General features: G+C 52.5%; 388 protein-coding genes, 8 tRNA genes, 1 other RNA gene and 16 pseudogenes (2 of these 413 only partly in view). 228 read left to right on the plus strand and 185 right to left on the minus strand.

The features are described 5' to 3' along the window. From DD586_RS06840 to DD586_RS06890, 11 genes are all read left to right on the plus strand, one after another. On the plus strand, positions 1-1618 hold the end of the coding sequence (locus DD586_RS06840; protein ID WP_012884081.1) for a non-ribosomal peptide synthetase. It extends 4175 nt beyond the left edge of the window; the window shows 1618 of its 5793 coding nt (coding positions 4176-5793); its start codon lies beyond the left edge, outside the window; its stop codon occupies positions 1616-1618. A 134-nt stretch (positions 1619-1752) separates the two neighbouring features. Continuing rightward, positions 1753-3033, plus strand: coding sequence for a solanimycin biosynthesis cytochrome P450 SolI (solI, locus tag DD586_RS06845; protein WP_012884082.1), 1281 nt, complete (start codon positions 1753-1755; stop codon positions 3031-3033). 60 nt (positions 3034-3093) lie between these two features. Further along, on the plus strand, positions 3094-4359 hold the full coding sequence (locus DD586_RS06850; RefSeq protein WP_012884083.1) for a glycosyltransferase: 1266 nt from the start codon (positions 3094-3096) through the stop codon (positions 4357-4359). 73 nt (positions 4360-4432) lie between these two features. Continuing rightward, entirely contained in the window at positions 4433-5152 is a 720-nt protein-coding gene (solJ, locus tag DD586_RS21270) for a solanimycin biosynthesis MBL-fold hydrolase SolJ (RefSeq protein ID WP_012884084.1), read from the plus strand. Positions 5153-5330: 178 nt separating this feature from the next. Then, positions 5331-5873, plus strand: a complete 543-nt coding sequence (locus DD586_RS06860) for a MaoC family dehydratase (RefSeq protein ID WP_012884085.1) — start codon at positions 5331-5333, stop codon at positions 5871-5873. Between the two features lie 100 nt (positions 5874-5973). After that, entirely contained in the window at positions 5974-7389 is a 1416-nt protein-coding gene (gene solL, locus DD586_RS06865) for a solanimycin export family MATE transporter SolL (protein ID WP_012884086.1), read from the plus strand. Positions 7390-7673: 284 nt separating this feature from the next. Next, positions 7674-8525: a hypothetical protein gene (locus DD586_RS06870; RefSeq protein WP_157668886.1), complete on the plus strand. Its 852-nt coding sequence runs from the start codon at positions 7674-7676 to the stop codon at positions 8523-8525. Between the two features lie 844 nt (positions 8526-9369). Further along, entirely contained in the window at positions 9370-10086 is a 717-nt protein-coding gene (locus DD586_RS06875; protein WP_012884089.1) for a hypothetical protein, read from the plus strand. An 87-nt stretch (positions 10087-10173) separates the two neighbouring features. Next, positions 10174-13899 carry a hypothetical protein gene (locus DD586_RS06880; protein WP_012884090.1) on the plus strand — a complete coding sequence of 1242 codons (3726 nt, stop codon included), beginning with the start codon at positions 10174-10176 and terminating at the stop codon, positions 13897-13899. Beyond that, positions 13892-25624: a LysM peptidoglycan-binding domain-containing protein gene (locus DD586_RS06885; protein ID WP_012884091.1), complete on the plus strand. Its 11733-nt coding sequence runs from the start codon at positions 13892-13894 to the stop codon at positions 25622-25624. Before DD586_RS06880 ends, DD586_RS06885 begins: the two co-directional genes overlap by 8 nt. A 442-nt stretch (positions 25625-26066) precedes the next feature. Further along, entirely contained in the window at positions 26067-26594 is a 528-nt protein-coding gene (locus DD586_RS06890; RefSeq protein ID WP_267195267.1) for an FCD domain-containing protein, read from the plus strand. Between the two features lie 71 nt (positions 26595-26665). Here the strand turns inward: DD586_RS06890 and DD586_RS06895 are convergent, their stop codons facing one another. Together DD586_RS06895 and DD586_RS06900 are read right to left on the minus strand one after the other, a co-directional pair. Continuing rightward, positions 26666-27871: an alpha/beta hydrolase family protein gene (locus tag DD586_RS06895; RefSeq protein WP_012884093.1), complete on the minus strand. Its 1206-nt coding sequence runs from the start codon at positions 27869-27871 to the stop codon at positions 26666-26668. A 419-nt stretch (positions 27872-28290) separates the two neighbouring features. Then, the gene (locus DD586_RS06900; protein ID WP_012884094.1) at positions 28291-29193 is read right to left on the minus strand and encodes a LysR family transcriptional regulator; all 903 of its coding nucleotides are present in this window, start codon (positions 29191-29193) and stop codon (positions 28291-28293) included. A gap of 91 nt (positions 29194-29284) precedes the next feature. On the opposite strand from DD586_RS06900, the gene DD586_RS06905 reads away from it, so the two are divergent. Together DD586_RS06905 and DD586_RS06910 are read left to right on the plus strand one after the other, a co-directional pair. Next, the gene (locus DD586_RS06905) at positions 29285-30301 is read left to right on the plus strand and encodes an NADP-dependent oxidoreductase (protein ID WP_012884095.1); all 1017 of its coding nucleotides are present in this window, start codon (positions 29285-29287) and stop codon (positions 30299-30301) included. A gap of 61 nt (positions 30302-30362) precedes the next feature. Then, a complete protein-coding gene (locus DD586_RS06910) occupies positions 30363-30668 on the plus strand; it encodes a putative quinol monooxygenase (RefSeq protein WP_012884096.1) in 306 nt (101 codons plus the stop codon). A gap of 308 nt (positions 30669-30976) precedes the next feature. On the opposite strand, the gene DD586_RS06915 is transcribed toward DD586_RS06910, so the two are convergent. Then, on the minus strand, positions 30977-31369 hold the full coding sequence (locus tag DD586_RS06915; protein WP_012884097.1) for a VOC family protein: 393 nt from the start codon (positions 31367-31369) through the stop codon (positions 30977-30979). Between the two features lie 192 nt (positions 31370-31561). Beyond that, complete coding sequence (locus tag DD586_RS06920) at positions 31562-32488, minus strand: alpha/beta fold hydrolase (protein WP_012884098.1); 927 nt, start codon at positions 32486-32488, stop codon at positions 31562-31564. Positions 32489-32578: 90 nt separating this feature from the next. Here DD586_RS06920 and DD586_RS06925 point away from each other — a divergent pair, with 90 nt between their 5' ends. From DD586_RS06925 to DD586_RS06940, 3 genes are all read left to right on the plus strand, one after another. Continuing rightward, positions 32579-33154 carry a CGNR zinc finger domain-containing protein gene (locus DD586_RS06925; protein WP_012884099.1) on the plus strand — a complete coding sequence of 192 codons (576 nt, stop codon included), beginning with the start codon at positions 32579-32581 and terminating at the stop codon, positions 33152-33154. A gap of 428 nt (positions 33155-33582) precedes the next feature. Next, on the plus strand, positions 33583-34149 hold the full coding sequence (locus DD586_RS06935; RefSeq protein ID WP_012884100.1) for a TetR/AcrR family transcriptional regulator: 567 nt from the start codon (positions 33583-33585) through the stop codon (positions 34147-34149). A gap of 64 nt (positions 34150-34213) precedes the next feature. Then, positions 34214-34690: a nuclear transport factor 2 family protein gene (locus DD586_RS06940; protein WP_012884101.1), complete on the plus strand. Its 477-nt coding sequence runs from the start codon at positions 34214-34216 to the stop codon at positions 34688-34690. 192 nt (positions 34691-34882) lie between these two features. Here the strand turns inward: DD586_RS06940 and DD586_RS06945 are convergent, their stop codons facing one another. After that, positions 34883-35620, minus strand: a complete 738-nt coding sequence (locus DD586_RS06945) for a type 1 glutamine amidotransferase (protein WP_012884102.1) — start codon at positions 35618-35620, stop codon at positions 34883-34885. 115 nt (positions 35621-35735) lie between these two features. Here DD586_RS06945 and DD586_RS06950 point away from each other — a divergent pair, with 115 nt between their 5' ends. Next, positions 35736-36503, plus strand: a complete 768-nt coding sequence (locus DD586_RS06950) for an AraC family transcriptional regulator (RefSeq protein WP_012884103.1) — start codon at positions 35736-35738, stop codon at positions 36501-36503. Between the two features lie 103 nt (positions 36504-36606). Here DD586_RS06950 and yajD read toward each other — a convergent pair whose 3' ends face one another. Together yajD and DD586_RS06960 are read right to left on the minus strand one after the other, a co-directional pair. Then, entirely contained in the window at positions 36607-36954 is a 348-nt protein-coding gene (gene yajD / locus DD586_RS06955; RefSeq protein WP_012884104.1) for an HNH nuclease YajD, read from the minus strand. A 202-nt stretch (positions 36955-37156) separates the two neighbouring features. Further along, positions 37157-38113, minus strand: coding sequence for an NAD(P)H-dependent flavin oxidoreductase (locus DD586_RS06960; protein ID WP_012884105.1), 957 nt, complete (start codon positions 38111-38113; stop codon positions 37157-37159). Between the two features lie 102 nt (positions 38114-38215). On the opposite strand from DD586_RS06960, the gene DD586_RS06965 reads away from it, so the two are divergent. Next, entirely contained in the window at positions 38216-39085 is an 870-nt protein-coding gene (locus tag DD586_RS06965) for a LysR family transcriptional regulator (protein ID WP_012884106.1), read from the plus strand. A 211-nt stretch (positions 39086-39296) separates the two neighbouring features. Here DD586_RS06965 and dsbA read toward each other — a convergent pair whose 3' ends face one another. From dsbA to DD586_RS06980, 3 genes are all read right to left on the minus strand, one after another. Continuing rightward, positions 39297-39920 carry a thiol:disulfide interchange protein DsbA gene (gene dsbA, locus DD586_RS06970; RefSeq protein WP_012884107.1) on the minus strand — a complete coding sequence of 208 codons (624 nt, stop codon included), beginning with the start codon at positions 39918-39920 and terminating at the stop codon, positions 39297-39299. Positions 39921-40233: 313 nt separating this feature from the next. Further along, the gene (locus DD586_RS06975; RefSeq protein WP_012884108.1) at positions 40234-41643 is read right to left on the minus strand and encodes an MATE family efflux transporter; all 1410 of its coding nucleotides are present in this window, start codon (positions 41641-41643) and stop codon (positions 40234-40236) included. Between the two features lie 32 nt (positions 41644-41675). Then, positions 41676-43160 (minus strand): efflux transporter outer membrane subunit, encoded by a 1485-nt coding sequence (locus tag DD586_RS06980; protein WP_012884109.1) that lies wholly within the window; start codon positions 43158-43160, stop codon positions 41676-41678. Between the two features lie 125 nt (positions 43161-43285). On the opposite strand from DD586_RS06980, the gene DD586_RS06985 reads away from it, so the two are divergent. From DD586_RS06985 to DD586_RS07030, 10 genes are all read left to right on the plus strand, one after another. Beyond that, positions 43286-43903: a TetR/AcrR family transcriptional regulator gene (locus tag DD586_RS06985; RefSeq protein ID WP_012884110.1), complete on the plus strand. Its 618-nt coding sequence runs from the start codon at positions 43286-43288 to the stop codon at positions 43901-43903. Positions 43904-43996: 93 nt separating this feature from the next. Then, a complete protein-coding gene (locus DD586_RS06990; protein ID WP_012884111.1) occupies positions 43997-45115 on the plus strand; it encodes an efflux RND transporter periplasmic adaptor subunit in 1119 nt (372 codons plus the stop codon). Beyond that, positions 45112-48177 carry an efflux RND transporter permease subunit gene (locus DD586_RS06995; RefSeq protein ID WP_012884112.1) on the plus strand — a complete coding sequence of 1022 codons (3066 nt, stop codon included), beginning with the start codon at positions 45112-45114 and terminating at the stop codon, positions 48175-48177. Before DD586_RS06990 ends, DD586_RS06995 begins: the two co-directional genes overlap by 4 nt. Positions 48178-48220: 43 nt before the next feature. Beyond that, entirely contained in the window at positions 48221-49027 is an 807-nt protein-coding gene (locus DD586_RS07000; protein ID WP_012884113.1) for an oxidoreductase, read from the plus strand. 44 nt (positions 49028-49071) lie between these two features. Then, positions 49072-50358 (plus strand): beta-ketoacyl-ACP synthase II, encoded by a 1287-nt coding sequence (fabF, locus tag DD586_RS07005; protein WP_012884114.1) that lies wholly within the window; start codon positions 49072-49074, stop codon positions 50356-50358. 101 nt (positions 50359-50459) lie between these two features. Continuing rightward, a complete protein-coding gene (locus DD586_RS07010; protein ID WP_012884115.1) occupies positions 50460-51266 on the plus strand; it encodes an SDR family NAD(P)-dependent oxidoreductase in 807 nt (268 codons plus the stop codon). A 466-nt stretch (positions 51267-51732) separates the two neighbouring features. After that, positions 51733-52302, plus strand: a complete 570-nt coding sequence (locus tag DD586_RS07015; RefSeq protein WP_012884116.1) for a TetR/AcrR family transcriptional regulator — start codon at positions 51733-51735, stop codon at positions 52300-52302. 529 nt (positions 52303-52831) lie between these two features. Beyond that, positions 52832-53833 carry an NADP-dependent oxidoreductase gene (locus DD586_RS07020; RefSeq protein ID WP_012884118.1) on the plus strand — a complete coding sequence of 334 codons (1002 nt, stop codon included), beginning with the start codon at positions 52832-52834 and terminating at the stop codon, positions 53831-53833. A gap of 463 nt (positions 53834-54296) precedes the next feature. Further along, on the plus strand, positions 54297-55388 hold the full coding sequence (locus DD586_RS07025) for an alkene reductase (protein WP_012884119.1): 1092 nt from the start codon (positions 54297-54299) through the stop codon (positions 55386-55388). Positions 55389-55466: 78 nt separating this feature from the next. Further along, the gene (locus DD586_RS07030; RefSeq protein WP_012884120.1) at positions 55467-56249 is read left to right on the plus strand and encodes an SDR family NAD(P)-dependent oxidoreductase; all 783 of its coding nucleotides are present in this window, start codon (positions 55467-55469) and stop codon (positions 56247-56249) included. Between the two features lie 811 nt (positions 56250-57060). On the opposite strand, the gene DD586_RS07035 is transcribed toward DD586_RS07030, so the two are convergent. Both DD586_RS07035 and DD586_RS07040 read right to left on the minus strand, forming a co-directional pair. Continuing rightward, complete coding sequence (locus DD586_RS07035; RefSeq protein ID WP_080516764.1) at positions 57061-57225, minus strand: tautomerase family protein; 165 nt, start codon at positions 57223-57225, stop codon at positions 57061-57063. A gap of 65 nt (positions 57226-57290) precedes the next feature. Beyond that, positions 57291-58409: an NADH:flavin oxidoreductase gene (locus DD586_RS07040; RefSeq protein WP_012884121.1), complete on the minus strand. Its 1119-nt coding sequence runs from the start codon at positions 58407-58409 to the stop codon at positions 57291-57293. Between the two features lie 103 nt (positions 58410-58512). On the opposite strand from DD586_RS07040, the gene DD586_RS07045 reads away from it, so the two are divergent. Continuing rightward, a complete protein-coding gene (locus DD586_RS07045; RefSeq protein ID WP_012884122.1) occupies positions 58513-58887 on the plus strand; it encodes a winged helix-turn-helix transcriptional regulator in 375 nt (124 codons plus the stop codon). Between the two features lie 164 nt (positions 58888-59051). On the opposite strand, the gene DD586_RS07050 is transcribed toward DD586_RS07045, so the two are convergent. Beyond that, positions 59052-60107 (minus strand): helix-turn-helix domain-containing protein, encoded by a 1056-nt coding sequence (locus DD586_RS07050; protein ID WP_208855558.1) that lies wholly within the window; start codon positions 60105-60107, stop codon positions 59052-59054. A 176-nt stretch (positions 60108-60283) separates the two neighbouring features. Here DD586_RS07050 and DD586_RS07055 point away from each other — a divergent pair, with 176 nt between their 5' ends. From DD586_RS07055 to DD586_RS07070, 5 genes and pseudogenes are all read left to right on the plus strand, one after another. After that, entirely contained in the window at positions 60284-61090 is an 807-nt protein-coding gene (locus DD586_RS07055; protein ID WP_012884124.1) for an SDR family NAD(P)-dependent oxidoreductase, read from the plus strand. Positions 61091-61160: 70 nt separating this feature from the next. Further along, positions 61161-61616, plus strand: coding sequence for a nuclear transport factor 2 family protein (locus DD586_RS07060; protein WP_012884125.1), 456 nt, complete (start codon positions 61161-61163; stop codon positions 61614-61616). 48 nt (positions 61617-61664) lie between these two features. Then, the gene (locus tag DD586_RS07065; RefSeq protein WP_012884126.1) at positions 61665-61961 is read left to right on the plus strand and encodes a YciI family protein; all 297 of its coding nucleotides are present in this window, start codon (positions 61665-61667) and stop codon (positions 61959-61961) included. Between the two features lie 178 nt (positions 61962-62139). After that, positions 62140-62268 (plus strand): annotated as a pseudogene (locus tag DD586_RS21280) (VapC toxin family PIN domain ribonuclease); the annotation flags it as partial. Positions 62269-62321: 53 nt separating this feature from the next. Continuing rightward, a pseudogene (locus DD586_RS07070) lies at positions 62322-62971 on the plus strand (AAA family ATPase); the annotation flags it as partial. A 97-nt stretch (positions 62972-63068) separates the two neighbouring features. On the opposite strand, the gene DD586_RS07075 reads toward DD586_RS07070, so the two are convergent. The 8 genes from DD586_RS07075 to DD586_RS07110 form a co-directional block, all read right to left on the minus strand. Further along, complete coding sequence (locus DD586_RS07075; protein WP_012884127.1) at positions 63069-63962, minus strand: MBL fold metallo-hydrolase; 894 nt, start codon at positions 63960-63962, stop codon at positions 63069-63071. A gap of 402 nt (positions 63963-64364) precedes the next feature. Beyond that, positions 64365-65153, minus strand: coding sequence for an enoyl-CoA hydratase/isomerase family protein (locus tag DD586_RS07080; RefSeq protein WP_012884128.1), 789 nt, complete (start codon positions 65151-65153; stop codon positions 64365-64367). 30 nt (positions 65154-65183) lie between these two features. Then, complete coding sequence (locus tag DD586_RS07085; protein WP_012884129.1) at positions 65184-66080, minus strand: alpha/beta hydrolase; 897 nt, start codon at positions 66078-66080, stop codon at positions 65184-65186. Between the two features lie 144 nt (positions 66081-66224). Further along, positions 66225-66845, minus strand: a complete 621-nt coding sequence (locus DD586_RS07090; protein WP_012884130.1) for a flavin reductase family protein — start codon at positions 66843-66845, stop codon at positions 66225-66227. Positions 66846-67072: 227 nt separating this feature from the next. Continuing rightward, positions 67073-67486, minus strand: coding sequence for a tautomerase family protein (locus DD586_RS07095; RefSeq protein ID WP_012884132.1), 414 nt, complete (start codon positions 67484-67486; stop codon positions 67073-67075). Between the two features lie 49 nt (positions 67487-67535). Further along, a complete protein-coding gene (locus DD586_RS07100) occupies positions 67536-67946 on the minus strand; it encodes a hypothetical protein (RefSeq protein ID WP_012884133.1) in 411 nt (136 codons plus the stop codon). A gap of 81 nt (positions 67947-68027) precedes the next feature. Then, entirely contained in the window at positions 68028-68921 is an 894-nt protein-coding gene (locus DD586_RS07105) for an alpha/beta hydrolase (protein WP_012884134.1), read from the minus strand. 8 nt (positions 68922-68929) lie between these two features. Beyond that, positions 68930-69913, minus strand: a complete 984-nt coding sequence (locus DD586_RS07110; protein ID WP_012884135.1) for an MBL fold metallo-hydrolase — start codon at positions 69911-69913, stop codon at positions 68930-68932. A 265-nt stretch (positions 69914-70178) separates the two neighbouring features. Between DD586_RS07110 and DD586_RS07115 the strand changes: the two genes are divergently transcribed. Continuing rightward, positions 70179-70664, plus strand: coding sequence for a winged helix-turn-helix transcriptional regulator (locus DD586_RS07115; RefSeq protein ID WP_012884136.1), 486 nt, complete (start codon positions 70179-70181; stop codon positions 70662-70664). 351 nt (positions 70665-71015) lie between these two features. Here the strand turns inward: DD586_RS07115 and DD586_RS07120 are convergent, their stop codons facing one another. Next, positions 71016-71630: a TetR/AcrR family transcriptional regulator gene (locus DD586_RS07120; protein ID WP_012884137.1), complete on the minus strand. Its 615-nt coding sequence runs from the start codon at positions 71628-71630 to the stop codon at positions 71016-71018. A gap of 78 nt (positions 71631-71708) precedes the next feature. Here DD586_RS07120 and DD586_RS07125 point away from each other — a divergent pair, with 78 nt between their 5' ends. Together DD586_RS07125 and DD586_RS07130 are read left to right on the plus strand one after the other, a co-directional pair. After that, the gene (locus DD586_RS07125) at positions 71709-72590 is read left to right on the plus strand and encodes an NmrA family NAD(P)-binding protein (protein WP_012884138.1); all 882 of its coding nucleotides are present in this window, start codon (positions 71709-71711) and stop codon (positions 72588-72590) included. Between the two features lie 453 nt (positions 72591-73043). Next, positions 73044-73130, plus strand: a pseudogene (locus DD586_RS07130) (type II toxin-antitoxin system CcdA family antitoxin); the annotation flags it as partial. 313 nt (positions 73131-73443) lie between these two features. On the opposite strand, the gene DD586_RS07135 reads toward DD586_RS07130, so the two are convergent. Further along, on the minus strand, positions 73444-74073 hold the full coding sequence (locus tag DD586_RS07135; protein WP_012884140.1) for a LysE family translocator: 630 nt from the start codon (positions 74071-74073) through the stop codon (positions 73444-73446). Positions 74074-74205: 132 nt separating this feature from the next. On the opposite strand from DD586_RS07135, the gene DD586_RS07140 reads away from it, so the two are divergent. Continuing rightward, a complete protein-coding gene (locus DD586_RS07140) occupies positions 74206-74685 on the plus strand; it encodes an Lrp/AsnC family transcriptional regulator (protein WP_041164840.1) in 480 nt (159 codons plus the stop codon). Between the two features lie 110 nt (positions 74686-74795). Next, positions 74796-75940, plus strand: a pseudogene (locus DD586_RS07150) (IS3 family transposase). A gap of 986 nt (positions 75941-76926) precedes the next feature. On the opposite strand, the gene DD586_RS07155 reads toward DD586_RS07150, so the two are convergent. The 3 genes from DD586_RS07155 to DD586_RS07165 are packed head-to-tail and all read right to left on the minus strand — an operon-like array spanning position 76927 to position 82754. Continuing rightward, complete coding sequence (locus tag DD586_RS07155) at positions 76927-79125, minus strand: DEAD/DEAH box helicase (protein ID WP_012884143.1); 2199 nt, start codon at positions 79123-79125, stop codon at positions 76927-76929. Further along, positions 79122-80441 carry an ATP-binding protein gene (locus DD586_RS07160; RefSeq protein WP_012884144.1) on the minus strand — a complete coding sequence of 440 codons (1320 nt, stop codon included), beginning with the start codon at positions 80439-80441 and terminating at the stop codon, positions 79122-79124. The genes DD586_RS07155 and DD586_RS07160 overlap by 4 nt, the downstream gene beginning before the upstream one ends. A gap of 3 nt (positions 80442-80444) precedes the next feature. Then, positions 80445-82754 (minus strand): tellurite resistance TerB family protein, encoded by a 2310-nt coding sequence (locus DD586_RS07165; protein ID WP_012884145.1) that lies wholly within the window; start codon positions 82752-82754, stop codon positions 80445-80447. 600 nt (positions 82755-83354) lie between these two features. Here DD586_RS07165 and DD586_RS07170 point away from each other — a divergent pair. The 3 genes and pseudogenes from DD586_RS07170 (at position 83355) to DD586_RS07180 (ending at position 85173) form a co-directional block, all read left to right on the plus strand. Beyond that, positions 83355-84299 (plus strand): annotated as a pseudogene (locus DD586_RS07170) (ArdC family protein). A 320-nt stretch (positions 84300-84619) separates the two neighbouring features. Continuing rightward, positions 84620-84856, plus strand: coding sequence for a type II toxin-antitoxin system CcdA family antitoxin (locus DD586_RS07175; RefSeq protein WP_012884146.1), 237 nt, complete (start codon positions 84620-84622; stop codon positions 84854-84856). A 2-nt stretch (positions 84857-84858) separates the two neighbouring features. Further along, positions 84859-85173, plus strand: coding sequence for a CcdB family protein (locus DD586_RS07180; RefSeq protein ID WP_012884147.1), 315 nt, complete (start codon positions 84859-84861; stop codon positions 85171-85173). Here the strand turns inward: DD586_RS07180 and DD586_RS22465 are convergent. After that, a pseudogene (locus DD586_RS22465) lies at positions 85170-85307 on the minus strand (mobilization protein mobC); the annotation flags it as partial. The gene DD586_RS07180 and the pseudogene DD586_RS22465 overlap by 4 nt on opposite strands. Before the next feature lie 496 nt (positions 85308-85803). Between DD586_RS22465 and DD586_RS07190 the strand changes: the two are divergent. The 3 genes from DD586_RS07190 to DD586_RS07200 are packed head-to-tail and all read left to right on the plus strand — an operon-like array spanning position 85804 to position 88916. Further along, the gene (locus DD586_RS07190) at positions 85804-86307 is read left to right on the plus strand and encodes an SMI1/KNR4 family protein (protein WP_012884148.1); all 504 of its coding nucleotides are present in this window, start codon (positions 85804-85806) and stop codon (positions 86305-86307) included. 37 nt (positions 86308-86344) lie between these two features. Then, entirely contained in the window at positions 86345-87883 is a 1539-nt protein-coding gene (locus tag DD586_RS07195) for a hypothetical protein (protein ID WP_012884149.1), read from the plus strand. A gap of 10 nt (positions 87884-87893) precedes the next feature. After that, positions 87894-88916 carry a coiled-coil domain-containing protein gene (locus tag DD586_RS07200; RefSeq protein ID WP_012884150.1) on the plus strand — a complete coding sequence of 341 codons (1023 nt, stop codon included), beginning with the start codon at positions 87894-87896 and terminating at the stop codon, positions 88914-88916. 192 nt (positions 88917-89108) lie between these two features. On the opposite strand, the gene mobC is transcribed toward DD586_RS07200, so the two are convergent. Continuing rightward, positions 89109-89855 carry a MobC family replication-relaxation protein gene (mobC, locus tag DD586_RS07205; protein ID WP_012884151.1) on the minus strand — a complete coding sequence of 249 codons (747 nt, stop codon included), beginning with the start codon at positions 89853-89855 and terminating at the stop codon, positions 89109-89111. An 8-nt stretch (positions 89856-89863) separates the two neighbouring features. Continuing rightward, on the minus strand, positions 89864-91726 hold the full coding sequence (locus DD586_RS07210) for a type IV secretory system conjugative DNA transfer family protein (RefSeq protein ID WP_012884152.1): 1863 nt from the start codon (positions 91724-91726) through the stop codon (positions 89864-89866). 282 nt (positions 91727-92008) lie between these two features. Here DD586_RS07210 and DD586_RS21965 point away from each other — a divergent pair, with 282 nt between their 5' ends. Continuing rightward, positions 92009-92365, plus strand: coding sequence for a hypothetical protein (locus DD586_RS21965; RefSeq protein WP_157668887.1), 357 nt, complete (start codon positions 92009-92011; stop codon positions 92363-92365). A gap of 297 nt (positions 92366-92662) precedes the next feature. Here DD586_RS21965 and DD586_RS07215 read toward each other — a convergent pair whose 3' ends face one another. The 12 genes from DD586_RS07215 to DD586_RS07265 form a co-directional block, all read right to left on the minus strand. Continuing rightward, positions 92663-92965, minus strand: coding sequence for a TrbM/KikA/MpfK family conjugal transfer protein (locus DD586_RS07215; protein WP_012884153.1), 303 nt, complete (start codon positions 92963-92965; stop codon positions 92663-92665). Between the two features lie 40 nt (positions 92966-93005). Beyond that, positions 93006-94022: a P-type DNA transfer ATPase VirB11 gene (gene virB11, locus DD586_RS07220; protein WP_012884154.1), complete on the minus strand. Its 1017-nt coding sequence runs from the start codon at positions 94020-94022 to the stop codon at positions 93006-93008. Continuing rightward, positions 94012-95220, minus strand: coding sequence for a VirB10/TraB/TrbI family type IV secretion system protein (gene virB10, locus DD586_RS07225; RefSeq protein ID WP_012884155.1), 1209 nt, complete (start codon positions 95218-95220; stop codon positions 94012-94014). The genes virB11 and virB10 overlap by 11 nt, the downstream gene beginning before the upstream one ends. Then, positions 95217-96107, minus strand: a complete 891-nt coding sequence (gene virB9 / locus DD586_RS07230) for a P-type conjugative transfer protein VirB9 (RefSeq protein ID WP_012884156.1) — start codon at positions 96105-96107, stop codon at positions 95217-95219. The genes virB10 and virB9 overlap by 4 nt, the downstream gene beginning before the upstream one ends. Beyond that, complete coding sequence (locus DD586_RS07235) at positions 96107-96790, minus strand: virB8 family protein (RefSeq protein ID WP_012884157.1); 684 nt, start codon at positions 96788-96790, stop codon at positions 96107-96109. Before DD586_RS07235 ends, virB9 begins: the two co-directional genes overlap by 1 nt. Before the next feature lie 220 nt (positions 96791-97010). Further along, positions 97011-98039 carry a type IV secretion system protein gene (locus DD586_RS07240; protein WP_012884158.1) on the minus strand — a complete coding sequence of 343 codons (1029 nt, stop codon included), beginning with the start codon at positions 98037-98039 and terminating at the stop codon, positions 97011-97013. A gap of 11 nt (positions 98040-98050) precedes the next feature. Continuing rightward, entirely contained in the window at positions 98051-98338 is a 288-nt protein-coding gene (locus tag DD586_RS21290; RefSeq protein WP_323740341.1) for an EexN family lipoprotein, read from the minus strand. Next, on the minus strand, positions 98286-99002 hold the full coding sequence (locus DD586_RS07245) for a type IV secretion system protein (protein ID WP_012884159.1): 717 nt from the start codon (positions 99000-99002) through the stop codon (positions 98286-98288). The genes DD586_RS21290 and DD586_RS07245 overlap by 53 nt, the downstream gene beginning before the upstream one ends. A gap of 24 nt (positions 99003-99026) precedes the next feature. Next, positions 99027-101774 carry a VirB4 family type IV secretion/conjugal transfer ATPase gene (locus tag DD586_RS07250; RefSeq protein WP_012884160.1) on the minus strand — a complete coding sequence of 916 codons (2748 nt, stop codon included), beginning with the start codon at positions 101772-101774 and terminating at the stop codon, positions 99027-99029. A gap of 10 nt (positions 101775-101784) precedes the next feature. Next, positions 101785-102066 carry a TrbC/VirB2 family protein gene (locus DD586_RS07255; protein ID WP_027712549.1) on the minus strand — a complete coding sequence of 94 codons (282 nt, stop codon included), beginning with the start codon at positions 102064-102066 and terminating at the stop codon, positions 101785-101787. Between the two features lie 13 nt (positions 102067-102079). Further along, positions 102080-102727 carry a lytic transglycosylase domain-containing protein gene (locus tag DD586_RS07260; RefSeq protein ID WP_012884162.1) on the minus strand — a complete coding sequence of 216 codons (648 nt, stop codon included), beginning with the start codon at positions 102725-102727 and terminating at the stop codon, positions 102080-102082. Between the two features lie 69 nt (positions 102728-102796). Beyond that, positions 102797-103033: a hypothetical protein gene (locus tag DD586_RS07265; protein ID WP_012884163.1), complete on the minus strand. Its 237-nt coding sequence runs from the start codon at positions 103031-103033 to the stop codon at positions 102797-102799. 524 nt (positions 103034-103557) lie between these two features. Here DD586_RS07265 and DD586_RS07270 point away from each other — a divergent pair. Beyond that, a complete protein-coding gene (locus DD586_RS07270; RefSeq protein WP_012884164.1) occupies positions 103558-104424 on the plus strand; it encodes a DUF2971 domain-containing protein in 867 nt (288 codons plus the stop codon). Positions 104425-104796: 372 nt separating this feature from the next. On the opposite strand, the gene DD586_RS07275 is transcribed toward DD586_RS07270, so the two are convergent. Genes DD586_RS07275 through DD586_RS07285 form a run of 3 tightly spaced genes read right to left on the minus strand, consistent with a single transcriptional unit; the run spans position 104797 to position 105791 of the window. Then, positions 104797-105006 carry a TraR/DksA family transcriptional regulator gene (locus DD586_RS07275; RefSeq protein ID WP_012884165.1) on the minus strand — a complete coding sequence of 70 codons (210 nt, stop codon included), beginning with the start codon at positions 105004-105006 and terminating at the stop codon, positions 104797-104799. Beyond that, positions 104996-105580, minus strand: a complete 585-nt coding sequence (locus DD586_RS07280) for a DUF2857 domain-containing protein (protein ID WP_012884166.1) — start codon at positions 105578-105580, stop codon at positions 104996-104998. Before DD586_RS07280 ends, DD586_RS07275 begins: the two co-directional genes overlap by 11 nt. A gap of 16 nt (positions 105581-105596) precedes the next feature. Then, positions 105597-105791, minus strand: coding sequence for an AlpA family transcriptional regulator (locus DD586_RS07285; protein WP_012884167.1), 195 nt, complete (start codon positions 105789-105791; stop codon positions 105597-105599). A gap of 310 nt (positions 105792-106101) precedes the next feature. On the opposite strand from DD586_RS07285, the gene DD586_RS21970 reads away from it, so the two are divergent. After that, positions 106102-106272, plus strand: coding sequence for a hypothetical protein (locus DD586_RS21970; protein ID WP_157668888.1), 171 nt, complete (start codon positions 106102-106104; stop codon positions 106270-106272). 16 nt (positions 106273-106288) lie between these two features. Here DD586_RS21970 and DD586_RS07290 read toward each other — a convergent pair whose 3' ends face one another. Continuing rightward, a complete protein-coding gene (locus DD586_RS07290; RefSeq protein ID WP_012769229.1) occupies positions 106289-106546 on the minus strand; it encodes a helix-turn-helix transcriptional regulator in 258 nt (85 codons plus the stop codon). Between the two features lie 113 nt (positions 106547-106659). Beyond that, positions 106660-106938, minus strand: a complete 279-nt coding sequence (locus tag DD586_RS07295) for a helix-turn-helix domain-containing protein (protein WP_012884168.1) — start codon at positions 106936-106938, stop codon at positions 106660-106662. Between the two features lie 133 nt (positions 106939-107071). Between DD586_RS07295 and DD586_RS07300 the strand changes: the two genes are divergently transcribed. From DD586_RS07300 to DD586_RS07325, 6 genes are all read left to right on the plus strand, one after another. Next, on the plus strand, positions 107072-107341 hold the full coding sequence (locus tag DD586_RS07300) for a helix-turn-helix domain-containing protein (RefSeq protein WP_012884169.1): 270 nt from the start codon (positions 107072-107074) through the stop codon (positions 107339-107341). 704 nt (positions 107342-108045) lie between these two features. Then, positions 108046-108564, plus strand: coding sequence for an Hcp family type VI secretion system effector (locus tag DD586_RS07305; protein ID WP_012768188.1), 519 nt, complete (start codon positions 108046-108048; stop codon positions 108562-108564). Between the two features lie 111 nt (positions 108565-108675). After that, entirely contained in the window at positions 108676-110529 is a 1854-nt protein-coding gene (gene tssI / locus DD586_RS07310; RefSeq protein WP_012884171.1) for a type VI secretion system Vgr family protein, read from the plus strand. Between the two features lie 13 nt (positions 110530-110542). Further along, positions 110543-110950 carry a DUF1795 domain-containing protein gene (locus tag DD586_RS07315; RefSeq protein WP_012884172.1) on the plus strand — a complete coding sequence of 136 codons (408 nt, stop codon included), beginning with the start codon at positions 110543-110545 and terminating at the stop codon, positions 110948-110950. A gap of 11 nt (positions 110951-110961) precedes the next feature. Then, the gene (locus tag DD586_RS07320; protein WP_012884173.1) at positions 110962-115242 is read left to right on the plus strand and encodes an RHS repeat-associated core domain-containing protein; all 4281 of its coding nucleotides are present in this window, start codon (positions 110962-110964) and stop codon (positions 115240-115242) included. Next, positions 115242-115610, plus strand: coding sequence for a beta/alpha barrel domain-containing protein (locus DD586_RS07325; RefSeq protein ID WP_012884174.1), 369 nt, complete (start codon positions 115242-115244; stop codon positions 115608-115610). Before DD586_RS07320 ends, DD586_RS07325 begins: the two co-directional genes overlap by 1 nt. Positions 115611-115859: 249 nt before the next feature. Here DD586_RS07325 and DD586_RS07330 read toward each other — a convergent pair whose 3' ends face one another. Further along, on the minus strand, positions 115860-116786 hold the full coding sequence (locus DD586_RS07330; protein WP_012884175.1) for a hypothetical protein: 927 nt from the start codon (positions 116784-116786) through the stop codon (positions 115860-115862). Positions 116787-117800: 1014 nt separating this feature from the next. On the opposite strand from DD586_RS07330, the gene DD586_RS07340 reads away from it, so the two are divergent. Continuing rightward, positions 117801-118112 (plus strand): DUF736 domain-containing protein, encoded by a 312-nt coding sequence (locus tag DD586_RS07340; RefSeq protein WP_012884176.1) that lies wholly within the window; start codon positions 117801-117803, stop codon positions 118110-118112. A gap of 69 nt (positions 118113-118181) precedes the next feature. On the opposite strand, the gene DD586_RS07345 is transcribed toward DD586_RS07340, so the two are convergent. Both DD586_RS07345 and DD586_RS07350 read right to left on the minus strand, forming a co-directional pair. Continuing rightward, a complete protein-coding gene (locus DD586_RS07345) occupies positions 118182-119465 on the minus strand; it encodes a tyrosine-type recombinase/integrase (RefSeq protein WP_012884177.1) in 1284 nt (427 codons plus the stop codon). Between the two features lie 161 nt (positions 119466-119626). Continuing rightward, a tRNA-Asn gene (locus DD586_RS07350) sits at positions 119627-119702 on the minus strand. 383 nt (positions 119703-120085) lie between these two features. On the opposite strand from DD586_RS07350, the pseudogene DD586_RS07355 reads away from it, so the two are divergent. After that, positions 120086-120352, plus strand: a pseudogene (locus tag DD586_RS07355) (LysR family transcriptional regulator); the annotation flags it as partial. Positions 120353-120433: 81 nt separating this feature from the next. Here DD586_RS07355 and cycA read toward each other — a convergent pair. Next, on the minus strand, positions 120434-121837 hold the full coding sequence (gene cycA, locus DD586_RS07360; protein ID WP_012884178.1) for a D-serine/D-alanine/glycine transporter: 1404 nt from the start codon (positions 121835-121837) through the stop codon (positions 120434-120436). A 328-nt stretch (positions 121838-122165) separates the two neighbouring features. Here cycA and DD586_RS07365 point away from each other — a divergent pair. Beyond that, positions 122166-122241: transfer RNA gene (locus DD586_RS07365), tRNA-Lys, on the plus strand. A gap of 292 nt (positions 122242-122533) precedes the next feature. On the opposite strand, the gene DD586_RS07370 is transcribed toward DD586_RS07365, so the two are convergent. Beyond that, positions 122534-122758, minus strand: coding sequence for a DUF2594 family protein (locus tag DD586_RS07370; RefSeq protein WP_012884179.1), 225 nt, complete (start codon positions 122756-122758; stop codon positions 122534-122536). 640 nt (positions 122759-123398) lie between these two features. Between DD586_RS07370 and uvrY the strand changes: the two genes are divergently transcribed. The 6 genes from uvrY to DD586_RS07400 all read left to right on the plus strand — a co-directional run bounded on the left by uvrY (position 123399) and on the right by DD586_RS07400 (position 126901). After that, positions 123399-124055 carry a UvrY/SirA/GacA family response regulator transcription factor gene (gene uvrY / locus DD586_RS07375; protein WP_012884180.1) on the plus strand — a complete coding sequence of 219 codons (657 nt, stop codon included), beginning with the start codon at positions 123399-123401 and terminating at the stop codon, positions 124053-124055. After that, positions 124048-125880, plus strand: coding sequence for an excinuclease ABC subunit UvrC (gene uvrC / locus DD586_RS07380; protein ID WP_012884181.1), 1833 nt, complete (start codon positions 124048-124050; stop codon positions 125878-125880). Before uvrY ends, uvrC begins: the two co-directional genes overlap by 8 nt. 57 nt (positions 125881-125937) lie before the next feature. Then, a complete protein-coding gene (gene pgsA, locus DD586_RS07385; RefSeq protein ID WP_012884182.1) occupies positions 125938-126486 on the plus strand; it encodes a CDP-diacylglycerol--glycerol-3-phosphate 3-phosphatidyltransferase in 549 nt (182 codons plus the stop codon). 141 nt (positions 126487-126627) lie between these two features. Continuing rightward, a tRNA-Gly gene (locus DD586_RS07390) sits at positions 126628-126703 on the plus strand. Between the two features lie 29 nt (positions 126704-126732). Continuing rightward, a tRNA-Cys gene (locus DD586_RS07395) sits at positions 126733-126806 on the plus strand. 8 nt (positions 126807-126814) lie between these two features. Next, positions 126815-126901: transfer RNA gene (locus DD586_RS07400), tRNA-Leu, on the plus strand. 152 nt (positions 126902-127053) lie between these two features. Here DD586_RS07400 and lysC read toward each other — a convergent pair. From lysC to DD586_RS07415, 4 genes are read right to left on the minus strand one after another with little or no spacing between them, the layout of a single operon-like run. After that, complete coding sequence (gene lysC / locus DD586_RS22240; protein ID WP_226511674.1) at positions 127054-127326, minus strand: Rz1-like lysis system protein LysC; 273 nt, start codon at positions 127324-127326, stop codon at positions 127054-127056. Next, a complete protein-coding gene (gene lysB / locus DD586_RS07405) occupies positions 127208-127648 on the minus strand; it encodes an Rz-like lysis system protein LysB (RefSeq protein ID WP_012884183.1) in 441 nt (146 codons plus the stop codon). Before lysB ends, lysC begins: the two co-directional genes overlap by 119 nt. After that, positions 127645-128136 carry a glycoside hydrolase family 24 protein gene (locus tag DD586_RS07410; RefSeq protein ID WP_012884184.1) on the minus strand — a complete coding sequence of 164 codons (492 nt, stop codon included), beginning with the start codon at positions 128134-128136 and terminating at the stop codon, positions 127645-127647. Before DD586_RS07410 ends, lysB begins: the two co-directional genes overlap by 4 nt. Then, the gene (locus tag DD586_RS07415; RefSeq protein ID WP_012884185.1) at positions 128126-128437 is read right to left on the minus strand and encodes a phage holin family protein; all 312 of its coding nucleotides are present in this window, start codon (positions 128435-128437) and stop codon (positions 128126-128128) included. The genes DD586_RS07410 and DD586_RS07415 overlap by 11 nt, the downstream gene beginning before the upstream one ends. A 620-nt stretch (positions 128438-129057) precedes the next feature. On the opposite strand from DD586_RS07415, the gene DD586_RS07420 reads away from it, so the two are divergent. Continuing rightward, complete coding sequence (locus DD586_RS07420) at positions 129058-130335, plus strand: right-handed parallel beta-helix repeat-containing protein (RefSeq protein WP_012884186.1); 1278 nt, start codon at positions 129058-129060, stop codon at positions 130333-130335. A gap of 63 nt (positions 130336-130398) precedes the next feature. Here DD586_RS07420 and DD586_RS07425 read toward each other — a convergent pair whose 3' ends face one another. From DD586_RS07425 to DD586_RS07435, 3 genes are all read right to left on the minus strand, one after another. Then, complete coding sequence (locus DD586_RS07425) at positions 130399-131679, minus strand: cellulase family glycosylhydrolase (RefSeq protein WP_012884187.1); 1281 nt, start codon at positions 131677-131679, stop codon at positions 130399-130401. Positions 131680-132173: 494 nt separating this feature from the next. Then, positions 132174-132551: a cytochrome b562 gene (locus tag DD586_RS07430; RefSeq protein WP_012884188.1), complete on the minus strand. Its 378-nt coding sequence runs from the start codon at positions 132549-132551 to the stop codon at positions 132174-132176. A gap of 222 nt (positions 132552-132773) precedes the next feature. Then, complete coding sequence (locus DD586_RS07435) at positions 132774-134210, minus strand: EmmdR/YeeO family multidrug/toxin efflux MATE transporter (RefSeq protein WP_012884189.1); 1437 nt, start codon at positions 134208-134210, stop codon at positions 132774-132776. A gap of 447 nt (positions 134211-134657) precedes the next feature. Here DD586_RS07435 and DD586_RS07440 point away from each other — a divergent pair, with 447 nt between their 5' ends. Together DD586_RS07440 and dsrB are read left to right on the plus strand one after the other, a co-directional pair. Beyond that, entirely contained in the window at positions 134658-135077 is a 420-nt protein-coding gene (locus DD586_RS07440) for a VOC family protein (protein ID WP_012884190.1), read from the plus strand. Positions 135078-135127: 50 nt separating this feature from the next. Next, complete coding sequence (gene dsrB / locus DD586_RS07445; RefSeq protein ID WP_012884191.1) at positions 135128-135328, plus strand: protein DsrB; 201 nt, start codon at positions 135128-135130, stop codon at positions 135326-135328. Between the two features lie 37 nt (positions 135329-135365). Here dsrB and DD586_RS07450 read toward each other — a convergent pair whose 3' ends face one another. Further along, complete coding sequence (locus DD586_RS07450) at positions 135366-137090, minus strand: methyl-accepting chemotaxis protein (protein WP_041164357.1); 1725 nt, start codon at positions 137088-137090, stop codon at positions 135366-135368. Positions 137091-138503: 1413 nt separating this feature from the next. On the opposite strand from DD586_RS07450, the gene flhD reads away from it, so the two are divergent. From flhD to DD586_RS07520, 14 genes are all read left to right on the plus strand, one after another. Continuing rightward, complete coding sequence (flhD, locus tag DD586_RS07455; RefSeq protein ID WP_012884196.1) at positions 138504-138854, plus strand: flagellar transcriptional regulator FlhD; 351 nt, start codon at positions 138504-138506, stop codon at positions 138852-138854. Positions 138855-138856: 2 nt separating this feature from the next. Then, positions 138857-139435 (plus strand): flagellar transcriptional regulator FlhC, encoded by a 579-nt coding sequence (flhC, locus tag DD586_RS07460; protein WP_012884197.1) that lies wholly within the window; start codon positions 138857-138859, stop codon positions 139433-139435. Positions 139436-139568: 133 nt separating this feature from the next. Then, positions 139569-140456, plus strand: coding sequence for a flagellar motor stator protein MotA (gene motA, locus DD586_RS07465; protein WP_012884198.1), 888 nt, complete (start codon positions 139569-139571; stop codon positions 140454-140456). Next, a complete protein-coding gene (gene motB / locus DD586_RS07470) occupies positions 140453-141583 on the plus strand; it encodes a flagellar motor protein MotB (protein ID WP_012884199.1) in 1131 nt (376 codons plus the stop codon). Before motA ends, motB begins: the two co-directional genes overlap by 4 nt. 17 nt (positions 141584-141600) lie before the next feature. Then, complete coding sequence (gene cheA / locus DD586_RS07475) at positions 141601-143637, plus strand: chemotaxis protein CheA (RefSeq protein WP_012884200.1); 2037 nt, start codon at positions 141601-141603, stop codon at positions 143635-143637. A gap of 35 nt (positions 143638-143672) precedes the next feature. Further along, positions 143673-144170, plus strand: a complete 498-nt coding sequence (gene cheW, locus DD586_RS07480) for a chemotaxis protein CheW (RefSeq protein ID WP_012884201.1) — start codon at positions 143673-143675, stop codon at positions 144168-144170. A gap of 119 nt (positions 144171-144289) precedes the next feature. Next, positions 144290-145996 (plus strand): methyl-accepting chemotaxis protein, encoded by a 1707-nt coding sequence (locus DD586_RS07485; RefSeq protein ID WP_012884202.1) that lies wholly within the window; start codon positions 144290-144292, stop codon positions 145994-145996. A gap of 705 nt (positions 145997-146701) precedes the next feature. Next, positions 146702-147574 (plus strand): protein-glutamate O-methyltransferase CheR, encoded by an 873-nt coding sequence (gene cheR / locus DD586_RS07490; RefSeq protein WP_012884203.1) that lies wholly within the window; start codon positions 146702-146704, stop codon positions 147572-147574. Then, a complete protein-coding gene (locus DD586_RS07495) occupies positions 147574-148626 on the plus strand; it encodes a protein-glutamate methylesterase/protein-glutamine glutaminase (RefSeq protein WP_012884204.1) in 1053 nt (350 codons plus the stop codon). Before cheR ends, DD586_RS07495 begins: the two co-directional genes overlap by 1 nt. Positions 148627-148661: 35 nt before the next feature. Next, on the plus strand, positions 148662-149051 hold the full coding sequence (cheY, locus tag DD586_RS07500) for a chemotaxis response regulator CheY (protein ID WP_012884205.1): 390 nt from the start codon (positions 148662-148664) through the stop codon (positions 149049-149051). A gap of 9 nt (positions 149052-149060) precedes the next feature. Next, positions 149061-149705: a protein phosphatase CheZ gene (gene cheZ / locus DD586_RS07505; protein WP_012884206.1), complete on the plus strand. Its 645-nt coding sequence runs from the start codon at positions 149061-149063 to the stop codon at positions 149703-149705. 230 nt (positions 149706-149935) lie between these two features. Beyond that, a complete protein-coding gene (flhB, locus tag DD586_RS07510; RefSeq protein WP_012884207.1) occupies positions 149936-151087 on the plus strand; it encodes a flagellar biosynthesis protein FlhB in 1152 nt (383 codons plus the stop codon). Continuing rightward, complete coding sequence (gene flhA / locus DD586_RS07515) at positions 151080-153173, plus strand: flagellar biosynthesis protein FlhA (RefSeq protein WP_012884208.1); 2094 nt, start codon at positions 151080-151082, stop codon at positions 153171-153173. Before flhB ends, flhA begins: the two co-directional genes overlap by 8 nt. A gap of 32 nt (positions 153174-153205) precedes the next feature. Further along, complete coding sequence (locus tag DD586_RS07520; protein ID WP_226511676.1) at positions 153206-153595, plus strand: flagellar protein FlhE; 390 nt, start codon at positions 153206-153208, stop codon at positions 153593-153595. Positions 153596-153676: 81 nt separating this feature from the next. Here the strand turns inward: DD586_RS07520 and DD586_RS07525 are convergent, their stop codons facing one another. The 3 genes from DD586_RS07525 to flgA all read right to left on the minus strand — a co-directional run bounded on the left by DD586_RS07525 (position 153677) and on the right by flgA (position 155232). Then, the gene (locus tag DD586_RS07525; RefSeq protein WP_012884210.1) at positions 153677-154114 is read right to left on the minus strand and encodes a flagella synthesis protein FlgN; all 438 of its coding nucleotides are present in this window, start codon (positions 154112-154114) and stop codon (positions 153677-153679) included. 4 nt (positions 154115-154118) lie between these two features. After that, complete coding sequence (flgM, locus tag DD586_RS07530) at positions 154119-154418, minus strand: flagellar biosynthesis anti-sigma factor FlgM (RefSeq protein ID WP_012884211.1); 300 nt, start codon at positions 154416-154418, stop codon at positions 154119-154121. Between the two features lie 145 nt (positions 154419-154563). Continuing rightward, complete coding sequence (flgA, locus tag DD586_RS07535; protein ID WP_012884212.1) at positions 154564-155232, minus strand: flagellar basal body P-ring formation chaperone FlgA; 669 nt, start codon at positions 155230-155232, stop codon at positions 154564-154566. Between the two features lie 166 nt (positions 155233-155398). On the opposite strand from flgA, the gene flgB reads away from it, so the two are divergent. The 11 genes from flgB (at position 155399) to flgL (ending at position 165736) form a co-directional block, all read left to right on the plus strand. Then, on the plus strand, positions 155399-155818 hold the full coding sequence (gene flgB / locus DD586_RS07540; protein WP_012884213.1) for a flagellar basal body rod protein FlgB: 420 nt from the start codon (positions 155399-155401) through the stop codon (positions 155816-155818). Positions 155819-155851: 33 nt separating this feature from the next. Further along, on the plus strand, positions 155852-156256 hold the full coding sequence (gene flgC, locus DD586_RS07545) for a flagellar basal body rod protein FlgC (RefSeq protein ID WP_012769280.1): 405 nt from the start codon (positions 155852-155854) through the stop codon (positions 156254-156256). A gap of 12 nt (positions 156257-156268) precedes the next feature. Continuing rightward, positions 156269-156940 (plus strand): flagellar hook assembly protein FlgD, encoded by a 672-nt coding sequence (flgD, locus tag DD586_RS07550; protein ID WP_012884214.1) that lies wholly within the window; start codon positions 156269-156271, stop codon positions 156938-156940. 66 nt (positions 156941-157006) lie between these two features. Beyond that, positions 157007-158206, plus strand: coding sequence for a flagellar hook protein FlgE (flgE, locus tag DD586_RS07555; RefSeq protein WP_012884215.1), 1200 nt, complete (start codon positions 157007-157009; stop codon positions 158204-158206). Positions 158207-158227: 21 nt separating this feature from the next. Continuing rightward, positions 158228-158983 (plus strand): flagellar basal body rod protein FlgF, encoded by a 756-nt coding sequence (locus DD586_RS07560; protein ID WP_012884216.1) that lies wholly within the window; start codon positions 158228-158230, stop codon positions 158981-158983. Between the two features lie 26 nt (positions 158984-159009). Further along, positions 159010-159792: a flagellar basal-body rod protein FlgG gene (flgG, locus tag DD586_RS07565; RefSeq protein WP_012884217.1), complete on the plus strand. Its 783-nt coding sequence runs from the start codon at positions 159010-159012 to the stop codon at positions 159790-159792. A 137-nt stretch (positions 159793-159929) separates the two neighbouring features. Beyond that, a complete protein-coding gene (locus DD586_RS07570; RefSeq protein ID WP_033581297.1) occupies positions 159930-160646 on the plus strand; it encodes a flagellar basal body L-ring protein FlgH in 717 nt (238 codons plus the stop codon). A gap of 16 nt (positions 160647-160662) precedes the next feature. Then, positions 160663-161772, plus strand: coding sequence for a flagellar basal body P-ring protein FlgI (locus DD586_RS07575; RefSeq protein WP_012884219.1), 1110 nt, complete (start codon positions 160663-160665; stop codon positions 161770-161772). Next, positions 161772-162725, plus strand: a complete 954-nt coding sequence (gene flgJ / locus DD586_RS07580; RefSeq protein WP_012884220.1) for a flagellar assembly peptidoglycan hydrolase FlgJ — start codon at positions 161772-161774, stop codon at positions 162723-162725. Before DD586_RS07575 ends, flgJ begins: the two co-directional genes overlap by 1 nt. 126 nt (positions 162726-162851) lie before the next feature. Then, positions 162852-164768 (plus strand): flagellar hook-associated protein FlgK, encoded by a 1917-nt coding sequence (gene flgK, locus DD586_RS07585; protein WP_012884221.1) that lies wholly within the window; start codon positions 162852-162854, stop codon positions 164766-164768. Positions 164769-164806: 38 nt separating this feature from the next. Further along, on the plus strand, positions 164807-165736 hold the full coding sequence (gene flgL, locus DD586_RS07590) for a flagellar hook-associated protein FlgL (RefSeq protein ID WP_012884222.1): 930 nt from the start codon (positions 164807-164809) through the stop codon (positions 165734-165736). A gap of 139 nt (positions 165737-165875) precedes the next feature. On the opposite strand, the gene fliR is transcribed toward flgL, so the two are convergent. The 13 genes from fliR to fliF form a co-directional block, all read right to left on the minus strand. Next, complete coding sequence (gene fliR, locus DD586_RS07595) at positions 165876-166658, minus strand: flagellar biosynthetic protein FliR (RefSeq protein ID WP_012884223.1); 783 nt, start codon at positions 166656-166658, stop codon at positions 165876-165878. 2 nt (positions 166659-166660) lie between these two features. Then, positions 166661-166930: a flagellar biosynthesis protein FliQ gene (fliQ, locus tag DD586_RS07600; protein ID WP_012884224.1), complete on the minus strand. Its 270-nt coding sequence runs from the start codon at positions 166928-166930 to the stop codon at positions 166661-166663. Positions 166931-166976: 46 nt separating this feature from the next. Next, positions 166977-167684 carry a flagellar type III secretion system pore protein FliP gene (fliP, locus tag DD586_RS07605; RefSeq protein ID WP_192810572.1) on the minus strand — a complete coding sequence of 236 codons (708 nt, stop codon included), beginning with the start codon at positions 167682-167684 and terminating at the stop codon, positions 166977-166979. Between the two features lie 65 nt (positions 167685-167749). Further along, positions 167750-168166, minus strand: a complete 417-nt coding sequence (gene fliO / locus DD586_RS07610) for a flagellar biosynthetic protein FliO (RefSeq protein WP_012884226.1) — start codon at positions 168164-168166, stop codon at positions 167750-167752. Further along, positions 168166-168582, minus strand: a complete 417-nt coding sequence (fliN, locus tag DD586_RS07615; protein ID WP_012884227.1) for a flagellar motor switch protein FliN — start codon at positions 168580-168582, stop codon at positions 168166-168168. Before fliN ends, fliO begins: the two co-directional genes overlap by 1 nt. Beyond that, the gene (fliM, locus tag DD586_RS07620; protein WP_012884228.1) at positions 168575-169591 is read right to left on the minus strand and encodes a flagellar motor switch protein FliM; all 1017 of its coding nucleotides are present in this window, start codon (positions 169589-169591) and stop codon (positions 168575-168577) included. Before fliM ends, fliN begins: the two co-directional genes overlap by 8 nt. A 5-nt stretch (positions 169592-169596) precedes the next feature. Further along, positions 169597-170085, minus strand: coding sequence for a flagellar basal body-associated protein FliL (gene fliL / locus DD586_RS07625; protein WP_012884229.1), 489 nt, complete (start codon positions 170083-170085; stop codon positions 169597-169599). 133 nt (positions 170086-170218) lie between these two features. Continuing rightward, positions 170219-171553 carry a flagellar hook-length control protein FliK gene (locus DD586_RS07630; RefSeq protein WP_012884230.1) on the minus strand — a complete coding sequence of 445 codons (1335 nt, stop codon included), beginning with the start codon at positions 171551-171553 and terminating at the stop codon, positions 170219-170221. Between the two features lie 2 nt (positions 171554-171555). Beyond that, positions 171556-171996, minus strand: a complete 441-nt coding sequence (gene fliJ, locus DD586_RS07635; RefSeq protein ID WP_012884231.1) for a flagellar export protein FliJ — start codon at positions 171994-171996, stop codon at positions 171556-171558. A gap of 8 nt (positions 171997-172004) precedes the next feature. Further along, positions 172005-173375 (minus strand): flagellar protein export ATPase FliI, encoded by a 1371-nt coding sequence (gene fliI, locus DD586_RS07640; RefSeq protein ID WP_012884232.1) that lies wholly within the window; start codon positions 173373-173375, stop codon positions 172005-172007. Then, complete coding sequence (gene fliH, locus DD586_RS07645) at positions 173375-174136, minus strand: flagellar assembly protein FliH (RefSeq protein WP_012884233.1); 762 nt, start codon at positions 174134-174136, stop codon at positions 173375-173377. The genes fliI and fliH overlap by 1 nt, the downstream gene beginning before the upstream one ends. Then, on the minus strand, positions 174111-175103 hold the full coding sequence (gene fliG / locus DD586_RS07650) for a flagellar motor switch protein FliG (RefSeq protein ID WP_012884234.1): 993 nt from the start codon (positions 175101-175103) through the stop codon (positions 174111-174113). The genes fliH and fliG overlap by 26 nt, the downstream gene beginning before the upstream one ends. Then, positions 175100-176824 carry a flagellar basal-body MS-ring/collar protein FliF gene (gene fliF, locus DD586_RS07655; RefSeq protein WP_012884235.1) on the minus strand — a complete coding sequence of 575 codons (1725 nt, stop codon included), beginning with the start codon at positions 176822-176824 and terminating at the stop codon, positions 175100-175102. The genes fliG and fliF overlap by 4 nt, the downstream gene beginning before the upstream one ends. A 332-nt stretch (positions 176825-177156) precedes the next feature. On the opposite strand from fliF, the gene fliE reads away from it, so the two are divergent. Continuing rightward, complete coding sequence (gene fliE, locus DD586_RS07660; protein ID WP_012884236.1) at positions 177157-177471, plus strand: flagellar hook-basal body complex protein FliE; 315 nt, start codon at positions 177157-177159, stop codon at positions 177469-177471. A gap of 306 nt (positions 177472-177777) precedes the next feature. Here fliE and fliT read toward each other — a convergent pair whose 3' ends face one another. The 3 genes from fliT to fliD all read right to left on the minus strand — a co-directional run bounded on the left by fliT (position 177778) and on the right by fliD (position 180103). Beyond that, entirely contained in the window at positions 177778-178140 is a 363-nt protein-coding gene (fliT, locus tag DD586_RS07665; RefSeq protein WP_012884237.1) for a flagellar protein FliT, read from the minus strand. Next, the gene (gene fliS / locus DD586_RS07670) at positions 178140-178550 is read right to left on the minus strand and encodes a flagellar export chaperone FliS (protein ID WP_041164364.1); all 411 of its coding nucleotides are present in this window, start codon (positions 178548-178550) and stop codon (positions 178140-178142) included. The genes fliT and fliS overlap by 1 nt, the downstream gene beginning before the upstream one ends. A gap of 98 nt (positions 178551-178648) precedes the next feature. Next, the gene (fliD, locus tag DD586_RS07675) at positions 178649-180103 is read right to left on the minus strand and encodes a flagellar filament capping protein FliD (protein WP_012884239.1); all 1455 of its coding nucleotides are present in this window, start codon (positions 180101-180103) and stop codon (positions 178649-178651) included. Between the two features lie 543 nt (positions 180104-180646). Between fliD and DD586_RS07680 the strand changes: the two genes are divergently transcribed. The 10 genes from DD586_RS07680 (at position 180647) to phoH (ending at position 194686) form a co-directional block, all read left to right on the plus strand. Beyond that, the gene (locus tag DD586_RS07680; RefSeq protein WP_012884240.1) at positions 180647-181489 is read left to right on the plus strand and encodes a flagellin N-terminal helical domain-containing protein; all 843 of its coding nucleotides are present in this window, start codon (positions 180647-180649) and stop codon (positions 181487-181489) included. 228 nt (positions 181490-181717) lie between these two features. Further along, positions 181718-185164, plus strand: coding sequence for an O-linked N-acetylglucosamine transferase family protein (locus DD586_RS07685; protein WP_049779809.1), 3447 nt, complete (start codon positions 181718-181720; stop codon positions 185162-185164). A gap of 121 nt (positions 185165-185285) precedes the next feature. After that, positions 185286-186410 (plus strand): DegT/DnrJ/EryC1/StrS family aminotransferase, encoded by a 1125-nt coding sequence (locus DD586_RS07690; protein WP_041164851.1) that lies wholly within the window; start codon positions 185286-185288, stop codon positions 186408-186410. Between the two features lie 176 nt (positions 186411-186586). Further along, positions 186587-187678: an ATP-grasp domain-containing protein gene (locus DD586_RS07695; protein ID WP_228669768.1), complete on the plus strand. Its 1092-nt coding sequence runs from the start codon at positions 186587-186589 to the stop codon at positions 187676-187678. Continuing rightward, positions 187675-188808 (plus strand): Gfo/Idh/MocA family protein, encoded by a 1134-nt coding sequence (locus tag DD586_RS07700; RefSeq protein ID WP_012884244.1) that lies wholly within the window; start codon positions 187675-187677, stop codon positions 188806-188808. Before DD586_RS07695 ends, DD586_RS07700 begins: the two co-directional genes overlap by 4 nt. A 193-nt stretch (positions 188809-189001) precedes the next feature. Then, entirely contained in the window at positions 189002-190087 is a 1086-nt protein-coding gene (locus DD586_RS07705; protein ID WP_012884245.1) for an FkbM family methyltransferase, read from the plus strand. Between the two features lie 102 nt (positions 190088-190189). Then, positions 190190-191617, plus strand: coding sequence for a hypothetical protein (locus DD586_RS07710; RefSeq protein ID WP_012884246.1), 1428 nt, complete (start codon positions 190190-190192; stop codon positions 191615-191617). Positions 191618-191960: 343 nt separating this feature from the next. Continuing rightward, complete coding sequence (locus tag DD586_RS07715; protein ID WP_012884247.1) at positions 191961-192683, plus strand: RNA polymerase sigma factor FliA; 723 nt, start codon at positions 191961-191963, stop codon at positions 192681-192683. 52 nt (positions 192684-192735) lie between these two features. Continuing rightward, on the plus strand, positions 192736-193248 hold the full coding sequence (gene fliZ, locus DD586_RS07720) for a flagella biosynthesis regulatory protein FliZ (protein ID WP_012884248.1): 513 nt from the start codon (positions 192736-192738) through the stop codon (positions 193246-193248). Between the two features lie 649 nt (positions 193249-193897). Further along, a complete protein-coding gene (phoH, locus tag DD586_RS07725; RefSeq protein WP_012884250.1) occupies positions 193898-194686 on the plus strand; it encodes a phosphate starvation-inducible protein PhoH in 789 nt (262 codons plus the stop codon). A 67-nt stretch (positions 194687-194753) separates the two neighbouring features. Here the strand turns inward: phoH and DD586_RS07730 are convergent, their stop codons facing one another. The 3 genes from DD586_RS07730 to DD586_RS07740 form a co-directional block, all read right to left on the minus strand. Next, positions 194754-196358 (minus strand): methyl-accepting chemotaxis protein, encoded by a 1605-nt coding sequence (locus tag DD586_RS07730; RefSeq protein ID WP_012884251.1) that lies wholly within the window; start codon positions 196356-196358, stop codon positions 194754-194756. Positions 196359-197252: 894 nt separating this feature from the next. Continuing rightward, a tRNA-Ser gene (locus DD586_RS07735) sits at positions 197253-197342 on the minus strand. A 183-nt stretch (positions 197343-197525) separates the two neighbouring features. After that, positions 197526-198164 carry an RpiB/LacA/LacB family sugar-phosphate isomerase gene (locus DD586_RS07740; RefSeq protein WP_012884252.1) on the minus strand — a complete coding sequence of 213 codons (639 nt, stop codon included), beginning with the start codon at positions 198162-198164 and terminating at the stop codon, positions 197526-197528. 276 nt (positions 198165-198440) lie between these two features. Here DD586_RS07740 and DD586_RS21300 point away from each other — a divergent pair. Beyond that, positions 198441-198643: pseudogene (locus DD586_RS21300) on the plus strand (aldehyde dehydrogenase family protein); the annotation flags it as partial. A 207-nt stretch (positions 198644-198850) separates the two neighbouring features. On the opposite strand, the gene fabA reads toward DD586_RS21300, so the two are convergent. Together fabA and DD586_RS07750 are read right to left on the minus strand one after the other, a co-directional pair. Further along, positions 198851-199369: a bifunctional 3-hydroxydecanoyl-ACP dehydratase/trans-2-decenoyl-ACP isomerase gene (gene fabA / locus DD586_RS07745; RefSeq protein WP_012884253.1), complete on the minus strand. Its 519-nt coding sequence runs from the start codon at positions 199367-199369 to the stop codon at positions 198851-198853. Positions 199370-199459: 90 nt separating this feature from the next. Continuing rightward, positions 199460-201190, minus strand: a complete 1731-nt coding sequence (locus tag DD586_RS07750) for an AAA family ATPase (RefSeq protein ID WP_012884254.1) — start codon at positions 201188-201190, stop codon at positions 199460-199462. Between the two features lie 207 nt (positions 201191-201397). Between DD586_RS07750 and matP the strand changes: the two genes are divergently transcribed. Further along, positions 201398-201871, plus strand: coding sequence for a macrodomain Ter protein MatP (gene matP / locus DD586_RS07755; protein WP_012884255.1), 474 nt, complete (start codon positions 201398-201400; stop codon positions 201869-201871). 234 nt (positions 201872-202105) lie between these two features. Here the strand turns inward: matP and DD586_RS21305 are convergent, their stop codons facing one another. Continuing rightward, on the minus strand, positions 202106-202291 hold the full coding sequence (locus DD586_RS21305) for a GhoT/OrtT family toxin (protein WP_012884256.1): 186 nt from the start codon (positions 202289-202291) through the stop codon (positions 202106-202108). 597 nt (positions 202292-202888) lie between these two features. On the opposite strand from DD586_RS21305, the gene DD586_RS07760 reads away from it, so the two are divergent. Continuing rightward, a complete protein-coding gene (locus tag DD586_RS07760; protein WP_012884257.1) occupies positions 202889-203164 on the plus strand; it encodes a hypothetical protein in 276 nt (91 codons plus the stop codon). Positions 203165-204370: 1206 nt separating this feature from the next. Next, the gene (locus tag DD586_RS07765) at positions 204371-206035 is read left to right on the plus strand and encodes a methyl-accepting chemotaxis protein (protein ID WP_012884258.1); all 1665 of its coding nucleotides are present in this window, start codon (positions 204371-204373) and stop codon (positions 206033-206035) included. A gap of 137 nt (positions 206036-206172) precedes the next feature. Here DD586_RS07765 and DD586_RS07770 read toward each other — a convergent pair whose 3' ends face one another. After that, positions 206173-207654, minus strand: coding sequence for a PepSY-associated TM helix domain-containing protein (locus DD586_RS07770; RefSeq protein ID WP_012884259.1), 1482 nt, complete (start codon positions 207652-207654; stop codon positions 206173-206175). Positions 207655-207844: 190 nt separating this feature from the next. After that, the gene (locus DD586_RS22470; protein ID WP_071818923.1) at positions 207845-208264 is read right to left on the minus strand and encodes a DUF2946 domain-containing protein; all 420 of its coding nucleotides are present in this window, start codon (positions 208262-208264) and stop codon (positions 207845-207847) included. A gap of 470 nt (positions 208265-208734) precedes the next feature. Between DD586_RS22470 and DD586_RS07775 the strand changes: the two genes are divergently transcribed. Then, positions 208735-210237 (plus strand): glucan biosynthesis protein G, encoded by a 1503-nt coding sequence (locus DD586_RS07775; RefSeq protein WP_095522551.1) that lies wholly within the window; start codon positions 208735-208737, stop codon positions 210235-210237. Beyond that, positions 210230-212779: a glucans biosynthesis glucosyltransferase MdoH gene (gene mdoH / locus DD586_RS07780; protein ID WP_012884262.1), complete on the plus strand. Its 2550-nt coding sequence runs from the start codon at positions 210230-210232 to the stop codon at positions 212777-212779. Before DD586_RS07775 ends, mdoH begins: the two co-directional genes overlap by 8 nt. Before the next feature lie 84 nt (positions 212780-212863). Here mdoH and mdtG read toward each other — a convergent pair whose 3' ends face one another. The 3 genes from mdtG to DD586_RS07795 form a co-directional block, all read right to left on the minus strand. After that, the gene (gene mdtG / locus DD586_RS07785) at positions 212864-214090 is read right to left on the minus strand and encodes a multidrug efflux MFS transporter MdtG (RefSeq protein ID WP_012884263.1); all 1227 of its coding nucleotides are present in this window, start codon (positions 214088-214090) and stop codon (positions 212864-212866) included. Positions 214091-214135: 45 nt separating this feature from the next. After that, positions 214136-215056, minus strand: coding sequence for a Kdo(2)-lipid IV(A) acyltransferase (locus tag DD586_RS07790; RefSeq protein WP_012884264.1), 921 nt, complete (start codon positions 215054-215056; stop codon positions 214136-214138). A gap of 243 nt (positions 215057-215299) precedes the next feature. Continuing rightward, entirely contained in the window at positions 215300-216394 is a 1095-nt protein-coding gene (locus DD586_RS07795; protein ID WP_012884265.1) for an NADH:flavin oxidoreductase/NADH oxidase, read from the minus strand. A 210-nt stretch (positions 216395-216604) separates the two neighbouring features. On the opposite strand from DD586_RS07795, the gene trhO reads away from it, so the two are divergent. Further along, positions 216605-217663, plus strand: coding sequence for an oxygen-dependent tRNA uridine(34) hydroxylase TrhO (trhO, locus tag DD586_RS07800; RefSeq protein ID WP_012884266.1), 1059 nt, complete (start codon positions 216605-216607; stop codon positions 217661-217663). A 49-nt stretch (positions 217664-217712) separates the two neighbouring features. On the opposite strand, the gene DD586_RS07805 is transcribed toward trhO, so the two are convergent. The 5 genes from DD586_RS07805 to pyrC all read right to left on the minus strand — a co-directional run bounded on the left by DD586_RS07805 (position 217713) and on the right by pyrC (position 221219). Beyond that, positions 217713-218294, minus strand: a complete 582-nt coding sequence (locus DD586_RS07805; protein WP_012884267.1) for a YceI family protein — start codon at positions 218292-218294, stop codon at positions 217713-217715. A 29-nt stretch (positions 218295-218323) separates the two neighbouring features. After that, a complete protein-coding gene (locus DD586_RS07810) occupies positions 218324-218878 on the minus strand; it encodes a cytochrome b (protein ID WP_012884268.1) in 555 nt (184 codons plus the stop codon). 376 nt (positions 218879-219254) lie between these two features. Then, a complete protein-coding gene (gene bssS, locus DD586_RS07815) occupies positions 219255-219509 on the minus strand; it encodes a biofilm formation regulator BssS (RefSeq protein ID WP_012884269.1) in 255 nt (84 codons plus the stop codon). A gap of 296 nt (positions 219510-219805) precedes the next feature. After that, positions 219806-220048 (minus strand): DNA damage-inducible protein I, encoded by a 243-nt coding sequence (gene dinI / locus DD586_RS07820; RefSeq protein WP_012884270.1) that lies wholly within the window; start codon positions 220046-220048, stop codon positions 219806-219808. Positions 220049-220169: 121 nt separating this feature from the next. Then, complete coding sequence (pyrC, locus tag DD586_RS07825; protein WP_012884271.1) at positions 220170-221219, minus strand: dihydroorotase; 1050 nt, start codon at positions 221217-221219, stop codon at positions 220170-220172. Positions 221220-221397: 178 nt separating this feature from the next. On the opposite strand from pyrC, the gene DD586_RS07830 reads away from it, so the two are divergent. Next, positions 221398-221685: a putative quinol monooxygenase gene (locus tag DD586_RS07830; RefSeq protein ID WP_012884272.1), complete on the plus strand. Its 288-nt coding sequence runs from the start codon at positions 221398-221400 to the stop codon at positions 221683-221685. A gap of 67 nt (positions 221686-221752) precedes the next feature. On the opposite strand, the gene rne is transcribed toward DD586_RS07830, so the two are convergent. Next, the gene (rne, locus tag DD586_RS07835) at positions 221753-224980 is read right to left on the minus strand and encodes a ribonuclease E (RefSeq protein ID WP_012884273.1); all 3228 of its coding nucleotides are present in this window, start codon (positions 224978-224980) and stop codon (positions 221753-221755) included. A 579-nt stretch (positions 224981-225559) separates the two neighbouring features. Between rne and rluC the strand changes: the two genes are divergently transcribed. Further along, positions 225560-226522: a 23S rRNA pseudouridine(955/2504/2580) synthase RluC gene (gene rluC, locus DD586_RS07845; RefSeq protein ID WP_012884274.1), complete on the plus strand. Its 963-nt coding sequence runs from the start codon at positions 225560-225562 to the stop codon at positions 226520-226522. 75 nt (positions 226523-226597) lie between these two features. Here rluC and DD586_RS07850 read toward each other — a convergent pair whose 3' ends face one another. After that, entirely contained in the window at positions 226598-227182 is a 585-nt protein-coding gene (locus DD586_RS07850) for a Maf family protein (protein ID WP_041164857.1), read from the minus strand. 160 nt (positions 227183-227342) lie between these two features. On the opposite strand from DD586_RS07850, the gene yceD reads away from it, so the two are divergent. From yceD to DD586_RS07965, 23 genes are all read left to right on the plus strand, one after another. Then, positions 227343-227864 carry a 23S rRNA accumulation protein YceD gene (gene yceD / locus DD586_RS07855; protein ID WP_012884276.1) on the plus strand — a complete coding sequence of 174 codons (522 nt, stop codon included), beginning with the start codon at positions 227343-227345 and terminating at the stop codon, positions 227862-227864. Positions 227865-227880: 16 nt separating this feature from the next. Next, complete coding sequence (gene rpmF, locus DD586_RS07860) at positions 227881-228051, plus strand: 50S ribosomal protein L32 (RefSeq protein ID WP_012769343.1); 171 nt, start codon at positions 227881-227883, stop codon at positions 228049-228051. A gap of 26 nt (positions 228052-228077) precedes the next feature. Then, entirely contained in the window at positions 228078-229124 is a 1047-nt protein-coding gene (gene plsX / locus DD586_RS07865) for a phosphate acyltransferase PlsX (protein ID WP_012884277.1), read from the plus strand. 6 nt (positions 229125-229130) lie between these two features. Beyond that, positions 229131-230081 (plus strand): beta-ketoacyl-ACP synthase III, encoded by a 951-nt coding sequence (locus DD586_RS07870; RefSeq protein WP_012884278.1) that lies wholly within the window; start codon positions 229131-229133, stop codon positions 230079-230081. Positions 230082-230100: 19 nt separating this feature from the next. After that, positions 230101-231030, plus strand: coding sequence for an ACP S-malonyltransferase (fabD, locus tag DD586_RS07875; RefSeq protein ID WP_012884279.1), 930 nt, complete (start codon positions 230101-230103; stop codon positions 231028-231030). Between the two features lie 14 nt (positions 231031-231044). Continuing rightward, positions 231045-231779 carry a 3-oxoacyl-ACP reductase FabG gene (gene fabG / locus DD586_RS07880; protein WP_012884280.1) on the plus strand — a complete coding sequence of 245 codons (735 nt, stop codon included), beginning with the start codon at positions 231045-231047 and terminating at the stop codon, positions 231777-231779. Positions 231780-231933: 154 nt separating this feature from the next. Continuing rightward, complete coding sequence (gene acpP / locus DD586_RS07885; RefSeq protein WP_012765204.1) at positions 231934-232170, plus strand: acyl carrier protein; 237 nt, start codon at positions 231934-231936, stop codon at positions 232168-232170. Positions 232171-232252: 82 nt separating this feature from the next. Next, positions 232253-233491: a beta-ketoacyl-ACP synthase II gene (fabF, locus tag DD586_RS07890; RefSeq protein ID WP_012884281.1), complete on the plus strand. Its 1239-nt coding sequence runs from the start codon at positions 232253-232255 to the stop codon at positions 233489-233491. Between the two features lie 125 nt (positions 233492-233616). Continuing rightward, a complete protein-coding gene (pabC, locus tag DD586_RS07895; RefSeq protein ID WP_012884282.1) occupies positions 233617-234420 on the plus strand; it encodes an aminodeoxychorismate lyase in 804 nt (267 codons plus the stop codon). Positions 234421-234426: 6 nt separating this feature from the next. Beyond that, the gene (mltG, locus tag DD586_RS07900; protein ID WP_012884283.1) at positions 234427-235461 is read left to right on the plus strand and encodes an endolytic transglycosylase MltG; all 1035 of its coding nucleotides are present in this window, start codon (positions 234427-234429) and stop codon (positions 235459-235461) included. Then, positions 235451-236095 (plus strand): dTMP kinase, encoded by a 645-nt coding sequence (gene tmk, locus DD586_RS07905; protein ID WP_012884284.1) that lies wholly within the window; start codon positions 235451-235453, stop codon positions 236093-236095. The genes mltG and tmk overlap by 11 nt, the downstream gene beginning before the upstream one ends. A gap of 7 nt (positions 236096-236102) precedes the next feature. Continuing rightward, complete coding sequence (gene holB, locus DD586_RS07910; protein ID WP_012884285.1) at positions 236103-237113, plus strand: DNA polymerase III subunit delta'; 1011 nt, start codon at positions 236103-236105, stop codon at positions 237111-237113. Between the two features lie 18 nt (positions 237114-237131). Beyond that, a complete protein-coding gene (locus DD586_RS07915; RefSeq protein WP_012884286.1) occupies positions 237132-237926 on the plus strand; it encodes a metal-dependent hydrolase in 795 nt (264 codons plus the stop codon). Between the two features lie 327 nt (positions 237927-238253). Continuing rightward, complete coding sequence (ptsG, locus tag DD586_RS07920; RefSeq protein ID WP_012884287.1) at positions 238254-239687, plus strand: PTS glucose transporter subunit IIBC; 1434 nt, start codon at positions 238254-238256, stop codon at positions 239685-239687. A gap of 306 nt (positions 239688-239993) precedes the next feature. Continuing rightward, positions 239994-241055, plus strand: coding sequence for a malate/lactate/ureidoglycolate dehydrogenase (locus tag DD586_RS07925; RefSeq protein ID WP_012884288.1), 1062 nt, complete (start codon positions 239994-239996; stop codon positions 241053-241055). A gap of 114 nt (positions 241056-241169) precedes the next feature. Then, complete coding sequence (gene hinT / locus DD586_RS07930; protein ID WP_012884289.1) at positions 241170-241520, plus strand: purine nucleoside phosphoramidase; 351 nt, start codon at positions 241170-241172, stop codon at positions 241518-241520. Between the two features lie 7 nt (positions 241521-241527). Further along, positions 241528-241926, plus strand: a complete 399-nt coding sequence (locus DD586_RS07935) for a YcfL family protein (RefSeq protein WP_012884290.1) — start codon at positions 241528-241530, stop codon at positions 241924-241926. A gap of 21 nt (positions 241927-241947) precedes the next feature. Next, entirely contained in the window at positions 241948-242541 is a 594-nt protein-coding gene (gene lpoB, locus DD586_RS07940; protein ID WP_012884291.1) for a penicillin-binding protein activator LpoB, read from the plus strand. Further along, positions 242519-243373 (plus strand): phosphotransferase, encoded by an 855-nt coding sequence (locus tag DD586_RS07945; RefSeq protein WP_012884292.1) that lies wholly within the window; start codon positions 242519-242521, stop codon positions 243371-243373. The genes lpoB and DD586_RS07945 overlap by 23 nt, the downstream gene beginning before the upstream one ends. Before the next feature lie 57 nt (positions 243374-243430). Continuing rightward, complete coding sequence (gene nagZ / locus DD586_RS07950) at positions 243431-244456, plus strand: beta-N-acetylhexosaminidase (RefSeq protein ID WP_012884293.1); 1026 nt, start codon at positions 243431-243433, stop codon at positions 244454-244456. Between the two features lie 33 nt (positions 244457-244489). Beyond that, positions 244490-245032, plus strand: a complete 543-nt coding sequence (gene ycfP, locus DD586_RS07955; protein WP_012884294.1) for an alpha/beta hydrolase YcfP — start codon at positions 244490-244492, stop codon at positions 245030-245032. Between the two features lie 292 nt (positions 245033-245324). Further along, complete coding sequence (locus tag DD586_RS07960; protein WP_012884295.1) at positions 245325-246632, plus strand: NAD(P)/FAD-dependent oxidoreductase; 1308 nt, start codon at positions 245325-245327, stop codon at positions 246630-246632. Between the two features lie 340 nt (positions 246633-246972). Continuing rightward, complete coding sequence (locus DD586_RS07965; RefSeq protein WP_012884296.1) at positions 246973-247512, plus strand: glycine zipper 2TM domain-containing protein; 540 nt, start codon at positions 246973-246975, stop codon at positions 247510-247512. A gap of 79 nt (positions 247513-247591) precedes the next feature. Here DD586_RS07965 and DD586_RS07970 read toward each other — a convergent pair whose 3' ends face one another. Further along, positions 247592-248665 carry a LacI family DNA-binding transcriptional regulator gene (locus tag DD586_RS07970; RefSeq protein ID WP_012884297.1) on the minus strand — a complete coding sequence of 358 codons (1074 nt, stop codon included), beginning with the start codon at positions 248663-248665 and terminating at the stop codon, positions 247592-247594. 300 nt (positions 248666-248965) lie between these two features. Between DD586_RS07970 and DD586_RS07975 the strand changes: the two genes are divergently transcribed. The 3 genes from DD586_RS07975 (at position 248966) to DD586_RS07985 (ending at position 253761) form a co-directional block, all read left to right on the plus strand. After that, positions 248966-250264 carry an MFS transporter gene (locus DD586_RS07975; protein ID WP_012884298.1) on the plus strand — a complete coding sequence of 433 codons (1299 nt, stop codon included), beginning with the start codon at positions 248966-248968 and terminating at the stop codon, positions 250262-250264. 62 nt (positions 250265-250326) lie between these two features. Then, complete coding sequence (locus DD586_RS07980) at positions 250327-252702, plus strand: glycoside hydrolase family 31 protein (protein WP_012884299.1); 2376 nt, start codon at positions 250327-250329, stop codon at positions 252700-252702. Between the two features lie 243 nt (positions 252703-252945). Beyond that, entirely contained in the window at positions 252946-253761 is an 816-nt protein-coding gene (locus tag DD586_RS07985; protein ID WP_012884300.1) for an arylamine N-acetyltransferase family protein, read from the plus strand. Positions 253762-253782: 21 nt separating this feature from the next. Here DD586_RS07985 and yegD read toward each other — a convergent pair whose 3' ends face one another. The 3 genes from yegD to mfd all read right to left on the minus strand — a co-directional run bounded on the left by yegD (position 253783) and on the right by mfd (position 260561). Next, positions 253783-255132, minus strand: coding sequence for a molecular chaperone (gene yegD / locus DD586_RS07990; RefSeq protein WP_012884301.1), 1350 nt, complete (start codon positions 255130-255132; stop codon positions 253783-253785). Between the two features lie 119 nt (positions 255133-255251). Then, on the minus strand, positions 255252-256757 hold the full coding sequence (locus DD586_RS07995; protein ID WP_012884302.1) for an EAL domain-containing protein: 1506 nt from the start codon (positions 256755-256757) through the stop codon (positions 255252-255254). 351 nt (positions 256758-257108) lie between these two features. Then, on the minus strand, positions 257109-260561 hold the full coding sequence (mfd, locus tag DD586_RS08000) for a transcription-repair coupling factor (RefSeq protein ID WP_012884303.1): 3453 nt from the start codon (positions 260559-260561) through the stop codon (positions 257109-257111). Positions 260562-260689: 128 nt separating this feature from the next. Here mfd and lolC point away from each other — a divergent pair, with 128 nt between their 5' ends. From lolC to cobB, 5 genes are all read left to right on the plus strand, one after another. Then, positions 260690-261895 carry a lipoprotein-releasing ABC transporter permease subunit LolC gene (gene lolC, locus DD586_RS08005; RefSeq protein ID WP_012884304.1) on the plus strand — a complete coding sequence of 402 codons (1206 nt, stop codon included), beginning with the start codon at positions 260690-260692 and terminating at the stop codon, positions 261893-261895. Next, positions 261888-262595 carry a lipoprotein-releasing ABC transporter ATP-binding protein LolD gene (lolD, locus tag DD586_RS08010; RefSeq protein WP_012884305.1) on the plus strand — a complete coding sequence of 236 codons (708 nt, stop codon included), beginning with the start codon at positions 261888-261890 and terminating at the stop codon, positions 262593-262595. The genes lolC and lolD overlap by 8 nt, the downstream gene beginning before the upstream one ends. Further along, positions 262592-263839: a lipoprotein-releasing ABC transporter permease subunit LolE gene (gene lolE / locus DD586_RS08015; RefSeq protein WP_012884306.1), complete on the plus strand. Its 1248-nt coding sequence runs from the start codon at positions 262592-262594 to the stop codon at positions 263837-263839. Before lolD ends, lolE begins: the two co-directional genes overlap by 4 nt. A gap of 69 nt (positions 263840-263908) precedes the next feature. Further along, entirely contained in the window at positions 263909-264835 is a 927-nt protein-coding gene (gene nagK / locus DD586_RS08020) for an N-acetylglucosamine kinase (RefSeq protein ID WP_012884307.1), read from the plus strand. A 103-nt stretch (positions 264836-264938) separates the two neighbouring features. Next, positions 264939-265769 (plus strand): Sir2 family NAD+-dependent deacetylase, encoded by an 831-nt coding sequence (cobB, locus tag DD586_RS08025; protein ID WP_012884308.1) that lies wholly within the window; start codon positions 264939-264941, stop codon positions 265767-265769. 3 nt (positions 265770-265772) lie between these two features. Here cobB and DD586_RS08030 read toward each other — a convergent pair whose 3' ends face one another. Beyond that, positions 265773-266027 carry a hypothetical protein gene (locus DD586_RS08030; RefSeq protein WP_012884309.1) on the minus strand — a complete coding sequence of 85 codons (255 nt, stop codon included), beginning with the start codon at positions 266025-266027 and terminating at the stop codon, positions 265773-265775. Between the two features lie 255 nt (positions 266028-266282). On the opposite strand from DD586_RS08030, the gene btuC reads away from it, so the two are divergent. From btuC to DD586_RS08080, 10 genes are all read left to right on the plus strand, one after another. Continuing rightward, on the plus strand, positions 266283-267284 hold the full coding sequence (btuC, locus tag DD586_RS08035) for a vitamin B12 ABC transporter permease BtuC (protein ID WP_208855565.1): 1002 nt from the start codon (positions 266283-266285) through the stop codon (positions 267282-267284). A gap of 144 nt (positions 267285-267428) precedes the next feature. Further along, positions 267429-267980, plus strand: a complete 552-nt coding sequence (locus tag DD586_RS08040) for a glutathione peroxidase (protein ID WP_012884311.1) — start codon at positions 267429-267431, stop codon at positions 267978-267980. Positions 267981-267982: 2 nt separating this feature from the next. Beyond that, positions 267983-268753, plus strand: a complete 771-nt coding sequence (btuD, locus tag DD586_RS08045) for a vitamin B12 ABC transporter ATP-binding protein BtuD (RefSeq protein ID WP_012884312.1) — start codon at positions 267983-267985, stop codon at positions 268751-268753. A gap of 153 nt (positions 268754-268906) precedes the next feature. After that, positions 268907-269371 carry an NlpC/P60 family protein gene (locus DD586_RS08050; RefSeq protein ID WP_012884313.1) on the plus strand — a complete coding sequence of 155 codons (465 nt, stop codon included), beginning with the start codon at positions 268907-268909 and terminating at the stop codon, positions 269369-269371. A 45-nt stretch (positions 269372-269416) separates the two neighbouring features. Beyond that, positions 269417-270433, plus strand: a complete 1017-nt coding sequence (locus DD586_RS08055; RefSeq protein WP_012884314.1) for a lipoate--protein ligase A — start codon at positions 269417-269419, stop codon at positions 270431-270433. Between the two features lie 327 nt (positions 270434-270760). Continuing rightward, positions 270761-271495: an EAL domain-containing protein gene (locus tag DD586_RS08060; protein ID WP_012884315.1), complete on the plus strand. Its 735-nt coding sequence runs from the start codon at positions 270761-270763 to the stop codon at positions 271493-271495. A gap of 235 nt (positions 271496-271730) precedes the next feature. Further along, the gene (locus DD586_RS08065) at positions 271731-273182 is read left to right on the plus strand and encodes a protein adenylyltransferase SelO (protein ID WP_012884316.1); all 1452 of its coding nucleotides are present in this window, start codon (positions 271731-271733) and stop codon (positions 273180-273182) included. A 321-nt stretch (positions 273183-273503) separates the two neighbouring features. Further along, positions 273504-275207: a L,D-transpeptidase gene (ldtD, locus tag DD586_RS08070; protein ID WP_012884317.1), complete on the plus strand. Its 1704-nt coding sequence runs from the start codon at positions 273504-273506 to the stop codon at positions 275205-275207. A gap of 199 nt (positions 275208-275406) precedes the next feature. After that, positions 275407-275955 carry a YcbK family protein gene (locus DD586_RS08075; protein ID WP_012884318.1) on the plus strand — a complete coding sequence of 183 codons (549 nt, stop codon included), beginning with the start codon at positions 275407-275409 and terminating at the stop codon, positions 275953-275955. A 112-nt stretch (positions 275956-276067) separates the two neighbouring features. After that, the gene (locus DD586_RS08080; RefSeq protein ID WP_012884319.1) at positions 276068-276706 is read left to right on the plus strand and encodes an MBL fold metallo-hydrolase; all 639 of its coding nucleotides are present in this window, start codon (positions 276068-276070) and stop codon (positions 276704-276706) included. A gap of 94 nt (positions 276707-276800) precedes the next feature. On the opposite strand, the gene DD586_RS08085 is transcribed toward DD586_RS08080, so the two are convergent. The 6 genes from DD586_RS08085 to pncB all read right to left on the minus strand — a co-directional run bounded on the left by DD586_RS08085 (position 276801) and on the right by pncB (position 285559). Then, positions 276801-277991 carry an amino acid aminotransferase gene (locus DD586_RS08085; protein WP_012884320.1) on the minus strand — a complete coding sequence of 397 codons (1191 nt, stop codon included), beginning with the start codon at positions 277989-277991 and terminating at the stop codon, positions 276801-276803. 192 nt (positions 277992-278183) lie between these two features. Further along, positions 278184-279263, minus strand: coding sequence for a porin (locus tag DD586_RS08090; protein WP_012884321.1), 1080 nt, complete (start codon positions 279261-279263; stop codon positions 278184-278186). Between the two features lie 483 nt (positions 279264-279746). After that, the gene (locus tag DD586_RS08095) at positions 279747-280832 is read right to left on the minus strand and encodes a porin (RefSeq protein ID WP_012884322.1); all 1086 of its coding nucleotides are present in this window, start codon (positions 280830-280832) and stop codon (positions 279747-279749) included. Between the two features lie 554 nt (positions 280833-281386). Beyond that, on the minus strand, positions 281387-282472 hold the full coding sequence (locus tag DD586_RS08100; protein WP_012884323.1) for a porin: 1086 nt from the start codon (positions 282470-282472) through the stop codon (positions 281387-281389). Positions 282473-282766: 294 nt separating this feature from the next. Beyond that, a complete protein-coding gene (asnS, locus tag DD586_RS08105; RefSeq protein WP_012884324.1) occupies positions 282767-284167 on the minus strand; it encodes an asparagine--tRNA ligase in 1401 nt (466 codons plus the stop codon). A 186-nt stretch (positions 284168-284353) separates the two neighbouring features. Further along, on the minus strand, positions 284354-285559 hold the full coding sequence (gene pncB / locus DD586_RS08110) for a nicotinate phosphoribosyltransferase (RefSeq protein ID WP_012884325.1): 1206 nt from the start codon (positions 285557-285559) through the stop codon (positions 284354-284356). Positions 285560-286237: 678 nt separating this feature from the next. On the opposite strand from pncB, the gene pepN reads away from it, so the two are divergent. Further along, positions 286238-288853, plus strand: coding sequence for an aminopeptidase N (gene pepN / locus DD586_RS08115; RefSeq protein ID WP_012884326.1), 2616 nt, complete (start codon positions 286238-286240; stop codon positions 288851-288853). A 103-nt stretch (positions 288854-288956) separates the two neighbouring features. On the opposite strand, the gene ssuB is transcribed toward pepN, so the two are convergent. Genes ssuB through ssuE form a run of 5 tightly spaced genes read right to left on the minus strand, consistent with a single transcriptional unit; the run spans position 288957 to position 293266 of the window. Further along, a complete protein-coding gene (gene ssuB, locus DD586_RS08120) occupies positions 288957-289745 on the minus strand; it encodes an aliphatic sulfonates ABC transporter ATP-binding protein (RefSeq protein ID WP_012884327.1) in 789 nt (262 codons plus the stop codon). Then, a complete protein-coding gene (gene ssuC / locus DD586_RS08125) occupies positions 289742-290533 on the minus strand; it encodes an aliphatic sulfonate ABC transporter permease SsuC (RefSeq protein ID WP_012884328.1) in 792 nt (263 codons plus the stop codon). Before ssuC ends, ssuB begins: the two co-directional genes overlap by 4 nt. Before the next feature lie 11 nt (positions 290534-290544). Continuing rightward, a complete protein-coding gene (gene ssuD / locus DD586_RS08130; RefSeq protein ID WP_012884329.1) occupies positions 290545-291693 on the minus strand; it encodes an FMNH2-dependent alkanesulfonate monooxygenase in 1149 nt (382 codons plus the stop codon). Between the two features lie 31 nt (positions 291694-291724). After that, positions 291725-292684 carry a sulfonate ABC transporter substrate-binding protein gene (locus DD586_RS08135; RefSeq protein WP_012884330.1) on the minus strand — a complete coding sequence of 320 codons (960 nt, stop codon included), beginning with the start codon at positions 292682-292684 and terminating at the stop codon, positions 291725-291727. Positions 292685-292711: 27 nt separating this feature from the next. Further along, positions 292712-293266: an NADPH-dependent FMN reductase gene (gene ssuE, locus DD586_RS08140; protein ID WP_012884331.1), complete on the minus strand. Its 555-nt coding sequence runs from the start codon at positions 293264-293266 to the stop codon at positions 292712-292714. Positions 293267-293526: 260 nt separating this feature from the next. Between ssuE and pyrD the strand changes: the two genes are divergently transcribed. Next, on the plus strand, positions 293527-294534 hold the full coding sequence (pyrD, locus tag DD586_RS08145; RefSeq protein WP_012884332.1) for a quinone-dependent dihydroorotate dehydrogenase: 1008 nt from the start codon (positions 293527-293529) through the stop codon (positions 294532-294534). 277 nt (positions 294535-294811) lie between these two features. Then, positions 294812-295366 carry a cell division protein ZapC gene (locus DD586_RS08150; RefSeq protein ID WP_012884333.1) on the plus strand — a complete coding sequence of 185 codons (555 nt, stop codon included), beginning with the start codon at positions 294812-294814 and terminating at the stop codon, positions 295364-295366. A 63-nt stretch (positions 295367-295429) separates the two neighbouring features. Here the strand turns inward: DD586_RS08150 and DD586_RS08155 are convergent, their stop codons facing one another. Continuing rightward, complete coding sequence (locus tag DD586_RS08155; RefSeq protein WP_012884334.1) at positions 295430-296533, minus strand: YcbX family protein; 1104 nt, start codon at positions 296531-296533, stop codon at positions 295430-295432. Positions 296534-296716: 183 nt separating this feature from the next. Between DD586_RS08155 and rlmKL the strand changes: the two genes are divergently transcribed. The 6 genes from rlmKL to rmf all read left to right on the plus strand — a co-directional run bounded on the left by rlmKL (position 296717) and on the right by rmf (position 304899). Beyond that, the gene (gene rlmKL / locus DD586_RS08160; RefSeq protein ID WP_012884335.1) at positions 296717-298840 is read left to right on the plus strand and encodes a bifunctional 23S rRNA (guanine(2069)-N(7))-methyltransferase RlmK/23S rRNA (guanine(2445)-N(2))-methyltransferase RlmL; all 2124 of its coding nucleotides are present in this window, start codon (positions 296717-296719) and stop codon (positions 298838-298840) included. 5 nt (positions 298841-298845) lie between these two features. Further along, complete coding sequence (locus tag DD586_RS08165) at positions 298846-300780, plus strand: ABC transporter ATP-binding protein (protein ID WP_012884336.1); 1935 nt, start codon at positions 298846-298848, stop codon at positions 300778-300780. A 185-nt stretch (positions 300781-300965) separates the two neighbouring features. After that, positions 300966-302234, plus strand: a complete 1269-nt coding sequence (gene pqiA / locus DD586_RS08170) for a membrane integrity-associated transporter subunit PqiA (protein ID WP_012884337.1) — start codon at positions 300966-300968, stop codon at positions 302232-302234. A gap of 7 nt (positions 302235-302241) precedes the next feature. Further along, positions 302242-303867, plus strand: a complete 1626-nt coding sequence (gene pqiB / locus DD586_RS08175) for an intermembrane transport protein PqiB (RefSeq protein WP_041164370.1) — start codon at positions 302242-302244, stop codon at positions 303865-303867. Beyond that, a complete protein-coding gene (pqiC, locus tag DD586_RS08180; RefSeq protein ID WP_012884339.1) occupies positions 303864-304430 on the plus strand; it encodes a membrane integrity-associated transporter subunit PqiC in 567 nt (188 codons plus the stop codon). Before pqiB ends, pqiC begins: the two co-directional genes overlap by 4 nt. A 301-nt stretch (positions 304431-304731) precedes the next feature. Further along, positions 304732-304899 carry a ribosome modulation factor gene (rmf, locus tag DD586_RS08185; RefSeq protein ID WP_012884340.1) on the plus strand — a complete coding sequence of 56 codons (168 nt, stop codon included), beginning with the start codon at positions 304732-304734 and terminating at the stop codon, positions 304897-304899. A gap of 93 nt (positions 304900-304992) precedes the next feature. Here rmf and DD586_RS08190 read toward each other — a convergent pair whose 3' ends face one another. Together DD586_RS08190 and ppsR are read right to left on the minus strand one after the other, a co-directional pair. Further along, on the minus strand, positions 304993-306045 hold the full coding sequence (locus DD586_RS08190; protein ID WP_012884341.1) for a 3-deoxy-7-phosphoheptulonate synthase: 1053 nt from the start codon (positions 306043-306045) through the stop codon (positions 304993-304995). A 176-nt stretch (positions 306046-306221) separates the two neighbouring features. Next, positions 306222-307043 (minus strand): posphoenolpyruvate synthetase regulatory kinase/phosphorylase PpsR, encoded by an 822-nt coding sequence (ppsR, locus tag DD586_RS08195; protein ID WP_012884342.1) that lies wholly within the window; start codon positions 307041-307043, stop codon positions 306222-306224. A 301-nt stretch (positions 307044-307344) separates the two neighbouring features. Between ppsR and ppsA the strand changes: the two genes are divergently transcribed. Then, a complete protein-coding gene (gene ppsA, locus DD586_RS08200) occupies positions 307345-309723 on the plus strand; it encodes a phosphoenolpyruvate synthase (RefSeq protein ID WP_012884343.1) in 2379 nt (792 codons plus the stop codon). Positions 309724-309942: 219 nt separating this feature from the next. On the opposite strand, the gene rprA is transcribed toward ppsA, so the two are convergent. Together rprA and ydiK are read right to left on the minus strand one after the other, a co-directional pair. After that, positions 309943-310053: antisense sRNA RprA (rprA, locus tag DD586_RS21315), an RNA gene on the minus strand. Positions 310054-310286: 233 nt separating this feature from the next. Next, positions 310287-311387, minus strand: a complete 1101-nt coding sequence (gene ydiK / locus DD586_RS08205) for an AI-2E family transporter YdiK (RefSeq protein WP_012884344.1) — start codon at positions 311385-311387, stop codon at positions 310287-310289. Positions 311388-311726: 339 nt separating this feature from the next. Between ydiK and ydiJ the strand changes: the two genes are divergently transcribed. Both ydiJ and DD586_RS08215 read left to right on the plus strand, forming a co-directional pair. After that, positions 311727-314786: a D-2-hydroxyglutarate dehydrogenase YdiJ gene (gene ydiJ / locus DD586_RS08210; RefSeq protein ID WP_012884345.1), complete on the plus strand. Its 3060-nt coding sequence runs from the start codon at positions 311727-311729 to the stop codon at positions 314784-314786. Next, the gene (locus DD586_RS08215) at positions 314786-315208 is read left to right on the plus strand and encodes a hotdog fold thioesterase (protein WP_012884346.1); all 423 of its coding nucleotides are present in this window, start codon (positions 314786-314788) and stop codon (positions 315206-315208) included. Before ydiJ ends, DD586_RS08215 begins: the two co-directional genes overlap by 1 nt. 61 nt (positions 315209-315269) lie before the next feature. On the opposite strand, the gene DD586_RS08220 is transcribed toward DD586_RS08215, so the two are convergent. Beyond that, positions 315270-315671: a hypothetical protein gene (locus DD586_RS08220; RefSeq protein ID WP_012884347.1), complete on the minus strand. Its 402-nt coding sequence runs from the start codon at positions 315669-315671 to the stop codon at positions 315270-315272. Positions 315672-316088: 417 nt separating this feature from the next. Between DD586_RS08220 and DD586_RS08225 the strand changes: the two genes are divergently transcribed. Then, a complete protein-coding gene (locus tag DD586_RS08225; RefSeq protein ID WP_012884348.1) occupies positions 316089-317093 on the plus strand; it encodes a L,D-transpeptidase family protein in 1005 nt (334 codons plus the stop codon). Positions 317094-317397: 304 nt separating this feature from the next. Here the strand turns inward: DD586_RS08225 and DD586_RS08230 are convergent, their stop codons facing one another. Together DD586_RS08230 and pykF are read right to left on the minus strand one after the other, a co-directional pair. Further along, positions 317398-317634: a major outer membrane lipoprotein gene (locus DD586_RS08230; RefSeq protein WP_012769424.1), complete on the minus strand. Its 237-nt coding sequence runs from the start codon at positions 317632-317634 to the stop codon at positions 317398-317400. Between the two features lie 307 nt (positions 317635-317941). Next, the gene (gene pykF, locus DD586_RS08235) at positions 317942-319354 is read right to left on the minus strand and encodes a pyruvate kinase PykF (protein ID WP_012884349.1); all 1413 of its coding nucleotides are present in this window, start codon (positions 319352-319354) and stop codon (positions 317942-317944) included. Positions 319355-320051: 697 nt separating this feature from the next. Here pykF and licT point away from each other — a divergent pair. The 4 genes from licT (at position 320052) to DD586_RS08255 (ending at position 326104) form a co-directional block, all read left to right on the plus strand. Continuing rightward, entirely contained in the window at positions 320052-320903 is an 852-nt protein-coding gene (gene licT, locus DD586_RS08240; RefSeq protein WP_012884350.1) for a BglG family transcription antiterminator LicT, read from the plus strand. A 327-nt stretch (positions 320904-321230) separates the two neighbouring features. Continuing rightward, positions 321231-323180 carry a PTS beta-glucoside transporter subunit IIABC gene (bglF, locus tag DD586_RS08245; RefSeq protein WP_012884351.1) on the plus strand — a complete coding sequence of 650 codons (1950 nt, stop codon included), beginning with the start codon at positions 321231-321233 and terminating at the stop codon, positions 323178-323180. Between the two features lie 33 nt (positions 323181-323213). Further along, on the plus strand, positions 323214-324611 hold the full coding sequence (locus DD586_RS08250) for a glycoside hydrolase family 1 protein (RefSeq protein WP_012884352.1): 1398 nt from the start codon (positions 323214-323216) through the stop codon (positions 324609-324611). A 308-nt stretch (positions 324612-324919) separates the two neighbouring features. After that, positions 324920-326104: an alpha/beta hydrolase-fold protein gene (locus tag DD586_RS08255; RefSeq protein WP_012884353.1), complete on the plus strand. Its 1185-nt coding sequence runs from the start codon at positions 324920-324922 to the stop codon at positions 326102-326104. A gap of 403 nt (positions 326105-326507) precedes the next feature. On the opposite strand, the gene DD586_RS08260 is transcribed toward DD586_RS08255, so the two are convergent. The 5 genes and pseudogenes from DD586_RS08260 to DD586_RS08280 all read right to left on the minus strand — a co-directional run bounded on the left by DD586_RS08260 (position 326508) and on the right by DD586_RS08280 (position 329926). Then, positions 326508-327584 carry an LD-carboxypeptidase gene (locus tag DD586_RS08260; protein WP_157668894.1) on the minus strand — a complete coding sequence of 359 codons (1077 nt, stop codon included), beginning with the start codon at positions 327582-327584 and terminating at the stop codon, positions 326508-326510. Between the two features lie 130 nt (positions 327585-327714). Further along, positions 327715-327951, minus strand: a pseudogene (locus DD586_RS08265) (MEKHLA domain-containing protein); the annotation flags it as partial. Between the two features lie 257 nt (positions 327952-328208). Beyond that, positions 328209-328285 (minus strand) — tRNA-Val (locus DD586_RS08270). Positions 328286-328321: 36 nt separating this feature from the next. Next, positions 328322-328398: transfer RNA gene (locus DD586_RS08275), tRNA-Val, on the minus strand. A gap of 154 nt (positions 328399-328552) precedes the next feature. Then, positions 328553-329926, minus strand: coding sequence for an MATE family efflux transporter (locus DD586_RS08280; RefSeq protein WP_012884356.1), 1374 nt, complete (start codon positions 329924-329926; stop codon positions 328553-328555). 279 nt (positions 329927-330205) lie between these two features. On the opposite strand from DD586_RS08280, the gene DD586_RS08285 reads away from it, so the two are divergent. Next, positions 330206-330862, plus strand: coding sequence for a riboflavin synthase (locus DD586_RS08285; protein ID WP_012884357.1), 657 nt, complete (start codon positions 330206-330208; stop codon positions 330860-330862). Between the two features lie 134 nt (positions 330863-330996). Here the strand turns inward: DD586_RS08285 and cfa are convergent, their stop codons facing one another. Continuing rightward, positions 330997-332148, minus strand: coding sequence for a cyclopropane fatty acyl phospholipid synthase (gene cfa / locus DD586_RS08290; protein WP_012884358.1), 1152 nt, complete (start codon positions 332146-332148; stop codon positions 330997-330999). A gap of 423 nt (positions 332149-332571) precedes the next feature. Continuing rightward, positions 332572-333597 carry an HTH-type transcriptional repressor PurR gene (purR, locus tag DD586_RS08295; RefSeq protein WP_012884359.1) on the minus strand — a complete coding sequence of 342 codons (1026 nt, stop codon included), beginning with the start codon at positions 333595-333597 and terminating at the stop codon, positions 332572-332574. Positions 333598-333982: 385 nt separating this feature from the next. Between purR and cydH the strand changes: the two genes are divergently transcribed. Continuing rightward, positions 333983-334072, plus strand: coding sequence for a cytochrome bd-I oxidase subunit CydH (gene cydH / locus DD586_RS21835; protein WP_023640084.1), 90 nt, complete (start codon positions 333983-333985; stop codon positions 334070-334072). 103 nt (positions 334073-334175) lie between these two features. On the opposite strand, the gene DD586_RS08300 is transcribed toward cydH, so the two are convergent. Further along, complete coding sequence (locus tag DD586_RS08300; protein WP_012884360.1) at positions 334176-335180, minus strand: C40 family peptidase; 1005 nt, start codon at positions 335178-335180, stop codon at positions 334176-334178. Between the two features lie 330 nt (positions 335181-335510). Between DD586_RS08300 and DD586_RS08305 the strand changes: the two genes are divergently transcribed. Continuing rightward, a complete protein-coding gene (locus DD586_RS08305) occupies positions 335511-335861 on the plus strand; it encodes a Grx4 family monothiol glutaredoxin (RefSeq protein WP_012884361.1) in 351 nt (116 codons plus the stop codon). Between the two features lie 97 nt (positions 335862-335958). Here the strand turns inward: DD586_RS08305 and rnt are convergent, their stop codons facing one another. Then, complete coding sequence (gene rnt / locus DD586_RS08310) at positions 335959-336639, minus strand: ribonuclease T (RefSeq protein ID WP_012884362.1); 681 nt, start codon at positions 336637-336639, stop codon at positions 335959-335961. A 131-nt stretch (positions 336640-336770) separates the two neighbouring features. Continuing rightward, a complete protein-coding gene (gene gloA, locus DD586_RS08315) occupies positions 336771-337178 on the minus strand; it encodes a lactoylglutathione lyase (RefSeq protein WP_012884363.1) in 408 nt (135 codons plus the stop codon). Positions 337179-337460: 282 nt separating this feature from the next. Between gloA and DD586_RS21320 the strand changes: the two genes are divergently transcribed. Together DD586_RS21320 and slyA are read left to right on the plus strand one after the other, a co-directional pair. Beyond that, positions 337461-337700 carry a DUF1289 domain-containing protein gene (locus tag DD586_RS21320; RefSeq protein ID WP_012884364.1) on the plus strand — a complete coding sequence of 80 codons (240 nt, stop codon included), beginning with the start codon at positions 337461-337463 and terminating at the stop codon, positions 337698-337700. 172 nt (positions 337701-337872) lie between these two features. After that, on the plus strand, positions 337873-338310 hold the full coding sequence (slyA, locus tag DD586_RS08320; RefSeq protein WP_012884365.1) for a transcriptional regulator SlyA: 438 nt from the start codon (positions 337873-337875) through the stop codon (positions 338308-338310). Between the two features lie 465 nt (positions 338311-338775). Here the strand turns inward: slyA and DD586_RS08325 are convergent, their stop codons facing one another. Beyond that, on the minus strand, positions 338776-339243 hold the full coding sequence (locus tag DD586_RS08325; RefSeq protein WP_012884366.1) for an outer membrane lipoprotein: 468 nt from the start codon (positions 339241-339243) through the stop codon (positions 338776-338778). Between the two features lie 355 nt (positions 339244-339598). Here DD586_RS08325 and anmK point away from each other — a divergent pair, with 355 nt between their 5' ends. The 5 genes from anmK (at position 339599) to pdxY (ending at position 344519) form a co-directional block, all read left to right on the plus strand. Continuing rightward, the gene (anmK, locus tag DD586_RS08330; protein WP_012884367.1) at positions 339599-340711 is read left to right on the plus strand and encodes an anhydro-N-acetylmuramic acid kinase; all 1113 of its coding nucleotides are present in this window, start codon (positions 339599-339601) and stop codon (positions 340709-340711) included. Positions 340712-340885: 174 nt separating this feature from the next. Then, a complete protein-coding gene (locus DD586_RS08335) occupies positions 340886-341194 on the plus strand; it encodes an MliC family protein (protein ID WP_012884368.1) in 309 nt (102 codons plus the stop codon). Between the two features lie 108 nt (positions 341195-341302). After that, on the plus strand, positions 341303-342001 hold the full coding sequence (gene pdxH / locus DD586_RS08340) for a pyridoxamine 5'-phosphate oxidase (RefSeq protein WP_012884369.1): 699 nt from the start codon (positions 341303-341305) through the stop codon (positions 341999-342001). 138 nt (positions 342002-342139) lie between these two features. Beyond that, a complete protein-coding gene (gene tyrS / locus DD586_RS08345; RefSeq protein ID WP_041164866.1) occupies positions 342140-343417 on the plus strand; it encodes a tyrosine--tRNA ligase in 1278 nt (425 codons plus the stop codon). Between the two features lie 241 nt (positions 343418-343658). Further along, positions 343659-344519 carry a pyridoxal kinase PdxY gene (gene pdxY / locus DD586_RS08350; RefSeq protein ID WP_012884371.1) on the plus strand — a complete coding sequence of 287 codons (861 nt, stop codon included), beginning with the start codon at positions 343659-343661 and terminating at the stop codon, positions 344517-344519. A 118-nt stretch (positions 344520-344637) separates the two neighbouring features. Here the strand turns inward: pdxY and gstA are convergent, their stop codons facing one another. Next, a complete protein-coding gene (gene gstA, locus DD586_RS08355; RefSeq protein ID WP_012884372.1) occupies positions 344638-345252 on the minus strand; it encodes a glutathione transferase GstA in 615 nt (204 codons plus the stop codon). A 513-nt stretch (positions 345253-345765) separates the two neighbouring features. Here gstA and acnA point away from each other — a divergent pair. Further along, positions 345766-348438: an aconitate hydratase AcnA gene (gene acnA, locus DD586_RS08360; protein WP_012884373.1), complete on the plus strand. Its 2673-nt coding sequence runs from the start codon at positions 345766-345768 to the stop codon at positions 348436-348438. 258 nt (positions 348439-348696) lie between these two features. Then, positions 348697-350316 (plus strand): ABC transporter substrate-binding protein, encoded by a 1620-nt coding sequence (locus DD586_RS08365; RefSeq protein ID WP_012884374.1) that lies wholly within the window; start codon positions 348697-348699, stop codon positions 350314-350316. Between the two features lie 82 nt (positions 350317-350398). Here DD586_RS08365 and ribA read toward each other — a convergent pair whose 3' ends face one another. Beyond that, entirely contained in the window at positions 350399-350992 is a 594-nt protein-coding gene (ribA, locus tag DD586_RS08370; RefSeq protein ID WP_012884375.1) for a GTP cyclohydrolase II, read from the minus strand. A gap of 253 nt (positions 350993-351245) precedes the next feature. Here ribA and pgpB point away from each other — a divergent pair, with 253 nt between their 5' ends. From pgpB to yciH, 5 genes are all read left to right on the plus strand, one after another. Beyond that, positions 351246-352022, plus strand: coding sequence for a phosphatidylglycerophosphatase B (gene pgpB / locus DD586_RS08375; RefSeq protein WP_012884376.1), 777 nt, complete (start codon positions 351246-351248; stop codon positions 352020-352022). A 324-nt stretch (positions 352023-352346) separates the two neighbouring features. After that, positions 352347-352655, plus strand: a complete 309-nt coding sequence (locus DD586_RS08380) for a LapA family protein (RefSeq protein ID WP_012884377.1) — start codon at positions 352347-352349, stop codon at positions 352653-352655. Between the two features lie 11 nt (positions 352656-352666). Beyond that, positions 352667-353836 carry a lipopolysaccharide assembly protein LapB gene (lapB, locus tag DD586_RS08385; RefSeq protein ID WP_012884378.1) on the plus strand — a complete coding sequence of 390 codons (1170 nt, stop codon included), beginning with the start codon at positions 352667-352669 and terminating at the stop codon, positions 353834-353836. A 234-nt stretch (positions 353837-354070) separates the two neighbouring features. After that, complete coding sequence (gene pyrF, locus DD586_RS08390) at positions 354071-354820, plus strand: orotidine-5'-phosphate decarboxylase (protein WP_012884379.1); 750 nt, start codon at positions 354071-354073, stop codon at positions 354818-354820. Further along, the gene (gene yciH / locus DD586_RS08395) at positions 354820-355146 is read left to right on the plus strand and encodes a stress response translation initiation inhibitor YciH (protein WP_012884380.1); all 327 of its coding nucleotides are present in this window, start codon (positions 354820-354822) and stop codon (positions 355144-355146) included. The genes pyrF and yciH overlap by 1 nt, the downstream gene beginning before the upstream one ends. Positions 355147-355255: 109 nt before the next feature. Here yciH and osmB read toward each other — a convergent pair whose 3' ends face one another. Next, entirely contained in the window at positions 355256-355471 is a 216-nt protein-coding gene (gene osmB, locus DD586_RS08400; RefSeq protein WP_012884381.1) for an osmotically-inducible lipoprotein OsmB, read from the minus strand. Between the two features lie 354 nt (positions 355472-355825). On the opposite strand from osmB, the gene araD reads away from it, so the two are divergent. Next, positions 355826-356521: an L-ribulose-5-phosphate 4-epimerase gene (araD, locus tag DD586_RS08405; protein ID WP_041164869.1), complete on the plus strand. Its 696-nt coding sequence runs from the start codon at positions 355826-355828 to the stop codon at positions 356519-356521. A gap of 440 nt (positions 356522-356961) precedes the next feature. Then, complete coding sequence (gene kdgT, locus DD586_RS08410; protein ID WP_012884383.1) at positions 356962-357978, plus strand: 2-keto-3-deoxygluconate transporter; 1017 nt, start codon at positions 356962-356964, stop codon at positions 357976-357978. A gap of 83 nt (positions 357979-358061) precedes the next feature. On the opposite strand, the gene DD586_RS08415 is transcribed toward kdgT, so the two are convergent. The 6 genes from DD586_RS08415 to DD586_RS08440 all read right to left on the minus strand — a co-directional run bounded on the left by DD586_RS08415 (position 358062) and on the right by DD586_RS08440 (position 366725). Further along, a complete protein-coding gene (locus DD586_RS08415) occupies positions 358062-360128 on the minus strand; it encodes a carbon starvation CstA family protein (RefSeq protein ID WP_012884384.1) in 2067 nt (688 codons plus the stop codon). 347 nt (positions 360129-360475) lie between these two features. Beyond that, positions 360476-361393: an aldo/keto reductase gene (locus tag DD586_RS08420; protein ID WP_012884385.1), complete on the minus strand. Its 918-nt coding sequence runs from the start codon at positions 361391-361393 to the stop codon at positions 360476-360478. A 100-nt stretch (positions 361394-361493) separates the two neighbouring features. Next, positions 361494-363425, minus strand: coding sequence for an exoribonuclease II (locus DD586_RS08425; protein WP_012884386.1), 1932 nt, complete (start codon positions 363423-363425; stop codon positions 361494-361496). A gap of 140 nt (positions 363426-363565) precedes the next feature. Further along, complete coding sequence (locus tag DD586_RS08430) at positions 363566-364039, minus strand: DUF2335 domain-containing protein (protein ID WP_019845792.1); 474 nt, start codon at positions 364037-364039, stop codon at positions 363566-363568. After that, positions 364026-364232: a hypothetical protein gene (locus DD586_RS08435; protein WP_012884388.1), complete on the minus strand. Its 207-nt coding sequence runs from the start codon at positions 364230-364232 to the stop codon at positions 364026-364028. The genes DD586_RS08430 and DD586_RS08435 overlap by 14 nt, the downstream gene beginning before the upstream one ends. A 183-nt stretch (positions 364233-364415) precedes the next feature. Next, positions 364416-366725: an FdhF/YdeP family oxidoreductase gene (locus DD586_RS08440; protein WP_012884389.1), complete on the minus strand. Its 2310-nt coding sequence runs from the start codon at positions 366723-366725 to the stop codon at positions 364416-364418. 153 nt (positions 366726-366878) lie between these two features. On the opposite strand from DD586_RS08440, the pseudogene DD586_RS08445 reads away from it, so the two are divergent. Continuing rightward, positions 366879-367273: pseudogene (locus DD586_RS08445) on the plus strand (DDE-type integrase/transposase/recombinase); the annotation flags it as partial. A 199-nt stretch (positions 367274-367472) separates the two neighbouring features. Here DD586_RS08445 and DD586_RS21695 read toward each other — a convergent pair. Continuing rightward, positions 367473-367787 (minus strand): annotated as a pseudogene (locus DD586_RS21695) (transposase); the annotation flags it as partial. Between DD586_RS21695 and DD586_RS08455 the strand changes: the two are divergent. Next, positions 367773-368125 (plus strand): annotated as a pseudogene (locus tag DD586_RS08455) (integrase core domain-containing protein); the annotation flags it as partial. The pseudogenes DD586_RS21695 and DD586_RS08455 overlap by 15 nt on opposite strands. Before the next feature lie 161 nt (positions 368126-368286). Here the strand turns inward: DD586_RS08455 and DD586_RS08460 are convergent. Then, on the minus strand, positions 368287-369207 hold the full coding sequence (locus DD586_RS08460; protein ID WP_012884390.1) for an FkbM family methyltransferase: 921 nt from the start codon (positions 369205-369207) through the stop codon (positions 368287-368289). A 417-nt stretch (positions 369208-369624) separates the two neighbouring features. On the opposite strand from DD586_RS08460, the pseudogene DD586_RS22540 reads away from it, so the two are divergent. Together DD586_RS22540 and DD586_RS08465 are read left to right on the plus strand one after the other, a co-directional pair. Continuing rightward, a pseudogene (locus DD586_RS22540) lies at positions 369625-369738 on the plus strand (hypothetical protein); the annotation flags it as partial. A gap of 318 nt (positions 369739-370056) precedes the next feature. Then, positions 370057-370959 (plus strand): LysR family transcriptional regulator, encoded by a 903-nt coding sequence (locus DD586_RS08465; protein WP_012884391.1) that lies wholly within the window; start codon positions 370057-370059, stop codon positions 370957-370959. A 69-nt stretch (positions 370960-371028) separates the two neighbouring features. On the opposite strand, the gene DD586_RS08470 is transcribed toward DD586_RS08465, so the two are convergent. Next, on the minus strand, positions 371029-371487 hold the full coding sequence (locus tag DD586_RS08470) for a GNAT family N-acetyltransferase (RefSeq protein ID WP_012884392.1): 459 nt from the start codon (positions 371485-371487) through the stop codon (positions 371029-371031). A 134-nt stretch (positions 371488-371621) separates the two neighbouring features. Between DD586_RS08470 and DD586_RS08475 the strand changes: the two are divergent. After that, positions 371622-372011, plus strand: a pseudogene (locus DD586_RS08475) (helix-turn-helix domain-containing protein); the annotation flags it as partial. 213 nt (positions 372012-372224) lie between these two features. On the opposite strand, the gene fabI reads toward DD586_RS08475, so the two are convergent. From fabI to sapA, 6 genes are all read right to left on the minus strand, one after another. Further along, complete coding sequence (gene fabI, locus DD586_RS08480; RefSeq protein ID WP_012884394.1) at positions 372225-373016, minus strand: enoyl-ACP reductase FabI; 792 nt, start codon at positions 373014-373016, stop codon at positions 372225-372227. Between the two features lie 194 nt (positions 373017-373210). Beyond that, the gene (gene sapF / locus DD586_RS08485; RefSeq protein ID WP_012884395.1) at positions 373211-374026 is read right to left on the minus strand and encodes a putrescine export ABC transporter ATP-binding protein SapF; all 816 of its coding nucleotides are present in this window, start codon (positions 374024-374026) and stop codon (positions 373211-373213) included. After that, entirely contained in the window at positions 374026-375018 is a 993-nt protein-coding gene (gene sapD, locus DD586_RS08490; RefSeq protein ID WP_012884396.1) for a putrescine export ABC transporter ATP-binding protein SapD, read from the minus strand. Before sapD ends, sapF begins: the two co-directional genes overlap by 1 nt. 15 nt (positions 375019-375033) lie before the next feature. Next, complete coding sequence (gene sapC, locus DD586_RS08495) at positions 375034-375924, minus strand: putrescine export ABC transporter permease SapC (RefSeq protein WP_012884397.1); 891 nt, start codon at positions 375922-375924, stop codon at positions 375034-375036. Then, positions 375911-376876 (minus strand): putrescine export ABC transporter permease SapB, encoded by a 966-nt coding sequence (sapB, locus tag DD586_RS08500; protein ID WP_012884398.1) that lies wholly within the window; start codon positions 376874-376876, stop codon positions 375911-375913. The genes sapC and sapB overlap by 14 nt, the downstream gene beginning before the upstream one ends. Beyond that, entirely contained in the window at positions 376873-378582 is a 1710-nt protein-coding gene (gene sapA / locus DD586_RS08505; RefSeq protein WP_041164375.1) for an ABC transporter substrate-binding protein SapA, read from the minus strand. The genes sapB and sapA overlap by 4 nt, the downstream gene beginning before the upstream one ends. Before the next feature lie 268 nt (positions 378583-378850). Between sapA and zigA the strand changes: the two genes are divergently transcribed. Continuing rightward, positions 378851-380041 (plus strand): zinc metallochaperone GTPase ZigA, encoded by a 1191-nt coding sequence (gene zigA / locus DD586_RS08510; protein ID WP_012884400.1) that lies wholly within the window; start codon positions 378851-378853, stop codon positions 380039-380041. A 66-nt stretch (positions 380042-380107) separates the two neighbouring features. Here zigA and pspF read toward each other — a convergent pair whose 3' ends face one another. Beyond that, on the minus strand, positions 380108-381106 hold the full coding sequence (gene pspF, locus DD586_RS08515; RefSeq protein WP_012884401.1) for a phage shock protein operon transcriptional activator: 999 nt from the start codon (positions 381104-381106) through the stop codon (positions 380108-380110). A gap of 219 nt (positions 381107-381325) precedes the next feature. On the opposite strand from pspF, the gene pspA reads away from it, so the two are divergent. The 10 genes from pspA (at position 381326) to DD586_RS08560 (ending at position 391367) form a co-directional block, all read left to right on the plus strand. Continuing rightward, positions 381326-381991 carry a phage shock protein PspA gene (pspA, locus tag DD586_RS08520; protein ID WP_012884402.1) on the plus strand — a complete coding sequence of 222 codons (666 nt, stop codon included), beginning with the start codon at positions 381326-381328 and terminating at the stop codon, positions 381989-381991. 62 nt (positions 381992-382053) lie between these two features. Beyond that, entirely contained in the window at positions 382054-382281 is a 228-nt protein-coding gene (pspB, locus tag DD586_RS08525; RefSeq protein WP_012884403.1) for an envelope stress response membrane protein PspB, read from the plus strand. Beyond that, on the plus strand, positions 382281-382640 hold the full coding sequence (gene pspC / locus DD586_RS08530; RefSeq protein ID WP_012884404.1) for an envelope stress response membrane protein PspC: 360 nt from the start codon (positions 382281-382283) through the stop codon (positions 382638-382640). Before pspB ends, pspC begins: the two co-directional genes overlap by 1 nt. A 192-nt stretch (positions 382641-382832) precedes the next feature. Beyond that, positions 382833-384248 carry a YcjX family GTP-binding protein gene (locus DD586_RS08535; RefSeq protein WP_012884405.1) on the plus strand — a complete coding sequence of 472 codons (1416 nt, stop codon included), beginning with the start codon at positions 382833-382835 and terminating at the stop codon, positions 384246-384248. Then, positions 384245-385300 carry a TIGR01620 family protein gene (locus DD586_RS08540; protein ID WP_012884406.1) on the plus strand — a complete coding sequence of 352 codons (1056 nt, stop codon included), beginning with the start codon at positions 384245-384247 and terminating at the stop codon, positions 385298-385300. The genes DD586_RS08535 and DD586_RS08540 overlap by 4 nt, the downstream gene beginning before the upstream one ends. Positions 385301-385552: 252 nt before the next feature. Next, positions 385553-386974: an MFS transporter gene (locus DD586_RS08545; RefSeq protein ID WP_012884407.1), complete on the plus strand. Its 1422-nt coding sequence runs from the start codon at positions 385553-385555 to the stop codon at positions 386972-386974. 244 nt (positions 386975-387218) lie between these two features. Continuing rightward, positions 387219-388781 carry a M20/M25/M40 family metallo-hydrolase gene (locus tag DD586_RS08550; protein ID WP_012884408.1) on the plus strand — a complete coding sequence of 521 codons (1563 nt, stop codon included), beginning with the start codon at positions 387219-387221 and terminating at the stop codon, positions 388779-388781. A 119-nt stretch (positions 388782-388900) separates the two neighbouring features. Beyond that, positions 388901-390466 carry a transcriptional regulator TyrR gene (gene tyrR / locus DD586_RS08555; protein WP_012884409.1) on the plus strand — a complete coding sequence of 522 codons (1566 nt, stop codon included), beginning with the start codon at positions 388901-388903 and terminating at the stop codon, positions 390464-390466. Positions 390467-390825: 359 nt separating this feature from the next. Continuing rightward, positions 390826-391119 (plus strand): hypothetical protein, encoded by a 294-nt coding sequence (locus tag DD586_RS21975; protein ID WP_012884410.1) that lies wholly within the window; start codon positions 390826-390828, stop codon positions 391117-391119. A gap of 35 nt (positions 391120-391154) precedes the next feature. Further along, complete coding sequence (locus tag DD586_RS08560) at positions 391155-391367, plus strand: hypothetical protein (RefSeq protein ID WP_012884411.1); 213 nt, start codon at positions 391155-391157, stop codon at positions 391365-391367. A gap of 93 nt (positions 391368-391460) precedes the next feature. On the opposite strand, the gene DD586_RS08565 is transcribed toward DD586_RS08560, so the two are convergent. After that, the gene (locus DD586_RS08565) at positions 391461-392378 is read right to left on the minus strand and encodes a LysR family transcriptional regulator (RefSeq protein WP_012884412.1); all 918 of its coding nucleotides are present in this window, start codon (positions 392376-392378) and stop codon (positions 391461-391463) included. 143 nt (positions 392379-392521) lie between these two features. Between DD586_RS08565 and DD586_RS08570 the strand changes: the two genes are divergently transcribed. From DD586_RS08570 to DD586_RS08580, 3 genes are all read left to right on the plus strand, one after another. After that, a complete protein-coding gene (locus DD586_RS08570; protein WP_012884413.1) occupies positions 392522-393919 on the plus strand; it encodes an amidohydrolase family protein in 1398 nt (465 codons plus the stop codon). A 14-nt stretch (positions 393920-393933) separates the two neighbouring features. Beyond that, on the plus strand, positions 393934-394407 hold the full coding sequence (locus tag DD586_RS08575) for a DMT family transporter (RefSeq protein WP_012884414.1): 474 nt from the start codon (positions 393934-393936) through the stop codon (positions 394405-394407). Between the two features lie 95 nt (positions 394408-394502). Further along, on the plus strand, positions 394503-395471 hold the full coding sequence (locus tag DD586_RS08580) for an aldo/keto reductase (RefSeq protein WP_012884415.1): 969 nt from the start codon (positions 394503-394505) through the stop codon (positions 395469-395471). Between the two features lie 232 nt (positions 395472-395703). Here DD586_RS08580 and DD586_RS08585 read toward each other — a convergent pair whose 3' ends face one another. Continuing rightward, entirely contained in the window at positions 395704-396252 is a 549-nt protein-coding gene (locus DD586_RS08585) for a GNAT family N-acetyltransferase (protein ID WP_012884416.1), read from the minus strand. A gap of 74 nt (positions 396253-396326) precedes the next feature. Between DD586_RS08585 and DD586_RS08590 the strand changes: the two genes are divergently transcribed. Further along, the gene (locus tag DD586_RS08590) at positions 396327-398702 is read left to right on the plus strand and encodes a penicillin acylase family protein (protein ID WP_012884417.1); all 2376 of its coding nucleotides are present in this window, start codon (positions 396327-396329) and stop codon (positions 398700-398702) included. A 24-nt stretch (positions 398703-398726) separates the two neighbouring features. Here the strand turns inward: DD586_RS08590 and DD586_RS08595 are convergent, their stop codons facing one another. Further along, entirely contained in the window at positions 398727-399635 is a 909-nt protein-coding gene (locus tag DD586_RS08595; RefSeq protein WP_012884418.1) for a helix-turn-helix transcriptional regulator, read from the minus strand. Between the two features lie 126 nt (positions 399636-399761). Here DD586_RS08595 and DD586_RS08600 point away from each other — a divergent pair, with 126 nt between their 5' ends. After that, the gene (locus tag DD586_RS08600; RefSeq protein WP_012884419.1) at positions 399762-401183 is read left to right on the plus strand and encodes an MFS transporter; all 1422 of its coding nucleotides are present in this window, start codon (positions 399762-399764) and stop codon (positions 401181-401183) included. Positions 401184-401258: 75 nt separating this feature from the next. Here the strand turns inward: DD586_RS08600 and tpx are convergent, their stop codons facing one another. Next, entirely contained in the window at positions 401259-401762 is a 504-nt protein-coding gene (gene tpx, locus DD586_RS08605; protein ID WP_012884420.1) for a thiol peroxidase, read from the minus strand. 56 nt (positions 401763-401818) lie between these two features. Further along, entirely contained in the window at positions 401819-402550 is a 732-nt protein-coding gene (gene mpaA / locus DD586_RS08610) for a murein tripeptide amidase MpaA (protein ID WP_012884421.1), read from the minus strand. 302 nt (positions 402551-402852) lie between these two features. On the opposite strand from mpaA, the gene DD586_RS08615 reads away from it, so the two are divergent. Together DD586_RS08615 and zntB are read left to right on the plus strand one after the other, a co-directional pair. After that, positions 402853-404433, plus strand: a complete 1581-nt coding sequence (locus DD586_RS08615) for a peptide ABC transporter substrate-binding protein (protein ID WP_167316307.1) — start codon at positions 402853-402855, stop codon at positions 404431-404433. A 154-nt stretch (positions 404434-404587) separates the two neighbouring features. Further along, positions 404588-405565 (plus strand): zinc transporter ZntB, encoded by a 978-nt coding sequence (gene zntB, locus DD586_RS08620; protein WP_012884423.1) that lies wholly within the window; start codon positions 404588-404590, stop codon positions 405563-405565. A 409-nt stretch (positions 405566-405974) separates the two neighbouring features. On the opposite strand, the gene ttcA is transcribed toward zntB, so the two are convergent. Together ttcA and DD586_RS08630 are read right to left on the minus strand one after the other, a co-directional pair. Further along, the gene (gene ttcA, locus DD586_RS08625) at positions 405975-406916 is read right to left on the minus strand and encodes a tRNA 2-thiocytidine(32) synthetase TtcA (RefSeq protein WP_012884424.1); all 942 of its coding nucleotides are present in this window, start codon (positions 406914-406916) and stop codon (positions 405975-405977) included. A gap of 319 nt (positions 406917-407235) precedes the next feature. Next, a complete protein-coding gene (locus tag DD586_RS08630; protein ID WP_012884425.1) occupies positions 407236-409161 on the minus strand; it encodes a glycoside hydrolase family 73 protein in 1926 nt (641 codons plus the stop codon). A 417-nt stretch (positions 409162-409578) separates the two neighbouring features. Between DD586_RS08630 and DD586_RS08640 the strand changes: the two genes are divergently transcribed. After that, entirely contained in the window at positions 409579-410076 is a 498-nt protein-coding gene (locus DD586_RS08640; RefSeq protein WP_012884426.1) for a hypothetical protein, read from the plus strand. Between the two features lie 122 nt (positions 410077-410198). Here the strand turns inward: DD586_RS08640 and DD586_RS08645 are convergent, their stop codons facing one another. Next, positions 410199-412223, minus strand: coding sequence for a methyl-accepting chemotaxis protein (locus DD586_RS08645; protein ID WP_012884427.1), 2025 nt, complete (start codon positions 412221-412223; stop codon positions 410199-410201). A gap of 317 nt (positions 412224-412540) precedes the next feature. Between DD586_RS08645 and DD586_RS08650 the strand changes: the two genes are divergently transcribed. After that, on the plus strand, positions 412541-412831 hold the full coding sequence (locus DD586_RS08650) for a putative hemolysin (protein WP_012884428.1): 291 nt from the start codon (positions 412541-412543) through the stop codon (positions 412829-412831). 59 nt (positions 412832-412890) lie between these two features. Here DD586_RS08650 and DD586_RS08655 read toward each other — a convergent pair whose 3' ends face one another. After that, positions 412891-413883, minus strand: a complete 993-nt coding sequence (locus tag DD586_RS08655) for a 2-hydroxyacid dehydrogenase (protein WP_012884429.1) — start codon at positions 413881-413883, stop codon at positions 412891-412893. 221 nt (positions 413884-414104) lie between these two features. After that, entirely contained in the window at positions 414105-415658 is a 1554-nt protein-coding gene (locus tag DD586_RS08660) for a methyl-accepting chemotaxis protein (protein ID WP_012884430.1), read from the minus strand. A 305-nt stretch (positions 415659-415963) separates the two neighbouring features. On the opposite strand from DD586_RS08660, the gene DD586_RS08665 reads away from it, so the two are divergent. The 4 genes from DD586_RS08665 to DD586_RS21085 all read left to right on the plus strand — a co-directional run bounded on the left by DD586_RS08665 (position 415964) and on the right by DD586_RS21085 (position 420303). Next, the gene (locus DD586_RS08665) at positions 415964-418567 is read left to right on the plus strand and encodes a YdbH family protein (RefSeq protein WP_012884431.1); all 2604 of its coding nucleotides are present in this window, start codon (positions 415964-415966) and stop codon (positions 418565-418567) included. Positions 418568-418593: 26 nt separating this feature from the next. Beyond that, complete coding sequence (locus DD586_RS08670) at positions 418594-418806, plus strand: YnbE family lipoprotein (protein ID WP_012884432.1); 213 nt, start codon at positions 418594-418596, stop codon at positions 418804-418806. Then, a complete protein-coding gene (locus tag DD586_RS22355) occupies positions 418793-418918 on the plus strand; it encodes a hypothetical protein (protein ID WP_267195268.1) in 126 nt (41 codons plus the stop codon). The genes DD586_RS08670 and DD586_RS22355 overlap by 14 nt, the downstream gene beginning before the upstream one ends. A 212-nt stretch (positions 418919-419130) precedes the next feature. After that, positions 419131-420303 (plus strand): acyltransferase family protein, encoded by a 1173-nt coding sequence (locus DD586_RS21085; protein ID WP_012884433.1) that lies wholly within the window; start codon positions 419131-419133, stop codon positions 420301-420303. Between the two features lie 202 nt (positions 420304-420505). On the opposite strand, the gene DD586_RS08680 is transcribed toward DD586_RS21085, so the two are convergent. Further along, a complete protein-coding gene (locus DD586_RS08680) occupies positions 420506-421111 on the minus strand; it encodes an FMN-dependent NADH-azoreductase (protein WP_012884434.1) in 606 nt (201 codons plus the stop codon). A 362-nt stretch (positions 421112-421473) separates the two neighbouring features. Here DD586_RS08680 and hrpA point away from each other — a divergent pair, with 362 nt between their 5' ends. After that, positions 421474-425361, plus strand: a complete 3888-nt coding sequence (gene hrpA, locus DD586_RS08690) for an ATP-dependent RNA helicase HrpA (RefSeq protein ID WP_012884435.1) — start codon at positions 421474-421476, stop codon at positions 425359-425361. Between the two features lie 110 nt (positions 425362-425471). Here the strand turns inward: hrpA and DD586_RS08695 are convergent, their stop codons facing one another. From DD586_RS08695 to rstA, 9 genes and pseudogenes are all read right to left on the minus strand, one after another. Further along, a complete protein-coding gene (locus tag DD586_RS08695; RefSeq protein ID WP_041164884.1) occupies positions 425472-426167 on the minus strand; it encodes a LutC/YkgG family protein in 696 nt (231 codons plus the stop codon). Beyond that, complete coding sequence (locus tag DD586_RS08700; protein WP_012884437.1) at positions 426167-427588, minus strand: LutB/LldF family L-lactate oxidation iron-sulfur protein; 1422 nt, start codon at positions 427586-427588, stop codon at positions 426167-426169. Before DD586_RS08700 ends, DD586_RS08695 begins: the two co-directional genes overlap by 1 nt. An 11-nt stretch (positions 427589-427599) precedes the next feature. Continuing rightward, positions 427600-428319 (minus strand): (Fe-S)-binding protein, encoded by a 720-nt coding sequence (locus tag DD586_RS08705; protein WP_012884438.1) that lies wholly within the window; start codon positions 428317-428319, stop codon positions 427600-427602. A gap of 117 nt (positions 428320-428436) precedes the next feature. Then, positions 428437-429987, minus strand: a complete 1551-nt coding sequence (locus tag DD586_RS08710; protein WP_012884439.1) for an L-lactate permease — start codon at positions 429985-429987, stop codon at positions 428437-428439. A 284-nt stretch (positions 429988-430271) separates the two neighbouring features. Then, positions 430272-431090, minus strand: coding sequence for a trypsin-like serine peptidase (locus DD586_RS08715; protein ID WP_012884440.1), 819 nt, complete (start codon positions 431088-431090; stop codon positions 430272-430274). Positions 431091-431440: 350 nt separating this feature from the next. After that, a pseudogene (locus DD586_RS22545) lies at positions 431441-431608 on the minus strand (hypothetical protein); the annotation flags it as partial. Positions 431609-431677: 69 nt separating this feature from the next. Continuing rightward, positions 431678-432259: pseudogene (asr, locus tag DD586_RS21340) on the minus strand (acid resistance repetitive basic protein Asr); the annotation flags it as partial. A 75-nt stretch (positions 432260-432334) separates the two neighbouring features. Next, positions 432335-433690 carry a two-component system sensor histidine kinase RstB gene (gene rstB, locus DD586_RS08730; protein ID WP_012884442.1) on the minus strand — a complete coding sequence of 452 codons (1356 nt, stop codon included), beginning with the start codon at positions 433688-433690 and terminating at the stop codon, positions 432335-432337. After that, positions 433687-434430 carry a two-component system response regulator RstA gene (gene rstA / locus DD586_RS08735; RefSeq protein WP_012884443.1) on the minus strand — a complete coding sequence of 248 codons (744 nt, stop codon included), beginning with the start codon at positions 434428-434430 and terminating at the stop codon, positions 433687-433689. The genes rstB and rstA overlap by 4 nt, the downstream gene beginning before the upstream one ends. A gap of 226 nt (positions 434431-434656) precedes the next feature. On the opposite strand from rstA, the gene DD586_RS08740 reads away from it, so the two are divergent. Continuing rightward, complete coding sequence (locus tag DD586_RS08740) at positions 434657-435100, plus strand: hypothetical protein (protein ID WP_012884444.1); 444 nt, start codon at positions 434657-434659, stop codon at positions 435098-435100. Between the two features lie 64 nt (positions 435101-435164). On the opposite strand, the gene dauA is transcribed toward DD586_RS08740, so the two are convergent. After that, positions 435165-436880, minus strand: a complete 1716-nt coding sequence (gene dauA, locus DD586_RS08745; RefSeq protein WP_041164889.1) for a C4-dicarboxylic acid transporter DauA — start codon at positions 436878-436880, stop codon at positions 435165-435167. 270 nt (positions 436881-437150) lie between these two features. Next, the gene (gene chaA / locus DD586_RS08750) at positions 437151-438251 is read right to left on the minus strand and encodes a sodium-potassium/proton antiporter ChaA (RefSeq protein ID WP_012884446.1); all 1101 of its coding nucleotides are present in this window, start codon (positions 438249-438251) and stop codon (positions 437151-437153) included. An 843-nt stretch (positions 438252-439094) separates the two neighbouring features. On the opposite strand from chaA, the gene DD586_RS08755 reads away from it, so the two are divergent. From DD586_RS08755 to DD586_RS08780, 6 genes are all read left to right on the plus strand, one after another. Next, the gene (locus DD586_RS08755) at positions 439095-439787 is read left to right on the plus strand and encodes a gamma-glutamylcyclotransferase (RefSeq protein ID WP_012884447.1); all 693 of its coding nucleotides are present in this window, start codon (positions 439095-439097) and stop codon (positions 439785-439787) included. Positions 439788-439963: 176 nt separating this feature from the next. After that, positions 439964-441004 carry an ABC transporter permease gene (locus tag DD586_RS08760; protein WP_012884448.1) on the plus strand — a complete coding sequence of 347 codons (1041 nt, stop codon included), beginning with the start codon at positions 439964-439966 and terminating at the stop codon, positions 441002-441004. Beyond that, positions 441001-441861 carry an ABC transporter permease gene (locus DD586_RS08765; protein ID WP_012884449.1) on the plus strand — a complete coding sequence of 287 codons (861 nt, stop codon included), beginning with the start codon at positions 441001-441003 and terminating at the stop codon, positions 441859-441861. The genes DD586_RS08760 and DD586_RS08765 overlap by 4 nt, the downstream gene beginning before the upstream one ends. Next, on the plus strand, positions 441848-442690 hold the full coding sequence (locus tag DD586_RS08770) for an ATP-binding cassette domain-containing protein (RefSeq protein ID WP_012884450.1): 843 nt from the start codon (positions 441848-441850) through the stop codon (positions 442688-442690). Before DD586_RS08765 ends, DD586_RS08770 begins: the two co-directional genes overlap by 14 nt. After that, entirely contained in the window at positions 442690-443373 is a 684-nt protein-coding gene (locus tag DD586_RS08775; RefSeq protein ID WP_080516766.1) for an ABC transporter ATP-binding protein, read from the plus strand. Before DD586_RS08770 ends, DD586_RS08775 begins: the two co-directional genes overlap by 1 nt. Positions 443374-443451: 78 nt before the next feature. Further along, positions 443452-445032 carry an ABC transporter substrate-binding protein gene (locus DD586_RS08780; protein WP_012884452.1) on the plus strand — a complete coding sequence of 527 codons (1581 nt, stop codon included), beginning with the start codon at positions 443452-443454 and terminating at the stop codon, positions 445030-445032. 51 nt (positions 445033-445083) lie between these two features. On the opposite strand, the gene DD586_RS08785 is transcribed toward DD586_RS08780, so the two are convergent. Then, a complete protein-coding gene (locus tag DD586_RS08785; RefSeq protein ID WP_012884453.1) occupies positions 445084-446370 on the minus strand; it encodes a chloride channel protein in 1287 nt (428 codons plus the stop codon). 135 nt (positions 446371-446505) lie between these two features. Between DD586_RS08785 and DD586_RS08790 the strand changes: the two genes are divergently transcribed. After that, complete coding sequence (locus tag DD586_RS08790) at positions 446506-447204, plus strand: metallophosphoesterase (protein ID WP_041164384.1); 699 nt, start codon at positions 446506-446508, stop codon at positions 447202-447204. A gap of 154 nt (positions 447205-447358) precedes the next feature. Here DD586_RS08790 and DD586_RS21980 read toward each other — a convergent pair whose 3' ends face one another. Beyond that, entirely contained in the window at positions 447359-447544 is a 186-nt protein-coding gene (locus DD586_RS21980) for a hypothetical protein (RefSeq protein WP_157668895.1), read from the minus strand. A gap of 98 nt (positions 447545-447642) precedes the next feature. Here DD586_RS21980 and DD586_RS08795 point away from each other — a divergent pair, with 98 nt between their 5' ends. After that, positions 447643-447942 (plus strand): hypothetical protein, encoded by a 300-nt coding sequence (locus DD586_RS08795; RefSeq protein ID WP_012884455.1) that lies wholly within the window; start codon positions 447643-447645, stop codon positions 447940-447942. A gap of 122 nt (positions 447943-448064) precedes the next feature. On the opposite strand, the gene DD586_RS08800 is transcribed toward DD586_RS08795, so the two are convergent. After that, the gene (locus DD586_RS08800; protein WP_012884456.1) at positions 448065-449612 is read right to left on the minus strand and encodes a methyl-accepting chemotaxis protein; all 1548 of its coding nucleotides are present in this window, start codon (positions 449610-449612) and stop codon (positions 448065-448067) included. 724 nt (positions 449613-450336) lie between these two features. On the opposite strand from DD586_RS08800, the gene DD586_RS08805 reads away from it, so the two are divergent. Beyond that, positions 450337-451569 (plus strand): alginate lyase family protein, encoded by a 1233-nt coding sequence (locus tag DD586_RS08805; RefSeq protein ID WP_012884457.1) that lies wholly within the window; start codon positions 450337-450339, stop codon positions 451567-451569. Between the two features lie 144 nt (positions 451570-451713). Here the strand turns inward: DD586_RS08805 and DD586_RS08810 are convergent, their stop codons facing one another. From DD586_RS08810 to DD586_RS08850, 10 genes are all read right to left on the minus strand, one after another. After that, positions 451714-453402, minus strand: a complete 1689-nt coding sequence (locus tag DD586_RS08810; RefSeq protein WP_012884458.1) for a methyl-accepting chemotaxis protein — start codon at positions 453400-453402, stop codon at positions 451714-451716. Between the two features lie 281 nt (positions 453403-453683). After that, positions 453684-455498: a sensor domain-containing diguanylate cyclase gene (locus DD586_RS08815; protein WP_012884459.1), complete on the minus strand. Its 1815-nt coding sequence runs from the start codon at positions 455496-455498 to the stop codon at positions 453684-453686. A 222-nt stretch (positions 455499-455720) separates the two neighbouring features. Next, a complete protein-coding gene (gene guaD, locus DD586_RS08820) occupies positions 455721-457025 on the minus strand; it encodes a guanine deaminase (protein ID WP_012884460.1) in 1305 nt (434 codons plus the stop codon). A 389-nt stretch (positions 457026-457414) separates the two neighbouring features. Beyond that, entirely contained in the window at positions 457415-457606 is a 192-nt protein-coding gene (locus DD586_RS08825) for an ogr/Delta-like zinc finger family protein (RefSeq protein ID WP_012769529.1), read from the minus strand. 96 nt (positions 457607-457702) lie between these two features. Then, positions 457703-458878 (minus strand): contractile injection system protein, VgrG/Pvc8 family, encoded by a 1176-nt coding sequence (locus DD586_RS08830; RefSeq protein ID WP_012884461.1) that lies wholly within the window; start codon positions 458876-458878, stop codon positions 457703-457705. After that, positions 458875-459369 (minus strand): phage tail protein, encoded by a 495-nt coding sequence (locus DD586_RS08835; RefSeq protein WP_038927221.1) that lies wholly within the window; start codon positions 459367-459369, stop codon positions 458875-458877. Before DD586_RS08835 ends, DD586_RS08830 begins: the two co-directional genes overlap by 4 nt. A gap of 10 nt (positions 459370-459379) precedes the next feature. Further along, positions 459380-460468 carry a hypothetical protein gene (locus tag DD586_RS08840; protein WP_012884462.1) on the minus strand — a complete coding sequence of 363 codons (1089 nt, stop codon included), beginning with the start codon at positions 460466-460468 and terminating at the stop codon, positions 459380-459382. Beyond that, positions 460461-460580, minus strand: a complete 120-nt coding sequence (locus DD586_RS21345) for a GpE family phage tail protein (RefSeq protein WP_012769533.1) — start codon at positions 460578-460580, stop codon at positions 460461-460463. The genes DD586_RS08840 and DD586_RS21345 overlap by 8 nt, the downstream gene beginning before the upstream one ends. A gap of 32 nt (positions 460581-460612) precedes the next feature. Continuing rightward, entirely contained in the window at positions 460613-460903 is a 291-nt protein-coding gene (locus DD586_RS08845) for a phage tail assembly protein (RefSeq protein WP_012884463.1), read from the minus strand. A 60-nt stretch (positions 460904-460963) separates the two neighbouring features. After that, positions 460964-461373: the 3' portion of a phage major tail tube protein gene (locus DD586_RS08850; protein ID WP_012884464.1), read on the minus strand. 109 nt of this gene lie beyond the right edge of the window; 410 of the gene's 519 nt are visible here — the last part of the coding sequence; the start codon falls outside the window, past its right edge — the gene reads right to left on this strand; the stop codon is at positions 460964-460966.

Consider the following 461373-nt stretch of genomic DNA (forward strand, 5'->3'; position numbering starts at 1 on the left):
TGGCGAACTGGTGCCGTTGCAGATCAATGTCGATTTACATCAGCGGCTGAACGAGCTGGCTCGTGAGCGCAACATGACGCTGTCGATGGTATTGCAGGCGGCACTCGGCATCTATTACACCCAGCTTGGTGCAGGCACCGATATTCCGCTGGGCGCGATTTCAGCCGGTCGCAGCGATGAAGCGCTACATAACCTGGTGGGGTGCTTCCTGACGCAGTGGGTGATGCGTGTTGATACCTCCGGCGAACCCACCGTGAATGAGGTGCTCGCACGGGTGCGCGCGCAGGCACTCAGTTCGTATGGGCATCAGGATATTCCTTACCTGAAACTGGTCAGTGAGTTGCTGCCGGAGCGCCCATTGTCTCACTACCCGCTGTACCAGACCATGATGATCCTGCAAAACACGCCATCGGAAACCCTCAACGTTCCGGGGTTGAACGCGCGGCTTTATCCCGTGCACAGCGGGCACTCCAAGTGGGATCTCTATTTCACGCTGTATGAAGAATACAGCGAGACGGGGGAACCGCTGGGGCTGGCGGGCATTCTGGAGTATGCCGTCGATCTGTTCCGTCGTGAAACCGCCGAGCGTATGGCCGCAGGTTATCTCGCGATGCTAGAGGCGGTGGTCGCCAATCCGAACGCGCCTATTCATCAGCTGGCTACGCCTGATCAGGCAAAACCGGTGGGGATGGCCGCGCGCGTGGGGGCATTACCGGTGGTGGGCATGGCGGCTGATGATTTCAAGCCACTTATCACCTTACAGAAGGGCGATAGCACCAGCATCCCGCTGTTTTGTGTGCCAGGGGCCGGGGCGAGCGTGACGGATTTCCTGCCTTTCATACAGGCGTTGCCCCAACAGCAGACGGTCTATGGGTTAATGCCGAAAGGGGGGGATGGGGCTGGTGAACCGGACCCTTCAGTAGAAGCGGCGGCGTTGCGTAACCTTATGGCGCTTCATCAGGCAGGTATCGGTGAGAAGACGCCGATTCATCTGCTGGGTCACTCTTTTGGTGGACAGGTGGCGTTCGACATGGCGAGTCGGCTGGAGGCACAAGGCAGTGTGGTGGCGTCGTTGACGATCATCGACTCCGAAGCTCCCTTGGGCCGCAAAGCATCATCAGTGACGCCGAGCCAGGCCGAATGTATGCGCGAGTATGTTGAGAGTATCGGATTCACGCTGGAGATGGCGCTGGAAATAGACGAATCGCTTTATGTCCGTCATGACATTGAGCAGATGTTGTCGGCCGTACATCAACACCTGAGTCGTGCAGGGAAGATCCCGGCCAACTCGTCTCCCCGGTTACTGCAAGGTCCGTGGCAAACCTTTTATGCCGCCAGACAAACACAGTATCGACCGACAGCGCGTTACCACGGTGCGGTGAACCTGATTCAGGTACGTGACCCCTGGAAACAGCCTGATGCGGATAGTCAGCGTCGACAGGACGATGCGGCAGGATGGGCCTACTGGGTAGACAAACTTGAAACCATCGCCGGGCCAGCACAGCACTTTACGGTGTTGAAGGCGCCGCATGTGACTGAGCTGGCGCGCGGGTGGCTCCAGTTTGCGCAGTCTGTGCAGGCCGATAGCGCCAAAACTGTTGCGGTGAACGGCGGGTAAACGCATAGCGTGGCTCGTCCCCGGGTTGCAGAAGGGCAGGGTTGGCTTTTCCTGCAACCCGGTGCTACCGCACTGTCGATGAAAACGTGGATGGTGTGGTAGTACGCTTACAACAATGTAATGAGTGGATGAAAATGACTAAACAATTACAGGATGTGGTTGAGGATGTGAATGCGATCCCATTGGATAAAATTAATCCAGCACGTCGGGATCGCTTTGCAAATGGAACGGAACTGGCGGTGTTTGAGCGTCTCAGAGGCGAAGACCCGGTACATTTCACGCCGGAAAGCGAGTTTGGACCTTACTGGTCGGTTACCCTGTGGGATGACATCCGCACGGTAGGCAGCAATCATCGCGATTTCACTTCCACGCAGAATATCGATCTGAAAACGCTCGAAGAGAAAGACAGACTGGAAACCGCGCTGCAAGCACTGGGTCACGAGCGTCGCAAGAACGTGGGTTTCATTACGATGGACCCCCCTGAGCACACCAAACACCGCAAGGCGGTGACCCCGGCGGTAGCGCCCTCCAGCCTGTCGAAAATGGCACCGGTAATGCGCGAACGCGCCGGCATGATTATCGATAACCTGCCGATTGGCGAACCCTTTGACTGGGTGGACAGGGTCTCTAAAGAAATGACGGCCACCGTACTGGCAACGCTGCTCGATTTCCCTTTTGAAGATCGCCGTAAACTGACCTATTGGTCTGACGTGCTGATGTTCGAACCGGGACATGGCCCGGTGACCAGTTGGGAGCAAAAAGCGGAAGAAACGGTGAAGTGCTATCAGGTGTTTGAAGAACTGTGGGAAAAACGCCGTAATGCACCGCCCAGTTACGACCTGATCTCCGTATTGGCGCATCATCCCGACACCCGCGATATGACCCTGGAGCAGTACCGCGGCACTATTGTGCTGCTGATTATCGGTGGTAACGATACGACGCGTAATACCATTTCAAGCAGCCTGTACCTGCTGAATAAATACCCGCAGGAGTTTGCCAAGCTCAAGGCCGACCCCAAACTGGTGATGCCGATGGTGTCGGAAACACTGCGTTTTTACCCGCCCGTCAATTTTATGAGCCGTGTGGCTAACCGAGACGTTGAGCTTAATGGCAAAACCATCAAAGCAGGCGACCGCGTGGTGATGTGGTATGCGTCCGGTAACCGTGATGGCTCGGTGATTGATGAGCCGGATGTTTTCAATATCGATCGTGAACGCTCACGCCGACACCTCTCCTTTGGTGTGGGTATTCATACCTGTATCGGTAGCCGACTGGCTGAAATGCAACTGACGATTGTCTGGGAAGAGATTCTCAAGCGTTTTTCCAGAATAGACGTGCTGGAAGAGCCTGAGCGCAATTACTCAAACTTTTTGCATGGTTTTGACAGCCTGAACGTCATCATCCACAAAGACTGAGTATCCGGGGCAATAAGTGGAACGAGTGCTGAAATATTACGATTGTGAGGTGCGCAATAGATGAAAATATCTATTTTTACCGCTGGCTCAATGGGAGATATACGGCCGTTTATCGTTCTGGGTAAAGCACTTCAGCAGATGGGGCATGAGTGCTCCATCATGTCGGGGGAACGAAATGAGAAAATCGTTACCGATGAAGGACTGGGATATCACACATGGAGTCTCGATCTCCCAGAGGCCAGAAAGATTGAACAAGAACTGATGGATGGTGAATCGTCGTATAAGAACGCGAAAAAAATGTCGGGGGTCGTTGACCAACTGATGTCGCTGTGGGTCGAGCAGGCTATCAAGGCCGCCAGTCATAGTCGCCTGATTATTGCGGCTAATCAGGCGGTACCGTTGGCCATCTCCATCGGTGAAAAGCTCGATATTCCTGTCGTGACCGTTTACTTCGCGCCATTGACGCCATCGAGTTCGATTCCGCCGTTTTTCCTGAAAAAAATAATCAGGCTGCCAGGGCCGATTAATCTCGCGGTATGGAAGCTGCTGCGCATCATCATGTGGCGTTTTGTGGCGAAGTCTTTTAGTGCCTGTCGCACCCGTCTTGGTCTGCCAACGTGGAGCTGGTTTGGCCCCTGGTCTGATAAAAGCAACCAAACCAGAAAAATTATCTATGCGTTTAGCCCACATGTGGTGCCACGGCCACCAGAATGGTCAGAGGACATCGTTAAGATAACCGGCAGTTGGTTTGGCGATATTCAGTCAATGCAGTCGGTATCGCCGACGCTGGAGCAGTTTATCGCCGAGGGTGCGCCGCCGGTCTATATCGGGTTTGGCAGCATGAACAGTACCGATCCCGAAGGGCTGACAAACAAAATTATCAATGTCATTAAACGGTTAAGTGTGCGAGCCGTCATTATGAGCGGTGGCGGGGCTATCAAAACGGACATGATTGTCGCGGCTAATCTGCCCGGGGTTATTTGTGTCGAACACGTATCGCATGAATGGTTATTCCCACGGGTGAGAACCGTTTTCCATCACGGTGGCAGTGGGACGGTGGCGGCGGCGCTAAAAGCGGGAACGCCTCAGGTGATTATGCCGTTTATTTACGACCAGTTTTATTGGGCATGGCGGCTGGAGGCACTGGGAAGCAGTGGCGGCAGCCTTGACCTGAAACGTTCTGGCGAAGATGACATCGAACAGGCGCTTAACCGGAGTTTTTCTTCCGCCGTCAGGGAGCGAGCCAGGGTACTTGGACAACAAGTTCGCCAGGAGCGCGGGGTAGAGAACACGATATCTGAATTGCAGTGCTGGGGGTTACTGTGACATAGCGAGGTCAGGTGGTGATTGCGGAGCAACAAGGGATGGATTTTGCCATTGATGGTGTGGAGTAAGCGCTATGTGGTTGGAAAATAAGAGGCTGTCATCAGCGTATTCGATGTCATCAGCAGAGATTGCGGTAACGACGATAAAGGTGCGCCGCGGTCACTTTATTAATAACAACTATATGGTGCTTAATCGCTGCACTGGGCAGGCGTTGCTGGTTGATCCGGCATGGGAAATAGACCGGCTGGAAACCGCGCTGAGCACTGCCAATGCGCAACTGGCGGGAATATTGATAACCCATGCTCATCCTGACCATACTGATCTCGCCGGGTATCTGGCAGAGAAACATGGCTGCCCGGTATGGCTGTCACGCACGGAGGCGGAGTGTTCCGGTTTCACGACGCCTTCTGCACATTGTATTGATGAACAGGCCTGGCATGTCGCGGGGATGCTAGTTCGCCCGATAATGACGCCGGGTCATACGCCAGGGAGTGTGTGTTATTGGGTAGGCCAGCATCTCTTTACAGGGGACACATTGTTTATTGAAGGGTGCGGGCTGTGTGCCAGTCATGATGATGCGGCACACCTATTTTCGAGTCTTGAACGCCTGAAGGCTATTTTACCTGGAAAAGTTCGTATTTATCCTGGGCATAGTTATAGGTACCCACCTGGTTTAACGTTTGAAGAGATATTTCGTTATAACATTTATTTGTCTTTTGATAATCAGGAATCGTTTACAAATTTTCGTATGAGGAAAGGCCAAAATAGATCGGCATGGATGGCTTTTTCATAGAAAGGTAACACCCGATGTCGCTCGGATTTCATGAAGAAAAATATTCTGAAATCTGACGGCGATGGATAGATATCTCTTATTTTCACCGATGGTTGCTTATAGGGCGAGCAGTGTATGGGAATACGTCACTGTTAGCATGAAGCGGATATGTTCATGTCAGGAAGGGAGGCTCGTGAATATGCAAGATGAAAACTATTCAAGCGATTATGTCAATATGACAGGCACATACCCAATAGAGAGTGATATAGGGGATACGACGCTACCAAAGCTGTATATGGATGACCTTAAGGTCGGACAGGTTTTTTATAGTTCGGAGTATTATGTCAGCGCCGAAGAAATCACGGATTTTTCAACCCGGTATGATCCGCAACCTTTTCACATGGACGATAAACTGGCAAAAGAGTCTATCTTCAGGGGGCTGGCGGCGAGCGGCTGGCATACGGTGAGTATTACCATGAATCTGCTGGTGAAGTGTCTACCGCTGGCTCATGGCATCATCGGCAAAGGGGTGGAGAATATTACCTGGTTTCGGCCTACCCGGCCCGGTGATGTATTGCGAATAAAAGCAAAGATTACGGGTATCGATATTTCCCCCGGCAGGCCAGACAGAGCCATGATGAGTGTTCATATTTTTACAATAGGTCAGGACAATAAAATACGCCAGGAGTTAATCGGTAAACTGCTTATATTTAAGGGATGCACGGAATCGAAGGCGATGTAACATTCCACCGCAATGAAACAGTGTGATGAGAGAGTTCATCGTATTCACTGTTTACATCACGGTCGGTTTCCCATTACTACGGACATTAAGGGATCAACTCTTGTCACCTGAAATCGCTAATGAAAAACCAAATGCCTTATTACAAGGCTCGATATTACGCTCACTGGCAAAAATAGGTGTGCCGGTTATTTTTGCCAATCTTTTACAGTCAGGATACATCATGATTGATGCATTCTGGGTCGGGCGTTTGGGTGACAAAGCCGTGGCGGCGATATCGGTGAGTCAGCCCATCATCTTTCTGGCGTTTGCTTTAGGTATTGGGCTGAGTGTGGCGGGCACGACTCTGGTGGCACAGTGTATCGGCGCTCGCTTGTATCAACGAGCAAACGATATTGCCGCCCAGGTGTTTACGCTGTCGATACTGTTTTCCATACCTATTGCGGTGGCGGGGTATTTCCTCGCCCCCTGGATGTTACGCGCGCTGGGTGCGCAGAATGAGGTGTTCCCCTACGCGCTCAGTTTTTTGCGGGTCATCATCAGCGGCATCATATTTACCTTTGGTTTCTCCATGTTGCAGTCTTTGATGAGAGGCGCTGGCGAGGTGCGTATCCCATTGTTGATTACACTGGGTACGCTGATTCTCAACGCCATCATGGATCCGCTATTGATCTTCGGTTACGGCATTGTTCCTGCCTTTGGCGTAGCCGGGGCGGCGATCGCCACGTTGATTAATCAGGGCATTGCGATGATAGCGGGGCTACTGGTATTACGCTTTGGTCGTGTTGGCCTTAAGATCTATTTCCGTGCGATGAAACCCAAAATGGACATGGTGAAATCCGTCGCTCGTCTTGGCATGCCTGCGTCCATTGAACTCTGCGCGCACGCCCTGGGGGCGAGCGGCATGATGACACTGGTTACCGGGCTGGGCACCGACGTGACGGCCGCGTACGGCGTGGTGATTAATATTAATGCGCTGGTCATTGTGCCAGCGATAGGGATGTCAATCGCCACCGCGACGTTGGTAGGACAAAATGTCGGTGCCGGACAATCTGAACGTGCGCGGGCGATTGGTCGACTCAGTGGCGCGATTTCATTTCTGATACTGACTGTCATTGGCCTGATAGGTGTCGTATTTAGCCCTTATATTATCGGTACATTTGCCCCCGACCAGCCGATGGTGATTGCTCACGGAACGCATTTCTTCCACCTGATTGCCCCCAGTTATGGGCTAATTGGGTTGCAGATGGCGTTAAACGGCGCTTTTCGCGCAACAGGGCGAACCATGACGACAATGGCGCTGGCGTTGGTTTCTCAGTGGCTGATTCAAATCCCGCTGGCGTGGGGGTTATCCCACTATACGTCGCTTGGCGTGTCCGGTTTGTGGTGGGCATTTCCCATCACAAACCTGCTCATGGCGGGGCTGACGATAATGTTCTTTGAGCGAATTGACTGGCAACGCTCAACGTTAACGCATTCACTGGGTGCTTCTGCAGAGAAACAACCCGATACCGTCTGATAGCTAAAGAGCATACCGCGTGTCATGCCCGGCTGGTGTGAAAATACCGGCCGGGCTGATTTTTTGTGGCATTTAACACGATATTGGTGGATGACAATGAGAGTGAATAACAAAAACAGGTGAATAACAGAAGTGGGTGAACGATGAAAAGAGAACCGGGAATTTCTCGCAAGGTTTATCAACAGTTTTGAGCGTTGGTAAGCCAGGCACGAAAAGCATGCAATACTTACCTGATCAGTACTATCTGCCAATGGTTATAACCGGCGTACCTCAGGGAGAAAAAAGTGAAGCGGCGAGATTTTCTGGCAGGAAGTTTAGCAACGGTGGTGTCGTTGCCTTTTTATGTGCGATCTGAGAAGTGGGTAGCAGAGGCCGATTTAGTGTCGACAGCAGTGACACCGTCGCTAAATTCGCAACATGGTATTGAACCTACGGTATTATTAGCGGATTCAACGATAACACAGCAAGCGACAACGCTGAGTATTAATCTGGTCGCCGGTACCTTAGTTAATTTCAGTTATCACACTCTGACGGGAAATCAGCCTTCGCATTACCAGAATCAGGTTTTTCTCTGGCCAGTTTCTGATAATGAAATCCCCTGGAGCAGCCCGGCTATAGCACAGGGTGTCATTCTGCTCAATCAGCCCGATGGTGATCAAAATCTGGATAATATCGCTATCTCATCCGGTGCGTATATTCTTGGTTACGCGGTCGGGCCAGAGTATGCGCAAGATGCATGGTCGCGTTATCTAAACGTGGTGGCATCTGCGTATATTCCAGCGCTATTAAACGGAGGGTATCGTGATGATACGGAGTTGAACCGATGCAGTATTACGCCTGCATTCGTCGGCGTGAGTTCGATTGCTTGTAATTTTGCGTTTTTACCTGGTTTTAATGCCAAAGCGTCTGCTAGTTGGATCGGGTTATGGGAGGGAGAAACGGTGTCCTGGACGACCCCACCTAAATGGTTTAGCGCTATTACGGTAGATTCAAATACTGGCACCGTAGGAATCAACGAAATATCTATTGTCAGCGGGCAAAAATATACCCTGGCACTCTACACTAGCGGCTATGACATCCAGGCACAGCGGCTTGATCTTCAACGTCTTGCCTGCACGGCTACATTTTTAAATTGATCTGAAAAAATTAGCTCATTGAATGGTGATTATTTATTTGGTAAAAATCACTAATTATTTATCGAATAATGGTGAGTGGGTATTATTTTGTGGAGAGTAATTTCTCTTTGTGGAAAATGCTTTTGATGTTAATGAGTACGGTGTGACTGTGCTATCTGATAATAAAGCTGATTCTTCATGTAACTTATTTATTTTATTGGTTATGTCTTTTATACCCTTCATACTTCAAGTTGCAGGTGTGTTGGCTGCTCTCACTCACCCCAGTCACTTACTTGTGTAAGCTCCTGAGGATGAAATGAGAGACATCCTGTCTCTCACCGGAGGCCAGCCGTTGGCTGGTCAAATTCGTTCCCAACGAATTTGTCGCTCGATTGCCGCGTTACAAGGCTCTAACGAGCCTTGCCCTAAAGGGCCAACGCGTGGCGTTGTTCAACACGCCAGCGTGTTGTCCTGCAACTCGAATTATTTTGGGTATATAGAGCTGTTTTGTGATTTAAGAAAACTCAATAATATCAAAATTTTTTAGAGAGGTGCCGGTAGGAGAATAAAAAACGATTATTATAATAATTTCCATGCAATCTATTTTAATTGGAATGTTATTTTTACCTGTTGAGGGTGTTTTGTATTGTATTTTATTCTGTGTTCTGATGATAAACCTATGGTTGCCTCTTTTTTTTAATAACCGAAAAGCAACGGATGCAGATAGGCTATTTTAAGATCACCTCTGTGAAAAGTAAGTTTCCCTTACCTTTTTGGAGCATCATGTATGGATATGGATGATGCTGATATTTTATTGTCCTGACCATTACTGTCTGTATTATCGTATTGATATTAGGAGAGTATTATGTCTGTTGATAATGTCCTGAAGGTCGATCTCAGTATTGCCGCTACAGCGGATCAATATATTACTGTGACTACAGATTCTGACTCTGTGTCGGCGAATCAAATCAGTGTGGATTACAGCGGCCCTAACGCTAATCAACCAAGTACCTACGGCAATATTCTTTATATCTGGCAGTCAGGCGATGCTATTCCCTGGTCTGCGGATGCCCTCAATTCTGACGCTTTGGTTGCCAATACACCTTCCGGTTCGCAGTCTTTTGATGGTCTGGATGTCACGACGCTGTCGTATATTATCGGTTATGGTGTCGGCCCGCTCAATACATCCGGTGGTTGGTCAAAATACAATAACGTTGTCGCTTCCGTGTTTGTTCCCGCGATCGGTGGGGGGGATTTTGATGTGCAAAAATCCACCGTTGGTGTTAACAAGATGGGGTCGACCTCGCTAGTGGCACAAATAAATATGCTATCCGGCTTTAATCCCGCTGGTTCTAACACCTGGGTGGGAATATGGGAAGGGGTCGCTGCATCTTATAACCAGAAACCGAAATGGCGCGCACCCGCAACCAGTGCTAATGCCAGTAGCACCGTTTCTTTCAACAATATTTCGCTGACGCGTGGTACGACGTACACGCTGGGCTTATTCGCCTCTGGTTACTCCGCACAAGATACACAGTTAAAGCAGACTACGCTGGCTGCCACTCATACCTTCACCGTCTGATCCCGACTGACATACAGCAACGTTAATGCGGCCAAAGGAAATTTTTCCTTTGGCTTAAACCGTACACTCTTCGTCGGAGGAGGTTCAATGTCTTTTTTTGTACAGGCAGCCAGTTCTGCACTCTATCTTGCCAGCACTGATGGCGACAATACGGGGGCACTGGCCTTCGTGCTCGGCGTCAATGCGCCTGAGGCAGGAAAAGGGATTGAGCTCTTCGACGCACTGACCAATACCCGTCTGGCAGGCACGTTTATCTTCTGTCCGCAGGCGTTAAATTTTAACGATGATGCTGAGGTACAGCGCGCTTTCGTCACTGCCGTGCAGACTGTTGTTGCGCGTCAGGCCGCTTCACGCGGCATTCTCTGGATATCCACCGCTGATCCAACGGCGCTGGCACAGTCTGCCAGTCCCATCTGGTTAGGGTTGGCGGGGGATGGCACCTCCGTCGTATCCGGCCTGGCGAATGCCAATATCCTGCCAAGTATGGTGCTCACTATCCCGAATGGGATGAAAATTAGTCTTGCGGACGATGTGTTGACGCTTAGCAAAGGCAATGTGACGTTTACTGGCGCGTCGGCACCCAAAATGACTGCCGCCTCAGTCGCGACGTTGCCGTTTGCGGGGGCGAATCGTGGCTGCATCGCGTTTGAGACGGCAATCCAGCGAGCGTCGTTGTACAACAGTTGGTATTGGGGCTTTCATTTTCTTTTCACGAATAGTGCTGCATTCGATGGTTTGATTTCCGAGTGGTTGCCGCTGGCTGCATGGTCAGACGGAGCCACCGATATGTTGAATTTTACGGCCAATATCGACCCCGCTAACCCGCTCAATGCCATTGTGACGCTGCATAACCAGAATAGTAACCGTTCAGCATTGCTGTTTGGCGGCACGAATCGGGATGGTCGTCCCACCCGGTTAAATTCGTTCTATGTGACGGTATCGGGGGAGGGTGTCACACTGACGCCGGTGGTTGATACACAGGGCGGACGCTGCCAACCCGCAGGGTTAGTCTTTGCCATTGGGCACCGCCTGTCGGACAGTGTGACGGACTTTCATGCTGCGCCTTTTGGCGATTTTCTGATAAGTGCGCCACCCGGCCCGAACGGTGTGACCGCTGAAATACTGTGTGGACTTTCTGGCAGCGAGTTTATCTCAATCACGCCCGGTGACGCGGTAGACAGCGCTTCTCGCCTGCGTTTTGTCTCACAGCAAGGTGCCTATGCGCAGGCGTTTCCGCCACCTGCGGCTTCACCGACCGGCGCGCCGGGCAACAGTAACATTCTGCTTACCCAGGACTATGTGACGTCCTGGGCAACCGTACTGCCAGCGGTGGGGAAACAGAATACCTATGCAGCGCAGCCTGATGGTGCGGCGTTGTTTGGTTATGACGACTATGTCTGGCAGAAAAACCCGCTCATGTTAGGACATGTCGATCCCGGCTATGTGCTGCCCGATAACGGAACGGCGCCTTTCCCGCTTGTGCCCTATAGCGGCTTTTTGCCCGGCGATGGCATCAACCGCTTTAACCAGCAGCAGAGCCGACAGTTTGAAACGCTGATCATCGGGCCGACACGCCGCAAGGCTATCGGCAGCGCAGAGATGAGCCAGACGCTTTCAACGCGACAGCATACGGCTCGCCGTCCCTCTCTGGCGGCGCGGGCGACTGGGGGAACGGTCAATTTCACCACCCCATCAGGGGTGCTTGCCAGTGTGGCGAGCTCATCCTCAGACAGTGCCTGGGAGAAAATTTTACTGGGGCAGGTGGTGACGCCAGAGCCGGGCGAATTGGCTTTTACTCACCCCAGTGCGGAACTCCAGCAAGCGTTTCAGACTAATCAATTGTTTCTGGTGGTGGCCAACGCACAGCATTTAGTTCGCCAGGATGGTGTGTTCAGCAATCAGTTGAATATTGGTGGCTGGGTGGTTGAAGCGGATGTGGGGACGTCGCTCGACTATGGTGATTACACCAATGTGATGATTGTAAAAAATATTACCGGCCCCCTGTGGGACCCCAACGGCAATGTTGACGACAATCTGGTTGCCAGCCCGTCCAAATGGACTCAGGCAGACACCTTTGCCGCACCGACTATCGGACGTGACGATACACCGGATCTGCAACAGATGGTCAATCTGTCACAGTGGTTACAGGATTACTTTACGGCGGCGTTTGCGCAGGAAGATGCGGTGTTTTTTGGTGATTTCTGTCGTATTGCGGCTGATCCCAACTGGACTGGCATTCTGATATTACGCGCTAAAATTGCCACCGTACCGAATGATCTGGCGGGGATTACGGCGGGTATCCGCAATCCTGATCGATTCTACGCACATCACCTGGCGGTCCAAATCAGTCAGATTAAAAGTGAGCCGGCAGGTGCGGGGATTCTGATCGATAAGCAGAGCTCGGTGTATGGGTTGATTTACTACGTCGATAGCAGTTATGACACCAGCACTGAAGGGAGCCCGGTAACCCCGGCTTATGGGGAAGATTACGATTTTATTACCCTGACGTTGAAGGTCCTGTTTGAAAACACGGCGGTAAAACAGTTCTCCAGCTATACCCAACTGACGCTTAACAAGGTGTTCGACAGCTCGGTAACAGGGATGGGGGACGGGGGAAATCAGTACAACTCGATCATTATGTCGGGCACCTTCCAAAGTAATAATGGCCGGCCGACCTATGGCATGAAAACGCTCTACGACTATAGCTTCCTGTTCAATAATAACGTGTTGTGTGCGGTAGAGACCTTGTCCGCGTCCATGAATACTGTCTACGCCGACAGTATTCAAACTCAGATCCGTTTTGATTTGACCGGCTATATCAGCTTCCTGAAGCTGATTGCTGCTGATGACCACGAGGATGGAGATACTCATACCGACCAGGCAGATGAAGGGGACGGTACCCGGGTCGATTTTTACTCTTTCGGTCCAGAGGATAACATCTATACGCCACGCACTGGGCTGAACTACAGCAATCTGGGGCTGAATATGTCATTTGACACCAGAGCCCCGCGGGATCACCGACAGATAACGTTCGATAGCAGCCAACTCTCCTTTAACATGGCCGCCAGCGTCGCGCGTGTGGGGAGCCTGTATAACTCGCTTTCCATGGAACTGGTCGGGCTGGTGAGCGCCAGTGATGATGAGGTGACACCGGCTTCGCTCGGCTATCTGGATGTGGTCACCAATATCCGTATGGGGGGCGTGAGTGGTGCCTGGCACGGGTTACAGTTCAGACTCAACCTTGGTACAGCGGGCGATCTGGCGGGAAAGGCCGGACTGAATGCGTACCTTCTGCTGGCATGGTCGCCGGATAGTGAGGGAGAGTCCTATCGTACCGCTACCGGGTTGAAAATGCCGGGCACCAACAACGGTGCGCCGTTAATCAGCCTGCAAAGCGTGATTGCGCTATCTTACGGCACCATCCAACTGCTCTATACCGATAAACCGGGAGAGATGCTGCACCCCACGTCATTGAAGCCGTTAATCCCGCACACCAGTGATGATGGGCATACGACCTTCCGTTCTACCCAGCATGCGGTGACCACCGCTACGCGAAGCCGCGCTGATAGCGCAGGCAAACAGTTCATGCTGGTACTCAATGAGATAGCCATAAAATTCCTCGGTGTGTTGAAGATACCGCCTAATGGCAGTACTGCATTTTATCTGTTCGGCGACGCCGACAGCACGACCAGCGTTGCGGCACCAAAGACCGGTCTTGCCTGGTATGCCGTGTACAACAACGAGCCGAGAACCAAGGGCGACGAGCGCGTGCGCCCAGCTTTACTGACGAAGGGGAGTGCCGGTAATGAGTGAACAGATCCTGCCTTTACACCCAGATGACGTCGCATCAACGGGCGGTGGGGCACAGAATCTTGCGTCTTTAATCAATGCGTTTTCTGTATCGGCACAGTCCACCAACGGAGGTATCACCGCGCAGGGGCTCATCCGTTTGCAAACTTATCTGGCTGACACGCCCCTGCGTTACTTTGTCTATCGCTCTTCCGGGTTTGGCAATCAGGCCAATACGGTGAATTTGCTAAAACGCATGATCGTACTCGGCTTTACCAATCCCGTTGAGCTGATTTATGACGTCACCAATGGCAGCGAGGTCATCGACAAGCTGGCCGTGCTGCTGCCTGGGCTGGACCCGAAAAACCCACAGCCGTACCTGCTAAATGGCGTGACCATTACGTTCTTCCCCTACAAGGAAAAGCCGTCTGGTGGCGGCATGAATCGCTCGGTGAGCGGATTGAGCGGGCAGGTGCCGTTGTGTATTAACGGTGGGGCAGAGATAACCAGTATTACCAAACAGAATCTGGCGAGTGCGCTCCAGGTGGATTTTTACCTGCAACTCCAGCCTTACATGTGGGAAATCGTCAATAGCACGGATAATCCCATTAGCCTGATATTGCCCAAAGGGGCTGATAACTATATCGATTTGGCAAAGCAACCGAGTTTACAGGAGAGGGCGTTCTCCTATCGCGCTTTTGCGATGCAAACCCCTTTGGAGCCTGACTGGGCGCAGTTGCTACAGATCCCGAATATCAATAAAGAGGTGATTGGCAGGGCGAAGGCGGTGGTTGATCTGGTGATGGCGCAAAAAATACAAACGCTGCCCGTCTACGGTTTATACGATTCGGCCTGGGGTCGTAAACCGGTCATCGGTGGTGCGTCGGAGATGCCGTTTGAACTGGCGACGGCTTGTGCGCTGGCGCAAAAAACCGGTAACCCCTTTACGCAGCCGATAGTGATTATTTTGCTGAATCAATTGCAGCCTACCACCTTTCAGGCGCTGAAGAATTTTATTCCTGTTAACGCAGTTGCCCCCATAGCGGGCAATCCTGCCGAACTGGATCAGGATGATCGAATTGTTTACTACACACAGCGCTGGTGTATCAGCAAAGGCTTGTATCAACCCAATAACCAGTCACAACCGGCCAAGCCGGGGAATATCTACATTGAGCCCGATATTTCCAAGGATGACCTGAATGCACTGGTGGGACAGCTTGCCAATCATGGTGTGATTGTGATCAATCTGCCTGGCTTGCCACAAGATTTGTTTAACTATTTCTATGAGATCGCGGCGTTACCCTCAGTATTTGAAGGGCAGGGTACGGCTAATCTGGCACTCAATCTCGGTAAGCCTTTCTTTAAGCTCACCAAGGCGGGTATCAACCCTTATCCCAGCAGCTTTGGTAGCCCGCTTTTTGATACCACGTACTCCGCTAAGGCGATGCAGCAGCCCAGTACGCCTGACGTGCTGAGTAATACACTTTATCGTGCCACCTATGATCTGATCCAGATTGGTATCTATCAATTTAAAAACGGTTATAGCGCTGAAACCAGAATGCCGCCGGAAATGCTGGCGGACTTGTTGGTGGAGCAGGCAAAGGACTATGCGAAGAAAAACGGCAACTGGAAACTTTATTTTGAGGGGCTGAAGCGGTGGTTTAGCGATAGTGCTAACGACAAGCTTTTACAGGCGCTGGTATTTCTGGTGATGCGCGTCAATCCGAACAAGGTGCCCTCCAGCACGACACGGTGCCTGCAAGCGTTCGCCGCTGAGGGTGACGCGCAAACGCCACTCGAACAGCTCGATCAGCAACTACAAGATGCGACCTCGAAAGGCGTACTGAACCTGTTCCCGCGTGTCTTTTCTTCCGGCTCTTTTAATCAATTCATTACCGCTATTATTGGTGGCAACAGCTTTACTATTGGCTCCGCACAACAATCGGTTGTCATCGACTACCCGGAGGGTGGAGACAAGATCACCGTTACCGGGAGTACGCTTAATTTCCTCGGCCTGTCACTGAAGACTGTTATTGAATTCACCATGAACGCCGATGGCGAATCGATTGATACGACCTTCAATCTGGAACTCGGTGAGGTGAGTTTAAATGCGGTAGCGTGGTTTACACTCCATAGCGCGAAGGTTAACGCGACTATCCCCGGCAACGATGAACGGATTACCGGGGCGGTAGTTTGTGACATTAACGTCGGTGATAACCCGATTAATTTTACGATGGATTTTCCCTCCTCGGCGGAGGGGAAAATCGTGATTGACGGTGATCTTTCCGTCAATCCTCCCTCGCTGAATGATCTCTTCGCACTGCTTGGCGGCATCAACTTTATGCGAACATTACCGTCTGCGATCAACGGTGCGGGGAATATTGCATTACATCAATTGAAGTTTGGCTACGACTATGCGACTTCCGCCATTGATGTCTTCGAGTTATTACTGGTCAATAGCCAACCGTGGGAATTGTTCCCTAAGTTAACCTTGAACAATCTGCAGTTTACGATGGATATTGCCGAGCCCACCGGTTCGCGTCGTTGTAGTTGGCAAGCCAGCAGCCAGGTGGTGATCGGACCTGGCAGTATTGATGTTGCGGTGAGTTACCCCAATTTGACCGCCTCTGCCAGCCTGACGGAAGGCAGCGATCCGATTCCGCTTGGTGATTTAATCTTCTTTTTCCTCCCGCCTGAATACAGCATTAATCTGAATGCCGACCTCGGTAATTTTTCGATGACGGTTGTACCGAGTGAGAAGGGGGCGGAGTCCGTCTATAACATCAGCGCGGGTATCCAGCTCAATAGTTGGGATCTGTCACTGGGGGTGGCGACCTTTAGTCTGACCAATCTGTTCATCAATATTGAAGGCACGGGCGCTGAGGTCACCGGGACGCTGTCGGCAGATACGGTGTTGTTCTCTGAACAACCGGAGATAGCCGTGCAGATGAATGTCACGGCGACCTATGCGGGAGACGGTGCCTGGTCATTTGTCGGCCAGCAGGGTGACAGCGCCATCAAGGTAAAACAGATTATTCAGACCTACCTCGGCAGCGGCTGGTGGGTTGATGGCATGCCTAATCTGGATATTGCCGAACTGGTTGTTAAGGTGGAATCGGCAAAAACATCGGATAGTGAGGGCGATGAGAATAGCGCGACCTCCTATATGGTCGGGGGAACCATCACCGTATGGAATACCCCGCTTGGCGACGATTTTAAGTCGATCATCATGGGGCAATTCGGCTCGGGCTCCGCGCAAGAAAACGTGCAGGTACGGGCGGCGCTAGTGGGCAAGGCGCTGGTACCAGTGCTAAGCCGCAGTGGTGGTGTAGTACCGATGCAGCCCAAAACACTGTTGCTGACCGAGGCAGAGAATGCGAATTCAAGCTACGGTCATGTCTCTGCCCAGATTCTCTGGAACAATATCGACCTCACCGTTTTCTATGACTATGAGCAGGGTTATAACGCCTACGGTTTCTTCTGGGGACCGTTGTCAGCGCGCATTGACAGTAAGACCAACACCGCCACACTCAAATTCACTGATTCTACGTCGCTGGGTGCGATGGTAGAGACGTTTATCTCCTGGATGACAGGGTCTACCTTTGGTCTGGCTGCACCGTGGAATGTGATGAATAACATCACGTTGGCGAATTTTTCGCTGATCTGGAACTTCAGCGACAATTCGGTGAAGTTCCGTGTCGATATCGGCCCGTTAGATTTGATTTTCGCTAAAATCACCGGCTTCTCGCTGGAGTATCAGCCGAAAGGAGAGAACAAAGGGGTTCATGTCACTCTGGAGGGCGATTTTCTGTGGGAAATCAGCAGCGACAACCGGGCGTTAACCGACGATGGTGGGCTGACCTGGAATGCGGCGGATCCGTCTTCAACGCCGTCACCTCCCGGCAGTGGTAATAAGTATCTCGATTTGCGCTTGCTGGCGGCAGGGCAGCATGTTCAGGTCGCGGGCTTACAGCGTATTTCCTCTGTGCAGGAGGCTATCGATCTGCTGGCGGCGTTGCCGGTTCCTGATGGTAAAAGTGTGCCGCAGATTGGCTTTGATGCCGCCAATAACTGGTTGTTTGCCACCGATTTTGGCGTTCTGAAGATAGAGGACAAGAAAGGCGAAGGCAGCGAGAAGGACGACGCTGAGAATAGCTATGTCTTTACCCTGCAAGTCGTGTTTACGGACCCGACGCTTTACGCATTGCGTATTGCGCTTGAAGGTGAAGCGGCAAAGGTCTTTGCCGGTCTCGATTTCCAGATTATCTATCGCAAAATTAGCGATGGATTAGGGGTGTTTCAGGCCGAAATTACGCTGCCAACGCTGATGCGTCGCATCGATGTGGGCGCGGTTACCATTACACTGCCGACTTTCGGCGTTGAAGTGTATACCAACGGCGACTTTAAGTTTGATGTGGGTTTCCCTTGGAATCAGAATTTCGCCCGTTCCTTCTCGGTTGAGGCGATTATCCCCCCCGGGATCCCCGCACTTGGCTCCGGCGGCTTCTATTTTGGCAAGTTACCTGCGGTGGTGATTTCTCAACTGCCGCTGGCAACCAACGGTTTCTTTAACCCTAACCTGGTATTTGGCTTCGGTGCACAACTGGGTCTGGGTAAGTCGCTGGATGTCGGGATCCTGAAAGCGGGTTTTAGCCTGACCGTTTTCGGCATTCTTGAGGGAATTCTCGCCAAGTGGAACCCGTATGACGTGAGTAATACGGGCAGCAGTAATGCCATGACCCTACAGGGCCAGTACTATTTTCAGCTACAGGGTACCTTCGGTATCATCGGCCACCTCTACGGTTCCGTTGACTTTGTAATTATCAAAGCATCGGTTGATATCAATCTGAAGCTCTATGCGCAGATTACGCTGGCGTCCTATTCGCCCATTCCGATTAGTGTCTCAGTTGAAGTGAGTGTCAGTGCCAAAGCGGAGATCAATCTGGGGCTGTTTAAGATTTCCATCAGTTTCAGTTTTTCCACCCATATTCAGGAATCGTTTACGTTGGGGTATTTGCAACGGCCTGAAGATGCACCATGGCGAGTGACCATGAAGTCTGATGGCGGGCGTTTGCTATCGCAGCATTCGCAGCGTCGCTATTTGCGGGTCTTGAATGAAACAGCACAAAGCATTACGCCGCAGTGGAATCATCTGCTGGCTCGCACCAGTGGTGATAATGCGCTGGTTGGTTATCTCGGTTTTGCGCTCAGTATCGCCGGGGATAATGCCTTTAACAGTGTTCCGGCTGATATCAGCAAGCAGTTTCCTTGTTATGTTGCCAGTCTATTTATTGATGCCCCTGGGGCGGCAACCGGTGATAGCAGTGACAATCTGCTGCGCGCGGCTGGCAACGCACAGGACACCTCGTTTGAAAAAATAGCCAAGATGGTAGCGCGTTGGGCGGTGGCGGCAATCCAGCCTGCAGCGCTGACGCCAGAGCAGGTTGATGCGGCGATCGTGACCGATGAAGCGCTGGAAGCGCTGATCAACTACCTGAGTGATGCGGAAAATGTCCCTATGCCACTTAGCGTTGCGGACATCGAACAGTTTATGGATAACCAGTTCCGTCTGACGGTCAGCCTGCCGCCTGATGTGGCAGGTAATGTCGACGCGGCCTATTTCCCAATGGCGGTTAACTTAAATATCGCGATGCCGGGTTGGGGCGGGCAGCCTGACATCGACTACACGTTTGCCGGGTACAATAGTGTCAGTGATGACTTTGTTACTTTCCTGAGAGAATATTTTGACCAATTGGCGGTACAGGTAGAACAGGAGAGCGGTAAAGCTGGCCTGAAGACGTTCACCGCCTATCGTAATAATGCGCTGTCGGTGGCTTCCTTTATCTTCAGCGACTACTTTGTGCTGATAATGCGCCAGATGCTGCAGGCCATGCGGGATGGCTTGCGTGATTTTACTTATCCACTGGCTGTCGGCGAGTGTGGCAACGGTATTGTTAACTGGGTGAATACCACGGGGCAATTGGTTGCTGCAGGCACACCGTTCTCTCTTTACGATCTGTTTAAAGGAAATGAATCGCATCCACTGAGCGTGGGGAAAACACTGCAACTGCCGCTGGTCAGCTATGTGTTGTCAGCAACGGATAGCTTCACTTCGGTGGCGGCACAGCACCAGTATGGTGGGGCCTTTGACGCGGCGGCGCTGGCGACCAACAATGCCGATGTTGCCGGTATTCTGCTTTCCGGGGCGACGGTGACCTATTCGGGGACACCGTATGTGATTTCCGGTTCGGAAACGCTGACATCGCTGGCAGCACGGATCGGTACCGGCGTTTCTCTGGCGCAATTGTTTGCCAACAGCGATGTTCTGACACTAAGCCATCTCTTCCAGGACAGCGCGACACTGACCGTGCCGCCGTTTGGTTATACCATCAAGTCGGATGATACATTACTGAACGTTGCGACAGCGTATGGTATTACGGTTGGTGATTTGGCTGGGGTAGATAGAGAGACAGTCAACAGCCCCATCGCGACACGTAACGGTGATATTACCGACTTGTTTGTCGCTCAGGACGAGAATCAACAACCATTGATGCTCAATGTGGTGGCCTTGCCGCAATTCCAGGTTGCCGCGTTGCTGGCCGAAGCGCAGCGGGTGAATGCGATCAACCATTTGAGCGGTATGGCGTCACGTTACTACTTCCATGGGTTGCGCCTGCCGACCGACAAGATTACGCCGAACAAGCCCGGAATGTGGGTGACGAAGAACGCGCAGACCGGGGCGCTGAGCCTGCCGGACTACGCTGGTTTGTTTGCCCTGACGGGGCAACAGTTGCCGCTGAGTACGCTACCTGACACACCGTTAACGATCACCCTGAGTAAAGGCGGTGCCATTGACTGGCTTGCCTTCGCTAATGATGTTTCCGCGTTAACGTTTACCGTTACGCCACCGGATAAGCAGCAAACGCAAGGAGATAGTAATTATCAGCGTATTGTCGCATTAAACACCTATGCGACGACGACGATCCTTCCTGCCGGGCCAGAGGCGATTGATGCCTGGGTGACCGTGGAAGATGAACCTGCTCGCTATCCACTCTCGAATGGTATTGGCTGGCAAAGTCGTCATCCGATTATTTTCCCCTCGGGTGCCGTCGGCACGCAGACGCGAATCTGGCCATTGCCGGATGCTATGCTGGCGTTAACCAGCCTGGGTGACCCCGACACAGAAGACCTCCAGACAGGCAATAGCCCTAATTTTGACCTTGAAGCGGTACGAATGAACGTCGCTACCGGGAAAGCGGAAGATACGCCGGTAGAGCGTGTCGCCTGGGCTTCTAGCGTAGAATTTACCGTGAAGAAGCTGTCGGCAGGTAGCACCACAACCAGTAGCGCCAGTGACTGTACTTATGAGGTGATGGGGGCCAGCGCCAGCGATGCGTTGATCCTTGAGCGCATGGTGCAGTATGTACACGACGATAGCGAATATGCCTCGATGGTCGTAGGTTATCAGTCCGCCAGCAGCAGTAGTGGCGTGACCTTCTCTGCGGATACCGGTGCAGGGGTTGTCTTTGGGATTTCGCAAACGAACCTGTCCACCGTCACACGGCCACCCGCTGGATTTTTGCTGGCGGCGCGTTTGAGCGCAGAAGATGACACCAACAGCAACCTGCTGAACAAGCCGACGGAACTGGTACGCCTGCTGTGGGAAGCCAGCATTACACGTGCTGGCGGCTTCTTCCTGTATTACTTCGATGCGGATAGCGGGGCGGGGTTGCCGGATGCCGCGTTTAACGATAAAGGCGAAGCAACGATTAATCTGATCGCGATGTATGCGCCTCAGCCACGTTTACAGTCTTATATGAATGCGGTCGTGACTGGCGATGCGATGGATATTTCCAGTTCAACGCTGGTGGCGAAGGCGCGTTCACAATCCGTTAGCCACGTCGTGACGGCAGGCGATAGCCTGGCGGCGGTGGTATCGCGTTATTTCAGTAATCTGGTATCGCTGGTGGATAATACGCTGGCTGCCGGGGGGACCTTTGCGTTAACGACAGGTGGGCAACTGGCGGTAAATAATGGTCTGTATCGCGTGCCTGTCGATGGCAGCGCACCGGGCGGGCAATTAAGTGCGATCGCCAACTGGTTCAATATGGATACCGCGGCGATTAAATCGGCAAATCCGCGAATTACCGATACCCAGTGGAAAAACGGTCTTGCGCGCGGCGTAGCCATCCGTCTGCCAGCGGTAAGGATTACCGTAGGCAGTGCACCGGGTGGCACGACGCTGGTATCGATTGCCGCCTGGTATGGTACGAGCGTCATGGTGCTGGCAGGACAGAATGCGACGACCGTTTCCCTGCTTAGCACAGGTCAAACCTTGACGTTGATGAGCGGTCCGTTATCGCAGTCCGCCACGGAGATCCCTGGCGTGCAGCCGATTCTGGCGACCCGCACCGGGTTGCCCGATATTCCCGCCAAACCGACTGACCCCCAGTTTGCGGCAGATTTCTTGCTGAATAACTTTACGCTACTGGCGTATCAGGTTGAGGCGAATGCGGATTTCAACGCCAGCAATGTGGGATTACCGTTGGGGCCGCAGTCTGATGACGCGGCCAGTGGTGACGGCAAGGTCCGTGTTGTTCGCACGTTAACCCGCGAAGATGCGTTGACGTACTCGACGTCGGTGCCGTATACCCAATTTGTGCAAGGCAGCCTCAATCCAGGTAATCCATATAGTGCTAATGGTCGTATTATACAAATTAGCTACGAATGGAATGATCTCTACGGTAATCGAATGGTATCCACACTGGATGATAATGACAGCGCCGTAGGGGCGAATAACAATACACCGGCGTTGACAGGGTATACCGATAATCTGATGACGATAGCGCAGTGGCCTTCCATTTCCACCAGTTGGTCGGTCGCAAACACGGTACCGGCGGGTGAGCGCTTTCTGATTCAACTGACCAGCGCCTTCGATCCCAGTGCGTTTAATCCGAGTCAGGATGATGTGGCTAATGCCTGGCAGTCGCGTGCCTATTCGTCTTTACAGACGTTGAATGCAATCCTGTATCAGCTTGATGACCCTAATGGTATTGCGCTGTTTATCGACAGTACATTAGTGGCGCAGAGTATGCAGATTGACTCGAAACAGATAGGCGTAGGCGATCAGTACGGCGCTACAGACACGCTGACGGGGTGGCTGGTGACTATTCAGACATTCCTTGCCGCAAGGGCCCAGGGGGATACCCACTTACCCGATCCAACGCCGCTGAGTTTTATGTTGTCTGTGAGTGCAGCGAAGGTGACCTTGAACCCGGCGAGCGTGTTCCCACTGACGCTGAGTGTCACCCTTAAACGCACGGGCGGTATTGCTGAAGGAGATTTTGCAGCGGTTAACGAAACGCTGGCGGTGACGTCGGCTATTTCGGCAAAAACCGATGCCGGGACGCAGGATCTGTCTGCTGGCAGTCATCAAAATATCTTGCAGAGCTTTGCCCGAGATATTGATGAAACGCTTTCTGAGAATGGCAAGTTTGCGCTGGTGATTGCGCAGGGTACCGATCGCTACCTTCCCACGGCAGGCATTGACCCGTCAGCGGTATGGGGCATGCGCATCGCCGTGAACCATTCCGGTAACGGCATTGCGTGGCAGACAAACGATGTTGGGCAACCAGAGCTGTTTGCGCCAGAGCCGGTATCCAACACGCTTGTGACACGAGACGCACAAGTCTGGCCATATAGCAAACTGACGGACTTCGATCCGAAGACCAACCGTTTCACGACTACCGCCGTTAATCAAACCTGGTCCGGTACGGATGTAGACAGTTGGCTGTCCAGCTTCTTTAGCTTCTTCGATACGCTGTTCTCGCCAGAATTTACTTCGTCGATTCTGGTCATTGACGCGAAAGCGACCAATAAACCCATTGGCGTAGAGAGCTTTATGACGGAACTGGCCAAACAGAAGGAGATATTGGCACAGGCCGCGTCAGAACTGATGGGGCCCATCTATGCTGGGCAGAGCAGTACCCGGCTGGCCTCCGCCCGTCAGGAGCTGCTACAGAGCTTGTTGGTGAAACTGTCCAATCTGTATACCGTGCGAGCGGCGGTCTCGTTTGGCGCGACGGTCAGTGCCGATATTCCGCAGCGTGTCGGAGAACAGAGCCCGCAGTTGTTCGGCAACCTGACCTGGAACACGGACAGCGAAGCACTCCAGAGTCTGGTCACCTTGACATCGCCCAAAATGCCGCTGGTGACGGGCGATAATCAGCCCATCACCTTCCTGTTGTCCTCTGCGGGTAACATCAAGGTAAATGGCGAAGTGGTACAGAGCGTGACGCTGGATCTCGCATGGGCGGGGGCCGCCATTGAGCATCAGGTGTCGGCGATACCGGGGATCGAGGGGTATCTGGCGTCCAGTTGGCTTTCTCCCATTTGGACTGATAACAACAGTATGTTGAGTGGTAATTTGGGCCGTTTCACCGTGCCATTGCTGTTGCGTGACTTCCCGGCGACGCCACGCATGATGACGCAAAACGGCATGGCGACCAACACGCAAGCCAGCGAGCTGAATCAGCTAACGCAGTGGAATTACAGCTATACCTACAGCACCGATTTCCATTTTGAGCAGGATCGTATCTATAACGAAGTCTCTTATAATCTGCGGGACAACGACGCATTGCGTCTGGCCAGTTATATGGACGCCTTCCAGGGGCTGGCGCAGTTTATGAGCAGCCAGAAGACGCTGACACAGCTACTCGGCCAGACAGTGCCACTGATTGATGCACGCACCACCGATCAGCAAAAAATTAACGATGCGTCTCTGGCATTAGGCGCGTATCTGAAGATCGTCACGGATATTGCGGCGCAGGCAAGCGCTGGTGGAATGCGTATAGCGCCTGCTGCCGCACCACAACTGACGGGGGCAACATGGCACTTCTGGATTGCTGAAGAAACCCACATCGTCACCATTGATAAGGTGGATCAAGCTGTGTGGGTGGTCACACTAAACTCGACTGATGGTGCGCCAACCGGCATGGAGACCGAGCCCGTCGTGCAGATAGAAGGTTATACGGCAGTGCCGATTGACGCTATGAGTCATCCCGACCGTGGTCTCTATGCCTGGTATTACCTTGACAGTAACCAGCAGCCACTGACGGCGGAAGTGGCGCAAGGTATTGCGGCAAGAACGGTGCTGTCGCCTGGGATGCAAATCCTGGAACGGCAGGATGCTATCTCGACGGTATATCTGACGCGTAATGAAGACATTGACGGCGTCATCAGTCAGCCGTTTGTTTTCACCACGCCGACAGTGTCGTTTGGTAATCCACTGCATCCAACATTGCGCGCGGACCGGCCAGTTAATATTGCCACCTTGGATTCGCCAGATGGAAGCCCGATAACCCGGACGCTTGAGCAGCATCTTAGCGCGTTGTTTAACGCATTGTTTGATTCGAACGTCAGTGGTGACAGTACTATCCAGATCAATAGCACCTGGATTTACCGTCTCACCACTGAACTTTCCGGGATGTCGGTCCCATTGCCTGTGGCGATAATGCCACCGTTGCCGGTCAATATTGACGGAAAAGGGGTGAGTCCTCTCCCCCTCAATGAGATGGTATCGACCTTGAGTACGACGATCACCGACTGGCAGCAGACGTATAAACCGTCAACGTTGCAGGCAACACTGACATTTGACATCACCATTATGTCAGACCTGACGGTGAATCCGATGCCGCTACTTAACCTTTCTGCGCTATACCTGCCGGTGCAGTACATCACACCGGCATGATGCGTGGTTTGACCTTGAAGCGCAGAATGTGGGAGATAAACCATGGACTATCTGTGAATAAGATATCAGGGGGGCATGCGGGAAAAGCCTGGAGATGTCACTGTACAGCGTGACACGTTTTTTATGCCTTTACTGACGCCTGATGAGCGTTATCAGGCGTTTTGTATTGCTGTATCAGAGGGTGATGGGCTGTCAACGGGGGAACAGTTGGTCACAAGGCGACCTGTTCTATCAGGAACCCGTAGCCCGACCGCCAGCGATGCCTGACGTGCCGACATCGTGCAAGTAAATCAGTCAATGAGCGCCATGGAGCGATGATTGACCGTTTCAGGCGCGCGCGGAGAAGGGGGAATATTTAACCTGTCGACCGGGATGATTCACCGGTCGTGACATTGTCTTCAGCGGCTGACGTTCTGGTGCGATTAGGGAAGCGTTGTCACGCTTGACCTCTGAGAATCTGGTTATTGCCGAACCCCAAAAGGGGTTTCGCGTTACGCCTGTTTCTCTCAAGGATTTGCTTGACCTTACCGCCACGCGCAAGCTGATCGAAGGGGAGTGTCTGAGTGAGTCAGTGATGCATGGGGATGTAAAATGGGAAAACGAGCTCATTTCTGCGTTTCACATGCTGGCACGTTACGGTAGCAGTGAAGGTGAAACGTTGGGCAGCGAGGAGTGGAACCATCGGCATAATCGTTTCCACATTGCATTGAGCGCTGCATGTCCAAATGCGTGGTTGCTGCGACTGCAGCGAAAGCTATTTGAACAAAATGAGCGATATCGGATGCTCTCGGTCAACCTCACCGCTGGAGTGCGAGATCTGAACGCCGAGCACAAAGCGCTGATGGACGCGGCACTGGACAAAGATACCAAACGTATCAAAGAACTGATGAATCACCACATACAGCAGACGGCGGATGCACTGATCGGTTTATTTGATAGCAATGGCTCATTGGCTGCATTGCCAGATTGAATAGCACCGTCGTACCACCCACAGGGAACACAGCCTGAAATTCACTGTGGGGCTTAAACCCGGTGTATCTGTTAGTTACTGCCGTTCCCGGCGGGTCTTTCGGCCACTACCTGATTATTGATGGCATACACGGCGCACCTGGCGGCACCTGGGCTTTGCCATTTTCGGCAGTTCTTCAGTGCCAGTTGCACGGCGTTCTGTGTATTTCGCATACTGTACGCGGTTCCCCAGCTACCATCAGGGTCAGTTGCAAAGGCTTTTTCGTAACGCTGGCTCGCTTCGTAAAAGCTGAATTCCTTCCGTCCGGCGGCATTCAACTGGGCAGGATAGGGCAGATGGGTTTTGGGCAGTGCGGCAACCTCTCTGAATGGAAGATGGTGTTGCTCCAGAAACCCGGCTACTTGCTGCCACCAGAAATTCTCCGGCGCATCTTCCATAAAGGTGTGCCCGTTATTTTCGAACGGGGGCATCAGTATGAATGCTGCGTTACCTCCACCACGTTGATACGCATTCAGCATCTCTCTGGCTATGGCCGGTGAGAACGCCTTGTCATTCTCGGTGTAAAGCCAGAGTGTAGGGAGACGTGCCGTCCGCCCATACAGTTCGAATGCCTTTAATAGTCCGGCTTTGTCACAAAAGGACTTTCCATCGGTTCCATCAATTGCGCCTCTTCCCCCGTCAAAATTAATAACGGCCTGTACCCCTGCCGGATTGACCGCGCTGGTCGCCATGACCGCGAAGCCGCCAGAAGACATGCCCGCAAGGATTGCCTGATTTTCTGACGCCCAGGGCTGGCGGCGGATCGCATCAAGTGCCGCCGTGATATTATTTTTATCTATTTCTCCTGCCCGCTCATGCCGGGGCTCATCGCAGGAACTCCCGTCATACTCCGCTGGTCCGCTTGATTGCCCATATCCCTGACGGAGAACGGCGACGGCCGCGTAGCCGTGCCGCGCAAACGCAATAGCCGTGGACGAAAACTCGGCTGGTGCCGCTGTCATGCGGTCATATTCCTCGGAGAACGCACTGCCATTTGTTATCAGCACGATGGGCAGTCGGCCGGTAGTGACGGGACGGGTCACGAACGCATCCAGTGTCGCGGGTTCGCCGTTAGCCAGTGTTACTTGCAGCAAAAGCGGTTCTCTTATCAGTCCGGCAAGCTGTTGCCGATTGTCTGATGTGGTAGATGTCGATGCGGCATGTGCCGAAGCGGTAACGGCAAGGAACATGAAAGAGAGCAATCTTATTCTGAGCCTGGCCATGAAGATCTGTTGCATTGGCTGAAATCCTTATGGTGAAGGTGTAGTGCACCGGTATTCAAAATGGATTGATTATGGCTAATGACGGCTTCTGGTATAGCGACATTTATTAATTAACACGGTACGTTTATATTAATGGCAGTGATTATCTTCATCCTTACCATTCAGGTGAGTCAGAGCTCAAAAGCTCAGTGAATGGTGCCTTGCTTTGTTCATGTATCACCCTTTTACATTTCATCATCAAAGGGGCAATGTATCCGGTGTGCGTGCTCAGAATTGTACCTGTAGCCTGACTTGCCGGTATTTTTACCGGCAAGCGTATTACGCGTTTGAATAACCGAACGCTGACCTCAATGGCAGCATTGCTGCGTGTGGTGTCGCGCCAGAATCAAACATTATTCACAGTGCAGTGGTTGTTATTGCCGGAGGCCGGTAATTTAAGAATACTTAAGCATATGATCCAGAAAAGCACGTACCGCAGGATTGGATCGACGGCTTTCATGCCAAACAGCCGAAATATTGCGACGCTCCACCGCAAAATCTGCGAGTACGGGAACTAATTTTTTATCCCTTACCAGAGACGTGGCCATAAAATCCGAAGCCATGCCTATTCCGGCCCCGGCAGCCATTGCCGCGATGACTGCTTCACTTGCATCAACAATCACTGTTGACGGCGGTACTATTTCAACCTCCCGCTCTCCGATGCGGAACGGCCAGCGAAAAAGTTGCCCCGTATTTTGGTAACGCAGATTAATCGTTTTATGCCCGATGAGGTCATTGGGGTGTGTCGGAAGGGGGCTATGGGCTAAATATTCAGGCGAGGCATAACAACCTATCTGATACGGCGGGAGGCGACGTGACAGCAGATTGGAGTCCGCGAGATCGCCTATCCGGACAGCAATATCAATATTCTCATCAACGATGCTTACCACTCGGTCGCTCAAGCGTAAATCAATCGTCACTTTTGGATGAAGTGCGCAAAATTCGGCAAGCACCGGCGCAATCATATGGATACCCACCGGTAATGATGCCGCAATGCGTAACATCCCTGCGGGCTCGGCGCTCGAGCGCTTCGCTATCTGCTCTATCTCCTCGGCATCCCGTAGCAACTGCAAAGCCCGTTCGTGCAGTTCACGCCCTGCGGCAGTCAATACGAGCGAGCGTGTTGTTCTGGTGAATAAGGTGACGCCGAGATGCTTCTCCAGCCGTTGAATACTTTTACTGATGGCTGAAGGCGAAACGGAAAGCGAGCGGGCAGCGGCAGTATAGCTACCTAAAGCGCCTGCACGTGCGAATGCAATGAGACCCGTGAGTCTTTCAAAACCAATTTGTTCCTTCATGGCATAAGTAAAGCGAAATTCAGCTACATTATCAATCTTGAATATTGGTCGTATGCTCTGTCGCCTGAGTACCTTGCAGAGCGAGATGGTAATGACAGAGATGATGAAAGCAGTACAGCTACATGCGTTTGGCGGGCCAGATAACCTGCTTTATGAAGACATATCCATGCCACAGGTGGGAAATGACGATGTTCTTGTCCATGTGCGGGCGGCCAGCCTTAACCCGCCAGACTGGTATCTGCGTGACGGTTATCGGGCACTGCCGCCGGAATGGTGGCCACATCCCGCTTTCCCGCTCATTTTAGGTACCGACGTATCCGGCGTCGTCGCAGCGGTCGGTAAAAATGTTACGGAGTTCAGCACCGGAGATGAGGTCTATTCGATGGTGCGCTTTCCTGAGAGGGTGATGGCGGGCAGTGGTGCCTATGCAGACTATGTCAGCGTTCCTTCATCAGAGCTGGCGCTGAAACCTCGGGGAATTGGACATGTTGAAGCGGCAGGCGCACCGATGTCACTCCTCACTGCCTGGCAGTTTCTTGTCGAAACGGGGCATGATGCACCGAATCCTTTCCAGTCTTTTCCTCACAAAGCTTTGCCGTTAGCCGGTCGGACCGTATTGGTCAATGGTGCCGGTGGCGGCGTAGGGCACCTTGCCGTGCAGCTTGCTCGTTGGAAAGGTGCGCGGGTGATTGCGGTGGCGTCTTCTCGCAATGAGGCGCTGTTACGTGACCTGGGCGTTGACGAATTTATCGACTACACCAAAACCGCTGCCGAGAACGCCGTAAAGAATGTTGATCTCGTCCTTGATGCGGTTGGCGGCGCCAATATGGGGCGCTTTCTGCGCTGTATAAGACCAGGTGGTGCATTATTTCTCGTTAATCCTTTGGGTTTTTCCGCAAGGAGTGAGGCCGCCCAAAAAGATATTTTGGTGTCATCAACGCAAGTACGTTCCAGCGGTGCGCAATTATCTGAAGCGGGCCGTCTTCTGGAACAAGGCGTTATTCGGGTTGTCATTGATAGCACCTATCCGTTAGCCATGGCATCGGCTGCCCATCAGCGTGCCGCAATGGGAAGTATTCAGGGCAAAATTGTGCTGACAAATTTTTGATAATCACCTTCCCTACCTGCCCTTGTATGACGGTCGGGGAATAGCAGAAAAGGCAAAGAAGATGCTCATTATTTCTGGTCATGTGGTTATTGACCCCTCTGACCTACAGCTATTTATGGCTGATATAACGTTACTCGCTCAAACTGTGCGAAAGCGTGAAGGAAACCTCGCCTATGACGTTGCAGTAGAGGATCCTCTGGTTGCAAGAGTGCTCGTATCTGAACGTTGGCAAGATCAGGATGCACTCACTGCGCATCTTGCAGCGACCAACACCCAAGCGTTTATCACCCGCTGGGAGGGGCGCATAAAGGGAGACGTCCTGAAATATGACGCCTTTAACGAAAGAGGTCTTTTGGATGTGCCGTGACAATGTGATAACGATTGAATGTGTTGAGGGTGTACGTAATTCTGTGTAATTGCCACCGTATTCCCATATAGGAAAAAATAACATGTTAACTATTCAACATGCCGACAGTGAAAGTAGATTGTGCAATCTGCTGGTATTTTCATAACGAGAAGATGTCGCAGAATATCCGCTCCTCACTCATGGTAAAGAGCCTGTCAGATCTATAACCGGCAATGGGCTGTTTTATTACCGGGCCCGGTTCACCCCTGACGACCGGGCAGTTATACAGAATGACTGACAGGCCCCTGACGGAGAATGCGAGAAACCACCTACCCGGGGTAATAGAATTCAATTCTTATACCACTTGGGTCATAGCATATCATGTGCATTGACGGTCCTTCCCTGATCAATGCTGGCTCGAATTCGATTTCAATCTGGTTTGCCTTCAGCACGTCAAGAGTCTGAAACAGAGCCTCTTTACTTTTAACCCGCAACGCCAGGTGATGGAGCCCGACATTCTTTTTACGATCAAATTTAACCGGGTCTTCTGTTTGCGTTTGCCAGAGCGTGATCATCAGTGCATCATCTTTCACAAAGATGGCCGGGTAATCGTCGCGTCGTTTTACCTCCTCCCAACCCAGCAGTTTAGTAAAGAATTCAGCGCTTTCCTCAAGCCTGGATACGGCTAAGCCAATATGGTGTACACCGGTAGTCACTGACATCGTTCTTGATCTCCTTCAGGATAGAGCTTCCGCCAACGTTTGAATCACTAACCGGTAAACGTGCCCGCGGGAGGTGATATCTTTGCACCCGACACGAACCGTCATGCCCTCCATAGATGTCATGACGCCTTCCGGTTTTGTTTCTGCCTGTTTTTCGGCGACGCCTTTCGCCATTCCTGCCCGTGAGGCGCGTTAATCTGACTGGCGGAGATGCCGGTCAAGAAAGTCACGAACGTCCATACCTATCTCTTTAGCATGAGTTTCGAGTGCGAAGTGACCGGTGTCATAAAAATTTATCTCTGCCTTCGGCAGATCACGTTTCCATGCTTCAGCGCCCGCCGCCAGGAAAAATGGGTCATGTTTTCCCCATACGGCCAGCAACGGTGGTTGGTACTCACGGAAATAGTGCTGGAAGAAGGGATACATCTTCACATTCGAGGCGTAATCCAGTAACAGGTCCAGTTGGATCTCCGCGTTACCCGGCCGCGATACCTGCATCCCTTCAAGCGTATAACCATCAGGAGAAACCAGTGACTGATCGGTTACACCTTCCAGATACTGCCATTTGATAGAGGCTGGCGTGGGAAATTCCTGCAGTGCACTGCGGTTTTCCGGCGTGGGTTCCCGCCAGTATCGCTGAATGGGTGCCCAGGCTTCGCCCAGTCCCTCTTCATAGGCATTCCCATTCTGGGAAATGAGCGCGGTCACTCGCTCTGGATGTGCTGCGGCCAGCCGCCACCCGACCGGCGCGCCGTAGTCGTGAACCATCAGTGCATAGGTGTCGAGATGGAGTTCCCCGGTGAACCGGTCAATGGTTTCTGCAAGCTGGTCAAAGGTGTAAGCATACGCGTCCTTCTCCGGAGCCTCGGTAAAACCAAAGGCTGGCAAGTCTGGCGCGATCAGATGATAACGATCGGCCAACTGGGTAATCAGGTCACGAAACATAAATGATGAGCCCGCGAAGCCGTGAAGCATAAGCAGCACAGGTGAGGCTGCATCACCGGCCTCACGGTAGAAAACGTTAACGTTGCCTGCCTGTTTATAGCGGTAATGAATCGTTGTCGCTGACGAGGCAGATGTGTTGTCTGCAGCAGGTAATCCGGAAGTGGACGAAGCCATAAAAACCCCTGTAACCTTTAAAGTGTTAAATTGAAGGTTACAGGTAAATTTGGTAACCTGTCAAAATAATTTTATAAGTTACGGACAGGTATGGAATCTAAACAACTTTCTTCTCAGCCTCTCTTTCTGGCCGATAACCTCGCGCTGGATTTCATAAACAGTGAATACGGGATAGGCGATGAGCGACATGATTGTTTTGAGGACGATTGCAGCGTCCTGGGCTGGCTGGAAACGGCGGGTCTTGTGCCGAAAGGCACTGAAGTACCGCCTGGATTACTGGCTGAAGCTCGCCAGCTACGCGATGCTGCCAGGGCGGTTGTGCATGCCGCTATGAAGTCCGTTGCAGCCGACCTGACTGTGGTTAACAGGATGCTTGAGGAAGGGTGCCCTGAGACGAGGCTGCGATGGGATGAAGAGACACAGCGCTATCGTATTGATGTTCGTTCAGGCACTCACAACCCTGCAAGCCTTCTCTGGCCTGTTGCCGACGCGCTGGTGAAGCTGGTCACTGACGACAAATTCGAATATGTGCGTCAGTGTGAAGCTCATAACTGTATTTTGCTTTTTCACGATTTGAGTAAATCGCATCGCCGTCGGTGGTGCAGTATGGCGACGTGCGGTAATCGTATGAAAGTGGCTGCCTTTCGTAACAGGAAGAGCTCGTAACAGGAAAGGTTCGTAACAGAAAGGTTCGTAACAGGAATAGTCTGTAGCGATGCTGAGCTCTTCCACAGGGTTGCCACTCTGGGCAGCCCGTGTTGTTTGCTTCGGTTCAGGAAAGGGCAGACATCATCCGGATCCGTGGGCCGGTTAAACCCACTGTGTTTTCAAGAATTCAGACCGCCTTATTTTTACAGGATTTTTTTACCCTGCCTCTCCCTAACGCGGCATCCATCCCTCACACTGAGAACGTACGGAACAACCCGCCGGACATCGGGTTTTCGTTCCGGCACGCAACCGCGTTATATAATTTTTTGCCAGAATTGCGTTTTGTTATTGATTTTAAATCATTTTATGAATGCGCATTGATGGTGGAAAAAAAAGATGAGTGACTAACACTTGACCGAGGAGAACGATCGTTCTACCATTAATCTATGAACAAAAACACGACTAACACACGAGAGAAAATTCTCGCCACCGCTGAAGACCTCATCTACCAGAACGGTATTCATGCCACCGGCATGGATCTTCTGGTGAAGACTTCAGGCGTGGCCCGGAAAAGTATTTATCGCCATTTCACGAACAAGGATGAAGTGGCTGCCGCGGCGCTGAGTGCGCGTGATGTGCGCTGGATGGAGTGGTTCAGGACGGAATGCGACAAAGCGGATACGCCGCGGGAGCGCATCCTGAATATGTTCACCGTGCTTAAAGGCTGGTTCGAGTCGGAGGGATATCGCGGATGCGCGTTTATCAACACGGCAGGCGAAGTAGGGGACTCTGCCGATCCGGTTCGTCAGATAGCCAGGCTACACAAACAGAAACTACTGGATTACGTACTTGAGCTTACCGGGCAACTGAATACAGAGCAGCCGTTACCTCTGGCCCGGCAGCTACTGATATTGATAGAAGGCGCTATCACTATGTCACGTGTTATGGGCGATTACAGCGCCGCCGATGATGCAAAAGATGTTGCTCAGCTGTTACTAAAACAGGTCTCGTAGCAGCGACCTGAGTTCCAAAGATGAAACACTCACTGAAATATCCAATTCTACTGGAGGCACCACCATGTCCGATTCACAAATCCGTCCGCCACTGCCGCCGTTCACCCGCGAGTCCGCGATTGAAAAAGTAAGGCTTGCTGAAGATGGCTGGAACAGCCGCGATGCCGAAAAGGTATCGCTCGCCTACTCTCTGGATACCAAATGGCGCAACCGTGCAGAGTTTGCGAACAATCGTGAAGAGGCCAGGGGGTTCCTCGAGCGTAAATGGAAAAAAGAGCTGGAGTACCGTCTCATCAAGGAGTTGTGGGCCTTTGACGGTGACCGCATTGCTGTCCGGTACGCTTATGAGTGGCGTGATGACTCCGGTAACTGGTTCCGTTCTTACGGCAACGAAAACTGGGAATTCGGTGAAGATGGGCTGATGCATCATCGCTACGCATGTGTCAATGACATGCCTATCAAAGAAAGTGAGCGCAAGTTCCACTGGCCTCTGGGTCGTCGTCCGGATGACCATCCGGGTTTATCTGAGCTGGGTCTGTAACTTTCTCTACTTCCCTCATTAGACGCCCGGCTACTGTGTCCTGGCCGGGCGCTTGTCTCATCGGTGTGACGTTAAGTCGTGCCAGTCGAAGCGAGATGAATGTCGTATTAAACAAAATAGGTACTCGGCTCGAGGGACGATACGCCTGAGCGTTTCCTCACTTAAATAGTGTGTTGTTTAATAGCGAAAACGTTAACAATGAAGTGACTCTCGCGACTGGATATAGCGTTTTTCGAGCTTGTCGAGGAAGGTGAATAAGCACCTGTTCATTTCGCGGTAGTCGTTGGCCCGTAATTCTTCGGGTGACTGGACGAAGCGGTAGTCTGCAGCCCGGCGTAAATCCCTGTCGGAATGTGCAATCAGTAAGTCGACGACATCCGGAGTCAGTTCCATATGACACTGAAAGCCGTAAACCAGCTCAGAATAAGCCACTATCTGGCGTGGGCAGCCTTCGCTGTAGGCGATGATTTCCGCCTCAGGCGTGAGCCCCGGCATGTCGTTATGCCAGTGTCCGACATCGAGTTTGTCGCCGAAATGAAAAAACAGTTCGTTCTTCGCGCTCCTGTCGGTCATAAAAATGGGAAATTTGCCGATCTCTTTTTCCGGACTGTGAGCAAAGGGGGCACCCAGTGCTTCGCCAATCAGTTGAGCGCCCAGACAGACGCCGATGATGGCTTTACCCGATAGCGCTGCAGCGGCAATAAGGGCCTGCTCAGCTCTGGAATCAAAATAGGGGCATTCATCAACAGTGACAGAAGGATCCTGAGGTCCGCCCATAACAATTAACAGATCGATGCCCCGCGTATCTTCGGGAAGTTTTTGACCCGCATAAACATGGGAAAAGGTGACCTCATGGCCGCGAATCACGGCCCAGGTTTCGAAAGCCGCAGGCGCTTCGAAACTTTCATGCACAATAAAATGAACTCGCACTGGCATATACTCCTGGAATGCTTGTTGACTGTTTAATTCAGCGCCCGTTGCCCCGGCAAAATTCTGACCGGGTGACGTCAGCCGGTTCATGTTAAACCTAAGGTTTTAATCTGAGATGCCAGTAAGCTTTGATAAAGCGCCAAGACACGATGACGTAACAGGCTGGTCAGCGACGGCCATTTCTTACCTGCGCGGAGAGTGTGATCCCCCCCATTACCATCTTGAAGGGCAGTTATTGTTTTCGACCACAGGCGTTATGCTCGTTGAAGCTGCAGACAGGCGATGGGTTATTCCTCCTCAACGCGCGCTGTGGATCCCGCCGTTGATGGAGCACTCATACCGACTTTTATCGCATACGGAACTGCGCGCTGTTTATGTCAGCAAGAGCCTTCTTTCGGCGTGTCCGGATTTCACCCGTAACGGTCTGGTTCATGTGATAAACGCGACTTCACTCGTGAAAGCGTTAATTGCCGACCTTTTCTCGGGAGAACATCACGGCCAGATAAAGCGAAAAATGGTACTTTTACTGCTGGACATTCTCTCCGAGGCACCATCCACGGTTGCAGAGCTTCCGGTGCCGCGAGATGAGCGATTATTTCGGGCAACCAGAGAACTCATGCTAAGTCACCGCTGGGAAGCATCCTTAACCGACATGGCCTATATTGCCAACATGTCTGAAAGGTCCTTTTCTCGCCTGTTTTTGCGTGACACCGGGTTCAGCTTCAGAACATGGAAACAGCGCGCCAGGATATACACATCGCTGGATCTTCTCTCTGAAAACATCCCTGTCAAACAGATCGCCTGGCAGCTCGGTTTTTCCTGTCCTGCTGCGTTTTCCACTGCATTCCGGGCAGTGATGGGCATAACACCTGGTGATTTTTAACCTGACTACAGCTGGCAGGCCCTTAAAGAGCGACATTCGCCTTTACTGACATCCTAAAAAGGTTTGTCGAATGCCTCAGTGTGTGAAGCGGACGTTGCTGGCACTATTTCTTCTTATTAAGCATCGACTTGAGATCGGCGAAGGGGTTATAGGTTGCTGCACCAACATCTTTTTGCGCGTCTTCCCCTGCTACAACTGTGGTACCGTACTGCTCGGCTTCCGTGTACTTCGAGTGCTCGTGGTCATGACAATACAGACACAGCAACTCCCAGTTGCTGCCATCTTCCGGGTTATTGGTATGGTCGTGATCGATATGGTGAACCGTTAATTCGCGTAGGTTTGAATAAACAAACTCCCGTGAGCAGCGCCCGCACACCCATGGATAGATTTTTAATGCTTTCTCACGGTAACCGCTTTCCAGCCGTGAGTAGTTTTTGGGGATCAAAACCATTGCCGTGCCACCTGTGATAAAAAGGTAATTTTACAATATATCCCATAGATGGAACAGAACGAGACTGTTTGTTGTAGTCCGTTTGATCCCCTCCCTATACCGGCACCAGACAAAACTTACGCTTTAGCAGAAGATCTTACTGGTATGTTGGCAACCATGACTCCGAGCGTTATCACTGCGACGCCCATATTGTGTACCTAGGTTAAAAGTCCCGCATAAGATCAGAAATGATCTCTCCCGCCGGACGAATAGAGTTGATGACAGAAATTCCCGTGCCGGTGGACACAACACCCTTGTCAAAATGGCCGAGCCTCATGGCCTGCCACAGTGAGTGGTATCCGTTCATGGCGTTAAACATCGTTTCACGATCTGTACCCTGTGCGTCTAATTCAGCCAGCGTGGGACTGAGATCGGTGGGCAGGGTACGGTAATAAGCTGGCATCGTGCGGAACAACAGCAGATCTTCCGCCGTGGAATTAACAATCAGGTGTTTAACTTTATCAGCTGCCGGGTTTTCTACTGCGGTTAGAAACAGGCTGCCCGCATAGACGCCTTCCGCCCCCAGCGCCAGTGCGGCACGCACGCCGCGAATATCGCCGATACCGCCTGCCGCAATCACCGGGACTTTTACACTATCCACGATCATGGGAACGATGCTGAACGTACCAATCACTCGGGTTGGAACGGTGCCACCTTCGTCAAAACCCGTAGCGATAATAATGTCGGCCCCTAACATCTCGGCTTCTTTTGAATTAGCGATAGTGGGTGTCAGGGCGCGGTAAAGGATTTTGATGTTATGGCTTTTAAAAAAATCAAATATTTCAGCGCTCAGGACTTCATTGATAAGCACGACTTCCACACCTTCTTCAGCCAGCATTTCTGCGGTGGGTCGCCAGAAGCTCATATCCGGGCCGTTAATCACTGTCGCCGCGAAGGGGTTGTTGGTCATTTTTTTTACTTTTCTGATCTCCTCTCGCATGCGATCCAGTGCCACATAACGCGAGCCTGGCAGGCTTTCTTGCCCGGCGTGTGGCCCTAGCGTGCCCAGACCGCCAGCATTTGACACGGCGGCGACCAGTTCCGCATTAGTCAGAAAATATAAGGGAGCCTGTATGATGGGGTAGCGAATATTTAAGATTTTAGTGACGCGATTATTCATTGTTAAATCCAGCAGAAAATGGGATTGGCAAAATTCTACGCTTTACAAAATGGAATGGAATCGCCAAAAATAAGAACGTAATTCCCAAAAATGGAAATGAAAATGGATTTCAACACGACGAAATGGTTCATTGCGGTGGTGAATGCTGGCAGCTTTTCTGTCGCCAGTGACAGAATGGGCGTGCCGATTTCTACACTAAGTCGGAAAATCAATCAGCTTGAGCAGGAGCTGAACGTACAGCTTCTGGAACGCTCACGACATGGGGTTAAACCCACCGAGAAAGGGCAAAAATTCTTTGAGCAGGCGCGTCTGGGTGTTGAGTTGCTGGAGGACGCGCAAAAGTCTGTCATCTCTGCCCACACACTACAGGGAAAGCTGCGTTTGTCTGTCCCTCCTAATTTTTCAATCTGGTGGAATTTATTGATCGCATTTCAACAACGTTACCCCGATATCACCGTATTTTGTCATTCTAGCGAGAGAGTTGTTGATTTGTTCGAGGATGGCATCGACGTAGCGCTCAGAATGGGAAATTTAAATACTGATAATGTGATTGCTAAACCTGTCATGACGGTGGAAGCGCTTTTTGTGGCAAGTCCCGCATTATTAGCACGTTACGGTACCCCACAGACACTGGAAGAAATGGCACGACTCCCAATTGCCGCGTGGGAAAGTCTACATCATGGTTCTTTTGAATGGGGGAGGGGATCGGGAAAGGTGAAATACGAGCCTGCTTTTTCCAGTAATAACATACAGGGTTTAATTCATTATGCGCTGAGTGGTATGGGTGTAGCACAAGTGCTGGATTTTTCGGTCAGACCTTGGCTGGAAAGTAGTGAACTGATACGGCTTTTACCTGGGATAACGATGCAAAGCCTCCCGCTACACCTTGTCTATGCTCGTCATAAACATCCATCCGCCCTGGTGCGCGCGTATCTGGATTTTTGTTTAGAATGGGTAGGAAAGCTCAATTAGCGTTATAACTTTTTCACCCTACGAAACGCCCTCGATGTAGACAACAGAGAGTGGACTGCTGCTATGTCGGCATAGTCCAGTCCAGTCCAGTCCAGTCCGGTTGGTGATTGGTGATATTGAGGCGATTGATCAGGTCGCACAATCCGGCTGAGTTCCCTCAACGTGTTCTACTATTCCGCTCTGCTATTTAGGCGCGATAAATAAATCTACGTTATTTTTTGTCGATTAGAAATTTGATCGTTTCAACGTACTGTTGTACGAAAACGTCCATGCTACTTATATCCATACCTTGCATGTTAACTATATATTTGCCGTTAACATACATAGCGGGGACCCCCTGTAGCTGAAGATTGGCTACTGCTTTTTCCTGCTGGGCAACAAGCGATTTCACAACGAAGCTGTTCCATGCCGCATCGTACTCTTCTGGCTTAACACCGGCATCAATAAATACTTTTCGGATATCAGCATCCGTCTTTATCGTCTGCGTTTTCTGAATACCCTCAAACAATGGTGCAGATATTTTATCTTCTACACCCAGTGCCATTGCCACAGCCCAAGCCTGGGTAAGATATTTGCCCAGAGGTTCAAGGAACTCTACGTGGTATTTAGTGAGGTGGATGCCTTCTGGCAGTTCTTTTTTTACATGTTCTGAAATATGAAAAACCTGCTCAAATTGGTAACAGTGTGGGCAATTAAACGAGAAGAATTCTAATACCTGCGGCTCTCCAGCAACCGATTTGTCTAAGGTCGTATACTGTTTACCGTCGGTAATCTGTGTGGCAACAGCGTTAAAAGCAAAGGTTATACTTGCCAGAATCAACCAAATTTTACTCATAGTTAATATTCTCCTGAATATCAGTAATATACCCGCCATATTTCAAGTTGCAGGTGCGTTGGTTGCGTTACTCACCCCAGTCACTGACTTGTGTCAGCGCCTGGGATTTGTTCGATTGCCGCCTTCCTAATAATCCGAATTATTTAGGATATAAATATAAATACGCTATCTCTTTAATATTCACACAGTGAGAGCGGTCTAAATATTATTTCCCGCAGTCCATATTGAGTTCTGATTTTGCACTCATAAAATTACGATCACCATGTAATGATTGCTACTGTCACAAATTACGTGGCCCGATGGCTTTGCCAAATCACGCTTTCGTCGATATCGGTAAGCGGTTTGACCGTCCAATTCCGAAGCTAACCGCTACAGTTATGGCACCATAAACAAAAGCACTCAGCGCGATAATCGTGAAAAGCGATGATAAGTCAGCATTAAACTGTGTGACAGCTAGCCACCCAGCCACCGCCGCAATCACCATACGCACGGTCCCGGCGATCACGGGCCAGAACACGCGTTTCGCCCCTTGCCCGGCAAAATAGAGCGCCATGGCGATGCCGATAGCACCATAAAACGGCGCGACGTTTTGCAGGTAGAGGGTCCCAACCGCCAGAATGGCGCGATCGTCGCTAAACAGCGAAAGCCAAAGGCGCGGATAAACCGCCACGACAAGCCCGATTAACTCGGTAAACGTAAACGCGACGGCGGCGCCAACCCAGGCAATACGTTGTGCGCGCTGCTTTTGCCCCGCACCGATGTTGACGCCGACCATGGTCATAATCGCCGTCCCCAGCCCAAACAGCAGCGGGATTTGCAGATAATCCAGCCGTGAAGCGATGCCATACCCAGCGATGGCATCTGGCCCGAACAGCCCGACAACGGCAGTCACCACGGTAACGGTCAAATTGATCTGCACAGTACCGATGGCCGACAGGAAACCCACGCCAAGCACGTCGTTGAACAATCGGGAACTCAGCGGTGCGATTGACAGCCGGATAACGCTGTTGGCGGAACGCATGTGCCTGACCAGCAATAGCGTGGCAAAGAGATAATAGGAAAGTATCGCTATCCCCGCGCCGGCGACGCCAAACGAGGGCAGCGGCCCCCATCCCATTATCAACGCAGGAGAGAGCGGCAGCAAAATGGCGCCCCCCAGCAAGGTGATACGCGCTGGCGTTTTCGTGTCGCCCGCACCGCGCAGAGCGGCAGACAGCAACGCAACCAGCCAGACCAGCGGCGCCCCGGCAAACACAAGATTTGAATAGGCCAACGCGGCAGAAAGCGACGGCCCGTTAACCCCCATGATGCGATACAGCGCCTCACCGCCGATGAGAAGGAGACCGGCAAACACCGCTCCCATAATCATCGCGATAATCACGCCGTGCCAGAGCAGCGCCTGTGCATCCTGCCATCGACCGGCACCCGATGCCCGCGATATCGCCGATGATAATCCCCCGCCGATGCCGCCGTTCGCCATCATTTGCATCAGCATCAACACGGGAAATACCACTGCCACCCCGGCTAATACATCGGCGCCAAGTGAACTGACAAAGTAGGTTTCCACGACCCCCACCAGCGCCTGAACCACCAGCACCGCAACCGTCGGCAACGCCAGACGCAGCATGACCGGCAGGATGGGGCCGACCAGAATATCCGTGGTCAACTGTTTGGCGGTCGGCTCGTGGCTTCGATTGGCGTTCGGTAATAATTTCGTCATCATGCAGGCCCAACACTCAGTGTGATGAATAACATTTAAACGCCGCTCTTGCTGTGCTGACTGGGAACTGACGCCGCCGTTTCACCGGGTTGCCAGCCGCCGCCGAGCGCGTTGAACGCCGCGACTGCCGCACGGGCGGATTCGGCTTGCGCCTGAAGTCGTGCATCGGAAGCCCGCAGCATACTTTCGTCGGCTTGCAGCACCTCTATCAGGCTAAGGGTGCCGTGCTGATAGGCCGCAAACGCCGCATCCCGCGCCCGACTGAGTGAATCAACCCCTTGCGTCAGCACGCGGGCCTGCTCCTCATGGTTAACCAGCGCCGAGAAGGCGTTTTCCACATCTTCAGTCGCCTGCAATACCGCCAGCCGATAGGCTGCCAGCATCTCAGCCTCCTGGCCTTTGGCCTGATTGATCTGCGCATTGATGCGGCCGAAATCGAACAGCCGCCAGCGCAAACCGATCACCCCGGACGATTGGCTGGCGCCGTTGCTAAACAGGTTGCCACTGGATACCGTCGTCGCGCTGCCAAGCAGCCCGCTCAGGGAAAATTTGGGGTAATACTCGGCAATGGCGACACCAATACGCGCGTTGGATGCGGCTAAGCGACGCTCCGCCACGATCAGGTCTGGTCGGCGTCGAAGCAGCTCACCCGGCGTGCCGGTGGCGGCGATTTGCGGCGCGGCGGGAATGGCGCTGGTCTCAGCCACCAGTACAGCCCGGTTTGTGCCCGGTGCTGACCCCAGCATCACATCCAGCGCGTTCATCGCCGTATCCAGCGCAGTTTGTAAAACCGGCACCGATGCCTGCACCTGTGCCAACGCGCCTTCGGCTTGTTTTACCTGAAGCTCTGCCGCCAATCCTTTGCCGTATAAGCGGTTGATGGTGGCGAGCAAATCCTGCTGCGTTTGCACTTGCCGACGAGCGACGTTCAGGCGGGCCTGTAATCCACGAATCGTGATGTAGATGTCGGCGGTCTGTGCGGCTACCGCCAGACGGGTTGCCGCCACTCCCGCTTCAGACGCCTGATACTCGGCAAGAGCCGCTTCCCGCCCGCGGCGCAGGCCGCCGAATACATCCAGCTCCCAACTGGCGCCGAGATCGGCCTCGTAAGTATTACCGTAGCGGTCGAAACCCGGTGTCGAGTTCAATACTCTCCCCAACGGGGTTTCGACAGACTGGTAGGCACGGCCCGCCTGACCGGAAAGGTTGCCGGAAGGCAGCAGTGCGGCATTCGCCGCGCCAAGACCGGCACGAGCCTGCGCCACACGCGCGGAAGCCTGCGCAAGAGAAAGATTCTGCTGCAACGCCTGCGTGACAAATCGGGTTAATTGCGGGTCGCCGAACCCTTCCCACCACGTCAGAAGCTCGGCATGGGTGGCGGCATGTCGTTGATTAACAGCCTCCTGACCCAGGTATTTTTCCTGCATTGACACGGCAGGCCGGGTGTAATCAGGGCCGACAGCACAACCGGCTAACAAACCAGCCACGGTAAGGACGATAACGGGAGACTTGGGTAACATATTTTTCCACCATAGACATTGCACCGATTTGTGACCATATTACAAATTGGTCACTCGTTGTCAACGAGAAGGTCAGGGGGTAAACTTCTCCCCCTGTGTATTACGTCAGGGGCAAATTGAAAACTATGAGTAAAGAAAACCCTTATCCCGTGTCGAACCGGGGCCCGGCTGATCATGATGTACGGGATCAGATAGTGAGCGCCGCGACCGCGCACTTTAGCCGCTATGGCTATGAAAAGACAACCGTTTCTGACCTCGCCAAAGCTATCGGCTTTTCCAAGGCCTACATTTACAAGTTCTTCCCATCCAAGCAGGCAATTGGCGAAATGATTTGCGCCAACTGTTCGCGAGAGATCGAGTTAGAAGTTCGGGCCGCCGTTGAGGAAGCCGATCGGCCTCCGGAGAAGCTGCGGCGGATGTTTAAGGCCATCGTCGAAGCCAGCCTTCGTTTGTTCTTTAAGGATCGAAAGCTGTATGAAATTGCCGCATCGGCCGCCAGCGAACGCTGGCAGGTAGCGTGCGCTTATGAGGAACGCATCCAGAAATTACTGCAGGACATCTTGCAGGAAGGTCGACAAAGCGGGGATTTTGAACGAAAAACGCCGCTTGATGAAACGGCAGCAGCGATTTATCTCGTCATGCGCCCTTATCTCAGCCCACTGATGTTGCAGTACAGTTTCGATTACATCGACGAAGCACCGGCGCAATTGTCCAGCCTGATACTGCGTAGCTTATCGCCATAGTTCAGCAGCAAATACGAAATGGTGACTATTGACTAAATTGGTCACTTGATTGAAGATGGGTCTCCTGATTAATCCGTCAAGGGGACTCTACTTATGGCTCGTCGCCGCCTCCTTTCATTTGCAGTTATCTGCGCATTGCCGCTTGCCCTGGCCGCCTGCGGCGAAAAAACATCCTCCGACCCGCGAACGCAGGCGCCACTGGTACGATCCGCAACGATACAGGGCTCAGAGGTTGCATCACGGACGTTTACCGGAACGGTCGCCGCCAGAATAGAGAGTGATTTAGGGTTCCGGGTCTCCGGCAAAGTACTGGAACGGCTGGTCGATACCGGGCAAGCCGTGAAACGCGGTCAGCCGTTGATGCGCCTTGACCCCATCGATCTGGAGCTCGCCGCTCGCGCGCAGCAGGAAGCGGTAGTCGCCGCCCGTGCGCGGGCGTTACAAACCGCTGAAGATGAAGCCCGCTACCGTGACCTGCGTGGAACCGGCGCGATATCGTCATCCGCTTACGACCAGGTGAAAGCAGCGGCAGACGCAGCCAAAGCCCAGCTCAGCGCCGCTCAGGCTCAGGCCGACGTGGCCCGGAATGCCAGCCGTTATGCGGTATTAGTCGCCGATGGTGACGGCATCGTCATGGACACGCTGGCCGAACCGGGCCAGGTGGTCAGCGCCGGGCAAACCGTCGTACGTCTGGCGCAGGCCGGGCAGCGCGAAGCGATTATCCAGCTACCGGAAACGCTGCGCCCCGCGCTCGGTTCAACGGGGTTGGCAACACGCTTTGGTCAGGCAGGCACCGGCAGTCCGGCCACCCTGCGACAACTCTCCAACACGGCGGACAAGCTGACGCGCACATTCGAAGCGCGCTATGTACTGCAAGGCGAGCTGGCCAATGCACCGCTGGGAACCACGGTGATGATCCGTATCCCCGACCCGCAATCCGCGACGCACGGAAGCCTGCAAGTGCCGCTGGCCGCCCTGTTTGACGCCGGCAAAGGGCCGGGCGTGTGGGTGATTCACGGCGAACCGGCGACGGTAACCTGGCGCCCGGTCGCCATTCAGACGATGAGCGACGACACTGCACGCGTCACCGGCCAGATACAACAAGGTGAACAGATCGTCGCGCTCGGCGCGCACCTGCTGCGCGAAGGCGAAGCGGTGCGGATCGCTGAGGTTGTTGCCGCCACGACGGCTACTGCGGGAGGCCGTCCATGAGTGAAGGCCGTTTCAATCTGTCGGCGCTCGCGGTACGCGAACGTGCCATTACGTTGTTTCTGATCTTCCTGATCTCTGTCGCCGGTATCCTCGCGTTTTTTCAGCTTGGGCGCGCGGAAGATCCACCGTTTACCATCAAGCAGATGACGATCATCACCGCCTGGCCGGGAGCCACGGCGCAAGAGATGCAGGATCAGGTCGCCGAACCACTGGAAAAACGCCTGCAGGAGTTGCGCTGGTACGATCGCGCGGAAACCTACACCCGCCCCGGATTGGCTATCACCATGCTTTCTCTGCTTGATAGCGCGCCGCCTTCAGAGGTGCAGGAGGAGTTTTATCAGGCGCGTAAAAAGATGGGGGATGAAGCCAAAAAATTGCCTGCTGGCGTTATCGGCCCCCTCATCAACGACGAATATGCCGACGTGACGTTCGCCTTGTTTGCGCTCAAAGCCAAAGGCGAACCGCAGCGGCTGCTGGTACGGGATGCGGAAGCCTTGCGCCAGCAACTGCTGCACGTTCCCGGAGTGAAGAAGGTCAATATTATCGGCGAGCAGCCTGAACGCATTTTCGTTTCGTTCTCCCACGACCGTCTGGCGACGCTGGGCGTCACGCCACAGGATATTTTCGCCGCGCTCAATAACCAGAACGTGCTGACCCCGGCGGGCTCCATCGAGACCAAAGGACCGCAGGTGTTTGTGCGTGTCGATGGCGCGTTCGATAACCTGGAGAAAATCCGCCAGACCCCTATCGTGGCACAGGGACGGACACTGAAGTTAGCGGATGTGGCCACCGTCGAGCGCGGTTATGAAGACCCTTCGACCTTTATGGTCCGCAGCAACGGTGAACCGGCGCTGTTGCTGGGCGTCGTGATGCGTGACGACTGGAATGGGCTTAAGCTCGGCCAGGCGCTTGAAGCGGAAGTCACCAAGATCAACGCAGCGCTTCCCCTGGGTATGACCTTGAGCAAAGTGACTGACCAGGCCGTCAACATCAGTTCTGCCGTCGACGAGTTCATGGTCAAATTCTTCGTCGCGTTGCTGGTGGTGATGCTGGTGTGTTTTATCAGCATGGGCTGGCGCGTTGGTATCGTGGTTGCCGCGGCGGTGCCGCTGACGCTGGCGGCCGTGTTTGTCATCATGGCCGCCACCGGCAAAAATTTTGACCGCATCACGCTGGGTTCGCTGATTCTGGCGCTGGGCTTGCTGGTGGATGACGCCATCATCGCCATCGAAATGATGGTGGTGAAAATGGAAGAAGGGTATAGCCGCATCAAAGCATCGGCCTATGCCTGGAGCCACACGGCGGCCCCGATGCTTTCCGGTACGCTGGTCACCGCCATCGGCTTTATGCCGAACGGGTTCGCCCGCTCCACTGCCGGTGAATACACCAGCAACATGTTCTGGATCGTCGGCATCGCGCTGATCACTTCCTGGGTGGTGGCGGTGGCGTTTACCCCTTATCTGGGAGTGAAAATGCTGCCGGATATCAAGAAGGTCGAGGGCGGACACGACGCCATCTACAACACCCGCCACTACAACCGTTTTCGGAAAGTATTGGGCCTCGTCATTGCCCGCAAATGGATCGTCGCCGGTGCAGTCGTCACGCTGTTCGTGGTATCGGTGCTTGGCATGGGGGCCGTCAAGAAACAGTTCTTCCCGACGTCCGACCGGCCAGAAGTGCTGGTTGAAGTGCAGATGCCGTACGGCACCTCGATCGAGCAAACCAGCGCCGCCACCGCGAAAGTCGAAGCCTGGCTGGCGCGGCAGAAAGAAGCGCAGATCGTGACGTCCTACATCGGTCAGGGCGCGCCACGTTTCTTCCTCGCCATGTCACCTGAATTGCCTGATCCGTCATTCGCCAAAATCGTGGTGCTGGCAGGTAACGATAAAGAGCGCGAAGCCCTCAAGTTCAGGTTGCGCGAGGCGATAGCCGACGGCTTAGCGCCGGAAGCGCAGGTGCGTGTCACTCAGATCGTGTTTGGCCCGCCATCGCCGTTCCCCGTCGCCTACCGCGTCATGGGGCCGGATCCGGACAAGCTGCGCGCCATCGCCGATGAAGTCGGGACAGTGATGCGTGCCAGCCCGATGATGCGCACCGTCAATACGGATTGGGGACCGCGTGTTCCAACCTTGCACTTCACGCTCAACCAGGACCGTCTCCAGGCGGTAGGGCTGACCACCAACTCGGTGTCCTTGCAACTGCAGTTCCTGCTGAGCGGTGCCCCGCTGACGGATGTACGTGAAGATATTCGTTCGGTGCAGGTTGTCGGCCGTGCGGCGGGTGATATCCGCCTTGATCCCGCCAGAATCGCCGACTTTACGTTGGTCGGTTCCGCCGGGCAGCGCATCCCGTTGTCTCAGGTAGGGTCGGTCGACATCCGCATGGAAGACCCGATCCTGCGACGCCGTGACCGCACACCGACTATCACGGTTCGCGGCGACATCGCCGAAGGACTGCAACCGCCGGATGTTTCCACCGCCATCATGACGCAGTTGCAACCTGTCATCGCGCGTCTTCCGGCTGGTTATCGGATAGAACAGGCTGGCTCGATCGAGGAATCCGCCAAAGCGACGAAAGCTATGCTGCCGCTTTTCCCGATCATGATCGCCCTCACGCTGCTCATCATCATTTTGCAGGTGCGCTCGATGGCGGCCATGGTCATGGTGTTCGCCACCAGTCCGCTGGGGTTGATCGGCGTGGTGCCGACCCTGCTGCTGTTCCAGCAGCCATTTGGCATCAACGCGCTGGTTGGCCTGATTGCGCTATCGGGGATCCTGATGCGAAACACGCTGATACTGATTGGGCAGATCCACCACAACGAACAGGAGGGGCTGGATCCGTTCCGTGCGGTTGTCGAAGCCACCGTCCAGCGAGCCCGACCAGTGCTCCTGACGGCGCTGGCGGCGATTCTGGCGTTCATCCCGCTCACCCATTCGGTGTTCTGGGGAACGCTAGCCTACACGCTGATTGGCGGCACGTTGGCCGGGACGGTCCTGACGCTGGTGTTCCTGCCGGCCATGTATTCCATCTGGTTCAAGATCAAGGCGGTTCGCCATGCATGATCTGTCCACTGACCATTAATTATCTAATTTGAGAGGACTTGCTATGTCAGAACAAAAGGTTGTGGTGGTTACCGGCGTCTCGTCAGGCATAGGACGTGCGACAGCACAGAAATTTGCCAGTCAGGGCTGTGTGGTCTTCGGCACCGTGCGCAACATCAATACCGCGAAGGCCTTGCCCGGTGTGGAACTGATCGAAATGGATGTGCGTGATGACGACGCCGTACAGCGCGGCATTCAGTCGATAGTGGCGCGTGCTCAACGCATTGATGTGCTTATCAATAACGCGGGAACGAGCTTAGTCGGCGCGGTGGAAGAGACCTCGACGGCGGAAGCCGTCGCTCTGTTCGAGACCAACGTGTTCAGTATTTTGCGCACGGTGCAGGCGGTGTTGCCGCTCATGCGCGCGCAGGGCAGTGGGCGGATCGTCAACGTCAGTTCGGTGCTCGGTTTCCTCCCGGCGCCGTACATGGGGTTGTACTCCGCGTCCAAACATGCGGTGGAAGGACTCACGGAAAGTCTGGACCACGAAGTCCGCCAGTTTGGTATCCGCGTTACGCTGGTGGAGCCCTCTTTCACCCGAACCAATCTGGATATCAACGCGCCGCAGACCAGCGCCAAACTCGACAGCTACAATCGCGAGCGGGGACAGGCATCACACGCCATCGTCAACAGCGTCAACAGTGCTCCCGATCCTGAAGGGGTGGCAGCCACGATTGTCGATGCCGCGCTGGGACCATGGCAGATGCGCCGCACACCGTCAGGGCAAGCCTCTCTGCTACGTAAACTGCGCCGTTTTATGCCTGCCGGACCGGTTGATGCCAGTTTGCGTAAAACCTTCGGGCTCAATTGAACATTGATTTAGCGCTCATATCAGTCTGTTAGAGGTAATACGCCATGAGTACGGGAAACGCTACACGTATCGTCGTGACAGGAACTGGCATTGTCGGGCCATTGGGATGTGGCACCGAAAACGTCTGGTCTCGCCTGCTGGCCGGACAATCAGGTATTCGAACGTTACCTGCCGAGTTTACCGAGGGTACCGGCACGTTGATCGGCGGGCAGGTGCCGGATCGCCAGGACGATCCGCTGGCGGGTTATGACGCCGGGGAGGTTATTGCGCCCAAAGAACGCAAGAAAATGGATCGTTTCATTGAGTTTGCGTTAATGGCCGCCAAAGAAGCGCTCTCTCAGGCGGGATGGAGCCCTGCCGAAGCGTCTCAACGCGAGCGAACAGCCACGATTATTGCTTCCGGTATCGGCGGGTTCGGCGCCATCGCCGAGGCGGTGCGTACCACCGACGAGCGCGGGCCGCGTCGGCTGTCGCCATTTACCGCCCCTTCGTTCCTCGCCAACATGGCGGCTGGCCATGTTTCTATCGCGCATGGCTTCAAAGGACCGATTGGCGCGCCGGTCACCGCCTGTGCGGCGGGCGTGCAAGCTATCGGCGATGCGGCACGGCTGATACGCAGCGGCGAAGCGGACATCGCCTTATGCGGTGGCACCGAGGCGGCATTACACCGCGTCACTCTCGGGTGCTTTGCAGCAGCCCGAGCGCTGTCGACCGCATTCAACGATCGCCCTCAGGAAGCCTCGCGCCCCTTTGACAGAGACCGAGACGGCTTTGTGATGGCCGAAGGCGCGGGACTGTTGGTCATAGAGTCCCTCGACCACGCACTGGCGCGCGGCGCACGTCCGTTGGCGGAGTTGGTCGGCTACGGCACCAGCGCCGATGCCTACCACCTGACGGCCGGCCCGGAAGATGGCAACGGCGCGCAACGTGCGATGCAGCAAGCACTGCGACAAGCAGGCATCACTCCCGGCGAGGTTCAGCACATCAACGCACATGCTACCTCTACGCCAGTCGGCGATCGGGGAGAGCTCAGCGCCATTCGCGCGGTGTTCGGAACTGACTCCAGCGTCGCGATCACATCCACCAAATCCAGTACCGGTCATTTACTGGGAGCGGCCGGTGGCATCGAGGCCATTTTCACGGTTCTGGCGTTGCGCGATCAAATCGTGCCCCCAACCCTCAACCTGACCCATCCGGATGAGCTGGCCGACGGCCTTGATCTGGTAACGACAACGGCACGAGCAATGCCGATGCAGTATGCCCTGTCGAATGGATTTGGGTTCGGCGGGGTGAACGCCAGCGTGCTGTTTCGTCGCTGGGAGGCGGATTAAGAAGCGATCGTCGAGGCAATATCATCAGGCTAAGCGCTGGCACAACGTGCTCCGCCTCATGTTCTCACGTTATTACTGCGTCAACATCAAGGGACATTGCTATGAGTAAAATTTGGTTTATCACCGGAGCCTCTCGCGGCTTCGGCCGCCGCTTTGTCGAAGCGGCACTGCAGCGTGGCGATAAAGTTGTCGCAACCGCTCGGACTATCGAGTCGCTAGCCGATTTGGTTGTGGCTTATGGCAGCGCGGTTTTACCGTTATCGCTGGATGTGACCGATAAGTCGGCCGTAACCGACGCTATCAGTCAGGCGCACGCGCACTTCGGACGGCTGGATGTCGTCGTCAACAATGCCGGTTATGGCGTTTTCGGCATGATTGAAGAGATGAGCGAGCAAGAGGTACGCACCCAATTCGAGACCAACGTGCTGGGTACGCTGTGGGTGACACAGGCCGCGTTGCCCTACCTGCGCGCTCAGGGCAGCGGCCATATCATCATGTTATCCAGCGTGCTCGGCCTCGCCTCCTTCCCGACAACCGGCATCTACAGCGCGTCTAAAGCGTCTGTCGAAGCCTTTGCCGACGCGTTATCCCAGGAGGTCGCCGCTTTCGGCATTAACGTAACGATTGTCGAACCCGGCCCGTTCAGCACCGATTTTTCCGCATCCGCGGTTTACGCCTCACCGCTGGAGTCTTACAGCGGCGTGCGTGATGCGTTTAACGCCAGTTTTTCCGCTATGCCGATCGCCGACCCTGATATCGTTGGCCCGGCGCTGCTGAAAGTAGTCGATGCCGACGACCCGCCGCTGCGCATCTTCTTTGGCCCGCTTGCCAGCCAGGTTATCCCGTATGTTTATGCCGAGCGGCTCAAAACATGGGAAGCCTGGGGAGATGTGGGTACCAGAGCCTAAACCCGACACAGCTAAACCATCCCCTTGTTGGCTTGAGCGTGAAGCCGTATTTCACGCTCGGCCTTATTTTTTTATCTGGTTTGTCGCCGCATGCTTACGCCTTAATTCCGCCCACTCGATAAGCGCTTTACTTGATGGTCCGAGCGCAATCATGGGCTGAATTGGTATGTCTGAATTAAAGTGCACTTCATTTCCACGAGCAGTGCAAGAGCGCGTTTTTCAGGTGTGCTTGCGGCGGCGATGACCTTGCCTGCACCATACCGTTTTGCGAGTTGTACTGCTATGGAACCGGCCCCACCAGCAGCAGCCTCAACCAGCACGTCCGGACCGCCGGAAGGCTTCACGAAGCAATGCTTTTATGATGATGATCAAAATCAAAAAAAGCCAACTACTTTGATTATGCATGACATCAATGTAAAATAGAGGCTGAGTACTGAGTATTTACATTGAGAGAGTGGGGTTAAATATGAAGGTCACCAAAGCACAGGTGCAGGCGAACAGAGCACATATCGTCGAAACAGCTTCGATGCTGTTCCGGGAAAAAGGCTACGACGGCGTAGGGGTAGCTGATCTCATGGCGGCGGCAGGCTTCACCCATGGCGGATTTTATAAACATTTCGATTCCAAAGCTGATCTGATGGCGGAGGCCGCTGCGTGCGGTTTTTCACAATCTGAAATGAAAATGGATGGAGTAGAGATTGTTGATTTTATTAAGCATTATCTTTCGCGGGAACACAGAGATGGCCGAAATAAAGGCTGTACTATGGCCGCTTTGTGTAGTGATGCAGCGCGTCAGAATGAAACGATTAAAGCGACATTTGATAAAGGTATAGAAGGACAGCTTGCTCTGCTGGGGGGCGGAAATACCGCTGGTGACAATGAGGATATGCGCATAAAAATCATCAATATATTAGCTCATTGTGTTGGTGCAGTCATTTTGTCACGTTCCTGTCCTGATGACTCGCCACTGGCAGATGAAATTCTGGATGTTTGTTGCCGGGAGATCCTTTCACGGCTGGTATCAAAAGATAGCTAATCAGAAAAAGCGATATTGTATGCTCACTCTGATAAATCCGATTGGGCACACCGGTTTTTGGCCGGTGCGCACAGCCCCGGATAAGTCATTTTTGTGGTTATGAAGAGAAGAGGCTACTTTGCGGTGAGTATCGATACATTAAGCGCTCTGTTGTTATCTGGAACGTTTGCAATTAGCGCCCATGCCCATCAGCCATAAAGGCGGAAAATCACAGTTAATTTAAAATAAAACAAAGAGATAATATATCTCTCCAGTTCTCACTGAGAGAATGCTCATGATTTCGTATCTGCGGGTATTTCCCTTGGTTAACCAAAGTAAAGATGATAATCATCATTTTATTTTTCGTGATGGTTTGATTATGATCGACATCAATGTATAGTATTGGAATAGTCTGACGCAGCGGCGTGACATGAGCATTCTGTTGATTGGCAGCTCTCAGCGTTGTTCAACTGACTACATATTGATTGCATACAAAAATTGTGTTTATGCAGCATAAGGTTAACCAAACTCCCTACAGGTGATGACGAATATGAAAGCACTCATGTTCAAAGAATATGGTAAGGCCGATAACATTGTATTCGGCGAAATTCCGCGTCCTGAAATTCAGCCAAACGACATTCTCGTGAAGGTTCACGCGGTGGGACTAAACCCAATCGATTACATGATCCCGAAAGGAACATTCAAGCCGGTACTTAAGTTTACTCTCCCTGCCACAATTGGCAGTGATCTTGCTGGGGTGGTTGAATCAGTTGGAAGCCGTGTAACTCGTTTCAAACCGGGAGACGCAGTTTTTGCCAGTATCTTCGATATGGGTATAGGTGCACTGGCGGACTTTGCTGTTGTTCCCGAAAGTGCGGCAGCACACAAACCTGTAAACCTCGACTTTGTTCAGGCTGCTTCCATTCCCATGGTGGGACTCACATCATGGCAGGCGTTAAAAGAACGTGCACATCTGAAGCCAGGGCAAAAGGTCTTCATACCAGCGGGTTCAGGTGGGATTGGATCGTTTGCTATTCAACTGGCTAAACAACTTGGCGCTACAGTGGGCACAACGACAAGTACGGGCAATCTGGAGCTGGTTCGGCGTCTGGGGGCAGATGAAGTAATAGATTATAAGAAGCAGGAGTTTGAGGAGATTTTACAGGGCTATGATGTAGTCCTTGGGACGGTGAGAGGCAATCATATTCAAAAGTCGCTCAATATATTAAAACCCCATGGCCGAGTTGTATCGCTAATCGGTCCTCTTGATGCGGCCTTTGCCCATGCACGAGACCTGAATTTTCTGATGAAATTTATCTTTAAGCTGATGAGTTGGAAAATTATCCGTCTCGCTAAAAAAAGGGATATACAGTATTCATTCCTGTTTGTACATCCAGATGGTATGCAGCTCGAAGAGATCTCTGAATTTCTTAAGGCAGGAAGTATTCATCCCGTGATAGACAAAGTATTTTCATTTGAGGATGCCAAACAGGCACTGGCGTATCTTGAAACTGGTCGAGCCAAGGGAAAGGTTGTTATTAAACTGGTGTAATGACATGACTTATGATGATCTCTTTTAAATAAGAGATAGTTGGAATTTTTTTATATCCTTCTTTTATCTAATTGCTTCAAAAAATTTATATTGTACGACGCGTTCATCCTCTCGATAGAACAGAACCGCTAAAACGGCGTTTTTGGCAAACTCGCTGTATCCGTAAGCCATTCAAATAGTGTCGGCCTGATTAAACAGGCTGACGCCTCTCATCTCATTCTGACATATTCAAAAACCAGTCTTTGCATTGAAAGGTAATCGTTGAGGAAACGTTCACGTGGTCCCTCGCTGTGTTTTAACCATATTCAGGCCTAAACCGTGTGTTGTTTTCTCATAACCAATTAATTTTTAAGTTAAAATTTTCAATGATGATTTATTGATTATTGTTGACATCAATAGTGTTGACTTTATTGATTGTGATCGTCATCATAATGATACAGTGCGAAACAGAAAAGGAAGTAAAATGACAGATAACAGTTTATTTCAGCCTTACAAACTGGGTTCTCTGATATTAACGAATCATATTGTAATGGCTCCGCTTACACGTAACCGTGCCGGTTCAGGCCTTGTTCCCGGTGAATTTGCTGCGACTTACTATGCGCAACGCGCTTCCGCAGGCTTGTTAGTTACGGAGGCTACGCAGATTTCGGCACAGGCTCAGGGGTATCAGGATACCCCCGGCCTTTATACAGAGGAGCAAATCAAGGGGTGGCGCAAAGTCACTGATGCCGTTCATGCCAAAGGTGGACGGATATTCGTGCAGTTGTGGCATGTAGGCCGGGTTTCCCACGTTGATCTGCAACCTAAAGGTGCTGCGCCCGTTGCGCCTTCAGCTATTCGTGCCGAGACAAAAGTTTTTGTTAACAATGGTTTTTCCGATGCATCAGAGCCGCGTGCACTGGAGCTAGATGAGATCCGGTCCATCGTCGAGGATTTTCGTAAGGCGGCATCCAACGCCATGGCTGCCGGTTTTGACGGCGTAGAGATTCACGGTGCTAATGGCTATTTGCTGGAACAGTTTATTAAAGATGGCGCGAACAAGCGCACAGATAACTACGGGGGATCAATCGCTAATCGTGCCCGGCTATTACTGGAGGTGACCGCCGTTGTTGCTGAAGAGATTGGTGCAGAACGTACTGGTGTGCGTATTTCACCTGTTTCTCCGGTTAATGGGATTTCCATCAGTGACCCTCAAGAGCAGTACGATTACATCGTAGATCAGCTTAATACTCTGGGTATCGTATACATTCATGTTGTTGAAGGCGCGACAGGCGGCTCTCGCGAGAACATTCCGTTCAATTACGACTCTCTGCGTCGGCGGTTTAAGAATACCTATATAGGTAATAACGGCTATGATCTTGATTTGGCGAAAAAACAGCTCGCCGAAGATAAGGTTGATCTCTTCGCTTTCGGGCGTCCTTTCATCGCTAATCCGGATTTGGTTGAACGCTTAAAAACGGGGGCGCCTTTGGCATCGCTTAACCCTGCAACACTTTATGGCGGAGGGGCTGAAGGCTACACCGATTATCCTTTCTTAGTTAATAGCGATATCTAATAACTGTAGGTATTTAAGTACTCATGTGCGGTGAGATTCACCTGCACAAATTTATTTCAACATTAAAGAGATATAAATATGACAACCAAATCTTCTGTTTTGATTACTGGTGCTTCTACTGGAATTGGTGCAACCTATGCAGAGCGTTTTGCCCAACGCGGCCACGATTTAGTGTTGGTTGCACGTGATAAAGTACGGCTGCAGGCCCTTGCCACTCGTTTAAATCAGGAATATGGCGTTGCTGCTGACATTCTTCCTGCTGACCTGACTCAATCTGATGAACTGGCGATTGTAGAAGAGCGTCTGAAAAACGATTCAAAAATAGAAACCTTAATAAATAATGCCGGAATAGCACAATCGGGATATTTTCTTGATCAGACTCCAGACTCTATTAACAGACTTATTGCGCTCAATATAACTGCACTGACACGCCTCTCCAGCGCCATTTCTCCACGTTTAGTACAAAATGGTAAAGGGGCAATCGTTAATATCAGTTCGGTAGTCGGTCTGGCACCTGAATTCAATATGTCAGTATATGGCGCAACCAAAGCCTTTGTCCTCTTTCTTTCTCAGGGAATGAACCTGGAATTGTCACCCAAAGGGGTTTATGTTCAGGCGGTTCTTCCTGCTGGAACCTATACCGAGATCTGGGAGCGCGCAGGCGTCGATATCAGTTCCTTCGCCAAGATGATGGAAGTCGGTGCTCTGGTGGATGCTGCGCTGGTCGGCTTTGATCGTCGCGAACTTGTAACCATTCCGCCCCTGCAAGATGATGAATACTGGAAAACGCTTGATCAAGCACGACAGGCGTTGATTTCTGACATTCGGCAGGCTGACGTTGCAGAACGGTATCGAGCCTAACGGTAAGAGCGTAGTGAGATTTTCGGGCTGGTTTGTAAGCCTCTGCATATATGCAGAGGCTTAGCAGTCAGGCGGAAATTTGATCAATCTGCGAGTTGATCAGGCTAATATCCAACAACCACAGGCGCATCTCCGATAGGTCAACAGCACGACTGCCGCATGCTATTACTATCCCGAACGGCAGATGTGCTTAGTGATGAACACTCCTGATAATATCTCCTTAGTCAGGAACCACCATGCAGTAAGCATTTCAAGGGCGCTCTTACGTTGCCAGTAACTTTAGTAGCGCTAATTATCAGCCTGGTGTGGTCTGCTTCCCAGCAATCTGTTACCAACGGTGCAAAACTGATCCAAGGGGGAATCGGCTCCTCTGAATACAAGGGAGCTTATGATCACTTTTGATATTCGTATGGAAACTAAAGCCCTGCATAAGCGTGATGATGTATTGGGTAAGCTATCATTATGACTGGATACGTCGTGACCGTATCCAGTTCGGCTTCGTTAGGTGCAATTCTGAGAGCCTGTGTTGCATGCATGGGAGATGCCCCGTAAGGAATCTCCCATGGGTCATAGTCTTACCTCTTTAGCAGCGGGCACAAGGAATACAGTCCATGTCTCCGGTTCGGTACGTGTCCGTAGTTCCTTGGCCTGAGCAGTGGTTATATTCATCCCGATACTTGTCCAGAGAATGGTGTCGGATTGGAGCCACATGAGCCCCACGCCTGATAAACGAAGGAGACATCCGTTTCAAGGCAAATTTACGGCCCCGTTTCCAGGAACAAGGCAGATTCGTCTTTCTTTACTTGTTTACTCAAAGCATAGAAAGGTTGATGTCAGAGACCAATTTTCCACCGCCGAAGCGCATGCTTTTCAAGGGAATAGCATGCATTATAAGGGTGACATTGTCCTGGCTGACACCAGCCTTTTCTAGTGCGTATTGGGTGAGCAACTCTGCGAGCTTGCGTTTCTGCTCCACTGTCCTGCTTTTACAATTCGGCTAGTTAGAAAGTGCGTTGCAGCTTAATTCTGCTAAATGCAGCTTTAAACCAGCCCGGCAAGGGATGCCGGATTAAATCCATTTAATGATGCGTAATTACCACTTTCTACTTTAGTTACCCAATCAGGGTCGCTTAGCAGAGCACGCCCCACAGCGATGAGATCAAACTCTTCGCGCTCCATGCGTTCAATGAGTCGCTCAAGGCTTGCAGGAGCAGATCCCTTTCCAGCAAAAGCATTAGTAACATCGTTATCCAGTCCAACTGAACCGACACTAATTGTTGCTGCTCCAGTCACCTTTTTCGCCCAACCCGCACAATTCAGGCCGTTTTCACCATCAATCTCAGGAAATTCCGGTTCCCAGAACCGGCGCTGTGAGCAATGCAGAATATCGACGCCTGCCTCAACCAGCGGCAGTAACCATTCTTCCATCATCGCCGGAGTCTCGGCAATTCGGACTCCGAAATCCTGCTGCTTCCATTGGCTGACTCGCATGATAATCGGAAAATCGGGGCCGACTGCATGACGAACAGCAGAGACAATCTCCCTGGCAAAGCGCGTACGCTCTTTTATTGTGGTACCGCCGTAACGATCGGTTCGCAGGTTAGTACCCGCCCAGAAGAACTGGTCTATCAGAAATCCATGAGCTCCATGGATTTCGACCGTGTCAAAGCCCAGGCGTTTAGCATCAGATGCTGCCTTTACAAACGCCGAAATTGTATCCGCTATATCTTCTTCACTCATTGCAACGCCGCGTGGGTCTCCAGGCGCATCGAAACCTGACGGGCTTTCAACAGGGGCATCTGGTTCCCAACCGTTGATATAACGTGCTGCACCTGTATGCCAGATCTGCGGTGCCATGCGGCCGCCTGCATTGTGTACAGCATCAATCACGTTTTTCCAGCCAGTCAGTGCCGCTTCCCCATGGAAAAAGGGGATACCTGAATCGTTGCGGGACGCCGGGCGATCGACAACAGTGCCTTCCGAAAGGATCAGGCCGACGCCTCCTTCTGCACGACGTCGGTAATAGGCCGCATTTGCTTCTCCCGGTATACCATCCGGTGCAAAAAGCCGCGTCATAGGTGCCATTACGATCCGGTTTTTAAGCTGAAGAGAACGGACAGAAAAGGGACTAAACAGAATGCTGGTTTTATTTTGAGACATACCAATCGACTCCATTGTGTTGGGAGTCATATTAGGTATATTTTATAGACCTGATGTCAATTAGGCACCTTGAATAGCCCTGGTATATCAAAGGAAACCCATTATGCTGACTTTACACCCACAGTGTTTCTCATCGGATTGCCCGAGTCGGGCGCTCTTCGACCAAATCGCAGATAAATGGTCAATGATGGTTCTGGCTGTACTAGATGATGGACCACAGAGATATAATGCCATTAAACGGCGACTTGAGGGCGTTACTCAAAAGGCTCTGACGCAGTGCCTACGGAAACTCGAACGCAATGGTTTGGTCTCGCGACAGATTCTTTCCTTCTCGCCTGTGGCAGTACAATACGAAATCACTCCGCTGGGCCGGACCTTACAGCAACCATTTCGTGAACTACATCAATGGACGCTCGATAAATTGCCTGAAGTCGAAGCCGCCAGGCAGCAGTTTGATCAGGCTGCTGAAATGAAATGAGAAAAGGTGGACACTGAGATGTATTATTTTAGTGCAACTCTGCCTGCTGACGTGCTGCGAAAAACCGTCCGAACCGTGAAATGAAAGGGCAGTGTGGCAGTGAAGGTTAGGGGCAGTTGTCTGGATGGTGCATTATCTGATCCTGCCGTTCATAGACGTTCGATTTATTCGACAACGCCTCGTACTGCTTGCGGCGTCTTTCCTGTCCAGGACAGAAACGCTCGGGCAAAGGAGTTGGAATCCTCAAAACCCAGTAGAAAAGATATTTCCGCGCCTGGCATATTGGTGTTGCGCAAATAGTGAAGTGCGAGAGACTTACGTACATTATCCAGAATTTGTTGAAAGGACGTACCCTCGTTTTGAAGCCTACGCTGCAGTGTACGTGTGCTGACGGCAAGTTTTCGGCTCACGATCTGCATCGATACGTCTCCGGCTGGTAAGGCTTCCAGCAAAGTGCTATGCACTCTTTCTGACATGCCAGCCATCTGATCTAAATCAGCCAATCTCTGACGTAAAGATGGCTCAAAGAACAACCACATTTTGTGATTTTCCGTCAGGAACGGCCTCTCCATATCTTCAGTTAAAAATATCAACGTAGCCAAAGGGCTATTTGTAACAGGCGTACCGAAAAAAGCCTCATAGGCAAGCGCATGGTCACGTTGTGTCTCTATTGCCAATGGCCAGCCGACGCGCAATGGCTGCACCAAAGTACGTGTCGCTAAACGTGCAAGTTGTACGAAAAACACCAGTTTAAAGATAAGAAACACATCAGGCGGCGGCTTGGTGTTATCCATAAAATCGATTGAGACTGTGGTGTGTACACCAGAGCGGTCTATCTTGATTATCATGGGCGCGATAAGCCTGACATACGTTGCCATCCGATCGAGAGCACAACGCATATTCGAGCTACAAAGTGCTGCAAAAAGCTCGGGATCGAACCAGTCAGACGACATCACCTTTGCTATCTGCAATGCGGCAGGGATATCGGCATTGACAGACATTGACTCAGCTTCGATAGCAACCCAGAGCTTGAAAAAATTTTCCGGATCCAAGCGAACATTTTGGCGTGTGAAGAGATCGCCCGGAAGCTGCGCGCGACGCAAAACCGGTGAGGCTTCTATGCCTGCATCCTGCATCAACAAGCGCCAACCCGGCCAGATTGAATAGTCCCGCATGGAATTGTTTCGATGATGTAATGTCTGTGCTTTTTCTGTAGTCATGCGTCAAGTCTATATCGCAGATCATGCCATCTCAATAGCAAAAGACGCCAATTAACCAGACCACGCTTGGCGCGTTTCGCTATTAAATTGGCGTGTTTCGCTAGTGAAAGGCGGTGGGCGTTAGCGACACAATACCCCTCTAAATTCATTATTGAAAAAGTTCAGGGGTCGATAAAATGAAAAAAACAATTTTAATTACAGGTGCGTCGTCAGGTTTTGGCTTGATGCTTGCCAACAAGCTCTATAACGAGGGTTTCAATGTTATTGGTACCAGCCGTCAACCTGAGAAATATGCGAGCAAAGTACCTTTTAAATTGATACGTCTCGATATTGACGATGACCATTCTATTGAATCATTCACAAAAGAGCTGTTTGCTCATACCAGACAACTGGATGTGCTCATCAATAATGCAGGTTATATGGTAACAGGCATTGCTGAAGAAACACCAATTGATGTTGGACGCAAGCAATTCGAAACGAATTTCTGGGGCACTATTAAAGTCACGAATGCTCTGCTTCCTCATTTTCGCAAACAGAAGAGTGGGCAGATCATTACCGTCAGTTCGATTGTCGGTTTGATTGGGCCACCGAATCTGTCTTATTACACGGCATCAAAACACGCGGTTGAAGGTTACTTTAAGTCCCTGCGTTTTGAGCTGGACCAGTTTACTATCAGCGTCAGCATGGTTGAGCCTGTATGGTTCAAAACGAGTCTTGGCGATAACTCGTTTTCACCGACAGGCCACACTATCGCGGACTATGACGCCTACCGGCGACAGGTACAAACTTTCACGCAAAAAGGAATAGATGAGGCGGAAGCACCAGACGCCGTTATATCGACCATCGCTAAACTTATCCAAACCTCAAAACCGAAGTTCAGTAACCCTGTCGGCAAGATGACAGGAATGATTCTTTTCCTACAAAACTATATGCCGAAAATGTTTGAAAGCTCAATTCTTAAAAGCGTCAAAACAGCGAAGTAAATACTGGATATAAATAAACAAGGCCAGCGCTGTTTTAAGACAACATATTATTTTAATTCAGGAGATAAAAATGACTGACGTTAATTCAAATCATGTTCCGGACATGACTACAGGCCTGCCTCATGAGGCGGCTCAGGCAGGACTTAAAGAGTGGCATCGCATTGTTGCGGCGCTGGATTGGGACAGTCTCCCTGATCTGCTTACCGAGGATGTTATTTTCCGCAACCCGGCAGCGATTGAACCCTATCATGGCAAGGAAACGATGGTAGCTATTCTTGCGGCCGTTTTCAGTGTAATGAAAGATTTTACATACCTGCGGCACTTCGGCAGTAGCACCGGATATGTCCTTGAGTTCAGTGCCCGAGTCGGTGATGACGTTATATTTGGCGTTGATCTGGTTGAATTTAATCAGGAAGGCAAAATCACTGATTTCATGGTCATGATGCGTCCTGCAAATGTGGTGCTGAATTTATCTGCCGAAGCAGGAAAGCGCCTTGCCGCTGCTCAGCATTCTGCCGAGTCATAAAGCCAACGCACCTGTAATCTGCTGTGTGACGAATATAAAGGAGATGACATGAAAAACTATTTATGCAAATGGATCCCACCACGTGCTGATTTTCTCACAACGATGTCTGCCGAAGAGCGAGAGTGGATGGAGCAGCATGGCGTTTTTTTAAATAAGTTGTTTGAGCAGGGCATTATCGTCGCACATGGTCCTGTGATTGATGACGGCGATGGTTATGGTGTCTCGCTTTATCAAATCGCAGACAACGAAGATATTACCTCATTCACCTCGCAAGACCCGATCGTAAAAAATGGTGTGGGCCATTATGAGCACTACGTCATGCTTCATCTGGTCTCACGTCATTAATTTTTCAACTTTATAAAGGTGTTACTATGAATATTAAAGGTTCTGTCGCACTGGTAACAGGTGCAAATAGAGGTCTGGGTGCTGCTTTTGTGCGCGCATTGCTCGCTGCCGGAGCAAGTAAAGTTTATGCGGCGGCACGCGACCCATTGACCGTTATGGAACCCGGTGTAATCCCGACACGCCGATAGGCCCGAACGACACGGCAATTGCCGGGCACGCCATCGCCGCCGGTGCCGTGCTGGTGACCAACGATACGCGGGAATTTGAGCGCGTACAGGATCTGATGCTGGAAGACTGGGTAAAATAGTGCTGTAACGCGCATGGGCACCGCTGACCGCAGCAGAACAGAAAGGAATAGGGATGGCTCTCATCACGCGTCTGATGCTGCAAAACTTTAAAAAGTTTCCGGAACGGGATCTGCGCTTCAGTGCCGATCGCAATATTCTTGTCGGGGACAATGAATCCGGAAAGAGCACTATTCTGCTGGCGCTGGCGCTGGCGCTGGCGCTGGATCTGGTGCTGAGCGACAGTCGGCACCGGGTCGAGGCGCTGGGGGGGAGGAATCGCTCCTTTCGCAGTCAGCGGTCAGACGCTTTCAGGATGGGGAGCGCCGCGCCAATCTGTTACCCGTGCTGACGGCTGACGTGTTCCTCAGTGAAGGGGGAGATCCTGACCTGAACGGCAGGCAAAATCTGACGGGGATGGATGCGGACGGGCTCAGAATGCGGTCAGGATATACACCATGTACTGCAGCAGGATCCTGATAATTTCCCCTATGAATACTATTCCGTCCGGTTCAGCACATTCTCCGGCAATCAGCAGCCATTATCTCCTCACGCCTTGATCTGCGTAAGGCAATCCTACTCGGTGCCACCCGGCCGGTACTGATGAATGAGTTTTCCGCTGAGACTGCAGCCTTCTTTATGAAAGCCCCGGACAATAACGTGCTGGAATTTGCGCCGACGAAACGTGTGCTGTTCGTGGAGGGGGATGCTGAGTTTATCCTGATACTCGGCCTATCAATGGGCAACGCGTTGCGTTATTCAAAACGCAACGCGTGGTGCTGTCCTGCAACTCGAATTATTTTGGGTATAATTGTGATAAGAGTTATTGATCTAAAAACTTGGCGGAGGCTCTTTCAACGCTAAAGAAAAGCTCTGCATCTGGATATTTTATTTTCATGCGGTTTTGAAATTCGGCGCGACTGCTTGATTTGGAAAGTTCTTCTTCAAAAACCAAAAGATATTGTTTTGTGAAATAAATTGCACTGTAGGCGTCAAGTTTTTTATTTGGAAAATTATGCCCTGGAATAACAATTTTAGGGTTTTGTTTTGCAAGCGCATCGAGATTTTGAACCCAGCGTTTTCGGCTCTCAGGCGTCGTTTCGACGGTATAAACGTGCATTTGGTCATAGGCCATGTCACCGACTACCGCGACACGCTCTTTTGGGAACCAAAGGTAGGAGTTCTCATCAGTATCCCCCTGAAGATGTTTATGAATCTCGATTTTTGTACCTTCAATACTGAGTTGGTCTCCATCGTATCTGGTTATGGGAATTTCACGGGTAGCAGCCTTTGACGACAGTATCCCATGCCACTTTTCAAGCTTGGCCTTGTATACCTCATCTATACGGCTCGCGACCTTAGAGTTAGCTAAAATCTCCACTTGTGGAAAAGCATCCTTGAAGACCTCCAACCCCAAAAAATGGTCAGCATGTTCGTGAGTGATATAAATCTGCTTAAGATTCTTTTTGAGCGATCGTATCAAATCGAGGACTTTAAGCGCATTCGCTCGAGTAAGTTGCGCGTCAATCAGCAGGAGTTCTTTATCCCCCTCAACAATCACTGAGTTATCAAAAAAGCCATCATCTTCTGAAGTGAATACATGAAAAGTCAGATCGGAAACTTTGACTGATTGGCTGGCGAAAACTGTTCCAGCTGTGAGAGTAAGGATGCAAAGCATCAGGAGGTTTTTTATAATTCCATTTATTTTCATATACATATAACGTTCCTATATAATTGTTTTCACAGAATCATCATGGAACGATGAGTACAAGATGTCAAGGTCTTTGGCCTGTTGCCGATTCCATAACTGATTAACATGGGCGAAGCTGTCGAATCGGCGGTATCGTATATCGCATCCTGCAGGGAAACGCCGCAGGGTCGAGTGAACCATCTCTGAAGACGGGGAGTCAGGGGTGGCCCTGCCGTTGTGGGGCCAGATGGCAGATCCGTTGTGGCTGTCAAATCAGAAGCGAGCGGTGTCGGATCGGAGCCACATGAGTCCCACACCTGAGAAACGAACGAGACATCCGTTTCAAGTCAATTTCGCGGCCCCGTTTCCAGGAACAGGGCCGCTTCGTCTCGGGCATGTTCCGCTCCCTGACAGGGCTTGCGTGTTGGATCAACGGCCCTTGAATTCGAGCACCGGGCGCGGCGTGCCAGCCTTTAGGGCTTTGATAGCCGAAGCAAGCCCGTCCTTCACGTCTTCTGTCTCGAACAAGGGCATGGCAATGTTGAACATCACATCGTCGGCCGTCTGGACACCGCCGTTGGCCCAGGCGCGCAGCAAGGCCTTGTGGGCGGCGTGGGCGCGTGTCGGGCCGTGCACGAACTTCGCGGCGAAGGCTTGCGCCTCTGCAAGCAGCTCGGCATCGGCGACAACGCGGTTGATCACGCCGAAGCGCTCCATCGTCGCGGCAGGGACGCGCTCGGAAGTCAGCGCCCATTCCATGGCACGTGCGCGTCCTGCGCGTTCGGCGACGCGATAGATGCCGCCCAGCAGGGTCACGAGGGCAAGCGACTGTTCCGGATGGCAGAACGTTGCGCTTTCGGCGGCAAAGATGACATCGGCGCGCAATGCCAGTTCAAAACCACCGCCGGCGCATAAGCCGTGCACCACTGCGATGACAGGCAAGGGCAGGCGTTCGAAGTGATTGAAGACATCCATGTGGCCCTCGAAGCGCGCTCGCAACTGGCGGGGAGTGTCGTCGGGCCAGGGCATGATGTCGCCGCCAAAGCTGAAGTTCTCGCCTTCGGCGCGCACCAGTACGACGCGTGCGTCACTGCGTTCAATCGCATTGATCGCTGTAGCCAGTTCGTCAACCATCTGGTCGTCGATGCGGTTTTGCGGCGAGCGATCGAGAATGATCGTGGCAATGCCATGCTCGATGGTATGGGTGAGATGAGACATGTCGGACTCCTGTGTTGTCGTAAGTTGAGGTTACGCAAGGTGTTCCTTGAACCAGTCCAGCGCGGCGGCACTGGATTGATCGAACCTGGTAATGTACGGATCGAAGTGGCCTCCAGGGATCGTCACGAGACGCTTCGGCTCAAGGGCGCGCTCGTAGGCGGCCAGCTCGAGATCGGTCAGCGTGATCGTGTCCTGCAGCGCGACGATCATCAGCAGCGGCGTGGGAGACACGCGCGCAATCCACGTGCCCGGTTCGTACATGCGCGCGGCGCGCGTCGAGCGCACCGTGACGCTATTCTCCCAGGCGCCGTCGGGCACGGGCTGCAGATAGAACTCGACGGCATCCTTGGCGCGGTACGAAGCAGGGATGGTAGGATCGGCGCTGACGATCGTCTGTCGGTGCGGCGGCTCACCACGTGCTTGCGCGCGCTCATCCGCCGCGAAGGCGTCTTCAATGGCGGCAACGGCATCGGGCGGAATGCGGCGCAGTCCTTGCTCGAAGCCGCTGATCGTCGGCACCTGTGCGACGACCGCGCGCAAGCGGCGTTCGGTTGCGCCAAGCACGAGCGCGTGACCGCCGGAATAGCTTGTGCCCCACAAGCCGATGCGCTTCGCGTCGACAACGTCCTGATGTTCGAGGAAGCTGATTGCGCGCCGCCAATCGGCGATCTGGCGCCATGGGTCGATATCCTGGCGCGGCGTGCCGTCGCTGGCGCCGAAGTTGCGGTGATCGTGCAGGAGGACGACAAAGCCGTTGGAGGCGAATTTCTCGGCGAATCGCTCCAGACCGTGCTCCTTCACGCCGGCATAACCATGCGCCATGGTGATGGCGGGATAGGGGCCGGTACCGCCGGTGGGCACATAGAGCCAGCCGCGTAGTGTGACACCGCCCTCGGCTTCAAATGAGATATCGGTACGTTGAAACATGGGAGTTCTCCTTGTAGAAAAATGTCAGGTGGCGCCGTATAAAAGTGACCGGCATCGACCTTGCCTTGTAGGCGGCGACCGAGTTTCGCGGAAAATTTCCGAACGCCATCGAGCGGCCCATGCACGATCTTGCTCGGTGCCGGGTCAATCAACTGGTCGCTCAAGCCTGAAAAGCTGCTCCGCGCTGATTTCGAAGTAGTCGGCCGGCCCACCGCCGCGCAGGATCGGGCGCGCCTGCGCAGTCTGGTACACGCCGTCCTTGATCAACTTCCGGTCGATGTGGATCGCTACTGCTTCGCCCAACACCAGCCACGCCGGCAGCGTCACGCCGCCCTGCGCCTCAAGCTGCACGATCTGGGTAACCACGCACTCGAACTGCACCGGGCTAGCCGCAACGCGCGATGGCCGCACTTTGGCAGAAGGCAGACTCTCCAGCCCGGCCAACCCGAACTCATCGACGTGTGCTGGCACCATCGCCGCGGAGGCGTTCATCGTCTCGACGAGCTCTCTCGTCACCAGATTCCATACGAACTCGCCGGTTTCGCGCGCGTTGGCGAGCGAGTCCTTCGCACCCAGCGAGCAAAAGCCGATAATCGGCGGTTTGTAGCTGAACAGGTTGAAGAAGCTGTAAGGTGCAAGGTTGCGTACGCCATCGTTAGAGACTGTGCTGATCCAGCCGATCGGTCGCGGAGCGACGATGGCGTTGAGCGGATCGTGACGCAGGGAATGCCCCTGCGCCGGTTCGTAAAAATGCCAGTCGGTCATAGTTTTACCTCTTTGGGGACGGGCACAAGTAATGCCGCCAGCGCCTCCGGTTCGGTACGCGTCCACAGTTCCAGGGCCGGAGCGGTGGTTATATTCATCCCGATACCCGTCCAGAGAATGGTGTCGGATCGGAGCCAGATAAGCCCCACGCCGGAGAAACGCACGAGACATCCGTTTCAAGTCAATTTCGCGGCCCCGTTTCCAGGAACTGGGCCGCTTCGTCTTTCTTACTTGTTTACCCAGGGCATAGAAAGGTTGATGTCAGAGACCAGCTTTCCACCGCCGAAGCTCATGCTCTCCAGGGGAATAGCCTGCATTATAAGGGTGACATCGTCCTGGCTGACGCCGACCTTTTCTACTGCGTATCGGGTGACCAACTCCGCGAGCTTGCGTTTCTGCTCCACTGTCCTGCTCGTACCGGTCGTCACCGTTACGATCATGCGCTTGTCGGATCTTTTCATGTCAGGAAAAGTCGGATGGATGAAGAATTCATCGTCCTTGTGCTCGCTGATGATGATGAAACGGTCATCCATAGGTGTATCCATGGCTTCATGAAGCGCGAGATTCAAGGCATCCGCCAGAGCCCGCTTCTCGTCGCTAGAGAACTTTTGAGCCGGAATGTGGGCGTGAAATATTGGCATGAGTGTTTCCTCGGTTGTGTTGTTCAGGTTAATGAGGCGCTGTTTTCCCTTAGCTAAAGAAGTCCTGACCGAGTGTTCCTTCGAGTCGCTCCCTGAGGCCAGATGAGAACTCACGAACGACGGCAAACGGGCTTTGGAAGAGCTTGATGTTGTTGATGAGGCCGGACTCATTCCGAGTGAGCAGGGTGACGCCGACGATCGGCTTGCCAGCGTGGATGGCATCCCACTCAAGGTAAGTCTTCGCACCGTCGACGGTCTCCGCAGTGAACACGAAGTGTTCGTACATCGTGCTCGTCGCGGCAAAGAACGCCCCGATGAGTGTCGGGCCGACCACGGTCTTGCTGAGGGCTGAGGTCTGAAGGCTGGCGTCAGCGGTAAACGACTTCGCGAAGTCGCTCGTTCCTTTCTTCATGACGATTTGCATCCATGCCGTTCCTGGCGCGTTGGTGTCAGTACTCATTACAATCTCCTGTCTGATGTCTTGTCAGTAGTCATTACAATCTTCTATCGAGTGTCTGCGTCTTTGCAGAGTGCGCGCAGGCTATTTCTCGAGGTGCCCGATGAGAAACTCGCCGGCTCGCTGCAGCGCGTCGTGGGCCTGAGGCAAAGAGGCTGTCTGGATGTGCCAGACGTGGAGCATCTCCGGCCAGACCTCAAGGTGCGACTCGCCGCCGGCCGCTCGCACCTTTCGGTCAATTTCAAGCGCGTCGTCGAGAAGTATTTCGTCGCTTCCGACATGGATGAGCAGTGGAGGAAAACCGTGCATGTCGGCGAACAGGGGTGAGATGCGCGGATCCTTCAAGTCGTGGTTGCCCGCGTACGCCTCGACCATCTCCCGCATCGCGCTCGCGTTGACCATTGGGTCGCGGTCGGCCAACTGCGTTAACGAGGGCAGCGTCAGCGTTAAGTCTGCCCATGGGCTAATGAGTAGCGCGGCTCGCGCGTCCTTGTGGCCCTTTGAGGATGCGTAGGCAAGAACGTTGAGAGCCATGCCGCCGCCACTGGAATCTCCTGTCACGGCGAACGGCTTGCCAAGCGCACGTACTGCTTCGTAGCCGCGGATGGACTCGTCGTAGGACGCCGGAAATGGGTGCTCGGGTGCCTTGGCGTGGTCCAGAACGATGACCTGGGACTTTGCCGCTCGAGACAGCTCTCCGAGCATGCCCAAATGCGAGGCAGGAGAGCCTGCCACCCAGCCACCACCGTGGAAATGGTAGATAACCCGGTCTTTGGACGCGCCGGGAGCCGTAATCGCCACCGCGGCTACGCCGCCGAGCTCGGTCGGCTCGACGGTTAGGTCAGCCGCCGGCGGGTTCGCCTGTGAAATTGCCTCCATGTCGACGCGAAGCGTCTCGATGGTGTGTACCGGATGCGCAATGTTGAAGGCGAACATCGCCTCGCGGAGCGTGCGGATGGAAGATGAGTCGTAGTTCATGGTTCACCTCACTTCACGTCAAGGAAGGTTGCCGGTACCCAGTCGTAACCCACGCCGGTGTCGGCCTGGCGAAGGCGGCCCAGGCCAGGGAACGGCATGTGGGCGGCGGCAATCATCGTCTTGTCCGCAGCGAGTTTCACCAGCAGGGCTTCACGCGTTTTGACAGCCGATGCGCTGTCTGAGTCAAAGGCGATGCTGACTTCCGGGTGCGGCATCTGCACGGCGCCAACATGAGCGACGTCGCCCCAGACCAGCAGTGACTGACCCTTTGAGGAAATCATGTAGCCGGTGTGACCGGGCGTATGGCCGGGAATGGCATACGGTGCGATGCCGGGGACGATTTCGTCCATGCCTTCGTACGGTTTCCACTTGCCTGCAGCGATGTAAGGCGCGGCGGCATCCTGTGCCACCGTGAAGAAGACTTTTGCGTCTTCCGGGGCCTTGGCCATGATGTCCTTCGACAGCCAGAAGTCGGCGTCGGCCTTCTTCATCATCACGGTCGCATTCGGGAAGACGCGTTTCCCGTCTTTGTAGATCCCGCCAGTATGGTCAGCGTGAAGATGGGTCAGCAGCACCAGGTCAACCTGCTCCGGCTGGTAGCCGGAGGCCTTCAGGTTCTGCACGAGCTTGCCCAGCGTGGGGCCGCCCCAGTGGCCGCCTGAGCCGGTATCGATGAGAACGAGCCTGGAGCCGGTGTTGACGAGGTAGCCCTGGACGGTGGCCGAGACTTTCTTGGGATCATTTTGGAAGGAGCGCGCCAGGAGGGACTGGATGAGCGCCGGATCGCCATGCAGGAGGCTGGAGTCAATGCTGCCGCCGCCGTCATAGAGCGCGGTGACTTCATAGTCGCCAATCATCGTGCGATAGAAGCCCGCAACCTGCTTGTGCTGCATCGGCGCTGCAGCCTGGGCCGGTGCGACAGCAACCAGGGTGCCGGCGAATGCTAACGATACCGCGAGCAGGGTACGCGAACTGATAGTGGAGAATTTCATCGTGTTTCCTAACCTTTGTGTGTAGTGAGATAGGTACGTAAATACGTAATGACCTTTCGCGGAACGCCGACTCATCGTGCCATGTCGTTGTTGCCTTTCCGGCCACCCGCACTCCCGAATTGCCGACATAATCCGTGGTGAAAGCCACACGCATGTTCGATTTCTCTGTCGATCCGTCAGGAATCGCATTACTTGCAAAATGCAAGTGGTTGAATGATATTTGTGAAACTTGCATAATGCAAGTAGAAATTTAAGGAGAATCGCTGTGCCACAAACAAGACGATCGGGCTGCCCGATCAACCTGACGCTTGAACAGATAGGCGACCGCTGGAGCCTGATAGTTATCCGCGATGTTATGTTCGAGAACCGACGCAGTTATGGCGCCCTGCTGGAGCAAAATCAGGAAGGCATCGCTACTAACATTCTCGCAAGTCGGCTGAAGCACTTGACCGCGTCAGGCCTGCTGACACGATGTCCGGATCCGAATCATCATCAGAAAGGGATCTACAGCCTCACGGAAGCGGCCATACAGCTTGTACCTCTGCTCGCACAGATGGCTGCCTGGGGTCTTCGGCATACGCATCCGAGCAAGGAGGCGTCTTTGCGCGCGGAGGTGCTGGAAAAGGGCGGTCCTTCACTTTGGTGTGCCTTTATGGATGAACTACGTTACCTGCATCTCGGTGCACCGCGTCCGGCGCGCTCAGTATTGGGCGAGCTCCAGGCCGACGACAAGAAGGCAATCGATCGTTAGGATTCATCTTTGCGCCATGACATACATCCCGATGGCAGCCGGACCAGCTTCGGCGGCCGCGCAGCCAGCCTCCGACTGCCGTGTATACCGGCAAGACTCAAAAGGCCCTGCGGCAGTGCCTGCGGAAACTCAAACGCAATGGTCTGGTCTCCTAATGGACGTTTAATAAATAGCCTGAAGTTGAAGCCGCCAGGTGGCAGTTTGATCAGGCTGCTGAGATGAAATGAGAAAAGGTGGGGCACTCAGATGTGTTGTTTAGGCACAACGCTGTCTGCAGCCTGCTGACGCGTCGGCAATTTCTGGTTTTAAACTCCGGTAAGTGCGGGTCCTGATATTTTTGATGATACCGATTCAGGTTATCCCATCAGAATCTGGATGGGTAATCTCGCTCTTTGGCCAGGCCGACATTGAAATATCAATGAGTTGTGAAAGCGTCTGTCGGCTTGCTCCGGCTGAAGGCAGATTGACAACCGACTGCAGAATGCCAAAGTAATACCAAGCCAGCAGTTCCAGATCGACATCCTCCGTGATTTCACCCGCTAATTGCCCTTGCGCCAAAATGTTTAAAAATATCTGTCGCTGTTGGCAAATGCCTACATTCGTAGTTATTTTTCCTTCGGGTGTAAGGTCCGCCTGCTCAGTGAGGCTGCGAGACAGCAGGCAACCTTTGCTGTGGCTTGTTCCAGCGCTGTCAGGAAGGAATTCACGCAGCAATGCTTCAACCCTCACTCTTGAAGATTCAGATTGAATCGAATTCATGCGTGTCAGGACGCGGTCCGTATACAGCCTGAGGCATTCATTGAATAGCCCGTCCTTATCCCCAAAACGCTGATAAAGGCTCGACCGGGACAGGCCAGTTGCTTCGGTAAGGTCGCTGATGGATGCGTTTGCATAACCATGTCCCCAGAAAACATCAATCGCTGCATTCAGCACGGCATTTTCATCGTATTGCGGTTTACCGCTCATAAATCCTCCGTTGACAATCTGGAATGATCGTACCAAGATTGTTGTACTGATCGTTCCATCATATAATAAGGGTTCACCATGCTTAATCAATCGAATACTCCCGCACCTGTATTGCGTATCGCTGTTGCAGGCGCGACAGGTCGGGTCGGTTCACACTTAATCAATAAGCTTTCATCAGATCCCGTGGAGATTATTTCACTCACGCGTCAAAAGGAACCTGAAAATATTTCCGACAGAGTATCATTTGCGATTGTGGATTTTGATAAGCCTTCAACGTTAGAAATGGGGCTTGTGGGTGTCGATAAGCTTTTTATCTCCCATGGTACATCCCTTCAACAGGTGGCTAATGAGATAGCACTCATTGATGCAGCGGTAAAAACAGGCGTACGCCATATTGTTAAACTTTCCGTGATGGGACCCGCGACGCTCGCCAATCCTTTTGCGTGGCATGCAGCGATAGAGGCTCATCTGGCCCAACAACCTGTAGCCTCAACCGTATTGAGACCGACGACTTTCATGGATGTACTCAAGCGTGCTGGCAGACATGTCGCTGCTGGAACCTGGGCAGGCGCAGCAGGTAAGGGGCGTGTCAATCTGATTGACGTTCGGGATATAGCCGATGCGGCACGTGCGGCGCTACTTGAAAAAGTAGCGGATAACTCCCAGCGTGCTTATCACCTTACAGGCCCACGTACCTGGACAATGCATGAGGTTGCAGAGAAATTATCCGATCTTTTAGGTCGTACGGTCACCTATATGGACCGCTCACCCGAGGAACAGCGTGCTGCGTTACTGGCTGAAGGCCTGCCTTCATTCGTTGCAGAACTGCTGGTTGGACTGGATCAAATATTCAATCAGTCAGTACTGACAGAGCGAACCCTGACGGTCGAAGAACTAACTGGGTCAGCCCCGCGTGAGCTTTCTGACTGGCTTAAGGAAAACATTGAGTTCTTTAGGTAAAAGAGCAGGGGGTGTCCCTCACCTCCTGGTATACGAAAACATGTTATATGAATAATTTCCGAAATGTGATTTTTGGTTAAACACTGAGCGCTTTGGGGAGCGCTTAAAAGCTGTCAACGACGGGTAGAAAGTGGGTCTTCCGCAACTTGGGTGGAAGAAAAATAATGAAACTTTTTAGTTAACAATGATCTAAGCTGTTTTAAGTTATGGACGACGTAATGCCCTCACTTAAGCCGCTTTTTCAACTACCCTGCGGATGGATATTGACCAAACAATCCGTTGGCTCTGATGGAGTGACCATCAATCTACGGCCCTCTCGTCAGACAGCTCATTGTCCCGAATGCCTTAACGGTGACGTTTGCAGGACTGCGACGGTAGCCGGGCCTGTTTTTGGCGTTATGATAAGTGCATTATGCCGTGTAATTCACACGTATCTCATATAGGAGAGCAATCATGACCGCGAAACAACGCAACACGCAGAGCGTGACCATGACGGTAGAGCGTGCCTTGCTGGTCCGGGCGCGTGAAGCGGGTATTAACCCCTAATAACAGGCCATGAGTACTCCATTTCAAGCCACAAAGCCTCGTTTTGCCTCTACATACAAATCACTGCGAATACAGTCAATATCAGGAATATCTTGCATCCCTGACTGGGGATAGTACTCAGATACTGCAAAAACCGAGTTTTTACACAGCCTGTGCCAGGAGCGGGCGTGCTTGCATCATCGTATGTTAGTTTACGGGGAGCAGGTCAATAGCTAGCATACTGGCCTATGCCAGCGTTTCTCTTGTTGCTTCTGCAGGCATGAGCAGCAAACACTTAATCTCTTTTCATGTTCAATCAGATGCGCAATTACGCATGACTCATCATCACGAGACGCACCGCAAATCCGATAAGAATAACGCTAAAAAACAGTTGCTGGATTCGCTGAAAACGAATGTTGTTCTCCAGGAACCGACCATAAATTCCTCCCGCGAGTGCGTAGGTGGCATCAAAAACAAAACCGGTGAGGACAAGGATCATACCCAGCAAGAAGAACTGCGATATTACGCTGCCATTTTCCGGATGAATAAACTGGGGCAGCAGGACAGAAGTAAACAGCAGAGCTTTTGGATTCAGAAGATTAGTCAGTAAACCTTTGACCAGATGATGGATTGTATTGCTGGTATCCTTGCGGGCATGCTGCTCTGGGGCTCGGAAAAAACTTCCCGGTCGCAGCATCTTGATCCCCAGCCAGAGCAGGTATGCAGCCCCTACATATTTGACCACATCAAAAGTCCAGGGTGACACCCTGAACATCGTACCCAGTCCGAATGCTGCAAGGATAACATGGCATAGTTTGGCTGTACCGAGTCCCAGGGCGGTTATCAGGCCTGCGCGTTTGCCAGCAGTAGAAGCGGTCTGCAAAAGCAGTATCATATCCGGCCCAGGCAGGGAAAATATCATGACAAGGGACAGCCCAAACAGATAGTAATCGGTCATATCGAAGTAATTCCTATAGTGTTAGTGCGTCTATCTTATCCCGGAGTATCAGGGCAGGTGCTTGCAATTATCTCTCAATTCTGAGTAAAAATTGGTATATTGTTGCCAATAAGAATGCATATGGTGGTATTTATGCCAAAAATAGCTCTGGACTCTTTTGACCGAAAAATTTTGTCATCACTCCAAACGGATGGAAGGCTCACCAATGTCGAGCTTGCTGACAGGATCGGCCTTTCACCTTCCCCGTGCCTGAGACGGGTCCGAAACCTTGAAAAAGAGGGCGTGATAACGGGATATACAGCCAATCTCGACAGGGAGTTGCTGGGACTGGGGGTGACCGTCATGGTTGGTCTCAAAGTGGAAAAACACAATCTTGAACAGGCAAAGAGACTCCGGGAAGCACTGGCTCTTTTACCGGAGGTGATTTCTGCTTATCTGATATCGGGTGATGCGGATTTTCTTTTACATGTTGTTGTCCCGGATCTTAAAGCCTATGAGTTTTTTCACACAACGGTATTACTGCAATTACCTGGAGTTCGCGATATCCGCAGTACTTTTGCCATTCAGGTGATTAAAGAACCGGCACCACTTCCTCTCGGACATATAGGTTGATTTATGTGAACTGTGAGATCATTTTACAGGGAGGCTAAAAAACTGATCCTACCCACCATTAGTGGACACGCGACTAAGTGAGTAGACTCTCAAGTAAGAGGTGATTACTCATGACAAAACCAGCATCAACCAGCAAAACGGCCCGTAAACAGTACACACCCGAATTCCGCGATGAAGCCCTTAAACTCGCTGAACACATCGGTGCCGCTGCCCGCGAGCTCAGCCTGTATGAACCCCAGCTCTACAACTGGCGCAGTAAATAACAGCAACAGATGACCTCCTCAGAGCGCGAGAATGAACTGGCGGCCGAAAATGCCCGTCTCAAACGCCAGCTGGCGGAACAGGCTGAGGAACTGGCCATTCTCCAAAAGGCCGCGACATACTTCGCGAAGCGCCTGAAATGAAGGTTGTCTTCATCGAAAAGCATCAGGCTGAGTTCAGCGTCAAAGCCATGTGTCGTGTGCTTCGGGTTGCCCGAAGCGGCTGGTATGCCTGGTGTCTGCGTCGTCACCAGCTGAGCCACCGGCAACAGTTCCGGCTCGTTTGTGATGATGCTGTTTGCAACGCATTCGCTGAGGCAAAACAGCGCTATGGTGCGCCACGTCTTGCTGATGAGTTGCCGGAGTACAACATCAAAATCATCGCCGCCAGCCTGCGCCGTCAGGGATTACGGGCAAAAGCCAGCCGCAAATTCAGCCCGGTCAGCTACCGCGAACACGGTCTGCCGGTATCGGAAAACCTGCTGAAGCAGGACTTCATCGCCAGTGGCCCGAACCAGAAGTGGGCGGGTGACATCACTTACTTACGTACAGATGAAAGCTGGTTGTATCTGGCGGTGGTGATTGACCTGTGGTCTCGTGCCGTTATTGGCTGGTCGATGTCCTCACGAATGACGGCGAAACTGGCCTGCGATGCGTTACAGATGGCACTCTGGCGGCGTAAACGCCCGAAAAACGTTATCGTTCACACGGATCGCGGCGGGCAGTACTGTTCAGCGGATTATCAGGCATTACTGAAGCGGCACAGCCTGCACGGCAGCATGAGCGCAAAAGGTTATTGCTACGATAATGCGTGCGCGGAAAGCTTCTTTCATTCACTGAAAGTGGAATGTATCCAAGGAGAGCGTTTTACCGACCGTGAAATTATGCGGACGACGGTATTTAATTATATCGAGTGTGATTACAATCGCTGGCGTCGTCACAGTGCCTGTGGCGGTCTCAGCCCGGAACAATTTGAAAACGAAAACCTCGCTTAGGGGGCTGTGTCCACATTACGTGGGTAGGATCAGTGTGTCATTTTTATTTTCTTGTCTTTTAAGAAGGAAAATAAAAATCCACAACGAATGAGATAACCTTGTATCACAAGTGAGCTACCGCTTGCAGTGGTAGCAGCACTACAGCATCTGGGTTATGCACTCTTTAGTTTTATGAATGGATGTCATCAACGTGTTTCACTGGCATGGACAGCCCAGAACTGTTCTGCCAGATTGAATTTATAGAATGAAGTTTTTACTTAAAGTGATGCAGTTTGTCATAAAATATATGTACTGCTGTCATTGTTGGTTATTACGTGTTAGTTCCGGTGTTTTTGAGTGTATAGAAAGGGTAGTTGGCATCTTTTCAGTCTTAAAAGGTTACCCATCGTAATTGACGGGGAGTTTTCGTTTGCCATCATTTGCTGCGTCAGGTTGGATGGATGTTTGCCGTTTTTGGCACTGGCGACGAAGGTCTTGCGGTCAGGAAGAGGGCGTCACCGATATATCGCTCGGCCAGATTGTAAGCATCCCGGCAAACCGAACCATTCTCTTTTAGAGATCCTCTGGCATGTGGATTAGGTTACCCTGAAAGCGAACTTCTACTTCTCGATCATAGCAAATGTTATGTGGTCTCGAGTCTGTCCGGTTCGTGCCAAAGCGGACATAGCTCACACAATTGCGAGTTAATCGTTGGAAGGCTGTCAAGGTAGTTAACTTCAATTGAAAGCTTCCATTACATCCCATATATCGATGTAGAGGACTTACCTCTCAAACCGCTAAAGGATAACTATCATGGCTCTTAAACCTGGTCCTAAACCAATTACTAAATCGACAGGAAAGCCTGATAGACGTCGGCGTGATAATAAGGATGCTCCCAGTAATACCACGGAGCTAAGACCTAGCAAATCCACAGGGAAATAAAAAAATAAGAGTGAAAATAATTTTTTGTGTAAATTATTTCCTTGTGCCATTATTGCCAGAATAGGTCACAAAATATTTTTTTGTAGCCAGGTTTGCGTGCCTTCTATGTCGTACGCCTTTGCTCCATATCCTTTCGCAAGCAGGGACTCCGGCAGATAATCGTCATATTTATCCAGATATTTTTCTGGAACATTTGCAGCTAGCTCTGATTCTGAAGGCAAGCCCGACAATAGCATTTCTTTTAGCGCGTGTTGCACAGAGGATACACTTGCGTTATCTATTTCTATAACACCTGCAAATGAACTGGCTTTAAAGCAGCTACGCATGAGCAAGGCCGTTATTGTATTAACGACTTTATCCCCCATCCAGGGGAGAACGTAACTATGCTGGCCATCAGAAATAAAATGGGAGTTTTGCAGATTGAAACGCTTAAAACTGTCACAGCCTTCTGCAAAGAGGCCTCTGGCGGTGGCATCTGCATAATCGACTCTCTTACTTCCTATCGCGATGCGATAATCATTCTCCCTGTATATGGCGAGCATCTCTTGGCGAACAACATCATGAACAGACATACCCCCACCACTAAACTGTGGCGGCTGGCCGCCTTTGGTCGCCTCGACATAGATAACTTTTTTTTCCACCTCGATCTCTGTCACTTTCCAGCGGCGTCCACCGAAGATTATGTGCTGGTCAGGCAGAAGGGGAGAGTCCACTGGTACTGTGCCAAGGGTTCGGCTTCCTGTGACAATCCGGAACTCTTCTGGAGTATTGAACACGGCGTAAAACGTATAATGGTTAGTCAGTTTCTCTCCCTCGGCCCCGATAACCATTTCTCCGCTAGCAAGTTGTGTCAGCAGGCCGTTCCCCCCCATATGCCGAAGCAGAGTTTTGAAATCAGTTAAGTCGATATTCCGGAACGGGCCCGTCTGGCACAGTTGTGACCAAAGTTGATCGGCTCGAACCCCGCCCCATTGCGCTGTGATCGCAAGGATTTGGTGCAGCAACGTGGAGTAATGCATCTGGCGGGCATCAGCCGGTTCGAACCATCGCTTAGTGATCATCAATCTAATCATCGCCATCGACTGAACCAGTTGTAGCCGCAAGCGGTCTACGATGCCGCTGGTTGCGGTAAGTTCTTGCTCAGAGATCAGCATTCTCAGAACCGATGGCGAATCTCGCCGTCCTGACCGGCCCATACGCTGACGCAGGCTGGAGACGGAATGTGGAGGAGTAACCTGTATAACCGACTGCACCTTACCGATATCAATACCCAGCTCAAGCGTCATGGTACAGACGGCTGTTGTAGGCAAATTACCCTGCTGTAGGCGGGCTTCGAGCGTCTCGCGTAATTCCCTAGACAGGGAGCCGTGATGAGGAAAGAATTCATTAGGAACAACATTTTCCTCACATATGTCGCTCAGCGTCGCCGCAATGCTTTCAGTGCGCTTTCGACTGTTTGCAAAAACTAAATGGGAGTCGCCACGGCAGAGTCTGAAAATGTCAGCGCAGACGTGTTTTTCTGCTGAGCTTTGTGGTTCTTCTCCTTTTTCGGGCACCGGTACCTGATAGCCTTTAACCTGCACTTGCAGTGTGGCCGTGTTATTGCTGTCTGTCACAATTTTGCAGGGCAATCGCTGATCCGGACGCAACAGTTCAGGCACTTTATCCAGTTCTCCTAACGTAGCGCTCAACGCAACGCGGGGAACTGGATTCGCATGACGGCCCAGCACATGATCAATTCTGTTTAGCAGCGAGAGCAGTTGCATGCCGCGTTCGGTACCAATAAAAGCGTGAAACTCATCAATAACAATGTAGGCTACTGGCGAAAACGCCTGTTTAATCCAGCCCGATGAATTTATGAGTAATGACTCAAGTGATTCTGGCGTAATAAGTAGGATGCCCGCCGGGTCGGTCCGTATCTTCTTCTTTTTGCTTTGCGGTACATCACCATGCCATGGCGTCACCGGCATATCCAACACCTCGCCCAGGCTCTCAAGACGTCGATACTGGTCGTTAATCAGTGCTTTAAGTGGGCTGATATAGATAATACCAAATCCACCTGTAATGTCTGAAATCGCTGAACAGGCAGGCAGAAAGAAAGCCTCTGTTTTACCCGCTGCTGTACCTGCACTAATTAGCACGTCTTGGTCACGGGCTAAAACAATCGGGATAGCGCTCTCTTGCAGGGGTCTTAATGTAGACCAGCCCTGCTTATAAACCCACTTACGAACGCGGGGATCGAGACTATCGTACGCGTTGCTCATAATTTGAAGTTAGCTAGGCCGTCATCATCATCTTCTTCTCCCTGCGCAATGGCATTATCCATATCGCTGGGCCTGTCAATTTCAATCGCCACACCCGAGATTAGCGTCTGCCAGCTTATCGTACTGTTTTGTTCCAGCACGGCCAGCATATCCAGGAAACCTTTGATGGTGTTTCGGGGGGTACGGAAGTAAGCATCTCCGATGGTTTTACTGCAATGGTGCAGAAAACCGGTAAGTGCATCATCTGATACCAGATACTTTTCGTGCTCTCCGCCTGCATAAACATGGCGAAGATTTTTCAGTAAAATATACAATTCCTCTGGGGTGAGGCTGGCAAGATGTAGCGTGGGTGACGAGTAGTCAATTACTCCTGCTTTCTGAGCGAACCGATTTTCCGCCAGACGCGATTGCAGCGCCTCATAACTGTAGAGCCCTTTACGCGGATCAAACAAGAACTCGGGCGTGCCTCCAAGAACAAAACCAATATTCTCGGCAGAACCCTGCAGACAGTCATTCAGGATCCGCAGGATCTGTTCATAGTTCGCAGTTCTCGCCTGAGTGTTGTTCAGCTTATAAAGGTTTACCATCTCGTCGAGGCTGACCAGTAACCCGGCATAGCCTGCCTGACGGACAAACAGGCTTACCAGCTTCAATGAATCGTAAAACGAGGCGTCTGAGATAATAGTCCGGACGTCGAGATCGTTTCGGGCATCGGTTTTTGTGGTGTATTCGCCCCGCAGCCAGCGAATGGCATTGGATTTTAACGTTTCGTTATCCTGTTCATGTCCGCGCCAGAATGCATCAATGACTTTAGCAAAGTCATATCCCCCCACCATGTCGGACAGCGCAGCCAGGCGTTGGTGAATAACTGACGAGACTGTAATGCCATCCGCATCAGCCTCCTTCCTCGCCTCCGTGACGAATCTCTCCACAACACTGAGTAACGCATTACCATCAGGTTTGTTGCGGGTGGACATGTTTTTCATAAGCTCTGAGTAGAGATTACACGCCTGACCTCCCGATGAATGAATGCGCCTGTCAGGGGAAAGGTCGGCACTGACTGTTACCAGTTTTTTTTCCAGTGCAATAGAGCGTACAACGCTCAAAAAGAACGTTTTGCCGGATCCGTATTCACCGATGATGAGTCTGAAGCTTGCGCCGCCGTCCGCTATCCGCTCAATATCCTGATGGAGGGCTGTAATCTCATTCATCCGGCCCACCTGGATGTGCTGAATGCCTATTCTTGGCGTTACACCAGACTTCAGTGATTGGATAATGGCATCCCGTTCTTTAACTCTTATGCGTGTCACAGACATCAACTATCCCTCTAATTCTTTGGCAATTTCTAGGTCTACCCAGATATCATCATCGGCATCATCCAGCACTGGTGCATCAACCACCGCATAGGACCAATCATTAATAACCTCAAGTGCACCGCTGAGCATCAAATTAAAATTTTCGCACAGTTCCATCACCTCTTTCCGGGGCCACTGCTCCTTTTCCAGAAGCCTGTGGTAAAGCTGGCTATGTGCATTATCAAGGCCACCATCCTGCGCTCCGGCGACAGGAGTGCTCTCGCGCAATTCCGGTTCGTCCTCGGTGAAAATCGCGCTAAGTAATTTACGGACATCGTCTGTGGCCGACTCATGGTGAGCCAGCACGCTGGCGTCCAGCGTGAACTCAGCGGCCCCAAGACTCGCTGATGCAGACGACAGCGGGGTAACCTCTGCCGTAGAATGCTGATGGATGTTGCCGGAGATAGTTGAAGGATCCAGTCCTAGGCCTGAATAAATTTTTTCCAGCTGTTTGATTTCGGCAGGCTCAATTCTGCCATCCGAGCAGGCTACTCCCACGATAACCTTACCTACTGCTGATTTTTCCATCGCACTCAACAGCGCTATTCTATTTTTCATGCCAGCCATGCTGGCCGGGGTATGAAGTTGCCACGTCAAATACGCATGTAAGGAGCGTTTTTCATCTTCGCTAAAGCCAGAATTATGGTCGATAGCATTTTCCAGCACTTTCTGCTCGGCCTGATCAAGGCTATTGTCGGTTAAGGCCACCATTGACCCCAGCCTTAGCGTCATCACCGCTGAGATAAACGCCGGAGATGGTGGTAAGCGCGCTCCCTCACCAGCGGCAAATAAAACCAGTACGCCGTCAGCTTCTGCTTTCACATGGTGGTAAAGCGGATCAGGTGCTAGGCAGTAGCCCATTTTCAGTGCAAAGGCCTGCATCAGGTCGGCTTCTTTTTTATTGATTTTCGCCGGGCAAGTGGCTCCCATATGTGCCCAGAAGTCAGCAACGGTGGTTAACCCCTTGTTACTCGCTATCACTTCATCAGCCCAGCATTTGAATGTATTTAAAACTTTTCCTGCGCTTTCATTGATGATTTCCATAGGCAGCAACATGATTGCCGCAGTATCATTTTCTGACGAACCTTTCCTGCCAAGATAGCGGCTGTAAGCATCCAGTTCATCTGTACAGATCTCTGCAAGCGTCATGATTTTCTGGACTGGTCCCTTCAATGCACTAGGGTCAGGCAAGTCTGGAACAGGAAGGCGAACGCCGCGCAAGCTGGGACTTGCAGGGTTGTAATCCAGACGCAGTCGAGTTTTATTCGGTTTGACAACCATACCCTCACCGTATTTGAGGGTATAGCGCCGTTTGAAAAGCGCAGCAAATTCTTTCGCACAGCGGCGGGCAGGAGTTCGTAACGCATACTCCGTGTGATTTGTTACCCACGTCAGCGCCAGATCGGCTGACACAGGAACTCCAGCATCCACAGCCTTTGCCAGCGCTAGCTTAAACAGCATACCATTGCTGAAACTCGAATCACGGCCAAGGTCGGCAACCAGATCAACATCTGGGCGCAGAATAGACATTGCTTCCAGTAACTGGGACGAGTAATTCCGGAAAGAGTGGTTCTCAATGAATACCGATCTTAACCGGCAGATTTCATTAAATAGAGTACGGAACTCTGCGTCAGGTGTATTACCATCCCGGCAGTCAACAAGTGCCTTTCTTTCCAGCCCATACAGATAGATAAATACGTAACCTACAGGGCATGACGCGTCGGACCTATCACTGGCAAGCCAGTTTAGATACGCGCCGCGCGCATCAGCTGAAAGCGAGGAATAGCTGGGCCAGTATCCCAATGAACTATCTTCATAAAGATAAGGTTTGTGGTGAATATTGAGCGTGTCGTCAATTAATGATGCCTCAGTGCCATCATCATAATAGCCGCTTAAGCTCTCCCCAGCGGGCTTCATCCGCTGTCCGAAGTAGAAGAGACCACTGGTGATCTTCACACCGCCTACATTAGTCACCTCACCCGGCAGCACCCATCGAGCCAAAGTACCAGTAGTTTTTGGGGGATTCTGACGTTGAATCGTCGTTACTCTGTATTCGACACTCCGGCCGCTGTCCAGTGTAAAAGTTGCCAGATCATCATCTTCACTGTCATCTTTTCTCACAACAGTCTCTTTTTTCTTGATGTCAGCAAGCCATTCTTTAGGTGGCGCTTTCACGGTTTTTGAAGAATGAAATCCTGCAGATTTATATTTTTTCTTTTTGAAAAACAATAGGTAAATTACATAAACCGCCGCTATAAATATCCATAACTCCATGGGTAATAACCTTAAAACTGACTTTCCTCATACGCCAAATCATGGCGAGAGAAAACAAGGGAAGTGGATTAATCTTAAAATAATACTTCTATATTGCGAGGGTTAAAACCAAAACATGACCAAATTTATCTAATTGATTTTAATATATAAAAATATTATCTATCAGCGCTAGATACGTAAAGTTAGCAGTTGATTCTTAAGGTAGGTTAATGCGAGGCCTCTGGGTATTGTTGCTTTACCATGTGAACAACTGACACATGGATGTAGAATCCTCACTTTTCGCAAAGCAGACTGCCATATTGTCTTCAACCTCAAAATACCATTAGTTCAGGTCTGAACTAATACCTCCAAATTCAACATCCCAAGCCCATTTCACCGCTGCTGCCTAAGGGTCGCTACGCCCGGCTATGCAGGGGCAGTTTTTTCTCCCGCGTGCTTTCCGTTCCCGTATCGGCTTCCGGTTAATCGTTTCCCACCACAACCCGTCTCGCAAGGGTAAATGGCACGCATTCTGCGCCCTTGCGCGCCGGAACGATGCCGGGAAAGCGAACCGTCAGGCGATACGAAGACGAAAATCACACCACTGACGGAGAAAAAACCATGACCATTTCCCTGCATACCCAGACTAGCGCCCCTAACACCGCAGCGGCGACCAGCGTATCCCCGCTGGAGCAGTCAGGCTCCTCAAAAACGAAATTTTCCAAAACCAAACCTGATATTTATCAGACCGTCACCGACAGCATCATCGCCGCGCTGGAAGCGGGTATGAAGCCCTGGACTTGCCCGTGGTAGCGAGTGCCGGGCATGTCCGGTTTACCTTCCAACTTCGCAACCGGCATCGCGTATAGCGGAATGAATATTATGCTGTTGTGGTGCAGTGCGTCAGAACAGGGCTTCGGTGATCCACGCTGGATGACCTACAAACAAGCACAGGCAGTAGGCGGGGAGGTTCGCAAAGGCGAGCACGGCACGACCGCCATTTTTTATACAACCTTGGAAAAGGAAAACGAAGACGGAGAAATCGACCAGATCCCGATGCTGAAAACCTTCACCGTGTTCAATGTTGAACAAATCGACGGCCTTCCGCTGACAACTGAGGTTGTTAGCCCCGCAGAGACGTTCGAGCCGTTACCGCAGGCTGAAAACCTGTTGCGCCGCAGTGGTGCCCGCATTGTAGAGAAAGGTCAGAATGCCTTTTTCAAGCCATTAACGGATGAAGTTTGGTTGCCGGAACGCCATCTTTTTTCCGATGCTGCTAATTTCTACGCCACCGGCCTGCATGAGCTGGTTCACTGGAGCGGTGCGAAAAATCGTCTTAACCGTGAAATGAAAGGGAAGTTTGGCAGTGAGGGTTACGCGTTTGAAGAGTTGATCGCCGAGTTGGGAAGCGCGTTCCTGATGGCGGATCTGGGGATTGTCGGAGAGGTTCAGCATGAAAGCTATATCGCTTCCTGGCTGAAAGCGTTGAAGAACGACAAGCGCTATATTTTCAAAGTCGCCAGTGCGGCATCGAAAGCGCATCGTTATCTGATGGATACGGTTTGAATTGAATCACAAGACGCTGCAAAGGAAGGCGGCGTTAATCTGATATCAGGGCAGGCAGCGTGGCGGATGTTTCAATTTCCCTGAGAATGTTCCGGGCATTGAATGTCCGTAACATTCTCAGGCTGCGGGTGCGGGCGGCAAAGAGCCCGCGCATCCCGCAAACGGCATTTTTACACCGCTGATTGCTGTAAACGAGGCCCCAAGTATGGCGGCTGACGGTGATGTTTGCAGGACGGCAACGGTAGCCGGACCTGTTTTTGGTGTTATGATAAGTGTATTATGCCGTGTAATGCACACGTATCTCATATAGGAAGGAAATCATGACCGCGAAACAACGTAACACGCAGAGCGTGACCATGACGGTAGAGCGTGCCTTACTGGTCCGGGCGCGTGAAGCGGGCATTAACCTGAGTGCCACGCTGTCAACCGCACTGGATGCGGAGCTTCGCCGTTATGAGGCGAAAAAATGGCAGGAAGAGAACAGGGAAGCCATCGACGCATTAAATCGTTTTCATGATGAGCACGGCTGTTTCAGTGACGAATACAGGACGTTTTAACCATGCAATTCACCATATACGGTAATACCGGGAAAAGCGCCGTTTACCCGCTGTTGCTCGATGTCACAAGCGATATTATTGGGCAGTTAAATCGTCGGATAGTGATCCCGTTGCTCCCTATTGAAAAGTACCCGGCAGGCCGCCGACCGGAGCGCCTTGTCCCCGTCGTCAGGCTGACGGACGGCAAAGAATACGCCGTAATGACGCACGAGCTGGCAAGTATCCCTGTGCAGGCGTTGGGTGCGGTGTTCTGTGATGCGTCGCAGTACCGTAATCAGGTAAAGGCCGCAATAGATTTCCTCATTGACGGCATTTAATCGTGGCTGTCGGGAGCCTGTTCCAGTTCGTCGTTAGTGCGGAACAGAAACATCTCCCGGTTTTTGGCGTCAAACGGAACCGGAATACCGTTCCTTGCCACCGTTCTGATACTGTCAAACAGCCTGATCAGACCGTTGTTGTTAGCATCCAGAAAATTAGCCCACCATTGCAGCATCAGGCGACGCTGTTCAAGGTGCTTGGTGACCACTCTCTGCCCGCTCTGTGCCAGGAGCGGATGTTGTGGAATATTGTTTCACATTCGCCGCTCTGTCGTGGTGATTCTCTGCCACTGAGCAACATTACCAGCTATCACAACCCGGCATGTGACACCTAACGTAACACGCTGGGGATGGCCCCTAAGAGCGGTAACGAAGCTACCATAACTTATTATCTTAATTTTATTATGTTAATGGCTTTGCAGCGTAAGATGAAGGCTAGTTTTTTCAGTGCAGCTTAAGACCATCATTCACACGCTGGGCGGGTCTCGAGAGTAACACCTAAGGAAGGCTGACACAGGTTGACAGTTGGTTGTGATTACTCATTTGCTGACAGCTATACGCACGAAATATTACTTAATTCTCTGTCGAATATGCCGTTAATAAACAGATGGATTGAAAGGAACAAAAACTATGAAGCAACTATGGGAAAAACTGGAAGCCATTCTGCAAGACACCGACCCTGATTTATTAGCAGATCTTGCCCCCCCGGCCACTGATGAGGACATCGTCACGTTAGAGCAGGTTCTGGGTGTGAGTTTGCCTGCCGATTTTGTTGCCTGCATGAAAATTCACAATGGCCAGCACGGTATTAGCCACGGACTGTTTGATGAATGCGAGTTCTTATCCACTTCGCGCATTTTACAGGAGTGGCGCATCTGGAAAGGGTTACTCGATGGTGGTGATTTTGATGGAGCTGAGTCGTGTCCGCAAAGCGGTATTCGTCCGGAATGGTGGAGTCCAGCCTGGATCCCGTTTACTTACAATGGGGCGGGCGATCATCTTTGTCTTGACCTCGCGCCGACTGACGTTGGGATTCGCGGGCAGATTATCACGCTCTGGCATGATGATGGAGCGCGTGAAAAACAAGCGGACAGCTTCATTCAGTGGTTCACGCAGTATGTAGAGCAAATGTAGGTCTTTTTGCAATAGGTTCGATAAACCAGGAGGGTAAATGGATTTAACATATGAAGAATTAAAACAGCAGCGCCTGCAGAAACTCTTTAATGATTGCCAGCAGCAAGTGTTGTCACAAATTATCGGGCCTTTCGGGCTTTCAACGGCCATGTTTGAAGATCGCAACGGCGGCAATGTGACAACGTTGCATAATTTCGAGCGCGAAGAGTTGGATTTCATTGCTGATAAAGACATATCCAGTCATGCGAAATCGCGTCAGGATTACCAGCGCAAAGAGTATGAAAGTAAAGATTTTACAGAAAAAAGCAAGAAATTACGGGCCAGCGGTGTTGATGGTTATACGGGGAAAACGACCAATGCTGCGGATATGGATCTCGATCATGTCACTTCATTAAATACATTGTCCAAAAATAAGAAAGTGCATCTTGCTCTGGAAACCGGGGAAGGTGTTGAAAAAGTAGTGAAAATGGCCAATGCCGACGAAAATCTGGTGACCACACATAAGTCGATTAACCGTTCCAAAGGTGCAGGTGAACTGGATACTTTTGCAGAAAAAAATGGTGAAAGGTTTGAGCTGGATCCAGAGCGAGTCGCAGCAGCGAAGAAAAAATCGGATGACCATGTTTCGATAACGCTTAACTCGGCGCTGATGAAAAAACAGGGAAAAGAGTTGTTGCAAACAGGCGGCCAACAGGCTTTGCAGATGGGGCTGCGACAAGCACTTGGTTTGCTGCTCACTGAACTGGTGAATGGCTTGTTTAATGAATTCAAAGTTCTCATTCAACACGGCGTTGAGGTAAGTAAAACGTTATTTGAGGAGATCCGCCAGCGCTTAATGCGGGTAATTGCTTCCGTGGTCAAAAAAATCCCCGATGCGCTGGGACAAATGTTCCAGGGTGGTGTGAGTGGATTTATGAGTAATTTACTCACCTTCTTGCTGAATAATTTTCTCTCAACCGCAAAGCGTTTCGTTACCATGATTCGGGAAGGGCTGTTGGGACTTTTCCGGGCGTTTAAAATGATTTTCTTCCCACCGGAACATATGACGCCAAATCAAGCGTTACAGGAAGGGTTGAAAATCCTGACTACTGTCATCGTGACTTCAGTCGGTATGTTATTGAACGAAAGCATCGCGACGTTTATGGCGACAGTACCGTTTCTGAAGCCATTTGCAGATATGCTAACGCCAGTGCTTATTGGTATTGCCACCGGGTTGCTTTCTGCTTTTCTCGCATATCAGATAGACACGTTTTTTGATCGCTCCAGTTTTTCGCCGAGCGAAAAACTGATGGATGAGATGCTCGCAGATAGCAAACGTCGGGAAGCATTTGCCAGTGAACTAGTGACTCTTTCAGAGAGTTCGCTGGGTAATATTGAAAATTACGCGAACGCAATAACCCAGTATCAAGCTATTGGGGCAAACCTGGCTACTGCCACGATCTCGACTACAGCAATGCTGGCAAGTCTTGAGAGGACAACTAATGATACGGCTGTGCAGGTGGTGCGGAGTACCGCTGCAATTGCGTTTATTAATGAAAGCCAAGCTGAAATTGATGATTTTCTGAAAAGTATTTGAGAACAATAAGATGAGTTTGTTAAATAAGCAGGAACTTCAGGTCATTCAGGCCTTTTCGTCCGCAGATTTGCCGGAACGTCTCTTTCGCGACAGCAACATTAACGAATTAATCAGCGGCATGACGGAGGAGCAGAAAACGGTTCAGAAGAGCGCAAAGGATCTTGATTGCCTGCGTAAGGAACAGAGAGACGGAAACTTTATAACTAACTGGTGGAACGATCGCGACGATCTGTTACAGGATGCACAAATCGATCTCAATAAAGCCATTGGTCGCCTGACGCAAAAATCTTCTCAGTTGTTGATTGTCAATACGGCACTTTCCAAACTACTGAACCAGCAACAACAGATTTTATTGGACCAGCAAAATATTCTGGAAAGTCAGACACACTCTCTTGCTGAACAAAATGAACAGATCCTGAAACAACAGGTGCTGCTTGAAGAACAGCAAAAAGAGATTAATAAGGCCAACCAGGGGCTGATGGATGCCAAAGGCGTAACACAAGAGCAGGCTAAGCAATTAATTGGCTGTGTAAAGCGTGTGACAGAGGCGGAGAACAAAATTGGTGAGGCAAACGCAACGTTGCTCACAGAACTTGAACAGCGTATCGCGAAATCTGCCTCGGATTTTGCACAGCAGTTGCAGGACGGCCTGGCGGAGCAAGGAAGGCGGTATAACATTCTCGAACAGATGATGACGGATAACCATGCCGTTCAACAGAGTTGCGTTGAAGCTGTGCAGCAGTCGTTGTCGCAGGAGCAACAGCAACTGCTTGCTGAATTGGAGCGAAACCGTCTGGCTCTGCTTGATTCGGCACAATCTACCGCAAACCAGTGTGATGCACTCCAGCAAGAGTTATCCCTTATCGTGACGCAGCATGTCGACAGCCAAACAAGCACCGCTAATGTTATTGCTGCGTTACAGGGAGAATTTCGCCAATCCCGATCTCGTCACCGTTTTGCGCTAACGGTGATGGCCTGTGCTATTGGGCTTTCTGTCGGCTGGCAAATAGTGCAGCACTTTTCGATGTTCTGATTGTATTAAACCGCATCGCTTATGCAGATGCGGTCATTGTTCCGGTTGCAGTATAAACGTCACAACTGTTTATGAATGCTTAGGAGTCATTTTGGACTAACCGTACTCGTCTTTTACGGCCATAAAATGATGTCATTAACTTCCACTCTTCGCACTTAGCCGACCATTAGATTTGGCAACGCCAGATCCAGCTTATGAATATTGCCCCAGCTCCAACTGTCGCAGTTCGGCAAGCGTATAAATACGAAAAACATTGCGGTGACGTGCTTCCAGAGGGATAGGTTGATGATTAACGATGACGTGTCTGATGCTGCCAAACAGCAGTTCAAGCGCCCGTTTTTTCTGTAGGTCCGGTACGATATAAAAGACGTAAATCCAGTGCTTTTGTGTCCGGGCCAGCAAATGGCTGGCGATGATTGACTGATAGCGGGCTTTGGTCTTCAGGCGGCGCTCGGTTTCTACTGCGATGACCTGTCCGTCAGGGAGTGTGATGAGTCCATCCGGACGGTGTTTGACCTGATACTGGCTGAGGAACATTGAGCGATCGCCGTTTACCCATCCGGATGCGCCTTTTTTCTCCAGGATGAGCCTAGCAACCTGATTATCAAGGTGGTGCTCCAGCGTCCAGCCAGTGATTTTTGATGGTTCAAAGCGTGCCGGGAAAATGTCATCGTCCGGCGTTAAAACGATAGCCAGTCCGTCGCTGGTTATGCCCCACAACGATATTTTCATCGTCCGTGATTCAAACACATGCTTTTGTATTAACCCCATTCGTTCAGTTTTTGTCAGTAGCGTATACAGCGATTTGTGATCCCTGAAGTCAAACAGCAGCATCAGCGTTTTAAAGTCGCTGTAGGTTTCTTCCTTCAGGAAATTCAGTAGCCTTTTTATCTTTTCGCTGTTGCGGGCGGTGCGCTCGCTATGTGTGGCGATAAGCATTATGCCTCCTAAAAATTGAGCAAGGACGGTGTTTCGTCATCATCAGATCTCGGTTTTGCTGATTTACTTTCCCCTTCAAAGAAAAGATCAGGGTGGGTTGCCGCGACATTGGTCGTTGAAGCGGATGTCGCTCCTTCCTCGTCGAAGTCCAGCGCGATTTTTGCCGGTACTGCCGACGCGGCAATATCCGGAGACACGGAATAGATCTCCAGTTCGCGTTTTTGTACCTTAATGGGGGAAATCAGTGAGGCGGAGGGAAGCGTTCTCGTCGTAAAGATAAAGCTGACAAAGTCGGGCAGGTTCAGGATCATATTGCTGTCGATAAAGAAACGCTCTGCCTGTCTGATAGTTCGTTCACCGTCGATGGTTTCCGTCAGTACGGCATCAGTTTTGGCTTTGCGGATTTCATCATCCACTAAGATGGTGCCAGACATTCTCGCTACCCATTCCGCTGTATCCGGGTCCATAACGCGGTATACCAGCTTGAATTTAGCGTTTTCAACGACTGCACCGACAACAGCATCGCCTTTTAAATCTGCCGGGCAGTCTTTTAAATCGGCCACGGACTGATGGGCCATAATAATATGCACACCTTTATCCCGTGCAGCGCCCAATCCTTCCAGGGCCGGTTTGGATAAATGGTATTTCAGTTCATCAAGAAAAATAGCCACAGGGCGGGGTGCGATGTGTACCCGGTCGCGCCGCTCCGCTAACTGATAAAGGCGAACCAGCAACATGCGCTGTGCGGCAATTATCTTGCTGTTGCGCATTGAGCCGATGACATAACAGCAGCCACCTTCATCAAAAACTGATTGGAGTGAAAATCCGGTCGGCGCATTGATGGCATTGAGTAACGCCAGCTCTTCAAGCTTGCCGAAAAACGCTTTGATCTTCTCAGCGATACTCTGAACATACTCGCTGTTATAAATATCACGGATAGTCGAAAAAGGGCGGTTGCTGACAAATTGCGCCACTATACGTGCCGCTTTTCTGTCGCTGATACGGTAAAAGTCAGATTCCTGGCCTTTCTCTGCCAGACTGAACCCTGCGACAAAAAGCTCTTCCAGTTCATCGGCGGTAATCGCTTCAATCAGGTTTAGCTGGTAATGCGGTTTTCGCAGGTCAATTAAGGCAAACGGTTTGCCTGCATCCTCACAGGCTTTGCGGTAAAGGTGTGGGGCCCATTCATCGTCTTTCGGGTCCATAATAAATACCCCTTCGCCCGCCAGGATACTTTGATAAAGCAATATCCCGGCGGCCACCCCTTTTCCAGCGCCGGTGGTGCCGATAATATCCGCGTGCTGTTTTTGCCAGTCGTTTAACGGGAGATACATTGGTTGCGTATCCCGGTCCGTGCCGAGAAAAATACCGTTATTCAAATCAATATAATCCAGCGGATCATAATGCAGCGTTTCCGGCAGCAATGATCTCACGGTGCGCACATCGGTGCGTAATTCCCGCTCAAGGGTGGTTTTTTTAACCAGGCGTTTCTTTATTTTATCCAGTTCAGGATTTAATGCCCGACGCAGAATAATATGGAAGATAATCCCTGTTGCCGTGAGGATAATCAGTATCGGCCAGGTTGCCAGCGAATACCGGGTGGCTATTCTGGTCTGATAGACCCACTGAAAGAACCTGATGATCACCGGGGCCATGGTGCCAAACAGAAAACACAGCAGAGAAAAAGCGATAATTCCCTTTTTCCAGAATGGGGCTGATTGTCGTTCGTCGCTTTTCATTGATGCGAAAAACGGTAACGTCAGCCCCGATAATAACGCCAGCATCAGTTGATGCTGTTGCGTAAAAACGAGCAGTGCCAGCATTCCGTTCACTATCGGCGACAGTGAAACGGCAAGCTTATTTAACAGCATAGTGCCTCCGGTGTCGGCTCTCGCCTCATGACATCGCCTCATCCTTTCGCCTCAGCGTATGAGTCGATGTCATGAGGCGATCGGGTGAGGCAAATGCGGTGGCTTCTTCGCAGCCATGCGCCGGAAAGTTCACTTCCCGGCACGGAACGGCGTGCGCCAGGTCATGCGGGCTGGACGCCCTTATTGCCTGGCACATGGGGGTAATGTCGTGGCTGGACGCTACACCAAAACCCCCAACGTCAACGGCGGCACACCGTCGCCCGCTACGCGCGACCACCCCCTTTGAGACGCCGTTTTTCGCCTATTTTTTCTGTTGTCCGTTCCGGCCAAGCGAAAAAATGGGAAAACGCCTTCAAAGTGGGTGGTCGCGCCACGCTACCGGCTTTGGGCCGGAGACTTAGCCGCGACGGTGTGCGGGGCACGCCCCCCACAAAAACCGGCGCGTGGGCGCGCCTATTTGCTCGCTGGGGCGGCAAATTTTTTGCGGCTCCCCCCGGCCTGCAAAAGCCGCGTGGGCGCGTCTGTTTGCAGATGGGTTCGGCGACGCAAATTAGCAATTTCTTTGAAATTGAATTTACTCGCCTCACGCCACTTTTAAATTTCTGCTATTCGCAGAAATTTAAAAGCCTAAAAGCCTAAAAGCCTAAAAGCCTAAAAGCCTAAAAGCCTAAAAGCCTAAAAGCCTAAAAGCCTAAAAGCCTAAAAGCCTAAAAGCCTAAAAGCCTAAAAGCCTAAAAGCCTAAAAGCCTAAAAGCCTAAAAGCCTAAAAGCCTAAAAGCCTAAAAGCCTAAAAGCCTAAAAGCCTAAAACCCTAAAACCCTAAAACCCTAAAACCCTAAAACCCTAAAACCCTCACGACTGGTGCCGAGTTTGCCATCCAGATTTGACAGTGGGAGGTAATAATCCAGATGTTGTTATTATTGCTTTTATTTAAATTCAATTACGCACTCGGCCAAATTTGCTAATTATCTGGTCGATAATTTCCGGGTCAGCCGAATCACATTCGTTTAAAAAGGCTTGTCTGGCATCGGCAGTCTGGCCGGGGAGAAAACCGTGCCGGTTCTTTTTCACAATAGAAAAGAAGGCGCGTTCAGCTGACTGACAGGTATGTCCACCGCTGTTTCCGGTGGTTTTACCGTACAGACATAAAACAGCTTCACAGGCATCAGCGGCCATTACGGCGGCGGGAAATAATACATTCATGCCGAGAAGAAAGGCGGTAAGTATGACGAGTTTCATATCGAATACCTTTACTGGGTGGCCGGGGGGAATGGTTCGTCTATCTGAATATTTCCTTCATGTGATGAAGGTGTACCGGTTTAAAATAAATATCGCTCATCCGGCGGACGTCGCCATGAATATCAATGCTGACGATTACATCAATGCTTTTTAGCACCTTGCGTAACAGCACATCGAACGGGATATTGTGGCAGTCCGGGTTTTCATAGCAGCGGTCGATGAGTCCCTCAATACACTCTTCCGGGCTGCCCGCGTGCAGGGAGGTAATTAGCCCTTCATGGCCGGAGCCGATAATTTTCAGCGCATCCCACGCTTCCCGCCCGCGAATTTCCGCCAGCAGAATTCTGTCCGGGTTCATTCGATAATTCGCCCGTATCAGCCTGCCGGGGGTGATAATCGCCTCGTCGGTGGCCTCTGCCGGGTAAAACAGATGCACATAATTGGTGTGGTGGTAAAACCGGATTTCGGGGTTGTCTTCAATTGTCGTCAGCCTGAGATGCGACGGAATATAGTGCAGCAACGTCTTCATGTAGGTGGTTTTACCCGCGCCGGTTTCCCCCACAATAAAGAGCGTTTTGCCGTACTCGACGGCTTTTTCAATAAAGCGGGGGATGTCCCCGTTGTTGTAATAGCGGGTCAGTTCCTCGTCCTTGCTTTCAGCCTGCTCCTGACCGGTTACGCGGTGATAAAAGCCCGCCTCAATCCACGACTGATGCGTTTTCTGCGCATATGACGGTTTGCGCAGCGTAATGGACACGGTATTCCGCTCGCAAGCCGGGGGAATAATGGCCTGAATGCGTTCGCCGGACTCCAGCGTGGCGGACAGAATTGGCGACGTGTCATCAATATTATCGTCATGCCATGAGGCCAGCGCGTTGGCAAAGGCATGGCACTGGCGCAAGGTGACCGGCGATTCATGCCTCTGCCATCGACCGTTTATTTTGGTGTGGATCTCGCCGGGGCGGTTAATGGCGATTTCCGTCAGGCCTGCCAGGGGTAGAAATTCACCAAATAACTGGTTTTTCATAAAATCCAGCGACAGGTTTTCAGCGTTCATACCACCTCGTTTTCAGACGCAGTTGATAAACGGAAGAGAAATCGATATCCGTGCCGGTCATGATGCCGATCACCTCCCCCTGATTGAGGTACATCGTGGGCGGGATATTGATGCTGTTTTCCAGGGCCGTTTTTGCCATCTCCGAGGCGGCAGCACGCGTATTCTCGGTGTAGTCGGTATTACGGTCCTTCCCCGGCGCTGTATTCGCCGCCGCTGCGGCGACGTCCTGCACTGTGCTCAACATCAATGCATTGCCGAACCGCTCCCAGAAATGGGTATCGATCCTGCCGCTAATCCCGGCCTCTCCCAGCGGGCCGCTGGCCTCGGTATCGGTCAGCGGGATGTGCAGGCTGCCGGGCTCCGGTGTGCGTAACGCCGTCCAGATGACAAACATCCGGCTCCGGCCCTGTTGCAGTGCGCCGGTGCGGTAGATGCCACGGGCGACCGTGCCTGCCGGGAGCAGCTTCACGTGATGACTGGCGCTGTAGACATCCTCGCTGATGAGGCAGGAAATCCGTCCGCCGACATCGGAAACAAAGCGTTGCATCATCGAGCAGGGAATGTAGCTATCAACCGGCAGGTAGAGATCGGGATCGAGACCGAGCCGCCGGACGTGGGTGACGTTTGCCACGCCGGGAGCGGCGTCTTTTATCTCCGGGTCAGGCGCGGTAGTGGGCTTTTGCTTGTCAGTGCCGGAGGCGGTGACGTGGGAAGCCGATGCGGTATCTGACGCCTGATTTAACCCGTCGGCCAGGGCGGCGGCCTTGTTTAACGCGGGCGGTGCTGGCGGTGGCGGGGTAGCCTGCGTCTGGCGATGATCCGTTGTGGTTGCCGGTCTACTCTGCTCGAACAGACCGAACGGATGACGGTCCATACCGAGGTTTTTACGCGCAGGCGGTATTGCGCCGGTCGGCGGTAGCGGCTGGGTTTCCGTCACCTTGTCATCGCTGTGTTTGACTGCGCCAAAAAAGCGATCCCCACTCCATGCCAGCAGCATCAGCACCGCCAGACTGAGCAGGCTGACCAGCAGCGTTCGGCGACTGGCGGGTTTTTTAAAGCGGGTGACGTCCGGCTGACCGGGCGGTGTGTTGTGCGCCGGTGTCTGGCTTTCTCTCGCGGCTCTGGCGTGTTCACGGGCTTCGGCTTCCCGTTCAGCCACGGTTTTTTCCGCTGTATCCGGGATGGGATGGTCTGTCATTTGGCCTCCAGCGTGACGGCGGGCGAAACGGTGTCACCAGCGCTGACGGCGACGTTGCCGAATGCGGTATTCTCAATGCCGACCACCGCGCGGCCATAACGCAACACCAGATGCGGCGACATGGCCTGCACGACCATCACGGTGTAGTTCCCGTGTTTGGTGATTAGGGGCGTGACGGTTTGTTCCTGCTGGTTAACGACCCGAAACAGTGACGGCAGGATTTTGGTGGCTGAAAAGCCGAGGGTGATAAAGCGGCCATCATCGTAGGCAAAATCCGGTGCAATCGCTGCCGAGTCCGCCGCGACCCGCTTGGTATAGCGCCAGTTTCGCGGTGTGGTGGCCTGCTCGAAAGCGGCCGCAATCTGTTGCTTTTCCTGTGCCTCACGCAGGCGTTGCAGGTGGGCGGCATCGGCGGCGGCTGATTGCCTGCGCGCTTCATCGGGATAGTGAAAACGGATAATGAAGGCCTGCGAGGGCGAGTCGTTATCCAGCACGTTAAGCTCCAGACTGTAATCACGTTTGGATGTCACCACCAACAGGTTGGTTTTCCACTCTTTGGCGGTCGGCAGAAACACCTTGTTGACGTTATTGCCGTTGTCCTCCGTTACCGGCTGGATGACAGGGTTAGGGCTGACGTCCACCCGGTTATCGCTTTTGGTCACTCGCCAGCCTTTGGGAAAACCGGTCTGGGCGTCGAGCACCGCTTCATCGTCATCGAACAGGAGCGTGGTGAGGTAGCCGGGGCGGGTGTTGACGACGGTGGCATTCTGGCTGTCATAGGTGACATGCTGTATGCGGCTGTCATACGCGCTGCCGCGTGGTATCGCGGCCCCCCAGACGGCGCACGACGCCAGCATCAGCCCTATCAGTACGGTGTTCTTCAGCATCACTCCCCCCTCAGTTCTTTATCGCGCTGGTAGCTGGTGACGATGAACCCCAATGGGTTCACTTCTCGCTGGCTGTCCGTCAGTTGTTTGCGGGGGAGGTAGCGGTAAGTCAGGCGGATGTTCCAGATATCCGTTTTGACCGTGTTATCCGCAATGCGGCGGATTATGCGTTTAACTCGCAAGGTTGCAAGGTGGTCAGGGGCGGTGGCGGGGGCGTGAATGTTGGAAATAATCTCGACAGACACGACGTATTCCGCTTTATTGAACATGACGTCGGGGGCCTGACTGCCGTTAAACTCGTCGAGGTAATCCCGGTTCACGCTGTCGCTGTTGAAGAGCTGCACGTCGTCATAATCGCGCTGAAGCGAAAAATAGTTATAGCCTTCGCGCAGCCGGACATACTGGGCGGATAGCGCATGAGCCAGCGCTGTTTCGGTAGCGATATCCTTCTCCTTGAGACGGGTCATGTATTCATAGCGCCCGGTCTGTTTATCCACCGACCATAATTCGATGTCGGTGGTTTTCAGCGGCAGCAGGATAATCAGCGCGGTTATCGTCAGCGCTGCCAGCGCAAACCCGGTTGCCGCCATGCGCCACGCGCGCTTTTTTTCCCGTTCATCCTTTTCCAGCAGAACCGCTTCAAAGGTGCGGGATGACGCAATGAGGTTTTCTGTTTCAGACATGTGTTGTCAGCTCCTGAATAATCGCGGGGGAATTGACCGGTTTAGGATCGCCGGATACCGGTGGAAGGTCGTGTTGATGCCCTGCGCAGCCCGTGAGGATGCACAGCATCAGAAAGACAATGCTGGATTTCATGGAAAGCCCTTGTTAACGGATACAGATATGCCGTACCGACGGCGGTTGCCTCGGCACTCTGTGACGAGTTGGGGAGTGAGAAAGAAATTAGCGAGGACGCTGTTGGTTAAGGCGCTTCATACTCTCAATGGCGGCGGCACGCTTTTGCCAGGCGGAGATGGCGTTGCCGGTGCCCGTGGCGATGAGTGTCCCGGCGGCATGGCTGCCTTTGGCGGCCAGCCGGGCCGCCGCCGCGCCGGTTTTCATCGCCGGTTTTGCTGCTTCAGATGACGTGCTCGCCAGACCGCGTAAGCCGCTCATGGTGGCCCCCTGCAAGGTGGCCTGAACGGCGATACCGCCTAATGCACCGGCGATTTTCGCTGCAAACCAAATAATGACGCCGGAAATAACGCCCGCAACACAACACTGAACACCAAGCGTAATGATATTGGCGCTGTCGGCAAAATTAACCGCCTTATCTAAGATACCATTGAGGTAATTAATGACGATCCTGATTGATAAAGCCGAAAACATCATTGTAAGGATGACCGTAAAAATAATTTTCATCCAGTTGTTAAACATTGGAGTCAGGAACCCATACAACAGGCAGAAAATAAATAATGGCGCGGTCGTCGTCATTAATACAATGATAATTTCGGCTAACAGGTTAACCGTAGCGCCAAAAAGCAGTGTGACAATAACACCGCCCCAGACCAGAATTTCGGCAATACCGCCGTTGAGCTTTACATAGGCGGAATCATCCTGTTGATAAAGTTTTTGCCCAATGGTCTGTGCTTTATCCCAGACGGTATCGAGCAATGACCAGACATTATCATCACCGCTGACGCCGTCTTTTAAGCCGTTAATGGCCGCAATGGCTAAATTCAGCCAGCCATCGAGATTTAAAACGAAGGTCATGATTAATAACATTCGCCCTATATCCCACATGACATCTTCGACGGGTGTTTGGCGTTTTCCGGCCAGGGTTTGATAACCCTGATAAGTGACAAATACAGTGAAGGAACTGACGGCGATAATACTTATCATATCGCCATAGACGGAGGTTTGCCCCCGCAGTATGGCTTGTAGGCCGTCAGTGATCGTGTTGTTCATTCCAACAAACATACCACCCGACATAGATTGCCCCTTTAGTTCAAATTGGGAACCTTGGCCTTTTCCTGACGGAGTTCGAATCGCGCTGCTCGTGCATTTTTGCAATCCTGCGAGTCTTCCCCGGATGACTCACACGCCTGATATCGCTGGTTCATTTCATCTGGGTGCGCTTTGTACCATTGTGTTGATTTGGGGTTATCACATCCTGTTAGGCAGAATGCGCCCCAAATAACCGAAAAAATGCACAGTGACGTTTTCATGCTTGCCCTCTCAATGATTAAAATCGGGAACCGGTGCGGCAAGTTGCTGCTCATTGAATGCATTTTGCCGTTGCTGCTCCAGCAGTGTTGCCCGCTGTTCCGTCTGCCGGACAGACATCTCCCACTGGCTGGTCAGGGCGTTCAGTTGCACGCTTTTGGCCGCGACGGCATTCGCCAGGTCCTGTGACTCTTTCGAATCTTTGGCATTGGCGATGCGGTCAGACAGGTCTGCGATGTCGTTCAACGTGCCCGTCATCCTGTCCTGAACCTCACGGGTATTCTCAATCGCCAGTGCCTGATTGAGTAACAGCTGTTTGCAACTGTCCTGATAACGCAGGGATGCGCGGGACGGGTTACAGCTATCAAACGATTGGTATTTTTTATATAACCCCTGAAGCGCGGAAGAATAGGAACCGTCTGGATTGGTCAGCAGGTCATCCAGTGAAATACCGTTCTTGCGAAGCGCGTCGATATCGTCTTTCAGGCTTTTTGCCTCGCGGAGAAACCCCTGAATATCTCGTATCCCTGTTGCCGTCGCCAATTGCTGTTTATAAGCATCCAGCTCGTCTTTATAGTGGGTAACGGTTTCCTGCCATTGTTTGAGTTTTTGCATCCATTGATTAATCGACTCGGCATTGTTGACGGCATCAAACACCGGGATACCGGCACTTATCGCCGGTGCGGACAGCCAGAGCGAGAACGCCAGGAAGAGATATCGGGTTTGCATGGTGAGTTACCTCCGAAGTGAATCTCAGATGGCCTGTTCGAGGAAGGCCGCTTTCCAGTCGTGAGGGGACATGCCTTCCTGATAAAGCGCATCAAACCGTTTCAGGTTGTCTTCGCTTCCGCTCAGAAGTGTGGTGAGGTTGCCGAGGCCCGATAAATCCATTCTTGCCAGGGCGACAAAAGGCCGGGTTTCACCGGCGCGCAGCGGTGTTTTCACGATGACCATATAATGCTCGCCCGGGTCCAGACGACGGACGGTGTCATACACGCTGTCGGGGACGTTCACTTTCTCCACGTAATCCGCCCGGCTGGCTTTGGGATTGGCGAGAAAGATCTGCGTGCTGCACTGTTCAATAATCGCGGGCGCGATGGGGTGCCTGACAATTTCATCGGGGGACTGGGTGGCGGGGATAAAAATGCCGTTCAGTTTGCGGATCACCTTGAGCATATTGAGGGAGAATTTGGAAAACTCGACATCCGCCAGCCATTTCCAGAATTCATCCATGAACATCACCAACCGGCGACCGTCCAGCAGGCTGGTGACGCGGAACAGCAGGTAAAAGGTGATCGGGCCGCGGATGTCGTCGTCATCCAGAAATTCCGTTCCATCGATGCCGATGTTATCGCTTTCGCCGATGTTAAAGCTGTCCTCCGCGTTATCGAAAATCCAGCCGAATTCGCCGCCCTGCGCCCATTGTTTCAGACGGATGCGCAGCCCGTTGGTTCTGGCCTCGCGGGTCGGCGGCTCGGGCAACACCTCCAGCAGCCGGGTAATGCCATAACGGCGCAATTCCGGCGGGTAGTCCTGCATCAGGGTATCCACGGCGGCGCTGATGCGCGCTTCATCGCGTGGGTCGAGCGGTTTGCCGTTGCGACGGCACAACATGCGGACCAATTGCTTGATAAAGCTGATGTTGCGTCGGGTTGGCGCAAGTGAAAACGGATTGAACCCGGCAGGCGTACCGGTGCGGATGCGGAAGTAACGCCCGCCCATCTGGCGGATCGACATCTCGGCGGCCCGGTCTTTATCAAAGTAAACGGTGGTCAGCCGTTTACCGGGGGTAGCGGCGGAAAATGTCGCCGGGTGGCGGTACTTCTGCATCAGGTGTTGCATCATCGTCATCAGCAGGGTCTTCCCTGAGCCGGTTTTGCCGATGATGGCGGTATTCCCCGGTGTTTTCTCGTTAAAATCATCCCGCCCGACCTGGCTGTCGTGCAGGTTCAGGTAATAACCGCCGCCGCCGGGCGATGTCAGAATGGCGATGGCGTCACCCCACGGGTTGCCGCTGCGTTTGTGAGGGTGAAAGTTATGCAGGCTGCCCAGATCCGCGTAATTCTGGCTGCTGACGACCACCAGCCGGGGGCGAAAGGTGTACATGCCGGGCAGTTGAGCCAGATAGGCCGCAGGTAACGACAGCGTGGACAGCGAGGTCATGATACCGAGGTCGGTAAACGGCTGGGCCAGCGCGTGGGTCTCCCTGACCACCTGCTCGGCACTGGCCGACGACACCAGCAGGGAAAAATGGTATTTGCCGCAGGACACATGCCCGGACTGGAGCAGATCGCGCAAGACAACCAGCTCTTCACGCTGTGACAGGGCGTCATCGTCGGTCGCGTTCAGCCGTTTTTCCGCCAGCCGGATATGGTGTTGTGCTTCATCCCGCGCCATGCAGGTGAAAGACTGCGTCAGTACGTACTCGCTTTCGGCATACAACAGCGCATCCAGCAGGCCGGCCGCGGTCTCCGGTGAATAGTCCTTGATTTCCAGACTGCGAAAGAAACGGGAGCCGCCGACGGTCTGGCATTCGGCGGTATCGGTGGTAAAAAACACATCCGGTGTACTGAGCGTGAGGTAAAACGGTGAGCGTGTCACCGCCACCGGCTGCCATTGGCCGGTGATCAGGCGATGGTAGAACGCCAGTTGCGAGGAGTAGACCCGTCCTTTCTCCTCATAGGTTCCCAGAGGGGTCGCCATATAGCGTGACAGCGCGCTGCCGAGTGCGGCATGGTGCTCCAGCATGATCTTCAGCGCCTGATCCAGCGCCGCCTGCCTTTTTCCGGCGGGCTGTGTCTTCATGGCCTTTTTCTCCAGCGCGGAGAAGGGCGCATAACAGACGGTGAAAAACAGCCGATGCCGCCAGAGCGGCTTCGCGTTGAGTGCCCGGTAATAGCGCGTTGCGACCTCGTCTGAAAACGGAATGCCCGAGGTTGCCTCGAAGGCATCCTGATAGGTCTCCCGGATGCGGTGAATATAGAACGTGACCGGCAGCCCTTCATAGGCGCGGATCAGGTTGTTGAGATGGCTTGTCATCAGCGTCAGGTGATGTTCATCCTCAGATTCAAACACGGTGCCGCCCAGCTCCCAGGAGGCGACGAAATCACCGTGGCGGTTTCTGATGACGTGCGGGTGAAGGTGGGAAGAGTAAGGGATGTATTTATCCAGCGTGATGCGCGCGTTTAATTTCATCTTGTCGGTAAACTCCGAAATATCGACGGCGTCATACCGGCTTGCCAGCATCGCCGTCGCCCCGAAATGGCGATTGGTGGCAAACCGGCCACGGGTTTTAAACGCCAGCCACAACAGCCCGAAATAATGGATATCGGCTCTGGCCTTCGCCCGCATTTCCAGCCAGGCCGGGATCAGCAGCAGTGCAAGGTAATAGCGGGTGTAAACCGACAGCAGGACGATGGCCCCGCTGACGAGAACGAACGGGACAAGGGGGATACCCATAATGGCGGCGGGCCGGGTGAGCGCTTTATTCAGGGTGGTCATCGGTTTTCCCCTAGGATGCCCAGTACGCGCCAAAGCCGGATGCGCCGACGATCAGGATGGCCCCGATGATGACGTTGCGCATGTCATGCAGGCTTTTACCGTCAAACAGCACCTTGTAACCCACCCACATGGTGGCCAGTGTGATGGTGACGGCGGCCAGCCCCAGCAGACCGGTTGACGTGTTGCTCAGCGTGTCGTTGGCTTTGGTAAATCCGCTGCCTGCCGCTAGCGCCTGGCCGGAAATGAAGGCGGGGAAAAAGGCCGGTAAGTATTTACGTTTTTGCATCGTCATTTCTCCTCATAGCTCACAGGGGGGATACATCGCCGCGAAGGACGGCGTTGGGGTAGCGCAGGGTGGTCGAAACCGGTGTAGTGGTGTCGGCAAGCTCACCGCGCAGCACGGTGGCCGGATAATGCATCGCTGACGTGGCCTGGCTGGCGCGACTACGCGTGCGGTCTTCCTGCGTTGACGGGACGGCATAGCCAATACGCTGGAGATAGCTGGTCTGGCTAAAGGCGGATTCGGGCTGTTGACCGGCAGTGAAATTACCGGCGTAGTAGCAACTGAGTGCGCGTTGCAGCGTGCCGCCGCGCTGATAGCAGTCGGTAAGGATGCGCTCAAAAACAGACAGATTGGTACACGGGTCTAACAACGCCCGGGCGGTCACGCCGTAATGCCGGAAATGGGTGCTGGTGATTTGCATCAGCCCGACCGAATAGCGGCGACCCCTGGCCTCTATCCGGTTGATGATGTTGACGGCCATTTCATCGCGGGTGGGCTGATGAGAAATGACACCTGCGCTGCCGGGTGTTCTCTCCTTCTTCGGCACGATTTCAGCGATGGCGTAAGGATTAAAGCCGGATTCCACCTTCGCCACATCCAACGCGGTGGACGGGTGAATGCTGGCGGCACACTGCATCGCCGCCGCCAGAAAGGCTGTCGGGGAAAGCATGATTGCCTCGGTGACGTCATTCAGGTTACACATTGCCACCAGGCAACCTGATGGCGGGGGAACGGTGCGTTACGGCTGGGCGTCCATTGTGCCGGGCTCCGCTGGTGGTGCGTCGCTGTCGTCCCGGGGTTCGAGAAGCACCAGCTTACCGGAGACGGCAAGGCCGGGTGTCAGGACGATGTTCAATCCGGGTTTACCGTGATGAGCGAAGGCTACGCCGACCTTGGTCCAGAATGTGTTTTTTTCTCCGCGTGAGTCGGGCGGGCTTTCCTGCGTGACAAACACGTGATAAGTAGGTTTTCGCATGGTATTTCCTTTAATCAACAAGAGTGATGAGTTAAACAGAGAGGTCACATCCCGATTCTGCATTCCGGTTTCAACGGGTCAGCGAGAACATTCAGCGGCACCCTGAATTGTGGTTACGTGACAGCCCGACCCAACTTGTTAAAGAGCAATACCGGCCCCTGACGACTACACGTCCATCACGCTCGCCAGGGGAAGGTGGCAGGGTTAGCGTGCAATAGTTCATTCGGGGGGGAAATGGGAAAATCAAAAAGGAAATAAGAGAGAAAATGTATAGTGTGGTAATTATTTGAGTGATGGATTTTATTGGATTGGGTTTGAGTTGGTACGCTTGTGGTTTAGGGATATACCTAATCTGACAGGCTGCTTTGTGCCAAGAGCAGACATTGTTAGATTCACAGTGAATCATTCAGCCGGGAGCTGGTCAGCAGCGTGCTCTAAGCTATTTACTAGATTAGGTTAACCATTTATGCTATGCGAGCAACTTAAAATTAGTATGTGGCTGAGTTTCATATATTGAGAGAAAAATGACTTTAACAGAACTAAAAGAAACCTGTATTTTTAGATATAGAAACTTTAACAAAAATACAAAGAGAGAAGTGGCCAATTTTGAAATGTGGCATTCAAATATCGAGGGATTGAACGACCCTTTCGAATTCCCTATTATAGTTAGCTGGGATAAACTACACAGCAAAGATAAGTCACTTTTAGTTAAATACGCTTTGAAATATAAAATATTAAGTGAAGATGAGTTATCTAAAATGCTCATGGACGAAAAAACTTATGGTGTACAGGGTGTGCACAGAGTAATAATGGAAAATCTAGAGCGCGCAACTATAGCATTAAATGACTATGTAAATACTTTATTAGTCTGTTGTTTCAGTGAAAACATGGAATCACCCCTCATGTGGTCACATTATGCAGATGGAATGAGAGGGGTATGCATTGCATATAGCAGAAAGTCTTTTGAAAATCACGAAAACTTTAATTTACAACCGGTAGTATACAATACTCATCCTATAGAGTTCAATCACGACGATATAAAAACCATTCCTGTAATCAATGAATTTAAATCTTTCGATTTTAAAAACTCAGAGCATATTTTATCTGAAGGGCGGTTGGTTAGATTGAAATCCCAAAAGTATTTATTCCAAAAACATATAAGTTGGGGGTATGAAAGTGAAATAAGAAATATAGTTGATCCCAATAAAAGACTTAATGGACAGCTGGTATCATTCCCAAAATCGGCTATTAAAGCAATAATAGTTGGGTGTAAGATGCCTTCTCGTAATGCAAGGATGATCCTGCGATTTTGCAGAAAGAATAATCTTTCATTGTTTGTTGCTTATCCTGATAAGGCTAACTACAAAGTTAATATTGAAAGTATCATTTAACATCTTGAATGTAACATAACATATTTTATTGAGTCGGAAGCTTAATCTTTCTCGAAAATAATACATTTCATTGTGATAATTTATCAAGTGGTAGCGTAATAATGAAGCTATAAATACAATTTCGCGAATAAGTTCATGAGGACGATTTTCCTTACATAGCTAAATTAATGTCCGTTCCTCGCTCATTGCCGACTGTCAGGGGTAATAATGCTCTAATAAAAAACACCTTCATATCAGGTTTGAGTCAATACAGACAGGTAATAATAGCGACGAATTTTTGCTTAGCGTTTAACGCTAATAATAAGCGTTGTCTTTATGAGAAGAGTAAGTAACGCACAGAGAAGCTATATTCGCTGCGCGTATATTCAATTATCATCGCTGACGGCGTTCAATAATAGCCTGGCATTCCGTGCAGGTTGTCACACCTGGCAGCGTTTGCCGTCGCTTCTCAGGAATAGGCTCACCACATAGGCGGCAGTAATGTAATGAAGGCGTGGTTGCTGGCTTAAAACGATTCTGTTCAATCATCTCTTCCAGTCGTTGCTCATTAAATTCCTGATCGCGATCGATCTCATCTGGCATGTGGTGTCCTCCTGTTCGATGCTTCCTTTTCGCAAAGGGTGATACGGTTCCAGACAACGGTGAACGAAGGCCTTTCCTTTAGTGAGGACAACGCTTCGGTGATCTGCATCATTGCTTCCAGCGCGTCAGGCGTTTCCAGGTTTTCAGGTCGGCTTTTCTGCCATAACCGCCAGATTTCGGCATCAGTGGTTTCATCGGGGATAGGCGTTCGGCCATAAGGGATGGTGACACCCAATAACCGACGACGAGTGCAGACCTCGTTTGAGGTGAGGCCAAAAAAGTGGTGCAGCAGGGTGATTGATCCTCCCAGCCTGATGGCACGGTTAATCTGTTGTTGGCGTAGCGCTTCCTTGCGGGATAACGTCAGAATCTGTTGTAGGACTTCATGGCGGACAGTGACCGCCATAAATTGCGCTGATGCCCGGCTGACGATAAACAGTTCGTCGAGGGAGAGCTGATTGAGGGCATTTAATTCGTCAAAGGTGAACCCTAACGTCTCACAATAACGAAAATTACCGTCCTTGAGCGCAGCAAGGGCGTGTGTTAACACCGCGTAATTCAATGAGGGGATCATAAGGTGATATCCTCCATCAGCGCGTTAAGCGGTTGGCTAATTTGAAGTTAATCCATTCGTCAATTTCAGATTCGAGCCAGGCCACGCTGGCGGGACCAATCTTTATTGAGGCCGGAAAGGTTCCGTCTTTCATATACAGATAGATTTGCGAGCGCTTCAGGCCAGTTTTTTCTTCCACTTGTCTCAGACGCAATAACTGATGAGATGACATAGGTTCCTCCAGTGCAGAATGGCGTATGCCCGGAGAAGACAAAAAAACACAGCGAGTGACGGAGTGAAAGTTGATGAGCCCGTATTACGGATATCACCATCCTTAATACGGGTTTTTAGACAATATCGCGGAATTGTTTTTCTATAACTCAGCGTTTATTTAACCAGAAGAAGTCTTTCACGTGGTTCGGTGCAATTTTTCCGATGACGGTTGGGTGCCCATGACCTTTCTGCTACCACGATGTTTATGGCAAACTCTTTATAGGCGGTTGTATTGTTACCACCCGTGATTACACGTGATCTGACAAGGTATGTTTATTGACTGGTCGGCCATTATCGCCAGTCTGGCAGGTGCGGAAGTCGTGGTGAATACACGCTGGGGGAGGCCTGGCGCTGAACTCGCTATTGGTGACCAGCATGTTCTATTGACTGATGAAAGCCAGTACCCGCTATACGCTGAGAACCGCGGGTTGCCAAATTAAAAGACAGAGCCTAATCCTAACCACTCCTCTTGCTTCGAAATAACTCAAGCACGTCTTGCGCAAACTGATCATCCACTATGTAGAAATAGCATTCCGGTACGTCCAGTACGCGAGCAAACTCGCACACCAGCTCGAAGGTCGGCTTGTGCGTACCGTTTTCATAATGAGACAAGCGTGAGTAAGCCGTAGCTTCTTCAAGCCCAGCCAGTACACCCAGTTTTTCCTGAGTGAGTTTAGCGTGCAAGCGTGCTTCTTTGAGTCTTTTGGGGATCATGCCGTGTTCCCAATGAGGATTTCACGGAGATCTTTAGCATTGCTCAATAGAATTTATCTTTAGAGTTCATAAAGATGGTGATTTGTATTTATAGGGATCGCTAATTTTTTCAATTAATTAGATTTGTTTTTTCTCCACTGAACCAACTCGCCAGCATGCAACTTCAGCATGGCTTCAGCAAAGCTGTCATCCAGCGTGTAGAAGTATCCTTCCGGTACATCCAGTATTTTGGCAAACGTGCATATCAGCTCAAATTTTGGTTTGTGCCTGCCATTCTCATAGTGTGACATTCTTGAGTAGCCCGTCTCCTCAGAAATCCCGGCGGCTATCGCCAGTTCTTCCTGTGAAATCTTTGCACGTTCTCTTGCGGCTCTTAGACGCTGCGGAACCATAACTTTTCCTGTTATTGGTTATATTGACATCATCTTTAGCATTCCTTAAGATGAATCATCTTTAGACTTACTAAAGATAACATTCATCCACTTATCCTTATTGGACTTCAAGTCTTTGAATGAGGTAAACAAAATGGCTAATATCGACTGGCATTCCGCCGACATTATTGCCGGGCTTCACAAACGGGGAACTACGATGGCCGCTGTGTCTCGGGCGGCGGGGTTGAATTCCTCCACGCTGGGTAATGCGCTTAATCGCCCGTGGCCTAAAGGGGAACAACTGATTGCTGATGCATTGGGCGTACCGGCCTATGAGATTTGGCCGAGCCGCTATTTTGACGAGCAGGGGCAGTTAATCCCGCGCACCCCACGCTCTCGCCCCCGGTATACTCAGGATAAATGATCGTTAGCTATGCCTGCGGCAAAGCAGGCAGAGAAGGGCAGCGATAGGAGTATCCCTTTCATGTTTAAATCACACTCATTAGCGTGATTTTCGTTCACTTTTATCCTGTTTACCTCTGTTCTTTGTGGCCCGATGCTATCGGGCCAGTCTTCGTGCATGAGACGCAGGTATACCCGTTGGTTTTCTTTGGACTCAATAAGTTGAGGGGTGGATGCCGCAAGACATGGCGGGTAGGGTGCCGACACTATCTTTACCTCTTGAGTGGGTCTTTAGTCTCACAAATCAGCATGATGAAGCCGGATTATCTGGTGCTGTCTTTCCCCGTGCCGGAATGCCTTTCTTTACCACTCGACGGGATATCTGGCACAGCAATATGCGGTAAACACATTGGCATCCCAGCGTTCATAAAAATCAAAACCGTGATTACAATCACAAAAAACAAGTCACTAATAGATCGAAAAATAGTCACCTACAGAATGATCACAAAATCTGCGCAACTTCTTGCTCACTTTCCAGCATAAATCCCTGTTTGCGCAATGGATGCCGTTTTTTCGGGAGGTCTGCGCAATTTTTTGCTCAAGTTTGACTTAGGGAAAATGGCGATATTATTTTTCCCTTTAAAAACAACAGAATAAAAACTGGCACAGTCATTGCTTTGTAAACGGTGAAGTCACACTAACCGTTCAACAACAAGGAGCAAGACTATGCCAACTCCATGCTATATCAGCATCGAAGGTAAAACTCAGGGCAATATCACCGCCGGTGCCTTCACCTCTGACTCCGTCGGCAACATCTACGTGCAGGGTCACGAAGACGAGATGCTGGTGCAGGAATTCAAACACATCGTCACCGTCCCGACCGACCCGCAGTCCGGCCAGCCTGCCGGTCAGCGCGTGCACAAGCCGTTCAAGTTCACCGTCGCCCTGAACAAGGCCGTCCCGCTGCTGTATAACGCGCTGGCCTCCGGCGAAATGCTGCCGACCGTGACCCTGAAGTGGTACCGCACCTCTGTCGAAGGCAAGCAGGAGCATTTCTTCACCACCACCCTCACCGACGCCACCATCGTCGACATCAACAACCAGATGCCGCATTGCCAGGACCCGTCCAAGCAGGATTACACCCAGCTTATCGAAGTGTCGCTGGCCTACCGCAAGGTGGACTGGGAGCACACCGTGGCCGGGACTTCCGGCTCTGACGACTGGCGCGCGCCGATCGAAGCGTAATGGCCATCAACCCGGACTCCGGTCCGGGTGTTGTCGTTTTCAGCCTGCCCTGAGCGATGGCGACGGTTATCGCTGAGTGCGGACGCAGACAGGGAATAAGGAGGACGTCAGGTGGCCAACAGTACCGGATTGCAGTTTACCGTGAAGGTCGGCGCGTTGCCGGACACCACCTTCGCGGTGGTGGATTTTGAACTCAGTGAGGCGCTGAACCAGCCGTTTGCGCTGTCGCTCAATCTGGCCAGCAGCCAGCCCGGCATCGACTTCGGCGCGGTGCTGGACCAGCCGTGCGAGCTGCTGGTGTGGTACGACGGCGAACTGCAGCGCCGGGTCAGCGGTATCGTCAGCCGCTTTGCCCAGGGCGACACCGGTTTTCGCCGTACCCGCTACCAGGCCGAAGTGCGCCCGGCGCTGTGGCGGCTCGGTCTGCGTACCAACGCCCGTATCTTCCAGACCCAGAAGCCGGACACCATTATCAGTACCCTGCTGGAAGAAGCCGGAATTACCGATTACGCCTTCGCCCTGCGCCACGAGCATGCGGTGCGCGAGTACTGCGTGCAGTACCGCGAAAGCGACCTGGCGTTCATCCACCGGCTGGCGGCGGAAGAGGGGCTGTTCTACTTCCACGAGTTCGAAGCCGGGAAGCACCGGGTGGTGTTTGCCGATGACGCCGGTGCGCTGACCAAAGGCCCCGAGCTGTTCTTCAATCTCGCCACGCAAGGCTTGTCGGAAGGGGCGTATGTGCGGCGTTTCCGCTACGCCGAAGCGGTCAGTACCGCCGAGGTGGCGCTGAAGGACTACAGCTTCAAGACCCCGGCCTACGGGCTGCTGCACAACAGGATGAGCAGCGAGCTGGACCACCAGCGTGAATCCTACCAGCACTTTGATTATCCCGGCCGCTTCAAGCAAGACCCGAGCGGTAAAGCGTTTACCGGCTACCGGCTGGACGCGCTGCGTGCCGGGGCAATGACCGGCAGTGGCGAATCCAACGCCGCCGAACTGATGCCGGGTGGCACCTTTACCCTCACAGAGCACCCGAACCCGGCATTCAACCTGGCCTGGCAGGTGGTGGCGGTCACCCACAGCGGCCAGCAGCCGCAGGCGCTGGAAGAAGAAAGTGGCGGCGAGCCGACCACCATCAGCAACAGTTTCGAGGTGGTGAAAGCCACCACCACCTGGCGTGCGGCCATGCCGTACAAGCCGATGGTGGACGGCCCGCAGATTGCCACCGTGGTGGGTCCGGCGGGGGAAGAGATTTACTGCGACGAGTTTGGCCGGGTGAAGCTGCAGTTCCCGTGGGACCGCTACGGTGCCAGCGACGACCAGAGCTCCTGCTGGGTACGCGTCAGCCAGGGCTGGGCCGGGGGGCAGTACGGCCTGATTGCCATTCCACGCATCGGCCATGAGGTGGTGGTGAGCTTTCTGGAAGGCGACCCGGACCAGCCCATCGTCACCGGGCGCACCTTTCACGCCACCAACCCCTCGCCGTATCCGCTTCCGGCCAACAAAACCCGTACCTCGCTGCGCACCAGTACCCATAAAGGGGCCGGGTTCAACGAACTGCGCTTTGAAGACCAGGCCGGGCAGGAAGAGGTGTTTATCCACGCCCAGAAGGACATGAACACCGTGGTGCTGAACAACCGCAGCACGGCGGTCAACGCCAGCCATACCGAGAATGTCGGCGGCGACCAGACCGTGGTGGTGCAGCACAACCAGACGGTGTCGGTGAAGGAAAATCAGGTCACCGAAATCCAGGGCGAGCAGACCGTCGCCGTCACCAAAAACCGCCACACCACCGTTGACGACAACGAGTCGCTGCAGGTGAAAAACAATATCGCCATCCAGTCCCAGAGCGGCGACATCCTGATTGCCACCGCGGGTGGCTTCATCGCCATCGACAAGGACGGCAACATTTCCATTACCGGCAAAGGACTGGTGCTGAACGGCACCCGTATCGATTTGAACTGAGGGAGCAGCACGCATGTATCAGATGAACGAAGGCACCCTGGCTATTCCGGCGGGCTGGCGCGACGAGTCGCTGCACGTGTTTGTGCTGCCGGGCGACACCGCCAATCTGGTGGTCAACCGCACACCGATTGAATTCGGCCTGTCGCCGGACACCGTCTATGAACAGACGCTGGCGCAGTTTTCCTCCCACCTGAAGGGCTATCAGGAGCGCGCCGCCTGGGAACTGACGCTGGACGGTCAACCCGCACGCGGGCTGGAGTACAGCTGGCGCTCGCCGGAAGGCCCGATGCACCAGGTGGTGGTGATGCAGGTACGCGGCGAGCTGCTGCTGACCTTTACCCTCACCGCCGCCGGTGAGCTGCAGGATGAACAGAAAGCCGCGCTGCTGGCGGTTATCGAGACGTTCAAAGCCGCGTCCTGAAGGGAGTCACGATGCTCAACGATATTCTGAGCCGGGTGGCCCGGGTGGGGGCCATGCATGCCGGAAACCGTCCCAACCCGCCCGCCGACCGGCCGCAACCCTGTCAGGGTAAACCGCCAACGTCGCCGGGTAAGACCATCAAACACAAGAGTTTTCTCGGTGCACTGGCCGGGGCCGTGGCCGGGGCGCTGGTGGCAGCGGCCGTGGCAGCCGTGGCGGTATTTCTGGTGGGGGTGACCGGCGGACTGGCGGTGGCGGCCGTCGGGGCACTGGCCGTGTTTGCCGCCGGTGACCTGATTTCCGCCGTCACCAACAAGGTGTCGGCGATGGTGGACAGTGCGTCACCGGCCTTCGGGCCGGTGGCGTCCGGCTCGGGTAACGTGTTTGTTGAAAAACAGCCCGTCGCCCGCGCCACGAAAGACACCGTTGCCTGCACCAAGCACAACAGCCCGCAACTGATTGCCCAGGGCAGCGAGTCGGTGTTCGTGAACGACGCACCAGCCGCCCGTATCGACGATAAAACCGTCTGTGGTGCCACTATCAAGGAAGGGGCCTCAACGGTATTTTTCGGCTCCGGGCAGGGCACCTATCTGGAGATTGCCGACGAGTTCAGTTGGTGGGAAAAGGCGCTGCTGATTGCGGTGGAGTTTCTGGTACCGCCCAGTCGTGGGATGTTCAGGGGGCTGGGTAAACTGTTCACCCGCGGGCCGATGGCGGTACTAAAAGGGATGCGCGCCGGGGCGCTGAAAACGCTGGAAGGACTGAAAAGCGCCGTTAAATGTGCCAGTGACGGATTTCGCAACAATAAGGGGCTGTCGCGTGTCACGGAAGCGGTGCGCGGCTTCCTCAAAGACCCGGTCTACATCGCCAGCGGCGAGGTGATTGAATCCCGTACCGATATCGCGCTGGGCCAGACGCTGCCGCTGGTGTTCGAACGCACCTACCGCTCCGCCTCCGGGCATGTCGGGCTGCTGGGCCGCGGCTGGCACGACAGCTGGAGCGAGGTGGCGACGGTAACGCGCGACGGCCTCAACACCCACGTGGTCATCACGCTGGCTCAGGGCTACGACATCGATTTTACCTTCCATCAGGACGTACAGGCGGTGTACTGCCCGCACTACCCTGAATTTACCCTGCACCGCCGGGGCGACGGTTTCAGCCTGTGGCACCGCGACCAGCAGACCTGGCGCGACTTTAGCGTGGTACAGGGCGAGCGCCGGTTGCTGTCGGCCCTTCACGATAGCCACGACAACCGCATCGAGCTGGTGCGCGACCCGAAAGGCTACCTGCGCCAGGTGCGCCACAGCGACGGCGTCACTCTGCTGCTGGTGTGGCAGGGCGAATTCCTGCACCAGATACAACGCATCGATGGCGGCCAGAAGACGCTGCTGGCCGAGTACCGGCAGGACGAACAGGGCCGACTGGTGGAAGCCAACGCCACCCACGCCTATCACCTCTATTACGAGTACGACACCGCCCACCGGCTGACCCGCTGGCACGATAACGACCAGACCTGGGCGCGCTACGAATACGACGCACAGGGGCGTTGCGTCTACACCACCTGCGCCGACGGTTTTCTGACCGCCCGCTTCGATTACCTGCCCGACCGGGTGGTGATGACCGACGGCCTCGGCCAGCGCAGCGAATTCGGTTTCAACGACCTGCACCTGATGAGCTGGGAACAATCCCCGCTCGGTCACGTCACCCGCTACGACTACGACGAGGTCGGCAACCTGCTGCGGGAAATCTCGCCCGCCGGGCGGGTGGTCGAGTTCGGTTATCTCGATGACACCGGGCGGGTCAGCACCTTTACCGACGCCAGCGGCCACCAGTGGCAGTACGACTACGACGACGCGCTGCGGCTGTGCGGCGTCACCGACCCGCTGGGCCGCGAGTGGGGCTGGGTGTATGACGCCGAGGGTAACCCGGAGCGGCTCACCGGGCCGGATGCCAGCGAGGTCCGATTCACTTGGAACCGCTACGGCCTGCTGACCCAGGTCAGTGACGCCGCCGGTGAGGTACAGGCGCGGTTGCAGTACGACCATCGCCAGCGGCTGCTGAGTGCCACTGACGCCGAGAGCCGCACCCGGCAGTTACGCTACGACGGGCAGGACCGGGTGGTGCAGTGGCAACGGGCGGACGGTGCCCGTTTCCGGCTCGGCTACCGCCGGGCCAGCTGGACACTGCCGGAGCAGCTGATACGCCCGGACGACAAGGAAGAACTGCGCCAGTACGACCGCCACAACAACCTGCTGAGCTACGTGGACGGCAACGGCGCGCTGTGGCGTCAGACCTTCGGCCCGTTCGACCTGCTGACCGCCCGCACCGACGCCGAAGGCCGCACCTGGCACTACGCGTACGATAAAGAGAGCCAGCAACTGACAGCGGTTATTGCCCCGGACGGCAGCCGCTGGCAGTGGTGGCTGGATGCCGACGGGCGGGTCATCCGCGAGCGTGACATGACCGGCACCGAGACCCACTACAGCTACGACGAGGACGGCCTGTGCGTCAGCGTGCGCAACGGCGAAGGCGACACCCGTCACTTCCTCTACGACGCCCGCGGCCTGCTGTTGCGTGAAACCGCGCCGGACGACACCCTGCACTACCGGTACGATGCGGTGGGCCGCCTGACCGAGGTCTCGTCAGCCACCGCCCATGTGCAACTGGACTACGACCTGTGCGACCGGGTGGTGCGTGAATGGCACAACGGCACGCTGCTCACCCGCCAGTACGATGACGCGGCCCGCACCGTCACCCGCACCCTGACCTGGGACGGCGACGCCGATGACACCACCGGCACCCTCGCGCCGCTCACCAGTCTGTTCCATTACACCCGCACCGGCGAGCTGCGGCAGGTGCAGTTGCCGGACGGTGCCGACCTGACCCTGACCCATGACGCGGCGGGCCGCGAGTCACACCGTCGCGGCGGCAGCGGCTTTGTCCAGCAGCGGGAATACGACGTGATGGGCTGGCTGACGCGGGAGATGAGCGGTGCACAGCACGACGGCCACCTGTTGGCGGCACAGACGCGGGAATACCGCTACGACGGTGCCGGTAACCTGACCGGGGTGCGTCACAATCGCGACGCCGAAGGTTATCGTCTGGACGCCACCGGCCGGGTGCAGGCAGTGCTGAGCGGCGGTGCGGGCAAACCGGTGGACACCCTCGCCCGCTTCCACTACACCCGCAGCGGCCTGCCACAGGAGGCAGGCCGCCTCACCGAGTGGCAGTCTGGCCGACTGGTGCAGCACGATGACACCCATTACCAGTACGACAGGGCCGGACGGCTCATCCGTAAACAGGTGGTGCAGCCGGGCTACCGTCCGCAGGTGTGGCAGTACCGCTGGGACAGTCGCAACCAGCTGCGGGTGGTGGATACCCCGACCGGCGAGCGCTGGCTGTACCGTTACGACCCGTTCGGTCGCCGGGTGGGCAAACGCTGCGACCAGAAAGCCGAAGAAATTCGCTACCAGTGGGATGGCGACCAGATAGCGGAAATCCGCCACTACCGCCACGGCCAGCTCGTGGCCCGTCGCCACTGGGTCTACAACGGCTGGGAGCTGGTGGTACAGCAGCGCCAGCACACTGGCGGTGACTGGGAAACGGATTTTGTGACCAGCAGCCAGAACGGTACCCCACAGGCGCTGTTCACACCGGACGGCACCCTGCGCTGGCAGGCCCCGAAAGCCACGCTGTGGGGCCAGCGTCAGGCAGAAAAATCGGAAAGTCCGGACCCCGGCCTGGCCTTCGCCGGGCAGCTCCGTGACAGCGAAAGCGGGCTGTGCTATAACCGCTTTCGGTACTACGACCCGGCCGGTGGGTGCTATGTCTCGCCTGACCCGATAGGGGTGCTGGGGGGGGAGAGTAATTACGGGTATGTATACAACCCTATAAGCGGTATTGACCCTTTAGGTCTAAACGGTAAGAAATGTATGGGTGTTAGTGAATCAGGTCATCACGTTCCATCCGTAAGAAAATCACAGGGAAGGCCTTTTGAGGTTGCACGCTCCGATAAAACCCGCCCGACTTTATTTCCTAGGGGTAAAGAGCCAGAACATGATCATTGGCGAATGCATGATGCAGAAAGAAAATATGTAGGCCCAAGGCAAGGTGATTTTGCTGGTTCTGACAAAGAGTTGTTTGATGCTTATAAGAAAGCGTATTCGAGTTTGGACGATATCAAAGTGGATGTTCGTTCTCCAAATGGTACACATATATTGGGTTCAAATGTAACACCGAGCCAAGCCGTAGACCTAATTGAAAACTGGCTTACCAAACAAGGGTTGATGTAATGATTAATAGCAATCTTATAGACATGGAAAATGTGTTATCTTCGCCATCATTTTTTGATTTCTTAAAAAATCTGGATGTAGACAATGCATTGGATTCTCGCGATTCAAAAACATTTGATTCGGAGTGGATGAATAATTTCAATAGATTGGAAAAAGAAGTTTTTAGTAAGGATGATTTAGATTTCATCGATATCCTTCGTGAAAAATCCTTTAAACTTTCATTTAAGATTATCAAAGAATCTGAAATTGCATCAAGAATATCAGATGATATTGAAATAATAGCGAAAGACATATTGAAGGGAAATACTAATGGCTGGCCTATAAACTATCTTTGGCAGTCATATAAAAATGGGAAATTCCCTGCTTGATATTGACAAAGCCGGAAGCGATCCCAACGATCCTTCCGGCTGCTTTTTATGCTGTTTAGTTCAACGATCAAATATCAGGCTGTGTCCCTTAATTCAGATTCACTGGTGATGGTGAAAAAATGCATTAAATTTGTTCATTTATGAGCCGGTTTCGTACATTTCCACTGCCATCATCTGTAAGCGTTATTTGATTTTCCACCATGCAGGTGATTAAGAGACACAGCCTGGATTAAATGAGGAAATACTCTATTAACCAGATCCCGAAATGGATGTGGGGGAACCGCGCTCCAGTGCCGTTTTTAGTGTGTCACCACTCAGATGGTCGGTGATACCATCAGTTGATGCCCATTGCTCAAAAATGGACAACAGTTTATAGGGTTGCCTGATTAATGGGCTAATGGCCTCATTATGTTTACAGGCGAGCCAGAATAATCGTGATAACGGCGTGGATATCCGTGTGGAAGATGACGAGGATGTTTGGTTTTTGGTCGGCATGTTGATTAACTTTTCCAGTTCAGTATGCCGGATAACAAAGCAGGCATCTTGCGGTAGGTCGTGAACCGGAAAGTAATCCTTTCGGAAGTTTGGATTCATGCCTTGTTGTTGAATCTCTTGATAAATATCAGTCCACATTTTCTCAGGGAGTCGCATGATTTTCTGGTTTATTCTTTCCTGCCATGTGATCTTTTCGAATACCTGAAATATCTCTCCTGAAAGAGTTACCGATATACCGTAATTGATCTCATTCTCACCGATGTGTGGTAATGGAATGTGCAGGGAGCGAGCAAGTAAACGTTGTACCATAACGTACTCATGTCCCGCTAATAGTGTGTCAATAATGGGCTGGGTGGGAGTAATATATCGTCCCTCGGTACTGAGAATAAGATTTCGTTTGCCAAGGAAACTGTTTCTATCGAGCAAGCAGAGCCGGTCGATGAATGAGTGCCCGACCGGGCGTAGCTTCAATTTATTATCCAATGTTCGTATTTTTCGTAAAAAAATCGGTGACTGGAAGTAAATAGAAAGGCTGATGTTTCCATATAAAGCATGGCGATAAATATCACTGTCTGTCAATTCTATTTTTGTTTTTTTCTTCGTTATTCTGATAGCCTCCTGTATCGTCATCCATTCAGGCATACTGCTTTTCGTGTTTAAAAGGAAGGTTTGTTTTTGCATGATGTAATCTCCTTCAGCATGACAACCTTTCCTGTGTGTAGAGCGTAACGGGGGATTAATAAAATTGCCGGGTATAAAGTTAACGTTCCATATGTAAATTTATAGAGCGAAAAAGGTTTATTTAGAATGACCAGCTTTATCTATTTTTAGGTTTTTTTAAGAAAGAAAATAACAAATCCACAAGGAGTGGGGGAATCTGTATCACAAGTGGGCTACCGCCTGCCGTGGCAGCAGCACTACAGCACCCGGGTTATGCACTCTTTAGTTTTATGAATGGATGTCATCAACGTGTTTCACTGGCATGGACAGCCCAGAACTGTTCTGCCAGATTGAATTTATAGAATGAAGTTTTTACTTAAAGTGATGCAGTTTGTCATAAAAATATATGTACTGCTGTCATTATTGGTTATTACGTGTTAGCTCCGGTATTTTTGAGTGTATAGAAAGGGTAGTTGGCATCTTTTCAGTCTTAAAAGGTTATCCATCGTAATTGACGGGGTGTTTTCGTTTGCCATCATTTGCTGCGTCAGGTTGGATGGATGTTTGCCGTTTTTGGCACTGGCGACGAAGGTCTTGCAGTCAGGAAGAGGGCGTCACCGATATATCGCTCGGCCAGATGACCGGATTGATGCCATAGGCTGCTTTCACCGTGGGATAAATTGCAGAGCATGCTCGACGGTCGTGGGGATGATGATCTTGACCGTATCAGGAGAGGAGCCGGTAAAGCCGTTGTGCGGGGAAGCCGGGTCAGCCATTGAGCCTTTCGGCCTGGTCAGCCTATACGTCCTTGAGCTCGTTGTGAATCCTGGCAGGAGCCGGGCTTGATGGCCGCAACCGGAAGAGACAAACAATTTCCCCGGCGCAAGCGCCTTCCTCGCGCAGCAAATTCTTTGCCTCTTCCGGTCCTTCACGGTGTTACGGTCGCAAGCGATGCGGCCAGCATGGCTCCTGCCGTTCGGATCACCACAAAGGACGCGACAGGCGCGACCTTGAAAATCCGAAAGGAGCAACATCATGGCTAACATCGGCACCTTCACCGCACAAAACAACGGCTTCACTGGCACCGTCCGCACCCTGACCCTGAATGTCAAGGTTAGGTTTATCCCCTGCGACAAAAGCAGCGAGCACGCCCCTGACTTCCGCATTCAGACCCTCGGTGGTTATGACATCGGCGCAGCCTGGCGGAAAATCAGCCAGGCCGAACGGCCTTATCTGTCGGTGACGCTCGACGACCCTTCCTTCCCTGCAACCCTCTATGCTCGCCTTATCGAAGATGAGGATGGCAAGCACCACTTGATCTGGTCGCGCAGCAAACCGTCGGCCTGACAGCCAGACACCTCGCCCCGCCAGTCACGGCGGGGCGCACACTGTTTACTCCGGCAATGAGCCTGTGGCTCATTGCGTTTTTACTGCTCTTGAGGGGAGCAGCGTCACTTGCGCATAAACATAGGGCGCAACGTAATTTTCCCGGTTCATATCCAGATAATCCGACCACCATTGCATCATCGCTTTTCGGGCATCGAGATATTCCGCTTTATGGATGTACGCCGCTCGCACGCTGTTGCGTTCCTGATGGCTCATCTGCCGTTCAACCGCATCCTGCGCCCACAGGCTGGATTCCATCAGCGCGCTGCAGGCCATTGCCCGGAATCCATGACCGCAGATTTCGTCTTTCGTGTCATAACCCATCAGTCGCAGTGCCTTGTTGACCGTGTTTTCGCACATCGGTTTATACGGATTGTGAGCGCCGGGAAATATCAGCACCTGATGTCCGGAGATTTCCTGTATCTGTCTCAGAATAGCGATGGCCTGCCGGGAGAGGGGAACGATATGTGGGGTACGCATCTTCGCGCCACGCCCGGAATAACGCACGCCGGGGATGGCTTTGCGGGTAGCGGGAATAGTCCAGATGTGGTTTCTGAAATCAATTTCCGACCAGCGAGCGAAGCGCAATTCGCTGGAGCGGATGAACAGATGCAGGGTGAGCGATACGGCCAGCCGGGTTAATTCCCGTCCTTGCCGGTAGTCCTCAATGCGCGTCAACAGTTCCGGTAGTTGCTCCAGCGGCAGGGCAGGGTAGTGACGTTTAACTGGTGAGGCGATAATACCGTCCAGATTGGCCGCCGGATTGTGTTCTATCAGTTCCTGATGCACAGCATGACGCATGATGTTGCACAGGTGCTGCCGGGTACGGGCTGCCACTTCCAGTAAACCTTTTTTCTCAATCCCTCTCAGCAGACTGATGAAGTGACGGGGTTTCAGCTCCGTAACGGGCAGGTGCCCGATAACCGGAAAGAGATGGTTGTTCATACTGGCAAGCAGGCGAGTGGCGTGGCTCTCTGACCATGTCCGGTTGCTCTTGTGCCAGTCCAGCGCTACATCTCTGAATGATTTTTCTGGTGAGCGGGGCGCTTTTTCTGCCGCCTGTTGGTGCGCGGGGTTGATATTCTGCGCCAGCAGTTTACGGATGCTGTCACGTTGTTGACGCGCATCAGCCAGCGATACATCGGGGTAGGTACCTAAACCGAGGCGGGATTCTTTTCTATTGATACGATATTTGAGATACCAGAGACGTGAACCGCCGGGATTAATTAACAGGTACAGGCCGTGAGAATCGGAAACTTTGTAGGGTTTTGTAGATGGTTTTAAGTTGCGGATTTTTGAGTCATTAATAGACATATGGGGGTCACTCCGTCATCGAACTAACCTGACCCCAAATCTGACCACCAAATTCTCCCGATGCAGAGGGAAAACTGAAAATGCATCGGGAAGACATTTCACGCTAACTTATTGAATCCGAATCACATAAGGATTCGCAAAGAGGCATGAAAACAAGAATTTGGCTCCTCTGACTGGACTCGAACCAGTGACATACGGATTAACAGTCCGCCGTTCTACCGACTGAACTACAGAGGAATCGCTAAGTGACGTGGATGATAGCGGCAGCCTGAGTGCTTGTCAAAGCATGATAGCGCTGTGGATGACTGTTTGCTGAACTTATAATCAAATTATTGAAATTATTGCGGTAGTCGGCGTTTTTCACACCAGACGATGGTCGACATTGTTCAGGAATGCACTTTCAGATAGCAATGTTTGCACTAGTTTGGTGCGATCGGGCCGCGCTACGGGTGGGTAGCGGTTCATGCTGGGGGAATTAGTATTGTTACTGTTGCAGCTATCACCATTGCTTTTACTTATTTTTAAGTGGGTTAAGCCACGGGAGCACTTTTTTTGATAATAGTGAAATGATCTGGCGCGCTTCTTGCTACTACTAAGCCGTAACTATTCAGGAGGTACACATGAATCTGAGACGGCTCAAATACTTTGTAAAAATCGTTGATATTGGCAGCCTGACCCAGGCCGCTGAAATGTTGCATATTGCGCAACCAGCGCTGAGCCAGCAAGTTGCCACGCTCGAAAGCGAAATGGAGAAGCAATTGCTGGTACGTAGTCGTCGTGGCGTAACGCCGACTGAAGCGGGCAAGATTCTGTATTCACATGCACAAACTATTTTGAATCAGTGTGAACAAGCAAAGCACGCGGTGAACGGTGTACGACAAACAGTAAGTGTTTAATCGGATACGGTCAGCTATACCAGCAGGTGTAGCTGACCGTATTGAATTCCAGGCTGTTTTAGCGTTTGGGATTTACGCCTGAGCCTGTGCTCTACGACGGCGAATAAGCCGGTAGGCTATCGCCAACACGACAAACCACACCGGTGTCACCATCAATGCCTGCAGTGTATCTGGCTGCAGCGACAGTAATACCAGTACGAAAGCAAAGAAAGCCAGACAAACCCAACTCATCACAATACCGCATGGCATTTTGTATGAAGAGGACTGGTGTAGCTGTGGGCGATGCCGACGGTACGCCAGATAAGAACATAGGATAATGCTCCACACGAACATGAACAGAATGGCGGACACAGTCGTAACCAGAGTAAACACCGTCATGACGTTGGGAATTAAATAGATCAGTACCACACCGGAAAGCAGGCACAGGCACGAAAAGAGCAGGCCTGCTGAAGGTACGGCGCGTTTAGATAGCTGGCCGAAGCGTGCCGGCGCGTCCCCTTGTCTGGCCAACCCGAACAGCATGCGACTGGTGGAGAAAACCCCACTATTGGCGGAAGAGGCTGCGGATGTCAGTACCACAAAGTTAATGACGCTGGCCGCCGCCGGTAACCCTACCAGGACAAACATTTCCACAAACGGACTACGGTCTGCTGCAATATGACTCCAGGGCGTCACGGACATAATCATGATCAGCGCAAAGACGTAAAACATGATGATGCGTATGGGGATGGCGTTGATAGCGCGTGGCAGCACCACATTAGGATTTTTAGTTTCTGCCGCGGTGGTGCCGACCAGTTCTATACCAACAAAGGCGAAAACCGCGATTTGAAAGCCGGCGAAAAAGCCGCTGAGCCCTTTAGGAAAAAATCCCCCGTCTTGCCACAGATTGCTCACGGAGGCTACAGCACCAGAAGGTGAGGTGAAATGCACGATAACCAGTCCGGCACCGATCACGATGAGTGCGACGATGGCGACTATCTTAATCATGGCGAACCAGAACTCCATTTCGCCAAACAGCTTAACGGTAGCCAGATTCAACGTCAGGAGCAGCAACACACAAAGCAGAGAGCTAATCCACTGTGATAAATCCGGCAGCCAGAATTGTGCATAGGCACTGATGGCGACGACATCGGCAATACCGGTGACCACCCAGCAAAACCAGTATGTCCAGCCGGTAAAAAATCCGGCCCATGGTCCGAGCAAGTCGGCGGCGAAATCACTAAATGACTTGTAATTAAGGTCGGAGAGCAGCAGTTCTCCCATCGCACGCATAACAAAAAACAGCATGAAACCGATGATCATATAAACAAATATGATCGACGGGCCGGCAAGACTGATCGTTTTTCCCGACCCCATGAATAGGCCGGTGCCAATAGCGCCACCGATGGCGATTAACTGGATATGGCGGTTGGTGAGATTGCGCCGCAGGTCGCTATGCCCGGTGTTATCCGGGGAATGGGGCGTTTGTTCTGTCATTTGTTGTAGTTTCCGGATCCTGTCTGTCGTGATAAAGGGGAGAACGAATCACCCTCAAGTGATAAGAAATCAGAATGATTAATAATAACACGGTATTCATCTGATGATGAATTGAGAACATTGCACCTGTTTATCAGGTAAAGCGGTATCAGGTGAGCGCTGGGAAAAGATATCTACCCATCTGCATCGGGTTGCAATCAGGGTGAAGTAAGCCAGGAGAGGAAAATAGTGATGGGTTACAAGGTGTTCGCCGAATAGTTCGAGGTTGAAAAAAGTAGGATGAACTATTTGACAGATGGCGTTAAGAGGAGAATAATCCGTCCCCGTTGGGTCGTTAGCTCAGTTGGTAGAGCAGTTGACTCTTAATCAATTGGTCATAGGTTCGAGCCCTATACGACCCACCAACACTTCCTTTCATGGGCATGGTCGTTTAGCTCATATAAACATCTTGCAGCATTTAATTACTGAGATGATTTCTTATTTTACTTTGTTTTATCCGGAATGTTTCACATTAAATAAAATCGATTAAATGTAGATCCGATGTGTATCTGGCAAATTTTGTTTGCTGGCTAAATATAAATCATCTTGTCAGTATTTGTGTATTGTTATTTCTATCTCTGTTTTTTTATTAATCAGGTAAGCGTGATTTATACCCACCGAACAATTGCGGTTATAATATTGTTCGATGGGATTTGATTAGCGGCGGTAGACTGTTTTGATTTGCTTAATAGTTGTGTTGAATATCTCAGCCTGGGTAGGGTCTTCCAGCTGAGCCGCGTATTTCTCCATGTTAACGATCACTTTTCCAGCGTCAGCCTGACCGATGGATTTCAGCATCAACGTCATCAGCACTTTCAGACAGCTCACTTCATGAGCCAGTGTTTCTGGCATAGATGCTGTCGGGAAGTCATTGTTATTCATAGAATCTCCTGTGGGAAACGGAAGTCGGCGAGTAGCCCTTGAGGGGGTCTGTACCCATGTTTGCCGACGATATAACAAAATTTGGACCCACTATACCATACATGACAATCTATCTGGCGAGGAAAATAATCCTGTCAGAAAGTGAAGTTGTATTGTTTTTATCTGTTTACGCCACATTTTGCCTATATTTTGTTAACGTATTTTTTGGCTTTTAAATGCGTTTGATTAGAAACATTGCAACTTTTATATGGATATTTTGGGGCAGGTGTATTATTTGTAGTAAACGGCCGGTGCAACAACGTGACAAGACGGTTACAATGATGGAAAAAGTCGTCGTGTGACTAATTGCCTACACTCGTAAAACTTGATAATCTCTTGATTGTATTTGTTTTTTGAAATTTTTAGACGGTGACGCCGTCTGTTTCTCTAAAAAACCAGGTTTGAAATATGAATACTGTGATGGCGGAGAGTTCCGTGTCTGATACGCAATCAGTATCATTCAGGAGCTTAAACAATAATACCACATAGTAGAATAAAAAATACATTTTTAATTAAAAAGTGTATTCATTTTTTCTAAACCATGTAGTACCACCTGCAACAAACGCGTCTGTAAGTGTTACTCTTTTTGGAGAATTGTTCTTTGATTAGCGTTTTTCTTGTTGATGACCATGAACTGGTGCGAGCAGGGATACGGCGCATTCTTGACGATATCAAAGGCCTCAAAGTTGTTGGTGAGGCGCAGTGCGGAGAAGATGCGGTCAGATGGTGCCGTAATAATAGTGTGGATGTTGTGCTGATGGACATGAACATGCCAGGAATCGGCGGTCTTGAGGCAACGCGCAAAATTGTGCGATTTTCCCCTGAAATTAAAGTTATAATGCTAACGATTTACACAGAGAATCCCTTGCCAGCTAAGGTGATGCAGGCAGGCGCGTCGGGTTATCTCAGTAAAGGGGCAACCCCGGAAGAGGTGATTTGCGCCATTCGCTCTGTGCATGCCGGTAAGCGATATATTGCGTCGGACATTGCTCAGCAGATGGCATTAAGCCAACTGGAGCCGCAGACGGAAACACCGTTGGAGTGCCTGTCTGAGCGTGAGTTGCAGATAATGATAATGATCACGAAAGGGCAGAAGGTGACGGAGATCTCTGATCAACTCAATCTCAGCCCGAAGACGGTCAATAGCTATCGCTATCGAATGTTCAGCAAATTGAATATTAATGGTGATGTAGAGCTGACGCATCTGGCGATTCGTCATGGGCTCTTTAATGCGGAGACATTGATTAGTAGTGACTGACTGTTTTGATGCCCAGGCTTTTCTGAAGACCGTAACCAGTCAGCCTGGGGTTTACCGCATGTATGATGCCAGTGATACGGTTATCTATGTCGGTAAAGCTAAGGATCTGAAAAAACGCCTTTCCAGTTACTTTCGTGCTCATGTTGCCAGCCGCAAAACAGAGGCTTTGGTCAAAAGTATCCGTCAGATTGATGTGACGATCACGCATACTGAAACCGAAGCCCTGTTGCTTGAGCACAATTATATCAAGCGTTATCAGCCCCGTTATAACGTGTTGCTGCGCGACGATAAATCCTACCCCATGATTTTCCTCAGCGGGGATACACATCCCCGGCTGTCCGTTCATCGAGGCGCTAAGCATGCCAAAGGCGAGTACTTTGGTCCGTTTCCTAATGGGAATGCGGTTCGTGAAACACTGATGCTACTGCAAAAGTTGTTTCCCATTCGCCAATGTGAAAACAGCGTGTACCGTAACCGTTCGCGTCCCTGCCTGCAATATCAGATTGGCCGTTGCCTGGGGCCGTGCGTTAACGGCCTGGTTAGCGAAGAGGAATACCAACAGCAGGTTGATTATGTTCGTCTATTTCTGTCAGGTAAGGATCAGCAGGTATTAACCCGCCTAATTGAACGAATGGAAGCAGCCAGCCATGCACTGAAGTTTGAGGAAGCCGCCCGTATTCGTGATCAGATTCAGGCTGTACGCCGTGTTACCGAAAAACAATTTGTCTCTGGCGATGGTGATGACCTTGATGTCATCGGTGTGGCGTTCGATGCTGGTATGGCATGTGTGCATGTGCTCTTTATCCGTCAGGGGAAAATACTGGGTAGTAGGAGCTATTTCCCCAAGGTTCCTGGCGGCACCGAACTGGCAGAAGTGGTACAGACATTTGTGGGCCAGTTCTATTTGCAAGGGAGTGTTTCTCGTACTTTACCGTCTGACATCCTGCTGGATTTTTCCCTACCTGAGCATCAGTTGCTAGCTGAATCTCTGACCGAGCAAGCGGGTCGAAAAATTCAGATTCAAACCCGACCTCGCGGCGACCGAGCGCGTTATCTCAAACTGGCCCGTACTAATGCGCATACCGCACTGACAACAAAGTTGTCACAGCAATCGACTATTCAGCAACGTCTGACGGCATTGGCTTCTGTGCTTGGAATCGAAAAAATCAACCGCATGGAGTGCTTCGATATCAGTCATACTATGGGCGAGCAGACAGTGGCCTCCTGTGTCGTATTTAATGCGGATGGTCCGCTACGTTCGGAGTATCGACGCTACAATATTACGGGTATTACACCAGGTGATGACTATGCGGCGATGAATCAGGTACTCAGGCGGCGATATGATAAATCAATTGATGAAAGCAAGATTCCTGATGTGATCGTCATTGATGGTGGTAAAGGGCAATTGGCACAGGCCAGAGATGTTTTTGCGTCATTGCACGTAACCTGGGATACGACCCGCCCTGTACTGCTGGGCGTTGCAAAAGGCAGCGATCGTAAAGCCGGTCTGGAAACCCTGTTCTTCGAAGCGACGGGTGAAGGTGTAGCCCTACCGGCTGATTCACCAGCACTGCATGTGATTCAGCACATTCGTGATGATTCGCACAACCATGCTATCAGTGGTCACCGTAAACAGCGTGCTAAAGTCAAAAGTACCAGCTCGCTGGAAACTATTGAGGGCGTTGGGCCAAAGCGTCGCCAAATGCTGCTGAAATACATGGGCGGATTGCAGCCGTTGATGAATGCCAGCGTGGAAGACATTGCCAATGTGCCGGGAATTTCGCACGCGTTGGCAGAAAAAATCTTTCATGCATTGAAACACTAGAGGCAATGTAGCAACATAACCCTATTATCTTTCGGGCCAGACAGTTACCCAGACGCTATGCGATTTAATATACCAACGTGGCTTACCCTGTTTCGTGTTGTGCTAATCCCATTCTTTGTGCTGGCGTTTTATCTGCCATTTGGCTGGGCGCCGATGGTATGCGCTGGCATCTTTGTTTTTGCCGCGGTAACCGACTGGTTTGATGGTTTCCTTGCCCGTTTATGGAAGCAGACCACGCGTTTCGGGGCCTTTCTGGATCCGGTGGCTGACAAAGTCATGGTGGCGGTGGCGCTGGTGCTGGTCTGCGAGCATTACCACTCATGGTGGATTACGTTGCCTGCCGCTACGATGATTGCGCGTGAGATCATCATTTCCGCATTGCGTGAGTGGATGGCGGAACTGGGTAAACGCAGTAGTGTGGCGGTTTCCTGGATTGGCAAAATTAAAACTACTGCGCAGATGGTGTCGTTGGTCGGTTTGCTGTGGCGACCGGAGCCTATGGTTGAGGCGGCGGCTGTCGTGGCTCTGTATGTGGCGGCTGTATTAACGTTCTGGTCAATGTTCCAGTATTTGAGCGCAGCCTGGCGTGATTTGCTTGAACATTGATCGCCTCGCCTTAAAAAACAGCAAACGATTCTGGTGAGGTGATAATTTTATTGACTCACTGCGTCAGGTAAGTAGAATGCACCGCATCGACAGCAACACGGTTTATTGAAATTACTTAATAAACAATATGTTCTGTAGGCTGCGGGAATAGCTCAGTTGGTAGAGCACGACCTTGCCAAGGTCGGGGTCGCGAGTTCGAGTCTCGTTTCCCGCTCCAAGTTGATTTAGTTGTAGCGTTAAAAATGGGGCGCGTTGGCAGAGTGGCCATGCAGCGGATTGCAAATCCGTCCACCTCGGTTCGACTCCGGGACGCGCCTCCAAATTCTGAGCCCAGATGGTGGAATCGGTAGACACAAGGGATTTAAAATCCCTCGGCGTTCGCGCTGTGCGGGTTCAAGTCCCGCTCTGGGCACCATGCGTTAACGCCTTGTAATATAAGAAAATAATTAAAAGAACATGACCGCCACGAGGCGGTTTTTTTGTGCCTGTAATTTGGCAAGTGGCAGCACCCGTTCTTCAGATACAAAAAAGGCGGCTTGCAATCAGCCACCTAACAATAGAGCATTATTACGGTTCTTTCCGCGCCTGGGCCATTTGGACTTCTGGTAGAGTCGTGGTGCCATTTGCCGCATTACTTGTTGCCTGACACTCGATAATTGCATCCACCTGGTCGGCACAGGTTGCCAGTGCGGCTTCAGTTTCATCCAGCAGGGCGTTTAATTCACCGTTGGTTTGTGGGTTGGCTGGTGGAAACCGGCAGGGAGTCAGTCTGGGACAACCATTCACGGTAAGCACGGCCACCTGAGAGGGCGGGGCGCTGGCGCAACCGGATAATATCAGCAGGCAGCTCAGAATCAGCCCAGCGTTTAAGCGCTTCATTTTCATGTTGTAATCTCACTATCATTTTTTGTCTCTCGGAAAGGGCCACCTGGGTGTCGGCGGCCATATCGCGTAAACGGGCCTGCTCAATGTTGCTACGTTCAGCCTGTTCAGACAGCGCTGTTAACTGGCTGGATTTTTCATTCAGTGCTGTTTGTTGCAACGACAGTGTTTGTGCTTGCTGCTCGGTCAACTGACGGTTGGTGTGCAGCCGCCAGGACTGCACACCGATTCCGGCGCTAAGTAGCATGATGATGGCAGCAATGATCATGCTGCTTTTCATGCCAGTCCACCTCCCGCCTGCTGATAAGCGGTAAGGAGGCGATCTATACTATGCTCGCGTTGACCATAGCCCGCTCCCGGTAATGAAGCCCAGATGTTGCTACACCGAGTAATGGCGTTGGCTATCTGCCCCTGTGCGATGTCTTCCAGTGCCTGCTGTTCCCGGATTAGCTGAATAGCTAGCGTGTCTTGTGAATCGGGCCCGAAATCCGGTAGTTTTAACAGCGCTTTGTATGTCGGCCAATAGCGGTAGAGCTGTTGATAGCGCCCAGCAGCAGTCGAGCGTTGTCCTTGCTTGTTGAAGATTTTTCCTGGGCGGCCGTTAGCAAAGGGGTGATCATGGTAGTCGGTGAAGATCTCTGGCTTACCATCAATGCCGGTAACAATGACATCGTAGCCACGATTACGGGTAAGTGGGTGCGTTGCCGTCCCTTCGGAAAATGCCAACATATCCAGAAAGGCAGTTAGATTGGGGGCGTTAGTGGGCATCGTCACTTTCCCCCGATTTGGTCTGTTCGCTCAGTTGTTGAACACGGCGTTGAATAAGCAGTTCAATGGCCTGGTAACCGGCGATGCCAAGTGCTGCGCCAATGCCGTTAATGGCAACAGGTGACAGGTCGGGGAATTGAACCAGTGCGATACCCGCCATCATCGAGACGAATCCTCCCAGCATCACACGCCCTACAAACAGCCGGAGTGTGATGGGTTTACTGCTTGCCAGCACTTTGCCGACGGCAATCAGCGTGCCGATAATAAATAGGGAGACAATGCTTTTATCAGTTTCATTCATGTGTAAGTCCAGTCGTTGGTGTTGGAAATGGAGCAATAAAACAACAGAGATAACGGCGTGTTTTTACGTGTTGTCTCGTGGTATACGCCCGCTATTAAACCAACTGGTACAAGGCGATGGCAGCGATGAGTGATGGTTCAGTTATCAGCAAACAGGATGTTGCCGATTGCGTGATTTCTCATTTTTGAATTCATATACTAATAACGAGATTTTTATTTAGGTGAGAGAGGAATAACTAGAACTACATTATCTTTGTTATTTTATAATGTAATGTCCTTTTATAGTGGGATAAATTCCTTTGGCTTATTAATGTCGCTAGAGGCTTATTTATATTCATACAACGTAAAGATAGTATACTCACCTCACCCCAATATGCAGGATGCAATGTATTCAAAACAGCCTTTGCTCACGGATAGTCGAAGGAATATCATTTTCTTTTAACATAGTGTTTACCGAGACTGGTTGGTTAAGTCTGACAAGGCTGATTCATTCAGTCATCAATGTCACTATTGATGTGAGATAGATAGCACTATAACGATTTATCTTCCTGATAGCATAGTTTTGCGTAGGCATCTTGGGGCCGACGGATAAATGATTTTTACAATATGATGGGGAAAGAGATGAAGTATTTAAACTGTTTCATCAGTACCGGGTTAGCAGCATTCTTTTTGGTAAATAGCACTTCTGTTCTGGCCGCAGATTGCAGTTCTGATCTCACTAGTGGAATTAGTACTAAACGTATTTATTACGTTGCACCTAATGGTAATGGCAGCAACGATGGCAATAGCTTTAATTCTCCAATGAGTTTTTCTGCTGCGATGGCGGTAGTTAACCCAGGTGAGCTGATTCTTCTTAAACCAGGAACGTATACCATTCCCTATACCCAGGGGAAAGGGAATACTATTACGTTTAATAAATCAGGAAAAGAAGGATCGCCGATTTATGTGGCGGCGGCTAATTGTGGTCGTGCAGTATTTGATTTTTCGTTTCCAGATAGCCAATGGGTACAAGCGTCATACGGATTCTATGTGACGGGTGATTATTGGTATTTCAAAGGTGTTGAGGTAACACGGGCTGGTTATCAGGGGGCCTATGTCATTGGTAGCCATAATACTTTTGAAAACACCGCATTCCATCATAATCGTAATACCGGTCTTGAGATCAATAACGGTGGTGCATATAACACCGTTATTAACTCAGACGCTTACCGTAACTATGACCCTAAAAAGAATGGTAGCATGGCCGATGGTTTTGGGCCAAAGCAGAAGCAAGGTCCGGGTAACCGCTTTATTGGTTGTCGGGCTTGGGAAAACTCAGATGATGGGTTCGATTTATTTGATAGCCCACAAAAGGTGGTGATTGAAAATAGCTGGGCATTCCGTAATGGTGTCAACTATTGGAATGATAGTGCCTTCGCTGGCAATGGTAATGGATTTAAACTGGGTGGTAATAAGGCGGTTGGTAATCACCAAATTACCCGCTCTGTTGCGTTTGGCAATGTGAGTAAAGGGTTTGATCAGAATAATAATGCTGGTGGCGTGACGGTAGTAAATAATACGTCATATAAAAACGGCATTAACTATGGCTTTGGCAGCAGTGTGCAATCGGGACAGAAGCACTATTTCCGTAACAATATTTCAGTAGCTGGCTCGGTAACGGTAAGCAACGCGGATGCAAAATCCAATTCGTGGGATACAGGACCTGCAGCTTCCGAGTCTGATTTCGTTAGCCTGGATACCTCGCTGGCTACGGTAGCGCGTGATAACGATGGAACATTACCGGAAACATCATTGTTTCGTCTGTCGGCTAATTCAAAGCTGATTAATGCCGGTACAAAGGAGAGTAATATTAGTTATTCAGGAAGTGCACCTGACCTTGGTGCGTTTGAACGTAATTAAGCGAACGATATGTGCATCAGGGCTGCAATGTGCAGCCCTGTAAATCAAAGCATTGTAAGTAGGTCAGTTACAACTGCCCACCAGGGTCCAGGATGAATCGCTGCCTGGAACGGATGTCGTGTACCAGTTCGCGGTATAGAGGTTGCCTTGATAAACAATCGACTGTCCCGCTTCGTTATGATCGGGTTGGCCGCCAGCCCAATCTTTACTGACCCAGTTAGGGTAAATATTCACATTGGCACAACTAGTCGTTGCCGATGAATCAGGCGCGTTAGCGTTGTCGCTGGTCATGTCTGTAGACACATCGCTGGAGGATTCAGACATAGCACTGGCGGTATTACTGGTTTTATAGGGCCAACTTTGAATAATCGATTTTACTTTCTTACCTGACTCTGTCAGATTTTTAGAGTCAGGGTAATAGGTGGAAGCCCCTTCATTTTTATCATTCAATGCCCAGTTCGCATTGCTGATATTGTTATCACGCATAAACGTGACCCAGGCATCTGTCTCTGAATAATTCACACCACCATTTCCATCTGCATTAACGCTACCCCACTCAGTAACAAAAAGTGCAATACCGTTATTTATCGCTTGTCGTGCTTTATTCCGCAGTGACTCGCCGTGCGTTCCTGCATAAAAGTGCAGTGTATAAGCAATGTTTCTGGCATTGATGGGGTCACGTGATGCTTCATCAACGTTTTGCGACCAACTAGGGGTACCAACAACAATTAGATTATCAGGGTCAATAGCGCGGATGGCAGAAATGACTGCTTCCGCATACGGTTTTATGGTATAGCTCCATGATACCTGGAGCGGTTCGTTATAGATTTCATAAATCACATTTGGTTTGTCACCATATTTCCTCGCCATCTCCTGGAAGAAACTGATAGCTTCACTACGGTTGTTTTCTGCTGAATGCGAGTGCCAGTCGATGATTACATACATGTCGTTGGCAATCGCTGCATTCACTACCTTTTCAATCCTGGCTTTATTATTGGTCGGGTCCTGGAGGTAACCGCCGTATTCCTGTACCCCCATTGCTGCACGAACAATACTGGATTTCCAGTCTTTCTTTAGTGAGGCAACCGTCTCGGCCGTATAGAATTTCTCGGCATTCCATCCGGTATTACTCCAGAATAAGCTATTACCGGAAAAACTCCTGACCTTTCCTCCTGCATAGATGTTACTTCCGCTGACAGATAGCGGTTCAACACTTGCCCATGTATTACTGGAAAGACAAATCAGGCTGAGACCTACGCAGCTACAGGAAAAAAACAGTTTTTGACGGAAGGTGTGTTTTTTTCTATTAACGGTAGCATCATTTTTCGAATCAAACAGAGGCATAAATGAATCTCCATTTCAGATGGCTATATTTCAAAATGAGTAATAAATAGAATGCGCGATATTGTCATTCTACCCGTTAAGGCCCTTATCCATATCGATGCATCGAATATAATAAAAGGCACTGTAATGTTATAGTCTATTTCTCCGGTAGTTCCAGTTCCCTTGGTCATTGTGAATATTTTAATCTGTATCACACGATAGAATCTAAATACCCTGATGTCAGATAGGCATATCAAGGCTTATTTTCGGTGGTTATTCTTGTTAGTGAATAAAAGTCATCTAAGGATGAGATAATGCGCTAAATTAAAATAATACGAGAACTTTTCTGACAAAACCAGAATTGTTGGTGGTAAAGGCCTGCGGGGGTTAGCGTGATAATAGTTCTACTTCGATGAGTAGGTTTACGCTGCACTTTTAATTAAGCATTGGTGAGGTAGTACAGGAAAACGCAGCAGTGATAATAAACCTCACTGCTGCAATGGAATTGCGACGGATTATACGCCCAGTTTTTTGTGGTACTCTGCGCGAGTTTTCTTCAGCTCATCAGTAGCCGCTTTTGCTTCCTGAAGTTTGCCTGCATCAACCAGTGCAATGGCTGCATCAATTTGTTTGAGCAGTTTGTCCAGCCCTTCATTGAAGACCTTGCTGTTTGGGCTATTGTTGAATTCTGGGTCTGCTTTAGCCTTGGTTGCATGTGCTTTCATGTTCAGCAGATCGGCTTTTAGTGTGGCGGCATCCGTGGCACTTGAGGCCCCTTTATAGCTCTTTGCCATCGCACCCATTTCATCTTTGACCGCAGCCTGACTGGCGAACGGCAGTGTGACTGCAGATGCCGCGATTGCCAGACTGATAGCCATAATAGTTTTTTTCATTGCTCACTCCTGTTAGTTAGCCTGATGGCGGGGTTCATACCCTTTATTAGTTTTCGGCAGTATTGACGACCACCTATGTATGGTCAAATGGATTTTACATCGCAGTGTCATGATAATGATGAAAGATAAAAGTCAGGGGATGACATCCCGACTAATGCACTTGCATACCATGAAGATTTTTTCGCCTCTGGCGTCAGTGGAACATCACCGCTAGTAGTTTTTTTACTGATTGTTCCTGTTTGGGGTGGTGTAGCGCCATAGCCATTTCCCGCTAACCATGCGGTGATAAAACAGAACGCCACGGACAATCCAGTCAAAAAACATGCCCATCCAGACGCCGATCACGCCGAAACCCAATATAATGCCTAGGATATAACCTGTGATCACCCGACACCCCCACATACCTGCCAGTGCTACCCACATGGTGTAACTGGCATCTTTGGCCCCCTTCAACCCGGCTGGCAGCACCCAGGATGCCGCCCATATGGGCATAAACAGCGCGTTCAGCCAGAGCAAGTACTTAACAACCTGAATCACATCGGGTTCATTGGTGTACATTGCCGCCAGCAATCCGGCGGTGGGGACTGACAGTAGCGCTAACGCGCACAGGCCAATGTTCGAAAGCCAAAAAATATATTTCAGCTGTCGCTCTGGTTGCATGCGTTGCCCTTTACCCAGTCTGGAACCGACAACAATGGTTGATGTCGAGCCCAAGGCATTACCCGGCAGGTTGATCAGTGCAACAATTGAAAAAGCGATAAAATTGCCAGCGATAACCTCCGTGCCCATACCTGCGACAAATCGTTGGGTGATCAATTTACCGACATTAAACATAACCGACTCAATGCTGGCAGGGATGCCAATGCTGAGTACTTCGTAGAGGATGGCCGTGGTAAACGGAGCGAAATAGCTCTGAAAGGGGATACGCAGTGCACCATTGAAACCTTTTGTCAGTGCGAACACCACACAAAATGCCCCCACGTAACGGGAGAGCGTGATCCCTAATCCGGCCCCAATAAACCCCAGCCCTTGCCATGAAGCGACACCGTAGATCAGCAGGCCGCTAAATAGAATGTTCAGGATATTCATCCAGATATTAATAACCATCGGCAATCGGGTATTGCCAGCGCCCCGTAACGCGCCACACCCTACCAGCGTGACCGCCAGTGCAGGGTAACCCCAGACGGTGAGACGCAGGAATGTCAGCGCCAGTGATTTGACTGCGGGTTCGGCACTGCCGGCAATCAGGTCGATGATGGACTGGCCCGCGATTTCAACCAGTATTACCAGTAACACGGAAATTAGCACCAATAATGAGATTGATTGGCGTGCGGCTTGTCGAGCTTGCTTACGGTTACGCTGACCAAGACTAAACGCGACGACAACTGCCGTCCCAAGCGCGACAGCGGTGAAAAAAGCAATGATCAGCATGTTGAAGCTGTCCGCCAGCCCCACCGCTGCCATAGCTTCTTTACCAAGCCAGCTCACCAGGAAGGTACTGAAGATTCCCATCAGTACCACACACAATCCTTCGATGAAAATGGGAACGGCCAACGGCGTGATTTCGCGCCAGAGTAAGACTCGGTTGGAGTGACGTTTTTTGTACCAGGCGGTATTTTTTAGTGTGCTTAACAGCTGTTTGGCTGCGTTCGAGATCATATAGCCTATCTTCTTGTATTACAGGTGGACACGTGGTGCATGCCTCAAGCCTTTTTTATCGCGCGTTGCGAGATGATGGGGTAAAGCACAATGCTGTAGTTGAAAATGTGAATCCCAGACAGCGGGTTTTCTCTTCACCCAGTGGATTATGGCTGAATTACATGTTCGGATAACAATTCACTGAGGAGATTATAAAAGTATGTTGCGCAGGGTGGGGATGCCAATATCAGAAAAATAATAATTTAGATGAAACGGTGTTTTAAGTGGGTGTGGCGATATATTCAACTGTCTACGGCAATAACCTCGTGGCGATGTAGCAAAATAATGTGTTGGTAAATAAAAGTGGGAATGTGTCTTATTCGTTCAATGCGACCGTTGTGCTTATGATGAGTAATCGGGGGTTGGCAGGCACGACGACCTGGATATGGAATAACAGAAGGAAAAAAGATGTTCAGTCACATTATTCTTGGCGCCCGAGATATCGACACGATGATCCGGTTTTATTCGGTGATCTTGGCCGAATTAGGCTTCGTTCCGGTTCAGGAAGAGCCAGGAGGCCCTGCCGGGCAGGGATGGCATATCCCAGGGCGGCGCTGGCCTCAGTTTTATGTCCAGATTCCGGTCAACGGCTTGCCCGCGACCTGGGGAAATGGGACGCAAGTGAGCTTTGCAGTCAGTTCTCCACAGGCTGTGCGCCACGTGTGGGAAACAGCATTATCGTTGGGCGCTTATGATGAAGGGGCACCGGGTCTTCGCCCATACTATGCGGCTGATTATTATGGCGCTTATTGCCGTGACCCAGAGGGGAACAAGTTGTGTTTTGTTTATACGCCTGAGTTTGACGATACTATCGGCGGACTGGCATGAACGGTTGAACAGGCTGCAGATTGAAGATGAGTGACGAATAAGGTGAACATGTGAACGTAAATGATGTGGTAACCGTAAAAACAGATGGTGAAACACGCCGAAAAGGAACGATTCTGGCGGTGGAGCCCTTTCAGGAGGGGACAATGTATTTGATCGCTCTGGAAGATTATCCCGAAGGAGTTTGGTTTTTCAATGAACGGGATAATCCAGAAGGCATCTTTGTCGAACCACATCAGCGTGCCGATAAATAAACAGGCCGATACCGTTATTGGTATCGGCCGAAGGGACTTAGAAGGTTTCCCAATTATCGCTGCCGGATTTGGCAGCTAACGCAGCGGTTGATGTCGTTGATGTCGCCAGCAAGGGTTTCGACGTAAGTGGAGCACGAGTGGGAGTCGTGTTATGAATAGCGTTGGCAAGTTTGAACGCTGATACGGCACGGGTCAGTATCATTGCCTGCTCTTCGAGTGAGGCGGCAGCAGCGGAGGCCTGTTGCACCAACGCCGCATTCTGCTGCGTCACGCTATCCATCTCTGAAATTGCCTGACCAACCTGGGTGATGCCGCGGCTTTGCTCATCCGATGCAGAAGCGATTTCATTCATAATGTCAGTCACATTGGTGACGGCCTGAACTATTTCGTGCATAGTTTGGCCGGCTTTATCCACCAGTTCTGAGCCGCTGTGAACCAGTGAAACGGATTCAGAGATCAATCCTTCGATTTCCTTGGCCGCCTGAGCACTGCGCTGAGCCAGACTACGTACTTCACCTGCCACTACCGCAAACCCTCGGCCTTGCTCACCCGCACGCGCCGCTTCTACCGCGGCGTTCAGCGCCAGAATGTTCGTCTGGAAAGCAATACTGTTGATCACATTCGTGATTTCGGAGATTTTCCGTGAGCTGCCGGAAATACTGTTCATGGTATTAACGACATTTTCGACAATCTCACCCCCTTGCTTCGCCTTGCCAGAAGCATTAGAAGCCAGTTGGCTGGCATGGTGCGCGTTATCGGAGTTCTGTTTGACGGTGGCGGTCAACTGTTCCATGCTGGCAGCCGTTTGCTCGATTGCTGCCGCTTGCTGCTCAGTACGTGAAGACAAGTCGGTGTTGCCGGCGGTTATCTCAGTGGTTCCCTGATAAATGGAATCTGCGCTGTCACGGACAGTGGAAACGGTATGCACCAGCGATACCTGCATTTGCTGGATATTGTAACCCAGTATGCCGATTTCGTTCTTACCATAGATTTCGTCCGGTTGGGTCAGGTCACCTTGAGCAATACGTTGGATACGCTGCACCAGGCGATTCATCGGTTTAATCAACGTCCCACGCAAGAAGAAGAAGGTGAGCATGGTCATGACAATCGCGATGGCGAAGCTGACAGCCATTAGGGTATACCCCATTTTGGCCTCGTACTGTGCATTACTATTGAGTGCTTTGGCACGTTCAGTACGAAAGGCAATGGCTTTCAGTAATGGCTTGTTATAGGCATCATCGAGAAGACGAACCTCTTCTGATTCGTGCGTCAGGATTTCTTCGAAATAGCCGTCTTTAGCTGCCTTGAGCATCGGCATGATGCCTTTCTCAAGGTAGTCGTTATAGGCTTTATTCAGCTCGGGGTCGATCGCCAAATCCGTATCAGTTTTGACGCTTCGGTTTTGATAAGCTTTGAATGCCTCTTTCGAGGCGGCAATGCGCTGTTCTGCCTGTTTCAGGTTGTTGTTGAATACATCAGTGTCCCCAACGCGCACCGCAGCGCCAGCCTGAATAATCAACAGACGGGCTGTTCTGAGATGGTTAGAGCTGTTTGACAGCCCAAGACGGACGTCAATTTCCTGAGTGACATAATCCAGACTTTGATTAGCACGTACCAGAAAATAACTGGACGTACCGATAGCCAGGGCAAACAACAGCATAATGCCGCCCAGAATGATGACAAATAACGGCACCAGTCCAAGATTACCCAGTATGCCGGTTTTACCCTGTTGTTCAGACTTTGACATCATTTTCATATCCATTCGCTCATTTTCAGGAAAAATATATGTACATCAACCGTACTACTTGCAGGTGTAGTTTGGGTGCTTTTGTTTCTGGAAACAGCTGTGTGGCGATCCGTTTTCAAAATACCAACATAATCTAACATCGTCATATAATGTGGAACATTCATGAATTTCAATGCGATGTCGATCACGAATCTGCTGGCAGAAGGATATCAGGTTCTGGCTCTTTTTTATTCAGCAAATCGGTACCTATTCAACACAACGGATACCTAAAAATGGGAAAATAGCCCTCTTGGAAACACAAGTATGCATGTGTACCAGTTTAGCAGGAACCTGGCTAATCGCTCTGACGTAAAACCCGGGTGGACTGTGGTCCCGATTTCCCTTCTGGTGCTCTTGCCGGGAAAGCAAATAAAGAAGGGAGAGTTGAATAAAATGTCGACGCTGACGCGTTATGCTGGCAGTAGACGGTCATTTCTGGCAGGCCATAGTGTAAGTAATCACGCATGAGGGCCTTTATCTGGTGAAGTCCAACGCTATTGCGCATTTTTTCAACGAAAGGGTAATTAATGTGCCTGTATCGGTAGTGAAGTAACCCAAGATTCAACGACGTTAGCGCTTCTTCTATTAAGTTCAGCGATGCTCGTTTGTACTTTGCAGCAGGCCGAACAAACCTGGCGTAACCTCAGGATACGTGTGGGGACTTTCGCCATGACATTGCCGCTTTGCGTGATGGTAACGAGGGGGTTTTTCTCGCTCAGGTACTAAGATGTCGGGAAGAAATGTGCATCTCTTATTGTCAGTCTTCTGGTGGACCTGGTGACACAGGTTGGTCAGAACATAAAGGAAACTTATAAAATAATAACCCATGTTATAAAATTAGAAATATTAATGTAAATCAAGGCGGTCGCAGAACTGGGGTGAAAATTGGTAGTCATCGGATTTGTTTTTTGTTTTTTAATATCAATTGCTTATGATTTTTTCTCAAAAGAGTGGGGTGACATGGGGAGTTTTTTTCTTCTGTTATGAGTATATTGTGTTCAGGAAAATTTCACAGCAGAGCAAAAATCAGTGAAATATTATGTTTTGCCCCTTTCATTTTTGTGATCGTAGTCACATAATTATCAAAATGCTGATAGGCTTGCGTTGTATGAATCAGGCCGAAGGCGGTACAGTGGCGTAGCATTAGGATTAATCCTACGTTCTATGTTGGACGCAATACAGGGAAAGGATGAGCCTGAAGTTATGAAGAGATGGTATCTCAAACTTATCAACATTGATGCTGTATTTTTCGTCATATTAGAAGATTATAAAGTAATAGAATTGTCTGGCACCGATAGTTTTCATGCCACCTATGGAGAGTGATTGTTTAGCGGGTGAGCACTCTATCACCTAACTTATGTTTGAAACATAGTCTGTCGGGATGGGAATATGGGTACCTCTGAATTGCTAAAACACATTTATGACATCAATTTGTCTTATTTGTTACTGGCTCAGCGATTAATAAACGACGAAAAAGCATCAGCGATGTTCCGGTTGGGTGTCAATGAAGAAATGGCTGATGCATTGATGCAATTGACCTTACCGCAAATGGTCAAACTAGCTGAAACCAATCAGCTGATATGCCACTTCCGCTTCAGTGATCACAATACGATTAAGTTATTAACACAAGAATCCCGAGTTGATGATCTGCAACAGATTCATACCGGTATTTTGTTGTCGAGTCATTTATTACAAGAGCTATCTTCAAAAGAAGATAGCTTGCCTAAGAAAAGGGCATAATGATGGCTGAGAAAAGTATTGTTCAGGAAGCTAAGGACATACAGCTGGCGATGGAGCTCATTTCATTGGGCGCACGCCTCCAGATGCTAGAAAGCGAGACCCAATTAAGCCGTGGCCGCTTGATTAAGCTCTATAAAGAATTGAGAGGTAGCCCCCCGCCTAAAGGGATGCTGCCATTTTCTACCGACTGGTTCATGACATGGGAACAGAACATCCATTCTTCCATGTTTTATAACGCCTACCTGTTTTTGCTCAAGAATGGTCAATGCAGCGGTGTTGAAGCGGTCATCAAGGCTTATCGCCTTTACCTCGAACAATGTGCCCCTCAAAGCGATGTGCCGTTGCTGGCGTTGACCCGCGCCTGGACACTGGTACGCTTTGTTGATAGCGGCATGTTGCAGCTGTCCTCATGCAATTGCTGCAAGGGCATGTTTATCACCCATGCACACCAGCCTAAAAACAGTTTTGTCTGCAGTTTATGCCAGCCACCTTCCCGAGCAGTAAAAAGACGTAAACTTTCGCCGAGTGTTGCCGATATGATACCTCAACTGCTGGACGAACAGGTTAAGCATGCAGTCTGAGCCTGATGGCGATTTTGTGGTTCTGTCATCGCGCGTTCATTGCTCGATGGCAGTATCCCCTCCAAATAAGTCGTTGGTAAGACTGCATTTATAACTCTCTCAGCTACCCTTTTACTATCTATAAGGAATTCTTGTGCTGGTTATATTGGGTTATCTTGTCACTATAGGCTCCATACTTGGCGGTTATCTTATCGTTGGTGGCGAGTTGGGGGCGTTGTATCAGCCTTCAGAACTGCTGATTATCGGTGGCGCTGCAGTAGGGGCCTTTATTGTAGGTAACAATGCCAAAGCTATTAAAGCGACGATGAAGGCTTTGCCGGTGCTATTTCAGGGCTCCAAATATACTAAAGCTGTGTATATGGACCTGATGGCAGTTTTATTCCGGTTGATGGCCAAGTCTCGCCAGCAGGGTATGCTTTCTCTGGAATTTGACATCGATAACCCGAAAGAGAGTGAGATATTTTCCAATTATCCCCGCATTCTTGCTGATAACTACATTGTCGAATTCGTTACGGATTATCTGCGTTTGATGGTTAGCGGTAACATGAATGCGTTTGAAATTGAAACGCTGATGGATGAAGAGATCGAAACCGTCGAGCATGAAGTTGAAGTACCGGCTACCAGTTTGAACCTGATGGGGGATGGTTTGCCCGCATTTGGTATCGTAGCCGCAGTTATGGGGGTAGTGCACTCTCTGGCGTTCGTTGATCGTCCTGCGGCAGAGCTGGGTATGATGATTGCCCACGCCATGGTGGGGACGTTCCTGGGTATTTTGCTGGCTTACGGCTTCGTGTCGCCTTTGGCATCACTGTTGCGTCAGAAGAACTCAGAGAAGCTCAAGGTGCTACAATGTATCAAGGTAACCCTGTTATCCAGCCTGAATGGCTATGCGCCACAGATTGCCGTTGAGTTTGGACGTAAAACGCTTTATTCAACCGTGCGTCCTTCATTTACTGAAATGGAAGAGCATATTCGTAATGTGAAGGCTCCGGCACAGCAGGCATCGGAAAATGACGCATGAAACACCAGCATCCCATTATCCGCAAAAAACGTAAATCGGGACATGCCGCCCACCATGGTGGTTCATGGAAGATTGCTTATGCTGACTTCATGACTGCTATGATGGCGCTTTTTTTGGTCATGTGGTTGATTGCCATTTCCTCGCCTTCCCAGTTGGCTCAGATTGCTGAGTATTTTCGTACACCACTAAAAATTGCTATCACATCTGGTCCGAAGATTAGTGATGCTTCCAATCCTATCCCTGGTGGCGGTTCTGACCCTACACAGCAGGAAGGGGATGTGAAGCGGCAGATTGATACGATGGATGGGCGTCTTGAAGAAATTAAGCTGAATAAATTGCGGGAACGACTCGATCAATTGATTGAGGCGGATCCGCGCCTCAGAGCATTAAGGCCGCATCTGTTGATTGAAATGGTTGATGAAGGTTTGCGCATCCAGATTATCGATAGTAACAATCGCCCCATGTTTAAGACGGGGAGTGCGCAGGTCGAACCTTACATGAGTGATATTTTGCGAGCCATCGCGCCGATTTTGAATGATATTCCCAATAAGATCAGTTTATCGGGCCATACTGATGATGCGCAGTATGCGATGGGAGAGCGTGGCTATAGTAACTGGGAGCTTTCAGCTGATCGTGCCAACGCTTCCCGGCGTGAGTTAATTGCGGGCGGACTGGCCGATGGCAAAGTTTTGCGTGTTGTGGGTATGGCTGACACGATGAATTTGAAGCAGGCGAAAGGCGGCAGTGATGCCATCAACCGGCGAATCAGTCTGGTTGTCCTGAATAAGCAGGCTCAGGAGAATATCGAACGTGAGAATGCTGAAAGCAGTGCAGTAAACATTGATAAAATAGAAAATTTACAAAACATGGGGATGGATAAAGCCAAGCCAGTTACCGCGCCTGCCGATAACGGTAACAGTACGGCTACACCACAACCCGAAACCAATGGGACGCCTGTATCTGGCTCAACTGTGGCTCCTGTTCAGGCACCCGCAACAGCGGTGCCTGCGTCGGGAGCGAATGGCTCATCGGCAACAAGCCGTCGGCAGCCTACGACAGCTTTGCCAGCAGCACCTGATAGTCAGGCGACACCTTCTTCAACAAGCCGCGATTCACAGCAGAGGTGACCCACGTGAGCATGGACATGAGTGCTTTTTATCAAACATTTTTTGATGAAGCAGATGAATTGTTGGCGGACATGGAGCAGCATCTATTGCAACTTGATCCGTTAGCGCCCGATACGGAACAGATGAATGCCATATTTCGTGCTGCTCACTCGATTAAAGGGGGCGCGGGAACATTTGGTTTCACTGTATTACAGGAAACTACTCATATACTAGAAAACCTGTTGGATGGTGCCAGACGCGGTGAAATGCGGCTGAGCACTGACATTATCAACCTGTTTTTGGAAACCAAAGATATCATGCAGGATCAGTTGGATGCTTACAAAACCGCGCAAGAGCCCAACGCCGAAAGCTTTGAGTATATCTGTCAGGCTCTGCGCCAGCTTGCCCTGGAGTCCAAAGAAAATGGTACTGCCGGAGCGGCCGCCCCTGTCAAAGCAGCAGAGGCTGAACAGTCGGTTTCCGCACCCTCAGCCGCGGCGTCTGCCGGTGGCCACTCGGGATTGCGTATAGCCCTTACCAACCTGAAAGAATCGGATATTCCTCAGTTACTTGAAGAACTGGGTAATCTCGGAACAGTCAAGGACTCCGTCCAGACCAGTAACAGTGTTGAACTGACGCTCGATACATCAGCCAGCGAAGATGACATCAGTGCTGTGCTGTGTTTTGTGCTGGAGCCAGATCAGATTAGCTTCAAGTCAGCTACCGGTGAGGCACCCGCAGCCCAAGCTGCGCCTGTCGCTGCCGCCGAACCTGTCGAGGCCGCTCCTGCGGTTGCACCAGCGCCGCCTGCGGCACCGGTCGCGGCTGCACCTGCAGCTAAGCCTGCTGGTGGCAATAATGATGCCGCTAAAGGCAGACAGAAAACAGGTGATACCAGTATCCGTGTAGCGGTGGAAAAAGTTGACCAGCTCATTAACCTGGTTGGCGAATTGGTTATTACTCAGTCTATGCTGGCTCAGCGTTCCAGTGCTCTTGATCCTGTCGCGCATGGCGACCTGCTCAATAGCATGGGGCAACTGGAAAGAAACGCCCGCGATCTGCAAGAGTCAGTGATGTCCATCCGTATGATGCCGATGGAATATGTGTTCAGCCGTTTCCCGCGTCTGGTGCGCGACCTGGCGGCTAAATTGGGTAAAGAAGTTGAGCTGACTCTGCAAGGGAGTTCAACTGAACTGGATAAGAGCCTGATTGAACGCATCATTGACCCATTGACGCACCTTGTGCGTAACAGCCTTGATCACGGTATTGAATCACCCGATAAGCGCATTGAATCAGGTAAGCCTGCGGTAGGGAACCTGACTCTGTCCGCGGAACATCAGGGCGGTAATATTTGCATCGAAGTGATTGACGACGGTGCCGGTTTGAATCGTGAACGTATTCTGGCCAAAGCGTTGTCCCAGGGGATGGCTGTCAGTGAAAGTATGACTGACGAAGATGTCGGTATGCTGATCTTTGCTCCAGGTTTTTCTACTGCAGAGAAAGTGACTGATGTGTCAGGCCGTGGCGTGGGTATGGATGTGGTGAAACGGAATATTCAGGAAATGGGTGGCCATGTTGAAATCCATTTCGTGAAAGGTAAAGGAACGACAATTCGCATTCTGTTGCCGCTGACACTGGCCATACTTGATGGGATGTCAGTCAAGGTTAACGATGAAGTCTTTATTCTGCCACTTAACGCCGTGATGGAATCTCTGCAGCCTCAGTCTGAGGATTTGTATCCTCTGGCAGGGGGAGAGCGAGTGTTGCAGGTTCGTGGCGAATATCTGCCACTGGTTGAGCTGTATCAGGTATTCGATGTCGCCGGAGCAAAAACGGATGCCACTCAGGGTATCGTCGTTATTCTGCAGAGTGCTGGCCGTCGTTATGCCTTGCTGGTTGACCAGTTGATTGGTCAGCATCAGGTTGTTGTGAAAAACCTGGAAAGCAACTACCGCAAGGTGCCAGGCGTTTCAGCCGCAACTATTTTGGGTGATGGTAGCGTAGCGCTGATTGTGGATGTTTCTGCGTTGCAGGCGCTTTATCGGGAAAAGCGTGTGGTTGAAACCGCAGCTTAACAGCAAATTACAGCTATAGATTAAAGGTGAGAAACATGACTGGACTTGCAAATGTCACAAAATTAGCAGGCGAGACAGTAGGTCAGGAATTTTTGATTTTCACGCTGGGTGATGAAGAATACGGCGTGGATATTTTGAAGGTTCAAGAAATTCGCGGTTACGATCAAGTTACCCGTATTGCCAATACCCCAGAGTTTATTAAAGGTGTAACCAACCTGCGTGGCGTTATCGTGCCAATTGTCGATCTGCGCATCAAATTTATGCAGCAGGAAGTCGACTATGATGACAATACCGTTGTTATCGTATTGAACCTGGGACAGCGTGTTGTGGGCATCGTAGTCGATGGCGTTTCTGATGTTCTGTCCCTGACGACTGAGCAAATTCGCCCGGCACCGGAGTTTGCTGTAACACTGTCAACAGAATACCTCACCGGACTGGGTTCGCTTGGGGAACGTATGTTGATTCTGGTAGATATTGAAAGGCTACTCAGCAGCGAAGAAATGGCGCTAGTTGATAGCGTCATGAAGGTTTGATAAAAAAGCCATACTGGGCCACTTCGGTGGCCCATATCATTTATTACCCCTAATCTCTGGAAGTTAAAAGGTTATAGAGATACCAAAGCATCAGGGATCGTTGCAATTAAGGTTTTAATATGCTGAATCGTATAAAAGTTGTTACTGGGCTTGTTATTATTCTTGGACTATTTATTGTTCTCCAAATCATTTCCGGCGGACTGTTTTTTAATGCATTGAAGTCGGACAGAGATATCTTCACGACGACAAGAATTATTAACCAACAAAAATCAGAGCTGGAATCGACCTGGTCTTACTTATTGCAAACGCGTAACACGCTGAACCGTGCAGGAACACGTTACGCGATGGATATCTCTGGTGGGGTTTCCGGCGGGGTATCAGCGAAAGATCTGATTGAACTGGCGAAAAAGCAACTGGTGATCGCCAATACCCATTTTGCCAATTATGAAAAAATCCCGTATACAAATCAGCAAGATCCGGCCGTTGCTCAGGCGGTAAAAGATAATTACACCGCACTGAACAACGCATTAAGTGAGTTGATTGTTTTTATCTCTACCGGAAAGCTGAAGGAATTTTTTGATCAACCTACCCAGGGTTTTCAGGACAGGTTCGAGAAGGCTTATTATTCTTACAAAGACTCTTACGACAAAGTTTATGCCAGCGCAGTAGAAGAGAATAATGCGTCTTATTCGACGGCGTTGTGGCTGTTGGTCTCCGTCACTATATTTGTTGTAGTAATGGCGCTGATCGTCTGGTTGGGTATCAACCGTTCGCTGGTTCAGCCATTGCATAATCTTATTGAACATATTCGTCATATGGCGAAAGGTGATCTGACGACCCGGATTGATTTTCATGGCACCAATGAGATGGGCATTCTGGCTGACAGTCTGCGACATATGCAAACCGAGTTTTTTACAACGGTGAGTGCGGTTCGACAGAGTGCGGAAGCTATTTACACTGGTGCATCGGAAATCAGTGCCGGTAACACTGACTTGTCCTCAAGAACGGAACAGCAGGCTGCCGCACTTGAAGAGACAGCCGCCAGCATGGAACAGCTCACCTCTACCGTGAAGCAGAATGCTGAAAACGCGCGGCAGGCGAGCCAACTGGCTTTGAGTGCGTCTGAAACTGCGCAAAAAGGCGGGAAAGTGGTCGATAACGTGGTGAAAACCATGCATAACATTGCGGGAAGCTCGCAGAAGATTGCTGATATCACCAGTGTGATCGACGGTATCGCGTTCCAGACTAATATTCTGGCACTAAATGCCGCGGTTGAGGCTGCCAGGGCAGGGGAGCAGGGACGGGGCTTCGCTGTTGTTGCGGGAGAAGTCCGTAGCCTGGCCCAGCGTAGTGCGCAGGCGGCGAAAGAGATTAAGTCTCTGATTGACGACTCGGTAAATCGGGTTGAGGAAGGCTCCGTACTGGTTGAAAGCGCCGGTGAAACTATGGGAGAAATAGTGGGTGCCGTTACTCGCGTGACTGACATCATGGGAGAAATCGCATCGGCTTCTGAGGAGCAAAGTCGCGGTATCGATCAAGTCGGTCAGGCGGTAACCGAAATGGATCGGGTTACCCAGCAAAACTCCGCGTTGGTTGAAGAGTCTGCTTCTGCGGCCCACTCGCTCGAAGAGCAGGTTCGAGTGCTGAATCAGGCGGTAGCGGTGTTCCGTTTATCGGAAAATAACGTCATGACAAGTCGGCCTGCTGCGGTTGCCGCTTCGACACGTGGCGTTGCCAGACCCGCTTTGCTGGCAACCTCAGTAACGACGGACGTAGAGAAAAAGGCCAGAACCAGTAAAACCACAGATAACTGGGAAACCTTTTAATCGTTTTTAATGACTGAATCGGGTGGGTCGGGATATGACCTACCCGATTGATAGTTAGATAGTAATGGAAATTTATCCTGAGCAACGATGTTGAGTATAAATTTTCGATTGGCTAATTTTTCGGCTTTCAGTTCTATTTCTGATGAAAGTCGTATCACGGAACAGAAAAAATAGCTGATAAGATCTATATTGATGTTGTTTACTTAAGATTTTTTTAAGGGATTTTGTGCAGTAATAGTCCCTAGGCTGTACAGAGGAACTGACGGTTTTGAGACAAATGTTGCAGTTTTAATTTTTGTTGCCGTTATGACGCCTCTTTAGTTAAAGAAAGGTTTAATACAGCCGATTTATATAACTAATGCCGATTGTATAGGCGTATTTTAGCGAGCCTCAAAGGGCGACTCTCAGTCAGCAGCGTTGGTTGGTAAAGATGGTGCTACTCAGGGAGTGTGGCGACGATGAAGATTGAATTGTTTTAGTGTGAACAATCTTCATGATGAACAATATCAATTTGAACCATTGTGTGATTACCGCTATTAATTCGTCGGAAAAAGACGGATAAAAGCAGGTTTCCCAGTGGTATGTTGATAGATAGCGTTCATCTCGTGGCGAAGCTTGAGATAAGGCATTAGACCTGTAATAGTCATAATGGGAAGTCTGATTGAAAAACAATAAAATCATCTATCCATTTTCGGGCGGTCAGATATGAATAATACACCATCGCCAAATCGTTCAGGTTCTACATCTATTTTGAGCCAGATGGTTGAACGGTTGCCGCTGTCTGATGTTCACTTCCGGAGAATCAGTCAGCTCATCTATCAACGTGCTGGTATTGTACTGGCCGACCATAAACGTGAAATGGTCTATAACCGCTTGGTTAGACGATTGCGTTTGTTGGGAATCAATGATTTTGGTCAGTACCTCGCGTTGTTGGAATCGGATCCCAATAGTGCTGAGTGGCAGGCGTTCATCAATGCGTTAACAACTAATTTGACGGCATTTTTTCGCGAGGCCCATCATTTTCCTATCCTCGCCGAGCATGCCCGCAAACGACAGGGTGGGTACAGCATCTGGTGTACTGCAGCCTCCACAGGGGAGGAACCGTATTCTCTGGCTATGACGCTAGCGGAAGTTTATGGCGATCGCGCCAGTAACTGCCAGATAACAGCCAGTGATATTGATACACAAGTTTTAGAGAAAGCGTCTGCAGGTATTTATCGGCAGGAAGATCTTCGATCGCTTTCTCCACAGCAGATGCAGCGCTTCTTTTTGCGTGGAACCGGGCCGCACAGTGGCCTGGTTCGGGTTCGTCCGGATCTGGCGAACATGATTCATTTTCAGCAAGTGAATTTGTTGGCACCAGAGTGGTCTGTACCTGCGCCGTTTGATGCGATCTTTTGTCGTAATGTAATGATTTATTTTGATAAAGAGACTCAGGAACGCATTTTACGTCGTTTTGTTCCGCTACTTAAACCAGGCGGATTATTGTTTGCCGGACACTCAGAGAACTTCAGTCAGATCAGTCGGGAATTCTACCTGCGCGGGCAGACTGTTTATGGGCTGGCTAAGGAAAGATAATGAGCAAAATAAAAGTATTATGTGTTGATGATTCTGCCCTGATGCGACAGATCATGACCGAAATCATTAATAGTCATCCCGATATGGAAGTGGTTGCTACTGCACCTGACCCATTGGTGGCACGCGATCTGATCAAGAAATTCAACCCGCAGGTGTTGACGCTTGATGTGGAAATGCCACGTATGGATGGCCTTGATTTTCTTGAGAAGTTAATGCGCCTTCGCCCAATGCCGGTGGTGATGGTGTCTTCGTTGACGGGGAAAGGTTCTGAAATTACTTTGCGGGCGCTTGAACTTGGAGCTATTGACTTCGTTACCAAGCCTCAATTGGGTATTCGCGAGGGGATGCTGGCATACAGTGAGCTGATTGCGGAAAAAATCCGCATGGCTGCCAAAGCACGTCTGCCGCAGCGTAGTACGGGGGTTGCACCTTCGGTATTGCTCCCCAGCATGCCGCTGCTCAGTAGTGAAAAGTTGATCGCAATTGGTGCGTCAACAGGCGGGACTGAGGCAATCCGACATGTTTTACAGCCGCTGCCGCCAACCAGCCCGGCATTACTGATTACTCAGCATATGCCGCCAGGATTTACCAAGTCTTTTGCTGAGCGACTGAACAAGCTGTGTCAGATTACAGTAAAAGAAGCTGAAGATGGTGAACGTGTCCTCCCAGGACATGCTTATATCGCACCTGGCGCTCGCCATCTTGAGCTGGCGCGTAGTGGCGCGAACTATCAGGTAAAACTGCATGATGGCCCGCCGGTCAATCGTCATCGTCCTTCTGTTGACGTACTGTTCCACTCTGTTGCACAGTACGCCGGACGAAATGCAGTAGGAGTAATCCTAACCGGCATGGGGAATGATGGTGCCGCAGGAATGCTGGAGCTTCATAATGCGGGGGCGTATACGATCGCGCAGAATGAAGCCAGTTGTGTAGTATTCGGTATGCCTCGAGAGGCTATTGCACTCGGTGGTGTCGATGAGGTGGTGGATTTGCACCAGGTGAGTCAGCGGATGCTGGCACAAGTTTCTGCCGGACAGGCATTACGTATATAGCAGCTCCGGGGTGAGCAATAATATTAGGAGTAGGTATGGCTGATAAAGAACTCAGATTTTTAGTAGTGGATGATTTTTCGACAATGCGCCGTATTGTTCGAAATCTACTAAAAGAACTGGGCTTCAACAATGTGGAAGAAGCGGAGGATGGCGCTGATGCTCTGAACAAACTTCGTTCGGGCGGTTTCGATTTTGTCATTTCTGACTGGAACATGCCTAATATGGACGGATTGGAACTGTTACAGGCTATCCGTGCCGACGGCGCGCTTTCCAAGCTCCCAGTGTTGATGGTAACCGCTGAAGCAAAGAAAGAGAATATTATTGCTGCAGCACAGGCTGGTGCCAGCGGTTATGTTGTTAAACCGTTTACTGCCGCTACGCTTGAAGAAAAGCTGAGTAAGATTTTCGAAAAGCTTGGTATGTAAGGAGATGCCATGAATCCACATCCGATGCCCATTAACGATCATGCGTCTGCTACAGAGATTATTTCTCGTATCGGGCAATTGACACGCATGCTGCGTGACAGCCTGAAAGAGCTTGGTTTAGATCAGGCGATCACCGAAGCGGCCGAAGCGATTCCTGATGCTCGTGATCGTCTTGATTATGTTGTTCAAATGACTGCGCAGGCTGCAGAGCGTGCATTGAGTTGTGTTGAAGCAGCCCAGCCTCGTCAGAACCAACTGGAAGAAGAATCTAAAGCCCTGAAAACCCGTTGGGATCAGTGGTTTGAGAATCCGATTGAACTCTCTGAGGCACGCGAGTTGGTTACTGATACGCGTAGCTACCTTGAGTCCGTTCCGGATCATACTGCGTTTACCAATGCCCAGTTACTGGAAATCATGATGGCACAGGATTTCCAGGACTTAACCGGGCAAGTTATTAAACGCATGATGGATGTTGTTCAGGAAATCGAAAAACAACTGCTGATGGTATTGCTGGAAAATATTCCAGAAAAACCGTCTGATGCACGTCGTGCGAATGAAGGTCTGCTTAACGGACCTCAGGTTGATAAAACCGCTGCAGGTATTGTTTCCAATCAGGATCAGGTCGATGACCTGTTGGATAGCCTGGGTTTTTGATTTCACCCCGACACCCATTGCATCCTTCGTATGAGTGGGCATCGTGGCGTAAAGTATGTGGATTTTTACGGTCGGGCTTGTCCCGATCGTAAATTCCTGCTTCCTTTCTTATGCAATAAAATAAATAGCCACTTATTTTCTCCTTTGTTCTACCCATAAGAACTTGCCGGATTTTGTCATGCTAGCGTTGTATAACTTTATGTCAGCGAGCGTTAACAGGAGCGGCTCTAGTGGCAGATGATAGCGATCTGGAGAAAACAGAAGCTCCCACCCCCCAACGAACAGAAAAAGCCCGAGAAGAAGGTCAGATCCCTCGATCGAAGGAGCTGACGTCAGTGTTCATGCTGATTGCCGGTCTCGCTATTTTATGGGGATATGGTTCCAGTATGGCTGGCAGATTGTCCGATATGATGGCTAAAGGGTTGATTTTTGACCACGGCTTCATCAATGACGAACGGTTGATCATCTCCCATGTTGGTACGTTGCTCGAGCAGGCGGTGCTGGCGCTTGTACCTATCTTGTTTGGATTAGTCTTGGTCGCCTTGGGGGCTCCCATATTGCTGGGTGGCCTGATTTTCAGTACTAAGGCGATAAGTTTCGATTTTGGCAAGATGAACCCGTTATCTGGGTTGAAGCGCATGTTTTCGACCCAGGTGTTGGCTGAGTTATTTAAAGCAATCCTTAAAGCCGTTATTGTCGGTCTTATTACTTTTTGGTTTCTCCGGCACAACTGGAATAGTATGTTGCACCTTGTGTCGGAACCTATGGGGATGGCGATAAAAGATGCGCTGAATATCGCTTTCCTGTGCTGTTTTTGGGTGATCCTCGGGCTCTTCCCTATGGTAGGCTTTGACGTGGCGTGGCAGATATGGAGCCATATTAAACGGCTACGTATGAGCAAGCAGGAAATTCGTGACGAATACAAAGAGCACGAAGGGGATCCGCATATTAAAAACCGTATCCGCCAGCAGCAGCGGGCGATGGCACAGCGCCGAATGATGTCGGATGTACCGAAAGCAGATGTTATCGTCACCAACCCGACTCATTATGCTGTCGCGCTGAAGTATGATGAAAAGAAAATGAGTGCACCCCGGGTGCTGGCCAAAGGTGCTGATCGCATAGCGCAGCGTATACGTGAACTCGGTACAGAGAATCGTATCCCGATACTGGAAGCGCCGCCATTGGCGCGAGCCCTTTACCGTCATACTGAAATTGGGCAGCAGATCCCGACCGGATTATATGCCGCTGTTGCTGAAGTGCTTTCGTGGGTCTATCAGCTCAAACGCTGGAAACGTGAAGGCGGATTGATTCCGCGTAAACCTAAAAACTTACCTGTGCCGGATGCACTGGATTTTGCTAAAGAGAAAACAACCGATGGCTAACCTGGCCTCTTTACTTCGCCTACCTGGCAATATGAAAGGTTCGCAATGGCAGATTCTGGCAGGACCTGTTCTGATATTGCTTATCCTGTCGATGATGGTTCTGCCGCTGCCACCGTTTGTTTTGGACCTGCTGTTTACGTTCAACATTGCGCTGTCCATTATGGTGTTGCTGGTTGCGATGTTTACCCAGCGTACGCTCGATTTTGCAGCCTTCCCGACTATCTTGTTGTTTTCGACACTGCTGCGTTTGTCACTTAACGTTGCGTCGACACGTATCATTCTAATGGAAGGGCATACTGGTGCAGCTGCAGCAGGGAGAGTGGTTGAAGCGTTTGGTCACTTCCTGGTAGGGGGTAATTTTGCCATCGGTATTGTGGTGTTTATTATCCTGGTCCTGATCAACTTCATGGTCATCACCAAGGGTGCTGGGCGTATCGCGGAAGTAGGTGCACGCTTTACCCTGGACGGGATGCCCGGTAAACAAATGGCGATTGATGCCGATTTGAACGCTGGGTTGATTGGTGAGGATGAAGCTAAAAAACGGCGTTCTGAAGTCACCCAGGAAGCGGATTTCTATGGCTCCATGGACGGTGCGAGTAAATTCGTGCGCGGTGATGCTATCGCCGGGCTGATGATCATGGCCATCAACGTCATCGGTGGCTTGTTGGTGGGGGTCGTTCAGCACGATATGGTGCTGGGGCAGGCTGTTGAAAACTACACTCTCCTGACCATCGGTGATGGTCTGGTTGCACAAATTCCGGCGCTGGTCATTTCAACCGCCGCCGGTGTGATTGTGACCCGGGTCAGTACCGATCAGGATGTCGGTCAACAGATGGTAAGCCAACTGTTCAATAACCCACGTGTCATGATTTTAAGTGCGGGGGTATTGGGACTAATTGGTCTGGTTCCCGGCATGCCTAACTTTGTTTTCCTGCTGTTTACCACTGCGCTGTTAGGGCTGGCCTGGTGGATGAAGAAAGGGGACGAGAATAAAGCTGCATTTGCTGCGACGGAGGCAGCGACTGCGACCCCGGCAGCACCACAGGTGGTAGAGGCCAGTTGGTCTGATGTACAACTGGAAGATCCGCTTGGAATGGAGGTGGGATACCGTCTGATCCCTATGGTGGATTTCCAGCAAAACGGTGAGTTACTTGGACGTATCCGTAGTATCCGCAAGAAGTTTGCTCAGGAAATGGGATTCCTCCCACCAGTAGTGCATATTCGAGATAACCTGGATTTGCAGCCTGCCAGCTATCGCATACTGATGAAAGGTGTCGAGATTGGTAGTGGTGAAGCACATCCGGGGCGTTGGATGGCGATTAACCCTGGCAATGCGGTTGGTACGCTACCGGGAGATCTGACTAAAGATCCGGCTTTTGGTTTACCTGCTGTCTGGATAGAAAGTGCATTGAAAGAACAGGCGCAAACCCAAGGGTTTACTGTAGTTGAAGCTAGTACAGTGGTAGCAACGCACCTGAATCATTTGCTTAGCTTGCACGCCAGTGAGTTGTTTGGCCGCCAGGAAGCGCAACAACTGATGGACCGCGTATCTCAGGAAATGCCAAAGCTAACCGAAGATTTTATCCCGGGCGTAGTGACGTTAACCACGTTACACAAAGTACTGCAGAATTTGTTAAGCGAGCAGGTATCGATTCGCGATATGCGGACGGTTATCGAAACGTTGGCTGAGCATGCGGCAGTACAAACGGATCCTAATGAACTGACGACTGCTGTACGCATTGCACTCGGACGGGCTATCACTCAGCAGTGGTTCCCGGGTGATACGGAACTTCAGGTCATCGGTCTTGATGGCGCGCTGGAACGTTTGCTATTGCAAGCGCTTCAGGGGGGAGGCGGTCTGGAGCCCGGATTGAGTGACCGGTTACTGGATCAGGCTCGACAGGCATTGCAACGACAGGAAGTACTGGGGGCACCGCCGGTATTGTTGGTCAACCACGCACTGCGCGGGTTGTTGTCGCGATTCCTGCGCCGCAGTCTGCCGCAGATTGCCGTACTGTCGAACCTTGAGATCAGCGATAGTCGTCAAATCAGGATGACATCAATGATTGGTGGCGAGCTTTCCTGATGAAGAAAATCATGATGGCCGTGCTTTGGGGGATGACGGCAGTAATATCATCGCCCTCAGCCTATGCTCAGCAAGGCGGCTGGAATGCCAGTCTGACAGGGCCGTCATTTCAATACAAAGGGATGTTAGCATCTTCCCCTGCTTTTCTCCCGCCCTCCGGATTGGGTGTTAACACTGCCCAATCCGTCACAGTAATCTACTGGCGATATCAATTGAAATCTCCCGCACCGATAGATTTGGCTGTTAAGCTCTGTGCGGCTAATCGGTGCGTTAATCTGGATGGTGCCAGTGGGCAAACCTACGGATTACAAGGCATACCGGCGAATAGTGAGTTTAGAATGCTATTTTATGTACCCGGCTCCGGGCGTATGGCAACGTCCGTCGATGTGTCATCTAACGAGATATCAGTAAACTACAAGTAACCTATTCGTGATGAATGGTGATAGCTCACAGGCAGTACTCAACGTGTGGTGCAGTGAATAAGTAGATAAAGCGGAACGAAATTAGATACTAATCCGACGACCAGAAATCGAATTGCTCCGAGACTGACCATCAGGTCCGTACAGAGACTGTGCATGACGTGGCTTTAGTACCGCCAGTGCTTTCTCGTTGTGATCGAGGTGGTAGCCAAGCAACAACCCATTGTGCTGGTTTTTGTCACGCAGTGCTTCACTTAATTCGGAAATTTGCTGCCAGACTTGAGCAACAGTCGGGTGGGAACTGTAGGGGGCTTTTACTCGTAATGCAGACTCGCCCTGAAGACGAATTTTCTCCAGATGCTGGATAGTGGCTAACAATGAACTCTTTCTATCGGTGATCACTTGTAGAGCGGGGCCATCAACATGACCGGCGCAGAGCAACGACTGCTCATCAGACAACACGGCTTCAAGTTCACGCATGTTGAGCAGAAGTTGCTCCAGCAGCTTTACAAGTTTTTCCATTGAATTACTCGCCTGAAATCAAGTCCTGCGCATTTTTGATTAATGCGTCAGCAATTTTACCGACGTTCATTTTTAATGAACCGTCACGAATAGCCTGTTTCAGCGTTTCAACACGCTGTACGTCGATATCCTGGGCAGATGGCTGCATCAGTTTGGACTGAGCGTCACTCAACTTCACCTGAGTACCCGTCACAGAACTTTGCTGCCCGGTTTCTTCTTTACGCTTTAATTTTGCTACGTCGCCAGTATCCCGAGGCTGAACCTGGCTTACCGGTTTGACTGACTGGGTCCGATCAATGCTCATGGTAGTGTGCTCATGTCATAAAAGGTATAAATGATGATAATCAGCGAGATAGGCTTAATTGCCCACTCTGGTTGCTAACTTGACCAGCGTTATCATCAGCGACTATGTTCATCATATCGGCAGCATTGAGCATTACTTTAGCAAATTATTGTGAGATCAGAATAATCCCATCTCCACTCGCGATACCAGAAACAACCTGTCCTGACGCTGTACGAGCTCGCGCTTGCTGCCCCGATGCTGCATTGTTCATTGCCTTCCCTTCGCTGCGCACACTAAAGCCATCGCCTTGCGCAAGAATCTGGACGTTTTGCCCGGCACGGATCACCCATGGCTTTCTGATCATCACTTGGGTGATGGCCTGGCCGGGGGCGATATCTCGCAACGCAACGGCACCCTGAACGTCTTCTTGTGTAAACAAAGCATGAGGAGGCAGTTGGTCTATCCTGCCGCGGACCATCCGGATATCTCCAGATGCCAGCTCGGTACCCCGGCTAATCGGAGCCGCTGCCGCCACATAATTCCCAGTAACTTGTACTTCAACCTGAACAAAACGTCGGTCCTGATTGCAGCGCACTGACACGGAAAGGTTACCCCATATCCTTGCGTTTCCTGGTAATGAAATCTGTGGGTTGTCACAGACGGGCCATTGCGCTTCGGGCGTTTTCACGACGACGTTCACAGTATTGGATGAGCCTTTGAAGTTATCCGAAAAAAAACGGGATAACTGTGATGCAAGATCGGCAGCATTCACCAGTATCGGGGTAAACAGCAAACCCAAGATCGATAACTGTATGTATTTTCTGATATCCAGCATCCGTTTTATGCTCTCTCAAACCCGGTTAATTTCACGTTACCAGTGTAACGGCACTTGCTTACAGTTAAGGCAATAAATAGCGCTTCATTTTATGCCTATTCTTGCGATGATTTTTGCAGGATGAGAATTATCCTACGCAGACTAAAGTTTAAATTGCGGAGGGAGCATGCTCGATAAATTGGATGCGGCGCTACGGTTTCAGCAAGAAGCGTTGAATCTCCGTGCCCAACGTCAGGAGATTCTGGCGGCTAACATTGCAAACGCCGATACCCCTGGCTATCAGGCGCGTGACATTGATTTCGCCAGCGAACTGAATAAGGTCATGGAACAAGGGCGCACCAGCAATCAATCCGTTTCGCTGAACCTGACGTCTACACGCCACATTCCTGCGCAGGCGGTAGAGCCACCCGCGCTCGATTTGCTCTACCGCGTGCCGACTCAACCTGCGCTTGATGGCAACACTGTTGATATGGATCGCGAGCGTACCAATTTCGCGGACAACAGTCTCAAGTATCAAAGTAGCCTGACCCTCATCAGCGGGCAGATTAAAGGGATGATGTCGGTACTGCAGTCCGGGTCATCATAACAGTACTGGTGACAGATATAAGGTTGATGTCTCATGTCGTTACTTAATATTTTCGATATTTCCGGCTCGGCGCTTTCTGCCCAGTCTCAACGCCTTAATGTCAGCGCCAGTAACCTGGCTAACGCTGACAGCGTTACAGGACCTGATGGTCAGCCTTATCGCGCCAAGCAGGTAGTTTTTGAGGTCGATGCGGCTCCGGGGCAGGCGACCGGCGGTGTGAAAGTCGCCAAAGTGGTTGAAGATCCTTCTCCGGAAAAACTGGTCTATCAGCCGGGTAATCCGCTGGCCGATGCCAAAGGCTATGTCCGCATGCCGAATGTGGATCCGGTCAATGAGATGGTGAACACCATTTCAGCATCCCGAAGCTATCAGGCGAACGTGGAAGTATTGAATACCACAAAATCGATGATGCTAAAGACTCTCACTATTGGTCAGTAATCTGGAGAAATCATGGCTACTACCTCTTCTGTCAGCGGTGCTCAAAGTACGACATCGACGACGTCGACATCGTCTATTAGCGGAAGCAGTGCTGCTGACTTACAGAACAGCTTTCTGACTCTACTGGTTGCTCAGCTGAAGAATCAGGATCCTACAAATCCGATGGATAACAACCAACTGGTTTCACAGCTGGCCCAGTTAAACACGGTGAGCGGTATCGAAAAACTGAACACTACCCTCGGCTCCATCTCTACGCAAATCAACAGTAATCAATCTATCCAGGCCGCCTCATTAATTGGTCATGGTGTTTTGGTGCCTGGTAGCACCGTATTGGTTGGCAAAGAAACCACCACACCGTTTGGTGTTGAACTGGAAAGTGCAGCGGATAGCGTTAGCGTCAACGTCACTGACAGCTCAGGAAAAGTGATTCGTACCATTGATCTGGGAGCATTGAGCGCCGGGGTTCATGCATATTCCTGGGATGGCAAGGCTACTGATGGTACAACGGCACCGGATGGTTCTTATACTATTTCAGTGTCTGCGACCTCAAACGGTACTCAACAGGTTGTTCAGGCTCTGAATTATGCCTATGTGAATGGTGTTGTGACCAATAGCAGCGGTGCATTGCTGGATTTGGGTCTGAGTGGCCAGTCCACGCTGGATAATGTACGCCAGATTTTGTAGCAGTTACGGATATAACGCGCGTCACTTTTTAGTGAATAACAGTTCATCAATCTTCAGGAGAGCATCATGAGCTTTTCTCAGGCGGTCAGTGGCTTAAACGCTGCCTCTAGTAATCTGGACGTCATTGGTAACAACATTGCCAACTCCGCTACTGTTGGCTTTAAAGCCAGCAACATCTCTTTTGCCGATATGTACGCAGGCTCCAACGTAGGCTTGGGTACCAAAGTCGCGTCCGTACTGCAGGATTTCGGCAACGGTTCCATCAACAACACATCGCGTGCGCTTGATGTAGCCATCAACGGTAACGGTTTTTATCGCCTGCTCGATACTAACGGTAGCGTGGTTTATAGCCGTAACGGCCAGTTCACGTTGGACAGCAGCCGTAATATCGTCAACTCACAGGGCCTGCAATTGACGGGGTATCCCGCCACCGGTACACCACCGACCATTCAACAGGGTGCAAGTCCGGTTGCGCTAAGTATTCCCGAAACGACAATGTCGGCTAAAGCGACGTCGACGGCTTCGATTATTGCCAACCTGAACTCTTCTGATAGCACCAATACCTGGAACGCAACCGATCCGACCAACACCTCAAACTACAAAGGTTCTATTACTACCTACGATAGCTTGGGTAACGCGCACAACTTCGGGCTGTATTTCGTGAAAACCGCCGCTAACAGTTGGGACGTATACGCACAGGACACTAGCATTAGTGGTGCCGGTTTCCAGGGGCCGACGACATTGTCTTTCAACAGTAGCGGTGCACTGACGACCACCACGCCAGCAACGATCAGCATGGCGACACTGAACGGTTCTGCCGCCAGCACCTTCACGCTTGCATTTACCGGTACGGTACAGCAGAACAGCGGTTCTAACAGTACCAAAACGCCAACACAGGATGGTTATGCGCCGGGCGAACTGACCGGTTACAGCATCAGCGACGATGGTACAGTTGTCGGCTCTTACTCCAACTCGAAAACGCAGGTACTCGGTCAGATTGCACTGGCTAACTTCGCTAACCCGGAAGGGTTGTCTCCTCAGGGGGATAACGTTTGGGCGGCAACCAGCAATTCTGGTCAGGCAGTTGTGGGTCTTGCGGGTTCCGGTAACCTCGGGAAGCTGGTAGGCAAGGCAACAGAAAGTTCCAACGTCGATATGAGTAAAGAGTTGGTTAACATGATCGTTGCTCAGCGTAACTATCAGTCAAATGCTCAGACGATCAAAACGCAGGATCAGATACTCAACACGTTGGTTAACCTGCGTTAATTATCATAACGAGGATATTGCATGGATCACGCTATCTATACAGCGATGGGCGCGGCAAGTCAGACGCTGGAGCAACAAGCTGTTACGTCGCATAACATGGCTAACGCCTCTACGCCGGGTTTCCGTGCGCAACTGGCTGCGATGCGTGCCGTGCCAATCCAGGGGGTTACGAATGAAACCCGCACACTGGTAGTGTCCTCGACACCCGGGGTGGATACCACCCCGGGTTCTATGGATTACACCGGGCGTTCTATGGATGTTGCACTTTCTCAGGACGGCTGGCTGGCGGTACGAGCAGCGGACGGCAGTGAGGCCTATACCCGTAATGGTAATATGGAGATTAATTCCAACGGGCAACTGACTGTTCAGGGCAACCTGGTCATGGGTGATGGCGGGCCGATCGAGGTTCCACCACAAACCCAACTGACTATCGGTCCCGATGGCACCATCAATGCCCTGAACCCCAGTGATGCCGCCAATACGGTAACTCAGATCGGGCGTCTGAAACTGGTCAAAGCGACAGCGAATGAAGTGGTTCGCGGCGATGACGGTTTCTTCCGTGTTTCCCCTGCTGTGCAGCAGCAGCGTGGTGCGGTACTGCAGAATGACGCCACGGTCAGAGTCATGCCTGGGGTATTGGAAGGTAGTAACGTCAATACGGTTGAATCGATGGTGGAAATGATCTCCAACTCACGCCGTTTTGAGATGCAGATGAAAGTGATTAGCAGTGTTGACGATAATACGCAGCGTGCTAATCAGATACTTGCGATGAATTAAGTGCCCTTGCGCACAGGAGTGACTCGATGATCCGTTCTTTATGGATTGCCAAAACCGGTCTGAACGCCCAGCAAACCAATATGGATGTTATATCCAACAACCTGGCAAACGTCAGCACCAACGGTTTTAAACGTCAGCGTGCCGTATTTGAAGACCTGATGTATCAAACTGTACGCCAGCCGGGGGCGCAGTCTTCTGAACAGACCACTCTGCCGTCAGGTCTGCAGTTGGGGACGGGTGTGCGTCCGGTTTCGACCGAGCGTATCCACACGCAAGGGGGGTTGACTGAAACCGGTAATGCTAAAGACCTGGCAATCAACGGCGCAGGTTTCTTTCAGGTATTGATGCCGGATGGCACAACCCAGTATACCCGTGATGGTTCTTTCCAACTGGATTCGAATGGCCAGCTGGTGACATCCAGCGGTTTTCAGGTTCAACCTGCGATCACTATTCCGGCGAATGCAACCAACATTACGGTTGGTCGTGACGGTGTGGTGACCGTGACTCAACAGGGACAAACTGCACCTGTTCAGGTCGGACAGCTCAACCTGGCCATGTTTATCAACGAGGCCGGATTGCAGAATATGGGTGAAAACCTGTATGCAGAAACGGCCAGTTCCGGTGCCCCGACCCAGAGTACGCCTGGATTGAATGGTGCAGGTCTGATTATGCAAAAATATGTTGAAACATCGAACGTGAATGTGGCTGAAGAACTGGTTTCCATGATTCAGACTCAGCGCGCGTATGAAATCAACAGTAAGGCCATCTCGTCCACGGACCAGATGCTGCAAAAACTGACCCAGTTGTAATCTTTCCTGGGTAGCGTTTGTGTATAAGATAGGGTGGCTTTTTACTGATTTGTGCGTAGCGCGCAAATGGGTGAAGTAGCCACCTTGATTCAATATGTGGATAGGTTACTGAAAGTAAGGCGATATCCGTAGTGATGATGAATACGAAGTCGGTTGCCGCATTGCAGCCGTGTCGGCCCCGGTTGCTGGCATACGTGATGATGTTAACACTGTCCGGTTGCGCCTATGTACCTCATGATAAGGTTGTCACTGGACCAACGACAGCACAACCTGCATCGCCGTTACAGGCTATCCCTAATGGGTCTATTTTCCAGACCGGTCAGGCGATGAATTACGGGTATCAGCCGATGTTTGAGGATCGTCGACCGAGAAACGTCGGGGATACGTTGACTATCGTGTTGCAAGAAAACGTCAGTGCCAGCAAGAACTCGTCGGCGAATGCCAGCCGGGATGCATCCAGTTCCTTTGGTATGACCACGACACCACGTTTGCTTGAAGGGCCTTTGGGCAACAACCGGGCGGCACTCGATGCTACTGGTAAAGATGCGTTTACCGGGAAGGGCGGCGCTAACGCGAATAATACCTTCACCGGCACAATCACCGTGACGGTCGATCAGGTGCTGACAAACGGCAATTTGCATGTCGTTGGTGAGAAACAAATCGCCGTTAATCAAGGAACTGAGTTTATTCGCTTCTCTGGGGTGGTAAACCCAAGGACTATCAGCGGCAGCAACACCGTGCCGTCGACGCAAGTGGCGGACGCGCGTATGGAATATGTGGGTAATGGCTACATTAACGAAACGCAGACCATGGGCTGGCTGCAGCGCTTCTTCCTTAATGTTTCGCCGTTCTAAATTGATGAGGCACATAATGCGGATCACTTCAGTTTTTACTCTTTTTCTTGCTTTGCTGGTGATGGTGGCTCCGCCAGCATCAGCTGAGCGTATCCGCGATTTGGTGACGATTCAGGGGGTGCGTGATAATGCGCTCATTGGTTATGGTCTGGTTGTCGGGCTGGATGGTACGGGTGACCAGACCACTCAGACTCCGTTCACCACTCAAAGTTTGAATAACATGCTGTCCCAATTAGGGATAACCGTTCCTGCCGGCACCAATATGCAGTTAAAGAACGTAGCGGCAGTCATGGTAACAGCTAAATTGCCGCCGTTTGCTCGTGCAGGGCAGGCCGTCGATGTGGTGGTTTCCTCTATGGGTAATGCCAAGAGCCTGCGAGGCGGTACATTGCTGATGACGCCACTGAAAGGTGTAGATAATCAGGTCTATGCTATCGCTCAAGGTAACCTTTTGATCGGCGGCGCAGGTGCGGCGGCTGGTGGCAGCAGTGTTCAGGTCAACCAGTTATCAGGTGGTCGTATTAGTGGTGGTGCGATTATTGAACGTGAGCTGCCGAACACCTTTGGGACCGGCAATACGATTATGCTGCAGTTAAATCAAGACGATTTCACCATGGCGCAGAGTATCAGCGATGCGATTAATCGCTTCGGTCGTGGCGGTTCTGCGGCACCACTGGACTCCCGTACTGTGCGGGTTATCGTACCAGCTGGCAACAGTGCGCAGGTTCGCTTCCTGGCGGATATGCAGAATATTGAGGTCAATGTCGGTACGCTGGATGCCAAAGTCATCATTAACTCCCGTACCGGCTCAGTAGTGATGAACCGCAATGTTCAGTTGGAAAACTGTGCCGTTGCACAGGGCAACCTGTCTGTGACAATCAATCAACAGAATGTAGTGAGTCAGCCCAATACACCGTTGGCCGGTGGGCAGACGGTCGTTACGCCGCAAACGGAAATTTCTATGCGTCAGGAAGGCGGGGCATTACAGCGCGTGAACTCGAGCGCTAACCTCAACAGTGTGGTTAGGGCCTTGAATTCACTTGGTGCCACGCCAATGGATTTGATGTCAATTCTTCAGGCGATGGAAAGTGCAGGTTGCCTGAGAGCGAAGCTGGAAATCATCTAATGAGTGACATGAAGACGTTTAACAACCCGGCCTATGAAACACAGTCGCTTAACGCGCTAAAGCGGGATGTATCAAGCCATCCCCAAAGCCGCGAAGGGATCCGTGCTGTGGCCAAGCAGTTGGAAGGCGTCTTCGTGCAAATGATGATGAAGAGCATGCGTGATACGCTACCGAAAGATGGTATGTTCAGTAGCGATCAGACGCGTATGATCACCTCAATGTATGATCAGCAACTGGCCCAGCAGATGTCGTCTGGTAAAGGGGTAGGACTGGCGGCTCTCATTGAAAAACAGATGATGGGACAAGGTATTGTCGGGATTGAGCAACCTGCACCATCGACGCCCTTTAAGCCTGATGGTCAGTTGGCTCGCAATATGCCTTCATTTGTGATGGAGCAGATGGTGCGTAAAGCGATGCCTAAGTTACCGGAAAAATCATCGCCATTACCCATGAATAGCGCTGATTTTATTTCCCGTTTATCTACACCTGCGATGCTGGTTAGTCAGCAAAGTGGTATTCCGCATCACCTCATTATGGCGCAAGCCGCCCTTGAATCAGGTTGGGGACAGCATGAAATCCCTACTACCGATGGGCGTCGTAGCCACAACATTTTCGGTATTAAAGCTGGCAGCAACTGGGATGGACCGGTCACGGAAATCACCACGACAGAATACGAACAAGGTGTTGCCAAAAAAGTCACTGCTGCCTTCCGTGTGTATGGTTCTTATCTGGAAGCGCTGAATGATTATGCCAAATTGTTAACCCAGAATCCCCGTTATGTCGGCGTGTCTGCGGCGGCAACAGCGGAACAGGCTGCCGTAGCATTACAGCAGGCTGGGTATGCGACGGATCCAGCTTATGCGAAGAAGCTGGTGAGCATGATCCAGCAGATGAAAAATTCAGGCGAAAAGGCAGTTCAGGCCTATACACATGATCTGAGCGGGATTTTCTAATTTTTCTCAAGTTTTCAGCCCGCCTGCCGATAGCTATACAAGTTAATTTATAACGGCGATATCTTTTTGTGCCCGGCAATAGGTTGTGCCCTGTCTGCGCATGAGTAAGAGTAAAAGGAACCCAGCATGTCCAATTTGATTAACACCGGAATGAGTGGTTTGAGTGCAGCACAAGCGGCACTGAGCACTGTCAGTAACAACATCAGTAATCAGGCTGTTGCAGGGTATAGCCGTCAAAACGCGCTGTTGGCACAGAATAATGGTACAACAACCTCTGCCGGTTACATTGGTAACGGGGTGACGGTTGTCAGCATTAACCGTGATTACAACGATTTTATCGCCAAGCAGTTGCGCGCAGCGCAGGCAACCAGTAGCGCGACCACCTCTTATTACGACCAAATCTCTAAGATTGACAACCTGCTATCGAGTAGCTCATCCAGCCTGTCAACCTCTATTCAGGATTTCTTTAAAAACTTGCAGAACCTGACGAGTAACTCCAGTGATTCGTCCGTTCGTCAGACTGTGTTGGGTAAAGCGAATGCGTTGGTCAATCAGTTCAAAATCACTGACCAGTATTTGCGCGATATGGACAGCAACATCAATGGTGAGCTCTCCGTCACGGTGACGCAGATCAATACCTATGCCCAGCAAATCGCCGATATCAACGATCAGATTGTACGCCTGAAAGGCGCGAATAATGGCGCGGCGCCAAATGATTTGCTGGATCAGCGTGATTCACTGGTTGATTCGTTGAATAAGCTTGTCGGCGTTGATGTCGCGGTTCAAGACGGCAATATGTACAACGTCTCGCTGAAAAACGGCCTGACACTGGTACAAGGTAAAAGCTTCAATACGCTTGTTGCGACGACATCCAGCACTGATCCTACCCGTACTACTATTGCGTATAACGATGCCATAGCTGGTGTGAGCGAAGTGAAGGAGAGCACAATTACCGGTGGTTCTCTCGGCGGGCTGCTTAATTTCCGCACCAGTACGCTCGATAGCGCCCGCAACCAATTAGGTCAGATGGCGTTGGCGTTTAGCGATGCTTTCAACCAGCAACACAAAGCCGGTTTTGACCTGAACAACGCCCAGGGTGGGGACTTCTTTGGCGTCGGTTCGTCCGTCACCTTGAAAAGCGCTAAAAATACGTCTGCTGCGGAGCTGAGTTCTTCCTATCTCAGTGATACCTACTCGATGCAGTACAACGGAACCTCCTGGAGTGTTACCCGGTCTGACGGTACCACTGCCAGTTCAACGCTGTCGGGTTCGGCGTTAACGTTTGATGGTTTCACTATCGATATTTCTGGCTCCGCCGCTTCGGGGGATACCTTCAGCTTCAAAGTATCACCGGGACAGTCTTCCATTTCGCAGACTGCTCCAGCGGCAGCCTCGGCTGCGTCGTTGACGCGCAATGATAACAACTACATCAAAGCGAGCGATTACACCGTTAAATTCGTTGGCCCAGCTGCCAACAACTGGTCGATTACCCGTCTGTCAGATGGTGCCGATTTGTCTTCTTCTGCCACCTATGCCGCAGCCAGTGGGTCTACACCCGCTAGTCTGATTTTTGATGGTATGAAATTAGATATCACCGGTACGCCAGCGGCTAAAGACGTGTTTACTGTGAAAGGTGTACGCGATGTCGTCGTTGGTATGTCTGTTGTCATCTCGGATTCTTCTAAGATAGCAGCGGCTGGTTCTTCGTTGACCTCTACCGGCGGTGGGGTTAGTGATAATACGAATGCTAAAGCATTACTGAATTTGCAGACGGTTAAAGTCGTTGAAGGCAAATCGAGTATCAGTCAGGCATACGCCAGTCTGGTTGGGGACATCGGTAACAAGACGAGTACGGCTAAGGTGACTGATACATCTCAGAAGAATGTGGTGTCACAGTTAACCACCGAGCAGCAGTCTGTGTCTGGTGTAAACCTGGACGAAGAGTACGGTGACCTTGTTCGTTTCCAACAGTACTACATGGCGAATGCCAAGGTAATCCAGACGGCTTCGACGATCTTTGATTCCCTGTTAGCGATCCGGTAACTAAGTTTGTGACGATAAAATCAGTAAGGAAATAAGTTATGCGACTGAGTACCAGTATTATTTTTCAGCAAAGTATGCAGGGCGTCACAGACGGGCTGTCAAATTTCAGCAAAACGGGCCAACAGTTAGCTAGTAATACCCGAGTGGTTAACCCTTCTGATGACCCTATCGCGGCGTCTAAAGCGGTGATGGTCAATCAGGCACAGGCCCAGAACGATCAATATTCTTTGGCGCGTACGTTTGCCGAAAATGGCATGAATAGCGAGCTGTCCGTACTGACTAACGTTGCGACTGCATTGACCAGCGCCAGTACCACACTGTTAAGTGCTGATGGTACAAAGAATGATAACGATCGCCAGCTTATCGCCACGTCGCTGCGTGGGTTGAAAGCCCAGTTGCTCAACCTGGGAAACAGCACCGATGGTAATGGTAATTTTATCTTTGGTGGTTATAAGACCGACGCCCAACCGTTTACTACCAATGCTGCCGGCACAGTGAGCTATGTGGGTGGTAATCAGGCTATTTCTCAGCAGGTGGATGCTGATCGTGTCATGACGGTTGGACATGTCGGGTCTGACGTATTTAATAATGCTAGCGGCACCGCAGATATCTTCGGCGCTCTGGATACTGCGATTAGTGCATTAGAAACACCGCTGGAAGGGGCAACTGATGCTGTGAAGGCTGCTAATACGGCTTCTATTAACGCGGCTAGTCAGAGCCTCAAAAATGCGCTGACGAATGTTTCTTCGGCGCAAGCGACCCTGGGGGTTCAATTGCAGGAAGTCGATACATTGAACAGTATTGGTACTGATCGCAGCAATGCTAATAAACAAACATTGAGTGATTTGGTTGATATCGATATGGTCGCAACCATCTCCACATACATGATGCAACAGCAATCCTTGCAAGCATCATATAAAGCATTTAGCGATATGCAGGGCCTCTCGCTGTTCCAGCTAAACAAATAACATGGAATAGCGGTCCAGTATTTGGATACGCTTAAACCGGGCGTATTCTTTTTGGCATGTCATCCTTCATAAGATGACATGCTTTTTTTTATTGTGCGCAGTGCATAAAAAAGCTCGAGGTACACCAACGCGCGAGGGATTATCCGGCAAACTGGCTTAGCAAATCAGCCAGCAGATCATAGGTTTCGCCAAATAGTTTTTCGGCATAAGGGGAAATAAGGAAAATCAGGAACCCTACAGTAATTATCCCAGTAAAGAGGGTGATAGGAAAACCGATAGCGAAGATGGTTAGTTGTGGCGCCAGCCGACTCAATAACCCAAGCGCCATGTTAATGGTGAGCAGTAATGTAATGAGCGGGAGTGCAAGCATCAGCCCGTTAGAGAAGATCCTTCCGCCAGCGCCTGCGAGAGTCATAAAGACATTACCGCTGACAGGTGACGCCCCTATGGGAATGGTATGGAAACTGTCAACCAGCAGTGAAATCAGCCATAGATGCCCATTCATTGACAGGAAAAGTAACAATGCCAGCAGGTTCATGAACCGGGCGATGACCGGCATATTGGGGCCACCGCTGGGGTCAAAGAACGTGGCGAATGACAGCCCCATCTGCAGGCCGATAATCTCTCCCGCCAGTCGGATCGCAGCAAATGCCAGTTGCATGGTGAACCCCAGCATGACCCCGATCACGACTTGCTGAAACAGCATCCATACGCCTGTTGCAGAAAAGATAGGGATCGAGGCATGCGGGATATTCGGTGCAATGACAATAGTGATGAGCACACCTATGCCGATTTTCACACGGCGGGTAATAGCCCGTTCGCTAAAAATAGGGGCGGTGCTAATCAGCGCCAGAATCCTGACCAGTGGCCAGAAAAACTGATTAAACCAGCCGATCATATCAATGCTGCTGAGGGTAACCATACCTACCCGATCATGTTAGGGAACTGGCTGAACATTGCACGCATGTAGTCAAGAATGACGCTGAGCATCCACGGCCCGGCTACCACAAGGGTAAAAAATACCGTTAGCACTTTAGGGATGAACGACAAGGTCATTTCGTTGATTTGTGTAGCTGCCTGAAGCATGCTGACAATCAAACCACTCACCAGCGCGGCGATAAGCGGGGGGCCTGCCAGCATCAATGCTATTTTCATTGCTTCATAGCCTAAAGCCATGACGGATTCAGGAGTCATACAGGCATTCCTCTGATGATGTGGTGGACAGCAGCATCCGCACTAACTAAGTATAGAAACTCTGGGCCAGCGACCCCAGCAGTAATTGCCATCCGTCAACCAACACGAAAAGCATCAGTTTGAACGGCAACGAAATCGTCGCTGGAGGGACCATCATCATACCCAGTGCCATTAATACGCTGGCGACAACCAGGTCAATCAGCAGAAAAGGAATGAAAATCGTAAAACCGATCTGAAAGGCGGTTTTCAGTTCGCTGGTAACATAAGCCGGCACTAACACTCGCATTGGAACAGCTTCCGGGCCCTGCAGCGAAGGAATCTGAGCCAAACGGGTAAACAATGCTAAATCCGCTTCCCGGGTTTGTCGCAGCATGAACTCACGCAGCGGTTTCGAGCCTTTATCAATAGCGACTTCCATGCTGATTTTGTCTTCACTGAACGGGCGATAGGCCTCATCGTAAATACGGTTCAGTACGGGAGACATAACAAAAAAAGTCAGAAACAGACTGAGACCCAGCAGAACCTGGTTAGGCGGCGCCGTAGGAGTACCTAACGCGTTACGCAGCAAGCTCAGCACGATGATGATACGAGTAAAGCACGTCATCATCAGTAACACGGCTGGAATAAAGCTCAGCGCAGTGATGAAGATCAGGGTCTGAACGGGTAAGGACCAGCTCTGCCCACCATTAGGCAGTGGGTGGCTGATAATGCTGGGCAACTGTGCCAATGCGTGAGGCGCAATCAGCAATAACATTGAGGCCGCAGGGTAACGAAGCAGGCGGAACCAGGTAGAAAGTGAAATCGGACGCTGGGGGGTACTCATTCGGTTTTTTCCGGACGCGTGGTCGCTTTCTTAAGAAACTGAAGAAAATCGGTTGGCGCGATGCTTTCTGCCGATGCAGCATCGTTAATGGGACGAGCAGGCAGGGTATGCAAATGGGTTATTTGTTGGGCTGTAACCCCTAATACAAGCCAGGTGTCATCAACTTCAACGATCACAATGCGCTCACGTTGTCCAACCGGATAAGCCGACACCATTTTCATGATATTGCTGTTTTTAGTCTGCGGCGCAAAACCTAGTTTTCGTAGTGCCCAGGCAACCAGCAAAATCAGTAATAACACACCGCACAATGCGGTACCCACTTGCGACAAGAGCGTACCGCCAGAAATAACGGATTCAGCAGCCACAGGTGGCTGCTGAATGGTCGATGTAATCTGTTGTGCGGTGCCAGCCATTAACGGCCTAGCCTGCGCATACGTTCTGATGGCGTAATAATATCGGTGATACGTACACCATACTTGTCGGAAACCACAACTACTTCACCCTGAGCAATCAGATACCCGTTAATCATGATATCCAGCGGCTCACCAGCCAAACCGTCTAGTGCCACGACAGAGCCCTGTGACAAGCGCAGCAGCTCTTTGATCGTCATTTTGGTGCGCCCTAACTCCACGGTCAACTTAACCGGGATATCCAAAATCAGGTCGATATCCTGCATTGACCCCTGGGTATCCTGCACATCAAAGTTTTTGAAGATATTTTCAGTACTACCCGACGCGCCTTTTTCTGCCGACTGCTGCTCATTAAATGCATCAGCCCACAGATCGTCCACGGAATCCGTTTCTTCGGACGGTTTCTTGATGTCACTCATTGAGCGGTTCCTCGTCATTCAGAGAATTTAAAATGGGGTTAATCAAGTGTTCAACACGCAAGGCATACTGACCATCTAACGTACCGTATTGGCATGTCAATACAGGCACGCCATCCACATGTGCTACCAGGCGTTCAGGTTTATCAATCGGCAAAATATCTCCGGGCTTGAGTTTTAATACCTTTGACAGTCGAACCGGAATATCAACAAAGTTAGCAACCAGCTCTAACTCTGAGTGCTGCACCTGTTTTGCCAGTGTCTCGCGCCAGTGCTGGTCTTCCTGCTGCGAGTTTTCCAGCGGCGGGTTGGCGAGCAATTCGCGTAAAGGTTCAATCATGGAGAAGGGAATACAGATGCTGAATTCACCGGTCAGCGTACCAATTTCCAGGTGGAAAGGGGTGGTTACCACGATATCGTTTGGCGACGTGGTGATATTGGTGAATTTTACCTGCATTTCCGAACGCACGTACTCCACATCGAGCTTGTAAATCGCGTTCCAGGCGTCACTGTAGGATTCGAGAGCCAGTTTCAGCATGCGACGCACTACGCGCTGCTCGGTGTGTGTAAATTCTCGGCCTTCAACCTTGGTAGGAAAACGGCCATCGCCACCGAACAGGTTGTCGACGGCAATAAAAACCAGACTGGGTGAAAACACGAACAGCGCAGTACCGCGCAAGGGCTTCAGGTGTATCAGGTTGAGGTTGGTTGGAACCGGCAGGTTACGTGCAAACTCATGATACGGCTGAATCTTGATAGCGCCAACGGTAATATCAGGGCTACGACGAAGCAGGTTAAACAAGCCCATACGGAATTGGCGCGCGAAACGCTCGTTGATGATCTCCAATGCTTGCAGACGCTCACGGATAACGCGTCGCTGTGTATTGGGATCATAGGGCTTAACATCCCCGTCTTTTTGGGAAGTGGCGCTGCTGGCATCAGCGCTGCTATCACCACTGTCACCGTTTAGCAGAGCATCAATCTCTGCTTGTGAAAGAATGCTGTCACCCATAGTGATTACCGCAAAATGAAAGCAGTGAACAGGACATCGCTGACGACCTGGTTAGGTTGTCCAGGGACCAGCGGTGGGCTTAATACCTGCTTGATATCTTCAACCAGTTTTTGTTTACCTTGTTCCGTTGCCAGAACAGATGAGCTCTGGCGGGAAAACAGCATAATCAAACGACTGCGAATTTCTGGCAGATAGTTCGTCAGGCGTGCACGGGTTGCTTCATCCGGCAATCGCAGGGTTATGCCCACGTACAACACCCGATCCGGGTTGTTATCCGGAGATAACAGGTTAACAGTGAATGTATCCAAAGGCATGAATACAGGTGCCGGCGGCGGAGGCGGCTCGCTGGATGCCGTCTCGGTTTTTTTATGATTCAAGAACCACCAGCCAGCACCCGCTCCAGCTGTAGCTGCCAGGGCGATAACAATCAAGATTATCAGCCAGAGGGAGCGTTTTTTACCACCTGACTGGGCTTTCTTATTAGACGTAGCCAATGATGTATCCTGTTATTTATCAGTATCTCATGGCAATGTTAGCCATGAGATAAATGCGTGATATCATGATTATCCTGCCTATTCACCGCTTCAATACAATGAATAAACAATAAAAAAAGCGTTAACTTTTTCATTAGGCAAAGATATCAACGCCATTAAGCCCCGTTGCCATTGACTGCAACTGTGCTGGTACTGCCAGTGTTTCTGCTTCAGCGCTGGTACGATCTGGTTGACCAAATTGCTGTTGGTAAGACGACGCGTTGCCACCGCCATTCCCATTGGTATTACTTGCCACCTGCTGCTGAGACTGCTGCCAGCTACTGGCGTCTGAGCCTACGCTGCTTTGTCCCAGATTGATACCATTCTCAGCCATAGCACTGCGCAGATGGGGGAGAGCGGATTCCAGTGCGGAGCGTACCTGACTATTGCCAGAAACCAGATGAATCTGGGCCTGATTATCTTCGATTTTCAACGTGATATGCAGTGACCCGAGCTCTTCGGGATGCAGTTTCAATTCTGCTGTCTGCTGCCCGTTACGGGTAAACATAACAACTTGCTGACCCAGTGCGTCATTCCACTGTTGGGTGCCCAAGGGCGCATTAATCTGGCTGGTGACATGCTGTGCTGCCGGTTGGGTTGGCGTCGCATTACTGGCAAACAAGGTAGATAGTGCTTGTAATGACGAGTGTGTGCCTGCGTCGGCGGGTGAGGTGGCGGCAACCGGGTTGCTGGCACTGTCCTCTTTACGCGATACCAACAGAGCATCCTCTTTGGATTGGTCGTAGCCATTTTCAGTAGCGCGTAACCCGGCATTTTGGGCAGCCGTAACGGATGCACCGGTGCCTGACAGCGTTGAGCCTGTATTTGCCGCTGTTGCAGATGCATTCAGTGCAAAATTGCCTTGTGCTGATGTGTCAGTGTTTTTTGTCGAGCTGATTAACGAGCTCAGAACACTGTTGTCGCCTTTACCCTTTTTTAGTACATCCAGCGCATCAGATACCGATTGCGCTGAACCTGTACCGTCAGTCGTCAATTTCCCCTGAGCAGAGGTTTGCGCCGGAATCATAGCGAACAATGCCTGCATGGCTAATGCGTCGGTATTTGCTGTTTTTTCGTCTTTTACACTGTCTTTCTTCTGCGCTTTCGCCAGCAATGACTCAAGGGAATTACCCGACTGCAAATCACTCAGTGTCAGTGTTCCTTTGGTCAACGCACTCAGAATGGCATTCAACTCATCGCTGTTTGCCTCAATACCACTTTTTGCGAGCGCATCCTTGAATTCAGCCGTTTCCTGATCACTGATGACCGTTTTCTTGGTCGATTGCGTTGCCGAGAGTTTTTGAGACAGTAATTGCACAAAATTTTCTGGCAGTTGATCCTTGCCCAGCAGCGCAAGTAGAGAGTTCCCCTGAGGCGTAGTCGTGCTTGCGTCAATCGTTGTAGTAGTTGGCATTGCTGGCAAGTTCATAATTATGTTTTCCTCATTGATGCACGTTGGGCGAACTCATCCATCCGCTTTTGTTCCAGGCGATTTTCATGCGCCAGCATTTTGGTTTGTTCACGTTGTTGCAGCGTACTAAATGCATTTAACCGCTGTTGTTTTTCCTGCCAGGCTTTCACCGCCTGATCCAAACGTGAAGACCAATTTAATAACTGATGCTGGTGCTGCTCAATCGCTTTTTCCAGAGTCAAAATAAATTGCTGGTAATTCTGCCAGGCGGTATTGGCCATGCCTTCGGTCATTGAATCGCTGAGCCGCTGGCGGTAATCATCATGGTAACCTAGCAACATATTCAATTGCTGTTCAGCCTGCGAATAGGCTTTTTGTACCTGGCCCAGATGCGTTGTTGCCGCATCGACTTCCTTTTGGGCTAAATCACGGAGCATGACGAAGGTTGATTGACTACTCATTCGCCCTCCTATCTATTATACGGGAAAATGTTATTGAGTGCCTGACAGGCTTCATCAAACGAACTGCGCTCAAACATTCCCTGCTGCAAAAAATGTTGCATTTGCGGATACAGCTGTATTGCCCGATCAAGCATCGGGTCGCTACCAGCGGCATAGGCGCCAACATTAATCAGGTCGCGATTGCGTTGGTAACTGGATAACGATTGTTTGAACTGCCTCACCGCAGAATAATGGTTCTCATCGATCAATGCTGTCATAGCACGGCTAATCGACGCTTCAATATCAATAGCCGGATAATGCCCAGATTCTGCCAACTGACGGGACAACACAATGTGGCCGTCCAGAATCGCACGGGCAGAGTCAGCAATCGGATCTTGCTGATCGTCACCTTCGGTCAACACCGTATAAAACGCGGTGATCGAACCGCCGCCTGAAATGCCGTTACCTGCACGTTCTACCAGTGCCGGCAGTTTCGCGAAAACTGAAGGCGGATAACCTTTGGTTGCTGGTGGCTCGCCGATTGCCAGCGCAATTTCACGCTGTGCCATCGCATAACGCGTCAGCGAATCCATAATTAACAATACATGATGTCCACGATCGCGGAAATCTTCTGCGATACGTGTAGCATAAGCCGCACCCTGCATACGCAGCAGGGGAGAGACGTCCGCTGGAGCTGCGATCACCACTGAACGTGCGAGCCCTTCAGTACCGAGGATGTTTTCAATGAAGTCTTTGACTTCACGCCCACGCTCCCCGATTAACCCAACGACAATCACATCAGCTTGAGTATAGCGCGCCATCATACCGAGTAGCACACTTTTACCCACGCCGGAGCCAGCGAAAAGCCCCATGCGCTGACCCCGACCAACGGTCAGCAAGGCATTGATGGCCCGAACACCGACATCCAATACATGTTCGATCGGCGTACGCTGGAGAGGGTTAAATGGCGCTGTCATCAGCGGGGCGCTATAGCCGGTATCTGGCGTCGGCAGACCATCCAGCGGTTTGGCACTACCGTCCAGTACTCGTCCCAACAGTGCCGGGCCCAATGGTAATTGCTTGCCCTGGCTGCTGCCGGACAGGCCAACACGTTCGTAGACACGAGCGCCTGGGATGATGCCTTCGACTTCTTCAAGCGGCATCAGGAACATTTTCTGGCCATTAAATCCGACGACTTCACTTTCAACTTCGTCAACCTGATTGCCGGTTTGCCGTTCAATCAAACAGGTCGAGCCTAATGGCATATGCAGGCCAGTTGCTTCAAGCACCAATCCCGTTGCCCGCGTCAGCCGTCCGTAACGGCGTATCGAAGGCGTATTGGTGATGCGTTTTTCAAATGCATCAATGGAAGAAAGCCAACGGGAGAGACGCACTGTCATCACAGTTCTCCCGGCGCAGCCAGTCGGCAAAGTTCATGCCAGCGTGTGGCAATGCTCGCGTCGAGATCCCCTTCTTCAGCGCTGACTTTGCATCCACCGGGGTGTAACTGGTTATCCGCCAACAATCTCCAGCCATGTAGACTGAGGGTTGGTCCGAGGTGCTGTTCTACCATCTCCAGATCTGAAGGGTGCACCCGCAACTGCGGTTTACCGCTAAACATAGGTTCTTGCTGAATAAGCTGCTGTATTTGCCCCATCAGTGCGGTGCCATCACAAACCGGCGATTGGCCAATGACCTGCCTGGCGGCGGTTAAAGCCAGTTGCATCAGCCGTGAAACGATGACGCTGTCAAGAGAATCCAATGTTTGCTGGAACTCATTGACCATTTGCTGCATCTGGGCAATAACCGGCTGCTGCTGCTGAACTGCATTTTGCAATCCCTGCTGTGTACCAGCCTGGAGGCCATCCTGATAACCTGCCGCGTACCCCTGTTGCTTGCCTTCAGCAAACCCGGTTTCGCGAGCCTGTTGCAGTACCTGTTCACGTAACGTTGCCAGGTCATCCTGCGGTTGCTGAAAATCAGACATGGCAAAAAAGCCGTTATCATCTTCCGATGACATCGGGGTTGACGTGGAAGAGGGCGTAGCCGGTGCTGCCGTCTCTTTAACTGCGGGGGCGGTAGGAGCGGAAAGGTCATCCAACTTCCACGGTTGCCAGTTAAGATCACTGGAAGAATTAGACAAACGCGTCATCACCACCACCGATAATCATTTCTCCGCTGTCTGCCAGACGACGCACAATAAGCAGAATGGCTTTCTGTTCGTTTTCCACCTGAGACATACGGACTGGGCCACGGGTTGCCAGGTCGTCGCGCAGAATTTCTGCCGCACGCTGCGACATGTTGCGCAGGAACTTCTCGCGCAGCGGCTGCTCGGCGCCTTTCAGGGCGATCAGCAAAGACTCGGACTCCACTTCCTGCAGCAGACGCTGGATACTGCGGTCGTCCACTTCCACCAGGTTTTCGAACAGGAACATTTCGTCGATAATTTTTTGCGCCAGTTCACCATCGAATTCGCGTACCGCATCGATAACGGCTTCTTCATGCTGCGTTTTCATCAGGTTGATGATTTCTGCCGCAGTACGAACACCACCCATCTTACTGCGTTTGAGGTTTTGACCATCCAACAGTCCGTTAAGCACTTCGGTCAATTCCGCCAGTGCCGACGGCTGCACCCCACCAAAGGTAGCGATACGCAACATGACATCGTTACGCATACGCTCATCGAAATGCGCCAGAATATCCGCTGCCTGCGCACGTTTGAGGTGCACCAGAATGGTCGCGATAATCTGCGGGTGTTCGTCGCGAATAAGGTCAGCTGCGCTTTGCGGTTCCATGAAGTTGAGCGTTTCCATACCAGTAGACGTTTCTTTGCTTTCAAGAATGTCTTCCAGCAGGCTAGAGGCACGCTCTTCACCCAGTGCTTTAACCAGCACAGAACGAAGGTATTCGCCAGCATTGACGCCCAATGCGGCATACTGCTCGGCTTCAAGATCAAACTCGCGCAATACTTCCAGCAACTCGGATTGAGAGACCTGCTTCATATTGGCCATGGCAGCACTGAGGTGCTGTACTTCACGCGTCGAAAGGTGTGTGAAAACCTCCGCCGCACGATCTTCGCCGATGGTCATCAATAAGACGGCGCTTTTTTCTGTACCTGTCAGACTCATAGTTCGTTACTCATCCAGTGGCGGATTACCAGTGCGACAACACGAGGATCGTTCTCGGCCAGCTCACGAATACGCTGGCTGTGCATCTCGGCATGAGCCCGCTGTTCGGATTTCTTCTGTATTTCCTCTTCCATTGCACTGATGGTGACGGAGACATCCGAATCCTGACCACGCAGCGCAGCAGCCGCCTCGGCAGCTTGTTGTATCTGAGAACGTCTTTGCAACTGCGGACGCACCAGTTTGCGATACATAATCCAACCAACAATCAGTACCAGCAGCCAGCGGCCTGCTTCAATCAGCAGATCGAAGAATGCCTGTTTCTTCCAGAAGGGCAGTTCACCCGCAGAAGTGTCAGTGACGGTGAACGGCGTGTTGACTACGTTCACGGAGTCACCACGGTCACTGGAGAAGCCCATGGATTCACGTACTAACGCTTCGATTTTCTTGAGCTGTTCATCACTGAGCGCTGCTGGCTTACCATCTTCACCTTGTGTGTAGTTAACTACTACGGCGACAGATAAACGCTGGACGCTTCCGGTGCTTTGTTTGGTATGGCGAATAGTACGGTCAACTTCATAGTTGATCGTCTGATCACGACGGCTGTTGAATGTCTGGTTTGCCGAATTGCTTGCTGATGTTTGGGTATTGTTCCCCGCAGCATTAGCATTGTTCGCGTTATTGGTATTGTTAGCGTTATTGGCATTATTCGCGTTGTTTGTCGGCGGCGTTGAAATAGGCGCTGTCGGCGCTGGGGTCGGGGTATTAGACAGCGCGCCAGGCACACCACCTACATTCGGCCCACCACGCTGGTCGCTTTGACTAGTTTGTTGAGAGCGTACCGCGGCCTGATTGGGTGTCTGGTTCGGCTGATATTGTTCATCAGTCTGTTCACGATTGGCAAAATCGATTTGAGCAGTGACCTGCGCATGTACATTGCCCGCGCCAACTACTGGTGTCAGGATGGCTTCAATGCGGCGCTGGTAATTACTTTCTACCTCGTTGGCATATTTCAACTGCGCGGCATTCAGGTCGCGCCCCGAACCATCGTTTTGCGTCAGCAGTTTGCCTGTCTGATCAACGACGGTCACCTTGTCGGCGGGAAGTCCGGCTACGCTGCTGGAAACGAGATAGGTAATCGCGTTGATTTGGCTATCATCCAGCGCACGGCCTGGTTGCAGTGTGACGGTAACCGCTGCAGAGGGAGATTTCTGCTCGCGTACAAACAATGAGGGCTTAGGAATAGCCAGGTGAACGCGAGCACTCTGGATTGGCCCCAGCGTTTCCATGGTTCTTGCCAGCTCACCTTCAAGGGCTCGCTGGTAATTAATTTGTTCGCTGAACTGGCTGATACCGAATTTTTCTTGATCGAGCAGTTCAAAACCGACTGCACCACCTTTCGGCAAACCTTGCTGGGCCAGTTTCAATCGGGTTTCGTAGACTTTATCTGCCGGGATCAGAATGGCTGCACCGTTTTCCGCAAAGCGGTAAGGGATATTCATTTTTCCCAGTTCGGAAACAATGCTGCCACCATCGCGCTCGTTCAGATTAGTATAGAGCGCACGATAATCGGGGCCACGAGCCCACAATGACAAGGCGACAACAATAGCAATCGTTGCTGCCGCAGCGATCAACAAAGGGATTTTAGGATTGGCACGCAAACGGTTGAGTATCTCGCCAAAGCTTTTCCCACCGGTAGCGGCTCCGGATGTTAAGGCGTTCATACTCTATCTCTGCCTGGTTGCTGAACGATATGGATAACGTTGTAACGTAACAAAACAGAACTCCCTGATTGCGCAATCATAAAAACTCATCACCGACATTTACCGGCATGCCATTATTTTCCGTAACGCGAAAATTGATGGGTCGATAAGCTGGCATTTTTAATGTCATTTATACGATTTACTACCTTGCGGATATGATAGCGTAGTAAACCGGTAAAGAGATGTATGTGAAATAAACTGCGTTACCAGCGGTTTTTTCTTGCTGGTGTTCTGTATGTTTATAATTTATTTGATTTTTATTATGTTCTCAATCTTTAGTTGAGGAATAGGGCATGTCTATTCAGGGTATTGATGCGGTATTGCAGCAAATGCAGGTTACCGCAACCAAAGCTGCCGGTGGACTGGATTCCACTGCAGCGTCGCAGTCTGGCTTTGCCAGTGAGCTGAAAGCTGCAATTGAGAAAATCAACGAAACGCGCACACAAGCTCAGGCACAAGGCGAGGCGTTTACGTTAGGTAAGCCGGGGGTTGCCCTGAACGATGTGATGATTGACAACCAGAAGGCTTCCATTGCTTTGCAGATGGGCGTTCAGGTGCGCAACAAACTGGTGTCAGCCTACCAGGAAGTGATGAATATGACGATATAATCGCAAGTCAATTATTTTGCGATGCAATCCAGGAGCGTTATATATTACGCTTTTGTATCAGGGTGAATAGTCACTGGCTATTCACCCTGATTTTTAAGAAAAATGTATGTACCTAAAATAATTCGAGTTGCAGGAAGGCGGCAATCGAGCGAATCCCCAGGAGCTTACACAAGTAAGTCACTGGGGTGAGTGAGAGCAGCCAACGCACCTGCAACTCGAAGTATGAAGGGTATAGTCATAAATATCATAGCGATGAGCCCGTTCTGAGTGGTCAGGGCTCGTCAGTGGATAAGGCGGTGGTGTTAATCAGGACTGGGGTTTCCCAGGAAGAATATCGTTGGAAAACTCGGCGTATGTATTATTGACTGATTTTTGGTTCTGAGACTGCTGGATCAAGACTGCTAGCTCTTGCATTCTGTTTTGTAGCAGTTCCTTCACTTGCGCTTCCGTATCCAGTATATCTTGAAGCAATTGCCGGAACTGTAATTGCACCGTGCTGGGGATAGTGGCAGGGACTGTAATCTGGCTGATTCTCTCTATTGACTGAATATAAACAATTTCCTGTTCAACAACATCATCCCATAATCCATTGAGGGCCATGGTTTTGATATTCCGGATGAGTGTGAGTAACCCCTGATACTCAGTTAGTAATGGAGAGAGATTTTCCATTAGCGCGTTTCCGTCGTTGGTTGATAACCCGGCCCAATTTGTTTCCATGCATCCGCAATGTTATCAAGGAGAGCTTCCACTTCCATAATTGCCTGCAAATCATTATTAATATTGGCATGCAATAATCGACGCACCATGTAGTCGTAAAGGTCGGCAAGGTTTTCTGCCAGTTCGCCGCCGTTTTCCATATCTAATCCGAGCTTCAAGCCATTACTGATGATATCAATGGCTTTAGATAGCGCATTCCCTTTGCCGACGACGTCATTCTGCTCAAGAAGAATTCTTGCCCGGACAAGTGCACTTTTAGTCCCGTCAAATAGCATAACGATCAACTGATGCGGGTTGGCGCTCATTACTGCGCTTTCCACACTTACCTGAGCATACGCCTGACTGGCACTCTTTCTATACATGACCATGCGTTGAATAACCGATTAATAATGATAAAAAATAATACTTATCGTTATCTGACGTGCTACAAAATAGAGCACGCCAGATACCTCTGAGCTAATTAGCTGCTGCTGGTTTTATTAAACTGCTGTGTCAGGTAACTACTAGTTGACGATAGTTTAGACAACAAGGTGTTAAGCTGGGTAAACTGAGTCTTATAACGATTCATCGTCGCATCAATACTGTCTTGAATACTGGCAAGCTGTTTAGTTACGGTTGCCTGACTTGTCTTGATGCCAGCCTGAGCTGATTTGATCAATCCATCACTTGAATCCAGCGTCTTGCTCAGATAATTCCCTGCTTGGGTTGCAAATCCGGTAGTGGAGCCGTCGCCGGTGAAGAATGTCGTTACACTACCCGCGCTGGTTTTGAGTGTATTTGTCAGTTTGGTATTATCGACAAGCAGTTTGCCGTTATTGGTTGGATCCTGAGTAATTCCCAGGTCAGCCATGGTATGCAGACTACCACTACCAGTTTGTAGGTTGGTCATCAGACTCTGTAACTGTCGTTGAATGGTACGAACGGTACTGTCACCAACCAGTGCGCCGTTGCTGGCGGACTGAGTACCATTACTTGTATCTGTTGCTGAAGGTGGGTTGTAATTAGTTTGGGTTTTGATTGTGTCCAGTACGTTGTTGTAAGCTGTGACCCAATTCTGGATTGCTTGTTGTGTACCGGTAGCATCTGAGGAAATGCTCAGATTTTCTGCAGACGAACCGGTCGCTGATGCCGCTTTAAGATTGAGCGTCACACCAGTGATAGCGGTAGCCACCGTATTACTCTGGCTGGTGACTGACATACCGTTAAGTGTAAACGATGCATCTTTGGCGGCTACCTGTTCAGTAAAGCTACCCAGTGAGCTGGACAGATTACCACTTACGGAGATAGTCATTGCAGACTTCGTACCGGTGTCTTTTGCAGTCAGCATCAGGTAGTTGCTGGTACCGTTATTCATTATACTGGCGCTGACGCCGCCACCGGCATTGTTAATAGCGTCACGAATATCATTCAATGACGTCTTGTCATCCGTCAGGCTGATGGTCAGTGGGGTCGATTGGCTGGATTGAGATATCGTAATCGTACTGCTGGTGCTAGAAGTACCTCCAGAAACCAGCGCGGTTGAAGCGCTGCTAAAAGCCCCAGAGATTTGCGACTGTGCCTGAGCCAGGTTATTAACAAAAATGCTATAAGTCCCGGCCACAGCGGTACTGTCTGTGCTTGCACTGAATGCCGTGTTAGTGCTTGTCACTGCAGTCGATGTAATACTCTTCATATTCTGCAGCGTTGTGGTTGCAGTCTGAAGACTCTTCATCGACGCTTCAACTGCGCTATAAGCCTTTGCCTGTGCGCTTAGCGAGTCGCTCTTAGTTTGGTAGGGGGTCAAACGCTGTGCTTCGACGGTTTGCAACTTGGTAAGCAGAGAACTCAGGTCGAGTGACGAACCACTGACCGAGGTACCCAAGTTCATACCTATCGAAGAGATAATGTCTGAGTTACTGCTAACCGTCGTAGCCATAGAAATACCCTTGCATTGAAATTGTGAACTGACAGTCTTATCGGCACTGTATCCGAAAAGTTTACGGGCGTAATGTAAATTTCAGCGTAATCGTTAATCGCCTTGATTTCCATCACACCAACATACTCTGGTGACTCTATCACGGTATTATGAACGTAATGCAGGGAGAGTGTGCTGCAATTATGTACGGCGGACGTGTTACAGCCAATAGGGTGTAACAGCGTAGGACTTGTCCGGTTATGGTAACAGCGAGGGAGTGTAATGGAGCGATTGTGCTCTGTCGGTCGTTCATTCTCGCCAGTCATTGGATGGCCAACTAAATAATGAAAGTGGTAAAAAGTAAGTGGTTGCCGCAACTCTCTCACCTGCCGTTTCCCTGTTCTACATTGCTGTAAAGGCCGTCAGACCTGACTTTTTAAGGGGGAAGTGAAAATTTCAAAAAAAAACTAAAGGTTGTTTTACCCCGGCCGATACAGTTAGTGACGGTGATGACACCGGGGGCAACAGCCCATCCCCATTAATAGAGATGAAAGGAATACAATTATGGCAGTCATTAATACTAACAGCATGTCGCTGTTGGCCCAGTCCAACCTGAACAAATCTCAATCTTCCCTGCAGACTGCTATCGAACGTCTGTCCTCTGGTCTGGCTATCAACAGCGCCAAAGACAACGCAGCAGGCTCTGGTATCGTTAACGGCATGACTGCTCAGATCAAAGGTCTGACCCAGGCTTCCAAAAACGCCAACGACGGTGTGTCTCTGGTTCAGACCGCTGAAGGTAACCTGGACACCATCAACGACAACTTGCAGCGTATCCGTGAACTGGCCGTACAGGCAGCGAACGACACCAACGGTACTAACGACCGTTCTGCAATCCAGACTGAAATCAACCGTCGTGTTGACGAAATCAACCGTGTTGCTGCCAGCGCAAACTTCAACGGCAAAAAACTGCTGGACGGTTCTGTTACCGCTACTGGCTTCAACATTCAGGTTGGTGCTGGTACCACTTCTAACGACTCCATCTCTGTTGGTAGCTCTGCACTGATCAACGCAACTGCTGGTGGCCTGGGTATCACCGCTACCAATACCGACGTATCTAATGCTGCAGGCGCTACTGCACTGGTTGCGGCAATTGATACTGCTCTGCAGACCGTCAACACCGCTAAGGCAAACATTGGTGCGACTCTGAACCGCTTCCAGTCTACCATTGACAACCTGAGCAACACCATCAACAACCTGAGCGGTGCTCGTAGCCGTATTCAGGATGCTGACTACGCGACCGAAGTATCTAACATGAGCCGTGCGCAGATTCTGCAGCAGGCTGGTACTTCAGTACTGGCTCAGGCTAACCAGGTTCCGCAGACTGTTCTGAAACTGTTGCAGTAATCTCGGTTTACGCAGTGATGAATTCAGAAACCAACCCTTCGGGGTTGGTTTTTTTTATTCTGTGATGTTATCGCGATAAATAAAATTATCAGAATAAAAATCGACTTCTTAAGCGATGAAATAGGGAAGTTATAATTTGATGCTCAGAGGATTGGTGAAAAAGGTTTTCTTATATACTGGAAGCAATTTTATCTCCGCATAAAGTATTGAAGGAAATGCCTTGTGACCATGCCAGATACACAGCCTTTAGCGAATAATACTGACCTGGGTGAAGATACTGGTAAAGCACCACTGAGTTCGATGTCACCTCCCATCCCTCACACTGCCCCCTTTCATTTGCAAGCCACAGCACATCTTTACGGCATCAAGTCCGCTGCGCCGGAAAAGGCGCGTGTACTTGAGATTGGGTGTAAAGATGGTGGCAATTTGTTGCCTTTTGCGCTGGCAAATCCACAGGCGCAGGCTGTCGGGGTCGATCTTGATGCGGAGCAAATTGAAAAAGGCAACGGACTGATACAGCAGCTCGAATTGGAGAACATTGCATTATTCGCACTGGACCTGGAGTCTCTACTGGCCTGCGATCCTGGGACATTCGATTACATTATTATCCACGGTTTGTTTAGTCTCATTGGCGGTGAAACGCGAGATGCTTTGCTGCGATTCTGCCATCAGCATCTGACAACTGAAGGCATTGTCTGCTATTGCTACAATACTTACCCAGGATGGAAAACCGGCGAAATTCTACGGGATGCTATTCAGCTTCATAGCGGTCTTGCTAGCGATGAACAGACGGCGAATGCCAGTGCCCGAGCCATGTTGACCTACATGTCTTTAGGGACTGCGCCGGATAACCCTCAAAATGCCGCACTGAAATCGTTCATTGAACAAGCTGAAAAACAGTCTGATGTAGACTTCGCGTTGCTCTATCTACAAGGGCTGAATCAGCCTTGCTATTTTGTTGATTTCTATTCACAAATTACGCAGGCTGGCTTCGCCTATGTGGGGGATGTTCGCGCATACACCGAGCTGGCGGAGCATTATGGCGATCAGGTTTCGCATTTGCATGAGACGATTTGCCCTGAAAATACCGTCTATTTGCGCCAGCAGTATCTGGATTTCGCTGTCAACCGTTCTCAGCGTTTTAGCATACTGGTTCCGCAGGAACGCGCAGGCGATATCCTGTCCGGGCCTGATCTGGCAAAACTTGCAGATTTCAATTGGGCTGGAAATTTCCAACGTGTCAGAGCCGATGGCAATAGAATATTAAACGCCCACACCTCCAGTACCGGCGAAACCATCAGTACTGACAACCCAGTGGTTTTAAGTATTCTCGATGCGTTAGGTGAGTCTTGGCCTGCCAGCCTGAGTCTGGAACAATTGGTCTTTAATACGCGTTTCCCGGAAAAAGAAACGGATAATCACCAGCAGGATGTGCTGGATGCGCTCAGAAGTTTGTTTGCAAAAGGGATCGACGGTGTTTACGTTCGGATAGGGAATTGTCCTTATCGTAACAGCCGACACAAGACGCTGACCGGGTTGCCAGGGCTTGCTACAACTGACCTGGCATTCAATTTTTGGCATGAGCCGGTTTCACTCGATAGTGATGAGCGACTTTTTCTGCAGCAATTACCCCCATCGCTTAAGGATAACGACAACGCCTTTTATAGCCAACTCTGGGCGTTACGTAATAAAGGCGTGGTATGGGGAACGCCACGGGCATGGCGAGATTACCTGCAGGAAGCGATAGTAAAAGCGGATGCCACGCAGGTTGCCGTCTATATTCAGTCACTGGTGGTGTACGTCAGTGAAACGAATGCGGGTGGCTTCATCGAACCAGAAAAGCCCGTGACACATAAAAAGAATAAACTACAGGATAAGAATCCGCTTAGTCGCAAGGTATACGAAGAGATGGACCGTCTCACGTCGCTGGGGCATTTCGCTGAAGTCAGAACGAAAGCAGAAGAAATTATTAGTACTTACCCAGATAACCTGAGTGTCTGGTACCCCTTCGTGAATACCTATGTGCGCACCGGCGATTTTGATGGTGCACTGGGCGTCATTACCCGGGCCATCGCATTGATGCCTTTTAACTGGGATTTCTATGTCGATTTATCGGTGTGCTTCTGGAAAAAGAATGAATGGCACCATGGCATGGCACTGACCAGAAAGGTACTGCGTTGCGATAAGCGAAAAGGACTGGCATGGGATACGTTGGCGGTATTGTTGAACATTACCCATAACCTTGATTCGGCGTTTATTTGTATGGAAAAAGCACTACAAATAGACCCTGAAAACCCCAACTTTATCAGCCATATGGGGATGGTTTGCCATAATCTGGGCCGTAAGGATGCCATCAAGTATCACCGTAAAACGATTGAATTGATGCCAGAGGCGTTCCATCTGTACAGTAACTTGTTACTGGGGCTGTCCCATGATGTCGACGTGACGCCGCAAGCGTTGTATCAGGAGCATGTCTTATTTGGTAACCGCGTTGAAGCCGCTGCTGCGAATTATCATCAGCACTTTAGTTATATACAGAACAAAGATAGCCAACGCCCGTTACGTATTGGTTTTATTTCCGGCGATTTTGGTGATCATCCGGTAACTAACTTCCTGGAACCTATCTGGAATTCGCTTGATCGCAATCTATTCTCTCTTTACGCCTATTCAAGTTTTCAACGTAATGATGCAAAGGCTGAAAGTTTAAAACAGACTGCGGCCAATTGGCATAACGTCGATAAGATGGGCGATCTGGAATTGGCGATGCTCATCAATCAGGATGAGATAGACATCCTGATCGATCTGTCCGGCCATACAGCGTATAACCGCCTGCCTGTTTTAGCACTGAAGCCTGCACCGATCCAGATGACCTGGATTGGTTATCCCGGCACCACGGGAATGAAGACGGTTGATTATATTCTGCTTGATGTGCATTACCGTCAGGGTGGGGCACTGGATCCGTATCTGACAGAAAAAATCATTTATTTGCCATCGGTTAAATACTTTGAGCCGGTTAAGGATAGCCCAGATGTGAATGAGCTTCCGGCCTTAAAGAATGGCTATCTGACGTTTGCCAGTTTTAACCGCCCGCAGAAAATTTCTGATGAAACACTGGCTTTATGGGCTAAGGTCCTGACGACGATACCGAATTCTCGTCTGATCATGGGATACATGACGGGCCAGGAAACAATAGATTATTTCCGTACGCGACTGCTTGAGTGTGGTGTCAACGAGGAGCAGCTATCTTTCCGCATGCGAACCGGCCTGAAAGAGTATTTGGGAATGCACCGCGAAGTGGATCTGCTGCTGGATACCTATCCGTATACCGGCGGAACGACGGTGAGTCATGCGGCCTGGATGGGGGTTCCTGTACTGACCCGTGAAGGGGAGTCTATCGCCTCACGACAAGGCAGTGTCACGATGCGCATTCTGGGGCTGGATGATTTTATCTCGACGAGTGAAGACGAGTTTCTCCAAAAGGCGTTGTACTGGAGCCAGTCGTTGGAAAAACTGAGTGATGTGCGTGCCGGTATTCGGGGACGCATTGCCGCCAGAATGAATTCCGTCCTGTCTCCGTCTGTGTATTTCGAACATGCGATACGTAATGCATGGCAGATTTATTGCGAAGGAAAAGAGCCCAGCTCATTCAGCATTGACTGGGAAAGTGAGTCATAAAACTGACGAAGGTACCGCTGTTTTCGTCTGTGTGGCAAGGTGTGGCGGGAGCAGTGATAGCGATAAAAAATAGATAACGCTGCGTTATGCATGGCGACATAAGCGCAAGGACAGGTGAATGATGAGCAAGAATATCTATGTAACGAGCCCTTTACTGCCTCAGCTTGATGAGTTTATGCCTTATCTGGAAAAGATATGGGATAACAAGTACCTGACAAATGGTGGGCCTTTTCACCAACAGCTTGAGCAGGTATTGGCCGAGTATCTGGGTGTTAAGCACCTGTGCTTGTTTACCAATGGCACGCTGGCGCTGCTGACGGCATTGCAGGCGTTGCGTATCACTGGTGAGGTTATCACCACGCCTTATTCGTTTGTGGCGACATCGCATTCGTTATTGTGGAATAACCTGAAGCCTGTCTTTGTGGATATCGATCCGGTCACCTGTAATCTGGATCCTAAAAAGATCGAAGAGGCGATTACGCCACTTACGTCCGCTATTCTTCCTGTGCATTGCTACGGTATTCCTTGTGATGTGGATAAAATTCAGGAAATTGCCGATGTATATGGTCTGAAAGTGATTTATGACGCAGCGCACTCTTTTGGCGTAAAAAAAGAGGGAACCAGTATTCTGAATTACGGCGATCTCTCTATTCTGAGTTTTCATGCAACTAAGGTATTCAACACCATCGAAGGCGGTGCGATTATCTGCCCTGATGCGAAAATGAAGAAACGGATTGATTATCTGAAAAATTTTGGTTTTGCGGATGAAACGACTGTTGTAGCGCCCGGTATTAACGGCAAGATGAACGAAGTGCAGGCCGCGTTTGGCTTACTGCAACTGAAATATATTGATCAGGCGCTGGAAGATAGAAAACACATTTATCACTATTATCGTGACGGGTTGGCCCGGATTAATGGTTTAACAACGCTGGGCGTACCTGACTCAATTGACTGGAATTATGCCTATTTCCCGCTCTTTATGGATGATTGCTCATTCGATACTCGAGAAAAGCTATATAGTGCGTTAAAAGCGCAGGGCATTATGTCTCGCCGGTATTTCTATCCGTTAATCAGCAGTTTCCCAATGTACCGTGGTATTAACAGCGCGAGTGCCGCTAACTTGCCTGTAGCGACGAATGTGGCCAACTCAGTATTGTGCCTTCCTATTTACCCAGGGCTGGAAACTGAAGACCAGGATCGCATCATTGAGATTATCGAACGCACGTTGAATGAAAACGTGTGTTAATGAACCGCTCTCCTTATCGCGACTGAACGCGAGCAGGGGGCTTATCTCCTCAGGAGATACCTGAAATTTTGTAACAGAGAATGGATATGTCTACGATAGATGCCTTAATGCTTGATGCCGGTTTTTCTGCGTTACCACTGCTGGAAGCGTGCCTGGAGCAGGGGATTGCCATCGGTGTGTGTAGCGGTAAACCGGGCGATCCAGGTCATATCCGTGCAACCCGGTCGATTGTTGAAGATTATTCGGACAAAGAGGCAATTCTCGGTATTGTCAGAAAGGAAAATATTAAAATTATCCTGCCTGGTGTGACGGATGTGTCTTACGAAACCGGGGCCTGGGTTGCTGAATCATTAGGTATGCCGGGTTTCGATTCGGTTGAGACAACCAACATTTTGCTGAGAAAGGACGAATTCCGTACTTATGCTCAGCGCAAAGGCTTACCTGTTCCTACCGCGGTACGTGATATTGCCTGTGCCGGACAACTGTCGTACCCGATTTTAGTGAAGCCTGTGGATGCCTATAGCGGGCGTGGCATTACGTTAGTCCAATGTGAGCAGGATATTTTACCTGCTTACCAGATGGCGGCATCGGCGTCGGCAAGCGGTCAAGTCGTGATAGAAGAGTTCAAACAAGGCTCATTGCACAGTCACTCTGCCTTTATTCGTAATGGAGAGATAGTCTGTGAGTTCTTCGTTAATGAATATTGCACCGTTTATCCTTATCAGGTGGATAGCAGTTGTATTGCCCATCAGATGAGTGAAACGCTGAAAAATGCTGTGAGCGATTGTATTAACAGCATTGTTGCTGATCTGAAATTATGCGATGGCTTGCTGCATACACAGTTTATTGCCAATGGTGATAACTTTTGGCTGATTGAGCTAACCCGACGTTGCCCGGGCGATCTTTATTGCCAGCTGATTCGTTATTCCACAGATGTGCCGTATGCAGAATATTTTGTGGCGCCTTTTTTATCGTCATCCACGATATTTGCCAATAAGCGACCGCCTGCCCACCACTATGTCGCCAGACACACGGTATCGGTATCTGAAAAGACTATCTTTAACGCGTTGCGCTATCACCAGTTGCCCGGTGAGTTACTGGAAAGTGTTTTATTGAAGAAAAGTGGTGAAATGCTGAATCCGGCTCCAGGTGATCGCGCTGCGGTGGTCTTTATGACCTTTTCTGATCAAACTCAGTTGTTAGGTAATACCGAGGGTCTGAAACATCATCTGACGGTGAGCCACTCTTTTCTGGGAAAAACGAAATGAAAAATATAACCAGCTCCGGGGGAGCACTCAAAATCGGGTTCATCGGTGGTGGTATTAATTCGGCGATTGGCGAGACGCATAAGATCGCTTCGCAAATGGATGGCCATTTCGAACTGGTGTCGGGTTTCTTTAGTCGTCATGAGGATATTAATCAGCAGACTGCCGCCAGCTGGGGAATCCCTGAGGATCGCGTATATCGTGACCTGGAGAGTTTCTTACAAGCGGAAGCCAGTAAACTGGATGCGGTCGTTATCCTGACGCCGACACCGACGCATAAAGATATTGTTATTGCCTGTATTGAACATCAATTGCCGGTCATTTGTGAGAAATCGTTAGCCACTAATGTTGAAGAGGTCGCAGCCATTCAGCATGCTCTGGAAAAAATGAACGGAACCTTGCTGGTTACCTTTAACTATTCTGGCTACCCGATGGTTAGGGAACTGAGGCAGCGTATTGCCAGTGGTGAGCTGGGCCAGATTAGACAGGTGATGGTTGAGATGCCTCAGGAGGGATTTCTGCGCCATGTCAAAAGTGGGGCGGTACCTCGCCCACAAGACTGGCGGCAGCATGATGGTGTGATCCCTACCGTGTCATTAGATCTGGGCGTTCATGCTCATCAGATGGTGGATTACATTATTGGTGAGCAGGCCCAGGACGTGTATGCCGTACACCACCGTTTTGGCGAGATCCCTGATGTTGTGGATACCGTTCATTGCATTTCCGGTTATACCAACCAGGTTGTGTGTAATTACTGGTACACCAAAGCGGCGTTGGGGTGCCGCAACGGGTTACGTATCCGGATTTACGGCAGCAAAGGGGCGGCGGAATGGTTACAGATGGATCCTGAACATTTGAAACTCAGCAATATCAATGGCATTTCCAGCGTAATAGACCGAACTCACCCAGATAATCTGGTGGCGTCACAAGCGCGATACCACCGTTTTAAAGCTGGGCACCCGGCTGGATTTATAGAAGCGTTCGCCAACTATTACGAGGACATCGCTTCTTATCTTAAAGACGGCGCGTGTGAGTATGTGTTTGGTAGCGATGTTGCGATGAGGGGGATTCGCTATCTTCAGGCCGCTGCCACCAGCGCGCATAAAGGAGAAAAAGTGCGGATCACGGAATAAGCGATGCCCTGATGAAATATAAAACAATGTGTTGCTGATTTTGTACTGTATCGGTTTAGAGATCACCCGGTGTTATTACTGTCACTAAACTTTTACTGGTAAAACTGCGATGACGGATAACAGCCATGTCAGAGCGGTGCATGATGAGGGTGATGACTCATGGCGATATCAGAAGGTATTGGAGAGAAGACGAATGAATACAACCAGTAAGCCTGCGGCAGTTAATAGCGCAACAGCTAACTTTTTTGAGCGGTTTACCCATGTCGATGGGACTAAGCGCTATGTATTGGGGGTGAACCCGTATGCAGAAGCGGTCGCCCGAGTCGCACCGGTCGATGGTTTTATTGACGAGTACACCACTCTAACGACATGGTTAGGCAAGCCGGTGCTGCGCCTGAATCAAGTCGAGAAAGACAGCATGGTGGTGTCTGCGGTGACCAATTCTCGTCCTAAAACTGGCGTAGCGAAACTGAGAGCGGCTGGCGTCAAAGAGGTGATGGACTATTTCGCGTTTGCTGATCTGAGTAACGGTACCGTTCCACAGCTTGAATGCATCACGGACATGCGCAAAGAACATGCGACCAATACCGCGAAATTTGAGTGGATTCGTGGGTTGCTGGTAGATGATGAGTCTCGCCAGGTATTTGACGATATTTTGCGTTTTCGTCTTGAAGCCAATCTGTCAGCCATCGAAAAATATGATTTTTGTGTCGACAGACAGTACTTCGAACCATTTGTCGCATTTTCCGAGGGCGAAGTCTTTGTCGATGGTGGTGGGTTTGATGGTTTTACCAGCCTGGAATTTGCTAAGCGTTGCCCAGGGTATGGCAGTATTCATTTCTTCGAACCGGGCAGTGATACCCTGGTGTCAGCGAAAGAAAATATGCGTGATTTGCATAACGTTAACTATCATCTGCTGGGGTTGTTCGACCGGAATACGACGCTGAGCTTTTCTTCGGGTGACGGTTCAGCCAGCCATATTTCGGAAGACGGGGATGTGAAAATTGAAGTCGCGACGCTGGATAGCGTCGTGAATGAACCGGTCAGCTTTATCAAACTTGATCTGGAAGGAGCGGAAATCGCCGCATTAACCGGAATGAAACAGCATATTCTGGATGATCATCCGAAGCTGGCGGTGGCGGTTTATCATTATCCTAGCGATTTTTGGAAGATCCCCGAATATATTCTGAGCCTTCGGAGTGATTATCGCATTTATTTGCGTCATTACACCGAAGGGTGGGCTGAAACCATTATGTTCTTTATCCCTGTGGCCGACTGACACGTCCTTATTCGGGTGATGGTATTAATCACCCGAAAAGACATTCTGTTATATGTATGGTCATGTTGCTGTAACAGTAAATACAACAATTGAAGGTTGTTTATGGCGGATTACACGCAGGTAAAATCAACACATCAATACTATCGGGATGTGTTCAGTCGTGAATTGATGATTGGCAGCATTGGTGATCTGCCGAAAAAAATTGTTCTTGATGTTATCGTCAATAGAAGCAGCGATCTCTATACCTTAAACAAAAATCTGGCCGCCAGTCAGAGCAATTTACCCGAGGCCCAGGATCGCGCATTAAAATTACTGCTTAATGCAATAGCGCTGTCTAATCTGTCTTTGGATGAAAAGTGGGACGGTCAGCAGGTACGTATGCCGACCGAATACATTAATAGTGTTATCAGTTATCTCAGCGATGTTCTGGAGTTGGCCCCGAATATTGAGTATTTAGTTGCATCGATCCAACTTCTTTTCCGTATTGGCGCGGTAGAGCAGGCGATTGGACTCATCGAGAACAATTTAGATACTCTGCAAGATGTGCCTGTTATCTTTAAGATTCTACTGCTTACTTGTATTCTGGAAGAGGATTACGAGTATGCATTCCTACTTGTCAAAAAAATGACGGCGAACTCCTATCTTATTGGTGAAGATCCGTTAGCTTTATTGATGATTGTATCGACCATATTCAAAAATGGTGGTTACCCCGATTCCTATATTGATTTTAGTTCACTCATATCAAAAACAGAGGATATCAACTACGATCATTATCAATGGCTGATAAAAAGAGAGCTAGATAATGATAAACCTACTGTATTGATTGCCTGTGATGTCAAGTATTATCATCAGCATGCCGCGTATCTGATTTACTCTCTTTACGAGACGAACCGTGAAAAATTCAATGTGCATCTGCATGTTTATAATATTGATGATGTAACGGTAGAAGATATCAAAACCAAGCATGCCCAATTTCCTGAGTTAAATATCTCTTGTACATCCGAATTCATTGCTGATGTAACGGGTATCAATGTGCACTACGCTTGCAGACGATTTGTTGCGGCCAATTATCTATTGCCTCTCATTAAAGGCCCGTTGATCGTTGTCGATGCAGATTGTCTGATGAAAAATGACTGGCAATTTATCAGCCATAGGGTAGGGAGTGCTGACATTGCTTTGACGAAAAGCGATAGTGCACCGTTTTGGGAAAAAGCGATTGCTGGGTTTGTTTATCTAAATGGTGGCGAGGAATCCAGACGTTTCATCAAAAAAGTTGCGCTTTTTATATGGAATAACTTAATGAAAAATAACGCCGTCTGGTTTTTAGATCAGGTCGCGTTATCTGCTGTCCTGGACGGTATTGGAAAGTCGACCCATATATCACGTATTGATGCTTCTTTTGTCTGTGATGTTAATCACAGGGAAGGCTCATTTTCCTGGGTGGTGACGACTATCAAGGATGCCCAAAATCGCTATGCAGAATATAAAGATTATCTATCTGAAAAGTATGGTAATAAAATTAATCACTAAAGTCAGTCGATGATTGGGAATAAGGTGGTGGGTTACACCACCTTATTTAGCATAAAGCGGGTTGTAGAGTAATAGCAGTCTGATTTTTCCTTCATCATGACAATTATTGTGTTAATAGTTTCTTTCATTATCAGTCAGTAACTGCACATCAATATCACAAAAAATGCGCCTTTCCTGTCGGGGCAGGTATCCACCTTGCGCTATAGCCGCTACAATTTTCAGAAATGGGAAATTGGCAGCATATCTGAAAAAAGCCTTTTTTCTGCACCTATTCTTCCGATTGTCATAGTATGCTAAACGCATAATGATGTTGAGCACCTTAATTTTATAGGTATTTATCACTGTGAGCGAACTGTATACCGCTGAAGGCACAATGGATAAAAATTCATTATGGAAGCGCTATGTTCCGTTGGTGCGCCATGAAGCCTTGCGGTTGCAGGTTCGTCTTCCGGCAAGCGTTGAGCTTGATGACCTCTTGCAGGCAGGGGGCATTGGGCTGCTCAGTGCCGTAGAGCGTTATGATTCGTTGCAAGGTACGGCATTTACTACCTATGCCGTGCAACGTATTCGTGGCGCGATGCTGGATGAGTTGCGCAGCCGGGACTGGGCGCCGCGTAGTGTCAGGCGTAACGCCCGGGAAGTGGCTCAGGCAATGCAGCAGGCTGAACAGTCACTCGGCCGGGCCCCAACCGAACAGGAAGTGGCCCAAACCCTGAACATCTCGTTAGAGGAATATCGTCAGATTCTGCTGGATACCAACAATAGCCAGCTGTTTTCTTACGATGAGTGGCGGGAAGAGCATGGGGATAGCGCTGAGGCGTTACTGGAAGGGAATGAGGATGCCAATCCATTAAACCTGTTGATGGACGTAAATCTACGTCAACGGGTGATGGACGCGATTGAAAACCTGCCGGAGCGCGAAAAAATGGTGTTGACTCTCTACTACCAGGAAGAACTGAACCTGAAGGAAATCGGTGCGGTTCTTGAGGTGGGTGAGTCGCGCGTTAGTCAGTTGCATAGCCAGGCGATAAAGCGTCTGCGTGCAAAATTAATGAGTGACGTTTAATTTGGAGCACACAGACATGTAGTTGTACCACCCTACAGTCAGGAATGGACTCATGCCTCAATCAACCAGGAAGAAGCAGCTTCTTAGCCGTTACTTGAAGGACTTCAAACACAGACAAACACACTGCGCTCATTGCGCCAAAGAACTGGATCGTGTGTCGCTGGTATTTCGTGATCAGCTGATCAACAAGAAGTCGATTGCCATGATGGATAGGCTGATTGACAACACTATCTGGGAGTCTGTGCAGGAAGAACTCATCCCGCTATGCCGTTTTTGCAGCGAAGTCTCCTGCAATACGCACGCCAATTATTTCGATATCAAAGCGTTTACGCAGTATTTGATAGAGCAGACAGAAGTGCGGCACAGCACGATGCGTGAATATGTCATTCGCTTACGACGTCTGGATGAATTACTGTTGGCGAAAAATTACCCACAGGAAAGTTTCACCTCAGACGGTAATATTCAGCAGCGTGTCTGCGATTATTTACCTGATATCGAGCAAAACACATACCGCAGTGCCCTGCGCAAGTACGATCAATATCTGCACTGGCAGAAACATTACTAACCTCCGAACTCCTCCGCCAGTTGGCGGAGGATATCTCCCCAGCACGCATCCCCTCTGTGACTCATCTAATATATACCCGCCATACTTCAGGTTGCCGACGTGTTGCCCTGCAACTCGAATAATTTGAGGTATAACTTGCCTGACCCAGAGTGGGCGCAATATAGAGTTTTATGTTATGGCTATGCAAAAATACTTGCCATGACGGGGCAAAATAGAGCACTGTCATCGTAATGACATCTAAGGACGGTAATTTCATCCCAGATGTCGGATGCCTGATGCGGTCAATCATTATTCATCCGAATAGTTATTGTCACAGTGAGGAACGCGAATGGTAGAGTCCTTCCCTGGACGGAATAGTCAGCAAATTCGCCCGTTTCTGCCGCCTTATCAAGGCGGAGGTTCTCTCTCCCGCTCCGTTTTTTTTCACTGTCTCCCTGTTGTTGCGATAATCCCCATAGAGCGATTTCCGCTCCATTTACTTATGCCAATGTCGAACGCACATCCTCGCAAGGGGATGCGGTGTCGGTTAGGCATTGGTTTTTGTCATTGCCAATACTACGGCTTAATAAGGAAGCCAAACCTCATTTGTGAACAAAACACCATCGACCACAGGTCGTTCGGTCAGTGAAACAAACTGTAAGGTGCCACTATGGGAAGACAAAAAGCAGTGATCAAAGCGCGTCGTGAAGCCAAACGTGTTATCAGACGTGAGTCGCGCAGTCATCGTCAGCGTGAAGAAGATTCGGTCACTTCTCTGGTTCAGTTGGGCGGCATTGAAGCTATCGGTATGGCGCGTGAGAGCCGTGACACCTCAATGATTGAGGCCCGAAACCCGGCGCAGGAACACTACTTGTCTGCAATAGAAAATAAACAGTTAATCTTTGCCACTGGCGAGGCTGGTTGTGGCAAAACGTTTCTCAGTGCGGCCAAAGCGGCTGAAGCACTGCTTCATAAAGAGGTTGAACGCATTATCGTGACACGGCCAGTCTTGCAGGCCGAAGAAGATCTTGGCTTCCTGCCGGGCGACATTGCGGAGAAGTTCGCGCCGTATTTTCGCCCTGTCTATGACGTGTTGCAACGTCGACTTGGCTCCTCCTTCCTGCAGTATTGCCTGCGACCGGAAATCGCTAAAGTGGAAATTTCGCCGTTTGCTTACATGCGTGGGCGGACGTTCGAAAATGCCGTAGTGATTCTGGATGAGGCCCAGAACGTTACCGTCAATCAGATGAAGATGTTCCTGACACGCTTGGGCGAGAACGTGACAGTGATTGTTAATGGAGACATTACCCAGTGTGACTTGCCTGCTGGTGTGAAATCCGGTCTGCGGGATGCGCTGGAGCGGTTTACGGAAGACGATATGGTCAGCATCGTGACCTTTGGTAAAGAGGATTGTGTGCGCTCGGAATTGTGTCATCGCACCCTGGTGGCCTATTCCTGATACCAGGCCTACATCCAAGTAAAAAGGGTTGCTTGCGCAACCCTTTTTTATCGCTATACCTGACGACTTAGCGGTGGCTCAAACGCAGGTGACCGGCACCACTCATGGTGTGTGAGTCAGTAAAGTGTGCGCTCGTTTCGAGTTTGAAAACTTCGACCGACTGACGCAACTTGGTTGCCTGTTCGTTCAGTGAGTCTGCGGCCGAAGAGGCTTGTTCCACCATGGCGGCATTCTGCTGTGTGACGGCCTCCATCTGGTTAATAGCGGTATTGATTTGGGAGATACCGCGACTCTGTTCTTCTGAAGCCAGCGAGACTTCGTTGACCAGGTTGGACACGTTTTGAATCACGCCCTTCACGTTGCTGATAGCATCGCGGACTTCATCGGCTTGCACCGCACCATGTTTCACCGCGGAAATCGCACTATCGATCAGGTTTTTGATCTCTTTGGCTGCAGACGAAGAACGCTGCGACAGTGTGCGAACTTCACCAGCGACCACCGCAAAGCCTCGACCATGTTCACCCGCCCGGGCTGCTTCCACCGCGGCATTCAGCGCCAGAATATTGGTCTGGAAAGCGATGCCTTCAATCAGGTTGGTGATATCGGCAACTTTGGCGGAGCCGCTGGCGATATCTTCCATGGCATGCATCATACGTTGTACGGCTTCATCACCGTGCTGAACCGCTACACTTGCCTGCTGGCCCAACTTGTTGGCCTGTGCCGTATTGTCGACGTTACTTTCGATCGTGGATGAAATCTCATGCATGCTGGCGGCGGTCTGTGCCAGCGAAGAAGCCTGCTCTTCTGTGCGAACAGAAAGGTCTTCGTTGGCGGCAGCAATCTCGCTGGATGCTGTTGATACACTTTCGCTGGCAGAACGAACGTCGGACAATACCACGGCAAAACGTTGGATCAGATTATTGAACGCGCCAGATGTCTGGCCAATTTCATCATTTTTGCTGGCATCAGCATGCAAGGTCAGGTCCAGGTTTTCACTGACGGTAATCAGCGTCTGGCGTAAGGCATTCAGGCTGTTGCGCACGTAACTGATAATTACTGTAGAGAAGGTGCCGGCAACGAGTAATGCCACCACAATCAGCCCTACCAGCCCGAAGAATGCCTGTTTGAAGCTGGTATTATTTTGCTCCTGCAGTCCACTGGCCAACGTGACGTTATAGTCGTACTGGTCCTGGAACCCTTTTACCAGCTTTTCCTGTGCCAGAGTGACATACCCCTGAGAGGAAAACGCTTTTTCTACGGCCTGCGCATCAGTTTGCGCTTGCTGAAACAGCTTATCTTTCGCGGCACGGAAATCATTCAGGTATTGCAGATTTTCATTTGTCATCTGCAAGTCTTTAGCATCAGAAATCAGATCTCGTTTGTAAACGGCATTCAGTTTTTCAACGATAGCGAGCGAGTCATCAAGCGTACGTTTTAAGGTAGTACGCTGTTGTTCTTCTCGGGTCAGAAAAGTGAGCGCCAGTGCACCGCGGGCATCATTTAATGCGTTATTAGATCTCACGAGGTTGTCGAGGCTGGGTAAGGTATTCACCATCACATATTCCAGACGGTCCTTTGACTGGCTAAGTGATTGAAGTCCAAAGCCACCTACGCTAATCAGTGCAAGGGCGAATATACTGATTACGATAGCTAGTTTCTTTACGATAGTCATGTTGGAATACTCCGCCAAGGAAATACACGATGGTAAAAATACAAAGGTACACTGTTCTTCGGAAATAAATTTATTTTATTTAGATTAAGTGAACATTAATGGAAATAAAAAACCGCTTTGTATTTTCTTACACCGGTTAAGTATAACCTGAGTGACTAATTATCATTTTAAATTTATTGTTTTACATCAATGTTTTGTCTGTTTAATTCATAAGCTACTGTCTTACTTTGCGAGAAAAGTATGAGTAAGACAGGTGTATGGAGCGGATTGTTATATGAAATAAACGTTAACTTTATTCCGATACAAGAGAAACGGCGTTTTATCACAAATACCGGTATTTCTCTCATTCATCAGGTGACGAGATATTGCGTTTAGGGAAATGTCTGGTCGGGATTGACTCGCGCGTGGCGCTCGCCCTGCGGGCCGCCTGCGGCGGTCCAAAACGGCAGGCCGTTTTGTCGAACCCTGTCGGGGATTCTCGTCCGTCCCGTCACCGGTTAAAAATAAAAACCCCCAGACTTTCGTCTGGAAAGAAGAGGGTGGAGAGATGTGATCCGAGCGGTCGGGATAGACTCGCGCTTTGCGCTCGCCCTGCGGGCCGCCTGCGGCGGTCCAAAACGGCAGGCCGTTTTGTCGAACCCTGTCGGGGATTCTCGTCCGTCCCATCACCGGTTAAAAACAAAAACCCCAGACTTTCGTCTGGAAAGAAGAGGGTGGAGAGATGTGATCCGAGCGGTCGGGATAGACTCGCGCGTGGCGCTCGCCCTGCGGGCCGCCTGCGGCGGTCCAAAACGGCAAGCCGTTTTGTCGAACCCTGTCGGGGATTCTCGTCCGTCCCATCACCGGTTAAAAACAAAAACCCCAGACGAAAGTCTGGGGTTTTTGTTTTTAATCTGGCGGTGAGGGAGGGATTCGAACCCTCGATACGTTTTCACGTATACACACTTTCCAGGCGTGCTCCTTCAGCCACTCGGACACCTCACCGGATTGTCACCTCAAGGGCAACGGGGCGCTACTATAGGGAGTCACCCAGTTATGGTCAAGCAGTATTTCGGGCTTTTAAAACGTCTGGCTAACAGTTGTTCGACCTGAACAGACGTGCGCCGAATTACCGATAAAAAAAGACCACCGCGCATGCGGTGGTCGGAATAACAGAGCCAGGCTGAATTAGTTCAGCAGGGATTTGATGAAGCTGGTCAGCTCTGCGTTGGTGCTGTTGGCGAAGAAATATTCCTGGAATTTCGGACCAGCAATAGCGCCTTTAACCAGATCCTGATCCAGACCTTTCAGAATGGTGATCAGATCGTTGTAGGTCACTGCTTTTACCGCATCCAGGATTTTCTTGTTGCGTTGTTGCGGAGCTACGCGATCGCTCGGGTAACCACGGCCACCTTCTTCTTTGAACAACTGGGTGAACAGATTTTCCAGATTCAGTTCAGCACCCCAGCCAAAGCCTTTGGCGTAAGGCAGAGAAACGGCATTACCGTTATTGATCTGAGAGAACAGGTAAGCGTCAGACGGGTCAACAACCAGACCACAGATTACACCCGGGAAAGAGTTACAGGCCAGCATCGCACCCTGACCCGTGCCACAACCCGTGACCACGAAATCAGCGGCACCGGAGTTCAGCAGGATAGCAGCCAGAATACCGTTCTGGATGTAGGTCAGCTGTGCAGCGTCTTCAACAGCATATTGACCGTAGTTGTGTACGGTGTGACCCATCGGTTCAACGGCTTTGGACAGAGCAGTCGCGATAATCGCGTTTTTTGCAGCCTGGCTGTTCTCGTTAATCAGTGCAATTTTCATGTTCGTTCCTTTAAGTGTGCGGACAACTGTATTTTTTAAAACACTATTTCATTTCAATTGGCCCAGTATACCTTGCTCATCAGAAACCGCAAACCACCAGAAACCGGAATTAATCGCAAAAACGTGACCTGTTCGACCATCTCGTGGTGACCACTGCCACTGTGATGTGTTGTACGAATGGGAAGGGATGACAGCGATGCAGCAAGCGCACGTATTGCTGCATACAGTGGTGCTACTTCGCGAGCGTGATGACGCGTTGGCGGCAGAGTGCCATGATTCAAACCCAGCGAACTGACGTCGTCGAGCGCGTTGCAACTGGCGGAAATATGCCATGAAGCCGGGTTGCCGGACGGCGTATTTAATGTGCTGACGGCGCATGGTAGGGGGAAGGTCAGGCGCTGATACGCCATCCTGATATCGCCAAAGTCTCTTTTACCGGTGGGGTGAGCAGCGGTAAAACCGCCATGGTCAATGCCACCGAAGATTATTACCGGTAATTTGAATGCGACGATGACGATGGCTGAAAAGCTGGCCGACCGGATTCGCGGACGTCCCCCGTTACCCGCTGTCGATGTGGCCTTCTATGTTGCAAGGCATCAGGTATAACAGGCGTATCAATAGCAAAACGCGGCGTTATCGCCGCGTTTTTTCTATTCATCTCATCGCTATCGATAATCGACGCGGAATTAGAATGTGCTGGTATCTTTGAACAGGCCAACTTTCAGATCGGTTGCTGTGTAGATCAGGCGACCATCAACCAACACTTCGCCGTCGGCGATGCCCATGATGAGCTTACGGTTGATAACGCGCTTGAAATGGATGCGATATGTCACTTTTTTAGCGTTCGGCAGTACTTGCCCGGTGAACTTCACTTCGCCTACGCCCAGCGCACGACCTTTACCTTCGCCGCCCAGCCAGCCGAGATAGAAACCAACTAACTGCCACATTGCATCCAGACCCAGACAGCCTGGCATCACCGGGTCACCGATGAAGTGGCAACCGAAGAACCACAGATCAGGATTGATATCCAGTTCTGCTTCCACATAGCCTTTTCCATGCAGACCACCGTCTTCGGTCATAGAGATGACACGATCCATCATCAGCATGTTACCGGCTGGCAGTTGTGGCCCCTGTTGCCCAAACAGTTCACCGCGTCCGCTGGCGAAAAGATCTTCTTTTGAATAGGAATCGCGTTTGTCTACCATGTTTCTATAAGCCCTGTTTTTGTGGAGCAGGCAGGTTAGCGTACAGATGTACGCTGAGCAAGTCTGTTGCTTCTGGCCCAACCAGTTTCTTCAACGGAAAAACCACGGAAAGCGACGCCGTTCCGGTGGCGCCAACTGCGCGATTCGTTCACGGATCGCTGCCAGCAGGCTGGGTTGATGTTCATCGTCGTAAGGTATCTGCGTCAACAGCGTCAGTGCTTCGGCGACCGAATCCACGACGTAGATATGGAACTGATCGTTGCGCACGGCGTCAACGACGTCCGGCAACAGGCATAAATGACGTTGATTGGTTGATGGGATTATTACCCCTTGCTTACCTGTCAGTCCGCGACGCTGGCATACTTCGAAGAACCCTTCGATTTTTTCGTTAACGCCACCAATGGGCTGTACATGCCCAAACTGGTCGACGGAACCGGTCACAGCCAGTTGTTGATTGATAGGACATTGCGACAAGGCACTCACCAGCGCGCTAAGTTCAGCCAGTGACGCGCTATCGCCATCGACCTCACCATAGGACTGTTCAAACACGATCGAGGCAGAAAATGGCAGCTGTTGCTCGAGTTCCAACTCGGAAATCAGAAACGCCTGCATGATCATCATACCTTTAGCATGCAGGTTGCCACCCAATTCGGCTTTACGCTCGACATCAGTGAGTTCGCCATCGCCGGGATGGACCACGCAACTGATACGGGTCGGCTCACCAAACATCAGCGGGTAGCCAGGGTATTCCAGCACCGACAGGCCGTTTACCTGACCAATCATGTCGCCTTCGGTTTCGATCAGAATCTGACCCAATTCGATTTCATCCTGCATGCGCTCAGACAGGTATCCTTCGCGCCAGCGGCGTGCCGTCACCGAATCAATAAACGCTTGCCCGGTAATTTCTTCCTGGCGCGTATAGAGAGCCGCGTGTTTGAGCTGGTGAGTTAACCATTGCGGACATAACGGCACATTACCCTGATCGCCGCTATAGCGGACGGCCAGTGAGAACAGTTCCGGCCAGGCGTCGGCAGACAGCAGAGGCAACTGATTTTCCAGACACAATGCGTTGATGTAAGAACACCAGTGCACCATATCTTCCGGCTCGATTAATTGTAGCTGCGACTCAAATTCACCATAGATCGCCAGTTCGCCCAGTTCTGGTTCCATATCGTGAATATCGCCCAGGCTGTCACGATCGCCGAGTACGACCAGACGCAGGTCGACTGGCATCGGCGGGATCTCTACCGGTAACGGTCGTCGCTCATCGGGAGACAACCAGTGATATTGACCATCGATGATAATTTGCTTAAGTCGCAACCACATCAGCGGCTGGGCCAACAATGTCCGTGCGGACAGAATCAGGGTGCCGCCGTTGACGCGATGGAGCAGGCCGGGTTGCAGGCTGATGTCATCTTTGTACATCCGTACACAGCCAAATAGCTGTTCCGGTTCGATCCACTCCTGATAGCCGCAGCGCAACGTAGCCGCAAAATTGTCATCCGGATACTGGGCTGGCTGAATGCTGATCTGACGTCCATCAAGATGATAACGATAGCCAGATAACGTTTCTGGCTGCCGTGCAGGCAACTGCGCGATGGCGTTGGCAATCAAAGCCAGATAGGCATTATTCTCCTGTGCCTTCAGCAGCATAAACTGCGAAGGCGAGCGGGGATGGCAAAAAATCGTCAGCGCATCAGCAAGCCGAGGTTGCACCGCAGAGAACTCAGCGGGGGCAAGTTGGGCTGCCTGGGAGAATAATGTCTGATATGGCGTATGATCGGGCAGCAGGTGCTGCCATTCGAGTCGGTTATTGGTCAAAGTATCTGCTGTAATCGTTTAAAGGAAAAGCGTAATTATACAAGAATTCTCAAGGCTGCATACGTGCAGAGGTGGGAGAGGTTAACAAGAGAGCATTCAGGGTCTATTCTGGGTGAAAAATAACCAGAAGGGATTGCCTGTAGTGGGAATATCGGGCAACAATGGGGGCAAGTTCAGGCACGTTACACGGTCACTAAAGAATAATGTATGAAATATCAACAACTAAAAAATCTTGAGTGCGGCTGGAAGTGGAAGTACCTGGTTAAAAAACATCGCGAGGGTGAGCCGATAACGCGCTTTATTGAGCAAAGTGCAGCCGATGAAGCCGTCAACCGGCTACTGAAAATGGAAAGTCAGCCGGTACTGGTACTGGAGTGGATTGCGCAGTGCATGAATCCCACGCTGGAGAATCGCATGAAGCAGACGATTCGTGCCCGGCGTAAACGGCATTTCAACGCGGAACACCAGCACACCCGTAAAAAATCTATCGATCTCGATTATCTGGTGTGGCAACGTCTGGCGGCGCTGGCGCAGCGTCGCGGTATTACCCTGTCGGAAACTATCGTGCAATTGCTTGAAGACGCAGAGCATAAAGAAAAGTACGCCAGCCAGATGTCGCTGCTTAGACAAGACCTCCAGGCCATGCTAAATCAGCCACCGGAAAATGACGTTTCTGACTGAAACATATCGGCGATAACGCGCTATTTCGTCAGTTAAGTTTATCGATTAAGAAGGGGGGTTACTCGTTAAGCGGCGTTAATGCGTTATCCCGGACGTTAGCCTTCCCTATGCATGCGGTGATTCCATAGCAGACTTCAGATCTCATCTCCGACAGTACCGGGCAGTTCAGCATGCCAACACATTTCAACATGCTAACTGATTGCCCTGAGACTTAAATTATTTTGGGTACAATAATTAAAAAAATGAAAAAACGATGACGACCGGAAAACTTAATGGCCAGGTGACACCAATTAATATGGCGGCTAAAAAACGCATGATTAACGAATTATCTTTGCTCATAAAAAAAGTAAATATCATCGAGACCGCAAGGCCCAGGAAATAGAGGGTTCTGATCATTTCCCACAGGTGATGGTGTGACACATTTACTTCCTTATGGTTGCAGGGGCGCGTATTCTATGTCGTTAAAATTTTACGATCAATCGATTAACCTACCTGAGTGATGCCTGCATGGACATCCCGGCGGGGAAACCTTGCCGCACGGCCACTCAGCGAACATCGCCATTGTCGTGGCAGACTCTCACTCTGCGTACCTGAGTGCCGGAAAAATGTTAACAGCATTGAATGCCGCCGCTGTTGGGCACTCAGCCGTAAAATTTACTTTGTAATAATATTACACAGAGTCAGGTTTTATTTTTGTCAGATATGTCAAAGAATACAAATCCGGAATAGTCTGAGCTGCGTTTATCCTTTTTTAGATAATTATTTATTTTCAGGCAAAGTATAAAACGCAATGTGTGGCCGTGATAAAACTCGCTGCCTACGGTGTATAGTCAGGACACGCTTAAAAAACGGATGAGTTAAAAAGAATAAAACTGAGATCTATATCACATCAAAAACACGTATTTTTTATGTTTTTTTGTTATTTATATGACGATTATATTAATTTTTTGTTTCAGTATGGACTTTGCTAAAGGACTGGCATAGTTTGGAACTTTATCCTGCCAGAAAGGTAATGAAATGAGTGAGATATCCAGTCTGTCACTGAAAATCCCATCAGAGCTGAAAGAAAAGATCAAAGCCGCCGCGTTGGAAAACGAGGTTTCTATCAGCGCTGAGGTCAGTGCCCGTTTGCTGAGAAGTTTTGATATCGAAGATCATGCCCATGACGCTGATGAGGCAGAGATCGTTGATAGCCAGAACACGGAAGAGATCGTCGAACAACCGCTGACGGCGAAGGAAATCAAAAAGCTTCGTCAGTTGCTCAAAGGCAAAGGAACATCCAGGAAGAAATAATCCGCGCCTTGCATGCTGTATCAGCCTTAAGTGGTACAGCATTTATCTTGTTTTTCTCCCTTGAGTTTGAGCCTCCGCTTTCCCTGCCTGCTTTATCAATACAGCCGTCTTATCCCCGTATGCTCGATGGCAACAGCGCCGTTGCAAAGAGAAGGGTAGCCTGAAGGAACTTTTACCTGATTCGGACTACTCAGTTTTCATCAACTATTGTTAGCACAGGATGTCTGGTGTATTGCTCGCTATGGTCTGACGCCGATAGTCGACCACGCCGGCTCCAGTAAGGCATGAGAGATGACGAAGGCGAACAAACAGCATCCAGTGTAGCTGAATAAATCCGGGTGCCGTTTTGCCAAGTGTTCGCCTGAAAAAATAAACATTGCGCTATCTTTCCAAAAAAAAACCGAATATTTCCCTGCACTCTTGCAGAGAAACGTGTGTTCCTATGAAAAGTATTTTCGGATCAAAAATATTGCTTAAATAGACAGTCACACTATTTATCGCGTAATGATATGGAAAATTTTGTAAGATTTTCCTGTCAACAACAACAATGCACTTACTATTCTTTTTATAATATGAAACAATCCATCATCGGTGTGATTTCACCACAGAGATGACGCTGATAATGAGGATGGCAGGACGCCGAATCCGATTATTGCAATCAATATCTAATAGATATAACCGTGCCATGTTTCAGACTTAACACTAAACCATGCATGGTTGCTTTAGCGACGGATTCATCGCAGGAAATGATAATCATGGAGGATAATGTGATTTCCAGACATAAAATATACGGTAAATGTACCCACTGTACTAACCGAGACATATTAAGGCCCGACTTTCCCCGATGTGCATTTCCCCAATGCACATTGCATCACACAGATGCTGTCACCTGTCGCTCAGGTAAGAGATCAGTGCTGTTATCTTACTTTTCGTTCTTTCTATATAGGGATATATCCCAAATAGGTATATATCCAATACAGTGATATACCTCAAATAATTCGAATTTCAGGACAAAATGTGTACGTGCCACGCGGTGGTGCTTTAGGGCAAGTTCAGGCTTGAAGTATGGCGTGTATAGAGGGTGAACCCATGATTCATACAGCCAAAAGAATGAATCTACCAAGGTATGGGATCGGGTAAATATACGTTATTTACCAATCGGTTTATTGGATTGTAAACAAAAGGATTTTATTAAAGGGGCTCATAATGAATTTTTCTAATTTAAAAATAGGCTACAGACTGGCAATCGGATTTTCATTTCTTATTGTTATGCTGTTGATTTCAGGTGCTGTGGCATTAAGTAAATTGAGCGATTTTAACCAAAAAATGGATTATACCGTCTCTGACCTTTATCCGTTGACAGCAAAAGGAAATAAGCTGGTTGATGAACTGAATAATGCGTTGCTGGGGCAACAATTTGTTTTAATGTCAGACTCCGCGGCGGATATTCAAAAGCAGAATGAAGAGATTAAAGCACACTCTGCGGAAATTACGACTTTACTGACTGAATTGCATAAAGACGTTAAAGATGCTCACTCTATTGGTTTGCTTAAAGATATCCAGCAGATTCGCAGCGAGTACACCTTGTCAGCGAATAAGTTGATGGACCTGGCAGGTCGTGGGAACAAGCGTGAAGCCATGGCTGAATTGATGGGCGTCTCACAGGCGTTGCAGAAAAAATATAAAAGCAAAGTTGCCGAATTCATCAATTACCAGGATAGCCAAATGATTGGCGCACAAGATATGGTGCAAACGAGTTACAACGAAATTCGTATGATGCTGTTGATGGTTTTTATCATCAGCATTGTGGCTGGCGGGCTGATCGCCTGGGGGATTACCCGTAGTGTGACGCGGCCGTTGCAAGAGGCGCTCACACTGGCAGAGAAAGTTGCCAAAGGTGATTTAACGTCTGAATCGTCGGTGTGCACACAAGACGAAACCGGGAAGTTATTGCACGCACTGTATGGGATGAATGACAATTTGTGCAATATCGTCAGTCAGGTTCGTGAGGGCGCTGAAACCATCTCTTCTGCTGCCTCGCAGATTGCATCAGGCAATCAGGATTTGTCTGCCCGAACTGAGGAACAGGCCAGTTCGCTGGAGGAAACCGCCGCGTCGATTGAACAGCTGACCGCGACTATCAAAAATACGGCGGCCAATACGGAACACGCCGCGTCACTGGCGGGACAGGCTTCCGACATTGTGCGTCAGAGTGGTGAAATGATGGCGGACGTCACCCGGGAGATGCGTGAAATACGTGATGCTTCCCAACGCATGGCTGAAATCATCGGGGTTATCGACAGTATTGCGTTCCAGACCAATATTCTGGCGCTGAATGCTGCCGTGGAAGCAGCCCGGGCAGGCGAACAAGGGCGAGGGTTCGCGGTAGTGGCCAGCGAAGTTCGGGCTCTGGCACAACGCAGTGCGAATTCGGCCAAAGAAATTAAAGAGCTGATTGATAACTCGGTGCAGAAAGTGCAGGACGGCATGTCGCTGGTGGAAAACACGGAGCACACGATGGGGGCGGTGATTGATAATGCGCACAACGCCGATAGTGTGATTACGGAAATCGCGAGGGCCAGCCTGGAGCAAAGTGAAGGCATTAATCAGATAAATCTGGCGATCGGTCAGATCGATACGACGACGCAGCAGAATGCTGCTCTGGTAGAAGAATCCGCAGCAGCAGCGTTATCGCTACAGGAGCAGGCACAAACGCTGGCGAAGACCGTCAGTGTATTCAAGCTGAACAAGTCGGGCACGGAGAAAGGGACGATGCGGCGCGAATCAGCAGGAAAAGGGCTTGCGCTGACCGGGTTGCCGGGTACAAAAAACGCGAACGTGTCTGATACCCCAGAATGGGTAACGTTCTGATCAATGATTCATTGCCGATGCAAATAAAAACCGCAGCGACACGATGTCGTACTGCGGTTTTTTTACAGCCCAACACAGGTATCACCGAAGCGTACCGTGGTGGTTAGTGATTTTTGCGATTTTGTCAGACCGGATAATTACCCAATGAGCTGATGTTGCGACCATCGCCAGATATCGGCCACTAAAAACAGTATCAGACTGACTCCCATAACGGGCAGGCTAACCATCAACACGCCTGAAATTATCAGCACCAGCAGCCGGAGAGGTACAGCCAGTTGCAAGAACGCCGTGGTCAGAGTCTGTGCCGGGTTGCGGGTGGATGTATATGTTGGACGTCGTATCCACCACATGCGATATCCCCAGACAATCAGGCAGCAGAGCCCGAGCCCAAAAGCCGCGAGCAACAGTTGGTTGGGCAGGCCGAACAGTACGCCCATGTGAGCGTCAATGCCCCAGCGAGTCAGTTTGGCGGCCAATGGATAGTCAGCAAAACGGATTGTATCCATGACATGGAACGTTGTTGGGTCAACGGCAACCGCATCAACCTGTGTAGGCCATGATCGATCAATTTCACTAACAGTCCAGGCACGTTGGGGTTTGAGCGCCGGGCGAACCTCTATCTTCCCGGCATTAATACCCGCGTCTCTGGCGGCAGCCAGCACGTTATCGAAGGTCTGCGGTGTGACAGGGGAGGGCATCGCAGGCATCGGCATCATGTGATGTTCCGCATGTGGTGACGCTGACGTGTCCGGTGCGGTATTTAGGTGGGTATTCACCGACGGGGTTTGCCAACCCAGTACAGCGCGAAGCTGGGCAACATTGTCGCCCGCCCAGCGTGACCAGGTTAGACCAGTTGCTGAGAAAAAAAGCAAGCCAAGCAATAACAGTAAGCCAATAGTCGAGTGGTTGCGGCGCAATCCCTGACGTTGTCTGACGGGACTTTGACGCCCGCTGGTGGGACGACGGCGTGAACGGGGCTGCGCTTTGCGGGTCGAGATCCAGATATAACCTCCTCCCAGTGCGGCAATCCATAGCCAGGAAGCCGCCAGTTCGCTGTAATGGCGGCCAATATCGCCCAGCAACAGGTTGCGATGCAGATAATCCAGCGTGGTGCGAAACGGTAAAATACCGCTGGTGCCGTAGACAGTCAGGGCACCACGGATATCAAGAGATACCGGATCCACAAAGACCGCAAAACTTTCGGAAGGGCTGAGTTCTGGCAGTGAGTACATCACCCGCGTCGTCTGTCCCGCGCTGGGGGCGGGGCGAACGGCGGTCAGCCGGGCATATTGTGCCTTATCACCCAATGCCTGCGCTGCGGCGGTAATTTGTTGCGACAGCAACTGCGGAGTTCCCGTGGTATCGGTAAACAACTGGTGAGAATAAAGTTTTGTTTCAATCTGAGGGGTTAGCACATAGAGCGTACCCGTCAGGGCCGCAATAAAGATGAACGGGCCAACAAATAACCCAATGTAAAAATGCAAACGCATCAACAATGCCTGCACCGCGACGCGTTGAGAGCGAACCAGATTGTCGCGACTCGCGTCTTGCTCGGGCGACACATCCGTGAGCGTGTCTGCCTGATGGACATAGGAGGTGGCTGTTTTTGACTCGGACATAACATCTCCGTAATAGCATAAGCCTGCCGCCGACAGCGGATATCACTGCACTTGTTGGCGGATATGGGTGTTCCACGGCATCTGAAGTCACTCATCTCATCGATGAACTCAGCCGTAAGTGATGCGGCGTGATACCACGCTTATGAGCACACCACGTTTTATGAACACATTCGTTTTTATCACCGGCGATTTATAAGGGGGGAGCGCGCGGTAAGGGCGGCAGGAACCGTAGAATATAAGGCGATGCAAATGTAGGGCGAGGTGTCTGCCAGCGGGATAGCCAGACGGCATGAGCTGGTTGGAGTGCACCAGATAGTGCCAGCAGCGGTAAATGCGACAGCAGGACACAGTAACCACAGGCAGCATGATCCTCCATCCCCATTTCCCCATGTGACATCGGGGGTGTGGGTGAGTGGGGCGTATACATGCTGTGGTGTTCATGATGACCCGACATGGGGGCCATGGCTGAAAGTGACGAGGACGAGAGGGTTTGAACGTGATGGCTATTTCGCAGCGATTGCGAAATGGGCGGAGCCAAAAAGATCATGACAAAGGCCAGTATCCCAAGCCAGACAGGGAGGCGTCGTTGTCTCAGTTCAAACAGGGACATGCGTTACATGTGATGATCAGCAAAGGGTAGAATGGGCGACACTGTACCCGATCAGTCGGTTAGGGTTAAGAAAATGTTCTTTTTTGATCCCATTCGGTGAAAAAATTGCGCCCTGTTTTCCATAAATCGCCGTTTAATGCCTGCCGGAGCCAGAAGTTTCTTGCTACTGCCGTCATGTGAGAGGAAAATTTACCCTCGTTTCTCAACGGACGATTCCTAGGCATTTCTGGGGTCATATCCGTTATCGTTTTTCATCCTGAGAAAGCGGTTTATCGTTGAAGTGGGCCGATGTTGTCTAAACGGTGACCTATTATGATGAACCATTCTTTTCTCAAGTTGTCGGAAAGCTAACTTATCCATTAATATGGGTTTTAGTTGATTTAGGCACACATACAGGGGGAGATGTGCTGGTTAATAAATTTAGGGTTAAGCAGCGTGTTGCTAATCTTCGCTGGGTTTCAGCGGCGGTCATGTTGTCTCTGACATCATTGCACGCCTGGGCTTTTTCCATTGATGATGTGGCGCAAAAGGCGGAAAAGCTGGCTGAAAAGGGTTATGAAGCGCCAAAGAGCAATCTTCCTGCCCAGTTTCGTGACATGAAATTTGCTGATTATCAGCAAATTCGCTTCAACCAGGACAAATCCTACTGGAATTCAGACCCAACGCCTTTCAAGCTGCAGTTCTACCATCAAGGTATGTATTTTGACATTCCGGTCAAAATCAACGAAGTGACTGCCACTGAAGTCAACGAAATCAAATATTCTACGGATTACTTTGATTTTGGCTCGGTCAACCATGACCCGGCGACGGTGAAAGATCTGGGTTTTGCTGGCTTCAAGGTGCTCTACCCAATCAATAAAGCGGATAAGCACGATGAAATCCTCAGCATGCTGGGGGCGAGTTATTTCCGCATCGTTGGTAAAGGTCAGGTGTATGGTCTGTCTGCTCGCGGGCTGGCTATCGATACGGCATTGCCTTCCGGTGAAGAATTCCCGCGTTTTCGCGAATTCTGGATTGAGCATCCGAAACCGGAAGACAAACATCTGGTGATCTATGCGCTGCTGGATTCCCCGCGTTCTGTTGGGGCTTACCGGTTTGTGCTTTATCCGGGTAGTGACAGCATGATGGACGTGGAAGCCAAGGTCTACCTGCGCGATAAAGTCGGTAAATTGGGCATAGCGCCGTTGACCAGCATGTTCCTGTTTGGGCCAAACCAGCCGTCGCCGACGCTGAACTACCGCCCGGCGTTGCATGATTCTGACGGCTTGTCGATTCATGCCGGTAATGGTGAGTGGATTTGGCGTCCGCTGAATAATCCCAAACACTTGTCGGTCAGCACTTATACCATTGAAAACCCGAAAGGCTTTGGTCTGCTGCAACGCGGCCGTAACTTCTCCGGTTATGAAGACCTGGACGACCGTTATGACCTGCGTCCGAGCGGCTGGGTTGAAACCAAAGGCGACTGGGGTAAAGGCAAAGTTGAATTGGTAGAAATTCCGACTGCGGATGAAACCAATGACAATATTGTGGCTTTCTGGACACCGGAAAACCTGCCAGAGAAAGGCAAGCCGCTGGAAATGAAGTACCGCCTGCATTTCACCCGGGATGAAGAAGCGCTGCATTCGCCAGAACAGGCTTATGTCATGCAGACCATGCGTTCGACGGGTGATGTGAAACAGTCTAACCTGATTCGTCAGCCTGATGGCACCATTGCATTTCTGGTTGATTTTGTCGGCGGCAAAATGAAGGATCTGGATCCGAATGCGCCGGTCGCGTCGCAAGCCAGTATTGGCGACAACGGCGAAATTGTGGAAAACAGTGTTCGCTATAATCCGGTAACACATGGCTGGCGTCTGACACTGCGTCTGAAAGTGAAGGACAACAAGCAGCCGACGGAAATGCGAGCAGCGTTGGTCAATGGTGATACCACATTGACTGAAACCTGGAGCTATCAGCTGCCTGCTAATGAATAAATCAACTGCTTCCCTCGAGTATATCGAGAAATTACCTCTGCCTGCCGGGCAGGCAGAGGCCCTTCGTGAGGCGCTGTCTTCGTCTCAGGATCTGTCTTCCTTGCATCAGTCACTGTCTGACGGTTCTGCTGTCAATATGCAGTCGCCGGACGATGTTCCGCTGGTTTCGGTGCCACGCCGTCTGGAAATGGCGTGGGAAGATGGGCTCAATGGCGGTAAGCAACTGGGCAAAGATCGTGAAGGTCGTACCGCATTGCAGGCTATGCCGCGTATTACCCGTGCTTCCATGTTCCCCGATGCCTGGCAGACGAACCCAATGGTACGCTGGTGGGATACCTTCAAAGGCCGCACCAAACCGCCTCGTCATCAGTACAAGACGGCAGAGGAAAACGAAGCGGAAAACCGCTGGCGTAAAGTGGGAACGCTGCGTCGTTATATTCTGCTGGTGTTGACCCTGTTTCAAACAGCGATTGCTACCTGGTATATGAAGACTATTCTTCCTTATCAGGGATGGGCCTTGATCGATCCGTTTGCGATGATCCATCAGGATGTCTGGCGCACCATCATGCAATTACTGCCTTACGTGCTGCAAAGCGGGATATTGATCCTATTTGCGATACTGTTCTGCTGGGTCTCCGCCGGTTTCTGGACTGCGCTGATGGGTTTCCTGCAACTGCTGATCGGTAAGGATAAATACAGTATCTCATCGACAGTAACCGGGAATGAGCAGTTAAATCCGGCGCATCGCACGGCATTGATTATGCCTATCTGTAATGAAGACGTAGAACGCGTTTTCGCAGGGCTGCGGGCGACCTACGAGTCGGTGGCGGCTACCGGTGAGCTGGATCATTTCGATATTTATGTCCTCAGTGACAGTAATGATCCGGATATTTGCATCGCGGAACAAAAGGCGTGGATGGATTTATGCCGGGAAGTCGACGGTGCAGGCCGTATCTTCTATCGTCGTCGTCGTCGTCGTGTGAAGCGTAAGAGTGGCAACATCGATGATTTCTGCCGTCGCTGGGGCAGTCAGTACAGCTATATGGTGGTGCTGGATGCGGACAGCGTGATGAGCGGAGAGTGCTTAACATCACTGGTTCGCTTGATGGAAGCCAATCCAAACGCCGGGATTATCCAGTCTGCGCCGCGTGCATCGGGTATGGATACGCTGTATGCCCGCTGCCAGCAGTTTGCTACCCGTGTTTATGGGCCGCTGTTCACCGCCGGTCTGCATTTCTGGCAGTTAGGTGAATCCCATTATTGGGGGCATAACGCCATCATCCGGTTGAAACCTTTCATAGAGCATTGTGCGCTGGCACCGTTGCCAGGTGAAGGGTCTTTTGCCGGCTCTATCCTGTCGCATGACTTTGTCGAAGCTGCGCTGATGCGTCGTGCCGGGTGGGGCGTATGGATAGCGTATGATTTACCTGGCAGTTATGAAGAATTACCGCCTAACCTGCTGGACGAATTGAAACGCGATCGTCGCTGGTGCCACGGTAACCTGATGAACTTCCGCCTGTTTCTGGTCAAAGGCATGCACCCGGTACACCGTGCGGTATTTTTGACAGGTGTTATGTCTTACCTGTCTGCGCCGCTGTGGTTCATGTTCCTGGCGCTTTCTACGGCATTGCAGGTGGTTCATACGCTGATGGAGCCGCAGTATTTCCTGCAGCCCCGTCAATTGTTCCCGGTGTGGCCGCAGTGGCGTCCGGAACTGGCGATAGCGTTGTTCTCAACAACGCTGGTGTTGCTGTTCCTGCCTAAGCTGCTGAGCGTCATTCTGGTTTGTGCCAAGGGGGCTAAGGCTTATGGTGGGACGATCAGATTGTGTACTTCACTGCTGATTGAAATGCTGTTTTCAGTCTTACTGGCGCCGGTGCGTATGTTGTTTCATACCGTATTCGTGGTCAGCGCATTTCTGGGGTGGTCGGTACAATGGAAATCGCCACAGCGTGATGATGACGCAACGCCCTGGAGCGAGGCTTTCACCCGCCATGGCTCTCAGTTACTGCTGGGTCTGGTATGGGCTGGCGGTATGGCATGGCTGGATTTGCGCTTCCTGTGGTGGCTCGGACCTATCGTCTTTTCGCTGATTCTGTCGCCGCTGGTTTCTGTATTGTCCAGTCGCGCCAACCTTGGTCTGGCTTGCAAACGTGGTAAGTTTTTACTTATTCCGGAAGAGTCCAACCCGCCGCGAGAGCTGGTGGCGACCGACGAATACTTCCGCCGCAATCGTGAGCGCAAGCTGGAACATGGCTTTATGCATGCGGTGTTTGATCCGTCCGTCAATGCGTTGGCCAGTGCCATGGCAACAGCACGTCACTGCCTGAGTAAGCCGATTGAGGATATGCGTGAACAGCGCGTTAATGACGCACTGCATCGTAACCCTCAGGAGGTTGATGGCAATCTGCGTCTGGCGCTGATTAGCGATCCGGTGACATTGGCTCGCTTACATCATCGAGTCTGGAGTCAGTCTGATGCGTACAGTAACTGGCGAAACCATTACCAGACGCTTGCTGCGCCGGTGATTAAAAGCGAATAAATCCGCATAAGTCAGTGAAAAAGCAACGGCCAGTCCGTTGCTTTTTTTATGCTCATCGTATGTCCAAACATGATGTTTGCAGCATTATTCTGCTTCGGATACCAGTTCCCGGTTTGATTTACGGCGCAAAGAGAGCCAGGAGTAAAATGCGTTAATCATCACAACGCTGGCCGTCACCAGAAATACGGCTCTGAACCCAAAACTTGCGGAAACGCTGGCACCTAACAACGGCCCCGTCACATTGCCGACATCGCGGAATGACTGGTTATAGCTGAATATCCGCCCGGCAACCTGGTGAGAGGAGTGATAAATAAGCAGTGTTTGCACCGCTGGCAGTAACGCGCCATCAGCAGCACCCAGCAGGAAACGTAATACCGCCAGTTGCCAGGGCGATTGCACGAACGCCATGGGGATCAGCAATAATACCGACAGTATCAGCATGGCAACCAGAATCCGCTCCGGGCCAATCTTGTCGCCAAGTTTTCCCAACCGTGGTGCGCTCAGGAGTGCTGAAACCCCCGGAATAGCCGCGATCGCGCCACTGATAAACGCCAGATTGTCGGTTTGGCCTGCCAGCTCTCGTACATACAGGGTCAGTATCGGTGCAACGGAGCCGGTTGCTACCTGAATGATCAGAGTGGTGACGAACAGGCTCATCACCAGATGAGGATTTTGCAGTGAAACCATGACCTGGCGCCCGCTGAGCATGCCTTTTTCCCTGACAGGCTCAATACGCTCTCGAATGAAAAAGAAGGTAACCAGAAAGCAGATAAACAGCACCACAGCAGTAATGAAGAAAACGGGACGCAAACCGAAGGTATCGGCCAGATACCCCCCAAGTAGCGGGCCAAGCAGCGCGCCACCGACCGCACCAGTAGACAAGGTTCCCAGTGCCCAGCCACTGCGATTACGGGGCACTTGTATGGCGATCAACGCATTAGCATTCGGCACAAAACCGCCCAAAACACCCAATGCCGCTCTGAGTAACAGAAACTGCCAGATGTTCTGCACCAGGCCCATTAGCGCCATCACTATCGCCATCCCTAGAGCGGAGCGTAATAGCATCAATTTTCGCCCCTTGCGATCGGCAAGGCGCCCCCAGAAGGGGGACGCGATGGCCGAAAATAGAAACGTGATGCTGAACACTACACCTGACCAGAGATTTAATGCCTCATGACCCTGTATACCCAGTTGTTCGACGTAAAGTGAAAGAAAAGGCATGACCAGACTGAAGGCCGCCCCAGTAAAGAAACATCCCAACCAGGCAATGTAGAGGTTGCGTTTCCAGTCAATCGGAGCGGTATCGTCCATCGTGTTTCCCTGGCTGGCCGCAGCCAGCACGTGATTCAAAAGCGTTTAATAGAGCGAAGGTTCCCCATTAGGGCGTGTTTTAAAACGGCGATGCAGCCACATGTATTGGTCCGGTGCCAGCAGGATATTTTCTTCAACCAGCTTATTCATCCAGGCCGCGGTGGTTGCCTCATTCTCCAATGGGATATCCAACTGGGCTGGGCGAATGAGCAGCTCATAGCCCTTGCCATCCGGCAAACGGCGGGGGACGAACGGCACAATAGCGGGTTTTGCCGCACGGGCTAGCATATAACTACCGACCGTCGTTGCGGCATGTTTCACAGCAAATAAAGGCACAAACACGCTGCTGCGTGGACCATAGTCGTGATCGGGGGCGTACCAGATAATCTCGCCTTGTTTGAGCGCACGGATCATGCCCTTTACATCTTTTCGGTCCAACATGGATTTGTTAGAACGCATTCTTCCCCAGGTTTGCAGCCAGTCGATCAGTTTGTTGTCGTTAGGCCGGTAAACACCGATGCCGGCGTTTTGTATGCCAAAGATGCGGGCCCCTAATTCCAGGGTAAGGAAATGCAGGCCAATCAGTAAAACACCGCGCTGTTGTTCTCGCAGCGGCCGCATGTGTTCTAGTCCGGTTACCGTAAACCAGCGCTCCACCCTCCAGTCTGGCCAAAACCAGGCCATACCGGTTTCCATGACGCCCATTCCGACGGATTCAAAATTTTTCTTAACCAGCGTCTCCCGTTCCTCCGTCGGCATATCCGGGAAGCAAAGCTGCAAATTACGATGTGTGATCGCGACGCGGCGTTTCAGAATGCGCATTGACAGCCTTCCCAACCCAGTGCCGATGCGATAGATGAGAGGATAAGGCAACAGTACCAACAGATAGAGTAGCGCGATACCTGTCCAGGTCGGCCAGTAGCGTGGGTGTAGCAGCGAGCGATTGAAGGCGGGGATTTGAGTCATAGCGTTAGTATTAAAAAACGGCGAATAATACGCCGACGGTTAATGGAGTTCTTTGCGTTTTCCAACCGAGCAGCCAAAGGCGACATTCTTAAGAAGAAAACACTCGTGTGTTTTTTATCCGCAAATTCAACACGGTATTTATCATAGCATCTGTGAAATACTGATTTTAACGTTTGATGACATTAGGGCGGGAGCCAGTATTGCGCCTGTGATCCCCGCACGGTAACGGCGGGGATATGGCTGTCAGGAGGTGAACAATCCTTTGGCGTAGTGAGGCTCACAGCGCCAGAACTGCGGAGGAACGGTGACGTTTTCTTTTAGCCGGATCGCGGCATGCCATGGCCAGCGAGGGTTAAACAGCATGGCTCGGGCAAGGGCCACCGCGTCCGCTTCTTCGGTTGCAAGGATGGCTTCTGCCTGCTCAGGCTCAGTAATCAAGCCGACGGCAATCGTCACCAGCCCCGTTTCCTGACGAATCTTTTGTGCGAAAGGCACCTGATAGTTGGGCGCGGGCTGGATGTGTTGCAATGGTGATAGTCCACCGCTGGAAACATGAATATAGTCACACCCCAGTTGACGCAACATGTGGCCAAGTTCAATCGATTGCGTCAGGTCCCAGCCGCCTTCAACGGCATCCGTGGCGGAAATGCGAACGCCGACCGCTTTATGGGGGGGAAATACCTCACGTACCGCCATATAAACTTCGCGCAGCAAGCGCATCCGATTGGGTAGTGAACCACCGTATTCATCGTCACGCTGGTTGGATAAGGGGGAGAGGAACTGGTGCAACAGATAACCGTGTGCCGCATGGATCTCTATCAAATCGAATCCCAGTCTGTCTGCCCGTTTGGCCGAAGCGGCAAAAGCATCAATCAGGTTTTTAATTTGATCATGGCTCATGGCGACCGGCGGCGTGTCTTCAGGGGAATAAGGTAATGCCGAGGGCGCGACGGTTTGCCAGCCGCCTTGTGCAGGAGACAGGAAGGCCCGGTTAGCCCAGGGAGCATCGGTTGAGGCCTTTCGGCCGGCATGACCAAGCTGAATACCCAACGGGATGGTGGAGTGCTGACGAATTCCCCGGATAACGGGCGCTAAAGCGCGTTCGGTATCGTCATCCCACAGGCCGAGATCGTGTGGTGAGATGCGGCCTTCCGGCACCACGGCGGTGGCTTCAAGAATCAGTAAGCCAGCGCCGGAATGTGACAACGTGCCCAGGTGCATCATGTGCCACTCTGTGGCTTTACCGTCTTTTGCGGAGTACTGGCACATGGGTGCGATGATAATACGGTTTGGCAGCGTCAGGTTTCCCACTGCCAATGGACTGAACAGCTTGCTCATGAAGATAAACCCTCATCTAAGATAAATTCAGCACACCATGCCAGAGTGGCTGCTGTGCCTGAAATACGGATTTCACATTCCGATATCCCCGTCGTTCACTGACAGCATGCTGTCCCTCCTGTATGATGCGACGGAAATTTATTGGTTACGCAACATCGCGTTCATATCATCTTAACGCCATTCACCTCAATAAAAACAGGACAGTACACCATGCCAGTGTTACATAACCGTGTTTCCAATGAGGAACTGAAAGCGCGCATGCTCGCTGAAACCGAGCCGCGAACTACAGTGTCCTTTTACAAGTATTTTCAACTGGATGAGCCACGGGCTTTTCGTGACGCACTGTATGTCGCGTTTGAGCAGGCTCGGGTATTCGGCCGTGTCTATATCGCCAGCGAGGGGATCAATGCGCAGATAAGCGTCCCTGCCAGTCGATTTGAGGCTTTTCGTACCGCGTTGTATGGCGCGCATCCGGCATTAAATGGCGTTCGTTTGAATATTGCACTGGAAGATGATGGTAAGTCATTTTGGGTATTACGCATGAAAATGCGGGAGCGCATTGTTGCCGATGGGATTGACGACGCCAGTTTCGATCCAACACGGGTAGGGCAGTACCTCAAAGCGGAAGAGGTTAACCGGATGGCGGATGACCCCGACACCTTGTTTGTGGACATGCGTAATCACTACGAATATGAGGTTGGTCATTTTGACAACGCGATCGAAGTGCCTTCCGATACATTTCGTGAGCAATTGCCGATGGCGGTCGATATGCTTGCAGAAGCACGTGACAAGAATATCGTGATGTATTGCACTGGCGGGATTCGCTGCGAAAAAGCCAGCGCCTATATGCTTCATCATGGCTTCAGGAATGTTTACCATGTTGAAGGCGGCATTATTGAATATGTCCGTCAGGCTAAATCCCGCGGGCTGCCACTGAAGTTTATCGGCAAGAACTTCGTGTTTGACGAACGCATGGGGGAGCGGGTATCCGACGATGTGATTGCGCATTGCCATCAATGTGGGGAGCCATGTGATACCCACGTCAATTGCAAAAATCAGGGATGCCATTTGTTGTTCATTCAATGTCCGACGTGTGCAGAAAAATATGAGGGGTGCTGTAGCAGTACGTGTCAGGAAGAAACACGGTTGCCAGTTGAAGAGCAACGCCTGCGCCGCAAGGATCGCGAAGTTAGCATGAAGATTTTTAACAAATCGAAAGGGCTGCTGAATACTACACTGGGGATTCCTGCGCCGGAAAAAGCAAAATAGTCAGATTGAAAAATTAAGCGCAGAGCTCGTGAGAGCCCTGCGCCAGAGATTATTTCTGACGAACACCTTCAATAGAAATAATCAGTTCTACTTCCTGAGACGCTGGGCCAAGATCGGTTGTGATATTGAAATCTTTTAGCGCCAGTTTGCCTTTCGCCTCAAAACCAGCACGATACCCGCCCCATGGATCATCACCCTGACCCATCAATTTGGCATCCAGCGTTAAGGGTTTGGTGACACCGTGTAATGTCAAATTACCGGTGATTTTTAATACGTCCCCGTCTTTCTGAACGCTGGTTGAGGTAAATGTTGACTGAGGGTATTTGTCAGCATTTAGCAATTCAGCACTACGAATGTGTTTGTCGCGCTCGGCCTGATTGGTGTCCACACTGTTAGTATTAACAGTAACGTTCACTTTATCTGCGGAGGGATTATTTTCGTCAAACGTAAATGTCCCGTCGAAGTCTTTGAACGAACCGTAGATCCAGCTATATCCCAGATGTTGAATCCTAAATTGAATAAACGCATGTTGCTCTTTCTTGTCAATTTTATAATCGGCAGCAGAGACCGAGCCGGTCCAGGAGAACAGTGATGCCAGGGTGACGCCCAGCAGAAGCGTTTTTTTCAGCATTGGTATTTTTCCTTAAATTCCAAAATGAATTAATCAACATGTCGACCAGACATGCGTTTTAACGTTACATCACGATCAATAAAATGATGTTTTAGTGCCGCGAGTGCATGTAAAACCGATAAAACGACGACCGACCAGGCCAGATATAAATGAATCTTGCCAGCGGTATCAGCCTGGTTTTGAATGCCACTTAGCGTCGCAGGGACGGAGAACCAGCCAAAAACAGAAATAGCCTGACCTTCAGCCGTGGAAATCAGATAGCCACTAATAAGAATACTAAATAACAATAAATACAGGAAAATATGCGCTGCCGTAGCGCCGATACGGGTTAATGTTGAATAGCTTGACAGCGCTGGAGGCGGTGGGGAAAGCCAGCGCCATATAACGCGGAAAAACAGGGTCAGAAACAGCAGTATACCTATTCCCTTGTGTATTTCCGGTGCGTTGTGATACCAGGGGTTGTAATATCCTAGCGTCACCATCCACAGTCCTAATGCAAACATGCCATACACTGTTATAGCGCTGGCCCAGTGCAAGAGTACACTGATATATCCATATCGGGTTGATGTATTACGCCAAACCATTATTGAAATCCTTATCATTTACTGGCAACTGTTACAGGAACATAACTATACGGAATCGTAAAATCAATATAAAAATAGCATATTCAAACCAGTTGAATGATGTTTCAGTGTTTTTGAATGTGCGCTCATATTTTTATTCGAATAGGTTGTTTGAGTTTGATGTTTTATTTTCTATTTATTTTATTTTTTAATAAATAAATTGGATTTATCTTAAAGTGGTTTGTTTATTTTTCGATTTTTTTATTTTGATTCTTCTCTTAACGAAGAAATAAGATAATAAATTGTTATCCTGGGGATGATAACGGTAGGACACCGCTCAGGGAGCGGTGTCCGGATGGTGAAAAATAATGGTGAATGATGATAAATATAAAAAGCGTTAATGCTTAAGGTAGTCAATCAGTTGGCAGTCTTTTGATTCAATTTTGGCAATGCCAGCCTCCAGGATATAGATGAGCTGTTTTGCCACATCGGTGGTCAACCATAATGTGCGATCGACCTGGGCTTCGTCCGGCGCCTGGTCTGCCGTAGCGAGGTAATGCAGACGGATCATCATCGCGTCATAACTGTCAACGGTACTGATATCCCAACCCACAAGCGGGTGCGTTTGAATAATCTCATTTTTTCTGTCCATAAATACCCCTTATTGACTAGTTACTACCGTGAGTGACTAAACGAGGTTTAAGACGGCTCTTGTAGCTGAGCAATATCAGTATATCTCTGTCGGATTCATTTATGGAAATTAAATGTAAAAAAAACTCAAGTGGATGTTTCGATTAATTATCCAGCAGAATGAGAGGGGTAAATTGAACAAAAATAGTACAGCGCGTTAATGTAAGATGGCGATGCATCACCACATCTTAGCGAAAAAAGAAAGGCCAGAAGAGATGTCTGGCCACTGGGTAACCTGTGCGAATAGAAAAAAGGATATTACTCGTTCTGAACAAACCAGTCGTCAGCGCTTTCCCAGGTTTCCTGCAGGATTTCCGATATTCTCTCTTTGTCGTCTTTACTGCCGCCAAAAACGCTCAGGTTATTCGAGGCGGCATAACGGATGCTCACCGGGGTATCCGGGTAAATGTCATGAACCCGGTGGCTAAGCTCGTAGGTCAATGCTTCAAGTGCGCCAGTAGGCAGTAGAGTGGTTTTTGCAATAGTCAGTTCAATACGCATGGTTGCCTCCTTTTTACTGTGATTTTATACAGTAAAAAAGAAAAGGCAACAACATGGATAAAAAATAACAACATGGACGAAAATGTAGCGCGGTCTTTACATGACCGCGCGTCAACCGCTATCAGGCGACAGACCAATTCAGGCTCTGTCCGGCAAGGAATGGGATAATACACTCTTCGCCTGCAACGATCTCTTCGGGAAATCGCACCGGCTGGCGGCGTAATTCCAGTGTATCTTCATTGACCGGCAATCCATAAAAACGCGGGCCATTCAGTGAGCAGAACGCTTCCAGTTTATCCAGCGCGTTCAACTCCTCAAATACCGTGGCGTAAGCACTTAGTGAAGCCTGAGCGTTGAAAACACCAGCACAACCGCAGGAGGACTCTTTACGGTGTTTGGCATGGGGGGCAGAGTCTGTACCGAGGAAAAATTTCTCACTGCCTGAGGCTGAGGCAACGGCTTCGCGTAATGCCTGTTGGTGAATGTTACGTTTAAGGATGGGCAGGCAGTACAAGTGTGGGCGGATACCACCGACCAGCATATGGTTACGGTTAAACATCAGATGCTGTGGAGTAATGGTGGCAGCGACGAAGCGATCGGCAGCTTGCACATACTGAGCGGCTTCGCGGGTAGTGATATGCTCAAATACTACCTTCAGTTCCGGGAAGTGCTGGCGCAGCGGCTCCATGATTTGCTCGATAAAGCGGGCTTCGCGATCGAAGATATCGACTTGTGGGTCGGTGACCTCACCATGAACCAATAGCGGCATGCCCAATTTCTGCATCGACTCCAGTATGGGGTAGATGGTTTTGATATCAGAGACACCATGGCTGGAGTTAGTGGTGGCATGGGCCGGGTAGAGTTTAGCAGCAGTAAAAACGCCTTGCTGGTAGCCGGAGATAATTTCGTTTTTATCCAGTGATTCTGTCAGATAACAGGTCATCAGCGGCTGGAAGGTGTCGCCAGCCGGTACGGCAGACAAAATCCGTTGCCGGTACGCCTCTGCCTGGACGACGCTGGTAATGGGCGGTGTCAGATTCGGCATGACGATAGCTCGGGCGAACAGGCGGCTGGTGTAAGGCAGCACAGCCTTGAGCATCTCGTCATCACGCAGATGAAGGTGCCAGTCGTCAGGGCGACGAATCTTCAGAATAGTCGGCAAAGGGGTCATGAAACGCTCCGCGGTCAGTAAATAACGCCCCTGAAGCAGGGGGAAATACGGCGGGGAATAAGCATAAGCGGAAAGCGTAGTGAATGCATCCGTTCGTTGTGAAAAGGTTGAAATTAGCTTGTTATTGGCGTTTTATGGGTGAATATTCAATCTGTTGCTATATCAATGGAGTATTGTGATGGAAATTCGTATCGTTGCCAGTGTTCAGGCTAAGCCGGAATTTATCAATGACGTTGCGGCTGCGGTTCGGCAGGTTGTTGCACCGAGTCGTCAGGAAGAGGGTAATTTGCAGTATGAACTGCATGAAGAGTTGAATAAAAGCGGCTCGTTCGTCTTTTTCGAGCGTTGGAAGAGCCGACAGGCCATCAGTGAACATGAGCAGACTGCGCATTTCCGTGCGTTTGTCGCACAGTTGGAAGGCAAAGTAGAGAGTATGGATATTAAATTATTGCAGCCAGTGGCATAAAAATGCCCGTCATACAGACGGGCATCGAATCATCATCAGCACCTGCGCTAGCAGGTGCTTTTTTCTATTATTCCACAGGACGCGTTGCCGGAGCACTGGCCTGATTAACGGCAGAGTGGCCGCCGGCAGAACCTTTGCCGGTAAACTCAAACGCCGGACGTTGCCAGTCGCTGACACGCGGTGCATCCGGAATATAAGCCGGTGCTGGTGCTCGTGTCATCGGTGCAGTGGCGTAATGCTGCGTGATAGTGGTATCCGCTGGCACCAATGCGGCCACCGGTTTCTGAGCAACAGGAGCAGGATCAGCCTCCACAGGAGCATGAATCACCGGCGCTTGTTCGGTCGGCTGAGCATCAACGGATTCATCACCGCTGCTGGCTGTCGTGGCGTCATCAGCAACGACGGTAGCAGGCGTTTCTTCAGCGCGTTCTGCAACATGCGCAACCGGTTCTTCAACCTGTGGCTTCTCAACTTGTGACGTCGGTTCTTGTACTTCTAAAGGCGCTGTAGCCGCCTGCTGTACAGTGCTTTCAACGGGTTGAGTGGCTTCGACTGGGGCAACATCCTGCTGCGCCGATGGAAGTACCGGCGCAGCGGTCGGATTCTCCTCGACCGGGGTGCTGGCAGGTGCTGTATCCAGATCGGTAGTGACATCAGTTGTAGCGACATCAGGTAACGCTGTCAGGGCAGTTGCCAGAACCGGTGCGGCAGACAGTGGCTCATCGGTCGTCGTGTTCAGTTCTTCTACACGCTCTGGTTGCTGTGGTTGCGCAACCGGATAGCGGACCCAGACTTTACCTGAAGCCATTTCTGGTGAAGCAGACGCTTGTGCCAACGGCATCGGCGACTGTGTAGGGTAACGCTCATCGCGGTAACGACGACGGCGCTGACCACTGACGCGCAGATGGCGAGGTGAGCGGCGGGAACGTCGCGGCAAGCCGTTTTCACGGTTATTCTCGGTTGTTACCTCGTTTTCCGTATCGGCCACATCGGTGGCTGAGGTCGCTGACTCCGGCGCTTTCTCTACCTGCGATTCCTCGTAGGATACCGCCAGAGGCAACGCGTCAACATTCTCTACCGTCGCCTCTCCAGCACCAACAGCGCTGCCGTCTTCCACCCTCACTTTCTGGGTCAACTGACGGCGTTGACGACGCGGCATTACCTGTACCGGTTTTTCCTGTTCGGCGGCAATAGCGTCTTCTGGTTCGACGGCGGCCGTATTCAGTTCTTTAACGTCATTCTGTGCCTGACGTTTTTCTTCCTGACGGCGACGTTGGCGTTCAGCGCGTTGCTCACGACGTTGTTCGTCACGTACCGCCTTATCCTGCCCGGATGTTTCTGCTACCGCGGTGGTATCGGCGTCGGCATTTTGTTGCTGTGTACGCTTGTTACGGCGTTGCTCATCACGTTCACCACGTTCACCACGTTCACGCGGTTCGCGATTATCACGGGTACGATCACGTCGGCCAGACTGACGGCGATTGTTTCGACGATCCTGCTTCTGTTCCTGATCGTCAGACTCGGTTTTCGCTGCTTCAGCCGGTTTATCTTTAACGGCATCAGAGGACGCGAACATCCCTTTCAGCGCACCAATAAATCGGCCAAACAACCCGCGCTCGGAAGAGGCTGGTTTTTCCACACTCGGAGCCGGGGTGGTTGGAGCAGGTTGGGCTTCATCTTGTGGAATATCCGGCATCGTGAAGGAGGCCAGAGCCGGTTGTTCCGGTGCCCGACGCTCAGAAACCTGTTCTTCCGTCGCCTGTTGGGATTCTGCATCCAGCAGTTGAGGCAACATGTAGCTCAGGGCCTGCTTTTCTTCACCTTTACGGATGCGCAGTACGGCGTAGTGTGGGGTTTCCATACCGTCGTGCGGGACGATAATAGCGCGTACGCCGCCCTGGCGTTTTTCAATCGCGTTAACGGCTTCACGCTTCTCGTTGAGCAGATAAGACGCGATAGGCACTGGTACAATCGCATGCACTTCTTGGGTGTTTTCTTTCAGCGCCTCTTCTTCAATCAATCGCAGGATAGACAGCGACAGTGATTCGTTGTCACGAATCGTACCGGTGCCGCTACAGCGAGGGCAGACATGATGGCTGGATTCGCCCAGTGAAGGGCTCAGACGCTGACGGGACATCTCCAACAAGCCAAAGCGTGAAATGCGACCAATCTGAATACGGGCGCGGTCTTGGCGAACGGCTTCACGTAGGCGGTTTTCCACTTCGCGTTGATGGCGAACTGGTGTCATGTCGATGAAGTCGATAACGATCAAACCACCCAGGTCGCGCAGACGTAACTGGCGGGCAATTTCATCAGCGGCTTCAAGGTTGGTATTAAACGCGGTTTCTTCGATATCGCCGCCGCGTGTGGCCCGAGCGGAGTTGATATCGATAGCGGTCAACGCTTCGGTGGTATCGATGACGATAGAACCGCCAGAAGGCAGACGGACTTCACGCTGGAAGGCGGACTCTATCTGCGATTCAATCTGATAATGGCTGAACAGCGGAATTTCACCGGTATACAGCTTTATTTTACTGCTGAAGTCCGGACGGCCCAGCGCAGCGATATGCTCTTTGGCCAATTCCAGAATTTTGGGGTTATCGATCAGGATTTCGCCGATATCCGGGCGCAGGTAATCACGAAACGCACGGACAATCACATTACTTTCCTGATGAATCAGGAATGGTGCCGGGCGGCCTTCCGCCGCTTTTTTGATCGCTTCCCAGTGTTTCAGTCGAAACGCCAGGTCCCACTGCAATGCGTCGGCGGATTTACCCACCCCGGCAGTACGGACGATGAGCCCCATGCCGTCTGGCAATTCCAGTGAGCCAAGCGCTTCTTTCAATTCGGTACGGTCATCCCCCTCAATTCGGCGGGAAATACCGCCAGCGCGGGGGTTATTCGGCATCAGCACCAGATAGCTGCCTGCCAGACTGATGAACGTCGTTAAGGCAGCCCCTTTGTTGCCGCGCTCTTCTTTGTCCACCTGAACGATAACTTCCTGGCCTTCACGGAGCACGTCTTTGATATTCGGGCGGCCGTGAGAGTTGTAATTGCTGGGGAAGTATTCGCGTGCGATTTCTTTGAGGGGAAGGAAGCCATGTCGCTCTGCGCCATAATCAACAAAAGCGGCTTCAAGGCTGGGTTCAATGCGGGTGATTTTGCCTTTGTAAATGTTTGCCTTTTTCTGCTCGTGTCCAGGGCTTTCAATGTCCAAATCGTAGAGCCGCTGACCATCAACCAAGGCGACACGCAACTCTTCCTGCTGAGTTGCGTTAATTAACATTCTTTTCATCGTACTTAACTCGTTATTTTTACTTGCATTATTGATAGAGCTGCGGATGAACGCGGTGCATGACCGGAGGGGACCGATGGCCTCGTGTCTTATCGCAGGGGCGTCAACCTCACGGTTGTCGCCTGCATAGAGGCGCATGTTTCGGTAGCCTGTATTTCCTGATGGAATACAGCACGTTTACTGCGGGAACAGCTTCTGAAAATAGGTTGCCAGATCTGATTCCATATGCCGGCCAAGCTGCAAACCACAGCTCGCTAACTGCCTGATTATTCAATACGTCTTACGCCATTGCTGCGTTTATGAGTAATCAGACAAATATAATAATTCCGCAATTTCCCTTGTTTCACCGGAAATCAGCACGGAAAGCAAAAGCATTATTCCATTGCTGATACGTCGATAGCAAGGTGACTTTGCCTGTCAATATAAAGTTTATTGTGCTGTTTTTGACCAAACTGATATCTGTTGATGCTGAAACCAGTCGGGCTATGGACAGTAACAATATCTTCATAAGCCAGACTGACAGTTAACCATAGAAAAAGATGTGGCGCTATCGGTGTGTGCTCTTTAGAATCCGCCTCCATGAAAACAGAGAATCCAACCGTACAATTTCTGACGATCTCCGCCGAAGAAGCGGGCCAGCGGATCGATAATTTTTTGCGTACGCAACTTAAAGGCGTACCGAAAAGCATGATTTATCGCATTTTGCGTAAAGGCGAAGTGCGGGTAAATAAAAAGCGTGTGAAGCCGGAATACAAATTATTGGATGGCGATGAAATTCGCATTCCTCCGGTGCGCCAGTCGGAGCGTGAAGAGGCAGCGGTGTCCGCCAGCCTTGATAAAGTTTCGGCGTTGGCAAACTGCATCCTCTATGAGGATGACTACCTGTTGCTGCTGAATAAACCGTCAGGTACAGCGGTGCATGGTGGCAGCGGGCTCAGCTTTGGGGTGATCGAGGGGCTGAGAGCACTGCGTCCTGAAGCACGCTTTCTGGAACTGGTACATCGTTTGGATCGCGATACATCCGGGGTCTTGCTGGTGGCCAAGAAGCGTTCGGCGCTGCGTTCATTGCATGAGCAACTGCGTGCTAAAGGCATGCAGAAGGACTATCTGGCACTGGTTCGTGGGCAATGGCAGTCACATTGCAAGTCGGTGCAGGCACCGTTGCTGAAGAATGTACTGCAGAGTGGCGAGCGTATCGTGCGGGTGAATAGTGAAGGTAAACCGTCGGAAACCTTGTTCAAGGTGGAAGAGCGGTTCGATTGCGCCACACTGGTACGTGCCAGCCCGATAACCGGCAGAACCCACCAGATTCGCGTACATACGCAACATGCCGGTCATCCGATTGCGTTTGATGATCGCTACGGTGATCGTGATTTTGATGCGCAACTGGCGGATACCGGACTAAAACGGCTGTTTCTCCATGCACAGGCATTGCGTTTCGAGCATCCTCACACCGGTGAAACATTACGCATTGAGGCTCCGCTCGATGCGGGTTTGCGTCACTGCCTGCAGGTTTTGCGACAACGTCAGAGCCAGAAATAACGCGTGCGTTACTGCGCACGTGTTGCCTGACTGGCAGAGTGCACGCACGCGCTCTGCCGCGAAATCTATCCACCATCATGACAATAACGGATTAACGCCTTCTGCGCGTAATAACTCCAGCAGGGTAATGAGCGGTAAGCCGACAAGGGTATTGGGGTCACGCCCCGATAGCCGGTCAAACAAGGTGATGCCAAGCCCCTCGCTTTTAAAGCTGCCTGCACAGTCAAGCGGCTGCTCAATATCAACGTAGCGTTCAATTTCCCGTGTACTGAGTGTGCGAAAGTACACGTCAAACGGCTCAACGACCGATTGCAGATGCGCCGTCGCACTGTTGAATAATGCTAGTCCGGTATAAAAGGTGATGCATTGCCCACTGGCTTGCTGTAACTGGCGTATCGCGTTTTCTGGTGTGTGCGGCTTCCCGGTAATTGCGTTGCCCATCACACAAACCTGGTCGCTGCCAATAATCAGGCGATCTGGATAGCGTTCTGCAAGCGACCTTGCCTTGCCGATGGCCAGTCGGCGAACCAGCTCGGTGGCGCTTTCTCCGGTATCAGGTGTTTCATCGTAATCAGGCGCGGCGCAGATAAACGCCAATCCCAGTTTTTCAAGCAGGGCCTTGCGGTAAACGGACGTGGAGGCGAGTACAATCCGGGACATAAATTTCAACCAGGTCATAGCGTAATCAGGGAAGGCATTTTAAACTGCTTGTCGCTCTGGAAGCGAATTGAGGTGTGCGAAAGTAAATTTGGGTGAAAGCACTGACATCGCCACCTTTTTCTTTGACTCTCCGTCGTTACGACGTTAATATGCGCGCCCTATGCAAAAGGTAAAATTACCCTTAACCCTTGATGCGGTTCGCACTGCTCAAAAACGTTTAGATTATGTTGGTGTCTATACGGCTGAACAGGTGATGCGTGTTGCCGAATCAGTGGTTAGTGTGGACAGTGATGTGAATGCGACGCTGTCATTCAGCATTGACAGCCAGCGGCTGGCGGTGATTGATGGACAGGCTGATGTAACGGTGACGTTGCTGTGTCAGCGCTGCGGCAAGACGTTCGAACATCAGGTCCACACCACGTTCTGTTTTAGCCCGGTCATCAGTGATGAACAGGCCGAAGCCTTGCCGGAGGCTTATGAACCTATCGAAGTCAATGAGTTCGGTGAGGTTGATTTGCTGGCGATGGTTGAAGATGAACTCATCCTCTCTTTGCCCATTGCGCCGGTGCATGATTCTGAACACTGTGAAGTGTCCGAAGCGGATATGGTGTTTGGTCAGTTGCCCGCTGAGGCGGAAAAACCGAATCCATTTGCCGTATTAGCCAGTTTAAAGCGTAAGTAATTAAGGAGTAAGGTCCATGGCCGTACAACAGAATAAACCTAGCCGTTCCAAACGTGGTATGCGTCGTGCTCACGATGCGCTGACCACTTCCGCTGTATCCGTAGATAAAGTTTCCGGCGAAACACATCTGCGTCACCACGTCACTGCGGATGGTTACTACCGCGGTCGCAAGGTTGTTGCTAAGTAATTCTTGCGATTTCGCAAGGAAACACTTTGACGCGCCTAACCTTGGCGTTAGATGCAATGGGCGGGGACTTCGGTCCCTGCGTTACAGTGCCTGCAGCATTGCAGGCACTGGATTCTAATCCAGACCTCCATTTATTGTTGGTCGGCGATCCTTCTGCGCTTACTCCATTACTTGCCAATGTCGATTCCCCTTTATCTTCCCGTCTGGAAATTGTGCCAGCCGAATCGGTGATCGCTGGTGATGCGCGTCCATCCCAGGCTATTCGAGCCAGCAGAGGGACTTCTATGCGCATCGCTCTGGAGTTGATCCGGGAAGGGCGGGCGCAAGCCTGCGTTAGTGCAGGCAATACCGGTGCGCTGATGGGGTTGGCGACGTTACTGATCAAACCGATTGAGGGGATTGATCGCCCGGCATTGATGACGATGTTACCTCATCAGCAGCACGGGAAGAGCGTCGTATTGGATTTAGGGGCGAATGTTGACTGCAACAGCACGATGCTGGTGCAGTTCGCCGTGATGGGGTCGGTCATGGCGGAAGAAGTACTCGGATTGAGGAATCCGCGTGTGGCGCTGCTGAATATCGGTGAAGAAGAGAGCAAAGGGCTTGCCAGTATCCGTGACGCCGCAGCGCAACTGAAAGCGATGCCTTCGATTAACTATATTGGTTATCTGGAAGGTAACGAATTGCTGACCGGCAAAACGGATGTGATGGTCTGTGACGGCTTCGTAGGTAACGTCACGTTAAAAACTATGGAAGGTGTCGTGCGAATGTTTCTGTCTCTCCTGAAGGGGACGTCCGGTGAGGGAGAAGGTCGGCAAGCACAGCCGTGGTGGTTGAAATTTTTAGGGCGTTTTTTGAAAAGGCGCCTGGCCAGGCGTTTTGGACACCTGAACCCTGACCACTATAACGGTGCATGTCTGTTAGGATTACGTGGAACTGTCATAAAGAGCCACGGCGCGGCGAATCAGAATGCGTTTGCCGTAGCGATCGAACAAGCCATGCAGACGGTGCAGCGGCAACTCCCGGAGCGGATTGCGTCGCGACTAAAGGCTGTATTACCCAAGAGTGACTGAGCGTACATGTATACAAAGATTCTCGGAACGGGAAGTTATTTGCCCGAACAAATCAGGACGAATGCTGATTTAGAAAAAATGGTGGATACGTCAGACGAATGGATCGTTACACGTACCGGTATCCGTGAACGCCGCATTGCTGCGCCTGATGAAAGCGTCGCCTCAATGGGGTATCGCGCGGCACAGAACGCACTGGATATGGCGGGCATCGACCAGAGTCAGGTCGGATTGCTTATTGTAGCGACGACCTCGTCCAGCCATGCTTTCCCCAGCTCGGCCTGTCAAATCCAGCAAATGCTGGGAATTAAAGATACCATCGCTTTTGATCTCGCTGCTGCCTGTGCAGGGTTCACCTATGCGTTAAGCGTCGCCGATCAGTATGTCAAAAGTGGTGCGGTGGAGTATGCGCTGGTCATCGGATCTGATGCTTTGTCCAGAACGCTTGATCCGGCCGATCGCGGTACGCTGATTCTTTTCGGCGACGCGGCGGGCGCGGTAGTGCTGGGGCGCTCGCAAGAAGCGGGCATCCTGTCCACTCATCTGCACGCTGACGGCCGTTACGGTGAGCTCCTGGCCTTGCCTTATTCGGATCGGCAAGCGCCCGAACCTGCTTATCTGACGATGGCGGGTAACGAAGTATTTAAAGTCGCTGTAACGGAACTGGCCCATATTGTTGAAGAAACGCTGGATGCGTCTGGCCTTGATAAGAGCAAAATCGACTGGCTGGTTCCCCATCAGGCAAACCTGCGTATTATAAGCGCTACCGCCAAAAAATTAGGTATGGGCATGGATAAAGTGGTGGTAACGCTTGATCGCCATGGCAATACGTCTGCGGCTTCCGTGCCTTCAGCGCTTGATGAAGCTGTTCGCGATGGTCGTATCCAGCGCGGTCAGTTGATTCTCTTAGAAGCATTCGGTGGTGGTTTCACCTGGGGTTCAGCGCTGATTCGTTTTTGATTAATCAGGACCTATTACTATGACGAAATTTGCAATGGTATTTCCCGGCCAGGGCTCCCAGTCTGTGGGAATGCTGGCAGAGTTGGCTGAACAGTTTCCGCTCATCAAAGAAACGTTTGACGAGGCTTCCTCGGTACTGGGATATGACCTGTGGCAGCTTTCCCAACAAGGGCCGGCAGAAGAACTGAATAAAACCTGGCAGACCCAGCCTGCGCTGCTGACCGCATCCGTAGCGCTTTGGCGTGTCTGGCAGCAACAGGGTGGCCCACAGCCGACATTAATGGCGGGCCATAGCCTGGGCGAATATTCCGCGCTGGTGTGCGCAGGAGTACTGGATTTCAAACAGGCGGTTAGCCTGGTCGAACTGCGCGGTAAACTGATGCAGGAAGCGGTACCGGAAGGTACGGGCGCAATGTACGCGATCATCGGTCTTGATAATGACGCGATTGCCACTGCCTGTGCCGACGCGGCGCAAGGCCAGGTCGTTTCGCCGGTGAACTTCAATTCGCCAGGGCAGGTTGTTATCGCCGGTAATAAAGAAGCGGTTGAGCGTGCGGGCGCTGCCTGTAAAGCAGCGGGTGCGAAACGCGCATTGCCGTTGCCGGTCAGCGTGCCGTCACACTGTGCACTGATGGAGCCCGCAGCCCATAAACTGGCGCAAGCGCTGGAGGCTGTGACGTTCAATGCACCGCAGGTACCGGTGGTCAATAATGTGGACGTGTGTGCGGAGTCCGCGCCACAGGCCATCCGCAGCGCACTGGTGCGTCAACTGCACAACCCGGTCCGCTGGACGGAGTGTGTCGAATATATAGCCGCTCAGGGGGTATCAACCCTGGTGGAAGTTGGTCCTGGCAAAGTATTGACCGGGCTGACCAAACGAATCGTCGACAGCCTCACGGCGACGGCGATTAACGATCCTGCTTCCTTATCAGCAGCGCTTGAACAGTAAAAACGGTGAAGATAATGAATTTTGAAGGAAAAGTTGCCCTGGTGACGGGCGCAAGTCGAGGCATTGGTCGGGCGATTGCCGAGATGCTGGCTGCTCGTGGCGCCATCGTTATCGGTACCGCCACCAGTGAGAAAGGGGCGGCGGATATCAGCGAATGGCTGGGGCCGAAAGGCAAAGGCTACGCGTTAAACGTTACGGATAGCGCCTCGATTGAAAGCGTTTTGGCCAGCATCAAAGAAGCGTTCGGCGATATTGATATTCTGGTAAACAATGCCGGTATCACGCGCGATGATCTGATGATGCGCATGAAAGACGATGCCTGGCAGGAAGTGCTGGATACCAACCTGAGTTCGGTTTTCCGCCTGTCAAAAGCCGTGTTACGTGCCATGATGAAAAAACGTTTTGGCCGCATCATTACTGTTGGTTCCGTAATTGGTTCTCGCGGTAACGCGGGGCAGGCTAACTATGCCGCGGCTAAAGCAGGGTTAGTGGGTTTCAGTAAGTCGCTGGCGCAGGAAGTCGCGTCTCGCGGTATTACTGTCAACGTCGTCGCGCCTGGCTTCATTGAAACCGATATGACCCGGGCATTGACCGAGGAACAACGGGCGGGCATTTTGGCGGGTGTTCCTGCCAGCCGTCTGGGTGATCCAAAAGAAATCGCCAGTGCTGTGGCGTTTTTAGCCTCTGATGAGGCGGGCTACATTACCGGTGAAACATTGCATGTCAATGGTGGCATGTATATGATCTGATAAGTAGCACCGTAATTTGCGTTAATTTACAGCGAAAACTGCAAAAAGCACAAAATCTTGGTTCGACCAGTATTGATTTTGTTGCATCTTTTTCAACATTTTATACACTACGAAAACCATCGCGAAAGCGAGTTTTGATAGGAAATTTAAGAGTATGAGCACTATCGAAGAACGCGTTAAGAAAATCATCGTTGAACAGCTGGGTGTTAAGCCGGAAGAAGTCGTGAACAATGCCTCTTTCGTTGATGACCTGGGCGCTGATTCTCTTGACACTGTTGAGCTGGTAATGGCATTGGAAGAAGAATTCGATACCGAGATTCCAGACGAAGAAGCTGAAAAAATCACGACTGTTCAGGCAGCCATCGATTTCATTCAGGCTAATCAGCAGTAATCGAACATATCTAGGCGGTCGTTCGACCGCCTAAGTTTTCTTCTACCTCAGTATCATTTTTTTCCCTCCCTGGAGGATCAGCGTGTCTAAGCGTCGAGTAGTTGTGACTGGTCTGGGCATGTTATCTCCTGTCGGCAATACAGTAGCGTCAACCTGGAATGCTCTGCTTGCCGGTCAGAGTGGTATCAGCCTGATTGATCATTTCGATACTAGTGCCTATGCAACGCGTTTTGCTGGCTTAGTAAAGGACTTTAACAGTGAAGACTTCATCTCGCGTAAAGAAGCGCGCAAGATGGATGCCTTTATTCAATACGGAATTGCAGCAGGCATTCAGGCCATGCATGACTCAGGCCTTGAGGTAACGGAAGCTAATGCGAGTCGTATCGGAGCTGCTATCGGGTCGGGTATTGGTGGGCTGGGGCTGATCGAGGAAAACCATAGCGCATTGATGCATGGTGGCCCGCGTAAAATCAGTCCGTTCTTTGTGCCGTCTACCATTGTGAACATGGTCGCAGGACACCTGAGCATCATGTTTGGTCTGCGTGGACCTACCATTTCGATTGCCACCGCATGTACTTCTGGTGTGCATAACATCGGCCACGCTGCGCGTATTATCGCGTATAACGATGCCGATGTTATGTTGGCCGGCGGGGCTGAAAAAGCCAGTACACCGTTGGGCGTAGGCGGATTTGGTGCTGCGCGAGCGTTGTCGACCCGCAATGAGAATCCACAGGCTGCGAGCCGTCCGTGGGATAAAGATCGCGATGGCTTCGTGCTGGGCGATGGTGCCGGTGTTCTGGTGCTCGAAGAGTATGAGCATGCCAAAAAGCGCGGCGCGAAAATCTACGCTGAGATCGTCGGTTTTGGTATGAGCAGCGATGCCTACCACATGACTTCTCCGCCGGAAAGCGGTGCCGGAGCCGCTCTGGCGATGGAAAACGCATTGCGTGATGCAGGCATTACCACCGATAAAGTGGGTTACATCAATGCACACGGCACGTCTACCCCGGCGGGTGACAAGGCCGAAACGCAGGCGGTGAAATCCGTGTTTGGTGCAGATACCCGTGTGATGGTCAGTTCGACTAAGTCGATGATCGGCCATCTGCTGGGTGCGGCAGGTGCAGTAGAGTCAATCTTCTGTATCTTGGCGTTGCGTGATAATGCCGTTCCACCGACCATTAACCTGGATAACCCTGATGAGGGTTGTGATCTGGATTTTGTGGCGCACGAAGCGCGTCAGGTCGCCAATATGGAATACACCTTGTGTAACTCCTTTGGCTTCGGCGGTACCAACGGTTCTGTGGTGTTCCGAAAAATCTGATGTGATGCTTTAATAAAGAGCCCGGTTCTGCCGGGTTTTTTTTCGTCTGTGCAAAAATAGGAGTATTGCCGCTTGCCGGACACACCGGCGATTGACAGGCTTGCACTCTGGCCGGGGAGGCGACTATGTGGTGGATTGACGGAAAGGCGGAAGGGCAACTGCCGGTATCGGATCGCAGCGTACAATTTGGCGATGGTTGTTTTACTACTGCCAGGGTCGTAGCGGGGCAGGTTGTATGGATGGAGCGGCATATTCAGCGGCTTCAGCAAGCGGTGGAAACATTACTGTTGCCTGAGGTTGATTGGCTGCGTTTGCGCGATGAGATGCAACAAGCGGCGGTGGGCCGTGCGGATGGCGTAGTAAAAGTCATCATTAGCCGGGGTCATGGTGGTCGCGGTTACAGCACCGCGGGCTGTAACCAACCGGTGCGCATCGTGATGCAGGCACCCTACCCACAGCATTACGTCAACTGGCGTCAGGATGGCATTCGGCTGGCGCTCAGCCCGGTACCGCTGGCGCAAAATACGTGGCTGGCGGGTATCAAGCATTTGAACCGACTGGAGCAGGTATTGATTCGCACGCATCTTGAGCGCTCTGGTGCCGATGAGGCGCTGGTGCTTGACACCTCCGGGGCGCTGGTGGAATGCTGTGCCGCTAATTTATTCTGGCGTAAGGGATCGCGGGTTTTTACGCCAGATCTCTCGCTTTGCGGTGTTGACGGTGTGGCACGGCGACATATTATGGCGCTGTTGCAGCTTTCCGCGTTTGAACTCCATGTGGTGTCGGAACCTTTGGAAACGTTGGCGGATGCCGATGAAGTGCTGGTGTGTAATGCGCTGATGCCGGTGATACCCGTGAATCAGGCGCACATCTGGCGTTATCGCTCACGAGAGTTATACGACTTTCTGAGCCCTAACTGTGAGTCATGATGGGTTATGAAGAGAACGAAGTGGGGTCTTGGGATTATTGTTCTGTTGGCGGTGGTTGTCTGGAGCGGGTGGCGGCAAATACAACACTTCGCTGCGTCGCCGCTTATCATCAAACAGGAAACCATTTTTACTCTCCCTGCCGGCACGAATCGTGAAGGATTAAAAGCATTACTGACAGAACAGCATATTATCGACGACAGTCACTGGTTTCCCTGGCTATTACAGTTGGAGCCGGAACTGGCGACGTTTAAAGCTGGAACCTATCGACTGACGCCTGCCATGACCGTGCGCGATATGCTGGCATTGCTGGCCAGTGGCAAAGAAGCACAGTTTTCGCTGCGATTTGTGGAAGGGTCGCGCCTGAAAGACTGGCTGGAAACGCTGAAGTCGGCACCGTATCTCAGGCACACGCTGGATGATAAAACCCCGCAGGAGATTGCCGACGCGATAGGGCTGAAAGATAAACCTAACCCTGAAGGGGGGTTTTACCCAGATACCTACCTTCATACCGCCGGGATGAGTGATAAGTCGATTCTGCAACGTGCACACCAGCGGATGACAAAAATACTTAATGACGCCTGGACCACACGGGATGACGGCCTGCCGTATAAAACGCCGGAGGAATTGCTGGTGATGGCATCATTGATTGAAAAAGAGACCGCGATTAACGAGGAGCGGCCGCTGGTGGCGTCGGTATTTATCAATCGCCTGCGAATGGGGATGCGCTTGCAGACTGACCCAACGGTGATTTACGGTATGGGCGAGAGCTATAACGGCGTTATTACCCGCAGTGCGCTTGAAGCGGCCACACCGTACAATACGTATGTGATTAACGGGCTGCCGCCAACGCCTATCGCCATGCCGGGCAAGGCATCGATTGAAGCGGCCGCGCATCCGGCCAAAACCAGTTATCTCTATTTTGTGGCCGATGGTAAAGGTGGACATACGTTTACCACGAATCTGAACGATCATAATCGCGCCGTGCAGGCATATCGTTCCGCGCAGGCAGCGGCCGCCGGAAAGGAAAAGAATGAACAGTAAATTTATTGTGATTGAGGGCCTGGAAGGGGCGGGTAAGACCAGTGCTCATGCCGTGGTTGTGGAAACACTGCGCGAGTTTGGTATCGACGATATCGTTTTTACCCGTGAACCCGGCGGTACGCCATTAGCGGAAAAATTGCGTACGTTGATCAAACAGGGTGTGGCAGAAGAAAAGCTCACGGACAAAGCAGAATTGCTGATGTTGTACGCTGCTCGCGTGCAACTGGTGGAGAACGTGATCCGCCCGGCGCTGGCGCGCGGTGCCTGGGTGGTTGGCGATCGCCACGATCTCTCGTCCCAGGCTTACCAGGGCGGAGGGCGGGGAATGGATCCGCAGTTGATGGCGTTATTACGAGACACGGTGCTGGGCACTTTTCGTCCTGACTTGACGCTTTATTTGGATATTCCACCTGAGCTGGGGCTAAAACGCGCCCGCCAGCGCGGTGAACTGGATCGTATCGAGCAGGAGTCGCTGGCGTTTTTCGAACGAACCCGTGCCCGTTATCAGCAATTGGCGGCGGCCGACAACAGTATTGTTACGGTTGACGCGTCCCGCGGGCTGGAACAGGTCAACGCCGATATTCGTCGGGTGCTCCGTGACTGGTTGCAGCAGCTAATCGGGCGAGGGGAGTGAGCGGTTGATGGAGTGGTATCCCTGGCTGAATGCCCCTTACCGACAGTTACTGGCGTCGCATCAGGCAAAGCGTGGTCATCATGCGGTGTTGTTGCAGGCTATCGAGGGGATGGGGGAGGCGTCGCTGGCGTATGCCTTCAGCCGGTGGCTGCTGTGCCAGCAGCCGGAAGGGGCTAAAAGTTGCGGACGTTGCCACTCTTGTGGATTGATGAGCGCGGGGACCCACCCTGACTGGCACACCCTCAGTCCCGAAAAAGGGAAGCACAGTCTGGGTGTTGACGCGGTGCGTGATGCACTAGAGCCGGTGTACCAACGTTCGCGGCAGGGGGGGGCCAAGGTAGTTTGGCTACCATCGGCGGAAAGCCTGACTGAAGCGGCAGCCAACGCGTTGCTGAAAACGCTGGAGGAGCCGCCAGCACAGACCTATTTCCTGTTGGGGTGCCGGGCACCGGGTCAGTTACTGGCGACGTTGCGCAGCCGCTGTTTGCATTTATATCTGGATGTACCGACTGAGGTACAAGGAATGCAATGGCTGCGTACGCGCGGGTACGCTGATGAAATTGCATTACAGACCGCATTGCGGTTGTCGGCAGGGGCGCCGCTGGCGGCCGAGGCGTTGCTGCAACCTGACCACTGGAAGGCACGTCAATCGGTCTGTCAGCAGTTAAGCCAAAGCCTGCAATCGGGCGATGCGCTGACGCTGTTGCCCGTATTGAATCATGATGATGCCGAACGCCGCATTCACTGGGTTAGTACCGTGTTTCTGGATGCGCTGAAATGGCGCTATCAGGCGGCTGGCCAGCGAACCAACCAAGATCAGGCGCCGTTAGTGGCGCAACTGGCATCACAATGTGGCGACGCCCGCTTGCATGCCAGTCTGCGGTGTTGGTTGCAGTGTCGCCACCAACTGGTGTCGGTGACTGGCGTTAACCGCGAATTGTTATTAACGGAACTGTTGTTGACGTGGGAGTCGTTATTGTCGTCCCCCACGCTGCCGATTCCGTCACCTTTTTCCTGAATACCGGAAGTCCTGATTATGTTGTTAGTCGATTCCCACTGCCATCTTGATGGTTTGGATTATCAGTCCCTGCATCGCGATGTGTCTGATGTATTGAACAAGGCACGTGAGCGTGATGTGGGCTTTTTTCTGGCGGTAGCCACCACGTTACCCGGGTTTCGCGCGATGACCGAGTTGATTGGCGAGCGTGACGATGTGGCGTTTTCCTGTGGAGTACACCCACTCAGCCAGGAAACACCGTATGATTTCGCTGAACTGCGTACACTGGCGGCGTTGCCGTCGGTGGTGGCATTAGGTGAAACCGGGTTGGATTACTATTATCAGCAGGATACCGTCTCTTCGCAGCAGGCGTCGTTTCGTGAACACATTCGCATCGGCCGGGAATTGAACAAACCCGTTATCGTGCATACCCGCTCTGCGCGTGAAGATACGCTGGCTATCCTGCGCGAAGAGAAGGCCGATGAGTGCGGCGGTGTACTGCACTGCTTTACCGAAGACCAGGAAACAGCGAAGAAACTGCTGGATCTCGGGTTCTACATTTCTTTTTCCGGGATTGTGACCTTCCGTAATGCCGAGGCACTGCGAGACGTTGCGCGCTATGTGCCGTTAGACAGGCTATTGATTGAAACCGATTCTCCGTGGCTGGCGCCTGTTCCCTATCGTGGCAAGGAGAACCAGCCCGCATACGTGCGTGATGTCGCGGAGTATCTGGCTGTTCTCAAAAATGTCAGTCTCGAAAAGCTGGCATCCTCCACCACCGAAAACTTCGCCCGTCTATTCCATATTGATCCTGCACGGTTGACCGTGGCGTGATCCTGGTTGAGAATACGCGAGTTTTTTTTGGCTTCGTAATTAATCGCTAATAATCCCTGCCATTTGTCGTGTTTACTGCACGGTGGTAGGGCTAATTTTTGGCGTTAGATCACAAACTATAAGACTTCTGATAGTAACGTGGGTTTCCCATGAGTTGAAACGTGACTGCTATCAAACATTTGATGCAACATTTATTTTACTCTGCGTAAAAATTAATGAGGATGCATATCACATCCCGACCGCGTGAAGGATGACCTCCCCACCTTCAGGTGAACTGTCAGAAACTATCAGAAATAGAAGCACTATTACTCAGGAGCACTCTCTATTATGTTCAAGAATGCATTTGCAAACCTGCAAAAAGTAGGTAAATCGCTGATGCTGCCAGTGTCTGTGCTGCCTATCGCCGGTATTTTGCTGGGCGTCGGGTCAGCCAACTTTAGCTGGTTGCCGACGGTTGTTTCCAGCGTGATGGCGCAGGCAGGCGACTCTGTTTTTGCCAATATGCCGCTGATTTTTGCCATCGGTGTGGCACTGGGCTTCACCAACAATGACGGTGTATCGGCGCTGGCGTCGGTAGTGGCTTACGGCATCATGGTGAAAACCATGGCAGTGGTAGCACCGCTGGTGCTGCACATGTCACCGGCTGATATCGCCGCTAACCACATGGCCGATACCGGCGTGTTGGGTGGGATTATTGCTGGTGCGATTGCCGCTTATATGTTCAATCGTTTTTACCGTATTCGCTTGCCTGAGTACCTGGGCTTCTTTGCCGGTAAACGTTTTGTGCCGATCATTTCTGGTTTGACCGCCATCATCACCGGTGTGGTGCTGTCGTTCATTTGGCCGCCGGTGGGTAGCGCGATCCAGACATTCTCTAAATGGGCGGCTTACCAGAACCCGGTGCTGGCATTCGGTATCTACGGTATCGTAGAACGTAGCCTGGTGCCGTTTGGTCTGCATCATATCTGGAACGTACCGTTCCAGATGCAGGTTGGTGAATTCACCAACGCGGCAGGTCAGGTATTCCACGGCGACATTCCGCGTTATATGGCGGGTGACCCGACGGCGGGAAAACTGTCAGGCGGCTTCCTGTTCAAGATGTATGGTCTGCCTGCGGCTGCGCTGGCTATCTGGCATTCGGCGAAACCGGAAAATCGCGCCAAAGTGGGCGGTATCATGATTTCCGCTGCGCTGACTGCGTTCCTGACCGGTATTACCGAGCCTATCGAATTTTCCTTTATTTTCGTGGCACCGATCCTGTACGTCATCCACGCTATTCTGGCTGGTCTGGCGTTCCCGATTTGTATTCTGCTTGGTATGCGTGACGGTACCAGCTTCTCTCACGGTTTGATCGACTTCATCGTTCTGAGCGGCAACGGCAGCAAACTGTGGCTGTTCCCGATTGTGGGTCTGTGCTACGCCGTGGTGTATTACACCATCTTCCGCGTGCTGATCGCCAAACTGGATCTGAAAACCCCGGGTCGTGAAGATTCTGCATCCGAGCAGTCTGCTCAGGGCGGTTCTGAAATGGCTGCGTCGCTGGTATCGGCATTCGGTGGTAAAGAAAACATCACCAACCTGGATGCGTGTATTACTCGTCTGCGTGTCAGCGTGGGCGATGTGTCCAAGGTTGACCAGGCCGAGTTGAAGAAACTGGGCGCGGCAGGTGTGGTGGTAGCTGGCTCCGGTGTACAGGCTATCTTCGGCACCAAGTCCGATAACCTGAAAACCGATATGGATGATTACATCCGCAATCACTGAAAGGTCCGTCGCCATTGACGGATGACAGGGAGTTGACGAAAGGGGCTGCGGCCCCTTTTTTATTGCTGCCGATTTTTTATTGCCATCGATATTGTGCCTTTAAATTCCCACCTGACCGAACAGAATCGTTTCCCCTCACAGGATATTCAGCAGTAGGATGATTGACGCTGCCGCGTGTCATGTAACCGTTGGCTTATCATCACCGGTAGCGCGATAACCAACGCCGCCCTGAATAACCATATCGTTGGAATAACAACATCGTCCATCAGCGGCGTATCACAACATCACTTTTTCAGAGGGAACAGGATGCAGATTTCAGCTGAGCGCTTGACGCAGATAGCGTATGAACTGTTACGTCATGCCGGGTGCGAGCATGATGAGGCTGAGTGTGTGGCGCACCATCTGGTTGGCGCGAATCTCAAAGGGCACGACAGCCACGGGGTCGGCATGTTGCCGGAATACGTCAGTTTTATCGCCGCCGGTAACATGCACCCCAATACCCCGGCCCGTTTGGTACAGGACGGCGGTGCGGTATTGCAGTTTGCGGGCGATCGCGGGTTTGGGCAACGAACCGGGCGTGAGGCGATGCAGGCGGCGATTGAGCGGGTGAAAACCACCGGTGTGTGCCTGATGACACTGTCGTCAACCTGCCATCTGGGGCGGATCGGGACGTACGGTGAAATGGCGGCGCAGGCTGGCCTGATTTCGATTCATTTCGTTAATGTCAGTGATATTGCGCCGCTGGTAGCACCGTTTGGCGGCAGTGACGCCCGCTTTGGCACCAACCCCATTTGTATCGCCTTCCCGGGCAGCGACAACAACCCTGACTTTATTCTGGATTTTGCCACCAGCGTGGTAGCACTGGGTAAGACACGCGTAGCCTGGCTGGCGGGAAAAACCTTTGATGAGCCGGTGATGTTGGACCGTGATGGTCATCCGAGTGCAGACCCACGGATCATGTGGGAAGGGGAGCAACCCGGTGCGCTGCTACCGATCGCGCGCCACAAAGGCGGCGGTCTGATTCTGGCCGCGGAATTACTGGCCGGCATTATGTCTGGTGGCGGCACTATCCACCCGGGTAACCCGCGCGAAGGCGCGATAGTAAACAACATGACCACGATTCTAATCGACCCGACGAAGTTAGTGGGCATGGCGTGGTTGCAACAGGAGTATGATGCCATGCTGGCTTATGTTCGTGCGTCACGCGCGCCGGACTCGTCCGCGCCGATCCTGATTGCCGGAGAACCTGAGCGTCAGGCGCGTGCGCAACGTCTGGCTGACGGTATCGTCATTTCTGAAGGTGAGTGGCGAAAAATTACCGATGCCGGGTGTTCGTTGGGAATGTCGGCGGCATTTTTCGCGGCGTAATACCCCCGCTAAGGCATGGCATAGGCTGGCAAAGAGAGTTGAAAAGTATTGGATTTATCACTCATACTGCAAGCCGTTTCGCGCAAGAGCGCTCGTTTTTAAAGGAACTGTGTTATGGCTGAAGAAACCATTTTCAGTAAGATCATTCGTCGGGAAATCCCCGCCGATATCGTTTATCAGGACGAACTGGTGACGGCTTTTCGCGACATCGCCCCCCGCACTCCCACCCATATTTTGATTGTACCGAATGTACTGATCCCCACGGTGAATGAGGCTGCGCCAGAGCACGAGGCCGCGCTTGGTCGAATGATCACGGTCGCGGGTAAGATTGCGCATCAGGAAGGCATTGCGGATGACGGCTATCGTCTGATCATTAACTGCAATCGTCACGGTGGGCAGGAGGTGTATCACATTCATATGCATCTGCTGGGCGGTCGCCCGCTGGGGCCGCTGCTGGCTGGTTGATACGGTCATGCGTAAGGTATTACCCGAAAGCGTGTTACCGGGCATATGGGTCGCTCTGCTACTGGGGATGTCACTTGTTGGATGCAGCAGGACGACCAGTCTGAACATTAATTCCAAACAGACATTGGTGCTGGATGCCGCGGTACTGGCTGCGGGCATCCGTGCTGCCAGTCTGTCGCTGTCGCGTGACAACGCAGGTCAGCAGGCGTCGGCGCGTGTCAGCAATACGTCTACACAGCCGGTAACGCTGCACTATCAATTTTATTGGTATGATCGCCAGGGACTGGATGTACCGCCGCTGAATATCAACCAAACGGTGGTGATCCCTGCTCATACGGATATCTCCCTTGTGGCCACGCATGCTAATCCGGCAGCCAGCCAGGTACGGCTTTATCTTTTTCTCTGATGCGTGATTGAGAGGACAGACATGAAAAAATATATTGGCATCGTGCTGATGGCGCTGGTGATCGCAGGCTGTAGCAGCCGCGCGCCGCAAACAGAACAACCGGCGACGATCGAGCCCGTCGCGCCACCTGTACCGGTGAAACCGACGTTGCCGCCATCAGAAAGTCAGCCGTTGCCGATACCACCGAAAATTCAGGTGCCGGTGCTCAACTGGTCTGCTGCGGTCACGCCGCTGGTCGGGCAGATGGTGAAAACCGACGGCATTGCGAAAGGCAGTATTCTGCTGGTGAACAAGATTAAAAATAACACCAATGGTTCGCTACCGTCTGCGCAGGCGACCACGGCGTTATATAACGCGTTGGCGGCATCGGGACAATTTACGATGGTGTCCCATGAACAGTTAGGCGTAGCCCGCCAATCGTTAGGCTTGTCTGAAGAGGATAGCCTCGAATCGCGCAGTAAAGCGGTAGGTCTGGCCCGTTATGTCGGTGCGCAGTATGTGCTGTACGCTGATGCCAGCGGTGATGTCAAATCACCTGATTTGTCGATGCAACTGATGCTGGTGCAGACCGGTGAGATAGTCTGGTCCGGCAATGGCACGGTTCGCCAGCAGTGAAACGCTGCAGGCGCTATTGCAGCAGGCTCTGCCGGCGGTAGCGACCGCCGGTTTTCATTTGCAGCCGGTCTGTGGTCTTAGCCAGCAGAGTTGGCGTGTACAATCTCCGGCGGGTATATGGCTGGCGCGTGGCGAAACATCGCAAGGGCGGCAGTTAGGTACGTCCCGCCAGCGTGAATTTCATGTGCTGCGCCAGTTGAACAGACAATCGCTGGCACCGCATCCGGTATGCTGGCGCGATGGCTGGTTGTTGGTGGAGTGGCTGGCAGGCTCGGGCGTGGATGCGAGCCAGTTTTCGCTATTGCTCACCGAAGGACGACTGGCAGCGTTAATGGCGCGTTTGCATCATCAGCCGCGTTACGGTTATCCGCTGGCGTTGAAACGCCTGATTGCGCATCACTGGCTGCATATGGACCCGGCCCGCCGCTCACCAAAACTGAAGCGCGCCTGTCGACGGCTTATCGATACGCCGTTACCCCCACCGCTATTGATGGCACCGCTGCATCTGGACGTGCATCCTGGCAATCTGCTGTGTACCACGACAGGCTGGCGGCTGATTGACTGGGAGTATGCGGCAGACGGCGATATCGGGCTGGAATTGGCGTTGCTGTTTCGGGGATGTGAGCTGGATGCCGGGCAGCAGCAGGATTTTTTACAGGCTTACTGCCGCCACTGGCGTGGTTTGCACCCGACGTCTTTGCAGCGACAGGTGGCGCGCTGGCAATATTGGGCGGATTACCTGGTCTTAATGTGGTTCGAAGTCCGCTGGCGGCAAACCGGTGAGCAAAGCTACCGTCAGACTGCCGATGCATTGCGTCGCGCAGGGCGATAGTGCCATGGCAGATTTTCCGGCCATCAGGCTGATTGCAATTAACAAGAAGAGGTTTTTGTGGGTCCGTTAATGTTAGATGTGGCCGGCTATGAGCTGGACGCGGAAGATCGTGAAGTGCTGGCACACCCGCTGGTAGGGGGCGTTATCCTGTTCAGCCGCAATTTTCACGATGCTGACCAATTGACCGAGTTGGTTCGTCAGATGCGACGTGCCTCGCGTGAGCGGTTGGTGGTGGCCGTCGATCAGGAAGGTGGCCGGGTACAACGCTTTCGTCACGGCTTTACCCCATTACCGGCCGCTCAGTCGTTTGCCGCATTGAATTCGTTGGAACAGGCTCAGCAACTGGCACAAGAAGCGGGCTGGGTTATGGCGGCGGAAATGATCACGCTGGACATTGATATCAGCTTTGCACCGGTGCTGGATGTGGGGCATCAGAGTGCGGCAATCGGTGATCGTGCTTTCCACGACGACCCGGATACCTTGCTAGCCGTCGCAGAGCATTTTATCGCGGGTATGCGTGCCGCCGGTATGAAAGCGACAGGTAAGCACTTCCCCGGACACGGTGCGGTCACGGCGGATTCCCACAAGGAAACCCCGCAGGATAACCGGCCGATGGCGCAAATTCGGGAACGGGATATGCGTGTCTTTCGGGAGTTGATTGCCCGACAGCAGTTGGATGCCATCATGCCTGCGCATGTTATCTACCGTGATGCCGATCCTCGCCCGGCCAGCGGGTCGCCGTACTGGCTGAAACAGGTGTTGCGTCAGGAATTGGGGTTCGGCGGCATTATTTTCTCGGATGACCTGTCGATGGAGGGGGCGGCGGTGATGGGCGGCTACGCTGAGCGCGCACAGGCGGCGTTGGACGCTGGCTGCGACATGATTTTGGTCTGCAATCAGCGCCAGGGAGCCATCAGCGTATTGGATAATCTGTCTGCGGTCAAAGTACCGGGGCTGGAGACGCTCTATCATCGGGGAATGATCACGCGTCGGGAACTGCTGAATTCATCGCGCTGGAAGCAGGCGACGTCGCAGTTGACGGCATTGAGTGAACGCTGGCAGGCACATAAAGCCGCTGGCTAATCACCGCTAAACAAGGCTGGAGGGAAGGGACAGATGATCATCTATTTGCACGGTTTTGATTCAAGCAGTCCGGGTAATCATGAGAAAGTACTGCAGTTGCAGTTCATCGACCCGGATGTCCGACTGGTGAGCTACAGCACCCTGCATCCGCGTCATGATATGCAGCATCTGCTCAGGGAAGTCGACAAGATGCTGCAATCCAACGAGGATAACTGCCCGCTGATTTGCGGTGTCGGGTTGGGGGGATTTTGGGCTGAACGCATTGGTTTCCTGTGCGATATCCGTCAGGTCATGTTCAACCCCAATCTGTTCCCGCAAGAGAATATGACTGGAAAAATCGATCGCCCGGAAGAGTACGCCGATATCGCCACCAAATGCGTAGAGAACTTCCGTGAGAAAAACCGCGATCGCTGTATGGTGGTCTTATCACGTCATGACGACATGCTGGATAACCAGCGTAGCGCCCGCCTGTTGGGCGAGTATTACGAGATTATCTGGAACGACATCGAAGGCCATAAATTCCGCGACATTTCTTCACACCTGCAGCGCATCAAAGCCTTTAAATCATTAGGCTGATCCCTTCCTGTCGATTTCTATCGTTGCCGGATTCGCTCAGTGCGGGTCTGGCAGCCTGTTTTTCCTTGCCAACCTCTTTTGCTAACCCATTGGTTATCAATATCTAATTTTTCAGGCTGACTATCTGTAACTAAAGTAAATTGATTTAAATCAATTTTGGTATGACCAAATGACCTTACATGATATTCTCATGACAAATATCCCATTCAATCATTCATAACCATATGTAATTTAAGGATATTATTTTTTACTCTTTATTAACTATTGGTTCACAAATTTTCAGGGGGTCATTTTGACATCATTGCCAATCAAGAAAATCGTGATTGTCGGCGGCGGTGCCGGCGGACTGGAACTGGCGACCAGCCTGGGGCGCAAGCTCGGTCGCAAGAATAAAGCGGAAATCACACTGGTGGATCGTAATCATAGCCACTTGTGGAAGCCGTTGTTGCACGAAGTGGCGACCGGTTCGCTGGATGATGACATGGATGCGCTGAGCTATCTGGCGCATGCCCGCAATCATCATTTCAATTTCCAACTGGGTATGCTGACCGATATTGATCGTGAACAGCGTACCATCCAGTTAGCGGAAATCCGTAATGAGCAAGGGGAGTTGCTGGTCGCGGCCCGTTCACTGCCTTACGACATTCTGGTGGTGGCACTGGGCAGTACTTCCAATGACTTTGGCACCCCTGGCGTCAAAGATCACTGCATTTTCCTGGATAACCCGAAACAGGCTCGCCGTTTTCACAACGAAATGCTCAACCTGTTCCTCAAATTCTCCGCCTCTCAGGGCGAAAAAGAGAAGGTCAATATCGCGATTGTCGGGGGCGGTGCCACCGGCGTGGAGCTGTCTGCCGAACTGCATAACGCGGTCAAACAGCTGCACAGTTACGGTTTTGACAGCCTCAGCAATCAGGCACTGAACGTGACGTTGGTGGAAGCCGGTGAGCGTATTCTGCCAGCCCTGCCTCCGCGTATTTCTGCGGCGGCGCACCATGAATTGACCCAACTCGGTGTTCGCGTTCTGACCAAAACCATGGTGACCAGCGCTGAGCAAGGCGGTCTGAATACCAAGGACGGCGAATTTATTGACGCTGACCTGATGGTATGGGCGGCGGGTATCAAAGCGGCGGATGCGATGAAGGAGATTGCGGGTCTGGAAACTAACCGCATCAACCAGTTGGTGGTGGAGCCGACGTTACAGACCACGCGTGATCCGGCGATTTTCGCCATCGGCGACTGTGCGTCCTGCCCTCAGCCGGGAGGCGGCGTGGTACCGCCACGTGCGCAGGCCGCGCATCAAATGGCGTCACGTTGCTACAGCAATATTCTGGCCTTGCTGAATGGTCAGCCGCTGAAAGCCTATGTCTATAAAGACCACGGTTCGTTGGTGTCATTATCCAAATTCAGCACCGTCGGTAGTCTGATGGGGAACCTGATGCGTGGCTCGGTGATGGTAGAAGGGCGCATTGCCCGCTTCGTTTACATTTCGCTCTACCGTATGCATCAGATTGCGTTGCATGGCTATATCAAAACCGGCCTGATGATGCTGGTCGGTAGCATCAACCGGGTTATCCGCCCGCGACTCAAACTGCACTAAAGCTGACACCGCTCGGCCTTGCCTTCAGGTTGCCCGCTGCCCGGCGGGTAACCTGTTATTCCCCGCCATACCGCATCTATTCCAGAATAAAATATTGCACTAACGCCAACTTAAGGTAAGAAAACTCTCAAATGTGACAGTTTTGTTATCTGCACCTCCCTTTTAAGGTAGTAATCCGATTGAGAGTACCGCAGGGATTCGGCAGACTTCATCGCATCAGGCGGCGTCGCGCACACGCCGCACCCCGCAAGCGGGGCTCTCGGGTCAGTCATCCGTCGGTGACAAACCGTCATGTAAGACGAGATGGACGGTGCGTGATTATTTATTCAGGAGGTTTCCTGTGAACAAGTCAATGTTAGCGGGTGTAGGTATCGGTATGGCGGCTGCTCTGGGCGTGGCTGCTGTCGCCAGTCTGGATGTGTTTGCATCCCGACCGCAGTTTGCACAGGTGCTGACAGCTACACCCATCAAAGAAACGGTGAAAACACCGCGTCAGGAATGCCGTAATGTGACGGTGACGCACCGTCAGCCGGTGCAGGATGAAAATCGCCTTGCCGGTTCACTGTTGGGTGCGGTGGCAGGTGGCGTGCTGGGGCACCAGATCGGTGGCGGACGAGGGCGTGATGTAGCAACGGTCGCCGGTGCGCTGGCCGGTGGCTATGCCGGTAACCAGGTACAAGGGAATATGCAGGACAGTGATGTCACTACCTCTACGCAGCAACGCTGCCAAACGGTGTATGACAAGTCACAAAAAGTGCTGGGTTATGATGTCACCTACAAGATTGGCGATCAGGAAGGCAAAATCAGGATGGATCGTGACCCTGGTACCCGCATTCCGCTCGATCGCAACGGTCAGTTAGTCATCAATCAGTCCAGTTGATGCGCCAGACCGACAGGCCCACCTCACCCCGACGGTGTGGCGGGCCTGAAGCCATGATCCTACCGGTTTCTACCCCCCATCAGGTATCGTATAAATCCGTGTCCTGCACCGGTGAGTGGCGCTGGCTTGGTCGAATACGCTTGACCGAACTTCTCACTGCCAGCGTGCCGTTTAGCAACAGATTGCCGTGACCACGACCTGGCTGCATCAACTGAAGTTGCAATAATCTGACGGCTTCCCGGCCCAATTCTTCGCATGGAATCAGTATCGAGGTGAGCGGGATGTCATGCACCGCTGCCAGGTTGGCACCGTCCATACTCATCACCGATATGTCTTGTGGTACACGCAATTTTGCTTTATGCAGCGCGTTAATCGCACCTACTGCGATGAAGTTGCCACCTGCCAGTATCGCGGTAGGGTACTGCTCCCGTGGGCAGGTAGCCAGAAACTCGGTGACGGCTTGTTCCGTTTCTGCACTGCCGAAACCGCGGGGAGTGAGCAGGTGGCGCTCTTCGCTAAACGGTAGATTATGCTGTTGATACGCCTCGCGGATCCCCATCAGTCGCCACTCCATGGTATAACGCCGCAGGCAGAGCAGGGTGAGGATCTGGCGGTGTCCCTGCTCAATCAGGTAATTAGCGGCAAATTCGCCAATAAGCTGGTGTGCAGGTGAGACACCAGACAACTTCATTTTGTGATCAAAGCAGTTCACCAGTATGCAGGGTTTATTCAATTCGGCCGCCAGCGCATGGATATACGGGTCATCAATACCGATCAAAATCGCGCCTTCGGTTTCCGGTGCGGACATTTTTTCCAGAAAGAGAGAGGCATCGCTGTCGTTTTCCGCTAGCCCGCAGTAACGCAGACGGACATCATGCGGGTCCAGCGACTCCTGCACCCCTTGCAATACCTTGTGATAAAAGATGTCGGCCCGGCTGTTAAAGGCCCGCTCCGGGGCGAATACCGTCAGGCTATTCAGTAATAAACGACCGGTCGCCAGGTTATCCATTACACCGTATTGCCGGGCGGCGGTGAGGATGCGCATCCGTGCTTCTTCACTGGTGTTGGATTTACCCGCCAGCACCCGCGAAACGGTACTGACGGAAAAACCGGTTTGCAGGGCAATATCGCGGATCCGGAGGTTTTTTTTCATTTTGTGATCCTGCTCAATTTGGCTTATGAAAAAATTTTCATAAGCAGAAGAGGGGCGGTTTTAGGCATAAAAATGACCAAAAACAGCAGGTAATGACGTTATCATGAAAATAGTTGCAAAAAAGTGAGTATCTCCCGCTTTTTTATTTCCTTACGCTGAATCTGTCGCGATTTTTCCGGCCATCTTCCACCGGAAAAATGAATTTAAAAGACATAAAACTTTATAAAAATCTGAATATTAGAACATCAGGATGGTGTGTGCCGACAGGTATTCACCGAAATCCGCTGTAAGGAGATCACCATGAGTCTCGACGTTAATTCCTCTCCCGCTGTGAATGAAAAACGAAAATTCAAACAATTACGCTGGTGGGTTCTGGCGTTATTTCTGTTTGGCGTCACCGTCAATTACATCACCCGTAATTCACTGGGTATTCTGGCACCTGAATTAAAAACCGTTTTAAACATTACCACCGAGCAATATTCCTGGATTGTCGGTGCGTTCCAATTGGCTTACACGATATTTCAGCCGTTATGTGGATGGCTTATCGATGTCATCGGCTTAAAGATGGGCTTCATGATTTGCGCGGTTATCTGGGCGCTGATGTGCCTGTTGCATGCGGGTGCGGGCAGTTGGGTTCAACTTGCGGTCTTGCGGTTTATGATGGGGGGCGCTGAGGCTGCCGCCACACCAGCCAACGCGAAAACCATTGGCGAGTGGTTCCCTCGTCAGGAACGGCCTGTCGCTGCCGGTTGGGCGGGCGTTGGGTTTTCCATCGGAGCGATGCTGGCTCCGCCGATCATCGTGGTTGCTCATTCGATGTTGGGCTGGCAGGGCGCATTCATTTTTGCCGGGGTGCTGGCCATGCTTTGGGTGGTGTTGTGGTGGCTGTTTTACCATGATCCGGAAAAGCACCCGCACCTGAGTAAAGCTGAGCTGGCATTTATCCGTCAGGACAACGAACCGGCACCGGTGAAACAACCGTTTTTCACCGCCATGAAAACGGTGCTGAAAAACCGCCGTTTCTACGGTATCGCCATTCCGGCGTTTATGGCCGAACCGGCCTGGGCGGTGTTGAGCTTCTGGGTACCGCTGTATCTGGCGAAAGAACGCGGTATGGATCTGAAACAAATCGCCATGTTCGCCTGGCTGCCGTTTCTGGCTGCTGACTTTGGCAGTATCGCCAGTGGTTACCTGACCAAGCTCTACACGCGCTGGTTTGGTTGTTCGCGGATTAATTCCGTGGTGGGCAGTTCGGTGACCGGCGCGTTCCTGATGCTGTCGCTCGCACTGGTCAGCGTGACCCAAAACCCTTATCTGGCCATTATTTTGATTTCCATCGGCGGGTTTGGTCACCAGATCATTTCCTGCATGCTGAGCGCCGTGGTGGTGGATTCGTTCGATAAAGGCCAAATGGCGACCGTTAACGGCATGCGCGGTGCCAGTGCCTGGATTGCCAGTTTCCTGTTTTCGTTGTTGATTGGTGTGACCGCCGACAAGATTGGCTTTAATCCACTGTTTGTGGCGATGGGCTTTTTTGATTTGTTTGGCGCACTGTTTTTGGTGGCGTTCATTGCCGAGCGTCGTCAGCGCGCACATTGATAACGTTTTGGTATTAACAACGTTTCAGCATAGACAGAATTTTCGAATAGACGAGTGATGTTATGAAGACATTGAAACACTGGGTATTGCACCATCAGGCCGAGGATCGGGTTGAGTTGCTGGTGGACGGCGCACATCGCTTTATGTTGTATGTGCTGGCGCCGGGGTTAATGCGGGTATTGATTAAGCAGGATGATGAACTGCGCTTGAACCGTACCTGGAGTATCGCACCAGAGCAGGATGTTCCCTGGCAGGGACGAGTGCGCGAGAGCAGCGACGGCTTTGCCTTACCGGGGTATTCCTTGTCCTGGCAAGACGATGCGTTGCAGGTAAGCACCGCGCAATTGCGGGTGACGGTACATCAGCCGCTGTGGTTGTCATGGGAATACTGCGATGCACAGGGGCAATGGCAACCGCTGGCTTCCGACCGACCGACCGGTGCCTATCTGCTTAATCGTCACGGCGATGGCGTGGCACATTACCAGCGGCGTACCGCACAAGAGCGTTGTTACGGGCTGGGCGAAAAAGCCGGGGATCTCAACCGTGCCGGTCGTCGCTTTGAATTCCGTAATCTGGATGCGATGGGCTATAACGCGCAAAGCACCGATCCGCTGTATAAGCACCTGCCGTTCACCATTGTGAATCAGCCCGGTGCCAGCTATGGCGTGTTTTATGACAACCTCAGCTCCACCTGGCTGGACTTGGGTAACGAGCTTGACAACTATCACCTGGCTTACCGTCGCTATCAGGCTGAGGCCGGAGATTTGGATTACTATTTCCTGCTCGGCCCGGCAATCCTGGATGTGACCAAAGCCTTCGTACGGCTGACCGGTAAAACCTACTTCGGCCCTAAATGGAGCCTCGGTTACAGTGGGTCTACCATGCATTACACTGATGCGCCGGATGCCCAGCAACAGCTGTTGTCGTTCATTGAGCTGTGCCGCCAGCATGCTATCCCGTGTGATTCTTTCCAGCTTTCGTCCGGGTACACCTCGATCGGCAATAAGCGCTACGTGTTTAACTGGAACTACGACAAGGTGCCGCAGCCGGAGCAGATGAGCCAGGCGTTCCATGACGCGGGGCTGCATCTGGCTGCCAATATCAAGCCTTGCCTGTTGCAGGATCACCCCCGTTATCAGGAAGTGGCCGCGAAGGGGCTGTTTGTGCGTGATTCAGAATCGGATAACCCGGAGCGTTCCAGTTTTTGGGACGATGAAGGCTCCCATCTGGATTTCACCAACCCGGACACCGTTGCCTGGTGGCAGGAAAACGTCACCCGGCAACTGCTGGAAAAAGGCATTGATTCAACCTGGAACGATAACAACGAATTCGAAGTCTGGGATGGCGAGGCGCGCTGTCATGGCTTTGGGCAGCCGATTGCCATCAAGCATATTCGCCCGTTGATGCCGTTGCTGATGATGCGTGCGTCTATGGAGGCGCAGCAGCGCTTTGCGCCCGAGCTGCGTCCTTACCTGATTTCACGCTCCGGCAGCGCCGGCATGCAGCGTTATGTGCAGACCTGGAGTGGTGACAACCGCACCAACTGGCAGACACTGCGTTATAACACCCGCATGGGCGTTGGCATGAGCCTGTCTGGCCTGTATAACGTCGGGCATGATGTGGGGGGCTTTGCCGGTAATAAGCCGGACGCCGAACTGTTTGTGCGCTGGGTACAAAACGGGGTGATGCATCCGCGCTTTACTATTCATTCATGGAATGACGACGCCACGGTTAACGAACCCTGGATGTACCCGGCAGTCACGCCGATTATCCGTGATGCCATTCAGTTGCGTTATCGACTGTTGCCGTACCTGTATACCTTGTTCTGGCAGGCCCATACGGATGACGAGCCGATGCTTCGCCCGACGTTTCTGGATCATGAGCATGACCCGCGCACCTTTGAGGAAAGCGACGACTTCATGCTCGGTAAAGATCTGCTGGTCGCCAGTGTCGTGGAGCCGGGGCAGCGTCAGCGTCAGGTGTATTTGCCGGATAATGGCGATGGCTGGTACGACTTTTACCGCGGCGACTGGTTCAGCGCAGGCCAAACGGTGACGCTGGATGCGCCGCTGGAGCGTTTGCCGCTGTTGGTCCGGGCCGGTGCCATGATACCGATGTCGGCGCGTACCGATTTTGTCAGCCCGCAGAGCGACGACCAACGCACCATGCTGCTTTTCCCGCTGATGGGGAATGGCACACGTCAGGGCCTGTTGTTTGAAGATGACGGGGAAACCCACCGCTGGCGTGATGGACAGGCGTTGTGGCTGCGTTGGGAGCTGTGTTGCAGCGCCGGACGGATTGACGTGACCTTCCAATCGGAAGGGGCGTTTGTACCGGCGTGGCGTCAGTTGACCGTGCAGTTGCCACCCGACGAGCAACGCGTGCTGTACATTAATGGCGAACGCGCCACCCAGTACACACTGCCTTCCCGGAACTAACCGAAGCGTGGGGTAGGCCCTGTCGGCAGTCTCCTCTGTCGGCAGGGTGTCGTGACCGTTATCGCTTTATTGTCAGCTGAATAGTAAGTCCCGTTTATCAATAGACAGCGAAGGGGTATTATCGATAGCACATTGCCAATGATGTCTACAGCGTATACCCCAAATCATGCACATTGCAGGACGACACACCTGCAACGTGAAGTATGAAGGGAATAGGCTTTTATTCAGGCACCGGGAAGACATATGCTGAATAATTCGGAAGTTCAACGCTATCTGCAGCGCATTGGCGTCAGCTCTCTGCCTGCGGAACCGGCTTTACAACTGCGCACCCTTCATCTTGCTCACCTCACGCATGTTCCATTTGAAAACCTGGATGTGGTGTTCGGAAAACCGATACACCTGAATCCGTCTGCCATCTATCGGAAAATCGTTGATGACCGGCGTGGCGGGTTTTGCTACGAGCTTAATTACGGATTTTATTTGCTGCTGCAGGCGTTAGGGTTTGAGGTACACCTGTTGGCTGGTCAGGTGTGGAACGATGACGGTCACTATGGGCAGCCCTTCGATCATCTGTTTTTACACGTGACGTTGCCGCAAGCGTCCGTCATTGCCGATATCAGCTTTGGGGATTCGTTCTGTGTGCCGGTGCCACTGTCGGGTGAGGTGTCGAGTGAAGCGTTTGCCCGTTATCAGGTCGTGGCGGTGGAGGGCGGCTATCAGTTGCAGCAGCGGATTGGCGATAACGACTGGAAACCGCAATACCAGTTTACGCTGCACGCTTACCAACTGGCGGACTACGCCGGGATGGCGCACTACCATCAAACCTCGCCGTCATCGCCATTTACCTCCAAGTCGCTTTGCACCCGCGTAACGGCACAAGGGCGATTAACCCTGTCGAATAACCGCTTGATTGTCACCCGGCACGGCCAGAAGAGCGAGCGTGTTATCGGTAGCCATCGTGATTATCTGGAGTGCCTGCAACAACAGTTCGGTATTGTGCTGACGGACGATTACGACAGCCAGCACTGGTTTGAGCGCCTTAGCGCCGCTGTGACCTGAGTCGTCAGCGGCAGGTTTTATCTAGCGAAACAGTGTCTGTGCCCAGCGAGCCAGACCGGCGGTGACAGAACCGAAGTCATCGCCGCTTTCGATTGGGACACCAGGCAGACAGTGGCTGATGGCAGCGCGTAGTAATGGCGAACGGGCGCTACCGCCAGTCAGGTAAATGACGTCCGGCTGCGTCTGGCTATCTTCCTGCGCCTGAATAAGCTGGCGCTTAATGTGCTCCAGCGGTTGTGCGATCGCCTCTTCCAGTTGGCTGACGCTGACGTCGGTTGCCAGTTCGGGCGAGATAAACGGCAGGCAGGCCTGCGAGATGTCTGTCTGCGACAAGGCAATTTTCTGTTCTTCTGCCAGCCGAACCAGCCGATAGCTGAGTCGCTGACGCCATACGGTTAGCAAGCGTGCTACCTGATCGGGTTCGCGGGCATCATGAATCAAATCACGCAGCAGCTTGCCGCTGGCGTTACTGTAGAATTCGGCCTGTGCCGGTACGTCGTTGATAGCCACTGCATTCCACCACGGCAAGACCGGCAGGGCGGTGCCTTTTTCGGTGCTGCCGTTCATGCCCAGCAACGGGCAGAACTGCCTGAATGCCAGCATAATGTCCAGATCGTTACCCCCGACCCGGCAACCGCTATGGCCGAGCAGGCTTTCCGCGCGCTCCCGGCGATGACGCCACGCTGGCCCCATCAGTAGCATTGAACAGTCGGTGGTACCGCCGCCAATGTCGACCACCAGTACCCGTTTTTCCTGTTGCAGGGTCGCTTCAAAATCAAGACCGGCCGCCACTGGCTCAAACTGAAACGCCACCTGCCGGAACCCGGCGCGCCCGGCAGCACGCTCCAGAATGCCCTGAGCCTGGCGGTTGGACTCTTCGCCACCCATCCCCTGAAAGTTGATGGGGCGCCCGATGACCGCCTGTTCAATCGGCCGGTCAAGCTGTTGTTCGGCCTGATGACGAATATGCAGCATCATGGCGCAGACCAGATCTTCGAACAGCGCTATTTGCTGTGGTTTTAGTCCGGTTGCGCCGAGAAACGACTTGGGTGATTTGACGAACCAGGTATCTTGCGGGTCATCCATGTAGTGCGCCAGTGCGTCCAGCCCGAATCTGACGCTATCGGGTTGGACACGAATATCCTCTTCGCGATTATGACTGATGGCGCGTTGCAGTTGCCGGGCGTTTTCTCCCTCGGCGGTAACCTGATGATGTCGCCATAGCCACTCGCTAACCGCTTCGCGGCTGGGAGCGCACAACATAGATTGTAAATAAGGCGCTTGTTGCTCCAGTTGCAGCAACCGTGGTGTTTCGTGTTCCATGACAGCCAGCGAACAGTTGGCTGTTCCATAGTCAAAGCCGACAAACATGATTGTCATCCCCATGCCAGTAGAGAAGGGGCGGGAATTTACCGCTTGCTCCGGGGCTTGTAAAGAGACGCGGAGGATAAAAATCGTGTGTTGTCAGAGACACCGCTTTCCATTGCGGTTCAGGGGTTGTTAAGCCAGGTACGCGCCAGTTCATCAAACGGCAAGGGTCTGGAGAAGAAATACCCCTGCATGAAGTTGATCTGTTTGCGGGATAAGAATTCAGCCTGATATTCGGTTTCCACCCCTTCGGCGATCGTCATCAGTTTCATTTGCTGCGCCAGGTCGATAACACAGTTCACCAGCGTACTGGATTGCGGATCGTTTTCATCGATCATACTGACAAACGATTGGTCGATTTTGATGACGTTGACGTGCAATTTTCTGAGATAGTCAAAATTAGAATAACCAGTACCGAAATCGTCAAGTGCTATCAAGACGCCGGCATCACTGAGTTTTTTGAAAAACGCGATGGTATCTGGCGTAATGTCGACTTTTTCCCGTTCAGTAATTTCAATCATCAGATGCACGTTTTTATCACCGAAGGCGGTGATGAAATTCTGGCAGTCAGTAATAAAATCGTCCGACTGGCAGTGCTGAGCGCTGATGTTAATGGCGATATGTAAATTGTCTGGTAACGTGTCCAGATGCGGCGTCAAATCGCGTACCACACTACTCATTAGCGTACGCGTCAGGGGGATAATCAGCCCGCTTTGTTCGCACAGCGGAATGAAAACATCGGGGGAAATAAACCCGCTTTTCGGATGGTACCAGCGCGCCAGCACTTCCACTCCGTAGATTTCCCGTGATTCATTCGCGATAACCGGCTGGTAATAGGGTAACACTTCCTGATTTTCGATGGCGCGTCGAATACCGTCATAAGGCGAATTAAGGCGTGTTGAATATCGATAGGCCAGCACACCGGAACCGAGGGCAATAAAAAACACCACCAGAAAAGTCATTTTTTCCTGATTCCAGAAATCGGCAATAGAATATTTCTCGTTACTTGGAAACAAAATAGCGAAATGATAGTGGCTGGAGGGGGTAATAACAAAATTATGTAGAGTGTCTGGGGTAAGTGTTGATACTTTATTCTCGCGGGATATCCAGGTATTGCCGACGGATAAATAAAGATCTCGCCGTTTACTCAGTAAATCGAGCACATTCGTCAGGTGTTGACCATGTATGCCGACCCCAACACTGCCTAATGACGTATTGCCGAGATACATCATCAGGGGTTTGTCCGGTGTGACGGAGTTACCGGCCAGCAGCGCCAGTTCCCGCATATGGAAACGCCCCAGCGCAGCGGGGCGGTTATCCACGCCATACAAGGATGAGCAGTACACCACGTCGTTTTTGATCAAACTGACCGTGCGCAGGTGGCTGCCAAGGGCTGCCGTCATATTCAATTGCCGGATAACGTCAGGCGTGCAGGGGTAGGCCAGTAGCGGTTTGCTTTCTTCTACCGCGTCTTTAGCCTCATTGAGAATGTCTTCAATATTACTGATCGCTCGTTGCGCATTGTCATACGCGCCCTGACGATCAGTACGGTAGTCCTGATAATAAATTACCCATAAGCCCACGGCGAACATCGCTAAAAAAGTCAGAAAAGCGATTAGTTTATTCATTGGTTGTGGCCCTTGATCCGACCTTATCGTTGTTTTATATCCATCATCGTTACTATTGCAGGGATAACCCGTCCATCCGTGGACCTTGCCCTGGTGGGCCAACGCGGTGTACGCAAAACGTAATACGTTCTGTCCTGCAATCTGAATATTCTGGATATATATCGGCGATTATTCCTTTGATTTTAGTCGGGCCACAACAATTAGTTCAGAAAAGTCATCAAGTCATTTATACCCGTCATACTGCAAGCTGCAGATGCGTTGGCTTTCTTACTCGGCCTATCAATGGGCTTCACCCTTCGGGCCAACGCATTGCGCTGTTCAACTCGCAATGCGTTGGCCCAGCAACTCGAATCAGGCCACGCACGTATGCTGCGCCATCTCCTCCAGCAGTTGGGTGATAAACGTCAGTCGTTTCGGGTATCCGTCCAACTCTTTGATGAATTTCAACCGGGTCGGGCCATCCAGTCGATACACTTTGGGGTCACGTTGTAACAGGCCGATAAGATGCGTCGGGTCGACGCGATTGTGCTGGCTGAATTCGATGAACCCGCCTTTGTCATTGCCTTCAATGCGTTTGATGCCGAGCGCCTGCGCCTGCTGGCGCAATGCCGCGACCTGTAGCAAGTGGCGGGCGGCGTCCGGCAAGGTACCGAAACGGTCGATCAGTTCCGCTTTCAGGTCATCCAGTTCGTTATCGTTTTTGGCGCTGGCGATGCGTTTATAGAACGACAAACGGGTATTGACGTCAGGAATGAAGTCGTCCGGTAACAGTGCAGGCAAGCGCAATTCGACGTCGGTCTGACTGCTGAGCAGGTCGTCGAGCGACGGTTCTCTCCCCGCTTTGAGTGATTCTACGGCGCTTTCCAGCAACTCCATGTATAGCGAGAAGCCGACGCTTTCCATCTGGCCGCTTTGGTCTTCACCCAGTAATTCCCCTGCGCCGCGGATTTCCAGGTCGTGGGTGGCAAGGGCAAAACCGGCGCCCAAATCTTCCAGCGACGCAATAGCTTCCAGTCGCTTGTGGGCGTCGCTGCTCATTGCTTTGGGATTGGGGGTCAGCAGGTAAGCGTAAGCCTGATGGTGTGAACGGCCGACGCGGCCACGTAACTGATGCAACTGTGCCAGCCCGAAATGGTCGGCGCGCTCAATGATGATGGTATTGGCGCTGGGGATGTCGATCCCGGTTTCAATGATGGTGGTGCACACCAGCACATTGAAGCGCTGATGGTGGAAATCGTTCATCACCCGTTCCAGGTCGCGTTCGCGCATCTGCCCATGACCGATGGCGATACGCGCTTCCGGCACCAGTTCGCTGAGCCGCTGGGCGGCTTTTTCGATGTTTTCCACGTCGTTGTAGAGGTAATACACCTGCCCGCCGCGCAGAATTTCACGCAGCATCGCCTCACGCACCACCAGATTGTCGTACTCACGTACAAAGGTTTTCACCGCCAGACGACGAGCGGGCGGTGTGGCGATGATCGACAAATCACGGATGCCGCTCATTGCCATATTCAGGGTACGTGGAATCGGCGTGGCGGTGAGGGTCAGGATATCCACATTGGCGCGCATCGCTTTAATGCGCTCTTTGTGGCGCACGCCGAAGCGGTGTTCTTCATCGACGATCAATAACCCCAGATCCCGCCAGCGGACATCGCTTTGCAGTAATTTGTGGGTACCGATCAGGATATCCACTTTGCCTTCCTGGGTTTGTTCCAGCACCTGAGTCTGCTCTTTCTGGCTGCGAAAGCGCGACAGCATTTCAATGCGCACCGGCCAGTTGGCGAAACGGTCACGGAAATTGTCGAAGTGCTGCTGAGCCAGCAAGGTGGTTGGTACCAGTACCGCCACCTGTTTATGGTTTTCCACCGCCAGAAACGCCGCGCGCATCGCCACTTCGGTTTTGCCGAAACCGACATCGCCGCACACCAGTCGGTCCATCGCCAATGGGCGGCACATGTCGCTCAGCACGGCGTTGATGGCCTGTGCCTGATCCGGGGTGGTATCAAACGGAAAACCCTGACAGAACAATTGGTACTGCTCGCGATCGTGTTTGAACGCGAAGCCGGTGTGAGCCGCGCGTTGGGCATACACATCCAGCAGTTCGGCGGCCACGTCACGCACTTTCTCCGCCGCTTTCTGGCGCGCTCGCGTCCAGGCGTCGCCGCCCAGTTTGTGCAGTGGCGCGCTTTCTTCTGCGCCACCGGCGTAGCGGCTGATCAGGTGCAACGAGGAGACCGGCACGTACAGTTTGTCTTCCCCGGCGTAATGCAGAATCAGGTATTCCGCCTTGATGCCGCCCGCTTCCAGCGTGGTCAGCCCGGCGTAACGGCCGACGCCGTGTTCAAGGTGCACCACTGGCTGACCCGGGCGCAACTCTGCCAGATTGCGAATCAACGTATCGGTATTGATGGTGCGGCGGCTGTCCTGACGCCGACGGCTGACGCGCTCGCCCAGCAGGTCGCTTTCGCAGATCAGCGCACGCTGGCGTAGGGTGTCAATGAAACCGTGCTCGCTGGCGCCTATCATCAGGTAACATCTGGGGGACGACAGCTGTTCAAGGCGTTTTACCGGCGTCGGCGATAACTTGATGCGGGACAGTAACTCTTGCAAGGTTTCCCGGCGGCCTTCGCTCTCCACCGAAAACACCACCTGCCCGTTAAACTGCTCCACGAAACGGCGCAGCGCATCCAACGGTGATTTATTCTGATGCTGGACCGCCAGATCCGGCAGCGATTGATAGCCCAGATTCAGGTTGGCGGCTTTGTCCGGCAGGGTATCGCTGCGAAGCTGTACGCGTGGCCACTGCTTGAGCTCGGCGAACAGCGTATCAACCGGTAGCCACAGTGCTTCCGGCGACAACAGTGGACGCATCGGGTCGACACGGCGGCTGTCATGACGTTGCTGAACATCCTGCCAGAAACGCTCGGCACCTTGCTGAATATCGCCGGTGTTCACCAGTAAGGTACCGGTCGGCAAGTAACTGAACAACGCGGGCAGCGGCTGGTTGAAAAACAGCGGCTGCCAGTATTCGATCCCGGCGGGCAGAGTACCTTTACTCACCTGCTGATAGATATGTTCGGCGTCGCGCCTGACCTCAAACTGCTCGCGCCACTGGCTGCGAAATAGCTCAATGGCGTTTTTGTCAGTAGGAAATTCCCGTGCAGGCAACAAATGAATCTGTTCGACTTCATTCAGAGTCCGTTGGGTATCGGCGTCGAACAGTCGCAGGCTGTCTATTTCGTCATCGAAAAAATCAATACGAAACGGCTCTTCGCTCCCCATCGGGAACAGGTCAAGCAACGCGCCGCGGGTGGCGAATTCACCATGCTCCATCACCTGATCGACGCTACGGTAACCGGCCTGCTCCAGTTGGCTGCGTAGCCGGTCACGAGACAGGCGCTGGCCTTTTTTCAGCATCAACGCATGGCCGTGCAGGAACGCGTGCGGGCATACTTTCTGCATCAAGGTATTGACCGGCAAGATCAACACGCCACGTGTCAGCGAGGGAAGCTGGTAAAGCGTAGATAGACGGGCGGAGACGATTTCCTGGTGGGGTGAGAAGCTGTCGTAGGGCAGCGTTTCCCAATCCGGCAGCATCATGACCGGGTGGCCGGTAAATTGCTGAATTTCGTCGCGCAACCGCAGGGCATTTTGCATGTCGGGCGTAATCAGCACCACCAGTCCGGTGTGACGTTCAACGATTTCTGCGCATTCGACGGCGCAGGCGGCACCGGTAAGCTGACCCAGCAGGCGTTGTTCGCCCGCTTTGCCAGGCAAGGTATAGCGATATTGTTCAGGCATCATCCGATTATCAGGTCTCGATATCCACTAAGAAAAAGTCGGGAAGAGAGAGGCTTAGGGTTCCATAAAGCGGTACTACCCTTTATTATCCTTGTTCACTTTGCTTTAGCAACCTCATCCAGACGGATTTCATGTATCAACCTGTCGCACTTTTTATCGGCCTGCGCTATATGCGAGGGCGGGCCGCGGACCGCTTTGGGCGGTTTGTTTCCTGGTTGTCCGCCATTGGCATTACCCTCGGAGTGATGGCGCTGGTCACCGTCTTGTCGGTGATGAATGGCTTTGAGCGGGAACTGGAAAACAGCATTCTGGGGCTGATGCCTCAGGCACTTATCACGACGCCGCAAGGCTCCCTGAACCCTCAGACATTGTCTGCCGCGTCGCTCTCTGGCTTGACGGGCATCAGGCGTATCGCGCCGCTCACCACCGGCGATGTGGTGCTGCAAAGCGCTCGCAGCGTGGCAGTAGGGGTGATGCTGGGTGTCAACCCCGATGAACAAGAGCCGTTGGCGAACTACCTGACGCATGGCGCGTCATTACAGCAACTGCAGCCAGGGCAATACCAGGTGATCCTCGGTGAACAACTGGCTAACCAGCTTGGCGTTAAACCCGGCGATCAACTGCGTTTGATGGTCACCAGCGCCAGTCAGCTGACGCCGATGGGGCGGGTGCCCAGCCAGCGTTTGTTTACCGTGGTCGGCACGTTTTATGCCCATAGCGAAGTGGATGGCTACCAACTGTTGGTGAACCAACAGGATGCATCGCGTCTGATGCACTACCCGCTCGGCAACATCACCGGCTGGCGGTTGTGGCTTGATCAGCCTCTGGCGGTGGATACGCTGAGCCAGCAGGCATTGCCGTCAGGAACGGTATGGAAAGACTGGCGCGAGCGCAAAGGGGAGTTGTTCCAGGCAGTCAGAATGGAGAAAAACATGATGGGGCTGCTGTTGAGCCTGATCGTGGCTGTCGCGGCGTTCAATATCATTACCTCACTGGGTTTGCTGGTGATGGAGAAACAAGGCGAGGTTGCCATTTTGCAAACGCAGGGGTTGACCCGGCGGCAAATCATGGCGGTCTTTGTGGTTCAGGGCGGCGGCGCGGGTGTGGTGGGCGCGCTGGTCGGGGCGATACTGGGTATGGTGCTGGCCAGCCAGTTGAATACGCTGATACCGATGCTGGGGCTGTTGATTGACGGTGGTTCGCTGCCGGTACAAATCCAGCCGTTGCAGGTGATCGCCATTGCGCTGGTCGCCATGCTGCTGGCGTTGCTTTCCACGCTTTATCCTTCCTGGCGCGCGGCCGCCACCCATCCCGCAGAGGCTTTACGTTATGAGTAATTCACCTTTATTGCAGTGCCGTCAGCTGTGTAAACGCTATCAGGAAGGCAACCTGTCGACCGATGTGCTGCGCGATGTGTCATTTGAAATGCAGAATGGCGAGATGATGGCGATTGTCGGCAGCTCTGGATCCGGTAAAAGTACCTTGTTGCATTTGCTGGGCGGGCTGGACGCGCCGACCTCCGGTGAGGTGGTGTTCAAGGGTAACACGTTGAATCAACTGTCAGCGGCGGCGAAAGCGGCACTGCGTAACCGCGAACTGGGTTTTATCTATCAGTTTCATCATCTGCTGCCGGATTTCACCGCGCTGGAAAATGTGGCGATGCCGCTGCTTATCGGTAATGTGGCCCCCAAAGAGGCCAAAGAACGCGCGCAAACCATGCTGGCGGCAGTCGGTCTGGCACAGCGCAGTCAGCACCGCTCTTCTGAATTGTCCGGTGGTGAGCGCCAGCGTGTGGCGATTGCCCGCGCGCTGGTGAATAACCCGTCACTGGTGCTGGCGGACGAACCGACCGGTAACCTTGACCAGCGTACTACCGATGCCATTTTTGAGTTACTGGGTGAGCTGAACGTACGTCAGGGGACTGCGTTTCTGGTGGTCACCCACGACCTGAGTCTGGCCCGCCGTCTCGGCCGACAACTGGAAATGCGTGATGGACAGTTGCAGCAGGAGTTAACCCTGATGGGGGCGTCGCAATGACCTTTCCTCCGCTTTCGCTGCTGGTTGGGTTGCGTTTTAGCCGCGGGCGTCGTCGCAGCGGTATGGTATCGCTGATTTCCGTCATTTCCACCCTTGGCATCGCACTGGGTGTCGCGGTGTTGATAGTCGGACTGAGCGCGATGAACGGTTTCGAGCGTGAACTCAACAACCGTATTCTGGCTGTTGTACCGCATGGCGAGATTGAAGCGGGCGAGCAGCCGTTTCGCAACTGGCAACCGTTGTTGCCGAAAATCGAACAGGTGCCTGGCGTGGCCGCTGCCGCGCCTTACGTCAGCTTTACCGGCCTGTTGGAAAACGGCGCCAGTCTAAAAGCTATCCAGTTCAAGGGCGTGGACCCGCAACAGGAACTGAAGCTCAGCGCGTTACCCACCTTCGTGCAGGATAACGCCTGGTCGCGTTTTCATGCCGGGGCGCAACAGGTGATTATCGGGAAAGGCGTGGCGGATACGCTGGGCGTCAAAAGTGGCGATTGGGTCACGGTCATGATCCCCAATAGCGACCCGCAGATGAAGCTGTTGCAACCCAAGCGCATTCGCCTTCAGATAGCGGGTATCCTGAAGTTGAGCGGTCAGTTGGATCATAGCCTGGCACTGGTGCCGCTGGCAGATGCCCAGCAGTATCTGGATCTGGGCGATGGGGTGACCGGTATCGCCATCAAAGTGCAGGACGTGTTCGCCGCACAGAAGGTGGTGCATGACGCCGGTGAAGCCACCAATCTCTTCGTGTATATCCGCAGTTGGATCGGCACTTATGGGTATATGTACCGTGATATTCAAATGATCCGCACCATCATGTATCTGGCGATGGTGTTGGTGATTGGGGTGGCCTGTTTCAACATCGTTTCCACGCTGGTGATGGCGGTGAAGGACAAAAGCAGTGATATCGCGGTATTGCGCACACTGGGAGCGGGCGATGGCCTTATCCGCGCGATTTTTGTCTGGTATGGACTATTGGCCGGGTTGCTCGGCAGCATCGTCGGCACCGTAGTCGGGATTGTGGTCACGCTGCAACTGACGCCGATCATCCGTGGGCTTGAAACGCTTACCGGTCATCATTTTTTGTCCGGCGATATCTATTTCATCGATTTCCTGCCGTCCGAGCTGCATATGTTGGATGTGGTTATTGTGTTGGGAACCTCGCTGGTGTTGAGTCTGATAGCCAGTTGGTATCCGGCCCGTCGCGCCAGCCGTATCGATCCGGCGCGCATATTGAGCGGGCAGTAATCTGAAACGCCATTGCCTGAGGGCAATGGCGTTGTTTTTTGTCCGACGTGCGACGTGAAGGGGGCATCCATGTACTACGGTTTTGACATCGGAGGCACCAAGATAGAGCTGGCGGTATTTGACTCCGGGCTACAGCGTATCTGGCAAAAACGTATTCCGACCCCCCGTGATGATTATGAGGGTCTGCTGAATGGCCTGCTGGCGTTAACACGCGAGGCGGATGCGTTGAGCGGGTGTCAGGGAACCGTCGGCGTCGGTGTGCCGGGCATGGAAAATGCGGATGATGGCACCTTGTTCGCGGCTAATCTGCCCGCCGCGATGGGGCGACCGTTGCGCGCCGATCTCAGTCAGCGACTACAACGTGACGTTCGGCTTAGTAACGATGCCAATTGCTTTGCACTCTCAGAGGCCTGGGACAACGAATTTCGTGCTTACCCGGTGGTGCTGGGGATTATTCTCGGCACTGGTATGGGCGGTGGGCTGGTGGTGAACGGCCGGGTCGTCGACGGGAAAAACGGTGTCGCCGGGGAACTGGGGCATTTTCGTCTGCCGGTCGATGCGCTGGATATTCTTGGCGAGTCTATTCCTCGGGTGCCCTGCGGCTGCGGACGTACCGGTTGTGTGGAAAATTATCTGTCCGGTCGCGGGTTTGAATGGCTGTACGCGCATTTTTACCATCGTACGTTGTCGGCACCTGACATTATCCGTGCCTTCTACGCCGGCGATCCGCAGGCGCGAGCGCATGTCGATCGCTATCTGGCGTTGCTGGCGGTGTGTCTGGGAAATCTGCTAACGTTGATTGACCCGCATCTGGTTGTGTTTGGCGGCGGGTTGTCGAATTTCGATGAAATTTACCGTCAGTTGCCGCAGCGATTGCCCGACAGTCTGTTGCCGGTGGCTCGCGTCCCGCGTATTGAGAAAGCACGACATGGCGATGCAGGCGGCGTGCGTGGCGCGGCATTGCTACACTTGATGAGTCCGTCGCTGTCGTCCTGATGTGTATGCGGCGATGGATAACCCCGCTCTCAGGGCGGATATAAAGCGAGACCGCTGTAAATCGGCAGCGGTGCGCGTAAGACAGACAGGCTAAGGAGCAGACATGCACTCGCGTCAACGATTACACCGTTTTCGGCAACGAAAACGTCTGCGTCATCAGCGTTTGTGTGCCCGCATTTTTCATCTTGATTATCTGGTGGTCAAAAACGTGAATAAACCACGTGTTGTTGTACTTACCGGAGCAGGGATTTCTGCTGAGTCCGGTATTCGCACGTTCCGTGCGTCGGATGGGTTGTGGGAAGAACATCGGGTGGAGGATGTCGCTACCCCGGAAGGGTATCATCGCGATCCACAAACGGTTCAGAATTTCTACAATATGCGTCGTCGGCAGCTACAGCAGCCGGAGATTGCGCCGAATGCTGCGCATCTGGCGTTGGCGGAGCTGGAAGCCGCGCTGGGCGACCATTTTTTACTGGTCACCCAAAATATTGACAACCTGCATGAGCGCGCTGGCAATAAGCGAATCATCCACATGCACGGTGAATTGCTGAAAGTGCGTTGCAGCCACAGTGGACAAGTCTTTGAGTGGACAGACGATCTATCTGTCGACGATCGCTGCCATTGTTGCCAGTTCCCGGCACCATTGCGTCCGCATGTGGTGTGGTTCGGTGAAATGCCGTTGGGTATGGACCACATCTACCATGCGTTGTCACAGGCGAATGTGTTCATTGCCATTGGGACATCAGGCCATGTTTATCCGGCGGCAGGGTTTGTACACGAAGCGCGGGTGCACGGTGCCCATACCGTGGAACTGAATTTGGAACCGAGTGAGATCCAAAGCCAGTTTGATGAACACATTTATGGCCCCGCCAGCAAGGTTGTCGTGGAGTATGTCCATAGCTGGCTTGCGCGGCATGGGTTAACGTCAGGCTGAATCTCAACCTGAGTCTGCCGAACGGGCCGCCCAGCGCGGGCGCGTGCCGACCGGCGCCGGTTCGGCCACTGGTGGGCGTTCCTGCATCAGCGCATCACGGCGGGCGCGCAGGCACTCTTCAAGCTGGTCAAACGGCAGGTTGGCTTCATGATTATAAAAGCTGTATTCGCACTCGACGCAGGCGTCGGATGGCTTGCTATCCCGACTGAGGCCTTGGCGTCGGGCGCGATGCAGCATGCGCAGAAAAGATGCCAGCATAACATTACTCCGCAACAGGGTAGTGAAAGTCTCTCTATTAAGGTAGTTGATATTTATTAGAACGAAAAATAATCAAATTAGATGAGATAATCACATTTCATACCATACCGTAGAGGGTCGCCGTCCTGGTTGCTGGCGGCAGGCTTTGCGGGCCGCTTTCCATTCTTTGGCGAAATTTCCCGGCATCAGCTTGATATCACTGTGGATATGCGCATTATGGTGCCATTGTCCGATTTCTTCATGACAGGCTCTCTCATGCTCTCTAACCCGGCAGGCTATACCCAACTGAAACAGCAGCGGCGGCGGCGTGATCGCCAGCGCTTGCTGGGGTTATGGCTCTTGCTGGCCGTAGGGGTAGTGGTGAGCCTGTGTGCCGGTGAGCGCTGGATTGCGCCGACACACTGGCTGGACCCGGAATCCTCGCTTTTCATCTGGCAGCTCAGGTTGCCGCGGACACTGGCGGTCATGTTGGTGGGGGCAGGGCTGGCAATGAGCGGCGCGGTCATGCAGGCGGTGTTTGATAATCCGTTAGCCGAACCCGGATTACTGGGGGTTTCCAACGGGGCGGGCGTGGCGCTGGTCATCGCGGTGTTGCTTGGTCATGGGATATTGCCAGTCTGGAGCCTCAGCCTGTGCGCCATCATCGGTGCATTACTGGTGACATTGCTGCTGTTGCGTTTTTCCCGCGCTGGCGTTTCCAATGCGCGCTTGCTGCTTATTGGCGTGGCGCTGGGCATTATTTGCAGCGCGTTGATGACCTGGGCGGTGTATTTCAGCACCAGTCTCGATCTACGCCAGTTGATGTACTGGATGATGGGGGGGTTTAGCGGTGTAGACTGGCGTTACAGCGGGTTAATGCTACTGATGCTGCCTTTGCTGGTCTGGCTGGCGCGTTGCGGCGGGGTACTCAACCATCTGGCGCTGGGCGAGCAGGCCGCCCGGCAATTGGGTGTCGCGGTATTGTACTGGCGTCATATGCTGGTGCTGGTGATGGGGGCGTTGGTCGGCATCAGTGTGGCGCTGGCTGGAGTGATAGGGTTTGTCGGGTTGGTTATCCCGCATATTTTGCGCTTGTGTGGGCTGACGGATCAGCGCTATCTATTAACCGGGTGTGGTCTGGCTGGTGCCGTTGTGTTGATGCTGGCGGATACGCTGGCGCGGACTCTGCTGGCCACGGCGGAACTGCCGGTTGGCGTGGTCACCGCCACACTGGGGGCACCCTGGTTTATCTGGCTGCTGTTGCGCCATCAGGTGTGATTCCGCCTGGTATACGTTATGACGCCATGACCCGCCGACAGCGCATCGTTTCGATAACATAAATCGGTTTACTACCATCAGTTGATTCGATGATATCCGTTAGTTTGACAACATCCGTTAGTTTGACAACAACAGGAACAGACAATGAGCAATGACATCTATGCAATTCCCCTGCAAACCATCGACGGCCGCCAGACATCACTGGAAAACTGGCGTAATAATGTGCTGCTGGTCGTGAATGTGGCCTCACAGTGTGGGCTGACCCGCCAATATGAGGCGCTGGAGAATCTGTATGAAACCTATCGTGATCGCGGGTTCGCGGTGCTGGGTTTCCCTTCTAATGAATTCGCCGGGCAGGAACCGGGTAGTAACGAAGACATACAGGCCTTCTGCCGTGGGACTTTTGGCGTCGAGTTCCCGATGTTTGGCAAGATTGAAGTCAATGGCAGTGGCCGCCACCCCTTGTATCAGACACTGATTCAGGCTCAACCGCAAGCGCTGCGGCCGCAAGGCAGTGAGTTCTACGAGCGCCGTGTCAGCAAAGGTCAGGCCCCCGCATACCCTGGCGATATTCTGTGGAATTTCGAAAAATTCCTGATTAATCGCCGTGGCAATGTTGTGGCGCGTTTTTCACCGGACATGACGCCGGATGACAGTGCGATCATCAAGGCGATTGAACAGGCGCTGGCGCAATAATCGTGACGAGCCAACCCCTGCTGAGCCTCAACCATGTCAGTGTCGCCGGGCGGTTGTCCTCAGTGACGCTAGGCTGCCATAGCGGTGAGCTGGTGCATATTATTGGTCCCAATGGGGCCGGTAAGAGTACGTTGCTGGCGCTGATGGCCGGGCTACAGCCGGGAGAAGGCGAAACGCAGTTGTTGGGGCAGGCGATGGCGGTGTGGTCGGCGCGCGCTCTGGCAAGAGTGCGGGCTTATTTGCCCCAGCAACCTGGTGCGCCGACGTTAATGCCGGTATTCCAGTACCTGCAACTGCACCAGCCACCGTCAGGTGAGGCGGATGAGGTGGATAGGGTGGTTCAGCGGCTGGCGGAGCGGCTGTCGCTGGTCGATAAACTGCGCCGTCCGTTGACGCGTTTGTCCGGTGGTGAATGGCAACGGGTCAGACTGGCGGCGGTGTTGTTGCAGGTTTGGCCGACATTGAATCCATCCGCCCGGTTATTGTTGCTCGATGAGCCTGTCGCCAGCCTGGACATCGCCCAGCGCGTTGCGTTGGATGCGTTGCTGGCGGAGCTATGCCGTGCCGGTATCACCGTGGTGGCGTCAGGTCATGACCTGAACCACAGCTTGCACCATGCCGATCGCGTTTGGCTGTTGTCCGGCGGTGAAGTGGCTGCTCAGGGGGCTGCCGACGAGGTGATGCGGCCAGAAACGCTATCGTCGGTTTTTGGCATCGCCTTTACCGATTATGTACTGGAAGGGCGGCACTGGATGCTGGCGCAGCAGGAGTGATAAACGGTGCGATAAGCGGCGAGATAATCGCCGTAACGTACCGTTAAGACAGAAAAATTCTCTGTTCTCGGACGATTAACGTCAGAGCGTGAATGATAATATGTCGTAATTCGGTTTTTGTGGGTCATCCCCGGTAACAGTGAGCATAACGGCATGAGGTTCTGGAGAGTCTGGCTAACAGTGGTGGCATTGTTTCTGGCCGGGTGTAGCAGTCATATTCCGCAGAGTACCCGTTTGGGTGATACCAGCGAGGTGCGCTCGCAACTGCACGCTCAACTGGCGCAGTGGCGTGGTACGCCGTATCGCTATGGCGGGCTGGATCACAATGGTATTGATTGTTCCGGCTTTGTTTATCTGACCTTCCGCGACCGATTCGGTCTGACGTTACCGCGCTCTACCGAGGAACAAACTGAAATCGGCACCCGCGTTGACCGCAGTGACTTATTGCCCGGCGATCTGGTCTTTTTCCGCACTGGCAGCGGCGAAAACGGGCTGCATGTCGGTATCTACGACAGTAATGACCAGTTTATCCACGCTTCTACCAGTCGCGGTGTAATGCGTTCATCGCTGAACAACGTTTACTGGAAACGGGCCTACTGGCAGGCCCGCCGCATCTGATTTTACGGCCGCCTGACGGTGGCCTGCTGTTTTCGGAGCCTCGTCATGCCCGCACTACGTTTGTTGATTTCCGACTCTGTCGATCCTTGGTTCAATCTGGCCGTGGAAGAGTGCATCTTTCGGCAAATGCCGCCGACGCAGCGAGTGCTGTTTTTGTGGCGAAACGCCGAAACGGTGGTGATTGGGCGGGCACAGAATCCGTGGAAAGAGTGCAACACCCGACGGATGGAACAAGATGGCATCAAGCTGGCCCGGCGCAGTAGCGGCGGTGGGGCGGTGTTTCATGACCTGGGTAATACCTGCTTCACCTTTATGGCGGGTAAACCGGGTTACGACAAAAGTGTCTCGACAGGGATCATCTTGCGCGCGCTGTCTGTGCTGGGAGTAAAGGCACAGGCGTCGGGGCGTAATGATCTCGTGATTGAAACGGCGGATGGTGTCAGGAAAATTTCCGGTTCGGCCTATCGGGAAAGTATTGACCGGGGATTCCATCATGGAACCTTGCTGTTGGCTGCCAACCTGTCGCGTCTGGCGGATTACCTCAACCCGGATAAAAAGAAATTGCAGGCGAAAGGCATTGCATCAGTACGTTCACGCGTGGCGAATCTGGTGGAATTATTGCCGGATATTCGCCATGAAACGGTGTGCAACGCCGTGACACAGGCGTTTTTCGAACACTATCAGGCGGCGTGTCAGCCGGAGATTATCTCGCCAGATGCGTTCCCTGATCTCCCGGGGTTCGCTGAGCGGTTCGCGCATCAGAGCAGTTGGGAATGGAATTTTGGTCAGGCACCGGAGTTTAGCCATACGCTGGATACCCGTTTTGACTGGGGCGGTGTAGAACTGCATTTTGATGTGGAGCGTGGTGTGATCAGTCGTTGCCAGCTGTTTACCGATAGCCTGAATCCTACCCCGTTGGAGGCGTTAGCCGCACGGTTGAGCGGTACCTTTTACCGCCCTGAAGCATTGCTTGCGGTAGGAGAGCAATTGGCTGTGGATTATCCGCAACAACACAATGAAATACGTACACTGACTGTCTGGTTATCGGAAAACGTGCGTTAATAATTTGAAATCTCTATTAGGGGTTTGTCTGAAAAGTGAAAAACGGATTGTTTTTAGACAGAGCCAAACGATAAATTAACATCGGTTTGGGCAGTAACCAACATGGTATTCGCGTGAAAAGGATGAGGATTATTTATCATATATTCTTACGGGTGTTTAGGCGTAGTTGAGTGATTAGACGCAGTGCCATCGACCCGCTTTGAATATTATTGTTAATAATCTTTAATGCTTCTGGAGTGATAGCAGCGAATAGGATCAGGTCAGGCAGCGCATTTTGTCTGACTGCTCGTTACGGCGGGTTCATCTTTTAACTCTGGCTATAACACTATGCGTATCCAGCTTGCAGTTGACTATGTCAGTCAGTATCACTTTTCTCCGATCTATCATCTGGACTCACGGTTACTGGCACTGGAGATGAGCGGACGTTTCAAGAACGAATCAGGTGGGTTCTCCGTCCCGCAGGCGATTTTACTGGGTATGCTGAATCGCCGCCAAAAGCAGACGTTGCTCAGAGAACAACTGGCGATCCTCAAAGAGAAATCAGCCTGGTTTATCCGTCATCGGGTTGCGGTGGTGCTGAAAATCGATCACACGCTGACGGAATTTCTGGTCGACGATACGTTGCTGGGGCGGGAATTTCGCGCGCTGCCTTTCCTGCAGCTTGAAATTAATGAGAATTTCCCCGATATATCATCCGGACGGGATAATCCTCTGCTGATGAAATTAAGTCAGTCGTTCCATTTATGGCTGGATGATTTTGGTTCCGGCAAAATGAATATGAAACCTTTCTATGACGGTGTCATTTCCAGTGTGAAAATGGATACGGCATTTACTAATAAATTATTAACGCGTCCTGTTTGTGTGTCTATTATTAACCCTATGTTACTGGCAATGAGAAAACAATGCCCCTCGCTAAAGGTGGTAGCAAAAGGGATAGATAATGTCGCGGGTTTTGAGAAGGCGCTTGAACTGAATGTTAACGCCGTTCAGGGGCAGTTATGGCCTTCTGTGTCGCCAGAGGCGCTGGATAATGTAGTGATGCCGGTAGCCTGTTACGGTTGACAGCTATCCTCGGTTGACCACTATCCTTTGACTACTATACTGGCGGATGCCGCACCCAGTGCGGTGTGGCATCTACCATGGCTATGTCGGCCCCGGTTATGTGATATGCACGCGCTTGTATGTTCCTATCCAACGTAACGTTTCTGTCGGTGTGTTCTTATCGGCTAATAGCCCTGTAGTTACTCCGTGTTAATTCTCCCGTTGCAGTTCTACACTGATGAAAAAGGGGGACGTTATGCCACATGACCTGCCGTTCAATAATCACTATCACCAGCAACTGCCGGGATATTATACCGAGCTGACGCCAACGCCGTTGCATGGCGCGCGGTTGTTGTATCACAACGTGTCCCTTGCGCAGGAACTCGGGTTATCCGCCGACTGGTTTGAAGGCGATAACCAGCGTATCTGGAGTGGCGAACGACTGTTGCCCGGTATGGCGCCGTTGGCTCAGGTGTACAGCGGCCATCAATTCGGCGTCTGGGCCGGGCAACTGGGTGATGGCCGCGGCATCCTCCTTGGGCAACAGCAACTGGCGGATGGCCGCACGCAGGACTGGCATCTCAAAGGTGCCGGGCTGACCCCGTATTCGCGTATGGGCGACGGTCGGGCCGTGTTGCGCTCCGTTGTGCGCGAATTTCTGGCATCGGAAGCGTTACACCACCTTGGTATTCCCACCACGCGCGCGTTAACCATCGTCAGCAGTGATCATCCGGTGCGACGTGAGCAGGAAGAGCGCGGGGCGATGCTATTGCGGGTGGCGGATAGCCATGTCCGTTTCGGGCATTTCGAACATTTCTATTACCGGCGTGAACCCGAGCAAGTCCGTCAGTTGGCAGAATACGTGATTGCCTGTCACTGGCCACAGTGGCAGCAGGACGCCGATCGCTATTATCTGTGGTTCAGTGATGTGGTAGCGCGCACGGCGAGGTTGATTGCACACTGGCAGGCGGTTGGATTCGCCCATGGAGTGATGAATACCGACAACATGTCCATTCTCGGGTTGACTATCGATTATGGCCCGTTCGGGTTTATGGACGACTATCAGCCCGATTATATTTGTAATCATTCGGATCATCAGGGGCGTTACGCCTTCGACAACCAACCCGCAGTGGCGTTATGGAATCTGCATCGTCTGGCGCAATCGCTGTCAGGGTTGATGCCCGTGGAGCGGTTGCAACAGGCGCTGAAGGGGTATGAATCTGCATTGATGCAGCGATTCGGTGAGCTGATGCGCGCTAAACTGGGGTTTGATACGCCGCAGGCGCAGGATAACGATCTGCTGGTCGGCTTGTTGCAACTGATGAAGCGGGAGCGGGCGGATTATACGCATATTTTTCGTCTATTGTCGGAAACGGAACGGCACAGCAGCCACTCCCCACTGCGCGATGTCTTTATCGACCTGGCGGCATTTGATGGGTGGTTCAGTGCGTATCGCCAACGGCTGATGCTGGAAAGCGCGGATGATACCGAGCGTCAGCAACGGATGAAACAGGCTAATCCGCGTTATATTTTGCGTAATTATCTGGCCCAGCAGGCGATTGATCTGGCAGAAAAAGAGGATGTCAGTGCGCTTGCCCGTCTGCATCAAACGCTGCAACAACCCTATGCCGAGCAACCCGATAAGGCTGATTTGGCCGCGTTACCGCCAGACTGGGGGAAGCATCTGGAGATTTCCTGCTCCAGTTAGATTCGTTTCGTCGGTATGCAACGCGGGTGAAGAAAAACACGATAACTGACTGTATGATGATGGGAATTACGGGGCCAGGGGACTCGTTATTTCCTATGACACGCCGTAAAATCAATGTAAGTCAGGGCTGCATCCTCCGTTTTTCCTGATGCGGGTTCAGCGACAAGGTCAATGCGTTGATGCATGGACGTCGTGTGTGGTAACCGCTCATCGGTGTGATGATAACGTGGATGCGAAACCATCCTGGCTGACAGCAACAACGCCAGTGGCTAAAAACGGCGTAATAAAAGCCGTGTCATTTTAAGTACAGGGGATAAATGGATGTTGGTAGTCAAACGAAATACGCAAAGACGGCTTTTGCGAGTAGCCGGTTCGATTTGGTTGGGTAGCGTATTGACTTCGTTTTCCGTTCAGGCGGCTTCACCCATGGTGTCCGGGAATGTGGCGGCGTCAGCGGTGACCCAAAATCACGCCTCCCAACATGATTCCTCTGTCACGGCAGGGTTGCCTGCCGGTATTACCCCTTACTACCTGAATGAGCTGACTGCGCTCTATTCGCGCCAGCATAAACGGCCGATATGGGGCGACACTCAGGCGGTAAAAGCCTTCCAGCAACAACTGGCGGAAGTAGCGCTATCCGGTGTTCAGCCGCAATTTACCACTTGGGTGAGCTGGTTAACCGATCCTAAATTGAACGGTTTTGCTCGCGATGTGGTGCTGTCTGATGCCATGTTGGGGTATATGCAATTTGTTGCCGGGGTAGAGAAAAATGGCAACAGTTGGCTATACGGCAGTGTTCCTTACAAACTGGCATTACCGCCGGTAGCGATGATGGAACAGTGGCAGCGGGCGATGGCGTCAGGTAATGGGGCTGCGTTTATTGCGTCACTGGCTCCCCATCATTCTCAGTATGCGAAAATGCATGTGGCACTGAAAGACATGCTGATGGATAAACGCCCCTGGCCGAAGCTGATGCTGGCGGATTCGTTGCGCCCCGGTGATGAAAGTAACGGGTTACCGGTACTGAGAGAAATTCTGTTGCGTACCGGCATGCTCAGCCAGAATAGTGCGGCTATGCCGCTGTTTAACGAGGCTTCGCCGGGTAATGCGTCCCCCTTGCGTTATGAGGGCGAACTTGTCGAGGCGGTAAAACGTTTCCAGCATTCACAAGGGTTGCAGGACGATGGCGTTATCGGCAAGCGTACCCGTGACTGGCTCAATGTGTCGTCGCAGATGCGCGCGACGCTGCTGGCGTTGAATATCCAGCGTTTGCGGCTGGTGCCGGACAATGTCAACAGCGGTATTATGGTCAACATCCCTAACTACTCGCTCATCTATTATCAGCATGGGGCGGAGATTTTGTCGTCCAGGGTGATTGTCGGCCAGCCTAAACGCAAGACGCCGTTGATGAGCACTTCACTGAGCAATGTGGTGATGAACCCGCCGTGGAACGTGCCTACTACGCTGACGCGTCAGGATATCATTCCCAAAGTGATTCAGGATCCAGGGTATCTGCAGCGCCACGGTTATACGGTGTTGTCGGACTGGACCGAGAGCGCCCAGCCTATCGACCCATCCATGATTGACTGGCCGATGGTGTCAGCCAGCAACTTCCCTTATCGCTTGCGTCAGGCACCGGGCGACAGCAATTCGCTGGGGCGCTATAAATTTAATATACCCAATACGGATTCTATCTATTTGCATGACACGCCTAACCATGCGTTATTCCAGAAAGATATCCGAGCGTTGAGTTCCGGGTGCGTGCGTGTTAACAAGGCTTCAGAACTGGCGGCGTTGTTGTTACAGGATGCCGGCTGGAACAATGCCCGCATTTCATCAACCCTGGAGCAGGGGAATACGACCTACGTGGCAGTGCGCCAGCGGATACCGGTGAACTTTTACTATCTCACCGCCTGGGTGGCTGACGATGGCAAGCCGCAGTTCCGCACAGATATTTACAATTATGATGACACGGTGAAAACCGGCGCACTGGCTTTGTCTAAAGTGGGATTATTATTACAGTAACTATCCGTAATTCGGGCAATTCCTGAATCGCGGCGGCGGGGTGGCGAAGTGGAAGCCAGTGAGAGTGGGCGTCGGTGCGCGGGTAAAGCGGGTTGACGGACCACTCCCAGGCAGTTAAGGTGCAAAGCGGTACATTTATGCACCATTTTTGCTTGTTGTTTTTCTCTTCGCTTCTTTTAGCCCAGGGTATGCAATCTTTATGGAATACATTGATAATCATCGACGCAAATGGTTGGCGATCGGCGGCGCGGCGTTAGGGATGGCGCTGTTACCGGGTCAGGCGCTGGCCTCGCTTTCCACCGCGCGTCCACGCATTCTCACGCTAAACAATATCAACACCGGTGAACATATTAAGGTCGAGTTTTTCGACGGTCGGCGTTATAACAAAGCAGAGTTATCCCGGTTAAACCATTTTTTCCGTGATTATCGGGCCAATAAAGTCAAAACTATCGACCCCGCGCTGTTTGATCAGCTATACCGCCTGCAGGTCATGTTGGGTACGACCAAGCCGGTACAGCTGATCTCGGGTTACCGTTCTTACAGCACCAATGAGGATTTGCGGTCGCACAGTAAGGGCGTGGCGAAACAGAGCTACCACACCCAGGGAAAAGCCATGGATTTCCATATTGAAGGTGTCCAGTTGGCGAATATCCGAAAAGCGGCGCTGAAAATGCGCGCCGGTGGTGTAGGGTATTACCCGCAGAGCAATTTTGTGCACATCGATACCGGCGCTGTTCGTACCTGGTAGTATTAGTACCTGCTGGTAGTATTAGTACCTGATAGAGAAAATGCAGGTGCCAGCCGGGCAATATCGGTGGTTTTATTCCCTGAATAAGGATGTCGAGTAGAAACGGAGCGGTATGAAGTACCAAATTATTCCTGTTACGGCCTTCAGCCAAAATTGCACCCTGCTGTGGTGTGAGAAAACGTTGCAGGCCGCTATTGTTGATCCCGGCGGCGAAGCCGACAAAATTAAACAGGCCGTAGCGCAGGCGGGGGTGACGGTAACCCAGATTCTGCTGACGCATGGTCATCTGGATCATGTTGGAGCGGCGGCGGCGTTGTCTGAATATTTTCAGGCTCCTATCGTTGGCCCACAGCGTGAAGACGCTTTCTGGCTGGATGGATTGCCGGCTCAGAGTCGTATGTTCGGCCTGAATGATTGCCCCCCGCTGACGCCAGCCCGCTGGCTGGAAGACGGTGATACTGTCACCGTGGGCGAATCCGTGTTATCAGTGTTGCATTGCCCAGGGCATACGCCGGGTCATGTGGTGTTTGTCGATAAGCAGGCGCGTTTTGCTCAGGTGGGTGATGTCATTTTCCGTGGTGGTGTAGGGCGTAGCGATTTCCCTCAGGGGAATCATCAGGCGTTGATAGCCTCTATCCGCACTAAGCTGTTCCCTTTGGGGGATGATATCGCGTTTATCCCGGGGCATGGTCCAATGTCTACCTTTGGTGAAGAACGCCGTACCAATCCGTTCGTACGTGATACCGAGTGATAACCGCGTTATCCACCTACAACAAAGCCAGCGGTGATGCTGGCTTTGTTGTTATTGCGTGACGCCCTGCCAGAAGCAGGGCGATGGTAGTCTATTACAGCACAGCGACAATGGCTTCGCACAACGGCGCCATGTTTTCCGGTGTCATACCGGCTACGTTGATGCGGCCCGAATTCACGGCGTAAATACCGAATTCGTTACGCAGACGCAGCACCTGGTCTTTATTGAGACCGCTGAAGGAGAACATGCCGTTCTGGTTGATAATAAAAGAGAAGTCTTGATTAGCGCCTTTTTCCTGCAAGGTGCTGACAAACAGGTGGCGCATGCGCTGGATGCGTTCGCGCATTGCCGTTAATTCCTGCTCCCAGATGTTGCGCAGCGATTCGTTAGACAACACGGTCGCCACCACTGCCGCACCGTGTGACGGCGGGTTAGAGTAGTTGGCGCGAATGCCTGCTTTGACCTGGCTGAATGCCGTATCGGCAATAGATGCGTCAGCCGCCACAATCGTGCAAGCGCCGACACGTTCGTTGTACAGACCAAAGTTCTTGGAATATGAACTGGCGACAATCAGTTCCTGATGTCTGGCAGCAAAAATACGCAGGCCTTCAGCGTCTTCCTCAAGACCACGGGCAAAGCCCTGATAGGCGAAGTCGAACAACGGCAGCCAGCCTTTCTCCTGTGCCAGCACCGCCAGTTGTTCCCACTGCTCTTTAGTCGGATCGATACCAGTAGGGTTGTGGCAGCAGCCGTGGAACAGAACGACATCACCCGCCTGGGCTGCGCTCAGGCTGGTCAGCATGCCGTCAAAATCCAGCTTGTGGTTAGCCGCATCGTAGTAGGTGTAATCACAAACTTCGAGACCGACAGCGGCAAAAACGTTTTTGTGGTTCGGCCAGCTTGGGTTGCTCACCCAAATGCGCGTGGCGCTGGTCTGGTTGGCAATGAAGTCTGCCGCCACGCGTAAGCCACCGGTGCCGCCCGGTGTCTGTGCGGTGCGTGCACGTTTGTTCGCAATGATGTCACTCTGCTTACCAAATAACAGCTCCTGAGTGCAGCGGGCGAATTCCGGTATGCCGTCAATACTCAGGTAGTTTTTGGTGGTTTCTGTTTCCAGCAGTAACTGCTCTGCTTTTTTTACGCTGGTGAGTACAGGTGTCTTGCCGGTTTCGTCTTTGTAGACCCCAATCCCCAGGTTGATCTTATGGGGACGTTCATCAGCGCGAAACAGATCGGCCAACCCCAGAATCGGGTCAGCGGGTGCGGCAGAGATTTTTTCAAACATTGCGAAGTAATCCATGACAGAGAATAAACAGAAATAGCAGGTTAACGCCAGCGTTCGGCTTTGCCAACCGTTTGCATCAAAAGAAACGGAAATAATGAGAGCAGTGGGGCAGTCGGGATTTTTTCCCGATACCCATGACAAAGGCAGCGTATACACTGTCGTTATCGTGTGTATCGGGAATCGTGCGGGTTGTCAGAACTGATATACCAGACCGGTGAACAGGGTGTCATCGGTCTTTCTGGCAAACGGATTATTGGTACTGCTAATCAGGTTGCGCAGATAGGCGACATTCATCACCATGTTCTTATTAAAGGTGTAATTCACCCCTAAACTGACGTAGCGGGTAATGTATCCGCTGGTACCTTGCCCGATGCCAGTCTCATCGTATGCCCTGGCGGCGATATAGGCTAAAGATGGCGTCAGTCCCACATCAAAGTGATACTGCGCAACCGCCTCGAAGATTCTGGTTTTATCGGCAAAGGCGGTGGTGGACGTACCGATGAAGGTCAGGTTGTGGAATAGGCCATACATAACCGCGAGATAGGCGCTGTTGGCATCGTATTTTATCCCCGCAGCCCAGGCGTCGGCCTTGTCGCCCTCATTGGTTGCGCGTTGTACCGTGGTACGGTTAACGGTTTCGTAAGAAGCGATAACACCCAGACCACTGGGGGATACATACGCGGACGACACACCCACACCATTACCGACCTGAAGGGCGGGGTTGCTGGAATCTGTGTGTGCAGACTGATACTGCAAACCGACATCCCACCCGTCGACCAGACCAAAAAAATTCTTGTTGCGATAGGTCGCGACGCCAGCAGTACGGCCAGTAATACTGTCGGTATAGCCTTGATCACCGCCAAACTCTGGCAACACATCGGTATAGGATAAGCCGTCGTAAGCGATGCCTTTATTCCTGCCATAGTCGATACTACCAAGTTGACGAAATTTCAAACCCGCATACGCATAGCGGGTTTTCCCGTTTACCGCGTTGGTGTCTTCCGCCTTACTGGCATCAAAGTGGTATTCGTAATTGCCGTAACCAGTAATATCCTGGTTTATCTGCGTCTCGCCTTTTATTCCCAGCCTTGCATACGTCGAATCACCATTCCCTTTGAAACTGTTAGTTTTATCGCCAAAGTAATAACCTGCCCGCACCTTGCCATACAGATCAAGTTTATTACCTTGGTTATTATAAACGTCAGCCGCGCTGGCCAGTCCGCCGGAAAACAAGCATACCGCTACCGCTGACATCGTTATCAGATGTTTCATCACCCTTACCCTCATAACCTGTTAATGTGCGCTGCGGCATTTCTGCCAAACAGCAAAGAGAAGCCGTTGGAGTATTGTTAGTTTTTTGTTTTTTTCGGCTGCAGTCTCACATCCTGGAAGGGAGGGAACCAGACTGAATGTGATACGAGAGTGGTAGGGGTGCAATATTATGTTTTTATCCGAATAAAATTATTATATTTCATTTTTATTTCTATTTTTACATAGAATAAACAAGGGGTTGTCTGTTCTTTACTTTGTGGTGGTTTTATTAATTTTAGATGTGATTTTCAATACCGATGTCAGAGATCTGCATCAACAGGACTGGATATCACTGTGGAAGACCATTAAGGTCAGCACCCATTTCTCATGATGGTGCGAAGTCAGAATGCATTTCTCTTTTTAAAGGGAAGGGGGCCAGACAAGAAAAAGCCGGGGAATATCCCCCGGCTTTACACAACGTCACTTCAGAGAAGTGAAGCTGGATTAGAACTGGTAGGTCAGGCCAGTAAAGACACTGTTGCCAGTTTTGGCGCCAGTAGGGTTGCTATCTTTGTTAATCAGGTTGATTGCGTACTCAACAGAAGCAGACATGTTTTTGTTGAATGAGTAGGTAGCGCCCACGCTGACATATTTGGTCAGGTAACCGTTAGCCATAGTAGTTGTATCATCATAGCCTTTAGCTGAAACGTATGCTAATGACGGCTTCAGACCAAAATCGAAGCTGTATTGAGCAACGGCTTCAAAAACTTTTGTTTTATCAGCAAACCCACCCAGAGCTTTAATAAAGCTCAGGTTATGGTACTCAGCATAGGTAGTTGCAAGATAGATATTGTTTGCGTCATATTTCAGGCCAGTAGCCCAAACTTCCGCTTTGTCACCTTTACCTAACTTAGTGTTGTTTACCTGTGAGCTTGTACGGTCTGCTTTCGCATAAGACGCGATTACGCCAACACCGATAGGAGAGGTGTAGGATGAGGAGATACCCCAACCATCACCTGTCTGTTTCGACAAGTCTGTCGAGTCTTCATGTTTGGCTTGGTATTGCACTCCGAAATCCCAGCCTTGTACCAGACCGAAGAAGTTTTTGTTGCGATAAGTGGCCAGACCGGAACTACGGCCAGTAATACTATCGGTATAGCTGCTGTCACCACCCCATTCCGGCAGAACGTCGGTATAAGAGATACCGTCGTAAGCGATACCGCGGTTACGGCCATAATCAAAAGAACCGAAATCAGCAAATTTCAGACCGGCATAGGCATAACGGGTTTTACTGTTACCGTTACTGGAGTTAGTGTCTTCAGCTTTTGCAGCGTTGAATTCATATTCAAAGCGGCCATAGCCAGTCAGATCGTTGTTGATTTTGGTCTCGCCGGTGAAACCCAGGCGTGTATAGGTTTTATCGGTATGGCCGAAAAGACTGTCTGTATTATCACCAAAAATATAACCAGCATGCAGTTTACCGTTGAGGTTCAACTTGTTGCCGTCTTTGTTATAGATTTCTGCTGCGTTAGCTGCGCCGGCAGCCAACAGAGCCGGGATTACCACTGCCAGAATATTACGTTTCATCATTATAAATAACCCTCATTGTGTTGGTTCACGCCCACTCATTTTTGCAGAACAATCTGAACTGAACTTCTGCATTATGGCGGTGTCTTATGTGTCCAAACGCAGTGTTTCATTCACAATGATGATTATCCACTCCATAAATGCTACCAATTACTGGTTTGAGAAACACTTTGTTTTATTTTGTATCTATATGTAAAGTTTGGGGCGCGTCACATTCTGATTTAGCGCAACTCTTCCTGTATAAGTAATTTTTACCCTTATCTTCTTTATTATTTACTTCTTTATCATAAGGTTATAATTTTCTCTTGTAATAAAAAACATGCATAATCGACATTATTTTTTCATATGTAGTATGTTTTTTTGTCACAAAAACTGCGTATGCTGCGCGTTGCCGCTGTTTTTGTGTTTTGGGCGTTAGGGTTACACGCCACGACCGTTGCAGGTAAAATATTGTGCATACTATGTATGTTTTTGTGAAAAAAAATGCCGATCAACACGTGATCGGCATTTTGAATTGACGTTCAGTATTACGACAAAGTCGTTAACACTGATAGTGATTAGAACTGGTAAATTGCACCAACAGCGACGGTGTTGCCAGTAGAAACGCCGTTCGGGTTGTTGTCGCTCTTAATCAGGTTGATGTCATATTCAACCAGGGTAGAGAAGTTCTTGTTGAATGCATAGGTTGCACCCACGCTGACATATTTACGCAGGTAGCCGCTGGTTTGTGCTGCATCATCATCAGCCTTGGCAGACACATAACCCAGAGACGGTGTCAGACCGAAGTCGAAGTTATACTGAGCAACAGCTTCGAACACTTTTGTCTTGTCGTAAGCAGAAGTGGCAGCTGCGTTTTTGTAAGACAGGTTGTGGTATTCGCCGTAGGTAGTAGCAACATAGATGTTGTTAGCATCATACTTCAGGCCAGTTGCCCATGCTTCGGCTTTTTTACCATGACCATCAGCTGTTTGTTTATTAGTACGGTCAGCTGCGGTGTAAGAACCAATCACACCCACGCCAAACGGTGCGGTGTAAGAAGAGGAAATCGCCCAACCGTCGCCGGTATTTTTTCTGGTTTGAGTAGAGTCGTCATGCTTGGCTTGGTAGCCCAACGCGAAGTCCCAGCCATCAACCAGGCCGAAGAAGTTTTTGTTGCGATAGGTAGCAACGCCTGAATTACGGCCAGTCAGGTTATCAGTATAAGATGAGTCACCGCCTTGCTCCGGCAGTACGTCAGTGTAAGACAAGCCATCGTAGCCGACTGCGCGGTTACGGCCGTAATCCAAAGAACCGAAATCACCAAATTTCAGGCCGGCATAAGCATAACGGGTTTTACTGCCGGTATTGCTGCTAGGCAGGCTATTAGTATCTTCAGCGTTGCTGGCGTCAAACTGGTATTCAAAACGACCATAACCAGTCAGGTCGTTATTGATCTTAGTTTCGCCCTTGAAGCCCAGACGGGTATAAGTCTGGTCACCAGTACCAAACACACTCTTATCCTGATCACCAAAATAGTGAGCGGCTTCGATCTTACCAGTCAGGTCCAGTTTGTTGCCGTCTTTGTTGTATACTTCAGCTGCGTTAGCTGCACCAGCAGCCAACAGCGCAGGGATTACCACTGCAAGAATATTGCGCTTCATCATTATTACCCTCATTGGTGTTATTCAGACATCTGCATCACAGTAAAAAAAACTTAACGGAACTTTGTTGTGAATGCAGTTGTCTTCCTGTGTCTGCACGCAGTTTTCCATTCACCCGCGCGTTAATCTACCGTTAAAATGATACAAATTCACAAATGGCGTAACTATTGGAAAATATGTATTTCAATTTGTAAAAATTGCGGAACTTTGTGAGCTATCTCTAAAACAAAAAAAAGAGCACCATCTCAGGTGCTCTTCTTTGTTACATATATCTGTTTTTCTTATGTTATTTTTTGCTTAGAACGTGGCGTTGCGCGGCGTACGCGGGAACGGAATGACATCGCGCACATTTTGTACACCGGTTACATACGCTATCAAACGTTCAAAACCGAGACCAAAACCCGAATGCGGGATGGTGCCGTAGCGACGCAAATCGCGGTACCACCAGTAGTCTTCTTTACTCAGTCCCATCTCTTCCAGACGGATATCCAGTTGCTCCAGACGCTCTTCACGTTGTGAGCCACCGATAATCTCGCCGATGCCCGGTGCCAGTACGTCCATCGCCGCCACGGTTTTGCCGTCGTTGTTCATACGCATATAAAAGGCTTTGATGTCTTTCGGGTAGTTCTTCACCACGACCGGGGCCTGGAAGTGTTTCTCTGCCAGATAGCGTTCGTGCTCGGAGGAGAGATCGATACCCCAGGATACCGGGTTCTCGAACGTCTGCCCGCAGTTTTCCAGAATCGTGATGGCGTCGGTGTAATCCACCTGAGCGAAATCAGAGGTGACAAAACGCTCCAGACGGCTGACAGCGTCTTTATCCACGCGTTCGGCGAAGAATTTCATGTCATCAGCACGTTCTTCCAGTACGGCCTTAAATACAAATTTCAGCAGGTTTTCCGCCAGCGCAGCAACGTCATCCAGTGTCGCGAAGGCGACTTCCGGTTCAATCATCCAAAACTCTGCCAGGTGGCGGCTGGTATTGGAGTTTTCCGCACGGAAGGTCGGCCCGAAGGTATAGATTTTAGACAGGGCGCAGGCGTAGGTTTCGCCGTTAAGCTGGCCGGATACGGTCAGAAAAGCTTCTTTACCGAAGAAGTCTTCGCTGAAATCGACTTTGCCCTGATCGTCACGCGGCAGGTTTTCCAGGTCCAGCGTGGAAACGCGGAACATTTCACCTGCGCCTTCGGTATCGGAAGCGGTAATGATAGGGGTAGAGACCCAATAGAAACCGTTCTGATGGAAGAAGCGATGAATAGCCTGCGCCAGTGTGTGGCGCACACGGGCGACAGCACCGATCAGGTTGGTACGAGGGCGTAAATGCGCGACTTCACGCAGATATTCGATACTGTGGCGCTTAGCCGCCATCGGGTACGTGTCCGGGTCATCCACCCAGCCGACAACTTTGAGTTCGGTGGCCAGCAGTTCGAAGCTTTGGCCTTCGCCGGGAGATTCCACTACCTTGCCGGTGACTTCTACCGAGCAGCCGGTGGTCAGGCGCAAGATGTCGCTCTGATAATTAGCAAGATTATTATTGACGACAGCCTGTAGCGAATCAAAGCAGGAACCGTCATAGACGGCAATAAAGGAAATACCGGCTTTAGAGTCTCTCCGGGTACGTACCCAGCCGCGCACGGTGACGTCACTGTCAACGGCGACACGGCCTTGCAGTACGTCGACTACAGGCACTACGCTCATAACATTCTCTCTATTGATGAAATTTAATGGGTGAAATGTAATGGTTCACTGCCCAAATACGGGCGTTTCGTTATGTTACTTGTCGTCGGGCAGGACACAAGCAGAAATCACCGGAACGTGGCAAGTTTTATGCGATTCCGGTGTTACTGGCTTAAAGAGTAGTCAGTCTTACAGGTGGTGTACGACTCAGGAGGCTTTTTTCACGCGGGGCAGGTCAAAGGCTTTACGCAGCGCACTGACAAAAGCCTGATCCTGACAAATGGTTTTTCCCGGGCTATCAGACAGCTTGGCCACCGGTTTGCCGTTGCACTCCACCAGTTTGATAACGATATTCAGCGGCTTCACTCCCGGAATATCACAGGTCAGGCGGGTGCCGATACCAAAGACAACGTTGATGCGTTGCCCGAAGTGGCGATAAAGATGCAGTGCTTTTTCCAGATTGAGATTATCGGAAAACACCAGCGTTTTTTCCATCGGGTTGATATCCAACGCATGGTAATGGGCGATAGCTTTTTCACCCCATTCAATCGGGTCGCCGGAATCATGGCGTAACCCCTGATAACGGCGGGCGAATGAACGATCAAAGTCGCGTAGGAACGCATCCATGGTGATGCAATCGGTAAGAGCGATGCCGAGTTGATCGGGATATTCCAACAGCCAGGCATCCAGTGCCGCCCGCTGACTGTTCGCCAGCGTCTGACTGATTTGCTGATGCGCCTGGAACCATTCGTGCGCCTGAGTGCCGACCGGTGCCAGTTGCAGGCGACGCGCCAGGTCATAATTGCTGGTGCCGATCAGGTAAGGGAATTGTGCTTTCAGGGTGCGTACTATTTGGTGCTGGACTTCACGAGAGAAGCGGCGACGGGTACCGAAATCCATCAGTTTGAAGCGGCTAAGATCGACATCGGCGCTGTGCTGGCGGAAACTTGCCAGCGTATGGTGCAACTGGTCGAGTGCGGCATCGATATGTCCGCCCGGTGTGCGGGCACGATGGACCACTTCACTGATGACCGCCAGTAACGGGACTTCCCACAAAATGACTTCGCGCCACGGTCCGGTGATCCGAATATCCAGTTTACCCTGATGGTTGCGAACCTGGATCTGCGACGGGTTGAAGCGGAAAGTCTTCAGCCAGGCGAGGTAGTCGGTGTTGAAAAAGGGCAGCGAGGAGAGGTAGGCGTACTCATCGTCGTGCAACGACAAGTGGCTCATGGCCTCCACTTGTGCCCGAATCTCATCGGCGTAGTGCCCTAACAACTCATCGCCGCGACAGCGAAATTCCGCCGCCACATGCACATCATAATAGTGGTGGAATACCGCCTGCTGCATATGCAATTTGTAGGCGTCAGTATCCAGCAATGAGGTCAGTATCGGGGCTGTGTGTAAAGTCATAATGCGTTACCGCATCCTCGTTTAATACAATTTACAAGTTAATTTTACAAGTTAATGCAAGTGACTGGATGGTCATCGGCAGCGAGAGCACGCTGTCTGTTCAACTGGGCTTATCACATCATATTGGGAGGATGAAGGCGAGATTCAATCGTGCGATTGTGACAAAAAAGTAGCTGTTTTACGCGCTGTTTACCATGAGTGATTGAATTATAATGTTTTTTATACTAAACAAAATTACCCGAAAAAACCTGTCGTCGCCGCACGCCGTAGGGTATGACAGGAAAGTTTGCATTCCGGCAGTCACTCCCCTTTAATAGACGTAACAGCCTGTTGAATAACGGAACTGCGCATAAAGTAAACGGAATAAACCGCGTAACCTGATGATCATAGGGTGACCTGAGCGCCTCTGGCGTGGCGTTGTACCGGGTTCGCTGTTTAACCTTGTTTACTGTGTGAATATATAAAGGACGTCATCGTCGCCTGGCGAATGTTACGGATGATGGACATCCGATAACATCTGGTGTGCTCGCAATATAAAACCGGTATTCACGGATAATGTGCTGCATGAATAAAAACGTGCTTCGTGAATAACGTGCTTCATGAATAAGAAAGGAAGCAGATGGGCCACCGGAACACGTCTTACCGCCACTATTACTGCTGTCATTAAGGTAATCAGTCATGAGTCAACAACCACAAGTCAAATACCGGCACGATTACCGTGCGCCGGACTACACCATTACCGACATCGCACTGGATTTTGATCTGCATCCGGAAAAGACCCGGGTGGTGGCCGTCAGTCAGGTCGTGCTGCAAGGAGAAAAGGGCGCGGCGCTAAAACTGAATGGTGAAGGGCTAACCCTGCTGAGTGTCCAGGTCGATGGGCAAGACTGGCAGGCACATCGCTTACTGGACGATGGCCTGGAACTGACCGGCGTGCCGGAAAAATTCACCCTGCGGATTGAAACGGAGATTAACCCGGCGGCGAACAGTGCGCTGGAAGGGTTATATCAGTCGGGTGACGCACTGTGTACGCAGTGTGAGGCCGAAGGATTCCGCCACATTACCTATTATCTCGACCGGCCGGATGTTCTGGCGCGTTTTACCACCCGTGTTACTGCCGACAAAGCCCGTTACCCGTACCTGCTTTCCAATGGTAACCGCGTTGGGCAGGGCGAAGCGGAGAATGGGCGTCACTGGGTGGAATGGCAAGACCCGTTCCCGAAACCTTGCTACCTTTTTGCGCTGGTTGCCGGTGATTTTGACGTGTTGCGCGACACCTTTGTCACCCGTTCCGGCCGTGATGTCGCGTTGGAGCTGTTTGTCGATCGCGGCAACCTCGATCGAGCCGACTGGGCGATGACCTCGCTGAAAAACGCCATGAAGTGGGATGAAACCCGTTTTGGGCTGGAATACGACCTCGACATTTATATGATCGTGGCGGTGGATTTCTTCAATATGGGGGCGATGGAAAATAAAGGGTTGAACATTTTCAACTCCAAGTTTGTGCTAGCCAAAGCCGAAACCGCCACCGACAAGGACTACCTCGGTATCGAGGCAGTGATAGCCCACGAGTATTTCCACAACTGGACCGGTAACCGCGTGACCTGCCGCGACTGGTTCCAGCTTAGCCTGAAAGAAGGGCTGACGGTGTTCCGTGATCAGGAGTTCAGCTCTGATGTCGGTTCCCGCCCGGCTAACCGGATCGACAACGTGCGGGTGATGCGTGGCGCACAGTTTGCCGAAGACGCCAGCCCGATGTCCCACCCGATTCGCCCGGATCAGGTTATCGAAATGAATAACTTCTATACCCTGACGGTGTATGAAAAAGGGTCGGAAGTGATTCGTATGATGCACACGTTGCTGGGCGAAGAGAAATTCCAGGCGGGGATGCGTCTCTATTTTGATCGTCATGACGGCAGCGCGGCGACCTGTGATGACTTTGTGCAGGCGATGGAGGACGCTTCCAGTGTCGATCTGTCGCAGTTCCGTCGCTGGTATAGCCAGTCCGGCACGCCGGTCGTGACGATTCGTGACGACTATGACGCGGCAACCCACCAGTACCATCTGCATGTCAGCCAGATGACGCCTGTCGGTGCCGATAAACAACCCAAACTGCCACTGCATATCCCGCTGGATATTGAACTGTACGATAGCGAAGGGAAGGTTATCCCGCTGCGTCAGAAAGGCCAGAAACTGGGCTCGGTACTGAACGTCACCGAAGCTGAGCAAACGTTCGTGTTTGATGAGGTTCCTTGTCAGCCGGTACCGTCGTTGCTGCGTGAATTCTCCGCGCCGGTCAAATTGAACTATCCGTGGAGTGATGAGCAACTGACGTTCCTGATGCGTCATGCCAGCAATGCCTTTTCCCGTTGGGATGCCGCTCAGAGCCTGCTGGCGAACTATATTCGCCTGAATGTAGCGCGCCATCAGCAAAAACAACCGCTATCGTTACCGATGCATGTGGTAGACGCCTTCCGTGGCGTATTGCTGGATGACGGTCTGGACCCGATGCTGGCGTCGCAGATTCTGTCGCTGCCGAGCGAAAACGAAATGGCGGAACTGTTTGAGGTTATCGACCCGGAAGCTATCGCGGCGGTGCGTCAGTCACTGACTCAGACGCTGGCGCAGGAAATGGCGGACGAATTGCTGACGGTATACCGTGCCAATAAACTGCCTTCTTACCGAGTGGATCAACAGGACATGGGTAAACGCGCCCTGCGTAACCTGTGCTTGCACTATCTGGCGTTTGCCGAGAGAGAACAGGCTGACAAGCTGGTGTCGGTGCAATTTGCGCAGGCGGACAACATGACGGATTCGCTGGCGGCGATGGCGGCCTCGGTAGCGGCGCAGTTGCCGTGCCGGGATGGTTTGCTGGCGGCGTTTGACGAACGCTGGCATCAGGATGGCCTGGTAATGGACAAATGGTTTGTTCTGCAAGCCAGCAGCCCGGCCAGCGACGTGCTACACCGGGTTCGTGACTTGCTCAACCACCGCTCCTTTAGCCTGAACAACCCGAACCGGCTGCGCTCGCTGATAGGATCGTTCTGTGCGGGCAACCCATCGGCGTTCCACGCTCAAGACGGCAGTGGCTATCAGTTCCTGACCGAGATGCTTACCGAACTGAACACCCGCAACCCGCAGGTGGCGTCACGTCTGATTGAACCGCTGATCCGTCTCAAACGTTACGACTCAGCCCGTCAGGCACTGATGCGACAGGCGCTGGAAACCCTCAAAGGGCTGGAAAACCTCTCCGGCGACCTGTTTGAGAAGATTACCAAGGCGCTGGACGCGTAATATCGCCCTATCCTGACGGCATCTGCCTGATAGGATAACGGTAATAAAAAACCACCGCTGCTCGCAGACGGTGGTTTTTTTACACCCTGAGTGGGTACACCTGTCAGGCGTGCGCCTGTGAAGGGTAGAGGGGTTCGCGAGCAGCAGGTGCTAAAATTCGCTCCAGCACTTGCGCTTCCAGCTCTGCCAGCCGGGCAGAGCCGCGACGGCGCGGCCGTGGCAGGTCAATCGTTATATCCAGCCCGACCTGACCGTCTTCTATCAGGATAACCCGGTCGGCGAGGGTCACCGCCTCGCTGACGTCATGCGTCACCAGCACCACGGTGAAGCCTTGCTGTAGCCACAGTGATTCAATCAGCCCTTGCATCTCGATACGGGTCAGCGCGTCGAGTGCGCCCAGTGGTTCGTCCAGCAATAACAGGCCGGGATGATGGATCAACGCCCGTGCCAGTGCCACCCGCTGCTTTTGGCCGCCGGAGAGTGCGGCTGGCCAGTCGGTAGCCCGTGGCGATAAACCGACAGCCTCCAGTGCCTGATGCGCGTCAGGACGCCAGTCACCGCGCAACCCTAACCCGACATTATCGATCACCCGTTTCCATGGCAGCAGGCGGGCTTCCTGAAACATCAACCGGATATCATCGCGAGCCTGATGTAGCGGGGCACGACCGGCCAACAGTTCACCCTGGCTGGCGTGTTCCAGACCGGCCAGCAGTCGCAGCAGTGTACTTTTACCGCAGCCGCTGCGACCGACTACCGCCACGAACTGGCCGGACGGAATATGCAGATGCACGTCATTTAAGATAGTGCGCTGGCCATAGCGTTTGGTCACACCATTGATCAAAAGCGGTGTGCCGACGTTCAGGCGCGCGGGGGGAGTAGGGGTGAATGTCATGCGTGTTCCTCCGTTCGTTGCCAACTGGGGTGCCAGCGTAGCCAGAGGCGCTCCAGCGTCAGGGCGATGATATCCGCCAGTTTGCCCAGCAGGGCGTACAGAATAATCGCTACCACCACCACATCAGTTTGTAGAAATTCGCGTGCGTTCATCGCCAGATAGCCGATGCCGGAACTGGCGGATATCGTTTCCGCCACAATAAGCGTCAGCCACATCAAGCCGAGCGAAAAGCGCACACCGACCATGATCGACGGTAGCGCACCGGGCAGCACGACTTCGCGGAACAGCCGAAAACCCGATAACCCGTAACTGCGCGCCATTTCCAGCAAGCCGCTGTCGATGGTGCGGATGCCGTGGTAGGTGTTGAGGTAAATGGGGAACAGGGTGCCGAGCGCCACCAGAAAAATCTTGGCGCTTTCATCAATGCCAAACCACAGGATCACCAGCGGGATCAGCGCCAGATGCGGCACATTGCGCAGCATCTGCATGGACGTATCGAGCAGGCGCTCACCGGTGCGGGATAACCCGGTAATGAACCCCAACACCAGCCCCAGCGTGCCGCCGATGGCAAACCCGGTCAGCGCACGCCAGGTGCTGATGCTAAGGTGCTGCCACAGTTCACCACTGCGTATAAGCCGCCAGAAGGTATGGGTGATTGCCTGCGGTGACGGCAGAATGCGGGTGGAAAGCCAGCCAGCGCTGGACGCGAGTTGCCAGAGCGCCACCAGCAGTAACGGCAGCAACCAGGGCGTCAGGCGTGCGGTGATCGGTGTCAGAATCCTCAGCATCGGCCTGCTCCTTAGCTTTGTGCCGCTTTGAGCAGCGGGACGAACTCGTTGCCGACGATTTCGCCCTGTGAGCGTAGCGGCTGTGGCTGCGGCACCTCGGGTACCGCGACATCCAGATGCGGGAACAGCAATTCGCCCACGCGATAGGCCTCTTCCAGATGCGGGTAGCCTGACAACACAAAGGTATCGATACCCAAGTCGGCATATTCCTGAATGCGCTGCGCCACTGTCTGCGGGTCACCGACCAACGCTGTCCCCGCGCCGCCACGTACCAGACCGATGCCGGCCCACAAATTGGGGCTGATCTCCAGCTTGTCACGGCGACCGCCATGTAACGCCACCATCCGCTGCTGGCCCACGGAGTCAAAACGTTTCAGCGATGCCTGTGCTTCGGCGATGGTGTCGTCATCCAGCCGGGAGATCAGGCGATTGGCGGCCTGCCACGCCTCTTCATTGGTTTCACGTACAATCACGTGCAGGCGGATGCCGAAACGTACGCTACGCCCTTGTGCTGCGGCTTTGGCCCGAACACGTTCGATCTTTTCTTTCACCTGCGCGGGAGGCTCACCCCAGGTGAGGTAAAGCTCTACCTGTTCGGCTGCCAGATCCAGCGCCGCATCGGATGAACCGCCGAAATACAGCGGTGGGCGTGGCTGTTGTACCGGTGGGTAGTGCAGTTTGGCGCCTTTGACCTGAATGTGCTTGCCATCGTAATCGACGGTTTCGCCTTCCAGCACCCGCCGCCAGATGCGGGTAAACTCGGCCGAAGCCTCATAGCGCTGTTCATGATCGAGGAACAGGCCTTCTGCGGCCAGTTCTTCCGGGTCACCGCCGGTCACCAGATTAAACAACGCCCGCCCGTTAGACAGTCTGTCCAGCGTGGCGGCCTGACGAGCGGCCAACGTTGGCGAGATAATTCCCGGTCGTAACGCCACCAGAAAACGCAAACGTTGCGTGACTGGGATCAGTGACGATGCCACCAGCCAGGAGTCTTCACAGGAGCGTCCGGTGGGGATCAGCACGCCGCCGAATCCCAGGCGATCCGCTGCCTGGGCTATCTGTTGCAGGTAACTGTAATCAACCGGGCGGGCATTTTCGCCGCGGCCAAAATAGCGGCCGTCACCGTGAGTAGGCAGAAACCAGAAAATATTCAGACTCATTTGTATCGTCTCCATGCAATCGTGCTGAGAATTAGGGGGTGACCGGCGCGTGCCAGATGCGGCTGGCGACATCCAGTCGGGTGGGGATCAGATGGTTTTCGTAAAACAGATCGGCGGTGTGCTGCTGGGCCTGCAAGGTACGCTCATCCACCGGCTTAATCACCGTAATAGGCCGGTGATCGAAATAGGTGCTGATGACGGCTTCGGGTAGCCCCATGGCATTCGCCAGCAGCGTGACGCTTTGCGCTCGCTGGCTGATGGTCAGGGCATCGGCCTGGGTCAGGGTGTTGAGCACCTGTTGCAGGAACGTACCGTATTGCTCGGCATAATGGCGTGAGGCCAGATAGAAAGACCCGGTCAGGTTCAGGTCCGTACCGTCGGCCAGAACGCGGACACCCCCTTGCAACAGCGCTGCCGAGTAGTAGGGATCCCAGATAGTCCAGGCATCGACGTTGCCTTGCTGGAAAGCGGCACGGGCGTCTGCCGGTGTCAGATAAGCAGGCTGAATATCGGTGAATGCCAGACCGGCTTTTTGCAGGTTACGCAGCAACAGGTTATGCGAGCTGGAGCCTTTCTGGAACGCTACTTTGCGGCCTTTCAGGTCGGCGACGGTCTTGATGGGGCTGTCGTCCCGGACCAGAATCACCTCGGCTTTGGGCTTCGGCGGTTCGACGCCGATATAAACCAGATCGGCACCGGCAGCCTGAGCAAACAGCGGCGGAATATCACCGGTACTGCCGACATCAATACTGCCGATATTTAGCGCTTCAAGCATTTGCGGCCCGGCAGGAAATTCAATCCAGCTAATTTTGGTATGCGGGAATTGCTTTTCCAGCAACTGGTGAGTTTTAGCCAGCACCAGGCTGACCGAGCCTTTCTGAAAACCGATACGCAATTGTTCGGGGGCGTCATCGGCATGGGCGACAGCGGATACGCTAACAGCGGCGGTGAAAAGCAGCGTCAGGGCAGTGTGTTTAATCGCAGACAGCATGACATTTTCCTTCTATTTAATTCCGGGTCAGGCACTGTGGCGCAGCGGTTCAGGCTGACGGCGAATCAATGCCTGAAAGAAAAGGTGCAGCGCCTCGTGCAGACGCGTTTCCAGCGCATCGTGAAAATGTGGGGTGCGATCGTAGTGGCTTATCTGGCTGTCATCGGCGAAGACGCCTTGCAGGATTTCCTGTGCTTTGAGCGCGTTTAGCACCGGCTTGAGGCTGTAGTCCATCGCTAACATGTGAGCGACGGAACCGGCGGTGGCAAGTGGCAACACCACTTTATGTTCCAGTGCGCGCTCTGGCAGCACGTCCAGTAAGGTTTTCAGGCCGCCAGAAAACGACGCTTTATAAATTGGGGTAGCGATCAGCACGCCTTCGGCGCTGGCGAGCTGTTCGTTCAGGGTTTGCAACGCCGGGCTGTCGAAGCGGGCATTGAGCAGGTCTTCCGGCGGGAAATTGTGCAAGTGCCAGGGCAACACCTCGACGCCTTTGGCTTCCAGCCATTTTCCAGCGTGGTGTAGTAAAGCCGTTGACCGGGAAGGGTAGCGGGGGCTCCCTGCCAGCGTGATAACGCGCATAGTGACTCCTTATAACCAAAAATCAGCATTTGTCACGATTTAATAACTGTTTGGCTAGTCTGGCAGAGGAGGGAGAGGGTCGGAAAATGATTTATTGTGGAATGAAAAGTGAAAAAACGGATAAAAAAGCCTCAACCCAGAGGTGAGAGAGGAAAACGATTGCGTTGTTGCGGCGTTTTTTTAGCCCAGGTCAATTCCCTTTCGCCCGTTGATGGATGATAATACGCCCCCGGTTTATAACCGGGAATCCAGGAGAAGTCATGTATCCCCTCATTCGTAAAGCGTTATTCCAGCTCGACCCCGAACAGGCGCACGAGTTTACCCTGCATCAGTTGCGCCGTATCACCCACACCCCCTTTGAATGGCTGGTTCGTCAGTCAGTCCCTACCAAGCCGGTAACCTGCATGGGGCTGTCGTTTCGCAACCCGCTGGGGCTGGCCGCCGGGCTGGATAAAGACGGCGAGTGCATTGATGCGCTCGGCGCGATGGGGTTCGGCTTTATCGAAGTCGGCACCGTGACACCGCGTCCGCAACCGGGTAATGACAAGCCGCGCCTGTTTCGGGTGGTGGAAGCCGAAGGGCTTATCAACCGCATGGGGTTCAATAACCGTGGGGTCGATAATCTGGTGGAAAATGTCAAACAGTCGCGTTTTGGTGGCGTGCTGGGCATTAATATCGGCAAAAATAAAGACACGCCGGTAGAGCAGGGAAAAGAGGATTATCTGATCTGCATGGATAAGGTCTATTCCCATGCTGGTTATATCGCCATCAATATTTCCTCTCCCAATACACCGGGATTACGCACACTGCAATATGGCGATGCGCTGGATGATTTGTTACAGGCTGTGAAAAATAAACAGACCGAGCTGCATGCCCGCTACCAAAAATATGTGCCGGTCGCGGTAAAAATTGCGCCAGATCTGTGCGAAGACGAATTGGTCCAAATTGCCGATAGCCTGGTGCGCCATAATATCGATGGTGTCATTGCCACCAATACCACGCTCGACAGACAATTGATTCAGGGATTGAACCATTGCGGGCAAACCGGTGGATTAAGTGGTCGACCGTTGCAGCTGCGCAGCACCGAAGTCATCCGTCGACTGTCACAGGAATTGCAGGGCCGATTGCCGATTATTGGCGTCGGGGGAATTGATTCTGTCGTTGCCGCCAGAGAAAAATTAGCGGCCGGGGCGACGCTGGTTCAGATTTATAGCGGATTTATTTATCGTGGACCGCGCCTGATTAAAGATATTGTTACCCACATCTGATTTTTCATTCCAGTTACCCAGCGTTGGGGGTTTATTTCTCCTCTGCGCTGGTCTATATTTTCTTCGTTTGTGCAAAAATACAGCATCATCGTGCCTGATGGGTTATTTTTAACGCTATTGATGACACCGAATAGCCTATTGCTCAGAATAATTCGAGTCACAGGTAAGTTGATTGTAGTTAATTCATTCCGGTTGCTTACTGATTGGCGGCCGATTATTCATCCTGGCCTGTTTTCCGGGACTTTGGCATCAGTAAGGCATAAATAAAGGTAATGTGATGAAATTAACCCCTGATGATAGCTGGCGCTGGTATTTCGATACCGAGCAGGCGCGCCTGATGCTTGATCTGGCCAACGGCATGGTATTTCGTTCTCGTTTCTCTTCTTCAATGCTAACGCCAGATGCGTTTGCACCCAGCGTATTCTGTGTTGAGGATGCCGCACTGTTTTTCACTTATCAGGAGAAATGCCAGACACTGGCGTTATCGGCCGAAGCGCGGGCTGAACTGGTACTGAATGCGCTGGTAGCGAACCGTTTCCTCAAACCGATGATGCCGAAAAGCTGGCATTTCGCGGCGCAACCGCGGGCTCAGGCTGTGGTGCAAACCGGTGATCAGGTCAGCGTTCAGCTTAATGAGCGTCCGGAAACGGCGAATTTCATGGTGGTAGAGGCCGGTGATAAAGCCAGCCTGTGCGTGCTGGCACAAGGGCAACTGACGCTCAGTGGGAAAGTGATGCAACTGGGCGATGCCATCAAAATCATGCACGACCGTCTCAGCCCAGCGATGGAAGAAAACGACGAAACGTCGGCGCGTTACGCCTTTGCCGGTTGAATATTGACGACGCGAGGCGTGTTGCCCCGCGCCATGCATAACCTGTCAAATTAATGCCATTGATCAGGTTAACGTAATATCCCCAGCCGGAATGCAACTGCATGCCAGTATCGTTCCATCCTCTCCCTGCGCGCTGGCTTTCAGCGGTGACACGTCACCGTCGTTGAGTGTCAGTCGGCAGCAACCGCACAACCCGGCCCGGCATGAATAAGGAACGCGTATTCCTTGCTGTTCCAGCTGTTCCAATAGAATTTGCTGGTTGTTGCCAGTGAAACCTGTCCCCTGATAGGTAATTTGTACCGGTTTGGCGGCGCTGGGCGGCGGCGTCAGGCTTTCCGTGACGGCACCTGCGCCATAAGGACGGGGCGGTTTAGTCGACAGCACCTCGACGCTGTCGCCTGCGCGGATGATGCCGCTATGGCGGGCGATAAGATTGAGGCCAAAATCGACATCGCCGTTTTCCGCCGTTCGGTATTGTTGCAGCGTTGCCAGCGGCTCACCTGCCGGATGTTTGCGCCCACGTTCCGGACTCACGGTGGTCAGCACACAGCGGCTACAGGGTTTTGCTACATCAAACATCACTTCGCCGATGCGCAGGGTTTGCCAACTGTCTTCAGCGAACGCCTCTGCACCACTGACCACCAGATTAGGGCGGAATTGCTCGATACGGATACCGGCACCGCAACGGTTGCGTACATCGTTAAACGACGCGTCGTTGACAAGCAGGAAGGGATAACCATCGGCAAATCCCAGCGGGATATCCGGGTGGCGTTTGACGCGGCGTGACAGCGTCGGCCCTTGCCAGCGGAGTTGTACCGGTCGTTGCAGATAACCGCTCAGCCACTGGTTGATGGCTTCTGGTGCGATCCGGGCCTGAAAATGATTACCCCAGACTTCTGTCGGGGCGGTGTCAGGGGCGAAATCGTCAACGCGCACCAGACAGGTCTGCCCATCAGGCGCGGACAGGAAAACACCCTCGTGCGTCAGCACCGGTGTGAATAGCACCAGTTGTGGAAACTGGCGGGCAGTAATGAAGGTGCCATCGGGCTCGGTGATCATAAACATGCGGTCAAACGCCAGGCCGCTGGGGCTGGCCATCGCCTGTGACAATTGCAGACCACGCATGGATTTAACCGGATGAACAAAAAGCCGACTTAACACAATCACGGTGAGGATTCCTTGCTGACGTAAAGCGGCAACTTTATGACAAGCCGCCGGGATTAGCTATAATGCGCCTCAATTTTCTTTATCGATGCCGGTTTTCTTTCCGGTGCGTTTTTTCGAGGGCGTTTTCTTTCGTTGAGAACGTTCTTTTCAAGGTCGTCCTTTAGTGAAGGTAATCGTCGCGATATGAACTCTCTGTTTGCCAGCACGGCACGTGGTCTGGAAGAATTGTTAAAAAGTGAACTTGAAGCGCTGGGGGCGCAGCACTGCACGGTGGTGCAGGGCGGGGTGCACTTTCAGGGAGACGATCGGCTGCTGTACCAAAGCCTGATGTGGAGCCGACTGGCATCACGCATCCTGCTGCCGCTCAACGAGTGTAAAGTCTATAGCGATCTGGATCTGTATCTGGGGGTGCAGGCGATAGACTGGAGTTCGGTGTTTGACGTCAATCATACCTTTGCCGTGCATTTTACCGGCACCAATGACGAAATCCGCAACACCCAATACGGCGCGCTCAAGGTGAAAGACGCGATTGTCGACAGCTTCAGCCGTAAAACCGGCCAGCGCCCGGACGTCGCCCGCCAGCAGCCGGATATCCGTATTAATGTTTTTCTGCAACGCGAGAAGGCCAGCATCGCGCTGGATCTCAGCGGTGAGAGTCTGCATTTGCGCGGCTACCGCGACATGGCCGGGCAGGCACCGCTCAAAGAAAACCTGGCAGCGGCGATTGTGCTGCGTTCCGGCTGGGAAACCGGTACGCCGATGGTGGACCCGATGTGTGGCTCCGGTACGCTGCTGATTGAAGCGGCGATGATGGCGGCCGATCGCGCTCCCGGCTTGCATCGCCAGCATTGGGGTTTTCTGGCCTGGCAAAAACATAACCCGACGCTGTGGAAAAGCATTACCACCGAGGCCCAGGAGCGTGCCCGTGCGGGGTTGCAGGCGACCACCTCCCGTTTCTTCGGTTCCGATATTGACCGCCGTATGGTGGAGATCGCCAGCAGCAACGCGCGCCGCGCCGGGGTCAGTTCCCTGATTCGGTTTGAAGCCCACGATGCCACCCAATTGAAAAATCCGCTGCCGCAAGGGCCGACGGGGACGGTGGTCAGCAACCCGCCTTACGGCGAGCGTCTGGAGAGCGAACCGGCGTTGATCGCGTTGCACAACCTGCTCGGTCGCAAAATGAAAAGTGAGTTCGGCGGCTGGAAACTGTCGCTGTTTAGCGCCTCGCCAGAATTGCTCAGTTGCCTGCAACTGCGTGCTGATCGCCAGTTCAAAGCCAAAAACGGCCCGCTGGAGTGTGTGCAGAAGAATTACCAATTGGCGGCAAATGAAAGCGGTGCGCCGACCACGGCCGCCTTTGCCGAGGATTTCGCCAATCGTCTGCGCAAAAACCTGCGTAAGCTGGAGAAATGGGCGCAGCAGCAGGGCATTGAGTGTTATCGCCTGTATGACGCCGACCTGCCGGAATATAACGTCGCGGTAGACCGCTACGGCGATCGGGTAGTAATTCAGGAATATGCACCGCCGAAAAGCGTTGATGCTCAGAAAGCGCGCCAGCGCCTGTTTGATGTGATTAACGCCACTCTGAGCGTACTGGGGTTGCCCGCCAGTCATCTGATATTGAAAACCCGCGAGCGTCAGAAAGGCAAAAACCAGTACGAAAAGCTGGCGGAGAAAGGGGAGTTCCTGCAGGTATCGGAGTTCAACGCCAAACTGTGGGTTAACCTGACCGACTATCTGGACACCGGGCTGTTTCTCGACCACCGCATCGCGCGCCGTATGCTGGGCGAAATGAGTAACGGCAAGGATTTCCTCAACCTGTTCGCGTACACCGGCAGCGCCAGTGTGCACGCGGGGCTTGGCGGGGCGCGTTCTACGACCACGGTGGATATGTCGCGCACGTATCTGGAATGGGCGGAGAAAAACCTGCGTCTTAACGGTTTAACCGGTCGTCAGCACCGGCTGATCCACGCCGATTGCCTGGCATGGATGCGGGAAACCCACGAACAGTTTGACCTGATTTTTATCGACCCGCCGACCTTCTCCAACTCTAAACGGATGGACGAATCGTTTGATGTACAGCGTGACCACCTGATGCTGATGACTCAGCTCAAACGCCTGTTGCGCCCTCGCGGTACCATCCTGTTTTCTAACAACAAACGCGGATTCCAGATGGACAAGGCCGGGCTTGCCACGCTGGGACTGGAAGCGAAAGAAATTACCGCGCAAACACAGTCGCAGGATTTCGCCCGTAACCGTCAGATTCACAACTGCTGGCTGTTGAAACACGCCGGCGAGGAAAAATAACTACCATGTCATTGATCAGTTTATCCGGCGCCTGGCTATCGTTCAGCGATGCGCCGTTGTTGGACAACACCGAACTGCATATTGAAGACAACGAGCGCGTGTGTCTGGTTGGACGCAACGGCGCGGGCAAATCCACCTTGCTGAAAATTCTGGCAAAAGAAATCCCGCTGGATGACGGTCGGCTGGTGTACGAGCAAGACCTGATTGTGGCGCGCTTGCAGCAGGATCCACCGCGCGATATCGACGGCACGGTGTTTGATTTCGTGGCCGAAGGCGTCGCGGCGCAGGCGGAATACCTGAAAGCCTACCATGTAGCGTTGCGGCAGGTCGGGGAAGACCCCAGCGAGAAGAACCTGAATCAACTGGCGAAGATTCAGGACGTGCTGGATCATCAGGGGCTGTGGAAGCTGGAAGACCGTATCAACGAGGTGTTGGGCCAACTGGGGTTATCGGCGGATACGCCGTTGTCGGCGTTGTCCGGCGGTTGGCTGCGTAAAGCCGCGTTAGGGCGGGCGCTAGTCAGCGCGCCGCGGGTATTGTTGCTGGACGAACCCACCAACCACCTGGATATCGACACTATCGACTGGCTGGAAGGTTTCCTCAAAGCATTTTCCGGCAGCATTGTGTTTATTTCCCATGACCGCTCGTTTATCCGCAACATGGCGACCCGTATCGTCGATCTGGATCGCGGCAAGATGGTGTCCTGGCCCGGTGATTACGACAAATATTTGCTGGGGAAAGAAGAGGCGCTGCGGGTGGAAGATCTGCAGAATGCTGAATTCGACCGCAAGCTGGCGCAGGAAGAAGTGTGGATTCGCCAGGGCATCAAAGCTCGTCGTACCCGCAATGAAGGCCGGGTGCGGGCGCTCAAGGCGATGCGACAAGAGCGTGCCGATCGCCGTGAAGTCATGGGTAGCGCCAAAATGCAGGTGGAAGAGGCAGCCCGCTCCGGCAAGATAGTCTTCGAACTGGAAGACGTACAGTATCAGGTTGACGGGAAAACACTGGTATCGGGCTTTTCTGCTCAGGTACAACGCGGCGATAAAATCGCGCTGGTCGGGCCGAATGGCTGCGGTAAAACCACGCTGTTAAAGTTGATGCTGGGTCAACTGGCACCGACATCCGGGCGCATTCACTGCGGCACCAAGCTGGAAGTGGCGTATTTCGATCAGCACCGTGCTGAGTTAGACCCGGAAAAAACGGTGATGGATAACCTCGCCGAAGGGAAACAGGATGTGATGGTCAACGGCCGTCCGCGCCATGTACTGGGTTATCTCCAGGACTTCCTGTTCCACCCGAAACGCGCCATGACACCGGTAAAAGCGCTGTCAGGTGGGGAGCGTAACCGTCTGTTACTGGCACGGTTATTCCTCAAACCCAGCAACCTGCTGATTCTCGACGAACCGACCAACGATCTGGACGTGGAAACGCTGGAATTGCTGGAAGAACTGTTGGACAGTTATCAGGGAACCGTGCTGCTGGTCAGCCATGATCGCCAGTTCGTCGATAACTCGGTCACCGAGTGCTGGATTTTTGAAGGCAACGGCCTGATTGGCCGCTATGTCGGCGGTTATTATGATGCCCAACACCAGCGTGCGTCCTCTGCGCCGTTGCGAAGCGTTGCACCCGTAAAGAGTGCAGCGACAAAAGAAAACCTTGATAGCGAGAGCGCACAAAGCGCACCTGCCGCACAGCAAGCTAAACGTAGCGGCGGCAAGCTCAGTTATAACCAACAGCGTGAACTGGAACAGTTGCCGCAACGTATTGAAGCGCTTGAGGGTGAGATAGCCAATCTGCAACAACAGATGAACGACCCGGCATTCTTTTCCCGGTCGCATGACGAAACTCAACCGGTACTGGCGGCGCTGGAGCAAGCGGAACAGCAACTAGAGGTCTGTTTTGAGCGCTGGGAAGCGCTTGAGGCACAAAAGAACGGTTAAGGCGCGGCGTTGTGCTGCGTGCTGCGGCGCGTCATTTTTAACGCGAATGTTTTTTAACGGTAGTGTTTTTTAACGGTAACAACCGGAGTGTTAAGGCGAGCGCCTCCGTCGCGTTAACACCCCGGTAAAGCCCGTCCGGCAGTATGAGAGATTGTTGTTATCAGCCAGGCCACAGGAGGCGGCGAATGGGTGTGCATCACCACCACTATGACCGGCATATGCTGTGTCCGCATTGTGATCTGCTGGTAGAACTGCCGACATTACAGGATGGTCAGCGGGCGGTGTGCCCGCGTTGTAAAACCGCGTTGTCCAGCCGTCAGCGCGAGCCGCGCTGGCGTCCGGCCAGTTTTGCGTTTAGCGCGCTGATTATGCTGCTGTTATCCATGCTGTTTCCTTTCGTTTCGATGAGCGTGGCCGGTATTCGCAGTGAAATCACCTTACTGGAAATTCCCCGGGTGATGGTGGCGGAAAACTACGCCAGCATGGCGACGCTTTTTCTGCTGTTTGCCCAATTGGTTCCTGCCTGTTCGATGGCGATGATTCTGTTGCTGTGTCTGCGTGCGCCGTTGCCTGATGGGGTGCGACGTCTGTTTACCCGGCTGCTGTTCCAGCTAAAAAGTTGGGGTATGGCGGAAATCTTCCTGGCTGGCGTGTTGGTCAGCTTCGTCAAACTGATGTCATATGGTGATATTGGTATCGGTGCCAGTTTTATCCCGTATATCGTGTTCTGTTTGTTGCAACTGTTGGCTTTTCAGAGTCTGGATCGTCGCTGGTTGTGGGATGACGTCGCCCCGCCGCCGCTAATGCCAGCCGGGCTGGAGGTCGGGCGCGGTGGGCAAGAGCAGGGGGTGCGCTCTTGCCACTGTTGCAGTGCTATTTTGCCTGCCGGGGTGGTGCGCTGCCCTCGCTGCCATACGCCGGGTCACGTGCGGCGGCGTCATAGTTTGCAGTGGACGCTGGCGCTGCTGTTAACGTCGGTGTTGCTGTATGTCCCTGCCAACCTGATGCCGATTATGGTGACCGAAGCCCTGGGGCATAACGTCACCTCGACCATCATGTCCGGGGTTATCCTGCTGTGGGACTCCGGGTCGTGGCCGGTGGCGTTGGTAATTTTTGTCGCCAGCATCATGGTACCCACGCTGAAAATGCTGGCAATGGGGTGGCTGTGCTGGTGTGCGCATGGCTCGCGTCGCCATGATACCGAGCGTCTGCACCGGGTGTATGAGGTCGTGGAGTTTGTGGGGCGTTGGTCCATGATCGATGTGTTTGTTATCGCCGTACTGTCGGCGATGGTGCGTATGGGCCGACTGATGAGCATTTATCCGGCCATCGGCGCGGTGTTGTTTGCCACCGTGGTCATTCTGACCATGATTGCCGCAATGACCTTTGATCCCCGCCTGCTGTGGGATAGGCATCACGTGCAAGGAGAGGAGCATTCTGTTGACGAACACTAATCAAGGTATGGCGCAGATAGAAACTATCAAACGCTGGTCGCCGGTATGGATAGTGCCGATTGTGACCGTGCTGATTGGCGCCTGGATTCTGTTTTATCACGTGAGTCATCAGGGGCCGGAAATTACGCTGATCACCAGTAATGCTGACGGAATCGAGCCGGGAAAAACGGCGATCAAAAGCCGCAGTGTGAACGTGGGCATGGTGGAAGGGGTGAGGCTCAGCGAAGACTTGCACCAGGTGGAGATCAAGGCGCGGTTAAACGATGGCATGGATAAGCTGCTGAGCAAGGATTCGGCGTTTTGGGTCGTCAAACCGCAGATAGGCCGTGAAGGCGTTTCCGGATTGGGAACGTTGCTGTCCGGCGCGTTCATCCAGCTCCAGCCGGGCTCCAGCAAGGAAGACAGCCGCACGTTCAAACTCCTGGATTCGCCACCGCTGGCGTCACCTGACGCGAAAGGGATCCGCATTATCCTCAACAGTGCGCAGTCCGGGCAGTTGAGCGCAGGAGATCCGGTACTGTTTCGCGGCTATCGGGTAGGCTCGGTAGAAACCAGCCATTTTGATCCTGCCGCCAGAAAAATGCAGTATCAGCTGTTTGTCGTCTCACCTTATGACCAACTGGTGACATCGAATGTCCGTTTCTGGAAAGACAGCGGCGTGGCGTTAAATCTGTCGGCACAGGGAATGCGGGTGGAGATGGGATCGCTGAGTACATTATTAAGCGGTGGCGTCAGCTTTGATGTCCCCACCGGTTGGGATATCGGCAACCCGGCGCATGAGCGTGATGAATACCAACTGTTTGATAACCAAAACAGTATTCAGGATTCGCTTTACACCGAATACAAAGAGTATTTGCTGTTTTTCGACGAGTCGGTCCGCGGCTTGCAGGCTGGCGCGCCGGTCGAATTCCGTGGCATCCGGTTAGGGACCGTCACCGAAGTGCCATTCTTCCCTAGAAATATGTCGCAGCGTTTCGATAGCGATTATCGTATTCCGGTATTGGTACGCATCGAGCCGGGACGACTTAAACCTGGTTTACGCGACCAGATCAACCTGGAACAAGAGTTAAGTAAAGGTGCTGACTCAGGGTTGCGCGCCTCCATGAAGACCGCCAATCTGTTGACCGGCGCGCTGTATGTGGATCTGGATTTTTACCCGCAGCAGAAAGGCCGGATGACATCGCTGGCGCAGGTGGATGGTTACCCGGTACTGCCGACGGTGAACGGCGGTCTGACGCAGATTCAGCAGAAACTGATGTCAGTGCTGGATAAGATCAATGGCCTGCCGCTCAATCCGATGGTGGAACAGGCAACGAAAACCCTGACGGAGAGTCAGTCCACCCTGCGCGAACTGCAGAAAACGCTGGCGTCACTCAATAAACTGACCAGCAGCGAGGCGATGCAGCAGTTGCCAGCGGATATGCAGCGCACCTTGCGCGAGCTGAATAGCAGCCTGCAGGGGGTGCAGCCCGGTTCACCGGCCTACAACCGTATGGTGGTTGACATGCAACGCCTTGATCAGACGTTGCGTGAGTTGCAGCCGCTGCTGCGTACCCTGAATGACAAGAGTAACGCGCTGATTTTCGAGGCACCGGGTGCTCGTGATCCACAACCGAAGAAGGCGAAACCATGATAAAGCAATGGCCGTTATGGCTGGTGGTGGTGTTGGCAGCCTGTAGCAGCCCGCAGAAAGTCTATTATCAACTGCCTGCTATGACGCAGGGGACAGCCAGCCTGTCGGCGACCCCAGCTGACAGCCGCCAGTTGTGGGTCGCGCCCGTTATCCTGACCGATTCGCTGGCTGGAAACGGCATCGTGTTCCAGACCTCAGCAGTGCGCTATACCATCGCCACCAATAATCTGTGGGCCAGCCCGCTGGATCAGCAACTGCAGCAGGCGTTGGCATCGTCGTTACGCGCTCGTCTGCCGGGGTGGAATGTGGTGACTGCCGGTGTTGCTGGCGCGTCGGCGTCCAGTTTACAAATCAATGTGACGGCGTTTCAGGGGCGCTTTGACGGTAAAGCGGTTATCCAGGGGGATTGGGTGCTGCATAGCAATAAGCGTATCGTGACCCAGCCGTTTAGTTTCGAGGTGGCACAAACCGAAGATGGTTATGACGCATTGGTTGCCGCGCTTGGCAAAGGCTGGCAGCAGGTAGCGGAGCAGATTAGTCAGCGGCTATTAGTCGGGAATTGAGACTTATCTGACGTGAAACTCGGATGTCTTATACCGAGAGAGATTGAGTTATAGCAAATACCTCTGAATCCCGTTTTTGTGAGCATGATCGGGTTTCAGGGGTTTTGTTTTTGTCTCAGCCGGTTAGCGTGAAATGTGGTTTTATTCTACGGAAAATTCTTCATTCTGGTTCACAAATATGACAATGGCGTGAATTTTGCGCCTTGATCTTCGTCTCCCAAATGGCTATTCATAAGGTGTGGTTGCATGAAAAACGACCACTGTTTTCTTTCCACCAGAGTCGAAATGAGGGAAACAAGGCATGAAGAGACAGAAAAGAGATCGTCTGGCACGGGCGCATTCACGGGGCTACCAGGCTGGTATCATTGGCCGGTCCAAGGAGCTCTGTCCTTATCAATCTATCGATGCCCGGTCTAACTGGTTGGGAGGCTGGCGAGAGGCCATGGAGGACAGGGCGGTGATGGCCTGATCACGCTTTGTCAATCGAAAAAGGAACAACCTCCGCCGCGGCGGAGGTTTTCGTTTTCAGAGAAGGGGATGCCGTGTGTCGAATGGCGTCCCGTCAGCGAGCAAAACGGCTGTCTACCGCATCCGCCAGCAGACTTAACAGACGTTCGCTATCTTGCCAACCGAGGCAGGCGTCGGTAATCGACTGACCATAGGTGAGTTGGTCCGGATGGCGTAGCGGCTGGGTGCCTTCTACCAGAAAACTCTCGGCCATCACGCCGGCAATGGCGCTGTTACCGTCACGAATCTGGTCACATACCGTCTGTGCCACCGTCAGTTGTCGCTGGAACTGCTTCTGGCTGTTACCGTGGCTGAAATCTACCACCAGTCGTTCCGGTAGGGAGAATTCCCGCAGTGCATTACAGGCAGCGGCAATGTGTTCTGCTTCGTAATTGGGGGCTTTGCCGCCACGCAGAATAATATGCCCGAACGGGTTGCCGTGGGTCTGGTATACCGTCATACGGCCGTGTCTATCCGGCGATAAAAACATATGTTGTGCGCGGGCGGCCCGGATAGCGTCAATCGCGATACGGACGTTGCCGTCGGTGCCGTTCTTGAACCCCACCGGACAAGAGAGCGCAGAGGCCATTTCCCGATGGATTTGGCTCTCGGTCGTCCGCGCGCCGATGGCTCCCCAACTGATGGTATCGGCAATGTACTGACCGGTGATGATATCCAGAAACTCAGTGGCGGTTGGTAATCCGAGCGCGTTAATATCCAGCAGCAACCGGCGTGCCTGTGCCAGCCCTTCATTGATCAGGAAGCTGCCATTAAGCTGTGGGTCAGCAATCAACCCTTTCCAGCCCACCACGGTACGCGGTTTTTCGAAGTAGGTCCGCATGACGATTTCCAGCCGGTGCTGGTAGCGGGTCCGTAATGTGGCCAGTCGTTGGGCATACTCTCTGGCGCTATCAATATGGTGAATGGAACATGGGCCAATGATCACCAGTAAACGGCGGTCTTGCCCGGAAAGAATCCGTTCTATACGTGCTCGTGAGGCGATGACGGTGTTGGCGACATCCGGTGTGAGCGGAAGCTCAGTCAACAGTTCATGGGGCGTCATCAGACTGGCAAGTCGCTCACTGCGCAGCTCATCAGTTGGTTGCATGTGTAATCTCTGAATGTCCGTGAAATCTGTCTTATCAGGCCATTTGTCTGTCCTTGTCTGGCCTGGTTTACCTGCGGTGAGATGGCCGTAGAGCCACGACTATGCTTGTGGAGCCGCCTGACCGCGATGGCAATAGTCTATCACAGGCGGTTTGCCACTCCGATGGTTTAGAACAGTTAATACATACGTCTATTTATGCCCATCAGGTCAATAATTCTGGCCGATATCTCTTCTACCGAATAATTGGTGGTGTTGATATAGCGAATTTGGTGACGACGGAACAGCGACTCCACTTCGCTCAGCTCCATACGGCATTGTCGCAGGGAGGCGTACCGGCTGTTACCGCGTCGTTCTTCACGAATGGCGGTAAGGCGTTCAGCGTCAATGGTTAACCCGAACAGTTTTTGCTGATAAGGTTTGAGCGCATCCGGTAATAACAGGTTGTCCATGTCGTCGGCGGTGAAAGGGTAGTTGGCGGCGCGAATGCCGAATTGCATCGCCAGATACAAGCTGGTGGGGGTTTTGCCGCAGCGGGAAACGCCCACCAGAATCACCTGTGCCTGATCGAGATTACGCAACGAAATACCATCGTCATGGGCCAGCGTATAGTCGATGGCCGCGATGCGGGCGTCATATTTGATCAGGTTATTGGCAGTTAACCCGTGGGTGCGATTGGCAACCGGCGTTGGTGAAACGCCCAGCTCCTGCTGTAGCGGTGCGACCAGCGCTTGCACGATATCCTGACAGAATCCTTCGCTGCCGATGATGATGTCGCGGATGGCGGGTGTAACAATCGAATAGAATACCAGTGGGCGCACGCCGCTTTGATGGTATAAGCTATTAATCTGATCGCGAACTGCAGTGGCCCGGGTTTCATTATCGACAAACGGCAGGGTGTAACTGGTGGTGCCGACCGGAAACTGGGACATGACCGCATGGCCCAACACTTCTGCGGTAATGGCCGTGCCGTCGGATACATAAAATACGCTTCTTTCCATACTGACTCCTTAAATGCCTTCGCTGGCGGGTATGAGATTTTTGTGCCGAAAATCAGGTGTTTCCTGACTTTTTTGTTGAAACGGCATTTCATTATCCTCATGATTACGATGATATTATTTCACAATATTGGGATTTTTCTGACTTTTAGCAATCTCAATCCGTGAGTTCCTTTTTTTTTCACCTGGTTGATCGATTCACCTTTCCGTCCTTTTTAAAACCCTGTGCTACGCTGATAAAGCCGAAACTCATTCACGGCGAAATATTTCACACCCTAATTGTATGCAAAAAGGATTATTTTCGATGTCTAACAACGGCCCTGATATGCGTAATGTCCTGTGGTATAACCAGCTTGGTATGCACGACGTTGAGCGGGTGGGAGGCAAAAATGCCTCGCTGGGGGAAATGATCACGAATCTGTCGGAACTTGGGGTGTCGGTTCCGAATGGTTTTGCGACCACTGCCCAGGCGTTTAATGACTTTCTGAACCAAAGCGGTATCAATCAGCGCATCTATGAGCTGTTGGATCGCACCGATGCCGATGACATCAGTCAGTTAGCTAAAGCCGGTGCACAGATTCGTCAGTGGATTATTGATACGCCATTCCAGCCTGAGCTGGAGCAGGCTATCCGTAGCGCCTATCAGCAACTGGCGGATGGCGAGCCGGAAGCATCCTTTGCCGTGCGCTCGTCGGCAACGGCGGAAGACATGCCGGATGCGTCCTTCGCGGGTCAGCAGGAAACCTTTCTTAACGTACAGGGTATCGACGCCGTGATGGTGGCGGTGAAGCACGTGTTTGCCTCACTGTTTAACGATCGCGCCATCTCTTATCGCGTGCATCAGGGCTATGATCACCGTGGCGTGGCGTTATCCGCCGGGGTACAGCGCATGGTGCGTTCGGATCTGGCGGCTTCTGGCGTTATGTTTACGCTGGATACCGAATCGGGTTTCGATCAGGTGGTATTTATTACCGCAGCTTGGGGCCTGGGTGAAATGGTGGTGCAGGGTGCGGTGAACCCGGATGAGTTTTATGTGCATAAACCGACGCTACTGAGCGGTAAACCGTCGATTGTGCGCCGCAATATGGGCTCGAAGAAAATCCGCATGGTGTACGCCGCGACGCAAGAGCACGGCAAACAAGTGCGGGTGGAAGACGTAGAAGAAGCACAGCGTACCCGGTTTTGTCTGAGTGATGACGAAGTGCAGGCGCTGGCGCATCAGGCGTTGTTGATCGAAAAACACTATGGCCGCCCCATGGACATCGAGTGGGCCAAAGACGGTCACACCGGCAAGCTTTACATCGTGCAGGCACGACCGGAAACGGTACGCTCCAACGGTCAGGTGATGGAACGTTATCATCTGCCTGCGAGCGGCAAGGTGTTGGTAGAAGGGCGTGCTATCGGCCATCGCATCGGTGCCGGTGAAGTGAAAATCGTCCATGACATCAGTGAAATGCATCGGGTAAACGCGGGTGATGTGCTGGTGACTGATATGACCGACCCGGACTGGGAACCGATCATGAAAAAGGCGGCGGCTATCGTCACCAACCGTGGCGGTCGTACCTGTCATGCGGCGATTATCGCTCGTGAACTGGGTATTCCGGCGGTGGTGGGATGCGGCGATGCTACCGAACGTTTGCAGAATGGCCAAAAAGTCACGGTGTCCTGTGCCGAGGGTGATACCGGTTATGTCTATCAGGACTTGCTGGACTTCACCGTGAAAAGCTCACAGGTGGACGCCATGCCGTCGCTGCCGCTGAAAATCATGATGAACGTCGGTAACCCGGACCGGGCATTCGACTTCGCCTGCCTGCCGAATGAAGGGGTCGGGTTGGCGCGCCTCGAGTTCATCATCAACCGGATGATTGGGGTGCACCCGCGTGCGTTGCTGGAGTTTGAGCAGCAAACGCCGGAATTGCAGCGTGAAATCCGTACCCTGATGCAAGGTTATAGCGACCCGGTAGAATTCTATATCGAACGTCTGAAAGAGGGTATCGCCACGCTGGCGTCGGCGTTCTGGCCGAAGCGCGTGATCGTGCGTTTGTCCGACTTCAAATCCAATGAGTACGCCAACCTGCTGGGCGGTACTCGCTACGAACCGGAAGAAGAAAACCCGATGTTGGGCTTCCGTGGCGCTGGTCGTTATGTATCGCCGAATTTCCGTGCCTGCTTTGCGCTGGAATGTGAAGCGGTGAAACGGGTCCGCAACGGCATGGGGCTGACCAATGTCGAAGTGATGATTCCGTTTGTACGCACCGTGGCGCAAGCAGAAGCCGTGGTGGACGAACTGGCGAATCAAGGGCTGAAACGTGGCGAGAATGGCCTGAAAATCATCATGATGTGTGAAATTCCGTCTAACGCGCTGCTGGCGGATGAGTTCCTGAAACACTTTGATGGTTTCTCTATCGGCTCGAATGACATGACCCAGCTTACGTTGGGGCTGGACCGCGACTCCGGTGTCGTCTCCGAGTTGTTCGACGAACGCAATGACGCGGTGAAAGCGTTGCTGGCAATGGCGATCCGTGCCGCGAAAAAACAAGGCAAGTACGTTGGAATCTGTGGTCAGGGGCCGTCTGACCATGAAGATTTCGCGGCCTGGCTGATGGATGAAGGCATCGATAGCCTGTCGCTGAACCCGGATACCGTGGTGCAGACCTGGCTGAGCCTGGCTGAGAAGCGCTAACGCTTGATCTGATTGTTCGACTATACCTAACCGCCCGGTGCAGATGCCGGGCGGTTTTTTTATGTTTGTATACCCTTCATACTTCAAGTTGCAGGTGCGTTGGCTGCCCTCACTCACCCCAGTCACTTACTTGTGTAAGCTCCTGGGGATTCGCTCGATTGCCGCCTTCCTGCAACTCGAATTATTTTGGGTATAGACGGTATTAGGGCGAAACGCAGATAAAAAAAATGCCCACCTCGGGGGATGGGCAAAGACTACACACAGCAATTCGTTACTAGCTCTGACGAGGAGAAACCTCACTGACAAACATTACGTTAACAATAGCTCCGGGTATGAATACTAGGTTTTGGGCCGAGTTGAGTCATTAGGAATCATCCTAATGGTTAATTATTTTTGAATTATTGATTTGCGGTAAAAGTGTTTTTCTCAGAAAAACTGATCTGGAATCGAGTTAAATAGCAAAAATAGTGTTTTATGGCTGAGAGGTTTCTTAAAAAGATAAAATTATCTTACATATTAGGAATGTTCCCGGTGCGAATTACACCGGGAAATGAATGCCGTAGTCAGGGTTTTTTATGATGGTGTGAGAGCGTGCGGATCGGCTGCGGTTCCGGCGAGGCTTTCATCCAGGCCGACAGCAAACGGTAGGACACCGCCAACACCACCGGGCCAATAAATAACCCGATCATGCCGAATGCCAGCAACCCGCCGATGACGCCGGACAAGATCAGCAACATCGGCAAATCTGCGCCCATACGAATCAGCAACGGGCGAATAATGTTATCCAACGTACCGACGACACAGCTCCAGACCAGCAAGACGGTACCCCAGGTGGTGTCACCGCTCCAGTACAGCCAGATAATGGCCGGTACCAGTACGGTCAACGGGCCGATTTGCGCCACACAAGACAAAAACATCAATACCGTGAGCAGCGTGGTGTAGGGGATACCAGCCAGCGCCAGGCCAATACCGCCCAGCACCGACTGAACAATGGCGGTGACGACGACCCCAAGCGCGACCGCCCGAATGGCCTGAGCCGCCAGGATCACCGCCGAATCCCCGCCTTGTCCCCCCAGCCGAATGGCAAACCGGCGTACGCCCAGAGCCACCTGATCACCTTTGCTGTACAACAACACGCTAAATAGCACCATCAGTGCGCAGTGCATCAGGAAACGGCCGACATGTGCCGCCTGAGATACAACCCAGGAAGCCGTCTGGCCAATATAGGGCTGGATTTTTGCCATCAGCGCCGGGCCGCCGCTGTGCGCCAGCGCATGCCAACTGCTATGCAACTTGGCACCCACCAGCGGGATGGATTGCAGCCAGTCAAGCGACGGCGGCGTCATCCGTCCTTGTGCGCTGACCCAGTTGATCAGGTTGGAAGCGTTGTCTATGACGCTGCTGACCAGAATGGATGTCGGGAAGACGAACAACAAGACCAGCAGTATCGTCATGACGATAACGGCCAGAGAACGGTATCCCCAGAGTATCTGCTGCAATCGGATGAGCAGCGGCCATGTGGCGATAACCACCATGCTGGCCCAGGCGAACCCGAGAATAAAGGGTTGTACCACCCAGAAGCAGGCAATAATCATGATGCCAATAAATAACAGGCTAAACAGTATTCGAGCGAGATCGAATCGCTGTGACTGAGATTGTCTCATCAAGAGAGGTTACCTCGTTAATTCAGGCGACAGGCCTAATGCAAGATGATGAAAACAGGGCTGGCGGCCATTTCTGCCTGGCTGACAGGCCAGAAGCCGGACCAGAATTTATCATGCGTGATTTACAGCGATTTGCACAGTGATTCCTGAACGCAACAGGCCATCGGCTCTGTATCGCGGCATGGATTGATGGCCGTTGCCTGTTTAAGTTTTTGTTGATCCGTTGACGCACTACCGGGGGAAATATGATAAAACGAAGGGTCTGCAGGTAGCGGATTGCTGCCCGCTGACACGTATTTTATTGGCAAACACCTCTCGCATGGACAGGGTCAACAGATAATGATCCCACAGATCACACAAGCGCCGGGAATCGTTCAACCGGTGCTGAGCTTTTTGGAAGCCTTGAAGCAACACGGGTTTACCGGCGATATCGCCACGCAGTACGCCGATCGCCTGACGATGGCGACGGACAACAGTATTTATCAATTACTGCCGGATGCGGTGGTGTTTCCCCGCTCGACCGCTGACGTATCGCTGCTCGCCCGACTGGCGGGTGAAGAGCGCTTTCATGAGCTGGTGTTCACGCCGCGTGGCGGCGGCACCGGCACCAACGGACAGGCGCTCAACCACGGTATTGTGGTGGATATGTCGCGCCACATGAACCGCATTCTGGAAATCAACCCGGAGCAAGGATGGGTACGGGTGGAAGCGGGGGTTATCAAGGATCAACTGAACCAGTACCTGAAACCGTTCGGCTACTTCTTCTCGCCAGAACTCTCCACCAGTAACCGCGCGACGCTGGGCGGTATGATTAATACCGATGCCTCGGGGCAGGGGTCGCTGGTGTATGGCAAAACTTCAGACCATGTGCTGGGTCTGCGCGCGGTACTGCCTGGCGGTGAACTGCTGGATACGCAGGCGATGCCGGTCGCGCTGGCGGAACAACTGGCGCAGGAAGAGTCACCGGTCGGGCGTATATACCACACCGTGCTACATCGTTGCCGCGAGCAGCGCCAGCTGATTATCGACAAATTCCCCAAACTGAACCGTTTCCTGACCGGGTATGACCTGCGCCATGTGTTCAGCGATGATATGCAAACGTTTGACCTGACCCGTATCCTGACCGGTGCGGAAGGGACGCTGGCGTTTATTACCGAAGCGAAGCTGGATATCACGCCGCTGCCCAAGGTGCGGCGGCTGGTCAACGTCAAATATGACTCGTTCGATTCCGCCTTGCGCAACGCGCCGTTTATGGTGGAAGCTCGCGCCCTGTCGGTGGAGACGGTGGATTCGAAGGTGCTGAATCTGGCCCGCGAAGACATTGTGTGGCATTCGGTCAGTGAACTGATCACCGATGTACCCGGTGAAGAAATGCTGGGGTTAAACATTGTAGAGTTTGCCGGTGACGATGAAGCGCTGATTGATGGTCAGGTGGCCTCGTTGTGCGAGCGTCTGGATGGGCTGCTGGCTAGCCGCGAGGCGGGGGTGATCGGCTATCAGGTTTGCCGTGATCTGGTGGGGATTGAGCGGATTTACGGCATGCGCAAAAAAGCGGTCGGTCTGCTTGGCAACAGCAAAGGGCTGGCAAAGCCGATCCCGTTTGCGGAAGACACCTGTGTGCCGCCGCAGCATCTGGCGGACTACATCGCCGAATTCCGCGCGCTGCTGGATAGCCACCACCTGAGCTACGGTATGTTTGGCCACGTTGACGCCGGGGTGTTGCATGTCCGTCCGGCGCTGGACATGTGCGACCCACAGCAAGAAGTGCTGATGAAGCAGCTTTCCGATCAGATAGTGGCGCTTACCGCCAAATACGGTGGTTTGCTATGGGGCGAACACGGCAAAGGTTTCCGTGCTGAATACAGCCCGGCATTTTTTGGCCCGGAACTGTATGACGAGTTGCGCCGAATCAAAGCGGCGTTTGACCCGGATAACCGTCTCAACCCCGGCAAGATTTGTGCGCCGCTGGGGGTGGATGCGCCGATGATGAAAGTGGACGCGGTAAAACGCGGCACCTATGACCGGCAGATTCCGCTGACGGTGCGTACCGCCTACCGTGGCGCCATGGAGTGTAACGGTAACGGTCTGTGCTTCAATTTCGATACCCGCAGCCCGATGTGCCCATCGATGAAAATCACCGGCAACCGCATCCACTCGCCGAAAGGACGCGCCACACTGGTGCGTGAATGGCTGCGTTTGCTGTCTGAGCAAGGGGTAGATCCGCTGGCACTGGAGCAGGCACTGCCGCGCCAGCGCGTCAGTTTTCGCGGTCTTATCGCCAAAACCCGTAATACTCTGGCGGCGCGTCAGGGCGAGTATGACTTCTCGCATGAGGTCAAAGAGGCGATGTCCGGTTGTCTGGCCTGCAAAGCCTGCTCGACGCAATGCCCGATCAAAATTGATGTGCCCGGCTTTCGTGCCCGTTTTCTGCAACTGTACCACACCCGTTACCTGCGACCGGCCTGCGACTACCTGGTGGCAGGCGTGGAAAGCTATGCCCCGTTGATGGCGCAGAGCCCGAAAGCGTTTAACTTTTTCCTGAGCCAGCCGTGGGTCAATACCATTAGCCGTAAGGTGATCGGTATGGTGGATTTGCCATTACTGTCGACGCCGTCGCTACGCCAGCAGTTCGTCGGTCATCGGGCGATGACGACTACGCTGGAGCAACTGGAGCAGATGTCAGCGCAGGCCCGTGCCGATCACGTGCTGATCGTGCAGGATCCCTTTACCAGCTATTACGATGCACAGGTGGTGGCGGATTTTGTCCGGTTGGTGGAAAAGCTGGGGTTACGGCCGGTGCTGCTACCGTTTTCACCGAACGGTAAACCGCAACATATCAAAGGGTTCCTGCAGCGTTTTGCGAAGACTGCTGGTAAAACCGCCGAGTTTCTTAACCGGGTTGCCCGCCTTGGGTTACCGATGGTCGGGGTCGATCCGGCGCTGGTGCTGTGTTATCGGGATGAATACCGGGAAGTGCTGGGCGATAGACGCGGTGAATTTCAGGTACAGCTGGTGCATGAGTGGCTCACTACGCTGGTGAACAGCCGTGATGACCGGGCACCGGCGCTACGTGACGATCCGTGGTATTTGTTCGGTCACTGCACCGAAACTACGGCGTTGCCAGCCAGCGGGCAGCAGTGGGCGGCGATTTTCGCACATTTTGGCGCTCGGCTGGAAAATGTCAGCGTCGGCTGCTGTGGTATGGCCGGCACTTACGGTCATGAAACCCGCAATCTGGCCCATTCTCAGGGAATCTATGCACTTTCCTGGCAACCGTCCCTGCAACGGCTGCCGCAGGCGCGTTGTCTGACTACTGGCTATTCCTGTCGTAGTCAGGTCAAGCGTATGGAAGGGCGTGGATTAAAACATCCGTTGCAGGTGTTGCTGGAGCTGGTGTGATGCTGTGGAAACGTAGTGTAGATATAGAACAACTCAACCAGATGGCGGTGGACGGTATGGCTGGCCATATCGGTATCCGCATGACGCACTTAAGTGACGATACGCTGGAAGCGGTGATGCCGGTGGATCATCGCACCCGCCAGCCGTTTGGTCTGCTGCATGGCGGGGCATCGGTGGCGTTGGCTGAGTCGTTGGGCTCTATAGCAGGTTATTTGTGCTCAGAAGGCGAGCAGCGGGTGGTGGGGGTGGAGATTAACGCTAACCACCTGCGGGCCGTGACTGAAGGCGAAGTGCGTGGCGTATGTCGCGCGCTACACACCGGTAAACGGATGCAAGTCTGGCAGATTGATATTTTCGACAATCAGGATCGGCTGTGTTGTACCTCACGACTGACCACGGCGGTGATTTCCCCCGACGCCTGATATCTGTCTTATCCGTGTCCTGCCGGGCTTGAGTCCTGGCAGGACAGCCTCTGACTTCCTTTCAGGGAATAAACGCCACCCGTTGCATAAAATCCGTCTGGAAAGCGGTGGCCTTATCCCAGTTACCCATCAGATTGAACTGAGTACAAATGTACCGTAGCGTCTGGTGTGCAAAATAGTAGCTTTGTACCCGGAACAAACGGTCACGTTCGGCGTTGTTGATTTCATGAATTAGATGTTGATGCAGCTTGATCAGGCTGAACAGATAGCTGTTTTCGTCACCGTGCTGTTGACTCAGTTCAGCCATATGAAGCCCCGTCAGGTAGTAGTGGCGCAAATCACTGATATCGCCATCCTCCCGCTCCAGCGATAACTCTGCCAGATAAAACTCCATGGTGGCGTTACGCAGTTGCCGCCGGTAGTCATCAATCTGTGTCTGCAACCAGGCTCGGAACGGAAACATATCGGGCACCTCATTTGGAAATAAGAATCATTATCATATTTTCGAGTCATTGATCATGCAACGTTTTTGACCTGCAGCGTTGTCTGAGAGAAGGAAAGATGAGAAGAGACAGCGGCGGGCTAACGGTATGAGTGAATGTTGTCGGTGACTCTTATCCGTTACCTGACGGCTATTCATACTGATAGAGCACTATTTCTGCGCTTTGATGCGTCACATTTCGGAATCCATCCGGTGGATTTCCTGCTACCCTGCTTTTATCCTTGGGACTTTCCAATGACGAAAGAGATTCAACCTATTGATAAGAAATAAGAAAGAAAGTGCCCGCCGGTGGCGATGCTTCCGCGTCTGTAATAGACGCGGGCCTGACTCGCGCTCTGGCGCTCACCCTATCTTCGGAATTACAACAGGAAACTTATAATGAAACGTGCGCTTACCCTGATGGGATTATTGTTTGCGTCCTGCCTGACGGGCATACAGCCTGCCAGCGCGACGGAATACCCTCTGCCACCCCCGGATAGCCGCTTGATTGGGGAAAATATTAGCTACACCGTACCTAATGATGGTCACCCACTGGAAACCATTGCGGCCAAATTTAAAATTGGTTTGCTGGGCATGTTGGAAGCTAACCCAGGTACCGATCCCTATCTGCCGAAACCTGGCTCCAGCCTGACTATCCCGCTGCAAATGCTGTTGCCGGATACGCCGCGAGAAGGGATTGTGGTAAATCTGGCTGAACTGCGGCTCTACTATTTTCCTAAAGGGAAAAACACCGTCATTGTCTATCCTATCGGCATCGGCCAGCTTGGGCGTAATACGCCGGTAATGGTGACCCACGTGATTGAACGACGCCCGAATCCGACCTGGATCCCGACGGCCAATACGCGGCGTCATTACAAAGAACAAGGCATTGATTTACCGGCTATGGTGCCAGGCGGGCCAGATAACCCGATGGGATTGTTTGCATTGCGGCTAGAGAAAAGCGGTGGGGTGTACTCTATCCACGGCACCAACGCTGATTTTGGTATCGGTATGCGGGTGAGTTCTGGTTGTATCCGCCTACGCCCGGAAGACATTGAGGCGTTATTTAATGACGTGCCGGTAGGTACCCGCGTACAGATCATCAATGAGCCGGTCAAGATTGCGGTGGAACCTGATGGGAAACGGTATGTCGAAGTACATCAGCCGCTGTCTCGTACCGATAAGGACGACCCGCAGACCATGCCGATTGCGCTGAACCAGAAAGTGAAGGCCTTTATCCACAACGGCGATACCGATGCTGACGCTGTTCATAACGCGATTGCTCGTCGCTCTGGTATGCCGGTGCTGGTCAATACCGGGCAGACGGTTCCTCAGCAGCCATCGTCATTGCTACCGCAAAACGCCGCGCCGATATCGGCGGTGAAGACGTCATCGTCGCACTAATAACGGCAGCGGGTGTCAGAGCGCCATGCGTGAATGGGCGTTCTGACACTGTCCTCAGTAGTCCGTCTGGCAGACAATCCCTCCAGTAGAGAACCGCTCAGGTAGATAACTTGCCAGGTGGGTCAGGCTCAGCGATTTGTCATCTTGTCCTAATACCTCGGTTTGTCAGGCACAACGCAAGACGGTGTTCTGCCAGACGGGCGGTACGTACAGGTATGTAGGGATGTGTGGGGTGGTGTCAGTGGCGTAAAATGAAGGGCAAAAAAATGGCGCACAAGTGCGCCATTTTTCATTCAACCAGTTCTTACTTTTTGTAAGTACGAACCTGGTTGTCCAGGCGCTGGTTAGCACGAGCTGCGTCATCTTTAGCAGCCTGCACGTCGGTAGCCAGAGCGTCAACTTTGCTGGTCAGAGCAGATACTTTCTCGTTCAGAGAAGAAACGTCAGAAGACAGCTGATCCAGTTTAGCATTGCTGGAGCAACCAGCCAGCAGAGTGGAACCCAGGATTACCGCGCCCAGTACCAGTTTAGTACGATTCATTATTAATACCCTCTAAATTGAGTTAATCTCCATGTAGCGTTACAAGTATTACACAAACCGTTTTCTGATGAGAATAAATTTTTGATGGGAACATGCTTAATTTTGATCGTTCGCTCAAAGAATCATCGAGTTTTACAAACAGGTTAAAAAAGTAAGGAAAACAGGGCTATTTTATCAGAGTCCTGTGGCCTTCACGGACGTGGATATATCTTTTTTGTCTAACCGATCGTGCTATTTATCATCGACGCCTATCTCGAAAAAATAAAAAGCGCCCCGTAGGGCGCTTTAAAAAATTCTCATTATCGAATTACAGGCGGTGGACTGACGCGGTGTTGGTGGTGCCACTCGGTACCAGTGCACCGGAAACCATCACCACCACATCGCCTTCCTGCGCTAAACCGCTTTCCAGTGCGGCTTCTTTACCAATGCGGTAGAAATCATCGGTAGAGGCGATTTCTTTCACCAGCATGGTTTCCACACCTTTGCTCAGCAGCAGCTGGCGGGCGGTGATTTCGTTGGTGGTCAGCGCCAGAATGCGCGCGGTTGGGAAGTATTTACGGATAGATTTGGCGGATTTGCCGCCATGGGTGGCAACCACGATCAGTGGCGCTTCCAGTTTCTCTGCCGTTTCCACCGCACCGCGACACACCGCTTCGGTAATGCGCAGTTTGCTGGTGTTTTGCAGTTTGTCCAGCCGTGATGTCATGACTCTATCAGTACGTTCGCAGATGGTCGCCATGATGCTGACCGCTTCCAGCGGGTATTTGCCTTTGGCGCTCTCGCCAGACAGCATGACCGCGTCGGTACCGTCGATGATGGCGTTGGCAACGTCACCGGCTTCAGCGCGGGTCGGGCGTGGGTTCTTGATCATGGAATCCAGCATCTGCGTCGCGGTGATCACCACTTTGCGAGCCAGATTGCATTTTTCGATCATCATCTTCTGGGCGAAGATCACTTCTTCAACCGGAATTTCAACACCCAGGTCGCCACGGGCAACCATGATGCCGTCAGAAGCGTCCAGGATGTCGTCGAAGTTGTTCAGGCCTTCCTGGTTTTCGATCTTGGAAATGATCTGGATGTGCTCGCCACCGTGCTGTTTCAGGTGGGCGCGGATCTCTTCTACGTCAGAACGTTTACGAATAAAGGATGCGGCAACGAAATCGACGCCTTGCTCGCAACCGAAAATCAGGTCGCGTTTGTCTTTTTCCGCCAGTGCTGGCAACTGGATGGAAACGCCCGGCAGGTTAACCCCTTTGTTTTCGCCGAGGTCGCCGTTGTTCAGTACTTTACATACGACCTCGCCGCCGTTGATTGCGATGACTTCCATGCCAATCAGGCCATCGTCGACCAGCACGGTGTTGCCGACGCTCAGGTCATCAGCAAAACCCGCATAAGTGACCGCCACACGTTCCTTGTTACCGACAACGCTGGTATCGGTGGTGAAGGTGAAGGTCTGGCCTGCGGTCAGAGAAACGTCTGCACCGTTTTCCAGTTTGATGGTACGAATTTCCGGGCCTTTGGTATCCAGCAGGATGGCCGCTTTCTGGCCGGTTTTTTCTGTAATGGCACGCAGATTTTTGATGCGCTGACCATGTTCGGCGTAGTCACCGTGAGAGAAGTTCAGGCGCATGACGTTCATACCGGCGTTCAGCAGCTTGCCCAGTACTTCCTCTGATTCGGTTTTCGGGCCGATAGTACAAACAATTTTGGTCTTTTTCATAACGGTAGTTTCTACAAGTTGTGATGGATAAAAAAACAGGATGACCGGCGGTTAGCTGAGACTGAGACTTGACCGTCGGGGACAATATGCTTGCGATTGCGAGAGAATGATAAGTATAGATGGTGACAGACGAGGGAGAGTGAAGAAGCACGTGACTGGATATTGCCCATAGTAAGGAGTGGGCGAGGCGGCAATATCCCTGAGGAATATGTTATTGGTTGTGTTTTTATCAGTGGCACGTGGATTCGCTGAAACCATTCAATGAAACAACGTTCCGTATTATAGTTATCAGGCAAAGAGATACAAGCGGTTGAAGGGCTGTATAGCACGTATTTTCGTGCTCTTGCGCAAAAAAATGTACGATTTATTGTTTTTACACAAACTTGTTGCGCAAATGCACGAAAAACACCTGGCTATCGATGTGGCGATGGTGCTAAACGCGAGGCGTCAGTGAAAGGTCTGACAATAATTTGTCGTGATAATGCTGGCTTTGTGTCGATCCGGTCACGTTTCCGTCACCGTGCGGTTGAGCCCCGGTGCACCGATGGTAAGTTAGCGTTTGCAGGTTGTGCCCGGTCAGCGAGATGCTTGCGTCGTGGCGTTATACAACCCGGGGTTGTTACTGCCGTTGGCAGGCAAAACCAGATGTTCGCGTTGGTGGCGGGCGTCTGGTTTTTTTGTTTTCAGGGGTCGAACAATGAAGATCGCTAAAATACTGAATAATAATGTCGTCACGGTCATTGATGAGCAGGGCAACGAACAGGTCGTGATGGGGCGAGGACTGGCGTTTAAAAAACGGCCGGGCGAAAGGCTGGATACCACCCTTGTCGAGAAGGTTTTTTCTTTGCGGAGCAGCGAACTGACCGCGCGCCTGAGTGATGTGCTGGAGCGTATTCCGCTGGAGGTGGTGACGACAGCGGATCGCATCATCGCGCTGGCAAAAGAAAAACTGACCGGAAACCTGCAAAACAGCCTCTACATCTCGCTGACCGACCACTGTCATTTTGCCATTGAACGGCATCGACAAGGCGTGGATATCCCGAATGGACTGCTGTGGGAGGTGAAGCGGTTGTATCAAAAAGAGTTCGCCGTCGGGCTGGACGCGCTGGACATCATTCACCAGCGCCTGGGGGTGCGGCTACCGGAAGATGAGGCTGGCTTTATTGCATTGCATCTGGTGAATGCACAACTGGACAGCCATATGCCGGAAGTGATGCGTATCACCCGCATAATGCAGGAGATCCTGAATATTGTTAAGTACCACCTCCACCTCGACTATAACGAGCAGGCATTCAGCTACCATCGGTTTGTCACTCACCTGAAGTTTTTTGCCCAGCGTTTATTGGGGCGTATACCGGTTTCCAACGAAGATGAATCGCTACACGATGTAGTCAAAGAGAAATATAGTCTGGCGTATCGGTGTGCCGAGAAAATTCAGGATCACATGATACTGAATTATAATTATCAGCTGACGAAAGAAGAATTGATGTTTCTGACTATTCACATTGAACGGGTGCGTGCTGAATTACAGGAGCAGGTGAAAAAATAAATGTCGGCAGCAGGCGACAGAAGATTGCGTAACGTCACAAAATAGCCGATGACCGGTGTGAAGCGCTTGCCAGCATACATTACGCTGGTAATCTGTAACGTAATGAATATGGATTGCGACTGTATATCCCACTAAGGAGCATACAGGCAAAACCTGAACCGTTTTTTGCGAGCATCACGCCGCAATGAAACGGTTCAGGTTTTTTTTTGCCTCGAGTACAAGGGGCGCTGATATCAAGAGGTGCTGACCTCAAGGTGTTCTGACAGCGTAGAGTGCAGTCGCTCAGCAGTTTTCTTCGGGCATGGACTGAGTATTAAGGATATCACCATGAGTTACGAAACATTAGCCAGTGAGATAAAAGAGGGCGTAGGGGGTCAGGACAATATTATTAGCGTGATCCATTGCGCCACGCGTTTGCGGTTTAAATTAAAAAATAATGCTGCTGCCCATGCGGATGCCCTGAAAAATAATCCCGGCATTATTATGGTGGTGGAAAGCGGTGGGCAGTTTCAGGTCGTCGTGGGTAATCAGGTCGCTGAGGTCTATCAGGCATTGTTATCGCTTGATGGCATGGCGCGTTTCAGTGACTCATCCACTTTGCCAGAAGAGAAGAAAGAGAACCTGCTTGCCCGGTTTATCGATATTATTTCCAGTATTTTTACGCCCTTCGTCGGTGTGATGGCGGCAATGGGGATCCTGAAAGGATTTTTGGCGCTGGGCATCGCCACTCAGATAATCGTGGAGAGCAGCGGCACCTATAAATTGCTGTTTGCCGCCAGTGATGCGTTGTTCTATTTTTTCCCGATTGTGCTGGGGTATACCGCGGGCAAGAAATTTGGCGGTAACCCGTTTACGACGCTGGTGATTGGCGCCACGCTGGTTCACCCCAGTATGATCGCCGCTTTTAGCGCCATGCAGGCACCCGATCATCCGATACTCCATTTTCTGGGTCTCCCGATAACCTTTATCAACTACAGTTCGTCGGTCATTCCGATCCTGTTCGCCAGTTGGGTGTCTTGCAAGCTGGAAAAACCGTTGAACCGTTGGCTGCATGCCAATATCCGTAATTTCTTCACGCCGCTGCTGTGTGTTGCCATTAGCGTCCCTCTGACATTTTTAGTGATTGGTCCCAGTGCCACCTGGCTCAGTCAGATGCTGTCGGGCGGGTATCAATGGTTGTATGGGTTGAACTCGATGCTGGCTGGCGCGGTCATGGGGGCATTTTGGCAGGTATGCGTGATTTTCGGCCTGCATTGGGGGTTTGTGCCGCTGATGCTGAATAACCTGAGTGTAATGGGGCATGACACGCTGCTGCCGCTGTTGACACCAGCGGTACTGGGTCAGGCCGGTGCGACGCTTGGCGTACTGCTGCGCACCCGTGACATGAAGCGCAAAGGGATTGCCGGGTCGGCGTTTTCTGCCGCGATTTTCGGTATTACCGAACCGGCGGTATACGGTGTGACATTACCACTGCGTCGTCCCTTCATCTTTGGTTGCATCGGGGGCGCGGTGGGGGCAGCGGTCATGGGGTATTTCCACACCACCATCTATTCGTTTGGTTTCCCGAGCATTTTTACCTTTACCCAGATCATTCCGCCGACCGGTGTGGATAGCAGCGTTTGGGCGGCTGTCATCGGGACGCTGGCGGCGTTCACGTTCGCCGCGGTAACCAGTTGGGCATTCGGTATGCCGAAAGACGACGCACAAGAAACGGTGGTGGAAAGTACAACGCAACCTGCCGCGACACAGAATCACACCGGTGTGGTTCACGATGAACCTGCTACTCGTGAGGAAACCTCTATCCGTGATGAAAACCAGGTTTGCGAAGAAGTGCTGTGTAGTCCGTTGGTGGGTGAGGTTGTGCCGTTAGAACAGGTCACCGATCGCACTTTCGCCAGCGGTGTGATGGGGAAAGGGGTAGCGATCCGGCCTTCACAAGGGCGGCTTTATGCACCGGTAGACGGTACCGTCGCATCGTTGTTTAAGACCCACCACGCCATTGGTCTGGCATCACGGGGTGGAGCAGAAGTGTTGATACACGTTGGTATCGATACCGTCCGGCTGGATGGCCGTTATTTTACCCCGCATGTCCGTGTCGGCGATGTGGTGCGGCAAGGTGATCTGTTACTGGAGTTTGATGGCCCGGCGATTGAGGCGGCAGGATACGACCTTACCACGCCGATGGTGATTACCAATAGTGAACATTATCAAAGGGTAACGCCCGTCGCTAGCGGCAAAGTCGATGCCAATACACCGCTGGCACAACTGGTATGTTGAATCATGCGTGAACAGAGATACAGGAGATCAATGATGAGTAATCCTTTCCCGGAACACTTTTTATGGGGCGGTGCGATTGCCGCCAACCAGGTGGAAGGTGCCTATCTGACGGATGGAAAAGGGCTTTCCACCTCAGATTTACAGCCTCAGGGGATTTTCGGCAGTATTGTGGAGCGTCAGCCCGGCGACAGCGGGATTAAAGATGTGGCGATCGATTTCTATCATCGTTACCCGCAAGATATCGCGTTGTTTGCTGAAATGGGCTTTACCTGCCTGCGTGTATCCATTGCCTGGACGCGTATTTTTCCCGAGGGAGATGAGCTGGAACCGAATGAAGCGGGGCTGGCATTTTACGATCGGCTGTTTGATGAGCTGGCAAAACACGGCATTCAGCCATTGGTGACGTTGTCACATTATGAAATGCCGTATGGACTGGTGAAAAAGCATGGCGGCTGGGGCAATCGGCTGACCATTGATTGCTTTGAGCGCTATGCCCGCACGGTGTTTACACGTTATCAGCACAAGGTGAAACGGTGGCTGACGTTCAATGAGATCAACATGTCACTGCACGCGCCGTTTACCGGTGTTGGGTTACCGTCAGACAGTAGCAAAGCGGCGATTTATCAGGCTATCCATCATCAACTGGTCGCGAGTGCCAGAGCAGTGCAAGCCTGCCACGATATCATCCCGGACGCGAAAATCGGCAATATGCTGCTGGGGGCGATGCTCTATCCATTAACCAGTAAACCGGAAGATGTAATGGAAAGCCTGCACCAGAACCGGGAATGGCTCTTCTTCGGTGATGTGCAGGTACGCGGCGCGTACCCCGGATATATGCAGCGTTATTTCCGCGAGCAGGGTATTACGCTGGTGATAACGGAACAGGACAAACAGGATCTGGCCGCCACCGTCGATTTTATCTCGTTTAGTTATTATATGACCGGTTGTGTCAGTACCGATGAGGCGCAACGTGAAAAAACGCGTGGCAATATTTTGAATATGGTGCCGAACCCCTATTTGGAAAGTTCTGAATGGGGTTGGCAGATTGATCCGCTGGGATTGCGGTATTTATTAAATTTCTTGTATGACCGCTACCAAAAGCCATTATTTATTGTTGAGAATGGTCTGGGGGCGAAAGATAAGATCGAAGACAATGGCGAAATACAGGATGATTATCGTATCCGTTATTTAAACGATCATCTGGTGCAGGTCAGCGAAGCGATTGCCGATGGCGTGGAGGTAGTAGGGTATACCTGTTGGGGGCCGATTGATTTGGTCAGCGCGTCAAAAGCGGAAATGTCAAAGCGCTACGGTTTTATTTATGTTGACCGCGATGATACCGGTAAGGGAACGCTGGAACGGCGGCGTAAAAATAGCTTCTATTGGTATCAGTCCGTTATTGCCAGCCACGGAAAAACGCTGACACGGTAGCCAAACATCAACGTGGTAATAGTGGGAATTCACGTTGCGGGAATGTCTTCATACCTGCAACGTGCATCATGGCTGGTATTGGTAGCGAGAACATCAAGGCAGCAATACTCTCAGCCATGTGTCGATAACCGCATGAAAAATAATGTTAGCAGCATAACGAAAACCGCTACGCCGATCGCGGACAATCCTGCGCCCGCTACCGTAGCATCGTCAACTAACAGCCGGGCATTTATCACGTTACGTGAGCTGGGGCCGTTTTATTGACACCGCTAGTCTATTTTCCCTGTACCTACAAAAAGAGGTTAATAATGAAAACCAGGAAAACCTGTCTGTACCTGCTGCTCTCTGCACTGAGCGTCGCCACGCCACTGACGGCGCTAGCCGCCTCGGGGGGGATTCCAGAACTACCGCGTGTTGATGTGCCGACGAAACAGTATTTGTCACAGGTCAACGCGGATAACAGTATTACGTTTCGGTTGTTTGCACCGGCGGCAAAATCGGTGAGTGTGGTGACCGGTGCAACGCCGGAAACCTGGGTTGCCCACCCAATGGTAAAAAACGAGCTGGGTGTCTGGTCGTGGCGTAGCGAGCCAAAGCAGCCCAATCTGTATGAGTATTTTTTTAATGTGGATGGTTTTCGCAGCATTGATACCGGTTCCGCTTTCCCCAAACCGCAGCGTCAGGTCAATACCAGTATGATTCTGGTGCCTGGTAGCGTGCTGGATACACGGGCAGTGCCACATGGTGAACTGCGTACGGTGACCTACCATTCGGCGTCGCTGAAATCGGAACGGCAGGTTTATGTCTGGACGCCACCGGGATACACCGGGACCGGTAAGCCGCTGCCCGTGTTGTATTTCTATCATGGGTTTGGTGATGCCGGGGATTCTGCCGTCAGACAAGGGCGTATCCCCCAAATCATGGATAACCTGCTGGCGGAGAAAAAAATCACGCCGATGCTGGTGGTGATCCCGGATACCGAGACCGATGCAACAGACGCGATTGCGGAAGATTTTTTGCCGAAAGATCGACGTAAGGTGTTTTATCCACGTAATGCTGCCGCCGCTGACCGCGAGCTGATCCATGACATTATTCCGCTGGTCAGCGAGCGCTTCAATGCGCGTCGGGATGCGGATGGCCGTGCGCTGGCTGGGTTGTCTCAGGGGGGATATCAGGCGTTGGTGTCAGGCATGAGCCATCTGGATTATTTCGGCTGGCTGGCAACCTTCAGTGGCGTAACCACGGAAACCGTGCCGAATGCACAGGTCACCGCACAGTTGGGGAATGCTGCTGCTATCAATCGGCAACTGCATAATTTCAGTGTCGCAGTGGGTGAAAAAGATACCGTGACCGGTAAAGATATTGCCGGGTTAAAAGCGCAACTGGAGCAGAAAGGCGTCAAATTCGATTACCGGCAATACCCCGGCTTAGGGCATGAAATGGACGTCTGGCGTCCGGCCTATATCGAGTTTGTGCAGAAGATATTTAAATAACGCCCGCCTTACCGGGTAAAAAAAATGGGCAGGGTATCCTGCCCGTTTCGGTATCTATACCCGTCATACTTCAAGTTGCAGATGCGTTGGCTTTCTTACTCGGCCCATCAATGGGCCTCGCCCTACGGGCCGCAGCAAGCAGCGTTCAAATCGGCGAGTGCCGATTTGTCACTCACCCCAGTCACTTACTGATGTAAGCTCTTGGGGGTTCGCTGCGTCACCGCGTTACAAGGCTCTTGGCGAGCCTTGCCCTGTCGGGCCAACGTACTACGTTGTTCAACACGCGAGCGTGTTGTCCTGCAACTCGAATTATTTTGGGTATAAACACCAATGGGATTGTTTGATGGTTGTGCCGAAAAAATGTGTGCCAGGTGGTGATCGTTGTGGATGTTGTACGCCTAATCTAATGCCGATAAAGGGGAGGTTGTTTAAGGCTGCAATACTCATATTTGATATTGCAATCTATCTCTAATCTTTTCGAAAGAATAAAGGGTGTATTCGTGTATCCATGACCAAATTCTGGGTAGTAATATACGGGGTAATTCGTTTTTTTTGCAAAATTGCTGATGGTATATTTATAGATTTCTTTATCTTTTTTATCCATGTCGTCCTTGTAAAATTGTCCAAAAATTATTGCCTTAGGGTGGAAGTCTCTCTTATAGAGCAGTTGATGTAATGTTCGGTCAAGTTGTCGTGGGTTTTCATCAACATCTTCTAATAACAATATTTTTTTTGAGTAATTATCTTCATATTTTGTTGAAAAAAATGACTGCACTAGCGTCAGATTTCCACCGCTTGCAACCCCGATGGCTCCGGCATAAGCGACGGAATTCATCGGTGAAACTCCACTGTATGTACTGCCTTTGAAAATGGCGGCAAGTGTGTCATTAATGCTGCTATACATATTAATCTTGCTTCCGGTTATAGCATGCATCTCCATATTATAAGATGCGAGGATCCCGTGAACACTTGGCCATTTTATTACATTGTTAACATAATAATGTATTGCGGTGACATCGCTGAAACCGATAAGAACTTTAGGCGTTGACTTGGCGATTTCTTCTTTTTTTTCATAGAGGTAAGGGTATAAGTTAAGTGCGCCTGCTCCTCCTCGTACAAACCAGAGGTACTTTACTTTATCGTCTGTCATAGCCTTAATCAATGTATCCGCACGGGCTTTATCGGTGTCTGTATAGCCTAATGGCGTCGGGTTTTGATGGAGATAAGTTGTGTCAATGCTATATCCAGAAGAGGAAAATGCTTTTTTTATTTTTGGGATGATGCTCTCATCATACTGAGAAGAGATTGATATGAGATATATTAATTTATCAGATGAAAGAACACCACCTCGGTTTGGTTTTTCACAGCAAGGTTGTGATGGGTTTATATGAGAAGAACTGGCGATAGCTGAATAATTAAAAATAAGCAATGTCGAACTCGCCAATATAAATATTAACGAAAGCCTCATTTTTTTCTCCATGTAATTAATGTTCATTTGATGGTCATTAATATAGCAAGAGTTATGATCGGCATAACAGCATTCGGAGAAATCTCACTGAATGTTTCCATTGAGTCGTAGCGTTCGAGGTCATCTTTCTTGTTTTTTTACTTTATATTTTAGCGACTAGTGTTTTATCTTCATCCCAGATATTTTTCATGAAAAAAACAATGCACATTAAATTACACAATTTTAAATTACGGCCTTTAACTGCGCAGAATAGGCCAAACAACGCGGCTTTCCCCCAAACATTGTCGTTGTTGTAATCTAACTGCCACACCTCTCCATCATCAATAGTGAAGGTGTTGCCTTGCTTATCCACATGCGGTCCGGTGTAATGTTTAGCCGTTCCATTACGAGTACACTACATCGAGTATGACTGTCGCTCCGGATTATGAGTCAACGCTGGATTCTGGTTCCCGGCAGTACCGCTTGATAGTAACAATCTGGTATCGAATTCACTCGCATTCAAGATGGACTTAAACGTGGATTTAAAATCGTTGGATCGGGGAGGATTTCGATAGATTTCACTGGAACGAAAGAAAATGAAAATTTTCTTCTTCTCCACGCACTATAGTCATCAGTGTACGGCTATAGAACATGAAATGGTGCGACCGAGTGGACTCGAACCACCGACCCCCACCATGTCAAGGTGGTGCTCTAACCAACTGAGCTACGGTCGCAACGTGTACATTAGCGCGAGGCTAATGCCTGAAAAATGGTGCGTTCAATTGGACTCGAACCAACGACCCCCACCATGTCAAGGTGGTGCTCTAACCAACTGAGCTATGAACGCATTATTTTATCAGCTGCTGTCAGGGCGACAGCGGGGACGAATATTAACGGGCTGGATGGACGCTTGCAAGGAGAAAAACGCAAAATTCCGGTTGTATCTCACTGATTGACGAGCTTGTAGACAGAGCGCCGCTTTTTTCGGCGCTCTGGCGTCCTTAGCGTGCGGCTCGTGCCAGAATACGATCTGGCGATTGGCGCTGTACCCAACGTATGCGCAGTACCATCATGGTGGCGGAGGAGGTCAGGCCGATGATAAATCCCCACCAGAATCCCGCAGGCCCCATACGTGGCACCAGTATGTCGGTTAGCGCCAGCATATAACCGCTGGGTAGCCCCAGCAGCCAGTAAGCGATGAACGTGATGAAGAAGATAGCGCGCGTATCCTTGTAACCACGCAAGACGCCGCTACCGATGGTCTGCACGGCATCGGAAATCTGGTAGACCGCCGCCAGCAGCATCAGATGCGATGCCATCGCTACGACATCCGGATTTTTGTTGTACAGCATAGCGATAGGTTCACGCAGCGTGATGGTAAAGATAGCGGTGCAGATGGCCAGCAACACACCGGCCGCAATACTGGTACGCGCCGCTACCCGGGCCGCTGGTGCTGAGCCCTCGCCCAGACGGTGGCCGACACGAATGGTTGCGGCAACACCTACCGACAACGGCAGTACGAACATCAGTGAACTGAAATTAAGCGCAATCTGGTGCCCTGCCACATTCACGACCCCGAGTGGCAACACCAGCAGGGCGACGATGGCAAATAGTGTCACTTCGAATAACAGTGCCAGTGCTATTGGCAATCCCAGACCGGATAAACGCCGGAGTACCGCCCAATCCGGCTTCAACGGGGTGTTGAATCGGCGGATATCTTTCAGCCAGTAAGCGTGGCGGGAATAGACCGCCATCATCAGCATCATTATCCAGTATACAGAGGCCGTCGCCACACCACAGCCAACACCACCCAGCTCTGGCATGCCAAGCTTACCGTGGATAAAAACGTAGTTGATAGGGATGTTAATCAACAGGCCGATAAAACCGATCACCATACCTGGCTTGGTTTTAGATAGCCCTTCGCACTGACTGCGCAATACCTGATAGAACAGATAACCGGGTGCGCCCCACAGCAGCGCATGCAGATAGTTCACCGCTTTGTCGGCCAGCTCCGGCGCACCGTCATGCATCAGGTTGATCGCATATTTCCCCTGATAAAGCACCACCATGGTCAGTATGGAAATGCCTGTCGCCAGCAGAAAGGCTTGCTGGGTTTGATGCGCGATGCGGTCCCGGCGCCCGGAACCGTTGAGGTTCGCCACGACGGGTGTCAGCGCCATCAGCAAACCGTGACCGAACAGGATAACGGGCAACCAGATGGATGTCCCCACGGCTACGGCGGCCATATCCGTGGCGCTGTAGGAACCTGCCATGATGGTATCCACCACACCCATTGAGGTTTGTGATACTTGAGCGATGATGACCGGGATAGCCAGCGCCAGCAAATGACGGGCTTCTGATAAGTACTTCTGCACGAAAACACCTTCCTAATGCAGGATGGAGAGAGATCTCTAATGAGGAGAGAAAGACAATCATCCTTTATTTTTACGAAAAAAGATGAAGTATTGTAACTATTTGCCAACAGTAAACCAATGATTGACTGACAGAGAATGATCCCGTTTGGTTTTCCTGATGATATGGTGCAAACTGCCTGACATAAGTGAACGTCGCCACTGTCGGGCGTCGGCCGCTATGCCGCGCCGCTGTCGTGGGGCGTTCACGCCTATTACTGATCAGGAGGCAAGCTCAACACCATGTTTACCGGTATTGTTCAGGGCACGGCGACCGTCGTGTCCGTCGATGAAAAACCCAATTTCCGCACCCATGTCGTTCAACTGCCCCCCGAACTGTTGCCGGGACTGGAAACGGGCGCATCCGTAGCGCACAACGGTTGCTGCCTGACTGTCACCCATATTGACGACGATCGGGTGAGTTTTGATCTGATTAAAGAGACACTGCGGTTGACCAATCTGGGTGACGTGAAGGTCGGCGATCGGGTTAATGTGGAGCGTGCAGCCAAATATGGCGATGAAATTGGCGGGCATGTCATGTCTGGTCATATCATGTGCACGGCGGAAATCGTGAAAATTCTGACGTCGGAAAATAATCATCAGATCTGGTTCCGGCTGTCTGATGAGTCGCAGATGAAATATGTGTTGCACAAGGGATTTATTGGTATTGATGGTATCAGCCTGACGGTAGGTGAAGTGACCCGTAGCCGTTTCTGCGTGCACCTGATTCCGGAAACGCTGCAACGCACGACGCTGGGGCAAAAACGCCTGGGCGACCGTATCAATATCGAAATTGACCCGCAGACTCAGGCCATTATCGACACGGTTGAGCGTGTTATGGCTCGTCAGGCAGAGCAGCAACAAGCGCTGGCGGCAGAGCTTGCTGCGAAGAGTGAATAAAAGACGCCTGAACGCGTGTTATTCCTGTTAGCCATAATAAAACCGGCAGCCAGACTCCAGACTGCCGGTTTTTGTTTGTGGCTCTTAATTCGTGAGGCGAGGGCGACAGGAGTGGGCGATGTGCCGCCACCCGTTCATCGTGCCACGCGCATACCGCCTTCAATCCCTTCGACACTGAATAACACCTGCCAGAGTTGGATGTTGCGTGCGCGAAACGCACCGGCACAGGCGTTAAGGTAATAACTGAACATCCGCCGGAAGCGCTCGGGGTAGCGTGCTGACAGGGTCGGCCAGTGCTGCTGGAAGCGCTCGTGCCAGGCCATAAGGGTACGGTCATAGTCCGCGCCGAAATTGTGCCAGTCTTCCATGACCAGATAAGGCTCGCTGCGCTGGGCGATATGCTGCACTGAGGGTAAACACCCATTAGGGAAGATGTATTTGTCTATCCAGGCATCGACCTTGAGGCTGGTTTCGTTTGCGCCGATGGTATGCAACAGGAACAAACCGGTGGATTTGAGGTTTTTTCTGACCACCCTGAAGTAAGTATCGTAATTTTTCGGACCGACATGTTCGAACATGCCGACGGAAACGATACGGTCAAACTGCCGATTCAGATCGCGATAGTCCTGTAGCAGAATGGTGACATCCAGATCCTGACAACGTTGTTGCGCCAATGCCTGTTGCTCGCGGGAGATGGTCACACCGGTTACGCTAACACCGTAATGGCGGGCGGCAAATTCGGCCAGACCACCCCAGCCGCAGCCGATATCCAGCAGTGTCATTCCCCGGCGTAACTGCAATTTTTCGCAAATGAGGCGCAGCTTATCTTGTTGTGCCTGCTCCAGGGTTTCGGCTTGTTTCCAGTAACCACAGGAGTACTGCATGTACGGGTCTAGCATCAGGCTAAAAAGATCATTACCGAGGTCGTAATGCTCCTTACCTACAATCCATGCCCGCCGACGCGATTGCAGATTGGTCAGGCGAGCCATCAGTATCCGTAGCGTATCCTGCCAACGCTGGGGCAGTTGCTTCTCCAGCCCGGCGCGTATCGCTCGATGGAAAAACATGTCTAGCCGTTCACATTCCCACCAGCCATCCATGTAACTTTCGCCCAGACCCAGTGACCCGTCACGCAATATGCGCTTGAACAGTTCAGGGTTTTTGACCTGAATATCAAACGGTCGCGAACCGTTAATGGCGATATTCGCGGCCGACAGCATTTCATTAACCAGTTGGAACCAGGGTTGACTGGGGGTACCCAGATCCTCCACGTAAGATGAACTCATAACTTCTCCCTACCTTGCCAGATACATGCGTTATACGGGATAAACCAGACAAATATCGCGATGGAGGGTATTCGATGTACCCATTCCACACGTCATCGTCTATCCCTGAGAGCCTCAGAGGAAAATAAGAGACAAGCCGACACGAAAGGCGTCTACCCCGGCCGTGACAAACGGTGTAACAGTCATTAGTGGGGTAGAAAAAGTAAGGCGATGCGTATTGCTAAAAGCATCGTCTGATCATGGTTATTGTCGTCAATGACAGTGACAAGTGTATGACTGCTTTAACCCGGCGACAAGATTCATCGGGCTAAAGCAGCACATTGCGTTCTATATTAGGGTGCCAGGGAGACACGCTTTAGCGCTCTACGGCGCGGTATAACGGCGGTTGATTCGCCAGCGTGCGATAACGAAATCGTCTGGCTATTAACGGCGATAATCGAGATACGGGCCGTCAGCAACGGAACGGCGCTCGATCAGCGTCGGGTGGACTTCGATGGTTTGCGCTTCCTCGCGTTTGCTGGTGATGCGGTCAAGCAGCATGGAGAACGCCGCCTGTCCCAGCCGTTCCTTAGGCTGATGAATGGTCGTGAGCGCCGGCGTAAAATAGCGGGAGTGGCGTACATTGTCGTAACCGATCACCGAAATATCCTGCGGTACACGCAGGCCCAGTTCATCCGCCGCACAAATCGCTCCCATAGCCATAATATCGCCGCCGCAGAATACCGCGGTCGGTCGCTGCTTTTGCGCCAGAATCTGATGCATGGCTTTGTAGCCGGATTCGGGTTCAAAGTCACCCTGAACCACCCATTCGTCACGCAGGGGGATATCCGCTTCTTTCAGCGCTTTCAGAAAGCCCAAATAACGCCCGCTGCCGGTATTGCGCCCCTGAGAACCGGGGATGGCACCGATATCACGATGCCCGCGCTCAATCAGATAGCGACCGGCCATATACCCACCGGCAAACGCATTATCAATAATGGTATCGGTGAAATCGCTGTGGGCTTCGCCCCAATCCATGACGACCATCGGAATATGGCGATAATCCGCCAGCATTGACAGCAGTTCAGGCGGGTACTCGGCACACATCACCAGCAGGCCATCCACGCGTTTTTGCGCCAGCATGGACAGGTAAGCACGCTGTTTATCCTGATTATTGTGAGAGTTACACAGAATCAACGTGTAACCTCTGGCGTAGCAACTGTTTTCCACCGCTTCGATAATTTCGGCGAAATAGGGTGCTTCGCTGGAGGTCGCCAGCAGCCCGATAGATTTGGTGTGGTTGACTTTCAGGCTTCGGGCCACCGCACTGGGTGAATAATGCAATTCATCAATCGCTGCGCGTACCGCAGCCTTGGTCTCTTCGGCGACGAAACGTGTTTTATTAATCACGTGTGATACGGTTGTGGTTGAAACGCCTGCGCGTTTTGCCACATCTTTAATCGTTGCCATCTAAAGTGACTCCTGAACTCATCTGTTACAGTCGTGGGTCTGTTACAGCAGTAAATATGTTGTTAATCGTTTGCCTGCGTGAATTTTGCTCCTGCTGGACAACAAGGCAACATTTCAGTAGGAGACATGCCGAGGTGTGTAGCTTGAAGGGAGGGCTGACGCTTCGACCAACGCAGTGTACACGGTAAACTGCGGATTTTGGCCGATTTAGAGCAAAAGGGGAAGAGGCAATTCGTGTTATCTCTGTGACGCAGAAATCGGTTTTTTGACTTCAGTCGGGTAATAATAGACCTATACTTTATGTGCTTGCCCATCCGCCGGGATACGGTGTTGATTCAGACATAACGGGATGATGGCGATCATCAGTCATATACAGGAGAATACGATGGATACAAATTTGAAAATGTCGCTGTGTAGTACGTTGGTCGCACTCGTGGTGATCATTGTTTTTAGTTTCACTGCGGTATTGAACTGATAGCAGATCGCCAGTGGTGTAAAAAGAAAACAGAAAAGGGGCTAGTGCCCCTTTTCTCGTTATTCATTAAGCCATTTAGCCGATTGTTATTGACGAATATCCGTTAGCGAATGGTCTTCGGTGTCACCACGCGGCGAGCGCCGACATAATGATCCTGCCAGTAATCTTCACTCAATTTACTGATTTTGATGTCAGAACCCGAGCGCGGTGACTGGATAAAACGACCATTGCCCAGGTAGACGCCAACGTGGTCGGCAGCACCGCGGTTGGTGATACGGAAGAACACCAGGTCACCGCTTTCCAGTTCGCTTTTCTTGATGGGCGCCGCGTCACGCAGGTGGAACATCTCATTGGCTGTGCGCGGAATCGAGATTTTTACCACATCTTTATAGGCGTAATACACCAGCCCGCTGCAATCAAAACCTGAATAAGGCGTTGCGCCGCCCCAATGGTACGGTTTACCGATTTGGCTCATCAGCTTGTTCATGGCAGTCAATTTGGCGTGCTGATAGCGTTTTTGGTGAGCAGCACTGATGGTCAGCGCCGCTTTATCGTGTTTGCCTTTCTTGCTTTTACCATGTGAAGACGTGGCGGCTACCTCATCTTCTTCATCGACCGCCGCTTTACCTTTTTTATGCGCGTTTTTCGCGACCACGAGTTCATGCGCTTTGTGGCTGGTTTTAGCCTGCGCCGGTGTTTCTTTCTTTGCTGCGTCTTTTTTCGTGGTTTTCGCTAATGCAGCCTTAGTGGTATGCGTGCTTTTCTCTGGCTGCGATTTTGTATGGGAGGAATGGGCTGCCGCCGCCACCGACTTTTTGTCCGCAGACTTTTTGTCATTGTGCGACTTCGCGTTTTTATCGTGACTGGCTACGGTTTTGGCTGGCGTAGGCTTTGCGTGTTTTTCCGGTTTTTTGCCGTGGGTCGGCTCCGTGCCTTTTTTGTTAGCATTTTTGGCAACTTTGTTCTTTTTGGATTCATCAAGCGCTTTATTCGCCGTTTCTACACCAGATTTGCGTGGTGGCACTGCCCCGCCGTGCGGATTAGCCAGCGCCAGACCAGAAAATAGATTACTGAAAAATAATAAAAAGAGCGTAATAAATAACCGCATGATAGTTCTGACCGAATGTTGTCCTCAATCGTTCAATCTTTACAGTATTCCCGAAAATGACCTGATAAAAAAGCGGGAGATAGAATAATCCTACTACAAAATAGTGAGAAAACGTTAACAACGGTGTTTGCTGCTTAATTATCCGGCGATTTGGCGTCGCTTTGTACCGTTAGCGCGTCACCCGGATAAAACCCTATAAAAGATAGCGTTTTTTTGTGGCCGTCGCTATCGTTAGAATACAAAACAAAAGAAGCGGTATGCCACGGTTTGCCGCGAGTCATATGAGCGGCTCTTAAGGGCTGCTCATCACGCGCTTGAGGAAGCAATAGAATGACGACAACGACACTTGAAAAAATTCAGCGCCAGATTGCTGAAAACCCGATTCTGCTGTACATGAAAGGCTCTCCCAAACTGCCGAGCTGCGGTTTTTCTGCTCAGGCGGTACAGGCGTTGTCGGCGTGTGGCGAACGTTTTGCCTATGTAGATATTTTGCAGAACCCGGATATCCGCGCCGAATTGCCGAAATATGCCAATTGGCCGACATTCCCGCAGCTGTGGGTGGATGGTGAATTGGTTGGCGGTTGTGACATCGTCATTGAGATGTATCAGCGTGGCGAACTGCAACAGTTGATTAAAGAGACAGCTGACAAATACCGTTCCCAGCAGGAAGACCAGCAGTAATCTTCCTTATCGTCAGGCAGCATTGCGCTGCCTGACGGCCTGTTTATCGTTGTTTTACGCCAGCATAGGTTGGCGTGTGAGCAGTAGTTGTACCGCCTTATCCTTCGTCGACAGCCAGTGGCGCGTCTTCGGTATCGCCGACAGCGCCAGCCAACGGCCAGCCCCCCATCCGTTTCCACCGATTGACCAGTTCACAAAACAGCTGTGCTGTGCGCTCGGTATCGTACAGCGCCGAGTGTGCCTGGCTGGCATCGAAAGGGATTTCCGCGGCAATACAGGCTTTAGCCAACACGGTTTGCCCCAGCACCAGCCCGCTGAGTGCGGCGGTGTCAAAGGTGGCAAACGGGTGGAATGGGTTGCGTTTCAAGCCGCAACGTTCAGCCGCCGCCATCAGAAAGCTGTGATCGAAGGTTGCGTTATGCGCCACGATGATCGCACGATTACAATTCTGGTCCTTGATACCTTTGCGAACGGCTTTAAAAATGTCATGTAGGGCGTCATATTCACTCACCGCGCCGCGCAGAGGATTGCTCGGGTCGATACCGTTAAACGCCAGTGCTTCGGGACGCAGAATTGCGCCTTCGAACGGTTCGATATGAAAATGCAAGGTGTCGTCCGGCTGTAACCAACCGCTTTCATCCATTTTCAGCGTTACCGCTGCAATTTCCAGCAGCGCATCGGTTTTCGCGTTGAACCCGGCGGTCTCAACGTCAATCACCACAGGGTAAAACCCACGAAAACGCGCGTTCAGAGCGTTCAGGTTATTTTTCTCAGCCATTCGTTTCTTATTTCTTCAGCAACATGCAGTGCGCATTATGGCAAATTGTGTCGGGGGATGCAGCAGCCAGACAGAGTGCCGTCCCCCGGAAAAGGCAGGTGCCGTCGGCACCTGAACAGGCAAGGATAGAATCAGTTACCCAGTCCTTGACCGGCTTGTGAACGTTCAATCAGTTCTATCTTGTAGCCATCCGGGTCTTCAACGAAGGCGATCACGGTGGTACCGCCTTTGACCGGGCCTGCTTCACGGGTCACTTTGCCGCCGACCTGACGAATACGCTCACATGCGCCGGCGACATCATCCACACCCAGCGCGATATGACCAAAGGCGGTACCCATCTCATAGCTGTCTACACCCCAGTTGTAGGTCAGCTCGATCACCGCGCCGTCGCTTTCCTCGGTGTAGCCGACAAATGCCAGAGAATACTTATATTCCGGATTGTCGCTGGTGCGCAGCAGACGCATACCCAGTACCTTGGTATAAAAATCGATAGCGCGTTGCAGGTCGCCAACACGTAGCATGGTGTGAAGTAAACGCATAATGACCCCTATTCTGATCCGTGGGTTAGCCGTCTGGGCGATATCGGTAGTATTCCGTTATCGTCTGAAACAATAGGGCCAGAGTATAGCGTCGTTGCCGGGGTGAGTCCAAATCTGTGGCGGAGAGATGTTGTGTGTCGTTGAGTCCGGTTTTGATGCGCGTTTGCCGCAAAACAACCAGGATAAACGGAAATATGGTGGTTAATTGCGCATTAACGCCACGTAAGGCTTGCCAGTGAAGGCAATCAAGGTTTCAATAAAGATGTCGGATGAGGAGGTACTGTGGCCGAGCAGCTCGAGCTTTTTCCTGTTCCCAACCCATGCCGCGGTATCTGCCAGGCGGATGACCGGGGCTTCTGCCGTGGTTGTTTTCGAAGCCGTAACGAGCGCTTTAATTGGGGAACGATGAGCGATGCGCAAAAACAGGATGTGCTACGATTATGCCGCCAAAGGATGAAGCGTTCGCAGCGAAATGAGAAAAATTCAACATCCTCAGAACCGGATCAGCCGACCCTGTTTTAATCGACATGGTGATATTTAATGGCATAAATTAAGTTCAAGATCATTTTTAATTAATTATTATTTGCTAGAATAGATAGATAACAATAAGACCTTTTTATAAAACTTTCGTTTTAAATCAGAGTTGATTGCAATCCAGGGAAGTTGCTTAGTATGCTAACTATAAGGAGAGGTGATGGAATTGCCGTTAGGTTCTGATTTAGCTCGGTTGGTTCGTGTATGGCGTGCTTTGATTGATCATCGATTGAAGCCTCTAGAGCTCACTCAAACTCACTGGGTCACGCTGCATAATATTCACCAACTGCCTCCGGGGCAGTCCCAAATTCAACTTGCCAAGGCGATTGGAATAGAACAGCCTTCGTTGGTGCGAACGTTGGATCAGTTGGAAGACAAAGGGTTAATTACCCGACATATTTGTGCCCATGATCGACGCGCCAAACGAATTCTGTTAACAGATATGGCCGATCCGATCATTCAGGCGGTAAATGACGTTATTGATCAAACACGCAGCGAAATATTAGATGGTATTACTCCTGCAGAAGTAGATGAGTTAGCCACTATTATCTCCCGACTGGAAAAAAACATATTGGCATTACATGAGACTCAGTCTTAATTAATAGAAGAAGTAAATGTCCCGGCAGGTAATTCGAATTTCAGGCAATATATACTCACAATGATTCGAGTTGCGGGGCGGTACGCATGCGTGTTGTACCGTTATAAATTGCACAATTATATGTTGTGCAATTGTATGTGGTGTAATGCGTTAACCCTTCAGGGCAAGGCTCATGATGAGCATTTGCAATGCGGTAATCGGCGTATTTCAAGCGGCTTACATGAGTAAGTCACTGAGATAACGGACAACGTTGTCGGGAGCGGCGTTGTGTTCGATAAGCCTCATACCTGAAGGGTAAAAGTCGGCGCTGGACTAATAACACCAACATTCCTGTAACCTGAAGTTATAACAGGTATGACGTTATAATGGGTATAGCGTACCAATAATGGCTTATCTGAACAGGCGAGTCGGGTGAGGGCGATAAGACAATCACCACCCCATTGGGTGGTGATTGATTATTATCGCTTAGCGAGGAGATACCGTGATGGAACGACCATTACTGGCCATCGCTACACGTTGACCAGCGTGGAATTTGGTGTCGCCTTGTTTTTGTACCACCATGATGGTGCTGCCATCATCTTTACGGATTTCCAGCTCAACCCCCTGAACGCGGTTAACCGCGCCTTCAATGCTGTTACCCGCAACGCCACCTGCAACCGCGCCTGCCGCTGTTGCCAGATTACGACCCGTACCACGACCGATAGTATTCCCCACCAGTCCGCCCAGTACCGCGCCACCGATCGTACCAATGACATTGCTGTCTTCCCCGGCCTGAATCTGTACCGGGCGGGTGGAGACAACGGTACCGTAGGTTACCGTCTGGACTTGTTTGGCTTCAGATGCACTATAAACGTCTCCTGACAGGGTACTGGTGTTAGCACAACCCGCCAGTGTGATACCTGCTAAAGTGATCACGAGAAAACGTTTCATCATAGAAAGACTCCTGTTATAGCTGTGTCTGTGTCGGAGGGCGCAGCCTGAGCCGACGAATTATCTCTTGTCGCATTATGGCGTGGTCGAACGCACCATTCTACTGTGTCGATTAGCGTCAAAGATAGAATAGCGCGACTAAATTGATAATAAACGCGTTATAAAGTTCCTTGAGAATCCCTCTTTTTCTGAAAAAGGCACTGAAGGATAATGGGCGATCTGCTCTGGCATCTGTCTGACAAAAAAGACAAAATTGGGCCAGAAAACCGCGCTCCACGAACCGTGTGCGCGCGCTGACGCCGGTATCGATGCTGTCATGGCGTAACCGGCAGTCATTTACATAACGAAAGGTAACCCGATGAGGTCTGGAAGATATATTGGCGTGATGTCTGGCACCAGCCTGGATGGTGTCGATGTGGTGCTGGCCGCCATTGACGAGCACACCGTTGCACAGCAAGCCAGTTATTGTCACCCGATTCCGCCTGAGATTCGCCAGACGATACTGAGCATGAATCAAGGGCAGGCGGTAACGCTTTCCGCGCTGGGGCGGCTTGATACCCGCCTTGGCGCGCTGTTTGCCGACGCGGTACAGGCGTTATTGCGCCAGACCGGCCTGAGTGCGGGGGATATTACCGCGATTGGCTGTCATGGACAGACGGTTTGGCATGAGCCAGACGGCGATGCCCCTTGTACGATGCAGATTGGCGATTGTAACCGTATTGCCGCGGTGACCGGCATCACCACTGTAGGTGATTTTCGGCGGCGAGATATGGCGTTGGGCGGACAAGGTGCACCGCTGGTGCCCGTTTTCCACCACGCGTTGCTGCAACATCCGGTGGAGCGACGAATCGTACTGAACATCGGTGGGATCGCCAATATTTCGGTACTAGCGCCGGGGAAGGCGGTAAAAGGTTATGACACCGGGCCGGGTAATATGCTGTTGGATGCCTGGGTATGGCGAAATCGGGCGCAGCCCTATGACAAAGATGCCGCCTGGGCGTTGACGGGGCAGGTGGATAACCGCTTACTAAGCCACATGCTGGCCGATCCGTATTTCGGTCTGGTGGCACCAAAGAGTACCGGGCGTGAGTATTTCAATCTGACATGGCTGGAAAGGCAACTGGTGTCGTTTGTGCGTTTGCGCCCGGAAGATGTGCAGGCCACGCTGGTAGCGCTGACGGCGGAAAGCATCGCCGAACAGGTATTGTTGACCGGGGGATGTGAGCGCGTACTGGTGTGTGGCGGTGGTGCGCGTAATCCATTGCTGATGAGTCAGCTGTCGGCGCGCCTGCCGGGTATTGAAGTTTGTCCGACCGATAACTTCGGTATCCGGGGTGATGATATGGAGGCGCTAGCGTTCGCCTGGCTGGCATTTCGCACCCTGTCGGGGCTGCCGGGCAATTTACCCTCGGTGACGGGGGCCAGCCGTGAAACGGTCCTGGGGGCGATTTATCCCGCGATGGTGGCGTAAATCGGCTGAAGGACGTGTAATCGAACGTATGTGATGTCAGTGGATGAGGGTGGTGTAATCAGATTTTGCCGACAGGCCTGTCAGCGTGTTGTTGATAGACTCCTCTTTTGTGTGATGGTTCGCGCAGGATGCCGGAATCGTCGAATGCCAGAAAAAAAGACGGAGAAGAATAAGATGAAACCACTGTGGATGACAGGGGCATTAGTGTTGCTCAGTGGCTGTGCCCATTTTATGCCGACGGCGCAGCCACAAACCTTACACTACCAATGTGGCACCATGCCGCTTACCGTCACACTGAATCCCGGCCAAAAGGTCGATAGCGTGACGTTCCTGCTGGATGGAGAACCTCATACCTTGCCACAGGTGCCTGCTGCATCCGGTACGCGTTACAGCGATGATCGTTATACGTTTTGGAGCAAGGGCCAACAGGCGTTTATCGTCAGAGGCGATAGAATCATCGTGAATGATTGCGTGTTGCAGTAAGGCTGTTTCTATGCCGTTGTATGTCGTTGCGGGCGTTGAGATTTCGACGACGCGGGCGCAAAATGGGCCATTCCCCTTTCTCGCCCGATAAGGCAACGGCAGGATTGCATGACCACAGAAAACGACAACGCCCGCAACAAGGTGGCCCTTGCGCCGGAACAGGCCGCAAGCGTCGATATCGCCGACTTGCGGCGTGAATATACTCAGGGCGGCCTGCGCCGTCGTGACCTCACCGCCAACCCGCTCGATCTGTTTGAACGCTGGCTGAAACAAGCCTGCGAAGCGCAACTGGCAGATCCTACCGCGATGTGCGTGGCAACGGTCGATGAGCAGGGCCAGCCTTATCAGCGCATCGTACTGCTGAAACACTATGATGAAAAAGGCATGGTGTTCTATACCAACATGGGCAGCCGCAAGGCCCAGCAACTGGCTGCTAACGCCCGTATCAGTCTGCTGTTCCCCTGGCACATGCTGGAGCGTCAGGTGATTGTCCAGGGCAAGGCGGAAAAACTGCCGATGCTGGATGTCATGAAGTATTTCCATAGTCGCCCGCGCGACAGCCAGATTGGTGCCTGGGTTTCAAAGCAGTCCAGCCGCATCTCTGCCCGCAGTATGCTGGAAAGCAAATTCTTTGAAATGAAGCAGAAGTTCCAGCAAGGTGAGATTCCACTACCGAGCTTCTGGGGTGGGTTCCGCGTCACTATCGAGTCGGTGGAGTTCTGGCAGGGGGGCGAGCACCGCCTGCACGATCGTTTTCTGTACCAACGCGAGGGCAATGGCTGGACAATTGACCGGCTGGCACCCTAAATCACCGGATTTTGTTGAGTTAAGCGCTGGCACTCCCGGTGTCGGCGCTTTATTCTATGTCACCCTGAATTATTACTTTCGCCGCTATGGCGAAAAGTCGTGTACCGGCAAAGGTGCAGTCGTTTATACATGGAGACTTTGATGGCAAGCAATCTGATTCAACAATTGCAAGAGCGGGGCCTGGTGGCCCAGGTAACGGACGAGGGCGCGTTAGCAGAGCGACTGGCGCAGGGGCCAATTGCACTGTATTGCGGCTTCGACCCGACCGCCGACAGCTTGCATTTGGGACATCTGGTACCGCTGCTGTGCCTGAAACGCTTTCAGATGGCCGGACACAAACCGGTAGCGCTGGTGGGTGGTGCTACGGGGTTGATTGGCGACCCGAGTTTCAAAGCCGCCGAGCGTAAGCTGAATACCGAAGAAACCGTGCAGGAGTGGGTAGAGAAAATCCGCCGTCAGGTCGCTCCTTTCCTGGATTTTGACTGTGGTACCAACAGCGCTATAGCCGCCAACAACTACGATTGGTTTGGTTCCATGAACGTGCTGACGTTCCTGCGCGATATCGGTAAGCATTTCTCCGTCAACCAGATGATCAACAAAGAAGCGGTCAAGCAACGTCTGAACCGTGATGACGTGGGCATTTCCTTCACCGAGTTTTCCTACAACCTGTTGCAGGGCTACGACTTTGCTTCGCTGAATGCGCTGCATGGCGTGGAGTTGGAGATTGGTGGTTCTGATCAGTGGGGTAACATCACCTCCGGGATCGACCTGACCCGTCGCCTCCATCAGAAGCAGGTGTTTGGTTTGACGGTTCCGTTGATAACCAAGGCAGACGGAACCAAATTCGGTAAAACCGAAGGCGGGGCGGTATGGCTGGATCCGAAGAAGACCAGTCCGTACAAGTTCTATCAGTTCTGGATCAACACCTCTGACGCGGACGTGTACCGCTTCCTGAAGTTCTTCACCTTCCTTGACATTGACGTTATCAATGCACTGGAAGAAGAAGATAAGAATAGTGGGGTGGCGCCGCGTGCTCAGTACGTTCTGGCAGAAGAAGTGACCCGTCTGGTGCACGGTGAAGAGGGGCTGACAGCCGCTAAACGTATCACCCAGAGTCTGTTTAACGGTAACCTGAGCGATCTGACCGAAGCGGATTTCGCGCAACTGGCGCAAGACGGCGTACCGATGGTGGAACTGGCGACTGGCGCGGATTTACAACAGGCGCTGGTTGATTCCGAATTGCAGCCTTCTCGTGGGCAGGCGCGTAAGACCATCGCCTCCAACGCGATCACGATCAACGGTGAAAAACAGTTCGATCCGGAATACACCTTTACGGATGCTGACCGGCTGTTTGGCCGTTATACCTTGCTGCGTCGGGGCAAGAAAAACTACTGCCTGGTCTGCTGGAAAGACTGATGGATACACGGAAGGGAGCAGCATGCTCCCTTCGTTTTTAGGCACCTCCTCACAGAGGGGGATAGCCTGACAGGTTCACCAGGTAATACCGTATCAGCTATACCGTATCAGCTATACCGTATCAGCCATACCGTGGCGGGCGGGATAACAGCATGACGCTGTTCGATAAGAAACGGTTTAATAACCAGCAGTATATAAAAACAAACACATCGCATTTGAGCAGGCAAAGGTAGTCACTTTCATGAAAAACATACTGTCGATTCAGTCTCACGTGGTTTTCGGTCATGCCGGCAACAGCGCGGCGGAGTTCCCCATGCGTCGGATGGGTGTCAATGTCTGGCCGCTGAATACCGTGCAATTCTCCAACCACACGCAATATGGTCAATGGACAGGCTGTGTTATGCCCGCTGAACACCTGACCGAGATTGCTCAGGGCATCAGTAATATTGATCATTTGAAGGACTGCGACGCGGTACTGAGTGGGTATATTGGCTCACCAGAGCAGGGCGGGCATATTCTGGAGGTGGTGCGCCGGGTAAAGGCGGCGAATCCACGTGCCATTTATTTCTGTGACCCGGTGATGGGTACGCCGGAAAAAGGCTGCATTGTACCAGCGGGTGTGACGGATTTTCACTGTAACCAGTCACTACAGGCAAGTGACATGATTGCCCCCAACCTGCCGGAGCTGGAATTGCTGAGTGGGCGAACGATCCATACGGTAGAAGAAGCTGTGCAGGCCAGTCGTGAACTGTGTCAGCGCGGGCCGCAACTGGTGCTGGTTAAACACTTAAGCCGTGCGGCCGCCAGCAAAGACAGTTTTGAAATGTTGCTGGTCACCCCGAAAGAAGCCTGGCATATCCAGCGCCCGCTGGTGGATTTTGGGCCGCGCCAACCTGTGGGGGTCGGTGACCTGACCAGCGGTTTGTTACTGGTGAATCTGCTAAAAGGCGTCGCGCCGGAAAAAGCGCTGGAACATACCACCGCGGCTGTCTACGAAGTGATGCTGGTCACCAAAGAAATGGAACAGTACGAACTGCAACTGGTGGCAGCGCAAGATGGCATCGTACAGCCGCGTCACCATTTCCAGGCTGTTCGTCTTTAGTTGCTAAATTGGTCGTGGGTAAAACCGGCCGTGACAGGCACACCATAAAATAACGGGGCATCAAGCCCCGTTGTTGTTACTGCGGTAAGCGCAGTATGCATTCCATCATTCTGATTTGTCAGAATTTTACTTCAAGCCCTTCCGCCGTCAGTGCTTTTTCTACCGCCGGTCGCCCGGATACACGCTCCAGATACGCCACCAACGCAGGGAATTGAAGCAGGTTAAACTTCAGGTCATGTGCCCAGCGAGAAATGGTGAACAGGTAAGCATCGGCGACGCCGAACCGGTTACCGACCAGATAATCGTGTTCGCTGAGTACCTGATTCAGGTAACGAAAGCGCTGTTCCAGATAGCTTTTCAGCAAATCTTTGTACAGTTCTGGCGTACCGGGGCGGAACAGCGGCGTAAATGATTTGTGCAATTCCGTGGAAATATAGGCCAGCCATTCAATGGCGCGGTAGTGATGAATGGTGCTGGACGGCGCTATCAGGTTATATTGCGGTGCTTTGTCTGCCAGATACAGGGCGATAGCAATATTTTCCGTCAGAATCGTTCCGTCATCCAATGCCAGCGCCGGGACCATTCCTTTGGGGTTGATCTGCAGGTAGTCGCCATCCTGCTCGGTTCTCTTGGTACGCAGGTCGACATTCACCAGTGTGAACTTGGCCCGGGTCTCATGCAGGATGATATGAGGAAACAGTGAGCAACTTCCCGGTTTGTAATAGAGTTTCATTCGCCATTCCTTCAGTAAACGTCTTTGCGGTGAGTTGTAGTGTCAGGTATATCGTGTCAGAGCCCGTTGTATCAAAACATGTTCTATCAGAGCATGTCCTATCAGAGCATAGTGTTAACAACGTAAGCGTTTTCACACGATCATGTAAATTCATATTGCTATAAATCACAGAATCAGGCTGTGCGCGGCATCTCAAGATAAGAGTGCTATGAAATCAACGCACTGCCGGGTGGTCTCCTTTTCCCAATATTCGTTAGTCTACAGAAAGTCCTCTTCTTCTTATTGTTATCGGTTGCAATGAGGGAATGTTCACCCTGATGTGTGGTTTATCTTACAACCCGGTGTGTTAAAAACGCGTTAAAGGTGGTTTGTGTTATCTTTAAATAGGTGATGCCTGTCACTATAGGACAATGCAACGCCGACGGTTTTTAGCCATCTGACACATCTGCAGCCATGTCCGCATGGCGTTCATTGACGTGAGTCCGCAGGGCCGTTGCCTGTCGGGGAGGAACCATGTTATCTCAATCCTATAGTGATGCTTGTCTCGCTACACTTACCGTCCACAAGCGCACTTATCAATACTGGAGTTTACCGCTGGCGGCCCAATGGCTGGGGAACCTTGACAGGCTACCCAAGTCGCAGAAGATTCTGCTGGAGAATCTTCTGCGACATCTGGACGGTGACACGGTACAGGATGCCGACCTGCAAGCGCTGGCAGACTGGCAGCGTGACGGCCATGCGGATCGCGAAATCACCTTTCATCCTGCCAGAGTGTTGATGCAGGATTTTACTGGTGTGCCGGCGGTAGTGGATCTGGCTGCGATGCGCGATGCGGTGCAGCGACTAGGCGGGCAGGTTAGCTGGGTGAGTCCGATGACGCCGGTGGATCTGGTCATCGACCATTCGGTTACGGTGGATCATTTCGGCAATAAACGCGCGCTGGAAGAAAATATCCGCCTGGAGATGGACCGTAATCATGAGCGTTACGCCTTCCTACGCTGGGGACAGAGCGCTTTCCAGCATTTTCGGGTGGTGCCGCCGGGCACCGGTATTTGCCATCAGGTCAATCTGGAATACCTGGCAAAGGTGGTCTGGCACAGTCAGCAGAATGATGTTCTGCTGGCTTACCCGGATACGGTGATCGGCACCGATTCGCACACCACGATGATCAACGGGCTGGGTGTGCTGGGCTGGGGCGTTGGCGGTATCGAAGCGGAAGCGGCGATGCTGGGACAGTCGGTCTCAATGCTGATCCCCGATGTGGTCGGGGTACGGCTGGTGGGCAAATTGGGCGAGGGGATCACCGCCACCGATCTGGTGTTGACTGTGACCCAGATGTTGCGCCAGCACGGCGTGGTGGGCAAATTTGTTGAGTTTTTCGGTGATGGTCTCGACCATCTGCCGCTGGCGGATCGCGCCACGTTGGCCAACATGGCACCAGAGTATGGCGCGACCTGTGGTTTTTTCCCGATCGACAACATCACGCTAGATTACCTGCGGCTAACCAACCGTGGCGATGAACAAGTCGCGCTGGTGGAAGCGTATTGCCGTGCGCAGGGACTGTGGCGTCATCCAGGCGATGAGCCGCGCTTCAGCAGTGTGCTGGAACTGGATATGGCGAGCGTTGAAACCAGTCTGGCCGGCCCTAAACGGCCGCAGGATCGCGTGTCGTTGGCCGGGGTGCCGAGTGCGTTCAACGCCAGTCTGGAGCTCGAGCTGGCGACGGAAAACAGGGCAGCAACAGCGACGGAAAAGTGTGAGTCGACGCCAATGGTGCAGGGAGCGGTGGTGATTGCGGCCATCACCTCTTGCACCAATACGTCTAACCCGAGTGTGATGATCGCAGCAGGGTTGTTGGCGCGTAATGCCGTCATACGTGGGTTGAAGGTTAAACCTTGGGTGAAAACCTCGCTGGCCCCCGGTTCCCGTGTGGTTTCAGACTATCTGGAACTGGCTGGGTTGACCGAACCACTGATGCAGTTGGGTTTTCACCTGGTGGGGTATGGTTGCACCACCTGCATCGGTAATTCCGGTCCGCTGCCCGATGCTATCGAAAGCGCCATTCGCGATAACGACATCACTGTAGCGGCAGTGTTGTCTGGCAACCGTAATTTTGAAGGACGGATTCATCCACTGGTAAAAACCAATTGGTTGGCTTCGCCGCCGCTGGTGGTGGCCTACGCGCTGGCCGGGAACATGACGTTGGACCTGACCTGCGACCCGCTGGGCGAAGACGCGCAGGGGCGGGCGGTTTATCTGCGCGATATCTGGCCCACTGCCGATACGGTGGCGGATACGCTACAGGTGGTCAGCGCCAGGCTATTCAGCAAGGCTTACGCGTCGGTATTTGACGGCACGCCTGAGTGGCAGGCCATTGAAACAGGTGAGGGGCCAACCTACCATTGGCCGGCGGATTCCACCTATATTCGGCGTACTCCTTTTTTTGACGACATGCCAAAAACGCCCGCGCCGATGCAGGATATCTGTGGCGCACATATTCTGGCGATATTGGGCGACTCGGTCACCACCGATCATATCTCGCCGGCAGGCAATATTCGGCCCGATAGTCCGGCCGGTCGTTACCTGCAGGAACACGGTGTCATACCGTCGGCGTTCAACGCTTACGGTGCGCGGCGTGGCAACCATGAGGTGATGATGCGCGGCACGTTTGCCAATGTGCGTATTCGTAACGACATGGTGCTGGGCAAAGAGGGTGGTTTCACCCGGCATGTGCCGTCGCAGACGGTCACAACGATCTATGATGCGGCGGTACGCTATCGTGAACAGCACATACCGCTAGTGGTGATTGCGGGTAAGGAGTATGGCTCGGGATCCAGCCGGGACTGGGCTGCCAAAGGTCCACGCTTGCTGGGCGTGCGGGTGGTGATTGCCGAGTCGTTCGAGCGAATTCACCGTTCCAATTTGATAGGCATGGGCATTCTGCCACTGGAGTTCCTGAACGGTGAAAACCGTCAGACCCTGAGCCTGACCGGTGACGAACGGATTGATATCCGTGATCTGGCAAATGTGAAGCCGGGGGCGACGGTCATGGTGACGCTCACCCGACCAAATGGCGAGTCTCTGATTATTCAGACTCGTTGCCGCATCGATACCCACACCGAACTGACCTATTTTCGCCATGATGGCATCCTGCACTACGTTATTCGTCGCGTGCTTGACGCCTGAACGGTATCTGTCCTCCTGCCTGCGTGTTATGCCCTCGCTATGGGCTGATTTTTGCCATTGTGGTGGCACGAGTCGTTGCACTACAGGAATTGTGCGTTGCGCGCTTGTACTGTTCTCACGGATACAGTATTAGTGGTTGATGGTTTAATGCCATGATTCATAACATAAAATTATTGCACCTGAATAATTCAAGTCGTGGGGTAACGGTCGTTATACCACGGTAAATGGAAATAAGACCGTGATGCAGAGGAGCAGAGAATGACGATAGACAAGGGTTGGCTGGCATCCATTTTTGGGGTGTTGAGTGTTGCGGCGGTTTCAGTACAGGCGGCGGAGGTACCGGCGGGTGTACAATTGGCCGATAAACAGGAACTGGTGCGTGCCAATGGGTCCGAGCCCGCGTCGCTGGACCCGCATAAAGTAGAAAGTGACGTTGAAGGGAACCTGGTTCACGATTTTTTTGAAAAGCTGGTGTCGGTACACGATGACGGCACGGTGGCACCCGGTTTGGCGGATCGCTGGGAAAATAAAGACAATCAGGTTTGGACGTTCCACCTGCGCCCGGGGCTGAAATGGTCGGACGGTAGTCCGATTACCGCTGACGATGTGGTGTTTAGCTGGCAGCGTTTGATAGACCCCAAAACCTTGTCGCCGTATCAAAGTTACCTCGGCAGTATGCACGTGCTGAATGCCAACGACATTATCGCGGGTAAGAAGAGTCCACAGGAACTGGGCATTAAGGCGCTGGATAAACAAACGGTACAGGTTACGCTGGATCAACCGTTGTCTTATTTCCTGCCGATGGTCGACCACTATGTGATGGTGACCGTGCCGAAGGCAGCAATCGAGAAATTTGGCGACAAATGGACCCAGACGAGCAATTTTGTCGGCAGCGGACCGTTTGTGCCGACTGAGTGGGTCGTCAACGAGCGTATCACCGCTAAACGTAACGTTAACTATTGGGATAACGCGCACACGGTATTGAACAAAGTGACCTATCTGGTCATCGTCTCCAATACGGCCGAAGTCAACCGCTATAAAGCGGGGGAAGTCGATACAACGTACACCATGCCCAACCAGTTGTTTAAATCCCTGCAACAGGAATTGCCGAACGAAGTGAAGGTTACGCCGTATCTCTCGACCTATATTTATCGCTTCAATACCCAAAAACCGCCGTTTAATGACCCACGGGTCAGACGCGCGCTGGACCTGGCGCTCGATAAGAGCGTGATTGCCGACAAGGTGCTGGGGCAGGGCCAGGTACCGGCGTATAACTACGTGCCGCGCGGCATGGCTGGCTATACGAGTAATCAGCCGGAATGGGCGAGCTGGACGCAGCAGCAGCGTAACGCTGAAGCGAAAAAACTGCTGAAAGAAGCGGGTTACGATGCAAGCCATCCGCTGAAATTCCAGTTGTTGTATAACACGTCAGAATCCCATCAAAAGATTGCCATTGCCGCCGCCTCAATGTGGAAGCAGAACCTCGGCGCGGAGGCGACATTGCTGAATCAGGAGTGGAAAACGCTGCTGGACACCTCACGCACTGGTAACTTTGAGGTGGTGAGGAACTCCTGGGGGGCTGACTATAATGAACCTTCCACCTATTTTGACACCCTGCGTGCCAACGACAGCAATAACACCGGCAAGTTTACTGACAAGGCGTACGACGAGGTGTTGGATAAAGCGGTGATGGCGTCGTCGCTGGAGGCGCGCAATGCGCTCTATCATCAGGCGGAAACTATCCTGCAACAGCAGATGCCGTTGATCCCGATTTATTATTACGTGCGTAGCCAGATGGTGAAGCCGTATGTGGGTGGGTTTAAACCTGACCTGAAAGGGGATTTTTACAGCAAGGATATTTATATCGTCAAACATTGATTGGTGATCATTGATTGGGTGATCATTGATTGTCGATAGCACACCAGGCGGTAACCGCCTGGTGTGACAATGAAGGCGGGGGTTATTTGCTGTCCAGCAAGTGGCCCATTTTGGCGGCCTTGGTGGCCAGATAATGCTCGTTTTTCGGATTGCGGCCGACGATGAGCGGCACACGTTCCACGATGTTGATGCCCGCTTCGGTCAGGATGGTGACTTTTTTCGGGTTGTTGGTCAAAAGACGCACCGCTTCCACGTTCAGTAGCTTGAACATATCCGCACACAGTGTGAAATCACGCTCGTCGGCGGCGAAGCCCAACTGGTGGTTCGCTTCCACGGTGTCAGCACCTTGATCCTGTAGCGCATAAGCTCGGATCTTATTCAACAGACCGATATTACGTCCTTCCTGACGGTGATACAGCAGAATGCCGCGCCCTTCTTCGGCAATGTGATTGAGTGCTGCTTCCAACTGAAAGCCGCAATCACAACGCAGGCTAAACAATGCATCACCCGTCAGACATTCAGAGTGTACTCGCGCCAGTACCGGTTCGGGACCGGAAATATCACCGAATACTAACGCCAGGTGATCGCGCCCGGTTGCTGTTTCCTCGAATCCCACCATCAGGAAATCGCCCCACGGAGTGGGTAGTTTGGCTTCCGCCACCCGTTTTAGCTGCATGTTACTCTCCAACGCATAAATGATAAATTCCCGCTCCAGGCAGGAAGGGAATCTCGTATCGCCCCCGCCGGGCTACGTGCCGACGGCGGATAGTCACCCGCTTTGTTATCAGTGACTGAATGATTCGGGATAATCGTGGTGTCGTTGACAGAACTGACAGATAGTTTACGTCATACTGAAAACCGATGTCCTATTTTTTGATAAAAATGTAAAAATTTTGTTCTAATATCCTGCTGAATTATAGGGAGAAGTAATGTACGACCTCGCCAGACGCACCGTAATTGGCACAATATCGTTGATGGTGTTGCCTATTTTGGTCTGGATCACGGGATGGCACTGGCAGCCAGCCGTGTCAGGATGGTGGCTCAAGCCGTTATTCTGGATGACACAGACAGTATCAGCCCCGTGGGGAATTCTGACCAGTGTGGTGCTGTCGGCCTGGTTTTTGTGGCTGCTTCGACTACCTCTGCGCCCGACGTTGACGCTGCTGGCTATCCTGTTTGCCAGCATCGTGCTGGGGCAGGGGGTGAAATCCGTAACGAAAAATCTGACGCAGGAAGCCCGGCCGTTTGTGGTCTGGCTCGAACAAGCGCATCAGGTGGATGAGCGCTATTTTTACTCATTACCTGCCAGCGAGCGCGCCAGCTTACTGGAACAACAGCTTCAGCAAGTCTCACCATTGCCGCCGTGGCAGCGCCAGCATTGGCAGGAACAGGCGGATTACTCCTTCCCGTCGGGGCATACCGTGTTTGCCGCCACCTGGGCGTTGCTGGCGGTGGGATTATTGTGGACGCGGCGTCATTATCTGGTGGTTTCCCTCATCGTACTGTGGGCCAATAGTGTGATCGCCAGCCGCTTGTTGCTGGGGATGCACTGGCCGCAGGACGTGGCCGCCGCTACGTTGATAAGTGCCGTGGTTTCACTGGTGGCGCTCTCGCTGGCGCAGCGTTGGTGTGCGCCACTGTTGGCGGCCGCCCCATCCAAAACAGCTGCACGGTATCATCAGCAAGCCCGCCCGAACATCCGATGATGCCTGATAATGATGCCTGATAAAGCGATCGGTTGGTCGGGTATGGCGACGTGGGTATCCATGACCTGGATACCCACAACCGGCGGATACAGATGCCGGTGATGCTAATGCCGATGGATACGAGTAATAGCAAGGCGGCTTCGCAGATTGCCTGTCGCCGCCGCCGTTGGTGTGTCGGTAGTGTGTTGTCGGTCATCCCCCCGTTTTTCCTTTCACGGCCCCCGTTAGCGTTCCCCCTCCGCTGAGGAAATGTTAAGTTAATAGGGTTCACTGCCGAAATTTGGCATAATTCATCCGTTTAAGGCGATATCACAGGAAGCGAACGTGAAATATATGCTGATTTTTTTTCTTGTGCTGGCGGTATTTATCGTATCGATCACGCTGGGAGCGCATAACGATCAGGTGATTACTTTTAACTACCTGCTGGCTCAGGGGGAATACCGCTTGTCGACGTTGCTGGCAACGCTGTTCGCCGCTGGTTTCGCGCTCGGCTGGGTGATCTGCGGCCTGTTTTATCTGCGCCTGCGCATTGCGCTAGGGCGGGAACAACGTAAAATCAAACGTCTTGAGCAGCAACTGTCTGCCCCGGAGAGCGCCAGCGGTGCGACCTCCGCTGAGTCCGCTACCCACTAAGGATCGCCCCCATGCTAGAACTGCTGTTTCTGTTGCTGCCGGTTGCCGCCGCCTATGGCTGGTATATGGGGCGCAGGAGTGCACAGCAGGACAAACAGGACGAAACCAATCGCCTGTCGCGCGATTATGTCACCGGGGTGAACTTTCTGCTGTCTAACCAGCAGGATAAAGCGGTCGAGTTGTTTCTCGACATGCTCAAAGATGACAGCAATACCTTTGAGGCTCACCTGACGCTAGGCAACCTGTTTCGCTCGCGTGGCGAAGTCGACAGGGCTATTCGTATCCATCAGGCGCTCACCGAAAGCGCGTCCCTCAGTTTTGAACAACGCCTGCTGGCGGTACAACAACTGGGGCGTGACTACATGGTGGCGGGGTTGTACGACCGCGCCGAAGAGATTTTTAAGCAACTGGTGGATGAAGAGGACTTTCGCGTCAGCGCCTTGCAGCAACTGCTGCAGATCCATCAGTCTACCAGCGACTGGCCAAACGCTATCGACACCGCTGAAAAACTGGTGAAATTGGGCAAAACGCAATTTCGCAGTGAAATCGCTCACTTCTATTGTGAACAGGCGCTACAGGCGATGGGTAGCGATGATCTTGATAAAGCCCTGGCGATGTTGAAAAAGGCATCAGCGGCGGATAGTCAATGTGCGCGCGTATCCATCATGCTGGGGCGCATTTATATGGCGCAGCAGAATTACACTCAGGCTGTCACATTACTGCAGCAGGTTCTGGAGCAGGATACCGAACTGGTCAGTGAAACTCTGCCGATGTTGCAGGAGTGCTACCGTCACCTGCAACAACCTGAAGGGTGGGCGGCATTTCTGCGTCGTTGTGTTGAAGAGAAAAGCGGCTCCACGGCAGACCTGATGATGGCTGACGTGCTGGAACAGTATGAAAGCACCGAGTCGGCACAGACTTACGTCACGCGCCAGTTGCAGCGCCATCCCACGATGCGGGTGTTCCATCGGTTGATCGACTACCATTTGCGTGAAGCGGAAGATGGCCGGGCCAAAGAAAGCCTGCTGGTGCTGCGTAATATGGTTGGCGAACAAATTCAGGCCAAGCCACGCTATCGTTGCCATAAATGCGGTTTTACCTCGCAATCACTCTACTGGCATTGTCCTTCCTGCCGCACCTGGGCCAGTGTTAAACCGATTCGTGGGCTGGACGGGGAATAAGTCGTCCGGCCATTCTGTTCCCCAACCGCTATCCCCGCGCTGCCAGAACGGGCCGCCACGTTACCCCGTCATTTCCTTCTTCCTGTATTATGCCTCTTAGTTACAACATACTAATGCACTGTAAGCGCTACGCTGGGTTAAGCATCGGCGCGGTTTGGCATTTAGGAGCAGGGGCGGGTAGAATGCGCGCCATAAATGATTCACTCACTCAGGCTTAACGACGGGAGCATACCAGTGAACAGCCCAATCATCTCTTCGAATACGACGCCTCCGCATATCACGGCTTCAGGCTCACCGATTATTGTGGCGCTGGATTACGCCGATCAACATGCCGCCTATGCGTTTGTCGACCGTATCGATCCGCGTGACTGTCGGCTGAAGGTCGGCAAAGAGATGTTCACGCTGTTCGGGCCGCAACTGGTCAACGATTTGCAACAGCGTGGTTTTGAGGTGTTTCTCGATCTTAAGTTTCATGATATTCCCAATACCACGGCCAGAGCCGTAGCCGCTGCGGCAGAGTTGGGCGTATGGATGGTGAATGTCCATGCCTGCGGCGGGGCTCGTATGATGACGGCTGCCCGTGAGGCGCTGGTGCCGTTTGGTAGCGACGCGCCGTTACTGATTGCGGTGACGGTACTGACCAGCATGGATGACGCCGACTTGCAGGGACTGGGGATTACGCTCTCACCGGCCGAGCAGGCAGAAAAACTGGCGCGGTTGACCCAGCAGTGCGGTCTGGATGGGGTGGTTTGCTCTGCCCATGAAGCCGTGCGGCTCAAGCAGGTGTGCGGTGCGGATTTCCGGCTGGTGACCCCAGGTATTCGCCCGGCGGGCAGCGATGCTGGCGATCAGCGTCGGATTATGACACCACAGCAGGCACAACACGCTGGCGTTGATTATATGGTGATCGGCCGTCCTATTACCCAGTCTGCCGATCCGGCTCTGACCCTGAAAACGATTTTGGCTTCGCTGGGAGAGAAATAATGCGCGACGATAACAGTCGGTTGGTGTACTCCACCGAAACCGGGCGTATTGATGAACCCGAGCAGAAAGCGGCCCGTCCGAAAGGGGACGGTATTGTGCGCATTCAACGCCAGACCAGTGGGCGCAAAGGTAAGGGCGTTTGCCTGATTACCGGTATCGATCTGGATGACACGGCACTGGACGTATTGGCAGCTGAGCTGAAAAAGAAGTGCGGTTGTGGCGGCTCGGTCAAAGACGGGGTGATCGAAATTCAGGGCGACAAACGCGATCAGCTCAAGCAGTTGCTGGAAGCCAAAGGGATGAAGGTCAAGCTGGCTGGAGGGTAACTGACCCTGTGCCGCGACAGGCATCGATAACAGCATGAAAATAGCAGTATGAACATAGCAGTATAAAAACACACAGGCTCCCTTGGGAGCCTGTGTGTTGAGCGGGGGGCTATCGCGTCGTCTGGTGACCGATGATGCCGCCTACCGCTGCACCACCAACCGTGCCGAGTGCGCTGCCGTTGGTTAATACCGCGCCGCCGACTGCGCCAATACCCGCACCGATGGCGGTATTCCGTTGCCGTTTATTCATACCTGCACACCCTGCCAGTGTGCTGACGATCACCATAGCCAGAACGGCAGTTGTGAATTTTTTATTGATTTGCATGGTTCTTCTCCGGTTGTTCACCTTTCACGGCAGTGCGTTATCACGGCCATGAACAATGTTATTGTCGTGGCAAGGGGCGTTATGACAGTGCGTGATGACTTGCCGTGACGTGCTGTGTCTATCTGGCTGTCAGTATAATTATCGGCAGGGGGCGTAACAGGTGAAAAACTCTTAATTCACAGTAGTCTGGCGGCGATGGTGACAATACGACCTGCTTTCTGGCACGCGTTCGGTGTCGGCGTGATCCCTTTCTCGTCTTCCCAGCAGAACACAGCCTGCTTTTCAGCCATTCAGCCCATACCTGTGCCGGTAGCCCAACGTGAGAATAGGGCAAACCACACAGGAGGGCGGATGATGTTGGAAGAACTTAAAATTCAGGTGCTTGAAGCTAATCTGGCTTTACCCCGGCATCAACTGGTGACCTTCACCTGGGGAAACGTAAGCGCGGTGGATCGTGAGCGCGGTCTGATGGTGATTAAACCCTCGGGTGTCGAGTACGACGTGATGACCGCCCAAGACATGGTCGTCGTTGAACTGGAAAGCGGCCGGGTGGTGGAAGGGCAGTGTAAACCCTCGTCTGATACCGATACCCACCGCGTGTTATATCTGGCTTTCTCATCGTTGGGCGGAATTGTCCATACTCACTCGCGCCATGCCACTATCTGGTCACAGGCTGGCAAAGATTTACCGCCGTGGGGGACCACCCACGCCGACTATTTTTATGGGCCGATTCCCTGCACCCGATTGATGACCGAGGTGGAAATCAATGGGCGTTATGAGTGGGAAACCGGGCAGGTCATTGTCGAGACGTTTCGTGAACGCGGCTTGTCACCACAGGATATTCCAGCGGTGCTGGTCAATGCCCATGGCCCGTTTGCCTGGGGAACGGATGCGCATAACGCGGTGCACAATGCCGTGGTACTGGAAGAAATTGCTTACATGGGGATTTTCTCGCGCCAACTGACCCCAACATTGGAACCAATGCAATCCACATTGCTGGATAAGCATTACCTGCGTAAACACGGCAAGAACGCTTACTACGGGCAGTGATTCGCAAGGGAGCCAGCCGTCACGCGCTGGTTGCCACCCGGTTTTTTCTACCTCACGTAATGGAGGAGTCGGTAGCATTTTCTCCATTGCGAAATAAACAAAATAACGATCCTCTAAAATAGAAACATCGTTTTATTTGTTTGCAAAAGATCACTTTTCTCTCATCAGTAAACGACTACCTTCAGCACTGAGAAGTGTGGGGTGTGTGTCCTCCCGGCTGTTTTCTTCATCATCGACGCATCTTCATTGCCGATTTTCTATATCGCCAATGCTGGCTCAAGGGTGGCGATGTAGTTCAGGGATGTGACACGGCTCTGCTTCGGGTGGGCTGAACAGGCGTCATCACCTCATGCATGCGCAGTCCAGGCGGTAGGTGCAGATCATGATGATATGTCTGTCTTGCTCATGGTTTCTGTCCCTTTTTTCAGGCAATGAATCCTATGCATATCAAACGTTCTATTGAAAAGATTCCGGGTGGCATGATGCTGGTGCCGCTGTTTCTTGGCGCGTTGTGTCATACCTTTGCGCCGGGTGCTGGCAAGTATTTCGGGTCGTTTACCAACGGTTTGATCAGCGGCACGGTGCCGATTCTGGCGGTGTGGTTTTTCTGCATGGGGGCATCGATTCGGCTGAGTGCCACCGGAACGGTATTGCGTAAATCCGGCACGCTGGTGGTAACGAAAATTGCCGTAGCCTGGGTGGTGGCCGCAGTTGCGTCACGTCTGTTGCCGGAGCATGGGGTTGAGGCCGGCTTTTTTGCCGGGTTATCCACTCTGGCGCTGGTGGCAGCGATGGACATGACCAATGGCGGGTTGTATGCGTCCATCATGCAGCAATATGGCACCAAAGAAGAATCCGGCGCGTTCGTGCTGATGTCGCTGGAGTCTGGCCCTCTGATGACGATGGTGATCCTCGGTACCGCCGGTATTGCCTCGTTTGAGCCGCATGTCTTTGTCGGTGCGGTATTGCCGTTTCTGGTGGGGTTTGTACTGGGGAATCTGGATCCGGAATTGCGTGAATTTTTTAGCCGTTCGGTGCAGACGCTCATTCCTTTTTTTGCTTTCGCGCTGGGCAATACCATTGATTTAAGCGTTATCGGTCAGACCGGGCTGCTTGGCGTCATGCTAGGTGTCGCGGTGATCATCATTACCGGTATCCCGCTGATGGTGGCGGACAAGGTGCTGGGCGGGGGAGACGGTACCGCGGGGATTGCTGCTTCCAGTTCGGCAGGGGCGGCGGTGGCGACGCCGGTACTGATTGCGGAAATGGTTCCGGCGTTTAAACCGGTGGCACCGGCGGCCACAACACTGGTGGCGACGTCGGTGATTGTGACGTCGGTTCTGGTACCGATCATCACCGCGATGTGGTCAAAACAGGTCAAAGGTGGCGATGGTACGGTAGCGGAACAAGAGGGAACGCCGGAGCAAGAACAATCGCAACAGGCCGCACATCACTAAATAACGCTTCACGACATGGCGCTCACGCCCTCTGACAAGAGGCGTGAGCGGTGTGTGATCCCTGAAGACACGTTCCGAAGGGATCAGTTGTTATGCGCCTCCTGCCGCCAGGCGGCTGTGGTCTCGTGCGTGGTGGGGCTGTGACTGTGTAATGCACGCCGGATGGCGAAGAACGCGGCGACCAGCATGGTGACCGCCACCAGCATAAAGAAGCCGCACAGGATGGCGTTGATCTGGTTGCTAAACACGATGGTTGCCATATCCTGCATGTTTTTTGCCGGTGCTATCAGGGTGCCGGACTCGATACCTGTCGAGAAACGTTTAGCCTGCGCCAGAAAACCGATACTGGGTTTTTCGTGGAAAATCTTCTGCCAGCCTGCGGTCATCGAGGTGATGAACAGCCAGGCGGTAGGCAGTATCGTCACCCAGGCGTAACGCTGTTTTTTCATCTTGAACAACACGACCGTGCCGAGGATCAGCGCCATTGAGGCCAGCATCTGGTTACCAATACCAAACAGCGGCCACAAGGTGTTGATACCGCCCAATGGGTCGATCACCCCCTGATAGACGAAGAAGCCCCAGCCAGAAACCGCCACGGTGGTACCCGCCATGTTACCCAGCCAGGAGTGACTTTTCCCCATCCCCGGCACCACCAACCCCGCCAGATCCTGTACCATGAAGCGGCAGGCGCGGGTACCGGCGTCAACGGCGGTCAGGATAAACAGCGCTTCGAACAGAATGGCGAAGTGATACCAGAAGGCCATCATGGCCCGGCTATTGAAGATGTCGGTAATGATATGCGCCATGCCGACGGCAAACGTTGGTGCGCCACCGGCGCGTGACAGAATCGAGGCTTCACCGACGTCTTTGGCGATGCTGCTAAGATCAGCCGGTGTGATGACAAAGCCCCATCCGCTGATCACCTGAGCGGCGTTTTCTACTGTGGTGCCGATCAGCGCGGCGGGTGCGTTCATGGCGAAATACACACCGGGGTCGATCACCGAGGCACAAATCAGCGCCATAATGGCCACGAAAGATTCCATCAGCATCGCGCCGTAGCCGATGAAACGAATGTGGCTTTCGCGCTCAACCAGCTTGGGCGTGGTACCGCTGGATACCAGTGCATGGAAGCCGGAAATAGAACCGCAGGCGATGGTAATAAACAGGAACGGGAACAGGCTACCAGCGAATACCGGCCCACTGCCGTCAATAAAGCGTGAAACCGCAGGCATTTTCAGTTCAGGCATGGCAAACAGGATGCCGATCGCCAGCCCGATGATGACACCGACCTTCAGGAAGGTGGACAGGTAGTCGCGTGGGGCGAGCAGCAGCCAGACTGGCAGTACCGAGGCCACGAATCCGTAAATCACCAGTACCCAGGTCAGGGTGGTGCCTTTCAGGGTAAAAAACGGCCCCCAGTAAGGATGCACGGCAATGTCTCCACCGTAGACAATCGCCATCATCATCAGCACAAAGCCTATCAGCGACACCTCGGCAATCTTACCCGGTCGCAGAAAGCGCATGTAGACCCCCATAAATAGCGCGATCGGGATCGTAGCCGCAATGGTGAAGACCCCCCATGGGCTGTTGGTTAACGCTTTAACCACCACCAGAGCCAGCGCCGACAGGATGATGATCATCACGCCCAGTGCGCCCAGCATGGTGACGACCCCGGCGAACGACCCTAATTCCTGACGCGCCATTTCGCCTAATGAGCGGCCATCACGACGCGTGGAGATGAACAGCACCAGAAAGTCCTGCACGGCACCTGCCAGCATCACCCCGATTAAAATCCACAGCGTCCCCGGCAGAAAGCCCATCTGTGCGGCCAGAATCGGCCCCACCAGCGGGCCTGCACCGGCGATAGCGGCAAAGTGGTGGCCGAATAACACCCACTTGTTGGTAGGAACGTAATCCAACCCATCGTTGTGACGCTCCGCCGGAGTTAAACGGCGGTCATCCAGTTCAAACACCCGACGCGCAATAAACAAGCTATAAAAGCGGTAGGCAATGCTGTAGCACGCGACGGCGGCGATGACCAGCCAGACGGCGTTCACATGCTCTCCCTGACTCAGCGCCAGCATGGCGAACGCCACAGCGCCTGCTATAGCAATAGCTATCCAGATAGACACGCTCTTGATCGTTTTCATCTCACTGACTCCTGACTGGTTATGATTCCCGGTCGTCGATAATCCTGGCACCCTGTCAAAGTACCTCTTGGCGTAACGAATACGGCAAGACACCAGCAATACCCGAATCGTATCCACAGCGGGATAACAGGAAATATTGTGATATCAATAAATAACCATAGTGCAGCGATTAATCAGCGTGGTCATAACAAGATAAAAATGTGAGCAAAGATATATTTTTGTTATGAATAAAGTATTTATCTGTATTTTCGTTCAGAGAGAAACGGGGCGAGGGGGCGGTGAATGGCCCGGTGCGGCAAGCCCGGCGGGAGCCGGGCAAGGCACGGTAAAGGCGCGCTAAAGGCAGGTCAGGGCAGCGTGTTACCGGCCGCACGGTAAATTTCATACCACTCTTCGCGGCTGACGCGCAGTTCAGAGGCGGTGGCGATGTCTTGCAGGCGCTGTGGGTCCATGCTGCCGACAATCACCTGCATGCTGGCCGGATGACGCAGGAGCCAGGCCGCCGCGAGCGCGGTGGTAGATACGCCGTGCTCGCTGGCGATATGTGTTAGCGTGGCATTGAGCTGCGGGAATTTATCGTTATCCACGAATACGCCGTCAAAAAAGCCATACTGGAAGGGTGACCAGGCCTGAATGGTCATTTTCTGCAAACGACTGTATTCCAATACCATGCCGTCATGGTGCAGTGACGGCGCATGGGTCATATTGACGTTGAAACCCGCGTCAATCATGGGCGTGTGCATAATGCTCAGCTGCAACTGGTTAGTCAGCAGCGGCTGGCGCACCGCGCTTTTCAGTAGTTCAACCTGCAACGGGTGCTGATTGCTGACGCCAAAATAGCGCACCTTACCGCTGGTTTCTAACGCGTCAAAGGCGGCGGCGACTTCATCCGGCTCGCACAGCGTATCTGGGCGGTGCAGCAGCAGGGTGTCGAGGTAATCCGTGTTCAGGCGTTTCAGGCTCCCTTCGACCGACGCAATAATGTGCGCTTTGGAGAAATCGAAAAAGCCGGGGCGGATGCCGCATTTGCTTTGCAGCAGCACCTGGTCACGGGTGATGCCCGCCTGACGCGCTGCGGCGGCAAACATCTCTTCGGAACGGCCACCGCCGTAGATATCGGCATGGTCAAAGAAATCGATACCGGCATCAAGCGCCGTTTGCAACACCGTGGCAGCTTCCTGCTGTGTCTTGCCCGCCAGCCGCATACAACCCAGCGCAATATTCGGGACTGATAGGGTGCTTGTTCCCAGTGTGATTCTTTTCATGTTCACCTCTCCTTCAGGTTGCTCTCGGTTACAGGGGGCGGGGCGTGCTCCCGACGATAAAAAAACGCCACCCGGCGGGGTGGCGTTATACGGACGCGGATTAGGCAGCGGGTTTGGCGATAATGCTGCGCGTTTCAAGCCGCACTTCGGTTAATACCACCGTCAGGGTATCGCTTTGGCGATAGACGGGTTCGCCTTTCACCGTCACGATGCCGGTCTCCTGACTGCAGACCAGCTCGTCGCGTACCGCGTGGATAAACGAGGCGGGAATGAAGGCGGAAGCCCCGTTTTCCAGCAGACGTACACGCAAGCCACCACGATTGACATCCATAATCTCGGCGGTAAAGCGGGTGTCGGTACCGGCTTTGTCTTTCAGGAAACGGGCGTACAACCAGTCACTGACGTCACGTTCTGCCATACGGTTAAGACGACGACGTTCAGCCAACTGCTGCGTGACCTCATCCTGCGGTTTGTCTGCCGCGGTATGGGTGATGACGGCCTTGAGCAGACGATGGTTAACCATATCGCCGTATTTACGAATTGGTGACGTCCAGGTGGCGTAAGCCTCCAGACCCAGGCCAAAGTGTGGACCGGGAGCGGTGCTGATTTCCGCGAATGTCTGGAAACGACGGATACGGCTATCGAGGAACTGGGTCGGTTGGGCGTCCAGTTCACGACGCAGGATACAGAAGCCTTCCAACGTCAGCAGTTGCTGAGCTTCGGCATGAATCCCGTTGCTCTCCAGCACGGCGACCGCCTGGTCAATGCTGACCGGATCGAAGCCGGTGTGGACGTTGTAAATGCCGAAACCTAATGTGTCGCGCAGCACCTGTGCCGCACAGACGTTGGCGGCGATCATCGCCTCTTCCACGATGCGGTTAGCGATACGACGCGGCTCGGTAACGATATCCAGCACTTCGCCTTTCTCGCCTAACAAGAAGCGATAATCCGGGCGATCGCGGAACACCAGCGCATGGGTGGAACGCCAGGCACTGCGCGCCTGACAAACGCGATGCAACAGACGGATTTGGCTGGCGATGTTATCGCTCTGCGGCTGCCAGTCGCCACGTTGTTCCAGCCAGTCCGATACTTCGTCGTATACCAGCTTGGCGCGTGATTCGATCCAGGCGGCAAAGAAGCGAATCTGGCTCAGTGCGCCATCAGCGCCGACGGTCATGCGGCAGGCCAGCACCGGGCGGCGTTCGTTCGGGCGCAGCGAGCAGATGTCGTCTGACAAGTGGCGCGGCAGCATCGGAATATTGAAGCCGGGCAAGTAGTTGGTAAACGCGCGTTGACGGGCAATGGCGTCCAGCTCGCTATCGGCTCGCACGTAAGCGGTCGGGTCGGCGATGGCCACTGTCATCTCCAGCGTACCGTCGCCGTTGTCCTGCACGTACAAGGCGTCATCCATGTCTTCGGTGCTGGCGCTGTCGATAGTGACAAAGTCCAGCCCGGTCAGGTCTTCACGCTCAAGCGCATTGTCATCGAGATCGGCGGCGTCGGCGTTCGGTGCTTCGCGTTCCAGATTATGGCGCGACAGCGTCACCCACCAGGGGGCCAGCGGGTCATCACCGGTAGTAATGTACTGGGTCAGGTCAGCAAAGAAACCACGATCGCCTTTCAACGGATGACGGCGCATTTCCGCGACTGCCCAATCGCCTTCTTTAAAGTCCTGCTCGACGCCACGCGCCGGGCGGCAGGGAATGGCGTCTTTCAGCAACGGATGATCCGGCACGATAGACAAACGGTCATCTTTTTTCTGTACCCGGCCGACAAAGCGGGTCAGAAACGGTTCCACCAGCGATTCCGGTTCCGCGATTTCGCGTTCTTTTTCGGTATGCAGCGTGACGATGATGCGGTCGCCGTGCATTACTTTTTTCATGTGCGGCGGCGGGATGAAGTAGCTCTTCTGCGCGTCGGCTTCAAGAAAACCAAATCCTTTGTCGGTGGCTTTGACGATACCTTCCGCTCGTGGCGTCTGAGAGTGGAGTTGCTGTTTAAGCTGCGCAAGCAGCGGGTTATCTTGAAACATAGCGTCCAGAATTGCGGTTAATAGTGGCTTTAGCGGCAGACAGTTTTACGCGAATCGGCCGCTGGCGGCAAGCGTTGCTGCAATGAACAGCCTGTACAATGCCGACGTGTTCGAACTGCGTATCGGGGGAGGCTGGTGGATTATTCGTTGTTGTTGGAAGGACGATATCGTCCGATAACAAATACCGACGCCAGCCCGATTAAATCAAGCGTGATTAACGTACCGGCAAACACCATTTCGCCTTTCCAGGCAAAAAAGGTCGCGATCGCCAGAATCGTCATGGTAATGGCAAATGCCATCCATTGCCCACGTTTGTCTCTGCTTATCTCGCCGTCGAGGCCTTTTTCAGTGATACGATGGCGATGCGCTTGCTCCCGCTCGCTTTTGGCCATGATCCTTTCAGCGCCGTTGGGCACGATGTCATCGTACTCTTTCAGCATTTCTGGAGGGGGGAGCGGTCCGCGAAAAAATGTGGATGAAACGATGGCTTGAATCTGTGGCCTGGCCAGCAAGCGTTCAAGGAATACCGGGTTTTCAATCAGCGTAGACTCAACCTTTTCGGCAAGCGCCTGTGCTTCTTCATTTTCCCTGTTCTGTGTGTCAGCGTTTTGCAATCCCTGACTCAATTCCTTTTCTTCTTCCGTATGCATTCATCGCTACTCTTAGGTCATCACCTATGGCTTGAAAATCGCTGGCCATTCTCTGCGCATCACTTTGCTTGTTGATATCTGCCAGATAGTCTGTCGCTGGCATCAGATCTAAAATGCTGCCGGCGGCACGAAGATACCTACGGGTTGCCTTCAACATGTTTTATCTCCTTGGGACCAACAATGATGACATCTTCTCAGTTAATCTTACTTGAGTATGGCACGGTTGCAAATAACGATTAAACAATCTGTTGTCGGAGTCTACGGGCATCAGTATGACACCCGTCGTGGATAGCATGATGGATTAAGCCGGGCGTGAAAAGAACCCACCCGGCCAGGGGTATCAGGCGATGCGTTGCAGCGTGGTGTCGGCACTGGGGGTAATGCGTACCGGCACGGATTTTGATGTCGGGGTGAAGGTGCCGTCGCCGTAGCTGGATAACGGTACCAGCGGATTGGTTTCTGGATAGTACGCCGCCAGATTACCGCGTGGGATGTTATAGCTGACCAGCCGGAAACCGCTGACTTTACGCGCGATCTGGTCATGCCATAGGGTTTCGATATCCACCCGGTCACCGTCTTGTAGACCCAGCGCGGCGATGTCCTCCGGGTGCATAAACAGCACGTCACGCTGGCCGTACACGCCGCGATAACGGTCATCCAACCCGTAAATCGTGGTGTTGTACTGGTCGTGGGAACGCAGTGTTTGCAGGGTAAACGGTGCCGGGGTATCGCCGTATACCGGCACCACGCTGTCGGGTAAGGCGGCGGCGCTGAAACCGGCTTTACCGGTGGCGGTGTTGAAGCGGTAGTCGGCGGCGGCGTTACCCAACCAGAACCCCCCCGGTTCGGCGCAGCGCTGATTGAAGTCAGCGAAACCCGGCAGGGTGGCGGCGATGTGATCGCGGATCAGGTTGTAGTCGGCCGCCAGCGCCAGCCAGTCGAGGTGCTCGTTGCCGAGTACAGCGTGGGCGATCCCCGCCACGATGGCGGTTTCCGATCGCTGTTGGTCCGACAACGGTGGGCTTATCCCCTCAGAGGCATGCACCATGCTAAACGAATCCTCGACGGTGACGAATTGCGGGCCACTGGCTTGCATATCCCGTTCGGTGCGCCCCAGCGTCGGCAGAATCAACGTCTCACGCTGTGCGGTAATCAGGTGGCTGCGGTTGAGTTTGGTGCTGATATACACCGCCAGTTCGCAGCGGCTAAGCGCCTGCGCGGTGCGCTCGGTATCCGGTGCGGCGGCGGCCAGATTGCCGCCCAGCGCGATTAAGACCCGCACCTCATCACGCAGCATCGCCTCCAGCGCCTGCACCGTATTGTGGCCGTGGCCGCGCGGCGGGGTAAAACCGAAGTGACGCGCCAGACTGTCGAGCAGTGCATCAGACGGTTTTTCGTCAATCCCCATGGTACGGTTGCCCTGCACATTGCTATGGCCGCGCACCGGGCATAGACCTGCCCCCGGCTTGCCGAGCTGACCAAACAACAGTTGCAGGTTGACGATTTCCCGCACTGTGGCGACCGAGTGACGGTGTTGAGTCACCCCCATCGCCCAGGTGCAGATCACCCGCTCAGAGCGCCGGTAAATGTCGGCGACATAGCGGATTTGCGCCTCACTCAGCCCGGACTGCTGGACGATTTTATCCCACGAGGTGGCATCCACCTGTTGCAGATAGGCGTTGACGCCGTCGGTATGCTTATCAATGAAGGCCTGATCGAACAGCCCGGTATCGCCTGCGTCCAGACGTTGACGATGGGCTTCCAGCAGCGCTTTTACCATGCCGCGTACTGCCGCCATGTCGCCGCCCAGATGGGGTTGCAGGTAGGTTTCGCTGATGGTGCCGGACAGTGGCGTCAGCAATTCCAGCGGGTTTTGCGGGTTAGCGAAACGTTCCAGACCCCGTTCGCGCAAGGTGTTAAACGCCACGATATGCGCACCGCGATCGGCGGCATGCCGCAAGCTGTGCAGCATGCGGGGATGATTGGTTCCGGGGTTCTGACCGAAGACGAAAATGGCGTCGGCGTGTTCGAAGTCCGCTAATCGTACCGTGCCTTTACCGACGCCAATACTTTGCTTGAGTCCGGTACCGCTGGCTTCATGACACATATTGGAGCAGTCGGGGAAATTATTGGTACCCGCCATGCGGCCGAACAGTTGATACAGGTAAGAGGCTTCATTACTGGCCCGACCGGAGGTATAGAGTTCCATCTGGTTAGGGTGTTCCAGTGTGCGGATATGGCTGGCGATAAGCGCGAAGGCATCGTCCCAGCTTATCGGCACGTAATGGTCGCGATCCTGGTCGTAACGCAGCGGGTGAGTCAGCCTGCCTTGATATTCAAGGAAATAATCGCTCTGGCGGCGTAATGTATTGACGCTGTGTTCAGCGAAAAAGTCCGGCCCGGCGGCTTTGCGGGTGGCTTCCCAACTGACCGCCTTGGCACCGTTTTCACAAAAGCTGAAGGTACTGCTGTTGTCATCTCCCCAGGCACAGCCGGGGCAGTCGAACCCTTTGCTTTTATTGACGCGCATCAAATTGCGGATATTTTTCAGCGCCTGTTTGCTGTCCAGGACAAAGCGGGTGGTGGCTTCCAGTGAGCCCCAACCGCCAGCGGCGGCGCGGTACGGCTTAATGGCAGATTTAAATTTCATGATTCGCTATGCAGGTGATGATGTTTTTAATATGTAAAAAAATCTTTAAATCTTTGCTTGCTAATCAAGAGTGTAGGCGGCGAACCGTAAGGCGTCTAATCAAAGGGGATAATAGCGGGATAGAGGAGACTTATCGTGGTGGTCATCTCACGGTATCGTTTTAAGAAGCTGTTTCAGATGCTACTCAGGCTGCGACATCCATGGAACCATAAACGCGTTCATCGAATTTATTGCCTGTTAAAACTGATTTTCGCCGTAAGGGAAAGCAGCGCCTGCCTCTGCGTAATCCCGCATCGCTAGTGACGCCGGAACACCTGAATCAGAGCTGGTCGATAGATTTTATGCATGATGCGCTGGTCTGCGGCAGGCGCTTTCGGACCTTTAATGTGGTAGATGACTTTAACCGCGAGGCTCTCGCGATAGAAATCGATCTGAATATCCCGGCGCAGCGGGTGGTCAGAGTATTGGACAGGATCGTGGCAAACCGTGGTTATCCGCTGAAACTGCGGATGGACAAAGGACTACCGTTTGAATCAACAGTTTTTGCGCGCAAAGATCCTGCCATCTAATACAAAGGTGATGGTTCATTGTTGTATCCGATATCGCTCATCTCCTTTCGGCTTATAAATATGCTTACCATGACATACAAGGGTCCGAATGGCCCGACAGGACTTAACACAGCATTTTGGGAAACCATGGGCGTTGAGCATTATCTAATGGTCGCGATGCGCCTTACGGCCCGTTGAATCACGTCCCATGGCTTATCTCATAATACCCTTTGTAATCAATATCCTGCTGTACAATTGCATGCGCCACTCTGGCGATTTTTGTTGCTACAGCCGTCATGGCTTTTCTTTTCTGATCTGGCTTATCTCCATTTTCCCGAATATAACGTTCATATTTGTAGTGGAAGCTGTTTTCTCTCGTTCTTACGGCTACGGTGGCGGCAAGCCAGAAGGCATATCTTAACCGCACATTTCCACGTTTCGACAATCTGTAATCACTGTGCTTTTGCCCGCTCTGGCTGGCGGAAAGATTAAAACCGCAAAGATACTGACTGACAGAGGCACAGAGTACTGTGGCAAAGTGGAGCAGCATGATTACCAGCTTTATCTGGCCATAAATGACATCGACCACACGAAAACCAAAGCGATGTCACCGCAAACCAACGGTATCTGTGAGCGGTTCCATAAAACGATACTGAACGAGTTTTATCAGGTAGCGTTCCGCAAAAAACTGTATGGCGAACTTGATACATTACAGTCGGATCTTGATAAATGGCTGGCTCACTATAATAATGAGCGAACCCATCAGGGGAAATGTGCGGTGGCCGGACGCCAATAGAAACGTTACTTGATGGAAAGCGCATGTGGTCCGAGAAAAATTTAAGCCAGATGTAATCTGACAGACACCAGTATAAATAACCGGTAACTGTCAGATCAGGTCTGAGCTAATACAGCTTAGGACTGTGTCCACATTACGTGAGTAGGATCAGTGCCAATTCCAACAACTGATAAAAAAAAAGCCTATCAGCCTCGAAAATGGCTGGCAGGCTTTAATTCTATCTCCTCAATGCAGACATAATTCTTCTTATAGGGGCAGTTACTTTCCAACTTGACGAATTAATCATGTTATTGATTATCTCATTTGCTTCTGCGATTCTTTTTTCTGCCTCTTTTAACTCATTCATTACAGTACGCGGATCAGGAAGTTTTTCATCAGGTAAGGATACCACCATTAACTTAAAATCCTGCTCTTTCTCGACGGGAACTAGGAAGAAATCCCAGTAGACATAGTTCAGCGATGAACGCCATTCATCAATATCATCAAGCTTGTTCATGAACATGTCATAAATAACGTAGCTGTTTTCTGATGCAAACCTGAACAGCGTGTCGGCGTTATTCCCATAAGCTGTGTAAGTAAGGTCACCATACTCAACAGAAATAAGCGGCCTGAATCGAGATATGGTACTTGATGCACCTTTCAGGCAGTCTATTTCTCCACCCTCGATGTCTATCTTTATAAAAGACACCGATGAAAATTCTTTAGTGAAAGAATCAAGAGTGCAAACGGGAACATTTATAGTTTTTGGATGCGTCGTTTCCGGGGAATTGAATTTACGTTTTTTAAGTCCACTTTCCTCTGCTGCACCCTCGGCAAAAATGAAATCAGCAGTACCATTTCTGTCTGCCAAAGCAACATTATTGAAAATGACATTCTTGTCACAAAAACGACTTTTCAACTCTGAAAAAACAGATGGTATAGGCTCAAAAGCAAGCGCCTTTCCAGTAGGTCCAATCATATCAAGCATGGGTCCAAGATGCCTTCCAATATGGGCACCTATATCAATAACCGTATCGCCAGGTCTTATCCATCTGCGGTAATGAACCTCTAGGATCTGCTCGAAATCAAAGTAGACAAAACCTCTGTCTATTAATCCTCTTACTTGGTCAAGCTTTGTTTTGATGATTGTCTGTGACACTTGTTACTTTACTCCACCCAAAAGATATAAGAAACTATTAATATTCTACAATATTATCCCATAACTCAATGAGTTTCAGCCATGACATTTATCGCTTCATATTAAAAATCTTTTCTGACCAACACCTTTGCAGATCTCCCCTCGCATCCCACTTGATCACTTTTATCGATCGATATTTCTGTAATTATATACAGTAATATCGAAGTCTCCGGCATGCCACGTTACGACGATATACAGGTTTCATTCCACGAGGCCATGTGATGCAGTCCTAAGCTTGGCGTAATCGTATCCACGTCTGACTTTATCGCGGAACTTGCCCGGCGCAACTGGGTGTTCAGCCACAAGCAGGCTAATGAGTGGATGGCGCTGAACGTGATGAAGTTTCGCGATGAGTCGCCATAAGAGGACGAGAACAAGTTGTGGCGCGTTTCTACCACTACGGGGCGTATTGATATGGGATTTCCATCACCGGCGGCAGACTTCGTTGAGAGCCGCATAGATTTGAACAAGCTGATGATTCACCATCCGTCCAACAAGAGAGGTATTGAAATACCGCACGGTTTTGATCTGGTCATTCGGTCAATCGCTCCGGTACGGAATCATTACGGAAGACGGCGAGACGATAAACGGAGAACCTCTGGAAGGAAGGGATGCTCGGTGTGGTGACTTATGAGTTTCTTTCAGTGTATGAAGCTGACTGACTGCCGGTTTGAAGCTATTCATGATCAAGCTTATGATGAACTAGGAAGCGGACATAAAACTCATGATGAAATTTTATTTAGTACGGAAATTAATACATAAAATATTTACCGGATAGAATTAATAACTGTAAGTGATTGGTGGTAAAAAATAGACATTAAGCAACTTATCTACTTGTGCAATCTGGAAAAAGAGCGCCATTTCGGCCGTGCGGCCGAAGCCAGCTTTGTCAGCCAGCCAACATTATCGATGCGATTAAAGAACCTGGAGCGGGAATTGGGGTTGTCGCTGATTAATCGGGGTAATAATTTCGAGGGGTTTACCGCCGAAGGCGAACGGGTGTTGGCCTGGGCGCGGGAAATGGTGTCGGTCTATCAGGGGTTGAAGCTGGAGGCTGCATCACTGGCGCGCGGTACCAGCGGGTTGCTGCGCATCGGTGCGGTACCGCAATGCAGCATGGCGTTGCCAGCCTTGCTGGCAGAAGTCAGCCGTGCCTACCCGGAGATGGATTATCAGGTCGCACTGTTTAGCGCCGATCAATTACTGGAAGCACTCACCGCCCATACGGTGGATGTCGGGATCGGTTTTTTCGAGCTGACGACGCTGCGCGAGTTACATTTTCAGGCCTCCTCGTTGGCGGAGCAGGGGGCTTCGCTGCTGTATCATCCACGCTACTTTCCCACGCTACAGGCGAACGGCCCACTGACGCTAGCGGAACTGGCGACAGTGCCGTTATGTCTGGCGGAACCCAGTCGGTATTTTCGCCGCTATCTGGACGGTCAGTTCCGGGAAGCCGGGGTGACGCCGCGAGTGCGGGTGGAAAGCACCTCGATACTGCAACTGATGCAAAGTGTGTTCGTCGGGCTGGGATGCGGTATTGTACCCAATGGCAGTTTGCTGCCGGAGATGACCCCGGAGCTGGCCTGGCGGCCGTTGGCATTGGCACCGATGTCGCGACACGGCGCGGTGGTGATTGCTGAAGCCGGGCGCGCCACCATGCTGGCACAACATTTCTTTGACGCCGCGCAGCACTGGCTAAATAACTGTTCCTAACAGTAGATCACTTCCGGAACTTACACCAAATTGAAGGTACCCCTCAATATTGAAGTGTTTAAACGACAATCAAAGATCCAGCTTTTCCAGCAACATTCGTCTGTACACATTAGTCTGCCGTTTGATGAAGCCTGTCTTTTTATAAAGCTCATTTGCTGCTACACGTTCTGAACGGGACGTCAGATCAATATAACGTGCTCCGTAGGTACGTGAGTAAACAATAGCAGAATGAAGTAATTCAGAGGCGATCCCTCTTCGTCTGAACCGGGTACCGACAATCACGTCTTCAATAATACACTTCTTACCCGACAGCAGTGTTACGCAAACTAATGTCAACATACCCGCTGGTGCTGGTATTGCATCGTCATAAGCCACAAATATTTGTACCAGCTCAGAGTTAATAATTCCTTTAATAACATCGGCTTCCAGATCTAATGCTGTTTCTGACAGCTCAGACAGTAAATTTGTCAAATCGGAAACCAGAGTCTCAGTTACTGATGAAAGACGTTCAACCCTGATGTTTTGCATTCCAGCACTGCTCCAGTGAGTTTGCTTATATGGCTGCCCATATTCAGGCAGTAGCGTATTTTTTCAGGAACTCAGTCCCGGTTGCGGGATCTGACCAATCGTCAGAGACTCCAAATCACCAGCCGGACTAAGCAATGCCAATTATAGCTTCCATTTCCCGTACTGAACGACGCACGATGCAGAAAACTATTCACAGAACAAAGGATAAAAACCATGCCCGCAGACTGACCGCCATGCTGATGCTGCACCGGGGCGACAGTGTCAGCCATGTTGCCAGAACACTCTGTTGCGCCCGCTCATCCGTGGGGCGATGGATTAACTGGTTTACGTTATATGGTGTGGAAGGCCTGAAATCCTTGCCCGCAGGGCGTGGCCGCCGCTGGCCGTTTGAACATATCTGTGCACTGCTGCGTGAACTTGTAAAATATTCTCCGGGCGATTGTGGTTATCAGCGTTCACGTTGGAGCACGGAACTGCTGGCGATAAAAATCAGGGATATAACCGGATGTCCGTTACATTCCTCTTGGAAAACATGGACTGACAAAAGTGTAGCGGTATTAGGATCACTTATTTAGGCGAGCATTCACCGCCGCAATAAGATGCGAGAACGGGCGGCAAGGCAATAGCCATAATCGAGATAATCAAACTACAAGCGGGGCAATAACGCAGAGGATGGCGAACGAGATAGAAAGGGCGGGAACCCTGTGCCAGACCGGCGTCCGGCACAGGCGGCGTGATTATTCGCCCAGTTCCAGCTCGTTCATCGCAGCGATGTTGAAGCCGCCGTCAACGTGCAGGATTTCACCGGAGATACCGGCTGCCAGATCAGAACACATGAACGCGGCAGCGTTGCCCACGTCTTCAATGGTGACCACACGGCGGATCGGGGTAACCGCTTCGCAGTGAGACAGCATCTTCTTGAAGTTTTTGATGCCGGAAGCGGCCAGCGTACGGATCGGGCCAGCGGAAATGGCGTTGACGCGTACACCCTGCGCGCCCATGGCGTTAGCCATATAGCGTACGTTAGCTTCCAGAGAGGCTTTAGCCAGACCCATGACGTTATAGTTCGGGATGGCGCGCTCAGCACCCAGGTAGGACAGGGTGATCAGGCCAGAGTTCGGGTTCAGCATGCTGCGGCAGGCTTTCGCCATCGCTACAAAGCTGTAGGCGCTGATGTCGTGAGCGATGGAGAAACCTTCGCGGGTAACGGCGTTGACGTAGTCGCCATCCAACTGGTCGCCCGGTGCGTAAGCGATAGAGTGCACGAAGCCATCAAAGTTCGGCCACACTTTCGCCAGTTCAGTGAACAGTGCCTCAATGCTGGCATCTTCTGCCACATCACAGGGTAACACGATGCTCGAACCAAACTCTTTGGCAAACTCATCCACACGCGGCTTCAGCTTGTCGTTCTGATAGGTGAACGCCAGTTCTGCACCTTCACGATGCATTGCCTGTGCGATACCGTATGCGATGGAGCGGTTGCTGGCAACGCCCGTTACCAGAATGCGCTTACCGTTAAGAAAACCCATGGCAGTATCCTTGTGATCATTGTTACTGCGATCATCGTTAATAAAAATAATTATTTACCATGATCGATGTGAATAAACTGGGCGATTCTAGCATGTATGGTGCCCCAAGGGGTACTCCAACCACTAGAGGCCGGAGGGGCTTTCACCCCATCGATACGGCTCACACGCGATGTCGTCTACTTCAGCACAGGTTTTCACGCGCGGTTGCTGTCCTGTCGCCAGGCGTCGGCACTCAGTGCCTCGCCAAAGTGACTGGCGATCAAACGCTTGGTCAGGTCATGTAACGGCGACGCCAGCACATCGGCGGTGCTGCCGCGCTCGACCACTTCGCCTGCCTGCATCACCAGAATCTGATCGCTGATGTGCTTCATCATGCCCAGATGCTGGGTGACGTAGATATAGGAGATGCCGTGTTTTTCCTGTAGCTCCAGCATCAGGTTGATTATCTGGGAGCGTACCGACATATCCAGTGACGCCAGCACCTCGTCTGCCACGATCACCTTGGGTTGCAGAATTAACGCCCGCGCCAGCCCGATGCGCTGTTTCTGGCCCGGTGCCAGTGCGTGCGGGTAGTAGGTGGCGTGGTCGGCACGCAGGCCGACCTGGCGCAGCGCCAGATTAATGGCTTTTTCCCGCTCTTGCGGCGTCAGGTTGGTATTGAGCCGCAGCGGCAACTCCAGCAATTGACCAATCCGCTGGCGTGGGTTGAGCGAGTTGGCTGAATCCTGAAAAATCATGCGAATACGCTGGCTACGGTAGTGATAATCACCGTATTGCAGCGGATGATCGTCAATGACCAGCTCACCGGAGGTAGGGGGGATCACGCCGCTGAGCATCTTGGCCAACGTAGATTTACCTGACCCGTTTTCGCCGATGATCGCCAGCGTTTGCCGCTCGCGCAGCGTAAAACTCACCGATTTCACCGCCTCAACGTGCTGACGTCGGAACCAGCCGGTACGGTAGCGGAAGGTTTTGGTGAGATTACGGGCTTCCAGCAGGGTTTCCACCATCAGGATTCCTCCATATTGAGCGGGAAGTGGCAGGCGTACCAATGGTTTTTCACCGGAACGAGCGGCGGTGCTGTCATACAGCGTTTTTGCGAATAAGGACAGCGTGGCCCCAGTCGACAGCCGACGGGCAGGTGCGCCAGAGCCGGAATCGCCCCCGGCAGCGCGTTCAGGCGGCTCTTGTGTGGTAATGAACAGCCGAAATCCGGCATGGCGCGGATCAACGCCTGGGTGTAAGGGTGGTGCGGTGCGCTGATCAATTCATCGCTGACCGCGCTTTCCACCGTCTGGCCGCAGTACAGCACGTTGATACGATCCGCCCATTTGCTCATGGTCTGCAAATCGTGGCTAATCAGCAAAATGGTGGTGTTGTTGTTCTGGTTAAGCCGGGAAAGCAGGCGGAAAATTTGCGCCTGTGTCGTGGCTTCCATCGCGTTGGTCGGCTCATCGGCAATCAGCAGTCTGGGCTGGTTGGCAAGTGCTATGGCGATCATCACTTTCTGGCATTCCCCCTCGGTCAGTTCATAGGGGTAGCTGCGCATAATGTCTTTGTGGTCTTTGATACCGACGCGGTGCAGCAATTCGATGGCCCGGCGTTTGCGCCAGTTAACGCGCTGCCACCAGCGGCCTTTGTACGTCCAGCCGGGAATGGATTGAATCAACTGGCGACCGACGCGTGCAGACGGATCCAGACAGGATTGTGGTTCCTGAAAGATCATCGACATGTTGTGCCGCACCAGTTTGCGGCGCTGACGGGGTGTGAGTTGCAGCAAATCCACGTCATCGAAACGGAAACGATCGGCGGTAATGCGCCAGTTTTCCTTGTTGATACCGCAGATGGCTTTGGCGATAAGGCTCTTGCCAGAGCCGGACTCCCCTACCAGACCGCGAATTTCACCCTCGGTAAGGCTGATGCTGACGCGATCCACCGCTTTCACCGGGCCATCCGGGGTGAGGAATTCAATGGTCAGATTACGAATTTCCAGTAATGCCATGATGCAGTTCCGTCACTATTCGGTTTGAGCGAGCAGGGCGCGGCGAATGCCGTCCCCCAGCAGATTAACGATCAGTACGCTGACAGTAATGGCCGCACCGGGCAGCATCACCGTCCACGGTGCGGCGTACACCAGCTCCAGCGAATTACCCAGCAGCACACCCCATTCGGTGGAGGGGAGTTGTGCGCCAAGATTGAGAAAGCCGAGTGCGGCGATATCCAGAATGGCGATGGAGAGCGCACGGGTGATTTCGCTGACCACTACCGGCAGGATGTTGGGCACCACGGCATACCAAAGCAGGTAGAGTGTGGACGCCCCGTCCAGCCGGGCGGCGGTCACGTACTCTTTTTCCAGTTCGTCATGCACGGCGGAATAAATCGTGCGCACCATACGCGGCAGCAGCGCCATCCACACTGCCAGCATGGCGTGGGTCAGTTGCGGGCCGATAAACGCGATCACCACCATCGCCAGCAGCAACGATGGAATCGACAGCAGTGGGTCGAGAATATGGTTGAGCACGGCAGAACGCAGGCCATGGGTCACCCCTGCCAGCATGCCGAGCACAATACCGACCAGCGTGGCGGCCAGGGTAACCAGCAGCGCCGAGCCGAAAGTCGGCGCGGTGCCGCTCAGCAAGCGGCTCAGCAGGTCGCGGCCCAGGTCATCGGTGCCGAGAAAAAACGACACTTCGCCATAACGTGACCAGGACGGCGGCAGCAACTGGTAACCGAGAAACTGTTGATCCAACGCGTAGGGGGCCAACGTGTTGCCAAACAGGCATAACCCCAGCAGCAACAGGAACCCGTAAAACCCCACCATCGCCATCCGGTCCTGTCGGAAGACCGTCCAGGTGTCGACCCAGCGGCTGGGGAGCGCTTTTTCGCCGTAGATGTTATCGGAGTGCATACCATTCCTTATGTTTCAGCGGGTTTGTCATGGCGCCCCAGATATCGGACAGTACGTTGATGGTGATCACCAGCGCGCCGACCACCATCACCCCGGCGGAAATCGCCGCAAAATCCTGCTGGCGGATGGCGTTGACCAGCCAGCGGCCAAGGCCCGGCCAGTTAAACACCACCTCGGTAATCATCTCCAGTGTCAGCATGGTGGAGAATTGCAGCCCCAGTTGCGGAATGATCGGCGGCAGGGCGTTATGCAACAGGTGACGGCGGATGACCGTCGCGCGGGGTAACCCACGGATAATCGCCGCTTTAATGTAATTCTGGGTGCCGATATCGGTGGTGCTGATACGCATCAGGCGAATCACTTCGGTGGTCGGGCCGACCGACAACACCAGCACTGGCAGAATCATGTGCTGTATGGCGCTGGCGATCATCTCGTCCCGGTAGGGGGAATGGGAAAGCCAGGCATCGATCAGCGCAAAACCGGTCACCGGTGGCACCGGGTAAAGCAGGTCGAAACGACCGGAAACCGGAAACCAGCCCAGATGCAGTGAAAAGAATAGGGTCATCAGCAGCGCCAGCCAGAACACCGGCAACGAAAAGCCCAGTAACGCCAGCGCGCTGATAATCCGGTCGGCGGCTTTGTGTTGCAACACGCCGGTGGTGATGCCGAGTGGGATACCCACCAGCAGCGACAGCGAAAATGCCAGCAGGCACAGTTCGACGGTGGCGGGCAGAATATCGCGCAACTGCTCGCTAATCGGCTGTCCGTTAATACTGGAAACGCCAAAATCGCCCTGCAACAGGCTGACGAAATAAAAGCGATAGGCGTCGAACAGCGCCGCTCCGCTAAGCGGGGCGTGCGGGGTGTAATACAGCAGACTAAAGCCGATCAGCGACAGCAGAAACAGCGTGACCAGCAGCAACAACAAGCGACGAAGGGTAAAGATAATCACGGCTGTTCCCCCTGGATCGGCGCGTTGGAAGACGGATCAACGGCGTGGTCATCCGGTTTGTCTTTATGGCCGTCGCTGCCGTCTTCACGGTAAACACCGGCGAAGGAGGCGTTGCCAAACGGGCTGAGTACCAGTCCTTTGATGTCGTAGCGATAGGCCTGCATCCGCAGCGATGATGCCAGCGGCAGCACCGGCAACTGCTCGGTCAGAATGTGATGGGCGACCCGGTAGTACTCCATACGTCGGGAGAGTTGCTGGGAAGAGAGCGCGTCCTGCAAGACCTGATCGAAATCAGGATCACACCAGTGAGCATAGTTGGTTTGGGAGCGGATAGCGGCACAGCTCAATAACGGGCGGAACACACTGTCCGGGTCGTTACTGTCGGTCGCCCAACCGGCCAGCGTCAGGTCGTGGTTCATCTCCATCAGGCGCGCTTCCTGAAAACGGCCTTCGACCGGCATGATGGTTACCCGAATGCCGATTTGCGCCAGGTCAGCCTGAATCAGTTCGGCGGTTTTCACCGGGCTGGGGTTATAGGACTGCGACGCGCTCGGCACCCACAGTTGCAATTGCAAGCCGTGAATGCCCAGCTCTTTGAGTAACTGGCGCGCTTTATCCGGGTTGTACTCGGAAATCTGCGCTTCATTGTCGTAAGCCCAGGAGGCGCGCGGCAGAATCGAGGCGGCGGTTTCGGCGGTACCGTAGTAAATCGACTGCATCAGACGATCGTTATTGATAGCCAGCGCGATGGCGTGACGCACGCGAACATCGTCCAGCGGCGGTTTTCGCACGTTAAACGCCAGATAGGCGACGTTCATCCCCGGTCGCAGCGATAACCGCAAGCGAGGGTCATTACGCAGAATGCTTAACTGACTGGCGGCCGGGTAAGCCAGCACATCGCACTCGCCCGTCAACAGCTTTGACAGGCGACCAGTCCCACCGGCACCCAGGTCGATAACCACCTGCTCCATACGCGGCTCGCCACGCCAGTAGTTATCGTTGCGTTTGAGCCGCACATACTGCCCGTAGCGATACTGTTCTAGCCGGTAAGGGCCAGTCCCCACCGGTTGGCGGTCAAGCAACTCCCGGCGGTCCTGACGGGTCAGTTGCTGGGCGTATTCCGCCGACAGGATAGGCGCATAGTGGGTAGCGAGGTGCCACAGGAACGACGCATCCGGGCTTTGCAGACGGAACTCGATGGTGTAATCGCCCAGTTTGCGGATGCTTTGTATGTTATCCGCCAGCTGCAGACTGTCGAAGTAAGGATATTCGCCGCCGTTGACATCATGGAACGGGTGTTTTTTATCCAGCATGCGCTGGAAACTGAACAACACATCGTCAGCGTTCATCATCCGGCTGGGGGTAAACCAGGCGGTCTTCTGGAACGGCACATCACGACGCAGGGTGAAACGGTAGGTCGCGCCATTGTCGGTGACTTCCCAGCGCTGCGCCAGTTCCGGCATTAGCCGATAGGTATAAGGGTCAACGCCCAGCAGACGGTCATAGAGTTGTGCCGCCAGCGTATCCACCATCAGCCCGCTACGCGCCATTTGAGGGTTGAAGGTGTTGAGAACGTCGTTAACGCAATAGACAAAACCGCTCTGGCGGATAGGGGGCACCGGCGCGTCGGGGACGGTCGGCGTCTGTGCCAGAGCGGACTGTGTCAGCCAGGCCAGCGCCAGTATAAGAATGTGTTTTCCGGACATACGGTTTTTTTCAGACAATCGGCAATACACAGAGTGTACCGCACTCTGTGATTCCACCCAATTTCTTACGCTTATCTGCCGGTTTTTTCTACAAACTGCTGGGGTTGTCGGCAGCGGCTGGCAGGTATTTGTACATCACGGAAAACATAAACCCGGCTCTTGTAATTGTTATGTTATAACATATCTTATTTGTGGTAGTATGCGCAGCCAGGCGGTGACTCGCGCTAAGTCGGTCGCCGGGCAATCATTTTTAAGCAGGAGCACTCGCATGCAACCTTTACCCGTTACCGTACTGTCCGGCTTTTTGGGGGCCGGGAAAACCACGGTGCTGAACCATATTCTGAATAATCGTCAGGGACGCCGGGTCGCGGTGATCGTCAATGACATGAGTGAAGTGAATATCGACGCCGAGTTGGTTAATCAGGAGGTGACGCTGGATCACCGTCAGGAAAAGCTGGTGTCGATGAGTAACGGTTGCATCTGCTGTACCCTGCGGGAAGATTTGCTGGTGGCGGTACGTGAGCTGGCTCGCACCGGGCGTTACGATTATCTGCTGATCGAATCCAGCGGCATTTCCGAGCCGTTGCCGGTGGCAGAGACGTTTACGTTTGAAGACGAACAAGGGCAATGTCTGTCTGATTTCGCCCGTTTGGATACGATGGTCACCGTGGTGGATGGTGCCAGCTTTCTGGCGCAGTATCAGGCGGCGGAAAGCCTGCAATCGGTAGGGCAGAGTCTGGGGGACGACGATGTTCGCAGTGTCACCGACCTGCTGATTGAACAAATTGAGTTTTGCGATGTGCTGCTGGTCAGTAAAACCGATGAAATGACCGACAGCCAGCGTGATGAAGTGATCGCTATTCTCCACACCCTCAATCCGTCCGCGCGCATTCTGCCGATTGCACACGGGCAGGTGCCGATGGATGAGGTGTTAAATACCGGGCGTTTTAATATGCAAACGGCGGCCATGACGCCGGGCTGGCTACAGGAGCTACGTGGTAGCCATACACCGGAAACCGAAGAGTATGGCATCGGTAATTTTGTCTATCAGGCCCGCAGGCCGTTTCACCCGCAGCGCTTCTATGACTTTCTGAGCCGAGAGGAGTGGGGGCCGGGCCGCCTGCTGCGCTCCAAAGGCTTTTTCTGGCTGGCGACCCGTCCGTTCGAGGCTGGCTCCTGGCATCAGGCCGGGGGGATTTTGCGTTACGGTCTCGCCGGTCTGTTCTGGAAAGCGGTCGCGCCGGATCGCTGGCCGCAGGACGAAGAGACACTGGCGGCGATTCGGGAGAAATGGCAGGAGCCGTTCGGCGATATGCGACAGGAAATCGTCTTTATTGGCCAACATCTGGATCAGGCGTGGATTACCGCCCAACTGGATGCCTGCCTGCTCACGGATGAGGAACTGCTGGGCGGCGTAGAGAGCTGGCAGGATTGGGTCGACCCCTTTGACGAGTGGTAACGCGTACCGCCCCCGGTTCTATCGCCGGGGGCAGAGATTGCGGCGGCGGGATTTTGCCGGCCGTGGTTAGTCACTGGCACCGATCTCGTGCTTTTTCAGCAGGCCGCGAAACTGATGATAGGTGAGTGTTAGCAACCTGGCGGCTTTACGCTGGTTAAACTGCGCCTGAACGAGCGCCCGCTCTACCAGTTGTCGCTCCTGATGGTGCTGCCAGTCACGCAGATTCAACGGCAGAGTGGGTAAGCCCGTCGCATCCGCGTGTAGCGAGTCGCTTGCCGGTGCGGGGGCCGCCAGTGGCGTAAACGGGTTAAGGATAATGCTGTCCACCGCGTCCGGGTTGGCGCCATGCCGGTACAGCGAGCGTTCCACCACGTTTTTTAGCTCGCGGATATTGCCCGGCCAGCTGTAGTCCAGCAGAGTACGTTCCGCCTGCGGGCTGAAACCGGGGAATAGCGGCAGTCCCAGTTCCCGGCACATCTGTACCGCGAAATGCTGCGCCAGCAGCATGATGTCTTGCTGACGTTGGCGCAGCGGTGGCAGGTGCACTACATCGAACGCCAGCCTGTCAAGCAGGTCGGCACGGAACTTGCCCTGCGCCGCCAGCGCGGGCAGGTCTTCGTTGGTGGCGCACACCAGTCGGACATCCACCTGTAGCGGCTGCCCGCCGCCCACACGCTCCAGTACGCCGTATTCGATTACCCGCAACAGCTTTTCCTGCACCAGCATCGGCGCGGTCGCCAGTTCATCCAGAAATAGGGTGCCGCCGTCGGCACGCTCAAAACGCCCCAGGTGGCGTTTTTGTGCGCCGGTAAATGCCCCGGCTTCATGACCAAACAGTTCGGAATCCAGCAGGTTGTCGTTCAGCGCTGCGCAGTTAAGTGAAATAAACGGCCCTTGCCAACGCGGGGAGAGGTAATGCAGACGGCTGGCAATCAGTTCTTTACCGGTGCCGCGTTCGCCAATCACCAGCACCGGTTTATTGAGCTGCGCCAACTGAGACACCTGCTCCAGCACCTCCAGAAAACTGTTGGCCTCGCCCAGTAACGAATCCTGTCCATGCGTCATGATATCGCCTTGTATTTTTCACCACTTATTGGTTAATTTGACCATAGCAAAGCACGCGACTATTGTATATCGAAATCAGTAACACATTATTTATCATGTGATTACGATGATTTTAAAAGCTGGCATGGTATTTGATTATGTCAGGATGTCATCAGGCAACGGCTGATGGAGATAACGAACCGGGCGTCGCAGACGCCGGAAATCATTGAGGAGTAGAGTATGGGTATTTTTTCCCGTTTTGCCGACATCGTGAACGCCAATATCACTGCCTTGCTGGATAAGGCGGAAGACCCGCAAAAACTGGTGCGGCTGATGATTCAGGAAATGGAAGATACACTGGTTGAAGTGCGTTCCACTTCCGCCCGGGCATTGGCGGAAAAGAAACAGCTGGCTCGCCGTGTTGAGCAGGCGCGCAGCCAGCAGCAGGAATGGCAGGACAAAGCCGAGCTGGCGTTGCGGCGCGAGCGTGAAGACCTGGCGCGTGCCGCGCTGGTGGAAAAACAGAAGCTGACGGAACTGGTGACGGTGCTGGAGCAGGAAAGCGCCGCAGTCGAAGAAACGCTGGATCGCCTGAAACGCGAAATTGGCGAGCTGGAAAACAAGCTGACCGAAACCCGTGCCCGTCAACAGGCGCTGACATTACGCCATCAGGCCGCCAGTTCATCCCGTGATATTCGTCGTCAGTTGGATAGCGGTAAACTGGATGAAGCGATGGCCCGCTTTGAGCAGTTTGAACGCCGTATCGATACCCTGGAGGCGGAAGCGGAAAGCGTGGGGCTGGGTAAACACAAATCGTTGGATCAACAGTTTGCCGAGCTGAAAACCAGCGACGAGATCGATGCGCAACTGGCGGCGCTGAAAGCGAAAGTCAAACCGGCGGAATAATATTACTGGTTGTCGTTTCGGCGGCAGCCAGGCTGCATCACCATAATAATTAAGGAGAAAAAATGGGTGCTCTGGTAATGACAATGATTCCCCTGACGGTGTTTCTGCTGTTTGTCGCACCGCTGTGGTTGTGGCTGCATTACAGTCAGCGCCGCCGTGCGCCACAGTGGGATCAGGCTGAAATGCAGCGGCTGACCCGGTTAACGCAAGACGCACAGCGCATGCGCGAACGCATTGAGGCGCTGGAACAGATTCTGGATGCGGAACATCCCAACTGGAGGCAATCCTGATGAACACCCGTGCTGAGCGCAAACTTTACCTGCTGCCGGAAGAAGGCATGATTAAAGGCGTGTGCGCCGGGCTGGCGCGCTATTTCGATGTGCCGGTAAAACTGGTGCGTTTTATTGCCGTGCTGTCGATTTTTTTCGGTCTGTTCCTGATTACGGTCATCGCTTATATCGTTCTCAGTTTCGTACTGGAGCCCGCGCCGCCGGAGGCATACACGACGACACGTGATGAGGCTTCACCGCAGACGTTGCTCGATCAAGCCGATGCGATATTGAGTGCCAGCGAACAACGCTTACGCCACATCGAGCGCTATATCACATCGGAAACCTACGGCGTGCGCAGTAAGTTTCGCCAATTGTAATCGCGCTGCCAGTCATCAACTGGCCTGATCTTCTGAGTGGGATTCGCGGCGCAGGCGTCGAATTCCGCTCATCGTTTTTCGCACCGTGGCACTATTGCTTGTATTTGTGCTGTTTTTCGTAATTGACAGGCAACACGACGGTGGCCGGATATGGCAGGACAATCATACGGCAGGACAACCAACAGGAGTGTCATGGCTTATTCCCATCATGTTAGCCGGTTACAGAACGAGTTCAGCGCGCTGGTCAACCGCAGCGCCGATCGTCACCTGCGGCTGGCCGTTACTGGCCTGAGTCGCAGCGGCAAAACGGCGTTTATTACCTCACTGGTCAATCAATTGTTGAATGCGCAGCATGGCGCGCGGTTGCCGCTGTTTTCGGTGGTGCGCGAAAACCGGTTGTTGGGGGCTCGCCGTATCCCGCAGCGGGATTTGGCTATTCCCCGGTTTGCGTATGACGAAGGTATGGCATCGTTATACGGCGTGCCGCCTGCCTGGCCGACGCCGACGCGCGGGGTGAGTGAAATCCGGCTGGCGCTGCGTTATCGCTCCCGCGACAGCCTGTTGCGCCACTTTCGTGATACCGCCACGCTGTATCTGGAAATCGTCGATTATCCCGGTGAATGGCTGTTGGATTTGCCGCTGCTGGAGCAAAGCTACGCCGACTGGTCGCGGCAGATGTCCACCCTGTTGCAGGGGGACAGATTACGCTGGGCGCAGCCCTTTCTGGCGCTGTGCGAAGGGCTTGACCCACTGGCTCCAGCGGATGAAAACCAACTGGCGGCGATCGCCCAGGCGTACACCGACTACCTGTTGCGCTGTAAGCAGGAAGGATTGCATTTCATTCAGCCGGGGCGTTTTGTGTTACCGGGCGATTTGGCAGGGGCGCCGGTATTGCAGTTTTTCCCCTGGCCCCAGCCCGACGAGCGACTGGACGCGGCGTTGGCGCAGGCGGGCGAACACACGGTGATGGGCATGTTGCGCCGCCGCTTTGAATACTACTGCCAGCATGTGGTGCGTGAGTTCTATCGCCAGCATTTTGTCCGGTTTGACCGGCAAATCGTACTGGTGGATTGCCTGCAATCGCTCAATCAGGGCGTACAGTCGTTTAACGACATGCGACTGGCGCTGACCCAGTTGATGCAGAGTTTTCATTACGGTAAACGCACGTTGTTGCGCCGGTTATTTTCGCCGTGTATCGACCGGCTGATGTTTGCTGCCAGTCAGTCTGACCACATCACCGCCGACCAGCATGCCAATCTGGTGTCGCTGTTGCAGCAACTGGTGCAGGAAGCCTGGCGCAATGTGGCGTTCGAGGGCATCGAGATCGACTGTGCCGGTATTGCCGCAATACAGGCGACGCAAAGCGGCGTGGTGTCGCATCAGGGGCAATCGTTGCCTGCTCTGCGTGGCAACCGGCTGGCGGACGGTGAGCCTATCACCCTTTATCCGGGCGATGTCCCGGCGCGGTTGCCGGACCCGTCCTTCTGGCGTGAGCAGGGGTTCCACTTTGAGCCGTTTCGACCACAGGAAATGCAGATGGACCTGCCGCTGCCGCATATTCGTATGGATACGGTGATGGAATTTTTACTGGGAGATAAATTGCGATGAGTGAACCGCTGAAGCCTCGCATCACCTTTGACGACACGCTGATTGAACCGGCGGCGGCGTCGTTGCGTCCATCGGTCGCGTTTGACGACGGCGACGCCCGCCATTTTGCGCCGACCGTCGCCGTTGACGACACGCAGGCCGATGACGGCGAAGGGGCCGAACAGGTGGTTAGCGATGCCTTGCGCCCACGTCGCAGTCTGTGGCGACGTATACTGGGGGCCGGTGTGGCACTGTTCGGGTTGAGCGCGCTGGCGCAGGGCGGACGGTCGCTGTATCAGGCGTGGGTCAGCCACGACTGGATTGCGCTTGGCGGCGTGGCGGCCGGTATCCTGATTGTGGGCGCGGGTGTCGGGTCGCTGGCGGTGGAGTGGCGTCGACTGTACCGGCTGCGCCAGCGGGCGGAAACCCGTGACCGGGCGCGGGCGTTACTTAACAGTCACAGCACCGGGCAAGCACGGGTGTTTTGCGAACATCTGGCCCGTCAGGCCGGGCTTGAAGCCGGGCATCCAGCGTTGCAACGCTGGCAGGCGTCGCTGCACGATACCCACAACGACCGCGAGGTGACGGAGTTATACGCTCGGCTGGTACAACCGGTGCTGGATGCGCAGGCGTGTCGTGAGATTAGTCGTTCCGCCGCCGAATCCGCCCTGATGATTGCTGTCAGCCCGTTGGCGCTGGTGGATATGGCGTTCATTGCCTGGCGTAACCTGCGACTGGTCAATCGCATCGCCCGGTTGTATGGCATTGAGCTGGGTTATTTCAGCCGGATTCGCCTGTTTCGACTGGTGCTGCTGAACGTGGCGTTTGCCGGTGCCAGTGAACTGGTGCGGGAAATCGGCATGGACTGGATGTCGCAGGATCTGGCGGCTCGCCTGTCGGCGCGTGCCGCGCAAGGATTAGGGGCCGGGTTGCTGACCGCACGCTTGGGGATCCGCGCCATGGAGTTATGTCGCCCGTTGCCGTGGCTGGATGATAAACCCCGACTGGGTGATTTCCGGCGCGAACTGATTGGCCGGATGCGGGTAAAAACATCGCCGTCACCGGGGGAATAACCCCTGTTACCACTCACCAATGCCCCTACACAGGTTGTGCATGATGTAACCAGATATATCGTCATTATGGGTAATAATGGCGATAACCTATCGATTTTTATCATAAATTGGTGGCGCCATCTGTTACCGTCTGGATAGTCCTTCATATTCTGAAAATAATTCCATTTATAAGCAGTAATAACTGATAATTATTACCGCTATGGTTTGCCAGAACGTGATTATCGATAACCTATCATCACTCAGGGGCAAGCCATGGATTCCAGCTTTACTGAACGCAGTGCGCCGACGGTTTATGCGGTCAATCATCCACTTCCGTTCCATATACTGGCGGCGCGTATTGACGCCTTGCCCCCGTCATGGGGGTTATGGCGCTTCATCATGCTGCTGTCGTTGGGCGGATTCTTTGAACTCTACGACCTGTTCCAGACGGCGTATATCAGCACCGGCCTGATGAACGAGAACATCTTTCATGCCGGTCAGGCGGGATTGCTGGGGGTATCGGATCAGGCGACCTTCGCGTGCGTTACCTTCCTTGGCCTGTTTGTCGGGGCCAGTGTGCTGGCTCCGCAGGCTGACAAACTGGGGCGTCGCAGTGCATTCATGTTCGCGCTGGCGTGGTACGGCGCGTTCTCGTTGCTGATGGCATTCCAGCATCAGGCGCAAGGGGTGATCCTCTGTCGCTTTTTGGTGGGCATTGGGCTGGGGGTAGAATTGGTCACCATCGATACCTACCTGTCTGAGTGGATGCCGACTCACCTGCGCAACCGGGCGTTTGCGCTGGCATTTTTCATGCAGTTCCTCTCGGTGCCTGCGGTGGCACTGATGTCATGGTGGCTGGTGCCGCACCAGTTCTGGGGGCTGTCTGGCTGGCGTTATGTGGTGATTATCGGCGCGCTGTGTTCACTGGTGGTGTGGTTGTTACGGCGCAATTTGATGGAGTCGGCGCGCTGGCTGGTGTCACGCGGGCGTTATCGGGAAGCCGAGCAGGTGATGACGGCGATGGAACACCGCTGCGGTGTGCAGCCGGGAGAAGCGTTGACGCCGTCGCAGCCGGTCATCACCTCCCCGTCACGTGGCCGCTTTCGTGATATCTGGTCGCCGCGTTACCGACGCCGAACCCTGATGCTGATGGTCATGAATGTGTTTCAGGCCATCGGTTTTTTCGGTTTCGGTAACTGGCTGCCGACGCTGCTGGCAGGGCAGGGAGCCACCGTCACCCACAGTTTGCTGTATGCCTTTTTTATTACGCTGGCCTATCCGATAGGGTCGTTACTGTGCTGCTGGTACATCGGGAAACTCGAAAATAAATGGCACATTGTGTTGTCGTCACTGATGACGGTGGTATGCGGTACCCTGTTTGCCTTTCAGACCCAACCGCTGTGGTTGATTGTCTGCGGGTTTCTGGTCGCTTACTCCAACGCCTGGCTGACCATCAGCTATCATGCCTACCAGACCGAGGTTTTTCCCACCGCGATTCGCGCCCGCGGCGTGGGCTTTTGCTACTCGTTCAGCCGCCTGTCTACCGCGTTCAGTAGTCTGCTCATCGGGTTGATTTTACAGCACTACGATACCAGTGGCGTGCTGGCGTTTATCATCATCAGCATGTTAACCGTGGTGGTCACCGTCGGGGTATTTGGCCCGCGAACCCGTGGCATTCGGCTGGAAAATATCTGAGGGAGGGAGATGCCGTTGCCCATCCGTTATGAAAAATACCGCCTAAAAACAACCGGGTTTTGATGTAACCCGCGTTGCCACGAAGCATGTTTATCTATACTTGTTATCCATCAGGTTGCCATTGTGCGGCAACCTGATGGAATGACGGGTAACCCGGCAGGCAAATCGCTCACACGATGTTCGATGCTGCCGATAACCAGAAGATGGATGTTCTTTTTTTCCTCTGGCTGGAAGGATACTGATAATGTTTCGTGGCAAAAAACGCCTGGTGGTCAGCGTGCTTGGCGCGTTGGCGCTGGCAGGCTCTGCTCAGGCACAGCAGTGGGTCATGACCCCCGCCGAAGGCCTGAATTTCGCTAAGGCCAGCTTTCCCGAATATCTTGAAGGCCTGACGCTCAGTAACGATACCGATGTCGCCGCTGATATTCAGCGTAACCTCAATTGGCTGGATAAGGCGTTTCAAAAGCGCGGATTCACCACCCAGCAACTGGCTAACGGCGCACACCCGATGCTGTATGCGGAGTGGGGGCCTATCCAGCCTAATCGCCCGACAGTGCTGTTTCTGATGCATTTTGACGGCCAATCCGCCAGCGCCTCTGACTGGACGTCGGACCCCTGGAAACCCACGCTGAAAATGAAAGATGCTCGCGGAATCTGGATGCCACAGCCCAATGATCGGCTGATGCAACCGGGGTTGGATCCGGAGTGGCGTGTCTTTGGGCGGTCCGCGTCGGATGGGAAAGGCGTTATCTCGATGTTCCTGACAGCCGTGGATGCGATTAAAAGTGCCCGTATCACGCCGACGGTCAATATCAAGGTGTTACTCGACTCTGAAGAGGAGCGCGGGTCGCCGCACCTGACGGCGGTGGTCAACCAGAATGCCGCCCGGATTAAAAACGACGGCGTAGTGATTTTCAATGGCGGGGTGAACACCAATAACAAACCGGTGATCACCTTCGGTTATCGCGGGTCGATACAGGTCGATATGACGGTCTTTGGCCCGGACCCGGCAGCGCACAGCGGTGCATTCGGTAATGTGATTATCAACCCGGTGCAACAGATGGCGACATTGCTGGCCGGGCTTAAAGACCCCGATGGACGAGTGACCTTGCCCGGTTTCTATGACCGGGTCAAATTAACCGACGAGGAGCATAAGCAACTGGCCGCGCAGGCCCCGCAGCCAGGCACTATCGAAAGCCGTTATGGGGTGACCCAACTGGAGAAAATGGCACCCAACCCGGTGGAAGCCGTGCAGTATCCATCGCTGGATGTGATTGGGTTCAGGGCGGGCGATACCGGCCGTAAGGCGGTGTACGCCATTCCCTCAACCGCGACCGCCAGTATCAATATCCGTACTGTGCCTGAAACATCGCCAGATTATCTGTATGACCTGCTGAAAAAATACGTGGTGTCGAAAGGGTTCTACGTGGTTCGTTCGGATTCCCCCTCGTTGCAGGAACGTAATCATAATGCCCGGCTTATCTCCATGAGCATGATGACCTCGTCAGGCAGTTCCTTTGCGGTGCGCACCCAGATGGCGTCGCCACTGGCGAAATGGGCGATAGACGGCGTGAAGGCACCGGTAAAAGGCGACCCGGAGAAAAACCGCATGCTGGGGGTCTCGCCGCCGATTAACGGCGCACTGGCCGCGCTGAAAAACGCGTTTGCGGTGGTCTCACTGGTGAATGCGGATAACGGTTCGTATGGCGCTGATGAGAATATGCGTATCGGCAACTATATCGATGGTATCCGGGTTATGGTCTCCATGCTGACAACACCGTTTCCTGAAGAGGAAAAGGCGAAGTAAACCTGAAATTCACTTGCCGGGGTGTCAACTTTTGCTGACACCCCACTTCATCCGGTGGCGGTGAAAGGGTATGATGCAGCTCTCGTCCCTGCCGCACCTGATAGAAGAAGGTTTTATTGATGCGTCTGGAAGTATTTTGTGAAGACCGCATTGGTCTGACTCGTGAACTGCTGGATCTGCTGGTATTGCGGCATATCGACCTGCGCGGTATCGAAATTGATCCTGTCGGCCGGATCTACCTCAATTTCACCACCCTCGGTTTTGACACCTTTCGGGAACTGATGACGGAAATTCGCCGCATCGCGGGGGTCAGTGATGTGCGTACCGTGGCGTTTATGCCATCCGAACGGGAGCATCGGGCGCTGAATGCCTTGCTGGAGTCGATGCCCGAGCCGGTTTTATCGTGTGATCTGAAAGGAAAAGTGGAGCTTATCAACGCTGCAGCCCTTAGCCTGTTTGATCTCACGCAGGAAAAAGCCCGCACGCTGACCATCAACCAGTTGCTCAATGATTCCCCAATTACCCGCTGGCAAGAGCAGGGCGGCCAGCCGGAAACCACCCGCGTGGTGCTACGCGGTCAGGATTTCCTGCAGGAAGTGACCCCGGTTCATCTGGAAGACGATAAAGGGAAACCCACGGTTGTCGGCGCATTGGTGACACTGAAATCGGCCGCACGCATGGGCCGCCAGTTACAGGATACCCCCGTTAACGACGAGCGCGAGTTCGACCATATCGTGGCAGTAAGTCCACGCATGCGGCAGGTGGTGGAACAGGCACGCAAGCTGGCGATGCTGGATGCGCCGTTGTTACTGGTGGGCGAAACCGGCACCGGCAAGGATATGTTGGCCCGAGCCTGCCATCTGCGCAGTAGCCGCGGTAAGAAACCGTTTTTGGCGCTCAACTGCGCCGCCTTGCCCGATGACGTGATGGAAAGCGAGCTTTACGGTCATGCGCCGGGCGCGTACCCCAACGCGCTGGAAGGCAAGAAAGGCTTCTTTGAGCAGGCGAACGGCGGTTCGGTACTGCTGGATGAAGTGGGCGAAATGTCGCCGCAGATGCAGACTAAACTGCTGCGTTTCCTCAACGACGGGACGTTTCGGCGGGTAGGGGAGGAGCATGAGGTGCATGTGGACGTGCGGGTTATCTGCGCGACGCAGAAAAACCTGCTCGACCTGGTGCAGCGCGGCCTGTTCCGTGAAGACCTCTACTACCGCCTGAATGTGCTGACGTTGCAACTGCCGCCGCTGCGGGAGTGCCCGGCGGATGTCATGCCGTTGGTTGAGCTGTTCGTCGCCCGCTTTGCCGATGAGCAAGGTATGAAGCGCCCACCTATCGCTCAGGAAGTGCGTAACCTGCTGCCGCAGTATGGCTGGCCGGGTAACGTGCGGCAGTTGAAAAACACCATCTATCGGGCGTTGGCGCAAATGGACGGTGGCGAACTTCGCCTGCACGATATCGATTTACCCGCCTTTCAGCCTGAGATTACCCACAATGACGATTTACTGGAAGGTTCGCTCGACGATATCAGCAAGCGGTTTGAACGCTCGGTATTAACCCGCCTTTACCAGACCTACCCCAGCACCCGTAAGCTGGCCAAACGGCTTGGCGTCTCTCACACCGCCATCGCCAACAAATTGCGGGAGTATGGGCTGAGTAGCCGTAAAGGTGGGGATGAGGACGAGTAAGTCCGAATGAGTAAGCCTGAATAAAGCAATAAAAAAGCGGGTGGTGTGCCATCTGCTTTTTTTGAGTGGGAGGGAATTCATCGACCATGAAAGTATGCAGAAATAATCCGGCCACTATAAAATGACGATTAAAATCAGATTGTGATAATCCAGAGTGGCTCACAGTATAGAAAAAATAAGTATCTGAAAAGTATTCGGATACCCAGAGCAGCTGGTTTCAGGGAAAAATGGTCTGCTAATCTTCTGGCTCGTGATCAATAGTGGAGCAGATACTTAGATTTATTAAAGGGATTTTTTCCATGTCGATATTAATTAGCGCCAAAGATAGTGTTTTGATGCGATGAAAAATGAGATTAAGAATGCAGATTAGATATGGTTTTATTTTAATTTTCACATTATGCATTTCAGGGTGTAATACTCTGATTAAGCCTAATAAATTATATTCTTCACAGATCTATAATCGAGATTATAATGAAGATAAGCATAAGTTTCAGGGTTTTGGTACCAACTATGGGGCGATATTTGCTGTCGGATATGATAAAAGTGTTGGATTTGTAAGAGAAAATGGTCAGGAATGGCATTGGATTGGTAAGACAGGATGGATTACTAAAGAAAATTACAATGAAAAATGCAACCTTTTATTAAATTCTTAGCGTGGTCTAAATTACCAAAATCCGAACAGGAGTCTATGAGGATAAAATATAACGGAGAAGCCATTCTTAAAGAAGCCGCTGTTGAATTCAGATATTTCAAAGATAGCTCACCTGCATTTGTTGATCTGGCGTATGCTAATACCTGGAGTTTAGATAACGCTCTCCTTGATCGTTTATCTAACTACTACCCTGCTCAAAGTATTAACCAAATGGTGATGATGATTAATGCTGAGTTAGCAATACCCTGAGGCAGAGAACACATGTTTCTGTTTCATCGTAGTGTCTTCAGGTCTAAGGAGTGCGTGGCATCGCCTTGTCGAACTCACCGCTCAAAGCGGATATCAGGGCTCGGAGCGATGTGCAGGCATCTCGTTGCGGAACAGTTCAGCAACCCAGTCAGTGAATGCGCGTAATGCTGGCGAAACGAAACGGTGATGTGGATAAAGTAACGTCACCGGCACGTCAGCAGGTCGCCAGTCCTCCAGCACTTCAATCAGCCTTTTGTCCTGCAGATAGCGGGATACCACGCTTTTCGCTAGCTGCGCCAGCCCATATCCGTCAAGACACATCTGTATATAAAGGCCGGTTTCATTCACTGCCATGACGCCGTTAACCTGAACAATTTTGCTTTCATGACCGCGGACAAAGCGCATTTCATTCGCACGCCTGGCGTTTCCCGAGAAGTAATGAATAGCCTGATGATGGGACAGGTCATCAGGGGTGAGCGGCGTTCCCTTTGCGTGCAGATACGCCGGTGATGCACAGGTTACCCAGGTTAACTTCCCAAGCGGACGGGCTATCAGTGTTGAATCACTCAGATCGCCGGTGCGTATCACACAATCCACACCCTCCTGAATGAGGTCTACCTGACGATCGCTGACGCCTATCATCAGATAGATATCTGGGTAACGTCGGCGAAAATCTTTCAGGTTCGGCGTAATCACCGCGTGAGCAATCCCTGCGGGCATATCAACCCGCAGACGTCCTTGCGGTCGTTGTATGGCGTCCGTCAGGCTGGACTCTGTATGCGCAATCAGCGCGAGTATTTCACGGCAACTCGCCAGATACTGCGCACCTTCTGGGGTCAGGTTGACCCGCCGCGTTGTTCTGTTCAGCAGCCGTACCTGCAGATGTTTTTCGAGATTTTTAATCGTACTCGTCACCGTTGAGGCCGGCAAAGACAGTGTTTGTGCGGCGTGGATGAAACTTCCGGCTTCCGCAACGCGTATAAAAATCTGCATGGCCTGAATGCGATCCATTTTCTATCGACCTCACTGTAATGACATTCCCGACCATCAAGATTATTGGTTATTCGTGAATAATAAAAACAGTTTAGCTGGCTTTTTCGCCCTAATGACTTTCCGTACCTTTACGTCACTCCCTATGTGAAGGTGAAATAACAATGACGAATTACAACAGGAATATCGTACATCACACGACAGGACCCCACTCCCGGACGCTGATCCGCGGTGCCACCATCCTGAGCATGGATAGCGAGAGGGGGAATAAGGTGCGCGGAGATATTCTCATCGAGGGCACCACCATCAAGGCCGTAGGTGAAAACCTGGAGGGCTGGGATGCGGCCATTATTGATGCAACCAACATGATTGCCATGCCGGGCATGGTCGATACCCATCGCCATTCCTGGGAAGGTCAGTTGCGCCGAATCAATCCCAATGCCGCCACGCTTGAGGATTATTGCAATGCCACGCACTTTTCCTTTGCCAAATACTATCGCCCCGCTGACATGTACATCGGCAATCTGATTACCGCTCTGGGCTGCATCGATGCAGGCATCACCACGGTGATTGATAACTCGCACAACAGCCGCTCCGGCGCGCACGCTGATGCCGCTGTTGAAGCGTTGCTTGATGCTGGCATTCGTGCTGTTCATGCGTCGGGTGCACCCGTTAGCGGAGAGTGGGACCGAGCGCACTGGCCCGGTAACTGGCAACGCCTGCAGGAAAAATATTTCAGGAATAACCCTGACAGCCTGGTTTCTCTTGCGGTGATGGCCCAGTTGGAGCCAGAAATGTGGGCCGAAGCTCGCAGGCTGGGCCTGCCGATTATTACTGAATTCTTCGGTGGTGAGATGGCGGCGGAACTGGAAGGACTACACCGAAAAGGGTTGCTCGGCCCGGATAATATCTTTAACCACTGCACCTCACTGCCAGACGCCGGGTGGGAAATCCTGCGCGAGGCGGGCGTGCGGGTAAACGTATGCCCACGCTCAGATGCCCACTACGGCATTGAAGACGGTATGTTTGCCATGCGGTCAGCCCTGCGCCACGGTATCAACCCCGGTCTGAGCGTCGATAACGAGACCTCTTACAGTGGCGATATGTTTATGGAGATGCGCGTGGCGTTTTATCTCCAGCGCGTTATGGGCATGCACCAGCACCAGTGCTGTGGTGCCGCGCATACGCCGGTTACGCTTCAGACTCATACCCTGCTAAAAGCCGCCACGCTTGACGGTGCCGCCTGTGCAGGGTTGCAGGAAAAAATCGGCAGCCTGACCCCCGGAAAACAGGCGGACCTGATACTGATTCGAACCGATGACATCAACCTTTATCCATCCAGCAATGCGCTGGGTACCGTCGTTCATGCGGCGGAGCGCAGCAATATCGATACCGTGATGATCGGCGGGCGTATCGTCAAGCAGGGCGGCAAGGTGCTGGGTGTTGACAGCCAACAGCTTCGAGCGGCGATTGATGAATCCCGTCAGCACCTGTTTGCGGCGGCCGGTTATCAGCCAGATATGTTTGCTGACGCATTCCTGCCGTTGCAGCAGGCACACTGACAGGGATGAAACGCATGAGCACGGTTTATTACTTGATTGCTTTTGCCGCAGGCCTGGGGATTACGCTACAGACGACCCTCAACAGCCAGCTTGCAAGAGGGCTGGGGGGTGACCCGGTTACCGCCGCGCTGTTTTCCTTCGCCGCCGGGGCGTTCAGCCTCGGGGTTTACGCGTTGCTGCGAGGGGGATTATTCACCTCGCTTGCCGTCATCCCATCGCAACCGTTATGGAGTCTGACCGGTGGCCTGATTGGCGCTTGCGCGCTGTTCAGCTATGTCGTGCTCGCACCGAAAATTGGTTTTTCAGCCCTGCTCGGGCTTGCCATTGCCGGGCAATTACTTTCATCACAGGTGATTGACCACTTTGGCCTGCTGGGTGCCATCCGAAGGCCGGTGTCGGTCATCAAACTGGGTGGATTACTGATCATGCTGAGCGGGCTTGCTATCTCGTTGTTCGGCGATCGGTTGGTATCGCGCTTTCTGAACTGACAGGGCGAAGCCACCGTCAGTGTCTGACAACGCACACTCAATCGACTTATCAGGACGTCAGCGCGTTAATTTATAAAGAAGGTAAAGAATCCAACATGAAAATGAGAAGGTTAGGTTCGCAAGGTCTGGTTGTTTCAGAGATGGGGCTGGGCTGTATGGGGATGAGTCATGGTTATGGTCAAACCGCCGCGCGCGAGGACATGACGACGTTAATACATAAAGCTATCGAATTAGGCTGCAATCTTTTTGATACAGCACCTATTTATGGATTTGAGAATGAAGCGTTACTAGGTGAGGCGCTGAAGGATAATAAAGAGGCTGTCATCATCGCGACGAAATTTGGGGTGACGGGGCTGGAGAATTTTCAGGGTCAGCTCACGCCAATCGTCGATAGCCGCCCAGAATCTATCAGAAAACAAGTAGACGGCTCTTTAAAACGGTTGCAGATAGATTGTATCGATTTGCTCTACCAACATCGTATTGATCCGAATGTAGAGCCAGAAGTGGTGGCTGGCGTCATGGAGGAATTAATCACCGAAGGGAAAATTAACTATTGGGGGTTATCAAACTCACCCGTCGAATATATCCGACGCGCTCATGCTGTCTGTCCTGTTACGGCCATCGAAGACCAGTATTCAATGATGTGGCGTAAGCCCGAGAATGCGTTGTTTCAGGTTTGCGAAGAACTGGATATTGGATTCATGGCATACAGCCCCTTAGGCAACGGATTTCTAAGTGGAAAAATTACCAAAGAGACAACCTATCAGGATGGTGATTTCAGAGGCCTGATGGGGCGATTTAAACCCGAGGTGATTGAACGTAATCAGGCTTTATTAGCGGTAATTGCGAAAATGGCGGAGCGGAAAAATGCCACTTCCGCACAGGTGGTTCTCGCCTGGGAACTGGCGCAAAAGCCTTACCTTGTTCCTCTTCCCGGCACCACGAAATTGCATCGATTAGAAGAAAATTTCAAAGCCGTCGATGTTCAGTTGAACCGGTCTGAGTTAGCGGAAATAAATGAAACATTATCCCAAATCGACATCGATGAAACATTTTTTAAATAGCAAGGAATACGAAATGAAAACAGCAGTTGCACAGGCGCACGTTGTCGTTCTCTACTGGCTTAATTCTGCGTGTTACACAACTGCCTTATTTTTTAATAAGGCAGTTAATATGCACCTGCAACCTGACGTACTATGGCGGTAATTAAATACGTCTATGATGACCTTCGATGCTCATTGTGGCTCTGCGTAAGTAGCACCTCAACGCTGCCAGTGTTATCAACACCGGCAAACATCAATGAGCCAGCACATCCCCGGGGATAAGCGAATAGAGCGCGGCGGTGACCGGCTGGTCATGGATAATAATCCGGTTTCGCAGTAACCCTTCGAAATGTGCGCCGACTTTCTTTGCGACCTGACGGCTGGCGTGGTTTTCTTCGGCAGCGATGATTTCCAGTCGTGTCAGCCCCAGCGTGCCGAAACCAAATGGCACCACTTCTCGTAGCGCTTCAGGAACGACCCCTTGGCCCTGTGCAGACTGGCGAACCCAATAACCAATATTGCCGAGTCGGTAGGCTTTGCTGATATTGTTGATAGCGATGGAACCCAACAGATCGCCAGTAGTACGGTCGGTGATCACCAGATCAAAGGCGGTGCCTTCACGACGTAGTTGTTCGCAGAAGGTTATCCAGCTTTGTGCCATTGGCAGATCGTAATCGGGCACGCACCACGGTAGCCAGCGTCCTACGGATTCTATCGATTCACGGATGGCGTCAAATAGCGCGACGGCGTCAGAGGGCATGAACGGGCGCAGACTCAAACGCTCGGTTAGCAGTGGGAACATATCACCTCCAGAAAACCAGCCTAGCGGATACAGGATGATACAAATGATAATGCAACAGTTTTTTGCCCCACGCTATGGTCATTAACGCTCACCTGAATAATGCGGGAGAATACATTGTGCGTATCAAAAACTGGCGAAGGCTGACGGTTGGCGCGTTGTCGCTGGGGGGCGTGCTGGTGATAGCGCTGGCTGCCACCGTATGGTGGTTACTGCGCCAGAGTTTACCCCCGATAGACGGCGAGTTACGTGTCCCTGGGTTGCATACAGCAGTGACGATCGACAGGGACGATGCTGGTGTGCCGGTCATTCGGGCTAACGACCGTCAGTCAGCCGCCTTCGCGCTGGGGTTTGTCCATGCGCAGGACCGTTTCTTCCAGATGGACTTGCTAAGACGCAATGCCGCAGGGGAACTGGCGGCGCTGGTAGGGGCAGCGGCATTACCGCTGGACCGGCAGCATCGGTTGTTCTTGTTGCGCCAGCAAGTGGCCCGAAACTGGCAGGCATTACCCGTTGAGCAGCAACAAATTCTGCGCAGTTATGCCGATGGCGTCAATGCCGGGCTGAGTAGCCTGAAAACGCGTCCGTTTGAATATGGGTTGCTACGCGTTAAGCCGCAAGTCTGGTTGCCGGAAGACACCTTGCTGGTGATCGCCTCCATGTATTTTGACTTGCAGGATAACCAGTTTGGTCGGGAGTACGCCCGTGGCTGGATTGCCAGCCAGAGTACGCCGGAACAGGCTGATTTTTTATTGCCGGATGCCAGCGTATGGGATGCGCCGTTGGCAGGCCAACTGCCGCCTTTCCAGGAAGAACCGGCTACGCCGCCGTCATGGTGGGGGCAGTCTGGTAGTAAGACTGGTGCGTCAGTTGGCGGCCAGGAACAGGCCAAAGGCAGCAATGGCTGGCTGGTGAGTACAGCCGGGAAGGCGATACTGGCTAACGACATGCATCTTGGCTTAAGTCTGCCGACGATATGGTATCGCGCACAGCTCATTTACCCGACGGAGGCGGGCACACTGCGCCTGACAGGATTTTCTCTGCCCGGTGCGCCCGCCATTATCAGTGGCAGCAATGGCGTTATCGCCTGGGGTTTTACCAACAGTTATGTCGATACTTTTGACTGGGTGAAACTGGCCTCTCAGGAAGGTCATCAACGCACGGTGCAGGAAACGCTGGCGGTCAGCCACGGCGAGCCGCAGTCGATGACGGTACAAACCAGCGACTGGGGTCCGGTGGTCGAAACCGGACAAGGACGCATGGCGATGCACTGGGTACTCCAGTTGCCGGGCGCGCTGGATTTGTCGCTGATGTCGCTGGCGGAAACGCACTCCGTGCCAGACGCGCTGGCTGCCGGGCAGCGCGCCGGGCTGCCGGTACAAAACCTGCTGGTAGCGGATAAGCGAGGCCATATTGGCTGGACGCTGGCTGGCGTACTGCCGGACCGGCTGGTACCCGGCAGACAGAACAGTTTTCCTCTGGCGGATCTGGCGCAGGCACGCTGGCGTGAGCGTGGTTTACCCGCCGATTCTTATCCTGAAGTCATCGATCCGCCGCAGGGTGTCATCGTTGCTGCCAACAACCGTATGCTGTTTGATGATCAAGGGGAGAGGCTCGGGGATGGCGGGGCGGACTCCGGTGTTCGTGCGTCAGCGATTCATCAGGCGCTGGGGGAAGTTAGCCAGTCGGATATCGCCGCGATGCACCGGATCCAACTCGATAACCGCGCACTGCTGGCTGCCAGCTGGCGTGACCGGTTGATGGAGTGCATGAATGCCTCTGCGCCTGACTCGATGGCCGATTACACCGCGGTTAAAACGTTATTACAGCAATGGGATGGGCAGGCGACAGCTGATTCTGTGGCGTACCTGTTGCTGAATCGCTGGCGTGAGGCGCTTTACCAACAGCTGTTCGGCACATTCGATCAACAATTGGCGCAGGCGTGGCCGAAGGCCAGTTACCGGGCGGCTAACCCGCGCTGGGATATGACGGTACAACAGCTGATGCATGATGAGGCCATGTTGTGGGTACCGAAACCGGCGAAAAACTGGTGCCAGTTCTCGTTACAGCAACTGGAAACGGTATGGCGGGATAACGGCGAGGGCCACCGTCGCTGGGGGGATGAGAATCAGAGCCACATCGCCCACCCGCTGGCTTCCTCACTGCCGTTGCTGGGCCGTTTGCTGCAAGCGCCGGTATACCCGCTGTCCGGAGACAACAACGTGCCGCATGTCAACCGCCCGGCCTTCGGCGCGTCGGAGCGGCTGGTGATATCGCCGGGTGATGACGCTGGTGCTACGCTGAGCCTGCCAGGGGGGCAGAGTGGTAATCCGCTCAGTCGCTGGTGGCTGGACGGGTATCACCGCTGGATAAGCGACACACAGACACCGTTATTACCGGGGGCCGGTACCCGACAATTGCGACTGAAACCGGCTGACAGTGCTCAGCCTTAATGCAGACGAGTGTACCGGTAGCGTTTATGACGAATGTGGTGCATCGCCAGGTGGCGGCAGTTGCGCCAGCTGTGCCAGTTGCGCGCTATCCTGCTCGCTGGCAGGCATGTAGACCAGCAGCCGGTCACCGCTGCGCGAAGCGCTCCACCAGTTGATCTGTCGCAGGGTGAAAACACCCAACGAGGGATGGCGAAATCGTTTGATTTTGTCATCCACGCCTTGCACCTCGTAACGCTGATACCACAACTGGCGAAATTCGTCCGACGCGTTCAGATAGCGCTGTAGCTGTGCTTCCCACAGCGGTTCCCCGGCATGCTCGGTCATCTGGGCGCGAAACATCGCCACCAGATTGGGCAGTAAATCCTGCTGATCGACCATCCTCTCCCGCCAGTTCGGGTGCGTCAGCGCCAGCCAGATGCAGTTACGATCTTCCGGTGCCAGCTGATGCAGGTCTATATCCAGCAATTGGCTCCAGGCGCGGTTAAATCCCAGAATGTTGGACCGCGCATTGACGATCACCGCCGGAAGCGGGTTGAGTTGATCGAGAATGCGTTGGCTGTCGGCACTGATTTTCTCGCAACTGGCCTGAGCTGAAGGGGAAAACGGCAACCCGGCCAGCATAAACAGATGCCGGGTTTCGGTTTCATTGCATTGCAGGGCATTGGCTATTGCCGTGAGTGTTTTAGCCGAGGCACGGATCTCGCGACCTTGCTCCAGCCAGGTGTACCAGGTGATCCCCACATCAGCCAGCAGCGCTACATCTTCGCGGCGCAGCCCCGGCGTGCGCCGCTTGCGGGGAATGGAAAGCCCCAGGCGCAGCGGGTCAAGGCTTTCACGTCGTGCGCGTAAAAACGCCCCCAGCCGTTTACGGTTATCCGGTTGTAGTGGCAGAACCCGGGAGTCAGCAGCAGGAACGGGTGTCGGCATAACCATAGCAATCTCCAGATGGGGGAACGTGACAAACAGGTAGTTTTTATACCAGGATAAGCAGGAACTGGTACCCGTTTAAATTATCGATAATGCTAACTACCTCACAGAATTAACACAACGGGTACTGCGATGAAACAGGTTTCACTTTCACAGGGGCTTAACGGCATCGGTCTGATAGTATTGCTGACTGGCCAACTGTTGCCGATGATCGATTTTTCGATCGTCAACGTCGCACTGGAAGCGATCGCCCATTCACTGTCTGCTAGCCCGGCTGAGCTGGAGCTGGTGGTGTCGGTTTATGGTGTGGCGTTTGCCGTCTCTCTGGCAATGGGCGGACGGCTGGGGGACAACCTGGGGCGACGCCGGGTGTTTCTGACGGGCGTTGCCGTGTTTGGCGTTGCGTCGCTGTTGTGTGGCATCGCCCAGTCGGTATGGGTGCTGCTGGCGGCCCGCGCCTTGCAAGGTGTTGGGGCGGCACTGGTGGTGCCGCAGATTCTGGCGACGATTCATGTCTGCCTGCGAGGGCGCGAGCATGCCCGGGCGTTGGGGCTTTACAGCGCGATTGGCGGACTGGCATTTGTGGTCGGGCAGGTGTTAGGCGGCTTTTTAATTCAGTTAGATATCGCCGGTTATGGCTGGCGGAGCGTGTTTCTGGTGAATCTGCCGGTTTGCCTGTTGGTGTTGTTGGTGGCACCGTCACGCCTGCCGGATACCCGTGGTGAAAAACCGGTGGCGTTGGATTTACCCGGTACCGTGCTGTTGTCACTAGGGTTAGCCAGCCTGTTGTTTCCGTTGGCATTGGGGCCAATCTGGCACTGGCCGTTGGGCTGCGTGGCGGTATTGTTGAGCAGTCTGGTGTGGTTCGCGTGGCTATGGCGGGTAGAAAACCGCCAGCCTGCGCCGCTGCTGCCACCGGCGTTATTCCGGTTACCGGGGATCCGTTTTGGCTTGTTGCTGGCGTTACTGTTCTTTTCCAGCTGGAGCGGGTTTATGTTTGCGGTGGCGTATACCCTGCAATCCGGCGCGGGCTTCACCCCGTTGCAATCGGGTAACAGTTTTATCGGTCTGGGATTGTCTTATTTTGTCTCATCGCTGTTTAGCGGCCGCCTGCTGACCCGTCTGGGTAATAGAAATGTGCTGCTGATCGGGTGTGCTATCCAGATGAGTGGCCTGGCGTTGTTGATGGCGTCGCTCGCCTGGCGCTGGCCGGTATCGGTGCTGCAATTACTGCCAGCAACCATGATGATTGGGTTTGGTCAGGCGTTTATCGTCAGTAGCTTCTATCGCATTGGCATGTCTGACGTACCGACGCAGCAGGCAGGGGCGGGCAGTGCGCTGCTTTCTACCATGCAACAGGCATCACTGGGACTGGGGCCTATCGTGCTGGGCACGGTATTGGTTCATGTGTTGCACGCCAGCGGCGGGCATTTTGCTAGCGCACTGACGGCGGCATTGATGGCGGAATGGGTCGTCATGCTGGTGTTGGTGTTGTGCGCGCTGCGTAATCGACCATCACGCCCCGTGTCACAGACGGTGGCCTGTGGGGAATAGACTGTTGGGTGAGGTGAAAACAATAAAAAATGCCAGTCAACAGACTGGCATTTTTATGCGGATTATCGCTGGGATTTATTTCAGTACGGCGATGGCGGCATCGTAGTCCGGCTCGTTGGTAATTTCGTTTACCAACTCGCTGTGCAGGACATTGTCGTTTTCATCCAGCACCACAACGGCGCGGGCGGTCAGCCCTTTCAGCGCGCCTTCGGCAATCGCTACACCGTAGTTCTCTTTGAATTCCGCCCCGCGCAGCGTAGACAGAACCACCACGTTGTTCAGGCCTTCTGCGCCGCAGAAACGAGACTGGGCGAACGGTAAATCAGCAGAGACGCACAGGACAACGGTATTATCCAGGCTGGAAGCCAACTGGTTGAATTTACGCACAGACGCGGCACACACGCCGGTATCGATGCTTGGGAAAATGTTCAGGACTTTGCGCTTGCCGGCGTAGTGGCTCAGCGCCACATCAGAGAGGTCTTTGGCAACCAGTGAAAATGCCGGTGCCTTGCTGCCCGCAGCCGGGAAAGATCCTGCTACTGGTACCGGGTTACCCTGGAAATGTACATTTGTTGACATGCTTACGTCCTTCTATCACAGGTGATTAACATGTCGATTAGTGTAGGGCAACATTATCAACATTGGTATAAAAAATTACGGCTCAGCAACTGGGTCAGTGCGGGCAGATAGCGCTGGGTGGCGCTGTCTGCGGCGATCACCGGTAATTCTGCCGTAATGCACAGCAGCTGGCGCTCAGCACACCAACTGCCAAATGAGCCCGGTGTCGGATACCCGACATCGTCGACCAGCGGGAGCGAAAAGGTTTCCGACAGCCAGGCACCCAATTCAGAGTGTTGGGGGTCATCAATGCAGGCCAGCGGTTCATGAAACGACACCACCCACGGCGGTGATAAGTGTTCGATAAGACGGCACAGCGCCTGCGTTTCCGGCTCAGAGCCGGGATGGCTGCCGGTCGATATCTGCACATCGCGCACCGGGGTATCGCTGCTCCAGCGGTAGACTGTGCCATCGGGCTGCCAGTTGGCAGTGGGGAAATTGCGATTGAGATCAACACCATTGGCATTGGCGCGCAAACCCAACTGACACCCATCTGGGTTGACGGCCAGCACCACATGGTGCGCCCGACTGCCGACTGCCAGTGTGCGCAAGGCACATGAGAGTGCAACGACCGAGGAGGTTTCATCACCATGCGTACCGGCGAGGATCAATCCGCTGTGTTTTCCTGCGTTTTCCGCCGGGAACCACAGCAGCGGTGCCCCCAACCGGGAGCGGCCATACTCCTGGCCCGGTGAAGCGAAGCCCCCGCGCTCGGTACGGGGGCGCGGCACAAATCCGATATCTGTCATGGTGTTATCCTGACTGTTCCAGCGTTGTATCGTCTGATAATAACAAAAAAATCGGGCCGGTCGCGTCGGTGAGTCTGAATTGCGGGGCGCTTTGCAAACCTCCGCCGCTCCACTGGCTGGAAGGGGCGGTTTACGACTATGATAACGTACGGCCTGATAACGATTTTTTCAGTAGGCACATGCCCAACATAATTCGAGCCATGCGCTGCTACGAGGTGGCAGGACACGGCTCTTTGGTTAAAGGACACAACATGCAATTTCGTGATTCTGCAATTTCCGTGGGCGTGCTTTGCGCCGTACTGATGGTCACACTGACAGGGGCGGCGAATGCGGCACAAGTTCCCCCCGGTACGGTACTGGCTGACCAGCAGCAGATCGTACGCCATATCAAGGACGAACCCGCTTCGCTGGACCCGATTAAAGCGGTGGGGCTGCCGGAAATTCAGGTGATTCGCGATTTGTTTGAAGGGCTGGTGAATCAGGACGCACACGGCAACCCGATTCCTGGGGTGGCTCAGCGCTGGCAGACTAACGATAACCGCACCTTTATTTTTACCTTGCGGCCAGATGCACGCTGGTCAAATGGCGACCCGGTTACCGCCAGAGACTTCGTTTACAGCTGGCGGCGGCTGGTCACACCGCAGAATAACTCGCCGTTTAGCTGGTTTGCCCGAATGGCGGGCATCGTCAATGCTGATGAGATTCTGGCCGGTAAATTGCCTGCCGATAAACTCGGAGCTGTCGCAGTTGATGACCACACGCTGAAGGTGCAACTGAGCAAACCGGTGCCATATTTCATCAGCCTGATGGCTAATTTCAGCCTTTATCCGGTGCATCAGGCCACGGTGGAGAAATACGGTAACGAGTGGACTAAACCAGGCAATCTGGTGGGTAACGGCGCGTTTGTGCTTAAAGAGCGGGTAGTGAATGAAAAACTGGTGCTAACCCCTAACGATCACTATTGGGATCACGCGAATACCCGCCTGACGCAAGTGACGTTTGTGCCTATTAATCAGGAATCCAACGCTACCAAGCGTTATCTGGCAGGCGATATCGACATCACCGAATCCTTCCCGAAAAATCAGTATCACAAGCTATTGAAAGATCTGCCGGGGCAGGTGTTTACGCCAGACCAACTGGGTACCTACTATTATGCGTTTAACACCCAGCGTGCGCCGACCAACGATGTGCGGGTGCGTAAAGCGCTCTCTTATGCCATCGATCGCAAGATTATTGCTGAGAAGGTGTTAGGGACGGGAGAAAAACCAGCCTATCGCTTTACGCCCGATGTCACCGCTGGTTTCACGCCGCAACCGGGGCAACTACAACAGTATTCGCAGGCTGAACTGGACATGCAGGCTAAAGCGCTGATGGCGGCAGCAGGCTATGGCCCGTCCAGACCATTGAAACTGACGTTGTTGTACAACATGCAGGAAGTTCACCAGAAAATCGCCATTGCGGTAGCGTCAATGTGGAAGACGAAGCTGGGTGTGGACGTTAAACTGGTGAATCAGGAATGGAAAACCTACATTGACAGCCGTAACACCGGCAACTTTGACGTGATACGTGCGTCCTGGATTGGTGATTACAATGAGCCTTCCACCTTCCTGTCGTTGCTGACTTCGAGCCACAGCGGCAATATTGCGCGCTTCAATAATGCCGATTATGACCGACTGATGGCGGACACCGCCGGGCAGACAGACCGGAAGATCCTCAACGAGGATTATAACCGCGCCGAGCAGATTCTGGCGGAACAGGCGCCGATCGCCCCTATCTACCAGTACACTAACGGTCGCCTGATCAAGCCCTGGGTAAAAGGCTATCCCATCGCTAACCCGGAGGACGTGGCTTACAGTCATACACTGTACATCCTGAAGCACTGATACACGAGGCGGCCGGTTTTTTATCGCGATGTGGTGGCGCGTAATTCGGGTGCGGCACGATGTATGGGGTTGCGATTGCAGCCAGGGCAGCGGGCAGTAAGATGTGTGGTGTGAGCATGGCAGGAGTGATGTCAGGAGAGGATGTGTGGACGTGATGGACAGTAACGCTATCCAGCATATGGGGGCGGTTTTTACCTATCAACTGGATGGTCAGGGCGGCATTCTGCCGTTGGCAGAGCTCGGGTTGGGAGGGGACGAAGGACTACCCATTTGGCTGCATCTCGACTCAACTCAGTCGGCCAGCGTGCGCTGGCTGCACGAAACCACCCTGTTGCCGGATAGCGTGCGCAATGCACTGGCGGGTGAAAGCGCCCGGCCCCGCGTGGTCCGGCTGGGCGAGGGCACGCTGGTGACCCTGCGCAGTATTAATTACAACCCCAATGAAAGGCCGGACGAACTGGTCGCTATTCGGGTGTTTATTTCTGAGCGGCTGATTGTCTCTACCCGACGCCGCAAGGTCGCGGCGATCGATGAGGTAATGAGCGATCTGAAAGAGGGCAACGGGCCTGCCAACAGCGGTGATTGGATAGTGTCCATCGCCGAGGCATTAACCGACCACACCAGTGAGTTCATTGATGAGTTGCATGAGAAAATCATCGATTTGGAAGATGCGTTACTGGAACAACGTATTCCGCCGCGCGGTGAGCTGGCGCTGATCCGTAAACAGCTGATTGTGTTGCGCCGTTATATGACGCCGCAGCGTGATATTTTCTCTCGTTTGTCCGGTGAAAAATTTAGCTGGATGCAGGATGACGATCGCCGTCGCATGCAGGAAATTGCCGAACGTCTTGGCCGCGGGCTGGAGGATTTGGATGCCAGCATCGCGCGAACCACCGTCATTGCCGATGAAATTACCTCATTGATGACAGATGCCATGAACCGGCGCACGTATACCATGTCGTTGCTGGCGATGGTCTTTTTGCCCACCACCTTTCTGACCGGCTTATTTGGCGTCAATCTGGGCGGTATTCCGGGCGCGAATAGTGGTATTGGTTTTGGCATATTTTGCCTGATGTTGGTGTTATTAGTAGGCGGCGTTGCCTGGTGGTTAAAGCGCAGTAAATGGTTGTGAGTGACGCTGTGGAATTATTGCGTGAAGTATCACACAACCGGTGGCAGCGATAAAAACCATTGTCAATATTGAGCGATATCAACATTTCTGGCCCCCACCTGCGGCACTATGCATCCCGCAGGTGAATGCAACGTCAAGCGATGGGCGTTGCGCTCCATATTGTCTTACTTCCTTTTTTGAATTACTGCATAGCACAATTAATTCACACCATGCCGACGTTTCGTCGGCTTTTTTTTGCCTGCGATTTGACGATGTTGTTATTTGGGATTGGTGTCGAAGACTGTCGCGTTTACGTTGGAATCAGCGATTAAGCAGCCATTACAATAAAACGCGTGCTGGCAGTAAAGGTATCGGCGGCCATCACACCGCCGATCAACCGGTTCCGTTGTTAAATCGGTAAACGCGAAAACTAGCGAATCTCCAGCACGTCCAGACGTTCCAGTGGCCGGGTGTTGTCTTCGTCATCTTCATCCGGCTGCCAGCCCACGGGTTGTAGCGGCATTTCTTCACGGTCGAACGCTAAATCGCCGCCATCCACGACGGCACTGCCCTGACGGATCGATTTGAAATCGAATAAGGCGGTGTCGCACAGATGCGATGGCACCGCATTTTGCATGGCACTGAACATGGTTTCGATACGACCGGGGTAGCGTTTATCCCAATCGCGCAGCATGTCTTTGATCACCTGACGTTGCAGATTCGGTTGTGAACCGCACAGATTACACGGGATGATCGGGAACTGGCGCGCCTCGGCAAAGCGCTCAATGTCTTTTTCACGGCAATACGCCAGTGGGCGAATGACCACATGCTTACCGTCATCGCTTACCAGTTTGGGTGGCATGCCCTTTAGTTTGCCGCCGTAGAACATGTTGAGAAACAGCGTTTGCAGGATGTCATCACGGTGATGGCCAAGCGCTATCTTGGTGGCGCCCAGTTCGGTAGCAGTACGGTACAGGATACCGCGACGCAGGCGAGAGCACAGCGAACAGGTGGTTTTTCCTTCCGGGATCTTCTCTTTGACGATGCCGTAGGTGTTTTCTTCCACAATCTTATATTCAACGCCGATACTGTCCAGATACTGCGGCAGTACATGCTCCGGGAACCCCGGCTGCTTCTGGTCCAGATTCACCGCTACCAGCGAGAAGTTCACCGGCGCGCTTTGCTGCAAATTACGCAGGATCTCCAGCATGGTGTAGCTGTCTTTGCCACCGGACAGACAGACCATGATCCGATCGCCCTCTTCAATCATATTGAAATCGGCAATCGCTTCGCCCACGTTACGACGCAGACGCTTTTGCAATTTGTTGAGGTTGTATTGCTGCTTGGGTGTAACAGATTGATTTTCTGACATTTAACGGTAACTCGTGTTCATGGGGCCGGTGCTCCAGCATTGCTGGGGGCTAAGTGTACCATTAAGTGCGTGGTAGGGGAGTCTGGAGGCATCATAAACACGAGGTGGGGGAAGCATACTTATGGCATTCCGGGGTCACTGTTCAGCGTTTCTATCCGACGATAGTTTTCTGCTGTCTAACAGGTATTCAGTCAGTCATAGTATGAGTTACTTTAGAGTTTGACTTGTAGGCTGCGAAATTAATCTTCAATGATACACACCCATTTTTAAATTCAGGTGTGTATCAATGTAGCTTCGCTAAAAATAGATATTCTATGTGTTAATTATTATTATCTTTCTTGTCCCAGCCAAATTTCAATATAACATTCTGGAGTTTTTTTGCGTACTCTGGGTCAGTAGCGTATCCGGATGCTTGTAAGCCCTCAGCCCATTTCATAGGGTTTTTGCTGGTAAATAAATTTTTATATCTCTTGTTACCTCTCAAAAAAGATGCATGATCTCTCAAACTATCTTCTGATGATTGGTATGATCTAAATTTTCCTACTATTTTTATTTTTTTATTTTCCTTTTCGCCTGTAACTGGTACATATTCTGTTGTAAGTATGTTGACATATTTACCTCCATTTTTTATATATTTATCATTGGCTTTTATGCCAAATAGATTATTGCTAACTTCTTTAGTATTTATGTCTACAGGTACTCTCTTCCCGTATCCCGACTCTAAAATGGCTTGAGCTGCAGTGATGGCAGCAGGTACACCTGTTTCAGTTTCCAGAGCAAGCGCCTCTTTATATATTTTTTCTACAAAATCATTATTTTCTTTAGATAAGTTTAATTTCTTTGGTTTTTGACCTTTAGACGAGGTGTTTTTGGCCTCCGTCTTTTTAGTTTCTGGTTTCTTAGCATTAGAAACTTGGGGAGCTAAATCAAGGTCAGCATGAATTGGTTCAGATAATACGGTATTTCCTGACTGATAACTTTCAATAAACACATTGCCGTCAGCCAAATCGTTTTTATACTTCAGAGCGGACGTGCCATTGGCATCTTTGGGCCCTTCAATATTTTTGGCCGCTTTTATCGCGCCACCAATGCCACCAATGTGCCGTGCTTTGAGAATGCCAGCAATTTCATTTTGAGTCATTCCCGGCTTAATGATTCCCTTTTTAACTAAGTATGCATAGGCTTTATCAGAATTGGTTTTAAACGCGTTGTCTTGTATCTCTGCACTGGACAGATATTTGTCATAGTCCAGTCCATTCTTCCAGTTGTTTTTATTTTTCAGAAAGCGAGTCATACCACCGGATTTTCCCCATTTATACTCATTGGTGAATCCGTCCGCTTTCATCGCGGCGGTAACGGCATTCGCACCGCCTGCGATCAACCCCGCTTCGGCAAGCCAACCTGCGCCAGCCTGATAACGACCGAGATATCCGGCTGAGTTGCGAATATCTAATTTACCACCTGCACTTTCGGTGGCTGCCGTTGACGCTACCAGTGCGCGAGTGTGGGCATCATCAAGGCCTTCAATATTGCCTTGTTTATATGCAGCACCGGTTGCGAGTGCGCGTTGAATCGTACCGCTCCTACCCGCGGGGATTGGCGTATTGATTTTTTGTGCAGGTGCTGTTGGTAAAGATATTGAGTCTATTCGGCTGGGCGGTGCTCCGGTATTGTCCGCTGGTTTAGACGTAGCAGACTTCAACAAGGATTGGCTTGTAAAACCTTGCAGGCTGCTCGTCAACCGCGACAACGGTGCCGCCATGCCGGACATTAGCTTGCTTAGCTGGCTTCCTGCGGCGGCGTAATCAGGTGCAAACGGCTCAGTAGCCGGTTCTTGCGGTGCGGCCGGTTCGGTGGTGGGCGCGGCGGCAGTCGGTGCAGGCGTCGGCTGGCTGGGTGGGGCGGTATTGGTTGCCGCAGGCTGTGTCGGTGTTTCCACTGGCGGCGTGGGCGTCTGCGGTGGGGAAAACTTAGGCAGCGGCGGAACCGTTGTCACCGGTGGTGTTGTTGGCGGTGTCGGTTGGCTGGCAGCGGCTGGCGCTGATGATGGCCGTGCGGATTCCGGGGCAGATGATCGAATATTGTCTAACCCGGTTGCTGGCGAAACAGAATAACCAGTCGCTGTATTATTGGCTTCTGAGTTATTTTGTCGTGACTGGGAGTTTATTTCCGTTTTCTTCGTAAATGACCGCGTTTTTTTTATAACGACGAAGAGTTGTTTCCGGGTGGTGTTATTCTTTTTCATAGGCGTTTAATAAGCGTGTTAGCTGACGTCAATGATGAAAAATTAACGCCAGCAGGATGAGTGGGAAGCCGCTTCAGCGTTATTACTCACTGAGGTGGGTATATTTCAGCGTAATGATAAGAACGATGGCGTTATATTATCGTTTGTGGCTGAATACACTATTCAGGCGTGTTTGCTGGTGGCTCAGCAAACAGATAGGTGAGATGGGGATTACAGGATGGCCTGTACCGATACGGATAATTATCCCCCGACTTGCCCCTTTTTCCTCTCATCGCTGGGTGAGAACACTGCTATCCTGTGGACAGGACTCGGTGCCTGCACGCGTTGTACGACAGGCTATGACAAGACACGGTATGGCCCTTGCCTGGGCTGAAACTGTTGGCGAAAAGAGAACAATACCCATAGAGAACAATACCCATGAAGAAACTGCTTCTGGCCGTAGCGGTCACGGCGATGTTGTCAGGATGCTCGGTATTCCGTACCAAGACAACGAGCCTGAACAGTACATTTATCTCGCCGTATTACTTTACCTATGACACAAGCCACGTACTGAAGGGCCAGACTAACTGGGTGGATTATGTCTATCTGACCGGTAACCCGGCACGTTGGGATGAAATTCGCGGTACATACAAAGCTGCATTGCCGAAAATTACCCTTAACTACCGGGTGGAACCTGCCGATGGCGGGTATCGGATCACCTATAACGGGATGGTGAATTACCTGCTGTCGGCGCGACATGGTGTTGAGAATGGCAAAGACATGATTGAAGGCGAGAGCGTGCGGCAGTTCCTCATCCCACAACGTAGCGCCGTGGTGGTCAAAGATAAAAAGGCGATGCTGACGCTGACCGATGACATCAAGGTGGAAGTGTCGCTGGCAGAAAAAGTCGAGATGCATTCCATTGAGGATCGTTAACCCGTGAACGAGGGTAACGGCATGGTGTCGTTACCTCCTCATGGCTCTACTGACCAAACCGGCGTCCTTGCCGGTTTTTTTATTACTGAGTACCGATGATGTCTGATGACAACAACGCTGACTCAGAAGCTTTCCCAGTCCTGCTGGTTCTGGCGACTGTTGTGGTTTAACGACAGTGTGGCCTGGCTCGATATGGATAACGGATTGCGGGTGCTGGCAGTCAACGTGGTACGGGGCAATAACGGCTGTCTATCTAACTGTTTATTTCCTAACTGTTTATTATCTAACCGTCGATTCTCTAACCGTTGATTATCCTGCGTTAGCCGGAAATGGCTCACCAGTGTTTCCAACTGTACGGATTGTTCCTCCAGCGAGCTGGCGGAGGATGCGGATGCCGTGACTAGCGAGGCGTTTTGTTGAGTGGTGGCATCCAGTTCACTTACGGCGCTGGCGATCTGCTCGATTCCACGGCGCTGTTCATCCGACGCGGCGGCGATGTCACTGATAATATCGTTGACGCGGGAAACCGAGCGCAGGATTTTTTGCATCGCGTCACCGGCTTCTGAGGCCAGCATGGAGCCGGTATCAATACGACTCACCGATTCGGCGATCAGATCCGCGATTTCACGTGCGGCCTGGGCGCTGCGTTGTGCCAGATTGCGCACTTCGCCAGCGACAACGGCGAAACCGCGCCCTTGTTCTCCGGCACGTGCGGCTTCCACGGCGGCGTTAAGCGCCAGAATATTCGTCTGGAAGGCGATGCTGTTGATGACGTCGGTAATATCGGCGATTTTTTTCGAACTGACGGCGATGTCGTTCATGGTATTGACTACGTTTTGTACCACGCCGCCGCCGGTTTGAGCATCTCTGGAGGCTTCCGCCGCGATTTGGCTGGCATGACGGGCGTTGTCGGCGTTGTTTTTCACCGTTGAGGTCAGTTGTTCCATGCTGGCGGCGGTCTGGACAACCGCAGCGGATTGCTGCTCGGTACGGGACGACAGTTCATGGTTGCCGTGGGCGATTTGCGCGGCAGACGCCGCTACGTTGCTCACGCTATCACGGATGTTGCCGATCATCTGGCGCAGCCGTTCGGTCATCCCGGCCATGGCGGTGGTCAACTGGCCCAGCTCATCATGACGCGTGGTGTCGATGCTGGCGGTCAGGTCGCCGCTGGCGATGCGTTCCGCCAGCGCCAGATTGTGGGACACCGGCCGGGTAATCTGGCGGGTGATATAACGTGACACCAGTAGGCCGAATACCAGTGCAAGCAGGACGAAGGCTGCCGTACCGGTGATGGCGTTGTTGGTCAGCGTGGTGTTGATCTCATTCAGGCGCTTGATGATATCTTTGGCGATATTGCTGACGTTATCGCCGTCGGTTTTCACTGCCGCTTCCGCGTTCGACAGCGTCTGGTACGCTGTCAGGTCATTTTCCGCAGCGGCTTTCAGGTTAACGGTATTTCCCCAGAACGCATCCAGCGTGGCTTTCTTGTCGGCGGGAAATTGTGTGGCAAGGTCACGATAGCTTTTTTCGATATCGCCAAAACGGCTTTGCAGCGTATTTAGCGCAGCGGGAGTATGTGCAATCACTACCGCGTCGGCCGTTGCTTGGTAAGACGCGACTGCCAGTATGAAATCCATGGCTTTCTCCCGGACGTTATCGGATGGGAATGCGATGGTTGCCAGACTGCTGCGAAAGCGGGAGAGGGCGGCATCGACTGAAATGCCGTTAAACCGGGCGTAGGCGTCACCAAGCGCCTGTTTAGCGCGAGCCATTTCACTGATGGATTGCTGCAAGGCAATCTGGTGTTTTTGCATGCGGGCCAGCGGCTCCCTGAACTCGCTTTCACGGTATAACTGGCTACCCTGTTCAAGGTTTTTAGCCAGGTCATCGTTGTAGCTGATCATGGTGTCGTAAGGCTCATTGTCATTGCTGACGAAATACTTTGTTCGGGCGATTTTGACCTGAAAAATATCCATGATGACGGTATGCATCAGGTCGTTTTTGCTGTCGTACGCTTTGATGGTTGAAAAACGGTAAATACTCAGTGCTGAGGACAGAACCACTAAAAATAAAATGATGGCAAAACCCAGATACAGCTTGGTTGAGACATGCATGTCAAAAAAACGTTTTCTCACAGGTGCCATTATCTACTCCCGTTGGCAATTAGGCTGATTGATTACCAGCCTAACCATTAATCGACCAATGAATGGCTGTCTTTAATTACTGAAAAATAAGGACATATAATGTATCCCCCTGACAACAATTGTATTTGTTACTTACCGTGAGTAAAAATATGAGAGGTGAAAATGGGGAGCAAACGGTGATTTTTTACGCTATAAAAAGCGCTCGAAAATAGAAGTAAATAGGACTATGCCGCATTCTGCCATTTAGCGATAAAATGGACCGATTGCTTCTCTCATCCATGCTTTCTCACATTCACGAAATAGGAGTCGACAAGAATATGATGATGCCGCAATGGCTGGTGGCGGGCACGGCGCTGATGCTGGTGGTTTGTAGTAGCGGATGTAGTAGCGGACAAGCTGAATCGGCGCAAATGCAGGAGTCGGTCGCGCCGCAACGGGCTGCCTGGCAAGGGCAGGAAACCCCGGCTGCGGTGAACTGTACGCTGGCCGGTGGGCGTATGGGCGTTTCACGCCAGTTGAGTGGGGCCAGCATCGGTACGTGCCTGTTGGCGAATGGCAAGCGCTGCGACGAAACCTCATTGATGAACGGTCATTGCCCGGCGGGGTGATCCCGGCGGGTCATTCGGCAGGTAAGCAAACCGGCGGCATGACGCCACCGGCCGTGTGATCAGGCGTTGACCTGGTTGGGGCAGGGTACGCCTTCGCTAAGCTGTTGGATGTTGTGCAAAGTGGTGTCGGCGATGCTGGTCAGCGCTTCTTCGGTCAAAAAGGCCTGATGGCCGGTAAACAGCACGTTGTGACAGGCCGAAAGCCGACGGAATACGTCATCCTGAATCACGTCGTTGGATTTGTCGGTAAAAAACAAGTCACGTTCGTTTTCATACACATCCATGCCCAGCGAGCCGATTTTTTGCTGCTTGAGCGCGTCGATGGCGGCCTGAGAGTCAATCAATCCGCCCCGGCTGGTGTTGATGATCATCACGCCATTTTTCATGCGTGCAAACGCATTCTGGTCAAGCAGATGATGGTTTTCTGGTGTCAGCGGGCAGTGCAGTGAAATCACGTCTGAGCGGGCATACAGAGTATCGAGGTCGACATACTCTGCGCCCAGTTCCAGTGCGAGCGGATTTGGGTAAGGGTCGTGCGCCAGCAGCGTCATGCCGAATCCTTTAAGGATACGCAGGGTGGCGATACCAATTTTTCCGGTGCCGATAATCCCCGCCGTACGCTGGTACATGTTGAACCCAATCAACCCTTCCAGTGAGAAATTGGCATCGCGAGTGCGCTGATACGCGCGATGAATGCGGCGGTTGAGGCTCATCATCATGCCTACCGCATGCTCTGCTACCGCTTCCGGTGAGTAGGCCGGTACACGCACCACCCGAATCCCCAGTTCGCGGGCCGCGTCCAGGTCGACGTTATTAAAACCGGCGCAGCGTAACGCCAGGATGTTGATGCCGTTATTCGCCAGTTCTGTCAGCACCTCACGCCCGGCTTCATCGTTGACGAAGATACAAACCGCGTCGCAGCCCGCGGCCATTTTGACGGTGCGCGGGCTCAGCATAAAATCGAAAAACTCCAACTCATACCCGAACTGTTGGTTTACCTGTTCCAGGTATTTGCGGTCATATTGTTTGGTGCTGTAAATCGCCAGCTTCATGATGATCTCTCCACAGGGTATTGTCGGTTGCACATCTGTTATAGGTGGTGTTATCACCTGCCGTGATGATGGCAATCAGAATAAGCTAGCAGAAAATCATAAACAGACAAAATCGTTACCTTCATCATGGTAACAGGATGAAAGCGTCAGAGCGGCGGTACTGTTGAAAAAACAAGAAAGGAGGGGGATTTCCCCCTCCTGCATGACAAGGAGAGTGTGACTTACTTCGAGGCGCCGAATACCGAGATGGCTTGTGCCATGCTGGCGATCTGCTGCTGCAGGTGCCCGGTGGCGGAGTTGGACTGACTCGCCAGTGCGGTGTTCTGATGGGTCAGCTCGTCGATGCGGTTGACTGCGTCATTGATCTGCTGCAGCCCCTGCGACTGTTCTTTGGTGGCCAGGCTGATGTCGTTCATCAAGTGCGTCACTTCCTGCACTTTGACCAAAATGTTGTTCATCGAGCGGTTGGTATGAGCCACTTGCTGGTCGCCAGCGCGGATGCTGGAGAGCGTATTGTCGATCAATGCCGCGATGTCCTTGGCGGAGGAGGCGCTGCGCTGCGCCAGCGAACGGACCTCACTGGCGACCACCGCGAAACTCTTACCTTGCTCCCCGGCATGAGCAGCTTCGACGGCAGCGTTGACCGCCAGAATATTGGTCTGGAATGCCAGATTATCCAACACGCTGATGATATCGGTGATGCGTTCGCTGGCGCGGGTGATCGCATCCATCGTACTGGCAACCTCCGAAACGGCTTGCTCGCCGACATTGACGACCTGGTTGACGTCCTGCGCATATTGCGAAGCGCGTAGCGAGGCGTCGGCGTTACTCTTGATGGTCGCGGTAAGCTGCTCGACCGAGGCGGCGGTTTGTTGCAGGCTCTCTTCGGTTTTCTCGCAGCACTCGGCCAGAATGTGATTCCCCTGGGCGATTTCACTACACGCGGTTTTGAGTTCATGCAGGTTGACGTTGACGTCATCGACAAAGGTGCGGAAGTTCATGCCGGATTGATTGACGGCGCGCATCAGCATGCCTATCTCATCGGCGCGATTAAGCTGGGTCAGGCTGTTGGCCTGGCCGGACGCAGAACGCATCGCTTGCTCGAGGATCAGTTCCGTCGGTTTGGCGATATGTTGCACCAGCAGCTCGCAGAACAGGCTGGCACAGGCGATCAAGGCGGCAAACACGCCCCATACCAGCGCTGTTTTTGGCAGCAGTGCGAACGCGATAGCCAGCGGCATCAGCCCCAGCAGCCCAAAATAGCTGCGAATGCGCCAGCGCAGCGGCATGGTTTTGAACATGCTCAACCATTTCAGCGGACCGGTATACACCACCAAACCATGATGGATGGTGCGGTTTTTCAGGGTTCCCTGATTCACCTGAGCATAGAGTGCTTCCGCCTGGCTGATTTCGTCTGTGGTGGCGGCGGTGCGTACCGACATATAACCGACCAGCTTGCCATCGCGCTTTAGCGGCGTCGTGCTGGAACGAACCCAATAGTGATCACCGTTCTTGCGACGGTTTTTGACCACACCAGTCCAGATTTTTCCGGCTTTTAGCGTATTCCACATGTCTGCAAAGGCAGATGGTGGCATATCCGGATGGCGGATAATATTATGCGGTTGCTCCATCAGTTCTTCCGGCTCATAGCCGCTGACTTTGATGAAGTCGGCGTTGGCGTAAGTGATGAGGCTATCAGGGGTCGTGACCGACATCAGTTTGGTGTTGGCATCCAGTGGATACTGACGTTGGCTTACCGGGTAATTTTTACGCATGAAGCATCCCTTTTTGCGATATTGAAGGGTAAAGCGAGTCCATATTGTCTAAATAAGCAACAATGCTAATGAGTCGATAGTCCAGGCAGGAGCGCGGTGTACGGGCGTCGCCACCGTGCCTGCCATCAAGGCAGCGCGTAGTCAGAGACTGTGCTTATGTAAAAATTTTATCACGATCAGGTAATTGAGATGTACGGATTTTGCTGGGTAATGTGAACTGAAAGGTGACATTTAGCGCATTAATCGTAACAATTCGCACTGAATGATAAAAATGATGATAGCGAGAACACCCTGAAACATAATCCATGCTGACGTTTATACGCTGTACCCGATGGCTGACCCTGCTGGTCGTTGCGCTGACGCTGGGGGGAATCATCGCCTGCCTGACGATGCCGCGCTGGTTGCCCGTGGTATTGCAGCCTTATTTGCCTGTCGGTGTGAGGGTGGTGTTAGATGACACGCCCGGCTGGCGTCAGGGAGGATTCTGGCTGCCCGACGTACAACTGCGTCTGGCATCGTGTCAGCCTGCGACGCTGTCAGGCTTGCTGGTGCGTTATCGGAACGGGCGTTGGCACCTGGAGGCGCAAGCCTTGACGTTGGATGCGGACTGTTTGCGGCAATGGCCAGACTCTTCCGCGATGACGGCACCTCAGTTAGCGCAGTGGCAACAATGGTTGCCGGAAACCGAATTGATTCTGCACCACGTTGCACTCACCCCCTGGCTGCCCGAGGCGGGCAGTTTGCACCTCTCTACCGATGCATCGCGTCAGCAACTCCGTATCCAGAGCGACCAGCTACAGGTGCAGGCCGAACTGCGTGGTGCTGAATTAACGCTACATCAAGGCCTGATGCGCACGGCACCGCAAGAAACACCGCTACAAATCAACGGTGCGATGCACCTGGCACCAACGCTTAACCGCCTGCCGCAACGGGGGGAGGTGCAAGGCGTCGGGCTACCGTTACGGTTACCGGAACCAGCCAGTGTGGTGCTGCGCTGGCAGGGGAATCAGGGCGAATTGACGGTCAGTGTGGCGTCAATGGACGAACCGCTGCTGACGCTGCCGTGGCGGATAAGCGACGGCAACCTGCGTATTCAGGACGGGCGCTGGCGTTGGCCGTATGCCAGCCAGCCGCTGACCGGTGGCGTTTCGCTGACATTGTACGATCTGTTGCAACCGCGCGACCCACTGCGGCTGGAAGCACGCGTCAACATTCTGACCCAGGGGCATCATGGTCGCGCTAACGCCGTGTTGTCGGTGGGGCCAGGTTTACTGGGGCTGACTGACAGCGATATGCGCTTCCAGTTTACCGGGCAAGTGAATTTGCCTGATTTATCCATTTTCGCGTCACTGCCGGGCACCGTAAAAGGGGCGGTGCTTGATCCTACCGTGTCGTTGCTACCGGGCGCGCTATTACGGGCCTGGGGAACACCGCGTCCGGACGTGGAGCTGGAGGAGGCGCGCTGGCCGCTGGCGGGAATCCAGGTGACCCGACAAGGTGTGAGCGGCCGGTTACAGGCGATTGTCAACGTACGCGACCGCTACTGGGGGCGTTTCCGCTTGCACCTTGACGGTAAGGCGCAGCAGTTTTGGCCAGACCGCGGTGACTGGCGCTGGCGCTATTGGGGAGAAGGCGAGCTGCCGCCGTTGCAAGGCCGATGGGATATCGCAGGTCAGGGGCGCTGGCAGAACAATGAGATTGACGTCGAGTCGTTGTCCAGCGGTCTTAACCAACTGCGGTACGGCGTGGTGACGGTAGAACAGCCGAGACTGACGCTGACCGAACCCCTGCGCTGGCGACGCGACCCCACGGCGGGGACATTGCGCGGCGCACTGAAACTGGCGGCGAAGCAGGTGAGTTTTCACGGTGCCGGTACATTGCCTGCCACCGAGCTGGCGCTGGATATTCATGGCCGCAATTTGCAGGATTTCCAGTGGAATGGTCAGTTGCAGGCGCAGGTGGTCGGCCCTATTCGACTTAACGGTCGCTGGGACGGACAACGGCTGCGTGGTAACGGGTGGTGGGCACCGCAGCCGTTGCGGGTATTCCAGACGTTGTTGCCGCCACGCTGGAATCTGGCTATTCGTACCGGGCAGTTTTACGCACAAGCGGCGTTTTCCGCTGCGCGTGGACAGGGATTCCACGCTGGGGGGCATTGGGTGGTGAAAAACGCCAGCGCCTGGCTGGAGGATGGCGAAGTCAGCGGGGTGAACTTTGTGTTGCCGTACCGCTTCGAAAATCATCGCTGGCAGTTGGGAATTTCCCGTCCGGTGGCGTTACGCATTAACCGGCTCGATAGCCTGTTCCCGATGCAGAACATCGATATACAACTGTACGGCCATTACCCTTACAGTGAGCGCCATCCGTTTACGCTGGCGCAGCTGGACCTGGATGTGCTGGATGGTCATCTGTCGTTGTCGCCGCTGCGCCTGCCTGCACATGATTCGGCGATACTACGGTTACAGGGGATCGATGTCGGCGAACTGGTGAGTGGCCTGAAAGTGAAAAAACTGTCGATGTCCGGCCGGGTGAGCGGTGTACTCCCGCTGAACTTCAGCCACCCCTCGATGCTGGTCAAAGACGGTAAATTTACCAATGACACGCCACTGACCATAGAGCTGGATTCGCAACTGGCGGATCAACTGGCGCGAAACAGTGTCGCCAATGCGACGGCTGTAGCCTGGTTACGCTATCTTGAGGTTGGACGTTCCTGGGTGACGGTCGATATCAGTCAGAATGGCGAGTTGTCGCTGGCGTCGCGTATTACGGGGCAAAGCGTGATGGATGACCTGTCACGGCGCGACATTGTGCTCAATTATCGCCAGCAGGAAAACCTCTTCCAGTTATGGCGTAGCCTGCGTTTTGGCGACAATCTGAAGGCGGCACTGGAACAACAGGTCGCTGAGTAATCGATGATGAGTAGTAAGAGGACGAGATGAGAACAGTCTGTGTCGCGATAACGGCCGTGTTGCTAACCGGCTGCACCCCGCGCATTGAGGTGGCGGCACCAAAGGAGCCGATTACCATCAACATGAACGTGCATATCGAGCACGACATTCGTATTCACACGGATAAAGAAACGGCACAACTGCTCGATAGCGCCGGTAACCGGGCCGGTGAGCAGATAAAGAAAAATGCACGCCAATAAGCGCGATAAACGTCTGGTTGAACAACTAAAAGTCGATGATAGCGGGGCTCCGTTATCGAATCAGTTGACTATGCTGGCTATTGCGTTCGAGGCGTCAGTGGCATTGCTATAAAATTATTCGTCTGAACAATGCTTTGTCCACTATCCCAGTATAGTTATAATCCTGTTGGCCACCCGACCAATACTTTGCACATCGTCTGTTGCTTACCGACAATCACGCACTCTCTTTTGGTGCGTATCCTGGAGGCATAATACCTAACGTTCGAATGTCGATTTGCATGGCGATTTTACACGTTTAAAACACTTTTCGAGGGGAACTTTACTGTGACATCTTTGCCAGCGGATAATCGCTTGCATCATATCGACGCTATGCGCGCTATAGCTGCGTTATGTGTAGTAATTATGCATTTTTGCACCCGATTGCCAGGTAATATCGTCAGTTCAAGTTTTATTGGTGATGTGCTGACGCTTGATTTTGGTCGTATCGGTGTGGTTCTGTTTTTTGCAATATCAGGTTTTGTTATTCCCGGCAGTCTGCAACCAGGGCAGCATAAAGCGGTATTTTGGATTAGGCGATTTTTTCGCCTCTATCCGGCATACTGGGCTTCTCTGTGCACCGTTATTCTGGTTCAGTGGGCATTTATCGACACGACTTTTAGTTTTCGTCAAATTCTTGCTAACACCACCATGTTGCAGAATTTTCTACATTTCGAAAACATCGAGGGCGTTTACTGGACATTAAAAGTGGAACTGGTTTTTTATGTAATGGTATTCGCTGGATTCTGTTTGGGGTTGAATGACAAGCCTGCTTTTCTCGTCAGCGTGTCTGCTTTTTTCTTCTGCATATTTATTTTTTACCTCGATTATTGGACTGGCATTACGACGCTTTCTCATCGTTTTATTGAGCTGATAAATCTCTCGAATATTAATAATACATCAGGAGGAACGGCCGATAACCACCCCTTACCCGGTTTGCTTAATATGAATTGGGGTAATTTCTGCGGGTACTTCTCTGTCATGTTCATGGGCGCTACATTACGTCTTTGGTTTATTGGACAGATGAACCGTACCGGTAAATGTGCCACAGCCATTCTTGCAGCAGGATGGTTTATCGTATTGCCAGTAATGGGGCTGATTGGGTATTCACGGACGCAGGATGTGGGCCTGTTTAGTATGTATGGGTCATGGATCACTGCGTTGTTGATGTTTGTTGTTTTGGCATTTTTACTGCCGATCCGAGCAAGGGCAATCGTGTGGCTTGGTGTGGTGAGTTATTCGCTTTACCTATTCCATCCGGTTGTGATTGATATACTCTTTGCATTTCACATGACAGCAGCGTTGGCTTCGTTGTATCCAATTCTGACACTGATATTCTGCATTGCTATATCTTCAGCCGTAGCTGGGATGGGGTATAAAATAGTCGAAAAACCGGCAGTCACGGTTGCACGTCAATTAACGAAGAGATTGAGTAAACGTAGTCTGAGTTTACAAAGTTAGCGTGTGGATCTGCGGTAGTTATAACGCGTGGAAGGTGAAACGGATACACCAAAAGGTGAAATAAAAAACGCCGTGTGCCATAAAAAGGAATCATCAGGCAACACGGCGGCGAGTATGAAGGTCATTAATTTCTTATATACCCCAAATCATTCACGTTGCAGGCCAGGCAATGCACCGGCAACGTGAAGCATGACGGGTAATATTATGCAGATGCCAACTGAGACAGTTGTTCTTTAGCATCAGCCACCGCTTTTTGTGCCATATCCGGGCCGTAAGCGATACCTTCCGCAAACACGAATTCGACTTCGGTGATGCCGATGAAGCCCAGCATCAGGCGCAGGTACGGTGCGACCACATCGCTCTCGGTATCTTTGTGAATACCGCCACGGCTGGTCAGTACCACAGCGCGTTTGCCTTTCACCAGACCTTCCGGCCCTTGTTCGGTGTAGCGGAAGGTGACGCCAGCACGGGCGATAAAGTCGAAATAGTTCTTCAACTGGGTTGAAATGTTGAAGTTGTACATCGGGGCGGCCAGCACGATAACATCGTGTGCCTGCAGTTCGGCAATCAGGGCGTCGGACAGGGCCAGCGCGTCCTGCTGACGCGGAGTCAGCGGTTTGTCGGAAGGACGCATCGCGCCAACCAGCTCACCATCCAGCACCGGTACCGGCTGAGCGGCCAGGTCGCGAACGGTAATGGTGTCGGCAGGGTGCGCTGCCTGCCAGGAGGCAGTAAAGTGGTCAGCCAACTGGTTGGATTGAGAGAAGTCAGCCAAAATGCTTGATTTCAGAACGAGTACTTTGCTCATTGCCTATTCCTTATTAAGTGTGCCAGAACGAACGTTGTCGTTGCATGAACGCATCATAGGTGTGTTATGGGCAACGGGATAGCGCAATATTTCGAGTTCTTTGTTCGATTTTATTGAATGAAGGTGAAGTGAGGAGAGAGAGACCACGGCAGAATCCCTTTTGACGGCATATAGCCTGCGCCGTCAATGTGATACCATGCCCGCCGCCCGAATTTGTGTTTTCGCCATGTTGCGCTGGTCACCGTTTTTTTGGGTAACCATCAGGCGATGTTTGCCGACCAGCGGCACCGGACAGCGGCCATCACCCCTACGTGTTCGGTATGGCGACGCACTCCCGGAATCAGACAGTAAGGAATTGCACCGTGACATCACCTCTCCATGCGTTAGAACCTCAACTTGATGCCTTAATGCTACGTGACCGGCAACGTCTGCGTCGCCGTTTGCAAGGCGCGATGAAAGTGGGGAATCCACAGGCTCAGGCAGCGATTGCGCAGGAAATTGGTCAGGAGATTGACACTGCTCGCCTGCGGGTAGAACAACGCAGGACATCGCTGCCGACTATTCATTATCCAGAGGCGTTGCCGGTCAGCCAGAAACGTGAGGCGATCCTCAGCGCTATCCGCGATCACCAGGTGGTGATTGTGGCCGGGGAAACCGGCTCAGGTAAAACCACCCAGTTGCCGAAGATGTGCCTGGAGTTGGGACGCGGTGTGACCGGGCTGATAGGCCATACCCAGCCGCGTCGACTGGCGGCCCGCAGCGTGGCGGACCGCATTGCCGCCGAACTGGAAACCCCGTTGGGCAGTACCGTGGGTTACAAGGTGCGGTTTAACGATCAGGTGAGTGATAAGACGCTGGTCAAGCTAATGACCGACGGTATTCTGCTGGCGGAGATTCAGCAGGATAGGCTGCTGATGCAGTACGACACGCTGATCATTGATGAGGCCCACGAACGCAGCCTCAATATCGATTTTATTCTCGGTTACCTCAGGCAGCTGTTACCGAAACGCCCGGACCTTAAGGTGATCATCACCTCGGCGACCATCGACCCGCAGCGTTTTTCGCGTCATTTCAGTAATGCGCCGGTGATCGAAGTGTCTGGGCGTACCTACCCGGTGGATGTGCGTTATCGGCCGGTGGTGGAAGACGCGCAAGACAGCGACCGCGATCAGTTACAGGCGATACTGGATGCGGTAGATGAGCTGTGTCACGAAGGGCCGGGCGATATTCTGGTGTTTATGAGCGGTGAGCGGGAAATCCGCGATACGGCCGATGCGTTAAGCAAGCAGGATCTGCCGCATACCGAGATTTTGCCGCTGTACGCGCGTCTTTCCAGCCAGGAGCAGAACCGGGTATTCCAGTCTCACCACGGGCGTCGCATCGTGCTGGCGACCAACGTGGCGGAAACGTCGTTGACGGTACCGGGTATCCGCTATGTGATTGATCCCGGCACGGCGCGCATCAGCCGCTACAGCTATCGCACCAAGGTGCAACGCTTGCCGATTGAACCGGTGTCACAGGCTTCCGCCAATCAGCGAAAAGGGCGCTGTGGCCGTGTGGCGGCGGGGATCTGTATTCGCCTTTATTCTGAGCAGGATTTTCTCTCCCGACCCGAGTTTACCGACCCGGAGATTCTGCGTACCAACCTGGCCTCGGTCATTTTGCAGATGACGGCGTTGGGGCTGGGTGATATCGCGGCCTTCCCGTTTGTCGAAGCGCCGGACAAGCGCAATATTCAGGACGGGGTGCGGTTACTGGAAGAGCTGGGTGCGATTCACACCAGCGATGACGGCCGCTATCGCCTGACACCGCAGGGACGGCAACTGGCGCAACTGCCGGTTGACCCACGGCTGGCGCGTATGGTGCTGGAAGCGCGACAGACCAGCTGTGTGCGTGAGGCGATGATCATTACCGCCGCGTTGTCGATTCAGGACCCACGCGAACGTCCGGTGGAGAAAAAGCAGGCGGCGGAAGAAAAGCATCGTCGGTTTGCCGACAAAGAGTCCGATTTTCAGGCGTTCGTCAACCTGTGGGACTACCTGCAGGAACAGCAAAAAGCCTTGTCATCCAGCCAGTTTCGCAAGCTGTGCCGTAGTGACTACCTTAACTACCTGCGGGTACGGGAATGGCAGGATATCTACACCCAATTGCGCCAGGTGGTAAAAGAGCTGGGCTTCCCGGTGAATAGCGAACCGGCAGATTACCGCAGCCTGCATTGCGCGTTGCTGACCGGGCTGTTGTCCCATATCGGGCAAAAGGACGTCGATAAGCAGGAATTCAGCGGTGCGCGGAACACCCGCTTTGCCATTTTCCCCGGCTCCGGTTTGTTTAAGAAGCCGCCGAAGTGGGCGATGGTGGCGGAACTGGTGGAAACCAGCCGTCTGTGGGGGCGTATCGCTGCCCGCATCGAACCGGAATGGGTCGAGCCGCTGGCGCAGCACCTGATCAAGCGCAGTTACAGCGATCCGCACTGGGAAAAAGCGCAGGGCGCGGTGATGGCGCAGGAGAAAGTCACGCTGTACGGTTTGCCGCTGGTGGCTGCCCGGAAAGTGAACTATGGCGCTATCGACCCGGTGGTGTCGCGTGAGCTGTTCATTCGCCACGCGCTGGTGGAAGGCGACTGGCAAACCTCCCACGGTTTTTTCCGGGCCAACCAGCAATTACGCCAGGAAGTGGAAGAACTGGAAAACAAATCCCGTCGCCGCGATATTTTGGTGGATGACGAGACACTGTTTGCGTTCTACGACCAGCGAGTGCCCCAGGATGTGGTCTCCAGCCGCCATTTCGACAGCTGGTGGAAGCAGGCCGCCAACGCTAACCCGGAATTGCTGAATTTCGAAAAGGCGATGCTGATCAAAGACGGCGCGGAACGTGTCAGCGCGCTGGATTACCCGAACCATTGGCAGCAGGGTGAGCTGCGGTTACGGCTTACCTACCAGTTTGAACCGGGCGCGGACGCGGACGGCGTGACCGTGCATATCCCGCTGCCGGTGTTGAATCAGGTGAAAGAAGACGGGTTCGAATGGCAGATCCCAGGGTTACGGCGTGATCTGGTGGTGGCGTTGATCAAGTCATTGCCCAAACCGATACGGCGTAACTTCGTGCCGGCGCCCAACTATGCAGAAGCGTTTCTGGCGCGGGTCACGCCACTGGAAAAAGGGGTGCTGGAAGCGCTGGAGCGTGAGTTGCGCCTGATGACCGGCGTGACGGTTGATCGCGAAGCCTGGCAGTGGGATCAGGTGCCCGATCATCTGAAAATCACCTTCCGGGTGGTGGATGAGAAAAACCGGACGCTGCGCGAAGGCAGGCAGTTGCGAGCGCTGAAAGATCAGTTGCAGGAGAAGGTGCAACAGACGTTGTCGGCGGTGGCGGATGACGGCATCGAGCAACGCGATTTGCACATCTGGAGTTTTGGCGATTTACCGGAGCGCTACGAACAAAAACGGGGCGGTTATGCGGTAAAAGCCTATCCGGCGCTGGTGGATGAAAAAGACAGCGTGGCAATCCGTCTGTTTGATTCGCCGCACCAGCAACAGCAGATGATGTGGCGTGGTCAGCGCCGTCTGTTGCTGCTCAATATTCCGTCACCCATTAAGTATCTGCACGAGAAACTGCCGAATAAGGCTAAGCTGGGGCTGTATTTCAACCCGTACGGCAAGGTGCTGGAGCTGATTGACGATTGCATCGCCTGCGGTGTGGACAAATTGATGGAGCAAGCCGGTGGCCCGGTGTGGCAGGAAGCGGCGTTTCGCCAGCTGCACGAGCGTGTGCGGGCGGAGCTCAACGACACGGTGGTAGATATCGCCCGTCAGGTAGAGCAGATCCTCACCACGGTGTTCAACATCAATAAGCGGCTGAAAGGCCGGGTGGACATGGCGCTGGCGCTGGCATTAAGCGACATCAAAAGTCAGTTGAGCGGGCTGGTATTTCGCGGTTTCGTGACCGATAACGGCTACAAGCGGTTGCCGGATGTACTGCGTTATTTGCAGGCTATTGAGCGTCGGCTGGATAAACTGGCGCAGGATGTCCACCGCGATCGGGCGCAGATGCTGAAAGTCGAGCAGGTGCAGCAGGCCTGGCAACAGTGGCTGAATAAGCTGCCGCCGGAACGCCGCGATGATGATGACGTGAAAGCCATCCGCTGGATGCTCGAAGAGTTGCGTGTCAGCTATTTTGCCCAGCAACTGGGCACGCCGTATCCCATTTCTGATAAACGCATTATGCAGGCGATGGATCAGATCGACGGGTAACGCGGATAGACGGGTAAAGCGAATAGCGGGATAACGTAGATAATCGGATAGCCCTTGCCCGGTGCTCAAGTAGCATCGGGCAAGGGGATAGTGGCGATTAATGGTGGCAATTAACAGTCTTCGATGATCAGATACGCGGCGTTAACCGGGCCGTGTACCCCGACCACCTTGATAAGCTCGATGTCAGCGGTGGAACTGGGGCCGCCTATCAGGTTGATACAGGAAGGCATTCGGGTGCCTTGCTCCGCCAACTGATGCAGATGGCGCGCCAGTTGTGCGACACGCGGTAAAATCGTGCTCTTGCGCACCACAAAAATTGACGACTCCGGCAGTAAGCTGACTGCACGGCCGCGATCCGGGGTGGAAAATAGCACCACGCCGCCCGATTCCGTTAACCCATATTCCGCGTAAACCACGCCGACCTTGGCTTGCTCGGCCAGCCGGATGTTTTCTTCTCCCCGCGCAGGATCCCACACCACGGCGTTGCAGGTTTCCTGCAACCGGGCGGTAATTCCCAAAGCGACCAGCCGCTCATCGCCGCTGAGGATAACCGGTTCGCGGCCATAGCGTTCGCATAAACGCCACGCTGCCTCGGCAGCATCGGCTTCGGTGGTTAATTCACAATGCGCCAGCATGACGTTGCTGGCGCATTCAATAAACGCGTCACAGCGTTGCTGCGCGTCAAGTTCAGTCAGACGGGTCTGGGCGTGATCATGCGCAGGAACCGGCGGCGGCGGCGGAAGATGGCGAACCGGGCGGCCCAGTGCGTTGGCGATGTCAGCTAAAAATGCCTCTCTGTGATTCATCATTTATTTCCCTGCGCTTTGTGTTTTTTAAACCAGGAACGGAAACTTTCACCATCGGCGGGCGGCAAGTCACGCGCCTGTGTCCATTCGCTGATGGCGCCGATGTTAATGGGGAGTTTCCCGTCCCGGATAAACCAACTGGCGGCACGAGCGCCTGCTATCATGCCGACTTTCCATAACGTCGGGTGGCTGTTGGCATACGCGAACAGCTTAATCGTGTTCTGCTCGCCTTTGGGCGTGAGCCCACCTTCTGCCATGACGCGGCGGTGTTTCAGAATCAGCTTCGATAACGGAATTTGGACCGGGCATACGCTGTCACAGGCGGTACACAACGAGCAGGCGTAGGGCAGATCTTTAAAATCATCGTAGCCACCCAGCAGGGGAGAAATGACCGCACCGATAGGGCCTGGGTAGATAGAGCCGTAGCCGTGACCACCGATATGACGGTACGCCGGGCAGGTGTTCATGCATGCGCCGCACCGAATACAACGCAATATGTCCTTGAACTGCGACCCCAGCACGGTGGAGCGGCCGTTATCGACAATCACCAGATGGAATTCTTCCGGGCCATCCACATGGCCTGCTTCGCGAGGGCCGGTGAGCCAGGTGTTATACCCGGTCAGCCGTGCGCCGACGGCACTGCGCGCCAGCATGGTGATGAGCACATCGACCTCTTCAAACGTCGGCGCGATACGTTCCATCCCCATCACCGCGATGTGTGTTTTCGGCAACGTCGTACACATGCGGGCGTTACCTTCATTGGTTACCAGACACACGGAGCCGGTTTCCGCCACGGCGAAGTTACAGCCGGTGACGCCGATTTCCGCACTCAGAAAGTCCTGACGAATTTTTTGGCGGATGAACAGTGTCATGGCTTCTGGGGTTTCCGGCCCGTCGTAGCCCAACTTTTCACGCAACACCCGTTGAATCTGGTGACGATCTTTATGAATAGCCGGTACCACGATGTGTGACGGCGGATCGCCATCAAGCTGCAGAATGTATTCGCCAAGATCGGTTTCAATCACCTGGATACCGGCTTCCTGCAGCACGTGGTTCATGCCAATTTCTTCGGTGACCATCGATTTGGCCTTGACCACTTTTTTCGCCTGCTTCGACTGAGCGACACGCAGGATGTAATCCGTTGCGTCCTCTTTGGTTTTGGCAAAAAAAACGTGACCGCCGTTAGCGCTGACGCGTTCTGAGAGCTGGTAGAGGTAAGCATCCAGATTAGCCAGTACGTGCTCGCGGATTTGGCTGGCACGCTCGCGCCAGTCTTCCCAATGCCCCAGCTCATCCACCATTTTCTGGCGGTTGGCACCGATGCGCTCCTGCGCGTTGGCCACGGCGTTACGCATAATGGGGTCGTCTATTTGCTGCTTGATACGCGCTTTGAAAGCAACATCGCTGGTTTTTAAGTACATGGGTAACCTCCTCAGCGGCTCATCAACACTTCGGCGATATGCATCACCTTGACCGGGCGTCCTTCGCGTTGCAGACGTCCGCCGATATTGAGCAGGCAACTGACATCGGCACCGATCAGGTAATCCGGCTCGGCATCCATAATATGGCCCACTTTTTCTTTCACCATTTCACCGGAGATTTCCGCCATTTTTACCGAGAAGGTGCCGCCGAAACCGCAGCAGGTTTCCGGTGCCTGAAACGGCAGCAACGTCAGACCGTCGACCTGTTTCAGCAGCGCCAGCGGTTCTTCTTTCACGCCCATCTTGCGAAACAGACTACAGGACGGATGGTAAACCGCCTTGCCGGGTAAACGCGCCCCCACATCGACGACGCCCAGCGTGTTGACGATGAACGAGGTCAGGTCGAACATCCGCGCGGCGACCTTCTCCGCACGTTTCGCCCACATCGGCTCATCACCCAGCCAGGAGGCGTAACTTTTGATGGCGTAGGTGCAAGAACCCGCTGGGGAGATAATCGGGTCGTCGTTTTCCTCCAGTGCCGCAATCAGGTTTTTCATCCCCGGGATGGCTTCTTTCACATAGCCGCTATTGAGCGCGGGCTGACCGCAGCATCCCTGCTTTTCAGGGAAATGAACCTGGCAGCCTAAGTGCTCCAGTAGCAGCACCGAATCACGAGCCATCCGTGATTTCAGCGCGTCGCCGATACAGGTCACAAAAAAATTAACATTCACGACAGCTCTCCAATACAGGGTATAGGCTTGTTTTTATGATAAGACGGTATCGTCCGGCGCTGATTATTCGGAAAAACAAACAGGTTCAGGACATAAATAATCAGGGCATCAACAGGTTTATGACATAAACAAATAATAAAACAGTCCGACTTTTAGCCCGAGAATCAAGATATAGGCGGTGCAGTATTTCAGCGTACCGGCCATGATGGCGCTGCCTTGCCCGTCCATTCGGGTGGCGGATACCGCAATGGCGATACTCTGCGGGGAGATCATTTTCCCGCCGGTTGCCCCGGAGGTATTGGCCGCCGCCAGCCAGACGGGGTCAATATGGAGTTTTTCTGCCGCGACCGTTTGCAACTTGCCAAACAGAACGTTCGAGTTGGTATCGCTACCGGTGACGAATGTCCCCAGCGCACCGATGATAGGCGCGATAAAGACATAGGCACCCCCCGTGAGATTCACCATGGTTTGCGCCAGCGTGGCGATAAGCCCACTGACATCCATGATGGTCGCCATCGCGACGATAGTGGTGATAGCAATAATCGAGTTTTTCAACTGCTTAATCGTGCTAGCTAACACGCTCAGCATCTTGCCTAACGTGGCACCCTGAATGAAACCACCCAGTAGGGTCGCAATAATGATCAGCACGCCCGGTGTGGCAATCCAGTCGATTTTCAGTGACAACGCTTTTCCTTGCGGTAACGGGAACGACAGCGTCGAGGTCACCTGCCCGACAACCTGCTTAATGCCGGGGAATAACGGCGAGCAAAGCAGGATAAAGGTAAAAATAAGCATATAAATAGAACAGGCTTTCAGCAATTCACGGCCTGAAGGCAACGTACCCGAACGGGTATTATTCTGGATAAGATAGCGCGAATCGGTTTGTCCCTTACGGGCGCGCCCCATTGCCGCGACCGCAATCAGGCTGACAAGGCTGCCTGCGAATGCCGGGAGTTCCGCACCCAGGTGAACGGCGACAAAATACTGCGGGATCAGTGTGGTAACTCCACACACCAGGGTGATGCCCACCACGCCTTTGATCGCTTTCACGCCGTCGCCGATGATGGCGATAATCACAAACGGCAGCAGAATGTTGAACAGTGCCAGTTGCAAAATGATCGTGCCGCCTAAGGCGGTAACCGGCAGGTGGACCTGCTCTGCCAAAATCGACACCGGAATACCGACGGCACCGAAGGCGGTGGGCACGGTGTTCGCCACCAACGAGGCGATGGCCGCTTTCAGCGGGTTAAAACCCAGCGCAATCAGAATACCGATAGGAATCGCCACGGCGGTACCGTAGCCCGCCGCCGCTTCAAGGAAGCCGCCGAAGCACCAGGAGATCAGCAGTACCTGAATACGTTTGTCGTCGCTAATGCTGGCCAGTACGTCACGCAGAACATCCATGCTGCGTGTTTCTTGCATCAGGTTATAACTGTAAATCGCACCCAAAATCACGATGATGATAGGCCATAAGCCTTTTATCACCCCATAGCCAATGGCCGAACCGAGTGTTTGTAACGGCATGTGCCAGACGGTCATGCTCAGGATAGCCGTGATCACCAGGGTGATCAGGACAGAATGATGAATGGGCATTTTGATTTTCAAAATCAGAATGATCATTATCACTAATGGCAAAACGCCAAGTGAGAATTGTAAGTATTCGTACATGATGCTCCCTAAAATAAAAATGTAACTTATTGATATCGTTCTAGGAGTAATCGATTATAGAGAGATCAAAAAATTGGGTCAGGTGGCTGGATCGCTTCATTGAAAGATAAGTTTCAACTTATCGGTAAAAGGTATGAACAGGTTATCCTTAGGTATAAGAGAAGGTTAATACCATTAACAATTTGTGGGCTTTTACTGCAAAAAAGGGGTAGATAGAGACCGTGTGGGGGGAGGGGACGGGCAACTGCCGGTATGTCAGCGACGATACCGGCAGGTCATTGCTATCAGCGTTTCTCTTTAGCCAGTGCTTCCAACTGCTGGCGTATGGCGGTAACCGCAACAGCGCGGTTATCGGCGAGATTACGGTTGCTGGCGTCCGGGGCGGAGCTTTGGATGCCGACCAAAATCCAGCTACCGGCGGTTTTCAGCATCAACGGCGAACCGCTGTCGCCCGGTAAGGTGTCGCAACGGTGCGCCATCACCGCCTTATGGACCCAACCGGTAATCTGGCAATCCTGATGGCGGTACAAGGTGTCCTCATGGTCTTCCGGGTAACCGGCCTGAGTAACCTTCTGTTGTGCCGCATCCAACGCGGTTTTCAGTTCTTCCTGCGTGCCTTGCCAGATAGGCAATGGGCGGATGCCTGGCGGCGTTTCCCGCAGGCGAATCAGGGCGAAATCCCACGGTGCGGCAGCGGGGGGAACGATCCAGCCATCACCGTCCGCTTTTAACATTCTGGCCAGCTTCTTATTGGTTAACGCTTCAATTTTATCGGTTTCATAGCGCCAGCCGTTTTCTGTTGACAGAAAACGCAGTGCGACCGGTTTGTCCGGTACGCCGGGCGGTGCCACGACACAGTGGCCTGCTGTCAGCGCCAGATGAGGTGAAATCAAGGTGGCGGTGCACAGATTGCCGCTGGCAGTTTCTAATTGACCAATCGCCTGCCATGGCCACTGGGAGGTATCCGGCACGCTATCGCGATCATCATGATTAAAGAACAGGATCTGCTTTTGTTGTTCCGTCAGGGTTGAGGTGTCGTCATCAGCCCACGCGTAAGGGGCGAGCACGCTCAATGAACATAACAACCAGGCTGATATGCGCATGTAATGAATAGCCTTTAACAATGAAATTCAGCGTAGTAACCGTCATCAATCCACTATAAACGTAGCATGCCAACATCAAGGCAGGAAACGATAGGGTAAAGTTCAGGTGGATTGGATGACCTGATTGGGGCGCGCTGGTGAGAGTGAAATCGGATTACAGGAAAAATACAACAATGACCAACGCGCAGATAAGCAGGAAGGACAACATGATTTCGAATGAATAACGCCGCAGCATTATCAGGTCCCCCATGAAACAAACACCCGGCGAACCGGGTGTTTTATAACGCTACCGTCATGCCGATAATCGCTACCGGTGTTCATGACCATTAACTATTTCTTACCTGGGTGAATTAAGCGGCTGTTGGAGCAGCAACTTTCTTCGCTTTCTTCACTTTTTTGTGTTTTTTAGCAGCCTGGGCTTTCTGAGCAGCCGGAGCTTTCTTAGCTACTTTTTTGTGTTTTTTAGCAGCCTGGGCTTTCTGAGCAGCCGGAGCTTTCTTAGCTACTTTTTTGTGTTTTTTGGCAGCCTGGGCTTTCTGAGCGGCCGGGGCTTTCTTAGCTACTTTTTTGTGTTTTTTAGCAGCCTGGGCTTTCTGAGCAGCCGGAGCTTTCTTAGCTACTTTTTTGTGTTTTTTGGCAGCCTGGGCTTTCTGAGCAGCCGGAGCTTTCTTAGCTACTTTTTTGTGTTTTTTAGCAGCCTGGGCTTTCTGAGCAGCCGGGGCTTTCTTAGCTACTTTTTTGTGCTTTTTGGCAGCCTGGGCTTTCTGAGCAGCCGGGGCTTTCTTAGCTACTTTTTTGTGTTTTTTAGCAGCCTGGGCTTTCTGAGCGGCCGGGGCTTTCTTAGCTACTTTTTTATGTTTTTTGGCAGCCTGAGCTTTCTGAGCGGCCGGGGCTTTCTTAGCTACTTTTTTGTGTTTTTTGGCAGCCTGAGCTTTCTGAGCGGCCGGGGCTTTTTTCTTAGCTACTTTTTTGTGCTTTTTAGCAGCCTGAGCTTTCTGGGCCGCTTTCTTCTTCTCAACTTTTTTCACCGGTTTTTTCGCGGTATCCGCTTTAGCCGGAGCGGCAGCAGTTGCCGGGGCGCTAGCCGGAGCAGCAGTGGTGCCAGCTGCGAAGGCTACAGAGGACAGACCCAGAGCCGCACCTGCGATCAACACTAAAAATTTATTCATCGTAAATTCCTCATTATCCCGTTCACATTTCAAGCCCTAGGGTGGGCCGATGACTGAAGCATAAGATAAGCTACGCTAACGATCTGTGAGTGTTTGGTTTCCGCGTGTAACGGATTGTACAAGGTTCGCAGACGAAGAATTTGACGCGGGTTTGGCGGTGACAATCGGCCAGCGGAACAGGAAACGAGCGCCCCCCAACGGGCTGCTGTCGACTTCAATGGTGCCGTTGTAAGCACGTACGATGGCATGAACAATGGCCAGCCCCAGACCGCAACCGCCACTGCTGTTTTCGATACCTGCCTCCAGGCGGATGAAGGGTTCGAAAATGTGCTCACGGTCTTGCGGCGCGATACCTGGCCCGTCATCTTCCACTTGCAGACACGCAGTCTGCTGATCGAGTGTCAATCCTACCCGCAGGCGTTGTTGGCAGAAACGTAACCCATTATTGACCAGATTATTCAGTACCCGCTCCATCAGGCGCAGGTCGACATAGCCAAAATGGTTACCGCTCGCCACATCCAGTTCAATCAGCTTGTCATCGTGCACCAGCCGAAAATCCTCAACCCGTTTTTGCAGCCATTGCGACAGGTCGATCTCTTCGAGATGCAGCGTCACCTGAGGCCGGTCGAGACGGGCGTAGGTCAGCAGTTCGTCGATGAGCGCTTCCAGTTGGCCGACATCCCGGTTGATGGCTTCCTGCTCGTCATCGGTCAGGTTGTCGCTCATCGCCAGCCGGTAACGTAACCGGACCAGCGGGGTGCGCAGCTCATGGGCAATATTGTCGATGAGCTGTTTCTTACTGGTAATCAATTGGTTGAGGTTATCGGCCATACGGTTAAATGCCACGCCTAAGCGAAACAGGCTGGAGGTATTATCAAAATGGGTTCGCTCCTCCAGATGACCGTCGCCCAGTCGCTGCGCCGCGCTTTCCAGTCGTAACATCGCTTTCCAGTGTGGACGCATCCACAAGAACACCGGCAGCGCCAGCGACAGGCCGATTAGCGCCAGAAACAGCAGGTTGACCAGCCGTATCTCATGCAGGAAGAACAGGTAGGGGATGGGGCCGACCGCCAGCACATAATGGCTGCGCGGAATACGCTGGATGAAGGTGTACTCGTCATCCAACGCGACGATTTCACCCTGAATCAGCCGTTGTTGCGCCAGCGTGCTGAGCCGATATTTATTGATGGGCTCAATGTGTAACTTAAACGACAGGTTGAGATCCATCTGGTTGATGGTCTTGTGCCACTCTCTGGGGGGGATGGAGCGTAACTCGTTGCGAATCAGGTACAGCGAGCTTTTCATCAGGTCGTCCATCGATTGTCGACCGGCGCGCTCCGCCGTGACTTTGTACACCAACCCAACCAGCAGGGTCATCACCAGAAAGCTGGCAAACAGCAGTAGAAAGAACTGAATAAACAGTTTTTTCATGGCGTGAGGGTCTCCCAGGCATTCGGGGCGAACAGGTAGCCTTTGTTGCGGATGGTTTTGATACGCACTGGCTCCAGTGCGTTGTCGTAGAGCTTTTTGCGCAGGCGGGAAATCGCCACATCGATACTGCGATCCATGCCGTCGTAACTGACGCCGCGCAACGCCTTGAGCAACGCTTCACGATCCATGATCTGCCCGGCATGGGTGGCCAGTAACCACAGTAAATCGAAGTCCGACGTGGAAAGCGGAATATTTTCATCTGCCAGCGTGACGTCGCGGTTAACCGGGTCGATACACAGCAGGCCGAAATGCAGCGATTTATGTACCTGCACCTGTGCTTTTTCCGGCGAGTTTTTCTCAACGACAGGTTGTGGTGCGGCGGCGTATTGGCGGAAATGTAATCTCAGACGGGCCAGCAGGACCGCGGGCGGTGTGGTCTTCAGGATATAGTCATCGGCACCCATCTCCAGCGACAGAATGTGGTTCATGTCGCTGTCGAGCGAGGTGAGCAGAACGATCGGGCCGGAGTATTGCGGGCGGAGTTCGCGGCAAATCGTCATACCGTCCTTGCCGGGCAACATGATGTCCAGTAGCACCAGGTCGGGCTGTTGTTCTTCGATGAAGGCCAGTGCGTTGTCACCACGAGGTTCGATGCGCACATCAATATCATGTTTGCCCAGATAGGCTGCAATCAGTTTGCCAACTTCCGGATCATCCTCAACAAAAACAACTTTATACATGACATTCTACTCACAACAGTACGCGTATTATGACTCATGCAACAGCATGGGAGCGAGGGTGAAAGCGTAGGGTGCGCTGGATCGCATTGCCAGCAGAAAAGCCCCTGCTTTTGCCGTATAGCTCTACAATTGTTAGAGATACTATACCTTATTAATCCTTTTTACGTTGTAATGGTTGATGTGAATGGTGCGACGCCAATGGTCGCTTGACGGAAAGGAGAGAAGGATGGAAGAGGCTCACTCTGGGCCTGCGGGCTCCTCTGAAAGGATGTGTATTGATTATACCGCGTACCTGGGTGCACTGTGCCGTAAGCGCTGGCGTTTTGTTGATGCGTTGTATGGCGTGATGCCTATTTTTGGTATGGTGACCAAATCCTCTATGGCGACAAGAGCCACCGGTGCCACGGGTAAAGATGACCTGCTGGAGCTGGCGATGCAGGTGTTATCCACTCAGGCCAGCGATGAAACGAATCTTTCTCGTCTGATTACTCTGGCGTGTCAGCATGGGGTGACGGAGCTGGATATCCGGTTGCCGTATGCGTTGTCAGGTGAGCAATTGCAGATAATCGAACGGGCGTGCAGCGGCCACGAATTGGTGTTGAACCAACAGGCGGAATGCCTCTCGGTGCATGCCGTAGCGCCAGCGGCGTCATCAGGGGTGTTTTGCTAGTCAGCTGTGATTATAACGAGCACAGAGAAAACCGGCCTCGCGCAATGCAAAGGCCGGTTGGTTGTCAGGCGTTGAGCGCGTCGTGCTGGGGTTGAGTTTCTGCCAGCGCTTGTTCCAGCGTCGCGTAGAATCCCAGCCTGTTGGCAATCGGCGTCACATTCGCCCGAGCCAGTGTTTTGAGCGGCTGGAACGGAATATCGGTCAGAATCAACTGTTTTTCCGGCGGTAACAATTCCACAAAGTGGCGGAATGCGTTAAGGCCGCCCGCATCCAGCACCGAAACCGCGTCCCACTGCAGGATAATGGTCGGATAAGGCTCGGCACGCTCCATCAGTTCCGTAAATAGGCGCTCTGCTGCTGCAAAGAATAACGGGCCGTTGATACGCAGCACCAGCCGCTGGTCTGCAACGGTGCCCGGCAGTTCGCTCAGTCGGGTCATGCGCGCCACATTCCTCATAAACAGCAAGGAAGCCAGCACAATACCGACCGTAATGGCGATCACCATATCAAACAGAACGGTTAACCCCATGCACAACAGCAATATCAGGATATCGTCGCGTGGCGCCCGGCGCAGGATATAGACCACTTTGTGCGCCTCGCTCATGTTCCAGGCAACCAGCAACAGCAACGACGCCATGGCGGAGAGCGGCAGATAAGACAGCCAGGGTGCCAGTACCAGCAAAGACAGCAGCACCAGCAAAGCGTGGAGCACCGCGGCGACAGGCGAGGTGGCGCCGGCACGCACGTTTGCCGCTGAGCGGGCGATCGCCGCCGTAGCAGTAATGCCGCCAAAGAACGGGGCGACCATATTGCCGATACCCTGGCCCAGCAGTTCGCTGCTGGGGTGGTGTTTTCGGCCGGTCATCCCATCCAGTACGACGGCACACAGCAACGATTCAATGGCACCTAACATCGCCATCGAAAATGCCGCTGGTAGCAGTTCGGACAGGCTTTGCCAGCTCAGCGTCATGGTGTGTCCATCCGGCGCGGGGATGTTCCACGGCAGGACAAACTGCGGCAGGATCGCCGGGATCCCTTGCCCGCGGCTGCCGTCGGCCAACAGGTAGCTAAAGCGCGAGCCGATGGTGGCGACATCGATATGAAACGTCGACAGTACTCCCATCACGGCGGTGCCAGCCAGTAGTGCCGGCAGGTGCCCCGGCAGGCGTACGCCGAGCCGGGGCCAGACTATCAATACCAGCAGTGTCGTGGCACCGATGAGCGTGTCGCCGATATTGAGTGTGGGCATAGCCAGCGCCAGCGCCGCAACTTTGGCGGCATAGTGCTCTGGTACCGTCGCCATGGTCAGGCCAAAAAAATCTTTTACCTGCATGGTGGCGATAGTAATGGCGATACCCGACGTGAAGCCCAGCGTGACCGGCAACGGGATGTATTCAATCAGCCGCCCCAGCCGACACAACCCCATCAGCAGTAAAAAGACCCCGGAGAGCAGAGTGGCGACCAGCAGCCCGGAAAGACCAAACTGTTGCGACACCGGGTTGAGAATGACCACAAACGCGGCTGTCGGCCCCGATACGCTGTAGCGCGAACCGCCGCAGATGGCGATCAGCAATCCGGCGACCGCCGAGGTGTAAAGCCCGTACTGCGGCGGCACACCACTGGCGATAGCCAACGCCATTGCCAGTGGGATGGCAATAATACCGACTGTAATGCCGGCGATAACATCATGAGTAAAACGCGCCAGGGTGTACTTTTCTCGCCAACAGGCTTCGATGAGTGCGCTGAACGGTCTGATACCGTTAATTCGGTGTGATTTCATGGAAAGCAAGAACCAAACAATGAAAAACAGGCGGGTCGACAGCGGCCCGTCACGGCCAGGGCGTGTGCCGCCTGCGGTGGTTGCCTGAAAAACGCGAATAAAAAACGCAGCCACCACGGTAGGACACAGTCCAAAGTCGATACCATACGCCTGTTTTTTGGCGAAGATCCAGCGATAAATCAATAGAAAGGGTTTTTTCGGGGAAAACAGAACTGTTGCCTGACAACCTGCGCCGGTATCAGGCGATGATACCGGCACAGACGCGCGCGCTTACAGCATGACGGTCATCAGGTACGCCACGAACAGCGCCAGATGAGCGCTACCGTTGAGTACATTGGTGCGACCGGTAGAAAACGAAATTTGGCACAAGATCAGTACCGATAACATCACCACGATGTGGGGCAAGTCGAGGGCGAAATGCAGTGTCCGACCGGTGAGGGTGGCTATCAGCGTCACCGCAGGGACCGTCAGCGAAATGGTTGCCAGCACGGAACCAAAGAACAGGTTCATCGCACGTTGCACCTGATTACGCAGTACGGCGGTAATCGCCCCCAGACCTTCTGGCGAGAGGATCAGCAGCGCGACCAGAAAACCGGTGAACTGGGACGGGGCGTTCATGGCGTCCAGCAGGCCTTCCAGTTGGGGGGAGTCCATCTTGGTAACGGCAATGACCGCCACCAGGTGGACCAGCAGCCAGACGGCATGCCAGGCAGAGCTGTGTGCGGAAGGTTTGCCGTGATGTGGGTCGCCGTCATCGCCCTCGTCTTCGTGCTCATAAACAAACAGGCTTTGATGCGTACGGGTCTGAATCAACAGGAAGACACCGTACATCATGGCTGAAATCAGCGCGATAATAATGGATTGCGCCACCGAAAAATTGCCGTCCGGCAAGGCGGCCGGGAACACCAACACCAGCACCGCCAACGGGAAGATGGCCATCAGGTATTGCTTGATGCCGCCCAGATTAACGTACTGCGTGGCAAATTTTCGCCCGCCCAGCAACAGGGCGAAACCAACCAAACCGCCGCTGACGATCATAATGATGGAGTAGAGGGTATCGCGCATCAGCGTCGGACCCGCATCACCGGTCGCCATCAGCGCTGAAATCAGGCTGACTTCAAGAATGACGACCGACAGGCTGAGGATAAGCGACCCGTAGGGCTCTCCCAGCCGGTGCGCCAGCACATCCGCATGACGCACGACGCTAAATGCGCTGGCGAGGATCCCTACCAACGCCAGCAGATTGATGCCGACCATGGCGGGCAGGCTGCGACTATCACCCCAGAGCATAAGCACCAGCAGCGCCAGCAGGGGGAAGATCAAGGTATATTCGTGATGACGGGTTTTCACCGCGTCAGTGGATGTCGGCATGATCGGGTCTCCTTATATACCGCTTAAAAACAGATACCGCCTAAAAACAGATATCGTCTGCAAACAGAATGTGGTGAAAGCAACATATCGCGACAATACATGTCATCGTGACATCGTGATAATACATGTCGTGAAAACACGTTTCCCCGCATGCAATCTGCTTAAAAAACGATGCGCTCGGGAATCCATACTGAGGTGGTATCCGGGCATTTATCGCTGCCGACAAAGTATGGCTGGCACGGGCCATCGTCGGCGGGGCTTACCTGAATGTTTTCTCTGCCGTGCCGATAATGTTGGCATCAAATTATTGCTGAAAGAGTGCAGTAGCTTCAAAAAATGAAAGCGAATCGAGGTTTTTATTATTTGATATTTATATCACTAATAATAAAGGAGTTTGTTTATTTTGTTTACTATCTTTACCAAAGAATAACGCACTTTATCTTTCTATACATAGTCATTTCCAGGACTAATCAAGGATAACTAAGGTGTGACCGCCATTTGTTCATGAATCGGCAGGCTGTGTTTGAGGTGGCAGGCCCGGCATCTATTTCTGGAGAAATTTCGCCGGTCATTCCTGAGACGGCGGCACTGAATGCTGCAGTGGTCAGGCGAGATATCGCCTAAGGCGTGGCTATTCCACCTTGTTGCCATTGCATTTTCTTACCGTTCTTAATGGCTCATCGGCTTTATGATAATTCTGGTAAAGATTAACGATATTTTGCCGTAGAAATAAGCAATACCTGCGTTGATTATAGGGTTGATGATCGGCCAGAATATGATCGACCGGAATAGACAAGGCGATGCCGCCGCGCAGTAAAATCGTTTTAGTGAGGGCAGTAGGTAGTGTTGACGCGTGATTTTTTACAGAAAGCGGATTGTAAAACCTCGTTTGGAAAAATTGATGAATCATTGCTGCTAACGCCTCAGCAGCGAGAGGCTTCTCTGGCGTGTACGTTGGCATCCCGCCCCGATCAAAGTCCTGTCTGGGTGTTTGGTTATGGCTCGTTGATGTGGAACCCGGTGTTTGATGCCGAAGAAGTCTGTGTGGCAACGCTTCACGGCTGGCATCGTACCTTTTGTTTGCGTCTTACCGCGGGCCGCGGTACGCACAGTCAGCCCGGCCGTATGCTGGGGTTGAAACCGGGAGGCGAAACGACCGGACTGGCCTATCGGTTGCCTGAAACAACGCTGCGTGACGAACTGGAACTGCTGTGGAAGCGTGAAATGCTGACCGGCTGTTACCGGCCATTGTGGTGCGAGTTATGGTGCCAGAACGGCGAGCCGATTACCGCGCTGGTGTTTGTCACCAACCCGGAACATCCGTTGCTGGAAGCGGATACCTGTATTCAGAGCATTGCGCCGTTGATTGCCAGTGCCAGCGGGCCGCTCGGTACCAATGCCCAGTATCTGTTCGCGCTGGAACAAGAGCTAAATCATTACGGCATGGAGGACGAAAGCCTGAGCGCGCTGGCGCAGCGGGTGCGTGAGCTGCAACAAAACCTCTCCATCGGCCCGGCTCAGGAAGCCCCGTGCTGATTGGCATTTGACTGATTGACACTGGCGGTGTCCTGGCGACACGTTGACGGTGTTAGCCAGTAGGGTAAGCAGACACTGAGGCGGCGGTTGTCTATACCGGTCCGGCGGCAGTGATGATACCATGCTGGCAACGTGTCACGACCGGGATTGTCAGACCGGTAACAAGGCCACCGTCAATGAGTTCATTTTATCAACAGATATGGGGAACTGCGGCGCGTCCCGGTAAGGTGCTGGGTGGTTTCCTTTCACTATGCCTGACGCTCCTGGGCCTGTTGTTTTTTACCTTCCTGTTAACCCATTTGGCATCGGTCGATCAGGTGTTGCCCGTGACGGGAGAGCATGCCAGTGATGCCACTTATAGCCAGGTGCGCCAGCAACTGGGGCTCGACAAACCATTGTGGCTGCAATTCTGGGATTACCTTTGCGCGCTGATGCAGGGCGATTTCGGCGTATCGCGTACCACCTCACAACCGGTGCTGGACGATTTACTGCGTACCTTTCCCGCGACCTTTGAACTGGCGACCTGTGCTATCGTGCTCGGGTTTGGCGGAGGGATCACGCTGGCACTGTTATCGGCGCTGAAACCCGGCGGCGTGCTGGACTATCTGGTACGCGGGGTTGCGTTGCTGGGCTATTCCGTACCGGTATTCTGGATTGGGTTACTGAGCCTGCTGCTGTTTTACTCGGTGTTGCACTGGTCTGCCGGTCCGGGACGAGTCGATGACATTTATCAGTATTCGGCAGAATTACCGAGCGGATTTGTGCTGTTTGGCAACTGGAATAACGATCTCATAATGCTTCGCAATGCGCTGGCGCACCTGTGGCTGCCCGCCTGCGTACTGGGATTTGTATCAATGGCCAGCATCGCGCGGATGTTGCGCACAGCACTGCTGGAAGAGAGTGGCAAAGAATACGTCACGCTGGCCCGTGCGATGGGTGCCAGTCGGTGGCGGATCCTGCTTTTCCATATCCTGCCCAATATTCAGACGGTCATGGTGACGGTATTGATGCTGTCTTACGCCAGCTTGCTGGAAGGGGCGATTCTGGTTGAAACGGTATTCTCCTGGCCCGGCGTAGGGCGTTACCTGACGACGGCGCTGTTTGCCGCCGACATTCCGGCGGTACTGGGGGCGACGCTGTTGATTGGGGTCTGTTTCATCCTGCTCAATGCACTGGCGGATGCGCTGATCTTTTTGCTGGACCCCCGCACACGATGAGGTGGACATTCCTGTTCCCGGTTAACCGTCAGTCAGCGCGCCGGCGCGTTGTGCTCAACAGTATTAATGTGTGTTTTTTTATGCTGACGTTGCTCACGCTGGTGGCGCTTTTCGCCCCCTGGCTGGCGCCGTTTGATCCCTATACCCACAATGTCATACAGCGATTGCAACCGCCGGGCCCGGAACATTGGCTGGGGACCGACGGTTTTGGTCGTGATCTGTTATCACGGGTGATTTATGGTACCCGTCCCGTATTGATCATGGTGGCGCTCATTCTCATCATCACGATTCCCGTCGGGTTGCTCGTGGGGGTGGGCGCAGGTTATCTGGGCGGTTGGATAGACCGGGTGTTGATGCGATTAACCGATATCATGCTGGCACTGCCGGGGCTGGTGATTGCGCTGTCGCTGGTCGCGGTGCTGGGCCCAGGATTACTGCATGGCGCACTGGCGCTGGCGTTAAGCGCCTGGCCGCAGTTTGCCCGACAGGCGCGGGCTGAAACGATGGCGCTGCGTAACAGTGAGTTTCTGCTGGCGGCCCGTATGCAAGGCATTAACGGATGGCGACTGATGTACGGCCATGTGCTGCCATTGTGTTTGCCCGGTGCGCTGGCCCGTGCGGCGATGACGCCGGGCAATATGATTTTGGCCGCTGCTGGCCTGGGCTTTTTGGGGCTGGGGGCACCGCCGCCGATGGCAGAATGGGGTGCGATGGTAGCGGAAGGCAGTAATGTGATGCTGGAACAGTGGTGGGTCGCCACTATGCCGGGGTTAGCGATTTTCCTTACCAGCCTGACCTTTAATTTACTGGGCAACGCACTGCGCGACAGACTGGACCCTCGTTATGGCAAATACTGACTCCTGCTTGCTGGAGGTTGAAAACCTGTCGATCTGGCGTCGTAACGGCCAGCCGCACGTGCTGGTGCACCCGTTGTCATTTAGTATGCGGCGAGAACGGGTGGCGCTGGTGGGCGAGTCTGGCGCGGGGAAATCGTTATTAGCCTGGGCGCTGATGGGGTTGTTGCCGTATGAATGTCAGATGCGGGCGGAGCGACTTGAGCTGGCCGGGCAGGATCTGTTGCGATTTAGTTCGACGCAGTGGCGGCAATGGCGTGGCAGACGTGTGGCGATGGTGATGCAGGAGCCGAAACAGGCATTAAATCCGATGCGCACGATAGGCTGGCAAATGGAGGAGCCGCTGCGGCTGCATACTCGCTTGCCGCGCCAGGAAAGACAAGAGCGCGTGCTGGAGAGCCTTAACGCTGTTGGCCTGGCGGAGTCCGGTGGGGTGTTGGCCTGTTATCCTCACCAGATTTCCGGCGGGATGGCACAGCGGGTGATGCTGGCCATGGCGATGATTACCCAGCCGGACCTGTTGATTATCGACGAACGCACCTTTGCGCTGGACAGGGAAACCCGGGTGCAGGTGCTGTCGTTACTCGACCACCTGCTCACTGAGCATCACATGGGGCTACTGTTGATTAGCCATGATTTACCGCTGGTTGTTCACCACTGTTCTCACATACTGGTGATGCGCCAGGGCCATTTGGTGGATACGCTGGCTGCCTCTCAGCTACCGAATGCGACACACCCCTACACCCGGATGCTATGGCATTCCCAGCCGGGTAAACACACGCACGGACAGATATTGCCGATGATGCCGGACGAGCCGGAAGGGACGGCATGATGCACGAACCGATGGCCGTGGTAGTTGAACACGTGAGTGTAGCGCACTGGCAGGGGTATCAGCGCCATGACGTTGTGCATAACGTCAGTTTCACGGTGGTGCAGGGCGAGTGTTTCGGGTTGGCCGGGCCATCCGGCAGCGGCAAGTCCTCGCTATTGTGGGCGCTGGCCGGGCTGAACCCCCACAGGTCAGGAACGATGACATTGCTTGGGCAGCCGATACATCCCGGTCAATCATTCGGGCCGGAATTGCGGCGACAGGTACAGATGGTCTTCCAGGATCCCTACGCGTCGTTGCATCCACGTCATACTCTGCGTAAAACCCTGAGCGATCCGTTGCGGCTGATGGGCATAGCCGATGTTGACGAGCGACTGGCTCAAGGGATGGGGCAACTGGGTCTGCACTGCTATCTGTTGGATAATTACCCGCATCAGTTATCTGGCGGACAGCGCCAACTGATGGCGTTATTGCGCACGTTACTGATGCGACCGCGCCTGTTGTTGCTCGATGATGCCACCTCAGCGCTGGACATGCTCGGCCAGGCGCGGGTGTTCAATGTCCTTACGCGCTTGCGAGAGAGCGGAGACCTGACCATGATCCTGGTTAGTAATGACTGCAATGTGATGGAACATATGTGCGAACGCGTGTTGTGGATGCAGGACGGCAGGCTACAATCTCACTGAACACAATCCCACTTAATACAATCCCACTGACCATCATCCTTCTGACCACATGGATGCCGCGATACTGAGGACGAAACGATGAAGGCATGGTTTGCCGTTTTACTGACGCTGATATTCAGCCTGCCAGCGAGAGCATTGACACCGGACGATACGCTGGTCGTCGCGATTTCCCTGAACAGTATTATCAGTTTTGATCCCGCGGAAAGTTTTGAAACCGTCAGCAGCAGCTGTCTTACCTCACTGTATCAAGGGCTGGTTACCAGCAGTCGTGATAATCCCACCCAACTGAAACCGGCGTTAGCACTCGACTGGCATCCCGGCCCGGACGGGCGAAGCCTGACGTTTACCCTTGACCCCGGTGCGGTGTTTGCTTCCGGTAACCCGGTACAGGCTGATGATGTGATTTACTCACTGACCCGGGCGGTGAAGCTGAATAAAACACCGGCGTTTATTCTTAATGAACTGGGGTGGGAACCGGGCAATATCGAGGCGCAATTTCGCAAAATCGACGATCAGCACCTGGAAATACGCTGGACCCGTAATATTGGCGGCGAACTGGTGTTGCGGCTGTTGTCGGCCAGCGTTGCGCTGATTGTCGACAGTAAAGTGGTGGAAAAACACAGTGACAACGGTGATTTTGGCAACAAGTGGCTGAAGACGCATTCGGCGGGCAGCGGCAGTTATCACATTCGACACTATTTGCCGCAGCAGGCTCTGTTGCTGGAGAGTAACCCCTACGCCCGTCGCCCACCGATATTAACGCGGGTGATTTTGAAAGACGTGGCTGACCCGAGTGTGCGGCGCCTGTTGCTGCTGCAAGGTGACGCTGATGTCGCGTACGATCTGGGGGCCGATCAATTCAGCGCTTTGGAAAGTCACCCCGGCGTGACGGTGCAAATGACCTCAGGCACCAAAATCTATTATCTGGGTTTTAATACGCGCAGCAAGACGGCGTCGTTTCTCGGGCAACCCGCTTTTTGGCAGGCGGCGCGCTGGCTGGTTGACTACCAGAGCATTGCGCAGCAATTATTGAAAAAACAGTTCAACGTGCATCAGAATTTTTTGCCGCAGAGCTTTGATGCCGCACTGCAGGAAGAGCCGTTCCGGCTCGATGTGGCGAAAGCGCGCCAGATATTGCGCGATGCCGGAATAGCGGCGGGCAGCCGGTTTACCTTGCTGGTGGCGAATCAACCACCGTATGTGGAGGTGGCGCAGGTGTTGCAGGACAGTTTCGCCCGCGCCGATATTCGTATTGATGTACAGATGGTGGCAGAAAGCGAACTGTGGACGCGTATGCGTAGCGGTCGCTTTGAGGCGGTATTTACCTACTGGGGGCCAGACTATGTTGACCCCAACAGTAATGCCAGCGCGTTCGCGCTTAGCCAGCCCGGTACGTTGGCCGGGCGGTTGGGGTGGTCGGCCCCGGAACTTAGCCAGATGACCCGAGCGGCAGCTGCACAGTTCGACCCCGTGGTGCGGCGTGATATCTACCAGCAATTGCAACGAGCGGTCAGGGATGACTCGCCGTTCGTGCTTATGTTGCAGGGTCGGCGTCTGGTTGCGGTACGCAGTACGCTGGTGAATGCCCGCCAGAGCATGACCAATTCCATGCTCTATTTCGATGAAATCAGCAAGGCGAAAACAGTGCCATCAGAATGATGATGGCTGTTCTGCCCGCTCGTTTCCCCATCGGCGATGGGGTATCCAGCGTTATTTTTTATCTGCCGTCAGGTTCTCAATCAGCATGCTGGTACTGACCGCGCCGGTAATACACAGCGCCATGGGCGCAAAGAAATCATCACTGACATGAGTCAGTTCCATAATCAGCACCAGACTGGTGATCGGCATTTTCATGGAGGTCGCCAGAAACGCGGCGGCACCAATGACGGCATAGGCACCCGGCTGATTATCTGGAAAGAACCACGACCAGATACCGCCCATCGCCACCGCCAGTAACGCGCCGTTTGCCAGCCCCGGTGTCAGCAGGCCACCTTGCGCGCCAGCGCGCAGACTGCCCCATTGCACTAACACCTTGCACCCTAATAGCAGTAACGCCATCGATACTGACAGCTGGCTAGTGAAGCTCAGCTCTGCCGGTCCTTTGCCGTTGCCAGCCAGTTGCGGCAGCATGATCACCAAGACCCCCAGCAACGCGAAGTTGAGCAGGTTAGTGATAATCAGCCAGGCGTCTCGCGGCGAATGCTGTCGGGCATGGCGGGTGAGGCGGGTAAACCCATAGGCGGCGACCCCAAATATCGGCCCACAGATCAGCGCCCAGACGGTCAGGTCGCTGGATACCGTCAGCGGCATTGTCAGGTGGTACTGGTATTCATCACCCAACGCGACACGGGCTATCAGGGCGGCTGTCGCACTGGTGAAAAAAGCAGCCAGACAGGTTTTGAGCTGAACGCGCGCCAGCAGAACTTCCACGACAAACAGCGCACCGCTTAACGGAACGTTATACACCGCCGCCAGACCGCCACCGGCACCGCAGGCAATCAGCAACCGGGTATCTTCCGGGGTCATGCGTAATGCCCGCGAGAGATGGGTAGCGGCCAACGCCCCCAGCTCACGCGGTGCCACTTCCCGGCCCAGCGGCGAGCCGAGTGCGACGGTCGTAATCTGTAATAAGGTATGGATGATGGTTTCTTTTACCGGCATGTCAGGTTTATCGGCCTGTAATGCCGCGTTGATGTTGACCAGCCGACGACCATAACGGTAGAGCGCATACCAGCCGAACCCAGCTACCAGTCCGCCCGCCAGCAAGGCAAAAAACCGGCGGGTGGGTTCTGCCGCACTGACACCCTGTAAAAAACTCTCCTCGCTGATGATATGGTCCACACTGTAACCATAGGCCAGGTGTTGGATGGTGTGGAGCAACAGCGCCAGTAACATACCGCCAAGACCAGACAGAATGCCGGTTAGCAGCAGTGCGATGGCAAAACGAAAACGCTGGGACAGGTTCCCGGACACTTTCTCGGACATTATTTCGGACATACTCACTCACATCAGCTGTGGAAAACTGCATTGCCGCATCATTATCACCGCACATTGTACGGACTATAATTGTACGGACTATACCTCAACGGGAGGTCTCTTGGCTGCATGCGGGCGGCAGGGGGGGCAGGTATCATGATCAATGTTCAACCACCGCCAGCCTATCAGCGCATTACCGGCGTCGACTGGCGACATATCTTTGTTGTTGGCGACCTGCACGGTTGCTATCCGCTGTTGATGGTGGCACTGGAGCAGGCCGGGTTTGACACCAGTTGCGATCTGCTGGTGTCCGTCGGTGATGTCATCGATCGCGGGCCCCAAAATCTGGCTTGTCTTGATTTGTTGCAACAGCCGTGGTGTCGCGCCGTGCGGGGTAATCATGAGCAGATGGCGTTGGATGCGTTAAACGATGCCAGTCGTATTGCGTTGTGGCGGGCCAATGGCGGCGACTGGTTTTTCAGGCTCGAGGAACAACAACAGGGGCTGGCTCGCCACGGGTTGTCACAGGCGGCGCAATTGCCTTATGTCATCGACATCGAGACCGCAACCCAGCGTACGGTGGTGGCGCATGCCGATTATCCGGCCGACGGCTACCAGTTTGATCAGCCGCTGCCCTGGGCGCAGGTGTTATGGAATCGGCAACGGCTCAGCCAGGCGATGGCGGGGATCGGCGGGCCTATTGTCGGCGCAGACGCTTTTCTGTTTGGTCACACGCCGTTGCGAAAGCCGCTGACGTTCGGGAATATCCACTATATCGATACTGGTGCGGTATTTGGCGGTGAGCTGACGCTGTATTGTGTTCAACGAGCCGAGAAATCCTGTGGCGGGAAATAAACATATACCTATGGTGAATACCATCGGCGGAAAGTAAAGATGAATCGATATTCTGGGGAATAAAAATAGTCATTTTTTCGGCGTTATCCGAATAATCGTTCTATGCTTACTACTTCGAATTTTATTCGAGACTCCATGCGAGTGATGTTAATCATCAATAAAAATCGTTCTTCACCCCATGCGGTGTCAGGTTGTCGATAACCCGGCGCGAAGGCGCGCTTTGCAAGGCGTTTAGCCGCTGGTGTCGCTGCAGGATACGGTGTGCCGATAGAGTATTTGGTAACGTGACGGTGCGGGGAATAACGTTTTCTGAGTAAGACATATTTTCTGGATAAGACATATTTCCTGGGTAAAAAACATTGTCTTGGGTAAGAAACATTGTCCTGGGGCAAAAAACATCATCTTGGGTAAAAACAGATTCTGGGTAAGGAACGTATCGTGAAAAAATATCTCCTCCACTTATTGTGTGCGTCATGTGTTTTATTGGCTGCGACGGCAGACGCGAAAAATACCCGCCTGAGCGATAATGAGATCAAGCAAATTATTATTGAGGAATCTATTGCCAGTTATGCGGGGAATTGTGCCTGTCCGTATAATTCGGCCAGTAATGGCAGTCGCTGTGGTGGGCGTAGCGCCTGGAGTCGCAAAGGCGGTGCGGCACCTGCCTGTTATAAAGACGATGTGACAAAAGAGCAGGTGGCGCGCTGGCGTGAAAACAACAAGTCGCGAGCACAGTAACCCGTTACGCATCGATCTCCACGTCTGTCCGGCGTGGGGAGTTTCCAGAACGGCACCTGAAAAAACGCCCTGAGGTTATCATCAGGGCGTCGTGTCATAGAGCCAGGAACGGTTGAGATGCGTTACCGGAATACGTGTAACGCCTGTTCCAGTCGGCGAGCCTGCTGTTTTAACTGATCAGACGCCTGTGCGCAGGCGTTGACCTGAGCCGCATTTTTCTGGGTAATCTGTTCCAATTCTTCCACCGCACGGCCGATTTCAGACAACCCAACCGTTTGTTCTTTGGTCGAATCCGCAATATGCGCAATCAACTGGCTGACGCTATTTACCCGGGTGACGATGTTCTGTGTACTGTTGCCTGCGTCCCGCACATGGGTGGAGCCGGTGCGAACCTGTGCCACGCTGGATTCGATCAACTGCTTAATTTCATTGGCTGCACTGGCGCTGCGCTGTGCCAGATTGCGCACTTCACCAGCTACCACGGCAAACCCTTTCCCTTGTTCGCCAGCGCGCGCGGCTTCCACCGCAGCGTTCAATGCCAGAATATTGGTCTGGAAGGCGATGTTATCGATGATGGAGGTAATACCGGCGATTTTCTCCGAACTGGCGACAATGCTGTCCATGGTCTTTTCCATTTCGCCGATGACCCGACCGCCGCTGATGGCCGCATCACAGGCGGTGGAGGCCTGCTGACTGGCTTCGCTGGTGGTCGTGGTGTTGGTCTGCACCGTGGTATTGATCTCGTTCATGGCGGCGGCGGTTTGCTGCACATTCGCTGCGGTACGTTCGGCGTGGTCACTCATGTCTTCACTGCCGTGGGCCAGCTCGTCGCTGGCGGAACGGATGTTCAGTACCTGCGTGCTGATGTCATCCACCAGCCAGCGAAACATCAACCCCAGTTGTCCGATAGCACGCTGGATGGTGCCAATTTCATCGCCACGACTACCATAATCGAGGGTGGTGACGTTGCCGGTGGCGATATCCAGCGCCTGTTGTTTGACCATTTCAATCGGTTTGATTAACTGCCACTCCAGTAAGCCGTCCAGCAGCAGCATCATGCCGGTCATAAAGGTACTGGTGATATAAAAATCGGTATCGAATTGGCCATGCATTGACCAGAACACGATGTAGCTTATCAACGCCGTCAGTGTGATAAGCCCGCGCAAGCGCCAGCGCATTGATATCAACTTCAGACGTGAAAACAGCCCGGTTATGCCAGTGCTAAACAGTACCCCTTTGTGTAATTTCAGGTTCTTACCCTGATCGCTGCGCATGGTTTGATACAGTTTTTCCGCCGCGTCCACATCCTGACGGGAAGGTTGGGTGCGCACGGACATATATCCGGTCGTGCGTCCCTGGCGCACAATCGGAACGGCGTTGGCACGTACCCAGTAGTGATCGCCGTTTTTGCGGCGGTTCTTGACCAGTGCTGTCCAGGGTTCTTGCTGCTTGAGTGTTTGCCACATGTCGCGAAAGGCTTCGACCGGCATATCCGGGTGACGAACGAAATTATGCGGTTGCCCATCAATTTCATCAGGCTCAAAACCACTGACCTCAATAAACGCATCGTTGGCATAAACAATATGGCTATTCACGTCGGTGACCGACATGAGCGTGGCATCCTTGTCAAAAACATATTCCCTTTGTGTGACTGGCTGGTTGTTGCGCATTTCAGGTCCTCGTGAAAATTATTTTTAGTTTGGACTTCAGGGTCTGTCGCATTGAAAAGTGTATAGCCGCGATGCTTCAGCGTGCAGGTGCGCTGGTTTTATTATCCCGTCTTCCCTGACGTATTCCTGTTCGAAGGGCGTCGTGCGTATCAATGCTGACGCCCCGCTATTACGTTATTTGGATACCCGTAGCGTAATCTGTGATTTTTTTACCTATAGTTCGCTTTTTAATGAAAAGCTGACGATATATGCCCCTCTCTGTGTATAAACAGCCAATCGCAAACGTGGTTAACGATTATGTAACCTAACAATAACAGGCATGTACATGAGATCTGATCCGATATCATTTTAAATTTAGCATTTGTCTGGCAAATTTCATTTTTCGCCGGAAATAATGATGCGCTATCGCAAGGTTGTGATGAAAAATAAAGTGGGGTAACGGTTATCAACGGTGTTGAGATAGTAAAAGGTTGTGATAGCAAAAAAAGAAAAGCGCTATCATTTCGGTCTGGTCTTGGCGTATTTACGCGTGCTAATCAGCGCTGGCGTAAGTGGTTCAATGGTATGACCGACTGCCGTGTTGTCACGAAGAATTAAGAGATACCGCTACAGGATATGTCTATGATGGCTGGCGCGTCTGACTGCAAGTCAAGGCCAAGTCGACTTATCCGGCACAGACGTTATTACTCAGCAAAATTACTCAGCAAATTAGAAGGATCTCACTATGCTGTTCATCTCTCTGCATCATTTCTCGTGCTCATTGTGTTGGCGGTGTAACCGGATAACCCGGCCTCTTCGTTACCTGTTGGCGCTGTTGCTCATGTCGAGTGTTATGTCGGTGCAGGCGGTAACGACGTTCGCTCATCCCGGCCTGCTGCATACTCAGGCGGACTTCGATCGCATCAAAACGCAACTGGCAAATGATGCAGAACCCTGGAAAAGTGGTTGGAATAAACTTATCAGCAATAATCATGCATCTCTGAACTGGAAGGCTAATCCGGTTGAGATTGTCTACCGTGGCGCAAACAGCGAAGGGGCGGAGAATTACGGGCGGTTGTATAACGATGCTGCAGCGGCCTACTCGCTGGCGTTGCGCTGGAAATTGAGCGGTGATAGCGCCTATGCCGACAAAGCGATAGACATTCTGAATGCCTGGTCGTCCGTGTTGAAGGATATTCGTGGCACCAGTGATCGCTATCTGGCCGCCGGGATTTACGGTTATGAGCTGGCGAATGCGGCTGAACTGATGCGTGATTATCCAGGCTGGAAACAGGCTGATTTTAGTCGTTTTAAGGCCATGATGTTGAATGTGTTCTATCCGCTCTGTCACGATTTTCTGGTTCGACATAACAATGCCCGTATCGATCATTATTGGTCGAATTGGGATCTGGCGCAGTTGAACACGGTTCTGGCCATCGGGGTGCTTGCCGATAATCGTGATATCTACAGCGAAGCCATCAATTATTTCAAAACAGGCAGCGGCAATGGCGCCATTAATCATCTGGTCTGGATGCTGTATCCGCAGGTTAACATGGGGCAGATGCAGGAAAGTGGCCGCGATCAGGGCCATGCCACGCTGGCGGTGGGATTGGCGGGATCGCTGGCGCAAATGGCCTGGAATCAGGGCGATGATCTGTTCGGTTACGATGATAACCGGCTGCTGAAAGGCGTAGAGTACGTTGCCGCTTATAATTTGGGTCAGGACGTGCCTTACACCCCCTACACGAACAGCGATGTTACCCAAACGGAGATCGCCGCGGGCGGGCGCGGTACATTGCGGCCTATCTGGGAACTGCTTTATAACCACTATGTGGTGCTGAAAAAACTGGATGCGCCTTATACCAAAGCGTTTGCCGAAAAAGTGCGCGCTGAAGGTGGTGGCGGCAACTATGGGCCGAACAGTGGAGGATACGACCACCTAGGATACGGCACCCTGATGTTCACGCTGGCTCAGTAAATCGTCGTTCTTATGAAAACGGCCTGCCTCATCTGACAATATCCGGTATGCAGGCCGTTTTTCATCGTATCCTTGGTTTCGCATCAACGGGTTTTATTCGTTATCACGAAAGCTCAGGAAAACGGTGTAACGTGATAAGGCAGGTCAGAATGTCTCCCAGTTGCCGGTATCGTGGTAGGCACCGGCGGTGGCGGCTTTGCCGGGAAGTGTTAACGACGAGGGTTTAGCGGATGTGCCGATGACGGGACGGTTTCTTCCGCTGTCCTGGGAGGGCGTTGCATGAAGCCGGAACAGCGACACCGCATGGTTAAGGTGGTCGCTTTGCTCTTCCAGCGATACGGCCGCATTAGCGGATTGTTCTACCAGTACCGCGTTCTGCTGTGTGACGCGATCCATCTCGCTGACGGCCTGACTGACCTGATCGATGCCACGGCTTTGCTCTTCCGATGCACTCGAGATTTCCCCCATGATATCGGTGACGCGTGAAACAGCTTTCACCAGATCTCCCATGGTTTCCCCGGCGGACGTTACCAGCACCGAGCCTTCGTGTACCCGATTAACGGAGTCCTCGATGAGCCCTTTGATTTCGTGGGCCGCTTCGGCGCTGCGCTTTGCCAGATTCCGCACTTCACCGGCTACCACGGCAAAGCCGCGACCCTGTTCCCCCGCACGCGCGGCTTCTACCGCGGCGTTGAGCGCCAGAATATTGGTCTGAAAGGCGATGCTGTCGATAAGCCCGGTAATATCACTGATCTTCTGCGAACTGCCACTGATTTGTTTCATCGTGCTGACCACGTTATCCACCACCTGCAACCCTTTGTGAGCGGTATCAGACGCGTCACGCGCCAGCTGAGAGGCATGACGGGCGTTGTCGGCGTTCTGTTTGACGGTTGCGGTCAACTGCTCCATGCTGGCAGCGGTTTCTACCAGTGATGCTGACTGTTGCTCGGTGCGTGATGACAGATCGCTATTCCCGCCAGCAATTTCACTGGCGCTGCGATAGATTTCATCTGCGCTGGTACGCACTTTCCCGACGGTATCAGTCAGCGACTGCTGCATATGGCGAACACTCTGTGCCAACTGGCCAATTTCATTTTTCGCTTCAATGTGCAGCGACTGTGTCAGGTCACCGGTGGCGATGTGGTGCAGGTGCGTTATTACCCGGCGTAATGGCTGCAACAGGACGCGGCGAATATAGACCCAGGCACTGCTGGTGGCGAAAAGCAGGATCAACACACAAACGGCTATCACGATGATACTGTAGTCATAATTTTGGTTGCTATCGCTCACCGCGCTGTCATTCAAGGCATCGTTTTGACGGAAATAGGCATCAAAGGAATTCTGGAAGGCGTCCTGCATTTTTTGTGTCGGCAGTGCCTGAATGGTTTTGACATCCTGCGTTTTAATCAAATCGACGATTTGCTGTAATACGCGACGCAGTGCCTGATAATGGGTGTCGATGTCTTTCGCCAGCGCGGCGTCCTGTACCGACAGTAATGGAATTTGAGCGTAGGCGGCGAAATGTTTGTCTGCCTGAGCCAGCGACTGATTGGCGACATCAATCAGCTCGGCCGATTTTCCGGCGCTGGGGATGTTGTTGGTTTCCATAATCATCCGCGCGATGGCGCGGTTCATGGTATTGCGTGTCTGGATCAGGGCTATCCAGGATGCATTCAACTCGCTGCTCTGTTTACGCAGGGTTTGTGCGACGACGAAGTTATTGCGATCACTCTTCATGGCGCCAAAGAAAAAACCGTAACTGACCAACTGCAATAGACTTAATGCCAGTAGTAATGAAAAAAGTCCGGTGACAATTTTTATATTTCTGAACATGGTTTGCTCTCGGTGATGGAATAATGACGTCGGTAAAAAAGCCATCGGCAATCAAAAGTGAGAACTTTAAAAAAAACGTGATTATCATCACAGGAAATACTTATGACACAGCTTGTCGTTATTCCAGCGGAATAAGCAGTATGATCGTCCGGACAATATTATTTTTATAGTTTTTCGTTATTCGCATGCTGGCAAATGGGGTTGCTGATTATGGCAAATCTGGTAATGGCAAAGTAAGTGATGACGAGGTAAATCGTCATCAGGCTAAAATGGTAGGGTCATTATGCCGGGGGCGCATAACGGCGTTTCGCCCGATACATGGCGCTATCCGCTTTGCGGATCAGTTCATTGGCGTTAAGCGGCGCGTCCTCTTGCAAAATGGCATGCCCTACGCTGGCAGAGAGCGTAATCGTCTGGTGACGAATGGTGACCGGTTTTTCAATCTTCGCTTTCAGTTTTTGCGTGATGATGCGAATTTCGCTGGCCAGATTCTGCTGTTCATGAATAACCATCAGAAATTCATCCCCCGCCAGCCGTCCGATGAAATCGTAAGAGCGGGTATTCTGACGTAGCAGACGGGCAAAGGTTTTGATGACCCGATCGCCAAAATCATGTCCGAACTGGTCGTTATAGTGTTTGAATTTATTGATATCAAAAAATAACAACGCCAGCGCCCCACGCCGTTTTTTGCTCGCCAGCCGTTGCAGGTAACTGATGACGGCGCGGCGGTTAGGCAGGCCGGTCAGGTGGTCGTGATTGGCCTCAAACGCCAGCCGGTCGCGCAACACCGTCAGGTAGGTGATATCGGTGGAGAGGATATAGGTGCCGAGCTGCGGCGATTCAGCGGGCACCAGTTCGGTATGCAACGTGATGCGTTGACCATCAGGCATGTCCAGCTCATGCTCAAAAGACGCTGGGTGTTGTTTCTGGCGCGATTCCTCCAGGCGCGGCAACAGCAACGCCAGTTCCTGAGGGCGAAATATGTCGTGGATATTGCGCTGATACAAGGTGTCATGCTCATGACCGATTAGCCTGCGCAGGTGGCGGTTGGCGAAAACCAGTACGTTATCCGGACTGATGCAGGAAATCATCGCCGGGATATGGTCAGTAATGTCCTGAATGAATTGATGGCTTTGGTACAGTTCGGCGGTGCGCTGTTCTACCCGGTTTTCCAGCTCCTGACTCAGGTCGCGTAGTCGCTGTTCCGAAGCCTTCTGCGCGCTAAGGTCGGTCAGCGCCAGTAATAGCCCGAATTTGCTGCCGTCTGGATTGCTGAGTACCGAAATCGAGACCTGCGCCCACAGTTCGCTACCGTCTGCGCGAATGTAGCGGCGTTGCTGCGTACTTTCCCGCACGTCGTGATTCATCAGCAGTTCGTGGTCTGCGATCAGCGCGGGTAAGTCCTCTGGGTGGACGACGTTCTCTACCGGCAGCGTCAGTAACGTTTGCTCGTCGTAGCCGAGCATGTCGCAAAACGCGGGATTGAATTTTATCGGCCGTTTATCTGGGGCTACCAGCGCCAGACCAATGGCCGCGCTGGAAAACATCTGCTGGTTAATGTAATCGGCATGATGCAACCTTTCCTGCGCTATCGCTTCGCGTGCCTGCATTTCGGCTTTATGCAACACGGTTTGTACAATGCAGGCCAAATCGCTCAACTGCTGCAGTTCCTCGTCGCTAAAGGTGCGTGGCTGGTGGTGATACAGGCACAGCGCGCCCAGTGGCTTACCGAGTGAGGAGAGCAGTGGGTAACTGGCGTGAAAACGAATCGGATCCGCGCCGGTGACCAGCGGATTATTCACAAAGCGTGAATCCAACAGGGTGTCAGGAACGATCAGCGGTGCGTTGGCACTGACGGTATGAGCGCAGAAGGAAAACTCGATAGCCGGTTCCTGACGCGGAAAGTTCTCTTTTGTCAGAAACCACTGGCGTTCGCTGTTAACCAGCGAAATCACCACGCTCTGCACCTGGAAAAAGGTACGGGTGATGCGTGCCAGACGTGGGAGTTCATCAGCAGGCTGGGTGTCGAAAATATTCAGCATGCGCGCGAGAATGTCTTGCTGTTCTTCGCTACAACGATGGCATGGGGACGTCATGACGAAACCTTATAATGCCTGATGATAATGGCTGTCAGCTCTGCGAAGGGCAGAGTGCAGCGGATGTCGCCATCCCACAATTGGCCTGAGCGCTTTTCCGGTATGATTCAAGAATAGTTATCGGTAGGGACACACCACAACATGACTTTTTTTAGGGAAATGTGCGATGTGTCACCCTATGGAGTGAAATCCGGTCCGTTTTGTCACAGACAGGTTCGTGGTTTATTGGCCTTGCCGATAGACGCATTGACCGTGAACATAAGTCGCGCTGATGTTTCGGTCATCACCTTGCATCATCAGGGCGAACAGCCGTGAGTCTAGCGAGGTGGCTTGTTGTTGGCGTAGTTGTTGCAGTGGTGTCGCAGCCCAGTTCAGCACCACAAAGTCGGCGTCTTTGCCCGGCAGAAAATTACCCAGTCTGTCATCGAGCGACAGCGCGGTGGCACTCCCCAGCGTGGCCTGATAGAAACCTTCGCGCGCCGAGAGTTTTTCGCCTTGTAATTGCTGCACTTTATAACCGTCGCTGAGGGTTTGCAGTAACGACAGGCTGGTTCCCGCACCAACATCAGTGCCGATGCCCACACGAACCCCGGCGGCTTTTAACGGATGCAGCCGGAATAAGCCGCTGCCTAAAAACAGATTGGAACTGGGACAAAACGCCACGGCGGACTGACTACGCACCAGCGTGTGGATTTCATCCGGGTGCAGGTGAATGGCATGGGCAAACACCGAGCGGGGCCCGGTTAACCCGTGGTGGTGGTACACATCGAGGTAATGCTGCTGTTCGGGGAACAGCGACTTGACCCAGGCGATTTCGTCCGTGTTTTCGCACAGATGGGTGTGCAAATACACATCGGGGTACTCCTGCAATAATTGGCCAGCCAGTGCCAGTTGTTCCGGGGTGGAGGTGGCCGCAAAGCGCGGCGTGACCGCATAGCGCAATCGCCCTCGGTGGTGCCATTTTTCGATCAGTGCCTTGCTCTCGTCATAGCTCTGCCGGGCGGTGTCACACAGCTCGTCCGGCGCATGGCGGTCCATCATGACTTTGCCGGCAATCAGGCACATGTTTTTGTCTTCGGCGGCGCTAAACAGCGCATCAACCGACTGGGGATGGACGGTCGCAAATACCAGCGCGCTGGTGGTGCCGTGCCGTAACAGCTCCTGAATAAAGAATACCGCGCGTTCCCGGGCGTAATTCTCATCAGCGAACTTGCACTCGGTAGGGAAGGTGTAGGTATTAAGCCAGGACAGCAGTTGCTCACCATAACTGGCGATCATTTCCGTCTGGGGGAAATGAATGTGGGTGTCGATAAACCCCGGCATCAGTAATTGACCGCGATAATCAATGACCGTCATAGCCTGACGATCAGCCTCGGTAAGGCAGTCATACGGCACGGCGTCCTGAATTCGGCCGTTACGCACCAATAACACGCCGTCTTCGATAAAGCGCGTGGCGTCGGGGTGGTGCAGTGGGTCATCGACAAAATGTAACAGACTGGCGCGGTAGGCCAGGGTGGCGTCCATCATGGGTATTCTCCCTGCTGTGGAGCAGGAAAACATGGGCGCATTGCCATGACGCCTTCCTGCTCCCGTGTTGTTCAAAGCGGTGTCAGCGTCTGATTTTTGATGGTGAAAAAGGAAGGTGCACCATCGTCACGGCAGGATTCATCCCTTGCGGCGTTGATGGCCCGGCAGGCCGTGAGACATCGTCGCAGCAAGTGACTGAAAATCAGTAAAAGCGGTTTGATACTACGAGCCGATGGCGGTCTGCGTCAATAATACGTTTTGCCGATGGTTGACGAATAAGGCCAGAAAAAACACGCGTTGTGTATTATTGCTTATAAAAAACCCCGCCGGGCGGCGGGGAAAGACGGTCAGAAAAGTAAGGAAACACGGAGGGAGTGAGGAATAACGGGTTACTTGCGTTCGCCGTCAACCGGTTCAGTCTTGCCAGGTACCATGATGGAGCGGGTAATGGCTTCCATCGTCACGAACGTGTGACCGCAGTTGACGTTGGTGCACTGGTGGTAACGCTCCTTGGTATTTTCAGACAGGTAGCGACTGGAGCGGGCATGAGCGGAATGACGGCACAAAGGACAATGCATCATTTTGAAATCACCTTATGTGTACGGGTTAGTTAAACATCTTACACACATAGTATGTTATTAAATTCGAATTTGCAAACTTTAAATTCGAAAAGTGATTCATTGCGCCATGGCGTTATCAGCAACGCTGTAACTAATGTCGTAAGCGACATCCAACATCGACACTTCCAACTCAATCGCCGTGGTAAAGCCACTACCGGCGATAGTGTGCGTCAGGCGCTTGATAGTCCACTGACGATCGTCGATCACTTGCTTGAACCCTTTCAGATTTACCAGTGCGCCAGGCTTCAGGTTCTCCATGCCGCGTGCCAGCGAAATCGAGAACGTTACCGTGCCACGCTGGGTTTCACGCCATTTACTCACCGCGGCCTGCGTGGCTTCATCCTGGCTGGAGTAGGTGGTTTGTAGCGTTTGCTGGCTGTCTTCTTCCCCGGCCAGATAATCGTCAGTCGACAGATCGGAGGGCTGGGTAGCCGATTTGGCGCTGGGGTGCGACGTCGACGCCGTGGTCTGTGTTTTACGCTGACGGCTAATCTTCACAGTATGTGTTTTTGCGTCGCGGCTATCATGCCAGTTGGCGGTGATCGCGGTATTGGCAATGCGATCGGCGATCGTAAAACTGTGAGAGTCGCCGTCACTGCGTTCGATCAGATAAGTCGCGACATTTTTGCCATCTGCTGCCGTACCGCTGCCTGCGACAAAGAGTCGCAATGTGTCGTTTTTTATCGCCACTGTGCCGCTGTATTTTCTGGCCAGACGGCAGAGGAACGACAAATCGGACTCTTTGGATTGGTTTTCGTGCACGATTGCCGTATTAGCCAGCGAGGTATCGATTGATGCCATCAGGCTGTAGCGTTCCGCAATCGTCCGGGCGATATCGCCCAGCGTGGTCGCGTTATAGGAACCATCACGCGGCGTGTTGAGGTCGCCACGAAAATTAACGCTACGGGCGCTGAGGGTAATTCTGTCCGGTGCTCCGCTGTGACTGACCTGGTCAACCACAAAGGTGCCTTTGTCCTCCAGTGCTTTACCCTTCCAGCCGATTTTAACGCTGATTTTCTCTCCGCGTTTGGGCATCAGCACTTTGCCGTCGCTGTCGTCGATATCCAGCGATAGCTGGTCGGATTCGAACCCCATCACATCGTGCAGTGACAGCGAAATGAGCCGCTGGCTGAGGTTGCGGGTCGTCTGGGTATTACCGGATGAATCCGTCAGCGTTATCTGATAGTCCGGCGCAAGCTGGTCGGCAATACCAATGCGGTTATTTACTATCACGAGAAGACACCTCCGATAGCGGCTTTGGCGGACGCGATGGCCGGTGTGATTTGCTGGTTGTATAAATCGGTAGCCTGTTGGCTAAGGTCGCCAAACATGGCTATCAGCGATTCATCGACACGCGTCAGGTTAATCGAGAATTCGATACGTTTGGCGCTGCCGTCGGAGAAGAATTCCGTATTGGTGTGCTGCAAACTTTCAACGACATACATGCCGTAAATGGTGCCGCTGCCCTCGATCAGCGGCCAGGCACGTCCTGTCCCGGCCATCAGTTCCAGCGCCGACAACGAGAGTTTGCTGAACTTGCCGTTAATTTCAGGGCACAGTACGCCATTAAGACTAATGGTTTCGTTACCTTGCCCCAAAAACTGTTGCGCAGGGCGCAGGCCGATACGGCCATTGCTAGCCCAGCGATAATTAACATTACGACTGAGGGTACTGTACGGCAGTGTTTGCAGTTGAAATACAAATAAACCCAGTGCAAGCATCATCATATTATCCTCATGAAATAAGGTTAGAGGTCATTGAGTTGTAGGAATAGGCGCTGCTATTCGGGCTGTATTTTCTCAGTGCCTCTTCGATGTATTGCTTAATCACGTCGAGGTTACTGTTTTCGGGTACGGTAATAGTGATGTTATTGACCACGCGCTGGTCAAAATAACGTTGTGATGAATTTGGCGAGAGCGCGTTGTAATGGCCGTTCGTCATGTCGGACTGCAAACTGGCGTGGTTTTCCACGTTGCTTTGGTTCATCAGACCCGGCTGGTTGAGCAATTGCATCGCGGGCCCTGAGAGCGCCTGCAGATTATCAAGCCCGCCCTGAAGCGCCGGGCTGCCATCACCGTCATTCAGATCCGCATTACTTAAGGCGGATATCATCATGCTGGTCTCTTCCGTACCGATGAATGACTCCTGGGCGGTGCCGGTGAGGGCGTTCAGTCCTTCGGCGCCGCTCTGCGATGTTGCGCCAGTACCCATCTGCGCCAGGAGGTTGGTCGGCAGATTGAGGCCTTGTTGCGCGTTCAGCAATGACGTGACATTACCTGGCAGAGAGGCGGAAGCCAGTCTGGCAAAAGGCACCAGACCGGCGATATGTTGTTGTGCCTGCATGGCGGCAGTGGCGGATAAATAGATGCTGTTGACACCGTCACTGGCCTGGGCAATAAGCGATTGCGTCACGCCCGTACTCGGGTTCTGACCTGAGCGAGAGAGGCCACTATTGCCGGCTTGTGACAAATGATGGGCATTTTTCAATGCCGCATACGTTGGGTTCAGCGCCGCGGTGATGGCATCGAACCGCCTGGCGAGATTACCCAACATCCCCAGTTGTGCGGCGGCAGAAGCCCTGCCGCCTTTTTTTCCGCCAGAGCGAGTGCTTTTCTGCGCACCGGCCGCGATTGATGTACCGCTGTTGGCGAGCTGACCGGCTTTGCTCAAGAAATCCAGCAATACGCTGTTGATTTTATTCAGATACACATTGTCTCGCAGCGGTGAGAAAATGCTGTTGTCCGGAGCGTTGTTGCGCGGTGTTGCCGCAGACCCCGAACCTGGGGAAGTTGATGGCTTAGGCACCGTCTTTTGCTTAGGCATAGTCTTGTCCACTTCGTTGTAGCGCCCGGCCACGCCAGTTAATCAACTCTGCCAGGCTCATGGGGAAAAGTTCTGATGGCGGCCAGTGGAACACCACCGCAATATCCGCCATCAGATCGTCAACCGTGAGGCTCGGTGGGGGCGTTAGCGTACCGAGCCCGGTGATAAAAAACTGATCACCTTACCGGCGAATTCGAGCAGATCAGGCAGTTCCAGCCCCATCACGTCCGCCTCGGTCAAGGCCGGGTAGGTGATGCGAGGCAGCAGTTTAATCAACGCTTCCACATCGGCGCTCGCCAGTGCCGCCAGCCCGATGCCACGCAACGTACCTGCCGTTGGCGTGAGCAGCGTAATCGCGTCGATCTGTGTATCGCCGCGTTTAATCGGGGCGTTCAGGGTAATCACGTGGTGTTGTACAGTGTTTTCAGCCGTCATAATAAAGACTCCCGTTTTATCAATAAGAATGGCCAGCCGTAGCTGGCCATGAAGCGGTCATTACAGACCGATATTGCGGCGGTGCTGTTCCAGACGGTCAACGCCGTTGACTTTTTCGATCATGTTGATGGTGTCGATTTCAATCATGTCGACGCCGTCAATGATCAGTTTGTAGTAGGTACACTGGGTGGAAACACGGACATCGGTTTCTTCGCCTTGCTTGGATTCGCCACTGTCAATCGACTTGTGGCGGCCGCGCAGTACAATTTCAACAGCGGTGATGTCACCGGTGTCGTCACGCTGGTAAGAACCGGCGAAACGCAGCGGAACGGCGTCGGCACCCGGCAGAGAGTACTGGCTCCAGAAGGCGCTGTCCGGCAGACCGCCCATGTTCCATTCCATCACCAGGGCGTCGTTGTCCAGACCGAAATCCACCGGCGCGGAACCTTGCATACCGCCGCCACGGTAGT

Origin of the sequence: Dickeya parazeae Ech586 (genome assembly GCF_000025065.1) — a bacterium.
GTDB classification, from domain to species: domain Bacteria; phylum Pseudomonadota; class Gammaproteobacteria; order Enterobacterales; family Enterobacteriaceae; genus Dickeya; species Dickeya zeae.

Coding starts and splice junctions, on each gene's coding strand:
- solI (WP_012884082.1), top strand. CDS start 1,753: ATGACTAAACAATTACAGGATGTGGTTGAGGATGTGAATGCGATCCCA.
- DD586_RS06850 (WP_012884083.1), top strand. CDS start 3,094: ATGAAAATATCTATTTTTACCGCTGGCTCAATGGGAGATATACGGCCG.
- solJ (WP_012884084.1), top strand. CDS start 4,433: ATGTGGTTGGAAAATAAGAGGCTGTCATCAGCGTATTCGATGTCATCA.
- DD586_RS06860 (WP_012884085.1), top strand. CDS start 5,331: ATGCAAGATGAAAACTATTCAAGCGATTATGTCAATATGACAGGCACA.
- DD586_RS06875 (WP_012884089.1), top strand. CDS start 9,370: ATGTCTGTTGATAATGTCCTGAAGGTCGATCTCAGTATTGCCGCTACA.
- DD586_RS06880 (WP_012884090.1), top strand. CDS start 10,174: ATGTCTTTTTTTGTACAGGCAGCCAGTTCTGCACTCTATCTTGCCAGC.
- DD586_RS06885 (WP_012884091.1), top strand. CDS start 13,892: ATGAGTGAACAGATCCTGCCTTTACACCCAGATGACGTCGCATCAACG.
- DD586_RS06895 (WP_012884093.1), bottom strand. CDS start 27,871: ATGCAACAGATCTTCATGGCCAGGCTCAGAATAAGATTGCTCTCTTTC.
- DD586_RS06900 (WP_012884094.1), bottom strand. CDS start 29,193: ATGAAGGAACAAATTGGTTTTGAAAGACTCACGGGTCTCATTGCATTC.
- DD586_RS06905 (WP_012884095.1), top strand. CDS start 29,285: ATGACAGAGATGATGAAAGCAGTACAGCTACATGCGTTTGGCGGGCCA.
- DD586_RS06910 (WP_012884096.1), top strand. CDS start 30,363: ATGCTCATTATTTCTGGTCATGTGGTTATTGACCCCTCTGACCTACAG.
- DD586_RS06915 (WP_012884097.1), bottom strand. CDS start 31,369: ATGTCAGTGACTACCGGTGTACACCATATTGGCTTAGCCGTATCCAGG.
- DD586_RS06920 (WP_012884098.1), bottom strand. CDS start 32,488: ATGGCTTCGTCCACTTCCGGATTACCTGCTGCAGACAACACATCTGCC.
- DD586_RS06925 (WP_012884099.1), top strand. CDS start 32,579: ATGGAATCTAAACAACTTTCTTCTCAGCCTCTCTTTCTGGCCGATAAC.
- DD586_RS06935 (WP_012884100.1), top strand. CDS start 33,583: ATGAACAAAAACACGACTAACACACGAGAGAAAATTCTCGCCACCGCT.
- DD586_RS06940 (WP_012884101.1), top strand. CDS start 34,214: ATGTCCGATTCACAAATCCGTCCGCCACTGCCGCCGTTCACCCGCGAG.
- DD586_RS06950 (WP_012884103.1), top strand. CDS start 35,736: ATGCCAGTAAGCTTTGATAAAGCGCCAAGACACGATGACGTAACAGGC.
- yajD (WP_012884104.1), bottom strand. CDS start 36,954: ATGGTTTTGATCCCCAAAAACTACTCACGGCTGGAAAGCGGTTACCGT.
- DD586_RS06960 (WP_012884105.1), bottom strand. CDS start 38,113: ATGAATAATCGCGTCACTAAAATCTTAAATATTCGCTACCCCATCATA.
- DD586_RS06965 (WP_012884106.1), top strand. CDS start 38,216: ATGGATTTCAACACGACGAAATGGTTCATTGCGGTGGTGAATGCTGGC.
- dsbA (WP_012884107.1), bottom strand. CDS start 39,920: ATGAGTAAAATTTGGTTGATTCTGGCAAGTATAACCTTTGCTTTTAAC.
- DD586_RS06975 (WP_012884108.1), bottom strand. CDS start 41,643: ATGATGACGAAATTATTACCGAACGCCAATCGAAGCCACGAGCCGACC.
- DD586_RS06980 (WP_012884109.1), bottom strand. CDS start 43,160: ATGTTACCCAAGTCTCCCGTTATCGTCCTTACCGTGGCTGGTTTGTTA.
- DD586_RS06985 (WP_012884110.1), top strand. CDS start 43,286: ATGAGTAAAGAAAACCCTTATCCCGTGTCGAACCGGGGCCCGGCTGAT.
- DD586_RS06990 (WP_012884111.1), top strand. CDS start 43,997: ATGGCTCGTCGCCGCCTCCTTTCATTTGCAGTTATCTGCGCATTGCCG.
- DD586_RS06995 (WP_012884112.1), top strand. CDS start 45,112: ATGAGTGAAGGCCGTTTCAATCTGTCGGCGCTCGCGGTACGCGAACGT.
- DD586_RS07000 (WP_012884113.1), top strand. CDS start 48,221: ATGTCAGAACAAAAGGTTGTGGTGGTTACCGGCGTCTCGTCAGGCATA.
- fabF (WP_012884114.1), top strand. CDS start 49,072: ATGAGTACGGGAAACGCTACACGTATCGTCGTGACAGGAACTGGCATT.
- DD586_RS07010 (WP_012884115.1), top strand. CDS start 50,460: ATGAGTAAAATTTGGTTTATCACCGGAGCCTCTCGCGGCTTCGGCCGC.
- DD586_RS07015 (WP_012884116.1), top strand. CDS start 51,733: ATGAAGGTCACCAAAGCACAGGTGCAGGCGAACAGAGCACATATCGTC.
- DD586_RS07020 (WP_012884118.1), top strand. CDS start 52,832: ATGAAAGCACTCATGTTCAAAGAATATGGTAAGGCCGATAACATTGTA.
- DD586_RS07025 (WP_012884119.1), top strand. CDS start 54,297: ATGACAGATAACAGTTTATTTCAGCCTTACAAACTGGGTTCTCTGATA.
- DD586_RS07030 (WP_012884120.1), top strand. CDS start 55,467: ATGACAACCAAATCTTCTGTTTTGATTACTGGTGCTTCTACTGGAATT.
- DD586_RS07040 (WP_012884121.1), bottom strand. CDS start 58,409: ATGTCTCAAAATAAAACCAGCATTCTGTTTAGTCCCTTTTCTGTCCGT.
- DD586_RS07045 (WP_012884122.1), top strand. CDS start 58,513: ATGCTGACTTTACACCCACAGTGTTTCTCATCGGATTGCCCGAGTCGG.
- DD586_RS07050 (WP_208855558.1), bottom strand. CDS start 60,107: ATGACTACAGAAAAAGCACAGACATTACATCATCGAAACAATTCCATG.
- DD586_RS07055 (WP_012884124.1), top strand. CDS start 60,284: ATGAAAAAAACAATTTTAATTACAGGTGCGTCGTCAGGTTTTGGCTTG.
- DD586_RS07060 (WP_012884125.1), top strand. CDS start 61,161: ATGACTGACGTTAATTCAAATCATGTTCCGGACATGACTACAGGCCTG.
- DD586_RS07065 (WP_012884126.1), top strand. CDS start 61,665: ATGAAAAACTATTTATGCAAATGGATCCCACCACGTGCTGATTTTCTC.
- DD586_RS07075 (WP_012884127.1), bottom strand. CDS start 63,962: ATGTATATGAAAATAAATGGAATTATAAAAAACCTCCTGATGCTTTGC.
- DD586_RS07080 (WP_012884128.1), bottom strand. CDS start 65,153: ATGTCTCATCTCACCCATACCATCGAGCATGGCATTGCCACGATCATT.
- DD586_RS07085 (WP_012884129.1), bottom strand. CDS start 66,080: ATGTTTCAACGTACCGATATCTCATTTGAAGCCGAGGGCGGTGTCACA.
- DD586_RS07090 (WP_012884130.1), bottom strand. CDS start 66,845: ATGACCGACTGGCATTTTTACGAACCGGCGCAGGGGCATTCCCTGCGT.
- DD586_RS07095 (WP_012884132.1), bottom strand. CDS start 67,486: ATGCCAATATTTCACGCCCACATTCCGGCTCAAAAGTTCTCTAGCGAC.
- DD586_RS07100 (WP_012884133.1), bottom strand. CDS start 67,946: ATGAGTACTGACACCAACGCGCCAGGAACGGCATGGATGCAAATCGTC.
- DD586_RS07105 (WP_012884134.1), bottom strand. CDS start 68,921: ATGAACTACGACTCATCTTCCATCCGCACGCTCCGCGAGGCGATGTTC.
- DD586_RS07110 (WP_012884135.1), bottom strand. CDS start 69,913: ATGAAATTCTCCACTATCAGTTCGCGTACCCTGCTCGCGGTATCGTTA.
- DD586_RS07120 (WP_012884137.1), bottom strand. CDS start 71,630: ATGAGCGGTAAACCGCAATACGATGAAAATGCCGTGCTGAATGCAGCG.
- DD586_RS07125 (WP_012884138.1), top strand. CDS start 71,709: ATGCTTAATCAATCGAATACTCCCGCACCTGTATTGCGTATCGCTGTT.
- DD586_RS07135 (WP_012884140.1), bottom strand. CDS start 74,073: ATGACCGATTACTATCTGTTTGGGCTGTCCCTTGTCATGATATTTTCC.
- DD586_RS07140 (WP_041164840.1), top strand. CDS start 74,206: ATGCCAAAAATAGCTCTGGACTCTTTTGACCGAAAAATTTTGTCATCA.
- DD586_RS07155 (WP_012884143.1), bottom strand. CDS start 79,125: ATGAGCAACGCGTACGATAGTCTCGATCCCCGCGTTCGTAAGTGGGTT.
- DD586_RS07160 (WP_012884144.1), bottom strand. CDS start 80,441: ATGTCTGTGACACGCATAAGAGTTAAAGAACGGGATGCCATTATCCAA.
- DD586_RS07165 (WP_012884145.1), bottom strand. CDS start 82,754: ATGGAGTTATGGATATTTATAGCGGCGGTTTATGTAATTTACCTATTG.
- DD586_RS07175 (WP_012884146.1), top strand. CDS start 84,620: ATGACCGCGAAACAACGTAACACGCAGAGCGTGACCATGACGGTAGAG.
- DD586_RS07180 (WP_012884147.1), top strand. CDS start 84,859: ATGCAATTCACCATATACGGTAATACCGGGAAAAGCGCCGTTTACCCG.
- DD586_RS07190 (WP_012884148.1), top strand. CDS start 85,804: ATGAAGCAACTATGGGAAAAACTGGAAGCCATTCTGCAAGACACCGAC.
- DD586_RS07195 (WP_012884149.1), top strand. CDS start 86,345: ATGGATTTAACATATGAAGAATTAAAACAGCAGCGCCTGCAGAAACTC.
- DD586_RS07200 (WP_012884150.1), top strand. CDS start 87,894: ATGAGTTTGTTAAATAAGCAGGAACTTCAGGTCATTCAGGCCTTTTCG.
- mobC (WP_012884151.1), bottom strand. CDS start 89,855: ATGCTTATCGCCACACATAGCGAGCGCACCGCCCGCAACAGCGAAAAG.
- DD586_RS07210 (WP_012884152.1), bottom strand. CDS start 91,726: ATGCTGTTAAATAAGCTTGCCGTTTCACTGTCGCCGATAGTGAACGGA.
- DD586_RS07215 (WP_012884153.1), bottom strand. CDS start 92,965: ATGAAACTCGTCATACTTACCGCCTTTCTTCTCGGCATGAATGTATTA.
- virB11 (WP_012884154.1), bottom strand. CDS start 94,022: ATGAACGCTGAAAACCTGTCGCTGGATTTTATGAAAAACCAGTTATTT.
- virB10 (WP_012884155.1), bottom strand. CDS start 95,220: ATGACAGACCATCCCATCCCGGATACAGCGGAAAAAACCGTGGCTGAA.
- virB9 (WP_012884156.1), bottom strand. CDS start 96,107: ATGCTGAAGAACACCGTACTGATAGGGCTGATGCTGGCGTCGTGCGCC.
- DD586_RS07235 (WP_012884157.1), bottom strand. CDS start 96,790: ATGTCTGAAACAGAAAACCTCATTGCGTCATCCCGCACCTTTGAAGCG.
- DD586_RS07240 (WP_012884158.1), bottom strand. CDS start 98,039: ATGTCGGGTGGTATGTTTGTTGGAATGAACAACACGATCACTGACGGC.
- DD586_RS21290 (WP_323740341.1), bottom strand. CDS start 98,338: ATGCATTCAATGAGCAGCAACTTGCCGCACCGGTTCCCGATTTTAATC.
- DD586_RS07245 (WP_012884159.1), bottom strand. CDS start 99,002: ATGCAAACCCGATATCTCTTCCTGGCGTTCTCGCTCTGGCTGTCCGCA.
- DD586_RS07250 (WP_012884160.1), bottom strand. CDS start 101,774: ATGACCACCCTGAATAAAGCGCTCACCCGGCCCGCCGCCATTATGGGT.
- DD586_RS07255 (WP_027712549.1), bottom strand. CDS start 102,066: ATGACGATGCAAAAACGTAAATACTTACCGGCCTTTTTCCCCGCCTTC.
- DD586_RS07260 (WP_012884162.1), bottom strand. CDS start 102,727: ATGCTTTCCCCGACAGCCTTTCTGGCGGCGGCGATGCAGTGTGCCGCC.
- DD586_RS07265 (WP_012884163.1), bottom strand. CDS start 103,033: ATGCGAAAACCTACTTATCACGTGTTTGTCACGCAGGAAAGCCCGCCC.
- DD586_RS07270 (WP_012884164.1), top strand. CDS start 103,558: ATGACTTTAACAGAACTAAAAGAAACCTGTATTTTTAGATATAGAAAC.
- DD586_RS07275 (WP_012884165.1), bottom strand. CDS start 105,006: ATGCCAGATGAGATCGATCGCGATCAGGAATTTAATGAGCAACGACTG.
- DD586_RS07280 (WP_012884166.1), bottom strand. CDS start 105,580: ATGATCCCCTCATTGAATTACGCGGTGTTAACACACGCCCTTGCTGCG.
- DD586_RS07285 (WP_012884167.1), bottom strand. CDS start 105,791: ATGTCATCTCATCAGTTATTGCGTCTGAGACAAGTGGAAGAAAAAACT.
- DD586_RS21970 (WP_157668888.1), top strand. CDS start 106,102: ATGTTTATTGACTGGTCGGCCATTATCGCCAGTCTGGCAGGTGCGGAA.
- DD586_RS07290 (WP_012769229.1), bottom strand. CDS start 106,546: ATGATCCCCAAAAGACTCAAAGAAGCACGCTTGCACGCTAAACTCACT.
- DD586_RS07295 (WP_012884168.1), bottom strand. CDS start 106,938: ATGGTTCCGCAGCGTCTAAGAGCCGCAAGAGAACGTGCAAAGATTTCA.
- DD586_RS07300 (WP_012884169.1), top strand. CDS start 107,072: ATGGCTAATATCGACTGGCATTCCGCCGACATTATTGCCGGGCTTCAC.
- DD586_RS07305 (WP_012768188.1), top strand. CDS start 108,046: ATGCCAACTCCATGCTATATCAGCATCGAAGGTAAAACTCAGGGCAAT.
- DD586_RS07315 (WP_012884172.1), top strand. CDS start 110,543: ATGTATCAGATGAACGAAGGCACCCTGGCTATTCCGGCGGGCTGGCGC.
- DD586_RS07320 (WP_012884173.1), top strand. CDS start 110,962: ATGCTCAACGATATTCTGAGCCGGGTGGCCCGGGTGGGGGCCATGCAT.
- DD586_RS07325 (WP_012884174.1), top strand. CDS start 115,242: ATGATTAATAGCAATCTTATAGACATGGAAAATGTGTTATCTTCGCCA.
- DD586_RS07330 (WP_012884175.1), bottom strand. CDS start 116,786: ATGCAAAAACAAACCTTCCTTTTAAACACGAAAAGCAGTATGCCTGAA.
- DD586_RS07340 (WP_012884176.1), top strand. CDS start 117,801: ATGGCTAACATCGGCACCTTCACCGCACAAAACAACGGCTTCACTGGC.
- DD586_RS07345 (WP_012884177.1), bottom strand. CDS start 119,465: ATGTCTATTAATGACTCAAAAATCCGCAACTTAAAACCATCTACAAAA.
- cycA (WP_012884178.1), bottom strand. CDS start 121,837: ATGACAGAACAAACGCCCCATTCCCCGGATAACACCGGGCATAGCGAC.
- DD586_RS07370 (WP_012884179.1), bottom strand. CDS start 122,758: ATGAATAACAATGACTTCCCGACAGCATCTATGCCAGAAACACTGGCT.
- pgsA (WP_012884182.1), top strand. CDS start 125,938: ATGCGATTTAATATACCAACGTGGCTTACCCTGTTTCGTGTTGTGCTA.
- lysB (WP_012884183.1), bottom strand. CDS start 127,648: ATGAAAAGCAGCATGATCATTGCTGCCATCATCATGCTACTTAGCGCC.
- DD586_RS07410 (WP_012884184.1), bottom strand. CDS start 128,136: ATGCCCACTAACGCCCCCAATCTAACTGCCTTTCTGGATATGTTGGCA.
- DD586_RS07415 (WP_012884185.1), bottom strand. CDS start 128,437: ATGAATGAAACTGATAAAAGCATTGTCTCCCTATTTATTATCGGCACG.
- DD586_RS07420 (WP_012884186.1), top strand. CDS start 129,058: ATGAAGTATTTAAACTGTTTCATCAGTACCGGGTTAGCAGCATTCTTT.
- DD586_RS07425 (WP_012884187.1), bottom strand. CDS start 131,679: ATGCCTCTGTTTGATTCGAAAAATGATGCTACCGTTAATAGAAAAAAA.
- DD586_RS07430 (WP_012884188.1), bottom strand. CDS start 132,551: ATGAAAAAAACTATTATGGCTATCAGTCTGGCAATCGCGGCATCTGCA.
- DD586_RS07435 (WP_012884189.1), bottom strand. CDS start 134,210: ATGATCTCGAACGCAGCCAAACAGCTGTTAAGCACACTAAAAAATACC.
- DD586_RS07440 (WP_012884190.1), top strand. CDS start 134,658: ATGTTCAGTCACATTATTCTTGGCGCCCGAGATATCGACACGATGATC.
- DD586_RS07450 (WP_041164357.1), bottom strand. CDS start 137,090: ATGGATATGAAAATGATGTCAAAGTCTGAACAACAGGGTAAAACCGGC.
- flhD (WP_012884196.1), top strand. CDS start 138,504: ATGGGTACCTCTGAATTGCTAAAACACATTTATGACATCAATTTGTCT.
- flhC (WP_012884197.1), top strand. CDS start 138,857: ATGGCTGAGAAAAGTATTGTTCAGGAAGCTAAGGACATACAGCTGGCG.
- motB (WP_012884199.1), top strand. CDS start 140,453: ATGAAACACCAGCATCCCATTATCCGCAAAAAACGTAAATCGGGACAT.
- cheA (WP_012884200.1), top strand. CDS start 141,601: ATGAGTGCTTTTTATCAAACATTTTTTGATGAAGCAGATGAATTGTTG.
- cheW (WP_012884201.1), top strand. CDS start 143,673: ATGACTGGACTTGCAAATGTCACAAAATTAGCAGGCGAGACAGTAGGT.
- DD586_RS07485 (WP_012884202.1), top strand. CDS start 144,290: ATGCTGAATCGTATAAAAGTTGTTACTGGGCTTGTTATTATTCTTGGA.
- cheR (WP_012884203.1), top strand. CDS start 146,702: ATGAATAATACACCATCGCCAAATCGTTCAGGTTCTACATCTATTTTG.
- DD586_RS07495 (WP_012884204.1), top strand. CDS start 147,574: ATGAGCAAAATAAAAGTATTATGTGTTGATGATTCTGCCCTGATGCGA.
- cheY (WP_012884205.1), top strand. CDS start 148,662: ATGGCTGATAAAGAACTCAGATTTTTAGTAGTGGATGATTTTTCGACA.
- cheZ (WP_012884206.1), top strand. CDS start 149,061: ATGAATCCACATCCGATGCCCATTAACGATCATGCGTCTGCTACAGAG.
- flhA (WP_012884208.1), top strand. CDS start 151,080: ATGGCTAACCTGGCCTCTTTACTTCGCCTACCTGGCAATATGAAAGGT.
- DD586_RS07520 (WP_226511676.1), top strand. CDS start 153,206: ATGACGGCAGTAATATCATCGCCCTCAGCCTATGCTCAGCAAGGCGGC.
- DD586_RS07525 (WP_012884210.1), bottom strand. CDS start 154,114: ATGGAAAAACTTGTAAAGCTGCTGGAGCAACTTCTGCTCAACATGCGT.
- flgM (WP_012884211.1), bottom strand. CDS start 154,418: ATGAGCATTGATCGGACCCAGTCAGTCAAACCGGTAAGCCAGGTTCAG.
- flgA (WP_012884212.1), bottom strand. CDS start 155,232: ATGCTGGATATCAGAAAATACATACAGTTATCGATCTTGGGTTTGCTG.
- flgB (WP_012884213.1), top strand. CDS start 155,399: ATGCTCGATAAATTGGATGCGGCGCTACGGTTTCAGCAAGAAGCGTTG.
- flgC (WP_012769280.1), top strand. CDS start 155,852: ATGTCGTTACTTAATATTTTCGATATTTCCGGCTCGGCGCTTTCTGCC.
- flgD (WP_012884214.1), top strand. CDS start 156,269: ATGGCTACTACCTCTTCTGTCAGCGGTGCTCAAAGTACGACATCGACG.
- flgE (WP_012884215.1), top strand. CDS start 157,007: ATGAGCTTTTCTCAGGCGGTCAGTGGCTTAAACGCTGCCTCTAGTAAT.
- DD586_RS07560 (WP_012884216.1), top strand. CDS start 158,228: ATGGATCACGCTATCTATACAGCGATGGGCGCGGCAAGTCAGACGCTG.
- flgG (WP_012884217.1), top strand. CDS start 159,010: ATGATCCGTTCTTTATGGATTGCCAAAACCGGTCTGAACGCCCAGCAA.
- DD586_RS07570 (WP_033581297.1), top strand. CDS start 159,930: ATGAATACGAAGTCGGTTGCCGCATTGCAGCCGTGTCGGCCCCGGTTG.
- DD586_RS07575 (WP_012884219.1), top strand. CDS start 160,663: ATGCGGATCACTTCAGTTTTTACTCTTTTTCTTGCTTTGCTGGTGATG.
- flgJ (WP_012884220.1), top strand. CDS start 161,772: ATGAGTGACATGAAGACGTTTAACAACCCGGCCTATGAAACACAGTCG.
- flgK (WP_012884221.1), top strand. CDS start 162,852: ATGTCCAATTTGATTAACACCGGAATGAGTGGTTTGAGTGCAGCACAA.
- flgL (WP_012884222.1), top strand. CDS start 164,807: ATGCGACTGAGTACCAGTATTATTTTTCAGCAAAGTATGCAGGGCGTC.
- fliR (WP_012884223.1), bottom strand. CDS start 166,658: ATGGTTACCCTCAGCAGCATTGATATGATCGGCTGGTTTAATCAGTTT.
- fliQ (WP_012884224.1), bottom strand. CDS start 166,930: ATGACTCCTGAATCCGTCATGGCTTTAGGCTATGAAGCAATGAAAATA.
- fliP (WP_192810572.1), bottom strand. CDS start 167,684: ATGTTATTGCTGATTGCGCCTCACGCATTGGCACAGTTGCCCAGCATT.
- fliO (WP_012884226.1), bottom strand. CDS start 168,166: ATGGCTGGCACCGCACAACAGATTACATCGACCATTCAGCAGCCACCT.
- fliN (WP_012884227.1), bottom strand. CDS start 168,582: ATGAGTGACATCAAGAAACCGTCCGAAGAAACGGATTCCGTGGACGAT.
- fliM (WP_012884228.1), bottom strand. CDS start 169,591: ATGGGTGACAGCATTCTTTCACAAGCAGAGATTGATGCTCTGCTAAAC.
- DD586_RS07630 (WP_012884230.1), bottom strand. CDS start 171,553: ATGAACTTGCCAGCAATGCCAACTACTACAACGATTGACGCAAGCACG.
- fliJ (WP_012884231.1), bottom strand. CDS start 171,996: ATGAGTAGTCAATCAACCTTCGTCATGCTCCGTGATTTAGCCCAAAAG.
- fliI (WP_012884232.1), bottom strand. CDS start 173,375: ATGACAGTGCGTCTCTCCCGTTGGCTTTCTTCCATTGATGCATTTGAA.
- fliG (WP_012884234.1), bottom strand. CDS start 175,103: ATGAGTCTGACAGGTACAGAAAAAAGCGCCGTCTTATTGATGACCATC.
- fliF (WP_012884235.1), bottom strand. CDS start 176,824: ATGAACGCCTTAACATCCGGAGCCGCTACCGGTGGGAAAAGCTTTGGC.
- fliE (WP_012884236.1), top strand. CDS start 177,157: ATGTCTATTCAGGGTATTGATGCGGTATTGCAGCAAATGCAGGTTACC.
- fliT (WP_012884237.1), bottom strand. CDS start 178,140: ATGGAAAATCTCTCTCCATTACTAACTGAGTATCAGGGGTTACTCACA.
- fliS (WP_041164364.1), bottom strand. CDS start 178,550: ATGTATAGAAAGAGTGCCAGTCAGGCGTATGCTCAGGTAAGTGTGGAA.
- fliD (WP_012884239.1), bottom strand. CDS start 180,103: ATGGCTACGACGGTTAGCAGTAACTCAGACATTATCTCTTCGATAGGT.
- DD586_RS07680 (WP_012884240.1), top strand. CDS start 180,647: ATGGCAGTCATTAATACTAACAGCATGTCGCTGTTGGCCCAGTCCAAC.
- DD586_RS07685 (WP_049779809.1), top strand. CDS start 181,718: ATGCCAGATACACAGCCTTTAGCGAATAATACTGACCTGGGTGAAGAT.
- DD586_RS07690 (WP_041164851.1), top strand. CDS start 185,286: ATGAGCAAGAATATCTATGTAACGAGCCCTTTACTGCCTCAGCTTGAT.
- DD586_RS07700 (WP_012884244.1), top strand. CDS start 187,675: ATGAAAAATATAACCAGCTCCGGGGGAGCACTCAAAATCGGGTTCATC.
- DD586_RS07705 (WP_012884245.1), top strand. CDS start 189,002: ATGAATACAACCAGTAAGCCTGCGGCAGTTAATAGCGCAACAGCTAAC.
- DD586_RS07710 (WP_012884246.1), top strand. CDS start 190,190: ATGGCGGATTACACGCAGGTAAAATCAACACATCAATACTATCGGGAT.
- fliZ (WP_012884248.1), top strand. CDS start 192,736: ATGCCTCAATCAACCAGGAAGAAGCAGCTTCTTAGCCGTTACTTGAAG.
- phoH (WP_012884250.1), top strand. CDS start 193,898: ATGGGAAGACAAAAAGCAGTGATCAAAGCGCGTCGTGAAGCCAAACGT.
- DD586_RS07730 (WP_012884251.1), bottom strand. CDS start 196,358: ATGACTATCGTAAAGAAACTAGCTATCGTAATCAGTATATTCGCCCTT.
- DD586_RS07740 (WP_012884252.1), bottom strand. CDS start 198,164: ATGAAAATTGCACTGATTAACGAGAACAGCCAGGCTGCAAAAAACGCG.
- fabA (WP_012884253.1), bottom strand. CDS start 199,369: ATGGTAGACAAACGCGATTCCTATTCAAAAGAAGATCTTTTCGCCAGC.
- matP (WP_012884255.1), top strand. CDS start 201,398: ATGAAATATCAACAACTAAAAAATCTTGAGTGCGGCTGGAAGTGGAAG.
- DD586_RS07760 (WP_012884257.1), top strand. CDS start 202,889: ATGAGTGAGATATCCAGTCTGTCACTGAAAATCCCATCAGAGCTGAAA.
- DD586_RS07765 (WP_012884258.1), top strand. CDS start 204,371: ATGAATTTTTCTAATTTAAAAATAGGCTACAGACTGGCAATCGGATTT.
- DD586_RS07770 (WP_012884259.1), bottom strand. CDS start 207,654: ATGTCCGAGTCAAAAACAGCCACCTCCTATGTCCATCAGGCAGACACG.
- DD586_RS22470 (WP_071818923.1), bottom strand. CDS start 208,264: ATGTCCCTGTTTGAACTGAGACAACGACGCCTCCCTGTCTGGCTTGGG.
- DD586_RS07775 (WP_095522551.1), top strand. CDS start 208,735: ATGTTGTCTCTGACATCATTGCACGCCTGGGCTTTTTCCATTGATGAT.
- mdoH (WP_012884262.1), top strand. CDS start 210,230: ATGAATAAATCAACTGCTTCCCTCGAGTATATCGAGAAATTACCTCTG.
- mdtG (WP_012884263.1), bottom strand. CDS start 214,090: ATGGACGATACCGCTCCGATTGACTGGAAACGCAACCTCTACATTGCC.
- DD586_RS07790 (WP_012884264.1), bottom strand. CDS start 215,056: ATGACTCAAATCCCCGCCTTCAATCGCTCGCTGCTACACCCACGCTAC.
- DD586_RS07795 (WP_012884265.1), bottom strand. CDS start 216,394: ATGAGCAAGCTGTTCAGTCCATTGGCAGTGGGAAACCTGACGCTGCCA.
- trhO (WP_012884266.1), top strand. CDS start 216,605: ATGCCAGTGTTACATAACCGTGTTTCCAATGAGGAACTGAAAGCGCGC.
- DD586_RS07805 (WP_012884267.1), bottom strand. CDS start 218,294: ATGCTGAAAAAAACGCTTCTGCTGGGCGTCACCCTGGCATCACTGTTC.
- DD586_RS07810 (WP_012884268.1), bottom strand. CDS start 218,878: ATGGTTTGGCGTAATACATCAACCCGATATGGATATATCAGTGTACTC.
- bssS (WP_012884269.1), bottom strand. CDS start 219,509: ATGGACAGAAAAAATGAGATTATTCAAACGCACCCGCTTGTGGGTTGG.
- dinI (WP_012884270.1), bottom strand. CDS start 220,048: ATGCGTATTGAACTGACTATTGCAAAAACCACTCTACTGCCTACTGGC.
- pyrC (WP_012884271.1), bottom strand. CDS start 221,219: ATGACCCCTTTGCCGACTATTCTGAAGATTCGTCGCCCTGACGACTGG.
- DD586_RS07830 (WP_012884272.1), top strand. CDS start 221,398: ATGGAAATTCGTATCGTTGCCAGTGTTCAGGCTAAGCCGGAATTTATC.
- rne (WP_012884273.1), bottom strand. CDS start 224,980: ATGAAAAGAATGTTAATTAACGCAACTCAGCAGGAAGAGTTGCGTGTC.
- rluC (WP_012884274.1), top strand. CDS start 225,560: ATGAAAACAGAGAATCCAACCGTACAATTTCTGACGATCTCCGCCGAA.
- DD586_RS07850 (WP_041164857.1), bottom strand. CDS start 227,182: ATGTCCCGGATTGTACTCGCCTCCACGTCCGTTTACCGCAAGGCCCTG.
- yceD (WP_012884276.1), top strand. CDS start 227,343: ATGCAAAAGGTAAAATTACCCTTAACCCTTGATGCGGTTCGCACTGCT.
- rpmF (WP_012769343.1), top strand. CDS start 227,881: ATGGCCGTACAACAGAATAAACCTAGCCGTTCCAAACGTGGTATGCGT.
- DD586_RS07870 (WP_012884278.1), top strand. CDS start 229,131: ATGTATACAAAGATTCTCGGAACGGGAAGTTATTTGCCCGAACAAATC.
- fabD (WP_012884279.1), top strand. CDS start 230,101: ATGACGAAATTTGCAATGGTATTTCCCGGCCAGGGCTCCCAGTCTGTG.
- fabG (WP_012884280.1), top strand. CDS start 231,045: ATGAATTTTGAAGGAAAAGTTGCCCTGGTGACGGGCGCAAGTCGAGGC.
- acpP (WP_012765204.1), top strand. CDS start 231,934: ATGAGCACTATCGAAGAACGCGTTAAGAAAATCATCGTTGAACAGCTG.
- pabC (WP_012884282.1), top strand. CDS start 233,617: ATGTGGTGGATTGACGGAAAGGCGGAAGGGCAACTGCCGGTATCGGAT.
- mltG (WP_012884283.1), top strand. CDS start 234,427: ATGAAGAGAACGAAGTGGGGTCTTGGGATTATTGTTCTGTTGGCGGTG.
- tmk (WP_012884284.1), top strand. CDS start 235,451: ATGAACAGTAAATTTATTGTGATTGAGGGCCTGGAAGGGGCGGGTAAG.
- holB (WP_012884285.1), top strand. CDS start 236,103: ATGGAGTGGTATCCCTGGCTGAATGCCCCTTACCGACAGTTACTGGCG.
- DD586_RS07915 (WP_012884286.1), top strand. CDS start 237,132: ATGTTGTTAGTCGATTCCCACTGCCATCTTGATGGTTTGGATTATCAG.
- ptsG (WP_012884287.1), top strand. CDS start 238,254: ATGTTCAAGAATGCATTTGCAAACCTGCAAAAAGTAGGTAAATCGCTG.
- DD586_RS07925 (WP_012884288.1), top strand. CDS start 239,994: ATGCAGATTTCAGCTGAGCGCTTGACGCAGATAGCGTATGAACTGTTA.
- hinT (WP_012884289.1), top strand. CDS start 241,170: ATGGCTGAAGAAACCATTTTCAGTAAGATCATTCGTCGGGAAATCCCC.
- DD586_RS07935 (WP_012884290.1), top strand. CDS start 241,528: ATGCGTAAGGTATTACCCGAAAGCGTGTTACCGGGCATATGGGTCGCT.
- lpoB (WP_012884291.1), top strand. CDS start 241,948: ATGAAAAAATATATTGGCATCGTGCTGATGGCGCTGGTGATCGCAGGC.
- DD586_RS07945 (WP_012884292.1), top strand. CDS start 242,519: ATGGCACGGTTCGCCAGCAGTGAAACGCTGCAGGCGCTATTGCAGCAG.
- ycfP (WP_012884294.1), top strand. CDS start 244,490: ATGATCATCTATTTGCACGGTTTTGATTCAAGCAGTCCGGGTAATCAT.
- DD586_RS07970 (WP_012884297.1), bottom strand. CDS start 248,665: ATGAAAAAAAACCTCCGGATCCGCGATATTGCCCTGCAAACCGGTTTT.
- DD586_RS07975 (WP_012884298.1), top strand. CDS start 248,966: ATGAGTCTCGACGTTAATTCCTCTCCCGCTGTGAATGAAAAACGAAAA.
- DD586_RS07980 (WP_012884299.1), top strand. CDS start 250,327: ATGAAGACATTGAAACACTGGGTATTGCACCATCAGGCCGAGGATCGG.
- DD586_RS07985 (WP_012884300.1), top strand. CDS start 252,946: ATGCTGAATAATTCGGAAGTTCAACGCTATCTGCAGCGCATTGGCGTC.
- yegD (WP_012884301.1), bottom strand. CDS start 255,132: ATGTTTGTCGGCTTTGACTATGGAACAGCCAACTGTTCGCTGGCTGTC.
- DD586_RS07995 (WP_012884302.1), bottom strand. CDS start 256,757: ATGAATAAACTAATCGCTTTTCTGACTTTTTTAGCGATGTTCGCCGTG.
- mfd (WP_012884303.1), bottom strand. CDS start 260,561: ATGATGCCTGAACAATATCGCTATACCTTGCCTGGCAAAGCGGGCGAA.
- lolC (WP_012884304.1), top strand. CDS start 260,690: ATGTATCAACCTGTCGCACTTTTTATCGGCCTGCGCTATATGCGAGGG.
- lolD (WP_012884305.1), top strand. CDS start 261,888: ATGAGTAATTCACCTTTATTGCAGTGCCGTCAGCTGTGTAAACGCTAT.
- lolE (WP_012884306.1), top strand. CDS start 262,592: ATGACCTTTCCTCCGCTTTCGCTGCTGGTTGGGTTGCGTTTTAGCCGC.
- nagK (WP_012884307.1), top strand. CDS start 263,909: ATGTACTACGGTTTTGACATCGGAGGCACCAAGATAGAGCTGGCGGTA.
- cobB (WP_012884308.1), top strand. CDS start 264,939: ATGCACTCGCGTCAACGATTACACCGTTTTCGGCAACGAAAACGTCTG.
- DD586_RS08030 (WP_012884309.1), bottom strand. CDS start 266,027: ATGCTGGCATCTTTTCTGCGCATGCTGCATCGCGCCCGACGCCAAGGC.
- btuC (WP_208855565.1), top strand. CDS start 266,283: ATGCTCTCTAACCCGGCAGGCTATACCCAACTGAAACAGCAGCGGCGG.
- DD586_RS08040 (WP_012884311.1), top strand. CDS start 267,429: ATGAGCAATGACATCTATGCAATTCCCCTGCAAACCATCGACGGCCGC.
- DD586_RS08050 (WP_012884313.1), top strand. CDS start 268,907: ATGAGGTTCTGGAGAGTCTGGCTAACAGTGGTGGCATTGTTTCTGGCC.
- DD586_RS08055 (WP_012884314.1), top strand. CDS start 269,417: ATGCCCGCACTACGTTTGTTGATTTCCGACTCTGTCGATCCTTGGTTC.
- DD586_RS08060 (WP_012884315.1), top strand. CDS start 270,761: ATGCGTATCCAGCTTGCAGTTGACTATGTCAGTCAGTATCACTTTTCT.
- DD586_RS08065 (WP_012884316.1), top strand. CDS start 271,731: ATGCCACATGACCTGCCGTTCAATAATCACTATCACCAGCAACTGCCG.
- ldtD (WP_012884317.1), top strand. CDS start 273,504: ATGTTGGTAGTCAAACGAAATACGCAAAGACGGCTTTTGCGAGTAGCC.
- DD586_RS08075 (WP_012884318.1), top strand. CDS start 275,407: ATGGAATACATTGATAATCATCGACGCAAATGGTTGGCGATCGGCGGC.
- DD586_RS08080 (WP_012884319.1), top strand. CDS start 276,068: ATGAAGTACCAAATTATTCCTGTTACGGCCTTCAGCCAAAATTGCACC.
- DD586_RS08085 (WP_012884320.1), bottom strand. CDS start 277,991: ATGTTTGAAAAAATCTCTGCCGCACCCGCTGACCCGATTCTGGGGTTG.
- DD586_RS08090 (WP_012884321.1), bottom strand. CDS start 279,263: ATGAAACATCTGATAACGATGTCAGCGGTAGCGGTATGCTTGTTTTCC.
- DD586_RS08095 (WP_012884322.1), bottom strand. CDS start 280,832: ATGATGAAACGTAATATTCTGGCAGTGGTAATCCCGGCTCTGTTGGCT.
- DD586_RS08100 (WP_012884323.1), bottom strand. CDS start 282,472: ATGATGAAGCGCAATATTCTTGCAGTGGTAATCCCTGCGCTGTTGGCT.
- asnS (WP_012884324.1), bottom strand. CDS start 284,167: ATGAGCGTAGTGCCTGTAGTCGACGTACTGCAAGGCCGTGTCGCCGTT.
- pncB (WP_012884325.1), bottom strand. CDS start 285,559: ATGACTTTACACACAGCCCCGATACTGACCTCATTGCTGGATACTGAC.
- pepN (WP_012884326.1), top strand. CDS start 286,238: ATGAGTCAACAACCACAAGTCAAATACCGGCACGATTACCGTGCGCCG.
- ssuB (WP_012884327.1), bottom strand. CDS start 289,745: ATGACATTCACCCCTACTCCCCCCGCGCGCCTGAACGTCGGCACACCG.
- ssuC (WP_012884328.1), bottom strand. CDS start 290,533: ATGCTGAGGATTCTGACACCGATCACCGCACGCCTGACGCCCTGGTTG.
- ssuD (WP_012884329.1), bottom strand. CDS start 291,693: ATGAGTCTGAATATTTTCTGGTTTCTGCCTACTCACGGTGACGGCCGC.
- DD586_RS08135 (WP_012884330.1), bottom strand. CDS start 292,684: ATGCTGTCTGCGATTAAACACACTGCCCTGACGCTGCTTTTCACCGCC.
- ssuE (WP_012884331.1), bottom strand. CDS start 293,266: ATGCGCGTTATCACGCTGGCAGGGAGCCCCCGCTACCCTTCCCGGTCA.
- pyrD (WP_012884332.1), top strand. CDS start 293,527: ATGTATCCCCTCATTCGTAAAGCGTTATTCCAGCTCGACCCCGAACAG.
- DD586_RS08150 (WP_012884333.1), top strand. CDS start 294,812: ATGAAATTAACCCCTGATGATAGCTGGCGCTGGTATTTCGATACCGAG.
- rlmKL (WP_012884335.1), top strand. CDS start 296,717: ATGAACTCTCTGTTTGCCAGCACGGCACGTGGTCTGGAAGAATTGTTA.
- DD586_RS08165 (WP_012884336.1), top strand. CDS start 298,846: ATGTCATTGATCAGTTTATCCGGCGCCTGGCTATCGTTCAGCGATGCG.
- pqiA (WP_012884337.1), top strand. CDS start 300,966: ATGGGTGTGCATCACCACCACTATGACCGGCATATGCTGTGTCCGCAT.
- pqiB (WP_041164370.1), top strand. CDS start 302,242: ATGGCGCAGATAGAAACTATCAAACGCTGGTCGCCGGTATGGATAGTG.
- pqiC (WP_012884339.1), top strand. CDS start 303,864: ATGATAAAGCAATGGCCGTTATGGCTGGTGGTGGTGTTGGCAGCCTGT.
- rmf (WP_012884340.1), top strand. CDS start 304,732: ATGAAGAGACAGAAAAGAGATCGTCTGGCACGGGCGCATTCACGGGGC.
- DD586_RS08190 (WP_012884341.1), bottom strand. CDS start 306,045: ATGCAACCAACTGATGAGCTGCGCAGTGAGCGACTTGCCAGTCTGATG.
- ppsR (WP_012884342.1), bottom strand. CDS start 307,043: ATGGAAAGAAGCGTATTTTATGTATCCGACGGCACGGCCATTACCGCA.
- ppsA (WP_012884343.1), top strand. CDS start 307,345: ATGTCTAACAACGGCCCTGATATGCGTAATGTCCTGTGGTATAACCAG.
- ydiK (WP_012884344.1), bottom strand. CDS start 311,387: ATGAGACAATCTCAGTCACAGCGATTCGATCTCGCTCGAATACTGTTT.
- ydiJ (WP_012884345.1), top strand. CDS start 311,727: ATGATCCCACAGATCACACAAGCGCCGGGAATCGTTCAACCGGTGCTG.
- DD586_RS08215 (WP_012884346.1), top strand. CDS start 314,786: ATGCTGTGGAAACGTAGTGTAGATATAGAACAACTCAACCAGATGGCG.
- DD586_RS08220 (WP_012884347.1), bottom strand. CDS start 315,671: ATGTTTCCGTTCCGAGCCTGGTTGCAGACACAGATTGATGACTACCGG.
- DD586_RS08225 (WP_012884348.1), top strand. CDS start 316,089: ATGAAACGTGCGCTTACCCTGATGGGATTATTGTTTGCGTCCTGCCTG.
- DD586_RS08230 (WP_012769424.1), bottom strand. CDS start 317,634: ATGAATCGTACTAAACTGGTACTGGGCGCGGTAATCCTGGGTTCCACT.
- pykF (WP_012884349.1), bottom strand. CDS start 319,354: ATGAAAAAGACCAAAATTGTTTGTACTATCGGCCCGAAAACCGAATCA.
- licT (WP_012884350.1), top strand. CDS start 320,052: ATGAAGATCGCTAAAATACTGAATAATAATGTCGTCACGGTCATTGAT.
- bglF (WP_012884351.1), top strand. CDS start 321,231: ATGAGTTACGAAACATTAGCCAGTGAGATAAAAGAGGGCGTAGGGGGT.
- DD586_RS08250 (WP_012884352.1), top strand. CDS start 323,214: ATGAGTAATCCTTTCCCGGAACACTTTTTATGGGGCGGTGCGATTGCC.
- DD586_RS08255 (WP_012884353.1), top strand. CDS start 324,920: ATGAAAACCAGGAAAACCTGTCTGTACCTGCTGCTCTCTGCACTGAGC.
- DD586_RS08260 (WP_157668894.1), bottom strand. CDS start 327,584: ATGGAGAAAAAAATGAGGCTTTCGTTAATATTTATATTGGCGAGTTCG.
- DD586_RS08285 (WP_012884357.1), top strand. CDS start 330,206: ATGTTTACCGGTATTGTTCAGGGCACGGCGACCGTCGTGTCCGTCGAT.
- cfa (WP_012884358.1), bottom strand. CDS start 332,148: ATGAGTTCATCTTACGTGGAGGATCTGGGTACCCCCAGTCAACCCTGG.
- purR (WP_012884359.1), bottom strand. CDS start 333,597: ATGGCAACGATTAAAGATGTGGCAAAACGCGCAGGCGTTTCAACCACA.
- cydH (WP_023640084.1), top strand. CDS start 333,983: ATGGATACAAATTTGAAAATGTCGCTGTGTAGTACGTTGGTCGCACTC.
- DD586_RS08300 (WP_012884360.1), bottom strand. CDS start 335,180: ATGCGGTTATTTATTACGCTCTTTTTATTATTTTTCAGTAATCTATTT.
- DD586_RS08305 (WP_012884361.1), top strand. CDS start 335,511: ATGACGACAACGACACTTGAAAAAATTCAGCGCCAGATTGCTGAAAAC.
- rnt (WP_012884362.1), bottom strand. CDS start 336,639: ATGGCTGAGAAAAATAACCTGAACGCTCTGAACGCGCGTTTTCGTGGG.
- gloA (WP_012884363.1), bottom strand. CDS start 337,178: ATGCGTTTACTTCACACCATGCTACGTGTTGGCGACCTGCAACGCGCT.
- slyA (WP_012884365.1), top strand. CDS start 337,873: ATGGAATTGCCGTTAGGTTCTGATTTAGCTCGGTTGGTTCGTGTATGG.
- DD586_RS08325 (WP_012884366.1), bottom strand. CDS start 339,243: ATGATGAAACGTTTTCTCGTGATCACTTTAGCAGGTATCACACTGGCG.
- anmK (WP_012884367.1), top strand. CDS start 339,599: ATGAGGTCTGGAAGATATATTGGCGTGATGTCTGGCACCAGCCTGGAT.
- DD586_RS08335 (WP_012884368.1), top strand. CDS start 340,886: ATGAAACCACTGTGGATGACAGGGGCATTAGTGTTGCTCAGTGGCTGT.
- pdxH (WP_012884369.1), top strand. CDS start 341,303: ATGACCACAGAAAACGACAACGCCCGCAACAAGGTGGCCCTTGCGCCG.
- pdxY (WP_012884371.1), top strand. CDS start 343,659: ATGAAAAACATACTGTCGATTCAGTCTCACGTGGTTTTCGGTCATGCC.
- gstA (WP_012884372.1), bottom strand. CDS start 345,252: ATGAAACTCTATTACAAACCGGGAAGTTGCTCACTGTTTCCTCATATC.
- acnA (WP_012884373.1), top strand. CDS start 345,766: ATGTTATCTCAATCCTATAGTGATGCTTGTCTCGCTACACTTACCGTC.
- DD586_RS08365 (WP_012884374.1), top strand. CDS start 348,697: ATGACGATAGACAAGGGTTGGCTGGCATCCATTTTTGGGGTGTTGAGT.
- ribA (WP_012884375.1), bottom strand. CDS start 350,992: ATGCAGCTAAAACGGGTGGCGGAAGCCAAACTACCCACTCCGTGGGGC.
- pgpB (WP_012884376.1), top strand. CDS start 351,246: ATGTACGACCTCGCCAGACGCACCGTAATTGGCACAATATCGTTGATG.
- lapB (WP_012884378.1), top strand. CDS start 352,667: ATGCTAGAACTGCTGTTTCTGTTGCTGCCGGTTGCCGCCGCCTATGGC.
- yciH (WP_012884380.1), top strand. CDS start 354,820: ATGCGCGACGATAACAGTCGGTTGGTGTACTCCACCGAAACCGGGCGT.
- osmB (WP_012884381.1), bottom strand. CDS start 355,471: ATGCAAATCAATAAAAAATTCACAACTGCCGTTCTGGCTATGGTGATC.
- araD (WP_041164869.1), top strand. CDS start 355,826: ATGTTGGAAGAACTTAAAATTCAGGTGCTTGAAGCTAATCTGGCTTTA.
- kdgT (WP_012884383.1), top strand. CDS start 356,962: ATGCATATCAAACGTTCTATTGAAAAGATTCCGGGTGGCATGATGCTG.
- DD586_RS08415 (WP_012884384.1), bottom strand. CDS start 360,128: ATGAAAACGATCAAGAGCGTGTCTATCTGGATAGCTATTGCTATAGCA.
- DD586_RS08420 (WP_012884385.1), bottom strand. CDS start 361,393: ATGAAAAGAATCACACTGGGAACAAGCACCCTATCAGTCCCGAATATT.
- DD586_RS08425 (WP_012884386.1), bottom strand. CDS start 363,425: ATGTTTCAAGATAACCCGCTGCTTGCGCAGCTTAAACAGCAACTCCAC.
- DD586_RS08435 (WP_012884388.1), bottom strand. CDS start 364,232: ATGTTGAAGGCAACCCGTAGGTATCTTCGTGCCGCCGGCAGCATTTTA.
- DD586_RS08440 (WP_012884389.1), bottom strand. CDS start 366,725: ATGAAATTTAAATCTGCCATTAAGCCGTACCGCGCCGCCGCTGGCGGT.
- DD586_RS08470 (WP_012884392.1), bottom strand. CDS start 371,487: ATGCAAAACATCAGGGTTGAACGTCTTTCATCAGTAACTGAGACTCTG.
- fabI (WP_012884394.1), bottom strand. CDS start 373,016: ATGGGTTTTCTTAACGGTAAGCGCATTCTGGTAACGGGCGTTGCCAGC.
- sapF (WP_012884395.1), bottom strand. CDS start 374,026: ATGGTGGAAACCCTGCTGGAAGCCCGTAATCTCACCAAAACCTTCCGC.
- sapD (WP_012884396.1), bottom strand. CDS start 375,018: ATGGCATTACTGGAAATTCGTAATCTGACCATTGAATTCCTCACCCCG.
- sapC (WP_012884397.1), bottom strand. CDS start 375,924: ATGCACTCCGATAACATCTACGGCGAAAAAGCGCTCCCCAGCCGCTGG.
- sapA (WP_041164375.1), bottom strand. CDS start 378,582: ATGTCCGGAAAACACATTCTTATACTGGCGCTGGCCTGGCTGACACAG.
- zigA (WP_012884400.1), top strand. CDS start 378,851: ATGCAACCTTTACCCGTTACCGTACTGTCCGGCTTTTTGGGGGCCGGG.
- pspF (WP_012884401.1), bottom strand. CDS start 381,106: ATGACGCATGGACAGGATTCGTTACTGGGCGAGGCCAACAGTTTTCTG.
- pspA (WP_012884402.1), top strand. CDS start 381,326: ATGGGTATTTTTTCCCGTTTTGCCGACATCGTGAACGCCAATATCACT.
- pspB (WP_012884403.1), top strand. CDS start 382,054: ATGGGTGCTCTGGTAATGACAATGATTCCCCTGACGGTGTTTCTGCTG.
- pspC (WP_012884404.1), top strand. CDS start 382,281: ATGAACACCCGTGCTGAGCGCAAACTTTACCTGCTGCCGGAAGAAGGC.
- DD586_RS08535 (WP_012884405.1), top strand. CDS start 382,833: ATGGCTTATTCCCATCATGTTAGCCGGTTACAGAACGAGTTCAGCGCG.
- DD586_RS08540 (WP_012884406.1), top strand. CDS start 384,245: ATGAGTGAACCGCTGAAGCCTCGCATCACCTTTGACGACACGCTGATT.
- DD586_RS08545 (WP_012884407.1), top strand. CDS start 385,553: ATGGATTCCAGCTTTACTGAACGCAGTGCGCCGACGGTTTATGCGGTC.
- DD586_RS08550 (WP_012884408.1), top strand. CDS start 387,219: ATGTTTCGTGGCAAAAAACGCCTGGTGGTCAGCGTGCTTGGCGCGTTG.
- tyrR (WP_012884409.1), top strand. CDS start 388,901: ATGCGTCTGGAAGTATTTTGTGAAGACCGCATTGGTCTGACTCGTGAA.
- DD586_RS21975 (WP_012884410.1), top strand. CDS start 390,826: ATGCAGATTAGATATGGTTTTATTTTAATTTTCACATTATGCATTTCA.
- DD586_RS08560 (WP_012884411.1), top strand. CDS start 391,155: ATGAGGATAAAATATAACGGAGAAGCCATTCTTAAAGAAGCCGCTGTT.
- DD586_RS08565 (WP_012884412.1), bottom strand. CDS start 392,378: ATGGATCGCATTCAGGCCATGCAGATTTTTATACGCGTTGCGGAAGCC.
- DD586_RS08570 (WP_012884413.1), top strand. CDS start 392,522: ATGACGAATTACAACAGGAATATCGTACATCACACGACAGGACCCCAC.
- DD586_RS08575 (WP_012884414.1), top strand. CDS start 393,934: ATGAGCACGGTTTATTACTTGATTGCTTTTGCCGCAGGCCTGGGGATT.
- DD586_RS08580 (WP_012884415.1), top strand. CDS start 394,503: ATGAAAATGAGAAGGTTAGGTTCGCAAGGTCTGGTTGTTTCAGAGATG.
- DD586_RS08585 (WP_012884416.1), bottom strand. CDS start 396,252: ATGTTCCCACTGCTAACCGAGCGTTTGAGTCTGCGCCCGTTCATGCCC.
- DD586_RS08590 (WP_012884417.1), top strand. CDS start 396,327: ATGGTCATTAACGCTCACCTGAATAATGCGGGAGAATACATTGTGCGT.
- DD586_RS08595 (WP_012884418.1), bottom strand. CDS start 399,635: ATGGTTATGCCGACACCCGTTCCTGCTGCTGACTCCCGGGTTCTGCCA.
- DD586_RS08600 (WP_012884419.1), top strand. CDS start 399,762: ATGAAACAGGTTTCACTTTCACAGGGGCTTAACGGCATCGGTCTGATA.
- tpx (WP_012884420.1), bottom strand. CDS start 401,762: ATGTCAACAAATGTACATTTCCAGGGTAACCCGGTACCAGTAGCAGGA.
- mpaA (WP_012884421.1), bottom strand. CDS start 402,550: ATGACAGATATCGGATTTGTGCCGCGCCCCCGTACCGAGCGCGGGGGC.
- DD586_RS08615 (WP_167316307.1), top strand. CDS start 402,853: ATGGTCACACTGACAGGGGCGGCGAATGCGGCACAAGTTCCCCCCGGT.
- zntB (WP_012884423.1), top strand. CDS start 404,588: ATGGACAGTAACGCTATCCAGCATATGGGGGCGGTTTTTACCTATCAA.
- ttcA (WP_012884424.1), bottom strand. CDS start 406,916: ATGTCAGAAAATCAATCTGTTACACCCAAGCAGCAATACAACCTCAAC.
- DD586_RS08630 (WP_012884425.1), bottom strand. CDS start 409,161: ATGAAAAAGAATAACACCACCCGGAAACAACTCTTCGTCGTTATAAAA.
- DD586_RS08640 (WP_012884426.1), top strand. CDS start 409,579: ATGAAGAAACTGCTTCTGGCCGTAGCGGTCACGGCGATGTTGTCAGGA.
- DD586_RS08645 (WP_012884427.1), bottom strand. CDS start 412,223: ATGGCACCTGTGAGAAAACGTTTTTTTGACATGCATGTCTCAACCAAG.
- DD586_RS08650 (WP_012884428.1), top strand. CDS start 412,541: ATGATGATGCCGCAATGGCTGGTGGCGGGCACGGCGCTGATGCTGGTG.
- DD586_RS08655 (WP_012884429.1), bottom strand. CDS start 413,883: ATGAAGCTGGCGATTTACAGCACCAAACAATATGACCGCAAATACCTG.
- DD586_RS08660 (WP_012884430.1), bottom strand. CDS start 415,658: ATGCGTAAAAATTACCCGGTAAGCCAACGTCAGTATCCACTGGATGCC.
- DD586_RS08665 (WP_012884431.1), top strand. CDS start 415,964: ATGCTGACGTTTATACGCTGTACCCGATGGCTGACCCTGCTGGTCGTT.
- DD586_RS08670 (WP_012884432.1), top strand. CDS start 418,594: ATGAGAACAGTCTGTGTCGCGATAACGGCCGTGTTGCTAACCGGCTGC.
- DD586_RS22355 (WP_267195268.1), top strand. CDS start 418,793: ATGCACGCCAATAAGCGCGATAAACGTCTGGTTGAACAACTAAAAGTC.
- DD586_RS08680 (WP_012884434.1), bottom strand. CDS start 421,111: ATGAGCAAAGTACTCGTTCTGAAATCAAGCATTTTGGCTGACTTCTCT.
- DD586_RS08695 (WP_041164884.1), bottom strand. CDS start 426,167: ATGAATCACAGAGAGGCATTTTTAGCTGACATCGCCAACGCACTGGGC.
- DD586_RS08700 (WP_012884437.1), bottom strand. CDS start 427,588: ATGTACTTAAAAACCAGCGATGTTGCTTTCAAAGCGCGTATCAAGCAG.
- DD586_RS08710 (WP_012884439.1), bottom strand. CDS start 429,987: ATGTACGAATACTTACAATTCTCACTTGGCGTTTTGCCATTAGTGATA.
- DD586_RS08715 (WP_012884440.1), bottom strand. CDS start 431,090: ATGCGCATATCAGCCTGGTTGTTATGTTCATTGAGCGTGCTCGCCCCT.
- rstB (WP_012884442.1), bottom strand. CDS start 433,690: ATGAAAAAACTGTTTATTCAGTTCTTTCTACTGCTGTTTGCCAGCTTT.
- rstA (WP_012884443.1), bottom strand. CDS start 434,430: ATGTATAAAGTTGTTTTTGTTGAGGATGATCCGGAAGTTGGCAAACTG.
- DD586_RS08740 (WP_012884444.1), top strand. CDS start 434,657: ATGGAAGAGGCTCACTCTGGGCCTGCGGGCTCCTCTGAAAGGATGTGT.
- dauA (WP_041164889.1), bottom strand. CDS start 436,880: ATGAAATCACACCGAATTAACGGTATCAGACCGTTCAGCGCACTCATC.
- chaA (WP_012884446.1), bottom strand. CDS start 438,251: ATGCCGACATCCACTGACGCGGTGAAAACCCGTCATCACGAATATACC.
- DD586_RS08760 (WP_012884448.1), top strand. CDS start 439,964: ATGAGTTCATTTTATCAACAGATATGGGGAACTGCGGCGCGTCCCGGT.
- DD586_RS08765 (WP_012884449.1), top strand. CDS start 441,001: ATGAGGTGGACATTCCTGTTCCCGGTTAACCGTCAGTCAGCGCGCCGG.
- DD586_RS08770 (WP_012884450.1), top strand. CDS start 441,848: ATGGCAAATACTGACTCCTGCTTGCTGGAGGTTGAAAACCTGTCGATC.
- DD586_RS08775 (WP_080516766.1), top strand. CDS start 442,690: ATGCACGAACCGATGGCCGTGGTAGTTGAACACGTGAGTGTAGCGCAC.
- DD586_RS08780 (WP_012884452.1), top strand. CDS start 443,452: ATGAAGGCATGGTTTGCCGTTTTACTGACGCTGATATTCAGCCTGCCA.
- DD586_RS08785 (WP_012884453.1), bottom strand. CDS start 446,370: ATGTCCGAAATAATGTCCGAGAAAGTGTCCGGGAACCTGTCCCAGCGT.
- DD586_RS08790 (WP_041164384.1), top strand. CDS start 446,506: ATGATCAATGTTCAACCACCGCCAGCCTATCAGCGCATTACCGGCGTC.
- DD586_RS21980 (WP_157668895.1), bottom strand. CDS start 447,544: ATGTCTTATCCAGAAAATATGTCTTACTCAGAAAACGTTATTCCCCGC.
- DD586_RS08800 (WP_012884456.1), bottom strand. CDS start 449,612: ATGCGCAACAACCAGCCAGTCACACAAAGGGAATATGTTTTTGACAAG.
- DD586_RS08805 (WP_012884457.1), top strand. CDS start 450,337: ATGCTGTTCATCTCTCTGCATCATTTCTCGTGCTCATTGTGTTGGCGG.
- DD586_RS08810 (WP_012884458.1), bottom strand. CDS start 453,402: ATGTTCAGAAATATAAAAATTGTCACCGGACTTTTTTCATTACTACTG.
- DD586_RS08815 (WP_012884459.1), bottom strand. CDS start 455,498: ATGACGTCCCCATGCCATCGTTGTAGCGAAGAACAGCAAGACATTCTC.
- guaD (WP_012884460.1), bottom strand. CDS start 457,025: ATGATGGACGCCACCCTGGCCTACCGCGCCAGTCTGTTACATTTTGTC.
- DD586_RS08825 (WP_012769529.1), bottom strand. CDS start 457,606: ATGATGCATTGTCCTTTGTGCCGTCATTCCGCTCATGCCCGCTCCAGT.
- DD586_RS08835 (WP_038927221.1), bottom strand. CDS start 459,369: ATGATGCTTGCACTGGGTTTATTTGTATTTCAACTGCAAACACTGCCG.
- DD586_RS08840 (WP_012884462.1), bottom strand. CDS start 460,468: ATGCCTAAGCAAAAGACGGTGCCTAAGCCATCAACTTCCCCAGGTTCG.
- DD586_RS21345 (WP_012769533.1), bottom strand. CDS start 460,580: ATGGCGGATATTGCGGTGGTGTTCCACTGGCCGCCATCAGAACTTTTC.
- DD586_RS08845 (WP_012884463.1), bottom strand. CDS start 460,903: ATGACGGCTGAAAACACTGTACAACACCACGTGATTACCCTGAACGCC.